360 protein-coding genes, 9 tRNA genes, 3 pseudogenes and 2 riboswitches are annotated in these 396,002 nt (G+C 70.0%); of the genes and pseudogenes, 192 read left to right on the forward strand and 180 right to left on the reverse strand.

The window, feature by feature from the left end; all coding sequences use genetic code 11:
• Positions 1–369 precede the first annotated feature (369 nt).
• Positions 370–1,944, reverse strand: a complete 1,575-nt coding sequence (locus G401_RS0112410; RefSeq protein ID WP_027342765.1) for a peptide deformylase — start codon at positions 1,942–1,944, stop codon at positions 370–372.
• Positions 1,945–2,227: 283 nt separating this feature from the next.
• Here G401_RS0112410 and G401_RS0112415 point away from each other — a divergent pair, with 283 nt between their 5' ends.
• Positions 2,228–2,989 (forward strand): hypothetical protein, encoded by a 762-nt coding sequence (locus tag G401_RS0112415; RefSeq protein ID WP_027342766.1) that lies wholly within the window; start codon positions 2,228–2,230, stop codon positions 2,987–2,989.
• A gap of 151 nt (positions 2,990–3,140) precedes the next feature.
• Here the strand turns inward: G401_RS0112415 and G401_RS52630 are convergent, their stop codons facing one another.
• Together G401_RS52630 and G401_RS0112425 are read right to left on the reverse strand one after the other, a co-directional pair.
• A complete protein-coding gene (locus tag G401_RS52630) occupies positions 3,141–3,947 on the reverse strand; it encodes a pentapeptide repeat-containing protein (RefSeq protein WP_051366562.1) in 807 nt (268 codons plus the stop codon).
• Between the two features lie 122 nt (positions 3,948–4,069).
• Positions 4,070–4,156: transfer RNA gene (locus G401_RS0112425), tRNA-Ser, on the reverse strand.
• A gap of 61 nt (positions 4,157–4,217) precedes the next feature.
• Between G401_RS0112425 and G401_RS0112430 the strand changes: the two genes are divergently transcribed.
• The gene (locus tag G401_RS0112430; protein WP_027342767.1) at positions 4,218–5,144 is read left to right on the forward strand and encodes an NAD(P)H-quinone oxidoreductase; all 927 of its coding nucleotides are present in this window, start codon (positions 4,218–4,220) and stop codon (positions 5,142–5,144) included.
• On the opposite strand, the gene G401_RS0112435 is transcribed toward G401_RS0112430, so the two are convergent.
• Both G401_RS0112435 and G401_RS0112440 read right to left on the reverse strand, forming a co-directional pair.
• Entirely contained in the window at positions 5,141–5,845 is a 705-nt protein-coding gene (locus tag G401_RS0112435) for a glycosyltransferase family 2 protein (protein ID WP_027342768.1), read from the reverse strand. The genes G401_RS0112430 and G401_RS0112435 overlap by 4 nt on opposite strands.
• Before the next feature lie 102 nt (positions 5,846–5,947).
• Positions 5,948–6,523 (reverse strand): hypothetical protein, encoded by a 576-nt coding sequence (locus tag G401_RS0112440; RefSeq protein ID WP_027342769.1) that lies wholly within the window; start codon positions 6,521–6,523, stop codon positions 5,948–5,950.
• Between the two features lie 124 nt (positions 6,524–6,647).
• Between G401_RS0112440 and G401_RS0112445 the strand changes: the two genes are divergently transcribed.
• The 3 genes from G401_RS0112445 to G401_RS0112455 are packed head-to-tail and all read left to right on the forward strand — an operon-like array spanning position 6,648 to position 9,264.
• Positions 6,648–7,136 carry a hypothetical protein gene (locus G401_RS0112445; protein WP_027342770.1) on the forward strand — a complete coding sequence of 163 codons (489 nt, stop codon included), beginning with the start codon at positions 6,648–6,650 and terminating at the stop codon, positions 7,134–7,136.
• 50 nt (positions 7,137–7,186) lie between these two features.
• Complete coding sequence (locus G401_RS0112450) at positions 7,187–7,870, forward strand: response regulator transcription factor (protein ID WP_027343034.1); 684 nt, start codon at positions 7,187–7,189, stop codon at positions 7,868–7,870.
• Positions 7,855–9,264 (forward strand): sensor histidine kinase, encoded by a 1,410-nt coding sequence (locus tag G401_RS0112455; protein WP_027342771.1) that lies wholly within the window; start codon positions 7,855–7,857, stop codon positions 9,262–9,264. The genes G401_RS0112450 and G401_RS0112455 overlap by 16 nt, the downstream gene beginning before the upstream one ends.
• Before the next feature lie 4 nt (positions 9,265–9,268).
• Here G401_RS0112455 and G401_RS0112460 read toward each other — a convergent pair whose 3' ends face one another.
• Complete coding sequence (locus G401_RS0112460; protein WP_034591493.1) at positions 9,269–10,210, reverse strand: rhomboid family intramembrane serine protease; 942 nt, start codon at positions 10,208–10,210, stop codon at positions 9,269–9,271.
• Between the two features lie 72 nt (positions 10,211–10,282).
• A complete protein-coding gene (locus G401_RS52635) occupies positions 10,283–10,966 on the reverse strand; it encodes a hypothetical protein (RefSeq protein ID WP_157545642.1) in 684 nt (227 codons plus the stop codon).
• A gap of 313 nt (positions 10,967–11,279) precedes the next feature.
• Here G401_RS52635 and G401_RS0112470 point away from each other — a divergent pair, with 313 nt between their 5' ends.
• On the forward strand, positions 11,280–11,804 hold the full coding sequence (locus G401_RS0112470; protein ID WP_027342773.1) for a peptidylprolyl isomerase: 525 nt from the start codon (positions 11,280–11,282) through the stop codon (positions 11,802–11,804).
• A gap of 49 nt (positions 11,805–11,853) precedes the next feature.
• Here the strand turns inward: G401_RS0112470 and corA are convergent, their stop codons facing one another.
• The 5 genes from corA to G401_RS45220 all read right to left on the reverse strand — a co-directional run bounded on the left by corA (position 11,854) and on the right by G401_RS45220 (position 17,305).
• The gene (gene corA / locus G401_RS0112475) at positions 11,854–12,990 is read right to left on the reverse strand and encodes a magnesium/cobalt transporter CorA (RefSeq protein ID WP_027342774.1); all 1,137 of its coding nucleotides are present in this window, start codon (positions 12,988–12,990) and stop codon (positions 11,854–11,856) included.
• Between the two features lie 387 nt (positions 12,991–13,377).
• Complete coding sequence (locus G401_RS0112480) at positions 13,378–14,472, reverse strand: aminotransferase-like domain-containing protein (RefSeq protein WP_027342775.1); 1,095 nt, start codon at positions 14,470–14,472, stop codon at positions 13,378–13,380.
• A gap of 145 nt (positions 14,473–14,617) precedes the next feature.
• Positions 14,618–15,016, reverse strand: coding sequence for a CBS domain-containing protein (locus G401_RS0112485; protein ID WP_027342776.1), 399 nt, complete (start codon positions 15,014–15,016; stop codon positions 14,618–14,620).
• 117 nt (positions 15,017–15,133) lie between these two features.
• Positions 15,134–16,282, reverse strand: a complete 1,149-nt coding sequence (locus G401_RS0112490; protein WP_027342777.1) for a glycosyltransferase family 4 protein — start codon at positions 16,280–16,282, stop codon at positions 15,134–15,136.
• Between the two features lie 84 nt (positions 16,283–16,366).
• Positions 16,367–17,305: an endonuclease/exonuclease/phosphatase family protein gene (locus G401_RS45220; RefSeq protein WP_064741750.1), complete on the reverse strand. Its 939-nt coding sequence runs from the start codon at positions 17,303–17,305 to the stop codon at positions 16,367–16,369.
• A gap of 61 nt (positions 17,306–17,366) precedes the next feature.
• Between G401_RS45220 and G401_RS0112500 the strand changes: the two genes are divergently transcribed.
• From G401_RS0112500 to G401_RS0112515, 4 genes are all read left to right on the forward strand, one after another.
• On the forward strand, positions 17,367–18,227 hold the full coding sequence (locus G401_RS0112500) for a DNA-formamidopyrimidine glycosylase family protein (protein WP_027342778.1): 861 nt from the start codon (positions 17,367–17,369) through the stop codon (positions 18,225–18,227).
• 462 nt (positions 18,228–18,689) lie between these two features.
• Positions 18,690–20,147, forward strand: coding sequence for a sugar transferase (locus G401_RS45225; protein ID WP_051366634.1), 1,458 nt, complete (start codon positions 18,690–18,692; stop codon positions 20,145–20,147).
• Between the two features lie 14 nt (positions 20,148–20,161).
• Positions 20,162–21,361, forward strand: a complete 1,200-nt coding sequence (locus G401_RS0112510; protein WP_027342779.1) for a sensor histidine kinase — start codon at positions 20,162–20,164, stop codon at positions 21,359–21,361.
• Positions 21,358–22,128, forward strand: a complete 771-nt coding sequence (locus tag G401_RS0112515) for a LytR/AlgR family response regulator transcription factor (protein WP_027342780.1) — start codon at positions 21,358–21,360, stop codon at positions 22,126–22,128. Before G401_RS0112510 ends, G401_RS0112515 begins: the two co-directional genes overlap by 4 nt.
• Before the next feature lie 11 nt (positions 22,129–22,139).
• Here G401_RS0112515 and G401_RS58565 read toward each other — a convergent pair whose 3' ends face one another.
• Entirely contained in the window at positions 22,140–22,385 is a 246-nt protein-coding gene (locus G401_RS58565) for a hypothetical protein (RefSeq protein WP_169734177.1), read from the reverse strand.
• A gap of 568 nt (positions 22,386–22,953) precedes the next feature.
• Between G401_RS58565 and G401_RS58570 the strand changes: the two genes are divergently transcribed.
• The 9 genes from G401_RS58570 (at position 22,954) to G401_RS0112560 (ending at position 35,563) form a co-directional block, all read left to right on the forward strand.
• Positions 22,954–24,318, forward strand: a complete 1,365-nt coding sequence (locus G401_RS58570) for a DUF4153 domain-containing protein (RefSeq protein WP_407636865.1) — start codon at positions 22,954–22,956, stop codon at positions 24,316–24,318.
• 63 nt (positions 24,319–24,381) lie between these two features.
• Positions 24,382–24,765 carry a hypothetical protein gene (locus G401_RS0112525; RefSeq protein ID WP_027342781.1) on the forward strand — a complete coding sequence of 128 codons (384 nt, stop codon included), beginning with the start codon at positions 24,382–24,384 and terminating at the stop codon, positions 24,763–24,765.
• Positions 24,762–26,234, forward strand: coding sequence for a sodium/solute symporter (locus G401_RS0112530; protein WP_027342782.1), 1,473 nt, complete (start codon positions 24,762–24,764; stop codon positions 26,232–26,234). The genes G401_RS0112525 and G401_RS0112530 overlap by 4 nt, the downstream gene beginning before the upstream one ends.
• Positions 26,235–26,243: 9 nt before the next feature.
• Positions 26,244–26,990: an ABC transporter ATP-binding protein gene (locus G401_RS0112535; RefSeq protein ID WP_027342783.1), complete on the forward strand. Its 747-nt coding sequence runs from the start codon at positions 26,244–26,246 to the stop codon at positions 26,988–26,990.
• Positions 26,975–28,660: a hypothetical protein gene (locus G401_RS0112540; protein WP_027342784.1), complete on the forward strand. Its 1,686-nt coding sequence runs from the start codon at positions 26,975–26,977 to the stop codon at positions 28,658–28,660. The genes G401_RS0112535 and G401_RS0112540 overlap by 16 nt, the downstream gene beginning before the upstream one ends.
• A gap of 134 nt (positions 28,661–28,794) precedes the next feature.
• The gene (locus G401_RS0112545; RefSeq protein ID WP_027342785.1) at positions 28,795–31,326 is read left to right on the forward strand and encodes a hypothetical protein; all 2,532 of its coding nucleotides are present in this window, start codon (positions 28,795–28,797) and stop codon (positions 31,324–31,326) included.
• Positions 31,327–31,440: 114 nt separating this feature from the next.
• Positions 31,441–32,805, forward strand: a complete 1,365-nt coding sequence (locus tag G401_RS45235) for an MFS transporter (RefSeq protein WP_064741751.1) — start codon at positions 31,441–31,443, stop codon at positions 32,803–32,805.
• Between the two features lie 69 nt (positions 32,806–32,874).
• Positions 32,875–33,702, forward strand: a complete 828-nt coding sequence (locus G401_RS0112555; RefSeq protein WP_027342786.1) for a universal stress protein — start codon at positions 32,875–32,877, stop codon at positions 33,700–33,702.
• 64 nt (positions 33,703–33,766) lie between these two features.
• The gene (locus G401_RS0112560) at positions 33,767–35,563 is read left to right on the forward strand and encodes an NHL domain-containing thioredoxin family protein (protein ID WP_027342787.1); all 1,797 of its coding nucleotides are present in this window, start codon (positions 33,767–33,769) and stop codon (positions 35,561–35,563) included.
• Here G401_RS0112560 and G401_RS0112565 read toward each other — a convergent pair.
• Positions 35,508–36,287 (reverse strand): LamB/YcsF family protein, encoded by a 780-nt coding sequence (locus G401_RS0112565; RefSeq protein ID WP_027342788.1) that lies wholly within the window; start codon positions 36,285–36,287, stop codon positions 35,508–35,510. The two genes, G401_RS0112560 and G401_RS0112565, sit on opposite strands and share 56 nt — an antisense overlap.
• Positions 36,288–36,307: 20 nt before the next feature.
• Positions 36,308–36,985, reverse strand: a complete 678-nt coding sequence (gene trhA / locus G401_RS0112570; protein ID WP_027342789.1) for a PAQR family membrane homeostasis protein TrhA — start codon at positions 36,983–36,985, stop codon at positions 36,308–36,310.
• A 270-nt stretch (positions 36,986–37,255) separates the two neighbouring features.
• Between trhA and G401_RS0112575 the strand changes: the two genes are divergently transcribed.
• The 3 genes from G401_RS0112575 to G401_RS0112585 are packed head-to-tail and all read left to right on the forward strand — an operon-like array spanning position 37,256 to position 39,633.
• Positions 37,256–38,200 (forward strand): ribose-phosphate diphosphokinase, encoded by a 945-nt coding sequence (locus G401_RS0112575; protein WP_027342790.1) that lies wholly within the window; start codon positions 37,256–37,258, stop codon positions 38,198–38,200.
• A 1-nt stretch (position 38,201) separates the two neighbouring features.
• Positions 38,202–38,783, forward strand: coding sequence for a 5-oxoprolinase subunit B family protein (locus G401_RS0112580; RefSeq protein ID WP_027342791.1), 582 nt, complete (start codon positions 38,202–38,204; stop codon positions 38,781–38,783).
• Positions 38,776–39,633: a 5-oxoprolinase subunit C family protein gene (locus tag G401_RS0112585; RefSeq protein WP_027342792.1), complete on the forward strand. Its 858-nt coding sequence runs from the start codon at positions 38,776–38,778 to the stop codon at positions 39,631–39,633. Before G401_RS0112580 ends, G401_RS0112585 begins: the two co-directional genes overlap by 8 nt.
• Here G401_RS0112585 and G401_RS0112590 read toward each other — a convergent pair.
• Positions 39,605–41,455 carry an acyl-CoA dehydrogenase gene (locus tag G401_RS0112590; protein ID WP_027342793.1) on the reverse strand — a complete coding sequence of 617 codons (1,851 nt, stop codon included), beginning with the start codon at positions 41,453–41,455 and terminating at the stop codon, positions 39,605–39,607. The two genes, G401_RS0112585 and G401_RS0112590, sit on opposite strands and share 29 nt — an antisense overlap.
• A gap of 245 nt (positions 41,456–41,700) precedes the next feature.
• On the opposite strand from G401_RS0112590, the gene G401_RS58290 reads away from it, so the two are divergent.
• Entirely contained in the window at positions 41,701–41,835 is a 135-nt protein-coding gene (locus G401_RS58290; protein WP_281174168.1) for a hypothetical protein, read from the forward strand.
• A gap of 7 nt (positions 41,836–41,842) precedes the next feature.
• On the opposite strand, the gene G401_RS45240 is transcribed toward G401_RS58290, so the two are convergent.
• Positions 41,843–43,003, reverse strand: coding sequence for a PP2C family protein-serine/threonine phosphatase (locus G401_RS45240; protein WP_051366566.1), 1,161 nt, complete (start codon positions 43,001–43,003; stop codon positions 41,843–41,845).
• Positions 43,004–43,090: 87 nt separating this feature from the next.
• On the opposite strand from G401_RS45240, the gene G401_RS0112605 reads away from it, so the two are divergent.
• Complete coding sequence (locus G401_RS0112605; RefSeq protein ID WP_245601698.1) at positions 43,091–43,774, forward strand: GNAT family N-acetyltransferase; 684 nt, start codon at positions 43,091–43,093, stop codon at positions 43,772–43,774.
• On the opposite strand, the gene dcd is transcribed toward G401_RS0112605, so the two are convergent.
• Positions 43,771–44,349, reverse strand: coding sequence for a dCTP deaminase (dcd, locus tag G401_RS0112610; protein WP_027342795.1), 579 nt, complete (start codon positions 44,347–44,349; stop codon positions 43,771–43,773). The genes G401_RS0112605 and dcd overlap by 4 nt on opposite strands.
• A 176-nt stretch (positions 44,350–44,525) precedes the next feature.
• Here dcd and G401_RS45245 point away from each other — a divergent pair, with 176 nt between their 5' ends.
• The 3 genes from G401_RS45245 to cutA all read left to right on the forward strand — a co-directional run bounded on the left by G401_RS45245 (position 44,526) and on the right by cutA (position 45,741).
• On the forward strand, positions 44,526–45,053 hold the full coding sequence (locus tag G401_RS45245) for a pyridoxamine 5'-phosphate oxidase family protein (protein ID WP_084557115.1): 528 nt from the start codon (positions 44,526–44,528) through the stop codon (positions 45,051–45,053).
• Positions 45,054–45,126: 73 nt separating this feature from the next.
• Positions 45,127–45,200 (forward strand) — tRNA-Gly (locus tag G401_RS0112620).
• 226 nt (positions 45,201–45,426) lie between these two features.
• Positions 45,427–45,741: a divalent cation tolerance protein CutA gene (gene cutA, locus G401_RS45250; RefSeq protein ID WP_211240726.1), complete on the forward strand. Its 315-nt coding sequence runs from the start codon at positions 45,427–45,429 to the stop codon at positions 45,739–45,741.
• Between the two features lie 19 nt (positions 45,742–45,760).
• On the opposite strand, the gene G401_RS0112630 is transcribed toward cutA, so the two are convergent.
• Together G401_RS0112630 and G401_RS0112635 are read right to left on the reverse strand one after the other, a co-directional pair.
• Positions 45,761–46,759, reverse strand: coding sequence for a C40 family peptidase (locus G401_RS0112630; protein ID WP_027342797.1), 999 nt, complete (start codon positions 46,757–46,759; stop codon positions 45,761–45,763).
• Between the two features lie 29 nt (positions 46,760–46,788).
• A riboswitch (cyclic di-AMP (ydaO/yuaA leader) is annotated at positions 46,789–46,939 on the reverse strand.
• A 116-nt stretch (positions 46,940–47,055) separates the two neighbouring features.
• Positions 47,056–47,823 (reverse strand): LamG-like jellyroll fold domain-containing protein, encoded by a 768-nt coding sequence (locus tag G401_RS0112635; protein WP_051366567.1) that lies wholly within the window; start codon positions 47,821–47,823, stop codon positions 47,056–47,058.
• A 109-nt stretch (positions 47,824–47,932) separates the two neighbouring features.
• Between G401_RS0112635 and G401_RS45255 the strand changes: the two genes are divergently transcribed.
• A complete protein-coding gene (locus G401_RS45255) occupies positions 47,933–49,135 on the forward strand; it encodes an MFS transporter (RefSeq protein WP_245601699.1) in 1,203 nt (400 codons plus the stop codon).
• Here the strand turns inward: G401_RS45255 and G401_RS45260 are convergent.
• The 4 genes from G401_RS45260 to G401_RS0112660 form a co-directional block, all read right to left on the reverse strand.
• Positions 49,104–50,081 (reverse strand): C40 family peptidase, encoded by a 978-nt coding sequence (locus G401_RS45260; protein WP_034591498.1) that lies wholly within the window; start codon positions 50,079–50,081, stop codon positions 49,104–49,106. The two genes, G401_RS45255 and G401_RS45260, sit on opposite strands and share 32 nt — an antisense overlap.
• Positions 50,082–50,156: 75 nt before the next feature.
• The gene (locus tag G401_RS45265) at positions 50,157–51,215 is read right to left on the reverse strand and encodes a hemolysin family protein (RefSeq protein WP_051366568.1); all 1,059 of its coding nucleotides are present in this window, start codon (positions 51,213–51,215) and stop codon (positions 50,157–50,159) included.
• Positions 51,212–52,522, reverse strand: a complete 1,311-nt coding sequence (locus G401_RS0112655; RefSeq protein WP_027342799.1) for a hemolysin family protein — start codon at positions 52,520–52,522, stop codon at positions 51,212–51,214. Before G401_RS0112655 ends, G401_RS45265 begins: the two co-directional genes overlap by 4 nt.
• A gap of 93 nt (positions 52,523–52,615) precedes the next feature.
• Complete coding sequence (locus tag G401_RS0112660; protein ID WP_027342800.1) at positions 52,616–54,769, reverse strand: (Fe-S)-binding protein; 2,154 nt, start codon at positions 54,767–54,769, stop codon at positions 52,616–52,618.
• 195 nt (positions 54,770–54,964) lie between these two features.
• Between G401_RS0112660 and G401_RS52640 the strand changes: the two genes are divergently transcribed.
• The gene (locus tag G401_RS52640) at positions 54,965–57,601 is read left to right on the forward strand and encodes a M4 family metallopeptidase (protein ID WP_027342801.1); all 2,637 of its coding nucleotides are present in this window, start codon (positions 54,965–54,967) and stop codon (positions 57,599–57,601) included.
• A 113-nt stretch (positions 57,602–57,714) separates the two neighbouring features.
• On the opposite strand, the gene G401_RS0112670 is transcribed toward G401_RS52640, so the two are convergent.
• Positions 57,715–57,978: a cell division protein CrgA gene (locus G401_RS0112670; RefSeq protein ID WP_027342802.1), complete on the reverse strand. Its 264-nt coding sequence runs from the start codon at positions 57,976–57,978 to the stop codon at positions 57,715–57,717.
• A 247-nt stretch (positions 57,979–58,225) separates the two neighbouring features.
• Between G401_RS0112670 and G401_RS0112675 the strand changes: the two genes are divergently transcribed.
• The 4 genes from G401_RS0112675 to G401_RS0112690 are packed head-to-tail and all read left to right on the forward strand — an operon-like array spanning position 58,226 to position 61,415.
• The gene (locus G401_RS0112675) at positions 58,226–58,927 is read left to right on the forward strand and encodes a DUF881 domain-containing protein (RefSeq protein ID WP_322787728.1); all 702 of its coding nucleotides are present in this window, start codon (positions 58,226–58,228) and stop codon (positions 58,925–58,927) included.
• Positions 58,924–60,486, forward strand: coding sequence for a class E sortase (locus G401_RS55755; protein ID WP_027342804.1), 1,563 nt, complete (start codon positions 58,924–58,926; stop codon positions 60,484–60,486). The genes G401_RS0112675 and G401_RS55755 overlap by 4 nt, the downstream gene beginning before the upstream one ends.
• 3 nt (positions 60,487–60,489) lie before the next feature.
• Positions 60,490–60,744, forward strand: a complete 255-nt coding sequence (locus G401_RS0112685; protein ID WP_027342805.1) for a hypothetical protein — start codon at positions 60,490–60,492, stop codon at positions 60,742–60,744.
• Between the two features lie 5 nt (positions 60,745–60,749).
• Positions 60,750–61,415: an aminodeoxychorismate/anthranilate synthase component II gene (locus G401_RS0112690; RefSeq protein ID WP_027342806.1), complete on the forward strand. Its 666-nt coding sequence runs from the start codon at positions 60,750–60,752 to the stop codon at positions 61,413–61,415.
• A 55-nt stretch (positions 61,416–61,470) separates the two neighbouring features.
• Here the strand turns inward: G401_RS0112690 and pknB are convergent, their stop codons facing one another.
• The 7 genes and pseudogenes from pknB to G401_RS0112725 all read right to left on the reverse strand — a co-directional run bounded on the left by pknB (position 61,471) and on the right by G401_RS0112725 (position 70,463).
• Positions 61,471–63,171: a Stk1 family PASTA domain-containing Ser/Thr kinase gene (gene pknB / locus G401_RS45275; RefSeq protein ID WP_034591565.1), complete on the reverse strand. Its 1,701-nt coding sequence runs from the start codon at positions 63,169–63,171 to the stop codon at positions 61,471–61,473.
• Positions 63,168–64,532 (reverse strand): serine/threonine-protein kinase, encoded by a 1,365-nt coding sequence (locus tag G401_RS45280; protein WP_084557117.1) that lies wholly within the window; start codon positions 64,530–64,532, stop codon positions 63,168–63,170. Before G401_RS45280 ends, pknB begins: the two co-directional genes overlap by 4 nt.
• Positions 64,532–66,034 carry a peptidoglycan D,D-transpeptidase FtsI family protein gene (locus G401_RS0112705; RefSeq protein ID WP_027342807.1) on the reverse strand — a complete coding sequence of 501 codons (1,503 nt, stop codon included), beginning with the start codon at positions 66,032–66,034 and terminating at the stop codon, positions 64,532–64,534. Before G401_RS0112705 ends, G401_RS45280 begins: the two co-directional genes overlap by 1 nt.
• Positions 66,035–66,324: 290 nt before the next feature.
• A pseudogene (locus G401_RS45285) lies at positions 66,325–67,824 on the reverse strand (FtsW/RodA/SpoVE family cell cycle protein); the annotation flags it as partial.
• A 20-nt stretch (positions 67,825–67,844) separates the two neighbouring features.
• Entirely contained in the window at positions 67,845–69,200 is a 1,356-nt protein-coding gene (locus tag G401_RS45290) for a PP2C family protein-serine/threonine phosphatase (protein ID WP_084557118.1), read from the reverse strand.
• Positions 69,197–69,682, reverse strand: coding sequence for an FHA domain-containing protein FhaB/FipA (locus G401_RS0112720; protein WP_027342808.1), 486 nt, complete (start codon positions 69,680–69,682; stop codon positions 69,197–69,199). Before G401_RS0112720 ends, G401_RS45290 begins: the two co-directional genes overlap by 4 nt.
• A gap of 5 nt (positions 69,683–69,687) precedes the next feature.
• A pseudogene (locus tag G401_RS0112725) lies at positions 69,688–70,463 on the reverse strand (FhaA domain-containing protein).
• 200 nt (positions 70,464–70,663) lie between these two features.
• Between G401_RS0112725 and G401_RS0112730 the strand changes: the two are divergent.
• The 3 genes from G401_RS0112730 to G401_RS0112740 all read left to right on the forward strand — a co-directional run bounded on the left by G401_RS0112730 (position 70,664) and on the right by G401_RS0112740 (position 72,789).
• A tRNA-Leu gene (locus G401_RS0112730) sits at positions 70,664–70,749 on the forward strand.
• 124 nt (positions 70,750–70,873) lie between these two features.
• Positions 70,874–71,995, forward strand: coding sequence for an NAD-dependent epimerase/dehydratase family protein (locus G401_RS0112735; RefSeq protein ID WP_211240727.1), 1,122 nt, complete (start codon positions 70,874–70,876; stop codon positions 71,993–71,995).
• Positions 71,980–72,789 (forward strand): WecB/TagA/CpsF family glycosyltransferase, encoded by an 810-nt coding sequence (locus G401_RS0112740; protein WP_245601700.1) that lies wholly within the window; start codon positions 71,980–71,982, stop codon positions 72,787–72,789. The genes G401_RS0112735 and G401_RS0112740 overlap by 16 nt, the downstream gene beginning before the upstream one ends.
• 72 nt (positions 72,790–72,861) lie before the next feature.
• On the opposite strand, the gene G401_RS45295 is transcribed toward G401_RS0112740, so the two are convergent.
• Complete coding sequence (locus G401_RS45295) at positions 72,862–73,191, reverse strand: hypothetical protein (protein ID WP_157545646.1); 330 nt, start codon at positions 73,189–73,191, stop codon at positions 72,862–72,864.
• A 193-nt stretch (positions 73,192–73,384) separates the two neighbouring features.
• Between G401_RS45295 and G401_RS0112750 the strand changes: the two genes are divergently transcribed.
• Positions 73,385–74,125: a hypothetical protein gene (locus G401_RS0112750; protein ID WP_157545648.1), complete on the forward strand. Its 741-nt coding sequence runs from the start codon at positions 73,385–73,387 to the stop codon at positions 74,123–74,125.
• 98 nt (positions 74,126–74,223) lie between these two features.
• Here G401_RS0112750 and G401_RS57635 read toward each other — a convergent pair whose 3' ends face one another.
• The gene (locus tag G401_RS57635; protein WP_027342813.1) at positions 74,224–74,580 is read right to left on the reverse strand and encodes a hypothetical protein; all 357 of its coding nucleotides are present in this window, start codon (positions 74,578–74,580) and stop codon (positions 74,224–74,226) included.
• A gap of 367 nt (positions 74,581–74,947) precedes the next feature.
• Between G401_RS57635 and G401_RS0112760 the strand changes: the two genes are divergently transcribed.
• On the forward strand, positions 74,948–75,823 hold the full coding sequence (locus tag G401_RS0112760) for a helix-turn-helix domain-containing protein (RefSeq protein WP_034591576.1): 876 nt from the start codon (positions 74,948–74,950) through the stop codon (positions 75,821–75,823).
• A complete protein-coding gene (locus G401_RS0112765) occupies positions 75,793–76,011 on the forward strand; it encodes a DUF397 domain-containing protein (protein WP_027342815.1) in 219 nt (72 codons plus the stop codon). Before G401_RS0112760 ends, G401_RS0112765 begins: the two co-directional genes overlap by 31 nt.
• 66 nt (positions 76,012–76,077) lie before the next feature.
• Here the strand turns inward: G401_RS0112765 and G401_RS0112770 are convergent, their stop codons facing one another.
• Together G401_RS0112770 and G401_RS45305 are read right to left on the reverse strand one after the other, a co-directional pair.
• A complete protein-coding gene (locus tag G401_RS0112770; RefSeq protein ID WP_027342816.1) occupies positions 76,078–77,553 on the reverse strand; it encodes a glutamate-cysteine ligase family protein in 1,476 nt (491 codons plus the stop codon).
• Positions 77,554–78,051: 498 nt separating this feature from the next.
• On the reverse strand, positions 78,052–79,245 hold the full coding sequence (locus G401_RS45305; protein WP_051366569.1) for a hypothetical protein: 1,194 nt from the start codon (positions 79,243–79,245) through the stop codon (positions 78,052–78,054).
• 182 nt (positions 79,246–79,427) lie between these two features.
• Between G401_RS45305 and G401_RS0112780 the strand changes: the two genes are divergently transcribed.
• Positions 79,428–80,099, forward strand: coding sequence for a PASTA domain-containing protein (locus G401_RS0112780; protein WP_027342817.1), 672 nt, complete (start codon positions 79,428–79,430; stop codon positions 80,097–80,099).
• 54 nt (positions 80,100–80,153) lie between these two features.
• The gene (locus tag G401_RS0112785) at positions 80,154–81,083 is read left to right on the forward strand and encodes a Stk1 family PASTA domain-containing Ser/Thr kinase (RefSeq protein ID WP_027342818.1); all 930 of its coding nucleotides are present in this window, start codon (positions 80,154–80,156) and stop codon (positions 81,081–81,083) included.
• Here G401_RS0112785 and G401_RS45310 read toward each other — a convergent pair.
• The 12 genes from G401_RS45310 to G401_RS0112845 form a co-directional block, all read right to left on the reverse strand.
• Positions 81,080–83,485, reverse strand: coding sequence for an ATP-binding protein (locus tag G401_RS45310; protein ID WP_051366637.1), 2,406 nt, complete (start codon positions 83,483–83,485; stop codon positions 81,080–81,082). The genes G401_RS0112785 and G401_RS45310 overlap by 4 nt on opposite strands.
• 108 nt (positions 83,486–83,593) lie before the next feature.
• Complete coding sequence (locus tag G401_RS45315) at positions 83,594–85,651, reverse strand: MMPL family transporter (protein ID WP_084557170.1); 2,058 nt, start codon at positions 85,649–85,651, stop codon at positions 83,594–83,596.
• Between the two features lie 43 nt (positions 85,652–85,694).
• Complete coding sequence (locus G401_RS0112800; RefSeq protein WP_027342819.1) at positions 85,695–86,843, reverse strand: acyl-CoA dehydrogenase family protein; 1,149 nt, start codon at positions 86,841–86,843, stop codon at positions 85,695–85,697.
• A gap of 8 nt (positions 86,844–86,851) precedes the next feature.
• Entirely contained in the window at positions 86,852–88,363 is a 1,512-nt protein-coding gene (locus G401_RS0112805; RefSeq protein WP_027342820.1) for an acyl-CoA carboxylase subunit beta, read from the reverse strand.
• 436 nt (positions 88,364–88,799) lie between these two features.
• Positions 88,800–90,065 carry a chaplin family protein gene (locus G401_RS0112810; RefSeq protein WP_084557120.1) on the reverse strand — a complete coding sequence of 422 codons (1,266 nt, stop codon included), beginning with the start codon at positions 90,063–90,065 and terminating at the stop codon, positions 88,800–88,802.
• A gap of 166 nt (positions 90,066–90,231) precedes the next feature.
• The gene (locus tag G401_RS0112815) at positions 90,232–91,026 is read right to left on the reverse strand and encodes a lipase chaperone (protein ID WP_027342822.1); all 795 of its coding nucleotides are present in this window, start codon (positions 91,024–91,026) and stop codon (positions 90,232–90,234) included.
• A gap of 81 nt (positions 91,027–91,107) precedes the next feature.
• On the reverse strand, positions 91,108–91,998 hold the full coding sequence (locus tag G401_RS0112820) for a hydroxymethylglutaryl-CoA lyase (RefSeq protein WP_027342823.1): 891 nt from the start codon (positions 91,996–91,998) through the stop codon (positions 91,108–91,110).
• A 173-nt stretch (positions 91,999–92,171) separates the two neighbouring features.
• Positions 92,172–93,521: an acetyl-CoA carboxylase biotin carboxylase subunit gene (locus G401_RS0112825; RefSeq protein ID WP_034591501.1), complete on the reverse strand. Its 1,350-nt coding sequence runs from the start codon at positions 93,519–93,521 to the stop codon at positions 92,172–92,174.
• 142 nt (positions 93,522–93,663) lie between these two features.
• On the reverse strand, positions 93,664–94,260 hold the full coding sequence (locus tag G401_RS0112830) for a TetR/AcrR family transcriptional regulator (RefSeq protein ID WP_034591503.1): 597 nt from the start codon (positions 94,258–94,260) through the stop codon (positions 93,664–93,666).
• Positions 94,261–94,334: 74 nt separating this feature from the next.
• Positions 94,335–97,202, reverse strand: a complete 2,868-nt coding sequence (locus G401_RS0112835) for a hypothetical protein (protein WP_027342826.1) — start codon at positions 97,200–97,202, stop codon at positions 94,335–94,337.
• The gene (locus G401_RS45320; RefSeq protein ID WP_064741753.1) at positions 97,199–99,043 is read right to left on the reverse strand and encodes an HSP90 family protein; all 1,845 of its coding nucleotides are present in this window, start codon (positions 99,041–99,043) and stop codon (positions 97,199–97,201) included. The genes G401_RS0112835 and G401_RS45320 overlap by 4 nt, the downstream gene beginning before the upstream one ends.
• Positions 99,044–99,157: 114 nt before the next feature.
• Positions 99,158–99,925: an SGNH/GDSL hydrolase family protein gene (locus G401_RS0112845; RefSeq protein ID WP_027342827.1), complete on the reverse strand. Its 768-nt coding sequence runs from the start codon at positions 99,923–99,925 to the stop codon at positions 99,158–99,160.
• A 108-nt stretch (positions 99,926–100,033) separates the two neighbouring features.
• Between G401_RS0112845 and G401_RS45325 the strand changes: the two genes are divergently transcribed.
• Complete coding sequence (locus G401_RS45325; RefSeq protein WP_064741754.1) at positions 100,034–100,738, forward strand: DsbA family oxidoreductase; 705 nt, start codon at positions 100,034–100,036, stop codon at positions 100,736–100,738.
• A 136-nt stretch (positions 100,739–100,874) separates the two neighbouring features.
• On the opposite strand, the gene G401_RS0112855 is transcribed toward G401_RS45325, so the two are convergent.
• The 5 genes from G401_RS0112855 to G401_RS0112875 form a co-directional block, all read right to left on the reverse strand.
• On the reverse strand, positions 100,875–101,075 hold the full coding sequence (locus G401_RS0112855; protein ID WP_027342828.1) for a hypothetical protein: 201 nt from the start codon (positions 101,073–101,075) through the stop codon (positions 100,875–100,877).
• 146 nt (positions 101,076–101,221) lie between these two features.
• A complete protein-coding gene (locus G401_RS0112860) occupies positions 101,222–101,686 on the reverse strand; it encodes a SigE family RNA polymerase sigma factor (RefSeq protein ID WP_211240733.1) in 465 nt (154 codons plus the stop codon).
• Between the two features lie 206 nt (positions 101,687–101,892).
• The gene (locus G401_RS45330) at positions 101,893–102,585 is read right to left on the reverse strand and encodes an alpha/beta fold hydrolase (RefSeq protein WP_034591505.1); all 693 of its coding nucleotides are present in this window, start codon (positions 102,583–102,585) and stop codon (positions 101,893–101,895) included.
• Between the two features lie 89 nt (positions 102,586–102,674).
• Positions 102,675–105,248, reverse strand: coding sequence for a hypothetical protein (locus G401_RS0112870; protein WP_157545652.1), 2,574 nt, complete (start codon positions 105,246–105,248; stop codon positions 102,675–102,677).
• Between the two features lie 422 nt (positions 105,249–105,670).
• Complete coding sequence (locus G401_RS0112875; protein WP_157545654.1) at positions 105,671–105,994, reverse strand: hypothetical protein; 324 nt, start codon at positions 105,992–105,994, stop codon at positions 105,671–105,673.
• A gap of 421 nt (positions 105,995–106,415) precedes the next feature.
• Between G401_RS0112875 and G401_RS0112880 the strand changes: the two genes are divergently transcribed.
• From G401_RS0112880 to G401_RS55760, 4 genes are all read left to right on the forward strand, one after another.
• Positions 106,416–106,997 (forward strand): hypothetical protein, encoded by a 582-nt coding sequence (locus tag G401_RS0112880; protein ID WP_157545656.1) that lies wholly within the window; start codon positions 106,416–106,418, stop codon positions 106,995–106,997.
• A gap of 212 nt (positions 106,998–107,209) precedes the next feature.
• The gene (locus G401_RS57055; RefSeq protein ID WP_064741755.1) at positions 107,210–107,827 is read left to right on the forward strand and encodes a hypothetical protein; all 618 of its coding nucleotides are present in this window, start codon (positions 107,210–107,212) and stop codon (positions 107,825–107,827) included.
• Positions 107,828–108,163: 336 nt separating this feature from the next.
• On the forward strand, positions 108,164–108,529 hold the full coding sequence (locus tag G401_RS0112890) for a DUF7674 family protein (protein ID WP_027342833.1): 366 nt from the start codon (positions 108,164–108,166) through the stop codon (positions 108,527–108,529).
• Positions 108,530–109,460: 931 nt separating this feature from the next.
• Entirely contained in the window at positions 109,461–109,985 is a 525-nt protein-coding gene (locus tag G401_RS55760; protein ID WP_157545658.1) for a hypothetical protein, read from the forward strand.
• A gap of 372 nt (positions 109,986–110,357) precedes the next feature.
• Here the strand turns inward: G401_RS55760 and G401_RS0112900 are convergent, their stop codons facing one another.
• The gene (locus G401_RS0112900) at positions 110,358–111,623 is read right to left on the reverse strand and encodes a hypothetical protein (protein ID WP_027342835.1); all 1,266 of its coding nucleotides are present in this window, start codon (positions 111,621–111,623) and stop codon (positions 110,358–110,360) included.
• Between the two features lie 74 nt (positions 111,624–111,697).
• Between G401_RS0112900 and G401_RS58575 the strand changes: the two are divergent.
• Together G401_RS58575 and G401_RS58295 are read left to right on the forward strand one after the other, a co-directional pair.
• A pseudogene (locus G401_RS58575) lies at positions 111,698–112,117 on the forward strand (site-specific integrase); the annotation flags it as partial.
• Between the two features lie 100 nt (positions 112,118–112,217).
• Positions 112,218–112,610: a tyrosine-type recombinase/integrase gene (locus G401_RS58295; RefSeq protein ID WP_027342836.1), complete on the forward strand. Its 393-nt coding sequence runs from the start codon at positions 112,218–112,220 to the stop codon at positions 112,608–112,610.
• Here G401_RS58295 and G401_RS0112910 read toward each other — a convergent pair.
• The 6 genes from G401_RS0112910 to gyrB form a co-directional block, all read right to left on the reverse strand.
• Positions 112,584–112,656: transfer RNA gene (locus tag G401_RS0112910), tRNA-Ala, on the reverse strand. The genes G401_RS58295 and G401_RS0112910 overlap by 27 nt on opposite strands.
• Before the next feature lie 57 nt (positions 112,657–112,713).
• Positions 112,714–112,842: a DLW-39 family protein gene (locus G401_RS57065; RefSeq protein ID WP_211240729.1), complete on the reverse strand. Its 129-nt coding sequence runs from the start codon at positions 112,840–112,842 to the stop codon at positions 112,714–112,716.
• Positions 112,843–112,895: 53 nt separating this feature from the next.
• Positions 112,896–112,969 (reverse strand) — tRNA-Ile (locus G401_RS0112920).
• Between the two features lie 163 nt (positions 112,970–113,132).
• Entirely contained in the window at positions 113,133–113,945 is an 813-nt protein-coding gene (locus G401_RS0112925; RefSeq protein WP_027342837.1) for a DUF3566 domain-containing protein, read from the reverse strand.
• 3 nt (positions 113,946–113,948) lie between these two features.
• Positions 113,949–116,462 carry a DNA gyrase subunit A gene (gene gyrA, locus G401_RS0112930; protein WP_027342838.1) on the reverse strand — a complete coding sequence of 838 codons (2,514 nt, stop codon included), beginning with the start codon at positions 116,460–116,462 and terminating at the stop codon, positions 113,949–113,951.
• Positions 116,463–116,552: 90 nt separating this feature from the next.
• The gene (gene gyrB, locus G401_RS0112935; RefSeq protein ID WP_027342839.1) at positions 116,553–118,490 is read right to left on the reverse strand and encodes a DNA topoisomerase (ATP-hydrolyzing) subunit B; all 1,938 of its coding nucleotides are present in this window, start codon (positions 118,488–118,490) and stop codon (positions 116,553–116,555) included.
• A gap of 400 nt (positions 118,491–118,890) precedes the next feature.
• Here gyrB and G401_RS0112940 point away from each other — a divergent pair, with 400 nt between their 5' ends.
• Entirely contained in the window at positions 118,891–119,445 is a 555-nt protein-coding gene (locus tag G401_RS0112940; RefSeq protein WP_027342840.1) for a polysaccharide deacetylase family protein, read from the forward strand.
• Positions 119,446–119,460: 15 nt separating this feature from the next.
• Here the strand turns inward: G401_RS0112940 and G401_RS0112945 are convergent, their stop codons facing one another.
• The 5 genes from G401_RS0112945 to dnaA form a co-directional block, all read right to left on the reverse strand.
• Positions 119,461–120,063, reverse strand: a complete 603-nt coding sequence (locus G401_RS0112945) for a DUF721 domain-containing protein (RefSeq protein WP_027342841.1) — start codon at positions 120,061–120,063, stop codon at positions 119,461–119,463.
• Entirely contained in the window at positions 119,996–121,102 is a 1,107-nt protein-coding gene (gene recF / locus G401_RS0112950; protein ID WP_027342842.1) for a DNA replication/repair protein RecF, read from the reverse strand. Before recF ends, G401_RS0112945 begins: the two co-directional genes overlap by 68 nt.
• 12 nt (positions 121,103–121,114) lie before the next feature.
• Entirely contained in the window at positions 121,115–121,987 is an 873-nt protein-coding gene (gene gnd, locus G401_RS0112955) for a phosphogluconate dehydrogenase (NAD(+)-dependent, decarboxylating) (RefSeq protein WP_027342843.1), read from the reverse strand.
• A gap of 86 nt (positions 121,988–122,073) precedes the next feature.
• Entirely contained in the window at positions 122,074–123,207 is a 1,134-nt protein-coding gene (gene dnaN / locus G401_RS0112960; RefSeq protein WP_027342844.1) for a DNA polymerase III subunit beta, read from the reverse strand.
• Positions 123,208–124,057: 850 nt separating this feature from the next.
• Positions 124,058–125,815, reverse strand: a complete 1,758-nt coding sequence (gene dnaA, locus G401_RS0112965; protein WP_034591508.1) for a chromosomal replication initiator protein DnaA — start codon at positions 125,813–125,815, stop codon at positions 124,058–124,060.
• 355 nt (positions 125,816–126,170) lie between these two features.
• Between dnaA and rpmH the strand changes: the two genes are divergently transcribed.
• From rpmH to G401_RS57640, 10 genes are all read left to right on the forward strand, one after another.
• Entirely contained in the window at positions 126,171–126,308 is a 138-nt protein-coding gene (gene rpmH / locus G401_RS0112970; RefSeq protein ID WP_020522716.1) for a 50S ribosomal protein L34, read from the forward strand.
• A 22-nt stretch (positions 126,309–126,330) separates the two neighbouring features.
• Positions 126,331–126,720: a ribonuclease P protein component gene (gene rnpA / locus G401_RS0112975; protein WP_027342846.1), complete on the forward strand. Its 390-nt coding sequence runs from the start codon at positions 126,331–126,333 to the stop codon at positions 126,718–126,720.
• A 44-nt stretch (positions 126,721–126,764) separates the two neighbouring features.
• The gene (gene yidD / locus G401_RS54670; protein ID WP_211240735.1) at positions 126,765–127,004 is read left to right on the forward strand and encodes a membrane protein insertion efficiency factor YidD; all 240 of its coding nucleotides are present in this window, start codon (positions 126,765–126,767) and stop codon (positions 127,002–127,004) included.
• Complete coding sequence (gene yidC, locus G401_RS0112980; protein ID WP_027342847.1) at positions 127,004–127,969, forward strand: membrane protein insertase YidC; 966 nt, start codon at positions 127,004–127,006, stop codon at positions 127,967–127,969. Before yidD ends, yidC begins: the two co-directional genes overlap by 1 nt.
• Positions 127,970–128,006: 37 nt before the next feature.
• Entirely contained in the window at positions 128,007–128,567 is a 561-nt protein-coding gene (locus G401_RS0112985) for a Jag family protein (RefSeq protein ID WP_027342848.1), read from the forward strand.
• Between the two features lie 29 nt (positions 128,568–128,596).
• Positions 128,597–129,331: a 16S rRNA (guanine(527)-N(7))-methyltransferase RsmG gene (gene rsmG, locus G401_RS0112990; protein ID WP_051366571.1), complete on the forward strand. Its 735-nt coding sequence runs from the start codon at positions 128,597–128,599 to the stop codon at positions 129,329–129,331.
• Between the two features lie 517 nt (positions 129,332–129,848).
• Complete coding sequence (locus G401_RS57070) at positions 129,849–130,010, forward strand: hypothetical protein (protein WP_157545662.1); 162 nt, start codon at positions 129,849–129,851, stop codon at positions 130,008–130,010.
• Between the two features lie 1,587 nt (positions 130,011–131,597).
• Positions 131,598–132,740 (forward strand): ParA family protein, encoded by a 1,143-nt coding sequence (locus G401_RS0113010; RefSeq protein WP_407636866.1) that lies wholly within the window; start codon positions 131,598–131,600, stop codon positions 132,738–132,740.
• Positions 132,737–133,747, forward strand: a complete 1,011-nt coding sequence (locus G401_RS0113015) for a ParB/RepB/Spo0J family partition protein (RefSeq protein WP_027342852.1) — start codon at positions 132,737–132,739, stop codon at positions 133,745–133,747. Before G401_RS0113010 ends, G401_RS0113015 begins: the two co-directional genes overlap by 4 nt.
• Positions 133,748–137,175: 3,428 nt before the next feature.
• A complete protein-coding gene (locus tag G401_RS57640; protein WP_245601713.1) occupies positions 137,176–138,084 on the forward strand; it encodes a hypothetical protein in 909 nt (302 codons plus the stop codon).
• A gap of 1,934 nt (positions 138,085–140,018) precedes the next feature.
• On the opposite strand, the gene G401_RS0113035 is transcribed toward G401_RS57640, so the two are convergent.
• Entirely contained in the window at positions 140,019–140,768 is a 750-nt protein-coding gene (locus tag G401_RS0113035; protein WP_027342853.1) for an SDR family oxidoreductase, read from the reverse strand.
• 50 nt (positions 140,769–140,818) lie between these two features.
• On the opposite strand from G401_RS0113035, the gene G401_RS45345 reads away from it, so the two are divergent.
• Entirely contained in the window at positions 140,819–141,823 is a 1,005-nt protein-coding gene (locus G401_RS45345; protein ID WP_245601702.1) for a helix-turn-helix transcriptional regulator, read from the forward strand.
• Between the two features lie 70 nt (positions 141,824–141,893).
• Positions 141,894–143,177 carry an MFS transporter gene (locus G401_RS45350; protein ID WP_157545664.1) on the forward strand — a complete coding sequence of 428 codons (1,284 nt, stop codon included), beginning with the start codon at positions 141,894–141,896 and terminating at the stop codon, positions 143,175–143,177.
• Here G401_RS45350 and G401_RS0113050 read toward each other — a convergent pair.
• Both G401_RS0113050 and G401_RS0113055 read right to left on the reverse strand, forming a co-directional pair.
• Entirely contained in the window at positions 143,091–144,029 is a 939-nt protein-coding gene (locus G401_RS0113050) for a D-alanine--D-alanine ligase family protein (RefSeq protein WP_027342854.1), read from the reverse strand. The genes G401_RS45350 and G401_RS0113050 overlap by 87 nt on opposite strands.
• A gap of 7 nt (positions 144,030–144,036) precedes the next feature.
• Positions 144,037–145,347: an aminotransferase-like domain-containing protein gene (locus tag G401_RS0113055; protein ID WP_027342855.1), complete on the reverse strand. Its 1,311-nt coding sequence runs from the start codon at positions 145,345–145,347 to the stop codon at positions 144,037–144,039.
• 208 nt (positions 145,348–145,555) lie between these two features.
• Here G401_RS0113055 and G401_RS0113060 point away from each other — a divergent pair, with 208 nt between their 5' ends.
• The gene (locus G401_RS0113060; RefSeq protein ID WP_027342856.1) at positions 145,556–146,227 is read left to right on the forward strand and encodes a GCN5 family acetyltransferase; all 672 of its coding nucleotides are present in this window, start codon (positions 145,556–145,558) and stop codon (positions 146,225–146,227) included.
• Here G401_RS0113060 and G401_RS0113065 read toward each other — a convergent pair.
• The 6 genes from G401_RS0113065 to G401_RS45355 all read right to left on the reverse strand — a co-directional run bounded on the left by G401_RS0113065 (position 146,211) and on the right by G401_RS45355 (position 152,095).
• Positions 146,211–147,389, reverse strand: coding sequence for an N-acetylmuramoyl-L-alanine amidase (locus tag G401_RS0113065; protein WP_027342857.1), 1,179 nt, complete (start codon positions 147,387–147,389; stop codon positions 146,211–146,213). The two genes, G401_RS0113060 and G401_RS0113065, sit on opposite strands and share 17 nt — an antisense overlap.
• A 193-nt stretch (positions 147,390–147,582) precedes the next feature.
• Entirely contained in the window at positions 147,583–147,906 is a 324-nt protein-coding gene (gene trxA, locus G401_RS0113070) for a thioredoxin (protein ID WP_027342858.1), read from the reverse strand.
• A 74-nt stretch (positions 147,907–147,980) separates the two neighbouring features.
• Positions 147,981–148,913 carry a thioredoxin-disulfide reductase gene (gene trxB, locus G401_RS0113075; RefSeq protein ID WP_027342859.1) on the reverse strand — a complete coding sequence of 311 codons (933 nt, stop codon included), beginning with the start codon at positions 148,911–148,913 and terminating at the stop codon, positions 147,981–147,983.
• A 148-nt stretch (positions 148,914–149,061) separates the two neighbouring features.
• The gene (locus G401_RS0113080) at positions 149,062–149,922 is read right to left on the reverse strand and encodes a hypothetical protein (protein WP_027342860.1); all 861 of its coding nucleotides are present in this window, start codon (positions 149,920–149,922) and stop codon (positions 149,062–149,064) included.
• Positions 149,919–150,539: an RNA polymerase sigma factor SigM gene (sigM, locus tag G401_RS0113085; RefSeq protein ID WP_027342861.1), complete on the reverse strand. Its 621-nt coding sequence runs from the start codon at positions 150,537–150,539 to the stop codon at positions 149,919–149,921. Before sigM ends, G401_RS0113080 begins: the two co-directional genes overlap by 4 nt.
• Complete coding sequence (locus G401_RS45355) at positions 150,539–152,095, reverse strand: protein kinase family protein (RefSeq protein WP_051366573.1); 1,557 nt, start codon at positions 152,093–152,095, stop codon at positions 150,539–150,541. The genes sigM and G401_RS45355 overlap by 1 nt, the downstream gene beginning before the upstream one ends.
• A gap of 220 nt (positions 152,096–152,315) precedes the next feature.
• Between G401_RS45355 and G401_RS0113095 the strand changes: the two genes are divergently transcribed.
• Positions 152,316–153,869, forward strand: coding sequence for a helicase HerA-like domain-containing protein (locus tag G401_RS0113095; RefSeq protein ID WP_027342862.1), 1,554 nt, complete (start codon positions 152,316–152,318; stop codon positions 153,867–153,869).
• Here G401_RS0113095 and murJ read toward each other — a convergent pair.
• On the reverse strand, positions 153,866–155,788 hold the full coding sequence (murJ, locus tag G401_RS0113100) for a murein biosynthesis integral membrane protein MurJ (protein ID WP_169734180.1): 1,923 nt from the start codon (positions 155,786–155,788) through the stop codon (positions 153,866–153,868). The genes G401_RS0113095 and murJ overlap by 4 nt on opposite strands.
• Before the next feature lie 152 nt (positions 155,789–155,940).
• Between murJ and G401_RS0113105 the strand changes: the two genes are divergently transcribed.
• Positions 155,941–157,374: a CCA tRNA nucleotidyltransferase gene (locus G401_RS0113105; protein ID WP_027342864.1), complete on the forward strand. Its 1,434-nt coding sequence runs from the start codon at positions 155,941–155,943 to the stop codon at positions 157,372–157,374.
• Here G401_RS0113105 and G401_RS0113110 read toward each other — a convergent pair whose 3' ends face one another.
• From G401_RS0113110 to G401_RS45370, 6 genes are all read right to left on the reverse strand, one after another.
• The gene (locus G401_RS0113110; protein ID WP_027342865.1) at positions 157,375–159,738 is read right to left on the reverse strand and encodes a hypothetical protein; all 2,364 of its coding nucleotides are present in this window, start codon (positions 159,736–159,738) and stop codon (positions 157,375–157,377) included.
• Positions 159,739–159,876: 138 nt separating this feature from the next.
• On the reverse strand, positions 159,877–161,214 hold the full coding sequence (locus G401_RS0113115) for an MFS transporter (RefSeq protein ID WP_051366574.1): 1,338 nt from the start codon (positions 161,212–161,214) through the stop codon (positions 159,877–159,879).
• 132 nt (positions 161,215–161,346) lie between these two features.
• Positions 161,347–161,844, reverse strand: a complete 498-nt coding sequence (locus G401_RS45360; protein WP_157545667.1) for a DUF6584 family protein — start codon at positions 161,842–161,844, stop codon at positions 161,347–161,349.
• Positions 161,845–161,932: 88 nt separating this feature from the next.
• A complete protein-coding gene (locus tag G401_RS45365; protein ID WP_157545669.1) occupies positions 161,933–162,415 on the reverse strand; it encodes a DUF6584 family protein in 483 nt (160 codons plus the stop codon).
• Between the two features lie 122 nt (positions 162,416–162,537).
• Positions 162,538–163,617, reverse strand: a complete 1,080-nt coding sequence (locus G401_RS0113130) for an inositol-3-phosphate synthase (RefSeq protein WP_027342867.1) — start codon at positions 163,615–163,617, stop codon at positions 162,538–162,540.
• A gap of 20 nt (positions 163,618–163,637) precedes the next feature.
• Positions 163,638–164,291 carry a PadR family transcriptional regulator gene (locus G401_RS45370; protein WP_084557132.1) on the reverse strand — a complete coding sequence of 218 codons (654 nt, stop codon included), beginning with the start codon at positions 164,289–164,291 and terminating at the stop codon, positions 163,638–163,640.
• Positions 164,292–164,445: 154 nt separating this feature from the next.
• Between G401_RS45370 and G401_RS0113140 the strand changes: the two genes are divergently transcribed.
• From G401_RS0113140 to G401_RS45385, 4 genes are all read left to right on the forward strand, one after another.
• Positions 164,446–164,889, forward strand: a complete 444-nt coding sequence (locus G401_RS0113140) for a DUF5318 family protein (RefSeq protein ID WP_027342868.1) — start codon at positions 164,446–164,448, stop codon at positions 164,887–164,889.
• Between the two features lie 48 nt (positions 164,890–164,937).
• Positions 164,938–167,763 (forward strand): transglycosylase domain-containing protein, encoded by a 2,826-nt coding sequence (locus G401_RS45375; protein WP_051366577.1) that lies wholly within the window; start codon positions 164,938–164,940, stop codon positions 167,761–167,763.
• 79 nt (positions 167,764–167,842) lie between these two features.
• Complete coding sequence (locus G401_RS45380) at positions 167,843–169,213, forward strand: glycosyltransferase family 87 protein (RefSeq protein ID WP_051366578.1); 1,371 nt, start codon at positions 167,843–167,845, stop codon at positions 169,211–169,213.
• A 74-nt stretch (positions 169,214–169,287) separates the two neighbouring features.
• Positions 169,288–171,663: a transglycosylase domain-containing protein gene (locus G401_RS45385; protein ID WP_051366579.1), complete on the forward strand. Its 2,376-nt coding sequence runs from the start codon at positions 169,288–169,290 to the stop codon at positions 171,661–171,663.
• A gap of 74 nt (positions 171,664–171,737) precedes the next feature.
• On the opposite strand, the gene G401_RS45390 is transcribed toward G401_RS45385, so the two are convergent.
• Both G401_RS45390 and G401_RS0113165 read right to left on the reverse strand, forming a co-directional pair.
• Positions 171,738–173,654 (reverse strand): hypothetical protein, encoded by a 1,917-nt coding sequence (locus G401_RS45390; RefSeq protein ID WP_157545671.1) that lies wholly within the window; start codon positions 173,652–173,654, stop codon positions 171,738–171,740.
• 39 nt (positions 173,655–173,693) lie between these two features.
• The gene (locus G401_RS0113165; protein WP_027342869.1) at positions 173,694–174,470 is read right to left on the reverse strand and encodes a deoxyribonuclease IV; all 777 of its coding nucleotides are present in this window, start codon (positions 174,468–174,470) and stop codon (positions 173,694–173,696) included.
• A 161-nt stretch (positions 174,471–174,631) separates the two neighbouring features.
• Here G401_RS0113165 and G401_RS0113170 point away from each other — a divergent pair, with 161 nt between their 5' ends.
• The 5 genes from G401_RS0113170 to rplI all read left to right on the forward strand — a co-directional run bounded on the left by G401_RS0113170 (position 174,632) and on the right by rplI (position 177,395).
• Complete coding sequence (locus G401_RS0113170) at positions 174,632–175,396, forward strand: hypothetical protein (RefSeq protein WP_027342870.1); 765 nt, start codon at positions 174,632–174,634, stop codon at positions 175,394–175,396.
• 345 nt (positions 175,397–175,741) lie between these two features.
• Positions 175,742–176,032 (forward strand): 30S ribosomal protein S6, encoded by a 291-nt coding sequence (gene rpsF / locus G401_RS0113175; protein WP_027342871.1) that lies wholly within the window; start codon positions 175,742–175,744, stop codon positions 176,030–176,032.
• Positions 176,033–176,145: 113 nt separating this feature from the next.
• Positions 176,146–176,670, forward strand: coding sequence for a single-stranded DNA-binding protein (locus G401_RS0113180; protein ID WP_027342872.1), 525 nt, complete (start codon positions 176,146–176,148; stop codon positions 176,668–176,670).
• A gap of 21 nt (positions 176,671–176,691) precedes the next feature.
• On the forward strand, positions 176,692–176,931 hold the full coding sequence (gene rpsR / locus G401_RS0113185) for a 30S ribosomal protein S18 (protein WP_027342873.1): 240 nt from the start codon (positions 176,692–176,694) through the stop codon (positions 176,929–176,931).
• Positions 176,932–176,945: 14 nt separating this feature from the next.
• Positions 176,946–177,395, forward strand: coding sequence for a 50S ribosomal protein L9 (gene rplI / locus G401_RS0113190; RefSeq protein WP_027342874.1), 450 nt, complete (start codon positions 176,946–176,948; stop codon positions 177,393–177,395).
• Positions 177,396–177,459: 64 nt separating this feature from the next.
• Here the strand turns inward: rplI and G401_RS45395 are convergent, their stop codons facing one another.
• Positions 177,460–178,944, reverse strand: a complete 1,485-nt coding sequence (locus G401_RS45395) for a vWA domain-containing protein (protein WP_051366581.1) — start codon at positions 178,942–178,944, stop codon at positions 177,460–177,462.
• Between the two features lie 476 nt (positions 178,945–179,420).
• Between G401_RS45395 and dnaB the strand changes: the two genes are divergently transcribed.
• Both dnaB and G401_RS45400 read left to right on the forward strand, forming a co-directional pair.
• Positions 179,421–180,830, forward strand: a complete 1,410-nt coding sequence (gene dnaB, locus G401_RS0113200) for a replicative DNA helicase (protein ID WP_027342875.1) — start codon at positions 179,421–179,423, stop codon at positions 180,828–180,830.
• A 25-nt stretch (positions 180,831–180,855) separates the two neighbouring features.
• The gene (locus G401_RS45400) at positions 180,856–181,491 is read left to right on the forward strand and encodes a hypothetical protein (protein WP_034591612.1); all 636 of its coding nucleotides are present in this window, start codon (positions 180,856–180,858) and stop codon (positions 181,489–181,491) included.
• Here G401_RS45400 and G401_RS45405 read toward each other — a convergent pair.
• The 8 genes from G401_RS45405 to G401_RS0113245 all read right to left on the reverse strand — a co-directional run bounded on the left by G401_RS45405 (position 181,389) and on the right by G401_RS0113245 (position 190,986).
• Complete coding sequence (locus tag G401_RS45405; RefSeq protein ID WP_157545673.1) at positions 181,389–182,678, reverse strand: glycosyltransferase 87 family protein; 1,290 nt, start codon at positions 182,676–182,678, stop codon at positions 181,389–181,391. The genes G401_RS45400 and G401_RS45405 overlap by 103 nt on opposite strands.
• A 74-nt stretch (positions 182,679–182,752) precedes the next feature.
• Positions 182,753–185,248, reverse strand: coding sequence for a putative bifunctional diguanylate cyclase/phosphodiesterase (locus G401_RS0113215; RefSeq protein WP_051366583.1), 2,496 nt, complete (start codon positions 185,246–185,248; stop codon positions 182,753–182,755).
• A gap of 329 nt (positions 185,249–185,577) precedes the next feature.
• Positions 185,578–185,994: a molybdenum cofactor biosynthesis protein MoaE gene (locus G401_RS0113220; RefSeq protein WP_027342877.1), complete on the reverse strand. Its 417-nt coding sequence runs from the start codon at positions 185,992–185,994 to the stop codon at positions 185,578–185,580.
• Positions 185,991–187,169: a molybdopterin molybdotransferase MoeA gene (locus tag G401_RS0113225; protein WP_051366584.1), complete on the reverse strand. Its 1,179-nt coding sequence runs from the start codon at positions 187,167–187,169 to the stop codon at positions 185,991–185,993. Before G401_RS0113225 ends, G401_RS0113220 begins: the two co-directional genes overlap by 4 nt.
• A complete protein-coding gene (moaCB, locus tag G401_RS0113230; RefSeq protein WP_245601714.1) occupies positions 187,166–188,176 on the reverse strand; it encodes a bifunctional molybdenum cofactor biosynthesis protein MoaC/MoaB in 1,011 nt (336 codons plus the stop codon). Before moaCB ends, G401_RS0113225 begins: the two co-directional genes overlap by 4 nt.
• Positions 188,177–188,276: 100 nt before the next feature.
• The gene (locus G401_RS45410) at positions 188,277–189,743 is read right to left on the reverse strand and encodes a glycosyltransferase 87 family protein (RefSeq protein WP_051366585.1); all 1,467 of its coding nucleotides are present in this window, start codon (positions 189,741–189,743) and stop codon (positions 188,277–188,279) included.
• A gap of 364 nt (positions 189,744–190,107) precedes the next feature.
• A complete protein-coding gene (locus G401_RS45415; protein WP_051366586.1) occupies positions 190,108–190,581 on the reverse strand; it encodes a DoxX family membrane protein in 474 nt (157 codons plus the stop codon).
• Between the two features lie 15 nt (positions 190,582–190,596).
• The gene (locus tag G401_RS0113245) at positions 190,597–190,986 is read right to left on the reverse strand and encodes an LppU/SCO3897 family protein (protein WP_245601703.1); all 390 of its coding nucleotides are present in this window, start codon (positions 190,984–190,986) and stop codon (positions 190,597–190,599) included.
• 55 nt (positions 190,987–191,041) lie between these two features.
• On the opposite strand from G401_RS0113245, the gene G401_RS0113250 reads away from it, so the two are divergent.
• From G401_RS0113250 to G401_RS0113290, 9 genes are all read left to right on the forward strand, one after another.
• Entirely contained in the window at positions 191,042–191,764 is a 723-nt protein-coding gene (locus G401_RS0113250) for a prepilin peptidase (RefSeq protein ID WP_027342880.1), read from the forward strand.
• Between the two features lie 342 nt (positions 191,765–192,106).
• A complete protein-coding gene (locus G401_RS45420; protein ID WP_051366642.1) occupies positions 192,107–192,307 on the forward strand; it encodes a Flp family type IVb pilin in 201 nt (66 codons plus the stop codon).
• Positions 192,308–192,400: 93 nt separating this feature from the next.
• Entirely contained in the window at positions 192,401–192,841 is a 441-nt protein-coding gene (locus tag G401_RS52645) for a TadE family protein (protein ID WP_051366588.1), read from the forward strand.
• Entirely contained in the window at positions 192,829–194,004 is a 1,176-nt protein-coding gene (locus G401_RS52650) for a pilus assembly protein TadG-related protein (RefSeq protein ID WP_027342881.1), read from the forward strand. The genes G401_RS52645 and G401_RS52650 overlap by 13 nt, the downstream gene beginning before the upstream one ends.
• Before the next feature lie 62 nt (positions 194,005–194,066).
• Positions 194,067–194,840, forward strand: a complete 774-nt coding sequence (gene cpaB, locus G401_RS0113270) for a Flp pilus assembly protein CpaB (protein WP_027342882.1) — start codon at positions 194,067–194,069, stop codon at positions 194,838–194,840.
• Positions 194,841–194,874: 34 nt separating this feature from the next.
• The gene (locus G401_RS0113275; RefSeq protein WP_051366589.1) at positions 194,875–196,074 is read left to right on the forward strand and encodes a P-loop NTPase; all 1,200 of its coding nucleotides are present in this window, start codon (positions 194,875–194,877) and stop codon (positions 196,072–196,074) included.
• A 5-nt stretch (positions 196,075–196,079) separates the two neighbouring features.
• The gene (locus G401_RS0113280; protein WP_027342884.1) at positions 196,080–197,519 is read left to right on the forward strand and encodes a CpaF family protein; all 1,440 of its coding nucleotides are present in this window, start codon (positions 196,080–196,082) and stop codon (positions 197,517–197,519) included.
• A gap of 2 nt (positions 197,520–197,521) precedes the next feature.
• Positions 197,522–199,432: a type II secretion system F family protein gene (locus G401_RS52655; RefSeq protein WP_169734181.1), complete on the forward strand. Its 1,911-nt coding sequence runs from the start codon at positions 197,522–197,524 to the stop codon at positions 199,430–199,432.
• The gene (locus tag G401_RS0113290; RefSeq protein ID WP_027342885.1) at positions 199,433–200,356 is read left to right on the forward strand and encodes a type II secretion system F family protein; all 924 of its coding nucleotides are present in this window, start codon (positions 199,433–199,435) and stop codon (positions 200,354–200,356) included.
• 37 nt (positions 200,357–200,393) lie between these two features.
• On the opposite strand, the gene G401_RS0113295 is transcribed toward G401_RS0113290, so the two are convergent.
• From G401_RS0113295 to moaA, 5 genes are all read right to left on the reverse strand, one after another.
• On the reverse strand, positions 200,394–201,008 hold the full coding sequence (locus G401_RS0113295) for a response regulator transcription factor (RefSeq protein WP_027342886.1): 615 nt from the start codon (positions 201,006–201,008) through the stop codon (positions 200,394–200,396).
• A gap of 137 nt (positions 201,009–201,145) precedes the next feature.
• A complete protein-coding gene (locus G401_RS0113300) occupies positions 201,146–204,235 on the reverse strand; it encodes a UvrD-helicase domain-containing protein (RefSeq protein WP_027342887.1) in 3,090 nt (1,029 codons plus the stop codon).
• Positions 204,236–204,370: 135 nt separating this feature from the next.
• The gene (locus G401_RS0113305; protein ID WP_051366643.1) at positions 204,371–205,582 is read right to left on the reverse strand and encodes a metallophosphoesterase; all 1,212 of its coding nucleotides are present in this window, start codon (positions 205,580–205,582) and stop codon (positions 204,371–204,373) included.
• A 42-nt stretch (positions 205,583–205,624) separates the two neighbouring features.
• Positions 205,625–205,855 (reverse strand): MoaD/ThiS family protein, encoded by a 231-nt coding sequence (locus G401_RS0113310; protein ID WP_027342889.1) that lies wholly within the window; start codon positions 205,853–205,855, stop codon positions 205,625–205,627.
• Positions 205,856–206,848, reverse strand: a complete 993-nt coding sequence (gene moaA, locus G401_RS0113315; RefSeq protein WP_034591511.1) for a GTP 3',8-cyclase MoaA — start codon at positions 206,846–206,848, stop codon at positions 205,856–205,858.
• Positions 206,849–206,978: 130 nt separating this feature from the next.
• On the opposite strand from moaA, the gene G401_RS45440 reads away from it, so the two are divergent.
• Positions 206,979–207,992, forward strand: a complete 1,014-nt coding sequence (locus G401_RS45440) for a DUF4192 domain-containing protein (RefSeq protein ID WP_051366591.1) — start codon at positions 206,979–206,981, stop codon at positions 207,990–207,992.
• A 9-nt stretch (positions 207,993–208,001) separates the two neighbouring features.
• Positions 208,002–208,883: a fructosamine kinase family protein gene (locus G401_RS0113325; RefSeq protein ID WP_027342891.1), complete on the forward strand. Its 882-nt coding sequence runs from the start codon at positions 208,002–208,004 to the stop codon at positions 208,881–208,883.
• A 140-nt stretch (positions 208,884–209,023) separates the two neighbouring features.
• Here the strand turns inward: G401_RS0113325 and mobA are convergent, their stop codons facing one another.
• Complete coding sequence (gene mobA / locus G401_RS0113330) at positions 209,024–209,617, reverse strand: molybdenum cofactor guanylyltransferase (protein WP_211240730.1); 594 nt, start codon at positions 209,615–209,617, stop codon at positions 209,024–209,026.
• Positions 209,618–209,712: 95 nt separating this feature from the next.
• Here mobA and G401_RS0113335 point away from each other — a divergent pair, with 95 nt between their 5' ends.
• A complete protein-coding gene (locus G401_RS0113335) occupies positions 209,713–210,732 on the forward strand; it encodes a T3SS (YopN, CesT) and YbjN peptide-binding chaperone 1 (RefSeq protein ID WP_027342893.1) in 1,020 nt (339 codons plus the stop codon).
• A gap of 1 nt (position 210,733) precedes the next feature.
• Here the strand turns inward: G401_RS0113335 and G401_RS0113340 are convergent, their stop codons facing one another.
• Positions 210,734–211,165: an Lrp/AsnC family transcriptional regulator gene (locus G401_RS0113340; protein WP_027342894.1), complete on the reverse strand. Its 432-nt coding sequence runs from the start codon at positions 211,163–211,165 to the stop codon at positions 210,734–210,736.
• An 80-nt stretch (positions 211,166–211,245) separates the two neighbouring features.
• On the opposite strand from G401_RS0113340, the gene ddaH reads away from it, so the two are divergent.
• Positions 211,246–212,031, forward strand: coding sequence for a dimethylargininase (gene ddaH / locus G401_RS0113345; protein ID WP_027342895.1), 786 nt, complete (start codon positions 211,246–211,248; stop codon positions 212,029–212,031).
• 6 nt (positions 212,032–212,037) lie between these two features.
• Here the strand turns inward: ddaH and G401_RS0113350 are convergent, their stop codons facing one another.
• Positions 212,038–213,234: an ABC transporter substrate-binding protein gene (locus G401_RS0113350; RefSeq protein WP_027342896.1), complete on the reverse strand. Its 1,197-nt coding sequence runs from the start codon at positions 213,232–213,234 to the stop codon at positions 212,038–212,040.
• Positions 213,235–213,499: 265 nt separating this feature from the next.
• On the opposite strand from G401_RS0113350, the gene G401_RS0113355 reads away from it, so the two are divergent.
• From G401_RS0113355 to G401_RS0113375, 5 genes are all read left to right on the forward strand, one after another.
• Positions 213,500–214,078: a bacterial proteasome activator family protein gene (locus tag G401_RS0113355; RefSeq protein ID WP_051366593.1), complete on the forward strand. Its 579-nt coding sequence runs from the start codon at positions 213,500–213,502 to the stop codon at positions 214,076–214,078.
• 115 nt (positions 214,079–214,193) lie between these two features.
• Positions 214,194–215,087 (forward strand): ABC transporter ATP-binding protein, encoded by an 894-nt coding sequence (locus tag G401_RS0113360; protein WP_027342898.1) that lies wholly within the window; start codon positions 214,194–214,196, stop codon positions 215,085–215,087.
• 2 nt (positions 215,088–215,089) lie between these two features.
• Positions 215,090–215,818 (forward strand): ABC transporter permease, encoded by a 729-nt coding sequence (locus G401_RS0113365; RefSeq protein ID WP_034591512.1) that lies wholly within the window; start codon positions 215,090–215,092, stop codon positions 215,816–215,818.
• A gap of 6 nt (positions 215,819–215,824) precedes the next feature.
• Positions 215,825–217,000, forward strand: coding sequence for a sensor histidine kinase (locus G401_RS45445; RefSeq protein ID WP_051366594.1), 1,176 nt, complete (start codon positions 215,825–215,827; stop codon positions 216,998–217,000).
• A complete protein-coding gene (locus tag G401_RS0113375; protein WP_027342900.1) occupies positions 216,997–217,602 on the forward strand; it encodes a response regulator transcription factor in 606 nt (201 codons plus the stop codon). The genes G401_RS45445 and G401_RS0113375 overlap by 4 nt, the downstream gene beginning before the upstream one ends.
• A 4-nt stretch (positions 217,603–217,606) precedes the next feature.
• On the opposite strand, the gene G401_RS0113380 is transcribed toward G401_RS0113375, so the two are convergent.
• From G401_RS0113380 to G401_RS45450, 10 genes are all read right to left on the reverse strand, one after another.
• The gene (locus G401_RS0113380) at positions 217,607–218,395 is read right to left on the reverse strand and encodes an HAD family hydrolase (protein ID WP_027342901.1); all 789 of its coding nucleotides are present in this window, start codon (positions 218,393–218,395) and stop codon (positions 217,607–217,609) included.
• Positions 218,392–219,651 (reverse strand): serine--tRNA ligase, encoded by a 1,260-nt coding sequence (gene serS / locus G401_RS0113385; protein ID WP_027342902.1) that lies wholly within the window; start codon positions 219,649–219,651, stop codon positions 218,392–218,394. The genes G401_RS0113380 and serS overlap by 4 nt, the downstream gene beginning before the upstream one ends.
• Positions 219,652–219,709: 58 nt before the next feature.
• Positions 219,710–220,303 (reverse strand): hypothetical protein, encoded by a 594-nt coding sequence (locus tag G401_RS0113390; protein WP_027342903.1) that lies wholly within the window; start codon positions 220,301–220,303, stop codon positions 219,710–219,712.
• Between the two features lie 69 nt (positions 220,304–220,372).
• Complete coding sequence (locus G401_RS0113395; protein ID WP_027342904.1) at positions 220,373–221,113, reverse strand: AIM24 family protein; 741 nt, start codon at positions 221,111–221,113, stop codon at positions 220,373–220,375.
• An 820-nt stretch (positions 221,114–221,933) separates the two neighbouring features.
• Complete coding sequence (locus G401_RS0113400) at positions 221,934–222,284, reverse strand: metallopeptidase family protein (RefSeq protein ID WP_027342905.1); 351 nt, start codon at positions 222,282–222,284, stop codon at positions 221,934–221,936.
• Between the two features lie 7 nt (positions 222,285–222,291).
• Complete coding sequence (gene pheA, locus G401_RS0113405; RefSeq protein WP_027342906.1) at positions 222,292–223,245, reverse strand: prephenate dehydratase; 954 nt, start codon at positions 223,243–223,245, stop codon at positions 222,292–222,294.
• A gap of 14 nt (positions 223,246–223,259) precedes the next feature.
• Positions 223,260–223,787, reverse strand: a complete 528-nt coding sequence (locus G401_RS0113410) for a hypothetical protein (RefSeq protein WP_034591514.1) — start codon at positions 223,785–223,787, stop codon at positions 223,260–223,262.
• A gap of 22 nt (positions 223,788–223,809) precedes the next feature.
• Positions 223,810–224,298, reverse strand: coding sequence for an ACT domain-containing protein (locus G401_RS0113415; protein WP_051366595.1), 489 nt, complete (start codon positions 224,296–224,298; stop codon positions 223,810–223,812).
• A gap of 72 nt (positions 224,299–224,370) precedes the next feature.
• Positions 224,371–224,817, reverse strand: a complete 447-nt coding sequence (locus tag G401_RS0113420) for a hypothetical protein (RefSeq protein WP_027342909.1) — start codon at positions 224,815–224,817, stop codon at positions 224,371–224,373.
• A gap of 61 nt (positions 224,818–224,878) precedes the next feature.
• The gene (locus G401_RS45450) at positions 224,879–225,556 is read right to left on the reverse strand and encodes a hypothetical protein (protein WP_051366596.1); all 678 of its coding nucleotides are present in this window, start codon (positions 225,554–225,556) and stop codon (positions 224,879–224,881) included.
• A 194-nt stretch (positions 225,557–225,750) separates the two neighbouring features.
• Here G401_RS45450 and G401_RS0113430 point away from each other — a divergent pair, with 194 nt between their 5' ends.
• Positions 225,751–226,956, forward strand: coding sequence for an arginine deiminase (locus tag G401_RS0113430; RefSeq protein WP_027342910.1), 1,206 nt, complete (start codon positions 225,751–225,753; stop codon positions 226,954–226,956).
• Between the two features lie 42 nt (positions 226,957–226,998).
• On the opposite strand, the gene G401_RS0113435 is transcribed toward G401_RS0113430, so the two are convergent.
• The 3 genes from G401_RS0113435 to G401_RS0113445 are packed head-to-tail and all read right to left on the reverse strand — an operon-like array spanning position 226,999 to position 230,101.
• Positions 226,999–227,859, reverse strand: coding sequence for a DUF5926 family protein (locus G401_RS0113435; protein WP_027342911.1), 861 nt, complete (start codon positions 227,857–227,859; stop codon positions 226,999–227,001).
• Positions 227,860–227,870: 11 nt separating this feature from the next.
• Positions 227,871–228,698: a MaoC family dehydratase gene (locus G401_RS45455; protein WP_051366597.1), complete on the reverse strand. Its 828-nt coding sequence runs from the start codon at positions 228,696–228,698 to the stop codon at positions 227,871–227,873.
• A 2-nt stretch (positions 228,699–228,700) separates the two neighbouring features.
• Positions 228,701–230,101, reverse strand: coding sequence for a 3-oxoacyl-ACP reductase (locus tag G401_RS0113445; RefSeq protein WP_027342912.1), 1,401 nt, complete (start codon positions 230,099–230,101; stop codon positions 228,701–228,703).
• Positions 230,102–230,134: 33 nt separating this feature from the next.
• Here G401_RS0113445 and G401_RS0113450 point away from each other — a divergent pair, with 33 nt between their 5' ends.
• Positions 230,135–231,430 (forward strand): acetyl-CoA C-acetyltransferase, encoded by a 1,296-nt coding sequence (locus G401_RS0113450; RefSeq protein WP_027342913.1) that lies wholly within the window; start codon positions 230,135–230,137, stop codon positions 231,428–231,430.
• On the opposite strand, the gene G401_RS45460 is transcribed toward G401_RS0113450, so the two are convergent.
• The 4 genes from G401_RS45460 to pdhA all read right to left on the reverse strand — a co-directional run bounded on the left by G401_RS45460 (position 231,431) and on the right by pdhA (position 236,019).
• The gene (locus G401_RS45460; protein WP_051366598.1) at positions 231,431–232,366 is read right to left on the reverse strand and encodes a hypothetical protein; all 936 of its coding nucleotides are present in this window, start codon (positions 232,364–232,366) and stop codon (positions 231,431–231,433) included.
• A 118-nt stretch (positions 232,367–232,484) separates the two neighbouring features.
• On the reverse strand, positions 232,485–233,882 hold the full coding sequence (locus tag G401_RS0113460; protein ID WP_407636859.1) for a dihydrolipoamide acetyltransferase family protein: 1,398 nt from the start codon (positions 233,880–233,882) through the stop codon (positions 232,485–232,487).
• The gene (locus G401_RS0113465) at positions 233,879–234,868 is read right to left on the reverse strand and encodes an alpha-ketoacid dehydrogenase subunit beta (protein WP_027342915.1); all 990 of its coding nucleotides are present in this window, start codon (positions 234,866–234,868) and stop codon (positions 233,879–233,881) included. Before G401_RS0113465 ends, G401_RS0113460 begins: the two co-directional genes overlap by 4 nt.
• Positions 234,868–236,019: a pyruvate dehydrogenase (acetyl-transferring) E1 component subunit alpha gene (gene pdhA / locus G401_RS0113470; RefSeq protein ID WP_027342916.1), complete on the reverse strand. Its 1,152-nt coding sequence runs from the start codon at positions 236,017–236,019 to the stop codon at positions 234,868–234,870. The genes G401_RS0113465 and pdhA overlap by 1 nt, the downstream gene beginning before the upstream one ends.
• A gap of 355 nt (positions 236,020–236,374) precedes the next feature.
• Between pdhA and G401_RS0113475 the strand changes: the two genes are divergently transcribed.
• Positions 236,375–237,172, forward strand: coding sequence for a hypothetical protein (locus G401_RS0113475; protein WP_157545677.1), 798 nt, complete (start codon positions 236,375–236,377; stop codon positions 237,170–237,172).
• Here the strand turns inward: G401_RS0113475 and G401_RS57075 are convergent.
• A complete protein-coding gene (locus G401_RS57075) occupies positions 237,131–237,988 on the reverse strand; it encodes a hypothetical protein (RefSeq protein WP_027342918.1) in 858 nt (285 codons plus the stop codon). The genes G401_RS0113475 and G401_RS57075 overlap by 42 nt on opposite strands.
• Before the next feature lie 68 nt (positions 237,989–238,056).
• Positions 238,057–240,636, reverse strand: coding sequence for an ATP-dependent chaperone ClpB (gene clpB / locus G401_RS0113485; RefSeq protein WP_027342919.1), 2,580 nt, complete (start codon positions 240,634–240,636; stop codon positions 238,057–238,059).
• A 176-nt stretch (positions 240,637–240,812) separates the two neighbouring features.
• Here clpB and G401_RS0113490 point away from each other — a divergent pair, with 176 nt between their 5' ends.
• Positions 240,813–241,244, forward strand: a complete 432-nt coding sequence (locus tag G401_RS0113490) for a hypothetical protein (RefSeq protein WP_027342920.1) — start codon at positions 240,813–240,815, stop codon at positions 241,242–241,244.
• Between the two features lie 3 nt (positions 241,245–241,247).
• Here G401_RS0113490 and G401_RS0113495 read toward each other — a convergent pair whose 3' ends face one another.
• The 4 genes from G401_RS0113495 to dnaK form a co-directional block, all read right to left on the reverse strand.
• The gene (locus G401_RS0113495; protein ID WP_027342921.1) at positions 241,248–241,655 is read right to left on the reverse strand and encodes a heat shock protein transcriptional repressor HspR; all 408 of its coding nucleotides are present in this window, start codon (positions 241,653–241,655) and stop codon (positions 241,248–241,250) included.
• Positions 241,648–242,844, reverse strand: a complete 1,197-nt coding sequence (dnaJ, locus tag G401_RS0113500) for a molecular chaperone DnaJ (protein WP_027342922.1) — start codon at positions 242,842–242,844, stop codon at positions 241,648–241,650. Before dnaJ ends, G401_RS0113495 begins: the two co-directional genes overlap by 8 nt.
• A gap of 87 nt (positions 242,845–242,931) precedes the next feature.
• Complete coding sequence (locus G401_RS45465) at positions 242,932–243,789, reverse strand: nucleotide exchange factor GrpE (protein WP_051366599.1); 858 nt, start codon at positions 243,787–243,789, stop codon at positions 242,932–242,934.
• Entirely contained in the window at positions 243,786–245,657 is a 1,872-nt protein-coding gene (gene dnaK / locus G401_RS0113510) for a molecular chaperone DnaK (protein WP_027342923.1), read from the reverse strand. Before dnaK ends, G401_RS45465 begins: the two co-directional genes overlap by 4 nt.
• Positions 245,658–245,838: 181 nt before the next feature.
• Between dnaK and G401_RS52660 the strand changes: the two genes are divergently transcribed.
• The 7 genes from G401_RS52660 (at position 245,839) to G401_RS0113540 (ending at position 253,153) form a co-directional block, all read left to right on the forward strand.
• On the forward strand, positions 245,839–247,245 hold the full coding sequence (locus G401_RS52660; protein WP_157545679.1) for a GTPase domain-containing protein: 1,407 nt from the start codon (positions 245,839–245,841) through the stop codon (positions 247,243–247,245).
• A complete protein-coding gene (locus tag G401_RS45475; protein WP_051366600.1) occupies positions 247,242–248,627 on the forward strand; it encodes a P-loop NTPase family protein in 1,386 nt (461 codons plus the stop codon). Before G401_RS52660 ends, G401_RS45475 begins: the two co-directional genes overlap by 4 nt.
• An 81-nt stretch (positions 248,628–248,708) precedes the next feature.
• A complete protein-coding gene (locus G401_RS52665) occupies positions 248,709–249,344 on the forward strand; it encodes a hypothetical protein (protein WP_051366601.1) in 636 nt (211 codons plus the stop codon).
• A gap of 30 nt (positions 249,345–249,374) precedes the next feature.
• Positions 249,375–250,175 carry an SDR family NAD(P)-dependent oxidoreductase gene (locus G401_RS0113530; protein ID WP_027342925.1) on the forward strand — a complete coding sequence of 267 codons (801 nt, stop codon included), beginning with the start codon at positions 249,375–249,377 and terminating at the stop codon, positions 250,173–250,175.
• Between the two features lie 33 nt (positions 250,176–250,208).
• Positions 250,209–250,748 (forward strand): orotate phosphoribosyltransferase, encoded by a 540-nt coding sequence (gene pyrE, locus G401_RS54675; protein ID WP_084557136.1) that lies wholly within the window; start codon positions 250,209–250,211, stop codon positions 250,746–250,748.
• Between the two features lie 94 nt (positions 250,749–250,842).
• Complete coding sequence (locus G401_RS0113535) at positions 250,843–251,184, forward strand: ArsR/SmtB family transcription factor (protein ID WP_034591515.1); 342 nt, start codon at positions 250,843–250,845, stop codon at positions 251,182–251,184.
• A gap of 298 nt (positions 251,185–251,482) precedes the next feature.
• The gene (locus tag G401_RS0113540; protein ID WP_027342927.1) at positions 251,483–253,153 is read left to right on the forward strand and encodes a substrate-binding domain-containing protein; all 1,671 of its coding nucleotides are present in this window, start codon (positions 251,483–251,485) and stop codon (positions 253,151–253,153) included.
• 5 nt (positions 253,154–253,158) lie between these two features.
• Here G401_RS0113540 and G401_RS45485 read toward each other — a convergent pair whose 3' ends face one another.
• Positions 253,159–253,908, reverse strand: coding sequence for a DedA family protein (locus G401_RS45485; RefSeq protein ID WP_051366645.1), 750 nt, complete (start codon positions 253,906–253,908; stop codon positions 253,159–253,161).
• Between the two features lie 60 nt (positions 253,909–253,968).
• Here G401_RS45485 and G401_RS0113550 point away from each other — a divergent pair, with 60 nt between their 5' ends.
• From G401_RS0113550 to G401_RS0113565, 4 genes are all read left to right on the forward strand, one after another.
• Positions 253,969–254,475, forward strand: a complete 507-nt coding sequence (locus G401_RS0113550) for a SigE family RNA polymerase sigma factor (RefSeq protein ID WP_322787730.1) — start codon at positions 253,969–253,971, stop codon at positions 254,473–254,475.
• On the forward strand, positions 254,472–255,557 hold the full coding sequence (locus G401_RS45490; RefSeq protein ID WP_051366602.1) for an LCP family protein: 1,086 nt from the start codon (positions 254,472–254,474) through the stop codon (positions 255,555–255,557). The genes G401_RS0113550 and G401_RS45490 overlap by 4 nt, the downstream gene beginning before the upstream one ends.
• Positions 255,558–255,711: 154 nt before the next feature.
• On the forward strand, positions 255,712–256,737 hold the full coding sequence (fbaA, locus tag G401_RS0113560) for a class II fructose-bisphosphate aldolase (protein ID WP_027342929.1): 1,026 nt from the start codon (positions 255,712–255,714) through the stop codon (positions 256,735–256,737).
• A gap of 112 nt (positions 256,738–256,849) precedes the next feature.
• Positions 256,850–257,368 (forward strand): hypothetical protein, encoded by a 519-nt coding sequence (locus G401_RS0113565; protein WP_027342930.1) that lies wholly within the window; start codon positions 256,850–256,852, stop codon positions 257,366–257,368.
• Between the two features lie 25 nt (positions 257,369–257,393).
• On the opposite strand, the gene G401_RS0113570 is transcribed toward G401_RS0113565, so the two are convergent.
• The 3 genes from G401_RS0113570 to G401_RS0113580 form a co-directional block, all read right to left on the reverse strand.
• The gene (locus G401_RS0113570; RefSeq protein ID WP_027342931.1) at positions 257,394–258,074 is read right to left on the reverse strand and encodes a hypothetical protein; all 681 of its coding nucleotides are present in this window, start codon (positions 258,072–258,074) and stop codon (positions 257,394–257,396) included.
• Between the two features lie 88 nt (positions 258,075–258,162).
• Complete coding sequence (locus G401_RS0113575) at positions 258,163–258,375, reverse strand: hypothetical protein (RefSeq protein WP_027342932.1); 213 nt, start codon at positions 258,373–258,375, stop codon at positions 258,163–258,165.
• Positions 258,376–258,551: 176 nt separating this feature from the next.
• On the reverse strand, positions 258,552–259,721 hold the full coding sequence (locus tag G401_RS0113580; protein ID WP_027342933.1) for an LOG family protein: 1,170 nt from the start codon (positions 259,719–259,721) through the stop codon (positions 258,552–258,554).
• A 249-nt stretch (positions 259,722–259,970) separates the two neighbouring features.
• Between G401_RS0113580 and G401_RS0113585 the strand changes: the two genes are divergently transcribed.
• Complete coding sequence (locus tag G401_RS0113585) at positions 259,971–260,378, forward strand: DUF3151 domain-containing protein (RefSeq protein WP_027342934.1); 408 nt, start codon at positions 259,971–259,973, stop codon at positions 260,376–260,378.
• A 38-nt stretch (positions 260,379–260,416) separates the two neighbouring features.
• Here the strand turns inward: G401_RS0113585 and purD are convergent, their stop codons facing one another.
• Positions 260,417–261,637 (reverse strand): phosphoribosylamine--glycine ligase, encoded by a 1,221-nt coding sequence (gene purD, locus G401_RS0113590; RefSeq protein WP_027342935.1) that lies wholly within the window; start codon positions 261,635–261,637, stop codon positions 260,417–260,419.
• A gap of 250 nt (positions 261,638–261,887) precedes the next feature.
• Between purD and G401_RS0113595 the strand changes: the two genes are divergently transcribed.
• A complete protein-coding gene (locus tag G401_RS0113595) occupies positions 261,888–262,337 on the forward strand; it encodes a lamin tail domain-containing protein (RefSeq protein ID WP_027342936.1) in 450 nt (149 codons plus the stop codon).
• On the opposite strand, the gene G401_RS45495 is transcribed toward G401_RS0113595, so the two are convergent.
• Positions 262,338–263,099: a helix-turn-helix domain-containing protein gene (locus G401_RS45495; RefSeq protein ID WP_051366603.1), complete on the reverse strand. Its 762-nt coding sequence runs from the start codon at positions 263,097–263,099 to the stop codon at positions 262,338–262,340.
• A 253-nt stretch (positions 263,100–263,352) separates the two neighbouring features.
• Here G401_RS45495 and G401_RS0113605 point away from each other — a divergent pair, with 253 nt between their 5' ends.
• On the forward strand, positions 263,353–264,018 hold the full coding sequence (locus G401_RS0113605) for a DUF4097 family beta strand repeat-containing protein (RefSeq protein WP_027342937.1): 666 nt from the start codon (positions 263,353–263,355) through the stop codon (positions 264,016–264,018).
• Between the two features lie 72 nt (positions 264,019–264,090).
• Here G401_RS0113605 and G401_RS0113610 read toward each other — a convergent pair whose 3' ends face one another.
• Positions 264,091–265,383: an adenylosuccinate synthase gene (locus tag G401_RS0113610; protein ID WP_027342938.1), complete on the reverse strand. Its 1,293-nt coding sequence runs from the start codon at positions 265,381–265,383 to the stop codon at positions 264,091–264,093.
• Between the two features lie 124 nt (positions 265,384–265,507).
• Between G401_RS0113610 and G401_RS0113615 the strand changes: the two genes are divergently transcribed.
• Together G401_RS0113615 and G401_RS54680 are read left to right on the forward strand one after the other, a co-directional pair.
• On the forward strand, positions 265,508–266,470 hold the full coding sequence (locus tag G401_RS0113615; RefSeq protein ID WP_027342939.1) for a hypothetical protein: 963 nt from the start codon (positions 265,508–265,510) through the stop codon (positions 266,468–266,470).
• A gap of 168 nt (positions 266,471–266,638) precedes the next feature.
• Positions 266,639–268,795, forward strand: coding sequence for a chromosome partitioning protein (locus tag G401_RS54680; protein WP_245601704.1), 2,157 nt, complete (start codon positions 266,639–266,641; stop codon positions 268,793–268,795).
• Here the strand turns inward: G401_RS54680 and G401_RS0113625 are convergent.
• From G401_RS0113625 to G401_RS0113635, 3 genes are all read right to left on the reverse strand, one after another.
• Complete coding sequence (locus G401_RS0113625; protein WP_034591519.1) at positions 268,761–270,308, reverse strand: AMP-binding protein; 1,548 nt, start codon at positions 270,306–270,308, stop codon at positions 268,761–268,763. The two genes, G401_RS54680 and G401_RS0113625, sit on opposite strands and share 35 nt — an antisense overlap.
• Before the next feature lie 270 nt (positions 270,309–270,578).
• Positions 270,579–271,796 carry an acyl-CoA dehydrogenase family protein gene (locus tag G401_RS0113630; RefSeq protein ID WP_027342941.1) on the reverse strand — a complete coding sequence of 406 codons (1,218 nt, stop codon included), beginning with the start codon at positions 271,794–271,796 and terminating at the stop codon, positions 270,579–270,581.
• A gap of 2 nt (positions 271,797–271,798) precedes the next feature.
• Positions 271,799–272,251, reverse strand: coding sequence for an SCP2 sterol-binding domain-containing protein (locus tag G401_RS0113635; RefSeq protein WP_027342942.1), 453 nt, complete (start codon positions 272,249–272,251; stop codon positions 271,799–271,801).
• A gap of 138 nt (positions 272,252–272,389) precedes the next feature.
• Between G401_RS0113635 and G401_RS0113640 the strand changes: the two genes are divergently transcribed.
• Positions 272,390–272,983 (forward strand): TetR/AcrR family transcriptional regulator, encoded by a 594-nt coding sequence (locus G401_RS0113640; RefSeq protein WP_027342943.1) that lies wholly within the window; start codon positions 272,390–272,392, stop codon positions 272,981–272,983.
• 42 nt (positions 272,984–273,025) lie between these two features.
• Here G401_RS0113640 and G401_RS45505 read toward each other — a convergent pair whose 3' ends face one another.
• Positions 273,026–274,075: an efflux RND transporter periplasmic adaptor subunit gene (locus G401_RS45505; RefSeq protein WP_051366604.1), complete on the reverse strand. Its 1,050-nt coding sequence runs from the start codon at positions 274,073–274,075 to the stop codon at positions 273,026–273,028.
• A gap of 179 nt (positions 274,076–274,254) precedes the next feature.
• On the opposite strand from G401_RS45505, the gene G401_RS0113650 reads away from it, so the two are divergent.
• Entirely contained in the window at positions 274,255–274,812 is a 558-nt protein-coding gene (locus tag G401_RS0113650; RefSeq protein WP_064741757.1) for a hypothetical protein, read from the forward strand.
• A gap of 215 nt (positions 274,813–275,027) precedes the next feature.
• Here G401_RS0113650 and G401_RS45510 read toward each other — a convergent pair whose 3' ends face one another.
• On the reverse strand, positions 275,028–275,843 hold the full coding sequence (locus tag G401_RS45510) for a serine hydrolase (protein WP_169734182.1): 816 nt from the start codon (positions 275,841–275,843) through the stop codon (positions 275,028–275,030).
• A gap of 238 nt (positions 275,844–276,081) precedes the next feature.
• Here G401_RS45510 and G401_RS0113660 point away from each other — a divergent pair, with 238 nt between their 5' ends.
• The 23 genes from G401_RS0113660 (at position 276,082) to purL (ending at position 301,405) form a co-directional block, all read left to right on the forward strand.
• Entirely contained in the window at positions 276,082–276,810 is a 729-nt protein-coding gene (locus tag G401_RS0113660) for a response regulator transcription factor (protein WP_027342945.1), read from the forward strand.
• A 2-nt stretch (positions 276,811–276,812) separates the two neighbouring features.
• The gene (locus tag G401_RS0113665) at positions 276,813–278,354 is read left to right on the forward strand and encodes a sensor histidine kinase (RefSeq protein ID WP_034591520.1); all 1,542 of its coding nucleotides are present in this window, start codon (positions 276,813–276,815) and stop codon (positions 278,352–278,354) included.
• Between the two features lie 130 nt (positions 278,355–278,484).
• Positions 278,485–281,391, forward strand: coding sequence for a M36 family metallopeptidase (locus tag G401_RS0113670; RefSeq protein ID WP_245601705.1), 2,907 nt, complete (start codon positions 278,485–278,487; stop codon positions 281,389–281,391).
• Positions 281,392–281,530: 139 nt separating this feature from the next.
• Entirely contained in the window at positions 281,531–282,736 is a 1,206-nt protein-coding gene (locus tag G401_RS0113675; protein ID WP_027342948.1) for an efflux RND transporter periplasmic adaptor subunit, read from the forward strand.
• A complete protein-coding gene (locus G401_RS45515; protein ID WP_051366606.1) occupies positions 282,733–283,458 on the forward strand; it encodes an ABC transporter ATP-binding protein in 726 nt (241 codons plus the stop codon). The genes G401_RS0113675 and G401_RS45515 overlap by 4 nt, the downstream gene beginning before the upstream one ends.
• Complete coding sequence (locus G401_RS0113685) at positions 283,449–284,648, forward strand: ABC transporter permease (protein WP_027342949.1); 1,200 nt, start codon at positions 283,449–283,451, stop codon at positions 284,646–284,648. Before G401_RS45515 ends, G401_RS0113685 begins: the two co-directional genes overlap by 10 nt.
• Positions 284,649–284,660: 12 nt before the next feature.
• Positions 284,661–285,224, forward strand: coding sequence for a hypothetical protein (locus tag G401_RS45520; RefSeq protein ID WP_064741763.1), 564 nt, complete (start codon positions 284,661–284,663; stop codon positions 285,222–285,224).
• An 86-nt stretch (positions 285,225–285,310) separates the two neighbouring features.
• Positions 285,311–285,823: a flavin reductase family protein gene (locus G401_RS0113695; RefSeq protein ID WP_027342950.1), complete on the forward strand. Its 513-nt coding sequence runs from the start codon at positions 285,311–285,313 to the stop codon at positions 285,821–285,823.
• 201 nt (positions 285,824–286,024) lie between these two features.
• On the forward strand, positions 286,025–286,372 hold the full coding sequence (locus G401_RS0113700; RefSeq protein ID WP_027342951.1) for a DUF485 domain-containing protein: 348 nt from the start codon (positions 286,025–286,027) through the stop codon (positions 286,370–286,372).
• Positions 286,369–288,015, forward strand: a complete 1,647-nt coding sequence (locus G401_RS0113705) for a solute symporter family protein (RefSeq protein ID WP_027342952.1) — start codon at positions 286,369–286,371, stop codon at positions 288,013–288,015. Before G401_RS0113700 ends, G401_RS0113705 begins: the two co-directional genes overlap by 4 nt.
• A 205-nt stretch (positions 288,016–288,220) precedes the next feature.
• A complete protein-coding gene (locus G401_RS0113710) occupies positions 288,221–289,183 on the forward strand; it encodes an NAD-dependent epimerase/dehydratase family protein (RefSeq protein ID WP_027342953.1) in 963 nt (320 codons plus the stop codon).
• Positions 289,184–289,277: 94 nt separating this feature from the next.
• Positions 289,278–290,558 carry an LCP family protein gene (locus G401_RS45525; RefSeq protein WP_084557144.1) on the forward strand — a complete coding sequence of 427 codons (1,281 nt, stop codon included), beginning with the start codon at positions 289,278–289,280 and terminating at the stop codon, positions 290,556–290,558.
• A gap of 166 nt (positions 290,559–290,724) precedes the next feature.
• Positions 290,725–291,960, forward strand: coding sequence for an LCP family protein (locus G401_RS45530; RefSeq protein WP_064741758.1), 1,236 nt, complete (start codon positions 290,725–290,727; stop codon positions 291,958–291,960).
• Between the two features lie 106 nt (positions 291,961–292,066).
• Positions 292,067–293,116 (forward strand): LCP family protein, encoded by a 1,050-nt coding sequence (locus G401_RS0113725; protein WP_456064518.1) that lies wholly within the window; start codon positions 292,067–292,069, stop codon positions 293,114–293,116.
• 96 nt (positions 293,117–293,212) lie between these two features.
• The gene (locus G401_RS0113730; protein WP_034591523.1) at positions 293,213–293,539 is read left to right on the forward strand and encodes a rhodanese-like domain-containing protein; all 327 of its coding nucleotides are present in this window, start codon (positions 293,213–293,215) and stop codon (positions 293,537–293,539) included.
• A gap of 2 nt (positions 293,540–293,541) precedes the next feature.
• The gene (locus tag G401_RS0113735) at positions 293,542–294,270 is read left to right on the forward strand and encodes a glycerophosphodiester phosphodiesterase (protein ID WP_034591525.1); all 729 of its coding nucleotides are present in this window, start codon (positions 293,542–293,544) and stop codon (positions 294,268–294,270) included.
• Between the two features lie 33 nt (positions 294,271–294,303).
• Positions 294,304–295,533, forward strand: coding sequence for a sensor histidine kinase (locus G401_RS57645; protein WP_034591527.1), 1,230 nt, complete (start codon positions 294,304–294,306; stop codon positions 295,531–295,533).
• Positions 295,530–295,946: an ATP-binding protein gene (locus G401_RS45535; protein ID WP_084557148.1), complete on the forward strand. Its 417-nt coding sequence runs from the start codon at positions 295,530–295,532 to the stop codon at positions 295,944–295,946. The genes G401_RS57645 and G401_RS45535 overlap by 4 nt, the downstream gene beginning before the upstream one ends.
• A gap of 74 nt (positions 295,947–296,020) precedes the next feature.
• Positions 296,021–297,448, forward strand: a complete 1,428-nt coding sequence (gene purB, locus G401_RS0113750; RefSeq protein ID WP_027342958.1) for an adenylosuccinate lyase — start codon at positions 296,021–296,023, stop codon at positions 297,446–297,448.
• Complete coding sequence (locus G401_RS0113755) at positions 297,445–298,050, forward strand: TMEM165/GDT1 family protein (protein WP_034591529.1); 606 nt, start codon at positions 297,445–297,447, stop codon at positions 298,048–298,050. Before purB ends, G401_RS0113755 begins: the two co-directional genes overlap by 4 nt.
• A gap of 90 nt (positions 298,051–298,140) precedes the next feature.
• Entirely contained in the window at positions 298,141–298,377 is a 237-nt protein-coding gene (purS, locus tag G401_RS0113760; RefSeq protein WP_027342960.1) for a phosphoribosylformylglycinamidine synthase subunit PurS, read from the forward strand.
• A complete protein-coding gene (gene purQ, locus G401_RS45540) occupies positions 298,374–299,075 on the forward strand; it encodes a phosphoribosylformylglycinamidine synthase subunit PurQ (RefSeq protein ID WP_051366609.1) in 702 nt (233 codons plus the stop codon). Before purS ends, purQ begins: the two co-directional genes overlap by 4 nt.
• On the forward strand, positions 299,072–301,405 hold the full coding sequence (purL, locus tag G401_RS45545) for a phosphoribosylformylglycinamidine synthase subunit PurL (protein ID WP_084557149.1): 2,334 nt from the start codon (positions 299,072–299,074) through the stop codon (positions 301,403–301,405). Before purQ ends, purL begins: the two co-directional genes overlap by 4 nt.
• 39 nt (positions 301,406–301,444) lie before the next feature.
• Here purL and cds1 read toward each other — a convergent pair whose 3' ends face one another.
• On the reverse strand, positions 301,445–302,536 hold the full coding sequence (cds1, locus tag G401_RS0113775) for an L-cysteine desulfhydrase Cds1 (protein ID WP_027342961.1): 1,092 nt from the start codon (positions 302,534–302,536) through the stop codon (positions 301,445–301,447).
• 253 nt (positions 302,537–302,789) lie between these two features.
• Here cds1 and G401_RS58500 point away from each other — a divergent pair, with 253 nt between their 5' ends.
• Entirely contained in the window at positions 302,790–303,053 is a 264-nt protein-coding gene (locus G401_RS58500) for a BldC family transcriptional regulator (protein WP_051366610.1), read from the forward strand.
• A 195-nt stretch (positions 303,054–303,248) separates the two neighbouring features.
• On the forward strand, positions 303,249–304,562 hold the full coding sequence (locus tag G401_RS0113785; RefSeq protein ID WP_157545681.1) for a hypothetical protein: 1,314 nt from the start codon (positions 303,249–303,251) through the stop codon (positions 304,560–304,562).
• Positions 304,563–304,596: 34 nt separating this feature from the next.
• On the opposite strand, the gene G401_RS0113790 is transcribed toward G401_RS0113785, so the two are convergent.
• Positions 304,597–305,028, reverse strand: a complete 432-nt coding sequence (locus G401_RS0113790) for an SRPBCC family protein (protein ID WP_034591531.1) — start codon at positions 305,026–305,028, stop codon at positions 304,597–304,599.
• 54 nt (positions 305,029–305,082) lie between these two features.
• Between G401_RS0113790 and G401_RS0113795 the strand changes: the two genes are divergently transcribed.
• The gene (locus G401_RS0113795; protein WP_027342964.1) at positions 305,083–305,709 is read left to right on the forward strand and encodes a UbiX family flavin prenyltransferase; all 627 of its coding nucleotides are present in this window, start codon (positions 305,083–305,085) and stop codon (positions 305,707–305,709) included.
• A gap of 31 nt (positions 305,710–305,740) precedes the next feature.
• Here G401_RS0113795 and mqnP read toward each other — a convergent pair whose 3' ends face one another.
• The 10 genes from mqnP to G401_RS0113845 all read right to left on the reverse strand — a co-directional run bounded on the left by mqnP (position 305,741) and on the right by G401_RS0113845 (position 316,082).
• A complete protein-coding gene (gene mqnP, locus G401_RS0113800) occupies positions 305,741–306,568 on the reverse strand; it encodes a menaquinone biosynthesis prenyltransferase MqnP (protein WP_245601716.1) in 828 nt (275 codons plus the stop codon).
• 20 nt (positions 306,569–306,588) lie between these two features.
• Positions 306,589–308,049, reverse strand: a complete 1,461-nt coding sequence (locus G401_RS0113805; RefSeq protein ID WP_027342966.1) for a menaquinone biosynthesis decarboxylase — start codon at positions 308,047–308,049, stop codon at positions 306,589–306,591.
• A gap of 42 nt (positions 308,050–308,091) precedes the next feature.
• Positions 308,092–308,979, reverse strand: coding sequence for a hypothetical protein (locus G401_RS0113810; RefSeq protein WP_245601706.1), 888 nt, complete (start codon positions 308,977–308,979; stop codon positions 308,092–308,094).
• A 73-nt stretch (positions 308,980–309,052) separates the two neighbouring features.
• Positions 309,053–310,027: a c-type cytochrome biogenesis protein CcsB gene (gene ccsB, locus G401_RS0113815; RefSeq protein WP_027342968.1), complete on the reverse strand. Its 975-nt coding sequence runs from the start codon at positions 310,025–310,027 to the stop codon at positions 309,053–309,055.
• Complete coding sequence (gene resB, locus G401_RS45555) at positions 310,008–311,537, reverse strand: cytochrome c biogenesis protein ResB (protein ID WP_051366611.1); 1,530 nt, start codon at positions 311,535–311,537, stop codon at positions 310,008–310,010. Before resB ends, ccsB begins: the two co-directional genes overlap by 20 nt.
• On the reverse strand, positions 311,534–312,304 hold the full coding sequence (locus tag G401_RS0113825; RefSeq protein ID WP_027342969.1) for a cytochrome c biogenesis CcdA family protein: 771 nt from the start codon (positions 312,302–312,304) through the stop codon (positions 311,534–311,536). The genes resB and G401_RS0113825 overlap by 4 nt, the downstream gene beginning before the upstream one ends.
• The gene (locus G401_RS0113830; RefSeq protein ID WP_027342970.1) at positions 312,297–312,833 is read right to left on the reverse strand and encodes a TlpA family protein disulfide reductase; all 537 of its coding nucleotides are present in this window, start codon (positions 312,831–312,833) and stop codon (positions 312,297–312,299) included. Before G401_RS0113830 ends, G401_RS0113825 begins: the two co-directional genes overlap by 8 nt.
• Before the next feature lies 1 nt (position 312,834).
• A complete protein-coding gene (locus G401_RS0113835; RefSeq protein WP_027342971.1) occupies positions 312,835–313,452 on the reverse strand; it encodes a histidine phosphatase family protein in 618 nt (205 codons plus the stop codon).
• Positions 313,449–314,765: a glutamate-1-semialdehyde 2,1-aminomutase gene (gene hemL / locus G401_RS45560; RefSeq protein ID WP_034591535.1), complete on the reverse strand. Its 1,317-nt coding sequence runs from the start codon at positions 314,763–314,765 to the stop codon at positions 313,449–313,451. Before hemL ends, G401_RS0113835 begins: the two co-directional genes overlap by 4 nt.
• Positions 314,766–314,906: 141 nt before the next feature.
• Positions 314,907–316,082 carry an FAD-binding oxidoreductase gene (locus G401_RS0113845; protein WP_027342972.1) on the reverse strand — a complete coding sequence of 392 codons (1,176 nt, stop codon included), beginning with the start codon at positions 316,080–316,082 and terminating at the stop codon, positions 314,907–314,909.
• 162 nt (positions 316,083–316,244) lie between these two features.
• Between G401_RS0113845 and G401_RS0113850 the strand changes: the two genes are divergently transcribed.
• Positions 316,245–318,344, forward strand: a complete 2,100-nt coding sequence (locus tag G401_RS0113850; RefSeq protein WP_051366651.1) for a S9 family peptidase — start codon at positions 316,245–316,247, stop codon at positions 318,342–318,344.
• A gap of 57 nt (positions 318,345–318,401) precedes the next feature.
• On the opposite strand, the gene G401_RS0113855 is transcribed toward G401_RS0113850, so the two are convergent.
• Positions 318,402–318,965 carry a hypothetical protein gene (locus G401_RS0113855; RefSeq protein WP_157545682.1) on the reverse strand — a complete coding sequence of 188 codons (564 nt, stop codon included), beginning with the start codon at positions 318,963–318,965 and terminating at the stop codon, positions 318,402–318,404.
• Between the two features lie 193 nt (positions 318,966–319,158).
• Here G401_RS0113855 and G401_RS52670 point away from each other — a divergent pair, with 193 nt between their 5' ends.
• Together G401_RS52670 and G401_RS0113865 are read left to right on the forward strand one after the other, a co-directional pair.
• A complete protein-coding gene (locus tag G401_RS52670; RefSeq protein WP_051366613.1) occupies positions 319,159–321,606 on the forward strand; it encodes a choice-of-anchor D domain-containing protein in 2,448 nt (815 codons plus the stop codon).
• A 217-nt stretch (positions 321,607–321,823) separates the two neighbouring features.
• Positions 321,824–321,898 (forward strand) — tRNA-Lys (locus G401_RS0113865).
• Between the two features lie 82 nt (positions 321,899–321,980).
• Here G401_RS0113865 and G401_RS0113870 read toward each other — a convergent pair.
• From G401_RS0113870 to G401_RS0113895, 6 genes are all read right to left on the reverse strand, one after another.
• On the reverse strand, positions 321,981–323,183 hold the full coding sequence (locus tag G401_RS0113870) for a tyrosine-type recombinase/integrase (protein ID WP_051366652.1): 1,203 nt from the start codon (positions 323,181–323,183) through the stop codon (positions 321,981–321,983).
• Positions 323,180–323,395: an excisionase family DNA-binding protein gene (locus G401_RS0113875; RefSeq protein WP_027342976.1), complete on the reverse strand. Its 216-nt coding sequence runs from the start codon at positions 323,393–323,395 to the stop codon at positions 323,180–323,182. Before G401_RS0113875 ends, G401_RS0113870 begins: the two co-directional genes overlap by 4 nt.
• Positions 323,392–325,080 (reverse strand): replication initiator, encoded by a 1,689-nt coding sequence (locus tag G401_RS0113880; RefSeq protein WP_027342977.1) that lies wholly within the window; start codon positions 325,078–325,080, stop codon positions 323,392–323,394. Before G401_RS0113880 ends, G401_RS0113875 begins: the two co-directional genes overlap by 4 nt.
• 152 nt (positions 325,081–325,232) lie before the next feature.
• On the reverse strand, positions 325,233–325,490 hold the full coding sequence (locus G401_RS45570) for a hypothetical protein (protein ID WP_157545684.1): 258 nt from the start codon (positions 325,488–325,490) through the stop codon (positions 325,233–325,235).
• Positions 325,487–325,861 (reverse strand): hypothetical protein, encoded by a 375-nt coding sequence (locus G401_RS0113890; protein ID WP_027342978.1) that lies wholly within the window; start codon positions 325,859–325,861, stop codon positions 325,487–325,489. Before G401_RS0113890 ends, G401_RS45570 begins: the two co-directional genes overlap by 4 nt.
• Complete coding sequence (locus G401_RS0113895; protein WP_157545686.1) at positions 325,858–326,571, reverse strand: hypothetical protein; 714 nt, start codon at positions 326,569–326,571, stop codon at positions 325,858–325,860. Before G401_RS0113895 ends, G401_RS0113890 begins: the two co-directional genes overlap by 4 nt.
• Positions 326,572–326,737: 166 nt before the next feature.
• On the opposite strand from G401_RS0113895, the gene G401_RS0113900 reads away from it, so the two are divergent.
• Complete coding sequence (locus tag G401_RS0113900; protein ID WP_027342980.1) at positions 326,738–327,511, forward strand: GntR family transcriptional regulator; 774 nt, start codon at positions 326,738–326,740, stop codon at positions 327,509–327,511.
• Positions 327,508–328,122 carry a GNAT family N-acetyltransferase gene (locus tag G401_RS54690; protein ID WP_245601707.1) on the forward strand — a complete coding sequence of 205 codons (615 nt, stop codon included), beginning with the start codon at positions 327,508–327,510 and terminating at the stop codon, positions 328,120–328,122. The genes G401_RS0113900 and G401_RS54690 overlap by 4 nt, the downstream gene beginning before the upstream one ends.
• Before the next feature lie 221 nt (positions 328,123–328,343).
• On the opposite strand, the gene G401_RS55785 is transcribed toward G401_RS54690, so the two are convergent.
• Positions 328,344–329,087, reverse strand: coding sequence for a hypothetical protein (locus G401_RS55785; RefSeq protein WP_157545688.1), 744 nt, complete (start codon positions 329,085–329,087; stop codon positions 328,344–328,346).
• A 639-nt stretch (positions 329,088–329,726) separates the two neighbouring features.
• On the opposite strand from G401_RS55785, the gene G401_RS57650 reads away from it, so the two are divergent.
• A complete protein-coding gene (locus tag G401_RS57650) occupies positions 329,727–330,083 on the forward strand; it encodes a hypothetical protein (RefSeq protein ID WP_027342981.1) in 357 nt (118 codons plus the stop codon).
• 544 nt (positions 330,084–330,627) lie between these two features.
• On the opposite strand, the gene G401_RS0113915 is transcribed toward G401_RS57650, so the two are convergent.
• Both G401_RS0113915 and G401_RS0113920 read right to left on the reverse strand, forming a co-directional pair.
• Entirely contained in the window at positions 330,628–331,845 is a 1,218-nt protein-coding gene (locus tag G401_RS0113915; RefSeq protein WP_027342983.1) for an RNA polymerase sigma factor, read from the reverse strand.
• A gap of 2 nt (positions 331,846–331,847) precedes the next feature.
• Positions 331,848–332,174, reverse strand: a complete 327-nt coding sequence (locus G401_RS0113920; protein ID WP_027342984.1) for a YciI family protein — start codon at positions 332,172–332,174, stop codon at positions 331,848–331,850.
• 122 nt (positions 332,175–332,296) lie between these two features.
• Here G401_RS0113920 and G401_RS0113925 point away from each other — a divergent pair, with 122 nt between their 5' ends.
• Both G401_RS0113925 and G401_RS0113930 read left to right on the forward strand, forming a co-directional pair.
• On the forward strand, positions 332,297–332,800 hold the full coding sequence (locus G401_RS0113925; protein WP_157545690.1) for a hypothetical protein: 504 nt from the start codon (positions 332,297–332,299) through the stop codon (positions 332,798–332,800).
• Positions 332,801–332,875: 75 nt separating this feature from the next.
• Positions 332,876–333,448 carry a YbhB/YbcL family Raf kinase inhibitor-like protein gene (locus G401_RS0113930; RefSeq protein WP_084557154.1) on the forward strand — a complete coding sequence of 191 codons (573 nt, stop codon included), beginning with the start codon at positions 332,876–332,878 and terminating at the stop codon, positions 333,446–333,448.
• Positions 333,449–333,521: 73 nt separating this feature from the next.
• Here G401_RS0113930 and G401_RS0113935 read toward each other — a convergent pair whose 3' ends face one another.
• Positions 333,522–334,079, reverse strand: a complete 558-nt coding sequence (locus G401_RS0113935; RefSeq protein ID WP_027342987.1) for a DinB family protein — start codon at positions 334,077–334,079, stop codon at positions 333,522–333,524.
• 81 nt (positions 334,080–334,160) lie between these two features.
• On the opposite strand from G401_RS0113935, the gene G401_RS0113940 reads away from it, so the two are divergent.
• From G401_RS0113940 to G401_RS0114000, 13 genes are all read left to right on the forward strand, one after another.
• Positions 334,161–334,865, forward strand: a complete 705-nt coding sequence (locus tag G401_RS0113940; protein ID WP_027342988.1) for a TetR/AcrR family transcriptional regulator — start codon at positions 334,161–334,163, stop codon at positions 334,863–334,865.
• Positions 334,866–335,053: 188 nt separating this feature from the next.
• Positions 335,054–336,172: an LLM class flavin-dependent oxidoreductase gene (locus tag G401_RS0113945; protein WP_027342989.1), complete on the forward strand. Its 1,119-nt coding sequence runs from the start codon at positions 335,054–335,056 to the stop codon at positions 336,170–336,172.
• Positions 336,169–336,783: an FMN reductase gene (locus G401_RS0113950; protein ID WP_027342990.1), complete on the forward strand. Its 615-nt coding sequence runs from the start codon at positions 336,169–336,171 to the stop codon at positions 336,781–336,783. Before G401_RS0113945 ends, G401_RS0113950 begins: the two co-directional genes overlap by 4 nt.
• 246 nt (positions 336,784–337,029) lie before the next feature.
• Positions 337,030–338,406, forward strand: coding sequence for an FAD-dependent oxidoreductase (locus G401_RS45575; protein WP_034591539.1), 1,377 nt, complete (start codon positions 337,030–337,032; stop codon positions 338,404–338,406).
• A 56-nt stretch (positions 338,407–338,462) separates the two neighbouring features.
• Positions 338,463–339,038, forward strand: coding sequence for an NADPH-dependent FMN reductase (locus G401_RS45580; protein WP_051366615.1), 576 nt, complete (start codon positions 338,463–338,465; stop codon positions 339,036–339,038).
• Between the two features lie 64 nt (positions 339,039–339,102).
• Complete coding sequence (locus G401_RS58300; RefSeq protein WP_169734183.1) at positions 339,103–340,323, forward strand: FAD-dependent oxidoreductase; 1,221 nt, start codon at positions 339,103–339,105, stop codon at positions 340,321–340,323.
• Positions 340,320–340,862, forward strand: a complete 543-nt coding sequence (gene idi / locus G401_RS45590; protein ID WP_245601717.1) for an isopentenyl-diphosphate Delta-isomerase — start codon at positions 340,320–340,322, stop codon at positions 340,860–340,862. The genes G401_RS58300 and idi overlap by 4 nt, the downstream gene beginning before the upstream one ends.
• Before the next feature lie 122 nt (positions 340,863–340,984).
• Positions 340,985–341,917: a polysaccharide deacetylase family protein gene (locus G401_RS0113975; protein WP_051366617.1), complete on the forward strand. Its 933-nt coding sequence runs from the start codon at positions 340,985–340,987 to the stop codon at positions 341,915–341,917.
• A 161-nt stretch (positions 341,918–342,078) separates the two neighbouring features.
• A tRNA-Glu gene (locus G401_RS0113980) sits at positions 342,079–342,151 on the forward strand.
• Between the two features lie 38 nt (positions 342,152–342,189).
• Positions 342,190–342,266, forward strand: a tRNA-Asp gene (locus G401_RS0113985).
• 41 nt (positions 342,267–342,307) lie between these two features.
• Positions 342,308–342,381: transfer RNA gene (locus G401_RS0113990), tRNA-Phe, on the forward strand.
• Between the two features lie 163 nt (positions 342,382–342,544).
• Positions 342,545–343,078, forward strand: coding sequence for a hypothetical protein (locus tag G401_RS0113995; protein WP_027342992.1), 534 nt, complete (start codon positions 342,545–342,547; stop codon positions 343,076–343,078).
• 27 nt (positions 343,079–343,105) lie between these two features.
• Entirely contained in the window at positions 343,106–343,291 is a 186-nt protein-coding gene (locus G401_RS0114000) for a DUF397 domain-containing protein (protein ID WP_027342993.1), read from the forward strand.
• 115 nt (positions 343,292–343,406) lie between these two features.
• Here G401_RS0114000 and G401_RS45595 read toward each other — a convergent pair whose 3' ends face one another.
• The 3 genes from G401_RS45595 to G401_RS0114015 form a co-directional block, all read right to left on the reverse strand.
• Complete coding sequence (locus G401_RS45595; RefSeq protein WP_051366618.1) at positions 343,407–343,709, reverse strand: type II toxin-antitoxin system PemK/MazF family toxin; 303 nt, start codon at positions 343,707–343,709, stop codon at positions 343,407–343,409.
• Positions 343,706–343,936: a hypothetical protein gene (locus tag G401_RS0114010; protein ID WP_027342994.1), complete on the reverse strand. Its 231-nt coding sequence runs from the start codon at positions 343,934–343,936 to the stop codon at positions 343,706–343,708. Before G401_RS0114010 ends, G401_RS45595 begins: the two co-directional genes overlap by 4 nt.
• Positions 343,937–343,999: 63 nt before the next feature.
• Complete coding sequence (locus tag G401_RS0114015; protein ID WP_027342995.1) at positions 344,000–344,392, reverse strand: hypothetical protein; 393 nt, start codon at positions 344,390–344,392, stop codon at positions 344,000–344,002.
• A 125-nt stretch (positions 344,393–344,517) separates the two neighbouring features.
• Here G401_RS0114015 and G401_RS0114020 point away from each other — a divergent pair, with 125 nt between their 5' ends.
• Complete coding sequence (locus G401_RS0114020; protein WP_051366619.1) at positions 344,518–345,894, forward strand: ABC transporter substrate-binding protein; 1,377 nt, start codon at positions 344,518–344,520, stop codon at positions 345,892–345,894.
• Here G401_RS0114020 and G401_RS0114025 read toward each other — a convergent pair.
• Positions 345,853–346,491, reverse strand: coding sequence for a TetR family transcriptional regulator (locus G401_RS0114025; protein WP_027342997.1), 639 nt, complete (start codon positions 346,489–346,491; stop codon positions 345,853–345,855). The two genes, G401_RS0114020 and G401_RS0114025, sit on opposite strands and share 42 nt — an antisense overlap.
• Before the next feature lie 133 nt (positions 346,492–346,624).
• Between G401_RS0114025 and G401_RS0114030 the strand changes: the two genes are divergently transcribed.
• Together G401_RS0114030 and G401_RS45600 are read left to right on the forward strand one after the other, a co-directional pair.
• The gene (locus tag G401_RS0114030) at positions 346,625–347,179 is read left to right on the forward strand and encodes a hypothetical protein (RefSeq protein WP_027342998.1); all 555 of its coding nucleotides are present in this window, start codon (positions 346,625–346,627) and stop codon (positions 347,177–347,179) included.
• A 5-nt stretch (positions 347,180–347,184) separates the two neighbouring features.
• Positions 347,185–348,486, forward strand: coding sequence for a PrsW family intramembrane metalloprotease (locus G401_RS45600; RefSeq protein WP_084557158.1), 1,302 nt, complete (start codon positions 347,185–347,187; stop codon positions 348,484–348,486).
• A gap of 110 nt (positions 348,487–348,596) precedes the next feature.
• Here G401_RS45600 and G401_RS45605 read toward each other — a convergent pair whose 3' ends face one another.
• The 3 genes from G401_RS45605 to G401_RS0114050 all read right to left on the reverse strand — a co-directional run bounded on the left by G401_RS45605 (position 348,597) and on the right by G401_RS0114050 (position 350,483).
• Positions 348,597–348,809: a hypothetical protein gene (locus G401_RS45605; protein ID WP_034591672.1), complete on the reverse strand. Its 213-nt coding sequence runs from the start codon at positions 348,807–348,809 to the stop codon at positions 348,597–348,599.
• A gap of 140 nt (positions 348,810–348,949) precedes the next feature.
• Positions 348,950–349,171, reverse strand: a complete 222-nt coding sequence (locus tag G401_RS0114045) for a DUF3073 domain-containing protein (protein WP_027342999.1) — start codon at positions 349,169–349,171, stop codon at positions 348,950–348,952.
• A gap of 247 nt (positions 349,172–349,418) precedes the next feature.
• Positions 349,419–350,483: a Glu/Leu/Phe/Val family dehydrogenase gene (locus G401_RS0114050; RefSeq protein ID WP_027343000.1), complete on the reverse strand. Its 1,065-nt coding sequence runs from the start codon at positions 350,481–350,483 to the stop codon at positions 349,419–349,421.
• 152 nt (positions 350,484–350,635) lie between these two features.
• On the opposite strand from G401_RS0114050, the gene G401_RS0114055 reads away from it, so the two are divergent.
• Positions 350,636–351,475 (forward strand): hypothetical protein, encoded by an 840-nt coding sequence (locus tag G401_RS0114055; protein ID WP_027343001.1) that lies wholly within the window; start codon positions 350,636–350,638, stop codon positions 351,473–351,475.
• A gap of 266 nt (positions 351,476–351,741) precedes the next feature.
• Positions 351,742–351,951 carry a BldC family transcriptional regulator gene (locus G401_RS0114060; RefSeq protein WP_007073996.1) on the forward strand — a complete coding sequence of 70 codons (210 nt, stop codon included), beginning with the start codon at positions 351,742–351,744 and terminating at the stop codon, positions 351,949–351,951.
• A gap of 159 nt (positions 351,952–352,110) precedes the next feature.
• Here G401_RS0114060 and amcA read toward each other — a convergent pair whose 3' ends face one another.
• The 5 genes from amcA to G401_RS0114085 all read right to left on the reverse strand — a co-directional run bounded on the left by amcA (position 352,111) and on the right by G401_RS0114085 (position 356,773).
• Positions 352,111–352,311: a multiple cyclophane-containing RiPP AmcA gene (amcA, locus tag G401_RS0114065; protein WP_027343002.1), complete on the reverse strand. Its 201-nt coding sequence runs from the start codon at positions 352,309–352,311 to the stop codon at positions 352,111–352,113.
• Positions 352,277–353,383 (reverse strand): cyclophane-forming radical SAM peptide maturase AmcB, encoded by a 1,107-nt coding sequence (amcB, locus tag G401_RS0114070; RefSeq protein ID WP_027343003.1) that lies wholly within the window; start codon positions 353,381–353,383, stop codon positions 352,277–352,279. The genes amcA and amcB overlap by 35 nt, the downstream gene beginning before the upstream one ends.
• A 108-nt stretch (positions 353,384–353,491) precedes the next feature.
• Complete coding sequence (gene purM, locus G401_RS0114075; protein ID WP_027343004.1) at positions 353,492–354,637, reverse strand: phosphoribosylformylglycinamidine cyclo-ligase; 1,146 nt, start codon at positions 354,635–354,637, stop codon at positions 353,492–353,494.
• Positions 354,638–354,689: 52 nt separating this feature from the next.
• A complete protein-coding gene (purF, locus tag G401_RS45610) occupies positions 354,690–356,222 on the reverse strand; it encodes an amidophosphoribosyltransferase (RefSeq protein ID WP_084557159.1) in 1,533 nt (510 codons plus the stop codon).
• A 194-nt stretch (positions 356,223–356,416) separates the two neighbouring features.
• The gene (locus G401_RS0114085; RefSeq protein ID WP_027343005.1) at positions 356,417–356,773 is read right to left on the reverse strand and encodes a sterol carrier family protein; all 357 of its coding nucleotides are present in this window, start codon (positions 356,771–356,773) and stop codon (positions 356,417–356,419) included.
• 498 nt (positions 356,774–357,271) lie between these two features.
• Between G401_RS0114085 and G401_RS0114095 the strand changes: the two genes are divergently transcribed.
• Complete coding sequence (locus G401_RS0114095) at positions 357,272–358,933, forward strand: carboxypeptidase-like regulatory domain-containing protein (protein ID WP_027343006.1); 1,662 nt, start codon at positions 357,272–357,274, stop codon at positions 358,931–358,933.
• Between the two features lie 254 nt (positions 358,934–359,187).
• Here G401_RS0114095 and G401_RS45615 read toward each other — a convergent pair whose 3' ends face one another.
• Positions 359,188–360,696 carry a DEAD/DEAH box helicase gene (locus tag G401_RS45615; protein WP_407636864.1) on the reverse strand — a complete coding sequence of 503 codons (1,509 nt, stop codon included), beginning with the start codon at positions 360,694–360,696 and terminating at the stop codon, positions 359,188–359,190.
• Between the two features lie 229 nt (positions 360,697–360,925).
• On the opposite strand from G401_RS45615, the gene G401_RS0114105 reads away from it, so the two are divergent.
• Complete coding sequence (locus G401_RS0114105; protein WP_027343007.1) at positions 360,926–362,068, forward strand: MalY/PatB family protein; 1,143 nt, start codon at positions 360,926–360,928, stop codon at positions 362,066–362,068.
• Here G401_RS0114105 and G401_RS45620 read toward each other — a convergent pair.
• Positions 362,058–363,509: a C40 family peptidase gene (locus G401_RS45620; RefSeq protein ID WP_051366621.1), complete on the reverse strand. Its 1,452-nt coding sequence runs from the start codon at positions 363,507–363,509 to the stop codon at positions 362,058–362,060. The genes G401_RS0114105 and G401_RS45620 overlap by 11 nt on opposite strands.
• Before the next feature lie 248 nt (positions 363,510–363,757).
• On the opposite strand from G401_RS45620, the gene mqnE reads away from it, so the two are divergent.
• Both mqnE and G401_RS45625 read left to right on the forward strand, forming a co-directional pair.
• On the forward strand, positions 363,758–364,927 hold the full coding sequence (gene mqnE / locus G401_RS0114115; protein WP_027343008.1) for an aminofutalosine synthase MqnE: 1,170 nt from the start codon (positions 363,758–363,760) through the stop codon (positions 364,925–364,927).
• Between the two features lie 9 nt (positions 364,928–364,936).
• Positions 364,937–365,248, forward strand: a complete 312-nt coding sequence (locus tag G401_RS45625) for a DUF4229 domain-containing protein (protein ID WP_034591541.1) — start codon at positions 364,937–364,939, stop codon at positions 365,246–365,248.
• A gap of 10 nt (positions 365,249–365,258) precedes the next feature.
• Here G401_RS45625 and G401_RS0114125 read toward each other — a convergent pair whose 3' ends face one another.
• Both G401_RS0114125 and G401_RS0114130 read right to left on the reverse strand, forming a co-directional pair.
• Positions 365,259–366,218, reverse strand: a complete 960-nt coding sequence (locus G401_RS0114125; RefSeq protein WP_027343009.1) for a hypothetical protein — start codon at positions 366,216–366,218, stop codon at positions 365,259–365,261.
• Complete coding sequence (locus G401_RS0114130; protein WP_027343010.1) at positions 366,172–367,257, reverse strand: class I SAM-dependent methyltransferase; 1,086 nt, start codon at positions 367,255–367,257, stop codon at positions 366,172–366,174. The genes G401_RS0114125 and G401_RS0114130 overlap by 47 nt, the downstream gene beginning before the upstream one ends.
• Before the next feature lie 198 nt (positions 367,258–367,455).
• Positions 367,456–367,527: riboswitch (cobalamin riboswitch) on the forward strand.
• Between the two features lie 107 nt (positions 367,528–367,634).
• Between G401_RS0114130 and G401_RS0114135 the strand changes: the two genes are divergently transcribed.
• From G401_RS0114135 to G401_RS45630, 3 genes are read left to right on the forward strand one after another with little or no spacing between them, the layout of a single operon-like run.
• Positions 367,635–368,567: an ABC transporter substrate-binding protein gene (locus G401_RS0114135; RefSeq protein WP_157545692.1), complete on the forward strand. Its 933-nt coding sequence runs from the start codon at positions 367,635–367,637 to the stop codon at positions 368,565–368,567.
• 59 nt (positions 368,568–368,626) lie between these two features.
• Entirely contained in the window at positions 368,627–369,658 is a 1,032-nt protein-coding gene (locus G401_RS0114140; RefSeq protein WP_051366622.1) for a FecCD family ABC transporter permease, read from the forward strand.
• Positions 369,659–369,660: 2 nt separating this feature from the next.
• Positions 369,661–370,473 carry an ABC transporter ATP-binding protein gene (locus tag G401_RS45630; protein ID WP_051366623.1) on the forward strand — a complete coding sequence of 271 codons (813 nt, stop codon included), beginning with the start codon at positions 369,661–369,663 and terminating at the stop codon, positions 370,471–370,473.
• Positions 370,474–370,538: 65 nt separating this feature from the next.
• Here the strand turns inward: G401_RS45630 and G401_RS0114150 are convergent, their stop codons facing one another.
• Positions 370,539–372,551: a HelD family protein gene (locus G401_RS0114150; protein WP_027343013.1), complete on the reverse strand. Its 2,013-nt coding sequence runs from the start codon at positions 372,549–372,551 to the stop codon at positions 370,539–370,541.
• Between the two features lie 156 nt (positions 372,552–372,707).
• Between G401_RS0114150 and G401_RS0114155 the strand changes: the two genes are divergently transcribed.
• From G401_RS0114155 to G401_RS0114170, 4 genes are all read left to right on the forward strand, one after another.
• On the forward strand, positions 372,708–373,343 hold the full coding sequence (locus G401_RS0114155; RefSeq protein ID WP_245601709.1) for an ArsR/SmtB family transcription factor: 636 nt from the start codon (positions 372,708–372,710) through the stop codon (positions 373,341–373,343).
• 210 nt (positions 373,344–373,553) lie between these two features.
• Complete coding sequence (locus G401_RS45635; protein WP_064741759.1) at positions 373,554–374,816, forward strand: MFS transporter; 1,263 nt, start codon at positions 373,554–373,556, stop codon at positions 374,814–374,816.
• 65 nt (positions 374,817–374,881) lie between these two features.
• Entirely contained in the window at positions 374,882–376,165 is a 1,284-nt protein-coding gene (locus tag G401_RS45640) for an MFS transporter (RefSeq protein ID WP_051366626.1), read from the forward strand.
• An 11-nt stretch (positions 376,166–376,176) separates the two neighbouring features.
• Entirely contained in the window at positions 376,177–377,022 is an 846-nt protein-coding gene (locus G401_RS0114170; protein WP_027343015.1) for a menaquinone biosynthetic enzyme MqnA/MqnD family protein, read from the forward strand.
• Between the two features lie 458 nt (positions 377,023–377,480).
• Here the strand turns inward: G401_RS0114170 and G401_RS0114175 are convergent, their stop codons facing one another.
• The 3 genes from G401_RS0114175 to G401_RS0114185 all read right to left on the reverse strand — a co-directional run bounded on the left by G401_RS0114175 (position 377,481) and on the right by G401_RS0114185 (position 380,376).
• Positions 377,481–378,437 carry a serine hydrolase gene (locus G401_RS0114175; protein ID WP_034591543.1) on the reverse strand — a complete coding sequence of 319 codons (957 nt, stop codon included), beginning with the start codon at positions 378,435–378,437 and terminating at the stop codon, positions 377,481–377,483.
• Positions 378,438–378,508: 71 nt separating this feature from the next.
• The gene (locus G401_RS45645) at positions 378,509–379,429 is read right to left on the reverse strand and encodes a serine hydrolase (protein WP_051366628.1); all 921 of its coding nucleotides are present in this window, start codon (positions 379,427–379,429) and stop codon (positions 378,509–378,511) included.
• Positions 379,429–380,376 (reverse strand): hypothetical protein, encoded by a 948-nt coding sequence (locus tag G401_RS0114185; RefSeq protein ID WP_051366629.1) that lies wholly within the window; start codon positions 380,374–380,376, stop codon positions 379,429–379,431. Before G401_RS0114185 ends, G401_RS45645 begins: the two co-directional genes overlap by 1 nt.
• Before the next feature lie 194 nt (positions 380,377–380,570).
• Between G401_RS0114185 and paaA the strand changes: the two genes are divergently transcribed.
• From paaA to panD, 8 genes are all read left to right on the forward strand, one after another.
• On the forward strand, positions 380,571–381,572 hold the full coding sequence (gene paaA / locus G401_RS0114190; RefSeq protein ID WP_051366630.1) for a 1,2-phenylacetyl-CoA epoxidase subunit PaaA: 1,002 nt from the start codon (positions 380,571–380,573) through the stop codon (positions 381,570–381,572).
• Positions 381,569–381,841 carry a 1,2-phenylacetyl-CoA epoxidase subunit PaaB gene (paaB, locus tag G401_RS0114195; RefSeq protein WP_027343019.1) on the forward strand — a complete coding sequence of 91 codons (273 nt, stop codon included), beginning with the start codon at positions 381,569–381,571 and terminating at the stop codon, positions 381,839–381,841. The genes paaA and paaB overlap by 4 nt, the downstream gene beginning before the upstream one ends.
• Entirely contained in the window at positions 381,841–382,512 is a 672-nt protein-coding gene (paaC, locus tag G401_RS0114200; protein WP_027343020.1) for a 1,2-phenylacetyl-CoA epoxidase subunit PaaC, read from the forward strand. The genes paaB and paaC overlap by 1 nt, the downstream gene beginning before the upstream one ends.
• Positions 382,506–382,955 (forward strand): 1,2-phenylacetyl-CoA epoxidase subunit PaaD, encoded by a 450-nt coding sequence (gene paaD / locus G401_RS0114205; RefSeq protein ID WP_027343021.1) that lies wholly within the window; start codon positions 382,506–382,508, stop codon positions 382,953–382,955. The genes paaC and paaD overlap by 7 nt, the downstream gene beginning before the upstream one ends.
• Positions 382,956–382,960: 5 nt before the next feature.
• On the forward strand, positions 382,961–383,983 hold the full coding sequence (locus G401_RS0114210; RefSeq protein ID WP_051366631.1) for a 2Fe-2S iron-sulfur cluster-binding protein: 1,023 nt from the start codon (positions 382,961–382,963) through the stop codon (positions 383,981–383,983).
• Positions 383,984–384,095: 112 nt separating this feature from the next.
• On the forward strand, positions 384,096–384,998 hold the full coding sequence (locus tag G401_RS0114215; RefSeq protein ID WP_051366632.1) for a Rossmann-like and DUF2520 domain-containing protein: 903 nt from the start codon (positions 384,096–384,098) through the stop codon (positions 384,996–384,998).
• A complete protein-coding gene (gene panC / locus G401_RS0114220; protein ID WP_027343024.1) occupies positions 384,995–385,828 on the forward strand; it encodes a pantoate--beta-alanine ligase in 834 nt (277 codons plus the stop codon). Before G401_RS0114215 ends, panC begins: the two co-directional genes overlap by 4 nt.
• 2 nt (positions 385,829–385,830) lie before the next feature.
• The gene (gene panD, locus G401_RS0114225) at positions 385,831–386,244 is read left to right on the forward strand and encodes an aspartate 1-decarboxylase (protein ID WP_027343025.1); all 414 of its coding nucleotides are present in this window, start codon (positions 385,831–385,833) and stop codon (positions 386,242–386,244) included.
• A 3-nt stretch (positions 386,245–386,247) separates the two neighbouring features.
• Here panD and G401_RS0114230 read toward each other — a convergent pair whose 3' ends face one another.
• Positions 386,248–386,829 (reverse strand): acyl-CoA-like ligand-binding transcription factor, encoded by a 582-nt coding sequence (locus G401_RS0114230; RefSeq protein ID WP_169734184.1) that lies wholly within the window; start codon positions 386,827–386,829, stop codon positions 386,248–386,250.
• The gene (locus tag G401_RS0114235) at positions 386,807–388,354 is read right to left on the reverse strand and encodes a DHA2 family efflux MFS transporter permease subunit (RefSeq protein WP_051366633.1); all 1,548 of its coding nucleotides are present in this window, start codon (positions 388,352–388,354) and stop codon (positions 386,807–386,809) included. The genes G401_RS0114230 and G401_RS0114235 overlap by 23 nt, the downstream gene beginning before the upstream one ends.
• Positions 388,355–388,464: 110 nt before the next feature.
• Between G401_RS0114235 and G401_RS0114240 the strand changes: the two genes are divergently transcribed.
• From G401_RS0114240 to G401_RS0114270, 6 genes are all read left to right on the forward strand, one after another.
• The gene (locus G401_RS0114240; protein WP_027343028.1) at positions 388,465–389,325 is read left to right on the forward strand and encodes a septum formation family protein; all 861 of its coding nucleotides are present in this window, start codon (positions 388,465–388,467) and stop codon (positions 389,323–389,325) included.
• Between the two features lie 66 nt (positions 389,326–389,391).
• Positions 389,392–391,035: an L-aspartate oxidase gene (locus tag G401_RS0114245; protein ID WP_027343029.1), complete on the forward strand. Its 1,644-nt coding sequence runs from the start codon at positions 389,392–389,394 to the stop codon at positions 391,033–391,035.
• The gene (gene nadC, locus G401_RS0114250; protein ID WP_027343030.1) at positions 391,032–391,934 is read left to right on the forward strand and encodes a carboxylating nicotinate-nucleotide diphosphorylase; all 903 of its coding nucleotides are present in this window, start codon (positions 391,032–391,034) and stop codon (positions 391,932–391,934) included. Before G401_RS0114245 ends, nadC begins: the two co-directional genes overlap by 4 nt.
• A gap of 2 nt (positions 391,935–391,936) precedes the next feature.
• Positions 391,937–392,695 carry a type III pantothenate kinase gene (locus G401_RS0114255; RefSeq protein ID WP_027343031.1) on the forward strand — a complete coding sequence of 253 codons (759 nt, stop codon included), beginning with the start codon at positions 391,937–391,939 and terminating at the stop codon, positions 392,693–392,695.
• A 738-nt stretch (positions 392,696–393,433) separates the two neighbouring features.
• Complete coding sequence (locus tag G401_RS0114260) at positions 393,434–393,790, forward strand: histone-like nucleoid-structuring protein Lsr2 (RefSeq protein ID WP_027343032.1); 357 nt, start codon at positions 393,434–393,436, stop codon at positions 393,788–393,790.
• A gap of 350 nt (positions 393,791–394,140) precedes the next feature.
• On the forward strand, positions 394,141–396,002 hold a 1,862-nt coding region (locus G401_RS0114270), incomplete at its 3' end, for an ATP-dependent Clp protease ATP-binding subunit (RefSeq protein ID WP_034591688.1).

Here is a 396,002-nt window from a genome sequence, read left to right on the forward strand (position 1 = left end):
GGGCGCCGGGTGCTGATTTCTTGATCGATTGCGGCTGGGGTGTAAATCCGGCCCGATCTGCATGATCGATGACGCGTCAGGTGCAGCAGAAGCCGGTCAACGCGCTTCAGAACCGTAATCGATCATGCGTCGGGTGGCGGTTTCCGCGCCACGGCCGTCAACGATCACCCCGCGGTCGACGATCTTGCGCGAATGTTTGGGCATTCCGGGTACACCGGACGTAATTCGGGGCATTCGCGCAAGATCGTCGAACATCTCAGGTACGAGTCGGACAGTCGCGACAAAGGCCGGGGTGAAGGGTGAAACGGTCTCCCGCGCGAGGAGCGGAGGCGAGATCGACGAACCCGGGACAAAAAGATCTTGAGATGGTCAGTACGCCCAGGGCTGGGAGGCGTACTCGGAGAGCGGTGTGAGGGCGGCCGCGCCGGGCATGCGGTCGATGTAGAGGCGACCGGACAGATGGTCGACCTCGTGGCTGACGAGGCGCGCGAGCCCCCGCTCGAAGGTGCTGACCACGCGGCCCCCGTCGTAGCGCTGGTGTTCGACCTCGATGCGCAGGGGCCGGCGGACGCCGCCGCGGAAGTCGAAGTAGGACAGACAGCCTTCGGGCTGGTCGTCCTCCTGCGCCGAGGCGTTGACCACGCTGGGGTTGAGCAGCACGATCGGGTCGGAGCGGCCGGGCGGCCAGACGACCGCCGCGCAGGCGTCGATGCCGAGCTGGGGTGCGGCGAGGCCGACGCCCTTGCCGAACAGGTGCATCCGCGTGATCTCGTCGAGCGCCTGCATCAGCTCGGACACGATCTGGCGGGCCTGGTCCTCCTCGGCCGGCAGGTCGAGCCGGCGGGCCTTCGAGCGCAGCGGATGCCCGGGAAGCGCCGACGTACGCATCTCCGCGGCGGTCGGTACGCGTTGCTCCGGCACCGGCCACTGGACGACGCCGACCGAGGCGAGCCTGTGCGCGTAGGAGTCGGCGGTTCCGTTGATCATGGCCGGCGGCGCCGACGCGATGGCCCGGAAGCGCCACTGCAAGCGGAAGCGGGCGTTGAGGCTGGGGCTCTCCGTCGTCCAGGTGAAGATCGTCCGGTCACCGTCGGTCTCCCTCTCGATCAGCGTCCGCAGCGGCGTCTCCTCGGCCGACATCGAGGTTTCCACGCCCCAGACCTGCGGATCGAGCGACGACGGCAGGTCGATGCGGACGGTCATGCGGCGGGTGGGCAGGCGTACGGCGCGCTGGAACCAGCTGCCCCACTTCTCCTCGCCGACCCGGTAGCTGTAGGTGACCGCCGTACGCTCGCCCGGGTAGAGCGGGAACCGGCCCTCGCTGTTCTCGAAGAGCAGCCAGATCTCCTTGAACGCGTCGCGGTCCTGCTTGATGCGCCAGTTCATCGGCTCGGCCGCGCCCGCGTCGCCGCAGGAGGCCTCCAGGCTCAGCTCCTCGATGCTGAGCGGGTGATCGCGGTGGTGGCGGTTGGACCGGTCGGGATCGCCGGGGTACCGGTCGACGGCCACCCGGATCAGGTAGCGCGACACGGGCTCGGTGCCGGCGTTGTAGAGCGCCCGGCGCACCGTGGTGACGTATTCGCCCCCCACGTACGCGAGCAGGGCCTCCTCGTGCTCGACGACCAGCCCGGTGCCGGGCGGCAGCCACTGCGGCGGGATCGGCACGTCCTTGGTGATCAGGGCGGTGCCGCCGCGACCGTGCCGGGCCTCCTCGTACTCCTGGAACCGCTGCCAGATCGCGCCGTTCGCGGCGAGCACGGTCTCCGCCCGGCGGGCGAAGTCCTCGGTGGGGCGGTGGCGGCGGCCTTCGATGTGGCTGACGTACGACGGGTCGAACCCCATCAGGCCGGCGAGTTGCTTCTTCGACATCCCTCGGTCCATGCGCCAGCGTGCCAATTCGTTCGCGAACGCTTCCGCGGCCCGATCGACCCCCGACGTCGCCATCCTCATCCTCCGCCGCGACACGCACCCGCAGCGCGGGTCGCGGCGGCCAGATGCGCGTCGAGAAACTAAGTCTCACGTGGACACCCAGCGACTGGCAGATCATGGCCAATACCCGACAAATCCCTTGACGAACCGCGAAATGATCTCCGGGAACACGCGAACAGAACTCGGAAATACGGCACACTCAAGGAGAAAGGTGGGGGTCGGTCTGGTAAGGCTAGCCTAATGGGGCTACGCTTCCCGGGTTGACTTCCGGCACGGATTTCTGGAGAGGTGGGCTGGCATGACGGCTGGTGTGCTCGCGCCGCCGCACCTGTCCACCGACGCGTTCTGGGCCCCCGTGCGCAACGCGCTCACCGCGATGAACGCGGCTGACGAGATCATGTTCGGTCCCGCCGTCGGCGAATGGCTGCCGGCCTCGGCGCTCGCCGGACCCGCCGGGGTCAAGAGCATGCTCGACACGGCCGCCCGGCGCTGGCAGGGCACCCCGCACGCGGCCGCCGCGCTCGCCTGGAAGAGCTACAGCTATTGGGCCGCCCTCCCGGTCGTCCTGAGCTGGGCCGCTACGCGACGCGTACCGCTGCTGACGGCGGACTCCACCTTCGTGCGCTTCCACCACGAGGCCCCGTTCTTGCAGGTCCGCACCACCGACGTGCCGGTGGCGGTGCTGCCCGACGATCCGCTCGCCCACCAGGGAGCCCTGGTCGCCCCCTCCGAGGAAGCGCTGCTCGGCATGCTGCGCGAAACCCTGCTCGACCGGCACTTCGACGGCATCGTCGACGCGCTGCGCGACGAGGTCCGCATCGGCCGGCGTACGCTGCTGGGCTCGGTCGCCTCGGGCGTCTCCTACGGGCTGATCCGGGCCACCGACGCGCTGCCCGGCTCGACCCACCAATCCCTGCTCACTCTGCTGGACGCGCTCGACCTCACCGACCTGGTCGACATCTGCGAGACCGGCAACGGGCTGGACGTGCAGCGGCGTACCTGCTGCCTGGCGTTCACGCTGGAGCAGCCCAAGGTGTGCGGCGGCTGCTGCATCCGCTGATCTCCGGCGATCTCCGCTGAATCTCCGGCGATCTCCGAAACATCTTCGTACGGGCGTTCGAGTTATCCACACTGTCCACAGGTTTATCCACAGGAACCTGTGTGGTGTGCATAACTGCTTGTGGACAGATCGCATGCGAAGAGTGAGTTGCCTAGGCGACGCAGCCGCCCGGCGTACCCATGGGGTGCACGCGCGGGTCGATGCCGGGCGCGGTCGCCCCGAACCCCTGGGGAACCTTCTTCGCTGCCGCCGCGGCGCCTGCCGGAATCTGCGTACGCGTCCCGTCGACGCCGTCGAGGATCGTGTCGGTGAGCGTGACCGTTTGCGCGTACGCGCACTTCAGGTTCGTGTGATCCAGCGTGGCCCGGGTCAGATCCGCCTGATCGAGCACAGCGCCTTGCAGGATCGCATAGCTGAAGGCCGCATCGGTGAGATCCGTGCCGACGAGGACCGCCCCGGAAAGGTTGGAACCGCTGAAGTCCGCTCCGGCCAGGTGCGCCCCGCTGAGATCCACGTACATCAGGCAGGTACCGCTGAGGTTGAGACGGTGGCCCTTCGCGCCGGGCGATCGGCTCAGCTTCGTGATCGAGGCGGCCGCCTCCGTCAGGTCCGCGCTGCCCTTCTCGCTCCAGGACCGGCACTTGAACATGTCGCCGGGCGGGTCGGCCTGCGACCGTCCCCGCAGCAGCCCTTCCAGGAACGACAGGACGTCTTCGGCGTACCTGTCGTCCTGTTCCGCGATGCGGGTGAGGATGAGTACGCCGCCCAGCCGGATCGCGGCGTCGCCCGAGGCGAGATCCTGGAGGCCTGCGTTGAAATGCTCGGTCGCCTGGGCCTGGTTGTCACGGTCGGCCTGCTTGAGGGTGCTCCAGAAGGTCAGCCCGGCCACGGCGACGGTGGCGAGGGCGATCGCACCCGAGAAGATCGCACGGGGCCAGGATTCGCGCTCGTTCGACATGCCTCAGCCAACCAGCCGGCACCGTCCACTGTGCATCACTCAGTCGGGTGAGGCGGGCAGCTTCGCCGCGAACATGCCGAAGTCGGACATGCGTACGATTGCGAAGTTCGCGGAGTGAGAAGCGGAGAGTCAGGGATTCGAACCCTGGAAGACATCGCTGCCTTAGCGGTTTTCAAGACCGCCGCCCTCGGCCACTAGGCGAACTCTCCTCGCGCCACTCCCGGCGAGTGTGGCGCGCACAGTAGCCTACCCGACCCCAGAATGGGTTTCATGCGCGCGATGACGGCCGATCTGGTGTGGAGTGAGGTTCCGGAACCGGTGGCGGGCGACGGTGAGGTGCTCCTCGAGGTCGCCGCGACCGCGGTCAACCGGGCGGACCTGCTGCAGCGGCAGGGGTTCTATCCGCCGCCGCCGGGCGCGCCGCCCTATCTCGGGCTGGAGTGTTCGGGCGTGGTCGCCGCGGACGCCGGGCCGTGGCGGGCCGGCGACCGGGTGTGCGCGTTGCTGGCCGGCGGCGGGTACGCCGAGCGGGTCGCCGTCCCGATCGGCCAGGTGCTGCCGGTGCCGGACGGGGTGGACCTCGTCGACGCGGCGGCGCTGCCGGAGGCGGCGTGCACGGTCTGGTCGAACGTGACGATGGTGGGCCGGCTGCGGGCGGGCGAGCGGCTGCTGGTGCACGGTGGCGGCAGCGGCATCGGCACGTTCGCCGTCCAGTACGCGCGGGCGCTCGGTGCGGAGGTCGTGGCCACCGCGCGACCGGAGAAGCATGAGCGGCTGCGGGAACTCGGAGCGGTCCGCGTGATCGACTACACCGTGGACGGCTTCGCCGACGTGGCCGCCGATGTGATTCTCGACATCATCGGCGGCGCGTACCTGGGGCGGAACCTGGAGGCGCTGGCGCCCGACGGCCGACTCGTGATCATCGGGCTGCAGGGCGGGCGCAAGGCGGAACTCAACCTGGCCGAACTGCTCGCCCGGCGGGCCACGGTGGCGGGCACCATGCTGCGCGCCCGGCCGCTGGACCAGAAGGCCGCGATCGTCGCCGGTACGCGTACCGACGTGTGGCCGATGATCTCGGACGGGCGCGTCCGGCCCGTGGTCGACGAGCGGATGCCGGTCGAGCGGGCGGTGGAGGCGTTCGAGCGGGTCGGCGCCAACCAGCACTTCGGAAAGGTGGTGCTGACCGTCGGCGGCTAGCGGTTGACCTGCTTCGGCACCGGCCGGACGCGCTCGCGCATGAGGATCAGCAGCGCCTCGACACCGTCCATCGCCGTGATCTTCTTGCCCTCTTCGCGCGTACGCGCGTGGTAGCTGATCGGCACCTCGTAGGGGCGCATCCGGCGGCGCAGCAGCTTGCCGGTGACCTCCGCCTCCATGCCGAAGCCCTTGGACTTGATCTTCAGCGACCGGTAGAGGTCCAGCGGCATGAGCTTGTAGCAGGTCTCCAGGTCGCCGATGTACGAGTTGTACAGCACGTTGGCGAAGAGGGTCACGCCCTTGTTGCCCATGACGTACCAGAACGAGAACGCCGCGTGCCCGCCGAAGCTCCGGTTGCCGTAGACGATCTTGGCCTTGCCGTCGAGGACCGGCTCCAGCAGGCGCGGGATGTCCTTCGGGTCGTATTCGAGATCGGCGTCGAGGATGACCATGTAGTCGCCGTTGGCGGCGTCCACGGCGGTCTTGATCGCGGCGCCCTTGCCCGCGTTGCGCTCGTGGTGGACCGGCCGCAGGCGGCTGTCCTCCCACGCGTCGAGGATCTCGGCCGTGCGGTCCGCGCTGCCGTCGTTGACGACGACCAGCTCCACCTCGCACGGGTACTCCACAGCGAGCGCCTGCTTCAAGGCTTCAGCCAGGCGCTCTTCCTCGTTGTAGACCGGCATCAGGATGGACAGCTTCACGGCGACTCCCTGTCGAAATTCGGGGAAAGCCTAGCCGGTGGAGCCGCTCAGTGCACGCCAGCGCCCGCCCGGCGCCGTGACGGGCGCGTACGCGTACCCTGATCAGGCCTGTCGCAACGGGATCACCAGGAGCCGGGCCACGGCGCCGTCGCCCTCCTTCGCGCCGGCGATCGCGACCTGGAGGCCGACCGCGACGGCGGACGGCTGGACGGTCCTGCGCTTCTCCACCACCCGCAGCTGGTCGCCGAGCTTCCAGGTGAGCGTGTAGCCGTCGGTCGATTTCACCGTGACGGTGGAGTCGGTCAGCTCGGTGATGACACCGCGCTGGACGGCGACGGTGACGGTGCCGTTCTTCGTCTGGACGACCGCCTCGCCGTGCAGCGTGTTCTTGGCCAGCAGCACCTTGAGCGCGCGGCGTCGACGCGGATCGGCGCGGTGATCACCCTTGCCGGGCGCGGCGGAGCCGCTGGGCGCGGGCGAGGCGCCCACAGCCAGGCCGGCGAGGCCGAAGGCGGGCTCGGCGGCGGCGATGTCCTGCGGGTCGATGCCCATCGCCGCGAGGGCCTCCCCTTCCGGCGAGAACGAGGTGGCGGCGTCGGCCGACGGTACGCGACCGCAGGCGGCGGTGCCGGTCAGCACGGCCAGACCGAGCAGGGCGGCGATGAGGATGCGTCTCATGGCGACCAGGTTCCCGCCGCCGGGCAACCGGTCGGTCAGTCCACGGTTCGAGGAAGGTAAACACTCGGAAGTGCCAAAGTGTGGCGTACCGATGTCTCGTGCATCTTGCATTCGTTGAACGAGCGTGGATGTGTTCTCCAGAACGTTCCTCCCCGCGACCGCCGAGGCCGGCCTGCCCATGGCCGCCGTCAGCCGGCACATGCACGTCATGCGCCGGTGTGTCGAGCCCGACGACGGGGCGGTCCTCGTGAGCCGCTGCACCCGTCCCGACCGGCCCCTCGGCCGGGAGTACCTCATGGTCCTCACGTACAAGCGCCTCGTGGTCACCCAGGAGACGCGCGTGTTGCGCCAGATGCGCCTGCACCTCAACACCGAACTGCGTCACCTCGGCAACGTCGTCTGGCACCCCGACCAGCGGCTCGGAGCCGTGGAGTTCGCCGCGACCGCGATCGACGGCGTACGCGAGCGGTTCCTGATCAAAGTGGCCCAGCCGAAGCAGGTCTGGCACCTCGACGCCCTGCTCAGCCACGTCTTCAAGCCGAAGACGCCGCTGACTCAGCGCAGTGTCACGATGGAGCCGCCGCGACTGGTCTCGCCGCTCGGGGCGTACTGATCTGACCCGCGCCTTACCTGATCCGAACACTGCTCGGACATCATGGGGGCGTGAGTGACAAGGGACTGATCCTCGTCGTCGAGGACGAGCCGGCGATCTCCGATCTCGTGCGGCTGTACCTGCAGCGCGACGGGTTCGGCGTCCACGTCGAGCGGGACGGGCAGGCGGGCCTGGCAGCGGCCCGCGGCCTGCGCCCGGTGGCCTGCGTACTGGACATCGCACTGCCCGGCCTGGACGGCACCGAGATCTGCCGTCGGCTGCGCGCGGCCGACGACTGGACCCCGGTCATCTTCCTCACCGCCCGCGACGACGAGGTCGACCGGATCGTCGGCCTGGAACTCGGCGCCGACGACTACCTCACCAAGCCGTTCAGTCCCCGCGAGCTGGTCGCCCGGCTGCGGGCCGTCCTCCGGCGCAGCGCCGGGGCACCGGAACCCGACCGCAGCCGGACGATCGGCCGCGTACGCCTCGACCCCGTGACGCGTACGGTCACGGTGGCCGGGGCGGAGGTCGGACTGACCGCGACCGAGTTCGACCTGCTGGCCCAGCTGATGGCGCGGCCCGGTCGGGTGTACACCCGCGAAGAGCTCCTGAGCAGCGTCTGGGGCTACGCGGCGCTGGGCGGGACGCGTACCGTCGACGTCCATGTCGCTCAGGTACGCGCGAAGCTCGGCGACGACGCGGCCGTCATCCGCACCGTGCGCGGGGTGGGGTACGCGTGCGTGACGAGCTGACCCGCCCGCTGGCCGTCCTGCCCTCGGACCCGCCGACCGCCGCCCCCACCGGGAAGCGCCATGCCGGACTGGCCACCCGGGCCGCCATCGCCGGTGCCGCCGTGGCTTTCATCTCCGTGCTGGTCACGGCGCTTGCTGCGATCCCGATCGCGGTGAAGTCCGCGGACACCCGGGCCCGCCAGGCCCTCGCCCAGGAGGCGCAGCTCGTCGCGGAGATCCTCAAGGGCCGCCTGGACAAGGGGCGTACCGCCGACGAGGACCGGATCGCCAACCAGCTGCGCAAGCGCGACATCGAGGTCGTCCTCATCACCAACGGCACGCCGGACCGCGCCGGGCTGCCCGACACCGTCGTCCGCCGGATCGCGAACGGCAACGCCGTCTCCCAGCGGCTCATGCTCGACGGCCGGCTCCGGCTCGTCGAGGGCCGCCCGGTCGGGCCGAAGGACGGGGTCGTCCTGACCTCCCCCGCCGCCACCGGCGCCGGCGTCGCGGTCTTCCGCAGTACCTGGCTTCCCCTGGTGGCCGGCCTGCTCGCCGGAGTCCTGGCCGGGGTCCTGTTGGCGCGGCGGCTCACCCGGCCGCTGCGGAACGCCGCCGTGGCCGCGGCTCGCATCCGGGCCGGGGACCGGACGGTACGCGTACCGGTGGAGTCGCCGCAGGAGATCGCGGACGTCGGGCTGGCCCTCAACGAGCTGGCGTCGGCGCTGGCCGTCTCCGAGGCCCGCCAGCGCGAGTTCCTGCTGTCCATCTCCCACGAGTTGAAGACACCCCTCACGACCCTGCGCGGATACGCCGAGGCACTCGCCGACGGGGTCGTCCGCGACGCCGAGACCGCCCCGGTCGGCACCACCATGCTCGCCGAGGCCGACCATCTCGCCCGGCTCATCGACGACCTGCTCGCGCTGGCCCGGCTGGACGCGGTCGACTTCCCGCTGCAGACGGCCACCGTCGATCTCGTACCCGTCATCGGTGCCGTGCGGGACGCCTGGCAGCCGCGGTGCACCGCGCACGGCGTACCCCTGAAGGTGGTGACGCCCGGGGAGCCGCTGGTGCTGCACACGGACGCGGGGCGCGTGCGGCAGGTGGTGGACGGCCTGCTGGAGAACGCGCTGCGGGTGGTGCCGCCCGGCCGGCCGATCGTGGTCGCGCTGGGCCGTGTGGGGCGCGCCGCGGTGGTCGAGGTCCGCGACGGCGGGCCGGGCTTCACCGACGACGATCTCGCCGTCGCCTTCGAGCGCGGCGCGCTGCACGAGCGCTATCGAGGTGTACGCAAAGTCGGCAGCGGACTCGGCCTGGCGCTCGCGGCCGGCCTGGTACGCCGGCTCGGCGGAACGATCAGGGCCGCCCACGCGCCGGAAGGCGGGGCGGCCCTGATCGTGACTCTGCCGGGGTGAGCGGTCAAGCGGTCGGTGTGATGCTGGCGCTGCGGAACAAGGCGATGCCGGCGATGATGACGAGCAGCAGCCCGAGCGATCCGTACTGGATGGCCGTGCGGTTCTTCTGCGGCGCGTACGCGATCCCCAGCGCGGCGAGCGCACCGGTGAACAGGCCACCGAGGTGGCCGGCGATGGAGATGCCCGGTACGGCGAACGTGAACACGATGTTGATCACGATGAGGCTGAGCAGGCCCGACGAGTCGCGGCCCACCCGGCGCAGCAGGATGAACAGCGCCGCGAAGAGGCCGAAGATCGCGCCCGACGCGCCGACGGTGTAGCCGGGGCCGTTGAAGAGGTAGACCGACAGGCTGCCGCCGAGGCCGGCGACCATGTACAGGCTGAGGAACCGGGCCGGGCCGATGGCCTGCTCGATGACGCGGCCGACGACCCACAACGCCCACATGTTCAGGGCCAGATGCAGCAGGCCGGAGTGCAGGAACATGCTGGTGACGAAGCGGTAGCCCTCGCCGTCGGCGATGACGTCGATCTGGCACATCACGCGGGCACCCGAGCTGTTGACGCAGGCGAATCCGGGCTGCGACCCGATCATGCCGCCCCACTCGTCCACCTTGGTCGAGCCGCCGAGCAGGCCGCCCCAGCCACCGCCGAAGAAGGAACCCGCCCCACCGCCGAAGACCACCTTCGCCAGGAGCATGAGGATGTTGATGCCGATGAGCGCTTTTGTCACATAACCTTGGCCGCCCAGCCGGGCGTCGCTGCCGAACGCTGTGACCGTGGTGCGCTGGCCGCGCTGGCCCTCGCGTACGCAGTCGGGGCACTGATGCCCGACCGAGGCCGGGATCATGCAGTCCGGGCAGATCGGTCGGCCACACCGCGAGCAGGACAGATACGTCTCGCGATCCGGGTGGCGGTAGCAGACCGGCACCTGGTGGACAGAAGTCATGCCGACCAGGCTACGTCAGCGGGCAACCCGCCGACGTAGCCCGGCTTTCGATCTTGGTGACCGGTCGCGATGTCAGCCGCGGCGACGACCGTTGAGCGACGAATCCATGTCCTCGGCGTACTTGTCGTACTTCTCCGAGGCGTCCTCGGCCATGTCGGCCGCCCGCTCGCCCATGCGCTGGGCGTTGTCGCCCGCCGACCGCATCGAGTCCGAGGTCTTGTCGCCGGCCTTGCGGGCCGCGTCGGACGTCTTGTCACCCATGCTCCGGGCCTTGTCGGACAGGCTGCCCGCCGCGTCCTTGGCCTTGTCGGAGAGATTGCCGGCCATGTCCTTCGCCTTGCCGCCCAGGCTCTTCGCCGAGTCGGAGGCCTTGTCCCCCAGCCGGCCGGCGGTCCGCCCGGCCGAGTCCATCGCGTCGGAACCGCGGTCCATCGCGGACTCCAGCGCGTCGGTGGGGTCGTACTCCTCCCATGCCGAGCGACGCCGGCGCCGCATGACCAGCGCTGCCCCCGCCCCGATCGCCACACCGGCGGCGAGCAACCCGAGTGCCAGCCCCATCCGCTTGCGCGACATGCGTTCCTGCCTCTCCTGGAGTTTGACGAGCTTGGCCTTTTCCTTGATGGCCACCTCGGTCGCCTCCCGCGCCCCCTGGCGGGCGGCCTCCATGAGCGGTGCCAGCGTTCCGGCCGCCGATTCCCAGCCCGTGCCGACGGCTGCGCGTACGCGGCCGGTCGTGGGCCCGATCGCGGTTCGCACGGCGTGGGCCCGCGGACCTACGGCGGAACCGACTCCCCCCGCGGCGTGCGTTGCGGCCTGCATCATGTGATCCCAGCTCGCACCGAACTCTTCCTTCGCGAGTTGACCGTGCGTTTTCGCCGGAGTCCCCCCGAATCCGAACAAAACCCCCACCTCCAATGGTGTCCCCGCAAACATCCTGCCCCTTCGGAGACCCTCGCACCACCAGAACAGCGCACATGGGAGGATCTACAGGGAATTGGACCACCCGCCGCGGGCAGCGCCGGCCCAGTGCGGCTGCCGGTGGCGGGCACTAGCAGACAGGAGCAAGCACGTGGCTGACGCCCGCTACGCAACCCTGCACACCAGCCTCGGGCCGATCCGCCTGGAGCTCTTCGGCAACCACGCGCCGAAGACCGTACGCAACTTCGTGGAGCTCGCCGAGGGCACCAAGGAATACACGGACCCGCGTACCGGACAGCCGGGCAGCGGTCCCTACTACGACGGGACGCCGTTCCACCGCATCATCGACGGCTTCATGATCCAGACCGGTGACCCGACCGGCACCGGCCGGGGCGGCCCCGGCTACACGTTCGACGACGAGTTCCACCCGGAGCTGCAGTTCGACAAGCCGTTCCTGCTCGCGATGGCCAACGCCGGACCGAAGACCAACGGCTCGCAGTTCTTCATCACCGTCGGCGCGACGGCCTGGCTGAACTTCAAGCACACCATCTTCGGCAAGGTGGCCGACGCCGCCTCCGAGCAGGTCGTCATGAAGATCGCGACGGCCGAGACCGACCGGTCCGACAAGCCGACGACCCCGATCGTCATCGAGAAGATCGAGATCGAGCGCGCCTGAACCGCGACCCGAGAGGTCCCGCCGGGCACACCCGGCGGGACCTTTCCGTTCAGAGCCAGCCGGACCGGCGGAAGACGCGGTAGAGGATGATCGAGCCCGCCACCATCACGGAGAAGATGATCGGGTAGCCGTAGCGCCAGTGGATCTCCGGCATGTTCGGGAAGTTCATGCCGTAGATGCCGGCGACCGCCGTGCACCAGGCCGCGATACCGGCCCACGAGGCCATCTTGCGCATGTCGTTGTTCTGCTCCACCGACACCTGCGCCAGGCGCGCCTGCAGGATGGAATTGAGCAGGTCGTCGAAGCTGGAGATCTGCTCGACCGTACGCGTCAGGTGGTCCTGCACGTCGCGGAAGTAGCGCCGGAGCTCCTTCTTGACCTCGGACGTGTCGCTGACCAGGGTCATGAGCGGGCGCTGGAGCGGGACCACGGCCCGCTTGAACTCCACCATCTCCCGCTTGAGCTGATAGATCTGCTGGATGCGGGCCTTGCGCGCCTCACCCGTACGCGAGAACACGTTCGCCTCGACCGCGTCGAGATCGTCCTCCAGCCGTTCGGCGGCGTCCACGTAGAGGTCGACGACATGGTCCGTGGCCGCGTACGCGACCGCCCACGGGCCCAGCTCCAGCAGCTGCGGCCGCGCTTCGAGGGACTGCCGGACATCGCGCAGCGTGCACGCGTCGCCGTGGCGTACCGAGATGACGAAACGGTCGCCGAGCAGCAGCATGACCTGGCCCGTCTCGACCACCTCGGCGTGCTCATGGAGCAGCTCGTGGGTGACGTAGCGGGCGGACCGCAGGACGAGGAAGGTCAGATCCTCGTACTTCTCCAGCTTCGCCCGCTGGCCGGCGTTCACGATGTCGGAGACGGCCAGCTCGTGCACGTCGAAGACCTCGGCGATGCCGGCCATCTCCTCGGCACTGGGCGCGTTGAGGCCGAGCCAGACGAAGGACCGCCCGGTCACGTCCTTCCGCGCCGCCGCCAGGGCCGCCCTGTAGTCGACCGGGCCGCTCTGCTGGCGGATGCCGTCGCGATAGAGGGCGCAGTCCACGACGCCGCTGCGGCCGGGCTCGTTCGGGAGCGGGCCAGGCTCGGAACTGCCCAGCATCCGAGTCATGGCGCGGACCGGTGCCGTGGTCCATTTCCGGATCACACCGTGCTCGGGGTTGCCGTTGCGATCTGCCATCCGCCACCTCCCGCCGCCGACCGCGCCGGGTGACAGCGCGCGGAAACAGGCTACGCCACACGGGCCATTCGGCCTTTGGGCGAGAGTGGGCGGGGCCATCGGTGGTCCATGCCCTCGGTGGTTGCGGCCCCGGTGGTTGCGGCCATGGGTGGTCCGGGCCTTGGGGGTCGGGCTGGTGAGATTTGTTGCGGTGTGAGGTGGGGCGCTTCCCCCGGTGGTCGCCGGAAAGGTTATTGCCCGTTCGCCCTTCGGGCGAGACGAGGGCACATCGGCCCTTATGCGACGTCCGGCAGCACAAGATCCTCAAACTTCGTTTGCGGATCTTGCACTGCCGGACGTCGCGGCCGAGTGCGGGTCCCTCGGCTGAGGACTATCGGGTTGGTGGTTTCAGCCCCGGACTGCTTCGACGGCTTCGGCCAGGCGGCGTACGCCTTCGTCGATCTCGTCGACGGTGACTGCCGAGAAGGCCAGGCGGACCGAGTGCTCCCCGCCTTCCAGCAGGAAGTCGGAGCCCTTGACGATCGCGACGCCCCGGTTCGCGGCTTCCGGCAGGAGCTTGTCGACGTGCACGTCCTCCGGGAAGTCGACCCAGAGGAAGTAGCCGCCGTCGGGCTCGGTGAACCGAACGCCGGGGATCCGCGTACGCAGGGACTCGCCGAGGATCCGGGCCCGCTCGCCGAGGGCGGCGCTGACGGTCGCGATGGACTTGTCGACGTCTCCGGAGACGCAGAACTCGTGCACCAGACCCTGCGCGACCTGACCCGCCGAGATGTACAGGTTGGTGGCCTTCTTGGCGATCGGGTCGATCACGCCGGCCGGGCCGACCAGGTAGCCGACGCGTACGCCGGGGCAGATCGTCTTGGTGAACGAGCAGGCGTGCACCACGACGCCCTTGGTGTCCAGCGACAGCATCGACGGGAGCGCCTCGCCCCGGAACCGGATGTCGGCGTAGGGGTCGTCCTCGAAGATCGTGAAGCCGAACTCCTCGGCCAGAGCCAGCAGCTCGTGCCGCTTGGCGAGGGACAGCGTCACGCCCGCCGGGTTCTGGTAGTTCGGGATGATGTGCGCCAGCTTGGGGCGTACTCCGCTGTCCAGCAGCGAGCGCAGTTCGGCGGTGGAGATGCCGTCCGGCTCCAGCGTCACCTGGTGCACCTTCGCGCCGAGCGTACGCAGATTCAGCAGCGTACGGTCGTACGTCGGCTTCTCGACGACCACGTCGTCGCCCGGCTTGACCAGGTGGTCGAAGAGGAAGGCGTCGGCCTGGAGGGAACCGTTCGTGATCAGGACGTTCTCGACCGCGACGCCGTGCTTGTCGGCGATCCACTTTCGCAGGGGCGGATACCCCGTGCTGGTTCCGTACGCCGTCACCCCGGCGGGGTCGGCGTCGAAGGCACGTACGGCGGCCGCCTTGAGACCGGCGATGTCGATGATGTCGAGCGACGGTGCTCCGCGGGCGAAGGAAATGAGCTGCGCTGGGGACATAGCTGTTGAGACTACCGACGGGCGTCCGGCCTCGGCCTGCGACTTACCCGCGCGTCCGCATGCTGAGCAGGGAAGTCACCCGGCTTCGTGACCTATGCCACCTCGACCGGGCGACGGAGGACCTCGGCCGGTCGGATCCGGCGGATCAGATCGACAGCGCGGCTTCGGCCCGGCGCTGCGCCCAGACCCGCATGATGTCGCGCACCGAGATGATCCCCAGCACCTCGTCGCCCTCGAGGACGACCAGATGCCGGAACCCGCCCCGGGCCATCGCCATCGCGGCCTCCTCCAGGGACCACTCCGGCGTCGCGTAGACGACGTCCCAGGTGATATGCGAGGTCACAAGCTCGATGTCCGGGTTCTTGCCGGCGCCGATGGCATAGAGCACGTCGCGTTCGGTCATGATGCCCGCGCCCGATCCGTCCGGATCCAGCACGATCGCGGAGCCCACCCGGCGCGCGGTCATGAGCTGCGCCGCCTGGCGGAGGGTGTGTTCCGGTCCCACAATCAGTACCGGCTTCGTCATAGCGTCTCTGACCAGCATCGGAGCACCCGCCCTTCGGTCGTTCTCGTCGTTGAAACGAACCGTAAGGACATCTTCGCGCCGTTGGAGGCAACACTCAAGACTTGACATATTTGGACGATCTCCCCGGACGGGGGATCATCGCAGCGATTCGTAGATCTCCAGTAGGCGGCGTACCACCACGTCGGGGTGGAAGTTGGCCAGGTAGCGCTCACGCGCCGGGCCGGCCAGGTCCGGTGCCGCCTTGACCGCTTCCGGCAGCGCGGCGGCCAGCGCGTCGGCGGTCGGCTCGACCAGCCAGCCGGCCTCCCCCACCAGGTAGGGGCTGCCACCCAGGGTCGTGCTGAGCACCGGGCGGCCGTTCGCCAGCGCCTCGATGATCACCGTGGACAGCGGCTCGAACCACGTCGACGGCACGCTCACGACGGCACTGCGGCGCATGAGCTCGCGTACGCCGGATCGGTCCGTGGGTCCGAGGTATTCGACGTCGGTACGCGCGGCGGCCGCAGCCTCGGCGACCGGGCGCAGTTCCCCGTCGCCGGCGATCCGCAGGGTGCCCAGGCTGCCCTCGGGGTGCCGGCGCCAGGCGTCGACCAGGTTGGCCAGGCCTTTCTCCGGCGAGAGCCGACCGGCGAACAGCACGCCCTCGCCGAGCGGGGCCGGCGGGCCCGGATCCTCGACGGCGTTGGGCTTGATCGCGATGCGCTCGTCCGGGATCCCGAACGTACGCAGATGCTCGGCGATGTGCCCGGTCAGGGCGATGTACCGGTCGACGGACTTCCAGGTGCCGCGGTGGACGGCGAGGGTGGTGGCCATGATCGCGCTCTGGGCCGCCGACCCGCGGTAGCACTTGTGCTGGATGGCGGGCAGGGCGAAGGCCCGGCCGCGGCAGTCGGTGCAGATGTGGCCGTCGCGGAAGAACAGGCCGGGCGCGCAGACCTGCCGGTAGTTGTGCACGGTCTGCACCACCGGAACCCCCGCCCGGTGCGCCGTACGCACGACCGCCGGCGACAGCAGCGGATAGGGATTGTGTAGGTGCAGGACGTCGGGCCGCTCCCGGCGCAGCAGTTCGGCCAGCGCCCGGGTGGCCGCCGGCGACCAGATCGGGGCGAGCGGCAGCAGCGCCTTCTGCACGGCGGGCAGTGACGGTATGTCGTCGGAGCTGCGCTGGAACGGCACCACCGTGACGCCCGCCGCGCGGAGCTGGTCGATCTCCAGGTCGACGATGATGTTCTCCCCGCTGGGAGCATCGGACCGGTAGCGGTTGTGGGCGACGACGACCTTCACCCGCGAAACGCTACCCGTGCCCTTCCCGGGTTCGGGGATGGGCTTCCCCGTTCGGGAAGCGGCGGCACGGTGGCCGGGAAACCTTCAGAGTCGCAGGTCGGCCGCGACCGGCCGGTGGTCGCTGCCGTCCGCCGGCAGCACCCACGCGTGGGTCGGCGACACGCCCTTGAACAGCACGTGGTCGATCCGGGCCAGCGGGAAGGAGGCCGGCCACGTGAACCCGAAGCCCTGCCCCGCCTCGGCCTGCGCCGAGTCCAGCTGCGCGGTGATCGGCGAGAGAGCGCGGTCGTACACGCTGCCGTTGAGGTCGCCCAGCAGGACGACGCGCGGCTCCGGCTCCGCGGCGATCGCCTCGCCCAGCGCCTCCGCGCTCTCGTCGCGCTGGTCGGCGGTGAAGCCGTTGTCGACGTCCAGGCGTACCGAGGGCATGTGCGCCACGTAGACCGCGACGTCGCCGCCGGGCGCATGCACCACCGCGCGCAGCGCCCGATCCCAGCCCAGCCGCAGATCCACCGGGTGCGCGCCGGTCAAGGGGTACCGGCTCCACAGCCCCACGGTGCCCCGGACCGTCCGATACGGGTACGCGTCCGCGAGCGCGCCCGCCCAGGTGTCCCGCTGGCTCTCGCTCATCTCCTCCAGCGCGACCACGTCCGGATCGGCCTCGATGATCCGGTGGGCGGTCGCGGAAGGATCGGGGTTGTTGGCGTTCACGTTGTTGGTCAGCACCCGCAGGTTGTGCTCGCCACCGCCCTTGGCCGGCAGGACGATCTCGCCGAACATGCCCAGCCACAGGATCGCCGGCAGGAAGACCGCGATGCCGGCCGGGGCGCTGCGGCGTATGACGGCCAGGGTCGCGAGGACCAGGATCGGCAGTCCCAGCCAGGGCAGGAACGTCTCCAGCAGGCTGCCGAGATTGCGTACGCCGTTGGGGATGAGCGAGTGGAACGCGAGCACCGCGGCGAGCACCAGGGCGCAGCCGGCGACGATCCAACCGCGCCGCCAGGTCCCCGCCAAGTGCTGCATCTGCGGAACCCTACCGTCTGGCCGCCCCCTGCCCCAGGCCCGGCGCGATACCGTGGTGGACGTGCCCGAGCTGCCGGAAGTGGAAGCGCTCGCCGCGTTCCTGCGCGAGCGAGTGGTCGGTCGCGTGGTCGACCGGGTCGAGGTCGCGGCGATCTCGGCGCTCAAGACGTTCGATCCTCCTGTGACGAGCGCCGCCGGGCGGGCCGTGACCGGGGCCGGCCGGCGGGGCAAGTTCCTGGAACTGGCGCTGGGCGACGACCTCCTGCTGGTCACCCACCTGGCTCGGGCCGGCTGGCTGCATTACCGCGAGAGTTTCCCGGCGACGCTCCCGCTGAAACCCGGCAAGGGACCGATCGCCCTGCGCGTACGCCTGGACGACGGGTCCGGCTTCGACCTCACCGAGGCCGGTACGCAGAAGAAGCTCGCCGTCTATCTCGTCCGCGACCCGGCCGACGTGCCGGGCATCGCCAAGCTCGGACCCGAGCCGCTGACCCTGTCCCGGGCGGCGTTCGGCGACCTGCTGAAGGCGCAGAACGGCCAGATCAAGGGGGTGCTGCGCAATCAGCAGATCATCGCCGGCATCGGCAACGCGTACTCGGACGAGATCCTGCACGCGGCGAAGCTGTCCCCGTTCGCGATGTCCACGAAGCTGACCGACGACCAGGTCGATCGGCTGTACGAGGCGATGCGGGCGATGCTCACCGACGCGATCGGCCGGTCGGTCGGCCAGGGCTCGGCCACGCTCAAGAGCGAGAAGAAAGGCGGGATGCGCGTACACGGCCGGACCGGGCAGGCCTGTCCGATCTGCGGCGACACCGTACGCGAAGTCTCGTTCGCCGACTCCAGCCTGCAGTACTGCCCGACCTGCCAGACCGGCGGCAAACCGCTGGCCGACCGGCGGCTGTCCAAGCTGCTGCGGTAGTCCGGTCGGGGATACAGGGCGTTCAGCAGCGGTAGCTTGGAGTCATCTGAGGATCAAGCCTCTTCCGCACCCATCAAACGTCGGTATAGTGACACGCCGGGGAGCGTGCCGGACCGCTGGCGCGAGCCGCCAGGTGCGGCCGGCGCGGGCCGCCCGACGTCCGGCCGGTGCCCACTCTGACCGCATGCGCTCCAATGCCGGTCGGGGAATGGAAGACTGGCGAATGTGGCACGGGAGGACCCGGGTGAGGTGACGACGAGTCTCACAAAGCCTCCGAAGGTCTCGGGGCACACTGATCCGCTGCCGGCGGAACCCTCCGTTCCCAGCGCGCTCGCCGACTCCCCGCACGGCGAGTCCCAACGCGGAGAGGCGGTCGACAAGACCGTGGTCACCGAGATGCTCGGCCGCGACACCGGGCTCGGCCCGGAGCCGGGCGGTCCCGAGCAGGATCCCGTCCGCAAGATGAACGGCGTCGCCCGCTCGGCGTGGATGCGGGCCCGGCCCCGGCTCGCCCGGTGGCACCGGCCCTACATCATGTTCCTGCTCGTCCTGGACTACGCCGCGGCCGCACTGGGCAGCCTCACCGCCGTGTCGTGGTGGGAGACGCGGGCGTCCACCGGTGTCAACGAGACCGGCAACTACTTCTCCCTGATCGCGTACGTGGCGCTGCCGCTGTGCTGGCTGGTGCTGCTGTGGGGCAACGGGGCGTACGACCGCCGGCACCTGGGCATCGGGGCGGACGAGTTCAAGCGGGTCGTGCGGGCCGCCGTCGCCGTGCTCGCGACCGTCTCGGTCGCCGCCTTCGGCTTCCGCGTCCTGCTGTCGCGCTGGTCCGTGCTCACCGCCGTGGTCGGCGCGCTGATCTACATGCTGATCGGGCGCGGGGCGGCGCGACGCGTACTGCACTTCGTGCGCCGCCGCATCCATCAGGCCAACCACCGCACGCTGCTGGTCGGCACGCTGCAGGAGACGCTGTACGTCTACAAGATCGTCACGCGCAGCCCGGCCGCCGGCCTGCTGCCCATCGCGATCCACCTGACCGACGGCGTCTCGGCCGCCCGCCGAGCCCAGGTGCCCATCCCGGTCTACACGAACCGCAACATCATCGGGCTGGTGCACGAGGTCGGCGCGGACACGATCGCGATCTGCGGCTCGGCCAACTCCGAACCGGGCAAGCTGCGCGAGCTCGCCTGGGAACTGGAGGGCTCCGGCGTCGACCTGGTCGTGGCCCCGCAGATCACCGACATCGCGGGTCCGCGCGTACACATCCGGCCGATCGAGGGCCTGCCGCTGCTGCACGTCGAGGAGCCGACGCTCTCCGGCATGTCGCTGCTGGCCAAGAACGCGATGGACCGGGTCTGCGCGGCGCTGGGCCTGCTCGTGCTGCTGCCGATCTTCGGCCTGATCGCGCTCGGCATCAAGATCACCGACCCCGGCCCGGCGTTCTTCCGGCAGAAGCGGATCGGCCACGAGGGCCGCACGTTCCGCGTGTGGAAGTTCCGCACCATGTACACCGACGCCGAAGAGCGGCTGGCCACGCTGATCGACATGAACGAGAGCGACGGCCTGCTGTTCAAGATGAAGGACGATCCGCGGGTCACGCCCATCGGGCGCTTCCTGCGCGCCTCCTCGCTGGACGAGCTGCCTCAGCTGATCAACGTCGTCCTCGGCGAGATGTCGCTGGTCGGGCCGCGCCCGCTGCCCGCCGGCGACGACGACTTCGAGGGCCCGGCCCGGCGCCGGCTGCTCGTGCGCCCGGGTATGACCGGCCTGTGGCAGGTCTCGGGCCGCTCCGACACCACCTGGGAAGAGGCGGTCCGCCTCGACCTCTACTACGTCGACAACTGGTCGCTCGCGTACGACCTGTCGATCCTCTGGCGCACCATCGGCGTCGTACTCGCCCGCAAGGGCGCGTACTAACCGGGCGGCGGCGCGTGCCCACGGCCCTCGCCGCCGTCGCCCTCCTGGTCGCGCTCGGCCTCGCCGTCGGCGCCGTCTTCCGGCTCCGGCGGCGCCCGCGGATCGCGACCGCCACCCAGCGCGCCACCTACGAAGTGCTGCACGCCGCCGGCCTCGCCGCGGAACCGTTGCGCGCCGGGCTCACCACCGCCTCCGCCACCAAGGCCGTACGCCTGCTCCGCCCCCTGATCGGCGCGATCGGGCTCGCCCTGTTCGACGTGAACGAGCAACTCGCCCTGGACGGGGTCGGCTCGCATCACGCGGGTCATCTCGCGGCCGCCGCCCAGCAGACGGTGCGTACCGGCCGGACGACCGTGCTCGACGCCGGCGACCTGCCCTGCGACCGGCTCGACTGCCCGGTACGCGGAGCCGTGGTCGTTCCACTGAGCGGCGGCGGCTCGATGCCCATCGCCGCCCTGGCCGCCGTCACCGACGACCGCCCGGCCCCCGGCCTGGTGCAGGCGTCCCTGGAAACGGCCCGCTGGGTGTCCGCCCAGCTGTCCCTGGCCGAGCTGGACAGTTCGCGGGAACGCCTCGCCCGTGCGGAGGTACGCGCCCTCCGGGCCCAGATCAGCCCGCACTTCATCTACAACGCGCTGACGGCGATCGCCTCGTTCGTGCGTACCGACCCGGACCGGGCCCGGGAGCTGCTGGAGGAGTTCGCCGAGTTCACCCGCTACTCGTTCCGGGCGCACGGGGAGTTCACGACGCTCGCCGAGGAACTGCGCTCGATCGACCGGTACCTCACCATCGAACGGGCCCGGTTCGGCGACCGCCTCCAGGTACGCCTGCGCATCGCGCCCGAGGTGCTCCCGGTGACGCTGCCGTTCCTCTGCCTGCAGCCGCTCGTCGAGAACGCCGTACGCCACGGGCTGTCGCGGAAACCCGGCGTCGGTAGTCTGCGCATCGAGGCGGAGGACGCCGGCTCGGAGTGCCACATCACCGTCGAGGACGACGGGGTCGGGATGGATCCGCAGGTGCTGTCCCGGCGCGCGAGCGGGCACGACGTGGCCGAGGACGACGAGGCGGGACAACACGTGGGTCTGGCGAATGTGGACGAACGGCTCCGATCGGTCTTCGGCGACCGGTTCGGCCTGGTCGTCGAGACCGCGCTCGGCGCCGGCACGAAGGTCAGCCTGCGGATTCCCAAATTCCGCCCCGGGGTACGAGCATGAGCGAGGTTCCGGCGTTTCTCAGGGTGCTGGCCGTGGACGACGAGCCGCCGGCGCTGGACGAGCTCGCGTACCTGCTGCGGGCCGATCCGCGCATCGCCCGGCTGCACACCGCCGGGGACGCCACCGACGCCCTGCGCATCCTGCGTGATCACGAGGTCGATGCGGTCTTCCTGGACATCCGCATGCCGGGCCTGGACGGGCTCGAACTCGCCCGCGTCCTGCGCCGGTTCGCCCGGCCGCCGGCCGTGGTCTTCGTGACCGCGTACGAGGACGCGGCCGTGGACGCCTTCGATCTCGGTGTCATCGACTACGTCCGCAAGCCGATCCGGGCCGACCGCCTCGCCGAGTCCGTACGCCGGGTCGTGGCCCGCCTGGTGCTCCCGATCGCGCCCGCCCCGTCGGCCGGTGCCGACGTGTCGATCCCCGTCGAGCTGGCCGGCGTGACGAAGCTGCTGCCCAGATCCGCCGTACGCTGGGTCGAGGCGCAGGGCGACTACGCGCGGCTGCACACCTCGGGCGGCTCGCACCTGGTCCGCGTACCCCTGGCGACGCTGGCGGAACGCTGGGCGGACGCGGGCTTCGTGCGGATCCACCGGTCCTATCTCGTGCAGATCCGGCTCATCGGCGAGCTTCGCCTGACCGGCAACGGCTACGTGGTGATCGTGGACGGTGCCGAGCTGCCGGTGAGCCGGCGGCACACCCGGGAACTCAAGGACCGTCTGGTTCGGGCGGCCAAACAGGGCTGGCAACGAGGGACACCAAACTGAACATGTTCGGGTTAGAGTCTCCGAATGTCGGAGACGCCAGAGCCCACCGCTGAGCAGCCGCCTGCCCAGCCCGCCGCGGCCCAGCCACCGCCCGAAGCACCCCTCACCGCAACACCAGTGGAATCGTCGGCGGCCGCCCCGCCCGCCAAGCGCACCCCCGCGAAGCGTGCCCCCGCGAAGCGTGCCCCCGCCAAGAAGGCACCGGCCAAGGCCGCCCCGGACGCGGAGACCGCCGGCGACGCCGCCGCACCGGTCAAGCGCGTACCCGCGAAGCGCGCTCCGGCGAAGAAGGCGGCTGCGCCCGCCGCGACGGAACAGCCCGCACCCGAAGCCGAGGCCCCGGAAGCGGTGGCCCCGGAAGCGGTCGCCCCGGAAGCGGTCGCACCCGTCGAGGAAGCCGTCGCGACGGCGGCCGAGAGTCCGGCGGAGGTGGCGGCGATCCCCGCGCCCTCCCCCGCACCCGTGGCCGAGCAGTCCGTCGCGCTCCCGGTCGCCCCGCCGGTCGCCGTCGGAGCGGGGAACGCGCCGCCCGCGTACCGGGGGGTGCCGCAGGGTTACGCGGCTCAGCCCGGCTACGGGCCACAGCCCGTCCTGGTACGCCGGCCCGCCCCGCCGGGATTCCTGCAGACGCGCTGGCCGGCGCCCGTGAGCCCGGCCTCGATCGGTGCCCTGATCGGCATTCTGATCGGCGGCCTCGGGTTCGCCCTCACGCTGCCGCCGGACCGGCCCGGCATCGGCTGGCCGGTGGCCGGTCTGCTGGCCGCCCTCGCCGTCGGGTACGCGGCCTTCCGCAGCGACGCCGAAGTGTCCACCTGGGACCGGATCATGCGAGCGGTCTGGGGCGTCGCCGCGATCGTCCTGCTGAGTTTCAGCGCGATCCGGTCTTCGGGCCTGCTGACCTTCTGGTGCGTCCTCGCCGCCATCGGCTGTGCCTCGCTGGCCGCGGCCGGCGGACGTTCGCTGCGGGCGCTGCTGTTCGGCCTGATCGCAGCGCCGATCGCCGGTTTCCGCAGCCTGCCGTGGATCGCCGCCGGTATCGGCGCGCTCGGTGCCGCCCGCCGGGCCCGCGCGGAAGCGGCCGCCGGTGGCGGGGCGGACGCCAAGGCCGCCATGATCGCCCGCAGCCAGCGGCGCGGCCGCCTCACGCTGTCCGTGGTGATCACAGTGGTCCTGCTGGTGGTCTTCGGCGCGCTCTTCGCCTCCGCGGACGCCGTGTTCGCCCACTACCTGGGCGCGTTCTTCAGCCGCATCGGCAAGCTGTTCCCGAGCGCGGACGCCGGCAACATCATCCTGCGCCTGTTCCTGCTCGGCGTCGGTGTGATCATGACGGCCGGCGGCGTCTTCCTGGCGACCCGGCCGCCGAACCTGCGCGGCATGGAGACCCAGGCCAAGTCCACTCTCGGCCGTGACCTGCTGGTCCTGCCGCTGGGCGGGCTCCTGCTGCTGTTCGTCGGCTTCGTGGCCGTGCAGTTCACCGCCCTGTTCGGCGGCAACGACTACGTCCTGAAGCACTCCCAGATCAACTACTCCACGTACGCGGTCAGCGGCTTCAAGCAGCTCGTGGCGGTCGCCATCCTGACCTTGATCGTGGTCGGCGTGGCCGCCCGGTGGGGCCGGAAGGAGACGGGCGGCGACCGGCTGGCGCTGCGCGTACTGCTGGGCGGGCTTTGCGGGCTGAGCATCGTCATCGTCGTGTCGGCGCTGACCCGGCTCCAGCTCTACGTGGACACGTACGGGCTGACCCGGATGCGGTTCGCCGTCGCGATGCTGGAGCTCTTCCTCGCCGCGATGTTCGCGCTCGTCCTGTTGGCCGGAATCAAGATGAAGGCGCCGTGGCTGCCCCAGGCGGTCCTCGGCGTCGGCGTCCTCATTCTGGTGAGCGCGTGCGTGATGAACCCCGAGCGGTACATCGCCCAGCACAACATCGACCGCTACAAGGCGGGCGAGAAGATCGACCTCTACTACCTGTCGGCGCTCACGGCCGACGCGGTTCCCGCCCTGGTCAACCTGCCCGACGATCCGCGCAACTGCGTCCTCGGGCGGCTGCGGACGGACCTGCGCGACAGCCCGGACGAGTGGTACCAGTGGAACTGGGCCCGCGAGAACGCCCGCAAGGTGCTCGCGAGCGACTTCCCCAACGGCCTCGGCAAGTGCACCGGCCGCCGCCCGTACGACTATTCCTCCAGGTAAAGAAGTCTCGGCCTCCGGACGCGAGGTCTCGCCGGGGGTGGTGATCGTCGATAGTATGCGGCGATGCCACCCCCGGAACCGCCGGAGCGTACGCGGATCGTCCTGTCGGAGATCCCGCGCGACGACAGTGCGGCCCCGGCCGGTGGCCCCGGTGTCGAGGACGTCCTGATCCGCGGCCTGGTACGCGCCCAACTCGCGCTCGCGTTGCGCCTGGCGGCCGTGGTGCTCGCCGGACTGGGTTCGCTGCCGCTCCTGTTCAGTCTCGCGCCCAAGTTCGGCGAGGTCGAGATCGCCGGATTCCGGCTGCCGTGGGTGCTGCTCGGCGTGCTCGCGTACCCGTTCCTGATCGGGGTCGGGGTGGCCTTCGTGCGGCTCGCCGACCGCAACGAGCACGACTTCACCGCCCTGCAGCGGCGGGAACTGCCGGCCCAGCGGGAGAAGGCATGACCAACCCGTACGTGCTGCCGGCCATCGGTGCGGTGACCCTGGCGACGCTGGCCATCGGCGCGTACGGACTGCGGCTGGCCAGGACGACCAGCGACTTCCTGGTGGCGTCGCGGGTGATCAGCCCGACCTGGAACGCCGCGGCGATCGGCGGCGAGTACCTCAGCGCGGCCAGCTTCCTCGGCGTCGCGGGCCTGATCCTGCGCAACGGCGTCGACATGCTCTGGTATCCGGTCGGGTTCGCCGCCGGCTACCTGGCGCTGCTGCTGTTCGTGGCCGCGCCGCTGCGCCGGTCGGGCGCCTTCACCCTGCCGGACTTCTGCGAGCTGCGGCTGGGCTCGCGGCGACTGCGCAAGCTCGCCACCGGCTTCGTGGTGTTCATCGGATTCCTCTATCTCGTACCGCAGCTGCAGGGCGCCGGGCTGACCCTGTCCACTCTCACCGGTGCGCCGGAGTGGGTCGGGTCGGCGCTGGTCGGCGGGGTCGTGACGGCCAACGTGGCGTTTGGCGGGATGCGGGCGATCACCTTCGTGCAGGCGTTCCAGTACTGGCTCAAGCTCACCGCGCTGGCCCTGCCGGCGATCCTGCTGTTGATGCACTGGCGGTCGGTCGGGCACCCGGGCGTGGTCGCGCCGCTCGAATGGCTGCTGCCGAGCGAGGGCGGCCATCGTGGACTGTTCAGCACCTACTCCCTGATGCTGGCCACGTTCCTCGGCACCATGGGCCTCCCCCACGTCCTCGTACGCTTCTACACCAATCCCGACGGCGCGGCGGCCCGGCGTACGACGCTGGTCGTGCTGGGGCTGGTCGGCACCTTCTACCTCTTTCCCACGCTGTACGGCGTACTGGGGCGGATCTGGACGCCGGAACTGATCGAGGGACGCTCCGACGCCGTGGTGCTGCTGCTGCCCGGCCGGGCGCTCGGCGACGGGCCGCTCGGCCAGCTCCTCGGCGCGCTCGTGGCGGCCGGCGCGTTCGCGGCCTTCCTGTCCACCGCGTCCGGACTGCTGACGGCCGTCGCCGGGGTGCTCGCGACCGACGTCCTGCGCCGCGACTCCGTACGCGGGTTCCGCATCGCGGCGGTCCTGGGCGGCGGCGTACCGCTGGCGCTGGCCCTGCACGTCACCGGCTTGAACACGTCGCAAGTGGTGGGACTGGCCTTCGCCGTGGCGGCGTCCAGCTTCTGCCCGCTGCTCATCCTGGGCACCTGGTGGCGCGGACTCACCGATCTCGGTGCGGCCGCGGGCATCCTGGCGGGGGGCGGCGCGGCGGCGGGTTCGGTGCTCGTGACCGTCTTCGGACCGCCGCTGACCGGCGCGGCCGGCGAGCTCATCGCCGAACCCGCGGCGTGGACGGTGCCGCTGGCGTTCGCCGTGATGGTGACCGTCTCGCTGGCGACGTCGCGGCGCGTACCGATGGATGTCGGTCAGATCATGTTCCGGCTGCATGCCCCGGATGCGTTGAGATCGTAGTCTGCAAGCGTGACCGCACTCGAACTTCGGGGCCTCGTCAAGCGTTTCGACCGGAAGGTCGCCGTCGCCGGCATCGACCTCCAGGTGCCCACCGGCAGCTTCTTCGGCCTGCTCGGCCCGAACGGCGCCGGCAAGACCACCACACTCAGCATGGCCGTCGGCCTCCTGCGGCCGGACGCCGGCACCGCGGTCGTCCTCGACCACGACGTGTGGGCCGACCCGGTCGCCGCCAAGCGCCTGCTCGGCGTCATGCCCGACGGCGTACGCCTCTTCGACCGCCTCGACGGCGCGGAGCTGCTCGCGTACACCGGAATGCTGCGGGGCATGGATCGCGCGGTGGTGGACCAGCGGGCGAAGGAGCTGCTCGACGTGCTCGCGCTGGCCGACGCCGGCCGGACGCTGGTGGTGGACTACTCCGCAGGCATGAAGAAGAAGATCGGGCTGGCCAGCGCGCTGCTGCACGCGCCGCGGCTGCTCGTGCTGGACGAGCCGTTCGAGGCGGTGGACCCGGTGAGCGGTTCGCTGATCCGCGACATCCTGCAGCGGTACGTGCACGGCGGCGGGACGGTGATCTTCTCCAGCCACGTGATGGAGGTGGTCGAGCGGCTCTGCAGCCACGTGGCGATCATGGCCGACGGTGCCATCAAGACCGTCGGTACGCTCGCCGAGGTCACCGGCGGGCGCGAGCTGGAAGAGGTGTTCGTCGAGGTCGTCGGCGGGCGCACGGCCACCGGTGAGGAATTGTCGTGGCTGTAGAGCAGGCCGCCGAACCGCAGCGCCGGATCGGCCCGGGCATCTTCGCCGGGATGAAACTGCGCGTCCTGCGCAACGGCTTCCGGGGCAAGACCGTCCGGATCGTCATGTTCGTCCTGTCGATCTTCCTCGGCGTGTGGTTCGGCGGTTTCGGCTGCCTCGCCATGGTCAGCTCGATGACGCCGAAGTACCCGGAGCTCACCGACCTGATCCCGGCCCTGGGCGGGGCGCTGCTGACGATCGGCTGGCTGCTCGGGCCGCTGGTCTGGTTCGGCGTCGACGAGACCCTCGATCCGGCCCGGTTCGCGCTGCTGCCGCTGCCCCGCCGGACGCTCATCGGGGGGCTGTTCGCGGCGGCGCTGATCGGCGTACCGGCGGCGGCGACCCTGCTGGCCACGTCCGGCCTCGCGATCGGCGCCGGCATCTGGTACGGCATCGGGCCGGCCCTGGCCGCCCTGGCCGGCGTCCTGCTCGGCGTCTTCGTCTGCGTCGCCCTCTCCCGGTCCATGACCAGCGCCTTCGCGAACCTGCTGCGGTCGCGTCGCGTCCGGGACCTGGCGGCCGTCGGGCTCGCCCTGATCGCCGCCCTGGTCGGCCCGCTGCAGATCTTCGGCGTCGCCGCCGTGCAGAAGGCCGACTTCGGCCAGCTGCGGCACTTCGCCGCCGTGGTCGGCTGGACCCCGCTCGGCGCACCCTGGACCGTCGGGGTGGAGGCCAGCCGCGGCCACTGGGTCGCGGCCGCCGCCAAGCTGCTCATCGCGGCCGCCACCGTGGTTCTCCTGCTGCGGTGGTGGTCGCACACCATCGAGACCGCCATGGTCGGCGCCACGTCCAACGGCACCTCGCGCCGCGTCGTCGACGGCGTCGCGCCGGTCGCCCGCCTCTACGGCCGCCTGCGCTGGCTGCCGGCCAACGCCACCGGCGCGATGGTGGTACGCGAAGCGCGCTACTGGTGGCGCGACGCCCGCCGCCGGGCCAACCTGATCACCTTCTCCGTCATCGGCGTGTTCCTGCCGGTCGTGCTGAACTTCGCGGGTTCGAGCGGCTCCTTCTCGACCGGCACCGGGTTCTCGACGTTCACCGCCGCCGGCCCCGGCATGCGCGGCATCGCGATGATCTCGGTCGGGGTGATCGCCGCCGTCGGCCTGGCCAACCAGTTCGGCTACGACGGGACGGCGTACGCGCTGCACTTGACGGCCGGCGTACCGGGGCGGCTGGAGATGCGCACCCGGGTGGCGGGCTACTCCCTGTACATGGTCCCGTTGATGCTGTTGATCTCCGTAGCGGTGAGCTTCATCACCGGCGACCTCGGCGACCTCGGCCTCCGGCTCGGTACGCTGCTCGGCGCCTTCGGGGTCGGCGCAGCGGTCAACCTGACGCTGAGCGTCTACGGCGCCTACTCGCTGCCGGAGACGTCCAACCCGTTCGCGGTGAAGACCGGCGGCGGCTTCGCCAAGAGCCTGCTCGGCATCGGTGCGCTGATCGCCTCGCTGGGGCTCGCGGCTCCACTCTTCTTGGGCGCCTTGGTTCTCGGCGAGATCTGGCGCTGGATCGCCCTGCCGGTCGGGCTCGCGTACGGGCTGGGTGCGGTGCTGCTCGGCATCCAGATCGCGGGCGACGCCGCCGACCGGCGAGGCCCTGAACTGCTGGCCGCGGTCACCCCACGCGACTGAGTCGACCTGGCACTTTCGGGTGTACGCGTTCCACCAGGCCAACCCCGGCAACTGACTATGTTGGCCAGCTACCCGGGTTCCGGTCGGGGCTGCGGACCGGTACGGTACGACGCGTACGTGAAGGAGGCGCGCGAATGACGTCCGAGGGCTACCCCGAGACCCGCCCGAGCGACGCGGCAACGAACGATCGTGGGTACGGCGTGTTCGAACCACCGCCGGCCGTACCCGACGACTTTCCGATCTTCACGCCGTCGACGCCGGTCGCACGCTCGCCGTTCCCCACTTTCGGTGAGGAGGAACCGGCCCCGGCCGAACCCGCAGCCGCGGCGTACGACAGCTCTTCCGGGTACGACTCCCCGGGCAGCTCGGCGTACGACAACGCCGGCTATGACAGCACCGGGTACGACAATGCCGGCCGTACCCAGCCGCCGCCCGGGTACGAGCAGGTCACCCCGCCGCCCGCGTACGAGCAGGTGACGCCCCCGCCTGGATACGAGCAGGTCACGCCGCCCCCGGCGTTCGGCGGCTTCCCGCCGGACGTGGCCGAGGAGCCCGTGTTCCCGCCGCAGCAGCACACCTCGTTCGCGCCGCAGCCGGGCGAGTCGGTCTACGTGCCGGCGCCGGCGGTCGTGCCGTTCCCGAGCCAGCAGAGCACCTCGCCGGCCGAGCCCCCCGCCCCGGAGCCGTCCCGCCCGGCCGAGCAGGCGCCCTCGTGGCAGTCGTTCGCGCCGAGCGCCCCGCCGGTCGAGGAGCCGCGCACGGGCAGCTGGGCGTTCGAGATCCCGGAGGCCAACAGCAGCGGCTGGTCGCCGTTCGGCGGCGGCGGTGAGGCCGCGCGCCCGCCGGCCGAGGACTACGCCCCGCGCGAGTACACGTCGGTCTTCGACACGCCCGCGGCCGCCCCGGCGGAGCCCGCGCGTACCGAGCCTTCCTCGGTCTACGGCGAGCCGCCGGCGTACGAGCCGTCGTATCAGGCGCCGCCGCAGCCGGAGTCGCCGTTCGCCGAGGCGAAGACGACCTACCCGTCGGTCGAGTCGTACCAGCAGGACGCGTACAAGGCCGACTCCTACCAGGCAGACTCTTACAAGGCCGACTCCTACGAGCCGGCGGCGGCCGAGTCGTATCCGGCGTCGGACGCGTACCAGGCGGACTCGTACAAGGCAGACTCGTACCAGGCGGACTCGTACAAGGCTTCCGATGCGTACGCGGCTTCGGACTCGTACCAGGCTGAGTCCTACCAGTCGGATTCGTACCAGCCGGACTCCTACCAGGCGGACTCGTACAAGGCGGACTCCTATCAGCCGGCGGCCGAGTCGTACGCGCCGAGCGAGTCGCCGTTCGCCGAGGCCAAGTCCACGTACCCGCAGGCGGACGCCCCGTACGGCGCCCCGCCCGAGCCGGCCTATCAGGAGTCGGCTTATCAGGAATCGGCGTACCAGGCCGAGCCGGTCTCCGCCGAGCCCGCGTACGCCGCCGCGCCGGAGCCGGTGCAGCCGCCCGCGTCCGCCACGCCGGCCGGTGTCGCCGCGGTCGCCAAGGCTTCGGTGCCGGTGGCCAGCCGTATCGCTCCGCCGTCCGAGAGCCCTGCCACGACCCGCCCCGCGACGGGCGGCCGGGTCTACGGTTCGTCCTCGGTGCAGACGCCGGCCGCGCAGACGAGTGGCGCCCCGGCGACCTACCCGCCCGCGAGCACGTACGCCGCCGCTCAGACGAGTGGCGCGCCGGCGGCTCAGACGAGTGGTGCCCCGGTCGGCCAGGTCAGCCCGGCCGCGCCGGCGATCCCGAGCCAGGCGCAGCCGCCGGCCGCCGAGTCGACCGGCCGGCCGCAGGCCTCGGCGCGGGCGAGCGTCTCCGTCGGGCGGGTCACCCCGGCCGAGGTGCCGCCACCCGCCCAGCCCGGACAGCCCACGGTCTACGGCCGCCCCGCGCAGGCGACGGTCTACGGTTCGCCCGCCGGAAACGGTGAGGCGCCCCAGTCCTCCGTCTACGGTTCGTCCGCCGGCACCACCGAGGCCCCGAAGCCCACGGTCTACGGCGCGCCCGCCGGTGGCGGCGAGGCGCCGAGGTCCACCGTGTACGGCAGCTCCGCGCCGGCCGCGGCGCCCGCCGAACCGGCCGCCCAGGCCCCGGCTCCGACCAGCCCGTTCGCGCCGCCGGCGAGCACCGGTACGCAGCAGCCGTCCGGCCGCGGCGCCGGCATGTCGGCGTACAGCGATCTGCTCGGACCGGCCCCGACGCCGGCCGCCCCGCAGCCCGCGGCGACCGCGCCCGCCATCCCGGCGCAGCGTGAGCCGCAGCCGGCCGGGGACTCGGCCCAGAACCGGTTCGACAGCTTCAAGCCGGAGGCCGACCCGGTGGCGCCGCCGAAGTCCGGCGGCACGGCGAAGGTCCTGGTCATGGTGATCGCGGCCTGCGTACTGCTCATCGGTCTCGCCTTCGGCGCGCTGTGGGTCGTCGGCAAGCTCGTCGGCGGCGGCAGCCCCGCTCTCGCGGTCGGCCAGTGCGTGCAGCCCAAGGATTCCACCGCTGTCGTCGTGGACTGCACGGCGGCGGGCAGCCTCAAGATCGTCAAGAAGGTCGCGGACCAGAACGACTGCCCGGACCCCCAGGCCCGCGCGCTCGTCCAGGGCAGCGACGTCTTCTGCCTGGAGGAACCGAACAAGTAGGCGCGCCTGGCGGAGCCGGTCGCACCGACCGGCAAAGGTAAGGCATCTGTGGCTGGGGTCACCCTTACGTAAATGGGTGGCCCTTTGTCATACCCCCTCGTCAGGATGGGGGCCATGGTCCACAACCTGCTCCCCCGGCGCGTAGAGGCTCGACGCATCCTCTTCGCGACCCTGTTCTCGGCGACCGGCCGAGGGCTGACGCTGCCGTTCATGTTCATCTATCTCACCAAGGTCCGGGACCTCTCCGCCACCACGGCCGGCCTGGTGATCGCGTGGATGGCCGTCTGCTCCCTGGTCATCGGGCCGATCGGCGGCTGGGCGGTGGACCGGTTCGGCGTACGCCGGATCATCCTGCCGATGCTGCTCGTCGAGGCGTGCGGAGTGGCCTCGATGAGCCTGGTACGCGACCCCTGGCAGGCGTTCGGATCGGTGACCCTGATCGGCGTCGGCGGCGGTGTCATCTGGGCGGCGTTCACGACGCTGCTCTCCTCGGTGACCTCCGCCGAGGAGCGGCAGAAGACCTTCGGACTCAATTTCGCCCTGCTCAACCTGGGTATCGGCACCGGAACGGTGATCGCCGGATCGATCGTGGACCTCGACCGGCCGGGCACCTTCCAGCTGATCTACCTCATCGACGCGGCGATGTACCTCGTGCCGTTCTTCAATCTGCTGACGATGCGCCGCGTCGGCCTGCGAGTGATCTCCGAGGCCGCGGCGCAGGTCGCCGACACCGTCCGTAAGCCGGGCTACCGTGAGGTCTTCGCCCACCGCGGCTTCCGCCGTCTGCTGCTGTTCAGCATCGTGCTCACCATCAGCGGGTACGCGCAGATCGAGGTCGGCTTCAACGCCTTCGCGATCAACGTGGCGCACGTGAGCCCGCGGGTGATCGCGTTCGCGTTCACGGCCAACACGCTCGTCATCGTGATCGCGCAGCTGTTCGTGCTCCGGTTGATCGAGGGCCGCAGCCGGACCCGGATGCTGGCCGTCGTCGGCTTGATCATGGCTTTCTCCTGGCTGATCCTGGGCATCGCGGGCGCGGTCGACGGCCGCAACGCCGTGATCTCCGCCGCCGCCGTCATCGCTTGTGCCGCGGTGTTCGCCAGCGGCGAGACGATCCTGTCGCCGGTGAACCCGACCCTGCTCAACTCGCTCGCGACGGACGAGCTGCGCGGCCGGTTCAACGCGCTCGGCTCGATGGTGTGGAGCATCTCCGGCATCGTCGGCCCGGTGACCGCCGCGCCTCTGATCGGCGACGGCAGGAGCCCGGGGCACTCGGGCATCTGGCTGGCACTGATCGTCGGCGGCTGCCTGCTGGCCTCGCTGCTGTCCCTCTCGCTGCGCCGGCTCATCACCCCGGAGCAGGACGGCCGCGTGGCATCGATCGTCACCACCGAACCGGGAGCCGGCGGATCCCCGAGCAGTGGACCCGCGGTCGGCGAGGCGGACACGGATCCCCGACCGGAGCGCGTCGGCGCCTGATCCGGGCGTCACCCCGGCGGATGTCGCACGTTGGCGCAGGTAGACGGACCGACGCCGAGGGAGTACGCCGTGACCGCACCCGCCATTCTCGTCGGGGTCGACGGCTCCCCGCCGAGCCTGGAGGCGTTCGACCTGGCGGTGGCCGCCGCCCGGCTGCGCCGCCGACCCGTACGCGCCGTCTACGCCGATCCGTGGGCCGGCCATGCCGCCTGGGCGAACCAGGATCCCGATCCCCAATCCGAACCGCAGCTGGCGATCCGGGCGGTCACCGAGCGGGCGGTCGACGCCGGCGTACCGGTGACGGCGGAGATCATCGCGGGCGAACCGTCGAAGGTGCTGATCTCCGCCGCCGAGAGCAGTGATCTGCTGTTCCTCGGGCACCGGGGCAGGGGCGGGTTTCCCCAGCTCCTCCTCGGTTCGGTCGCGAGCAAGGTGGCCGCGCACGCCGCGTGCACGGTCGTGGTCACCCGGGGTCAGGCGGCACCGGCGCACACCACGATCGTCGTCGGTGTCGATGGAACCCCGGCCAACCAGGACGCGGTCGAGTTCGCCTTCGCGGAGGCCGAGCTGCGTGGCGTACCGCTGCGGGCCGTCCAGGCCGGCCCGGGGCCGACCGGCCCTTCGGATCTGCTGCTCGAGGGCGGGGATGCCGGGGAAGAGGCTCTCGACAAGGCGCTGGAGCCCGCCCGGCACCGCCATCCCGGCGTGGCGGTGGTTCCCGTGCTGATCGAGGGCCGGCCGGCGTACGAGCTGATCGACGCGAGCCACACGGCCGCACTGGTGGTGCTCGGCGCCCACACGCCCGGCTTCCTCCCGGGTACGCGTCTCGGTACCGTCAGCGCGACCGTCCTCCAGCACGCGGCCTGCCCGGTGGCGATCGCCCGATCGATGCCGTGACACGAAAAGATCTCCGGGTCACACCCGTTGGGCGGCCCCGGTCCGGGCCGGGCAGAATGATCGTGTGGCACGAGTACGCGCACCCGAGCTCCGCGGTCGAGGCTGGCTGAACACCGGCGGCAAGGATCTGCACCTCGCGGACTTCCGCGGGAAGATCCTTCTGCTGGACTTCTGGACCTTCTGCTGCATCAACTGCCTGCACGTGCTGGACGAGCTGCGGCCGCTGGAGGAGAAGTACGGCGACGTGCTCACGATCGTCGGCGTGCACTCGCCGAAGTTCGAGCACGAGCGCGACCCGGACGCGCTGGTCGCCGCGGTCGAGCGCTACGAGGTCGCCCATCCCGTTCTCGACGACCCGCAGCTGCTGATGTGGAACGAGTACGCGGCCAAGGCGTGGCCGACCCTGTCGATCGTCGATCCCGAGGGCTACCTGGTCGCGAGCATGGCCGGCGAGGGCCACGCGGAGGGCCTGGCCCGGCTGATCGACAAGATCGTCGAGGAGCACGAGGCCAAGGGCACCCTGCACCGGGGCGACGGACCGTACGTGCCGCCGCCGCCGAGCACCACGACGCTGCGGTTCCCCGGCAAGGCACTCGCCCTCGTGAACGGGAACATCCTGGTCAGCGACTCGGCGCGACACTCGATCGTCGAGCTGGCCCCCGACGCCGAAACCGTGGTACGCCGGATCGGCACCGGCGAGCGTGGCCGCACCGACGGCGCCGAGCCCTCGTTCTCGGAGCCGCAGGGCCTCTGCGTCCTGCCAGAGAAGCTGGCCGGCCAGGTCGGGTACGACGTCGTCGTGGCCGACACCGTCAACCACCTGCTGCGCGGGATCGACACCGCGACCGGCGTGGTCACCACGATCGCGGGCAGCGGCCGGCAGTGGCGTTCGACCGTGGACTTCCGGGCGCACGACGCGCTCAGTGTCGACCTGTCCTCGCCGTGGGACGTCGCGTACTACGAGGGTCGCGTGATCATCGCGATGGCCGGCATCCACCAGCTCTGGTGGTTCGACCCGGCGAAGCGGACGGCCGGCGCGTACGCGGGCACGACCGTCGAGTCTCTCAAGGACGGTGACCCCCAGCAGGCCTGGCTGTCGCAGCCGAGCGGCCTGTCGGTGACGCCGGACGGGCGCCGGTTGTGGTTCGCCGACTCCGAGTCCAGCGCGCTGCGGTTCGTCGAGGACGGGCAGCTGCACACCGCCGTCGGCCAGGGCCTCTTCGACTTCGGCCACGTGGACGGCATCGCCGCCGACGCCCTGCTCCAGCACCCGCTCGGGGTCTGCGCGCTCGCGGACGGCTCGGTGCTGATCGCCGACACCTACAACGGCGCGGTCCGCCGGTTCGCCGACGGCGAGGTCACCACCGTCGCGAGCGGCCTGGCCGAGCCGAGCGACGTGATCGTCACGGCCGCCGGCGACGTGCTGGTCGTCGAGTCGGCCGCGCATCAGCTGACGCGGCTCGCGCCCGGCGTCGTCGCCTCGATCGACAAGGGCCGCCTGCAGGTCGAACGGCCGCCGACGCCGCTGCGCGCGGGGGAGGTCACGCTGGAGATCCTGTTCAGCCCGCCGCCCGGTCAGAAGCTCGACGACACCTACGGCCCGTCGACCCGCCTCGAGATCTCCGCCGCCCCGCCCGAGCTGCTGCTCGAAGGCCAGGGCGTCACGACCGACCTCACCCGCCGGCTCGTCGTCAATCCCGAGATCACCTCGGGCATCCTCCAGGTGGTCGCCCAGGCCGCCACCTGCGACGCCGACATCGAGCACGCCGCCTGCCACCTCACCCGGCAGGACTGGGGCGTACCGGTCACGATCTCCGCGGACGCTCCGGACCGCCTGCCGCTCGCGCTTCTCGCCCACTGAAATTCTCCAGGGGTACGCCGGCCGCGGCCAGCGCTGCGCGTACCGACCGGGCGATGGTGACGGCTCCGGGCGTGTCCCCGTGTACGCAGATCGAGTCGACGTTGTGCGGGACGACCGTGCCGTCCACGGCGATGACGCGCTGGTCGACGGCCATGATCAGGGCTCGGGCGACGACCTCCTCGGTGTCGCCGATCACCGCGCCCGGCTTGTCCCGCGGGAGCAGGGTTCCGTCCGGCCGGTACGCCCGGTCGGCGAACCCTTCGAACACGACCCGGATGTTGGCGTCCCCGGCCGCCGTGGCCAGCACGGATTCGGGCGCGCACAGCACCGGCAGTCCGACCTCGATGGCCGCCTCGACGATGGCGGGCACGTGTTCGACGGAGTGGTAGAGCGCGCCGTGCGGCTTGAGGTACCGCACCGCGACCCCCTCGGTACGCGCGACCGCCACGAGCGCGCCGACCTGGTAGATGAGCTCGTCCCGGAGTTGCGGCAGCTCGTACGCGATCTTCCGCCGGCCGAATCCGGCGAGGTCCCGGTAGCCGACCTGCGCCCCGACGGCGACCCCGTGCTCGGCCGCGCCGGCGCAGACCCGGCGCATGATCCCGGCGTCCCCCGCATGAAAGCCGCAGGCCACGTTCGCACTGGTCACGAGGGCGAGCAGGCCGTCATCGTCGCCCAGGCTCCACTGGCCGAAGCCCTCGCCGAGGTCCGCGTTGAGATCCATGCGCCCAGCCTAGGCGGGCCTCACGAGTAGAGCGCGAAGTAGATCGCGATGTGGTGGCAGATGGCGGCGATGAGCGTACAGGCGTGGAAGAACTCGTGGTGGCCGAAGACGGTGGGCCAGGGATTGGGCCGGCGCAGGGCGTAGAACACCGCCCCCACCGTGTACGCGGCCCCGCCGGCGAGCAGCAGGACGAGCGCCGCGACCCCGCCGTTGTGCAGGATCGTGGGCAGGACGGCGATCGCCACCCAGCCGAGCGCGATGTACATCGGCGCGGAGACCCAGCGTGGGGCGTGCGGCCAGACGATCGACACGGTCGCGCCCGCGGCGGCGCCCGCCCAGACCAGGCTGAGCAGCAGGGTCGCCTCGCCTGACGGGAGCAGCAGCGCGCAGAACGGCGTATAGGTCCCGGCGATGAAAATGAAGATCATCGCGTGGTCGAGCCGCCGCATCAGCTGGTACCCGCGCTCGCTCCAGACGCGGCGGTGGTAGAGCGCGCTGATCCCGAACAGCCCGCACACGGTGAGGCTGTAGATCGCGACGCTCACCACCGGGGCGGTTCCCGGCCGGAACGCGGCCAGCGTGATGAGCACGGCACCGCAGGCGAGCGCGACGAAGAACGCGTACGCGTGCAGCCACCCGCGCAGGCGCGGTTTGCCGATGTCGACGGGGCGCAGACGGCGGGGAGCCTCGACGGTCATGCCTCCAGGTTACGGAACCGTAAGTTACTAGCAAGTAGGAACGCGGTGAACTTCGTTACTCCCACCATCGCGGCACCCTCGCAGCACCCTCGCGACGCCTCCGCGGGACGGCCGCTCGAATTGCCGGCAACCGGCGGACGCTGATTTCGAGCGTGGAACAGTTTCCGTATTGCCGGTTATAGCCGCCGAGAATAGGGCGAAAGGCCGGAAAAAATACCCCTTGGGACGCCGACACCGAGTGGGGGTCCGGGCTCCCCTACGATGACAGACGTGCGCGACATCGCCGTGTTCAGCGGAAGTGCCCACCCCGAACTCGCCGACGAGGTCTGTACGCAACTGGGGACGCCGCTGTCCCCGGTCCGCGTCAACCGGTTCGCGAACGACTGCCTCGAAGTGCAATTGCAGGCCAATTGCCGGGAGCGCGACGTCTACCTGATCCAGCCGCTGGTGGCCCCGGTCCAGGAGCACCTCGTCGAACTGCTGCTCATGTGCGACGCCGCCCGGGGTGCGTCGGCCGGGCGGATCACGGTGGTGATGCCGCACTACGCGTACGCGCGGTCGGACAAGAAGGACATGCCCCGGATCTCGATCGGCGGCCGGCTCGTCGCCGACCTGCTCGCGACCGCCGGGGCGGGCCGCGTCCTGACGATGACGATGCACTCCCCACAGGTGCACGGGTTCTTCTCCGTTCCCGTGGACCATCTGCACGCCCTGCGCGAACTGGCCGGGCACTTCCGCGGGCTGGATCTCTCGCGTACCACCGTGGTGTCGCCCGACCTCGGCAACGCCAAGGAGGCCGCGGCCTTCGCGCGGCTGCTCGGCGTACCGGTGGCGTTCGGGGCGAAGCAGCGCTTCCCCGACGACGTCGTCAAGATCGGGGCGATCGTCGGCGACGTGGCCGGCCGCGACATCATCGTGCTCGACGACGAGATCGCCAAGGGCAGCACGATCATCGAGCTCCTGGATCGCCTGCGCGAAGGCGGTTGCGCCTCCGTACGCGTCGCCTGCACGCACGGCCTCTTCTCGGCAGGGGCGCTGCAGCGGCTGGCCGCCGAGCCCGACGTGCTGGAGATCGTCTGCACCAACACGGTCCCCATCCCGCACGAGGACCGGCCCAAGAAGGCCACCGTGCTGTCGATCGCGCCCGCGCTGGCCGAGGCGATCCGCCGCATCCACAACGGAGAGTCGGTCAGCGCGCTGTTCGCCCAGGCCTGAGATGGAGATCCGGCGGGTGGGTGAAGGTGGCCTCCTGTTGGAGGTCGCCCAGCCGTACCGCTGGTTCGTGGCGCTGTGCGCGGCCCGGGATCGTGGCGAGTTCGACTGCGTCGAGATCGTTCCCGCCGCGTCGACGGTCCTCCTCGACGGCATCGCCGATCTCGGCCGGACGCTTCGGGTGCTCCGCGACCTTGAACCTGCCGACATCGAGACTCAGGCGACCGCGGTGGAGATCCCGGTCCGCTGGGACGGCGACGATACCGCTGCGACGGCCGCGCTGTGGGGTCGCGATCCGGCCGCCGTTCTCCGCGAGACCGTCTTCACCGTCGCCTTCTGCGGCTTCGCGCCGGGATTCGCCTACCTGGCGGGCCTTCCGGTGGAGCTGCGGCTTCCGCGCCGCGCGACGCCCCGGGCCCGCGTCCCGGCCGGCTCCGTCGCCACCGCCGGCGAGTGGGTGGGGATCTATCCCCGCGCGACTCCCGGCGGCTGGCACCTTCTCGGCAGCACATCGTTTCCCCTCTTCAATCTTGAGAAGACCCCGCCGCTGACGCCAGGCACCGTCGTTCGGTTCGTCGATGAATGAGATCTCCGTAATACGCGTATCGGGGCAGACGAGTCTGCAGGACCAGGGCCGGCCCGGACTGGCGCATCTCGGGATCCCCCCGTCCGGGGCGGTCGACGGGCCGAGCCTCGCCGCCGCCAACCGATTGGTGGGCAACCCTTCGGGGCTGGCCGGACTGGAGATCACCGTCGGCGGCCTGATCCTCGCGTCGGCTGCGCCCGTCGTCGTGGCACTGACCGGCGCACCGGGCCCGTTGACAGTGGACGATCGGCCCGCACCGCTCTGTACGCCCGTCTGCGGTCGGCGGTTCTCGGTCGGCCTCGCGGCTTCCGGGCTGCGCCGCTATCTCGCTGTGGCGGGCGGCTTTGACGTTCCGGCGGTGTTCGGGTCGCGGAGTACGGACACGTTGAGCGGGCTCGGGCCGGAACCGCTGAAGACCGGCGACGTGCTGCCGGTGGGTGATCCGGCCGGGCTTCCGTCCGGTGTGGACTGGCTGCCGGTCAGCGTGCCGCCCGCGGAGCTGACGATCGGGGTCCGCTTCGGGCCGCGCGACGACTGGTTCGCCGAACCGGACCGGCTGCTCCGCGACGCGTACACCGTGAGTGTGATGAGCGACCGGGTGGGCGCGCGACTGGAAGGGCCGGCCCTGACCCGCGCGAAGGCCGGGGAACTGCCGAGCGAGCCGGTCGTGACCGGTGCGGTGCAGGTACCCGCGGACGGCAAGCCGCTGATCTTCCTGAGCGACCACCCCACCACCGGGGGCTATCCGGTGATCGCGGTGGTGGCGAAGGAAGAGGTGCCGAGGCTGGCCCAAGCCCGCCCCGGCACCTCGATCAGATTTGTCAGAACGACGCCTCGTCCAGCTCCATGAGCTCGGTGGACGCGCTCTCGACGATCCGGCGGTCGGCGCCGATACGCGGCAGCACCTCGGTGGCGAAGAAGCGCGCCGCCGCGACCTTGCCGGTGTAGAAGGCCCGGTCGGCGTCGGAGACCTCGCCGCGCAGGGCAGCCAGGGCGACCGCGGCCTGACGCTGCAGCAGCCAGCCGATGAGCAGGTCGCCGAGGGCCAGCAGGAACCGGCGGGAGTGCAGGCCGACCTTGTAGATCGCGTCGCCGTCGCCGCCGCCGACCTCGGCCAGCCACCCGGTCATCGTGCCCAGCATGCGCTGGATCTCGGTGGCCGCGCGGCCCAGGGACTCGCGCTCCTCCTTCAGCTCGCCGCTCTCGTTCTCGGCGGTGACGAACTCGGAGATCTCGCCGGCCACGGTCAGCAGCGCCTTGCCGTTGTCCCGCACGATCTTGCGGAAGAACAGGTCGAGGCTCTGGATCGCGGTGGTTCCCTCGTACAGGGAGTCGATCTTCGAGTCGCGGACGTACTGCTCCAGCGGGTAGTCCTGCAGGAAGCCGGAGCCGCCGAAGGTCTGCAGCGCCTCGGAGCCCAGCAGCTCGAACGCCCGCTCGGAGCCGACCGCCTTCACCAGCGGCAGGAGCAGATCGTTGATCTTGGTGGCTTTGGCGGTCGCCTTCTCGTCACCGGCGGCCTCGGCGATGCGCGCCTTGTCGGCCCACTGCGCCGCGTAGACGTAGAGCGCCCGCAGGCCCTCCGCGTACGCCTTCTGCAGCATCAGCGACCGCCGGACGTCCGGGTGGTGGGTGATCGTGACCCGGGGCGCCGACTTGTCGGTCATGCTCTTCATGTCCGACCCCTGTACGCGCTCCTTGGCGTACTCCAGGGCGTTCAGGTAGCCGGTCGACAGGGTCGAGATCGCCTTGGTGCCGACCATCATCCGGGCGTTCTCGATGATCAGGAACATCTGCCGGATGCCCTCGTGCACCTCGCCGAGCAGCCAGCCCTTCGCCGGTACGCCATGCCCGCCGAAGGTCATCTCGCAGGTCGCGGAGACCTTGAGGCCCATCTTGTGCTCGACGTTGGTGGCGAAGACGCCGTTGCGCTCGCCCAGCTCACCGGTCTCCGCGTCGAAGTGGAACTTCGGCACGACGAACAGCGACAGGCCCTTGGTGCCGGGGCCGCCCGCACCGGGCGTGTCGACCGGCCGGGCCAGTACGTAGTGCACGATGTTCTCGGTCATGTCCTGGTCGCCCGAGGTGATGAACCGCTTGACGCCCTCGATGTGCCAGGAGCCGTCGGCCTGCGGAATCGCCTTGGTACGCCCCGCGCCGACGTCCGAGCCGGCGTCCGGCTCCGTCAGCACCATCGTCGAGCCCCAGCGGCGGTCGATGAACAGCCGCGCCCACTTCTTCTGCTCCGGGGTGCCCTCGATGAGCAGCGTGTGCGCGAAGGAGGGACCGGAGGAGTACATCCAGATCGCCGGGTTCGCGCCGAGGATCATCTCCGCCAGCGACCACCACAGGCCGCGCGGGGCGAGTGTGCCACCGACCTCGGCGGGCAGGTCGAGACGCCAGAACTCGGAGTCCATGAAGGCGGCGAACGACTTCTTGAAGCCGTCCGGGACCTTCACGCTGTGCGTCTGCGGGTCGAACACCGGCGGCGTACGGTCGCCCTCGGCGAAGCTGGCCGCCAGATCGACGCGCGCCAGGCGGTCGACCTCGGCGAGCACGCTGCGCGCGGTGTCGGCGTCGACGTCAGCGTAGGGGCCGGTGCCGAAGGGGACGTCGAACACCTCGAAGAGGTTGAACTCCTGGTCCCGAAGGTTGCTTTTGTAGTGCGTCATCGCTTCCCCAAGACTCGTTACTGGTCGGTAACCTCGACTGTAGCGCGTGACTATTACCCGCGGGTAACCCGTACTCGGAAATTGCGAGAATTTTGTCCATTTAGAAGCTACTTGTGGCGATAAGTGAGTAGCAGATCCGATCGCAGGGCAACCCGACACGCCGCCTTTGCGTCACCTTCCTGTGTCGGTGTCGTTCCCCAGGGTGACTCGGGAGGGCACCCGGCCACCAAGGGGGAGGAATAACCATGAAGGTCATCATCAACCGACTGTTCGAGCCGCGGTACCCGGCGCGTTACATCGGCCGCCACCGGGCGCCGAGCAGTCTTCCCGCGCTGTCGATGACCACGCTGCGACGGGCACGACTGGCGAAGGCCGCCTGATCCGGCGCTACGGCGTCGTCGCGCCCTCGGGACTGGCGGCGCTGGGTCCGGACGGGGCGTTGCCCGTCTCCCAGCTCGGCGTGGGTCCCGACGCCTGCGGGCCGGTGTACTCCATGAGTACCAAGGCGATGTCGTCGTCGAGGCGGCCGTGCACCCATTCGATGAGCGCGGCCTCGATCGAGGCCAGGCCGTCGCCGACCTTGCCGTGGCCGAGCAGCCGCCAGGCCCGCTCGCCGATCGGGAAGAAGTCGCCGTCGCGGCGGGCCTCCGCGAGACCGTCCGTGAAGATCAGCAGCCGGTCGCCCGGTTCCAGCCGCTCCACCCGCGGCTTCGCCGACGGCATGAAGCCCAGCGGCGGCGCGGGCGAGGGCGGCTCAAGTGTGATCACCGCGCCCCGGCGCAGCAGCAGCGGCGCGGGATGGCCGCAGTTGACCACGGTCAGCGTCCCGCCGCGCTCCTCGACGAGGACCGCGGTGACGAAGTCCTCCTCGCTCACGCTGCGGGCGACCGCCCGGTCCAGGTCGCGCACGATCGCCGGCAGGTCGGCCCGGTCGAACGCCACGTGCCGGTAGGAGCCGAGCACGATGCTCGCGAGGCGTACCGCGTCGAGGCCCTTGCCCCGCACGTCGCCCACGATGATCCGCACCCCGTACGCCGTCTCGACCGCCTCGTAGAGGTCGCCGCCGATGTCGGCCGCGGCGGTCGCCGAGATGTAGCGGCCGGCCACCGACAGGCCGCCGACGATCGGGCCCAGCGGACGCAGGACGGCCTGCTGCGCGATGGTCGCGAGATGGGAGAGCTCGGCGATGCGCTCGGCCTGCCGCTGGCGTACCGCGGCGGCCGCGGCGGCGAGACCGGTCGCGAGCGCGATGCCGATGACGTTCAGCATGGTCGCCCCGCCGTGCGGGCGGCTCCAGATCGCGAAGGCGAGCCCGGCCGCGGTCGCGAGACCACCCGCCACCAGCACCGACCGCCATGGCGCGAACGCCGCCGCGAGGAAGGGCGCCGTCGCCATCAGGCCGATGTAGTGCGACTCGGGACCGTCGGCGTACTCGATCAGGGACAGCAAAATGAGCAGGACGACGGCCGCGCCGACACCGGCGCGGGTCCCTGGGGTCAGTGGCCGTCGAGTCGACCACAGCAGTCGTTCGAGTACGCGAACCAGCATGCCGGATCGGGGCCGCAACGACGATGAGGTTGGCCCGACAGACGACCGGAATCTGACCGGCCGGAGGAGGGTCCCCATGAAAAGCGCTTGTCCGGATCGGCCCTGCCGCACACCATGGTCGCCATGCTCGCCGATCTCGTACCGATCTTCGGACTACGCCTGCGCACACCGGATCTCGAACTGCGCCTGCCCACCATGGCAGAGCTCGGTGATCTCGGCGCCGTCGCGGAGGACGGCGTCCACGACCCCGCGTTCATGCCGTTCTTCGTGCCCTGGACCGAGTTCCCGAACCCCGGCCGGGGCATCGTCCTGCACTATCTGCGTACGCTGGGCGCCTGGACGCCGCGGGACTGGCACCTGGACATGGTCGCCTATTCGGACGGTGCGCCGGTCGGCAAGCAGACCATGTCCGCCAAGGACTTCGCCGTCATCCGCGAGGTGCACACCGGATCCTGGATGGGCCGCCGCCACCACGGTCGCGGCCTCGGTACGCAGATGCGCGCCGCCCTGCTCGCCCTCGCCTTCGACGGCCTGGGCGCCACCTCGGCCCGCTCCGCCGCGTTCGAGGACAATCCGTCGTCGTTGCGGGTGTCGGAGAAACTCGGCTACCGGCCCGACGGCATCGAGATCTACGCGCGGCGGGGTGTGGCCGCCCGGACCCAGCGGCTCCGGCTCGATCTCGCGGACTGGCGCGCCGTGGTACGCGTACCCGTGGAGATCGAAGGCTTGGAGCCGTGCCTGCCGATGTTCGGCCTGGAGCCGAAGGCTTAGCGGGTGGGCCAGGTGCGCCAGTTCTGCCAGGAGCGGCTCGGCGTCGGGCCGCGCTGCCCCTGGTAGCGCGATCCGTAGACGGCGGAACCGTACGGGTGCTCGGCGGGCGACGACAGCCGGAAGAGGCAGAGCTGGCCGATCTTCATGCCCGGCCACAGCGTGATCGGTAGATTGGCCACATTGGACAGCTCCAGCGTGACGTGCCCGGAGAAGCCGGGGTCGATGAAGCCTGCGGTCGAGTGCGTGAGCAGCCCGAGCCGGCCGAGCGAGGACTTGCCCTCCAGGCGGCCGGCCAGCTGATCGCCGAGCGTGACGACCTCCAAAGTGGAGGCCAGCACGAACTCGCCGGGATGCAGCACGAAGGGCTCCCCCTCGGCGACGTCCACCAGCGAGGTCAGGTCGTCCTGCTGCAACGCGGGGTCGATGTGCGTGTACAGATGGTTGTTGAACACGCGGAAGAGCCGGTCCAGCCGAACGTCGATGCTCGACGGCTGCACGAGATCGTGGTCGAACGGCTCCAGCTGGAGCTGACCGTTCTTGATCTCCAGCATGAGGTCGCGATCCGAGAGCAGCACCTGAGCAGACTACCGTCTCTACTGCGTGACGCCACTGCTCGGGTTTCCCGTGTTTCGCCGGTTTTGCTGGGTTTCCGCTATCACACTCCGTCGCGCTCATCGCACCCTTCGCGAAGGTTTCACCCGCGGCGGCGTTTCCGCTATTGAATCGTACATTTGTTCTATACAGTGGCCGCATGGCTACCTGGAACCAGTTCGCCGCCGCCTCACCGCAGCTCGCGGAACAGATCCGCGCGCTGTTCCACCAGTACGGCCCCGGCCTCGGCTACCTCGCCACGGTCCGGGCCGACGGCGGCCCCCGGGTGCATCCCGTCTCCCCCGTCATCACCGACGAGGGCCTCTACTGCTTCCTCATCGACTCCCCCAAGCGTCGCGACATCGAACGCGACGGCCGGTACGCGTTGCACGCTTTTCCGGCCGAGGAGAGCGACGTCGAGGCGTACCTGACGGGGCACGCGGTGCCCGTGACCGACGCGGCGACGATCGCCCGCGTGGTCGTCCGCGCCGGGGCGACCACCGCCCTCTCCTGGCGGCTCTTCGAACTGCGCATCGACACCGCGATGCTGCACTCTCCGCTCGGTCCCACATCAGACGGCCGGGCCCGCGCCGGCGTCGCGCAGGTCTGGCGTACCGCCGGCTATGCGCGACCCAGCCCCCGCCGCCGGGAGTGGCGACGGGGGCACGTTCCGGCGCTCGCGGCCTGACCTACCGCGCTCGGGCACGCCCGGTTAGTCGTTGCGTGCCGCGGGGGCGGACCTGGTAGAGTCGGCGACGCCCGCGGGTGTAGTTCAATGGCAGAACATCAGCTTCCCAAGCTGACAGTGCGAGTTCGATTCTCGTCACCCGCTCCAACACAAAGGCCCTGCTCATCAGTGATCTGATGGACAGGGCTTCACTGTTTCCCCACCTCAGAGTCCGGCACATGTCGGAGTGGTGAAGCTTTCCGGGATGCATTCGCTGAACTTGGTCGTCTTACTGTGTGGAAGACGACAGGGTGAAGCGTCCCGCCACCGCCCTGCCCGCCGGACAAACTCCCGCCGCCTGTCCTAACCTGCGATGGTGACCGGCCTGCTGAATGTGACTACCACGACCGAGACCCCCGACTCGGCGACCAAGCTTGCGAACGATGCCGTACGCGCCCGGTTGGCCGCTTCGGCTCACGTTGTCGGCCCGGTGGCGGTGGCCGCCTGGCAGCTGGGCGACTTCTTCGCCGGTGAGCAGTGGACGACCACTTTCATCACCACCGAGGAACGGTACGCCGACCTGGAGAACTTCCTGCTGGACCGGCATCCGGAGAAGAATCCGCAGATCACCGCGATCGTGGTGGCGGAGGCGGCTTCGGCGTACCGGGCCGGGGTGCGGCAGGCGACGGATTGGCCCGGCTCCGCGTAGCAGAGCCGGGCCGGAGTCGTCAGGCGCCGTAGGGCCGCCCGTATCCGTAGATCGAGGCCGCGTCGATGTCTCGCATCCGGATCGGTACGCCGGCCATCGAGGCGTGCACGATCCAGCCGTCTCCGGCGTACAGCGCCACATGGTGGATGTCGCTGTAGTAGAAGACGAGATCGCCGATCTTCAGGTTCGCCCGTGAGACGTGCTGGACGGAAGACCACTGCTGCCGGGCGTTGTGCGGCAACGAGATCCCGGCCTGCGCCCAGGCCGCGAGCACCAGGCCCGAGCAGTCGAAGCTGCCCGGCCCGTCGGCGCCCCAGACGTAGGGCTTGCCGATCTGGGCGCACGCGTACTTGATCGCGATACCGGCTTTGCCACCCGGGTAGGTGTAGGGGCACGGCGACGGCCGCAGGCTGCCGAGGCCGCCCGTGCTCGCGTACAGCTTGGTGACCTGCTTCTGCAGGCTGTCGATCTGGGCATTGAAGGCGGCGGCCTGGGCGGCGAGGTCCTTCTCGGCGGCGTCGAGGGCGGCGACCTTGTCGGCGATGGGCTTCTTGCGCGCTTCGAGGTCGTCGCGCTTGGCCATCACCGCGGCGAGGCTTTCGCGCTGCATCCGGGAGAACTGGTCGAGCAGCACGAGCTGATTGGTGACGTCGTCGGGTGACTTGGCGTCCAGCATCGCGTTGATCTCGGAGGCACCGCCGCCGACGTAGAGGTATGAGGCGAAGTCGCCGACCCGCGCCATCGCGAGGTCGAGCTGGAGTTTGAGGGGGTCCAGCTGCTTCTCGAGCGCGTCCACCTTCTTGCGCTCGTTCGCGAGCTGGGCCTTGGTCGCGTTGTGCTGTTCCAGCAGGGGTTCCAGCTTGTTCCAGGTCGCGTCGATCTGCTTTTCGAGATCGCCGATCGACGGATCTGCGCGGACGGCCTCGCTGCTCAGCAGCATCCCCATGGTCGCGACCACGCTCAGGACGAGCGTGATCAGGGCGCGCGAGCGGCGGACCGAGCGGGTATGGCTGACCACCGGTCTCCTCTTCCCACTGGGGACGGAGGTCCCCACCGCCTACCGGGTTAGCTGACGGATTCGCGCTGGAAGATAGCGCTACCGCGGTCGCCCGCGGATTCACCCCCTGAGGCGGTTGCCTCGCCTGACCTGGTTCCCCGGTTCAACGGGCCCGCGACCTGCGAGACCGTCGATTCGGCGGCGACGCCGAGGCCGTCCTGGTTGGGCGGCCGATTCACGGCGTCTTAGTGAGAGTAGAAGCGGCGTTATCGAACCGCAACCCACGGCTACCATGCACTTCGATACGTGTCAAGGTTCTAACCCACCGTGACGTAGACATCGTCCAGCTCACCGTGGAACTGATCGTTCCAGGGGCCGATTCCTTTTCCGCCCAAACGCAGTGGATCAGGGTTCACAATGGAGAGTGCCACCGGCACCGTCACCCCGGCCCGTAACTGTCCGTCAACGTACAGGGACAGGTTACCCAAATGGCGTACGCAGTCGAGCTTGTGCCAGGTGCCGTCGGCGACGGAGATGTTCCACTGCGCCACGTAGATCTGGTTGAGTCCGGCATCGGGGCCGGCCACGACACAGCTGGCGAGTCCGCCGAAATGGTCGACCTGGAGCTTGAACTGCGTGCCCTGCGTGGAAAAGCCCTTCTGCACGACGTTCTCGCCGTCCGTGGTCGACTGCGGCGGCAGGACCACCTGCGCACCCCAACGCACGTCGCGTACGCCGGGGTTCAGCCAGGGGGCCGGGTCGCTCTCCAGGATCGCCCGCGGGCACTCGGGCTCCGCCGTCCGGCACGGCGCGGGGAAGGCCGCCGCGTAGCCGGTTCCGCGCCGCTGTGCGCGTACCGCACCGTCGCGGGCGCCCAACGCCCGCAAACGCAGCAGCCGCGCGTCGTCCCAGACCGCCGGCCCGACTCCCGCGTCGAAGTGGTATCGCACACTCACATTCGCCGGTACGCCGGCCGGGGCGCTCGGATCCGTCGGTCCGGTCGGCGCGGCGGCCTGGCCCGGCAAGGCGAGCACCGAGGTCAGTAGGCCGACGGCGAGGGCGGCGCCGAGGCGTACTCGTCTCATTCGGACAATTCTGCACAATTAACGTCCGGATTTCCCGCAGGCAGGGCGGTTGCCGGTCGCGTACACCGGTGTTCATGATCGTGGGGTGATTTCGGGGAGCTACGGCCGCGTGCTGCGGCAGCCTGTGCTGCGGCGGATCCTGCCGGCGATGGCGGTGTCCGCGCTCGGCGACGGGATGAGCCTGGTCGCGGTCGCGTGGCTGCCGGTGCAGATCGCGCCCGCCGGGCAGGCCGGAGTGTGGACCGGTCTGGCCGTGGCCGCCTACGCGCTTCCGTCGACGGTCGGCGCCGCCCTGCTCGGCCGCTGGGTACGCCGTTTCTCCGGGGCCCGGCTCGTCGTCGTGGACTCGGCGCTGCGGGCGGTCGCGCTCGGCACGGTCGCCGTCCTCGCGATCTCGGGCGCGCTGAGCCCGACGGGCTACGTCCTGCTGCTCGCCGGCTCGTCGCTGCTGCACGCGTGGGGCAACGCCGGCGCGTACACGCTGGTCGCCGAGGTGCTGCCGGACGAGGACCGGGTCGCGGGCAACGCCCTCGTCGCCACGTTCCAGCAGTCCGCCTGGATCATCGGGCCGGCGCTGGCCGGCGTACTGACGGCGGTGTCCGGGCCGGGCTGGGTGATCGGGGTGGACGCGGTCAGCTTCGCCGTCCTCGCCGCCACCGCGGCCCGCCAGGCCAACCGGGTCCCGCCGGTGCCGACCGAGGTCGACACGGCGGGCGGATGGCGTACCGTGCTCGGCCAACCGCAGCTCGTCGGGCTGCTCGCCGTCACGTGCGTGTTCTTCTTCCTCTACGGGCCGGTCGAGGTCGCCCTGCCGATCCACGTCGCCCGCGAGCTGCACGGATCGTCGGGGCTGCTGGGCGCGTACTGGGCGGTGTTCAGTGTCGGAGCGGTCGCCGGCGGGCTGTCGGCCAACGCGCTGCGGCACCGGCCGCTGTGGGTGATCGTCGTCGCGATCATCGTCGGCTGGGGCGCGGCCCTGCTGCCGCTCGGGCTCAGCGACACCGTGACGCCCGGCCTGATCGGGTTCGGCCTCGGCGGGCTGATCTACGGGCCCTTCACGGCCATCTGCACCTCGCTGTTCCAGCGGCTGAGCCCGGCCCATCTGCTGAGCCGGGTGCTGGCGACGCGTACGGCCCTGACGACACCGGCCACCGCGCTCGGCACGCTGATCGGCGGCCCGCTGACGGAAGCGGCCGGAGGTCAGCGGACTCTGCTGATCTCCGGCCTGCTCACGATCGTTCTGGGGGTGCTGGTCGCCGCCGCGGTCGGGTCGGTCCGGCTCAGAGCACCGATCTCGTCCCGCTCGGAGTGATCGGCATGTTGGATATGTACGCCATGCGTACCTGATCACCGCTGTGTGGCGCGTGCACCATCAGCCCGTTGCCTATGTATATGCCGACATGATGATGGTCGCCGTAGAAGAAGACCAGATCGCCGGGTTGCAGCGAGGCCTTGGGCACGTAATGGGACTGGCCCCATTGATCACCGGTGAAGTGGTCGAGCGAGATCCCGGCCGCCGCCCAGGCCGCCTTCGTCAGGCCGGAGCAGTCGTAGGAGTTCGGCCCGTCGGAGCCCCAGACGTACGGCTTGCCAATGAGTGAGCAGGCCTTCTTGACCGCCGTGGCGCGCTTGCCCGAGGGCAGCACCGGCGGGCAGACCCCGATGCGCAGGCTGCCGCCCACGGTCGACGTCCCGTACGCCTGGATGCGCAGCTTCTGCAGCCGGTCCATCTCGGCCTGGATGACCTTCTTCTGCGCGGCGAGCGTGGCGTCCTGCTGCTTCTGCTGCGCGATGAGGGCGTCGAGCTGTTCCTTCTGCCCGTCGTAGACGCTCTTCTGCTTGCTGACGCCCTCGATCGCCTCCTGCTGCTGCGAGGCGATCTCGTTGAGGAAGCCCAGCTGGTCGAGGAACTGGTCGGGCGACTTCGCGTTCAGCAGGGCCGTCAGCCGCGACGCGGCGCCCACCATGTAGAACTGGCTCGCCATGTCGCCGACCTGGCCGAGCGACACGTCGACCTGCAGGGCCAGGGGCGCGATCCGCTTGCTCAGATCGGACGCCTTCTTCTGGTTCTTCTGCAGCGCGGTATGGACCTTGTTGTACTGCTCGACGAGCGGTTCCAGCTTCTGCCACTCCTCGTCGATCTGCTTCTCGATCTCGGAGACGCTGGGGGCCGCGTACACCGCAGTCGGCGCGAGGCCGATGACTACGGCGCCGAGCAGCGCGATCAGTCCACGATAGACGGTGCGGAGGGGAGGCACAGCTCACAACCCTAGGGGGGCGTGTTAGTTGAAAGCAACCTCATCGCGAGGAAACTTCACCCTGCTCACGGGCGTTCACGCACGGTTTCCGCCGGTCGCGGCCGGCACGGCACGGTCCGGCCGGCGCTCGTCCCGCCCGTAGACGGCCGCGAGCACGTCGTCGAGGGTCACCACGCCGAGCGGCTGGCGGCCGTCGCTGACCAGCACCATGTGCCGCCGCTCGCGGCGCATGCCGAGCAGCAGGTCGGCCAGGCTCCGGTCGGGCGGCACCACGGCGAGCGGCCGGATGACGTCGGCCGGGATGGGACCGCGGCGGGCCGCGCCGCTCATCCCGATGACGTCCTTGATGTGCACGAACCCGAGTACGCGACGCGTCGTGCGCTGCACCACCGGGAACCGCGACCGCCCGGTACGCGTCGCCAGCACCTCCAGCGAGGCCGGCGAGGTGTCGTCGGTGGCCAGGTCGACCTCGGCCCACGGGCGCAGGGCGTCGGCCGCGGTGCGCTCGTGCATCGCCAGCGCGCCCGAGATCCGGGCGTGCTGTTCCGGCGCGAGCAGTCCTTCGTGCCGGGCCTGGGTCACCAGTCCGGCGAGTTCCTCGGCCGTGAAGACGGACTTCACCGCGTCCACCGCCTGTACGCGCCACAGCGCCAGCGTCTTGCGGGCCAGCCACTTCATGACCACGAGCAGCGGCTTGGTGACCGTGCAGAAGAGCAGCATCGGCGGGCCGAGCCACACGACGGTGTTCTCCGGCCCGGCGAGCGTGATGTTCTTCGGCACCATCTCGCCCAGCACGGTGTGCAGGTAGACCACGATGGTCAGGGCGAACACGAAGGCCACCGGGTGCACGAACTGCTCGGGCAGGTGCACGAACTCGAACACCGGCAGGATCAGGTGCGCCAGGGCGGGTTCGGCGATGGCACCGAGCAGGATCGAGCAGATCTGGATGCCCAGCTGCGCACCGGCGATCATGAGCGGGATCTCGCCCATCGCGCTGAGCGCCCAGCGTACGCGCCGCGACGACCCGGCCCGCGGTTCCAGCACGGTACGCCGCGACGCGATCAGCGCGAACTCGGCGGCGACGAAGAATCCGTTGCCCAGCAGCAGGAGGAACATGACGAGGATGCCGCTCATGACGCGGTGTCCTCCTCGTCCTCGTGGTCCTCGGGCAGTTCGGGGCGGACCACGCGGACCTGTTCGACCCGGTGCCGATCCGTTTCCACGACGGTGAACTCCCAGCCGTTCTCGCGTACGGTCTCGCCGACGCTCGGGATGTGGCCGAGGCGGGCCATGAGGAAGCCGGCGAGCGTCTCGTAGGGGCCTTCCGGCAGCCGGAATCCGGTCTGCTCGCGCAGTTCGTCCTCCCGCAGTACGCCGTCGACCAGGTGCTCGCGGGCGTCGGCCGGGGCCGTCAGCCCCAGTTCGACCGCGTCCGCCTCGGAGTCGTGCTCGTCGGCGATCTCCCCGACCATCTCCTCGATCAGGTCCTCGACGGTGACGACGCCGTCGGTGCCGCCGTACTCGTCGACGACCACGGCGAGGTCCGATCGGCCGGCGCGCAGGGCGGCCCAGACCGCGTCCAGGTCCAGCGACTCCGGCACCAGCACAGGTTCGCGGGCGACCGCGTTCACGCTGGTCACCGCACGCCGGTGGGGCGGGACGGCGAGCGCGTCGGTGATCGCCACGACGCCGGTGATGTTGTCGAGCGTCTCGACGTAGACCGGGAACCTGCTGAAGCCCGTCTCGATCGACGTCGTGATCAGCTCCGCGATCGTGTCCGACGCCGTCAGCCCGACCACGTCCACGCGCGGCGTCATCGCCTCGGCGGCCCGCTTCTCGCCGAAGCGTACGGTGCGCTGGAGCAACAGGGCGGTGTCCGTCGGCAGGGCGCCGGCCCGGGCGGAGATCGCCGCGAGCAGGCCCAGTTCCTCGGGCGACCGGGCGCTGGCCAGTTCCTCCTGCGGCTCGATCCCGAGGCGGCGGACGAGGAAGTTGGCGCTGCCGTTGAGGGCCGCGATGAGCCAGGTGAACATCCGCGAGAAGACCCGCAGCGGGCCGGCCGTCGTCAGGGCCAGCGGCATCGGCTTGGCCAGCGCGGCGTTCTTGGGCACGAGCTCGCCGTAGAGCATCGACAACAGGGTCGCCAGCGCGAGTGCGATCGCGTGGTTGGCGCCGGCCGGCAGCCCGAGGCCGCGCAGCAGCACGTCGAACGCGGGCTGGGCGATGTAACCGGTCAGCAGGGCGGTGATCGTGATACCGAGCTGGGCGCCGGACAGCTGGAAGCTCAGTGCCCGCAGGGCGCGCCGGACGGTCCGAGCCCTGCGGTCGCCGGCCTCGGCCAGCTCGTCGATCTCCGCCCGGTCGACCGTGACCAACGAGAACTCGGCCGCGACGAAAAAGGCGTTACCCGCCGTGAGCAGCACGAACAGCAACAACGGCAACAGCAGGGAGAGCAATAGGTCGTCGATGCGGTGATCTTACCCGGCGGGCGCGAGCGCGAATCAGGTCGTCCGCACCCACGCCCACCGGCCTCGTCAGCTCGCGGCGGGCTCCGGTTTCACCGACCGCAGCAGCACCGTGGCGACGTCCACGACCTCGACCTTGTCGGTGTTGCCGGTGGCGTTGACGCCGTCGGTGATCATCGTCGAGCAGAACGGGCAGCCGACCGCGATCGTGGCCGCACCGGTCGCGACGGCCTCCTCGGTACGCTCGACGTTGATCCGCTTGCCGATGCGCTCCTCCATCCACATGCGGGCGCCGCCGGCACCGCAGCAGAAGGAGCGCTCGCTGTTGCGGGGCATCTCCGTGATGGGCTTGGTACCCAGCGCGGCGCCGAGGACCTCGCGCGGCGGGGTGAAGACCCGGTTGTGCCGGCCGAGGTAGCACGGGTCGTGGTAGGTCAGGCCGCCGTCGACCGGTGCGACCGGGGTGAGCTTGCCGGTCTTGACCAGGTGGGCGAGCAGTTCGGTGTGGTGCACGACCTCGACGTCCAGGCCGAGCTGCTTGTACTCGTTGCCGATGCTGTTGAAGCAGTGCGGGCAGGTCGCCACGATCTTGAGGACGCCGGCTTCCTTGATCGTCTCGACGTTCTGCTGGGCGAGCATCTGGAAGACGAACTCGTTGCCGATACGCCGGGCGGGGTCGCCGGTGCACGTCTCGTTGTTGCCGAGGATGGCGAACCGGACGCCGGCCTCGTTCAGCAGCGTGGCGACCGCGCGGGTGGTCTTCTTCGCCTTGTCCTCGAAGGCGCCGGCGCAGCCGACCCAGAACAGGTACTCGAACTCCGCCCCGTCGGCCACGCGCGGCACCGCGAAGTCGAGGCCCTTGGTCCAGTCCTCGCGGGTGTTGGGCGGCGCGCCCCAGGGGTTGCCCTTGTTCTCCAGGTTGCGCAGCATGACGCCGGCCTCGGCCGGGAACGACGACTCGATCATCACCTGGTAGCGACGCATGTCGACGATGTGGTCGACGTGCTCGATGTCCACCGGGCACTGCTCCACGCAGGCTCCGCAGGTCGTGCACGACCACAGCACGTCGGGGTCGATGACGCCGTTGAGGTCGACGCCGCCGATCAGCGGCCGCTCCGCCTCGGCCAGGGCGAGCACGTTCACGCCGGCCAGCTGCTCCTGGGTGGCCTTCTCCTCGCCCGCCATGTCCTTGCCGCCGCCCGCGAGCAGATAGGGCGCCTTCGCGTACGCGTGGTCGCGCAGGCTGGTGATCAGCAGCTTCGGGGACAGCGGCTTGGCGGTGTTCCAGGCCGGGCACTGCGACTGGCAGCGGCCGCACTCGGTGCACGTGGTGAAGTCCAGCAGGCCCTTCCACGTGAAATGCTCGACCTGCGCCACGCCGAACAGGTCCTTCTCCGGGTCGGCCTCCTCGAAGTTCAGCGGCTGACCGGTGGAGTCCGTCATCGGCTTGAGCGCGCCGAGAGCCGGGGCGGACGAGCCGGAGCGCTTGAAGAAGATGTTGAAGAACGCGGCGAACCGGTGCCAGGCCACGCCCATCGTGACGTTCAGGCCGATCACGATGGCCCAGGTCATCGAGATCACGATCTTGACGAGGGCGACGATCGACACCGCGTTCGCGGACGCCGGGAGGATGTCGCCGAGCGCGTGCGAGACGGGGGCGGCCCACGTCGGATAGGGCAGGTGGCCGTTGGCCGCCTTGAAGCCGCGGATCAGCATGCCGCACACCAGGACGAGCAGGACCACCCACTCGACGAAGTAGCCCTGCCACATCGTCGAGCCGGCGAAGCGCGAGCGGCGGCCTGCCCGGTTGGGCCGATTCGTGAGCCGGACGTACATCAGATACAGGATGGCCGGAATGCCGAGGACGCCGACCCACTCCGTGACGAAGCCGAACAGCCCCCAGCCGCCGATGACGGGCAGCTCGCCGGTCGGCGAGACCACCTCGAAGTAGGCCTCCAGGACCAGCGACGACAGCAGGACGAAGCCGACCATCACGAACCAGTGCGCGATGCCGACGGGTGTCCACTTGAGCATGCGGGTGTGCCCGACCGTCTCGGCCAGCATCACCTTCAGGCGGGCACCCTTGTCACGCGTACGCGTGGGGTCGGGTTGGCCCAGCTTGATCACCGCCAGCATGCGGACCACCGCCCGCCAGACCAGCACCACCGCGACCACGGTGATCGCGAAGGCCAGCACCGTGGTGACGATCTGCACGCCGCCCATGCGCAACTCCTCGAAACGTCGATGTTCCGCTCAGCCTAACGCCTAGGTTACCGCTGAGTAATATCGGCTTGGCCACAGCTTACGGTCAGCCTACGGGCCGCGCACGGCGGAGCGGCCGGGGACGGGGCAGCATGGTCGCGCACCGGTTCATAGACTCGGGACTGCTCCTCCCTCCCTCACACCCCCAGGACTCTCGTGAAGACACGCACCAGCGTGGCGATCATCGCCGCGGGCGTGGCGCTGAGCGCTGTCGCCGTCACCGCCGTACTCGGCGGGACCGGAACCTCCGTGGTGGGCCTCTTGCCGGGACGCCCCGTGGCCCAGACCACGGCACCCAGCCCGGCCTCCTCCACCGGCGCCGCCGGCGTACCGGCGAAGCCGCCCAAGGGCGCGCTCCCGGCCGCCACCGGCGTCTCCGAACTGCGTACGAGCGGGACGAAGAAGCCCAGCATCGTGCTCGCGCCCAGCGGCGCCATCCGCACCGTCACGGCGCAGCCCAGCGAGACGCTCGGCAAGTCCGGCACCGACGAGTTCGTCGGCCGGTACGCCGGATCGTTCGGCCTGAGCGACGCGTACTCCCTGAAGAAGAGCGAGACCCGGCAGCTGCCCGGCGGCGACACCGTGACCCGGTACGCGCAGACGGCCGGCGGCCTGCCGGTGCTCGGCGGCGAGGTGATCGTGACCAGCCGCGGCGCGGCGGTACGCGCGGCGGTGGCCGAGACGACGCAGCAGAAGCCGGGCGGCGGCGCGAAGCTGTCCGAGGCGGACGCGGTGGCGAAGGCGATCCCCCCGGCGGCCGACAAGCTGCAGCTGGACGCGGCCGGCCTGCGGGCCGGCGAGACGAAGCTGTGGCTGTACGACCCGGCCCTGATCGGCGCGCCCGCGGGCCCGACGGGCGCCCGGCCGACCTGGTCGGTGTCGGTGACCGACGAGAACGGCGGCGACGTGGCGCAGGTGCTGGTCGACGCGGTCGACGGCACCGTCCGCCTGACGATCAACGAGCGGGAGTACGCGAACAACCGGATCATCTGCGATCTCGCCAACCGGCGGGTCAACCTGAACACCAGCGCCAACTACCTGTGCACCGCCACGAGCTTCCTCGGTTTGCAGTCGACGACCCGGACCGAGGGCGGCGCGGCCTCCTCGGTCGCCGACGTGAACTCGGTCTACACCATGATCGGCAAGACCGAGGACTTCTACCGGGCGAAGTTCGGCCTGGACTCGTTCGACGGCCAAGGCGCCCAGGTCCGGGCCACGGTCCGCGCCTGCCACACCAGCGGCAGCTGCCCGTACCAGAACGCGTACTGGGAGGGGACGCAGTTCGTCTTCGGCCAGGGCTTCGCGACCGACGACGTGGTGGCGCACGAGTACACGCACGGCGTGACCGAGCACTCCGCCGGCCTCATGTACGCCTACCAGAGCGGCGCGATCAACGAGGCGCTCTCGGACATCATGGGCGAACTGATCGACCAGGCCGACAACCCGTCGAAGTCCGCGGCCGACAAGTGGCTCATGGGCGAGACGCTGCCGATCGGCGCGATCCGCAGCATGAAGCAGCCCGAGCTCTACGGCCAGCCGTCCTGCTACGGCTGCACCTACTGGGAGACCGACCCGCAGCTGCTGGACAACGGCGGCGTACACACGAACTCCGGCCCGGCCAACTACGCGGCGTACCTGATCGCGACGGGGATGTCCGGTGACGGCAACGCCAAGTCGGCCCAGCTGTGGTACCGCGTACAGCACCTGCTGCCGTCGGGCGCCGACTACCCGCTGCTCGGCTCGACCCTGGCGAGCGCCTGCTCCCAGCTCATCGGCCACTACGGGGTCACGCTCGCCGACTGCGGCGTGGTCGCCAACGCGATCACCACCACGAAGATGCTCGACCCGACGGTCGACGGCGGCTCGTTCCCGACCCGGATCAAGTTCTGCCCGCAGTCGAACCAGCCGCTGAACACGGTGTACTACGAGGGCTTCGAGAAGCCCGGCACCTGGGACGTCACCAACGCGCCCTACTGGCTGACCCTGCCGGACCCGATCGCGCCCTACGAGTACGCGTACACCGGGGCCGGCTCGCTCAACGGCTGGACCACGACCGCGGGCGCCGGCAACGGGGCGACGGCCACCATGAAGAACGCCGTCACGGTGCCGGCCGGCTCCACCTACCTGAGCCTGATGGCAGGCGCCCTGACCCGGGACAGCCAGGGCATCCCGTACCTGGAGTACAGCGTCAACGGCGGGGCGTGGACCGGAGCGGCCTTCCCGGTCGCGGACGGGTTCGCGTTCGGCGGCGGCGGCGCGATGCCGGAACTCGACGGCTACAACGCCACCCGGCTCGACATCTCGTCGCTGGCCGGCAAGTCGGTGAAGTTCCGGTTCCGGCTCCAGTCGGTGGCCCCCAGCGCGTACCGCAGCGGCGGGCTGGACTTCTACGTCGACGACTTCCGGGTCTACCAGTGCGCGGCCCGCCCCTCCGCCCCCGCCGGGTACGCGTACCTGGACGGCGGCACGGGCACGGTCGGCGTCACCACGGTCTACGGCGTCGGTGACGCGGGCGGCTACTCGGTGTCGGGCGACCCCGTCGACCACTTCGAGGTTCAGTTCACCCCGCCGATCCCCGGCGCGCCGACCACGTTCGCCCCGGGTTCGGAGCTCACCGTGACCAACGCCCCGCCGTACAACTACACGGTTCTGGTACGCGCGGTCAGCGGGGCAGGCGTACCGAGCGACTGGACGACGCTGTTCATGAGCACCACCGGGCCGACGTCGTGCCAGACGCTGACCTACTCGGGCGGCCGCCCGGTCTGCCTGCCGGCGGGACACACCCGGCGCTGACCACCTTTCGACACGACGAAGCCGCGGTCCACTCGGGCCGCGGCTTCGTTGGTCTTGACGTGCGTACTGGTGACTTCTGGCCGGATGGGGCCGGCTGCCTCAGCGCGAACGCGTCAGCGCCACTTGGACAGCAGGCCGAGCGCGACGACCATGGCGCCGAAGCCGACCGCGATGTTCCAGTACTGCCAGCTCATGACCGGGTACTCGCCCTGGGAGAGGTAGTACACGACAAGCCACGCGATGCCCAGGACGATCAGCACGACCGCCGTCACGGGCAGCCACACCGGGCTCGGACGCTTCTCCGCCATCGCGGCGGTCGGCCGCACGTCGGTCGGCGGTGTGTAAACCTTCTTCTTGCGTACCTGCGACTTGGGCATCGAAAGTTCTCCCTGGGCTGGTCTGACCCGAAATATGTGACCGGGTCACCGCACCGGAGGATGCCGACGCGGACCGGCCTGAATAATGTTCAACAGCTAGCGTAGTCACATCGACGCGACAAGACGAGAAGGGGGAGTGGTGGAGTACACATCCGGCTCTTCGTCGTGGCGGCGAGCAGTCCGTCGAGCCGTGGGGGTACTGCGCCCGTCCCGGCGTCCGGGACGCTCGATCGGATGGTCGCTGGGCGTGCCCGCGATCATGATCGCGGCCGGTGTGCTCTTCACCACCAGCGCCAATACGGCTTCCGGCACCGCCCTGCGCGAGGACCGGCGGCCGCAGATGGCCCAGGTCATCCAGCAGCAGCAGGCCCGGATCGCCGCCGAGGAACAGACCGCCCGCAGCCTGCGCAACGATGTTGATCAAGAAACCGCGGGCCTAGCGGGCACCGACACCCCGCTCGCCCAGGCGCGGGCCCGGGGTGACGCCTCGTTGCAGGCCGCCGGGCTGACCGCCCTGCAGGGGCCGGGCCTGACCGTACGCCTCAACGACGCGCCCACCCCGCAGAAGGGCAGCCGCTCCGACCAGGTGTCGAACGACGATCTCGTCGTCCACCAGCAGGACGTGCAGTCGGTGGTGAACGCGCTGTGGGCCGGCGGGGCGGAGGCTATGACGATCATGGGCATCCGGTTGATCTCCACCAGTGCGGTCCGCTGCGTCGGCAACACGCTGCTGCTGCAGGGCCAGGTGTACTCGCCGCCATTCGTGATCAAGGCGATCGGCGATCCCGGCCGAATGCGTGCGGCGCTCTCCGCCGACCCCGGCGTCCAAGCCTTCGAGCAGGCGGTACGCGACTTCGGGCTGGGTTACCAGGTGTCCGACGAGTCGAAGATCGTGGCGCCGGCGTACACCGGTTCCATCGATCTGAGCCACGCCGAGGTGGCCAAGTGAGCCGGCATCGCGCCTCCGATCCGAACGACGAGACCTCGATCATTCCCCGGGTCGGTGACGGCCCGCAGGAGTCGCGGCCGAAGCCCAAGGGACGGCCACGACCGGCCGGTGCACCGCAGGCCGCGGCGCCACCGGGCGCGGAGGCGGACGAGCCGGTGCACACCGTGGCGCCGCCCGCGACCCAGGTGCCGATCTCGGCTCCGCCGGTCGCTCCGCCCGGCCGCCCGCCGGCCGCCCCGACCGATGAGACGGCGTTCATCCCGCCCGTGACGGATGCGGCGCCTTCCGACGATTCCGGGCCTGAAAGTCCTGAAACTTCCGCGCCGGCCTCTACCGAATTCCTCCCGCTGGGCTCCGCCCGCTGGCCCGACAGCCGGCCGTTCATCCCGCCGGCGAATCCCCCGATGATCGGGGAGCCCGGCTTCGCGCCGCCGAGCGGGGACAACCGGAACGCGACCTACCTGCCGTACGGCGTACCGACCGCGGCCACGCCGCCGGCCCGGCCGGCACCGAGACCGCCGGCGGCACCGCCCGTGGATCTCGACGCGACCGGGGTCATTCCGCGCATCGAGGACGGCGTTCCGGCCCCGGTTCCAGCTCCCGGACCGGTTCCGGTTGTGGCGGTTCCGGTTGTGGCGGTTCCGCCGCCGGACATCGACGCCACGGCCACCATTCCCCGGATCGAAGCGGACGCCACGGCCACGCTGCCACGCGTACCGGCGGAGGGGGCCGAACCCGCGTGGGCGGAGCCGACCGGGCTGATCGGCAAGATCCCCGATGTTCCCGCCCCCGAGCCGGAGGACGCGAAGCCCCGGCGCCGCGACACCTCCGGCGCACCCATCCGCGCGGTACGCATGAAGGGCGCGTACGCGTCGGCGTACTCGGACTACACCCGGGTCACCGTCGGGTCGGTGGTGCGGACGAGTCTGCGTACCGTCGGCGAAATCATGATCACGTGTGGCCTCGTGGTGCTGCTGTTCGCCGCGTACGAGGTGTGGGGCAAGACCGCGATCGTCGACGCCCACCAGGACACGTTGAACCAGCAGCTCGCCCAGAACTGGGACCAGCCTTCGGCCAAGCCGTCGGCGCCCGGCGGCAAGGAGCTCCCGCCCCCGCCCGGCGACGCGATCGGCCGCCTCTACATCCCGCGGCTGAACAAGCACTGGGTCGTCGTCGAAGGAGTGGCACCCGACGACATCCGGTACGCCCCCGGCCACTACCCGAACAGCGCGATGCCCGGCGAGGAGGGCAACTTCGCGATGGCCGGGCACCGGATGCGCTCGGTCTTCTGGGACCTGGACCAGGTCGAGGTGGGCGACAAGATCGTCGTCGAGACCCGGTCGACCTGGTACGTGTACGCGGTCGTCAAGGAGCGCATCGTCAAGCCGACGCAGGTGGAGGTCGTCTCGCCGACGCCGCCCGGGGTCGAGCCCGGCAAGCTGCTGACCCTGACGACGTGCAACCCGAAATGGGACAACTACCAGCGCCTGATCATCCACGCGTCCCTGGTCGGGCAGCAGTCCCGGGCCGACGGACCGCCGCCGGAGCTGGGAGGCTGACGCATGTACGCCTGGATCTGGCGCCGCCTGCCCGGCCCCTGGTGGGCCCGGTTGGCCGCCGCGTTCGCCCTGACCGGCGGCGTGGTCGCGCTGCTGTGGTACTTCGCGTTCCCGTGGGCCGAACCGCTGCTGCCCTTCGACGACGTCCAGGTGGGCAACCCCGTCGACGTGGTGCCCGGCCAGGACGTCGTGCCGTATCCCACCGTGGACAACTCCCAACCCGGCACGCCACAGCCGTCCGCTTCCGTGGCAGGGTGATGGACATGCGCGTACTCGTGATCGACAACTACGACTCGTTCGTCTACAACCTGGTCCAGTACCTCGGCCAGCTGGGCGTCGAGTGCGACGTACGCCGCAACGACGAGGTCTCGCTCGCCGAGATCGGCCGGCTGGACGTGGCCGGCATCCTGCTCTCCCCCGGGCCGGGCGCGCCGGAGAGCGCCGGGGTCTGCCTCGACGTGCTCCGCTCCTGCGGCGGCGACGTCCCGATCTTCGGCGTGTGCCTCGGCCACCAGGCCTTCGGAGCCGCCTTCGGGGCGACGGTCAACCGCGCACCGGAACTCCTGCACGGGAAGACGTCACTGGTCACGCACCTGGGGGTCGGCGTACTCGAAGGATTGCCGGAACCGTTCACCGCGACGCGCTACCACTCGCTGGCCGTCGTGGAGTCGACGATCCCGGACGAGATCGAGGTGACCGGCTGGACCTTGCCGGCGAGCGGCTCGGGCCGCGGCGTGGTGATGGCGATGCGGCACCGCACGCTGCCGATCGAGGGTGTGCAGTTCCACCCCGAGTCGGTGCTCACGCAGGGCGGCCACATCATGCTCGCGAACTGGCTGGCCGCGTGCGGCCGGCCCGACGCCCGGGAGCTGGCACCGGCCCTCGCCGCCGAGGTGGACAGCCGCCGCCTGGCCGCCTTCGCCCAGTAACATCAAGATCCGCAAGCGATGCTTGCGGATCTTGACTAGCTGGTACGCGTCCGCGCTACGGCGTGTTCGTCGGCTCCGGCGAGGCGGACTGGGACGGGCTCGTCGTCGCGGCGTAGTCCACCGAGATCTTGACCTTGGAATTCTTGAGGACCAGCGTGTCCTTGCGAGGGGTCTGGTCGCTGACCTTGCCGGCGTCCTCGGGGGCGACCTCCTGGCCCAGGACGACCTGAGCCTCCAGCCCGTAACCCTTGAGGGTGTTGATGGCCTGTTCCTGGGTCATGCCGATGACGTTCGGGACGGCGACCTTGTTGTTGAGCGAGATCGCGACCTCGACCGTCGACCCCCGCTCCACGCTGGTGCCGGGCGCCGGGTTCGAGGAGAGGACCTGGTCCTTGGGCTTCTCGCTGTCGACCGGCACGAACTTCGCCTGCAGCCCGGCTCCGGCCAGCGCCGCCTCGGCGTCCGACCGGCTCAGGTTGACCAGCGGCGGCACCTTGGTGGTACCGGGACCGGTGCACAGCACGACGGTCACGGTCGACCGCTCCTCGGCCTTCTGCCCGCCGGGCGGCGTCTGCGACACGACCCGGTCCTTGTCGCAGTCGGCACTCGTATCCGGCGCACCGTACGCGATCCCGAAGTTGTCGTGCTTGAGCATGGCTTCGGCCTGGTCCTTCGTCATCCCGACGACCCGCGGCACGTCCACCTTGGTCGGCTGGTTGAGCAGGATCAGGCCGGCGGCGACGGCGACCACGGCCAGCACGCCGAGGAACGACAGGACGGCGATGGCGGCCCCGGAGGTCCGCTTCCGCTTGCCGTTGCCGACCCGGGCGCCGTTGCGGTTGCCGTTCGTACGCGGTGCCGCCGTCATCGGCACCGTCTCCTCCTCGCGCAGCACCGGGGTGGCCAGGACCGGCCGGCCGGAGGCGGCGCGCAGGAGGTCGGCGCGCATCTCGGCGGCCGACTGGTAACGGTTGGCGGGGTTCTTGGCGAGCGCCTTGAGCACGATCGCGTCGATGTCCGGCGTGACGTCGCGGTTGCTGGTCGACGGCGGCCGCGGATCCTCCCGCACGTGCTGGTACGCCACCGCCACCGGCGAGTCGCCGACGAACGGCGGGTGCCCGCAGAGCAGCTCGAACAGCACGCAGCCGGCCGCGTAGACGTCGGAACGGGCGTCCACCGCCTCGCCCCGGGCCTGCTCCGGCGACAGGTACTGGGCGGTGCCGATGACCGCCGAGGTCTGCGTCATCGTGGTCGCGCCGCTGGCCAGGGCCCGCGCGATGCCGAAGTCCATCACCTTGACCTGGCCGTTGGGCGTCAGCATGACGTTGCCCGGCTTGATGTCGCGGTGGATGATGCCGTGCCGGTGGCTGAACTCGAGGGCGGCGCAGATGTCGGCGGTGATCTCCAGCGCGCGGCGCGGCATGAGCCGGCCCTCGGCGGCGAGCACCTCCTTCAGCGTGCGCCCCGCCACGAACTCCATGACGATGTAGGGCAGGACCTCGTTGGTGGCCCCGCGCTCCTCGCCGGTGTCGTAGACGGCGACGATCGCCGGATGATTCAGCGCGGCGGCATTCTGCGCCTCGCGGCGGAACCGCATCTGGAAGGTGTTGTCCCGGGCCAGGTCGGTACGCAGCATCTTGATCGCGACATCGCGCCCCAGGCGCAGATCGCGCCCGCGGTGCACCTCGGCCATGCCGCCGTAGCCGAGCAGCTCGCCGACCTGGTATCTGCCACCCAGCAGCCGGGCCTGCGTCATCTCGTCCGTCGTCCTTCGGTCGTCGGCTCCGGGCTCGTCGCCCGGAACTCCGTCAGCTTTACCCGGGCCGAGTCAGCTTGCCAAATCCCCGCCGGTCTTGTCACGTTCTGGGGCGCGTCGATGTGACCGGAACCACCCCAGACCGAATTTCGCGTCACGCTGTACCCGATGTACCCCGCACACGCAACAATGGCCGCCATAGCCACAAAAACCAGCAAAATCATCCAAAAGGTACGCCATGCCCCGCCCGTAGGTTGCACGGCGGTCTTCGTTTCCGTGGCGCGTACGGGGGTGGGGCCGGGTACGCCGACACCGCCTCCGCTGGACGGACCCGGTTGCCCGCTGACCTGCGCCGGTACGCGATTCGGCAACCCGCCGCCGTTGGGCGCCCCGACATGCGACAAGGGCGGAGCGCCCTTCTGGGCCGGAGTCGGCGTCGGATTGCCGGTGGCCACGGACGCGCGGCCGGGCGACACGGGCGCCGGCGAGTACGGCATCGGCGAGACCGGCGAACCGACCGGCGCCCGGCCGGACTGGTCGCCGCTCAGCACCGCCGCCGCCTGCCGGGCCGCCGCGCCGAAGATGGCCGCGCTCGGCCACCGGGCACCGGGGTCCTTGGCCATCGCCCGCTCGACGATCGCCCGCACGGCCGGCGGAACATCGGGCGGGAGCGGGGCCGGGGCGAGGCGTACGTGCTTCATCGCGATCTCGATGGGGTTGTCCCCCTCGAACGGCCGCCGCCCCGACAGGCACTGGTACGCGACCACGCCCAGCGAGTAGACGTCGGAAGCGGCCGTCGCGGTCTGGCCGGACGCCTGCTCGGGCGCCAGGTAGGAAGCCGTGCCGAGCACCGCTCCGGCCGCCGTCAACTGGGCCGCGACCGCGGAGCGGGCGATGCCGAAGTCGGTGAGCACGAGCGTGCCGTTCGCGCGTACCAGAAGATTGCCGGGCTTCACGTCGCGGTGGACGATGCCCTTGGTGTGCGCGGCCTGCAGCGCCTCGGCGGCCTGCGCGATGAGCGCCATGGTCCGGGCGGGGGTGAGCCGACCGACGCGGGAGAGCGTACGCGACAGTGCGTCGCCCTCGACGTACTCCATGACCAGGTACGCGACCTGCTGGTCGCTGCCGTAGTCGTAGATGTCCACGACGCCCGGGTGGTTGATCGTGGCCATCGTGCGCGCCTCCTGGCGGAAGCGCTCCGAGAATCCCGCCTCCTCCAGGAGGGCGGGCAGCAGAATCTTGATCGCGACGGTGCGGCCGAGTGTTTCGTCGGTTCCGCGCCACACGTCTCCCATGCCGCCCGTGGCGATGCGCTCGTCGAGGCGGTACCGCCCCGACAGCAGCGTGCCTGGGGACACCATCACTTACCTCCCCGGTCAGTGATGACGGCCTTCATGACCAGCCCGCCGATCCGCGCAGCCTCGCTGCTGCCGCCGGATCCCGCGTTCGCGAGGAACACGGCCACCGCGGCGACCGGCTTGCCGTCCTTCATGGCGTAGCCGATGAACCAGCCGTGATCTTTCTGGCCGTCGCCGTTCTGCGAGGTGCCCGTCTTGCCGCCGACCTGGTAGCCGTCGATCTGAGCCTTCTTGCCCGTGCCGTTCTGCACGACGCTGACCATCATCGCCTGAAGGTTGCGGGCGACGCTGTCGGAACATGACACCCGCAGCTGCTTCGGTGTGGCCTTGTAGTAGTTCGTCGTCAGGTCCGGCCCGAGAAGCTGTTCGACGACGTAGGGCCGCATCTGCCGGCCGTCGTTGGCCACCGTGGCGGCGATCATCGCGCCCTGCAACGGGGTCATCGCGACGTCGGCCTGTCCGATAGCGGACTGGGCGATCACCGGGTTGTCCGGGCCGCTGGCCGTCGTCAAGGTGCCCACCTGGCTCGCCGCCACCGGCAGGCCGCCGTCGGCGTCCGGCTTGCCGATCCGCAGGGAATCGTCGCCGAAGCCGAACGCCGACGCGGTGTCGGTGAGCGCCTGCGGGCCGAGCGTCACGCCCAGCTGGGCGAACCCGGTGTTGCAGGACTCGGTGAGCGCCTCGATGAGGGTCACCTGGCTCTCCGGGCAGATCGAGTCGGCCGCGTTGTGGATCGCGTGCGTCGTACCCGGGGCCGTGTAGCTCGGTCCGGCCGGGATCGACGTGTTGATCGTGTAGCCCCGCTCCAGCGCCGCCGCCGAGTCGATCACCTTGAAGGTCGAACCCGGCGGATACCGCTCGCTGATCGCCCGGTTCAGCAGCGGCTGCGTCGGGTCGTTCGCCAGCTTGTCGTACGCGTCGGCCGCCGCACCCGTGTCGTGGCTTGTCAGCGTGTTCGGGTCATAGCTCGGGATCGAGACCATCGTCTTGATCGCGCCCGTGGTCGGGTCCAGCGCGACGACGGCCCCCACCTTGGCGTCGTTGTTGTTGTTCACCAGCAGCTTGTACGCGAGTTCCTGCGCGCTCGGCGAGAGCGTGGTGACCACGTTGCCGCCCGGCGTCTTCTGGTTGGACCAGAGATCGCGCAGCCGGTCGGCGAACAGCTGGTCGCTGGTGCCCGCGAGGAACTCGTTCTCCAGGTACTCCACGCCGGTCGGCGCCCCGTTGACCGGCTTGTAGCCGATGAGGTGCGCGTACGCCTGCTTGTAGGGGTACTGCCGGAGGTACTTCAGATTGTCGTCGGTGGGGATCGACTGGCCGACCGCCTTGCCGCCGGCCTGGATCACGCCGCGCTGCCGGTCGTACTCGGCGACCTGCTTACGCCCGTTGTACTGGCTGGTGCGGTAGTCGTTGGCCCGCTGCCACTGCACGAAGTTGAGATTCGCGAAGAGCAGGCCGAACAGGACCATCGCGACCACGCCGACACGGCGTAGCGGGGCGTTCACGAGTTCTCCTTCGGTGCGGGCGCGTTGACGTCGATCTTCTCCGTGGGCGGGGCCTCGCCGCCCAGAGCCTCGTCGTCGAGGGCGCTGTCGTCGGGGCCGCTGTCGTGGTCGTCATCGTCTGAGACGTCGGCGGCGGCCACATCGTTGCCGGGGGTTCGGACCGTCGGCTGTTCGGCCGTCGGGTTCAGCGGCTGCGGCCCGACCGGCTGGGTCGGCCCGGCCGGCACGTCCGGCGCTGGCGGCACGCTCGGCCCGGCCGGGGCCGCGGCTGCGGGACGGTTCGGCGGGGCGGGCCGAACGCTTCCGGCCGGGACCGCCGCCGTGCCGACGGGCGGGCGCGCGGGCGGGGCCGCTGCGACCGGCGGGCGGATCATCCCGCCGGGCGCGCCGAGCGGAGCCCGGGCGTTGTCCGATATCCGCAGCAGGATCGCGATCAGCAGCCAGTTGGCCATGAGCGACGAGCCGCCCGCGGACAGGAACGGCGTCGTCTGCCCGGTCAGCGGGATCAGCCTGCTCACGCCGCCGACGATGACGAACACCTGCAAACCCAGGGTGAACGCCAGGCCGCCGGCGAGCAGCTTGCCGAAGGAGTCGCGTACGCCGAGCGCGGCCCGGATCCCCCGCACGACGATGAGCAGGTACAACACCAGGAGCGCGGTCAGGCCGAACAGCCCGATCTCCTCGCCCATGCCGGCGAAGATGAAGTCGTTGCGCACCTCGGGTACCTGGCTCGGCGAACCCGCGCCCGGGCCGGTGCCGAACAGGCCGCCGGTGCCCAGCCCGAGCAGCGACTGCACGAGCTGGTAGCCCTCGTTGTAGGCCCGATCGCCGGAGAAGGGGTCGAGCCAGATGTTCGCCCGGTCGTAGAAGTTCGCGAACGGCCCGCCGATCGCCCCGCCCAGCACGTACGCCAGCACGGCGCCGCCGAAGAACAGCACCAGACCGATGATCAGCCAGCTGACGCGCTCGGTCGCGATGTAGACCATCACGATGAACATGCCGAAGTAGAGCAGCGCGGTGCCGAGGTCCTTCTCGAAGATGAGGACGAGCAGGCTCAGCAGCCAGACCACGAGCACCGGGCCGAGGTCCCGGCCGCGCGGGAAGTCGATGCCGAGCACCCGGCGGCTGGCCAGGGCCAGAACTTCGCGTTTGCGTACCAGGTAGTAGGCGAAGAAAGAGGCGAGCATGAGCTTCGCGAACTCACCCGGCTGGATCGAGAACGAGCCGAACTTGATCCACAGCTTGGCCTCGTTGACCTCCGAGAACCGCGCCGGCAGCACCGCGGGCAGCATCATCAGGATGATGCCGACGAAGCCGAGGGTCCAGGCGTACCGGGAGATGGTCCGGTGGTCGCGCAGGAACCAGAGCAGCGCGGCGGCCAGCCCCACCGCGATCGCGGTCCAGAGCAGCTGCTTGCCGCCCTCGCCGGACAGGATCGGGTAGTCCGCCCGGTCGCCCGCCTTCGCCTTGCCCAGGTCGAGCCGGCGAAGGAAGGTCACGCCCAGTCCGTTCAGGGTCGCGACCGCGGGCAGGATGACCGGATCGGCGTACGCGGCGCGCAGCCGCACGACCATGTGCATCGCGAGGTAGACGACCGCGAGGATGCCGGCCGGCACCCAGAAGTCCGGGGTGACCTGGTCCAGCAGGTTGGCCTCGACGGCGGCGAGATAGCCCGCGACGACGAGCATGCCCAGCAGGAGCAGGATCAGCTCCGTACGCCGAGCGCGACGCGCCCGCTTGCCCACCGCCGGGGAGGCGACGGCGGGCGGGGAGACGGCGGCAACGGTCACGGCACTCTCACGATCGGGGTCTAGGACCGGCAGGGCGCCGGACTCACGGCGGTATCGGAGGGCGCGGCCGAGGCGCTGGGCAGGCCGCTGGGGGTGACCGCGGTGGAGGCGCTCGGCGAGGCGGACGGCACGGCCGACGGCGTGCATTCCGGCAGCAGGTTCGTGTTCGTCGGGCTGTCCTCGGTCAGGCCGGCCAGGATCTGACGGGCGTCGGTCTGCGTGGCCGCCACGATCCCCTTGCGGACACGCTCCTGCGCGACGGGGGTGAGCTCGTCGGACTTGAGCGTGCTGCGCAGGTCCACCTGGGAGAGGTCCACCCCGGCGATCGAGCCGGGTACGCCGCGGAACACGGCCACGTACCCGTCGTCGGTGAGGCCCACGTAGTACTGCGACTGGGTGTAGTGCCAGCCGGCCCAGAGCAGGCCGCCGAGGATTCCGAGGAGGACCACGAGCAGCCCCGCCGTACGCCACGGGTGCCGTTTGGGCCGGGCGTCGTCCTCGGGCTGGCTGGGCGGTTCGGGGGTGGCCGGACGCGGAGCGGCGCCGGCCGTGAGCGAGGCGGCCCGGGCCGCCGGGGTCGACTCCGAGGCGGTGGCCTGAGACATTCCCCGGTCGCGGGCGGCCGCGCCGCCGACCACCGGTACGTCCTCGACGATGTCCTCGTCGTGGGCGTCCGCGATGATCACCGTGATGTTGTCCGGACCGCCGCCGCGCAGCGCGAGGGCGATGAGCCGGTCGACGCACTGCGACGGGTCGACGTACTCGCGCAGGGTCTCGCCGATCGTGTCCGCGCTGACCACGCCGGACAGGCCGTCCGAGCAGATCAGGTAGCGGTCGGCCGCCTTGACCTCGCGGACGGAGTACTCCGGCTCGACGTCACGGCCGTCCATCGCGCGGGTGAGCAGCGAGCGTTGGGGGTGACTGCTCGCCTCCTCCGCCGAGATCCGGCCCTCGTCGACGAGCATCTGCACGTAGGTGTCGTCCTTGGTGATCTGCGTGAAGTCCCCGTCGCGCAGCATGTACGCGCGGGAGTCGCCGATGTGGACCAGGCCGACCTTGGAACCTGAGAAGAGCATCGCGGTGAGCGTCGTGCCCATCCCCTCCAGGTGGGGATTGGCGTCGACCGTGTCGCGAAGCTGCTGGTTGGCGGCGTCCACGGCCCCCCGGAGGGCGTCGACCAGGGCATCGCCCGGTACGTCCTCGTCCAGGGGGGCCATCGCACCGATGACAATGTTGCTCGCGACGTCACCGGCGGCCATGCCGCCCATGCCGTCGGCGACGGCGAGCAGCCGCGGCCCGGCGTAGACGGAGTCCTGGTTCCCGTCTCGGATGAGGCCGCGGTCACTGCGGGCCGCGTAGCGCAGGGTGAGGGTCATGGTCGCAACTCAAGGGCAGTGCGGCCGATTCTGATCGGCACGCCGAGGGGTACGGGGGTAGGGCCGCTCACTTTCGTGCGGTCCAGGTAGGTGCCGTTCGTCGAACCGAGGTCCTCGATATACCACTGTCCGTTGCGCGGCACCAGCCGGGCGTGCCGGGCCGACGCGTAGTCGTCGGTGATGACCAGGGTCGAGTCCTCCGCCCGACCGATTGTTATCTGGGCTTCGCCCAGCGTCAGCCGGGTACCCGCGAGGGCGCCGGCCGTCACCACCAACTGGTGCGCGGCGCGGCCCTTCTTGACCTTCGCCGGGCGCGACTGTCCCGCCGCCGCCGCACCCACCCCGCGGGGCGCGGCGACGAGCCGGGACGCGCGGGCCCCGGCGAAGAGGTCCCGGCGGATGACGCCGACCACCGTGAACACGAAGATCCACAGAAGGACGAGAAACCCGAACCGGGCGGCGGCGAGAACGAATTCCGGCACGGCCGCTAACCGTCCACGCGGAAGGTCAGCGTGGTGGTCCCGATCTGGATCATGTCACCAGGGTTCAGCGCGACCGCGGAGATGCGCTGGCCGTTGACCATGGTTCCGTTCGTGGAACCGAGGTCGGTCAGCACCACCTGGCCGCCGTCGAAGTCGAGGCGCGCGTGCCGCCGCGAGATGCCCACGTCGGGCAGTCGCAGATTGGCCTGGTCGCCCCGGCCGATCACGGTCGAGCCGATGGCCAGCGGATAGGTACGCCCGTCGGCCGAGACCAGCCGGACGTTGCGCTGCCCGCCGCCACCGGCGGGCGGCCCGTAGCCGCCAGGCTGTTCGTACGCCGGGTACGCGGGCGGCGGAGCGTCGTAGCCGCCTCCCGGCTCGGCTCCCGTGAAGACTTCGGCCGTCACCCGGAACATTCCGGTGTCGAGGCCGTCCCCCCGCTCGATCTCCACGATCACGTCGCCGTAGACCGTCCAGGCCTGCTCGCCGATGAACTCCGCCTGCGACTGGGCCAGCTCCTGGGCCAGTGCGGCGGCGTACGGCGCCAGACGACTGTGGTCGTAGGGCGAGAGATCGATCACATAGCGGTTGGGCACCAGCGTGCGACCGCCCGCAAGGATCGCCTTGTGGGCTTCGGCCTCCCGCTGCATGGCGTTCAGGATCTCCACCGGGTGGACGACCCCCTTGAACACCTTCGCGAAGGCGCCTTCCACCAGGCCTTCCAGCCTCTTCTCAAAGCGTTGCAGCACGCTCACCGGTCCTCCTCGGGTTCCGAGGACATGATGCTATCGGTCCTCCGCCCGTCACGTCTGCGCCCCGATGGGCACGAGCACCTCGACCCGCCCGGATGCGGCCCCCTCGCCGGGGTCGTGCTAGTCTTCTGTCCGCGCCGCCAGGCGGGCTGACCGGGAGATTCCGGATCAGTATCCGATTGGCGGTGATAGCAGGACATAGCGTAAGCTGTGCCGGCTATTCACTTCTGGGGAAGTGGCGGAATGGCAGACGCGCACGGTTCAGGTCCGTGTGCCCGAAAGGGCGTGAGGGTTCAACTCCCTCCTTCCCCACCATAGCGAGGCCGCCGAACAAGTGTTCGGCGGCCTCGATCTTTTCCTACGGCGTGTCGGTCCTCCCGAGGCCCCCCAGCGCGTGGACGAGCATCTGGAGGAACTTGCCGGAGCAGCCCGCGCGGCTATGCTGTCCGGTGTCCCCCAGCCGAAAAGAAGCAGGCCAGGAGTTCTCACGGTGAGTGTCGCGCTAGTTACCGGTTCGGCCGGGCTGATCGGATCCGAGGCCGCCCGCCACTTCGCCAAACTGGGCCTGCAGGTCGTGGGCATCGACAACGACATGCGCAAGTACTTCTTCGGCGAGGACGGCTCGACCGCCTGGAGCCTGGTCCGGCTGACCAGCGAGCTCGGCGACGCGTACACGCACTATGACGTGGACATCCGCGACCGGGAGATGCTCCAGAAGATCTTCGAGCGGTACGGCTCCGACATCTCGCTCGTGATCCACACCGCCGCGCAGCCCAGCCACGACTGGGCCGCCAAGGAGCCGTTCACCGACTTCGACGTCAACGCCGTCGGCACGGTCAACATGCTGGAGTTCACCCGCCAGCACTGCCCGGAGGCGGCCTTCATCTTCACCTCGACCAACAAGGTGTACGGCGACACGCCCAACCGCCTTCCCCTGGTCGAGCAGGAGACGCGCTGGGAGATCGACCCGTCGCACCCGTTCGCGGACGGCATCACCGAGGAGATGTCGATCGACGGCAGCCTCCACTCGATCTTCGGCGTGTCGAAGGTGGCGGCCGATGTCGCCGTGCAGGAGTACGGCCGCTACTTCGGGATGAAGACGGCCTGCTTCCGCGGCGGTACGCTCACCGGCCCCGCCCACTCCGCCGCCGAGCTGCACGGGTTCCTCGCGTACCTGATGCGCTGCGTGATGGAGGGCCGGACCTACAACCTGTACGGCTACAAGGGCAAGATGGTCCGCGACGCGATCCACTCGCACGACGTGCTGACCGCGTTCGAGGCGTTCTTCCGGGCCCCCCGCAGCGGCGAGGTCTACAACCTGGGCGGCGGCCGCTTCTCGAACTGCTCGCACATCGAGGCCTTCGCGATCGCGCAGGAGATCACCGGCCACGAGGCGCAGATCAATTACGTCGAGCAGGCGCGTATCGGCGACCACCAGTGGTACATCAGCGACATGGGCCGCTTCTCGCGGCACTACCCGGACTGGCGGATGACCTACGACGTCCCGGCCATCCTGCGCGAGATCTACGAGGCCAACGTGGGCAAGTGGACGCACCAGTGACCAAGCGCAGCGTGCTCGGCGTCCTCGTCGACGCCACGACCTACGCGGACGCGACCGGCCGCATCATCGACGCCGCCGAGAGCGGCCGGCCGTTCGCCGTCACCGCCCTCGCCGTACACGGCGTGATGGAAGGCGTACACGACAAGGCGCTGGGCGCGCGGCTGAACAGCTTCGACCTGGTGACCCCGGACGGCCAGCCCGTACGCTGGGCGCTCAACCTGCTGTACGGCGCCGGGCTCGACGACCGGGTCTACGGCCCGACGCTGACGCTGAAGGTGCTGGAGCGGGCGGCGGCGACCGGTCTGCCGATCTACCTCTACGGCTCCACGCAGCCGACGCTGGACCGGCTGGTGCCGGCGCTGCGGACGATGTTCCCCGACATCAAGATCGCCGGGGTCGAGGCGTCGAAGTTCCGAGCCGTCGAGCCGGGCGAGGCCGAGCGGATCGCCGAGCGGATCACGGCCTCCGGCGCGCGGATCGTGCTCGTCGGCCTGGGCTGCCCGCGGCAGGAGATCTTCACCCACGCGCTGCGGGAGCACCTGAGCATGCCGCTGCTGGCGGTCGGGGCCGCGTTCGACTACCACGCGGGCGGGCTGCGCAAGCCGCCGCCGTGGATGCAGCGCGCCGGCCTGGAGTGGCTGTGGCGGCTGGGCCTGGAGCCGAAGCGGCTCTGGAAGCGCTACCTGCTGCTCAACCCCGAGTACCTGGCCCGCCTCGCCGCCCAGAAGGTACGCGTCTGGAAAGCCGCGCCGCCGCAGCCGAGCCGGGACGCGCCGGCGACGTTCCCGGTCTGAGCTTCCGGCAGGTCTTCTCCGAGCAGGCGAAGGTGCGCCCCGGACGGGTCCGGGGCGCACCGCGCACTCCGCCTACTTGACGTAGATCAGTTCGAGGATGGCGCGGGTCGCCTCGAACCAGCGGTTGAGCCACTCCGGCGACGGGGCGGCTCCCTTCGGCGGCAGCTCCATGAGCAGTCCGCGCAGCAACGGGTGGTCCGCCAGCCCGGGCTCCGTCAGCCAGCTCGCCGGCGGGTACACCGGCTCGGTCAGGCCGTCGAAGGTGAGCGCGACGCTGGACTTCACGCTGTCGGATTCCGGACTGGCGTGCGTACTTTGAGTAGGCGCCGAGGCGTACCCCGGCAGCGGGCTGACGAAGCGCTCCGCGTTCGCAGCGCCGGCGTTCTCCTGGCTGATGGTCATCGCCTGATCCCCTCCTGTCGGGAGGCCAGCCGCGCGCCGCGGGGGAGAAATCCCTGTTCACGCGGCGGGTCTTCGAGGCAACGGCCGCACTGTCTGATACAACGAGGCGGATGAGGCCGAGCGACGGTCTTCCCCGCAACCGCGCTCGCCGTCCCACTTTTCGGACCACCTTCGAACATGTGCGGGAGTTGACGTGGCGGATCCGCGCTTTGCGCCGGCTGAGCGGTGCCACTCGGCGGAATGCCGCCACTGCGCCACGGACTCGCCGGCCACCCCGTCGTTGTGGCGGTACGCCCCCAACGTCCCCGCCGCGCGTACCGGGGAGGACGCGGTGCGGTCGCGGGCTCGGGCCGAGCTGGACGAGGTCTCCGACGACGAGGCCTGGCTCTGGCGGCTGGTCGAGGAGGCCGACCGGGCCGTCGAAGGCGCTCCCGCCGTGCCGGATCCCGCCCTGCTCGCCGCGGCCGAGCAAGCGCTCGTGCAGGCCATGGCCTTCGAGGAACGCATCCAGCTGCAGATCCGCACGGCGCAGCGGTTGCTCTCCCGCGCCTCGTCCTGGCTGCGGCCGGCGTACCGGGCGGCGGTCGCCCGCCAGCTCCGCCGGGACCGGGCCACCGCCGTCATGGCCGCCGTCCAGCGAGGACGGGCCGCCGACACGGTCGACCGGCTCCGCTCGACGGCCGCCGCCCGCGCGGCGTACCTGGGCGAGCACAAGGTCACCTTGGCCGCGGGCCGTAACGCCCGCCGCGAGCTGCTGGGCATCATCGACGACCTGATCGAGGGGTACGCCGGACTCGCCCACCCGCCGGCCTGGTTCCGTTTCGGCCTCGGTACGCCCGGCGGGAACCCCGACTGGCTGCGGACCGCCCGGGAGACGGTGGCCGCGCGCCGGCGTACCACGATGGACGCTCAAGCGACCCGGGTGCCGGACTGACGTACAGCCGCCCCCTGGCGCCGGTACGCGACTTCCTCCGCTCGGCGTGCGGAGTCGGTCGGGCCCGGGCCAAGGGGCGGCTCGCCGGTACGCGCCGCTCAGCCGGCGGCGACCGCCGGCGTCCGGTGCACGGCTGCCCGCGGTCGCACGGGGCGCGCGGGTCGATCCTGGAGGTTCGCGCGGCTGGTGGCCGCGCCGGATGAGGCCTGCTGGGCCGCGACGCCCGGACCGGCCGGTGCGTTCTGCCTCACCATGCGCAGGCCACCGGCCCGCACGAAGATCGACCGGCGCTCGACGGCGTCGCCGGCTGCGTTGAGCTGGTATCCGTCCAGCCACAGCCAGCCGTCGTAGGTGGGCCAGTCATGCACGCGGATGACCCGGAAGAAGATGGATGTCGCGAACTGGACGCTCGCGTCACGGGTGACATGGAGGATGTCGCCGGCTCTCGGTGTCACTGTCCCTCCCGGAATCCTCATACGGTGTGAGTCGTTGATGAAGTAATGGTCTTCGCAGACTGATGCCAGGGATCCACTCATCAGACGCATCCCGCACCAACGATGATCACGATGGGTGTCCGATTTCCCACTCACTGTGCAGCATCAGGAAGATCAATGCAAGTTGCACGCCGAGATTGTCACTTAGGCGTGACGGCGCAGAAATCCGCCATCCTCAGGTGATCGACCGGTCGGACGCCATGTGCGCGTTCGGACAGTTGAAGTGCGGTTTCATTCGGGGCAGACTCCGGACAATGGGGAGGTTGTCCCTGATCCAGGGCGTACTTGACGCCGACACCGATCATCGTCGCGGAGGTGCGCCGTGACCATCGCCCGAAAGAGCCCGACGGTACGCCGTCGCCGGCTCGGAGCTGAGCTGCGCGATCGACGGGAGAGAGCCGGGCTCTCCCTCGAGGCCGTGGCCGAACGGCTGGAATGTTCCCAGTCGAAGATCAGCCGAATCGAAACCGGTCATACATCTGTCAATGTCCGCGACGTCCGCGACCTGCTGACGATCTTCGGCGCCGCGGAGGCGGAGATTCTCGAACTGACGGACCTCGCTCGCGATGCCCGCCAGAAGGCTTGGTGGCACCCGTACAGCCAGGTTCTGTCCAGCGCCTACGTCGGGCTGGAAGCCGAGGCGAGTCGCGTACGCACCTATGAGCAGCAGGTTGTTCCGGGGCTGCTGCAAACAGAGGCGTACGCGCGAGCCATGATGGGTACGCTGCCCCGCCAGAACGAGGACGAAATCTCCCGGCGCATCCGTGTCCGCATGAAGCGGCAATCGTTGCTGGACGAAGGAGAATCGTTTGAACTATGGGTGGTGCTCGATGAGTCGGCTGTGAGCCGTCCGGTCGGCGGCGACGAGGTCATGCGCAAACAGATCGAGCGGCTGCTGTCGGCGGCCGAGCGACCGAACGTGACCATTCAGCTGCTGCCGTTCGAGATCGGCGCACATGCCGGTATGGACGGAACTTTTGCCATCCTCGACTTTCCCGAGCCCGGCGATCAGTCGGTGGTGTTCGCGGAGAACGCGACCGGGGGACTGTTCATCGAGAAACGGGATGAGCTGGCAAGATATCTGACCCTCTTCGAGAACATCCACCGGACGGCACTCGGACCGGAGCAGTCCGCCGCCCGGCTTCGGAAGTTAGTGGAGGAGCCACTGTGGAGATCACGTCAAAGGGGTACCACCTCGACATGAGTCAGGCGGTCTGGCGCAAGAGCACCCGCTCCAGCCCCAGCTGCGACAACTGCGTCGAGGTCGCTTTCGTGGGCGGGGCCATCGCGGTCCGGGACTCGAAGAACCCGTCCGCCGGCTTCCTGGTGTTCACGCCCGACGAGTGGGACGCGTTCGTCGACGGCACCAAGGACGGCGAGTTCGACCTGTAACACCCGCCATATCCGACGAACGGGGGTCGCGGCCGTCACCAGCCGCGGCCCCCGTTCGCGTACGGGTCAGGCGACGGGCCAGGTGTGCACGGGCTGGTTGGTGTGCGACAGCTCGATGTACTGGACCAGCATCTCGCGCAGCGCCTGGTCCCTCGTCGCGCCCCGGCGCTCGGCCGCCCGGACGAATTCGATCTGCCACGTGGCGCCGGTACGCCCGGTCAGGCAGCGCTGCTCGATGATGCCGAGCAGGTGGTTGCTGACGGCGGCGTCGACGCCGAACCCGTCCAGCCCTTCGGCCGCGTTGGCGAGCAGCACGTCGAGCAGGAGGTCGGTGGCGCGTACCTCGCCGATGCGGGGCCAGGAGACGGGTGCCGCGATCCCCCGCCGGGCCGCCGCGTGGAAGTTGTCCTCGGCCGCGCTGAAGCTCAGCTGTGTCCAGATGGGACGATCCTGCTCGGCGAAGTGGCGTACGAGGCCGTAGTAGAGGGCCGCGTTGGCCATCATGTCCACGATGGTCGGTCCGGCCGGCATGACCCGGTTCTCCACCCGCAGGTGCGGCCGCCCGTTCATCACGTCGTAGACCGGCCGGTTCCACCGGTAGACGGTCCCGTTGTGCAGGCGCAACTCGCCGAGGTGCGGTACGCCGCCGGAATGCAGCACCTGCAGCGGCTCCTCCTCGTCGCAGATGGGCAGCAGCGCCGGAAAATAGCGTACGTTCTCCTCGAAAAGGTCGAAGATGGACGTGATCCAGCGCTCGCCGAACCAGACCCGCGGGCGTACGCCCTGGGCCCGCAGCTCGTCCGGCCGCGTATCGGTGGCCTGCTTGAACAGCGCGATCCGGGTCTCGTGCCAGAGCTGGTGGCCGAACAGGAACGGCGAGTTGGCGCCCACCGCGAGTTGCAGTGCCGAGATCGCCTGCGCCGCGTTCCAGTAGTTAGCGAACGACTCCGGCGACACCTGGAGGTGGAACTGCACGCTCGTGCAGGCGGCCTCGGGCGCGATCGACTCGGTCTGCAGCTTCAGGTGGTCGGTACCGCGGATGTCGAGGCTGATGTACTCGCCGCGGGCGTTGAGGATCTGCTCGTTGAGGACGCGGTAGCGCGGATTGACCGACAGGTTGTCGAGGATCGCGTGCTCGGTCGTCAGGGTGGGCAGGATGCCGATGAGGACGAGGGAAGCGTCGTGCTCGGCCGCCTTGTCGTCAGTCCGCGCCAGGCTCGCCAGCAGCTGCTTCTCGTACGCGACGAACCCGTCGGCGCCGATCAGCCGCGGCGGCACGTTGAGTTCGAGGTTGTACTGGCCGAGTTCCGACTGGTAGTACGGGTCGGCGAGGGTGTCCAGGATGTCGGCGTTGCGCATGGCCGGCTGGTAATCCCGGTCGACCAGGTTTATCTCTATCTCCAGACCGGTCGTCGGGGCGTCCGCGTCGAAGCCGAAGTCGTCCAGCATCAGCGCGAACGTGTCCAGGCAGCGGCGTACCTTCTGCCGGTAGCGCATCCTGTCCGCACTGGTGAACGCCGACTCCGAGACGTCCTTGCCCATCAGGTCCCCTCCCCGGGATCTCAGCGCGGTCGGGTTTCCCCGCGACGCGACGGCCTGCGCCGATCGCGTGAGTATGCCTCTGGGTAACCGATCCGTCGCGTTGAGCTTCCACCTTACGGCGCACGGACTTCCGTGGCATCGGGTGCTAGGACCATTGGCCCCTTTCCGGCCCGCGTACGCGACCGCCGATCAGCCGGGGCCAGCGATATCCGGGACATGGGGCGGGACAGGCAGAAACGGCGGCAGAACCGGTCCACCGCATCAGTGGACCGGCAATTATCCGAACAAAAAGGACAGACGGCGAAGAACAGCGTTGGTAGCGTTTCCCGCATACCGGTCTCGCGGGGGCGACACCAGGGGGGTCGGTATGGCGCGTCGATGCCGGGGCTTACCAGGGCACCCGCGGCGGGCGTCATACCGGGCGTTCCGTGTGCGGGCGGGGCGGGATCGCATCCCGGACCCGCCCGCGCCGGATGCGCTGCCGAACCGCAGAACCGTCTAGCCGCGCTTCGGGCGCCGCTTCCCCGATCCTCCGGCCGCCGGCTCCTCGGCCCGCGGCTCGTCAGGCGACGCGTCCACCGCGACCGACGTGACGACATCGGTGACCTCGGTCCGCACCTTCACCTCCGGCTCGCGCGGCGCGCGCGGCGCCGGCCGGCTCTTGCGCGGCCGCGGCACGACCGGCTGGGCCTGCGGCGGCGTGACCGGCTCGATGGCTCCGAACGGGTCGCCCACCGGCTGCGGCTCGATCTCCACCGGCACCCACGCGGTCGGCGGCTCCTCGTCGCGGCGTACGCGGCCGAAGACGAGCGCGGCCACGATCGAACCGAGGACGCCCGCCACCACCGTGTAGGGCGCGACCAGCAACGCCGACAGCTGCTCCACCGGCGCGCCGCCCAGCCGCGGGGCCGCGAGGACCATGGCCACCGCGAGCAGCAGCGGACCCGCCGCGCCCGACAGCGCGACCGCGACCCGCGCCTCGCCCCGGCGCGCGGCCGGAACCGCCGCCAGCAGGCCGATGACGAACGCCGCCGCCAACGTCAGCGCCATGCCCGGCAGGTAGATCGCGTGCCACCACGACTCGCCCGGCATCGCCAGCGCGCTCAACTCGCCGTCCGCGCTCGCGCGGCCCAGGCCCGCGAACCGCCACACGCCCAGCTGCGTCGGCACCAGCCCGGTTCCCCCGGCCACCGAGTCCAGCACGGTCACGACCGCCACGAGCCACCACCAGACACCCGTCGCGATCAGGTTCGCGGCCATGGAACGCGCCGCGAGCGCCAGAATCGCGAAGAGCAGTCCCACGAGTACGCCGACCGCGGCGTACCAGCCGACGATCCAGGCCGGCGCGAAGGTGGCCGCCGTGGACACCTGCCGGGCCGGCAACGCGGTCAGCGGGACGACCGCGCCCGCGCCGACGGCCGCCGCGCACGCGACCACCGCCCGCCAGAGTCCCCGTGCCCAGCCGCTCTCGACCTCACCGGGTCCCGTGCGCCGGCGTACCAGCACGGCGCCGAAGACGACGGCCAGGGCCGCCACCCACAGCGTCCAGGCCAGTGCCGCGGCCCAGCCGCTCGGATCGCCCAGCCAGCCGATGATGCCCAGGCCGTAGCCGATGCCGAGCTGCGCGGCTCCGGTGGCGGCGGCCACGCCGATCGCCTGTGCGACCGATCCCGCCCAGCCTCGTGCCGACATGTCAAGCTCCCGTCCGCGCGTACTCCCCCGGTCCTGCGTTCCGGGGCAGAGTATCGCCGATGCCGGAGGTCCGCGCGAGGTGTCAACTTGGCGTCAGTTCCGCCCGGCCGTGTGTGACGGGTCGCGGCGGGGTTGCACACTCACAGTCGCGTACCCGGACCGGACAGGAGAACTGAGGAACGATGACCGACCCCTGGGAGACCAAAGTGGACAGCGCGCCGCCGCGGCAGGGGATCAACCCCGCGATGATCGCAGCGATCGCCACCTCGGTCGCCGTGCTCGCGATCATCGGCGCCACCGGCGGCTACCTGCTGGCCTCGGCCGATCCGAAGAGTACGCCGTCCGCCTCCGTCACGTCGCCGGCGGCCGGACCGTCCACGGCGGACTCCCCGTCGCCGGACGCGAGCCCGAGTGCCGAGGTCAGCGCGGCGCCTTCGGCCTCGGCCGGATCGCCCGCACCCGTCGTCGACGCGCCGCTGCCGCCCGGCGCCGGGCAGGACTTCCGCGCCTACTTCACGCAGCTGCGCGGTCTGAAGCTCGGCGTGGTCGCGTACTTCGACGAGAGCGCCTCGGGCGGGCAGGTCACGCGGACGGACCCGCCGGCCGGGACGTTGGTGCACAACGGCGTGACGGTCAAGGTCTACGTGGCCGGCCCGCCGATCGTGACGGACGTGCCGAACCTCGCCGGCAGCCCGTGCGGCTCGATCCACGGCCCCCTCTATGACAACGGCCTCACCGTCAAGTACGCGACCGGCAAGACGGGCCAGGTCGTCCGGCAGGATCCCCAGCCCGGAACCGGTACCGCGCACTGGAACGATGAGGTGACCGTGTACTGCGCGGTCGCCCGGCGCTGAGCCCGGGGCGGCGCGGCGCGACCGCCGGAATGATCGGTGTGATAGGACGGGACCATGTCGGACCAGACGCCTCAGCCCGATGACCCGAACGTCCCCACCGAGAAGATGCCGTCCCTGCCGCCCGACGGCGGTCCCGATGCGGACGCTGACACCGGTGCTGGTGGCGCTCCAGGTGCGGGTGGCGACGCGGACGCGACGAGCGCCGGCGGCGAGGGTCGGCCGGACGCGGAACCGACCCAGGCCATGCCGGCGGTCGACGACGCGGACGATCGGACCCAGGTCGTGCCGCCGGCCGGTGCCGCCGATCCGACGCAGGCGTTGCCGCCCGTCGAGACCGGTGCCGCGGGCGAGCCGACGACCGTGCTGCCGGGCGCCGCGGGCTGGAGCGACGACGCCACCCGCGTGAGCCTTCCGGAGGACGCCTGGACCGGCCGTGCCGAGGTACGCCCGGCCGGACCCGGCGAGGAGCCCGCCGGCGAGGAGTGGGCCGAGGACGAATCCGGCCGGCGCTGGTGGCTGCCGCTGGTCATCGGCATCATCGGCGTGCTCGTGGTGATCGCGATCATCCTGGCGATCGTGCTGGTCCGGCGGAACTCCGACGAGACGCCGTCGCCGGTGGTGTCGACCCCGGCCGCCGCCTCCTCCGCGCCCGCGAGCCCGTCGCCGCAGCCGAGCCCCAGCCCGAGCCCGCTGCCGAGTTCGGCCGGCCCGACGTCGGTGACCGTAGTGGTCCCCAACCTGGTCGGGCACAGCCTCGCCGACGCCACGAGCCAGCTCACCACGCTGGGTCTCACGTGGACGATCGACTACCAGGACTCGACCCAGCAGCCGGACGGATACGTGCTGGCCACGTCGCCGACCGCCGACAGCGTGATGTCGCCGGGCCAGTCGGTGCGCCTCATCGTCGCCCGCGCGCCGCAGCCGTCGAGCCCGGCGCCCTCCCCCGCGTCGTCGAGCGCCGCACCGTCGGTGGCCGCCAGCTAGCGCCCGTCGACGAGCGCCCGCTCGCGGTCGGTGAGGACGATGCCGGCCCGCTCGGTCAACGCGTACAGGCGGTCCAGGGCGGCTTGCCGGTCGGTTTCGTGGTCGGCGGCGGCCACCATGCCGACGAGGCACTGCACAACGTCACGGACGTCGTGCCCGCCCGCGTACGCGTCGGCGGCCGTGGCGTACCAGGAGAAGGCGAGCATGCGCTGGCCGCGGGCGAGGGCGGTCGCGGCCTCGACCACCGCGCAGGACGCGTCCTCGTCCCCCGCGGGGCCGGGCGTCGACGCGCGCAGCTCGACCAGGATCTTGTCGGCTTCGGCGGGTTCCCCGGCCTCGGCCCTGGCCAGCGCGACGGTCGTGAGTACGCGCCGCCGGTGGCTCGGGTCGCCCAGTTCGCCGAGCAGGTCGAGGGCCTGCGTGCCGACGACGACGGCCTCGGTGAACTGGCCGGCGAGACGCAGCACCTCGGCGAGGTTGATCCGGCCGACGACGCGCAGCCGCAGGTCGCCGCTGCGGGCGGTGAGCCGGTCGACGTCGGCGAGCCGGCGCTGGGCGGCGGCGAGGTCGCCGGTGCGGATGTCGTGCCAGGTGAGATTGGACTGCGCGATCGTCATGTCGCGGACGCGGCCGGTGCGGCCGGCCAGGACGAGCACCTCCTGGCCCTGCTCACGCGCGGCGTCGTAGTCCCCGATGCTCATGCACAGCGCGAACAGGACGGTCCGGGCGGTGATCTCGCCGGTGATGCTGCCCTTCTCGCGGAACAGCCGGACGGACTCGCGGGCCGACGGCAGTTCCCGGGGCCCCGCACCGTGCTCGTTGGCCAGCTGCGCCACCCCGAGCAGCGCCCAGGCCCGGATCACCGGATCGGCGTCGAGCGTACGCGGGTCGTCGAGCAGCCGCCGCAGCCATGTCCGGCCCTGCACATCCCGGCCGCGGAAACGCCACCACCGCGGCAGTTTCGAGGCGAGGCAGAGGGCCGTGTGCGGATCGTCGGTCGCCGCGTGCGCGAGTGCGGACCAGAGGTTGCCGGCGACGTCGTCCAGCCGGGCGACCGCGGCCGTCAGCTGGGGCCCGCTGAGCATCGGTGCGGTACGCGCCGCGTACCGGGCGAACACGACCGCGTGCCGGCGCCGCGCCCGGGTCAGTTCGCCGGCCGCCTCCGCCTGCTCGATCGCGTACTCCCGGACGGAGTCGAGGACGACGAACCGGGCGGCGCCCTGGCCGCGTACGGTGACGAGGCCCAGGTCGGTCAGGCGGTCGAGGAGCACCACGACGTCCGGCGTCACCTCGGCCAGCAGGTCCTCGGCCAGCTCGATCGACCACCGGTGCGTGAAGGTGGCCAGGTAGCGCAGCGCCTGCCGGTGGATCGGGGTCAGCAGCCGGTAGCTGGCCGTCACCGCCGTACGCACAGCCTCCGCGGCGTCCACCACCGATCCGACGTCGCCGAACCGGGCCAGCATCTCGCTCGGGTCGAGCACCCTGCCCCGGGCCGCGGCCAGCTCGATCGCCAGCGGGAGGCCGGCGAGCCGGCGTACCAGGTCGACGACGGCACCCACCTCGGCGTCGGTGGGCAGCCGTCCGCTGTGGCGGATCCAGCGGTCGAGGAAGAGGGCGCTGGCCGCGTACCGCTGCAGGTCGCCGACGGTCGTGGCCGATTCGGGCGGCAGGGCGAGCGGCGCGACCGGCCACACCTGCTCCCCCGGCAGCCCGATGGGTGCCCGCCCGGCGGCGAGGACGCGCAGCTCCGGGGCGAGTACGCGCAACCGCGCCAGCACGGCGGCGGTCGCGGCCCGGGAGCGGTCCACGGAGTCCACGAGGAGCATCGCCGGCGCCCGGAACGCCTCGGCCAGCTGGTCCGGGGTGGCCACGCCGGCGACCGCGCACACGCTGTCGAGCAGGGCGGACTCGGTGTCGTCGGGGGCCACCTTCACGCCGACCGCGCCGCCGGGCAGCACCAGCCGGATCCGGTCGGCGGCCGCCAGGGCCAGCACGGACTTTCCGGCACCGGCCAGGCCGACGAGACACGTGACGCCCGGCGTCCGCCGCAGGTGCTCGATCAGCGCTTCGAGGTCGGCGTCGCGGCCGAGGAGCGTACCCGCGCCGGGGAGTGTCCGCGGCTCGGCGATGAGGACCGGCGGCTGCGTACGCCCGCGCGCGACGGCCACGAAGACCGTGAACTCGCGTCCGCGCAGGCCGAGGGCCTGACCGAGCAGCTCCACCGTGGACCGCTGCGGGCGTACCGACCGGCCGGCCTCCAGGTCGCGCACGGTACGCACGCCGACCTCCGCCAGCGCGGCCAGTTCGGCCTGGGTGAGGCCGGCCGCGAGACGGTGGCCGCGCAGCAGCGCACCGAAACCGTCCGCAGCGGACGGTTCCCGCGATTCCGAATCGGGCCCCACGGCCACGAAGAGTAACCAGCAGTTGATCCCGTAGATAGGTCGCTGTCGGCCCATTGACCTGTGGTCGAACGGTATTCCGACACAAACGTCCCCGGCTGTCCGACCCTGTTACGGCTCCGTGATCTTTGTAACATCGATGGACGCGCTCCCATCGCCTGCCGGGGACGGTCGGGGCACCCGTCCGGCGGGCCGGCCCGGACGCCCGCCCGGCCACCAGTTCCAGCGGCCGAGCAACTCCATCGAGGCCGGCAGGAGGAGTCCGCGTACGACGGTCACGTCGAGGAAGATGGCGACCGCCATGCCGACGCCGATCTCGCGTACCGAGACCAGCCGGCCGGCCACGAAACCGAGGAACACGACGATGAGCCCCGTCGCCGCCCACGTCACCACCGGCCCGATACGCGCGACGCCACGGCGTACCGCCTCGGTGGTGGCAGCGCCGGCCCGGTGCTCCTCGGTGATCCGGGCGAGGAGGAAGACCTCGTAGTCGGTGGACAGCCCGAAGATGAACACGAACAGCAGCACGGGCGTGGTCAGGTCGAGACGCCCGCCGAACACCGCCGCCAGTACGCCGAGCGAGGCGGCCAGCGTCAGCAGGTTGAGCAGCACCGCCTTGACCGGGATCACGACGGATCGGGTCAGGGCGAACAGCAGCGCCCCGGCGGCGGCGAGCAGGATCAGGAAGGCGTACGGGAGGCGCTCGCGTACGGAGTCCTGGTAGTCGACGAGTTCCGCGGCCGGGCCGCCGACCAGGGCCGGATGCGGCGCGGGTACGCCTCGAACGGTCCGGACCAGGGCGGTCGCGCCCTCGGCTGTCGCCGGCCGCAGATCCACGACGGTAGCGCCGGCCGGGGTGCCGAACCTCAGCTGGAGCTGGGCGACACCGGGCAGCCGGTTCAGGTGGTCGAGATAGTCCCGCATCCGCTCGCCGGCGGCGTCGCCGTCGAGCACCACCGTCACCGGGTCGGGATGCTCCCGCTGGAACAGCCGGAAGTACGCCTCGTACGCCTGCCGGCTCTCCGCGGACGCCGGCAGCGCGCGTACATCCGAATTGCCGAGGGCGACCGAGGCGAAGGGCGCGGCGAGCAGCAGGAGCCCGGCCACCGCGGCGAGCGCGACGGTTCCGGCGTTGCGCTGGGCGACGCCGGTCAGCCGGCCGAGGACGCCGCCCGTGACGGCGGGGGCCTTCGGCGTGATCCGGCGGCCGAGGACGGCGATCAGGGCGGGGCTCAGGGTGAGCGCCACTGCGGTCGAGACCACGACCACGACGAGCCCGCCGAGCGCCATCGCGGCCAGCAGCGGCTGGGAGAAGGTGGCGAGCCCGGCCATGGCCGCGGCGACGATGCCGCCGGAGATGAGCACCGCTCTCCCGGCCGTGCGGACGGCGGTCGCCAGAGCCTCGACGCGATCTCGTCCGAGGGAGAGCTCCTCGCGGTATCGCCAGAGCAGGACGAGCGCGTAGTCGACGGCGAGGCCGAGGCCGAGCAGCGTGACGATGTTGACCGTGAAGTCGCTGACCGCCGTCACCCGGGCGAGCCCGGTCAGCACGAGCAGCGTGGTGGTGACCGCCGCCGCGGCCGCCGCCAGGGGCACCACGGCACCCCAGCGCAGCAGCGCGATCAGGAGGATCGCGAGGGCGACCAGAGCGATGCCCTCCCCCAGCGCCGCATCGGCCACGGCCTGGTCGGTGAACGCCTTCTCCGCCAGTGGCTGGCCGCCCACCAGCACGTTCGTCGCCTTGATCTTGTGCAGCTCGGCGGCCACCGCGGCCACGTCGGCGTCGGAGGATCCGGTCCGCAGCTCGACGCGTACGAGGATGCTGGCGTTGTCGTCGCCGATGCCGCTGTTGGCCGCGCCGGTGTAGGGGTCGCCGACCTCCTTGACCGCCGGCCACTGCCGCAGATCCGCGGCCACGTCCGAGACCGTCTGCACGATCGCCGGGTCGTACACCTGGATGCCCCGCACGACGGCGAAGACCGTCGGCCCCTCCGGGATCAGCTCCTGCAGCCGCTGGCCGGCCCGCATGGACTCGGCCGAACCCGCGAGCTGGTGGACGGTCTGCGCCTGGCTGTAGACGCCACCGCCGAGAACACCGCCCGCGAGTGTGAGCAGCGTCCACACGACGATGACCGGCCAGCGATGCCGGCGTACAGGCGAGGGGGGCACCACGGCATGGTAATGCCCCCGGCTGATCCTCGATATGAGCTGGTCAGGCCGCGATGCCCAGGTTCCGGGCGATCACCATCTTCTGGATCTCGGTCGTCCCCTCGCCGATCTCCAGGATCTTCGCGTCGCGGTAGAACCGGCCCACGGGGAACTCGTTCATGAACCCGTACCCGCCGTGGACCTGCGTCGCCTTCCGCGCGTTGTCCATCGCCGCCTCGCCCGCCTGCAGCTTCGCCACGGCGGCGGGCACGCGTACGTTCTCGCCCGCGACCAGGCGCGCGGCCGCGTCCCGCCAGGCCAGCCGCGCGGTCCGGGCGGCCACCTCCATCTCCGCGATCATGAACTGGATCGCCTGGTACGCGGCGATCGGCGAGCCGAACGCTTCGCGCTGCCGGGCGTACGCGGCCGACTCGTCGACGCAGCCCTGGGCCAGCCCGGTCGCGAGGGCGGCGATGGCGATCCGGCCCTCGTCGAGGATCTCCAGGAACTGGCGGAAGCCGTTGCCCCGCTCGCCGAGCAGGTTGGCCGCCGGGACCCGGACGTCGGTGAACGACAGCTCGTGCGTGTCCGAAGCGCACCAGCCGACCTTGTCGTAGCCGGGCGCGACCACCAGGCCCGGCGTACCCGACGGGACGATGATCGTGGAGATCTCGTCCGGTCCCGTCATCGCCGTGATCGTGATGAGAGCGGTGATCTCAGTACCGGAGTTGGTGATGAAGGCTTTGCTCCCGTTGATGATCCACTCGGAACCGTCGTCGCTCAGTCGGGCCGTCGTACGCGTACCGCCGGCGTCCGATCCCGCACCGGGCTCGGTCAGGCCGAACGCGCCCAGGCGACGGCCGGCGGCCAGGTCGGGCAGCCAGCGGGCCTTCTGTTCGGGCGTACCGAACTTGTGGATCGGCATCGCGCCGAGCGAGATCGCCGCCTCCAGCGTGATCGCCACCGACGAGTCGACCCGGGCCAGCTCCTCGATCGCGATGCAGTGCGCGAGATAGTCACCGCCCATGCCGCCGTACTCCTCGGGCAGGGCCAGGCCGAACAGCCCCATCGAGCCCATCTGCGCGACGATCTCGTAGGGGAACTCGTGGCGGGCGTAGAAGTCCCCGATCACCGGCGCGATCTTGTCGCGGGCGAACGCGGCGACGGTCTCGCGCAGGTCGGCGAGCTCGTCGGTGAGGCCGAAGTGGTCCATCAGTTCTCCTAGACGGGCGTGACGCCGTGGCGGCGACGCGAGAAGGAACGATCCTTGGTACGCGCGGCGGCCAGCCGGCGTACCAGCTCCCCGCGCAGGTCCTCGGGCTCGACGACGGTGTCCACGACCAGCTCGCTGGCCAGCCGCAGCAGATCGATGTCCGTCTCGTACTCGGCCCGCTTGGCGGCCACGAACTCCGCCCGTTCGGTCTCGTCGGCGATCGCGGCGATCTTGTTCGCGTACACGGCGTTGACCGCGGCCTCGGCGCCCATCACCGCGATCTTGGCGGTGGGCAGCGCGATCGTGGCGTCCGGGTCGAACCCGGGACCGGCCATCGCATAGAGCCCGGCCCCGTACGCCTTCCGGACGACCACGCAGAACTTGGGCACGGTCGCCTCGCTGATCGCGCTGATCATCTTCGCGCCGTGCCGGATGATGCCCTGCCGCTCGACGGCCGTTCCGACCATGAAGCCGGGCACGTCGGCCAGAAAGACCAGCGGAACGTTGAACGCGTCGCAGAGCTGGACGAAGCGGGTGGCCTTGTCGGCGGAGTCGACGAACAGCACGCCGCCCTTGTGCATCGAGTTGTTCCCGACCACACCGACGACCTGGCCGTCGAGCCGGGCGAACCCGATGGTCAGCTCCTTCGCCCAGCGCTCGTGGATCTCGAAGAACGTGCCCTCGTCGAACAGGCGCTTCACCAGCTGCCGCATGTCGAAGGCGCGCCGCTCGCTGTCCGGGATCAGCTGAGCCAGACCGCCCCGGGCGGCCTTCGGCTCGACAGCGGGCGGCGCGCCGGTCCAGTTCGATGGCAGGTACGACAGGTGCCTGCGGACGACCTCGAGCGCGGCGTCCTCGTCGGCGCACAGGAAATGCCCGACCCCGGACACCTCGCAGTGCACCCGGGCACCGCCCATCTCCTCCAGCGTCGTCTTCTCGCCGGTCACCATCTGGACCATGCGGTCCGAGCCGAGATACATCGAGGCGTTGCCGTCGACCATCGCCACGACGTCGCAGAAGGCCGGGATGTACGCGCCACCGGCCGCGGACGGCCCGAACAGCGCACAGACCTGCGGAATCGAGCCGGAAGCGCGTACCTGGGTGTGGAAGATCTTGCCGGCGCCGCGGCGGCCGGGGAACAGGTCGACCTGGTCGGTGATCCGGGCGCCGGCCGAGTCCACGAGATACACCATCGGGACGCCGGTGTCGTAGGCCCGCTCGATGATCCGAATGATCTTCTCGACCGTACGCGCGCCCCAGCTGCCGGCCTTGACGGTCGAGTCGTTGGCCATCAGGCAGACGGGCCGGCCGTCGATCTCGGCGGTCCCGGTGACGACCCCGTCGGCGGGAAGCCCGTCGGCCTGCGCGTTCGCGTACGCACCGTCCTCGACGAACGTACCGTTGTCGACCAGACGGGCGATCCGCTCACGGGCGAAGAGCTTGCCCTTGGCGGCGTTGGCCTCGTGGTAGCGGGCAGCCCCACCGGCCTCGACGCGCGCCTTGACCTCGTCCCAGCCCACCCAGTCCCCCTAACGACCGTTAACCTAAACGCTCGTTAGGCTACCTCATTTGGGGTTGGGGGAAACACCCGTGGGGGTGAAGTCCCCCGAACGCGACCCATGCAAGCGCAATCCGGCGCGACTACCTCCCCCACCACGGACCCTGGCCACGCGAGGAGGAAGCCGGAACCCGCGACGCCCGGCGGCGCACAAGATCCGCGACGAAGTCGAGGATCTCTGAAGCCGACGGGCGTTGCACTAGGGGTTCCGAGCGCCCGACGAGCCCATCAGCAACCTTTCCAGCGCCCACCCGGGGAATCTCCACCCGGGGAATCTCCACCGGGGGAATCTCCACCGGGGGAATCTCCACCAGCGAGGCCGGCACCCCGAAAGAGTGCCGGCCTCATTTATGTAGACGCCGTCCCTCACGTGTGGGCGCGGCGGGAAGGAAGATCCGTCAGCAGGTGAGCGTGGCGGTGGCGCCGCCGGTGCTGGACGCGGTGGCCGGGCCGCCGAGGGCGGCGACGGCGTTGCCCGAGATGTCGACGGGCGCCTGGACCGGCACGAGAGCCTGGGTGCCGTTCAGTACGCCGAAGTTCGCCCCGCTGTGCAGGTCGCACGAGCTGGTGGTCGGGGCGAAGTGACGGTCGGTGGCAGCGCTGCCCGTCAGATCGCCGCCGCCCAGCAGGTCGCCGCCGAGGAGGCCGTCGCCGAGCAGGTTGCCGGTGACGCCGCCGAGGTCGGTGAGACCGGCCAGGCCGCCGACCAGCGGCAGACCCTCGCCCTTCGCGTGGTGCTTCTGCGCGTGGGGCTTGCCGTCGTGGTTCTTCTTGACGTGCTGGTTCTTGTGGGCGTGCTGGTTCTGGTGGCCGTGCTTCCTGCCGTGCTGGGCGTTCTTGTCGCCATACGGCTGCGGCGTCGGCCACGGCGCCGGGGCGGGCTCGCCGATGGTCGCGTCCGAGCCGCCCTGGCAGTGCGCCTCGGCCGTACCCAGGATGCCGATGGCGTTGCCGCACACGTTGATCGGGATCTGCAGGATCGGCAGGAGCTGCGTACCGTTGCCGAGGCCGACGTTCAGGCCGGTCGACGCGGACGGCAGGCCGTCTTCGCCCAGGGTCGCGTGCGCGCCGCCGGTGCAGCTCGCGGTGGCCGAGCCGAGCAGCCCGATCGCGTTGCCGCACAGGTCGATCGGGATCTGGATCGGGGCGACGGCCTGCGTACCGTTCAGGACGCCGACGTTGTGCGATGTGTCGTACTGCGCGGCCTCGGTACGCATCTTGTCCGGGTGTACGTCGTACGGCCGGGGCGTCGGGTGGTGTGCCGGCGTGTGGGTCGCCCAGGAGCCGCCCGTGCACCACGCCGACGCGGTCCCGAGGATGCCGACGCCGTTGCCGCAGGCGTCGATCGGGGCCTGCAGCAGCGCGCGCAGCTGGGTGCCGTTGAGCAGGCCGAAGTTCTGGGTGCTGGTCAGGTCGCCGTCGACGCCGTTGTCGGTCGCCCAGGCGCCACCGGTGCATCCCGCGTACGCGGTGCCGAGCAGCGAGACGGCGTTGCCGCACACGTCCACCGGCGCCTGGATCTTGGCGTCGACCTGCGTACCGTTGCCGATGCCGGCGTTACCCGAGGTCGTGTCGGCGGCCGCGTGGGCGGCACCGGCGCCGGCGATCAGGAATCCGGCCGACAGCATGCCGACCTTGAAGGACTTTCGAGCCCACGAGTTCATGGTGGAGATTGCCTTTCGGAGATTCAGACCGGGGGGTCTGAGGTGCAGTGATGTGCCGTGCAGTGCCCAGGAGCGAAAGTGCTGGGCGGCCACGGGCGCACGCCGGCGTCCCGGCGCGGCTCGCGGGAACGAGACCGCAACAGGTGCGGAGATGTGCAGAGATCGCTCAGTCGGGTGAGCTGGTGGGGCGCGGCGCGTCGAACCGCCGCAACGCGCTGTCCGCCGCCCGGCGCAAGCCCCGCGCCAGCGTCAGGACCAGCACCGAACTCGCGCCCAGGGCCGCGGTGGGCGCGCCGGATCCGCGGTTCTCACCGCCCGTCGGCGTCATACCGTTCGGGCATTCCGCCATCAGGGGAATACGCCGAGGGTCGCCGTCCGACCGGTGCGGTGGCGCGAGATGGGGAGTGTCCATCGGGCTGACGGACTCGTCCACGGTGTTCTCGCGTACAAGGGAAAGATGGTGGAGTGGGCGGACGCCGACCGGGAGCGCGGTGAGCGCGGGACCGGCGACGGCGTCGATCGCATGCGCGGCCGGCGCGACGACCTCGGCGGTGACGCTGCCCGCGAGGGGCTCGGCGGCGGTGATCGCCGGGCGGGCCAGGGGCGCGGCGACCGTCGTGATCGGACGGACGAGCGGCCGGACCACGGCCTGGACGGTGTCCAGCAGGGGCTGGGTGACCGCCGGAAGGAGGCCGGGCCGGGGATCCGGTTCTGGCGGAGTCTGTCCGATGAGGACGGTGTCGAGCTGTTCGACCACGGGCCGCAGCCCGACGGCGGCGGTGAGATCGGCGGGCAGCAGGCTACCGAGCAGGCCCTGGGCGGTGTCGTGCTGGGCCGGTGCGATCGGGGCGTCGGCGTGTGCGGCCGCTCCGCCGAGGAACCAGGCCGCGGCGGCGAACCCGGCCACGGCGACCACGCGCAGTGCTGCGCGCCTGGCCTTGCCGTTCCGGTTCGCGGTCATGATCGCCCTTCAAGCGGGTGGCTGAACTCCGCTCTGGACAACGACTCCCGGAAAGGCCGGACACGTGGCTAAAGCTAAAAATCAAGCAATTGTCCGATATCGGGGACCCGCCCGGAGCACCCCGCTCGGCAGCTCACGCCCGACGATCCGCTGCGCCAATTCGGCCGCCTCGACGAGTCTGTCGAGGTCGATGCCGGTCTCGTAACCCATGTCCGCGAGCATGTGCACGACCTCCTCGGTCGCCACGTTCCCGGTCGCACCGGGGGCGTACGGGCAGCCGCCCAGACCGCCGACGCTCGCGTCGAACTGGGTCACGCCGAGTTCCAGCGCCGTGAGGATGTTCGCCAGGCCGGTACCCCTGGTGTTGTGGAAATGGCAGAGCAGCGGCCGCTCCCGGGCGACCCGGGTCAGCACGTCGCGTACGCGCCGCGGGGTGGCCATGCCGGTCGTGTCGCCGAAGGACACCTTGTCGACGCCCATCCCGATCGCCCGCTCGACGATGCCGGCGACGCGACCCGGATCGACGTCACCCTCATAAGGGCAGCCGAAACTGGTGGCGATGATCAGTTCGGCCGAGGCCCCGCCCGCGTGCAGCAACTCGATCAGGGCCGGCAGCTCCGCCAGGGACTCTTCGGTCGAGCGGTTGATGTTCTTGCGGTTGTGCGTATCCGAGGCGGACACGACCACCTCGACCTCGGTGAAACCGGCGGCCAGGGCGCGCTCGGCTCCGCGTACGTTCGGGACGAGCGCGCTGTAGCGGACGTCGGGATCGCGCGCGATCTTCGCCCACACCTCGTCGGCGTCGGCCATCTGCGGGATCGCCTTCGGATGCACGAAGCTGACCGCCTCGATCCGGCGTACGCCGGTCGCGCTCAGGGCGTCGATCAGTTCCACCTTGGCGGCCGCCGGGACGGGTGCTTCGTTCTGCAGCCCGTCCCGGGGGCCGACCTCACGGATCGAGATGGTCGTCATGCCGTCGAGCTTAACGCTCGTTCACCTCCATCTCCACCCACTCCTGCTCACTCCCCCGCTTCGCCCCCAAGATCGGGTTTGGATCAGGGAACTCACCCGAATCTTGGACCATGATTACGTGCGAACCCCTGATCCAAACCCGATCTTGAGCGGCGCGGGAACGGTGAGGGCGGTCAGCGCATGCGGGTGACGATGGCGGTGTCGTAGTCGCCGCTGAGGAACTCCTCGTTGGCCAGCAGTTCGGTGAAGAACGGCAGGTTGTTCTTCGGCCCGGCGATCGCGAATCCCGCCACCGCCGCCCTGGCCCGCTCGACCGCCTCAGCCCGATCCGCCCCGTACGCGATCAGCTTCGCCATGAGCGAGTCGTAGTGCGGGGTGACCGTGTCGCCGGACGCGTACCCGGAGTCGACGCGTACGCCTTCCCCGGTGGGTTCGACCCACGTGGAGATCACTCCGGGACCGGGCAGGAAGCGCTTGGGGTCCTCGGCGTTGATCCGCAGTTCGATGGCGTGCCCGACCGGGTGGGTCGGGACCTCCACTGGCAGGCCGGCCGCCACCCGCAGCTGCGCCTCGACCAGGTCCAGCCCGAAGACGGCCTCGGTCACCGGGTGCTCGACCTGCAGGCGCGTGTTCATCTCCAGGAAGAAGAAGTCTCCGGTCGCCGGGTCCAGCAGGCATTCGACCGTTCCGGCGTTGCGATAGGCGACCGCTTCGCCGGCGCGTACGGCGGCCGCGTGCAGGGCCGCCCGCCGCTGCGGCGTCAGCATGCTCGCGGGCGACGGCGATTCTTCGACCAGCTTCTGGTTGCGCCGCTGCACCGAGCACTCACGCTCGCCCAGCGCGACCACGCGACCGTCGGCCAGGCCGAGAATCTGCACCTCGATGTGGCGCACGCTGGGGAAGTACTTCTCGATGAGAACCGAGCCGTCGCCGAACATGCGCTCGGCGAAGCCGCGTACCTTCTCGTATTCGGTACGGAAGGCGGCATCGTCGTACGCGGGAGCCATGCCCATGCCGCCGCCACCGGCCGACGCCTTGATCATGACCGGGAAGCCGATCCGCTCGGCCTCGGCGAGCGCCGCATCAAGACTGCCCGCGGGTTCGGTGGTCCCCGGAGCCACCGGTACGCCGGCCGCCGCCATCAGGTTCCTTGCGTTGATCTTGTCGCCCATGGCCGCGATGGCGTCGGCCGACGGGCCGATCCAGATCAGGCCGGCGTCGGCGACCGCCCGGGCGAATCCGGCGTTCTCGGAGAGGAAGCCGTAGCCGGGATGGATCGCGGCCGCGCCGGTCTGCTTCGCGGCCGCCAGGATCGCCTCGGCGTTGCGGTAGCTGAGCGCTGGATTGGCCGGACCGATCTCGACCGCCTCGGCCGCCTCCCGGACGAACGGGAGACCGGCGTCGACGTCGGAGTGCACGGCGATGGTCCGGATGCCGAGGCGGTTCGCCGTGCGGATCACGCGCCGGGCGATCTCACCGCGGTTGGCCACCAGCAGGGACTCGATGACTGGGTTCTCAGACACCTTTCGCACGTTATCGGGTCGGCCGGACGCGCGCGACGGCGGGCCTGAACGATCGCTCAGGAAATCGGCCTCCCCCCGTGCTGAGGTGCGATTTCCTTCAGGTTCGATCAGGGCTTCGGTGAGGGCTTCGATCAGGCTTCGGTCAGGCAAGGAGCGCGCTGAGGGTCGCCTCACGCAGGAGGGCCGCCCTGCGCTGCCGGTCCACCTCGCCGCCGAGGAACGGCGTCGAGTTCATCAGGCCGAACACGGCGTGCGCCAGAACACGGGCCTCCCCGTCGCTCAGTCCGGACCGCAGAGCGGTGAGTACGCCGACCCACTCCTCCACGTAGCGTCGCTGCAGCCGGCGGATCTCCCGGCGGGGCTCCTCGGGCAGCCGGTCGAGTTCGTGCAAGTGCAGGGCGATCACCGCCGGGTTGGCCAGCGCGAATTCGACGTGGAAGTCGACCAGCGCCTCCAGCGCGGCCCGCGGATCGTCCTTGTGCGCCTCGGCCCGCTCCCGTCCGCCCGAGAGCAGGCCCTCGCTGACGGGATTGAGCGCGGCCACGAGCATGGCGTCCTTGCCCGCGAAGTGGTGGTACAGAGCGGGCCCTGTGACGCCGGCTTCCTTGCCGATGTCATCCATGGACACGCCGTGGTAGCCGCGCGTCGCGAACAGTCCGACCGCGATCTCGAGGATCTCGTCGCGCCGGCTGCGCTTGCGAGGCTTGCCCGAGGCTTCGGAAGTCCGGTCAGCTCGCACGCGGGGGGTGCCTACCTGCTCGATTGTCACGCGCTTAGCCTACTCGCCAGTCAACCAAGAACCTTAACGCCCGTTTAGTTACTTTCGGGTAGATCGTACGTTTTGCGCACGTCGGCGGCTTTCTGATGTTCGCCCTGCGCATCGAAGGCGCGGGCGAGCCACCACGCCGCTTCCTGCCGGGCCCGATGATCCCGGGGCAGGCCTTCGAGCACGTGCACGAGAACCCGCTCGCCGCGCTCGGGATCACCCGAGGCCACCAGCACCTCGCCGTACCGCAGCTCGGCCAGGGCCGCCTCCTCGTACGCCGAGATCGAACGGAACAGGTCCGGGGCACGTTCGCTGCGCAGCAGGGCACCGGCGTAGTCCCCGTGGTCCGACAGCACGTACGCCGCGTCGTAGCAAGCCATCGCGTGTTCCCAGACGACGCCCGGTTCCTTGTCCGGGTCGGCCCCGGTGACGAGCGCCTCGACCTCCCGGATCGCCTGCGCCGACCCCTCGGCGTCCCGGGCGTAGTGCAGGGCGAGGATGCGCCGGCGCAGTGCCCTGGCCGTCGCCGGGAGATCGTCGGCTGCTCCGTAACCGGCGGCGGCCTCGGCGTACTTGCCGGCGGCCTCCCGGTCACGGTCCATCCGGTAGAGCACCTCCGCCATCCGCTCGGTCAGGTCGGCCCGGCGGCGGGAGTCGTCATAACCGTTGCGGCTGCCAGTCAGTGCTTCGAGCTGGGCCAGCGCCGCACCGGGCTCCCCCATCTCGTCGTAGACGCGGGCCAGCAGGTCGCGGCACTCGTCGGCCATGAACAGCTCGTCGGTGCCCTCGCGGGCGTCGGCCATGCGGCTGAACCAGGCCAGCGCCTCCTCCGCGACCTCGGCGGCCTCCCGGATACGGCCCGTGGTCGCGAGCGCCACCGCCAGCCGATGCCGGGTGTACGCGGCCGCACGGTCCTCGCCCTCGGCGGCCATGATGCAGACGTGCTCGACGATGTCGTCGATCACCTCGCCGGCCCGGTCGGTGTTCACCAGCATGAACGCCGCGTTCGCCCGGGAGTTGCGGCGCAGTTCGGGGTCGACCGAGCTCGCGGCGGCCTCCTCGAACGAGGCCAGCGCCGCCTTGTGGTCGCCGGCGCCGGCGATGAGGTTGGCGTACATGACCAGGGCGGAGCCCAGCTGGTCGTTCGGGCTGTACGGCCGGAGCAGCTCGATCGCGGCCCGGACCGCCTCGACGGTCTCCGGGATCCGGTCGAGCCGGTGCAGCAGGCCCGCCCGCAGCATCAGCGCCTGGGCCCGGCGGCGGGGCGGCGCCTCCCCCGGCTCCGCGTCGGCCCGTTCGAGGGCTTCGAGCGCGCTGCTCTCGTCCCCGGTCATCGCCCGCAGGTACGCGACGCGCAGCATCGTCGTGCGCCGCTGGTTCGGATCGGTGGACTCGGTCATCAGCGCCTCGGCCGCCGCGAGCCCCTCGTCGAGGTCGGCGGGGTCGGACCGGAGCTCCAGCCGGGCCATCGCGAGCTGGATCCGGGCCGCGAGGGCGAGTTCGAGCGCGCCGGCCTCCACGAAGGCGTCGACGGCCGCCGCGAACTCGCGCTCCGCGGTCGCGGTGTCCTGCCGGTCGGCCTGGTACGCGCGCAGCCGGGCCAGCCGGCCGCGGTGGACCGGAGTGTCACCGCCGTCCGGGAACCCGGCGATGATCCGGGCGCCGAGGGCCTTGGCCCGCTCCTCCTCGTCGGCCTGGTACCACGCCTCGGCCAGATCGAGCTGCTGATCGAGGCTGAAGGTGACCGGCACGGCCGACAGATCGGGTTCTTCGGCGGCCGGGGCGACGGAGGGCGGTGCGACCCGCTGCCGGTAGGCGGCCGTGATCGACAACGGCAGGTACCCGACCAGCGGCTCGGCCGTCAGCTTGGCGGCGATCCGCTCGCTCTGGTACGCGTTGCCGTTGCGCTCGTCGAAGCGCGCCGCGATGGCGGTCGCCCGCGCGGCCAGCCGGTCGGCGAGTTCCCCCACGGTGGCCGGGCCCTGCCGGGTGCGTACCGCGAGGTCGGCCCGGCCCGCGGCGACGAGGCGGCGCAGCACGAGGGCGGCCGCCGAGGCGAACTCCATCTCGGACTTGGGTGTCGGCGGCCGGTCGAGCCAGGCGAGGTGGCGCTCGATCAGTTCGAGCCCGCGCATCTCGTTGCCGGACAGCCCGCAGAACTCGACGTGCTCGGCGACCGAGCCGAGGTCGGCGGGGTTGTTCTGGAACGCCCGGTACGCCCGCCGGTGCGCGTCCCGGGCCTGGTCGAGCCGGCCGGATCGCAGGTACGGGATCATCAGCGCGGTCAGGATCGAGTGCGGCTGCTCGGCGCAGCTCAGCCGGCCGGCCAGCGCGGGTTCGGCCAGCGCGATCGCATCCTCGTAACGTTCCCGCCACACCAGGTGGTACGCCTTCGACGTCGGGTCGCAGCCGGCGCAGTCGGAGTTCTCGTCGCGCGGGGCGCTGTCCCATTGCCGGTACCAGTGGTCGGCCAGCTCGACGTCGCCCACGTGCGACGCGATCGTGTGCCGGTACGCGTACACGGCGTGCAGGCTGTGCCCGCCGGACCGGTAGCGCCGTTCCATGTCGTCGAGGACGGCGTGCGTACGCTCCAACGGCACTTCGGGGAACCGGGCCATCGACGAGATGACGTACTTGAAGTACCAGAGCAGCAGGCGTTCGTCCTCGGCGGTACGCCCGGACGGGTCGGCGTCGTAGTCGGCCAGGCACCGGGCGAACGTCACGAACGCCTTGGCCGGCTCGCCGCCCCGGTGGAACGCGTTGGTCGCGGCCATCCGCGCGGCGAAGGCGACGTCCGGATCACCGAGCGCCTCGGCCTGCCGCAGCGCACCCTCCGCGAGTGCGATCTGGGCCGGCCCGTCCGGCGCCTCCCAGACCTGGTGCAGGAGTTCCCGCACCTCCTTGGCCGTCGTCATCGGTCCTCCCCAGGATCTTCCCGCACCGTACCCTCATCCGCCGGGTCCGGCGCCGCGGCCTCCGCCGGTCCGGTCTCCGGCTCGGTGAAGCCCGGGACCGCCTGCTGCAGCAGCCCGAAGAAGGAGCGGTTGAGCAGGGCCGAGTCCGCCGGCCGCAGAGGATGGTGGCCGAGCAGCAGCGCCTGGCCGTACAGCGCCTCGACCGCCAGGCGCATCAGCTCGTCGCTGCCGAGCGCGGCGATCCGGCGTACCAGCGGATTGCGGTGATTGAGGACGAGCTGGGGGCGCGTCGCCGCCTCGGCCCGCTCGAAGGCCGCGAGGACCCCGGCCCACACGTCGTCGACCACTTGCTGCGTCTCGCGCAGCCGGCGCTGGAACGAGGCTTCGCGGTCGACCAGGTAGAGGGCCGCGAGGCCCGGCGGGTCGTACGCGCGCACGACGACCTCGCAGCCGAGGGCGTCGAGACCGCGCTGGGCGACCGACACGAAATGCCGCAGGGCGAGCTCGGTGGCCGGGTCGAGGGTGTCGAAACGGGTGGACAGGTCGCTCGGGTCGAGCCGGTCGACCAGGATCTCGGGGTGCAGCAGCGGCAACCGCTCGATGATCTCGGCGTCGTAGGTGTAGCCCGCGTTGACGATGGCCAGGTCCTGGGCCGCCGCCACCGCGGCGAGCTGCCGGAACTCGTCGATCGAGGCGCAGTAGCGCACGGTCCCGAAGCGCTCGCGGAACTCGGCGAGCGGCATCTGCCCCATGTTCGTCTCCATCGGCCACCACTCGTCGACCAGGCGCAGCATCTCCTCGTCGTGCAGGGCCAGCGTCTTCACGCCCAGGTGGTGGATGCTCAGGAACTGCTGCAGCCGGTAGGGCTCGCGCCGCGCGAGGTTCACCAGCCACCCCCGCAGCTGATCGCCCAGCTCCTCGCGGACCGATTCGAGCAGGCCGTCCTCGTAGAGCGCCTCACGCCCGGCGGTCGGCCGCAGCTCGGAGGTGTCGATCAGACACCGCGCGAAGAACGCCCACTCGGGCAGCAGCCCTTCCGCACCCTCGGCGAGCAGCATGCGCTTGAGGTAGACCCGGTGGCCGGCGCGCGCCGCCGGGTTCGCCGCCCGCGGCATCACGAAAGCCACGCCGGTCAGGCCCGCCTGCGGAACCTTCAGCTCGATCACGTCGAAAGGCGTGAACCCGAAGGTCTTCTCCGCGTACGCGATGAGCGCTCCGCGCCCGGCGATCCACGGCGGTGTGTCGACGGTCACCGGTTCGCCGTCGACCCGGATCGGGAACGGGAGCATCTCGCCGAAGATCCGGGCGAGGTCGGTGACGCGCTCCCCGTCCAGCCAGTCGTACGCGTCCGGTCGCGGGGTCAGCGTGACGGTGGTGCCGGTCTCCGACCGGGCCGGCCCGGGCTCGACGGTGTAACGGCCGTCGGAGTAGCCGGTCCAGTAGACGGTCGGCGCGTCGCCGCTGCGGGTCTGCACGCGGATCTCGTCGGCGACCAGGAAGCACGACAGCAGGCCGATGCCGAACTGCCCGAGGAATTCCTGCCGGGAGAAGCCGAGCTCGTCGCGCTTGCCGCTGCGCCCGATGGTGGCGAGCAGCTCGTGCACCTGCGCCTCGGTCAGCCCGATCCCCGTGTCGTGTACACGCAGCGTCCCGTCCGCGGTCTGCTTCGGCGTCTCGATCCAGATCGACGCGGGCGCGTGAGGTTGCCCCTCGCGACGTGCGGTGATCGCGTCCACCGAGTTCTGCAGCAGCTCGCGGATGTAGACGCGCGGGCTCGCGTACAGGTGGTGGCTGAGCAGATCCACGATGCCGCGCAGGTCGACCTGGAAGGAATGGCTCACGCTCGGAGGGTACCGACGAGCAAGGACATTCGCGCACCCGCGTAATGCGGTTGTGGATGGCGCATTCCCGTCAGTCACGGCCCGCTTACAGGGCAGCACCGAGAGGAGTTGCCGTCAGGAATTCACCGGTCCGGGGACCGGTCGCTTCGCCTCCAGGTGATCGCCCGAGGACCGTCCGGTGAGCCGCCGCTTGATCCACGGCGCGAGGTGCGTACCGGCCCAGTGGATGTCGTTCACCCGGGCCCGGGCCCAGGACGGGCGGTGCCAATCCGGCACGTCCCACCAGCCCTCCGGCACCGGTACGCCGAGCGCGGTCAGCACGTGCGCCGCCACCCGGTGATGCCCGTACGCCGACATGTGCAGCCGGTCGACACTCCACATCGCCGGACTGGCGTACGCGTCGTCGTCCCACAGGTCGACCAGCCGGCACCCCTGCTCGACGGCGATCCGGCCGACGGCGTCGTTGAGGTAGGTCACCCGCGGCGCGATGAGCTTGCCCCCCGGCAGCCGGTCGACGAGGTTGGCGAAGCGGAACACGAGAACGTCGGCGCCGTCGCCGCGCAGCCGCCGCACGGACTCCTCGAAGCGGGCCATGAGGGTCGGCGGATCGCAGTTCTTGCGGAGCACGTCGTTCCCGCCGGCCGCGAAGCTGATCAGATCCGGTTTCATCGCCAGAGCGGGTTCGAGCTGCTCGGCGACGATCGCGTCGTAGAGCCGGCCGCGGATGGCGAGGTTGGCGTACTCGAAGTGGTCCACCTGGGCGGCGAGGACGCTCGCGGTCAGGTCGGCCCAGCCACGGAAGACGCCGTCGGCGCGCGGGTCGGGATCGTCGAGCCCCTCGGTGAAGCTGTCTCCCAGGGCGACGTAGCGCTGCCAGGCCATCCGTGCACACTCCTCGCGGACATGAGTGACGTGCCGGTCGTTAGTACCGGAAAGTAGTTTGTCCCACACCGGGGAATCGGCGCGTACGCCGGGTGGTTGGAGTGTGGCGTGGATATCGAGATCTTCTCCGACGTCGTGTGCCCGTGGTGCTGGATCGGCGAGCGGAAGCTGATGCAGGCCGTCGAGGGCTTCACCGCCGACACCGGCGAACCGGTGAACGTGCGCTGGCGCGCGTTCCAGCTGGACCCGACGGCGACCTCGGAGGGCCAGCCGCTCGTCGAGTGGCTGGGCAAGCGCTACGGCGGAGAGGACACCGCGCGCCGCATGTTCGGCCAGGTGACCTCGGTCGGCGCGGAGGTCGGCCTGGAGATGAACTTCGAGCGGGCGATCAGCGCGAACACGCTGGAGGCGCACCGGCTCATCTGGTGGGCCCGTTCGACCGGCGCGAACCAGCGCGACATGGTGGAGGCCCTGCACAAGGCTCACTTCACCGAGGGCCTGGACATCGGCTCGACCGACGTACTGGTGGACGTCGCCGCCTCGATCGGCCACGATCCCGTCGCGGTACGCGAGTTCCTCGACTCCCCCGGCGGTCTCGGCGAGGTCGACCGGGAACTGGAGACCGGCCGCGAGCTGGGCATCACCGGCGTACCGAGCTTCATCTTCGCAGCCAAGTACATGATCAGCGGCGCGCAGGACGCGTCGGCGGTCCGCCAGGTCCTCGACGAGGTCCTCCAGCGCGAAGGCCGCTCCCCGCTGACGGTGCTGACCCCGCAGGGTGCGGTCTGCACCGACGAGAGCTGCGAGATCTAGCCTTATAGGCTACTTAGTCATCTATGTTTCACGTGAAACGACATAGATGATCTTCTACTAAATATGCATGTGGACGGCCACCCCTGATACGGGTGGCCGTCCACATGTCTCGTATTCGCCCTGGGGCTTGACCGGTTCAGGCGGCCGGAGGCTGCCTGTCGTTCCGATCGAGCGGCTTGAACAGGACCTTCATGGCCCACAACGCACCGACCACCACACCGCCGATGGCGGCGTAGGGCCCGATGTGGTCGTAGCCCAGGACGGCGAGGATCGCTACCGACGCACCGAAGAGGATCGAGATCCCGACCAGGATCCGCGAGACGATCTGTGACTGCATGACGGTCACTGTGCCATGTGTACGCCGCTGCGGGAACCCGCCTTGTCCGCGGCCGTTTCGGGTGAAGGGACGGGCCCGCCGGATGGTGGGACGCGTCGATTCCTGGGCCAGATCTCTCAACAGCAGTCGGACGGTGTCGACATCCGTCACTTCGCCGAGCCGATCATCAAACCCTCGAGTTCAGGCGCGATCTCGCGCAGCCGGGCCAGCGCCTTCGACGTCTGCGACTTGATCGTGCCGACGCTGACTCCCAGCGACTCGGCCGCCTCGACTTCGCTGCGGTCCTCGAAGAAGCGCAGCACCAGCACGGCGCGCTGCTTCGCAGTGAGCCGCAGGAGCGCCGCCCGCATCGTGATCCGCAGCGTGATCTGGCCCGAATCCTCGACGAGCCGGCTGCGCTGGCGGTCGGGCAGGTCGCCGGGCAGCACCTCGGCCACCTTGCGCCGCCGCCACCAGCTCACCTGCAGGTGGTACATGGTCTTGCGGGTGTACGCCTCGGCATTGGAGCTCTCGGCGAGCCGGTCCCAGGAGGAGTGCGTCCGGGCGAGCGCGGACTGCACGAGGTCCTCGGCCAACTGGTGATCGCCGGTCAGCAGGTACGCCGCCCGCATCAGGGAAGGCTTACGCGCCCGGACGAACGCGTCGAACTCGGCGAGGTTACCGGCGCGGAGGTCACGCGCGATCGGTGCGTCGGCCAGCTGGGTCACGGCTCTCAGACCTTCCCGGGAGGGTTACCGGTGCTTTCATCCTGGGAGACGCGGGGCCCCCTGTCGAGGTTGCCGCCGGGCCGCATTTTCTTCCGACACTGGCACCACCGTCAGCCCAGCGCCGCCGCTTCGTCGAGAACCACCTGGAACGGCCCGGTGAGCGGGTCGATGACGCAGTAGTGGCCTTCGCCGGGGAGGCGTACGAATCGGATGTCGGGGTGGCTGTCCCGGTAGGACTCGGCCACCTCGATCGGTACCGTCTCGTCCGCCGACCCGTGGACGATCGTCACCGGTCGCCGCGGCGCGAGCAGCCGAGGATCGAACCCGGCCGGGTCGTGGTCGCCGAGGAATGCGGCCACCGCGTTGCCGCTCAGCCCCAGCGCGCTCGCCCGGGCCAGGTCGGCGACGGGGGCGAGGGCGACGACTCCGCGTACGTGCTGCGGCGCGGTGGCGGCCGCGTGGAGCGCGAGATGTCCGCCGGCGGAGTGTCCGAGCAGCACGACCTCGCCGCCGACGGCGGACAGCGCGGCGCGTACGTCCTCGACGGTGGCACCGGGGTCGCCCGGGATACGCCGGAACTCCACCGTGATCGCCGTCCAGCCGGCCGCCTGCATCGCGTTGGCCATCGGATACAGGTGCACCCGGTCGTACGCCGGCCGCCAGAATCCGCCGTGCAGCAGCACGGCGGTCCGTTCGGCGGCTCCGGGGAAAACATCGAACACCTGGTCGGGGTGGCCGCCATAGGCGACCGTCCGCGTCGGAGCCTCCGCCGCGCGACTCAGTACCGACTCGTCCTCGGGCATGGTGCTCCCTCCGTGGCTGATCTTCTCCGACGGCAGGTTATCCCCAGGTGGTTATCCACATCCCTGTGGATAACCACCTGATCACCAGGTCACCGGGTCACGGTCGGCAGCGGCAGCACGGCGGTCGTCCAGGCCGTGCCGTTCCAATGCGCCGCGTACCCCTGGGTGTGGTAGCCGTCGCTCGTCCCACCAACCGCCCAGACGTTGTTCCCGCCGATGGCGGCCACGGAGTTCAGCGCGGTGTACGTGCCCTTCCGCGGTACGGCCAGAGTGCTCCACGCGCTGCCGTTCCAGTGCTCGGCGACGGCCTGGAACTGGCCGAACTGGCCCGAACCCTCAGGTATCGCCGCGCCGACCGCCCACACGTCGGTCGGCCCGGTGCCCGCGACGCCACGCAGGTCCAGATCAGAACCGGCGGCGGCCAGACTCACCTTCTGCCATGCGCCATCCGTCCAGTGGAACGCCGTCGTACCCTCTTCGCCGACCACCCAGCCGTCGGTGGCGCTGGTCATCGTCACGCCGAACAGCCAGGGCGGCGTACCGGCGCTCTCCGCGGGCACGGGCAGCACGGCGTCGCGGCCCAGCACCGTCACGACGTAGGCGCCGTTGTCCGCCTCGCCGATCGCGACCACTCCGCCCTGATGATCCGCGGCCACGGACTCGTAGTGGCTGATCGAGTCCGGCACGTCGACCTGAGTCCAGGTGGAACCGTTCCAGTGCAGGACCAGGCCGTCGTCCTGCGTGCCGGTCCGCTCGGAGCCGACCGCCCAGACGTCGTCGGGTCCGAGCGCGACCAGTCCCCTGATCCCGGTGTTGTAGGTGCTGCCGCCCAAGGGTGCGGCCGACAGGTGCCAGGCGGTGCCGTCCCAGTGCTCGATCAGCACGTTGTTGACGTACGTAGTACCGATGATCGTCTGGTAGTTGCCCGCGGCCCAGACGTCCGACGGTCCGGCGACGGCCACCGCGGCCACTCGGGTCGCCAGGGCTCCCGCCGGTTCCGGCAGCAGGCTCGCCGACCACGAAGTACCGTTCCAGTAGTTCACCGTGGCCCAGTCGCGGGTCGACCGGACGCCGAACTTGCTGATCGAGCTGGCCCACAGATGTCCCGCGCCGTCGGCGGCCACCGCGTTGCCATACCCGTCGACGGCATTCTGGCTCAGGTGGGCCGACGGCGAGGAGTCTCCGACGAAGTAGCCGGACACGTCGACGAGCACACCGGTGTAGCCGGCGCTGTTGTAGATCTTCGTGGCCCCGTCCGGACCGAGCCGTCCGATCACGAGGTTCGCGACGTTGGCGTTCGACGGAAAGTTCACGTCCGAGGCGGTCGGCCGAGACTTGTCCGAGGGGAAGGCCGTCAGGAATCCGGGGCTCCCGGCGATCGCCGTCAGCGTGGCGATCACGCCCGTGGGCGGCGTGATGTCCAGCGCCGTCGGAATCAGATCGTTCCCGGCGACGGTGACCGTGGCGGTCTGGCCCGGCAGCAGCATCGACTGCGGCCCGCCGGCCGTCCGCAGGTCCGCGACCCGGGTCGGGGTCACGCCGACGAAGTACGCGCCGCCGGCGGCCGGGTCCGAGCCGTCCCCGAACCAGCCGGTGACATCCGCGACGAGCGGCGTACGCCCGGCGAGGTTGTAAAGGCTGATCTTGCCGTCGACCCCCACCGGGACGATGACGCGGTTGGCGACGATCTGGCCCGCCGCGAAGTTGAGGGTGGAGGCGAGCGGCCGGTTGTCCGCCTTGGGATAGGCGGTGACGAAGCCCGCCGCGGTGGAACCCGCCACGGTGAGGTTGAGGACGACCGCGCCCACACCCATCGTCGGTACGCCGCCGGCCCCGGTCACCTTCAGGTCGATGGTGGCACCCGCCCCTGGCGTGGAGGCACCGAGCCCGCTGCGGGTGTCCATCAGCCGGGCCGGAGTCAGACCGTGGAACAGTTCCCCTTGGGAAGAGGTGTCGGCGGTGCTGAACCAGCCGTCGGCGTCGACCACGAGCTGCGCCGCGCCCAACGAGTACAGCGTGACGGCACCGTCGGCGCCGACCGGCACCACGACCAGGCCGGCGACGGTCTGCCCCTTGAGATAGTTCAGGTTGGACGCTTCCGGCCGCGTCGTCTGGCTCGGGTACGCGGTCACGAAGCCGGCCCGATTCGACCCCGTCACGGTCACGTTCAAAACGACCGATCCCACTCCGCTCGACGGAATGCCGTGCGCCCCGGTGATCGGAACGGTAATCGAGTTCGTCGGCCCCGTCGACGGCACCCCGGTACGCGTATCCGCGATGCGTACAGGCGGAATCGCGTGCAGCGACCCACCGAGCGGCTTGAGCGTGACCGGGGCGAGCGCGTCCGTGGCGGCCGAACTCGCGGCGCCCGCGAGACTCGCGACCCGGACCGTGTACGCGGTCCCCAACGGCACGTGCGGCAGCACGGCGCGCTCAGTGCCGACAGGCACGTCCACGCTGGTCGTAGCCGGTGAGGTCGTGACCCGGTAGCCGGTCACGCCGGTACGGTCGACCGGCGGTGCCCAGGTGACGGCGAGGTTCATGGCTTCCTGCGCGGCCCACACCTGGCCGGGCCCGGCGGGCGCGGCGGCAGCGGGCTGTGGCGCAACGAAGAACGCCGCCACGCAGGCGGCAACGACTGTGGTGATGAGATGACGACGCACGACTTCCCCCGTCCGAGCGATCAGCCTTCTCAAGAAACATCGAGGACGGCGAACGCGCCATAGCCCGGTCGATCTTTCGTGAAAGCCATTCGGATGAAGGGGCGAGGCGCCGGAGCCGCTCACCTCTGCGGCTGACAGCCTGCGGGCGTGCGCGGCGAGACCGGTCAGGAAGACCGGAATGGTGCAGCCACGGTGTGGTGGTGGAGCCTAGGAGAATCGAACTCCTAACCCCCGCCTTGCAAATGATGATCGCCTCCGGTCGCCATGATCGCTCGGCGTCCTCGGGTACCTGGCACTGGGTCGCCGTTGTCGTCCGCTGTCGTCAGTCGCGGGCGCTCGGCGACCCTCTTGCCGAGTTTTCGCCGAGTCCCTCGCCCTACTATCGCTGAGTTATGGCACGCTGGGTCCAGCCCGTCACATTGTCAGTCCCCTTCGAACGCTATCGATGCGTCCGGCATCGTGGCGCACGCCTCAGCCAGAGTCCGCAGCCTCTCTAGGCCACGGCGCTCCGGCCCCTGCCGCGCGGATGGCAACAGCCTCTCAATCTCGGCGAGAAGCTGCGGCATATCGGACGGCATGAACTGCACTTCGCCGTAGGGATCGACACGACTAAGCAGGGGCAAGCCGGGGTCTTCCCTCCCTAGCAGTCGATCGAAGTCGCCTGCCGCGTCAAACGTCCCGCCAGCGGGGTCGGGCAGCCCGATCAGCTGCTTCCCCGCCTGCCATAGAGACGCCTGCACATTCATGCCCTGATGATCTCGTGATGCGTCGCCAGCTAGACATCGCATCTTCAGGTTGGAAGTGCGCTCGCAATGATTCCACTTGTCCGTTATGCCGTGCAGTGCGCCGACTCTGGCGACCTTTCGCGACCGCTCAAGCCCGCATGCGGAACGCCTGAATGGCCCGTGAATGGCCCGGCCGGGGCTGGGCGACGACCCAGGTACGCTCTCACCGTGGAAGAGGCGTTTCCAGACTTGCCTGGCTGGATCTTCTATACCGATGAACTCTCTGCCGGGGCTTACCGCGTCGGCGGAATGGACCGGTCTGGTCGCAGGGTCGATGTGACCGGGAGTGATCCAGAAGGGCTACTTGAGGACTGCCGACGTTGGGCCGCACGAGTCGCGTCCGATGATGGCGAGCGGTGAGATGCATCGAGGTGGGTCTCGCGTGAGGGTTCTCAATCTTGGATTGGCGGCCCTGCGGACCGTACAGGCACTCGACTACCCGAAGTACCTGGCGGCGACATGGGTAATGGCTACCGAGATGGGCCGCCTGTACGGCGACCGAAATCGCGCCGACGGTCGAGACCTGTCTCAAAGATCGTTATCCGTGCTACGAGCAGCGATCGACGCACCGATCCATGAAGTCCAGGCTACGGCGCGCGATCTTTTCTTCGAGTGGCTTGACCTGATGGGCATCGAGTACGAGCCGGAGGATCCGGACGACGTCAGCGAGGTTGACGTGGACGTGGAGCCTGGCGTGCTGAACCTATGGTTCACCATCCGTGACGTCATGGCAGAACTAGCAGCCGAGGCTCCGCCGTACAGCGGCATCAGCCGCCTAACCCTCGCCGTCGAGATGTTCGAGGAAACGGACTCGGACAGGGGCGTCATCGTTATCAACACCTGGGAAGTCACCGAAGACAGCTTCACGGCAACCACCCTCGCTAAGTTCCACACCGTCGCTGAACTGGTCCAGCAGGGCAATCTAGCGCCAGAGGCTGTGAGAGCCGAAGCGTTTGGCTGGTAACCCAACGCTGTCGTCGGTTTGAGTTCGACCGGCCACCCATCCGGACCCTGAACCTACGGATTCCTGGCCGAGCGGTCGATCATGGCTCCGGACCTGACCGTGAGGGTTCTGGCGGCCTCCGGCGTCCGTGCCTGGTTGCTGGCGTTGCTGTACTTCGCTGCTGTACTGCAAGCATGCCGGACTAGGTTGTTGCCGTGGCAAATGATGACGTCATGATCAGGCTCACCAAGAATCAAGCTCTGGTCTTGTCGCTCTGGCTCGAACGGGTCGAGGGGAACGAGGTCTTCAAGCGTCTGGTTGATGATCGCGCTGTGTGGTCAGCTCTGCTTCGCATCGAAGGCACACTGGACAAGTCTCTGGCGGAGCCGTTCCATCCAGACTACGTTGCGCTGCTCGAAGCAGCACGCGACCAACTGCTGGAGGAACTGGGCGACTTTGGGCTACCAGAGGAGACCCACGTGGAAGCGGTTCACGAAGACTGCGCGTTGATCCTTGACAAGATCGAATTTCTTCTTGTGGTGAACCGGATCGCCGTCGGTGTCGATCAGGTCGAGCCGCTCTTGGATGACCTGCTCAACCGGATTCACCACAGGCCGCACTGCTGGCCCGTGGTGAGCCAGCGGCTGGAAGCGCTACTGGAAGCCATCGACTACAACAACGTCGTCATCATCGGGTACTGCATGCATGAGCTGCGATGGGAGCAGATCCGCAGCAAGACGGTCGAGCTGAAGGCGGCAGCCGGCCCCGACCAAGTGCTCCTGTACCACCGCGTACTGGAGTCCTTCCAAGACGACTGGCCTGAACGAGACCTCTATGAACGCTTCGAGTGATGCTTTACGCGTTGCCGGACGGCGGCGGGTCACTCTCCCAGCCCCCGGTCTGCCCACCCATGCCGGTGCTCTGAGCGGGGAATACCGTCAGCTTGGGAAAAGTCGTCGTGATCATCGGATATGCCTGTTCACGCAGGTCACCTAGCCAGAGAAGCGTCCGCTCATGACCGTTCGCGACCGGTCGTGGACTGACCTTCTGGCCCGTGGCTGGCCCGTAGCCGCGCGGAAACCGCTAGCTGCCACGCCGAGCTCACCGCATCATGAGTCTCGGCTGGCAGTTCAACTGCGGCCTGCGAGGTCTACGGCAGTCTTCGCCCGGAGATGGGGATCTTAGAGATGAGCGGCCAAGTCGCGTTCATGCAGCAACTCGTGGCAGCGTTCCCCGAGCTACAGGACCTTTACGAAGCCGAGGTCGAGAACAACGGCGAGGTTCTGGCTCACGTGATCTTCGGTATCGGCGGTGGCATCACCGACGAAGTCGTGTCGGCCTACATCGAGGACTCACCGGAGGGGCTGGACTGGCGGAGGTTCCTAGCGTTCCTCGACAAGCACGTCGGCCAGGGCGACAAGGAAGTTAACGTGGTGATCGGGACGAGCTTCCTTTGGAGGCTCCCCTGGCCGACAGAGCCCGGCTACGGGCTGGTGGACGAGCTTCCCCCACGCCTCCACGAGATGTGGTCGCGCATACGCCCATCCGGCTAGACCGACCGCCAGGGAGCAGACCCGGCGGCGTCAATCACGCCTTGACACCCGTACGCGCCGGGGACCCACTCGGCTGTCCCATCGCTGTCGGCCCGCACACCGTGGACACGGGTTCTGGTTGGCCGGCAAGGTGGAGCGCCCCACCGGACGAACGACCTTGCCGGCCAACCAGGTTCCGTGTCGGCTCGCCCCGGGTCGGCAGTGACGGGACCAGTCCCACCGAGCATGACCACTCTCCCGACTCGCAGCGCACCACGGTCGCCACCCTCCTGTTGCCGAGCGCCCCTGCCAGGGGCATGCTCTTCGGCTCTGTCGTCCTGGACGGGGGTCCGGTCATCGGGCGGAGGATCGGTCCGCAGTCTCTGGGTTTGTCGCCGAGCTGCACCGTGCACGCCAGCCGCCGGGCCGGTCGCCGTTGCCGAAGGCACAAGGCGATCCGTGCCCGAGCGAGCAGGCGTGCGCGCCGCGCTTGCGCGGCGCCTTGATCCCCAAGAGACAAAATCGGCAAACTACTTTGAGCCCTGAACCGCTTCAGCCTGGCTGTCCTTGAGGTCGAGGGGCATATATGCGGTGCACGCCGTTGATCGTAAGCGGCCGGGTCATGGCGCGTACTGAGTGGCACCGCTAAGTTGTCTCTATGGCCCTTCGCCAACGCTCAAAGCACGGGTGGGGATCTCAGCGCGTTGTACGGCGATCGCGATCATTTGTCGCTGCCGCGATCGGTATGCTCGCACTCTTGCTATCTAATCTAGTCTGGGATGTGGCATCCATCGCAAGAAGTAAGACCACCTATATTCTTCTCGACGCTAATACTACTTCGACCCTCATCATCGCGATCAGTGGCGCGGTTATAGCCCGAACGCAATACGCGCGAACTATTCGACCGTACGTCGCAGGGAGGTTTTCACGCTACGCTCCGCCAAGAGGTAACGTGGTTGCAGCGGAAGGTGAGCCATCGGTTGGCAGCTTCTACACTTACAATGCTGGTTCCAGCACCTGCATTGTTCAAGATCTCAGTTACCAATTTCGCCTGGCCTCTTGTGCGCTATCTGGCGGGCTGTCCCATGACGAAAGCAGCTGGCAACCTAGAAGAACCCTGGTCAGCGCATTGCGTGCTGCTGGGCTACGAGAAGACCGAGACTACTTTGTTGCCCGGATAGGTTCTGCACCGCTACCTCCCATTGTGAATCCTTTAGAAGGGCTACATCTCCTCACATTAAATTGGCGAACGATCGCTTGCATTGAGAGTTTGTCGATTCGCATTACAGTGACCGACATCATTGGCGATACTCACGAGCGAGTCTTCAACGACTTCTTCATGCCAGCACATCTAATCGAGGTCCAAGAATACGAGAATGCTCGGCGATTGGCGGCCGACGCGACCCCGGAAGAGGAGGTCGAGGTTGAGAGCTTCGAGGATTCATCGCTCGGTCGACCGGTGTCGTCGGAGACCTGAGACGGCTTAGGGGAGTTGATGCTTAGAACACCGGCGCCATGAATATTGAGCCGCACAGGCGTTGACGGTTGCATATCGTGAGCTCGTGAACACGTCGTACGCATACGCTCACCCGGAGAATGGACGTGTCGCCGCCAGGGTGCAAAATGACGGTGTGACGAGTGCGCCGAACCCTTCCGCCGAGTGGTGGACGACTACCGATGTGGCGGCGTACCTCGGTGTGCAGGTGTCAACGGTCGCGAACTATCGCCGTAGGGAGCAGATGCCGCAGCCAGCGCAGACGATCGGCCGAACGCACGTGTGGCGGCCTCAGCAGATCATCGAGTGGCACGAGAAGCGTCCTCGGCCCGGCGTCGGGGGCCGGAAGTCAGCTCAGGCTTGATCAGCTGATCCAGCGGCGAGTGACCGGACGTCGTCGAGGAAGGACTTGGCCTCGGGCTGGTCCTTGTACTGGTCGCGTAGGAGAGAGGTCAGCTCCGAGGAGACCATTAGAAGCGACGGCAGCGACTTTCGGTCGCCAGTGAGAGCCTTGCGGCCCAACGAAACTGCGCGTTCCAGATCTCCGGCCCGGCCGGCCACGACCGCGAGGGTAAGGCGAGCCTCCGAGATTCGCATCGGCTTGCGCTCGATGCCGTTCGGATCGGTCGAAGCCCGGATGACTTCGCGTGCGTACAGGCTCGCCCGTCCGTCCTCGCCGACGAGGCGGTAGCCATCCATGGCGTAGAAGTCGAACTTCGCCGGATCAACGACGAAGTGGTTGTCGAGATCGTCGGGATACGGCAGCGTCTCAAGCACCTCGCGACCCTCTTCGAGCGCAAGCTCCACCTGGCGACGATCGCCGATGCGCGCCCAAGCCTTCGCCTTCTGTGCCGCGAGTTGCACGGCGACGCTCCGGCCTGGCGCGATGAGGATGCCAGTGTCAGCGGCGGCGATCACGCCGCGAAGGTCACCTTGAGTCAACGCGTACCAGGCTCGCATCTCGTGAGCCCAGCCCTGGATGTCGAGGTTCCCCGCCTCCTGGCCGAGCGATAGGGCGGCCTTGCGGGTGCCCTCGGCCTGGTGACGTTGACCCATGTCGTACTCGACGCAGCCCAGCAACAGGGCAACCCATCCGGCAAGCGACAAGATCTCCTCGTGCTGCGCCAAGGTGAGGCGCCGATCCAGAAGGCCCGTGATCCGTCGGAGCCACGCCTGGCCCTCGACGAGTAGCTGGCCGGATGGCATGTAGGGGTACTCGCAACACAGTCGGTCGGCGGTGATGCGAAGTGCGTCAAGCGTGGCCTGCGAAACGTCGGACGCCCGGACACGCGAGAGTAGTTCCAGGGTGTCCATGCCGGTGCCGTGGAGGAGTTCGTCATCCCCGCTGCGGTGACTCGGGCGAGGGAAGATGGCGGCGGTGACGGTGCCGAACGTCTTCGCGATCAACGACTTGTAAAAGTCGTCGGGTTCGGAGTCGCCTGCCTCCCAACGTTTCCAGTTGCGCGCGAGGCTTGCAGCCTCGGGCAACGGCTTCTCTGAATGAGCCTGTAGTGCCCGTACTGCATCGCTCTGCGACCATCGCCGTGTCTGGCGCTCAGCGCGAATCCGCTGAGCCCACGCGGGCCGGTCATCGTCGCGTACCAGCTCGTCCTCCTCCATGAGCCCAGTATCGACTCGGGCATGAGCTGTCCCCCGCGACGGTCCGCAAGGCGCACAGCGTCATGACTCGGATCATGACGGCTGCCGTCCGCTCGCGTCTGATCGCCGCGAACCCGTGCGAAGGCGTCAAGGTGACCGGCGGCGCGTCCAGTACGGCGACCGCCATCGCCCGGGACGTCTTCCTGGGCCAGCTTCTTCCGGCAGTGCCACCGACTCACCGGCCGCTCGTGGCAACGGCAGGCGGAACCGGACTGCGCTGGGGCGAGCTGGCGGGCCTGCCTTGGCGGTCCGTAGACCTCGACGCGGCGACCCTTCGGGTGTCGCAGGTGGCGGTCGAGACCGCCGAGGAAATCTCGATCAAGCCGTATCCGAAGAGCCGGGCGGGAGTTCGCACCGTTCCGCTCCCGGCCTTCGTGGTCACCGCGCTGCGCAGCCTCCTGGTGGATCGGGACGAGCCGTCGCCGGCCGAACTGGTCTTCACCACCACCAACGGCACGGCCTACCGTCGGTCCAACTTCCGGCGTCAAGTCTGGCGACCGCTGCTCGTCCGGGCGGGCCTGCTCGGACGGATCGTGGAGAGCGGCGCTCACCAGCATGTTGCGCACTGGCCGGACGCTGAGGGGCACCGAGTGGTCGGCGGAGTTCCGCACCGAGCGGGAAGCAGTCACGCTCATCGCCCAGAAGGCGGCGGGCGGCCTGCGCTTCCACGATCTCCGGCACTCGTACGCCACGTGGCTCGTGCTCGATGGTCTGCCCGTCAACGTCGTGCAGCGGATCATGGGGCATGAGAAGGCGACCACGACGCTCAACCTCTACACGCACGCTCCGACTGACTACGACCGGCGCGTGCGGGAGACGTTCGGGCCTGCCGCCGAGGAAATGCCGAGTTTTGATCAATCCGATGGAAGGTCGTCAACTAACAAGATCGCTGACGATGCCTCCGACCAGGACGGAGAGGAGTGGAGCCTAGGAGAATCGAACTCCTAACCCCCGCCTTGCAAAGGCGGTGCTCTGCCAATTGAGCTAAGGCCCCGACGCTGTGACCATTTCTACCACAGCGGTGCGGTACGCGGCCGGGGCCGCGATCCGCCTAGCGGAGGTCAGGCGCCGTCGTGGCCTCGTGCCAGAGGGCGCGCTCGTCGTTGGCGTCCTTGACCTTCTTGGCGATGAACACCGCGGCGCCGACGACCGTTGCGACGATCAGAAGCTTCTTCCACATGATGTGGCCACCTCAAGCGCTCTGCGAGACTCGCTCGTCTGATGGGGTGAGAGTGGGGCTAGCTGGAATCGAACCAGCGACCTCAGAGTTATCAGCTCTGCGCTCTAACCGACTGAGCTATAGCCCCTCAGCGACAACGAACCTTACCGCACCCGGTCTGCCCTTCCCAAATCGGTATGCCGCTCGCCACGCCGACGAATCTCGGGCGAGGCCTACCGGCAGGGCGGCACCTGCGAAAACACTTCGGGCGCCGGTCACACCGACCGGCGCCCGAAGCGGGAGAACGTGCGTCAGTCGCGCTCGGCGAGCGTGACCTCGATGCCGCCGACCAGGTCCGCGCAGACGTTGTAGATGAACGCCCCAAGGGTCGCCAGCGCCGTGAAGAGCAGGACGTTGACCGCGCCGATGAGGGCGGACGTCCCGATCACCCCACCAGCAGTGATCTTGAATGCGCTCGCGGACTGCGTACCGCCGCTGGAGTTGACCAGATCGCCGAGGCTGCTGTTGATCGAGTCGAAGACGCCCATCGCGTTCAACGCCAGGTACAGCACCGACGTCGCCACGATCACGACGAGGAACAGCACCAGCGAGACGGCGAAGGAGAACTTCATCGCCGACCACGGGTCGATCCGCTTGATCGCCAGACGTGCCCGGCGGGGACCCCGCGAAGCCGCCGCGCTGACGTTCGACCGCGCCGTACGAACGGCCTCGGTCACCCGGGCGGCGCCGAGCTGGCCGGCCGCCTGAACGGACTTCAGCGGCGTACGCCCGACGGAGACGGATCCCTTCGCCGGCGCGGCGGCCGCGGAGGGTCGCTCGGCCGGCGGGGTCATGCCCGGCGGTCTCGTGAACGTGGACGTATTGCTCATCGCGTCGGCCTTCGCCGGCTCCGCGGCCGGAGCCGGGGTCGGGGCCTTGACTTCGTCGCGCGCCTCAGCGGGGGCGTCGGCGTTGGCGTCTCCGTTCGAGGCGGGGCTGTCCGCGGGGACTGTAGCGCGACCGACGGCCGAACGATTGGCAGACGCAGTGCTCTCCGCGTCGCCATCTTCGACCGGATTCGCCGAGGCCCCCGCGGCTCCCGACATCGCTTGTGTCTCCGTCATGCACTAGTCCTGTTCGTCCGGTTCGTCGGCATTGCGAGCAATAGCGACGATACTTACGCCCTCTGGCAGGTCCATGAGCTTCACACCCATTGTGTTCCGATCGCGCGTCCGCCGTACAGGCTTCACCGGAGTTCGGATAACTCCACCGTTGCTCGTAATGGCGAAGAGTTCGTCTTCCGGGCTGATAACGACCGCACCGACCAGACCGCCACGGCGTTCCGTGATCTTAGCGGTGAGAACTCCCTTGCCGCCGCGGCCCTGTACAGGATATTCGTCGATCGGCGTTCGTTTGGCGAACCCGCCGCCTGTGGCCACGAGAACGTCCACATTCATGCCGTCCCGGACGACTTCCATGGCCAGAAGCTCGTCACCTTCGGTGAACCGCATGCCGATGACGCCCGAGGTGGCCCGGCCCATCGGGCGCAGCGCCTCGTCCGTCGCGTTGAACCGGATCGCCTGCGCGTGCTTGCTGACGAGCAGCAGATCGTCCTCGGCCGCCAGCAGGGCCGCGCCGACCAGTTCGTCGTCGTCCTTCAGGTTGATCGCGATGATGCCGCCCGACCGGTTCGAGTCGAACTCCGCCAGTGACGTCTTCTTGACGAGCCCGTCGCGCGTGGCCAGCACCAGGTACGGCGCGACCCCGTAGTTCGCGATCTCGATGACCTGGGCGATCTGCTCGTCCGGCTGGAACGCGAGCAGGTTCGCCACGTGCTGGCCCTTCGCGACCCGGCTCGCCTCCGGCAACTCGTACGCCTTCGCGCGGTAGACCCGGCCCTTGTTGGTGAAGAACAGGATCCAGTCGTGCGTCGAGCAGACGAAGAAGTGGCTGACGATGTCGTCCTGCCGCAGACTCGCGCCGGAGACGCCCTTTCCGCCACGTTTCTGGGAGCGATAGAGGTCCGCCTTCGTACGCTTGGCGTACCCGGTCCGGGTGATGGTGACGACGACGTCCTCGCGGGCGATGAGGTCTTCCATGGAGACTTCACCGTCGAACGGGACGATCTTCGTACGCCGCTCGTCACCCCACTTGTTGGTGATCTCGGTGAGCTCCTCGGAGATGATCTGCCGCTGCCGCTCCGGCTTGGCCAGGATGTCCTTGAGGTCGGCGATCTCGATCTCGATCTTCGCCAGCTCGTCGATGATCTTCTGGCGCTCCAGGGCGGCCAGGCGGCGCAGCTGCATGTCGAGGATCGCGGTCGCCTGGATCTCGTCGATGTCCAGCAGCGCGATGAGGCCGTTGCGGGCCTCCTCGACCGTGGGCGACCGGCGGATGAGGGCGATGACCTCGTCCAGCATGTCGAGCGCCTTGACCAGACCGCGCAGGATGTGCGCGCGCTCCTCGGCCTTGCGCAGCCGGAACGCCGTCCGGCGCTGGATCACCAGGATCTGGTGCGCCACGTAGTGCCGCAGGAACTGGGCGAGGTTGAGCGTCCGCGGTACGCCGTCGACCAGCGCCAGCATGTTGGCGCCGAACGTCTCCTGCAGCTGCGTGTGCTTGTAGAGGTTGTTCAGCACGACCTTGGCGACCGCGTCCCGCTTGAGGACGAGGATGAGCCGCAGGCCCGTACGCCCGGAGGACTCGTCGCGGATGTCGGCGATGCCGGCGAGCTTGCCCTCCTTGATCAGTTCGGCGATGCGCTCGGCGAGGTTGTCCGGGTTGACCTGGTACGGCAGCTCGGTGACGACCAGGCACGGCCGGCCGCGCTTGTCCTCCTCGACGTCGACGACGGCGCGCATCCGGATGGACCCGCGACCGGTCCGGTACGCCTCCTCGATCGGCGTGAGGCCGACGATGAGTCCGTAGGTCGGGAAGTCCGGGCCCTTGACGATGTCGATCAGCGCGTCGAGCGTGGTCGGCTCGTCGGCCTCCGGGTTGGCCAGGCACCACTGGACGGCGGCGGAGATCTCCCGCAGGTTGTGCGGCGGGATCTTGGTGGCCATGCCGACCGCGATGCCTTCGGAGCCGTTCACCAGCAGGTTCGGGAAGCGCGCCGGCAGGATCGTCGGCTCGGTGGTCCGGTTGTCGTAGTTCGGGATCATGTCGACGGTGTCCTCGTCGATGTCCCGGAGCAGCTCCATGGCCAGCGGGTAGAGGCGCGCCTCGGTGTAACGCATGGCCGCCGCGGGGTCGTTGCCCGGCGAACCGAAGTTGCCGTTGCCGTCGATCAGCGGGTAGCGCAGCGACCACGGCTGGCCCATGCGGACCAGGGTGTCGTAGATGGCCGAGTCGCCGTGCGGGTGGAACTGGCCCATCACGTCACCGACGACACGGGAGCACTTCACGTAGCCGCGGTCGGGCCGGTAGCCCGAGTCGTACATCGCGTACAGGATCTTGCGGTGTACGGGCTTGAGGCCGTCACGGACGTCGGGCAGCGCTCGGCTCGTGATGACGCTCATCGCGTAGTCGAGGAAGGAGCGCTGCATCTCGACCTCGAGCCCGACGGGCTCGACGCGGCCGCGAGCGTCGGTGATCTCTTCGGCGCCCTCGGCGCCCTCTTCGAACGGAGTCTCAGTCACTTCTGCGATGTCCTTGAGAAATAGTCAGACCAGCGAGTCGGTGGGAAGACCTGACCGTGCCGGGCCTTCCGGCCCGGCACGGTGTGTGGACTAGATGTCCAGGAACCGCACGTCCTTGGCGTTGCGCTGGATGAACGAGCGGCGCGACTCCACGTCCTCGCCCATCAGGACGCTGAAAAGCTCGTCCGCGGTGGCCGCGTCGTCCAAAGTCACATGGCGCAGCGTCCGGGTCGACGGATCCATGGTGGTCTCCCACAGCTCCGGGTAGTTCATCTCGCCGAGACCCTTGAACCGCTGGATGTCGTCCGGCTTGGCGTTGGCGCGCTTCTCCTGGCGCAGGGCGATGAGCCCGTCCCGCTCCCGGTCGGAGTACGCGTACTGCGCGTCGTCGCCCTTCTTGTTCCACTTGATCTTGTACAGCGGCGGGGCCGCCAGGTAGACGTGGCCCAGCTCGACCAGCGGCCGCATGAAGCGGAACAGCAGGGTCAGCAGCAGCGTCTGGATGTGCTGGCCGTCGACGTCGGCGTCGGCCATCAGGATGATCTTGTGGTACCGCAGCTTCTCGATGTCGAAGTCGTCGTGGATGCCGGTGCCCAGCGCCGTGATCAGCGCCTGGACCTCGTTGTTCTTCAGCACCCGGTCGATACGGGCCTTCTCGACATTGAGGATCTTGCCGCGGATCGGCAGGATCGCCTGGATCCGGGGGTCGCGCCCCTGCTTGGCCGAGCCGCCGGCCGAGTCGCCCTCGACGATGAACAGCTCGCACTGCCGCGGGTCGGTGGACTGGCAGTCGGCCAGCTTGCCGGGCATCGAACCGGACTCCAGCAGCGACTTGCGCCGGGCCAGCTTGCGTGCCTGCGCGGCGGCGATCCGGGCCCGGGCGGCCTGCGAGGCCTTGGTGATGATGACCTTCGCCTCGGCCGGGTTGCGCTCCAGCCAGTCGGCCAGCCACTCGTTGCAGACCTTCTGCACGAAGCTCTTCACCTCGGTGTTGCCGAGCTTCGTCTTGGTCTGCCCCTCGAACTGCGGGTTCGCGACCTTCACCGAGATGATCGCGGCCAGGCCCTCGCGGATGTCCTCGCCGGAGAGCTTCTCGTCGCCCTTGAGGATCTTCTTGTCGGCGCCGTACTTGTTGACCACGGTCGTCAGCGCGGCCCGGAAGCCTTCCTCGTGCGTACCGCCCTCGTGGGTGTTGATCGTGTTGGCGAAGGTGTACACCGACTCGCCGTACGACTCGTTCCACTGCATCGCGACCTCGAGCGCGTGCCCCTCACCCTCGGCGCCGAACTCGACCACCGTCTTGTGGATCGGGGTCTTGGTCGCGTTGAGGTGGCGGACGAAGTCGCTGATGCCGCCCTTGTAGAGGAAGGTGACCTCGCGGGCCTCCTCGTCCGCCTTGCGCTCGTCGCGCAGGTGGATCGTGAGACCCCGGTTGAGGAACGCCATCTCCTGGAGGCGCCGGTAGATCGTCTCGAAGACGAACTCGGTCGTCTCGAAGATCGCCGGGTCCGGCCAGAACGTGAACGCCGACCCGGTACGCGTCGTCGCCTCCCCCTGCACCAGCGGGCTCGGCTTGGAGTTGTTGTACTCCTGCCGCCACACGTAGCCGTTCTTGTGCACCTCGACGCTCATCCGCACGGACAGCGCGTTGACGACGGCCGCGCCGACGCCGTGCAGACCGCCGGAGACCGCGTACGCCTTGCCGTCGAACTTGCCGCCGGCGTGCAGCACGGTCAGCGCGACCTCGACGCCGGGCTTCTTCAGCTTGGGGTGCAGGTCGACCGGGATGCCTCGGCCGTTGTCGGTGACGCGCACGCCGCCGTCGGCGAGCAACACCACGTCGATCGTGTCGCAGTAGCCGGCCAGCGCCTCGTCCACCGCGTTGTCGACGATCTCCCAGACCAGGTGGTGAAGGCCCCGCTCACCGGTCGAGCCGATGTACATGCCGGGCCGCTTGCGCACCGCTTCGAGGCCTTCGAGAACGGTGAGTGATCCGGCGTTGTAGTCCTGCTTGTTCGACTCGGCCACGCTCGTCCTTCCGTCAGTGCTTGCCAGTCTTCGCCGGCGGGGTTCTCCGGGACGCTCCGTCCCGACCGGGGGGCCACACCGCGCATCACCCCGGCGGAGCCGTCGTCGGCGAGAACGCTCCACCGCCTCGGCAATCTTACTGGGTACCCCCGACACTTCGCTTGCGCGGCACCCCGGTACGGCGACTGAATGCCCACGCGCGGGTATCTGACAGCCTCGTAGCGGGCCGAACACGCCCGTCCGCAACTCCCCCCACGCGCCCCCGGTCCTGACCGAGACCACCGCCGTGCCCACGTGCCCGCGGCGTCGGCCACCCAAACGGAAGCCTCCAGCGGGATAGCGGAGTGTCGGCCCCATGTCGTAGGTTGCCACCGCGACACCGAGACTGGAGGGACAGAAGATGGGGCTGGACAACGTCGCCGTGCAGTGGCCGGCGACCGGCCGGTTCTATGATCCGGTCGCACCGGCGGAGTTCGTCGACTTCGCCGAGATCGCCGACACCCCGTCGACGGCGGCACCCACCGCCGCGCTCGCCGGACACATCGCGCGCACCGGTTCGGTGCGGGGGACGGCGTACACGGAACTCGTCGATCTGCTGCTCGGCCTCACCGGTGTGCTTTACGCCACTGAGGCCTCGGCCGAGGACGAAGACCCGGTGATCGACCCCGACACCTGCGCGTGGATCGCGGGCGGTCTGGAGAAGTTCGTCACGGGACATGCCGACTTCGGCCCCACCGTCACCTTCGAGACGGTCGCCGACGTCCTGCGCAAGGCCCTCGCCGACGGCCGCCTGGCCGAGCAGCAGCTCAAGTGGCTGGAAGGCCGGCTCGACTCGCTGCGCGACGAGGACGGCGGGGCGCCCCAGTGGAGCTTCCCGCTGTCCGAGCTCGCCGTCCTGGCCAGCTTCTACCGCCGCTGCGCCGACCGCGGGTTCGCCGTCTACGCCGAATTCTGAGGTTCCGGCCCCGGCTCAGCCATAGGTGTCGCCGGGGCCGGAACCGCGTACCCGGCGGGGGCCGCGGTTCCATGACGGTGCCGCGGGGCCGTGGATGCGTACGCGCACGACGACGTTGTGACCGACCTCGGCCGCGATCCGCCGGATGATCTCCGCCGCGATCGCCCGCAGCTGCGTCGCCCACGCCGTCGACTCCGCCTCGACCGTGAGCTCCTTCTCCTCCAGCTTCACCGGCCGGCAGTGGCCCGCGATGTCCGGTCCCACGACCTTCTCCCAGGCGCCGAAAACCGTGGCCTCGGCCGCGGGCTTCGCCCAGTTCCGCTGCTGGATCAGCTTGGCCAGCACGTCCCCGAAGAGCGCCGGGTCACGCGGGTCGGGCCCCGGGCCGCTGTAACCGCGCGGTCGTCCCCCGCTCTTCTTCTCCGCCGTACGCCGAGTCTCGACCCGTTTCGCACGAGCCGCGTCGAGTACGGCCCGGGCGAGTTCGGGACCTTTCTTGTCACCGCTCTTGTCTTGACCTGCTTTGCCGGTGTTCTCTGCGGCGGGTTGCTCACTGCTCACGGACGACCTCCCCGGGCCGGACGGTGTATCGGATGCCGGAGAGCCTGGTAGGAACATCAGCCTCGACAGCGCAGGTGATGAGGACCTGGGCGGCGTCGGCGATCAGCGTCGCCAGCCGCTCCCGCCGACCGGTGTCCAGTTCGGCGAACACGTCGTCGAGGACCAGCACGGGTTCGATGCCGTCGGCCCGCAGCAACTCGTACGCGGCCAGCCGCAGCGCGAGGGCGAACGACCACGATTCGCCGTGGCTCGCGTACCCCTTGACGGGTAGTGGTCCGAGGGTGAGGGCGAGTTCGTCCCGGTGCGGGCCGACCAGCGTGACGCCGCGCTCGACCTCCTGAGGCCGGGAGGCGCGCAATGCGGCGAGCACGGCGTCGGCGGTGGGCTCGGGGACCGTCGCCTGGTACGCGATGGCGGCCGCCCCCTCCCCCGCGGACACCGCGTCGTACGCCTTGGACAGGTGCGGGGCGAGCGCATCGACGAGGGCGAGCCGGGCGGCGAGCAGGACGGCGCCGTGCTCGGCGAGGTGCTGGTCCCAGACTTCGAGAGTGGACAGATCACCGGCGGTCTTCGTCACGCGCTTGGTGAGATACGACGACCGCAGCAGAGCGTTCCGCTGCTTCAGTACGCGTTCGTAGTCCGACCGCACGGCGGCGAACCGCGGCTGCCGGAGGACGAGGAGATCGTCGAGGTACCGTCGGCGTTCGGCGGGGTCGCCCCGGACCAGGGAGAGGTCCTCGGGTGCGAACAGCACCAAGCGGAGCGCACCGAGAATGTCGCGGGCCCGGCGTACGGGCGCACGGCCCAGGCGGGCCCGATTGGCGCGGCCGGGCACGATCTCCAGCTCGACCAGCAGTTCCCGCGACTCGTGCACGATCGCGCAGCGGATCACCGCACTGCCGGCACCGGCCCGCACGAGCGGGGCGTCCGTGGCGACCCGGTGGCTGCCGAGCGTGGCCACGTAGCCGAGCGCCTCGATGAGATTCGTCTTGCCGACGCCGTTCGGGCCGACGAGGACGTTCGGTCCCGGCTGGAGGTCGACGCCCACGCGCGCGTACGAGCGGACGTCGACGAGTTCCAGCCGGCGGACGTACATCGACTTCTTCGTCTACTTCTTGGTCACGGCGTGGCCGCCGAACTGGTTGCGCAGCGCGGCGATCGCCTTCATCGCCGGCGAGTCGTCCTGGCGGGACGCGAACCGGGCGAACAGCGACGCGGCGATCACATGCATCGGCACCGCGAGGCGGATCGCCTCCTCGACCGTCCACCGGCCCTCGCCGGTGTCCTCGGCGTAGCCCTTGAGCTGGTCGAGGTGCGGATCGGCGGTGAGCGCGTTGTCCATCAGATCGAGCAGCCAGGACTGGACGACCGAGCCCTTGCGCCAGGACCGGAAAACCTCGGGCACGTTCGTGACGAACTCGGACTTCTCCAGCAGCTCGAAGCCCTCCGCGTACGCGTGCATCAGCCCGTACTCGATGCCGTTGTGCACCATCTTGGCGTAGTGGCCGGCGCCGACCGGACCGGCGTGCACGAAGCCGAACTCGCCCTCGGGCTTGAGCGCCTCGAAGATCGGCATGAGCTTCTGTACGTCCTCTTCGGAGCCGCCGACCATGAGGGCGTAGCCGTTCTGCTTGCCCCACACGCCGCCGGAGACGCCGACATCGAGGTAGCCGATGTCGTTCTTGGCGAGGCGCTCGGCCCGCGGGCCGTCGTCGGTGAACCGCGAGTTGCCGCCGTCGATCACGACGTCGCCCGGGCTCAGCAGAGTACCGAGCTGGTCCACGATCGCCTCGGTGACGCCGGCCGGCACCATCGACCAGATCGCTCGCGGCGCCTGCAACTTGGCGACCAGGTCCTCCAGGCTCGACGCGTCGGAGAGATCCGGGTTGGTGTCGAAGCCGATGACCTCATGCCCGGCGGCCCGCAGCCGCTCGCGCATGTTGCCGCCCATCTTGCCGAGGCCGATGAGTCCGAGTTGCATGCTCACTCCCAGTCGAGAAGTCGCTGGTGCCGCCGGAGGCGGGCACGACGGTCTTCGGCGTGCCCGGTGCGGCCTTCACCGTCAGGCTAACGCCCCACCCTGATCGGCATGATCAGATAGCGGTAACCCGGCACGGCCTCGCCGTCGTCGCCGCACGGCATCAGCACGGCCGGCTTGAACGAGTCCGTGAAGCCGAACAGGGCCGTCGCCGAGCCGAGCGCGCCCAGCCCGTCAATGAGGTACTGCGGGTTGAACGCGATGGTCAGCGCGTCACCGGTGAAGGCTGCCTCGAGCGCCTCGCTCGCGCGCGCCTCCTCGGTGCCGCCGGCCTCGACCACGAGGCCGTCCTCGCCGAACGTCAGCCGGATCGGGGTGGCCTTCTCGGCGACGAGCGACACGCGCTTGACGACCTCGACGAGCGCACTCACCGGTACGCGCGCCTCGGCGTTGAACGACGCCGGGAACAGCGACCGCACCGGCGGGTAGGACTGGCCGTCGAGCAGCCGGCTCGTGGTGCGCCGGGGACCGCCGGCGAAACCGATCATGCCTTCGCCGGCGCCGGCCGTGGCGAGCGCGATGGTGACCTCGCCACCGAGCGGGCCCATCGTCTTCGCGGTGTCGGCGAGCGTCCGCGCCGGAACGAGCGCGGTGGTGTCGACGTCCTCGTCCGCCGGGGACCACGTGATCTCCCGGACGGCCAGCCGGTACCGGTCGGTCGCGAGCAGCGCCAGGGTCGAGCCGTTCAACTCCAGGCGTACGCCGGTCATCATCGGCAGCGTCTCGTCGCGGCCGGCGGCGATCGCGACCTGCGCGACGGCCGAGGCGAAGGTCGCGGCGTCGACGGTGCCGGCGCTCTGCGGCAGGTCCGGCAGGGTCGGGTAGTCCTCGACGGGCATCGTCGGCAGGGTGAACCGCGCGCTGCCGCAGACCAGTTCGAGGTGGGAACCGACGGCGGCGATCTCGACCGGCTTGGCCGGGAGAGCCTTGGTGATCTCGGCGAGCAGGCGGCCGGAGACCAGCGCGGCGCCGTCGGCGTCCGCCTGCACCTCGACGTCGACCTGGCTGGACACCTCGTAGTCGAAACCGGAGACGTGCAGGCGGCCGTCGGCCACGCGCAGCATCACGCCGGCGAGCACCGGCACGGACGGCCGGCTGGGCAGACTCTTCGCGGTCCAGGCGACCGCGTCGGCGAGCGCGTCGCGCTCCACACGGAACTTCATGCCAGGCCCTCCTCAGGAGGTGTTTCGGCGTCGGCGGACGGGGGGAACTTCTTCTGGACTATCGACCCTAGCGCCGAGGTGTGACGGCCTGCGCCCGGGCGGTTCGTTCATCGGCGGCCCGACGCAACGGACCCTTGCGAGTTTCGCCTTGGCCACGATAGGGCCTCCGGTGCTTCGGCGCCCGAGGGGGTGCGGCCCGGCGGCAGCTTGATCATCCACACCGCGAAGATTTGTTTTTTCTCTTCTTAGAGAGATAACCCGTCGTAATAGTAGGGCCTGTGGAAACTGGGGATAACTAACGTTTTCCCAGCTCACGGCCACTTAATCGCCGTGGATAGACGGTGGATGAAGCGGTGGATAACTCGGCCGTTCATCCACAGGCCGTTCGTTGTGCACATTGTGTCCGCGGCTACCCACAAGCTATCCACAGGATATCCACCGGGTTTTCCCCCACCTGTGGGTTCAGCCGGAACCCTTTGCCCACAAGGTTATCCACTGCACTTCCCCGACTGTGCACAGATCTTGGACCGTTGTCCACATCGAATCCACAGGGGAAATTTTTCGTCCACAGTTGTCCACAGCGAATCCACATACGTTATCCACGATCTGGGGATAACCCCGTCCCGGTTGCACCTTTTCCCCACCTAGGTTGTGGATAGCCTGTGTACAAACCTGGGGATACTCGCGTGACCTGCGGCGTACCGGAGTGGACAGTGCGCGGCCCGGCCGGTCGGTGCGTGCACAGGCGTATACACAGAGCTGGGTTTCCACAACCGGATGTAGAGAAACGTCACGCGGGCCTCCGTGGGAAACCCGCGTGTCCGGTGCGGCGAAGGGTGTGGACGAGCCGTCAGGGCGTCTGCTTGATGCGGTTCGTCAGCTCGGCGATCTGGTTGTACAGCGACCGCCGCTCCGCCATCTGCTGGCGGATCTTCCGCTCCGCGTGCATCACCGTCGTGTGGTCACGGCCGCCGAACGCCGAGCCGATCCGGGGCAGCGACATCGCCGTCAGCTCCCGGCACAGGTACATGGCCACCTGACGGGCGTTGACGAGTACGCGTGACCGCGAGTGCCCGCGCAGGTCCTCCAGGCTCACCCCGAAGTAGTCGGCCGTGGACACCATGATCTGGTCGGCCGTGATCTCGGGGGCGGTGCCGTCCGGGATGAAGTCGCGCAGGACTTCCTCGGCGATCTGCAGGCTCACCGGCGACCGCGACAGGGACGCGTACGCGGTGACCCGGATCAGCGCGCCCTCCAGTTCCCGGATCGAGTTCGAGATCCGGGACGCGACGAACTCCAGCACCTCCGGCGGGGCGAACAGCCGGTCCTGGGCCGCCTTCTTCTGGAGGATCGCGATGCGGGTCTCCAGGTCGGGCGGCTGGATGTCGGCGAGCAGGCCCCATTCGAACCGCGTACGCAGCCGGTCCTCCAAAGTGGCCAGCTGCTTCGGCGAGCGGTCGGAGGTGATGACGATCTGCTTGTTCGCGTTGTGCAGGGTGTTGAAGGTGTGGAAGAACTCCTCCTGCGTACGCTCCCGGTTCTCGAGGAACTGGATGTCGTCGATCAGCAGGATGTCCACGTCCCGATAGCGGCGCTGGAACGCGCTCTGCTTGTCGTCGCGCAGGGAGTTGATGAAGTCGTTGGTGAACTCCTCCGTCGAGACGTAGCGCACGCCGCGGGCGTTGCCCAGCTGTTGCGCGTAGTGCCCGATGGCGTGCAGGAGATGCGTCTTGCCCAGACCCGAACCGCCGTAGATGAACAGCGGGTTGTACGCCTTCGCCGGCGACTCGGCCACCGCGACGGCGGCCGCGTGGGCGAACCGGTTCGAGGAGCCGATGACGAAAGTCTCGAACATGTACTTCGGGTTGAGCTTGTTGCCGCCCTCCGGCGCCGGCTGGCGGCCGGTCGGATTGTGCGGCCCGACCCGCTGCTCGCCCGCGGGCGTGTACGCCTGCTGCCCGAAGTTCTGCTGGCCGAACGTCTGCTGCCCGAAGTTCTGCTGGCCGTAGCCCTGCTGCGGGAAGTTCTGGGGTGCCACACCCGGCGGCACCATGCCCATCGGCGACGTGGGCGAGCCGAGCCGGCCCGGTCCGCTCTCCGGTGCGCCGTCGTCCTGCGGCTCGCGGTGCGGCGGCTGCGCCGGAACCCCGAAGAGCGCGTCCTCGTCGTCGGCCGGCGGCGCCATCGCCACGATCGGATAGGCCCCCGACGCGTACGCGACGTGCGCGGGCGCTTCCGGCGCGGGATCCTCCACGGGTACGCCGGCCGGGGCAGGCGGAAGCAGTCCGGTTCCCGGCGACGGGGTGCCGCCGTAGCCGACCTGATAGGGCGTCCGGGCCGCGCCGTCCTCGGGCGGGCGCACGGTCACGGCGACCTGGATGGGCCGGCCGAGGTTGCGCGAGAGGGCGTCGGTGATCGCCGGGCGCATCCGGGTCTCGATGAAATCCCGGGTGAAGGCGTCGGGCACGGACAGCAGCGCGGTGTCTTCGACGATCGCACGCAGCCGCGTCAGCTGCAGGTACGCCCGCTGCTGCGCCGAGATGATCTGGTCCGCCAGGTCGTTGACCGCGTTCAGCCAGACCGCGTCGAGGTCACCCACGTCTCTCACCCCCCACCTTCCCGCCCCCGGTTTGCCGGATACGCGCGATCGCGCGACGGCATCCGAATAAGTTATCCACAACCCTGTGTACGCGTTGCCCCGGGGATGGCGCGTCACACAGAGTGGGCGGCGCAGCGCCGATTGTGCCGTGACCGTCCCAGGAGAGTCCCAGCAGGATAACGAGGCAACGCCCGGAGGACCACATCTCGTGCCTGCCAGATCGACTTGGGTCCGGATCGACGCAGCGTGTACCCTGGAACGGTTGCACCGCTGCCCAGCCCGTTCCCGTGGGATGTTAGGGTGGCGGCCGAGTAGACCACCCCGCCGGGGCCGCGTGCCCGGGGATGACCGCAGGAGACCCGACGTGAGCAAGCGCACGTACCAGCCGAACAACCGTCGGCGCGCGAAGACCCACGGCTTCCGGCTGCGTATGCGCACCCGGGCCGGCCGTGCAGTCCTGTCCGCCCGCCGTGGCAAGGGTCGCGCCCGCCTGGCCGTCTGAGCCTGGGTAGGGCGGGTGCCGCATGCTGCCGGCCGCGAACCGACTGCGTCACAGCAGTGATTTCGCCGTCGCCGTACGCAGCGGCCGACGTGTCGGCCGTGGTGCCGTCGTCGTCCATGTGAACGTAGCAACGAAGCCCGGAGGCGAGCAGCTTCCGGGCTTCGTCGTGCCTGCCCCCCGTGCCGGATTTGTGGTATCCAAGGCGGTCGGCCCGGCGGTTGTCCGGAACAAGGTCAAGCGCCGCCTTCGTCACCTTGTGGCGGAGAGACTGCATGATTATCCGGCTGGCACGACTCTGATCGTCCGCGCGCTGCCGGCCGCCGCCGGTGCCGCGTACGCCGACCTCGCCCGGGATCTCGACGCGGCCCTCGACGCCGCGAAGCGGCCACGGCGTACGGAGGCGCGCCGGTGAAGACCCTGCCGAACGTCGAGCGACCTGCGACACTCCCCGGTCGCGTGCTGGCATGGGCGGTCATCGCGTACCGTCGTTGGATAAGTCCGGGCCTTCCCGCCCGCTGCCGTTTCCACCCGTCCTGCAGTGCGTACGCGCTGGAGGCGCTGTCGCTCCACGGGGCGATCCGCGGAAGCTGGCTCGCGGTGCGGCGGATCGGACGGTGTCACCCCTTCCACCCTGGTGGGTATGACCCGGTACCGCCGGCGGTCCACCGTAACGAGGCGACTGGAGCACGACCTTAATGCTGAATTGGATTTATTGGGCCGTGTCCCAGGTCATGCTGGGCTGGCACTGGGTGTGGGACAAGTTGGGCCTCGGTGAGTGGCTGGGCACCAACTGGGACTGGGTGCTGTCCATCGTCTTCCTCGTGCTGACCGTCCGGGCGATCCTCTTCCCGCTCTTCGTCAAGCAGATCCGCTCGCAGCGTGCCATGCAGGCGCTCCAGCCGAAGCTCAAGGCGCTGCAGGAGAAGCACAAGGGCGACCGGGAGACGCTCCAGAAGGAGATGATGGAGCTCTACCGGACGGAGAAGGCCAACCCGCTGATGGGCTGCCTTCCTCTCGTCCTGCAGATGCCCGTCTTCCTCGGTGTGTTCCACGTCATCCGGCGTCTGGACGGCGGCGCGCACGACCCCAACCTCTACGGCTGGACCGAGAGCCTGTTCACCAGCGCGACCCAGGCGCAGCTTTTCGGCGTCTCGATCGGCGCGACCCTGCGACAGGGCGGCGCGGCCACGGTCCTCTGCGTCATCTTCGGCGTCATCATGATCGCCACCACGTACATGACCAGCCGCCAGATGATCCTCAAGACCGGCTGGAACGAGGACCCGCAGCAGCGCATGGTCCAGAAGATCATGCTGTACGGCATCCCGGCCACAATGATCATCTCGGTGTCGGCGTTCCCCCTCGGTCTCATCCTCTACTGGACGACGACCAACCTCTTCTCCCTCGGCCAGCAGTTCTGGGTGCTCAAGAAGTACCCCCCGATGGTCAACGGCAAGCCGGTGCAGCCGAAGCCGAAGAGCCCGGAGGACGTCGAGCTCATCGAGGCCAAGCGCAAGGAGCTCGCGCCCAAGGTCGGCGCCAAGCCGGTGAACGCGAAGAAGGGCCAGCCCGCCTCCCCCGCGAAGGCGCAGCCGGCCGCCACCCCGGCGAAGGCGGATCAACCCGCCGCCCCGAAGAAGGGCCAGAAGCCGAAGGTCGGCTGAGCGTCCCACAAGCCCGCAGCAGAACAACGACGGAGACATGAGCGTGACCGAGATCGAGACCGAGGCGTCCATCACCGAGACCGATGAGGTCCAGGCGGACGAGCCCGCGGAGGACACGCCGGCACCGGCGGCCGCGTCCGACGAAGAACTGTTCCACCAGAGCGAGATCGCGGCCGACTACGTCGAGGGTCTGCTCGACATCCTCGACATCGACGGTGACATCGACGAGCTGGTCTCGGGCGGCCGTCCGATGGTGGAGGTCGTCGGCAAGAGCCTCGGCGCACTGGTCGGCCCGCGCGGCGCGACCCTGGAGGCGCTGCAGGAACTGGCACGTCTGGCGGTCTACCGCGAGACCGGGTCGCCCAGCCGGCTGCTGCTCGACGTCGGTGGCTACCGGGCCAACCGCAAGAAGGAACTTGTGGCCCTGGCCAAGAACGCCATCGAGAAGGTACGCGAACACGGCGAGGCGGTACGTCTCGACCCCATGTCGGCGTTCGAGCGCAAATGCGTCCACGACGTAGTCAATGCGGCCGAAGGTGTGGAGAGCGAGTCCGAGGGCGTCGAGCCCAACCGACGCATCGTGGTTCACCCGGCCTGACCCGTCGCACACCCTGAATAATGGAATCCATGACACCAGACCCCGCCGCTCCGATCGACTCGGACGGCGGGGTCTCGTCTGTCGTCCCGGACGCGCTCCGGCCCGCCGCGGCCGTGCTGTTCGGCGACCGGCTCCCGCTCGCCACGGCGTACGCCGAGCTTCTCGTCACAGAGGGTGTGGTCCGCGGCCTCATCGGTCCCCGCGAAGCGCCACGCATCTGGGAACGTCATCTTCTGAACTGCGCCGCGGTGAGCCAATTGATTTCGTCCGGGGAAACGGTCGTTGATGTGGGCTCCGGTGCGGGTCTGCCGGGTATCGTGCTCGCAGTGGCTCGATCGGACATTTCGGTCATCCTGATCGAGCCGCTGGCGCGACGCACCGCCTTCCTCACGGAGACGGTCGACGCCCTGCGCCTGGCGAACGTGACCGTCCACCGAGGGCGGGCCGAGGAGGCGACCGGACCGCAGGCCGACGTGGTCACCGCGCGAGCCGTCGCTCCCCTCGACCGACTGGCCGGCTGGTGTCTGCCACTGGCCCGGGTGGGCGGCCGGCTCCTGGCGCTCAAGGGCTCCTCGGCCGAGGAGGAGATCGTCGAACACCAACCGGCGGTCACCCGCCTCGGCGGCGGCCCCGCCACCGTGGTCCGCTGCGGCGAAGGGCTGATCGACCCGCCGACGACGGTGGTGTCGATCGAGTGCGTCGCGCACGTCCGGTCGAAGCCGTCGCGCAAGGCGGCACGCCCGGGGGGTCGCAGCCGCCGCTGACCCCCGGACGCGAAATGCGCAGGGGGTGTGGTGGGAACCGGTCGGCCCGTAAGCCTCGCCGACGTACTCGCGTGCGTTCCCCTCCCGTACGGCTCCCTCCCTTACGCCGGAGACGGTGGGCGTGCGGGCCGTGTGGATGCCACGCCCCACTGCGGGAGTCGTCCCTCCGAACCTGCTGATGCTGCTCTGCTGGAGAGTCTCGGCGGTCCATCAGTCAGCGGTGTTTCGGTCGGTAGCGCGCCGGTGGGTGGTGCGTCAGGCGGGGTCGCTTTCGCGGGAAGCCCTGCCTCGGAGTGCTTCGCTTCCGAGGGCTCAGCTTCGGGACACGCAGCGCTGGATAGCTTAGTTTCGGGTGGCACTGCTCTGGGTGGCACAGCTGTGGGTAGTGCGGTCTTGGGTAGTGGTGTTTCGGGCGCTGAAGGGCTTCTTGGCGCGGTTGGTGTCGGCTTGGTTCTTCCTGCGGCTGTCTCGGATGCCGCTGCTCCTCGCATCACCACTCCGAGGGACCTCGTTCCGGATGGTGACCCGCTTCTGGGTGGAGGCCTGTTTCCGGGCGGCTCCCTGCTTCGGGGCGGCTCCCTGCTTCTGGGCGGAGGCCCGTTTCCGGGAAGACCCCCGCTTCGGGGTGGCGGCCCATTTCCGGGCGGTGCTCCCGTTCCGGACGGCGACCCGCTACTAGGCGGCGACCCACTATTAGGTGGCGACCCGCTCCTGGACGACGCTCCCTTTCCCCGGAGTGTGGGAGACGACGGCGCAGCCGGAAGTGGGGCGAATGTAGGGGCCGCGGACGGCGGCGGCGAGACTGGCGGCACCACCGCGAGGGCGGCCGACCGTGACCTTCCAACTCGTCGGCGCGTACAGGTCGGCCATTCATTCCTCGGATCCGAGTCCGATGGCGATGGATCTGAGTCCGACGACGATGCTGAGTCCGACGGCGCCTGGCATCGTACCTGTGAGCGAGACGGCGACCGCGGTGACGAGCTGGCGGCATCCTGCCGCGAAGATCTTGTCCCTGGAGATCAATCGCCCGGTGATCCCGGCTCTGGGGCTGACTGTCTGCAGACTTGTTGCTCGGGAGTTCCTGTCCGCAGGAATCAGTCCTCCGGGAATGCCAGCCGTAGGGAGCTCAGTACTGGGGATCCCGGACCTGAGGATCCCGGATCTGAAGGTCACGAGGTTGGGCGTTGGTCCCCTGAAGGCCACTCCCCTAGCGATACGTGCTCCGAGGGGCGCTGCCCCGGATTTGCCGGCTTCGAGAGCCTCGCCTCCGAGTGCTCGGCCTTAGAAGATTCCGCCCGGGGAAGCCATGCCTTCGCGGGGGCGGCACGGCGTCGAAGGGCGGCACGGCTTCCCCGGGCGGCACGGCTTCGCGAGGCGAGCCCCGGAGCGACGAGGCCGGATGCGGAGCGGACGAAACGAGAACGGCCGGCCCAGCGAGAAGAGATACAACATGCCTGAGCGTGAAGGGCGTCGTAGCCCCGATATCGGTCGTAGCCCCGATATCGCAAGGGAGGACCAGGAACGGCGGGTGACAGTCGCCCAGGCCGTTGATCGCTCTCCCCCGGGCGGCCAAGACTCCGCGGTTGCCGGCGATACCTCTCATCGGAAGAAGCTCGGGAGTAGGAAGCGCAAAGGCAGGTCGCGACGCCAACCCCGCGTCGGGCCTGTAGGTCAAGACCCGGGCCGCTCCCCCGCCGGACTCGATGAACATGAGGGTGTATCGGAATCGTGGCCGACCACGGCGGAAGCCGAGTCCGACGGTCCCCCGCCATGGCCGCTCCCAAGGTTGCCCGCGGTCGACGAATCCGCCGGCGCGACACGCCCTTCCGTTGGTACGCCACAGAATTGGCACTCCGTGGGTTGGCCGCGTACCCCAACTCCACACATGGGCGGCAGGCTGCGCCTCGTGCCCGGGATCTTCGTCTTCACTCCACCGAATGTTGTGATCTCTTCTGCCCGTCCGGTGGACTCAACTGGAATCGCGAGCGCGGGCGCCGTAGGCTGGCCGCGCGTCGTTTGTGTGGACCCCCAATCGGAGTGGGCCGGCGACGCGGTCGAGCCGTCATCCACCAGGGGCAGGGATGTGACCGTGCAGAACGATGTTTCACGTGAAACATCGGTGCCGCAGCCGCGGACACCGACTTTCTTGGCGCCCGAGTACGCAGCAGAGGCAACGCAGCAGGAAGGCGGCCGCGAGGGCCAGTCGGAGGGCACAGAATACCGGTCAGCGAATGCGTCGGCGCCGGTCCCCGAGGAGAACGCCGACCTGTCGCCAGGGGCGGCCGGTCACGTTGCTACGTCCGGTTCCGCCGCTGCCACCGCCCCGTCGCCCGCGCCCCGACCGAGCCCGTCACCTCGTCCGGTCAGCGCCGTTCCTGTAACGCCGGCTGTCGGAACGGCCAAGGTCAGCTCGATCGTTGACCCTAGCGTGGAGCAGGAGCGTCAGGCTGGATCTCCTGACGTTGTAGATGTCGAAACCGAGGAACCTGTGGCGAACACATACGTTGCAAAGAATGCTGCGGCCGGTGAGCCGCAGGAGGATGATCCGCCCCTGGCGATGGAGGCCATGCGAGCCGTGCAGATCCTGAACCCTAGCGGCGAGATCACGATGCCGCGCCCTGCCCGCCCGCGCGTGATGTGCGTTGCCAACCAGAAGGGCGGCGTGGGTAAGACCACCACGACGGTCAACCTGGCCGTGGCCCTCGCCCTGCACGGCAACCGAGTCCTCGTGGTCGACCTCGACCCGCAAGGCAATGCGTCGACCGGCCTCAACGTGCCGCACCACGCCGGCATCCCGGACGTCTACGACTGCCTCATCGAGAACGTGCCGCTGGCGGATGTCGCCCAGCCGGTTGAGGGCATCCCGAACCTCTTCTGCGTGCCGGCCACGATCGACCTCGCCGGTGCGGAGATCGAACTCGTCTCCGTAGTCGCCCGTGAATCCCGGCTCGGCCGGGCGATCACGGCGTACCCGCAAGAGTTCGACTACGTCTTCATCGACTGCCCGCCGTCGCTCGGCCTGCTGACAGTCAACGCCCTCTGTGCGGCTCAGGAAGTCCTCATCCCGATCCAGTGCGAGTACTACGCGTTGGAGGGGCTGAACCAGCTCTTGAACAACATCAACCTCGTGAAGGCGCACCTGAATCCGCAACTCGAGGTCTCCACCATCCTGCTGACCATGTACGACCGGCGCACGCGCCTGGCCGACGCGGTGGAGCAGGACGTCCGCAACCACTTCGGCGACAAGGTGCTCACGTCGGTGATCCCCCGGAACGTCCGCGTCTCCGAGGCGCCGAGCTACGGACAGTCGGTCATGACCTATGACCCCGGTTCGCGAGGTGCGACGAGCTACTTCGAGGCCGCTCAGGAGATCGCTGAGCGCGGCGCCCGGATCGGAGTCACCGCATGAGCCCCGCCCCGAAGACGAAGGGCGGCCTGGGTCGCGGCCTGGGTGCGCTCATCCCGACCGGGCCCGCGCCCACCCCTGTTGAGCCGGCGCTGTCGCGTACAGCGTCCACGGAAGGCACCGCTTCCGAGCCGATCACCCCCATCGAAACCCCGGCACCCGTGCAGCGCGGGCCGGAGATCGAGCTGGCCCCGGTTCCGGGTGCGCGCTTCGCTGAGATCCCGGTCGACTCGATCGTGCCGAACCCGAAGCAGCCGCGGCAGGTCTTCGACGACGAGGCACTGGAGGAGCTGAAGACCTCGATCCGGGAGGTCGGCTTCCTTCAGCCGATCGTCGTACGCGACCTCGGCGCCGACAAGTACGAACTCGTCATGGGCGAGCGGCGCTGGCGCGCGGCGCAGGCTGTCGGCAAGGACCTCATCCCGGCGATCATCCGGGAGACCCGCGACGACGACATGCTTCGCGACGCGCTGCTGGAGAACATCCACCGGGCCCAGCTGAACCCGCTCGAAGAGGCGGCCGCGTACCAGCAGCTGCTGGAGGAGTTCGGGGCGACGCACGAGGAACTCGCCAAGCGCATCGGCCGCAGCCGGCCTCAGATCTCCAACACGATTCGACTCCTCAACCTCCCCGCTGTGGTCCAGCGCCGGGTGGCGGCAGGCGTACTGAGCGCCGGACACGCTCGCGCGTTGCTCAGCCTTGAGAACGCGGGCAAGCAGGAGGAGCTGGCAACCCGGATCGTCGCGGAGGGCCTCTCGGTACGCGCGACCGAGGAACTCGTGACGCTGGCGCTCTCGGATGGCGCCCCGTCCGAGAAGAACTCCCCCGCCCGCCGAGCGAAGCCTCACGCGCCGGCCCTCACGGATCTGGCTGACCGCCTGTCGGACCGGTTCGACACGCGCGTGAAGGTGGACATCGGTCGGTCGAAGGGCAAGATCACGATCGAGTTCGCCACCGTGGATGACCTGGAGCGCATCGTCGGCATCATCGGGGTCGACAAAGCACAGTAGCGCCGACGCCGAAGTAGAGAGCCCGTTCGCCTCGTGCGAGCGGGCTCTTCTCTTTTGATCTTCGTGTTTCACGTGAAACGGGGGGCGGGCGTCTTCGTGTTTCACGTGAAACACGAAGATCAATGGCGTACGCCGAGCACCCGGGTAGGTGCCCGGCACGGGCGCTGCGGCCCGGCGTCGCCGTCCTACTCCCGGTCTCCCTGTAGCGGGCTCTCCCCTGGGTCATTGCCGGCAGGGTCAACAACACGTCTCCCGATTCGGTGGGCACTCCGAGCTGGCTGCCGTGAGCGGCGCATGCCCGGGAGGGCGTCAAGCGCTCGGAGCGCGTCAGCGATGGAGCCGTCCTTGGTGGCGCCCCAGCTCGCCGAGTTGGCCAGGACAGTCCCATCGGCTTCCCGTCGGACGGCTGAGATGCCAGCGGCTTGGGGTGAGACACCCCGACCGTGGCTCGGCAGAGTCCCGGATCTGTGAGCACCGGGGTGGCCCAGATGCCACGCGCTACGAGGCACCTGGTAGCGACGTAGAGCCTCTGTCGACCGTCGGCGTGAGGCCACCTGACCGTCCGGAATGCCTCTCCGCAGACACGGTGTCGGGACGTGCTGTGACGCTGACCCGGAGCCTCTAAGAGGACGAGGTAAGGCCATTCCCTGAGGGTCGGCCGAACGCCCTCGCATCTCCGAAGGTCGGCCTCGCTTCCCGGCGGCGGGCCCGGATCCGTGGCGCCGGCGTGGTGTCGCGGGGTGGAACCTCGCGCCGACCTTCGCCTTAGGAGGAGACCTGCTTTGAGTCGAGCCGCCCGAACCGCCGGAGGGTCTGAGAGTTGTCGCTAGACCGAGGGCTTCCGCTCTCTCCCTGTATCTGACATGGGCCCAGCGACCGTCGGCGTGCATAGGTGGCCGCATCATCGGTACGACTGCGGTGTCTCAGTGGCGGCTTGGCCGCTCACAATCGGTCCAATGCTTGGACCAACCCGTCTGTGATGGATGCGCTGACGCCGGACATGTGGCTCGGGTTGAGTTCCTGCGGGCTTACCCGGTCGCAAGTTGCCGAGGAGTAAGGCGATGACCGTTCGAGCGTCGCTACTGAGTTGCTCGCCGAGGCTTCGGTCTCATCACCGGCCTGGCGGCTGCGTGCCCGATCGTCGCGTCCCTAGGAGAGGCCGACCCTATCGTTGCGTTCGTGCCGTCCAGCCATCTTCGGTGAGCTACTTGAACCTCGCCACGCCAGCCTGGTCCACATCATCTGGCGAGTCCGCCGGCTCTTGGCGGGCAGTCCGACACAGCGCGGTCTTGTAGCAGGTGCGCGCTGCAGCACCGGTCGGGTTGATCACTTTGAGCATGACGGCGCTGCCACGCGGCATGTGCCACTCGATTTGCAGGTCGCCAAGACTGCCGGACTACACGGTCCTGGGGCCTCGTATGGGCGTCCGCACGTCAAAAGATGGTGTAGACGTCGGGCGACGGTCCGTGATCACGACGCGAGCGGACCATCTCCACTTTGCGGTTCGCAAGGCTTGCCGCTGTTCGCCGCTCCCCCGCCATTCATCGCTCCCCCGCCATTCGCTGCTCGTGTTCACTGCTCACTGCAGCAGCCAGGGAACTCCAGGGCGTTCTGCCAGAGCCGACGGATTGCCCCGGCACGGGGCCAGCCGATGCAAAACGCTGCGCTGAACAGCTCCGCAATCAGGTGTTCGTCGCAGTGGCTGTAAAGGAGGCCGACGTATCGCTAAGCCAGACGGGCGCGTTCCAGCGTGTATGACCTCCGCCGAGGGCATCCACGCGGCGGCTTGCCGAGAGCATTCACCGGGCAGCGGGCGGAGCCGCATCGACTCGCCCAGCTGCAGGGCGCTCCCCAACCTGCATTGCCTAACCAACCTGCATCTCGCCGATCTCGCCTCGCCGGCGAACCATTCAGTCTGACGTTCCGATCGGAGCGGAGCGGAATGTCTGGCGGCCGGTGCTGGTGCCGCTTCCGCTGATCGTGTCGGGCTGCTCCCGCCGGCTGTTGGCCGGATGCTGCCCTCGCGTCAGGCGTACGACCTGATCGCCGGACACCAGGCGCTACCTGACCGACTTGGCGTGATCGCCGGGGCGCTGGTCTGGGACATTGAGTCCCGCGGCCGGGTCATCGAAGCGTCCAGCGTTGCTGTGGAACTTCGAGTCGTTCCACGGCACTCTCGCCGTTGAAGTCGCGCAGTTTGCGGCCGCGGGATCCGGAGTCCAGAGCCGGATGAACACGCCACCGGCTATTTGGAGATGTCGTTCCTGCGCGGCCGGGTGTTCTCCACACCGTACGACTTCAACGGCCAGCTCACCGTCTGGCTCACCCGCCCCAACGAGCGGCTCACCGCCGGATCGAGTGCCCGGTCGACCGCCTCGATGCCGATCGGACCGCGACGTCGTCCTGCCGCCCGTAGTCCTCTGCTGCCTGTCGCGCCGTCGCCGGCTGAGGCAGCACCAGGTCCGCCTCGGCCGTGACCACAGGTGATGGCCGAGACCTGTGACTGCGCCTTGCATCCGTCTGCGACCGGCCGGCTTCTCGACGTCGTTGCCGACCTCGGCGCGGTGACGGGTCGTCCGCAAGGCAGCCGGTCGCCCGTCATGAAAGCAGCTGGGCGCCGCGTCAGACCCTCACCGACCGGTCCATGCCGACGAACCAGCCAGGTGCGCCGAACACAGTTGAGCGTGGTACGCCCAGCGCGGTGCTGTCGCCGATGTCGAACAGCGCAGCCTTGCCAGCTATGGCCGGCCTCTCCGCGCCGATTTCGAGGTGATGGGCTGATGTCCCGCGCCCCGAAGCCGTCGACGCCGAAGCCAAGCCCCGCACCGACCGCGAAGCACGGGAGATCCAGGCTCCGCGAGAGGCCGCAGTCGCAGCGCCAGAACGGCCCGGTCACTATGAACGCCGCCGTCTTGGGCCACAAGGACCAGCCAGGACCCCGGGTACGAGCCGCTATGAAGTCCGTATCGTCGCCCGAGGGGGCGGCATCTAACGGTGGATCTCATCGCCGACGGGCGTCCTGCATGGGGGCAAGGCTGCGACCTGCTGAATCCCCAGACTTGATGAAGTTATCCACAGAGTTGATGAAGTTTTCCTCAGGCCTCGTTTCACGTGAAACGGAGTCGTGCAAGTCGCGCAGTTACCCTCCGGAGCCGATCGTGAGCACGTAAAACGTGCTGCCGAGGAGTACCCCAGGACATTCACGTGACATCGCGTACGCCGATCGTGCCCTGGGTCGCACTGAGTTTCTCCACACAGTTATCCACAGGGCGGCGGGATCTTCTGTGGAGAAAGTCGGTCGGTCGTTTCACGTGAAACGAGTCCGAGACCGCATTGGGATGAGCCCACCTCCGACGTGCCACGCCAGGGGGAAGACAGCCGATACCCTCGGGCGTTAGGGTTCCCAGGTGGCTGACGCACCCCTCCCCCTGCCCGCCTTCACGACGTGGGACACGTTCCCGTTCGAAGGCACGTTCAACGTTAAGACTCTGGATCCGCCGGTCGCCGACGAGCCCGCCCGCAAGGGTGAGGAGATCGCAGAATGCAAGGCATGCCAGGCAAGCGACGACTCGTACATCTGGGTGAATGAGCGCTGGCGGGTACGCGCGATGGACCGTCCGACGGGCCTGCCGATGGTGCTGATCCTGGAACCTCGGTCGCATCTCGACATCGGGGACTTGTCGAATCTTCTCGCAGCCGAACTCGGCGTACTGACCGTACGCGTCGAGCGGGCGATCCGGTCGCTGGATGAGGTGGCACGCGTACACGTGAACCGTTGGGGAGACGGAGCGGCGCACCTGCACCTCTGGTTCATGGGGCGGCCGAAGGGCCAGCTCCAGTTGCGCGGCTCGTTCCTGCCGATGTGGGACGACATCCTGCCGCCGGTACCCGAGTCGCAGTGGCGGGAGAATCTCGCGCACATCGCCGCCTGGTTGGAAGCGTTTGGAGGTACGGCCCACGCGCAGCCGCCGAAGATTGAGTGGCAGGCGCCCTCGCGTTTCCTGGGTGAGAGCGAGCTTTCGCCTGAGCCGGTGATCGGACGGGCCTCGGTGCCGAGCGCCTCGGTCTTGGAGTCCGGGGCCGGACTCGATGCAGATGCTGGATCCAACGCGCATGCCGGCCCCAGCACGACTGCCGGACCCGAGACCACCAGGCACAGTACGGGCATCGTGCCCAGTGCGGGCGTCGCGCCCAACGCGGCTGCGGGAACCGCGACGGAGGAGCCCACCGCAGCGACGTCTCCGGTAGCCGCTCCCAGTCCGGCGACTCCCATCGTGGCGGCCCACATTGAGCCGACAAAGCTGGAACCCGCGACCGGTACGCCCAACGTTTCCTAAGTCGGTCCAGCCACGTCGCTCACCACGGCTCCGGTTTCACGTGAAACCGGAGCCGTTTGTTGTGTGCTGCGAGCGCTCGGATCGGGTGTCGGGGCCTTCTCCGTTCCGACCCCAGCGGGGGCGCGGTCAGCTTGAGTCGCGATGTCCCATCCCGGATCAAGCCGTCGGCAATCTCGGCCGCGGGGACGGACCGACCCGGATCTCGATCAACGTTGCCGACATTCAGCGGCGACGCAACGATGTCGAATGCGACGGCATACACCGCTGCGTGGCGGAGCGCGGCACGCGAAGGATGTCTTTAGCGGCCACCACGTAGCGCGGGATGCGATAGCCGGCCCGGGTCTCGCCAAGCTGCGGCTGGCGCATCCAGCCGAGTACTGCTTCAGCAGCAACGAGGTACACCGGCGACGTGCATCCTTCGGGCACCGCGAGCCACGGTGCGGTCGGCTCCTACCTTGGAGTAGATGGCTGTGCGGTTCGACGTTCCCGATTTCGTTGCCGGCGCCGCTCGGCAAGTCCTCTTGCCGAGCAGAACATCGCCGCCCCTCTTGTCTCACAGACGGGCGTCACCGATCCCCCGTTACTTGGACTTCACTGACGAGGCAGGTGCCGCCTTCCAGCGGATGCACAACTAGGCAAGGACCAGCTCCGCCACCGACATGTCTGGCGAGCGCAGCGCTGCCCATCCCGTCGTGGCAGGCGATCGCCTTGTTGCGCTGCCGGACACGAACCCGTCCCGTGGTGGGTTGGGCGAGGAACCGGCTCCGCCGCGAGCTCGGTAGGTGTCGACCTTCCTGCCCCGACCGACCGAGGAGCCGGCTGATCCGGCGGCGGCAACGGGGTCGAGCAGGCCATGGAAGCTGATATGAGATCGAGTACCAGGTGACGCTCGGACAGGTCGAGTGCCGGTCAAGGTGAGAACTGCCGGGAGACCTACCGGATTCGCTGCCGGACAGGCAGAGCGGACACAGCCCCGGCGGCGGACCGGACACAAGCCGGGACAAGAGCCGGGACATTTCCCGGAGGCCTCCACCCTTCCTGCGGCTACGCGTCACCGACGACGGCCACGACTACGGGCGACGACGACCACGGAGATGGTGACGACCACGGAGATGGTGACGACCACGGAGATGGCGACGCCACGGAGATGGCGACACCACGGAGACGGGCGACGACCACGGCGGTTCCGGCGCCGCACCGTAGACCTCGCCGAACGGGCGGCGACCACGGAGACGGGCGACGACCACAGGCGAGGGCGGCAGGTAGGGACGATGCCGGGATCGAGTGACTGACAGGCATGGGTGGCAGGCGCGGGCTGGATTCCAGAAGACCACTGGTGGACTCCCGACGACAGCGACGGTGATGGTGGTGATGGTGATGGTGATGGGCGCGCCACTGCACTGCGACCGTCTGCACGGTGGTCAGTCACACCACGATCACCCGCACCAGCAACAACCGGCCCCGCAGCGCAGACAGTGCGAGGGCATCGCCGACACCGCGACGGTGACTCTGCAGGCAAATACCGCGACCGCCCGCACCGCGACGAGCCCTCACGACCGCCCGCACCGCGACGAGCCCTCACGACCGCCCGCACCGCGACCCCACTCCGGGACAGTCTCACTCCCACCCCGACCCGTTCGACACCAAACAAGGCGCGGTCAGTTTCACGTGAAACCGACCGCGCCCCCAACAACTTCGAGCTAGCCGTCATGGTTCAAGCAACCCAACCAACCCAATCAACTCAACCCAACCAACACGCGCCGAAACCGGCCGTACCCGACCCGCGCCTGAACTAGCTGAGCCTCAATCACCCGCCTGACCCGCCACCGAATCCAGCGACCTCAAACGGAGGCTCCCCACCCAGCGGCCTCACATCGGCACCTCACATCGGCGACTTCAACCCCGACGACGTCGTACCAGCGATTGGCGAGGTATCACCAGGCGATCGTTCCGGCATCATCGAAGAAGCCTCCCGTCGGTCCGTCCTCCCCGACGAGCGCCAGGCGTACCGCGATCGCCGCTCCCGCTTCCGGCGTCTTGTATCCGGTCCGCTCGTTCAGGTCGGTCGCCGTGTACCCGGGCGACACCGCGTTCACCTTGATCTCCGTGTTCCACAGTTCCTTGGCGTACGCGACGGTGACCATGTTCAGCGCTGCTTTCGACGCCGGGTATTGCAGGTTCACCATCGGCCAGAGCGGTCCGGTCTGATCGAGCATCACCGACATGGAGCCGACTTCGCTGGACACGTTGACGATCCGGCCGGCCGCCGCGGTACGCAGCAGCGGCAGCATCGCGTTGGTCACGGTGACGACGCCGAAGACGTTGACCTCGAAGACGCTGCGCATGCTGTCGACTCCTTGCCGGCTGGGCAGCCAGTCGGCCGGGTCGTGGGAGCGCTGGCCGCCGTCGGGGCGGGCGATTCCGGCGTTGTTGACGAGGATGTCGAGGCGTCCCCACTCCTGTTCGATCCGCTTCGCCGCTGCGGTGACGGACACGTCATCGGTGACGTCGAGGTGGAGGTAGTGGGCGTCGAGGTTCTCGTTCCGGAGGGCGTCGGCTGCCGCGGTTCCCCGTTCAGGCGAGCGTGCGCCCAGGAGCACGGTATTGCCGTCGCGGCCGAGTGCGCGGGCGATCTCGAAGCCGATGCCTTTGTTGGCTCCGGTGATGAGCGCGATCTTTGTCATGCGTACCAGGGTGGTGTGGGGGTTCGCCGCTGTGGAGGGGCTGGGCGAGGGTGGTATCGGCGGTACCTCCACAGCGCAGCCCGGGCCGGGCATGCTGGAACCACAGGATGACAGGGGGACGAATGAACCGTCAGGAGCTCGCCGCCTTCCTGCGCGCTCGCCGGGCCAGGCTCCGGCCCGCTGAGGCCGGCCTTCCGGAGGGGCTTCGCCGGCGTACACCGGGGCTGCGTCGCCAGGAAGTGGCGCAGTTGGCGGGTATGTCCGTCGAGTACTACATCCGGTTGGAGCAGGCGCGGGGGCCGCGGCCGTCGCGGCAGATCCTCAACGCGCTGGGCCGGGCGTTGATGCTGACGATGGATGAGCGGGAGCATCTGTTTCATCTGGCGGGTGAGACGGTCTCGCCCGCGAGCCGGCTCGATCGGGATGTGCCCACCGGCATCAGGCATGTGCTCGCGACCCTGACCGAGACGCCGGCGTACGTGATCGACGCGAAGTATGACATCTTGGCGTGGAACGACCTGGCGGTGTTTTTCATCGGCGACCTGAGCGTGGCCGGGACGGAACGCAACATGCTGCGGTGGCTGTTCGGCTCACCGTTCCTGGACGAGTACCTGCGCGACGAGTCCCACAGCGAGTTCGTACGCTCCGGCGTCGCCGATCTGCGCGCGTCGGCGGGCCGGTATCCCGATGATCCGAGTATCGCGGAGCTGGTGGCCGATCTGCACCGGATGAGCCCTGAGTTCACGAGCATGTGGGCGGATCACGATGTGGCGGTGCGGCGTACGATCCGCAAGGAGTTCAAGCATCCGGAGGTCGGGCCGCTCGATTTCGAGTGCCAGGTCCTGCTCATCCCCGACCGGGATCAGCGGCTCGTCATCTACGCCACCGAGCCGGGCAGCCCTTCGTACGCCGCGATGCAGGTGTTGCGTCAGTCCATCCCGGACCGCCCCGCCGCCGTCTGCACTCCGTCGGACGGAGACGCCGCCGGACCGCAACCCCGGCAGACCGAGAACACGCAGAGGCAGACCCAGAACAGGCAGACCCAGAACAGGTAGCGAAGAAGTCCGGTGATCTTGGCCATACAGGGCCTGACGCGACCCCACTCCCCCTGGCAACCTCGTGTTCATGGTCGCGCGAGCCCGAACCACCGTCGGCGCTCTCGCCGTCACCTCTCTGGTCGGCTACGGCTGCCTGTTCTACGCGTACGCGGTGCTGCTCGGGCCGATCGCGCGGGATCTCGGGATCTCCACGACCCAGGCTTCGTTCTCCATCACCTTGTGCACGCTCGGCTCCGCTGTCTGTGCGGTCCTGGTGGGACGCTGGATCGACATTCGGGGTGGCCGGCCGCTCATGGCGGTCGGATCGGTGGCCGCGGCTTCGCTGCTCTACGTAGCGTCGCGCGTACAGAATGTGGTCGAGTTGTACGCGGTCTGGGCCGGGATCGGTGTGACCTGGGCGCTCGTCCTGTACGAGCCGGCGTTCGCGGTGATCGTGCCGCGGCTGCCGCCCGAACGCCGTGGCCTCGCCCTCCTCGTCGTGACCGCCGTCGGCGGCTTCGCGAGCACCGTCTTCCTGCCGCTCACCGGTGCGCTCGTCAGTGATCTCGGCTGGCGTACGGCGCTGGTCTGGCTGGCGGTCATCCTGGGCGTCACCACGGTGCCCTTGCACCTCCTCGCGATCCCCCGAGGGCCCGCCGGTACCCGCACCGTCCACAAGGAATCCCCGGAAGACGAGAACAGGAAAGCGGCACCCGGGAAAGGCCACATCAGCCAGACGCTTCGGCGACCGCGCTTCTGGCTCTACGCCGTCGCGTTTACCGCACACAGTTCCGTGATCACCGCGCTGGGCGTACAGCTGGTCAGCATTCTGCGCGAACTCGGGCACTCCACCGCCGTCGCCGCGACCATCGCCGGCCTCATCGGCGTACTCTCGGTCACCGGCCGTCTCGCGATCACCGCGCTCGCCCGGTGGACCAGCCCCGTGCGTACCGTGTGCGCGCTGTTCGGCGTCCAGGCCGTGGCGCTCGGCCTGCTTCCCTACCTCGGGAGTACGCGTACCGGAGCCGTCTGTTGCGTCGTCACGGTCGGGCTCGGTTTCGGCCTCGCCACGATCACCCGGCCGGCGCTGGTCGCCGAGCACTTCGGGACCGCCCGGTTCGGCACGGTGGCGGGCATGCTGAACACCTCGATCGCGATCGGCACGACCACGGTCCCGCTGGGTGTGGCGGCGTTGCACGGCTTGACCGGCGGCTATCGCGTACCGGTGGAGGTGTGCGCGGCGCTGTTCGCCGTGGCGGGAGCCCTGCTCGCGGTCAGTACGCGGTCAGCGCGCGATCGCGCGCTGGACGAGCGTGGCGAGGACCTGGCCGAAGTCGAGGCCGGCGGCCTGGACGGCCATCGGCAGCAGTGACGTCTCGGTCATGCCGGGCGCGACGTTGACCTCGAGCACGGTGATCTCACCGTCGGCACCGACGATCAGGTCCACCCGGGACAGATCGCGCAGGCCGAGTGCCTTGTGCGCCGCCAGGGCCACCTCGGCGACCTCGGCGGCGACACCGCGATCGAGGCGGGCGGGGGCGTGCCAGGTCGTCACCCCGGCCGTGTAGCGGGCGGCGTAGTCGTAGACGCCGCTGTTCGGCACGATCTCGACGGCCGGCAGCGCGGTCGGGCCGTCGCCGACGTCGAGGACAGAGACGGCGACGTCCACGCCCGCGGCGTACCGCTCGACGAGGGCCGTCTGGTCGTACGCGAAGCAGCCGACCATCGCGGCCGGGAGCGAGTCCGGCGTACGCACGACCGAGGCGCCGAGGCCCGAGCCGCCCTGGGCCGGCTTGACCATCAGCGGCAGGCCGAGACGCTCGACGATCCGGTCGAGCACGGCCTGCGCGCCGAGCTCGGAGAAGCGTTCGTGCGGCAGTGCCACCCACTCCGGCGTCGGAATGCCGGCCTCCGCGAGCACGGCCTTGGCCGACGGCTTGTCCCAGGCGAGCCGGGCCGTGGGCGCGTCGCAGCCGACGTACGGCACGCCGCACAGGTCCAGTACGCCGCGCAGCGAGCCGTCCTCGCCGATGCCGCCGTGCAGGGCGATGACGACCGCGTCCGGCGGATCTTCGCGGAGCACCGGCAGCAGGTGCAGGTCGGCGTCGCGCATTTCGGCGTCGACGCCCACGGCCTTGAGCGCGTCGATGACCCGCTGGCCGGAGCGCAGCGACACGTCGCGTTCGTAGGAGAGGCCGCCGGCGAGGACGAGAACTCGGCTCATATGACGATCATGCCAGCCCGGGGTTGTCCGCTCCCGGCCAGACCGACCCGGCCGAGTTGCCGACGCCGGAACCGAAGACGGCCCGCATCGCCATCTCCTGCTCGATCACGCCCGCGAGACGGCGTACGCCCTCACGGATGCGGTCCGGCGGCGGGAAGGAGAAGTTGAGGCGCAGGTGGCGCTGGCCGGTGCCGTCGGCGTAGAACCCCGTCCCCGGCACGTACGCGACGCGGGCGGCGATCGAACGGGGCACCATGGCCTTCGCGTCGAGGCCCTCGGGCAGGGTCGCCCAGACGAACAGGCCGCCGTCCGGACGCGTCCACGTCATGCCGGGCGGCATCAGGTCGGCCAGCGAGTCGAGCAGGGTGTCCCGGCGCTCGGAGTAGAGCTGCGAGAACGTCTTGATCTGCTCGCGCCAGGGCATCGTCGACAGGTACGTGCTCACCGCGTACTGCGAGAAATGGGGTGGGCAGAGGATCTGCGCCTCGGTGGCGATGACGAGCTTGTCGCGGACGGCGTGGGGCGCCAGGATCCAGCCGACCCGCAGGCCGGCGGCGATGGTCTTGGAGAAGGTCGACAGATAGAAGACGCCCTCGCGGCGGCGCGCGCGCAGCGGCTTGGGGGCCTGGCCGCCGAAGCTCAGCCGGCCGTAGGGGTCGTCCTCGATGACCAGCAGGCCCTCGCGCTCGCAGATGTCGAGCACGCGCTCGCGGCGCTCCTCGGAGAGGGTCACGCCGGCGGGGTTCTGGTACGTCGGGATCGTGTAGAGGAACTTGGCGCTGCGGCCCTGCGTGGCGAGGTGCGCGATGGCGGCCTCGAGCGACTCGGGGATCAGCCCGTCGGCGTCCATCGCGACGTGGACGACCTCGGCCTGCGCGGCCTGGAAGGCGCCGAGCGCGCCGACGTAGGTGGGGCCCTCGGCGAGGACGATGTCGCCCGGGTCCAGGAACAGCCGGGACACGAGGTCCAGCGCCTGCTGGCCGCCGATCGTGACCACGACGTCGTCCGGGGACGCGCCCATCGCGGCATCGATGCCGACGTCGGCCATCAGCTCGCAGATCTGCTCGCGCAGCTCCGGCAGGCCCTGGCCGATGCCGTACTGCAGCGCCTGCGCGCCGTTCTTGCTCATCAGGTCCTTGAGCATCTCGCCGACGGCGTCGAGGGGCAGGGCGGCCGTGTAGGGAGCGCCGCCGGCGAGGGAGACCACCTCTGGCCGGTTGGCCACGGCGAAGAGAGCTCGGATCTCGCTCGCCGTCATCCCGCCGATCCGCTGCGCGTATCGGCCGGTGTAGTCGTCCAGCGTGGTGCCGCCGCTCATGACCCGCCTCGCTTCCCTGACCTCGGTGTTCGCCCGCCCGATGAGGGGCCGGAGAATCAGTGTGCCCCGCCGTGCGCCGGGCGCACGGGAAATTCCACGGTACCCGGCGGCGGGTTTGCCTTCCTTACTCTCCCAGATGACGGTCACTGCGCGTAAGGTCGAGTGGTTAGCGAAACGAGGGCCCTTACTTCGCAGATCGGTCACACGCATGTCGCGACGCGTCGTCAATCTGACCCTGGACACCCTGGAAGACCTGCCGCGCTCCTGCCGCGGCTGCGTCTACTGGGAGCTGGACCCCGTCGCGGCCGAGAAGGCCTGCGCGAACGGCGACGCCGGCTTCGAGAAGGAGGCGTGGGTCTCGCAGGCGCTGCTCGAATGGGGCTCCTGCGGCAAGATCGCGTACGTCGACGGCATGCCGGCCGGGTTCGTGATGTACGCGCCGCCCACCTACGTCCCCCGCAGCAACGCCTTCCCCACCTCGCCGGTCTCCGGCGACGCTGTCGTGATCATGGCCGCCAACGTCGTGCCGCCCTTCGCCGGCGGTGGGCTCGGCCGGATGCTCATCCAAGGCATGGCGCGGGACCTCACCAAGCGCGGGATCAAGGCGATCGAGGCCTTCGGCGACGCCAAGTTCGGCGAGCTCGACGAGACGCTCGGCCCGGTGGGCTGCGTCACCCCCGCCGATTTCTTCCTCGCCGTCGGGTTCAAGACCGTCCGGCCGCACCACCGGTTCCCCCGGTTGCGGCTCGACCTGCGTACCGCCCTCTCCTGGAAGAGCGACGTCGAGTACGCGTTGGAGAAGCTCCTCGGTTCGATGAGCCCCGAAGGCCTCCTCCGGCCGGTACGCCCGGCGACCCGGTCCCTCAGCTCGGGGAACTGAACTCGGCCCCGGCGAGGGCCGCCCGCAGCTCGCGTACGTCGATGGAACCGGTGAGCACGTCGGCCTCCAGCGGGTAGTACATCCGCTGGACGGCCGCCACGATCGCCTCCACGACGAGATCACGGAACCGCGGGTCGGTCAGCCGGGCACGGTCGGTCGGCGAGGTCAGGTAGCCGATGTCGACGCGTACCGCGGGCATGCGGGTGAGGCGCAGGATGTCCCAGCTCTTGGCGTGCACCTGGCAGTTGCGCAGCCCGGTACGCGCGACGATCTCCCGCAGCACCAGGCCGGCGAGGCGCTCCCCCATCGTCGAGGTGACGCCGTTGTCGGTGCCGTAGTGGAACGCCGCGACGCCGTCCGCCTCGGGATTCGGGTGCCCGTCGATGTGCAGGGAGATCAGCAGATCCGCGCCGAGGTCGTTGGCGAGCTGCGCGCGTTCCAGCGTGGACGGGGCCTGAGCCGGATGCGGCCCGCGGGTCAGGTGTACGCGCATCCCCGCCGCCGCCAGACGACCCTCCAACCGGCTCGCCATGTCGTACGCGAGATCCGCCTCGGACCAGCGCAGCGGGCCGTCGGGTACGTAGACGCCGGGATCGTCGGGGCCGCCGTGACCGGGGTCGATGACGATCTGCCGCCCGACCAGCACCGGTCCGTACGCGCGGAACACCTGCTCCTCGCGTAGCCGCTGCGGGGAGCCGCCGACGACCTTCCGGCCGAGCCGGCGCAGCGCGTTGAGGGTGTGGGGTCCGCAGGCGCCGTCCGGGGTCAGGCCGACCTCGCGCTGGAACTGGCCGACCGCCTTGGCCGTACGCGCGCCGTACACGCCGTCGGCCCGGCCGACGTCGTAGCCCATTTCGAGCAGGCGCTCCTGGAGCTGGCGTACGTCGTCGCCGATCAGGGCGTCCGGGATCTGCTGGTAGAGCGTGCGGGCGCCGAGGTGCCACTGGGCGGCCAGCAGGGCGCGCCAGGTCTCGTCGCCGACCTCGCCGTCGACGGACAGGCCGCGGCTCTGCTGGAACGTGCGCACCGCCCGTTCGAGCGCATGGTCGAAGACCCCGTCCTCGGCCGGCTCGGGGGACGGCGGCACGAGCTGCATGCCCGTCAGGATCGCGCGGATCTCGAGGACCGCGGCACCCCGATCACCTCGACAGATCGGACGCACAGATCACCTCCACCGTCGGCAAGCTTCCCCAGTACCCACACACACCCGGCCCGGCACACGAAAGCCGCCGGCCTTCGTCGCTCAAGCCCTCGGGAGCGTACCGCCCTCAGGCTTTCACAGGCCTCGGCCGCGCATGTGTCGGCCCCACCGGCTTGTGCGCCGATGGGGCCGGATGTTCTCGCGTAGGCGGTGGCTACAGCGCCTGCTCGATGAGCCGGACGAGTTCGCCCTTGGGCTTCGCGCCGGCGACCGACTGCACCGGCTGCCCGCCCTTGAAGATCGTGAGGGTCGGAACCGACATCACCCGGTACGCGCGCGTCGTCTCCGGGTTCTCATCGATGTTGACCTTGACGATGGTGACCTGGTCGGCCATCTCGCCGGCGATCTCCTCGAGTACCGGGGAGACCTTGCGGCACGGGCCGCACCACTCGGCCCAGAAGTCCACCAGGACGGGCTTGTCGGACTGCAGCACGTCGCTGACGAAGGTGGCGTCGGTGACGATCTTGGCAGAACCCATGTTCTCTCCCTTGTGTGCGGGGCCTTGTGCGCCGGGGGTTCGGTGAATCGGTACGGGGAAGTCGGTACGGCGGCTCAGCCGTGGTGGTGGGCCAGCCAGCGCTCGGCGTCCAGGGCCGCGGCGCAGCCCGAGCCGGCGGCCGTGATGGCCTGGCGGTAGGTGTGGTCGACGAGGTCGCCGGCGGCGAAGACACCCGGGACGTTCGTCCGCGACGACCGGCCCTCGGTGAGCACGTAGCCGTCCTCGTCCAGCTCGACCTGGCCCTTGAACAGCTCGCTGCGCGGGTCGTGGCCGATCGCGATGAACACGCCGGTGACGTCGAGCGTACGGTTCTCGCCGGTCTGGGTGTCGCGTACCTTGAGTCCGTTGACCTTGCCGTCTGCCCCGGTCACCTCGTCGACGACCGTGTTCCAGGCGACCTTGATCTTCGGGTTGGCGAGTGCCCGGTCAGCCATGATCTTGCTGGCCCGGAACTCCTCCCGGCGGTGCACGATCGTGACGGTCTCGGCGAACTTGGTCAGGAAGTTCGCCTCCTCCATCGCGGAGTCGCCGCCGCCGATCACGGCGATGTCGTGGCCGCGGAAGAAGAAGCCGTCACACGTCGCGCAGGACGAGACGCCATGACCGAGCAGCTCCTGCTCACCCGGTACGCCGAGCGGGCGCCACGCCGAGCCGGTGGAAAGGATCACGGCCTTGGCCTGGTACGCCTTCTCCCCCACCCAGACGGTCTTGACGTCGCCGGCCAGCTCGACCCGGGTCGCGTTGTCCGTGACGAACTCGGCCCCGAACCGCTCGGCCTGCCGGCGCATCTGGTCCATCAGCTCGGGACCCATGACGGCGTCCGGGAAGCCCGGGAAGTTCTCGACCTCGGTCGTGGTCATGAGCGCGCCACCGGACTCGAAGCCCTCGATGACGAGAGGCTGGAGGTTCGCCCGTGCCGCGTAGGTGGCCGCGGTGTAGCCCGCCGGCCCCGAACCGATGATGATGACGTTGCGAACGTCGCTCACTGTTGCTCCTCAGGCGTTCCTCCGGCGTTGGCGCACCGCCGACGGGCGGCACCGCGGCGCCGGAACTACATGGTGAGAACGTCATCGTACGGACGACTGATTCCCGCCTGGCGCAGGCGTGCGCGAGGTCACCGGAGGATGGGACTTCTCAGGACACCTTCTGTGACAACACGAGGTCGGCGCCTGACTTGCCGCAGTCCGGCCGGGCCACCGCGACCGTACGCCCGTCGTCGGCCGTCCGGATCACGACGATGAGTGCCGGGTCGCCGAGGTAGCGGGCGAAGTCGACGCCCACGACCTGGCCCGGAACCAGCGCCGACACGGCTCTGAGGCAGTCGGCCAGGCTGCTGCCGCCGCCCGCCAGGGGCGTGAGGTTGCTGGGCACCGAAGCGGTGGGCATCGGGGCGCTGTTCGCCGTCTTCGCGGGTACCGACGACGAGGCGTACATGCGGGTCTCGCCGAAGTCGGTCGCGAGGACGAGGGTGTCGCGGTTGTAGTCACGACCGGTGGCGACCTGCTCGAACGGTCCGAACATGGGAGCCGCCGCGGTGTCGGCGGCACCGCTGCCGGCCTGGTCCTGGCTCTGGTGCCGCAGCGCCGGAATGCCCACCGCCAGGGCGAACAGCACGACGAAGGCGGCGAGCACGGGTACCGCCCAGCGCCGGCGGCGACGCTGCGGTCGTCCGCCCGGGCGGTTGTCGGCGGGCGAACCGCTCTGCCGCGGATAGGTCGGCATTCCCGCCGTGATCTCGTTCACCGGCGGGGTCTCGTCGGCCAGCGCCGACCGCAGGCCTGCCCAGACGTCGTCCGGCATCGGGCCGGGGTCCTCGTCCAAGCCTGCGAGAGCGCTGCTCACCTCAGAGAGTGCCGCTGACATCTCGACGTGCGCGGCCGCCCAGACGAGATCATTGGCGACACGGTCGCGTACTTCTGCTTCCTGGGGAGTTCCGGCGAGGGCGCCGCCCACGTAATCGGCGAGCAGATCGAGATCGGGCTGGCTCAGGTTCATACCGGCCGTCCTCCCGTCTGATCTAGTCCGGCCCGTGATGGGTCTGAGACGCCGCCGTGACCAGCCGGGTTCCGCAGGTGGCCGAGCATCACAGCCAATCGCGCCCGCCCCCGTGAGCAGCGGCTCTTCACCGTACCCTCGGCGACGCCCAAGATCACGGCGACCTCGGCGACCGAGTAGCCCTGCACGTCGACCAGGATGAGCGCTGCTCTCTGCTCCTCCGGCAACTGCTGGAGCGCGTCGCGTACGACGAGATGGGTGTCATGATCCACGACGGGTGAGGCGGGCTCGGGCCGGGCGTGTCCCTCGGGCTCGCCCTGGCCGGGCAGCGGGACGGTCGGGCGGGCCTGGCGCCGGCGGACCCGGTCGAGGCAGGCGTTGACGACGATGCGGTGCAGCCAGGTGGTGACGGCGGCCTCGCCCCGGAACCCCGCCGCCGACCGGTACGCCTTGAGCAGCGCGTCCTGCAGCGCGTCGGCGGCCTCCTCGCGATCGTGGAGGGTACGCATCGCGACCGCCCACAGCCGGTCCCGGTGCCGCCGGACGATCTCGGCGAACGCGTCCCTGTCTCCGGCGACGTGAGCGGCCAGCAGCTCCTCGTCGGAGAGGGACAGCATCACGCCACCCTGACCGTTATCTCCTGCACGCCGATCTGGAAGCGCTGCGCCGAGTCCGCGGTGTCCCGCGGCATGCTCGTGATCCACAGCAGCAGGTAGCGGACCTTCTCGGCGCCGTCGTCCGACTGGCTGAACACCATGTTGGTGCCGTTGAAGTCGTCGAACGCGTTGCCGATCTGCTTGTACGTGGTCAGCGCGCTGGAGTCGGGAACCGTGGCGCCGCCGAGCAGCTTCGCCGAGACGGGCTTGCCCGACAGGACGACCTGGACGTCCGCGATGGACTGCGGCGTACCGAGGTCGAGCCAGATGCCCATGCCGGCCTTCAGGCCGCCGGGTCCGAAGTTCTGGTTGTAGTGCTCGCTCTTCCAGCCGGTGGTGTTCTTGCCGTCCACGGCCTTGTCGAGATTGGCCTTCTGGGTCCCGTCGCCCTGCGGGTCGAACAGGTTGACCTGGCCGCCGCTCAGCGTCAGGGCCACCGGCTCGGCGACGCTCGGAGCCGACGTGCTGGGCTGGGCCGAGACCGTGTTGCCGCCCTTGTCGCCGGGTTGGTTGTTCGAGGTGAGCGCGCGGGCGCTGATCGTGAGGCCGACGAGGGCCAGCACGACCACCGCCGCCACGCCGTAGATCAGCCGGCGCGACCGCTGCCGGGGCGGCTCGGGCAGCGTCTCGCTGAACCGCAGCGGGCCGTAGCCGCGCTCCTCCCCCGCCACGTCGAGGCGGTCGAGTTCGGCGGCCAGCACATCGGCGCTGGGCAGCGTGACCCGCTCGTTGAGCAGGTCGCCGACGAGATCGTCGAGGTGCGTCGGTACGCCTGCCCGGACCTGCCTCGGCGTGGCGAGAACACCGTTCTCGTCGCGTACGCCGTCGGGCAGGCCGAGGGCGCCGGCCTCCTTGCGAGGCCACTGCTCGGTGAGCGCGTAGTAGAGGATGCCGCCGATCGACCGGACGTCGCCGTCGTTGGTGGCGGAGCCGGCGCGCGCGTCGGTCAGCACGACGCGGCCGTCGTCGCCGAGCAGGACGGTGCCGGGGTGCACGTTGCCGTGGGCCATGCCGCTCGCGTGCAGTGCGCTGACCGCCTCGGCGATCGCGTGCACGACGTTCACCGCGCGGTCGGGATCGAGCGGGCCCTCGCCCTCGACGATCTGCCGCAGCGAGACGCCTTCGACCCATTCGCGCACCACGTACGCCCGGTGGCCCTCGTCGATCGCGTCGTAGACGCCGATCAGGTGCGGGTGCACGACCCGGCTGGCCGTGACGGCGGCGGCGAGCATCTCCTCGGCGGCGGGACCGCCCGGGGCTCGCAGCACCACCGCGATCGGGCGCAGCAGCATGATGTCGACGCCGCGCCAGACCTGCCGGCCGCCCGCGTCGTCGTTGATGTGCTCTTCGAGCCGGTAGCGGTCGGCGAGCACCTCGCCGACCGTGCCCGCCCGGTCGGTCGGGGACGCTGAGGGAGCGCTGCCTGGGTCCGGGCCCGTGACATCGCCGAGGGACGGCCGGTCAGCGGTTCGGTGCTCCTTCTCGGCCACCGGCTGACCTTCGCCGACGTGGGTCACCCCGTCCTCCCTCGGTGTGGTGCGCGCAGCGTTTCCACGCCTAGCCTATGCGTTCCGGGCGCGCGCTGGGTGCGACCTTACCGCTCTGAAACAAACTCGCGACACTGCGATGTGGTTGAACCTCAAGTGACACGGTGGTCACACGGCTTGACGTACCCAAGTGATCAGCAGATGTCGTATTTACCCATGATCGGTGACTTTTATCCGGAAAACTGAGCTGGTGAGCACCGCACCGGACGACGCCGTACGCACCGGCTACGCCTTCACCACACCCGCCATCGACCTCGGCGCACTGGTTCTGGCCGGCGGCGACGCCGACAAGGACGCGCCGGTACGCGTACCGATGGCGATGCTCAACCGGCACGGCCTGGTGGCGGGGGCCACCGGCACGGGCAAGACGAAAACCCTTCAGGTGATGGCCGAACAGCTCAGCGCGGCCGGCGTACCGGTGTTCCTGGCCGACGTCAAAGGCGACGTGAGCGGCATGGCCGTCGCCGGGGAGCCGAACGAAAAGATCACCGGCCGGATGAGCGAGCTGGGCCAGGAGTGGGTGGCGGCCGCGTACCCGGTGGAGTTCTTCACACTCGGCGGCCGCGGCACTGGTACGCCGATCCGCGCGACCATCACCGCGTTCGGCCCGATCCTGCTGTCCAAGGTGCTCGGCCTCACGGATGTGCAGTCGTCCTCGCTCAACCTGGTCTTCCACTACGCCGACAAGGCCGGCCTGCCCCTCGTGGATCTCAAGGACCTGCGGGCGGTCATCCAGTTCCTCACCTCCGACGAGGGGGCCGCCGAACTCAAGGAACTCGGCGGGCTGTCGAAGCAGACGGCCGGCGTACTCCTGCGGGAGCTGATCGCGTTCGCCGACGCCGGTGCCGAGGACTTCTTCGGCGAGCCCGAGTTCAATTCGCAGGACCTGCTGCGGACGACCCCGGACGGCCGGGGCGTCGTGTCCATTCTGGAACTACCCGGCGTGGTCCAGCAGCCGGCGCTCTTCTCCTCGTTCCTGATGTGGCTGCTCGCCGACCTCTTCCAGGATCTGCCCGAGGTCGGCGACCCGGACAAGCCGAAGCTGTGCTTCTTCTTCGACGAGGCGCACCTGCTGTTCAAGGACGCGTCCAAGCAGTTCCTGGAGTCGATCACGCAGACCGTGCGGCTCATCCGCTCCAAGGGCGTCGGCGTGTACTTCGTCACGCAGACGCCCAAGGACGTCCACCCCGACGTCCTCGCGCAGCTGGGCAACCGGATCCAGCACGCGTTGCGCGCGTACACGCCCGACGACGCGAAGGCGCTCAAGGCGACCGCCTCCACCTTCCCCAAGTCCGGCTACGACCTGGAGGAACTGCTCACCCAGCTCGGCACCGGCGAGGCGGTCGTCACCGTCCTCAACGAGAAGGGCGCGCCCACCCCGGTCGCCTGGACCCGGCTCCGCGCACCGCAATCTCTCATGGCCGCCGCACCCGCCGAGCTTCTCCAGCAGACGACCGCGAATTCCCTCCTGTACGCGAAGTACGCCACCCCGGTCGACCGGGAGTCGGCCTACGAGATGCTGGCCGCCCGGCTGGCCCCGGCGGCGCCACCACCGGCGGAAGCCCCGGCCCCCGCCCCGAAACCGGAGAAGGCGGCGAAACCGGCCAAGGCCGAGCCGGGGATCGTCGACCAGGTGCTGAAGTCGCGTACGACCCAGACTTTGATCAAAAGTGCGGCCGCCGCGGCCGGCGCGGCGATCGTGCGCGGGATCTTCGGGACCGCGCGCAGGAGCAAGAAGAGCTAGCGGCGCAGGAGCTTGCGGCGGACCCGGCCGAGCAGGCCGAAGACGTCGTCGATCTCCTCGATCCGCAGGCCCTTGGCGACGGCGAGATAGCCGGCCAGGATCACCGCGCCGCCCAGGACCAGCTGGATCCACGAGCTCTCGATGCCGATCTTGCGCAGCACCAGCACGGTGAGGTAACCGAGGATGCCGGAGGCGACCATCGCGCCGACGATGCGGGCCAGCGTCCACGCCGTACGTCCGAGCCCGAGCGAGCCGATCCGCTTGTGCAGCTGCCAGATGCTGAGCGCGGTGGCGATGACGTAGGAGATGCCGTTGCCGAGCATGACGCCGGCCGCCTCGAGACCGATCGTGAACAGCACCCACTGCGCGATGATCCGGATCAGGACGACGGGGATGTTGAGCAGCGCCGGGGTCTTCGTGTCCGGCAGCGCGTAGAACGCGAACGTGAACAGCTGGCTCAGCGAGAACGGGATCAGCGAGATGCCGGCCATGATGAGCACGGAGGCGCCGCGACTCGCGTCGTGCTCGGTGAACGCGCCCCGGGCGAAGAGCGAGACGAGGGCCGGCCCGGCCAGGAAGACGAAGACGACCGCGATCGGAGCCAGCATGGCGCTGGTCGTGCGTACGCCCTTCGCCAAGTCGTTGACCAGCTCCGCGAGGCGACCGGCGGCCGAGGCGGCGGACATCCGCGGCATCAGCGCGGTGATGATCGAGACCGCCACGATGCCGTGGGCCATCATCATCAGCAGGTAGACGTTGTTGTAGATGAGCAGGCTGTTGCCGCTCAGCAGGCGCAGCATGACCAGCACGCCGACCTGGCTGACCGCGACGTAGCAGAACATCCAGCCGCCGAGGTGGGCCAGTTCGCGCAGGCCCAGCGCGCGGAAGTCGAACCGTGCCTTCCAGCGGAACCCCGCCCGGTGCAGCGCGGGCAGCAGCCCCGCGGTCTGCAGGGTGATGCCGAGCAGCGTGCCGCCGCCGAGCAGGGCGACCATCGCCGGGCTGACGTCGCCGGCCTCCCGGCTCACCGCGCCGAAGAACACGATGTACAGCACGCAGGTGGCGATGACGACGATGTTGTTGAGGATCGGCGTCCACATCGGCGGCCCGAACACCCCGCGCGTGTTCAGGTACGCGCTGAGCACCGCCGAGACGCCGAAGAAGAAGATCGCCGGCAGCGTGAAGTACGACAGGGCGGTGACGAGGTTGCGGTAGTCGTCGCCCGTCCCGGACTTCGTGTAGATCATCGTGAGCAGCGGTGCGGCCAGCGTGGCCAGGATCGCCGCGACGCCGAGCACGAGCGCGGTCAGGGTCATCAGCCGCTGGGCGTACGCCTCACCGCCGTCGGCGTCGTTGCGCCGGGCGCGTACCAGCACCGGGATGACGACGCTGGACAGGACGCCGCCGATGAGGAACTCGTAGACCATGCCCGGGAAGAACTGCGCCGTCGTGTACGCGTCGCCCAGGCCCAGCGCGACGCCGCCGAGGGCCGCCGCGATCATGGCCGTCCGCAGGAAGCCCGTTCCGCGGCTGACCAGCGACCCGATCGCCATGATCGCCGAGTTGCCGGCGGCCGTGTTCTCCCGCGGCTGTCCGCTTTCGGCCGGGCCGGTCGGCGTACCGGGCGCGGTGTCCGGGGCGGGGCGGGGCGGCGGCTGGAGGTGGACGGTCGTGTCTCCCCCGACCGCGGGCAGGATCGTCGTGGCGTCGTCGATCGGGCGCAGCACGGTGGTCGCGTCGTTCATCGAGGGGACCGGACCGAACCGCACCGTACGCTCGACCGCCAGTTCGGTCTCGGCACCCGGAAGCGATTCGCCGACGATCTGGGGCAGCATCATGGTCGCGTCGGGATCCACCCGCGGGTATGCCCCCGTCGGGTCGTCCCAGGGAAACCAGTCCTGCTCCGGATCTCTGCTCACCGCGCATACACTAGCTGCCCGTTCACGGCCGCGGCGAGACGAGGCGGGGGCCCTTGTCAAGATCCACCAGGCGTTGATGTGGATCTTCATTGCGAAGTGATCCGGCCACCGCGCACCTGCCGCCCGGCCGTGCCCGATAAGCTGCTTGACCGATGTCGAACTCAAACGCCCTGACCGTGGCCCAGCGCGAGGCCGTGGCCGCGCTGCTGGCGCGCTTCCCTGTCGCCGACGAGCTCGGCGGCCGGTTCGCCGACGCCGGATTCGAGCTGCACCTCGTCGGCGGCTCGGTACGCGACGCGCTGCTCGGCCGCCTCGGCGACGATTTGGACTTCTGCACCGACGCACACCCCGACGAGACGCTGCGCGCGGTGCGGGGCTGGGCCGAGGCGACCTGGGAGACGGGGCGGGAGTTCGGCACGATCGGTGCCTTCCGCGACGGGCTGCGCCTGGAGATCACGACCTACCGCGCGGAGTCCTACGACGGCGTGAGCCGGAATCCGGCCGTCCAGTACGGCAGCACCCTGGCCGAGGATCTGAGCCGGCGCGACTTCACGATCAACGCGATGGCGGTCAGCCTCCAGGACCACCACTTCACCGACTTGTTCGGCGGCCTCGACGACCTGCAGACCCGGATCATCCGTACGCCGGGCACGCCCCAGCAGAGCTTCGGCGACGATCCGCTCCGGATGCTGCGCGCCGCCCGGTTCGCCGCCCAGCTCCGATTCGTCGTCGACGAGCCGGTGATGCGGGCGATGTCGGACCTCTCCGGTCAGCTGACCCGGATCACCGCCGAGCGCGTACGCGAGGAATTCAGCAAGCTGATGCTCGGCGAGGACCCGGTGACGGGGCTGCGGCTGCTGGTGGAGACCGGACTGGCCGAGATCTTCCTGCCGGAGCTGACCGCGCTGCGGATGGAGATCGACGAGCACGCCCAGCACAAGGACGTGTACGAGCACACGCTGACGGTCGTGCAGAACGCGGTGAACCTCGACACCGCCGACACGGGCCCGGACCTCGTGCTGCGCCTGTCCGCGCTGCTGCACGACATCGGCAAGCCCGATACCAAGGCAGTGGACGCGGACGGCCGGGTGAGCTTCCACCACCACGAGCTGGTCGGCGCACGGATGGCCAAGCACCGGCTCAAGACGCTGAAGTACCCGAAGGAGGTGATCAGTTCCGTGGTCGGACTGATCGCGCTCCACCTGCGGTTCTACGGCTACGGCCGGGGCGAGTGGACCGACTCCGCGGTCCGCCGGTACGTCCACGACGCCGAAGACCTGCTTCCCCGGCTGCACAAGCTGACCAGGTCGGACTGCACGACCCGCAACAAGCGCAAGGCCGCGCAGCTCAGCGCCGACTACGACGCGCTGGAGGAGCGGATCGCCCGCATCGCCGAGGAGGAGGATCTCGCGAAGGTCCGGCCCGACCTCGACGGCAACGCGATCATGGAGCTGCTCGACATCCCGCCGGGCCCGGTGGTGGGCCGCGCCTGGAAGCACCTCAAGGAGGTACGCCTGGAGCGCGGGCCCCTGACCCGGGAGGAAGCCGAGTCGGAGCTGCGCGCCTGGGCGACGGAGAACCTCTGATCAGGCGCCGGTCAGCTCGTAGACCGTGACCGTGCCCTCGTGGTAGCGGACCTGCGCGTACTTGGTCAGGTCGGGTGAGACCGCGCCGGCCCGGTCGTCGGCGTACAGCCAGTGGGCGCCGTACTGCTGCTGGAGCCGGCCGACGACCTCCGCGGTCGGGTTGGTGAAGACCTGGTCGTTGATGCTCAGCCGCTCCAGGTCAGGTGCCGGCTGCTTGAAGTAGGGCAGTCCGTCCTTGCCGTGCGCGGCCTGCGTCGCCTCCTGGTATGCCCACCCCTCCAGCACCACGCGGTGTTCGGTGAGGCCGGAGACCCAGAACGAGCGGTTGATGCAGTTCGGCTCGGTGACCAGGTTCTCGCAGTGGATGTTGGTGGCCACGACGTCGTTCGCCGGGGCGTTCGCCGCCAGCCACTGGGCGGCACGCATCTCCTCGGCGGTCACCCAGAACGAGCCCTTGCTGCCGGCGCTCGGTCCGTGGCCCTGCACAGCCGGCTTGACCGTGTAGTAGATCTCGTATCCGGCGCTGAAGAAGCCGAGGCCGAACAGGCACGTGACCATCACGACCGCGCCCTTGCCGGTCAGGACCGACGCCCGCGGGGTCAGCCGGGGCAGGACCCGCCACGCCAGCGCGCCCAGGCCGAGGATCGCGATGAGGCTGACCAGCGGCGCACCCAGCAGGTACGCCCAGTCGTGCTTCCAGCTGCCGCGCCCGCCCGGACCGTAGGAGTAGAGCACCTTGGCGAGCAGGCCACCGGCGACGAGTCCGCCGATCACGAAGATCCGGCGCTGCCGGGCCGGGGCGAGGTCGACGATGAGCCAGGCGCCGAGCACCGAGCCGGCGGCGACCGCCGAGTACCAGAAGTACAGCTCACCATTGGCGACGTGGCTGACCAGCAGCGCGGCTCCGAGCCCGCCGACGCTGGTGCCGGCGAGCAGCCAGGCGGCCGGATCGCGGCGGATCCGCGGCCGCAGCAGCGCGACGAGGCCGAGCAGCCGGGGCAGCTGGCTGATCAGGAAGCTCACGATGAGCAGCGGGAAGAACAGCTTCGTCAGCGAGCCGACCGTTTGCAGGCTCGGCGGCAGGAAGCCCCCGGTGCCGGGGATCGAGCTCGACCCGATCACGTTGATGTACTGCGCCTTGAACGTGAAGGCCGCGCCGAGCTGCAGGCCGGAGCCGGGCAGGCCGCCCGCGATGATCGGAGCCGCCAGCGCCAGTACGCCGACCGTCGCGGCCAGCGCGACGAGCAGTCCCTTCGGCGGCCGGCGGTGGATCATCCAGGCGGCGCCGGCGGCCGTCACCACGCCGCACAGCAGAACAGGGATCGAGCTGGACTTCGACCCGGCCGAGGCGAGCAGGAACACCGGGACCAGAACCCATGCCCGGCCCATGCGCTTGCCCCGGGCGACGTCCACGAGCAGGCTCGCCGTGACCACGAGGACCGGGATCGAGTAGGTCAGCGTCGGGCTGTAGGAGGCCAGGAGGCGTACCGGGTAGCTGCTGAAACGCGGCCAGATCACCGTGTCGGAGAACAGCATGGCGGCGGAGGCCGCGAGCGGGCCGCTCCACCACGCGCCGGTCACCTGCCGGGCGAGGCCGCAGATCACCAGTACGCCGGCCAGCACGACCGGTGCCCACCACAGGCGCAGCAGGACGGTGGAGATCGGTACGCCGCTGATCAGGTGCGCGGTGGCCCGGTGCGCGTCGGAGAACCAGTGGTAGTGCAGCGCGACGCCGGCCATCTGCGGCTGCTGCGGAGTGATCGTCCGGCTCAGCTCGGCGCTGTTGGCCCAGTGGTAGTAGAGGTCTTCGAAGAGGCTGTGGGTCGCGGGCGGCAGCGGGTTGTTGCCCCAGAACACGACCGCGAACCAGCCGACCATCAGGGACATGATCCCGGCGACCGACCAGGAGAACGCGATCGGCAGCGGCCTGGGCTCCTCGATCCGCCAGAACCTCCGCAGCCGCGGAACGCCGGCGAACAGTGCCACGACCGGGATCGGCCAGGCCCACAGCCAGTGCTGCTGGCCGGTGCCGACGCCGAGCGCCCACATCGGCAGCTCGGCCACGAGACCGGTGATCGCGCCGAAGCCGATGTCCTCCGGCAGGTTGCCCCGGCTCCCACGGAGGGCCCGGAAGATCAGCGTTCCCGGCAGCACCACGCAGCCGGCCCAGTACGCGGCGTACCGGGCGATGTCGGTGGCGGGGGTGTTCGACCAGAGCAGCCCGACGACCGTGACCGCGGCGACGATGAGCCACGGCAGCGTACGCGCGACCCACACCAGCGCGCCCGTCCCACCGGTACGCCCAGCCGGCGAGGTGAGGTCCGCTTCCGCACTGGTATCGGGCGCGTCGAGAACGGTGCTCACTGGACTACCTCCGTGCCGCATCGCGGCCATCGCCGGCGCATTGTGCAGAGCGACTCTACAAGGCCGCCTGCCTGGGGACATCCCTCGGCATCCGGGCGCTTCGCCGGTCAGGGCCGGTGTCGAACCACCGGGTCGGCACTAATGCCTGACGGGACGGCCGAACCAGAACGCGAGGGCGGCGTACCCGACGGCGACGCCGATCAGGGCGACGGCCGACTTGCCGTCCGCCGGAAGAGTGAGCGCGGCGAGGAAGAGACCGGTCACCATGCACAGGTTGAACGCGGTGTCGTTGAGGCTGAAGATCCGGCCGCGGTAGTCGTCCTCGCACTCGTGCTGCAGCGTGGCGTCCACGATGATCTTCATGCTCTGCGAGGCGATGTTCATGACCGCGGCCGCCACCAGGAGCAGCCCGGCGATGAACGGCAGGCCGAGGACCAGGATTGCGACGGAGATGCCGGCCAGCATGATCGTGATCCAGCGCTGGGCGCCGAAGCGGCGCGTCGCCGCCGGTGTGACCACGGCGGCGAGACCGGCGCCGACCGCCCCGGCGATCACGACCTGGCCCAGGGACCACAGCGACCGCGAGGTGCCGTCGGGCGTGTGCCGGCCGAAGTAGCGGCTGTAGAGCAGCAGCACCGCCAAGGTCAGGAAGCCGTAGAGCAGGCGGTGACCGGCCGTCAGCACCATCACCCGGGCGGCCCGCGGCCGGGCGGCCAGGTGGCGAAGGCCCCCGACCATCCCCCGCGCGACGTCGACGACCGCCGTCCAGACGCCGATCCGCGGCCGCTCCTCCTCGTCCGGCCCCAGCTGGCCACTGCGGAAGGTCGCGTACGCGAGCAGACCCGACGCGAGGTAGCCGACGGCCGCGATGCCGGCGATGCACGCGTACCCGTGCTGGGTGGTGTGGACCATGGAGGTCGCGATCATGGCAGCGGCCGAGAAGAGGCCGACCGAGAACATGATCGTGCCGGCGGTCGTGGCGAGTGCGTTGGCGGTGACCAGGCGGGCGTCCTCGACCACCCGGGGCAGGGCGGCCGACAGGCCGGCGAGGAAGAACCGGTTCACGGCGATCACGAGAAGCGCGGCGAGCGCGAACCGCGGGCCCTGGTCGCCCGTCCAGATGAGGAAGAAGGCGGGGATCACGAGCAGCGCCCGGCCGAGGTTGGCCAGCGCGAGCGACGCGCGCCGGTCCCAGCGGTCGAGGAAGACGCCGACGAACGGCCCGAGCAGCGAGTACGGCAGCAGCAGGATGGCGAAGCCGGTGGCGATGGCCAGCGGGCTCGACTGCTTCGACGGGTTGAACAGCAGCGATCCGGCGAGGCCGGCCTGGAACCAGCCGTCGGCGAGCTGCGAGATCAGCCGGACGAGCAGGAGGTTGCGAAAGCCCCGCGACCTGAGGATCGCCTTGAGGTAGTGCCCGTCGACCTTGCGCTGCAGGTCGGCGTTGACAGCGGCGGACGTCGCGGGAGGCGGCACCCGACCAGAGTAAGTGACCGTCGCCCGGCTCGCCGAATACGCGGGGATCAGACCACCCGTGTCCGCATTCAGGGTGCTGTGCCCTTACTGGAAGTTCACTGAACGTTCGCCGTCATCGGCCCGCGACGGTCGCTAGGCGAGGACCCACTTGAGGATGCGGAGCAGGCCCACCGCCGCGAGAGCGCCGACGATCACCATCGCGACGACCGTGTAGAAGCAGGGAATGCCCGCGCCGCGGGTCTTCGCCGGCGCGCGGTACGACCCCACCCAGATCTCCGGCGGCCCCGACTGCTCCGCCTCCGCGACCAGCGCGTCGAGGCGGCTGCGGGCCGGCGCCGACAACGCGTCCGGGTCGCCCGTCCAGCGCAGCAGCCGGACTCGCGCCCACGGATCCGCGTGTACGCGGTGGAAGGCGGTCAGCTCGTCCGGGCGTACCTCGTCGGTGAGGAATCCCCAGCGGCCGGCCTCGGTCAGGTTGCCGGTCTGCCGGTAGACGGAGGCGAGCAGGCGGAACAGTTCCAGATCGTCCGGATAGGACGCGACCAGCGTACGCAGGCGCTGTGCGGCGAGATGGGTATGGCCGGCGGCGAGATCCCGCTTCACCCGGTCCAGGACGTCGGCTTTGGCCACCCACACATGATCTGGGCTCGCGACTGTGCGCGCCAGGTGCCCATGTAACGAAACCGCAACGTGAGACGCCGATGTCTCGGAGCGACGCCTACGTCAGCCAGCCAACGATGGTCATCACACCGAGGACCGCCAGGGCGAGGACCGCTCCCCCGCCGACCAGGGCGGCCGCGCTGACCAGAAACGGCCGCCGCTGCGGGACCGCCACCGGTACGCCGACCGGCAGCTCGGCAGCCGCCGCGGCGGCCAGCTCGGCGAGTCGCGTACGCGCGTGGTCGGTCGGTGCGAGGTCGGCCGAGCCTTCCCAGCGCAGCGCGCGCAACCGTTGCGCGGCGGACGGGAAGGCGCGCTCGAAGGCCGAGATCTCGGCGGGCTCGGTGCCCTGCGAGAGATAGTCCCAGCGACCGGCTTCGATGGCGTTACCGGTCATGCGGTGCACCGCGGCGAGCCGGTGCCGGAGATCCAGGTCATGCGGATGGACCGCGACCAGGCTGCTCAAGCGCTGGATCGCGGGCTGGGTACGGCCGTGCGCCACATCGACGTCGACCTTGTCCAGCACGTATGCCTTAGCCATAAGCCCACTGTGACAGGCGCCCCACGGGGAGGTAAATACCTGGCGACCCTCGTTGATGCCATAGACGACTATGAGCCGTCCCACAGGAACGGCTCATAGTCGGTGTCAGCTGCCCGAACGCGTCAGCGCTCGACCTCGCCGCGGATGAAGGCCTCGACGGACTCGTGCGCGTCGTGGTCGCTGTACTGGACCGGCGGCGACTTCATGAAGTAGCTCGACGCCGAGAGGATCGGGCCACCGATCTTGCGGTCGAGCGCGATCTTCGCGGCGCGGACCGCGTCGATGATGACGCCGGCCGAGTTCGGCGAGTCCCACACCTCGAGCTTGAGCTCGGCATTCAGCGGAACGTCGCCGAACGCGCGGCCCTCCAGCCGGATGTAGGCCCACTTGCGGTCCGACAGCCACGGCACGTGGTCGGACGGCCCGATGTGGACGTCGCTCTTGGCCAGCTCGTGCGGGACCTGGGAGGTGACCGACTGGGTCTTCGAGATCTTCTTCGAGACCAGGCGGGTCCGCTCCAGCATGTTCATGAAGTCCATGTTGCCGCCGAAGTTGAGCTGGTACGTGCGCAGCAGCTCGACGCCGCGGTCCTCGAACAGCTTGGCCAGCGCCCGGTGGACGATGGTCGCACCGACCTGCGACTTGATGTCGTCGCCGACGATCGGCAGGCCCGCGTCCTCGAACTTCTTCGCCCAGACGGGGTCCGAGGCGATGAAGACGGGCAGGGCGTTGACGAAGGCGCACCCGGCGTCGATGGCCGCCTGCGCGTAGAACTTGTCGGCCTCTTCCGAGCCCACCGGCAGGTAGGAGACGACGACGTCGACCTGCGCGTCCCGCAGCGCCTGCGCGACGTCGACCGGCTGCTCGTCGGACTCCTGCACCATCTCCTGGTAGTACTGGCCCAGGCCGTCGTACGTCGGACCGCGCTGGACACTCACGCCCACCGGCGGCACGTCGCACAACTTGATCGTGTTGTTCTCGCTGGCCACGATCGCCTCGGCCAGATCCTGCCCGACCTTCTTCGCGTCGACGTCGAAGGCCGCGACGAACTGGACGTCACGAACGTGGTAGCCGCCGAAGTCGACGTGCATGAGACCGGGTACGCGCTCGTTGGGGTCGGCGTTGCGGTAGTACTCGACGCCCTGGACCAGGGACGAGGCGCAGTTGCCGACGCCGACGATGGCTACGCGGACGGAACCCATCGTGGGTGCCTCCTTACTGTTCACTGCCGCCTCGGCGTCTGGCCAGGCGGGTCATCTTCGTGGCCCGGTTGGGCCGCGGAAGTCTCCGTGCCGGGGTCACCCGGCTGGTACGCGCGCTGCGCCGGCGGCCTGCCGGACCGCTCGTTCGCGATCAACTCCTCGAGCCAGCGCACCTCACGCTCGGCCGCGTCGAGGCCGTGCCTCTGCAGCTCCAGCGTGTACGCGTCGACGCGCTCGGCGGCCCGCGCGAGCACGTCGCGCAGTCCCTCCCGGCGCTCCTCGACCTTGCGGCGGCGCCCCTCGAGAATGCGCAGCCGGATTTCCGTGTCGGTACGCGCGAAGAACGCGAAGTGGACCCCGAAACCGGGGTCGTCGTAGCTCTCCGGTCCGGTCTGCGCGAGGAGCTCCTCGAAGCGCTCCTTGCCCTCTGCGGTGATCTTGTAGACCACCCGGCCGCGCCGGCTGGTCAACGGGGGGACCAACTCGTCGTCGGGCAGGGACTCCCCTGCCTCGGTGATCCAGCCGCTGGCCTGCAGCCGCCGGAGGGTCGGGTAGAGCGAGCCGTAGCTGATCGCGGCGCGCATCGCCCCGATCTTGAGCGCGAGCTGTTTACGCAGCTCATAGCCGTGCATAGGGGCCTCGTGCAGGATGCCGAGGATCGCCATGTCCAGCACTTCGCCACCTTCCCGCCACTCGATGTATCGGGCCGATACATCTGTAGGTTAGAACGCCCGGATACTTCAGGGCAAGACAACCGGGCCGGTGGCCTTGATCACCGACAGTGACGGAGGTCGCGAGGGTCAAGATGACCCGTTACCCTTCCTAAGCATGCGGACGCAGCGGCAGGTGGTCGATTTCGCGCTCCAGCGCCGGGCGCTGCTGCGGGATGTCTACGCCGGTCGAGTGGCGGTCCGCGAGGTCTGCGACGCGTCTGCCTATCTGCGGACGGCGGCCCGCTTCCACGGCGAGCCGACCGAGGACCTCTGCCCGATCTGCCGACGCGAATTTTTGACCCGCGTCCACTACATCTATGGTGATGAGCTGAAGCAATCTGCTGGTCAGGCGCGTACCCTGGCGGAGTTGACCAGCCTGGCGACGACGTTGCGCGAGTTTCAGGTGTTCGTGGTGGAGGTCTGCCGCGGGTGCCAGTGGAACCACCTGGTGGAGCAGTTCCTCCTGGGCGACGCCGGTACGCCGGAAGCTACGACGGGGACCGCACCGGCCGCCCCGGGCCGGAGGTCCTCGACGTCACGTCGCCGCCAGGCGATGTGACAGTCCGACCAGGCGGTCCCCCCGCCGTGACCGGAACGGTGTAAAGAGATGAGTTCGTACGGCGACCCCAACGCCGGCGCCGGACACTGGAACGAGGCCGGCCGCGATGGTGCCGGCTACGACGGTGCCGGTTACGACGGCGGCTACGGCGCCGCAGCGCCCTCCTCGGGCCGAGCGTCCGCACCGCAGCCCGGCCGCGGCCGGGCGCAGGTGAACCGGGACGATTTCGGCTACCAGTACGACGACGACGCCGGCCGCCCGGCCGCCTCCTACGACGACTACAACAACCCGGGCGGCGGCTACGGCCGGCCCGTGGGCAGCGCGTCGGTGGGCTCCGCGTCGGTGGGCTCCGCTTCCGTTCCGACCTCTCCGGCGAGCGGGTCCGCCCCGGTGGGTCGTGCCTCGGTCGGCCGCGCGGGCGTCGTTTCCCCGGGCACCGCCGGGCGGGCGAGCGTACCGGCGCCGGGTGCCGGTCGGGCCGGCGTACGGCCGGTCGACCCGGACGAACTCGACGGTCCTGACCGCGGCCCCGGTGGTCCCGGCGGCCCCCGCGGTCCCCGCGGCCGGGACGGCGGCAGCGGCGGCGGAAAGGGCGCCCCCCGCTCCAAGAACGCCAAGAAGTCGCGCCGCATCAAGATCATTACGGCCTCGGTCGCGGCGTTCCTGATCCTCTTCGGTGTCGGCGCCATCGGCGGTACCTACTACTTCGACACCGTCGACGAGTACCTGCCGGACGCCATCCCCACCGCGCAGACGACCGCGGTGATGGCGAGCGACGGCAAGACGCAGATCGCCCAGCTGGGTACGGAGAACCGCATCACGGTCCCGATGTCGATCATCCCGGACCAGGTGCGCAAGGCCCTCATCGCCGGTGAGGACAAGGAGTTCTTCGACCACCACGGCATCTCCTACAGCGGCATCCTCCGCGCGGCCTGGAACAACGTGACCGGCGGCGACAAGCAGGGCGCCTCGACCATCACGCAGCAGTACATCAAGATCGCGACCCAGCAGTCGCAGATCACGTACGCCCGTAAGCTCCGCGAGGCGGTCCTCGCCCGCAAGCTGGAGGACAAGTACTCGAAGCTCGAGATCATGGGCTTCTACCTCAACACCGTCGACTTCGGCCGGGGAGCGGTCGGCATCGAGAAAGCCGCGCAGGCGTACTTCAACAAGAGCGCCAAGGACCTGACGGTGCCGGAGGCGGCCGTGCTCGGCGCGGTCATCAAGGACCCCTACGGTTCGGGCGGCGCCGGCGGCAGCCCCTACGATCCCGAGTTCCACCCGGACACCGCCAAGGTCCGCTGGGGCTACGTGCTGGACAACATGGTCGAGAAGGGCTGGCTGCCGGCGACGGACCGGGCCGCCATGCAGTTCCCCGTCGACAAGGTACGCAAGGCGGCCACCGTGTCGACCACGGCGCAGTGGGGCATCAAGATCAACCCTGGTGACCCGGCCGGCAAGGCGACCGGCAATGTGATCAATTACGTGTCCCAGGAGCTCTCCGCCCAGGGCATCAGCCCCGACGAGCTGCGTACCGGCGGCTACCGCGTGACCACGACGATCGACATGAACGCGCAGAAGATCGTCGAGACGGCCGCCCGGCCCGACCTCAAGACCTCGCAGATCTACGGCCGCAAGGTGACCAAGACGCAGGACCTGGAAGCGGCGGCGGTCATGATCGACCCGTCGAACGGCCGGGTGCTCGGTTACTACGGCGGCCTCGACGGCACCGGCACCGACCTGGCCGGCCTGAACACCGGTGGCGCGCACGGCGAGTTCGGCGGCCACGCGCCCGGATCGTCCATGAAGGTCTACACACTGGCGGCCGCGCTGGAGGCGGGTGTCTCGCTGCAGACCCGCTGGAAGGCGAACCCGTTCACGACCGAGGACGGTCACAAGATCGGTAACGCCGGCTACAACAACGCCAGCTGCGGCAACTACTGCACGCTCGAGTACAGCTTCATGAAGTCCTTCAACGTCCCGTTCTACTGGGTCGCCCGGCAGATCGGTCCGGGCAAGGTCGTCGAGATGGCCGAGAAGGCCGGCGTACGCACGATGTGGACGACGGACGGCGCCCCGGTGGACCTGACGAAGGACATGCAGGGCGCTCAGGACCGCGCGCCGTTCGACCGCGAGGTCGGCTACGGCCAGTACCCGATCACGGTGCTGGACCACGCGAACGGTGTGGCGACGATCGCGAACGGCGGCGTCTACAACAAGGCCCACTTCGTGCTGAAGGTCGAGAAGAAGGACATCACGACCGGGCAGTACAAGATCGTGACGAGTGCCGGCGAGAAGCTGGCGCCGACCGCCACGATCCGGCGCCAGGTCGCCAACGACGTCACGTACGCGATGGAGAAGGTCTTCGACGACCACGGCTGGCCGTCGATCGCCGGCGGGCACCAGATCGCCGCCAAGACCGGTACCTGGGAAGGCGCGACCGTCAAGAACGGCAGGGTCGTCGCCAGCAGCGACAACGCGCACGCCTGGGTCGTCGGCTTCACCAAGCAGGCGGCACTGGCGGTGTGGACCGGCAACGTCCTCGGTGAGACGCCCGTCGTCGACCCGAAGACCAACAGCACGATCACGTCGGGCAGTGCGCCCTACCGGATCTGGAACCAGATCTTCCAGGGCTACACCAAGGGCACCGACAAGCTCAAGCTGGCTGACCCGTCGCACGTCGGCGACGACGACAGCCCTCTGGCGAACGGGATCTCCCCGACGCCGAGCCTGCCGGTGCTGCCCTCGGGCGGAACCGGCGACCCCAACTGCATTCCCCTCGTGACCTGTCCCACTACCGACCCCGGCGGCCCGCAGAGTCCCGATCCGTCCGCGTCGCCGAGGACCTCGAAATCGCCCCGGCCTGGAGGCTGACATGATCCGAGTCGACACGGACACCGAAGCGGTATCCGAGGCCGACGACAACGTAAGTCCGAGCGGGACAGGGACTCCTATGGATTCCCCGTCCCGCTCGGATGGTTTCGTCGGCGGCCTCGCCGAACTGCTCGGCGGCAAGGTGGGTGACCACGCCTCGCCGGTACGCCACACAGTGCGGTTCGTGGGACTCATCGTGCTCGGGCTGACGTTCCTGACGCTGGCCCTGCACTTCGTCCAGAAGTCGCCCTGCCGGGACGGCGCCTGGTCGGACAACAAGCAGTACACGCACTTCTGCTACACCGACGTGCTCGCCCTGTACGGCGCCGAAGGCCTGGCCGACGGCAAGGTGCCCTACGTCGACCACGCCGTCGAGTACCCGGTGCTCACGGGCGCGATGATGGGTGTCATCGGCCTGCCGATCCACAAGTACGGCCAGACCCACCCGGAGTTCAACCAGTACCAGGGGTTCTACGACCTCACCGCGCTGGTGCTGGGCGCGTTCGCCCTGATCACCGCCGCGATGATCGTGGCCCTGCGCAATCGCCGGCCCTGGGACGCGGCGATGTTCGCGCTCTCCCCAGCCCTGCTCGTGACGGCCACGGTCAACTGGGACTTCCTGGCCATCGTGCTGGCGGTCGGCGGCATCTACGCCTGGTCGCGCCGATGGGACTGGGCCTGGCTCCCGCCGGTCGTCACGGGTGTCCTCTTCGGACTCGGCGCCTCGGCCAAGTTGTGGCCGCTGTTCCTGCTCGGCGGCATCCTCGCGGTCGCCGTACGCAACCGGCAGCTGAGCAGGTTCTTCATCGCGGCCGGCGCCACGGTGGTCACCTGGCTGATCGTGAACGTGCCGGTCATGATGGCCAACTTCGCGAGCTGGAACGAGTTCTTCCGCAACAGCAACGAGCGCGGCGTGGACTGGGGCGTGCTGTGGTACGTCGGCCGCTACTTCGACAGCAAGTTCTGGTCGGGGGCGCCCGGCGACTCGGGCCTGTTCCAGTACCTGTCGCGGGACGAGAACCGGTCGCTGCTCAACTTCATCTGCTACGCGCTGTTCCTCGGCGCCTGCGCGGGCGTCTTCTGGCTGGCCCAGAAGGCTCCGGCGGCCCCCCGGCTGACCCAGCTGACCTTCCTGATCGTGGCGTTCTTCCTGCTGTTCAGCAAGGTGTGGTCGCAGCAGTTCACGCTGTGGCTGCTGCCGCTGGCGATCCTCGCCCGGCCGCGCTGGGGCGCGTTCCTGCTCTGGCAGTTCGCCGAGCTCGGCTACTTCCTGGCGTTCTACGGCGAGCTCCTGGGCGCGTCGGGCAAGAACGTCATGCCCGAAGGTGTGTTCGTTCTCGCATCGACGTTCCGCTGGGTGACGGTTGCCGCGCTGTGCGTACTGGTGATTCAGGACATCCGGCACCCGAAGCGGGACGTGGTACGCCAATCCGACCCGCTCGCGGTCTGACCAGGCCGCGCATGACCCGGTGGCAACCCGGCCGGGTCATGCGCGGATCCCGATGAGCGCCTACCTTGGTGGGCATGAGTTCGTACGGTGACTATCCCCCCGGGCCGCCCCCGGTCGCGGTCAACGACGGCGCATACCCCTACGCCGCCGGTCCCGAGGTGGCGCAGCCCGGGGTGACGGGGCGTGCCCGCGTCCCCGAGGCGCCGCGCGTACCGGCGGATTTCGAAGACCTCCCGCCGTGGCAGGGGCCGCCCCCACCGCCCCAGCCGGCCGCCGAACCGCCCGAGCGGCCCACCCGCCGCGGTCGGCTGCGGCGGTTGAAGGAAGCCCGGCGGCGTAAGAAGCTGCTGGTGGCGTTCGCGGCCTTCATCATGCTGTTCGGCACCACGGCCATCGCCTTCACCTGGTTCGTCGACAGCGTCGACGAGATCCGCCCGGAGAACCTGCAGGCGGCCCAGCCGACGAAGATCATGGCCGACGACGGCAAGACCCAGATCGCCCAGATCGGTACGGAGAACCGGGAAGACATCCCGATGAGCATCCTCCCCGATCCGGTCAAGAACGCGCTGATCGCCGGCGAGGACAAGGACTTCTACAACCACCACGGCGTCTCGTTCAGCGGCATCATCCGGGCCGCCTGGAACAACGTCACCGGTGGCGACACTCAGGGCGCGTCGACGGTCACCCAGCAGTACGTGAAGATCGCGACCAAGGACATGGAGATGTCGGTCGGCCGCAAACTCCGTGAGGCCGTCCTCGCCCGCAAACTCGAGGACAAGTACAACAAGCAGCAGATCCTCGGGTTCTACCTGAACAACGTCTACTTCGGCCGGGGTGCCATCGGCGTACAGGTGGCGGCGCGTACCTACTTCAACAAGAACGCCAAGGACCTGACTGTCGCCGAGGCGGCCGTCCTCGGCGCCGTCGTACGCCAGCCCGAGCCGACGACCTCCTTCAAGGGCTACGACCCGGCGGTCAATCCCGACGCGGCGAAGGGCCGCTGGGGCTACGTGCTCGACAACATGGTCGACGCGAAGTGGCTCAGCGACGGCGATCGCGGCAAGCAGCAGTACCCCGCCATCCAGCCCGTACGCAAGGACGCCGGCAACGCCCAGTGGGGCATCAAGGGTGTCGGCCCGAGCGGTCTGACCTCCGGTAACGTCGTGAACCAGGTGGTCGACGAGTTGGAGGGGAAGCCGTACAACATCGGCGACCTGAAGACCGGCGGCTACCGGATCACCACCACGATCGACGCCAAGACCCAGCTGGCGGCGGAGCAGGCGGCCCGCCGGGGCGCCACCGGCTCGCTGCTCAACGGGACGAAGACGAACGTGATGGCCGCGATCGTCGCGATAGACCCGAAGACCGGCCGCGTCCTGGCGTACTACGGCGGCGACGACGGCACGGGACACGACTACGCGGGCCTGAACATGGAGAACGGACAGCTGACCGGCGGGCATCCGGCCGGATCCTCGTTCAAGATCTACACGTTGGCCGCCGCGCTCAAGGAGGGCTACTCCCTCCAGTCGCACTTCGACCCGGCGGAGTTCACCGACGGGCAGTTCCGGATCCAGAACGCCGGCCGTGACGTCGACTCCTCCTGCGGCAACTACTGCACGCTGGAGTGGGCCACCGTGCACTCCTACAACGTGCCGTTCTACAAGCTGGGCAAGCTGATCGGGGTCGACAAGATCACCTCTATGGCGGCCGCGGCGGGCATCAGGACCATGTGGAACACCGGTGACGGCAAGCCGTACGACATCGCGAGCCCGGACTTCCACGAAACCGAGAACTCGCCGTTCTACTACCACGCGGCGTTCGGCCAGTACCCGATCACGGTCCTGGACCACGCGAGCGGTGTGGCGACCTTCGCCGACCGCGGCATCTACAACAAGCCGCACTTCGTCTTCAAGGTCGAGCAGCACATCCCCGGCACCGACAAGTACCAGGCGGTCGGCGGCGAGAAGCTCGGCGGCAAGCAGCAGATCGACCGCGACATCGCCGACGACGTGAACGCGGTGCTGCAGGAGATCCCGAAGTCCAACGGGCACACCCTTGGCAGCAGCCGGCCGGTCACCGGCAAGACCGGCACCTGGCAGTGCCAGAACACCTCGCACAACTGCCACGCCTGGTTCGTCGGCGCCACCAAGCAGATCGCCGCCGCGGTCTGGGTCGGCAACGTCGGCAAGGAGCAGCCGGTCTACGAGAAGAGCGGCAAGGACATCAGCGGCGCCGGCCTCCCGGGCAACATCTGGGAGAAGTTCATGAACGCCGCGAGCAAGGGCATGGACGAGATCAGCTTCCCGCCCAAGGCCAACGTGGGCGATCCCAGCAAGTCCGAGCCCGGCCTCCAGGGGCCCAAGCAGAACTGCTGGTTCATCATCTTCTGCCCCGGCAACGGAGACGGGAACGGCAACGGCGGCGGCGGTCGCGGGCGGGGCCGCGGCTGATCGCGTACGCGCGAACGCAAAGGGCCGCACACCATTCGGTGTGCGGCCCTTTCGCTGCCTCGTGCCGGGAATCGCTAGGGGTTCAGGTAGAACACGATCTCGTCGCCGTGATCCTCGCGCTTGATGCCGAGCCCGTCGCCGGTCGCGTTGAGCGCGCTGTCGGGCGCCGCGCCGGTGCTCGGGTTCCGCAGCACGATCACTTCCTGTACGCCCAGGTTGCGCAGGTAGTCGACGCTGGGCTGGTCCGGGAAGGTCTTCACGATCTCGCGGGTCTGCTCCAGCGACTGCGGCGTGAAACCGCTGCCCCCGTTGACGATCTTCTCGAAGCGGTCGGTCGACCAGAGCATGATGTTCTCGTCGTTGAGCTGGTCGCTCGGCAGGATCAAGGCCGGGCCGCGCATCGTCGCCATCGCGGCCGGCTGCGTGCGGACCGTCGGGAAGTCCATCTGCTGCCGGCCTTCGAGCAGGACGAGGACCAGCGGGATGAGCATCGCCGCCACGATCACCGGGTGCGGTTTGCGGTGGGTGTCCCGCTCGCTGGCGATCTCCGCGGCCCGGTCCCCGAACGCGGTCACGGCTCCGGCTCCCAGGATCGCCAGCAGCAGCGTCGTCCAGACGACGAGGCGGCCGGGCGTACGGATGGCGTTCCAGCCAGGCAGGTTGTCGTAGAGGACCTGGTAGACCTTGCCGTCGAGGAAACGCGTACCCATCGCGAGGGTGACGCTGACGACCACGCCCAGGAACAGCAGTACGCGCTGCCACCACTTCCACGACGAGTAGATGAGCCCCGCGACCGCCAGACCGTACGCGGTGAAGCCGACGAGCAGCGTCATCTCGCCGCCGCCCCAGCTGTTGAGCGAGTCGCGGGCGACCTGATGGGCGTCGCCCCACAGCCAGTCCTTGCCGGGAGCGGTGAAGAAGCCGAGGATCGGCGGCGAGTAGAGGCCGACCTCGGCGAAGCTGCGCTCGGCGTACGGGTGGTCCTTGACGACCTGGAAGTACGGGATCGCCATCAGTACGCCGACCGCGGCGAACACCAGGCCGCCGACGAGGTCGAAGCTGAGCAGCTTCCAGCCGAACGGCTTCGGTTCGGACCAGAAGAAGAACCGGCCGAGCAGCCAGGCGATCACTCCGGTGACCGCGACGATCCCGATGACGTACGCGAACGGCAGCCCGATGCCGAAGCCGAGGCTGATCTGCCAGGCGGCGACGAGCCAGCCGGCCAGGACCCAGCCGGGTTTGCGCAGTTCGGGGCGGTAGCCGCGGCGCAACGAGTAGCCGTGGCCCCGGGCCAGCATCGCGAGGCTGAGCGCGATGCCACCGGTCGACAGCACGTGCATGTGACCGGCCTGATCCCAGCGCCACGGCGCGTACGCGCAGATTGCGCCGGCCACCACCGCACCGGGGATCCGCGAGCCGAGCTGGCGGGCCAGGGCGTAGACGCCGAAGAAGGCGAGGGCGAAGACCAGGACGAACATGATGTTGTAGCGCAGCAGGGCGGCGACCGGACCGGTGCCGATCATCCCGGCCGGGAAGTAGCCGAGCAGCGTGTCGGAGAACGCGAAGCTGTTGTCCTCCGGGAAGAAGGTGTTGGAATCCCAGACGCCCAGCGGGTTGTGCAGCATCGCGTGGCCGGACCACGCCATCTGCCAGGCCTGGAGCGTGGGATCCCAGACGTCGTTGGGGATGGTGTAGAGCGGGTAGCGCATGGTCGGCCAGGTCATCACCACCGACAGTGCGACGGCGAAGACCGCCGCCCACGTCCATTCGTGGCGCAGCCCCCGGCCGAAGGCGGATCCGATCCGCCGGCCGCGGCCCGGCGCTGGCTCGGCCGCCGGCGCGAAACTGTCGAACTCCGGCGGTTTGCGCTCGACCTTCATCTGGCCGGGCGGCTCCTCGGCGGGCGGCGGGGCGGCCGCGGCCGGTGGGGCTGCCTGCTCCGGCGCCGGCTCCTCGCCCGGCCGGGGCTCGGGCGGGGTGTCACGCGTCATCGTGGGCTCCGTCATGCTCGTGCACCGCTCCTCGTCCGCCTAGCTCGCCAACTCTGCCCGCAGGTAGGCGATGTCGGCACCTTGGCCGTCCTGGCCGCCAGGAGTCTCGACGACCGCCGGCGCCCCGCTCGCGCGGATCGCCGCCACCACCAGCTTCGGATCGATCATTCCGGATTGAAGATTATCGTGCCGGTCGCGGCCGGAGTCGAATTCGTCGCGTGAACCGTTGGCGTGAATCAGGTCGATGCGGCCGGTGATCGCCATCACCCGGTCCACCACTCCGACCAGATCCTCCCCGCCCGCGTGCGCGTGGCAGGTGTCCAGGCAGAATCCCACGCCGAACTCCCCCACCGCGTCCCACAGCCGGGCCAGCGCCTCGAAACTGCGGGCACAGGCCAGATCCCCGCTCGCGGTGTTCTCGATCAGGACGGGGACGGCGAACCCGCCCTGCTCCTGCGCGTACGCGAAGGTCTTGCGCCAGTTGTCGAAGCCGGTCGCGAGGTCGTCACCCTTCTGCATGTGTCCACCATGGACGATGATCCCGGACGCGCCGACCTCGGCCGCGCCGGCCGCGTGCGCGAGCAGCAGTTTGCGGCTCGGGATGCGGATGCGGTTGTTCGTGGTGGCGACGTTGATCCGGTACGGCGCGTGGATGAAGACCTCGGTCGGCGCGGCCTTGATCGCGGCGGCGTCGGCGCGCGGTTCAGGGTTCTCCCAGCCTTGCGGGTCGGTGAGGAAGAACTGCACCACGTCGGCCGAGCGGGTCGCCGCCTCGGCCAACGGATCGGCGGAATCGACGTGGGCTCCGATACGCATGCGGCAGAGCCTAGTACCCCGCCCCGACACGAAATGCCCGCGTCACCGGCTTTACCAGTGGTCGTTGGTCTCTCCGTACCCACGTATTCGCACTGATCGGGGCGCTGTCCCGGTCCGCCCGTCGCACCCCGCGGGGGCACAAACGTTTGGGGAGTGAATCGATGCGATCCGCACGACGTCTGGCCGCCGGCATCGGCCTCGGGCTGCTGCTGGGCCTGCCTCTGCTCGCGGCGCCGGCACTGGCCGCCGGCGACGAGGGGCAGACCCAGGTGGAGTTCAACGGCGGCGGCCTCGGCCTGCTGCTGTGCGGTTCCCGGCCGAACACCTCGGCGGTGACCATCAAGTCGGAGAGCAAGGTCGTCTTCGTCAACAACCTCGGCCAGGGCGCGACCCTGCAGATCGACGGCGAGAACGGCGGCCCCATCACCGACGGCCAGGCGGTCGAGGTGCAGTTCCACCGCGGCCCGGTCGCGGTCGCGATGGTCCCCGACTGCCTGCTCGACCTGGGCGGCAACGGATCGTACGAACCCGTCACGGTGAATGTGACGTCGGCCTCGCCGTCCGGCGGAAAGACGGCCAGCTCACCGCATACGGTGAAGCCGCGTACCTCGCCGAAGCCCAGGTCGTCGGCGTCCGCCGCGGCCGCCGCGGCGACCCCGTCCGCCGAGGCCTCGCTGGACGCGCCGCTCCTGCCGCTCGACCCGAGCGACGGCACCACCGACCCGTCCGGGGACTTCGGTGCGACCGATCCGGCCGTCGCGCCCGACGGCACTCCGGTGACCTCGCTGACGGCGGGCGACACGCCGACGGATAAGGGACCAATCGGACTTCTGGCAATTATTGCTACAGTATGCGTCGTAGGCGTTTCAGTCGGCGCGATCCGGGTGATCGTCAGCCAGCGGGCAACTCGGGCGGAGTTCGCCTAGTACCCGAAAACGCCGCGTAGAATGTAGTACATAACAGGCTCCGCGAGGCGCCTCTCATCCAACCTCGTCGGTGTGGTCGTTCCTCCCCAGGTCCCACCCAGCAGAACTGGATGAGAGCGCCTCGCGGCTTTTTGCGCCCCGCCCGTGGGTCCGCCTGCGCCGCCCGCGGGTCCGCGGCCGGCGTGGGCGGCGTCACCAGCCCGAAGTCGCGGGTCGCCCCCGAGTAGATCAAGTCCTCCCTGTAAGATTGCCCGGTTCGTCTTCCGCTCCCTGCGGAAGACGGCGACGCACGACCTCCTGCCGCGGAAGGACCGCGGCCGTCAGCCCAGAGGAGGTGAGCACGTCTTGCGTCATTACGAGATCATGGTGATCCTCGATGCTTCGCTCGAGGAGCGCACCGTCGCCCCGTCGCTCGACACGTATCTGAACGTGATCCGGACGTCGGGTGGTTCGGTGGAGAAGCTCGACGTCTGGGGCCGCCGGCGCCTGTCGTTCGAGATCAACAAGAAGGCCGAGGGCATCTACGCCGTCATCGACCTGCAGGCGGAGCCTGCGGCCGTGGCCGAGCTGGACCGTCAGCTGCGACTCAACGAGTCCGTGCTGCGTACCAAGGTCATCCGCCCGGAAGTTCGCTGACAGCGATTTCCGGGGACACCCAGAACCGCTAGCCAGCGACTGTCGTAGGCCCGTGAGAGCCTGTCGACAGAACGCAGATGCCCAAGGTAGTAGCCAGGCCAAGGAGTCGAGTCATGGCTGGAGAAACCATCATCACCGTCATCGGCAATCTGACCGATGATCCCGAATTGCGCTTCACCCCGTCGGGTGCCGCCGTCGCCAAGTTCCGCATCGCTTCCACGCCGCGGACCCTGGACCGGGACTCCGGCCAGTGGAAGGACGGCGAGCCGCTCTTCCTGCAGTGTTCGGTGTGGCGGCAGGTGGCGGAGAACGTCGCCGAGTCGCTGCAGCGAGGCGCCCGCGTGATCGTGTCCGGCCGGCTTCGCCAGCGGTCGTACGAGACCCGCGAGGGCGAGAAGCGTACCGTCTTCGAGCTCGAGGTCGACGAGATCGGCCCTTCGCTGAAGTACGCGACGGCGAAGGTGCAGAAGATGTCGCGCTCCGGCGGAGGCGGCGGTGGTGGCGGCTTCGGCGGCGGCTCCGGCTCCGGCGGCGGCAACAGCGGGGGCGGCGGCGGTTTCGCCGACGACCCGTGGGCTACCGCGGCACCGGCCGGCGGCGGTTCGGGTGGCAACTTCGACGACGAGCCACCGTTCTAAAGATCACTGGAGCACTGAGCAATGGCTAAGGCTGCCGCGCTTCGCAAGCCGAAGAAGAAGGTGAACCCGCTCGAGAAGGAGGGGGTCACCTACATCGACTACAAGGACACCGCGCTGCTGCGCAAGTTCATCTCGGACCGCGGAAAGATCCGCGCGCGCCGAGTGACGGGTGTGACCACCCAGCAGCAGCGCCAGATCGCTCGTGCGGTCAAGAACGCCCGTGAGATGGCGCTCCTGCCGTACACGAGCACCGGGCGCTGAGGGGAGGCACCATTATGAAGATCATCCTGACTCATGAGGTGACCGGCCTCGGTACCCCGGGCGACATCGTGGAGGTCAAGGACGGCTACGGCCGTAACTACCTGCTGCCGCAGGGCTTCGCGATCGCCTGGACCAAGGGTGCGGAGAAGCAGGTCGTGCTGATCAAGCGGGCGCGTGACGCCCGTGAGATCCGCGACCTCGGCCACGCCAACGAGGTCAAGGCCCAGCTCGAGGGGCTCAACGTCCGGCTCGGCGCGCGCGCCGGCGACGGCGGCCGCCTCTTCGGCTCGGTCACGCCGGTCGAGGTCGTCGCCGCGGTGAAGGCCGCCGGCGGTCCGAACCTCGACCGCCGCCGGGTCGAACTGCCCGGGCACATCAAGTCCCTCGGCGCATACCAGGTGCACGTCAAGCTGCACCCCGAGGTGACGGCCAAGTTCTCCGTGAACGTGGTCGCCGCCAAGTAGGCGTACGGACTCGAACGGGGGCCGGTGCGGTTGCACCGGCCCCCGTTTCCATTCCCGACGAAGGTCAGCTGCCGTTCCGGGCGGCCAGCCGCATACCGTCGACGAGCTCGTCCACCTGGCGGTCGTTGAGCTCGTCCGCGACGCCACCGGCGATCTCCTGCAGCCGCGCGAGGGCGATCTCGTTGCCGTAGGGGCTGCGGCGCAACAGCTCCGCGAAGTACCCCGCGGCGTACGCGAGCCGGAGATGCGGATCCGCCGCCGCGAAGGAACCCGACAGTTGCCGGGCGAGCACGGTGGACCCCTGCTCGGCGGCCTCGTGCGTCTTCGGATCCTGCCAACGCACCTGGACGCGGGCGATCGTGTCCCCCGCCGCCACGCCGTCCGCCAGCCGCACGACGTACAGCGCGGTCACGGAATGGCCGGGGCCGACCTCGCCGCCGTCGACCGTGTCGTTGCGGAAGTCGGAGGCGGCCAGTTTCCGGTCCTCGTACCCGACGAGGCGGTACGACTCGACCGCCGAGGTGAAGGTGACCTGGGCCTTGGCGTCCATCGCGCGTACCGAGACGTTGGCGGGCAGCCGGTGGACGAAGACGTCACGGGCCTGCGCCCGGTTGCCGACGTAGACCACGAAACCGTCGCCCTTGTCGGCCAGCCGTTCCATGAGGCTGTCGCCGTAGTCCGAGCCCACTCCGACGCCGAGCAGCGTGATCTCCTTGTCGGCCTCGGCGCGTACCTTGCGCAGGATCGGGTCGGCCTCCGTGTCGCCGACGTTGGCGAGCCCGTCGGACAGGACGATCACCCGGTTGGACGCCTGCGGGCGGAACCCGTCCCGGGCTACTTCATACCCCGTCGTCAGGCCTGATTCGAGGTTGGTGCTGCCGCCGGCGTGCAGTGAGTCGATCCCCTTGTCCAGGTCCTCCAGCCGGCTCACCGGCGTCATGTTCAGGCGTACGGTCGCCCGGTCGTTGAAGGTCACCAGCGCCACGGAGTCGGTGGGGCGCAGCTGGCGGGCCAGGTAGTGCAGGGCGTCCTGGACGAGGTCGAGCTTGCCGGTCTCCGACATCGAACCCGAGACGTCGATGACGAACGTGAGCGCCACGTCCGGCCGGGTGCCGCCGGTGTCCGCCCGCGTCTGCAGGCCGACCCGCATCAGGCGTACGCGGTCCACCTCGTCCTCGTGGTGCGCCGAAGGCATGGCGGAACCGTCGACGTTGACGGTGAACCCGTCGCCGGCCGGCTGCGGGTAGTCCATGTCGAAGGCGTTGACGAACTCCTCCGGCCGGGGGTTCGACGCGTCCGGCCAGCGCCCGTCCTTGAGCTGCTGCAACGCGTACGTGTAAGAGGCGGTGTCCACGTCGAGGGCGAAGGTGGACGGGCGGTCGGCGGACGTCTGCGGACTGATCTCGCCGCCGCCGCGGTTGTCGCCGCCTTGCGCGGGCTTGTTGACACCGTTGCTCGAGCCGCTGTCCGACGACGAGCAGCCGGCCAGCGCGAGCCCGGCGAGGGCGACACCGGCCAGGAAGACGGTCGCACCCCGGGTGAATCTCATGGCCTACTCCATCCCGTGAAGGTCATCGTGAGTCTGAGGTCATCGTGAGTCGAGGAAACTGCCGGATTCGACGGCTGGAGTTCCCGCACGCTCCGTTCGTGTCCGTAGCGCAATGTGAACGCAATCGCCGTGACCGTATCGATCTCGGGCTGTGACCAGCGGCGGGGAACGTCCGGAAGGCCCGCGGCGTCCACAGCGGATTCGACACGCCGGGCCAAGTTTTTGCCACACACACCCTGTGATTTCCATTTTCGCAGTTCAGGGGCACAATGTGGATAGCCGGTCGGCAGTTATCCACAAGCTGTGCACAGGGTTACCCACAGGTCCAGCCCAGTTGTCCACAGGTTGTCCAGAGCTCTGTCCACCGGGGTGTTTGTCTTTGCGGCACGGGGTTCGTAACGTCAAGTCTTCTGTGCCTGAGAATCAGGGCGGCCGGCCCATACCGAGTCGCGATGCGAGTGGCGGGGTGGGGTGCTATGTCCATCGATGAGGTACGCGACCAGGCGAAGTTCCCCGTGTCCGGTGCGCCGGCGCAGGCGGAGCGCGGTACGCCCGCGTACGAGCGCACGCCCCCGCAGGACGTGGCGGCCGAGCAGAGCGTGATCGGCGGCATGCTGCTGAGCAAGGACGCCATCGCCGACGTGGTGGAGATCCTGCGCTCGTCCGACTTCTACCGCCCGGCCCACGCGACGATCTTCGACGCCGTCGTCGACCTGTTCGGCCGGGGCGAGCCCGCCGACGCGGTGACGGTGGCGGCCGCGCTGGACAGCCGCGGCGACCTCAGCCGGATCGGTGGCGCGCCCTACCTGCACACGCTGCTCAACTCGGTACCGACGGCGGCCAACGCGGCGTACTACGCCCGGATCGTCAACGAGCGTGCCATCCTGCGCCGGCTCGTCGAGGCCGGCACCAAGATCGTCCAGCTGGGCTACGGCTCGGCCGCCGGCGCCGGCCGCGACGTCGACGACGTGGTGGACCTCGCCCAGCAGGCCATCTACGACGTGACCGAACGCCGGGTGAGCGAGGACTTCGCCGTCCTCGCCGACCTGCTGCAGCCCACCCTCGACGAGATCGAGGCGGTCGGCGCGCAGGGCGGCGTCATGTCCGGCGTCCCCACGGGCTTCTCCGACCTGGACCGCCTGCTCAACGGGTTGCATCCAGGACAGCTGATCATCGTGGCCGGCCGGCCCGGTCTCGGCAAGTCGACGGCCGGCATGGACTTCGCCCGCAGCGCCGCCATCCGGCACAACCTGGCCAGCGCCATCTTCTCCTTGGAAATGTCCAAGGTCGAGATCGTGACCCGTCTGCTGAGCGCCGAGGCGCGCGTACCCATGCACGTCCTGCGGTCCGGCCAGCTCTCGGACGACGACTGGACCAAGCTCGCGCGGCGGATGGGCGAGATCAGCGAGGCGCCGATCTTCGTCGACGACACGCCCAACATGAACCTCATGGAGATCCGGGCGAAGGCCCGCCGCCTCAAGCAGCGGCACGATCTCAAGCTGATCGTGGTCGACTATCTCCAGCTCATGACCTCGCCGAAGCGTACCGAGAGCCGCCAGCAGGAGGTCGCCGACCTGTCTCGTGGCCTGAAGCTGCTGGCCAAGGAGGTCGAGTGCCCGGTGATCGCGGTCAGTCAGCTGAACCGTGGTCCCGAGCAGCGTACGGACAAGCGACCGCAGCTGTCCGACCTGCGTGAGTCCGGCTCGATCGAGCAGGACGCCGACGTCGTCATCCTCCTGCACCGCGACGACTACTACGACAAGGAATCGCCGCGGGCGGGCGAGGCGGACTTCATCGTCGCCAAGCACCGAAACGGCCCGACCGACACCGTCACCGTCGCGGCTCAGCTGCACCTCTCGCGCTTCGTCGACATGGCCATGAACTGAGGTCACGCTCGGTAGAGTGCTGATCATGATCGGCTTCCTGCACACCTCGCCGGTGCATGTCCCGACCTTCGACCGGCTCGCGGCCGAGGTGGCCCCGGGCACGCCGGTGCGGCACGTCGTGGACGAGTCGATGCTGGCCGACGCGCGCGCGGGCATGGCGTACACCGGGAAGCTGTCCAAGGCGATCCACGGCCTGGAGGGGTCGACGGTGATCGTGTGCACCTGCTCGACGATCGGTGCGCACGCCGAGGCGGCCGACCCGCGCGTGATCCGCGTCGACCGCCCGATGGCCGCCCGCGCCGCGCGTTATCCACGGGTCGCGGTGGTCGCGGCCCTGGCCAGCACGCTGGCGCCGACCGAGCGCCTGCTCCGGGAAGAGGCCGCGCGGGCCGGCACCGCGCCCGCGCTGGTCGAGGTCGCGTGCCTCGACGCGTGGTCCCTGTTCGAGGCCGGTGACCTGCCCGCCTATCACCAGGCCATAGCTTCCCGGGTACGCGGGGTCGCGCCGGACGTGGACGCGGTCGTGCTGGCTCAGGCGTCGATGGCGCCGGCGCTGGACTATCTCGCGGACCTGACGGTCCCGGTCCTGGCCAGCCCACGTTCGGCGGTGGAGTACGTGGTCCGCAGCAGCGGCGCCCACGCGGCGAGGACGACCGGGTAGAGCAGGTAGCCGAACCGGGTCGCCGGCATCAGCAGGATCGCGATCAGCAGCCCGCCCGCACCGAAGAGCGCCGCTCTCGCCACTGTGGTGGGTGGCCGGTGGACCAGGGCGGCACCGAGGCCGGCGATCGACGACAGCAGCAAGGCGATGACGAGCTGGCGGCCGTCAGGCAGGTGCACCGAGAGCAGGTAGCCGGGCAGCGGTGAGGCGGCCGGGCTCGTGACCAGGCCGTGTCCCATCGGGAAGCGGACGATGTTCTCGACCACCGAGCTTGTGTTGATCGCCAGCATCGGCACCAGGACCAGCAACGGAATGGCGAGAGCGGCGCTCGCGTACGCGTACAGGAAGCGGCGGGCGCGGACGAAGACGACCACGCCCAGCACCACGGCGATCGGCAGGGCCGTCAGCTTCAGGGCGCCGGCACAGCCGATCACCACCCCGGCGGCCACCCAGCGGTCGCGTACGCACAACGCGCACGCGAGCAGCGCCAGTGCGACGACGGGCACGTCATCCCCGCCCGTGGCCAGGGTCAGCGCCGCCAACGGGAGCACCGTGACCGCCTGCAGCGCCCGAAGACCGGCCTCGGTACGCAACGGCGTACGGGTGCCGCCCAGCAGGAGCAGCGCACACACGACGGCCACGGTGCTCAGCAGGGTCATGCCGACCCGCGCATCCGTCCACCACGCGACTCCGCCGATCGCCCGGGGGAGGCCGGCGATCGCCATCCCCGGCTGGTAGGGCAGGTAGTCGGCCAGCCGCAACGGGCTCGGTACGGCCGCGATGGCGGCCCGGTCCAGGTAAGGCGTACCGGTGTGCAGCATGCGTACGCCGGCCGCCTCGATGACCAGCACCTCCTCCTGGGCGCGGTCGGCCCGCCCGGCCGCTCTCTCGTGCGCCTGGAGAACGAGGGGCAGCAGAGCGGTCGCCGTCCACGTGAGTCCGGTGAGAACCGTGCGGGCGGGTCGCGTACGCAGTCCGACGGCGATGATCGCGGCGGCCAGGTAGCCCCAGGCGGCCACCGATGCCCAGGCCCGGTGCGGGGCGAGGACCGACCAACGCCACGTGAGCACCGCGAACAACGCCGATACGGCGTAGATGAGAACGTCGGCCGAGCGACCGACGGCGAGCAGCCGCTCCGTCACCTCTCGCGCGGAACGGGTTGGCCGCGGCGTGAGCGGGACCGGCATTCTCGCAGTGTGCCGGTCAATCCGCCTATATCACTGTGAAACGCCGAAATGGGGCATACTGCAACGACGGGCGGTCACTCGGGAGAACGACTCCCCCGCCGGACCTGCCCGAAATGCTCGCCCGGCCGGGGCAGGCGTACCACGGAACCCTCTTCGTGCAACGATTCGGCGAACTGTCCGCGGACGAGCGCGGCCACGAAACGCTGCTGGGACAGGGGCCGCGCGAACAGGTGGCCCTGGCCGAGGTGGCAGCCCAGGTTCCACAGCGTCCGGCGCTGGTCGACCCGCTCGATCCCCTCCGCGACCACGGTCAGGCCAAGCGCCCGGCCGAGTTCGATCGTGGACCGGACGACCGCCAGGGCCTGCGCGGAGGAGTCCATGTCCGTGACGAAGCTGCGGTCGATCTTCAGCTCCTTCACCGGTACGCGGGCCAGCGCGGTCATCGACGAGAATCCGGTGCCGAAGTCGTCCAGCGCGATGGCGACCCCGATGCGGCCGAGCCCGGCCAGAACCTGGTCGACGATGTCCATCGAACTGATCGTGAGCGACTCGGTCAGCTCCAGCACCAGCGAGTCGGGCGACATGCCGCGCTCGTCGAGGACCTCCTGGACCAGCGCCGGGAAGCGGCGGTCGAGCAGGCTGCGCGGGGACACGTTGACGGCGACCGGAATCGGGTGCCCAGCCGCCGCCCAGATGCCCGCGGCGCTCAGCGCCTGGTCCAGGATGGCCTCGGTGAACGGCGTGAGCTGGCCGGAGCGTTCCACGGTGTCGAGGAAGCGGCGCGGGTCGAGGTTGCCGTAGTCGGGGTGGTGCCAGCGGGCGAGCGCCTCGGCGGAGACGGTCTTGCCGGTGGCGAGGTCCACGATGGGCTGGAACTCGATGGTGAACTCGCTCGCCGCGACGGCCCGGGAGATCTGCCCGCCCAGCTCGATCCGGTCCAGGTCGGTGCGGTCGAGGCTGCGCGAGTACGAGACGAGGCGCTGCCCGGTGCGCTTCGCCTCGATGAGGGCGAGACTGGCCCGGCGCAGGAGCTCTTCCATGTCGCCGTCCGCCGGGGCGACCGCGAGCCCGCCCCGCAGCACGAGCGTGATCGGTACGCCGTCCACCTCGTAGTCGGCCGCCACGGCCTGGAGCAGCTCGCGGGCGCGGTGCACGGCCAGGGCCGGGGTCGGCAGTCCGGTGTAGAGAGCCGCGAACTCGTCGGCACCCTGCCGCGCGATGAGCACGTCGTCGCCGGCGGCGGTGCACATGCGGCGGCCGATCTCGACCAGCGTCTGGTCGCCGGCGTGGTATCCGAGGCTCTCGTTGATCTCCTTGAACTGGTGGATGTCGACGGTCAGCAGGGCGATCGTGCCGCCGCCGCCGTGCTCCTCCAGCACCGCCGTGCCCACGTCGACCAGCCGGCGGCGGTTGGCCAGCCCGGTCAGCTGGTCGTGCTGGGCGTCGTGCGCGTGCCGGTCGGCGACACTGGTCAGCATCCCGTACGCACGCGCGTTGCGGATCGCTGTTCCGAGCGCGGCGGCGAAGGAACTCAGCAGGAAGGTCTCGCGCTCGGCGAGCATGGTCGGCCGGGCGAAGTACAGCCGGAGTTCGCCGACGTCCTCGCTGCCCCGCTGGCCTTCGAGCACGACCACGGTCGGCCTGCCCTCGACCCGGGCGGGATCGGGAACGGATCCGAGCATGCCGGTCCGGTCGCCGTAGTAGGTGCGCGCCGTCCCGGGGAGGCTCACCTCGACCTCGACCCATTCGGCGCCGAACATGGTCACACCGGTGTCGACCGCGGCCCGCAGGACCTTCGCGAGGTCGACCTCGTTGAGCGCGTCGGTCGCCCGGGCCAGCCGCTGCCAGGCGTCGCGTTCGGCGCGCTCGCGCAGCCGGTTCTTGTGCATGAAGTGCAGGCTGAGGACCAGCGGCGGGATCGCCACGATGAGCCGCGGGTCGAACAGCAGGATGACCAGCGCGGCGACGGCGACCGCGAAGCGGATCACCGACAGCAGGAATCTCCGGTTCACGTTCTCCCGCAGCGCCCGCAGGACGGGCTTGCCCGACGAGATGGCGATCACCGGGGTCGTCAGGAACTCGTCGAGGACGACCATCGCGGCGAAGGCGATGGCCAGCGTCTGCAGCCGTGGGAAGTCGTGCAGCTGATTGGTCGCGGTCAGGTGGCCGAGGGTGGCGGTCGACATGATGACGCCGCCGACCGTCGCCACCAGCGTCTCCTTGGCGACGGCGAAGACGAGCTTGATGGGCGCGCGGCGCTGGATGGACTTCGCCACCAGCACGCTGAGCGCGGTCGACAGGACCAGCCAGGGCGCCGGCAACGTGGCCGCCGCGACCAGAACGGCCGCGTCGGTCCAGTTGACCGAGAACTCGCGCCGGATCGTGACGGTCAGGAGATTGCCGAGTCCGATGAGGATGGTGAAGGTGATGACCGTCCGCCACTCGTCGGGGGCGGGTGCCGTCAGCTTCGTGGCCTGGACGATGAGAATGATGAGGGTCAGAAACGACAGGAGACCGACGATCAGCCTGAGGCGTTGGTCGGTCTCACGAGTCGCGTCCTGTGACGTCACGCTCATCCTCGGGGGTGAAGGAGGTGTCTGGCGTGACCTCAGCCTAACCGCAGGGAACGGTCAGCTCCAGTCGTTGCTACGACGCACGTTGATGTTCGAACCCATGGTTCACCTCCGCTTATCTGGCACATTTTCGTGCTCATCTATTGCTTTGGAACTGAACCGACTGTATTCTCCGGCAGTTCAAAAGAAAAGTGGAGGAGTCGCACCTGCACGTCGATAGTCCGAAATATCACTACATGTCAGGAGATCACTACACCGTGTGCATCTCTCATGGTGCAACGTGCACCCAACGGCACGCGATGTATGCGGAGTGTTGTCAACCGACCTCAGGGGCAGTTGACCCACTCGTCTGAGCCGTCTGTGAAGATCTGGTGTTTCCAGATCGGCAGTTTCTCCTTGACCCGATCAACCAAACGGGCACACGCCGCGAAGGCCGCAGCTCGGTGAGCTGTGGAAACCGCCGCAACCAAGGCGATGTCGCCGATTTCCAGCCGGCCGATGCGATGCGAGACGGCGACCGCGACGACGTCGGGGTCCGCGGCGATCTCGGCGGCGACCTCGCGCAGCACGTCCTCAGCGGACGGATGCCCCTCGTACTCCAGGACCGTGACGCCCCGGCCGTGGTCGTGGTCGCGTACGACGCCGGCGAACGAGACCACCGCTCCGGCGCGCGCGTCGGCGACGAGCGCCTCGTGCTCCGCTACGAGCAAGGGCTCGGTACCGATCGCCGCCCGTGTGATCACGGAAGCTCCAGAAGGTCGACTCGGTCGCCGGGGTGAGCGGCTTTACCCGGCGGCACGACCGCGAAACCTGTCGACTGTGCCAATCCCCGCAACATCGCCGAACCGACGTGGCCGACCGGGTAGACGAGACCGTCGCGCTCGTCTCGGCGTACCAGGGAAAGGTGGGTGTAGTCGCCGCGGTCCGCGATCGTCGCACCCACGGTGACCTGCTCGGACGCCGGGAAGGGCCGGCCGCGCAGGCCGGCCAGGAGGGGCATGACCAGGCTGACCAGAGCGACCATGGCGGACTGCGGATTGCCCGGCAGGCCGGCGACGAACTGACCGCCGGGCAGTTCCGCGACCAGCATGGGGAAGCCCGGGCGGACGGCGACGGTGTTGACCACGTAGGACGCGCCGAGCTCGGCGAGGGCCGGGTGGAGATAGTCGACCGGGCCGTGCATCGTCCCGCCGGTCGTGCAGATCAGCTCGCTGCCGCCGGCCACCGCCTGGCGCAGCGCGTCGACGTGCGCCGCGAGGGTGTCCTGCACCCGCCGGAACCCGTCCGTACGCGCGCCCAGCCGCCGCAGGAAGGCCGGGATCGACGGCCCGAGGGCGTCGCGTACGCGGCCGTCGCCGGGCAGGCCGGAATCGAGGAGCTCGTCGCCGAACACCACGGTCGTCGCCCGCGGGGCGTGCCGGGTGAGCAGCGTGTCGTAGCCGCAACTGGCGGCCAGGCCGAGGACGCCGGGGCTGATCGGCGTACCGGCGGGGAGCAGTTCCTCGCCCGCCGCGCACTCGTCGCCGGGCAGCCGCCACTCGGGCTCGGTCTTCGGGGATCCGGCGACCTCGTCGCCCCGCAGATCGCCGTGTTCGAGCCGGAGAATCGTGGTCGCGCCGGCGGGGACCATCGCGCCGGTCGCGATCTCCATCGCGGTGCCGTCCTCGGTGAGGTCGGGCGCCCGGTGTCCGGCGAGGACGCGGTCGACCACCCGCCAGGGCCCCGTGCCGCGTACCACCCAGCCGTCCACACTGGCCGTGGGGAACGCCGGCAGAGGCGTACGCGCGACCAGCGGCTCGGCCAGTGTCAGCCCGTCGGCGTCGGACAGGGCCACCTCGGCGGCCTTCATCCGGGCCTGCGCGAGGGCGCGCCGGTAGACCGCCGTTCGTGCGTCGGACCAGGCGATCGGTGTGCTCATGAAGGTTCTCCCGCCGTACCGGGTGCGGGGGCGTGGTCGCCGCCGTTGACCTGATCGATGGCGTGACCGAGGACCCGGCCGAGCAGGGCCAGGCCGTCCTTCGCGCCACCGGTGGAGCCGGGGAGGTTGATGACTATGGTCCGGCCCGCCACACCCGCCACCCCGCGCGACAGCGCCGCGGTCGGCAGGTCGGGGCGGGCGCGGAGCGTCTCCGCCAGGCCCGGCACCTCGCGGTCGAGGAACTCGCGGGTGATCTCCGGAGTCCGGTCGGTCGGCGAGATACCGGTGCCGCCGCTGGTCACGACCGCGTCCGGGGCCTCTGCCAGGGCCGCTGCCAGCTCGGCCCGGAACGGCTCGCCGTCGGCCGCCACGCGGGCCGGGCCCACGTCGGCACCGAGATCGCGCAGGCCCTCGGTGAGCAGCGGGCCGCTGCGGTCGGCGTACACGCCGGCGGCGGCCCGGGTCGAGGAGACCAGGACCGTGACCCGGCGGCCGGCCAGCGGGGTCGCCCGAGCCTCGGCGGCTGCCGGGTCGCGCGTCCAGAGGCCGGTCTTGCCGCCCTCCTTGCGCAGGACGCGGACGTTCTCGATGCTCGCGCCGGGGTCGACCGCCTTGATCATGTCGATGAGCGCGAGTCCGGCGACGGCGACGCAGGTGAGCGCCTCCATCTCGACGCCGGTCCGGTCGGCTGTACGCACGGTAGCGGTAATGGCGACGCTGTCCTCGCCCGGAACGAGCTCCACGGTTACTCCGTGTATCGCTATCGGGTGGCAGAGCGGGACGAGGTCCGGCGTACGCTTCGCGGCCATGATCCCGGCCAGCCGGGCCACCCCGAGCGCGTCGCCTTTCGGCAGCCCTTGCACCGCAAGCAGTCCGATGACCTCGGCGGTGGTACGCACGAGGCCGGCCGCGGTCGCGGTACGCACGCCGACGGCCTTGCCGGAGACGTCCACCATGCGGGCGGCGCCGGTCTCGTCGACGTGTGTCAGCTGGTCCACACAGCTCAGCCTAGCGGTCGGGCGACCGGCCGGGGCGACCGGAGCGGCCCCGGATGACCATGGCTTCCGAGGGTCGTCGACCGTCGGAAGCCATGGTGAACGGATATCGTCAGACTTCGACGCGCTCGCGCTCGACGGTGGGCTCGCCCCGGCGGGCGGCCGGCACGGCGACCGCGTCCTGGGTGAAGACCGGCTCGGCGCCAGGTCGCCACGGCAGGGCCGCGACCAGCACGATCAGCGCGATGGCGAACGAGTTCTCGCCCAGTACGCCGATCAGCCCGTCCGCGTAGTGCGAGGTGGCCGGCAGCTGGTGCTCGTACGGCCAGATCGGCGAGACCAGGAACAACGCGTAGAGGGCGAGGGCCGCGACACCGTGCCGGAAACCGACCAGGGCCGGGAACCAGATCGGTTCGCGAAGGTGCGTGACCGTGACTCCAGAGGGTGACGAACCACCGCGCCTGCGGGAGAGCCCGCGGCTGGCCGCTCGTCGACGCAGCGTGGCGTCGGCGAGGACGACCACGGCCGGCACGATGAAGACGAGGTGGTGCGACCACGAGATCGGGCTGACCACATTGGCCGTCAGTCCGATGAGCGTGAAAGCGGTCAGCTCGTCGCCCTCGCCGTGCGCGTGGGCCGCCCGGGAGAGCCCGACGACCAGCATCACCAGGGTGAACGTGATCCACAGCAGGGTCGGCGCGTTGAACACGTCGTACAGCCGCGCGAGCAGGCCGGCCAGCGACTGGTTCGGCGTGCTGTCGGCCTGGCCGACCCGGTTGGTCTCGAACACGACCCGGGTGAAGTACGCGATCGACTCCTGGCGGGCGAACACGAAGCCGACCAGCGTCACGCCGATGGCGGTGCCGATCGCCGTGAGTGCGGTCCGCCACTGGCGGCTGACCAGGAAGTAGATGATGAACAGCGCCGGGGTGAGCTTGATCGACGTGGCGAGGCCGATGCCGACGCCCGCCCAGCGGCCGTTGAGGACGAAGAGGGCGATCCGGTTGAGCGTCGGACTGCCCAGGTCGACCGAGCGCCGCTGGCCACGCCGCGACAGCCAGCGCAGGCCGACGAGGTCCGCGATGATCAGCGCGAACAGCAGGACGTTGACCTGTCCGTAGCCGAACGTCTCCCGCATCGGTTCCAGTGCGCCCGCGACCGGTACGCACAGCGCCACGGCGAACCACGGGTGCTTCCAGCCGCACCGGTCGGCGATCGGCTTGACCAGGGCGGCCAGCACGAAGGTGAGCGCACCTATGCTCGCGAAGACGTTCACCCAGCCCGCGTCGTTCATCGACAGGTGGGCCATGGGCAGCATCACGAGAGCCGCGAAGGGCGGATACGTGAAGCCAAGGGGTACGTCGGGGTCGAGATAGTCGTACAGGCTGCCGCCGTCCGCCCAGAAGGCCACCGCACCGTGATAGATCTTCAGATCGAAGAACGTGTAAGGCCGACCGAACACCTCGACCGCGTACCACGCGAGAACGAAGGCGGCGGCAACGATGCCGCAGCGGAGGGCCGCACCACGAATGCGCTGGTCCTGCAGGAAGCGGAGGCGGTCGCGCACGCCGGTCGGCATGGCTTCGGCACTCCCGTCCAGATCTTGCTCGCTGACACTTGTCGGTCCAGGTCCGTCGAGCAGCCTAAAACCACGAGCCACTCCCGTACCTCCCGCGTTATCAGGCTGTGTCCGATCCCACGCTGTTTAGCGACATTTCTAGCTGGTTAACGCAGCCTGGCCGGATAAGGTGATTCGGCCCACATATAGATGGCTAGCTGCCCAAAGGCCTGATGGGACGGGTCTTGGTACCCCCGCCGGGGCTCCACTACACACCTCCCAGGTGAAAGGTTCCTGAGAGTCCGTTTCGCGGAGGCGTCATTTCTGGAACGTTCCGGGGAATTCGGACCGTGGCACTCGTCACGTCGGGCTGCCCCGCCGCGCGTCACTCCTCGGCGGCGGCCGACCGTTCGGCGAAGTAGCGGCGTACGCGCCAGCCGACACTCGGCGCCCCGCCCGTGTCGACGATCGCCAGCAGCAGCCCGCCGAGGATGGCCATGTTCTTGGCGAAGTGGACCATCTCGACCTGCCGCGGCGCCTGCGTACGCGCGCGCCAGAACGGGTGCGTCGCGATCGTGGCCGGCACGAGCGTCCCGGCGAGCAGGGCTGCGGCCGGTCGCGGGGCGGTCCCGGTGGCCAGCAGCAGACCACCACCGAGCTGCGCGGCGGCGTTGACCCGGACCAGCGCCTCGGCACTCGTCGGCAGCCGCTCGTCGATCCGGTTGATCAGCGGCGCGACCTGGTCGGCCAGCGGCTGGGCCCGGTGGGCGTACCGGTTGGCACGCAGGAGCGCCTGGGCGCCGGAGGCGATGAAGACCCCGCCGAGCAGGGCGCGGGCGATACTGCGTACGGGTGCCATAAGGGCGATTTTGCCCTACTCCTCCGCACTCTTGAGGCAAAGGACGAAATCCAGGCTGTTGTCGAGTGGACTGTCGTACGAGTAGTTGTACTGGTAGCCCGTCACCTGCGCGCACGCCTTGTCGGCGTCGGTCGTGCCCTCGAACCGGGCGATCACCTGGTAGACCTCCGGGCCGCAGCTGACCAGCCGCAACAGCGGCTCCGCGTCCGAACCGTCGTTGACGAGGCAGTCGCCCTTCTGCGCGAAGCGCGCCCCCACCGCCACCGTGGTCGCGCTCGGCCGAGTCGATCCCTGCCGAGCCGGCGTCTCGATGGCGCCCGGCGTCAGGGCCACCAGCGCCAACGCGCCAGCCCCCAGCACGGCCAGCACGCCCGCCACGATCAGCAATGCCCGGTTCGCCCGCACACCCTCGCCCCTTTGCCGCCTTCCCCGTGCCGCAGTCAGAAGGTAGCGTGCCGCCGTGTCGTCCAGCACACTCGCCGTCGCGGCCGCGCTCACCGGAGCGGCGGCCGGAACCCTGACCGCCTGGCCCGCGTACCGGCTGAGCGTGGAGTACGGCGAGCCGCCGCGGTCGGCCTGCGGCGAGTGCGAGGCGGGCATCTCCTCCTGGGTACGCGTGACGCGCCGCTGCGGTTCGTGCGGCCGGCCGGTCGGCGTCCGCCCGGTGTGGACGGCACTGGCCGGCGGGCTGGGCGCGGGGCTGCTCGCGTGGGCACTGCATCCCTCGTTCCTACTGCTGGCAGCCCTCCTACTGAGTGTCGCCGGAGTGCTCCTCGGCGCCATTGACGTACGCGTCCTGCGCCTGCCCGACCCGATCGTGCTGGCCTGCTTCGCCGGCACCGTGCTGCTGCTGACCGCCGAGGCCGCCTGGACCGGGCACTGGTCCGCGTACGCCCGTGCCTGGCTCGGCGGAGCCGCCGCGTTCGGCGCGTACCTGGTGTTCGCGTTCCTGCCCGGGGCCCCGATGGGGTTCGGCGACGTGAAACTGGCCGGCGTCCTCGGCCTCGTGCTGGGCTACCTCGGCTGGCCCACCCTGATCCTCGGGCTGTTCCTGGCCTTCCTGGTGAACGGCCCCGCCGCCATGATCGCCCTGATACGCCGAGGCCGCGGCGCGCTGTCGGCGTTCGGCCCGGCGATGCTCGTCGGGGCGCTCCTCGCGATCGTGCTGACAGCTCCCCGGTAGGGCGAGCTTGTCACAAAACCGACTCGGCCCGCGAGGCGCAGATGATCATCGCGGGGCGCGGCGGAAGGCCAACGGCATTATCACCTCTTGTCCATATATGAGGGTGGGCATCGAACCGTGGACCTACGATGATCAGCTCGTCTGACCGATCGATCGGCGAATGTCCACCTCGTACTTTCGCGTACCGGTCCGGCTGAGCGGAGTGTCCTGCCAACGGATCGAGGGACTGACGCGTCCCACCGCGGGGAAGGAAACTGCCTGGCAGTCGGCGGAATCGGTCGACGAGTCTCCACAATGCCCGGTCGACGTGCTCGCCCGGCCAGCCAGGGGGTGCATCAGCACATGCTCAAGCTCGCTCAGAAGGCCCGTGCGCTGCGGGCGAAGAAGGACCAGGGCGCGACGGCGGTCGAGTACGGCCTGATCGTGGCGCTGATCGTGGTGGCCATCGTGGTGGCCGTCGGAACGCTCGGCACCAACCTCAGCAACAAGTTCGACTGCGTCGCGCAGACGGTCGGCGACGGCAAGGCCGCTACCTGCAAGTAATGACTTGCCGAGGGTGGGCGGAGCGACGGACTGCTCCGGCCACCCTCGACGCTCCGGCTCGTGGCCGTCCGCTCGACAACATGAGGAGTACGCGTGAAGCGCGTGAGGCTGCGCCGGGTGAGTGACCGCGGCGCGTCGGCGGTCGAGTTCGCCCTCGTCGCGCCGGTCATGCTGCTCCTCGTCTTCGGCATCATCGACTTCGGGCGGCTGTTCAACGCCCAGATCACCCTGACCGAGGCGGCCCGCGAAGGCGCCCGGGCCGCCGCCGTGACCCCCGGTGACACGGGCAGGCGCAGCTCTGCCGCGCACAGGCGCGTCAACGAGGTGGCGGGCGGGACCGGCATCATCACGGTCGACGGCACCAGCACCTTCTGCTCCAGGACGCCCGGGCCTGACGAAGACGCGTACGTCGCGACGTCACAGAACTTCACCTGGATCACCCCGATCGGCGATCTCGCAGGCATGTTCGGCTCGCACGGCTTCGGCGGCACGATGCCGTTGCACGGCAAGGGCGTCATGCCATGCCGCGCCTGAGCACCCCGCGGGCGGGCCTGCGGCGCGTACGGCTGCGGCTGTCGGGCGGCCGTCGGCAGGACCGGGGCGGGGTGGCCGTGCTCTTCGGCATCCTGCTGTCCACCGGCGTCCTGCTCGGCGTGGGCGCGCTCGTCGTCGACGTCGGCCAGATCTACGCCGAGCGGGAGACCCAGCAGTCCGGAGCCGACGCGGCCGCGATGTCGGTGGCCCTCGACTGCGCCAACCGGCGTACCGAGAAGTGCCGGGACGACTACATGGCGACCGCCCGCCAGTACGCGAACGCCAACGCCCTCGACGGCAAGACCGATGTCGTGTCGGTCTGCGGCCGGGCCCGCCCTCTCCCGGGCGACACCTCGTCGTGGCTGAGAGCCTGCTCCCGAAGGTCCGCCGGCGATCTCACCGACTGCATCGGCGCCGTTCCGACGAACACGTACGGATACGTCGAGGTGCACACGCGCGTCCTCACAAGCAACGACAGGTTCATCCTGCCGCCCACGTTCTCGCAGGCCATCGCGGGTGGCGGAAGTGGCACCGATGTCCGGGCCTGTTCTCGCGTCGCCTGGGGTACGCCGACCATCGGCTTCCCGCTCGCGGTCTGCACCGGCGAGTTCAACTTCATGCTGCGGTCGACGGGTGGCCTCGTCGCCGCGCCGCCCGTTCGTCCGCCGGCGAGCAAGGAGTGGTGGGTCGGTCTGGACGACGAGCCGAGCAGCGGCTGCTCCTCCGGCGGCAGCCGGACCAACTGGGGGCTGACCTCGGAGGCCGGCTGGCTGGCCCCGAACGCCGCCGATCCGTGCGAGGTCAAGCTGACCGGCGCGATCAGCCGGCCGACGATGGCGGACACGCCGCCGGGCCCCTGCACGAACCAGTTGGAACTCGCCCGGTCGAGCGGGCAGCCGCTGGCCATCCCGATCCTCAGCAGCACGGGCAGGCGTAGACCGACCTACCGTCTCGACGGTGTGGCCGCGTTCGTCGTCACCGGATACCGCTTGCGCGACGGCACCTACCAGCCGTCCACGCTGACCGGGAACGACCCCTGCCCCGGCGAGCACTGCGTCGCCGGCTACTTCACCCAGGCCATCACGCCCGGTTCCGAATGGACCGGCAACTTCGGCACCACCTCGCGCTTCTATGGTGCCGCCACCGTGAAGACCGTCGGCTGACGAAGCCGACCCGCGTACGACCCGCCGGTGTGAGCCGGCCCCGGACCTGAAGGAAGCGACCCATGACCCGCCGCATCGTTGGCGTACTGATCGCGATCGTCCTCGCCGTCGTCGGCACCGGCGCGGTCCTGCTGTATCTCGTGAACGCCAACCAGACCGTCGCGAAGGGACAGGAGGCGGTGCACGTACGCATCGCCAAGGTCCGCATCTCCGCCGGCACCAGCGGCGCCACGATCCGCGACCAGGGCCTGAGTGAGGACGTGGTGATGCCGCGCTCCGCCCTGCCCGACGACGTGATGCCGGAGATCTCGGTCGACTTCGACAAGCTGGTCCTCACCTCCGACCTCCAGCCGCGGCAACTGCTGCTCAAGGGGATGTTCGGCCAGTCGACCAAGCTGTCGGGCGGCATCGCGGTGCCGGACAAGATGATCGCCATCAGCGGCAAGTTCACCGCCGAGCGGGAGGTCGGCGGCTTCGTGCGGCCGGGTTCGACCATCGCCGTCTTCGCCACCTGCGACATCCTCGACCCGCAGTTCAAGAAGAAGTACGACGAGACCCGCCGCTCCACCTTCGTCCTGCTGCCCCGGGTGGAGGTGCTGGCCGTCGGCGCGTACGGCGAGGACGGCCAGACGTCCACGACGGACGCCGACGTGAAGGCCCAGCTGGACTCCGAGGGCAATGTGAGCCTGATCGTGACGATCGCCGCGGCCCAGGACGACGCGACCCGCTTCGTGCACGCCACCGATCAGAACTGCAACCTGACACTGGCCCTGCTCACCGATTCGTCGGTGGTTCAAGTCGGCGGGGCGATAGACAACGGCGCACCTCTGCGGTGATTCTTCCTCGGGGACCGAAGATCGCACGGAGGGCATGTCCATGACCATCCTGTACGAGCAGTGGCAGCAGCAGGCCGACCAGCTGGTGGCCCTGCTCGGTGAGGGTACGCACGTCGTCGGCACCGCGGACGAACTGGTCGAGCGGGTGAACAACGACCGCGACGACTATCTCGTCGTGCTCGGGCCGAGTACGCCGCTGGCCGAGGCGGTCGGTTTCGCGCAGCAGTGCCGCTTACGCAGACCCGCGCTGGGGGTGGTGCTGCTGCGGCAGTTCCTCGACGTGAACGTGATGTCGGAGGCACTGCGCGCCGGTGTACGCGAGGTCGTCGACTCCGGCGACCCCGCCGCGGTGCTGGCCGCGTGCGCCCGGTCGCAGGATCTTTCCCGGCAGCTGGCCTCGAAGCCGCGGACGAACGGGCATGCGCTGCCGGCGAGCGGCGCGCCGCTGATCGGCTCCTCGCGCGAAGGCCAGGTCATCTCGGTGTTCTCGGCCAAGGGCGGGGTCGGCAAGACGACGATCGCCATCAACCTGGCTCTGACCCTGGCCGAGAACGGGCGGCGCAAGGTCTGCCTGATGGATCTGGATCTGTCCTTCGGCGACGTCGCGATCCTCACGCAGCTCACTCCCGAGCGGACGATCGCCGACGCCATCCCGGTGGCCGACCGCATCGACGAGACCGGCTTCCGTACGCTGCTCACCCCCTACCGGGCCGGCGTGGACGTCCTGCTCGCACCGGTGCAGCCGCAGCAGGCGGAGGAGATCGGCCGGGAACTCATCGGCGAGCTGATCCAGATGGCCCGCGAGGAGTTCGACTACGTCGTGATCGACACCGCGAGCGTGTTCACCGAGCACATCCTGGCCGCGCTCGACGCCACCCACCACTACGTGCTCGTGACCACGCCCGAGATCCCGGCGCTCAAGAACACCCGGGTCGCCCTGGACATGTTCGACCTGCTGGACTACCGGCGCGAGGCGCGTACGGTCGTGCTGAACCGGTCGGACGCCAAGGTCGGGCTCACCCACGGCGACGTCGAGAAGGTCATCCGCATGCCCATCGCCGGGCACATCCCGTCGAGCCGGGACGTGCCGGTGTCGGCGAACGTCGGCGTACCGCTGGCGGTCTCGCATCCGAACCATCCGGTGCCGACCGCGCTGCGCGAGTTCGCGGCCAAGCGGTTCGAGGACGGCTCGGCCAAGCCGAAGCGCGGCCTGTTCAGCAAGGGGGCGAGGTAGCCGCCATGAGCCTGCAGGATCGCCTCGGTCAGCGCCCGGCCGCCGCCGCCGGAAACGGGCTGCAGGATCGGCTGGCGGCCGCCGGGGACGCCGCGCTCGCGTCGGTGTCGGCCATTCCCGTGACGTCGGTCGTCTCCAACGCCCGGCGCAACACCCGGCGGGCGTACGACCCGCTGGCCAACGTCCGGCGGCGGGCGCACGAAGCCCTGCTCGAACTGCTCGGTCCGCAGCTCTACGACACCGTCGACGACGATGACGAACTGGCGCGACGCGTACGCGAGGCGCTGCCCGAGGTGTTGTCCAAAGAGGAGACGACGCTCACGGCCGGCGACCGTACGCTGGCCTTCCGGCAGATCATCGACGAGATCCTGGGCCACGGGCCGATCGAGCCGATGCTGCGTGACCCGGACGTCACCGAGATCATGGTGAACGCCTGGGACCGGATCTACGTCGAGCGCTTCGGCCACATCCACGAGGCGGACGCCGCCTTCATAGACGAGAACCACCTGCGCCGGGTCATCGACAAGATCGTGTCGCGCGTCGGCCGGCGCGTCGACGAGTCGAGCCCCATGGTCGACGCCCGGCTGCCCGACGGCTCGCGTATCAACGCCGTGGTGCCGCCGATCGCCCTCGACGGGGCGGCGCTGACGATCCGGAAGTTCTCCATCGAGCCGTACACGGTGGACGATCTGGTCCGGTTCGGCACGCTCAGCCCGGTCGTGGCGGATCTCCTGCGGGCCTGTGTCGAGGGCCGGCTGGACGTCCTCGTCACCGGGGGTACCGGCACCGGCAAGACCACGCTGCTCAACGTGATCTCGACGTTCCTGCCGGCCGAGGAGCGCATCATCACGATCGAGGACTCGGCCGAGCTGCGGCTCGCGCAGGACCACGTCCTGCGGATGGAGGCGCGGCCGCCCAACATCGAGGGCCGCGGCGAGGTCACCATCCGCGATCTCGTCCGCAACGCACTGCGTATGCGCCCCGACCGCATCGTCGTCGGTGAGGTCCGCGACGGTGCCGCGCTGGACATGCTGCAGGCCATGAACACCGGTCACGACGGCTCGCTGACCACCGTGCACGCCAACTCGCCGCGCGACTCGATCGCGCGCCTCGAGACCATGGTCCTGATGGCGGGCATGGACCTGCCCATCCGCGCGATCCGCGAGCAGATCGCCAGCGCGGTGGACCTCATCGTGCACCTGAGCCGCCTCGGCGACGGTACGCGTCGCGTCACCCAGATCTCGGAGATCACCGGCATGGAGGGCGACATCGTCACCATGCAGGACCTGTTCACCTTCGACTACCGCGCCGGGCTGGACCAGTACGGCCGCCATCAGGGCGAGCTGCTGAGCACGGGCCTGCGCCCGCGGTTCCTGGACACGCTCGCCGACCACGGCGTCGTGATCGCGGCCGAGCAGTTCGGCCGGATCGGAAGGAGCTCGTGACCGTGCGGCGTACATCCTTGGTGCTCGCGGCGGTGGCGGCCGGGGCGCTCGCGTGGCCGTCCCCGGCGGCCGCCGACCCGGGCCTGTCCGTCTCCTCGGTACGCCAGGAGCCCGGCTTCGTCGAGTTCTTCCTGTCCGGTCGGGAGCTGCCCGACGGCGCGACCCTGTCGGACAAGTCGATCCAGGTCCTCGCCTCCGACCAGAAGCTGGCCACGAAGGTGACGCCGGTCAGCGCGGGCGGCCAGGCCCAGGCACCCCAGCGCGCGGTCGTCCTCGTGCTCGACACGTCCACCGCCGCCAAGGGGGCCGTGCTGGACGCGACCAAGGCGGCGGCCTCGGCGTACGTGGACGCGATGCCGGTGGACGTGCAGGTCGCCGTGGTCACCGCCGGGGTACCGCCGACCACCGTCCTGCCGCCCACGGCCGACCACGCCAAGGCGAAACTGGCCATCGGCGCCCTGGCCGCGGCCGGCGGGACCGCTTTCTACGACGGCGTACGCGCGGCCGGCGACCTGGTCAAGGCCGGGTTCACCGAGCGGCGGATCGTCCTCGTGGCCGGCTCGGCCGACACCGCGTCCGCCACGCAACCCGAGGACGCCACCGACGCGGTCCGCGACATCCCGGTCGACACCGTCGCGTACACGGCGGACGACACGGTCACCGGTGCGCTCGCGGATCTGTCGTCGGCGACGCATGGGAAGGCGTACCAGGCGGCGGACGCCGACGCGGTGAAATCCGCGTACGCGAAGGCGGCCGACGAGTTCACACCGCAGGTCCTGGTGCACGTGACGATTCCCGCCGCCCTGCAAGGCAAGGATGTACGCCTCGTCGTCGGGGCGACGTTCGGCGGCTCGACGGTGAGCACCGATCTGTCGGTCAGCCTGGCCGCCGGCAGCGGCGCGGCGGCCCCGCTGCGCGGCGCGTACTCGAATGGGCTGGCCCCCTGGCTGTTGCCGGCGGTCGGCCTGGTGATCTTCCTGGGCATCCTCGCCCTGGGCATCGTGCTCGTGCTGCCGCTGCTGCGGGTGACCGACCGGCGGCGCCGGGTGGCGCAGGTGGAGCAGTTCGCCGTACGCCGCCGCGTCGTCGCGGCGCCGGTGGAGGCGGACAACAAGGTCACGCAGGCGGCCCTGGAGATGTCGCACCGGGTGATGGAGCAGGCGAACGTCGAGGGCCGGCTGGCCCAGCAGCTCGACCGTGCCGGCCTGCGACTGCGACCCCACGAGTGGCTCCTGATCCGGATCCTGGCGCTCGGCTGCTCGGTCGCGCTGCTCACGGTGCTGATCCGGCCGGTCGGACTGGGACTGTTCCTCGGCGTCGTCCTCGGCTGGGGCTCCACCGCCCTTTTCCATCGGACCCGGGCGTCCAAGCGGCTCGCGACGTTCGCCGAGCAGCTGCCCGACGCGCTCCAGCTCATCGTGGGCTCGCTGCGCTCGGGATTCGCGCTGAGCCAGGCCGTCGACGCCATGACCAAGGAGTTCGCCGAGCCGCTCGCCGGCGAGTTCGGCCGGGCGCTGGGCGAGACCCGGCTCGGCGCCGAGATGGAGGACGCGCTCGATCGCGTCGCCGTCCGGATGAAGAGCCAGGATCTGGCGTTCGTCGTGGTGGCCATCCGGGTGCAGCGCGAGATCGGCGGCAACCTGGCCGAGGTTCTCGAGACGACCTCCGCCACGATGCGCGAACGCGCCACCCTGCACCGCCAGGTACGCGCCCTGTCCGCCGAGGGCCGGCTGTCGGCGTACGTGCTGGTGTCGCTGCCCGTGCTCCTCCTGCTGTACATGCTCGTGGTCCGCGGCGATTACCTGCTGCCGTTGCTGACCACGCCGATCGGCCTGTTCATGACCGTCTTCGCGATTCTCGAGATGGCGGTCGGGACCTTCTGGATGCTCAAGACCATCAGAGTGGAGGTCTAGATGGACACCCATACGCTTCTGCTCGTCATCGGGGTCGCCGCGATCTTCATCGCCATCGCGGTCGGCGTGTACTCGCTGTTCGCCGCGGCCAGCCAGACCGGTGTGGACAAGGCGATCAAGACCATCGACACCATGTACGCGGCCAACCCGCGCGACCGCTCCATCGTCGGCCGCGACGGCACGTTCGGTCCCGCGATCCAGCAGGTCACCTCGATGGGCCGCAACCTCACCCCGCGCAGCGCGACCGCCCGGCTGCAGCGCTGGCTCGACTACGCGGGCAACCCGGCGGCGTGGCCGCCGGAACGCGTACTGGAGATGCAGGGAATCTCGCTCCTGCTCTGCGGGGTCGTCGGCTTCCTGCTCGCGTTCCTGCTCGGCACCGACATCGTCTGGCTGATCTTCCTGACGCTGCTGTTCGCGGCGATCGGCTTCTGGCTGCCGTTCATCGTCGTCTACGACCTCGGCCTGCGCCGCCAGCACGAGATCCGCCGCCAGCTGCCCGACGCGATGGACCTGCTCACGCTCGCCGTCGAGGCCGGCCTGGGCTTCGAGGCGGCCATCGCCCACATCGTCGCCACCATGCCCGGCGCGCTGACCCGTGAGTTCGCCCGCATGCTCCACGAGATGCAGATGGGCATGAGCCGGGCCGAAGCGCTGCGGGCGATCGGCGGGCGTACCACCATCCTCGAGCTCAAGGCGATCACCACCTCGCTGCTGCAGGCGACGGAGCTCGGCGTACCGATCACGGACGTCCTGCGCGAGCAGTCCAAGGAGATGCGGGTCAAGCGCCGTCAGAACGCCGAGGCGACGGCGGCGAAGGTCCCGGTCAAGGTGGTCTTCCCGCTGGTCATCTGCCTGCTGCCGGCCCTGTTCGTCATCGTCCTCGGGCCGGGCGTCATCCGCATCCTCGACTCCGTCTTCTGACCGCCCGTCCGGGCGGCCAGCCGCCGTCCGGTGTGGATCAGATCAGATCGTGCTGGGCGGCGACGATCAGCGCCTGGGCCCGGTTGTGTACGCCGAGCTTGTCGTACAGCCGCGCGACATAGGTGCGTACGGTCGACTCGGTGAGGCGCAGCTGCCCGGCGATCGACGCGAGCGACGAGCCCGTGTTGAGGTGGCGCAGGATCTCCTCCTCGCGCGGGCTGAGCGCGGCCGCGCGGGCCCGGCGCCGGGCGAGGGCGGCGGCGAGGTTCGGCGCGGTGAACGAGGCGGGCGCGACGGCGGCGTGGCGGACGGCCGACATGAGCAGCTCCACTGTGGCCGTTCGCGGAAGGAACGCCGACAGGCCCGTCTCCAGTGCCCGGAAGATGAGTTCGTCCTCGCCGGGACCGGTGAGGACGATGCCGAGGTGGGGGAATTCGGCGCGGAGTTTCACGGCGAGCTGTACGCCGTCCCCGTCCGCCAGCTGCGTGTCGACCGTGACCACGTTGGGTTCCAGCGTCCGAACCAGTTCCAGGGCCTCGCTGACGCCGGTTGCCTGGCCCGCCAGGGTGATGTCCGGGTACGCCGAGACGGCAGCCGCGTAGCCGAGGCGCACCAGCGTCACCGAGTCCACAGTGACCAGTCGAACCGACATCAGGCGTCCCTCCGTCGCGGCGCGGGATCAGCGTTTTGCTTCACAAACCCTGCCGTATCGAGGGGACTTGCGCCACCCCTGCGAGCACCGTAATCCCGGGTTTGTGTGACGGTTCGGCAACGATGCGTACCGAAGAGTCAGATCAGGCGCAATTGGAGGTCGCGCCGGCGGGCCGGTGCGGTCTCGCCGAACCACTCCATCAGGCCGGCGTCGATGACGTCGAGGAACGGCGTCGGTCCGGCCTCGCGCTCGGCGCCGTAGCGCGAGCGCTTGGCGGCGTGGGTGACGTAGAGCCGCTTCTGGGCCCGGGTGATGCCGACGAAGAACAGGCGGCGCTCCTCGGCCTCCGCCGCGGCCAGTTCCTCGGCGGTGAACCGGGCGGACTGCCCGGGCAGGCGCAGCGGGAGCAGGCCGTCCTCGCAGCCGGCGAGGAAGACGACCGGGAACTCCAGGCCCTTCGCCGCGTGCAGGGTGAGCAGCGTGACCGCCTCGGCCCGCGGGTCGAGGGCGTCGACCTCGGCACCGGTGGCGATCTCGGCCAGGAAGGTCTCCAGGCCGCCGGTCTTCTCGCAGCGGCGGGCCAGCGGTCCGAGCAGGTCCACAGCGGACCAGAGATCCTCGGGGGTCAGCGTGCTGTCCAGGGCGGGCCGCTCGGCGAGCGTCTGCGCGGCCAGCTTGACGCGCTCCGGCAGGCCCGCGCGGTCGGCCCCGGCGGCGGGGGCGAGGCGCAGCTCGCCGGCGATGGCGACGATCGCCGGGCGGTCGCGCAGCCGGTCGTGCGAGCGCTTCTGGACCGGGATGCCGGCCCGGTGCAACGCCTCCACGATGTACGCCGACTGGGCGTCGGTCCGGTAGAGCACGGCGATGTCGGCGAACGAGACGGCGACGGACTGCAGGCCCCGGGTGTCGGCGGCCTTGCTGCGGTGCGAGACGCCGCCCACGAGCTCGTCGACCGTACGCGCGATGAAGTCGGCCTCGTCGCCCGGCGCGGCCGCGGCGTACCGGCCGAGGACCGGGGAGTCGGGGTCGACCTTGGCGGGATCGAGGCGGCGCCCCGGCATCAGCGAGGAGGGCGTGATCGCCTGCACCGCGGCCGCGATGATCGGGGCGGTCGACCGGTAGTTGCGCGTCAGCCGGACGACCCGGGCGTCGGTGAAGTCGCGCGCGAACCGCAGGAAGAACCGGACGTCGGCCCCGCGGAACGAGTAGATCGCCTGGTCCGGGTCGCCGATCGCGCACAGGTTGCCGTCGGCCGGCACCAGCAGCCGCAGCAGCTCGTACTGGTCGGCGTCGACGTCCTGGTATTCGTCGACGAAGACCCAGCGCCAGCGCCGGCGCAGCTGCTGGGCCAGGTCGGGGCGCTCGGTGAGCAGCGCGACCAGACGCGGGACCAGCTCGTCGAGGGTCACACCGACACCGTCGGGGGTCTCCACGATGGACAGATTGCGGTCCTGCTCGCGCAGCAGGGTCAGGGCCAGCGCGTGGAAGGTCGAGACGGTGACCTCCTTGGCCACCGGCCCGAGCAGCGCCTTCAGCCGCTCCCGCAGCTCCTCGGCGGCCCGCCGGGTGAAGGTGATCGCGAGGCACTGCTCCGGGAAGACGTGCATCTCGGCACACAGGTACGCGATCCGGTGGGTCAGCGTACGCGTCTTGCCGGTGCCCGGTCCGGCGACGATCAACAGGGGTCCGCCGGGCGCGCTGGCGGCGACCCGCTGCATCGCGTCGAGCCGGTCGAGCAGGCCGGTCCCGACCTCTTCCATCCCGGCCAGCATCGGCTCGAACGGCTCGTGCGGCGAGACGGGCGGCGGTGGCGGCGGCGGTACGGCGGCCGGTGGCGGTGCCGACACCGGCTTGGCGACCGGTTCCCGGCGCGGTGCCTTCGAAGGTGCCGTACGCGGTTTCGGCACCGGCACGGCCGGCACCTCGAACAGGGCGTCGGCCCGGGTCAGCTCGCCGGGCTCGAACAGGCTGATGACGCCGTACTCGCCGTCGTAGCCGGGGATGCGCCGGACCTGGCCGGACCGCAGCCGGCCGATCGCCTCCGCGACCAGCTCGCCGCCGGCCGCCTTGATCTCGTCGAGCGGCGCCTGGCGCAGGATGTGCAACTCGGAGCCGACCGCGGCGACCAGGGTACCGACCTTGCCGTCGACCGTGCGGGTCTTCGGGCCGACGCCGTTGATCTCGCCGACGATCTCGGGCAGCTGCACGAGGTGCTCGACGTTCGCCGTCCGCACGGGCTGCTCCCCCGCACTCCGGTCGGCCAGCTCCTCGACCCGGGCGAGGACGCCGACCGTGACGGCCTTGCCGCAGACCGAGCAGGTGCCGCCGGCCGCCCGGGTCTGCGCCGGCGTCCAGTTCACCCGGCAGGCCCGGTGACCGTCGCCGTGGTACTTGCCCTCTTCGGGGAAGAACTCCAGGGTGCCGGCCAGGGCGCTGCGGTCGCGCAGGCCGTCGCGGACGGCGAAGTAGTCCAGGGGGCCGCGCAGGATGGTGGCCTCCCGGCCCAGCGCCTGCGGCGAGTGCGCGTCGGAGTTCGAGACCAGCGCGTACGCGTCCAGCGACGAGACCCGCCAGTTCATCTCGGGATCGCTGCTCAGTCCGGTCTCGACGGCGAAGATGTGCCCGGCGAGGTCCTCATAGCAGTCGGCGATGGCGTCGTAGCCGCTCTTCGAGCCGAGCGCGGAGAACCAGGGCGTCCAGATGTGCGCCGGCACCAGGTACGCGTCCGGGTCGGCCTCCAGCGTGATCTCCAGCAGGTCCCGGCTCGGCAGGCCCAGGATCGGCCGCCCGTCGCTGGCCAGGTTGCCCACCCGGCCGAGGCGCGTGGCGAACCGATCGGCGGCGTCCAGGGACGGCAGGTAGATCAGATGGTGCACCTTGCGCGTACGCTCGCCGGCCTTGTAGATCGTGGAGATCTCGACGCTCAGCATGAAGCGGGCGTCGGGCTCGGCGGACAGCTTCGGCGGCAGCTTGCGGCGGACCTCCGCCTCATCGGTCGGGTTCAGCCGGAACAGGCCCGGCTCGGCCTCGACCAGGGACTCCCGCAGGTGCTCCCGCCAGGCCGGATGCGTGACGTCACCGGTTCCGAGCAGGGTGATCCCCTTGCGGCGCGACCACCACGCCAGGGTCGGCAGATCGAGGTCCTTGCTGCAGGCCCGGGAGTAACGCGAATGGATGTGCAGATCCGCGACCCACGTGGGGGAAGGGTCGGCAGCGAGCGGGGGCACGGTGCGATCCTGGCATGCCGGTACGACACCGCGCGCGCCGCCACGCTGTCTGGTGAGATGAGTGACTCCTGAGCGCTACACCGCGTTCTGATCGACTAAGCGGAGCGCAACTTCCGGGGGCTCTCGGCGGCTCCGCTACGCGGACCGCAGTTCGATCAAGGTGATGTCCGGCGGGGCGCCGACGCGTACCGGCGGTCCCCAGAATCCGGCGCCGTTCGTCACGTAGATCTGCGTACCGTCGATCGTGTCGTAGCCGCTGACGACGGGCTGCTGCAGCTTCACGACGTAGTTGAACGGGGCGAGCTGGCCGCCGTGGGTGTGGCCGGACAGCTGCAGGTCGACGCCGTACTTGGCGGCCTCGCGTACCTGGACGGGCTGGTGGGCCAGCAGGATGACGGCCTTGGCCGGATCACGGTCCGCGAGCGCCTTCGCGTAGTCCGGCGCGTCGCCGTACGCCCCGCCGGTCCGGTCGTTCACCCCGGCGAGATCGAGCCCGCCGGGCAGCGCGATCCGCTCGTTGCGCAGCGGCCGCATCCCCAGCTCGGCCACTTCCGTGATCCACTCTTCGTAGCCCGAGTAGTACTCGTGATTGCCCGTCACGAAGAACGCGCCGTCCCGGCTGCGCAGCCCGCGCAGGGGTTCGGCGGCGTGGCCCAGCTGCGCGACCGACCCGTCCACCAGGTCGCCCACGACGGCCACGATGTCCGCGTCCAACCGGTTGATCGTGTCCACGATCCGCTGCGTGTGCGCGTGCCCCGAGATCGGTCCGAGGTGGATGTCCGAGACCAGCGCCACGCGGTACCCGTCCATCGCCCGCGGCAGCTTCGCCAGCGTGATCGCGCGGCGCTTCAGCCGCGGCGCCCCGAGCGCCTGCGTCATCCCGTAGCCCACGGTCGCGACCGACACCAGGCCCGCGGTGGCCGCCACGCTCCGCGCGACGAAGAGCCTTCTCGTCGTACGCGCAGCGGTGCTCTCCGGCTCGTTCGACGAGGTCCGCGCGTCCCCGGCCGCCGGCACGCCGACCGCGACGGCGCCGGAGTCCGGGGCGGCTCGCCCGGCGGCCCGGCGCGCGAAGAACGCCGGGATCTCCAGCACCACGAGCACGATGATCAGGTAGAACAGCACGGCCAGCCACAGGTAGCCGACCATCGCCAGGGCATGCAGGTCGGGGTCGATGCTGGCGAACACGAGCGCGCTGGTCAGCACCAGGACGGCCAGCATGATCAATGCCGTGCCGATGCGCCGGCCCCGCCCGCCCGGCCGGGTCGTGTTCCGGACCAGGCGCCGCCATACGTAGTAGTGCAGCAGGCACGCGCCCAGGAACGTCACGATCAGGTCGATCGCCATCTTCGCCACGGGCGGAAGCGTAGCGGGTGTTCCTGTGCGCCCTCAGCCACCCGCGAACGGCGGCAGAACGTCGAGCGTGCAGCCGGTGGGCAGGGGTTCGTGGCGGTCCTTCCAGGACAGTCCGTCGACGAGGAAGCTCGCCGCGCCGTAAACCTTGGCCAGTTCCGGGGACGCCCGTTCGACGAGATCGGCGATGCTCAACCCGGCGGGGAACTCGGTGGTGGCGACTCCTGCCGCCGCGCGGGCGCCCGCGAAGTACCGAACGGTGATCACTCAGCCCCCGATCGCCGACATCGCCCGGGCGGGCTGCAGGAAGTCCGGATTGTCGATGCCGTGCCCGGCCTTCTTCATCCACATCGCCCGGGACCAGCGCTCGGCCAGCTCCTCATCGTCCGCGCCCGACCGCAGTGCCGTACGCAGATCGCTCTCCTGCGTCGCGAAGAGGCAGTTGCGTACCTGGCCGTCGGCCGTCAGGCGGGTCCGGTCGCAGTCGCCGCAGAACGGGCGGGTGACGCTCGCGATGATGCCGACCTTGGCCGGTCCGCCGTCGACCAGGAACGTCTCGGCCGGTGCGCCGCCTCGCGGGCCGGGGTCGGGGGTGAGGCCGAACCGCGTACGCAGGGCGGCCTCGACCTCGTCGGCGGTGATCATCCCCTCCCGGGTCCAGCCGTGCTGGGCGTCCAGCGGCATCTGCTCGATGAAACGCAGCTCGTACCCGTGCGCCAACGCGTACGCGAGCAGGTCGCCGGCCTCGTCGTCGTTGATCCCGCGCAGCAGGACGGCGTTCAGCTTGACCGGGGTCAGCCCGGCCGACGCCGCCGCGGTGATGCCGCTCAGCACGTCGTCGTGGCGGTCGCGGTGGGAGATCCGGACGAACCGGTCGGCGCGCAGCGTGTCGAGCGAGACGTTGACCCGGTCGAGCCCCGCCGTACGCAGATCCGCGGCCCGCCGGTCCAGCCCGATGCCGTTGGTGGTGAGCGCGATACGCGGGCGCGGCCGCAGCGCGGCGGCGGACCGGACGATCTCGACCAGGCCCGGCCGCAGCAGCGGCTCGCCGCCGGTGAAGCGGACCTCGGTGACGCCGAGCCGCTCGACGGCCACCCGGATGAGCCGGACCACCTCGTCGTCGGTGAGGACGTCGGGCTGGGGCAGCCACGGCAGCCCCTCCGGCGGCATGCAGTAGGAGCACCGCAGATTGCAGCGGTCCGTCAGCGACACGCGCAGATCCGTGGCGCGCCGGCCGAACCGGTCGAGCAATCCCGTCATCACGCTCTTGACGGTATCTCGCCGAGCCCACGACGAGGGCCGTCGGGTCCGACCTGTGGAAAACCCGGAGTTGTCCACAGCATGATCGACTTTCGTCGACCCGGCCCCGCCGTCCCGGGATCCTCAAGGCATGAAACCGCACCTGACGCTGCGCGACCCCTGCGACGTGGCCGCCGCCGTGCCCTATCTCCTCGGCTTCCATCCGGCCGACGGCCTGGTCGTCCTCGGCCTTCGCGGGAACGCGGCCGTGATCGTGCAGCGCTGGGAACTCGACGCCGACGCCGAGGGGCTGGCCGAGGCCGTCGCCGGGCTCGTCGGCGATGCGGTGGACGGTGTGCTGCTGGTCGGCTACGGCGACGCGTACCAGGTGCGGGCGGCCGTGGCGGCGCTGTGCGTACGGCTGGCGCCACCCGTGCTGTGCGCGCTGCGGGTGGCCGGCGACCGCTGCTTCTGCGAGCTCTGCGACGGATGTACGCCACCCGGCGGTGCGCGCTTCGACGACCGGGGCGGCCGGATCGCGGCGGAGGCGGTGCTCGCCGGGTTGAGCGCACTGCCCAGCCGGGCCGATCTCGCCGGGCTCGTCGCGCCGGTCGGCGGGGCCGCGGCACTGGCCATGGAGGCGGCGGTCGCCCGGGCCGACGTCGAGCTCGGCCGGGCGCGGCTGCGGGCGCGCAGCCGCCAGGACCCGGACGGCATCGAGACGCTGGTCGGCCAGGGCCGGGACGCCGTCGACAGCGCACTGCGCACATACCGGTCCGGCGGTCGGCTGGACGACGCGGCGGTCGCCCACCTGACCCTGCTCCTGCACGCCCTCCCGGTACGCGATCACGCCTGGGAGAGCACCGATCACGAGGAATGGCAGCTGTCGTTGTGGACCGACCTGACCCGGCGGGCGTACCCGAGTCTCGTGGCTCCCGTCGCCTCCCTGCTCGCCTTCGCCGCCTGGCGGGACGGCAACGGCCCGCTCGCGACCGTGGCCCTCGAACGGGCACTGGCCGTCACCCCCGCGTACGGGATGGCGAATCTTCTTCTGGACGCCCTGCTGCGGGGGCTGCCGCCGGACGCGCTGGGCTCCTGGCCGGCGGAGGCGATCCGGCACGCCTCGCCGACCGGCGGGACGGCCGGCGGGGGCCGGAGGCTATAGCGTCATACCGTGGATCTGGCCTACCTTCGGGCGCACCCTCACCTGCTGCCGACCTTCCTGACCCACCAGCGCATCCGGCAGACCCCGGTGGGCGGCGGGTCGATCAGCGCGGCCTCCCGGCTGACCTTCGACAACGGCGACTCCGTGTTCGCGAAGGAGTGGCCGGAGAACTCCACACCGCCGCAGGACTTCTTCGCCGCCGAGGCGGCCGGCCTGCGCTGGCTGCGCGAACCCGGCGTGATCCCGGTGCCGGAGGTGCTGGTGGAACTGCCGAACCTGCTGGTCATCGAATGGGTGCAGCCGGGCGACCCGACCGAGGCCGGCGCCGACGATTTCGGCCGGAACCTGGCCCGCCTGCACGCCACCGGCGCTGACTGGTTCGGGGCGCCCTGGCCCGGCTACATCGGCTCCCTGCCGATGCCGAACGATCCCAGTCCCGGCCCCTGGAGCACCTGGTTCGGCGAGCAGCGCCTCCTGCCGTACGCGATCCGGTCGCAGGAGAACGGTGCTCTCCTGAGCGCGGACGTGACCCGGGTCGAGCAGCTCACCCAGCGGCTGTCCGACTTCGACGCGGGCGAACCCCCGGCCCGTCTGCACGGCGACCTCTGGCCCGGCAACGTGCTCTGGGACGCCGGCGGTCAGGGCTGGCTGGTCGACCCGGCGGCGCACGGGGGCAACCGGATCACCGATCTCGCCACGCTCGGGCTGTTCGGCGGGGTCGCGTACCAGCAGCGGGTGCTGGACGCGTACGAGGAGGTGCATCCGCTGCCGTCGGAGTGGCGTGCCTGGCTGCCCTGCCACCGGCTGCACCTGATGCTCGTGCACACCGCGATCTTCGGCTCCGGCTACCGCCAAGCCGTCCTCGACGAGCTGGAAGCCCTCGGCTTCTGACCCGCCCGTCGTCCCCACGCCCCCGGAGTGCTTGCGACGATCTTGCGCGAATGTCCGGGCTTTTCGGGCACTTCGGACGAAATTCGAGGCATTCGCGCAAGATCGTCGCAGGACGGCCCGGGGGCAGGGGGCGGGGCGGGTCAGTGGTGGGGGCGGGCTATCGCGCGGGCGTGGGCGAGCTCTTCCGGGGTGTCGCAGTCGAGCCAGGCCGGTAGCGCGTCGTCAGGCAGCCGGACTTCGGCCACGCGGGCGTCCTTCAGCAGGTGCTTGAGCGCCTTCCCGGCGTGGTCTCCGCCGGCGGGGAGCAGTGCTCTCAGATAGTCGGCGCGCCAGACGCCGAGGAGATGCTGGCGGCGGCCGCTCGGGTCCACCGCCAGCGCGACATCGTGTCCGGCCAGGTCGGCGGCCAGGTCGGCGAACGTCGCAGCGGTGACGAACGGCAGGTCGGCGGCGGCCACCGCGATCTGCGTCACATCCGGCGGGAGCATCGCCAGACCGGCCGCGAGACCGGCGACCGGCCCGCCACCGGGTGGATCTTCGCAGGTCAACAGCACCTCTTGGGGCAGGTCCGCGGCCAGCGAGGCGGGCCCGACCACCACCCGCGCATCCGCCGCGGCCAACGCCGCCAGTACGCGACTGAGCAGCGCCTCGTCGGCCACGGTGAGCAGCGGTTTCGGCGCTCCGCCGAGGCGACGGGCGGCTCCGCCGGCGAGGATCACGGCCGCGTACGCCACCAGCCGAAGATACCGGTGTCGGGCAGCCAACTGTGCGGCCCGTCACCGGCGTCCCTCCGGATAGGGTTTGGCCAGACTGATCGGAGGGACGCCCGATGACCGAGTTCCACCTGCTCGACGAGCCCAGCACGTCCGACCTGGCGGCGAAGGTCGCTCAGGCGTGGCGGGACTTCGCGGGCGCGCTCGCCGAGGCCCTTCCGAGCCTGCCGGCGGAGTCCGAGCTGTTCCTGACCGTCGACCCGACCGCGTACGGGACGGGGGACGTCGTCTACTCGGTCGGTGTGCAGGTGGGTGCGGACGGGACGCTGTCGGCGCTGGCCGTCGGCAACGGGCTGCTGCCGGAGGGCTACCGCCTCGACCGGGCCGCCGTCGCCGCCATGATCGCCCTCGGCTGGGCGCCTCCCGGTGTGATCGCCGGATCCCGGGATCACTTCGGCCAGACCGCCGTTCCGGCCGAGGCCGACCAGCTGGCGGTCGTCGTCACGCGTACGCTCCGCGACGTCTACGGCGCGCCGCACCCGGCTTTCGTGGTCTACGGCGCCCGGGACAAGGACGAGGAGACGATCACCCTCAACGGCCTCGGCACCGCCCGGCACGAGTCGACTCTCGAGCTCAGCGAGGCCGACCTGGAGGTCGCCGGGGACGAGGACGACGGGCTGGAACTCGGCGAGCGGGTGAAGACCGTGGTGGCCGCGCTGCTCAAGACGACGCCGGAGGAGCTGACGGTCGACCAGGACGGCGACATCGGCATCCGGTCCGGTTCGGCCATGGTGTTCGTCAAGGTACGCAGCGAGCCGCCGCTCGTGGACGTCTTCTCCCCGCTGCTGACCGAGGTCGAGCCGAGCGAGCAGCTGTTCGCGCGGCTGTCCGATCTCACCAACCGGATGCCGATCGGTCGCCTGTACCTCACCAACGGCACGGTGTGGGCCTCGGTGCCGGTCATGGGCCGCCGCTTCCAGGCGACCCATCTCGTGCTCGCCATCCAGGTCATGACCGGTCTCGCCGACGAGCTCGACGACCGCCTGCAGGGCGAGTTCGGCGGCAAGCGCTTCTTCAGCGAGGGCGACAAGCCGGCCCTGAACGGTCCCGATGCGCGTACGGGGATGTATCTGTAGCTCAGTCGACGAGCCGGGACAGCACGATCATGCTGTGCGTGCTCGTGACGAAGGGCTCGGCGCGCAACCGCTCCAGCGCCTGCTCCAGGTGGCCGATGTCGGCCGCCCGCAGGTGCACGAGCGCGTCCGCCCGTCCTGAGATCGTGTACGCGCCGACGACCTCCGGGTGCCGTTTGGCGGCCATGGCGATCTGGGCCGGCGTGGTCCGCCCGGTGCAGAAGAGCTCGACGAACGCCTCCGTGGTCCAGCCGACGGCGGCCGGATCGATCACGGCGGTGAAGTTCTTGATCACGCCCGCCGCCCGCAGCCGGTCGACCCGGCGCTTCACCGCCGGGGCGGACAGCGACACGATCGCGCCGATCTCGGCGTAGGACGCGCGCGCGTCGGAGACAAGGGACGCAATGATTCGCTTGTCGACGTCGTCAAGCTGCAACGTTCCGCTCCTCAGACGCATGGTTCACGACTGTTCGAGTCTCCCCAGCATGCTTACTGTAGGTGATCGTGATCTACCTGATGAGCCCGCCCGAGCACTTCACCGTGGCGTACCAGATCAACCCGTGGATGCGGCTCGACCAGCCCGTCGACCGGGAACTCGCGATCAAGCAGTGGGACGGGCTGCGTACGGCGCTGCTCGACCTCGGCCATCAGGTCCACGTGCTGCCGGCCGTCGCCGGGCTGCCCGACATGGTGTTCGCGGCCAACGGGGCGTTCAGCGTCGACCGGGTCGTCTACGGCGCCCGGTTCAAGTACCCGCAGCGCTCGGCCGAGGCCGACGCCCACCGCGCCTTCTACGAGGAGCGGTCCGCCGACTGGAAGTTCGTCGCGCCGACCCAGGTCAACGAGGGCGAGGGCGACTTCGCGTACGTGCCGGGGCGCAAGCTCATCCTGGCCGGGCACGGCTTTCGGACCGAGACGGCGGCGCACGCCGAGGCCCAGGACGTCCTCGGCCGGCCGGTGATCTCGCTGCGCCTCGTCGACGAGCGCTTCTACCACCTCGACACCGCCCTCGCCGTGCTCGACGACGAGCGGATCACGTACTACCCGGGCGCCTTCTCGGCCGGTTCGGTCCGCGTACTGGAGCAGCTGTTCCCGGACGCCGTGCTCGCCGATGAGGAAGACGCCCTCGCGTTCGGGCTGAACCTGGTCAGCGACGGCCGCAACGTGCTGCTGAACACCGAGGCCGGGGCGTACGCCGGAAAGCTCGCCGCCGCCGGCTTCCGCCCGGTCCAGGTGGACCTCGGCGAGCTGAAGCGCGGCGGCGGCTCGGTGAAGTGCTGCGTGGCCGAACTGCGGCCGTAAAGTCGGCTAACCCAAGGTCGCCAACGTCCGCACCGTGACGTTGGCGAGCTTCGGGCCGTCCTTCATCACCCGGCGCAGGTACCACTTCTGCAACGGCGTACGCGTCTGGTTGAACGCGATCGCGCCGCGCGGGCTGTCGATCTGGCCGAGGTTGCCCAGCTTGGCGTTGAGCACTTCGCGGGTCACGGAGTCCTGGCCGGCCGCCCGGATCGCCTTGTCGATCGCCTGCGCGGCGTCCCAGCCGGCCACCGCGTACACCGAGGGTGCCCGGCCCTGGCTCGCACTGCGGAACCGGGACGTGAACAGCTGGTTCGACGGGTTCTGCAGGTCGGCCGCGTAGTTCAGGGCGGTGTAGATCCCGGCCGCGCCCTTCTCGCCGAGCGCCTCGATGACGTCGTCCAGTGCCGCGCCCTCGGTGAGGTCGCCCGGCGCGTACACCTCGGTGGTGATGTGCGAACCGCGGAGCGCCTTGAGGACGGCGATGCCCTCGTCGCCGCTGAGGGCGAGGAAGATCGCGCCCGGGTCGATCGAGCCGATCCTGTCGGCGATCGCCCCCGGCGACATCGCCTCGGTACGCAGGATCCGGCTCGCCGGGATCTGCGTCTGGTACCCCTTGCGGAAGCCGTCGACGGCGTCGGTGCTCGCGAGGGCCGACGATCCGACGACGACCACGGTCCGGTTGTTCGTACGCAGATACCCGCCCAGGGCTTCGCCCGGGTCCCCGGCGACGCCGGCGGTGTTCCACATCCAGAAGACGCTCTTGAGCGACGCGGGTGCGAGGTTGGCGCCGATGAACGGCACGTGCGCGGTCTCGATCTTCTCGCGGACGGCGAGGAGGGTCGTGGGAGCCGCCACTCCGACGATCGCCGACACCCCGTGCTTGAGCAGACCGTCCACAATGGCGACGTTGTCGCCGCCCTTGGCCTTCTCCTCGGCCGTGACGATGCTGACGTCATAGCGGCCGAACGGCCGGTTGAGGTCGGTGTAGAGCTGGAAGCCGTCGAGGATGTCGGCCCCGATGGACTTGTACGCGTCGGTGTCCGGGACGATCAGTCCAATGGCGATGGTGGCGCTCGGTGTCGCCGAGGACGGTGTCGCCGAGCACGCGCCGAGCGTGCCCAGCCCCATGCCGCCCAGAGCCAGGCCGCCCAGTGCGCGTAACGCGGAACGGCGTGGAAGTAGCGGGCCGACGTTGCCTGTCACGTACCCTCCCCAAGCGCGGTGGCCCCGTGATCCCCGGGTACGCCGCCCGCGCGCTGTCTCGTGCCAGTGGTGTCCGAGTTGATGATTCAGTTGATGGTGTAATGGATCCCACGAAAAAGGACCCGGAGGTCCCTTCGGGCTTTTATCGCCCGGGTCAGTGTAGGTCAATGCTTGATCATGCGTTGCCGCCGACGGTGCGCGTGAAGCCCGCCGGGCCGCGGTGTGATAGGCATGAGAGGTCGTCATCAGCGAACGCGGAGGGATCATGGCGGAGGAGAAGCCCGGCGCGTCCGGGTCTGAAGAGGCGCAGAGGGTCGTGGTCGTCGGACCGGACGGAAGTCCGATCGGCACCATGGACGTGCCCTCGGCCGATGACGACCGTGACGAGGATCCCGCTCGCATGATCGAGCATCCGGCCAAGGTCATGCGGATCGGCAGCATGATCAAGCAGTTGCTGGAGGAGGTCCGCGCGGCGCCGCTCGACGAGGCCGGCCGGCAGCGGTTGATGCACATCCACCACCGGTCCATCGTGGAACTGGAGGACGGGCTGGCCCCGGAGCTGCGCGACGAGCTGGAGCGGCTGTCGCTGCCGTTCGAGGCCGACCGGACGCCCAGCGAGGCCGAGCTGCGTATCGCGCAGGCTCAGCTGGTCGGCTGGCTGGAGGGGCTCTTCCACGGCATCCAGGCGACCCTGGTGGCCCAGCAGATGGCCGCCCGCATGCAGCTGGAGCAGATGCGGGGTCGTCCCGCGCTGCCGTCGGGGCTGCCCGTGATGCCGGGCACACCGGACCAGCAGCAGTCGACCACGCCCGGCGAGGGCCGCGGCACCGGCCAGTACCTCTGACAGGCGCGTACGCGGACATCACCGGTACATCCTTCGATGGGCAGGACATATGTCCTGCCCATCTCGGTATCCGCGGCTCTGAAGGGCGGCGCCCCGACCACCTAACGTGATCACCATGACGGAAGCACTGAAACTGACCGGGGTGGTCAAGACCTTCGGCGCTGTGCGGGCGGTGGACGGGATCGACCTGTCGATCGCCCCGGGGGAGACGGTGGCGTTGCTCGGGCCGAACGGCGCCGGCAAGTCGACGGCGATCAACATGCTGCTCGGCCTGCTGGAGCCGACCTCCGGCACGGTCGAGGTCTTCGGCCAGTCCCCTACCCAGGCGGTTCGCAGCGGTCGCGTCGGCGCGATGCTGCAGGAGGCGGGTTTCGTCGCCAACGCGACGGTCCGCGAGCTGATCGACCTCGCCCGCGCGGTCTACCCCCGCCCGCTGCCCACCGACGAGATCCTCGCCGCGGCCGACCTCACCGAGATCGCCGGCCGCCGGATCGACAAGCTCTCCGGTGGCCAGTCCCAGCGGGCGCGGTTCGCCTTCGCCCTGGCCGGCAACCCCGACCTGCTCATGCTCGACGAGCCGACGTCCGCCATGGACGTCAAGGCGCGCCAGGAGTTCTGGGCGGCGATGCGGGCGTACGCCGCCGGGGGCAAGACGGTCCTCTTCGCGACCCACTACCTCGAAGAGGCCGACGACTTCGCCGATCGCGTCATCGTCGTCGCGAATGGACGGATCATCGCCGACGGCACCGGCAACGAGATCAAGAAGGTCGTCGGCGGCCGTACGCTCAGCTTCGACCTCGAAGGCGGAGCCGCCGACGGGCTCGACCGGATGCCCGGCGTCACCGTGGTCGAGGTACGCAACGACCGCGCCGTGCTGCGTACCGACGACTCGGACGCGACCGTCCGCGCGCTCGTGACCAGCGGCCGGGCATTCGGCAACCTCGAGATCGTCAGCGCCGGCCTGGAAGAGGCCTTCCTCGCGCTCACCGAAACCGCCCAGGAGGCGTGATCATGTTTGCCTATCTGAAGTTCGAGCTGCGCCGCATGTTCCGGGAGCCGCGCCTGCTCGTGCTGACCGTGGCGATGCCCGTGATCCTCTTCCTGGCGATCACGCCGACGGTCAAGGGGGCCAACCCGGCCGAGACCGACGACATCCACGCGTACCTGATGGTGGCGTGGGCGGCGTACGGTGCGCTGCTCGGCACGTTCTCCAGCGGCGTCGGCGTCTCGCAGGAGCGTACGGTCGGCTGGCTGCGGCAGCTGCGGATCACGCCGCTCCCGCCGGTGCAGGTCGTGGTGGCGAAGGCGATCGCCTGCTCGCTCGTGGCGATCCCGGCCGTGCTCGTGGTCAGCGTCGTCGGCATGCTCAAGGGCGTCGACTTCGGCGTCGGCCAGCTCGGCGAGCTCGCCCTGTTCATGTGGCTCGGCAGCATCCCGTTCGCGCTGATCGGCCTCGCGGTGGGCTTCCTGCTGCCGGCCAACCTGGCCCAGCCGGCCAGCTTCCTGGTGTCGTTCACGCTCGCCTTCGCCGGCGGCATCTTCATCCCGACCGAATCGCTGCCCAAGGCCATGCAGAACGTCGTGCACTACACGCCGAGCTACCGCTTCACCCAGGCCGGCTACGACGTCCTGCAGAAGCACACGCAGTCGGCGACGGGCTGGCTGATCATCGCGGCCTGGTTCGTCATCTTCGGAGCCTGCGCGGCGCTGGCCTACCGGCGTACGGCTGCGACAAGATAATCCGCGATGAACCTCTTGGCCCCGTTCATGACGGCTGAGGAACGGCGCCGGCTCAGCAAGCCGCTGACCCTGGGCGAACTGCGCAAGCGTCGCCTGGTCGGGCTGATCTGGTCCGGCGTCTGGGCCTTCCCGCTGGTCAGCCAGGCCGACGACGTCGTGCGAGCCACGAGCGCACCGTGGCTCGCACTGCCGTTGTTCGTCGCGTACCTGGCGCTCTACCTGTTCGTGGTGATGAAGGGGTTCGCGCGCCGCGAGCTGCTGCCGAGCCGGATCGAGATCCTCGCGCTGTTCTTCTTCGCCGCCCTCGGCGTCTCCCTCGCCCTCGGCTTCACCGGCGGCACGAACACCGGCGCGCTGGTCACCCTGCTCTACGTCGGGGTCGCGGGGATGGCCACCTTCCCCGCTCCCGCGGCGTACTACTGGCTCGCGGGCACCGTCGTGATCATGGTCGTGATCGGTGTCGCGCGGCACGACACCTTCGACGACATCGGCTCGGTCGTCTTCAACGCCGTCCTGGCCGCCGCGCTGGTCATGGTCGTCCGGAACATGATCAGGCTGATTCGCGAGCTGGATTCCACGCGTACGCGGCTGGCGCAGTCCGCGGTCGAGCAGGAGCGCCTGCGGTTCGCCCGGGACCTGCACGACCTGCTCGGCCACACGCTCTCGCTGATCGTGGTGAAGGCCGAGGTGGCCCGGCGGCTGGCCGAACGCGATCCGGCCGCCACGGCCCGCGAAGCCGGCGAGATCGAGCAGATCGGCCGCAAAGCCCTCGCCGAGGTACGCGAGGCCGTCACCGGCTACCGGGAGCGCTGCTTCTCCGAAGAGCTGGAGAACGCCCGGGGCGCGCTGGCCGACGCCGGAGTCGAGGTCGTCGTCCGGCGGGTGGCGGCCGATCTTCCGGCCGACGTCGATCAGGCCTTCGCCTGGGTGGTACGCGAGGCCACCACGAACGTGATCAAGCACAGCGGTGCGCGTACCTGCCGGATCATGCTGGAGAACGGATCGGCGTGGTCGCTGACGGTCCGCGACGACGGGCGGGGCCGCGCCTCGGCGAGCGACGAGGGCAACGGGCTGCGGGGGTTGCGCGAACGGCTCACCAAGCTGGGTGGCGCGTTGAGCACATCGGATGCGGGGGGATTCGCGCTCCAGGCGAGCGTGCCGTCGGCGAAGGAGACTTCATGATCCGTGTGCTGCTGGCCGAGGACCAGGGGATGATGCGGGGCGCGCTGGCGCTGCTGCTCGGCCTGGAACCGGACATCGAGGTGGTCGCCCAGGTGGAGCGGGGCGACCTGGTCGTGCCGGCGGCGCGCGACCACAAGCCGGACGTCGCCCTGCTCGACATCGAGATGCCGGGCAAGTCGGGCCTGGACGCGGCGGCCGAGCTGCGCACGGTGGTGCCCGACTGCCGGGTCATGATCTTGACGACCTTCGGCCGCCCTGGCTACCTGCGCCGGGCGATGGACGCCGGGGCCCGCGGATTCCTGGTCAAGGACGGTCCCGTCGAAGATCTCGCCTCGGCGATCCGCCGGGTGCTCGCCGGCCAGACGGTGGTGGATCCCGCCCTCGCCGCCGCCGCGCTCACCGCCGGCCCGAATCCGCTCACCGAACGGGAACGGGATGTGCTGTCAGTGGCCGCGGACGGCGCGACGATCGCCGAGATCGCGCAGCGGCTGCACCTGTCCGAGAGCACCGTACGCAACTACCTGTCGGCGGCGATCGGCAAGACCGGTACGCGCAACCGCATGGAAGCCGTCCAGGCAGCCCGGTCCCAGGGCTGGCTGTGACTTCTCAGAGTCCGAAGAGCTTTTCGAGGTAGACGGCCACGCCGTCCTCGTTGTTGCTCAGCGTGACCTCGTCCGCCATGTCGAGGATCTTGGGGTTCGCGTTCGCGACGGCGACCCGGCGGCCCGCCCACGCGAAGCTGGGCACGTCGTTGAGCTGATCACCGAAGACGAGCACCTCTGCCGGCGAAATGCCCAGCAGCTCGGTGACGACCGTGAGCCCGTACGCCTTGTCCACCTTCGGCGGGTGGATCTCCACGAACCCGGGCCAGGACTGGATGATCTCGACGTCCGCGTGGTGCACGGCCTCCGTCAGCCGGTGGCCCAGTTCCGGAGCCACCTGCAGGAAACCCTTGATGACCCGGGCCGCGAACATGTCGGCACGCCGCCGCAGGACGATCGGGTCCGGGTAGGGCCACTGCTCCGACTCGCTCCACAGCGGCGCGCTCTCGAAGTCCTCGACCTCGACGGTCAACTGCAGCGGCCCGAACTTGGCCTCCAGGATCGGCATCAGCTCTTCCAGGACCCGGCCCGGTAACCGCAGATCCAGCAGGACCCGCGGCGTCTCGCCGGTCAGGTCGAGGACCCGGCCGCCGCCGCCCAGCACGAAGTAGTCCGCGCTGGGCAGGTCGCCGCGGGACATGCCGGTCAGCCGGGGACCGCGGCCGGTGGCACCCGCGACGGGCACCCCGGCCGCGCTCACCTTCGCGAAGACATCCCTGGTACGCGCCGAGACGCTGCCGTCGTCGCGTACCAGGGTGCCGTCGAGATCGGTGACGACCAGCTTCGGAATCACGCGACCGGCTCGAGCAGATCCCGGCCGAGGAGCGGCTGCAACGCCTTCGGTACGCGTACCGAACCGTCGGGCTGCTGGTGGTTCTCCAGGATCGCCACCAGCATCCGGGTCGTCGCCAGCGTCCCGTTGAGCGTCGACACGGTCTGCGTCTTGCCCTCCGCGTCGCGGTAGCGGACGTTGAGCCGGCGCGCCTGGAAGGTCGTGCAGTTGGACGTGCTCGTGACCTCGCGGTAGCGCTGCTGGCTGGGCAGCCACGCCTCGCAGTCGTACTTGCGGGCGGCGCTGCTGCCGAGGTCGCCCGCGGCCGTGTCGATCACCCGGTACGGCAGTTCGAGCTTGGCGAGGAACTCCTCCTCGAAGCCGAGCAGCCGCAGGTGCTCCTCGTGCGCCAGGTCCGGCGGGCAGTACGAGAACATCTCCGCCTTGTTGAACTGGTGCACGCGGATGATCCCGCGGGTGTCCTTGCCGTAGGAGCCGGCCTCGCGGCGGAAGCAGGTCGACCACGCGAGGTAGCGGCGCGGCTGCCCGTCGAGGTTCAGGATCTCGTCCTTGTGGTACGCCGCCAGCGGCACCTCGCTGGTGCCGACCAGGAACAGGTCGTCGTTCTGCAGGTAGTAGACCTCGCTGGCGTGCGCGCCGAGGAACCCGGTGCCCTCCATCGACTCCGGCTTCACCAGCACCGGCGGCACCATCGGCGTGAACCCGTACTCGACGGCCTGCTGGATGCCGAGCTGCAGAACGGCGTTCTCCAGCAGCGCCCCGATGCCGGTCAGGTAGTAGAACCGGGCGCCCGAGACCTTCGCGCCGCGTTCCATGTCGATGGCGCCGAGCATCTCGCCCAGGGCCAGGTGGTCACGCGGCTCGGGGATGTCGGGGATCGCGCCGATCTCCTTCAGCACGACGTAGTCGTCCTCGCCGCCGGCCGGAGCACCGCTCTCGACCAGGTTCGGCACCGCGAGCTGGGCCAGGCGCAGCTCCTCCTCGGCCTCGGCGACCGCCGCCTCGGTGGTCTTCACCTCGGCCGCGAGTTCCTTGGTCCGCTCCAGCAGGGCGGCCTTCTCCTCGCCCTGCGACCGGGGGACCTGCTTGCCGAGCGTCTTCTGCTCCGACCGCACCGCCTCGAACCGGGTGAGCGCGGACCTGCGCGCCTCGTCCGCACCGATCAGGCGGTCCACGGACGACTCACTCTCGCCACGGGCGCGCTGGCTGGCACGGAACAGGTCCGGGTCCTCCCGGAGCAGGCGCAGATCAATCATGGGTTCAGCGTACCGAGCGGGGTTGATCTGCTTCCTGCCGGTTTCCCGGATTGTGGTGTCAGGCCGCCGTCACCGTCAGCTCCAGCTCGTCCTCCGGTTCGTCCGGCTCCTCCGCGGGCACCCGCGGGTGGGACCGGGCCGGTGCGGTGACGAGGGCCAACACCGACGCGCCCGCCAGCAGGACCACCGCCGCGAACGCGAACAGCAGGCCCTTCTCGGTCGCGGCGATGATCTTCACCCGGTCGTCGGCGATGTTCAGGGCGAGGTAGCCGCGGCCATGCGTGAGAACGACCGCGAGCAGGACGACCACGAGTCCGAGGCCGATCGCTCCGCCCGACATCCCCGCCGTGCGCCGCGCCCGCCGGCTGCCCGCCACCGTGACGGCCGCCAGGCCGCACAACGCCAGCACGCCGACGAGATATCCGGTCCCGATCGGACTCGAACTCGGCCACACCGACAGCGACTCGTCGAAGCCGCCGTCCTGATTGCCCGACTCGACGACGTTGAGCGTCTGCCAGGGGTACATCAGCGACAACAGGAAGGCCAGCAGCCCGGCACCCGCCGCGATGTAGGGCGCGACCGGCGGAATCACCAGGCTGGGCCGCCGCCGGGCCGTCGGCTCGTCGCCCCATTCGAGAACGTCGTCAGACATCCGCCCATCATGCCGGGCGTACGCAAAGGGCGCCGCCCCGTGGACGGCGCCCGCACTGCTTCGTGGCCGTCAGCCGCCCAGCAGCCCGCCGAGCACGCCGCCGCCGCCGGCCTGCTGGCCCGAGCCGTGCCCGGCCACCAGCCCGCCGGGCGGCTCCTCCGACGGCTGCACGACGACGAAACCCTGCCCGGTGAAGCTCATCGTGAACGCCTCACCGGTCGTGCGGCCGATCAGCGTACCGAGGCCGAGCTGGTCCGCCCGGTGATAACCGGTCTGCAGCGACGCCGACCAGCAGATCGCGGCCTGCGGATCGGCGTACGTGGGAGCGTCGACGCTCAGCACGACCGGCGTACCCTTCGTGGTGATCGCGATCCGGCCCTTGCCGCTGAACACGCAGTTGAAGAAGCCCGCGCCGGACAGCATGCCCATGCCCTGCACGCGCTTGATGTCATAGTCCAACGTGGACTCGAAGGCCAGCACGCTGTGGCCGTTGATGGACAGGGCGTCGCCCTGGTCCAGATCGATCAGGTGGATGTCGGCGGCCCGGTCGGCAAGGAACAGATCGCCCCGCCCGGACACCTTCATCAGCGGTACGCCCTCGCCGGTCACGGCCTTCTTGATCCACTTGCCGACGCCGCCGGAACCGAGCGCCTGAAACTGCATCTGTCCCTGGTAGGCGACCATGGCGCCGGTCCGCGCCATCACGTCGCCGTTCAGCTCGACTTTCAGCATCTTGGAGTTCTGCAGACGCAGTCCCGGCTCGGCGGACTCCTTCTCCAGGTTCTCGGCGGCGAAAAGCTGGCTACGCAATGGGGGCTCCTCAGGGGTCAGGGGTTTGATCCAGCCTAGGCGAGCGGTTCAAGGGGGCTTTCTCCAACATGAAGATCCAAATCATTCCAAGATCAAATTCATGTGCCCCGGGTTCGTCGATCTTGCGGTCGACGATCTTGAGGATCGGGGCCGCCGTCCGACCTGGCCAGTTTTGGCTTTGTCGCGACTGTCCGATATAGGTGCTGGGTGGCGGTCGATGGGGTGATCGTTTACGGCTGTGGCGTGGAAACGACCACCAGATGCATGATCATTTACGGTTCTGAAGCGCGCTGACCGGGTTCTGCTACACCTGACGCGTAATTGATCATGCAGATCGGGCCGGATTGACACCCCAGCCGTAAACGATCAAGAAATCAGCGCGCCGTGTTCACCTGGCGGAAGATCGTTCCCGCATCACGGACAACGGCCGTGGGCGGGACGGCGTGGACGTGATCCACAGCGGTTGAGATGTAAAACGCACCCCATCTCCAAGATTCATAGCGGTCGAGATGTAGGAAAACGGCTCCTACCTACATCTCGGCCGCAATGGATCGAGGGGATGTGCCCGGAACTACATTCCAGCCGCGAACGATCACCGCCCAGCCGATCCGCCCAGCCGCCATTTCGGACAGTCGCGACAAAGGCCAGAGGTGAACGGGGTAAACGGTGACGGATCCGCGGTGACGGATGCGTCGCCCCAGAAAGCTGGCAGTGGAGTCCCCGGAGCGCAGCGATAGGGGCGCAACGGTCTCCCGCGGGAGGAGCGGAAGTGAGATCGACGAACCCGGGACAAAAAGATCTTGATTATGAAGATCTTGATCTAGTCCCAGCCGAGTTCGTGGAGGCGGTCGTCGGAGATCCCGAAGTGGTGGGCCAGTTCGTGGACCACCGTGACCGCCACCTCCTCGACGACCTCCTCCTCGGTGTCGCAGATGCCGAGCGTGGGGTTGCGGTAGATGGTGATGCGGTCGGGCAGGACGCCGGCGTAGTCCCAGCCGCGGTCGGTGAGCGCGTGGCCCTCGTAGAGGCCGAGGAGGTCTTCACCGGGCGGCGGATTGTCCTCGACCAGGATCACCACGTTGTCCAGGAGGTCGAGCAGTTCCTGGGGTACCTCGTCGAGCGCCTCGCCGACCAGTTCCTCGAAGCGCGTACGCGACATCTCGACGGCCATGACGGGCCTAGGCCTCGCCGGTACGCAGCCGGTGCAGCCAGGCCGCGGCGTCGTCGAAGTCGGTGTCGGCCAGGCCGGCGGGCGGGCGTACCGGGGTCTCGGGGACGGTGCCGGGCGGGACGGCACGCGGATAGCTGCCGAGGAAGCGGACGTCGGCGCAGATCCGGCGCAGGCCTTGCAGGGCCTCGCCGAGCCGCGCCTCGGCCACGTGGCCGGTGCAGTCGAGGAAGAAGGCGTACCGGCCGAGTTGCTCGCCCGTGGGGCGGGACTCGATGCGGATGAGGTTGACGCCGCGGACCGCGAGTTCGGTGAGGACGGCCAGCAGGGCGCCAACCCGGTCGTGGGCGATGGAGACGGCGAGGGAGGTGATGTCGTCGCCGGTGGGCGCGGGGGGCGTCGCCGGGCGGGACAGCAGCACGAACCGCGTCACGGCGTCGGGGTGGTCGGCGATCTTGTCCGCGAGCAGGGCGAGCCGGAAGCGGTCGATCGCGATGGGGGCGCAGATCGCGGCGTCCACGGCGCCCGCGGCTGCGTCCTGGGCGGCCTTGCCGTTGGAGAGGACGTCGATCACCGTCGCGTCCGGCAGGTGCGCACGCAGCCAGGCGCGGCACTGGGCGCTCGCCTGCGGGTGCGCGGCCACGGCACCGATCCTGTCCAGGGTCGTGCCCGGCCGGGCGGCCAGCACGAACTCCACCGGGATCACGACCTCACGGGTGATCACCAGCGGCCCGCCGAAGGCCAGCTCGTCGAGGGTCACCCCGACCTGGCCGCCGATCGAGTTCTCCATCGGCACGAGAGCCGCGTCCGCGTCGCCGTCGCGTACCGCGTCCAGGGCTTCCGGGACGCTGCGAGCGGGCGTACGCGTGCCGCGGGCGGCCGCCGGGATGGTGAGGAGCGCCTGTTCGGTGAAGGTGCTCTCGGGGCCGAGATAGACGAAACGCGTCGGAGGTACGCCGGGCATGCCGCTCAGCGTACTCAGCAGTTGGCGGCCGCGAGGAGACCCGCCGGTGCCTGCGTACGCACGGAGATGGTGCACACGTCCGATCCGGCGGTCACGATCGTCAGCGCGGTGGGCAGCCCCTTGGTCACCACGACCAGCGGATCCTTGCCGGTGGCCTGCACGATCGTGTACTGCCAGCCGCCGGAGCAGAGCGGCCCGGTCGTGGTCAGCACGGCGCCGGTCTTCGGCAGCAACCTGGTCTTGGCCCGGATCGTGGCGATGACCTGGTCGCCGCTCGGCTGCCCCAGGCAGTTGACGTAGTACGCCTCGGAGAACGACGGTCCCGTGCCGGGTGCGGAGCCGGACGGCAACGGCGAGGCGCTCGCCGACGGGGGTGTGGAGACCAGGACCGGCGGCAGCCCCGTGGCCGACACGACCGGCTGCGGGCTCGGGATCGGCCGGCCGTTCTCCTTCATGTCCGGCGGCATTCCGCAACCGGCGAGCGCGGCGGCGACGAGAGCGGTGAGGGCGACCGGGGCGATCAGCGTCCGGAGTCGGCGCACGACATCCTCCCGAGGGGGCGGGTCAGGGCTCGGTGATCCTATGCCCCGCGGCTGACAGCACGCTGACCGCGGCCGCCGTGCGTACGCCGGGGACGAGCACGTAGTCCGTGTCGAACGTCGAGAACGCGAAGATGTTCACCCGGGCCTGCGCCAGCGGGGCGGCGATCGAGGCGAGGATCCCTGTGAGGGCCAGGTCCAGCGGGCCGGCCACCTTGAAACAGCGCCAGCCGGACTGGACCACGGCGCCCGCCGGTACGCGGTCGACCCGGCAGATCACCGAGGTCTCGTCGGACGTCCAGGTCACCGCGACCACGCCGGGATCCTCGACACCGCCGGCGGCGGAACGGGCCCGGGCGCCCGGGCGGTTCGAGGACGGCAGCACCTCGGCCGGGATCGGCGAGCCCGCCGGCAGCCGGCAGACGGCGTATTGCTCGGGCAGCAGGAGCAGGTCGACGACGGCGAAGACACCGGGGACGGCTCCCGCGGGTCCGCTCGCGCCAACGCTGGTCATGCCACGCAGGTTAGCGGGCCGGTACGCCGAAAGCAGCGACGATCACCAGAGAAGTGGGCGGAATCGCAGGATTCAGATCTCGCAGAAGAACGTCAGCGACCCGACGGCGACACCCTCGGCGTGCAGCGGGGTGGCGATGGCGTCCAAGGTACGCGGCTCGATGGCCTGCTCCTCCGCGCGGACGCGGATGAGCCCCCGGGCCAGGCGGCCGGAGGCGACGGCGAGCAGGGGCGGGATCAGCTCGCGTTCGGCGTCGGGCAGCTCCGAGCCGGCGGCGGTGAAGTCGATGAGGTGCAGCGCGTCCGGCAGCCGCTCGCCGGCCCACGGCTCGGGCAGGCCGAGCAGGGTCGCGCAGCTGGGCGTGGTCGCGATGATGGTCGCGGAGGCGTCGATGACCAGCGCTGATTCGCCGGACTCGACGACCGCCCGGACCCAGCGATCGAGTTCCGCAGGAATCGACACCGGGGGACGCCAGTCGGGGGTGACGCTGGGAGACAGCGACAATTCGACATGCGTCACACGTGTCTCCCTTCGCGAGCCGAACGGGCTACACGCACGCTACTCCCGCGTCGCGTTCTTGTCACTCGGTGTGGCCGCCACGCTGGGCCGGTATGCCGCCGGCTTCGTTGATCCACGTCCACGGGTCGCGGGCGATCTCGGACAGCTTCTCGGCCGTGAACGCGGAGATCCGCTCGCCGCCGCCGAGCAGTGTGCGGTGCAGCTCACGGTACGTGGTGATGACGCAGTCGCGCGGTACGCCGTAGACGGTGACGACGCCGCGGCCCATGAGGGCGAGGACCGGCACGACCGGGATCTGGTGGCCGACCGCCTTCGACATCGCCTTGCTGGCGCGGCGGGCGTCCTTGCGGGCGGAGGCGATGTACGGCGGCCGCCGGCCCTTGATCTGGACCACGTCACCGGCGATCATGACCCGCCGGGAGCCGATGTCCACAACGGACACGGAGAACACGCCGCCCGGGCCGATGGCGAGGAAGCCGCCGTGGCTCTCGTCGTTGCGGCTCTGCGGCGCGGAGCCCTGTACGGCCGACAGCTCCGCGTGCGGCCACTCGATGAAATGCCACGCCGGACCCAGTTGCCCCAGATGATTCGCCGCGCGCGAGCCCGCCTGCTCATGGCGGTTGCGGGCCTGCGCCTCGCGCCGTCGGCGTACCCACTCCAGCGGGCTTTCCTTGAGCGCGTCCAGAGAGGGCTCTGTCGGCGGGGATACGGGTACGAGGCGGTCGGGGATGGTGGTCATGATGGGCCTCCGGCACTCCGCGCTATCCGGGCTGCGGACACTCATTGAGTTGTATTAGTGACAGTACGTGACTGGACGGGGCATGCGACAGTGTCGATGCCGGAATGATAGAAGTTTCATGTCGCATGAATATGTCGGGGTATGAAATATCCGGATAAGAAGCGGGGCGGCCTCGCGACACCTAGGCTGAGCGAGTGCACTATGTCGACAGCGAAGTCGGCCGCCTCCAGGCCGTGCTGCTGCACCGGCCCGGTCCCGAGCTGGCCCGGCTGACCCCGCGTAACAACGACAGCCTGCTCTTCGACGGCATCCCGTGGGTCGGCCGGGCCCAGGAAGAGCACGACCGCTTCGCCGACCAACTGCGTACGCGCGGCGTCGAGGTGCTCTACCTGACGGACCTGCTGACCGAGGTGCTCCAGATCGAGCAGGCCCGCGAAGAACTCGTGGACGCCGTGCTGGCCGACATCCGCCTCGGCGACACCCTGCGCCGGCGCGTACGCGACCATCTCGGCTATCTCGACCCGGCGGGGCTGACGCGGGTCCTCACGGCGGGGCTGGCGCACGACGAGATGACGCCCGGCTCGGGGCTCGTCTACCGGATGATGGACCGCCGTGACTTCGTCGTCGATCCGCTGCCCAATCTGCTGTTCACCCGCGACTCGTCGTTCTGGGTACGCGACCACGCGGCCGTCACGTCGCTCGCGATGAGCGCCCGGCGGCGGGAGACCAGCATCACGCACGCGATCTACGAGCACCATCCGCGGTTCGCCGGCACCGAGACGGCCTACGATCCCTGGCTCGAGCCGCTCGAAGGCGGCGACGTGCTGCTCCTCTCGCCGGGCGTGCTGGCCGTCGGGGTCGGTGAGCGTACGACGCCGGCGGGAGCGGAACGGCTGGCGCGGGCGGTGTTCGCCGCGGGACTCGCCCACACCGTGCTGGCCGTCCCGATCGCTCAGGAACGCGCGACCATGCATCTCGACACCGTCTGCACGATGGTCGACGTGGACACCGTCCTCATGTATCCCAACGTGGCCGACGACCTGGTCGCGTACACGCTGACGGAGGGGGACGAGGGGGATCCGGTCGTCCACGGGCCCGACCCGTTCCTCGTGGCGGCGGCGAAGGCCATGGGAGTCGACCGGCTGCGCACCATCCACACCGGACTCGACGTCGTCACCGCCGAACGCGAACAGTGGGACGACGGCAACAACACCCTGGCGATCGCACCTCGGGTCTGCGTCGCGTACGAGCGGAACGTGGAGACGAACGCGCAGCTGGAGCGGGCAGGAATCGAGGTCATCCGGATCGCCGGGTCGGAGCTGGGCTCGGGCCGGGGCGGCCCGCGCTGCATGTCCTGCCCGATCTCGCGCGAACCGCTCGACCCGGCACGGGCGGAATGAACGCGGCGCGGCCCGAAGGCCGCGCCGCGACGATCAGGATGATCAGCGCAGGGTGAGCTGGCGGCCGATGAGGCCCTGCTTGGCCTTGCGGGCCTCGGCGGTGAGATCCGCGCCGAGCACGCCGGCGTAACGCGTGGCGAACGCGGCCAGCGGCTCGTCCCAGGACAGCGGCTCGGTCTCGCCGGGCAGATCCCAGACCGGCACGAGGCGGCCGTGCGCGCGGAACATGCCCGCGAACTTGGTGTCCTCGCCCAGCGTCAGCTCACCCGCGGCCGACAGCAGCGAGAGCGCGTTGAGGGCCTCGTTCTCGCCGTCCGGAAGCACCCAGCGGACGTGGGACTTCTCCCCCATGCGCGTCCAGTACGCGGCCTTCGCCGAGGTCAGCTTCACGGTCGGCGCGATCGCGGCGTTGGCCGACTCCATGGAGGCCGCCACGTTGGGGTCGTCGCCCTGGTCCTCGTCCAGCCAGAAGCCGAACGTCTCGTGCATCGTGATGTCGAGCGGCTCGTCGGCGAGCACGTCGGCCAGCCGCTCGCCCTGTCCCGGCAGCGCCGGTACGCCGACCTGCGAACCCGGCGCGGTCTCCAGCGCGTTGAGCAGCGCGACCGTCAGGTCCCGGTTCGGGTCGCCGGACTGCACGTGCCGCTGCAGGCCGAGCAGGATGCGCCCGTCCGGCTTCACCATGGCCGGCCAGGCCATCGGCAGGATCGTGGCGAGCGTGATCTCCCGCTCGCCGTACTTCTCGACCAGCTGCGGGCTCAGCTTCAGCGGCGCGGTGGCCGCCGGCACGAGTTCGCGCAGGGCGATCCACTCCGGCTCGTCGGCGAGGCCGGCGAAGGGCAGCGGAACGTAGACGTCACGGACTTTCGGCGCCTTCTGCGCCGTGCGGGCACGCTTACTCACAGCGGATGAGCCTACAGCGGTGCGGCGATCTCGGTGGTCAGGTGGAGCTTGGCGCTGCTCAGGTCCGCCCGCGACCCGGCCGTACGCAGAGCCACCCGCCCGCCGAGGAAGATCGGCGCCTTGAAGACGGCGTTCACCGTGAACGGCGCGACCGGGCGTACGGCGGCGAGGACGCGGGCGAGGCTCCACATGCCGTGCGCGATCGGCCGGGGGAAGCCGAAGGCGCGGGCGCCCAGCCACGACGTGTGGATGGGATTGCGATCGCCGGAGACCCGGGCGTAGTCGGTGCCGGTGGACGACGGGATGCGCCAGACCGCCACAGGCTCTCCCGTGAGCGGCTGCGTGTCGCCTTCGGGAGCCGCGTCGCCCTGGGGAGCCGCGTCGCTTTGAGGAGCGGAGGGGACCGAGGCGCCGGTGCCTCCTTCTTTGCGGAGGTAGGTCGAGGTCTCCCGCCACACGGTCACCCCGTCGAGCGAGGCCGTGGTGAGCAGATCGAACTGCCGGCCGCGCCGATGCGGGCGCAGGTCCGTCACGCACATCTCGAACGACAGCCGGGCGGCCACGGGGATCTCGGCGTACTGGGTGATCGTGTTGGCGGTGTGGACCAGGCCGACGACGGGGAACGGGAAGTCCCCCGCCGACATCAGCCTCATCGACTCGGCGAACGCGAGGATGTGCGGATAGGTCGGCGGCAGCCGGTCGGTGAGGGCGAACCCGCACACGGCGTCGTAGGCGGCCACCTCGTTCACGGTCGCCTGCCCCGTGAACGTCACCGTACGCGTCGGCAGCGCGCCCGGTCTCGGCCTGGGCAGCAGGGTGGCGGCGGCCCGCAGGAACATCGTCACGCCCCCAGGAGCTGCTGGCCGCAGACGCGGACGACGTTGCCGGTCACGCCGGCCGATCCCGGCTCGGCGAGCCAGCCGATGGTCTCCGCCACGTCGATCGGCAGGCCGCCCTGGGCCAGCGAGTTCATCCGGCGGCCGCCTTCGCGTACGACGAGGGGGAGGTGAGCGGTCATGGCGGTCTCGATGAAGCCGGGCGCCACCGCGTTCGCCGTGATCCCCCGGCCCGCGATCCGCGGCGCGAGCGCCCGGATCCAGCCCGCCACACCCGCCTTCGAGGTCGCGTAGTTCGTCTGCCCGCGATTGCCCGCGAGGCCGACCACGCTCGACACGCCGATGACGCGACCGCCGGCCGGGATCAGCCCGGCCGCCAGGAACGCCTCGGTCACGCGGATCGGCGCGCCGAGATTCACCCCCAGCACCTGGTCCCACTGGTCGGGCTTCATGTTCGCCAGCGTCTTGTCCCGGGTGATGCCCGCGTTGTGCACCACCACGTCGACGTGGCCGTAGCGCTCCTTGAGGTGCTCGGTCACGCGCGCGGCGGCGTCCTCACCGGACAGATCCACCTGGTACGCCCAGCCGCGTACCTCGTTCGCGACGGCGGCGAGACTGTCGCCGGCCGCCGGGACGTCGAGGCAGACGACCTGGGCGCCCTTGCCCGCGAGGATCTTGGCGATCTCGGCTCCGATCCCCCGGGCGGCCCCGGTGACCAGGGCGACCTTCCCGTCCAGGGTGGCGTCGCCGGCCGGGCCGATGTTCGGTCCCACCGTGACGACCTGCCCCGACACGTACGCCGACCGTCCCGACAGGAGGAAGTCGAGCGTGGTACGCAGACCGTCCGCGTGCGCGTCGGCCGCGGCCCGGATGAGCTGGGCGGTGATCCCGCGGCCGAACTCCTTCGCGACGCTGCGCGTGAAGCCCTCCAACGCCTGGGCGACCGCGGCGGCCTCGGCGCCCCTGATCCCGGCGCTGTCGGCGCCGGTGATTCCGGGCGCTTCCTCGCCGGGCTGTGCGTCTCCGGGCAGGGCGGAAGCGGGCTGGGCGTTCCAGGGCTGCGCGTCGGCTGCCTCGGCGGGGGTCGGTCCGATCACGATCACCCGGCCGCCGGGGCGGAATCCGCGCGCGATCGGCTGCACGATGTCGTAGAGCGCCCGGAGATCGTCGACCGTCCGCAGGGTGCTGGCGTCGAGGATCAGGCCGCCGATCTTCGCGTCGGCCTCCTCGGTGTCGCCGGCGTACCAGCCCTTGACCGTGTCGGCGAAGCGGCCCTCGCCCGCGACCACGACGGGCCCGTCGATGGCCGGCCCTCGCCGCAACCGGGGCGGCACGGGCAACCCGAGTTGCTTGACCAGCGTGTGACCAGGTGCGCTGCGCGCGAACGACGCGTATCGGTCCGACATGTAGCCGAGCCTACTCCAGAGTAAGTTAGACGCATGACAAACGAAGCGTCCGCGCCTTCGGTTCGACGGGTCGCCGTGCTCGGCGGCAACCGCATCCCGTTCGCCCGTTCCAACGGCCGGTACGCCCGGGCGTCCAACTCCGACATGCTGGGCGCCGCGCTCGACGGCCTCATCGCCCGCTTCGGACTGGCCGGCGAACGGCTCGGCGAAATGGCCGCCGGAGCCGTCCTGAAGCACAGCCGCGACTTCAACCTGACCCGGGAGGTCGTTCTCGGCTCCCGACTGGACGGGCGTACGCCGGCCGTGGACCTTCAGCAGGCCTGCGGCACGGGCCTGCAAGCAGTCGTGTACGCGGCCAACAAGATCGCCCTCGGGCAGATGGACTCCGGGATCGCGGGCGGTGTCGACACCACCAGCGACGCCCCGCTCGCGCTCAACGAGAACATGCGCAAGGCGCTGATCGAGCTCTCCCAGGCCCGCTCGCTCAGCGGACGGCTGTCGGCGGCGATGCGGCTGCGGCCGACCCAGCCGTTCCGGCCGGAGCTGCCGCGCAACGCGGAACCGCGTACGGGGATGTCGATGGGCGAGCACGCGGCCGTCACCGCCAAGGAATGGGGGATCACCCGGCAGGCCCAGGACGAGCTGGCCCTCGACTCGCACCGCAATCTCGCGGCCGCGTACGAGGCGGGGTTCTTCGACGACCTGATGACCCCCTACCTGGGCCTCACCCGGGACGGCAACCTGCGTGGCGACACCACACTGGACAAGCTGGCCGCGCTCAAGCCGGTCTACGGCGACACGATGACGGCGGGCAACTCGACCCCGCTGACCGACGGCGCGGCGCTCGTCCTGCTCGGCACCGAGGACTGGGCGGCCGCGCACGGGCTGCCGGTGCAGGCCTACTTCGTGGACGCGCAGACGGCGGCGGTCGACTTCACGCCGTCCTCCGCGCATCCCCAAGGACTGCTCACCGCCCCCGTCTACGCCGTACCCCAGCTCCTCGCGCGGCACGGCCTGAAGCTGCAGGACTTCGACTTCTACGAGATCCACGAGGCGTTCGCGTCGCAGGTGCTCTCGACCCTGGCCGCCTGGGAGTCCGACGAGTTCTGCGTCGAGCAGCTGGGCCTTCCCGGCGCCCTGGGCAAGATCGACCGAACGAAGCTCAACGTACGCGGCAGCTCGCTCGGCGCCGGCCACCCGTTCGCGGCGACCGGCGGCCGGATCGTCGCCACACTCGCGAAACTCCTGGCGGAGCGGGGCGGCGGGCGAGGGCTGATCTCGATCTGCGCGGCCGGCGGCCAGGGAGTCGTCGCCATCCTGGAACGCTGATCACGAGACCTGGATCCTCGGCAAAGGTCCGCCCTGGACACGTCGGACGTAGGCGCTCTCGATCTGTGCCAGTACCGCCAGCGGCTCGGTGCGAATGCGTGCCGGTGTGGTGTGCAGAACCAGGATCCCCGCGGCGGTGAGGCGATCGTGGTGCCGCATCGTCGTGGGCCAGCTCCGTGCGTTGAGGTGGAACTCCCGCGAGTCGATCTCGATGGCGATCGCGGCGTCCTCGAGGTAGCCGTCCGGCGTCGGAAGGGCCGTGCCGCCCTCGGCGCGCAACAGTGGGTTCCATCGGATGCGCGGCAGGATGGGACTACGGGCCGCGAGGGCTCGGAGTTCGGCTTCGTGCGCCGACCTGACGCCCTCGCGCACCTCCTCGAGGAGCTCGCGCACGACGCCGGCCCCGTCGAGTGGTACGGAGCCAAGCTCCTCGGCGACCTCGTCGGCCGAGCATAGGCCCCGCTGGAGGGCCTCCGCGAGGACGGCTCGGATCACGCGGCGATCGGAGTCTTCCCGGAAGGAGTCGACGATCGCGCGAGCGGGCGAACACACCGCCAGCAGGCCGTTTCGCACCGCACGAGCGTCGGGACGGCTGGTCCGGATGATCCGCAGCCGCGACGACATGGCGAGAGAATGAGCGGTCGGCACCAGCAGGTGGACTCGCCGGTCCCTTGGGGCGTAGCGGAATCCGTGCAGTTCCAGTGCCGTCATCGCGGCGATCTGAGCTTCCGCGCCACCGTAGAGTGCGGCCGCCACGAGCTGCTGTTTGCGCGAGAGGATCCCGGAGAACGTCGCGATGACCTTCGGTAGCGTTCGCTGCCAGGTCCCCCGGTTGACCCGCCACCGGATCGCCGCACGGGAGTAGCCCGCCGCGATCAGCTGGTCGACGTGCGCCAAGCGCTCTTGCCGGAGGAGAACGGGGCCGAGGGCGTCCATGGGTTCACGATGGACGGCGGCGAGAACCGGATCCATCCCCTGTGGACGAACCACACATGATCGAGGCGGACCTGCGGCTGTTAGAACAACCGCAGATCCGCCTCGATCAAGCGAACCGTCAGCCCCAGGCGAGCAGTGCCGCCTCCGGGTCGGTGAGGAACTCGCCGAGATCCCGCAGGAACTTCGAGCCGAGTTCGCCGTCGATGATCCGGTGGTCGAACGACAGGCCGAGCGTGGTCACCTGGCGCAGTTTGATCTTCCCCTTGTACGCCCACGGCTGTTCCCGGATCGTGCCGAGCGCCAGGATGGCGGCCTCGCCGGGCGGCAGGATGGGCGTACCGGTGTCGACGCCGAAGACGCCGACGTTGGTGATGGTGAAGGTGCCGCCGGTCATCGCCGCCGGCGGCGTCTTGCCCGACTTGGCCGTGGCGACCAGGCCCGACATGGCGTCCGCCAGCTCCCGCAGGGAGAGGTCCTGCGCGTCGGCGATGTTCGGCACGATCAGGCCCCGCTCGGTGGCGGCGGCGATGCCGAGGTTCACGTAGTTCTTCACCACGATCTCCTGGGCGGCCTCGTCCCACGACGAGTTGACCATCGGGTGCCGCTTCAGCGCCATCAGTACGCCCTTGGCCACGACCAGCAGCGGCGAGACGCGTACGTCCCGCCATTCGCGGTTGGTCTTGAGCCGGTCGAGCGCCTTCATGGCCCGGGTCATGTCCACGGTCAGGAACTCCGTGACGTGCGGGGCCGTGAATGCCGAGGCCACCATGTTGGCCGCCGTGAGCTTGCGTACTCCCTTGACGGGGATGCGCTGCTCGCGCGGGCCGGCAGCGGTCGCGCGGACCGGGGCCGGGGCGGGTGCGGAGCGGGCGGCCTCGATGTCGTCCCGGGTGATCGAGCCCTGCGGGCCGGTCCCGGCGATGGTGGCGAGGTCGACGCCGAGGTCGCGGGCGAGCTTGCGGACCGGCGGCTTGGCCAGCACGTGGACGCCGTTCGCCGGCGCGGGTGCGGCGGCCACAGGCGCCGGAGCAGGTGCCTTCGCCACCGGCGCCGGAGCGACGACCGGAGCCGGAGCCGGAGCCGCGACCGGGGCCGCGGCCGGAGCGGACGTGCTCCGCGGCCGCCGCTTGGCCTCCGTCGTCTTCGGACCGTAGCCGACCAGCACCGCCGTACGCCCACCCGGCGCCGGCCCGCCGATCAGTCCGGCTTCGGGCTCGGCCGAGTCCGCGGAAGGCGCGGGGGCCGGGGAGGAGGAACCGGACGGATCCGTGTCGATGGCGATGATCGGCGAGCCGACCTCGACGACCGTGCCCTCCGGGTGGTGGATCGTCACGACCTTGCCCGCCCACTTCGCCGGGATCTCGACGGCGGCCTTGGCCGTCTCGACCTCGACGATGGGCTGGTTGAGCTCGATGACGTCGCCGACGCCGACCAGCCACTTGAGGATCTCGCCCTCGGTGAGGCCCTCGCCCAGGTCGGGCAGCGCGAATTCCTTGATCGTCATGGTCGCGCTCACCAGCCGAACGAGCGGTCGACGGCGTCGAGCACGCGATCGAGGTCGGGCAGGTACTCCTCCTCCAGGCGCGAGGCCGGGTAGGGGGTGTTGTAGCCGGTCACCCGCAGGACGGGCGCCTCCAGCGAGTAGAAGCACTCCTCGGTGACCCGGGCGGAGATCTCCGCGCCGAGGCCGATGTTGCCGGGGGCCTCGTGGACGACGACCAGGCGGCCGGTGCGGCGTACCGAGTCGTAGACCGGGCCCATGTCCAGCGGGGACAGGCTGCGCAGGTCGATGACCTCCAGCGAGCGGCCGTCCTCGGCGGCGGCGGTGGCGGCGTCCAGGGACGTCTTCACCATCGGCCCGTACGCGACGATCGTCGCGTCGGTGCCCGGGCGGACCACCCGCGAGCTGTGCAGCGGTGCGGCCGCGTCCAGCCCCAGCGAGGTGTCGACCGGGCCCTTCTCCCAGTACCGGCGCTTCGGCTCGAAGAAGATGACCGGGTCGTCCGAGGCGATGGCCTGCTGGATCATGAAGTGCGCGTCCTCCGGCGACGAGCACGAGACGACCTTGAGCCCGGCCGTGTGGGCGAAGTACGCCTCCGGGGACTCCGAGTGGTGCTCGACCGCGCCGATGCCGCCGCCGAACGGGATCCGGATGACCATCGGCAGCGTGACGTTGCCCCGGGAGCGGTAGCGGAACTTCGCGACCTGGCAGACGATCTGGTCGTACGCCGGGTAGACGAACCCGTCGAACTGGATCTCGCAGACCGGCCGGTAGCCGCGTAGGGCCAGGCCGATCGCGGTGCCGACGATGCCGGCCTCGGCCAGCGGCGTGTCGATGACGCGCTCCTCGCCGAAGTCCTTCTGCAGGCCGTCGGTGATCCGGAAGACGCCGCCGAGCTTGCCGATGTCCTCACCCATGAGGATCACCTTGTCGTCGCGCTCCATGGCGCGCCGCAGCCCGGTATTGAGGGCCTTGCCGATGGTCAGGGTTTCGGTAGCCATCAGTGACCTCCCTCAAAAGATGCCATGTACGCCTCGAACTGCTTGCGCTCCGCGTCGACGAGGGGCGAACCCTCGGCGTACACGTGGTCGAAGATCTGGCTGTGGTCGGGATCGGGCATCGACAGCACGCGCTCGCGCAGCGACACCGCCTCGATCCGGGCGTCCTCGTCGACCTGCTTGAAGAAGTCCTCGCCGGCGGCCTTCTCCTTGACCAGCAGCGCCTTGAGCCGGGCGATGGGGTCCTTGGCCTGCCACGCCTCGACCTCGGACGACACCCGGTAGCGGGTGGGGTCGTCGGAGGTGGTGTGCGCGCCCATCCGGTAGGTGTAGGCCTCGATGAGCGTCGGGCCCTGGCCGAGCCGCGCGTTGTCGAGGGCGGCCCGGGTGACCGCGTAGACCGCGAGGACGTCGTTGCCGTCGACGCGTACGCCGGGGAAGCCGAAGCCGGCCGCGCGCTGGTAGATCGGGATGCGGGTCTGGCGCTCCAGCGGCTCCGAGATGGCGTACTGGTTGTTCTGGCAGAAGAACACGATCGGCGCGTGGAACACCGAGGACCAGATGAACGCCTCGTTCACGTCGCCCTGGCTGGTCGCGCCGTCGCCGAAGAACGCGATGACCGCCTCGCCGTCGTCGGTGCCGACCTTGCCGTCCTTGGCGACGCCCATGGCGTACCCGGTCGCGTGCAGGGTCTGCGCCCCGATGACGATCGTGTAGAGGTTGAACTTGTTCGCCACCGGGTCCCAGCCGCCCTGGTCGACCCCGCGGAACAGGCTCAGCGGCATGATCGGGTCGATGCCCCGGGTGTACAGCACGCCGTGCTCGCGGTAGGTCGGGAAGGCCATGTCCTGCGTACGCATGGCCCGGCCGGCGCCCACCTGGGCGGCCTCCTGGCCGAGCAGGCTGGCCCAGATCCCCAGCTCGCCCTGGCGCTGCAGGGCGGTCGCCTCGGTGTCGAGCTTGCGAACGGTCACCAGATCGCGGTAGAGACCGCGCAGTTCCTCGGCCGTGAAGTCGACGGAGTACTCGGGGTGGTTCACGCGCTCCCCGGAGGGGGTGAGCAACTGAACGTACTCGGGCTCCGGGGGAGTGCCACCGCTTCTGCCGGCGCGGGTGGCCCCGCTCCGGCGCGGGGCGGGTTCGCCCTTGGTCATCCGTATCTCCCTGTTCTGATGTGCCCGGCGGCGGGGTTGGCCTGCCGTCGCAGCGGTCGGCGCCGCGCCTCGCCCCGGTGGGAGCTGTCCGCGCGGCGGGAGGTCGCCGACCCGGGCGGCCTTGCGTGCTGCCCGCCAGGGTAGGCACGGCGACAGGATGTCACGGAGGACCCGCGGCTCCCTTGCCGCCATTACCCATATCCTGCCGTATCCGTGGCGCCCCTCACAGGGTGGTCAGGATCATCTTTGTCACTCAGGTAGTTCCCGCGACCTTCTCGGCGTGGGTTCCGTCGCTTCAGCGGGCGAATGCGGCATTCTGTCCAGATTCCCCCGCTATGAGCGTTTGGAGCCCTTCATGCCAGATGAGGAAGACACCTTCCTGGACTCCGTACTCCAGGAGGAAGAGGCACCCGCCGAGGAGGCGGAGCCCGCCGACCCGCGCGACGCGTACCTGCCGGGGGTGGTCGGGCCGCGGATCCGCCAGGCTCTGCGCGGCGGCCACGGCCTCGCCGGCACGCCCCGGCGCTATGGCTTGATCGTCGCGACCCTGGTCGGGCTCGCCTCGCTGCCCACCTGGGCGGTCCTGCACACCGGCCTGTCCGACGCCGCGCCCGCGCTCTCCGCGCCCACCGGCATCGTCGTCTTCACCGACCCCGCGGCGCCCCCGCCGGTCCAGGTCCGTGCCGCGCAGCCGCGCGCGCCGCATCACTACACGCGCGGCACCCACCCGGTCGAGCTCGCACCGCACCCCCAGGCCGCTGTCGTTCGAACCCCTGCCGCCGTACGCCGGGAGGAGAGCACCGCTCCCGTCCAGGTGCCGGCCGAGCGACCGGTCGCCCACCACGTGGCCCGCAAGACGCCCAAGAAGAAGCACTCCGCGCGTACGCCGAAACAGCCGGCCCGGCGCACGACGACCTCGATACCGGCGAACTCCGCTGGGGACATGCCTCCGGTCGCGCAGTGGCCGATCGCGCAGTGGCCGGCGGACACCGGGCCGGTCCGGGCGCACAGGATCTCGGCCGCGCGCTCGCTGACGCAGCTGCGCCAGCGGATCCGCGCCGGGGTCGACCGGGTGCGCTCGGGGTCCGGCCGCGCGGACTGCCCGCCGTCGCTAGATCTGCGGAGCCTGCGGGGGCTGCGGGGGCTGCGGTAGCGCCGTCGGATCGGCGTACGCCTGCGGCGGATACGGATGCCCCGGGTACTGCGGGCCCAGGTACGGCTGGCCCGGGTACTGCGGGCTCGGGTACGGCTGGCCCGGGTACTGCGGGTTGGGGTAGGCGTACCCGTAGCCCGGTGCGGCGTATCCGTAGCCGGGTGCGAAGGGCTGGTAGGCCCGCCGGGGGTTGAAGAACCGGTTCGACGGCCCCACGACGAGCAGGATCGCCACGGCCACCATCGCCAGCAGGATCACCAGCACCGCGTACGCGCCCACGTTCGACCAGCCGTACTCGGTCTCCTCCATCGCGCTCAGCCGGGCCTGGAGCGGGCTGGTGAGCACCGGGTCGAGGTCGCCGAGGCCGTCCGGCGAGCCGCTGTCGAAGCCGCCCCCGGCGCCGACCATGGCCATCAGCGCGCCACCCAGCACGCAGCTGCCGATGACCAGGAGTGCGACGACGCCCGGCCCGGCGAAGGCGCCGATCAGCGCGAAGACGCGGGCGACCCGGCCACCGCGCAGCAGGGCGCGCAACGGGATCGCGAACCACAACAGCACGACGAGCGCGAGGACCGAGCCGCCGATCGCGCCGTACAGGTTGTACTGCCGTTCGTCGGCCACCTCGTCGGCGGCGGCGAACGACAGCTTGGCGGCCGTCGTGATCCAGCCGTCGTACTGGACGTAGGACATCCAGGCGGCCGCGACGGCGATCAGCGCCGCGGCGACGATCACGCCGATCAGCACGCCGGCGGCGGTCACGGAGCCCGGGCGGCGTACGCGCGCCACGTCCTCGACCGGGTTGATGAGAGAGGTCACGGCCGCGGACTGTAGCCGAAGACTCCCTGCTCGCGCAGCCCGGAGCAGGGAGTCTTCGGGTTCGGACGCTATTTGAGCGCGAGCCCGTCGCCCTCGCGGTCCACATGGACGGTGTCGCCGTCGCGGACCTCGCCCGCGAGGAGCCGGCGGGCCAGCTGGTCCCCGATCGAGGACTGCACGAGCCGGCGCAGCGGCCGGGCCCCGTAGATCGGGTCGTATCCGTGCCCGGCCAGCCAGGCCAGCGCCTCCTCGGACACGTCGAGGGTCAGCCGCCGGTCGGCGAGGCGGCGGCGCAGCCGCTCGATCTGGATCCCCACGATGTACGCCAGATCGTTCTGGCTGAGCGCGTGGAACACCACGATGTCGTCGAGCCGGTTGAGGAACTCCGGTTTGAAGTGCGTACGCACGGTCGCCATCACCGCGTCCCGGCGCTGCTCCTCCCCCAGCGTGGGATCGGAGATCAGCTGCGAGCCGAGGTTGGACGTGAGGATCAGGATGGTGTTGCGGAAGTCGACCGTACGCCCCTGGCCGTCGGTGAGCCGGCCGTCGTCGAGCACCTGCAGCAGCACGTCGAACACGTCCGGGTGCGCCTTCTCGACCTCGTCCAGCAGGACGACCGAGTAGGGCCGCCGCCGGACCGCCTCGGTGAGCTGGCCGCCCTCGTCGTAGCCGACATAGCCGGGCGGGGCGCCGACCAGCCGGGCGACCGAATGGCGCTCGGCGTACTCGCTCATGTCGATGCGGACCATGGCGCGCTCGTCGTCGAACAGGAACTCGGCGAGCGCCTTGGCCAGCTCGGTCTTGCCGACGCCGGTGGGGCCGAGGAACAGGAACGAGCCGGTGGGCCGGTCCGGATCGGCGATGCCGGCCCGGGCGCGGCGGACCGCGTCGCTGACCGCCTGCACGGCCTCGGGCTGGCCGATGACCCGCGAGGTCAGCGACTCCTCCATGCGCAGCAGCTTGGCGGTCTCCCCCTCGAGCATCCGGCCGGCGGGGATGCCGGTCCAGCTCGCCACCACCTCGGCGATGTCGTCCGGTCCGACCTCCTCCTTGAGCATCGCGCCGTGGTCCTGGAGACCGGCGAGTTCCAGCTCGGCCTGGGCCAACGTGCGCTCCAGCTCGGGGATCTTGCCGTAGCGCAGCTCGGAGGCGCGGCCGAGATCGGCGTCGCGCTCGGCCCGGTCGGCCTCGCCGCGCAGCGTCTCCAGCTCCTCCTTGGCCTGCGAGATCGCCTGGATGTGCGACTTCTCGGTCTTCCAGCGCTCGCTGAGCACCGCCAGCTGCTCCCGCTTGTCGGCCAGCTCGGCCCGCAACCGGGCCAGGCGTTCGACCGAGGCCGGGTCGCTCTCCTTGGCCAGCGCCATCTCCTCGATCTCGAGCCGGCGTACGGCGCGCTCGATGACGTCGACCTCGACGGGCCGCGAGTCGATCTCCATACGCAGCCGGGACGCGGCCTCGTCGACGAGGTCGATCGCCTTGTCGGGCAGGAAGCGGTCGGCGATGTACCGGTCGCTGAGCGTGGCCGCGGCGACCAGGGCGGCGTCGGTGATGCGTACGCCGTGGTGGACCTCGTAACGCTCCTTGAGCCCGCGCAGGATGCCGATGGTGTCCTCGGTCGACGGCTCGCCGACCACGACGGGCTGGAAGCGGCGCTCGAGGGCCGGGTCCTTCTCGATGTGCTCGCGGTACTCGTCGAGCGTGGTGGCGCCGACCATGCGCAGCTCGCCGCGGGCGAGCATGGGCTTGAGCATGTTGCCGGCGTCCATCGAGCCCTCGCCCTTGCCGGCGCCGACGACGGTGTGCAGCTCGTCGATGAAGGTGATGATCTGGCCGTCGCTGCCGGTGATCTCCTCGAGGACGCTCTTGAGGCGCTCCTCGAACTGGCCGCGGTACTGCGCGCCGGCGACCATGGCGCCGAGGTCGAGGCTGACGAGCTTCTTGTCGCGCAACGACTCCGGGACGTCGCCGGCGACGATGCGCTGGGCGAGCCCCTCGACGATGGCGGTCTTGCCGACCCCGGGCTCGCCGATGAGCACCGGGTTGTTCTTGGTACGCCGGGACAGCACCTGGATGACCCGGCGGATCTCGGCGTCGCGGCCGATGACCGGGTCGACCTTGCCCTCGCGGGCCCGGGCGGTCAGGTCCATGCCGTACTTCTCGAGCGCCTGGTACTGCTGCTCGGGATCGGCGCTGGTGACCCGCCGGTCCCCGCCGCGGATCGACGGGAAGGCGGCGACCAGGTTGTCCTCGGTCGCGCCGTGCTGGCGCAGCAGGTCGCCGACGGCGCCGCCGACCTTGGCCAGCCCGGCGAGCAGGTGCTCGGTCGACACGTACTCGTCGCCCAGCGGCCGCGCGATCTGCTCGGCGGCGTTGAGGGCGTTCACGAACTCCCGGGCGAGCGTCGGCTCGGCCACGCTGGAGCCGTGCGCGGTGGGCAACTGCTCGACCGCCCGCGCGGCGGCCCGGCGAACGTCGGCCGGGTTCGCCCCGACCGCGCGCAGGAGTCCGGCGGCCGTTGACCCGCCGGTGTCCAGAAGGGAGAGAAGAAGGTGCCACGCCTCGACGACGGCGTGGCCACGCTGCCCCGCGATGGCGACAGCACCCGCGATCACCTCGCGGGATTTCGTGGTCAGGCGTTGAGTGTCCATCGGGAGTTGAGTCTAGTCGACTCAACCCTGAGTCGCTACACCCGGACCCGTTCCGACCTCCGGGTGGTTCCAGATAACGGCTTCGCATCGGCCATTCCCAGTAACGGCGAGGACACGCTACGGTGTCGCCGCAGCATCGAGGCTGGGGGTACGCGGCAACCCTCGAGGAGCGAAGCGTGAGCGTTCAACAGGTAGTCGTGTTCCGCGGCTTTACGAATCCGGTCGATCCGCGTCCGGCGGAGCTGCACGCCTGGGCGTACGCGCCGGATTCGGTGTCGCTCCAGGCCCTGCCGCCCGACTGGGACCTGCTCGTCGCCAACGACCGGCTCATCGACACGCTGTTCGACCTCGCGCTCGACCAGGCCTGCCCGGCCCGCCGGTTCGCCCTGCACTGCGTGTACATCTACGCCGCGGACGGCATCCGGACCGGTTTCAAGGCCCATCCCCGCAAGAAGCTCCGCAAGCTGGTGGAGCTGGCGGAGGAGGAGGGCGACGAGCTGATGAACACCTGGGCCCACAACACCCGCATGCTGATGGCGCGCCAGGAGCTGTTCGACTACCACGAGTGGTGCGAGGGCGGGCTGGTCCGGTCCGGCCGCCGGCTCTGACCCTCACTGCTTCGGGGCGGGCTTCCAGACCACGAGCGCGGTGGAGTTGCGCGGGCTCGGCAGCAGCTCCCGGCGCGGGAACGGCGACATCGCCTCCAGCTCGGCGACCCGCTGCAGCGCGTGCTGCGCGATCTCCCGCAGGTCGGACACGTCCTGCTCCAGCTGGGCCACGAGGTGCTCCAGCTCGATGATCCGCTTGATGCCGGCCAGGTTCACCCCGTCGTCCTGACTCAACCGCTGCACCTCGCGCAGCAGCTGAACGTCGCGCAGGCTGTAGCGCCGGCCGCCGCCGGGCGCCCGGCCCGGCTGGACCAGGCCCAGCCGGTCGTACTGGCGCAGCGTCTGGGGATGCATGCCGGCGAGCTGGGCGGCCACCGAGATGATCAGCACCTTGGCGTCGATGTCATCCATAGTGGACTCCTCCGTCGCTCGGCTCGTGCAGGTGGGCGTCCAGATGGTGACGGGCCGGCCGCGGCGCGAAGTGCGCGTAGTTCTCCAGGGCCGCGCGCGCGTCCGCCGTGAGATCCTTCGGCACCTCGATCTCCACCGTCACCAACAGGTCGCCGACCCGGCCGTCCTTACGAGCCACGCCCTTTCCGCGTACGCGCAGGGTGCGGCCGCTCGGCGTACCGGCGGGGACGCGGAGGGTCACGGGCGCGTCCAGGGTCGGCACGCGCAGATCCACCCCGAAAGCGGCTTCCCAGTACGCGATCGGCACGGTCAGGGTCAGGTCGTCGCCGGACCGGCCGAAGATCGGATCGGGGCGTACGCGGGCCAGCACGTACAGGTCGCCGGCGGAGCCGCCCCGGTCACCGGGCTCGCCCCGGCCGGCCAGCCGGATCCGCTGACCGTCCGCGACACCGGCCGGAATGCGGACGTTGAGCGTACGCGTCTTGGTCACGCCGCCGGTGCCGTGGCACTCGGGGCACTTCTCGTCGACGATCGTCCCGACACCCTGGCAGTCGCGGCACGGCTCCGAGAACGAGAACGCGCCCTGCGCCCGGGACACGAATCCGTTGCCCCCGCAGTTCGGGCAGGTACGCGGACGCGTACCGGGGCGGGCGCCGTTGCCGTGGCAGGTGTCGCAGACGCCCGGCGAGCGTACGGTGACCGGCTTGGTCGTTCCCTTGACGGCGTCCCGGAACTCCAGGATCACGTCGGTCTCGACATCGCGGCCGCGGGCCGGTCCGCGCCGGGCCCCGCCGGGCGCGGCGCCGCCGCCCGAGAAGATCGTGCTGAACAGGTCGGAGAAGCCGGCCCCGCCGAAGCGCTGGTCGCCGGCCTGGCCGCCGAAGATGTCGTCGAAGGACGCTCCGCCACCGGGGGCGGTGCCGCCGCGGGCGCCCCGCCGGAACGCGCCGGCCTCGAACAGCGAGCGCATCTCGTCGTACTCGCGCCGCTGGTTGTCGTCGGAGAGCACCGCGTACGCCTCGGAGACGCTCTTGAAGCGCTCCTCGGCCTCGCGGTTTCCGGGGTTGTGATCCGGGTGCAGCTCACGGGCCAGCTTGCGATAGGCACGCTTGATCTCGTCGGCGGTGGCCGTCTTGGCCACACCGAGAACGGCGTAGAAGTCCTTCTCCAGCCAGTCCTTGGAGCTCACTCGTTTCCCCCTCCCCACTAGTTCGAGACCGGGGACGCGGGTCCGGCCTGGACCCGCGTCCCCGTCCACTCGGCTTGGTCGACCGCGTCACTCCTGTGGCGCGGCGACTGCGACCATAGCGGGTCGCAGCAGGCGATCGCCGAGCATGTAGCCCCGGCGCATCACGTCGATGCAGGTCTCCTCGGTGACATCCGCGGAGGGCAGGTGCGCGACGGCCTCGTGCCGGTTGGGGTCGAAGGGATCGCCCTTCGACCCGAACGCCGTCAGGCCGAACTTGCCGGTGGCGGTGAGCAGCTGCTCGGCCACCGACCCGAACGGGCCGGTGAGGTCGCCGTGCTCGCGAGCCCGGTCGAGGTCGTCGAGGACCGGCAGCAGGGCGGTGAGCACCGCCGCCGTCGCCGTCTCGGCCGCCGCGGCCTGGTCGCGCTTCACCCGGTCGCGGTAGTTCTTGTACTCCGCCGCGACCCGCTTGATGTCCACCTGGGCCTCGTCCAGCTGCTTGCGCAGCATCTCGAGCTCGGCGCCGAGCGGACCGGCACCGTCCTGCTCGGACACCCGGATGGGCTGGATCTCCTCGTCGTCGGACTCCTCGGCCGGCCCGGCCGCGTCCTCGGCCTCGGCGATCGGCTCGGCCTCGACGACCTCACCGACGACGACCAGCTCCTCGGTCGTCTCGGCCGGGTCGTCGACGGCCTCGGCGCTCGCCGCCACCTCGGGCTCGTCGGCCGGGGTCGCCGGCTGGCCGGGCGCCTCGGGCTTGGCCATGTTCGCTCCGTTCGTCGGCGATGCGGGCTCGTCGGGCCGCGCGGCGTCGCCCATCGGGGAGACCTTCCGCTTGTCCCGGATCACGATCCGCTCGGCGGCCGGCGCGGGCGTCTCCGCGGACCCGCCGGCCGTCCCGCCGCCGGACTTCTCCGCCGGCGGGACACCGTTTGCGTCACTCACTTCTTGGAGCCGTCCTCGTCGATGATCTCCGCGTCCACGACGTCGTTCGGCCCGGAACCGTTGCCGGTGCCGGTCGACGGGCCGCCGCTCGCGCCGCCGGCCGACTCGCCGCCGGCCGGGCCGGCCTGGGCGTTCTGGCCGTAGAGCAGGGAACCGGCCTCCTGGGAGACCCGGGCGAGGGTCTCGTGCGCGGTCTTGATCTTCTCGAGGTCGGTGCCGCCCAGCGCGGAACGCAGGTCGGTCAGCGCATCGTTGATCTTCTCGCGAGCCTCGGCCGGCAGCTTCTCGCCGCTCTCGGCGAGGAACTTCTCGGTCTGCCACTGCAGCTGCTCGGCGACGTTGCGGGTCTCCGCCTCGTCCCGGCGGCGCTTGTCCTCGTCCGCGTGATCCTGCGCGTCGCGCATCATCCGGTCGATGTCGTCCTTCGGCAGCGCCGAGCCGCCGGTGATCGTCATCGACTGCTCCTTGCCGGTGCCGAGGTCCTTGGCGTTGACGTGGACGATGCCGTTCGCGTCGATGTCGAAGGTGACCTCGATCTGCGGCACGCTGCGCGGCGCCGGCGGCAGCCCGGTCAGCTCGAAGGTGCCGAGCTTCTTGTTGTACGCCGCGATCTCCCGCTCACCCTGGAAGACCTGGATCAGCACGGAGGGCTGGTTGTCCTCGGCCGTCGTGAAGATCTCCGAGCGCTTGGTCGGGATGGTCGTGTTGCGCTCGATGAGCTTGGTGAAGATGCCGCCCTTGGTCTCGATGCCGAGGCTGAGCGGGGTGACGTCGAGCAGCAGGACGTCCTTGACCTCGCCCTTGAGGACACCGGCCTGCAGCGCGGCGCCGACGGCGACGACCTCGTCCGGGTTCACGCCCTTGTTCGGCTCGCGTCCGCCGGTGAGCTGCTTGACCAGGTCGGTCACGGCCGGCATGCGCGTCGAGCCGCCGACGAGGATGACGTGGTCGATGTCGGCCACCTTCACGCCCGCGTCCCGGATGGCCTGCTCGAACGGCGACTTGCAGCGGTCGAGGAGGTCCTGGGTGATCCGCTGGAACTCCGAGCGCGTGAGCGTGGTGTCCAGGTGCAGCGGGCCGTCGGAGCCGGCCGTGATGTAGGGCAGGTTGATGCTCGTGGTCTGGGCCGCCGACAGCTCGATCTTGGCCTTCTCCGCGGCCTCCTTGAGGCGCTGCATGGCCATCTTGTCCGCGCCGAGGTCGATGCCGTGCTGGCCGCGGAACGTCTTGATCAGGTGGTCGATCACCCGGTCGTCCCAGTCGTCGCCGCCGAGGTGGTTGTCGCCGGCGGTGGCCTTGACCTCGATGACGCCCTCGCCGAGCTCCAGCAGGGACACGTCGAACGTGCCGCCGCCGAGGTCGAACACCAGGACCGTCTGCTCCTTCGAGCCCTTGTCCAGCCCGTACGCCAGGGCGGCCGCGGTCGGCTCGTTGACGATGCGCAGGACGTTGAAGCCGGCGATCTCGCCCGCCTCCTTGGTCGCCGTGCGCTGCGCGTCGTTGAAGTACGCCGGAACGGTGATCACGGCGTCGGTCACGCTCTCGCCGAGGTACGCCTCGGAGTCGCGCTTGAGCTTCATGAGCACCCGCGCCGAGATCTCCTGCGGGGTGTACTTCTTACCGTCGATGTCGATGGTCCAGTTGGTGCCCATCTCCCGCTTGACCGAACGGATCGTCCGGTCCGGGTTGGTCACCGCCTGCCGCTTGGCCACCTCGCCGACGAGCACCTCGCCGTTCTTGGCGAAGGCGACGATCGAAGGGGTCGTGCGGGAGCCCTCGGCGTTCGCGATGACGGTGGGCTCGCCGCCCTCCAGGACGCTCACACAGGAGTTCGTCGTCCCCAGGTCGATGCCGACCGCACGTGCCATGTCTGTCTTCCTCCAGTTGACGGGCGCCGCGCCCCGGGTCACCGGGGTCTGGCGCCAAGACCCGTTTTCCTAAGTTGAGTGGAGCGGACTCAATTCTGCCACGCCGGGTCGAACCGTCAAGCCGAGGGTTGAGTCTTTCACAGTCAAGTCACTATCGCGGTCGGCAGTTTAATCTGGTGCGGTGACCTACGGCGCAGCCAAGGCCCCCTTGCTCGCGGTGATCGGCGGACCCACCGGCGCGGGCAAGTCGACGCTGCTCAACAGCCTCGTCCGGGCACCCGTCAGCGCAGCCGGGGTGCTCCGGCCCACCACGCGTACGCCGGTGCTGGTGTGCAATCCCTACGATTCGGCCTCGGTCGACCGGCACGGACTGCGGCCGATCTGCGCGCCCCTCATGCCCGAGGGGATCGCGGTCATCGACGCGCCCAACATCGACTCGATCGAGGAGAGCAACCGGGCGACCGCCGACGAGTTGTTCGCGACCGCCGACCTGTGGCTGTTCGTGACGACCGCCACGCGGTACGCGGACGCGGCCGCCTGGCGGCACCTGCACGCGGCCCGGGCCCGCCGGGTCGCGCTCGCGATCGTGCTCGACCGGGTGCAGCCGGAGATGGCGCCGGACATCATCAGGCACCTGCGCGACCTGCTCGGGCCGCCCGAGCCGCCGATCTTCGTGGTGCCCGAGTCGGAACTCGACCGCCAGGGCATGCTGACCGAACGCCAGGTCGCGCCGCTGCGGGCCTGGCTGGCGGCCGTGGTCGCCGGCCCGCCCGCGCCGCCGGAGCCGCCCGCCGTCGGCCGCGCCCACGTGGCCGTCCCGATAGCGGCAGCCGCCCCGGCCACGGACTCTGCTCCGAGGACGGAAGCCGGCGCGATCGCGGATCCGGCCCCGGACGCCGCCCCGCTTACGGACACCGCCCCGCGTACGGACACCACCCCGGGAGCGGACACCGTTCCGGATGCTGCCGCGGAGCCGCGGACGGGCTTCGGCGCCGGTTCGGGCATCGACCCGGCGGCGATCGAACGGGCCGCGGCGGCGGTAGAGGTCGCGGCGGCCTCCGTTCCCTTCTCCGCCTTCACTCCCGCACGCGACCGTGCCGCTTTCACGGCGGAGCCCGAGGAGGACGCGCGGCTGCCCGAGGACGGCCCGCGGCCGGAGGAGAGCGCCACCCACACGGATGAAAGCGCCGCTCCGGCCGAGGACGTCACGGAACCGGAAGCGCCGGTGGATCCGGAAGCGCCGCTAGAACCGGAAGCCTCGCAGGAGGCCGCGCCGGCGGAACCGGAGACATCGCAGGAGGCGGCGCCGGTGGCGTCCGGCGACGATGAGCCGGGCACCCCGCAAGACGAGGACGTCGCGGAATCGAGCGCTCCGCAAGGCGTATCGGCGGAAGACGCGGAACCGGACGCGGCGCCGGCGGCGGAGGAGATCGAGGCCGGAACGGACGCGGCGCCGGAGTCGGGGGAAGCGGTCGGCGACGAGCGCGACGCCCAGGGTGAGGCCGAGGGTGACAAGGAGGCGGCCGGCCGGGATGGCGCGGGCCGCTTTCGGACAACCCCCTTGGTCGGGGACACTGTCAAGCTATGAGTAAGAGGAAGGCGCGCGAGGTCGCGCGGAGCGGCGACGCCCCGCCGGTGACCCCGTCGTCGGTGCACGCGAAGGTGGACACGGTGCGGGCGGTGCTGGACTCCGCCGGCTCCGTCCTGCCCGCGGAGCGGTTGTCGGTCGCCCGGGCGACCGCGGCCCGTGCCGAGGCGCGCCTGGAGCTGTCGCTGTCGCACACGACGGTGGCGCTCGCCGGTACCACCGGCAGCGGCAAGTCCAGCATGTTCAACGCCTTCACCTCGCTCGACCGCTCGCCGGTGGGCGTGCTGCGACCGACGACGGCCGAGGCCTACGCCTGCGTGTGGGGCGACCGTGAGGGCGGCGAGGCGCTGCTGGACTGGCTGGGTGTCCAGCCGCGGCGGCGGTTCACCCGCGAGAGCGCCCTGGACGGCGACGACGAGGTGGGCCTGCGCGGCATGGTGCTGATGGACCTGCCGGACGTCGACTCGATCCAGCCCGCGCACCGCGCCGAGGTGGACCGGCTGCTCGACCTCGTCGACGTCGTCGTGTGGGTCACCGACCCGCAGAAGTACGCCGACCTCGTCGTCCACGACGGATACCTGCGCCGGATGTCCGGCCAGCGGGGCGGTTTCATCGTGGCGCTCAACCAGACCGACCGGCTGCTGCCGGCGAACCTGCCGCAGGTGGCGGCCGATCTGCGGCGGCTGCTCGACGAGGGCGACCTGGCCGACATCCCGCTCGTCGCGACGTCCGCGACCGGCGAGGTGCCCGGTCCCGTGCCGGCGGTGGTCAAGCCGCGGACGACGTTCCGGGCGAAGCCCGCGCCGGGACGGCTCGGCCCGCTGGCGGCGTCCGGCGCCGGCATCGCCGGCTTCACCGGCATCCGCCAGCTGCGCGAGCTCCTGGAGCCCGCGGTCGTGGGCCGGCGGGCCGTCCTGGACCGGCTCGACATCGACCTGTCGATCGCCATCGACGAGCTGCGCGAGCTGTACGCCGGGCCGCCCGCCGCGGTCAGCCCCTCGGTGCTGATCGAGGCGCTGATGAAGGCGGGCGGTTCGAGGGAGCGCATCGCCGCCGCCGTGGACCAGTACGCGCAGCACACCGCGTCCGGCCTGCCGAAGCCGTGGCTGGTGGCGGTGCTGGAGGCGGCCGTCGCCCACGTACCGGAGCTGCCTTCCGCGCTCGACCGGGCCGGCGACCGGGCCAACGCGTTCGACAAGGGCAGCGGCTGGCGCAAGGCGTTCGGTTCGGTGGTCCCCGGGGTCGGCAAGCGGAACCAGGAGGGCCGGGACCGCCGCGTCCGCGCCGAGTACGCGCGGGTCGCCGAGGATCTCGTCATCGGACCGGTACGCGATGTCGTCACGGCGTACACGGCCGGGCGGGCGGCTCTCGCGGACATCTGAACCGCGCCGGGACTTGATCCACTCAGGGGTGCGCGATCGGGGTACGGTGTGCCCCGACGTCCGCTGAGAGGAAGCCAGCTCATGACCATGCAGCCGCCCATGCCGCCGCCGTCCGAGTACAACCCGGTGGTCTCCGGCCGGCCCGCCCGTCCCGCCACCGTCACGTTCGCCGGTGTGCTCATGTTCCTGATCGCCGCGCTCGAACTGATCTCCATCATTCCGACGCTGGCGAGCTACTCCGCGTACAAGGACGCCTTCGCGGCCGCGTACAAGAACAACAGCCAGATGGCGGACACTGCCGGGACGATCGCGACCGTCTCGATCGCGGTAGGCGTCGGCCTCGCGGTCCTGTTCGCCATCGGCCTCGGCGTGCTCGCCGCGCTCGACCTCGCCGGCAAGCAGCCGGCCCGCATCATCACCTGGGTCGTCGCCGGCCTCGTGCTGTGCTGCCAGGGATCCAGCCTCGCCGGCAACGGCATGAACGCCTCGTTCAGCGGCGGCAGCGGCAACGCCACGGTGGACAGCGATGCGCTCAAGCGGGTGCTGGAGGCCGAGACCCCGGGCTGGGTGCACCCGACGCAGCTCGTGCTGGTCGGCATCATGGTGCTCGCGGCGATCGCGGTGGTCGTCCTGCTCGCGCTGCCGACGTCGCACCCCTACTTCCGCAAGCCCGCCGCTGCGCAGCAGTTCACGCCGCCGGCGTACCCGACCGTCTGAAATACACAGCATATTCACAGGAGGAAGATCATGACCGGCTCCGGGCTCGCGCTCATCACCGGCGCCACCGCCGGCATCGGCGCGGCGTTCGCCCGCGACCGCGCCCGGGCCGGTCAGGATCTGATCCTCGTGGCCCGCGACGCGGCCCGGCTCGACGCCGTGTGCGCCGAGCTTTCCACCACTTTCGGCGTACGCGCCCAGCCGTTGCCCGCGGATCTCACGGTCCCTGCGGACGTGGCGAAGGTGGCCGCCGTGATCCGCGAACAGCCGCTGGATCTGCTGGTCAACAACGCCGGGCGCTCCCTCAACAAGTCGTTCCTCAAGTCCGATGTGGACGATGAGGAGAGCCTCCTCGACCTCAACGTGCTCTCGGTGATGAAGCTGACCCACGCGGCCCTTCCCGGCATGGTGGGCCGCGGCCGGGGCGCGATCGTCAACGTCTCGTCGGTGTCCGGGTTCGCCGCGACCATGCCGGGTTCGACGTATCCGGCGACCAAGGCATGGGTCACCAACTTCAGCGAGTCCACCGGATTGCTGGTGCGCCCCAAGGGAGTACGTGTCATGGCGCTGTGCCCGGGGTTCACGCGTACCGAATTCCATGACCGGGCGGGCATCGCCGCCGCCCAGATGCCCGATTGGGTGTGGCTGAAAGCCGATGCCGTTGTCCGCCAAGGGATGCGGGATCTGGCGAAAGGAAAGCTGGTCAGCGTGCCGAGCGCCCGTTACAAGGTCGCCGTGGCGGGGCTCAAGCTGATGCCACGCAGCGTGTTGCACCGCGTACTGTCGCGTGGTGCCCGGCGAATGGGCCGGACCGTTGGTGACGCCGAGTAACAGCCGCTGGTGGCATGCGGTACAGTCGGCAGCATGCTGGATCGCGAAGACCTCCGTAAATTCATCACTGACCTTGCGGTGGTCCACGGGCGCGTGATCCTGTCGTCGGGAGCCGAAGCGGATTACTACCTTGATCTGCGCCGCATCTGCCTGCACCACGCGAGTGCCCCGCTTGTGGGGCGGGTGATGCTGGACCTGATCAGTGATTGGGATTGCGCCGCTGTGGGCGGTCTCACACTGGGCGCAGATCCCGTCGCCGCGGCGATGATGCATGCAAGTGCGAAAACCGACCGACCGGTGGACGCATTCGTCGTCCGTAAGGCCGGAAAGGCGCACGGATTGCAGCGACGCATCGAAGGTCCCGACATTTCGGGGCGTCGAGTAGTCGCTGTGGAGGACACCTCCACTACTGGCAGTAGCGTTCTTACCGCAGTGGACGCATTGCGGGAGGCCGGTGCCGAAGTGGTCGGCGTCGCGGTTATTGTCGATCGAGGCGCCGGCGATGCGGTGCGAGCAGCAGGTCTGCCGTACCGGGCCGCCTTCACCCTGACCGACCTTGGTTTGAGTCGGTAGCACATCTTTAGACTTGGACCTGCTAATATGCAGACAAGTCAATTGTTCACTTGGAAGGATGGAGTAAGTGGGAACTGCCCTGGTGGATACCCCATTGCCCGCTATCTCACCGCTCGCCGGTGAGCCGATCGAGAAGGCTGACGCGGAGCGCCTCGCCGGGGTGCTGAAGGCGCTGGCCGACCCGGCCCGCCTGCGGCTGCTGAGCCTCATCCAGTCGGCCCCGGAGGGCGAGGCGTGCGTCTGCGACCTCACCGCCCCGCTCGGTCTTTCGCAGCCGACCGTCAGCCACCACCTGCGCATCCTCACCGAGGCCGGTCTGCTCAACCGGGACAAGCGCGGCGTGTGGGCTTACTACAGCCTGGTGCCCTCGGCCATCGGTACCGTTGCCGAGCTGCTGACGCCGCCGCGCAAGCGCGCGTCCAAGAAGGCTCGCTGAAAGCGAAGCCTGCAAACGATTCCGGACGGTCCGGGCGAAGCCCGCACGGCCGGAAGAAGAGTCAGCGAATGGGGAGTGCCCGAATGGGTACTCCCCATCACGTTTAGCGAGATGTCACGCTGCGCTTTCGCCAGGTGACTCACCTGGAAATCCCGGTGCCGACCTCCACCGCCCTCCTATTGCGCGAATTTCATTCGCCTCTAAGCTGTCGGGACATTGCGCATACCGACCCTGTCCCGTCGAATGCGGGACTTGAGTCCGCCGGCGGCCGGCCGGTCAGACGCGCGAGAGGTGAGACATGGTTGGACGGCATCGCCCCCGACGCGGCGCGGGCCAGGTCACGCTGGCCGTGGCAGCGGCCACCGTGGTCCTGCTCGGGGCCGGGATCGTCGTGAAGACGGTCACCGCGGACGCGGACGGCTGCAGCACCACCAACGGAACGAGGCTCGTGGTCGCCGCCGATCCGGCGATCGCACCGGCGATCACCGAGATCGCCGACCGCTGGCAGAAATCGCAACACAAGGACGCCACGTGCGTACGCGTGGAGGTTCAGGCCCGCAAGTCCGCCGAGATGGCCAACAGCCTCGGCACCTTCGGCGGCGGTGCGGTCGACATCGGCGCGAAGCCGGAACCCACCCCGGCCGAGGCCGACCTGCCGGGGGTCTGGATCCCCGATTCCAGCGCCTGGATCGGCCGCGTCCGCGGTGTGGACCGCAACGCCTTCGAGTCGCAGGTCACCTCCACGGCGGTCAGCCCGGTCGTCGTCGGCATGCCCGAGGCGGTCGCCCGGCAGCTCGGCGGCACGGTCCCGCTCACGGCGGCCTCCGTCGGCGCGCTGCTCCAGGATGGAAGGATCAAGCTCGGCATGGCGGACCCGCGCCGGGACACCGCCAGCCTCGTCGGCGCCATGCTGCTCAAGGACGTCGTCGTCACGCAGGACTCGGACCTGCCCAAGCTCGTCGGGGCGTACCGGCAGCGGGTGAACGTCGGAACCTCCTTCGCCGACACCGCGGCGGTCTTCGCCGGCTTCGCGAGCGGGCTCGGCGCGGCACCGCTCAGCGAGCAGTCGATCATCAACTTCAACGCGGCCAACCCGGCGGCCAAGATCGCCGCGGTGCCGCTGGCCGTGCAGCCCACGCTCGATTTCCCGTACGCGGTCCTGTCGGCGAAGTCGCGGGAGGTCAAGGACGCCGCGGAGACGTTCCGGGCGGCCGTCAGCGGCGAGCTCTACGCCGACATCCTGGCCGGGCACGGCCTGCGTACGCCCGCCGGTGCCGCCGGCCCCGGTTTCACCGTCGGCCACGGGGTGACCGCGGCCGCCGCGCACGTGCAGCCGGTGACCGACATGGCCTCGGTGCAGCTGACGCTGAACGTGTGGGTGGCCGCCAAGACCCCGTCCCGGGTGATCACGCTGGTGGACAGCACGTCATCGCTGAACAACTCCGCCGGCGGGGGCATGACCCGGCTGGAGCTCATGCAGCTGTCCACGCACTACGGGCTCGACCTGTTCACGTCCGACAGCCAGCTCGCCCTGTGGGGTTTCGCCGGCCCGGGCTACAAGGAACTGGTCCCGATGGGCACGCTCAACGCGGCGCAGCGGGCCAAGCTCGACGGGACCATGACCTCGGCCAGGACCAGCCCGACCGACGTCTGCCCGCTGTTCGAGTCGCTGCTGGCGGCGTACAAGATCATGAAGGAGAACTTCGACCCGGAGCGCTCCAACACGATCGTGGTCTTCACCGACGGCAAGAGCAACGTGCCCGACGGGCTCACGCTGACCAAGATGAAGCGGGAGCTGGAGACGCTGGCCGACGTGGCGCACCCGATCCGGGTGGTCCTGCTCGGCATCGGCCCGGCGGCCGATCTGGAACAGCTCAAGGAGATCGCCGAGATCACCGGGGGCGGCGCCTTCGCGCTCACCGACCCCCGGCAACTCAGCGGGATCTTCCTGCAGGCCCTGCTGGCCTAGGAATCTCAGCCGACGCGCGACGGGGAGCGGTGCTTGCCGGCCTCTCCCCGCTCGCGCTTCTTCTCGCGGTGCGAGCGCCACATCTCGATGAACACCGGAATCAGCGAGATGAGCACGATCAGGAAGACGAACGGCAGGATGTAGTGATCGATCTTGTCGGGCCCGCCGATCGCGTCGATGATCTTCTGGGCGAAGAAGTACGCCGCGAGCAGGATGCCGTCGGTCCACAGGATCGCGCCGACCGCGTTCCAGATGAAGAACTGCTTGGCGGGCATCTCCAGCGTGCCGGCCACCGGGTTCATGAAGGTACGCACGATCGGGATGAAGCGCGCCAGGACGACCGCCTTGCGCGGGCCGAACTTGTGGAAGTAGTGCTCGGCCTTTTCCACGTACTCCCGCTTGAACAGCCGCGAGTCGGGCTTGTTGAACAGCCGCTGGCCGTAGCGGGCGCCGAGCCAGTGGCCGAACTGGGCACCGGCGATGGCGAACAGCGGCGCGCCGATCAGCAGCGGGACGATCGGGATCTGCCAGCCGACGACCTCGTTGGCGACCGACGAGGCGGCCACGCCGGTGAGGAAGAGCAGCGAATCGCCGGGGAAGAAGAAGCCGACCATCAGACCGGTCTCGGCGAACAGGATCAGCAGTACGCCGATGAGAGCGAAGCGCGGCCCCATCCAGCTCAGGTAGTCGAGGGGGTTGAGCGGATTGAAGCTCAACGAGTCGGCGAAGGAGCGCGCCCGGTCGATGGTGTTCACGCCGACCAAGGGTACCGGGCAATGTTCCGCCCTGTGCGGCCCGTCTAAAGGGTCGGGGAGGTGGAAGTGACCTACGAGGAGTTCGCCCGTACGCGGTTGGCGGCATTCGCCCGCTATGCCGTCGTGCTGACCGGCGACACCCACAGTGCTCAGGATCTCGTTCAGGAGACCATGGTCCGCGCCCAGCTGCAGTGGAAGAAGGTCGAAGCTGCCGAATCGCCCGAACGGTACGTGAAGCGGATGATGGTGAACATCTACGTCGACTGGCGGCGCGGATCCTGGTGGAAGCGGATCCTGCTGCACGCCGACCCGGGCGCCGGGCTGCGCGTACCCGGAGATGTCGCCGAAGGGGCCGCGGACCGGGACCTGGTGTGGACGGCCCTGGCCGGACTGCCCCGCCAGCAACGGGCGGCGCTGGTGCTGCGGTACTACGAGGATCTTCCGGACATCGAGATCGCGGACACGCTGGGCTGTTCGGTCGGCACGGTGCGCGGCTACATCTCGCGGGCCCTCGCCACCCTCCGCGCCCGGATGGTTCCGGGCCTCATCACAGGAGGAACCCGGTGAACGAGGACGAGCTGAGAGCCGCGTTCGCCCGCCATGAAGCGGAGGCGCCCGACGTGGACGACTTGCACGCCAGCATCAACAAGGAGGTACGCCGACGACGGCGGCGCCGCACGACCGTGCTCTCGGGAACGCTGGCGGCGGTGGTCGCGCTGGCGATCGCCGTCCCGGTCTACCTGGTCGGCCGGACCCACGCCGCCGCCGGGGTGCCGGCGGCCGGGCAGAGCACCGCACCGGTCGCGCCGGGGCGAGCGCTGAACATCCTGCTGCTGGGTACGGACAACCCCAGCAGGGTCGATCCGACCCAGGCACGGGCGGACACGATCATGATCATCCATGTTCCGGTCGACCGCAGCCGTATGTACCTCGTCTCGATCGAACGGGACATCGGGGTGGAGATCCCCGGCCACGGCAAGCAGAAGATCAACTCCGCGTTCTACTACGGCGCGGAGAACGGCGGAGGACGGGCCGGTGGGTCGGCGCTGATGGCCCAGGTCGTGGCGACGCTGTCGGGCATACCCAAGTTCGACGCGGTGGTGACCGTCGACTTCCGGGCGGTCAAGTCGGTCACCGATGCCCTCGGCGGTGTCGAGGTCTGCCTGCCCCGGCCGGTGACCGTCTACAGAGGCGTACCCGGTCAGGATGGCAAGCCGCCCGCGGACGCCCGGACGCTCGCCGCCGGCTGCCTCACCCGGAACGGGACTGATTCCCTGGACCTGGTCCGGCAGCGCTTCGGCCTGCCCAGCGGCGCGTACGGCCGCGATCGCAGTACCCAGCGGTACCTGATCGGGCTGTCGAAGAAGGTCGCCGGTCTCGACATCCTGACCGACGCCACCAAGATCGTCAGCCTTGCCCACACCGCCGGCGTGAGCGTGGACACCGGCTCGGCCGGCCTCGTCGATCTGGCGCGGGAGCTCAAGAACGTCAACGTGGACGGGACGGTGCCGCTGGCCCTGCAGGACGGCTACACCGACGGGGAAGGCGCCATGGAAGGCATCTCCGCCGGCGGCCGGGAACTTCTCGCGGCCCTCGCGGCCGGGAAGATCGCGGAGTTCTACGCCCGCCATCCGGAATCCGGCCTGTAGTCCGGTATCCCGCCCGTTTCGCCGCGGCTGGGCCGGGCGAGGCGGGCGGGATCTCGGCCCGGGTGCGCGCTCGGATCTGTGATGGGCAATACTCCTGTTACGAAGGACAGCGAGGTCCAGCCGCAGTTCAGCGCACCCAAGGAGCATTCTTAAGATGCCTATCGCCACACCTGAGGTCTACGCCGAGATGCTGGAGCGCGCCAAGGCCGGCGCGTTCGCGTACCCGGCGATCAACGTGACCTCCTCGCAGACTCTGAACGCCGCGCTGCAGGGCTTCGCCGAGGCCGAGAGCGACGGCATCCTGCAGGTCTCCACCGGCGGCGCCGACTACCTGTCCGGCCCGACCATCAAGGACATGGTCACCGGCTCGGTCGCCTTCGCGGCGTACGCGCACGAGGTGGCGAAGAACTACAACGTCAACGTCGCCCTGCACACGGACCACTGCCCCAAGGACAAGCTGGCGAAGTTCGTCCGGCCGCTGCTGGCGATCTCGACCGAGCGCGTGGCCAAGGGCGGTACGCCGCTGTTCCAGTCGCACATGTGGGACGGCTCGGCGGTCCCGCTGGCCGAGAACCTGGAGATCGCCGAGGAACTGCTGGCCCTGTGCAAGGCGGCCAACGTGGTGCTCGAGGTCGAGATCGGCGTCGTCGGCGGCGAGGAGGACGGCATCGTCGGCGCGATCGACGAGAAGCTGTACACCACCGTCGAGGACGGCCTGGCCACCGCCGCCGCGCTGGGCCTGGGCGAGAAGGGCACCTACATGGCCGCCCTCACCTTCGGCAACGTGCACGGCGTCTACAAGCCGGGCAACGTCAAGCTGCGCCCGGAGATCCTCAAGGAGATCCAGGACGCGGTCGGCGCCAAGTACGGCCAGGAGAAGCCGTTCAACCTGGTGTTCCACGGCGGCTCGGGCTCGCTGCCGCAGGAGATCAGCGACGCGGTCGACTTCGGCGTGGTGAAGATGAACATCGACACCGACACCCAGTACGCCTTCACCCGTCCGGTCGTGGACCACATGTTCCGCAACTACGACGGCGTGCTGAAGGTCGAGGGCGAGGTCGGCAACAAGAAGGCGTACGACCCGCGCGCCTGGGGCAAGCTCGCCGAGAACGGCCTGGCCAAGCGCGTCGTCGAGGCCTGCCAGCAGCTGCGTTCCGTGGGAACCTCGCTGAAGAAGTAAGAAGCGAGAAGTATGGCTGTACCAACGGGGGCTTCGGCCCCCGTTTTTCGTGCCCGATTCGGTACGATCGTCCGATCTACTGTCCGGAGTCCGTCGAGGAGAAGGTGCCGTCGTGCTGGGCATCGAGGGTTACGAGCCGATCTGGCACCACGACGCCCGGGCCTTGGCGGTGGCCCATCGCAACCGCTTCGCCCAGGTCATCGGGCAGCCGCTGATCGGCTCCTGGCTGGTCTGGGATCTCGACGCGCAGGCGTGGTTCACCGGCGGGCCGGTGGTGCTCGGCTTCCCCGACACCAACATCGAGATCACCCACCGCAAGTTCGACGAGTGCGCGATCAGCTGGGACACCATCGACATGCAGGCCCCGCTCGACTATCCGGGGCTGCGGCTGGACTGGTGGAGCGACACGCATCCCACCGTGCAGGCCGCCCGGGGGCGTACGCTGCGCCAGGTCAACATCATCGAGCGGGTCATGCCGGCGCACTGGCGGCCCACCGCGCTGCACTCGGTCGAGCTGTTCTTCGACGGGCTGCGCCTGGAACTGTTCAACGCCATGGACGAGAACGGCATCTCCGGCGAGTCCGAAGTGGTGCTTCCGGTCGGGCGCTGGACCCGCATCCCCGTCGCCTGAACGGCGAACGCCGCCGCAACCCGCGTCAGAGCCGGCGTTCGAGCTGACCGCGCGCGGTCCGGAACTGGTCGCCGACGTTCTTCGCGGTCGCTCCGAAGAACTGGAGGAAGCCGTAGCTGCCCGCGTCGACCCAGACGCACACGGCCATGGCGTTCCCGTCGGACGTCGAGTCGCCGCACGACGCCACCCCGCCCAGCGGCCCCGGCGCGACGGTGGCGAGGACGAGACCGGGTTGCCGCGTCTGCATACCCGCCCGGATCTGGGCCAGCACCGCGGCCGGCTCGCCGGTCGGCGTACGCACGGCCAGCACGAACAGCAGGTTCTTGTGGACGAAGCTGCCGTAGTAGCCCGCGATGACCTCGGCGTTCGGCGACTGGGCCCGGCGTTCGGCGGCCGCCTGATCGGCGAGCTTCCGCAGCGACTTGTCCGTGCTGAGCGACCGGTTGATCAGCTTGGCCGGCAACGCCAGCGCGTACGCGGCGACGGGCGAGGCGGACCCCGGCCGGTCGGAGATCACCACCGAGGGGATCGCGGGCCGATCCTCGCCGGCCGCCTGCTGGCGGGCGATCAGCGAGCCGCCGGTGAGCCCGCCGCACACGAGGACCAGCACGACCGCGCCCAGGGCGAGCCAGCGCCCGGGTCCTGGACGGCGGGACTGCGGCGCGGGCGGGTACGCGAACGCGGGGTGGCCGGCCGGCTCACTCATCGACGACTCCGGAAGTATGCGGGGATCCCCATGGTCGCAGGGTGGCCGGAGTTTGTCAGAACCGGGCGAACATCCGGCGAACGCCGGATCAGATCCGCAGGTTGCCGGGCCAGTACGCGGCCGGCAGTTCCAGGTCGCCGGCCCAGGCGCACGATTCGCACTTGTAGTGACCGGTCATCCCGGTGACGCGTTCGGCATCGCCATGCGTACCGCGTATGACGGTGAGCTCCTCGGTCGGGCGGCGGGTCTCTTCGAGATCATCCGATCCGCAGCGCGGGCAGCGCAGGTCGTCTCCGCTCATGATCCAAGACATACCCCGTTCGCCCGGTTTGCCGCAGGTGAATTGATCAACCTCGTTCCGGCCGCTCTCCCGCGGGCACCGCAAGATCTGGTTTGGATCACGGTTGTCACCCGAATCATGGCCCAAGATTCGGGTGATTTCCCTGATCCGAACGGGATCGAGACACAGCGAGGGGGTCAGCTGAGGAGGAGGTCGGCCGCCTCGTCGACGGAGTCGGTGATGTGGATCAGCCCGGCCAGGTCGCCCAGCGGCGAGCTGCGCAGCAGCGGTGCCAGCAGCTCCGCCACGGGCAGCTCGCGCGTCCAGAAGTCGCGGCCGAGGAAGACGAAGGGGCCCGAGTGCTCCTCGATGCCGTAGAACGTCATCGTCGCCGCCTGGAACACCTCCTGCACCGTGCCCGCGCGGCCCTCGGCGAAGACGATGCCGCCCCGGGAGAGCTTGAGGATCAGCTCCTCCCGCGAGGCGTTGCTGAACAGCTTGCCGATCTGGGCGGCGAACAGGTTGGCCGGCTCGTGCCCGTAGAACCACGTCGGTATGGCGAGACCCCCGCGCTTCTCCCAGCTCGTGGCGGGATCCGCGGCGAACTTGGCGCGGACGGCGAGGGCGGCGGCGGTGTAGGGGTCGGCCTGGTGGAAGTCGTCGACCAGGGCCAGTTCGTCGATCGCGGCGCCCAGGTCGGCGGCCGGCCGCGCGGCCAGGTACGCGCCGAGGTTGGCCGCCTCCATCACGCCGGGGCCGCCACCGGTCACGACGAGCCGCCCCGCCCCCGCCAGCCGGTACGCCAGCCGGGCGGCGTCGCGGTAGCCGGCCGATCCGCGCCGGGCGGCGTGCCCGCCCATGATCCCGACGATGGCGGCCGGCCCGTTCTCGGCGACCCACCAGTCCGTCTCGGCCGCGAGGGCGTTGTCGATGCCGTGGTCGTGGATCCGCTGGGCGAGCGCCTCGCGCAGGTCCGGCGTGGCCCCGCCGTGCTCGACGTAGTGCCGGTAGACCACCGCGTCGTACATCGTCGCGACGCCGCCGGTCTCGAAGCCGGCCGCCAGGTCCTCGGGCGTGTACAGGTGGGACGGCTGCGTCGGGTACGGCGTGTCGACGAAGATCGGCACCACGTGGGCGCCGCCGCGGATCAGGGCGGCGATCTGGGCGTCGGTCAACCGGCAGCCGACGAGGAGGGTCCCCGTCACGTCCACTGCGGACAGTTCGACGGCGGTGAGATCGAGGCCCTGCACGGTCAGACCGGCCAGGCTGCGGCGGCTCAGGTGGTCGGCGAGTTCGGCGGGCGACTCGACCTCGTGGGGGCTGTGGTCGATCGGAGTGATGACCTCGGGCCGGGGAATCGGGGGCACGACGGAAATCCTAGGCCCGCCGCCGGACCACGAGATCGGCGAGACGCGCCCGAGAAGCCCGACGGGGCCCGGCGCTCACGCACCGGACCCCGCGTTACCGGGTCCTGGGGAGGCTCCGGACCTCCAGTTATACGCTCATCAACCTCGTCGCAATAGTGGCCGCAAGCGGGACGCTCGGCTCACCCGATCGCGTTCGGCGCAACTCCGTTCGGCGCGAGGAACCAGTGGTGCCCGGTATAGCGTTGAGGCATGCAGAACCTGCTCCCCGAGCCTCCCGCGACCCTGTTGCCCGCCAACGAGCCCGCAGCCGCCGCGCTGGCCGCCGCCGAAGACCCGACCCAGGTCGCCGCCGACTTCCCGACGTTCTCGGCCGCCTGGGCGGCGCTGGCCGTCCGGTCGCTCGCCGCCGGGCAGCCCGTTCCGGCGTACGCGTTCGCGCGTACCGGGTATCACCGGGGGCTGGACCAGCTGCGCAAGGCCGGTTGGCGGGGATCCGGGCCGGTGCCCTGGTCGCACGAGCCGAACCAGGGCTTCCTGCGCTGCCTGAGCGCCCTCGCCGAGGCCGCCGACGCGATCGGGGAGGCCGAGGAGGCCGCCCGCTGCGCCCAGTTCCTGCGCGACTGCGACCCGGTCGCCGCCGACGCCCTGGCCGGCTGACCGGCGACCGAGCCGGAATCAGCGCCGGATAAAGGGAACTAGGCCACCTTCGCCGCGATGTCGGTGCGGAACTGGGCGCCGTCCAGGTGCACGTTCCGCACCTTCGCGTACGCCTGCTCGCGGGCCTCGGCCAGCGTCGCGCCGGTCCCCGTGCACGCGAGTACCCGGCCGCCGGCGGCGACGAGCCGGCCGTCGCGTACTCCCGTGCCCGCGTGGAAGATGCCCGGGGCCTCGGCGCCGGTGATCACGTCTCCCGAGCGGACCTGGCCGGGGTAGCCCGCCGCCGCGACCACGACGGTGACCGCCGCGCCCGGGGACCAGGCGAGCGGGGGGTGGGCGGCGAGCGTGCCGGTGGCCGCCGCGAGCAGCAGGCCGGCCAGCGGCGTCTCCAGCAGGGAGAGGACGACCTGGGTCTCCGGGTCGCCGAAGCGCGCGTTGAACTCGATGACCTTGGGGCCGTCGGTGGTGATCGCGAGGCCGACGTAGAGCAGGCCGGCGAACGGCGTGCCCCGGCGGCGCATCTCGGCGAGGGTCGGCTCGACCACGTCGCGCAGCACGACCGGCACCAGGTCCGGACTCGTCCACGGCAGCGGGCTGTAGGCGCCCATGCCGCCGGTGTTCGGGCCCTCGTCGCCGTCGCGCAGCCGCTTGAAGTCCTGCGCGGGCTGCAGCGGCACGGCGGTCGTCCCGTCGGTCACCACGAACAGCGACACCTCCGGACCGTCGAGGTACTCCTCGATCACCACCCGGCCGCACGCCGCCGCGTGCGCCAGCGCGGCCGCGCGGTCGTCGGTCACGACCACGCCCTTGCCCGCGGCCAGCCCGTCGTCCTTCACCACGTAGGGGCTGCCGGTCTTGTCCAGCGCCGCCGCTGCCTCCTCCGGCGTTTCACAGGTGTACGCGCCGGCGGTGGGCACGCCCGCCGAGGACATCACGTCCTTCGCGAACGTCTTCGAACCCTCGATCCGGGCAGCCGCCCGGCCCGGGCCGAACACGGGGATGCCGCGCTCGCGTACGGCGTCGGCGACTCCGGCCACCAGCGGGGCTTCGGGGCCGACGATCACGAGATCGGCGCTCTCGCGTACGGCGAGGTCGGCCACGGCCGCCGGGTCCATCGGGTCGACGGCGGCCAGCCGGGCCACCTGGGCGATGCCAGGGTTGCCGGGGGCGGCGATGAGTTCGGTGACCGCGGGGTCCTTCGCCAGGCTCGCCGCGAGGGCGTGCTCCCGCCCACCCGTGCCGATCAGCAGTACGCGCATGTCTGCCGAGCCTACCGAAGCGGTGTCGGGCCACGGCGACACGGCCGGGAGGGTGTGATCCTTCGGGGTGCCCCCGCCACCGACGGTGGTGATCTTGCCGCCGACGAGGGGTGATCTTGCCACCGACGGGTGAGGGTGGACGCCGGCGCGGGTGACCGCCCGGAGGTGATTCACGGAGTGGGGACTATGCCCAGGTCAGGACGGTAGGAAGCATGGGTCGCAGCCCCGAACCCCAACGGAAGGTTCCGTCATGCTCCGACGCTTGCCCGTCCTGCTCGCCCTGCTGGCCGCCGCCGTCGTACCGGCCGCGCTGACCGCCACCCCGGCGAGCGCGGCGACGCCCAGCATCATGATCACGAAGGTGCTGGTGAACCCGTCCGGCTCCGACACGACCGCGAACTCCCAGCTCGTACGCGAGTACATCGTGCTCAAGAACACGACGCGGGGCAGCATCAACCTCAACCACTGGACGGTCCGGGACCGCAGCAACCACGTCTACACGTTCGGCAGCCTCACGCTCGGCGCCGGCAAGTCCGTCACCCTGCACACCGGCAAGGGCGCGAACACCTCGACCAACCGCTACTGGGGCCTCGGCTGGTACGTCTGGAACAACACCGGCGACGGCGCGTACGTGCGCAACTCCGCGGGCAAGTCGATCGACTCGTGCTCGTGGGGCAGCGTGTCGGTGACCTACTGCTGATCAGGGACGACTCGGCGGGGCGGGCGGTTCCTCGCCCGCCCCGTCCGGCGTGAGGGGCCGGCTGCGCAGGATCTCGCGGGCCTGCTCCGCGGCGCGGGTGATGCTCTCGCTGATGAAGTCGAGGAACCGGGCGATGTTCTCCAGCCGGTGGGCGGCCGGCGTCTGCGCGCCGAGCAGGCCGACGCCCTGGCGCGCGATCGCGACGAGCTGGTCGTTGGCCCGGGCGCTGGAGATCGTCGCCTGGTAGAAGAGCTCGTCGTCGACGATGTAGCGGTCGCGGCGGCGCTCGTCGCGCTCCCGCCGGACGAGGCTCTGGCTCTCCAGGAAGGCGATCGCCTTGGAGACGGACGCCGGGCTGACCTGGAGGCGCTGGGCCAGCGCGGGCGCGGTGAGGCTGCCCGCGTCGGTGACGAACAGCAGCGTCAGCACGCGGGCGGACATCTTGGGCAGGCCCGACGCCATCAGTACGGTCGTGAGCGTCTCCTCGTACTCGGCCAGTGCCGCCGCGTCGCGCCCGTCCTGCGGCGCCGCCGACCCGGACGGGCGGGCGGCGGCCGGGCGGCGCCGGTGGGCCCGGCGTTCGGTGGCGCGGTGCGCCAGTTCGGCCCGGTACGCCGTCGGCCCGCCGTTGCGCATCACCTCCCGCGTGACCGTCGAGGTGGGACGGTCGAGGCGGCGCGCGATCTCCGCGTAGGGAAGGTCGTCGGCCAGCCCCACCGCGATCTGCTGGCGTTCGGACTGGGTGAGTCGGCCGCCCGGCATCGTGGTCTCCCTGGTTGTGGTCGTGTCTTGTGTTCGTGTCGCGGGACCGCGCGGGGTCACCATAGCGTTCACTCGCTATCCATTGCAACGTCGGCGCATTCTCGCGTTGCCTTGATCTCTGATCCATTGCAACGAAATCAGCAACTTTACGTGCTGAAATGCCGATGCTGTGCAACGAAGCTGTTGCCGCAATCTAGAAAGCAACGTAGCGTTTCCCATGTCAGAAACACCGACCCGAACATGGGAGAGCACGATGCAGAAGTTCGACAGCCCGGCCCCGATCTCCGCCGTCCTGGCCATCCCGGCCGGCCGCATCCAGGTCATCGCCGCCGAGCGCGCCGACACCACCGTCGAGGTCCGCCCGGCCGACCCGGGCAAGAACCGCGACGTCCAGACCGCCGAGCAGACCACCGTCGCGTACGCCGACGGGGTGCTGCGGATCTCGGCTCCGGAGCCGCGCAACAGCCTGATCGGCGCGACCGGATCGGTGGAGATCACCGTTCAGGTGCCGGCCGGGTCCCACGTCGAGGGCAGGACCGCCGGCTCCGAGCTGCGCGGTGTCGGCCGGCTCGGGGACGTGGTCTTCGAGGGCGCGTACCGGCAGATCAAGATCGACGAAGCGGCGAGCGTACGCCTGACCGCGGTCGACGGCACCGTCGAGATCGGCCGGCTGAACGGCCCGGCCGAGATCACCACGGCCCGGGGCGACATCCGGATCACCGAGGCGGTACGCGGTTCGGTGGTGCTGCGTACGCAGTCCGGCGACATCTCGGTCGGCGCCGCCACCGGTGTGTCGGCCGTCCTGGACGCCGGTACCAGCTTCGGCCGGATCAGCAGCAACCTGCGCAACGCCGGAACCCCGGAGCTGAACATCCACGCCACCACCTCGCACGGCGACATCACCGCCCGTGCGCTCTGATCACGCGTACCACTCAGGCGACCGGCCTGCTGGGCATGGGCCCGGCAGGCCGGCGGCGGTCAGCGTGATCCTTCAGGCGCCCAGCAGGTCGTGGCGGATGATGTTGGCGTCCCGGCCGGGGCCGACGCCGATCAGGCTGATCCGCGTACCGCAGAGCTCTTCGAGCCGCTCGATGTACGCCTTCGCGTTGGCCGGCAGCTCCTCGTAGGAGCGCATCTCCGAGATGTCCTCCCACCACCCGGGCAGGTACTCGTAGACCGGCACGGCGTGGTGGAAGTCGGTCTGCGTCATCGGGATGTCCTCGTGCCGCTTGCCGTCGATCTCGTACGCGACGCACACCGGCACCTGGTCCAGCCCGCTCAGGATGTCCAGCTTGGTGATCACCAGGTCGGTGACGCCGTTGAGGCGGACGGAGTAGCGGGCGAGGACCGCGTCGAACCAGCCGGTCCGGCGGGGCCGCCCGGTGGTGGTGCCGTACTCGCCGCCGATCTTGCGGATCCGCTCGCCGATCTCGTCGTGCAGCTCGGTCGGGAACGGCCCGGACCCGACCCGCGTCAGGTACGCCTTGGCCACCGCGATCACCCGGCTCAGCCGGGTCGGCGGGATGCCCGTGCCGACGCAGGCGCCGGCCGCGATCGGGTTCGACGAGGTGACGAAGGGGTAGGTCCCGTGGTCGAGGTCGAGCATGGTGGCCTGGGCGCCCTCCATGAAGACCGTGTCGCCGCGGTCCAGCGCGTCCCAGAGCACCGCCCGCGTGTCGGTGATCCACGGACCCATGCGCTCGGCGTACCCGAGGTATTCGGCGTACACGGCGTCGAGGTCGATCCCCTTGCGGTTGTAGACCTTCACCAGGACCTGGTTCTTCTCCCGCAGGACCAGCTCCAGCTTCTTGCGCAGGATGCCCGGATCGAGCAGGTCCTGAGCGCGGATGCCCATCCGGGAGACCTTGTCGCCGTACGCCGGCCCGATGCCGCGCCCGGTGGTACCGATCCGGCCGGAGCCGAGGTACCGCTCGACGACCCGGTCCAGGGCGCGGTGGTGGGGCATGATCAGGTGCGCGTCGGCGGAGATGAGCAGTCGGTCACAGTTGACGCCCCGCTCGGTCAGCCCGTCGACCTCGGCCAGCAGCACCTTCGGATCGATCACGACACCGTTGCCGATCACGATCTGAGCCGACGGCGAAAGTACGCCCGACGGCATCAGATGCAGGGCGTACTTCTGCCCGTCCGGGGTCACGATGGTGTGACCCGCGTTGTTCCCGCCCGAGTAGCGGACCACGTAGTCGACACGATCGCCGAGCAGGTCGGTAACCTTGCCCTTGCCCTCGTCGCCCCATTGCGCGCCGATCAGCACTATCGCTGGCATCTGTTCGCCTCCTACGGCGATATACCCAGGTAAGACGCGACTGCGCCCCGCCCCGGGGTGTCAGGCTAACAAGTCGATCAGGTCTGCGGTGTCACAGGCCATGGCACAGGCCACAGGGAGAATCATGTTCGACGTCGTGGTCCTCACGCTGGAAGACAGCGCATGCGGTTCGTCGTGCGGCGGGTGCGGCGGCGGCGACGCCTGCTCGACCCGGCCGCGTACGCCCGTGCTGCACCTGATCGACGCGCTGACGGCGGCCGGCGCTCGGACCGAGGCGGTCACCGCGCACGACGACTCCGGCATCGACGACGTCCTGGCCCGCTTCGACGCGCCGCCGGACGCCGACGGGCTGCGCCGGCCCGACCCTGACACGAAGACCCGGCTCGTCGTGGCGATCGCCGACGACGCGCAGCTGCGGCATGTCGTGCACCGGATGGTCCGCCGGTACGCGCCGCCGCCGTCCCGCCGCCCGGGTGACCTGCCGTCGAACCGCACGGTCCCGGACCTGCCGCCGCTGGGCGTGCTGTTGCTCGACAAATCCGACACCACGGCGTACGCCACCCGGCTCGGCCTGCCCCTGGCGCCGGCCGACGTGGCGCGGGCGGTGCTCGGCGACCGCGTACGCCGGCTCGATCTGATGCGCAACGACGGCGGCACGGTGACGATCGACGGGGCGCTGTTCGGTGCCGTCGACGGCGCGGGACAGGCGCTGGCCTGGAAGGGGCGCGTCGAGGTGGACGACCACGTGCTGACCGACGGCGACGATCCGGTGCTGGCCTGCGCCGTCGCGGTCGCCGACGGGTACGCGAAGGTCGACGACATCGACCTGGTGGACGCGCCGAACCCGGCCGACGGCCTGGTGGACGTGGGCATCGCGGTGCCGGTCGTGGTGAAGAGGGCCTTCGGCCGCGACACCCTGCGCATCGAGGTACGCCGGGTCCGTGGCCGCGCGGTGTCGGTGACGCCGCACCCGGACAACGTGACCGGGCTGCCGTACGTGGAGGACGGCGTGACCGGCGAGCTGGCCCCGTCCCGCAAGCGGTCCTGGTGGACCGAGCCCGCCGCCTGGGCCGTCTACACCGCCTGACCGCCACCGCCCGCCCCCGTCTTCCGGCGATCTTGCGCGAATGTTCGGGCCTCTCGGACATATCCGGGCAGCCAGTGAGACTTTCGCGCAAGATCCATCTATGTGTCCGTTGTGGAATGGCTGGTCGGGGGCCTGGCGTTACAGAGTGAAGTGGCTACTCTTGCCAGCGTGACGGATGACTTCTGGCCCGAGGACGAGGTCGACGGCGCCCCCGCGCTCGCACCGCGTACGACGGGGGAGAAGGGTGCGCCCGCGCCGGAGCCGGCGGAGCGTCGGATCGCGGTGCCGGCGAAGACTCCGGACCCGGCACGGCAACCGATCTACGCACCGCGTCCGGTCGACGGGGTGACCGCCGTCGCGGGCGTACCGGTGCAGTTGCCGCCGCGCTCCACCGACTCCGTCCCGGCGCCGCCCCCGCGCGTGCCCGCCCGGCCGATGCCGCAGGATCTGCCCCAGGCGCCGGAGTCCGCCTGGGCGCGTCCGCCGACAGCGCAGTTCCCCACCGTCACACCCGCGCAGGCCGCCACGCCGCCGGTCCCGGTGCAACGGATGGAACCGCTGCACGGCGTACCGCACCAGGTGCCGCCCGCGCCGCTGCCCCGGGCCGCCGAGCCGCCGGAGCCGCACCCGGTCCTGCCCGGCCGCCCGCCCGCGCTTCCGGCCGACGGCTGGCCGGACGACGATCTCACCGCGCACGAGTCGGCGTACGACGACGACGCCTGGTACGCGCAGACCGGCCCGACCGTACGCCCCGCGCCGCCACCGGTGACGCACGAGTTCCACTTCACCGGGACCTTTCCGACGTCCTCCCGGGAGGCGGAGGAGTCCAGCTACACCGTCGAGTCCCATGGGGACAGCGGGTACGCCGACCACCGTGATCGCGATTACTACGACGACTACGACGACCGGCACTTCTTCGACGCCGGCACCCACGCACCTGCAGGCGTCGGCACCCACGCACCTGAAGACGCCGGTACGCACGCGCCTGGATTCGGCCCTGGCACCCACGCGCCTGGATTCGGCGCTGGTACCGACGCGCCCGAAGTCCATGATGCCGAGATCGCGCCGCCGCCGTTGCCGCCCTCCTGGCCGACCCGGGTGTTCGAGCCGCCGACCGCCGCCCCCACCCCGGCCGCCGACCAGGACCTTCCGCTGTACGAGTTCGACGCCGACAGCCAGCCGGACGGGGCGTACGAGCGGCCGGCGGATCTGCCCGCCACCGGGACCGGGGATGCCCCGGGCCGGCACTCCTTCGAGCATCCGCCTGTGCCGGACGGCCCGCCCGCGCTGCCGGGGCCGACCGTCCGTCCGGTTCCGCCGGGCACCGTCCACAATGGCGCGGACTTCACGCCCTCCCGCGATCCGGCCCGGCGCGTCGACGGCTTCGCGCCCGGCGTACCGACGGCGGAGGAGTTCGCCCGGCGCCGCGCCGCCCGGCAGCCCGAGCCCGAGGCCCGGATGGGTGTGCAGGCCGCTCTCCGGCGTTCGACGTTCGGCCTGGTGAGCCCTGGGCCGGGTAAGAAGGAGCGGGAGCACCGGCACAACGTCGAGCTGATCCGGCGCAACTTCGGCGGCCTGCGGCAGGTCACCGTGGTGAACCCGAAGGGCGGCGCGGGCAAGACCGTCGCCGTCCTGATGCTGGCCATGACGTTCGGCCAGCGCCGCGGCGGCTACGTGCTGGCCTGGGACAACAACGAGACGCAGGGCACCCTCGGCATGCGCGCGCAGCAGGACTTCCACGCGCGTACCGTCCGGGATCTGTTGCGGGACCTGCACTTCTTCACCGGCGCCTCGGGGCGGGTCGGCGACCTGTCGCAGTACGTGCGCGCGCAAGGCGAGGGCATGTTCGAGGTGCTGGCCTCGGACGAGTCCGCCACGGCCGGCGAGATGCTCACCGACGTCGCCTTCGGCGACATCCGCGACGTGGTCAGCCGGTTCTACAAGGTGATCGTCGTCGACACCGGCAACAACGTCCGCGCGCCCAACTGGCAGGCCGCCGTCGACGCCACCGACCAGCTCGTCGTCACCATGTCCGCGCGCAACGACTCCGCCGAGACCGCCGCGCGCATGCTCGACCATCTCGAGCAGACCGGGCGTACGCGCGCGGTCCGGCAGGCCGTCACGGTCGTGTCGATGCCGGCCAACCAGCGCGATCTCGACGTGGACGCCATCGAACGGCACTTCGCGGCGCGTACGCGCGAGGTCATCCGGGTGCCGTTCGAGCGCGTCATCGACAGCGGCGAACCCATCCGCTACGCCCGCCTCTCCGACGCCACCGCCGCGGCCTGGGTCAAGGTCGCCGCGGCGGTAGCCGAAGGGCTCTAGGGATCACCTTCCCGGTCGCGGTCCGCGGCAGCTCCGGCAGGAACACCACGTCCCGGGGTACGCAGAACCGGGCGAGATAGTGCCGCACGTACTCGCGTACCGACTCGGGATCGAGACGCTCGCCCGGATGCAGCACGATGTACGCCGCCAGCCGCTGGCCGAAGGACGGATCGTCGACCCCGATGACGGCGACCTCGCGTACCTGCGGGAGCTGGGCGATGAGCTCCTCGACGGGCCGGGGGAACACGTTCTCCCCGCCGGAGACGATCATGTCGTCGGCCCGGCCGTCCACATAGAGCAGTCCGTCGGTGTCGAAATGGCCGAGATCACCCGTACCGAGCAGCCCTTCCGGGGTCGCCTCGCGCTGGGCGGTGTAGCCCTCGAAGAGCATGTTGTTGCGTACGTGGATCTCGCCGACCTGGCCCGCGTCGAGCACCCGCCCGTCCCGGGAGCGGATCTCGACGACCGTCCCCAGTGGTGGCCGCCCCGCCGTCCGCGGGTCCGTACGCAGATCCGCCGGCGTCGCGATAGACACCCAGGACGCCTCGGTGCTGCCGTAGAGGTTGTAGAGGCAGTCGCCGTAGACGTCCATGAAGTGCGTGGCGAGGCCGCCGGGCAGCGCCGATCCGCTGAGCGCCACGACCCGCGGCCGGGGATCGGGCACCACGCCCGTCTCCAGCAGCCGTTGCAGCATCACGGGCACGGCGACCAGGCCGGGGCACTCGTACTGCTCGACCGCGCGTACGGTCGCCTGGGGGTCGAATTTCCGCTGCAGGACAAGCGTGGCGCGCAGGCCGAGCGAGATCTGGAGGGCGGCGAGGCCCCAGGTGTGAAACAGCGGCGCGGCGACGAAGATGCGCTCGCCGACGCGCAGCGGGATGCGGTCGAGGACCGAGGCGAGCGGGCTGAGGCTGCTGGGATTGCGGCGGCGGGCGCCCTTGGGCGCGGCCGTGGTGCCGGAGGTGAGCACGATGAGCCGGCCGGCCCGGGTGGGCGGGCGCAGATCGCCGGGCGACGGCGCGGCGATGAGGCGTTCGGCGTTGGTCTCGGTCAGCGTCGGTACGCCGGGGATGAGTTCGACCAGGTCGTTGTCGGCGAGGACGAGCTCGATCTTCTGCTCGTGCACGACGGCGTCGATGGCGGCCGCGGAGAGGGCGGGGTTGAGCAGCACGACCTCGGCGCCGAGGGCCGAGCCGGCGGCCATCGAGGCGATCATGCCCGCGTGGTTCCGCGCCAGTACGCCGATCTTGCTGCCGACGCCGATCCCGTACCGGGCGCGCAGCGACAAGGCCAGCGCCTCGGTACGCCTCCACAGCTCGCGGTAGGTGGTCGTCCGGTCGGTGCCATCGGGGCTGGAGTCGATGACGGCGGCGTGGTCGGGCGAGCGGTCGGCGGCCGAGCGCAGCTCTCCGGCGAGCGAGAAGCCCCAGCGGCGCAGGGCGTTGAGCTGCGCCACCATCTTGCCGGGCGGCCCCGGATTGAGCAGTCCCCGCTTCGCCAGTACCCAGAGCACACGCGTCTCCTCTTCACCGATGAGCACCAGAATAGTTACTTGCTGGTAATACCGATGAGTAACAACATGACGTATGGCCCCCCGTGATCACAAGGGCAGCAGCCAAGATCCCGCTGGGGCCCGTCGCCAAGATCCCGCCGGTTAGCAGCCAAGATCCCGCTTGGATCAGGGAAATCACCCGAATCTTGGTCCATGATTCGGGTGACAACCGTGATCCAAACGGGATCTTGTGGGGTCGGTACGGCCCAGGTCGGTACGGCCCGAGGACGGTCAGCGCAGCGCCATCCCGGAGATGTTGCGGGCGATCACCAGCCGCTGGATCTCGCTGGTGCCCTCGAAGATGGTGTAGATCTTGGCGTCCCGGTACCAGCGCTCGACCGGGTGTTCGCGGGTGAAACCGGCCCCGCCGAGGATCTGCACGGCCCGGCTCGTCACGTCGACGGCCACCTCGCCGGCCTTGAGCTTGGACATCGAGCCCTCGCCGGCCAGGAATGGCCGGTTGTTGCGGCCCATCCAGGCGGCCCGCCAGACGAGCAGGCGCGCGGCGTCGATCTCCATCTTCATGTCGGCCAGTTGGAAGGCGATGCCCTGGTTCTCGATGATCGGGCGGCCGAACTGCACGCGCGTCTTGGCGTACTCCAGGGCGTATTCGAAGGCGGCCCGGGCGATGCCCAGCGCCTGTGCCCCGACGGTCGGCCGGGACAGCTCGAACGTGCGCATCGACGCCTGGCCGCCGGTACGCTCGCCGGACCGGGCCTTGCCGAGCCGGTCCAGCAGCCGCTCCCGGCCGCCGAGCAGCTGGGAACCGGGGATCCGGACGTCGTCGAGGAAGACGTCGGCCGTGTTGGAGGCGCGCAGGCCCAGCTTCTTGAGCTTCTTCGTGGCCTGGAGTCCGGGCGTGTCCGGCCCGATGACGAAGGCGGCCTGGCCGCGGCTGCCCAGCGACGGATCCACCGACGCCGTGACCACGTGGACCTTGGCGATCCCGCCGTTGGTCGCGTACGCCTTCTGGCCGTTCAGGACCCATTCGTCGGCGGCCTCGTCATAGACGGCCCGCGTACGCATCGCGCCGACGTCGGAGCCGGCCTCGGGCTCGGTCGAGCAGAACGCCGCGGTGGCGGGCGTGTCGACCGTGCCGAAGCACTGCGGGATCCACTCGGCGAGCTGTTCGGGGCTGCCGTTGCCGAAGATCGCGGCGACCGCGAGCGAGGTGCCCATGATGGACATCGCGATGCCGGCGTCGCCCCAGAAGAGCTCCTCGCTCGCCAGGCACAGCGACAGGCCGGACGGGTCCGACCAGGTGTTGGCGAGGAACTCGAACCCGTACAGGCCGATCTTCGCCGCCTCCTGGATGACGGGCCACGGGGTGTCCTCGCGCTCGTCCCATTCGGCGGCGGCCGGGCGCACGACGTCGGCGGCGAAGCCGTGCACCCAGTCGCGCAGGTCGGTCTGCTCCTCGCTGAGATCGAGGGAGAACTCAGCGGCCATGATCAGGCCTTCGGGATGCTGAACAGGTTGGCGATGTTGGACGCCAGGGCCAGGTCGCCCTTGGCCTTCAGCTTGCCGGTCATGAACATCATCACCGGGTTGCCGTTGCCGGAGACGACCTTGAGGAAGTCGACCGGGCCGACGGTCAGGGCGAGCTTCGGGTCGTGGCTCGGCGTCTCCGAGAGGGTGCAGGCGCCGTCGGCGATGACCAGCTCGTAAGTGTCGGCGCCGCCGTCCGGGGCACCCGTGATCGTCCAGTGGATGACGGCGTTCGTGTTGCCCGCCCGCTCCGGCCGGAACAGGGACGGCATCCGGCGGAAGATCTCGTCGAGCACCTTCGGCCGGGCGTCGCCGCTCATGACCTCGGCGATCTGCGCGTCGGAGGCGGACTTGACGAGTTGGGCGAAGTTGCTCGGGTCCAACGAGGTGAAGTCGGACAGGTCGAAGTCGGCCATGAGGTCCCTCCATCGGGTGCGGCGCATGTCGCGGTGCTGGGATATGCGACATAACTTACTCGCGCGTAACATTACGCGGGAGTAGGTAAGGTGGCAAGCGTGGGGAAACGACTGCCGAGAAGCGTCCGCGAGCAACAGATGCTCGACGCGGCCATCCGTGAGTTCGCCCAGCACGGATTCCACGCCGCGAACATGGACGCGATCGCCGAGCGCGCCGGCGTGTCGAAACCGATGGTGTACGCCTACCTGGGAACGAAGGACGAACTGTTCGTGGCGTGCCTGCGCCGCGAGGCCGGCCGGCTGCTCGAAGCCGTCGCCGGGGTCGTGGACTCGGACCTGCCCCCGGACCAGCAGCTCTGGCGGGGACTGCGGGGCTTCTTCGCGTACGTCGGCAAGCATCGCGACGGGTGGGCGGTGCTCTACCGGCAGGCCCGCAGCCGGGAGCCGTTCGCGAGCGAGCTGGCCGCCATGCGCCGGGCGATGGTCGAGGTCATCGCGGAGCGGCTGGCGCTGGCCCTGGCCGGTCACGGCCGCTCGGTGCCGGCGGAGGAGCTGGAGTCGATCGCGCTGGCCCTGGTCGGCGCCGGGGAGTCCCTGGCCGACCGGCTCGTGGACACGCCGCAGGAGGACCCCGAGCGGGTCGCGACCCGGATGATGGGCGCGATCTGGCTGGGCGCCGAGCGCCAGCTCCACGGCGAGGTCTGGCGGACCCACCAGGATCAGTCGGCCTGAAAGGCCCGCGCCGGATGGGCGCGGGCCGGTCTGCCGGCGGATCTAGGCGGTCTCGACCGTGACGTTGGCGCTCTGCCCGACGAGGATTCCCTGCGGGACCTGGTCGAACGTGAGGATCACCTGGTACGTGACGAGGTTGCTGGAGATCGTGCCCGTCTCGGCGATCTGCGTGATCTTCGCGGTGTAGGTCTCGCCGTCCTTGCCGGGCAGGGCGATCTGCGCCTGCTGCCCCACGGTCAGCGCGACCACGTCGGCCTCGCTGAAGGAGGCCTTCACGACCATCGTGGAGACCACGCCGAGCGTGATCACATTGGACCGGGCGGTGTCGCCGACCTTGATGGTGACCGTGAGGATCTTGCCGGCCGCCGGTGCGGTGACGATCGTGCCGTCGAGTTCGCGCTGCGCCTTGGCCAGCGCCGCCCTGTCGTTGTTGACCGTCTGCTGGGCGCTGAGGATCGCGTCGCCGCCGTTGCCGCCGGAGCCCTGCCGCCCGGTCGTCCCGGCCGTGCTGCAACCCTGCGGTGCCGTGTACGCGACCAGGTGCGCGACCACCCCGGAGGAGGCCGGTGCGGCAGTGGAAGCCGCCGTCTCGGACGCGCTCGGTGCGGGGCTGGCCGACGACGAATGCCCGGTCGAGCCGGAACCGGTCGAGCTGCCGCCACCCGTGCTGCCGCCGGTGCTCCCGCCGCCGGTGCTCCCGCCACCCTGGTTGCAGGTCTGGGCGGACGGGCTGGCGCTGGCGGAGGCCCACGCGTCGTCCAGCGCCGCCTGGGCGTCGTCGAGCGCGGACTGTGCGTCGGCGACCGCCAGCTTGGCGTCGGCCTGGTCGATGCGAGCGAGGACCTGTCCGGTGGTGACCATGTCGCCGGGCTTGACGGTGACCGCGGTGACGGTGCCGCTGACGGAGAAGCTGAGTGACTGCGTGGTGACCGGCTGTACGGTGCCCTTGGCGGTCACGCCCGTGGCGGCGACCCGCTGAACCGTCTGCGCCGCCGGCTTCGTCTGGGGCGTGCCGCTCTCGGCGTACCAGAGCAGGCCACCGGCGACGGCCAGCGCCACCACTCCGGCGGCGACCGCCACGATCCAACGCATCCGATTTCCTCGCATGGAGCGGCAGTCTCGTCAGGCGACATCGGCCGGTCCTCGGCGCAACCTCGGAGCCACCTCAGAATGACGATGCCAATGCGGCACCCGATTGCGAGCGTTCTTTGAGTTTCCCTTGAGTACTCCCGGAGCAGTCGCCGCCAGGCTGCCGTGCGGAGGTGCCAAGGATGAAACTGCGTATGGGCTCCCGCATGGGGATCGCCGCCATGGCCGCGATCGCGGCCGTGACGATCGCGGGCCTTGCCGGGTGCGGTGGCAAGGGCGACGACACCGGATCGAGCAGCACCGGGACGGACGCCGCGTCGCAGTACCGGGACTGCCTGGCGAAGAACGGCGTCACGCTGCCCAGCAACTTCGCCCGCGGCTCCGGCCGGCCCGGCGGCAACTTCCCGTCCGGCCGCCCGTCCGGCTTCCCTTCGGGTTTCCCGACCGTACGCCCCTCCGGCGGCAACGGTAACGGCGGCGGCGGGTTCGGCGGTTTCCCCGGCGCCCAGTCGAGCGAGTTCGCCAAGGCCGAGCAGGTCTGCGCGAGCCTGCGACCCAGCGGCCAGCCCGGCTTCGGCGGCAACCGCGGCGGCGGCGCCAACGCGGCGTACCGCAACTGCCTGACGGAGCACGGCGTCACCATGAACCAGGGGCAGCAGCTCAACACGGCCGACCCCAAGGTGGTCGAGGCCATGAAGACGTGTTCGGTCCTTCGGCCGAGCGCCGCCCCGTCAAACTGACACTTGCGCGCCGGTCGCGTTTCGCTACACACTAAGCTCCTGCCCCGACAGGCCCGGTTCCCCCGTGCTGCGCCTGCCGGGGCAGGCCCATTTCCGCAGCCTGCGGGGCTGTTCCACAGCCGGCCGGATCTCTTCCCCGGCCTGCCGGACAGCGTTCGGCAGCCTGCCCGGGTGGCACCCGCCGCGGCCAATGTGTCGCTTGTGGAGAGTGCGGGTCAGCCCGCCGACCCGAACGCCTGCCGCAACTCGCCGATCGCCTTCGCGGCCGTCCCGTTCACCACCGACTTGCCGGCGTCGAACGTGTCGTTGTGGTCGCTGAGCACGGCGATCACCCAGTCATGGCCGTCCTCGACGATGCGCCCGATCGAGTTGGTCGCGTACTGGCCGTTCTCGTCGTCGAGATCGACCCAGCCCACCTTGAGGTAGACCGCCGTCGCGGCGTCGTCCGCGCCGGCCGTCACGCCGAAGCGCTGCTCGCTGACGACGTTGCTCATCCAGCCCTGCAGGAGCCCGCGGTTGGCGGCGCTGAGCGGGCCGTTCCCGTCGCTGATCTTCTTGAGCAGGCGTACCTGGTCGTCGGCCGTGGTGGTGGTCATGCCCCAGGCGTCCGACGGCGTCGTCTCGGTCAGGCCGAGCCGCTCGTTCGCGGCGGCCAGCCCGTCCGTCCCGCCGATCGCGTCGAACAGCGCCGAGGCGGAGTCGTTGTCGCTGCGCTCGATCGCCGCCGCGGCCCACTGCTTCTCCTGGGCCGTGAGGCTCGTGCCCGCGTCCTGGTGCTGCAGCATCAGCGCCGCGATGATGTCCACCTTCACGATGCTCGCCGTCTGGTACTCCGCCGTGCCGTTCACGCTGATCGACGCCCCGGTCGCCCGGTCGTACACGGCCACCGAGACGTTGCCGCCCTCCGCCTTGACGTACGCGCGGACAGCCGCGGTGACGGTGGCGGTGTCGGCCTTGGCAGCGCCTGATGCGGAGGGTGATGACCCGATTGCAGAGGGTGATGTGGACGAGACCACATCAGACTTCGTCACAGCCTGTGTGTCCGCAGCCACGGAACGGCCATGATGCGCGTACGCGACGCCCACTCCCAGCGTTCCCACCGCGGCGAGGGCGACGATTCCGACGGCGTACATGAATGACTTTCGACTGTGCACCGCGCAAGAGTGCCCGGCTGACCTGGGCGGACCCTGAGAACCTTGCAGGTCCTTCCGAGGTTTCTCCAAGGCTGGGCCGCTAAAACAGTGACATCCGGTTGATGGAGGAGATGACGTGACCAACAGTGAGGCGCCCGCGCGGCCGACGCGCGTACTCGTCGTCGACGACGAACCGAACATCTGCGCGCTGCTGCAGGCGACGCTGCGCCTGACCGGGTTCGACGTACGCGTGGCCGAGAACGGCCGCGACGCGCTCATCATCGCCGAGGAGTTCCAGCCGGAGCTGGTCGTGCTCGACGTCATGCTGCCCGACATGGACGGCTTCCAGATCGCCTCCAAGCTGCGCGCGGACGGCCGGGGTACGCCGGTGCTGTTCCTGACCGCGCGGCAGTCGGTCGAGGACCGGATCTCCGGTTTGACCGTGGGGGCCGACGACTACGTCACGAAGCCGTTCAGCCTGGAGGAGGTCGTGCTGCGGATCCGGGCGATCCTGCGCCGTAGTCAACTGGCTACGCCCAGTGACGACGACGGCATCCTGCGCTACGCCGACCTGGAGCTGGACGAGGAGGCGCACGAGGTACGCCGGGCCGGCAAGCTCGTCGAGCTGAGCCCCACGGAGTTCAACCTGCTGCGCTACCTGATGGTGAACGCGGGCCGGGTGGTGAGCAAGGCGCAGATCCTCGACCGCGTGTGGAGCTACGACTTCGGCGGCGACGGCCGGATCGTCGAATCCTATGTGTACTACCTGCGCAAGAAGGTCGACAAGCTGGACCCGCCGCTGATCCACACCGTCCGCGGCGTCGGGTACGCCCTGCGCCTGCCGCGTGCGGAGCAGGCGGCCTGAGCATGCGCCGGCTGAGGATCCGCCGTTGGGGGCAGTGGACGCTGCGGTCGCGCATGGTCGTGTCGATCGTGGCGCTCGCCGGGGTGGCGCTCATCGTGGTCAACATCGTGGCCGCGACGCTGATCCGCGGCTACCTGACCGACAAGCTGGACACCGAGCTCACCCGGTTCGGCGGCGGCGGTCCGCGGCCGGACCCCGAGCAGCAGTACGACCCGACGCGTACCGGGGACGGCCAGTTCAGAGGGCTGCCGGCGTGGGCGCAGGAGGGCGTGGCCTTCATCCGGTACGACGCGACCGGCACGAAGGCCCCGTGGGGCAACTTCGGCAGCGTGACCTCGACCGAGTTGCCGATCCTGGGCGACTTCCAGGAGCTCAAGACGCACGCCGGCCAGGCGCCGTTCACGGCCGTGGGTACCAAGGCGAGCTATCGGGTCGCCGTCATGCAGAACGCCGACAACACCGGCAAGGTCTACTACTCGGTCTCCGCGCGCTCGATGGACAAGATCGAGCAGACGGCCAACCAGCTGATGCTCGTCGGCATGGGAGTCAGCGGCCTCGCCCTGCTCGTGCTGGCGCTGCTGGCCTCCGCGGTCGTCAAGATCGGCCTGCGGCCGCTCACCCGCATGGAGACCGCCGCGGCCTCCATCGCCGCCGACGACCCGCCCTCGCAGACGCAGGTCGCGGGGCGCGTACCGGACGCCGACCCGCATACCGAGGCGGGGCGGCTGGGGCTCGCGCTCAACACCATGCTCGGCCGCATCCAGAACGCCATCGCCGCCCGCGCGGCCTCCGAGCAGCGGCTGCGGCAGTTCCTCGCCGACGCCTCCCACGAATTGCGTACGCCGCTGACGTCCATCCGCGGTTTCGCGGAGCTCTACCGGCGCAGCGGGTCGCAGGGCGGGCCGGAGATGACCGAGATGATGTCGCGCATCGAGCAGGAGGCCGCCCGGATGGGCCTGCTGGTCGAGGATCTGCTGCTGCTGGCCGCGCTGGACGAGGAGCGGCCGCTGCGCGCCCAGCCGGTCGACCTGCTCGCGGTGGCGGCGGACACGATCAGCGACGCGCACGTACGCAATCCCACCCGGTTCGTGGCGCTCTCCTCCTTCGATCCGGTGACGGTCACCGGCGACGACCACCGGCTGCGGCAGGTCGCCACCAACCTGGTCAGCAACGCCCTGCGGCACACGGGCGATTTCGCCAAGGTCGAGATACGCGTCGCCGAGACGACGATGACCGTCCCCGATCCGGCCGTCGTGGCCTCCGTCGGAGCCGATCTGCGCCCCGGTACGCGTATCGCGCTGCTCGAAGTCGGCGACACGGGTCCCGGCGTACCGGCGGAACATGCCGAGCGCATCTTCGAGCGGCTGTACCGGGCCGATCCGGGCCGGGCGCGATCGCAGGGCGGTTCGGGTCTCGGCCTGTCCATTGTGGCGGCGATCGTGGCCGCGCACGGCGGCCGGGTCGAACTGGTCACCGCCCCGGGCCAGGGCGCGACCTTCCGGGTCCTCCTTCCCTTAGGAAATAAGCCCAGCCCACATCCGTGATCCACTTTAGGTGGACAACCCTTCTCGAACCCTTTCCTCCCTTGCGACCGAGTCGAGGGCGTCTTTAGGCTGCCTTCGTCCAGTGGTGCGTCTCGATCCGTGAGCGCACCGATGTCAATGGGGAGGAACAGTGTCGTTACGCTCTACCCATCTGAGACCGGGCGGCCGCAAGGCTCTCGCCTTCGGTTTCGCGGTGGCCCTGGCCGTCGCGGTGCCGTCCGCGAGCCAGGCCGCCGACCGGTCCGGTGGCGCGGCGAAGAAGGCCGACGCCGGCGCGCACGACCTGCGCGACAAGGCGAGTTTCTATGACTCCCGGCAGGACCCCGCGGTCGCCAAGCTGTTGAAGCAGCGCTCGGCGCTGATGTCCGCCAGCCCGAAGTCGGGCGTGCGGACGCTGCGCGGCGAGCTCGGCAACCTCGGTGTCATCGACATCGACCCGCTGACCGGGACGGCCCGTGCGGTCTCCCGGCTCGACGGCTTCCTCACCGCGGCCAGCAGGAAGCCGGCCACCTCCATCGCCCTCGACTACGTACGCTCCCACCAGGACGTGTTCGGCCTCGACGCGGCCGGCGTATCGCGCCTGCAGCTGCGCCGGGACTACGTGGACATCGAGGGCACCCACCACCTCAGCTACATCCAGACGGTCGGCGGGATCCCGTTCTTCGGCAACGGCGTACAGGCGAACGTGACGAAGAAGGGCCAGCTGATCAACGTGGTCGGCTCCCCGGTCGCGGCCACGCCGTCGGCCGCCGCCGCGCCCGGCATCTCCGCGAGCACCGCCCGCCAGGCGGCGATCAAGGACGTCGAGGGCAAGGCCAAGGACGCGACCGCCAAGACCGTCGGCGGGGCGCGCCAGGAGGTGGAGTTCAGCAACGGCGACAACGCCCAGCTCGCGTACTTCCAGACCGCGGGTGGGCCGCGCCTGGCGTGGCAGACGCTGACCGCGCCGAGCAGCAAGGAGCTCTACACGCACATCGTCGACGCGGCGACCGGCCGGGTGCTCTACCGGCAGTCCCTCGTGGACTACGACAACGGCCTGGCCTGGGACTACTACCCGGGTGCGGCCAAGGGCGGCGTCCAGACCAGCCGTAACTTCACGGCCAAGGGCTGGCTGCCGAACAACTCGCCGTGGCTCGCCGGCAACGTCGCGCACGTCTACACCGACGTGAACGACGACAACGTCGCGGAGCCGTCGGAGGAGGTCACGCCGTCCGGCAAGAAGTCGTTCACCTACCCGGTGACCAGCTTCAACAGCCTGGGCGCGCCGTGTTCGGCCACGTTCGTCTGCACGTGGGACCCGAGCACGCCGTACTCGTGGCAGGCCAACCGGTCGCAGAACGCCGTGCAGGTGCTCTACTACATCGGCATGTTCCACGACCACCTCGCCGCCGCCCCGATCGGCTTCAACCGGACGGCCGGCAACTTCGAGGCCGTGGACGGCGACGCCGTGCAGGCCGAGGCCATGGACGGCGCCGACACCATGGGCGGTCTGCCCGACCCGAACCACGCGGACAACGCCAACATGTCCACGCCGCCGGACGGTCAGTCGCCGCGCATGCAGATGTACCTGTTCCCGGACCCGAGTACGCCGGGCGACCCGTGGCTGGCCAGCAACGGCGGCGACGAGGCGGACATCGTCTACCACGAGTACACCCACGGCCTGTCCAACCGGCTCGTCGTGGACGCGCTGGGCCAGTCGACCCTGGGCAACATCCAGGCCGGGTCGATGGGCGAGGCGTGGAGCGACTGGTACGCGATGGACTACCTGAACAACCTGGGCTTCCAGGCTGACGGGAACCAGCCGGGCGACGTCCGCATGGGCAACTACGTCGGCTGGGGCAACGACATCATCCGGACGCAGCCCCTGGACTGCCCGGTCGGTACCACGTCCGCCAAGTGCCCCGGCACGCCGACGGCCGGTTCCGGCGGTTACACCTACGGCGACTTCGGCACCATCATCGGTGCGCCCGAGGTCCACGCCGACGGCGAGATCTGGAGCGAGACGCTGTGGCAGCTGCGCTCCGTTCTCGGCTCGAAGCTCTCCGAGTCCCTCGTGACCCGGGCCATGGAGCTCTCCCCGGCGAACCCGTCCTACCTGGACGAGCGCAACGCGATCCTGATGGCTGACCAGGTCGTCAACGGTGGCAAGGCGAGCAAGAAGATCTGGCAGGTGTTCGCGTCGCGCGGTATGGGCTACTTCGCCGGTGCCGTCGACGGTGACGACACCCACCCGGTCGAGGACTTCTCCACGCCGCCGGCTCCGGGTACGCCCAAGGGCTCGCTCACGGGCAAGGTGCTCGACGCGGACAGCGGCCTCGCGGTCGCCGGTGCCATCGTCGGGTTCGGCGGCCACGCGTCCGGGTTCCCGGGCGACTACGCCGCCATCACCGACTCGTCGGGCAACTACACGATCAGCGGGATCTTCCCTGGCACCTACCCCGCCGTCTTCGGGCGCGCGGGCGGGTACGACAGCCAGACGACGACGCTGAGCGTACGGTCCACCACCAATGTGAAGAACTGGGCGCTGCGCCGGGACTGGGCGGCACTCGGCGGCGGCGGGTCGGTCGTGGACTTCAACGGTCCCGACTACACGCCGTTCGGCTGCGGCCCGACCAGCGCGATCGACCAGTCCCTCGGCAACGGCTGGGGCAGTGACGTCGAGCAGGTCGGCACCTCCGCGACCCCGAAGTTCGTCACGATCAAGCTGCCGCAGCCGGTGAACATCGCGGCGATCGCGGTGGACCCGGGCAACACCTGCGGCGACGGCGGCAGCGCGTCGACCGGTGACTTCTCGATCGAGACGTCCACCGACGGCGTGACCTTCACCGTGGCCGCGACCGGCACCTTCGGTGCCGCGGACCGGCACCGGCTCAACAGCGTCCCGCTGACCGCCGGCCAGTCCAACGTCCAGTACGTCAAGCTGTGGCTGCGGGGGACCCAGGTTCCCGGCGGCCTGGCGAGCTGCCCGGGTCCGTACTCGGGCTGCGACTTCATGGACATGTCCGAGATCGAGGTCTACGGCACCTCCGCTTCCTGATCGCGGTAGTGCCAACGCCGGGTCCCGTCCTGCTCCGTGCAGGGCGGGACCTGCGTTTGTACGCATCCGGGAAGCCATCTTGAGGTGGCTCCGAGGTTCGGCCGAGCAGCCTCCGAGTGCGATTCGCCATTGTGCCGCCATGCGATTCCTGCGACGACGTACATTCCTGATCAACGGTGCGCTGGGCGTGCTGCTGGTCGGCGGGCTGGTATGGGCGTACCTGGCGGTCAAGGGGACCGGTACGACGCCCGCCGCGGCCTCGTCGACGCGTACCGGCACCGTCGCGCAGGGCACCGTCACCGAGACCGTGACCGCCTCCGGCACGGTGGCCAGTGCCAACGTCATGAACCACAATTTCGTCACCTCGGGGACGGTCACCTCGATCAGCGTCGCCCTCGGCCAGAAGGTCACCAAGGGGCAGGTGCTGGCGAAGGTCGACGACACCGACGCCGCGGCCGACCTGGCGACGGCCAAGGAGAACCTGAGCGCGGCCGAGGACGCCTACACCCGGGCGAAGGACGCCGCCGACGGCGACACCTCCGCCGACGCGGTCAAGCAGGCGCAGCGTACGGTCAACAGCGCGCAGAACGCCGTGGACAGCGCGCAGCGCGCGGAGAACGGCACGGTGCTCAAGGCCGGGATGGCCGGCACGGTGACCACCCTGAGCGGAACGGTGGGCGGCTCCTCCAGCGGGTCGAGCAGCAGCTCGGGCGGCACGGGCTCGACCGGTGGCGGCGGCACGGGATCGTCTTCCAACTCGTCCAGTTCGTCCAGTTCGTCGAGCGCCTTCATCGTCATCTCCGACATGGCCAAGCTGCAGGTCTCGGCGAGCGTCCCGGAGGCGGACGCGACCCGCCTGCAGCTCAAGCAGGGCGCCCAGGTCACCTGGAACGCCCTGGCGAACACGTCGGTCGAGGGCACGGTCTCCTCGATCTCGCCCACCTCGACGACCAGCGGCGGTGTCACCTCGTACCCGATCGTCGTCAGCCTGAACACGGTGCCCGCGGGTGCGAAGCTCGGCCAGTCCGTCTCGCTGAGCGTGGTCGTCGCCGAGGCGAAGGACGTGCTCTACGTACCGGCCGCGGCGGTCAAGTCGGCCGGGAACATCAAGACGGTCACCGTGATCACCGATACCGGCGCGCAGCAGATCCAGCCGGTCACCATCGGTGTCGAGGGCGACTCGTACACCGAGATCAAAGAGGGCCTGACCGTCGGCCAGAAGGTCGTCATCGCGACCGTCACCAGCACCACCGGGACGACGAACTTCCCCGGCGGCGGCCAGTTCCCCGGCGGCGGGTTCGGCGGCGCGGGCACCGGTGGCGGCGGCTTCGGCGGCAACCGATGAAGGCCGTCATCGACGTCCGCGACCTCGTGAAGACCTACGGCGAGGGCGAGGCCACGGTCCACGCGCTCGCCGGGGTCTCCCTCACGATCAACCGCGGCGACTACGTGGCGATCATGGGCTCCTCGGGCTCCGGCAAGTCGACCCTCATGCACATCCTCGGCTGCCTCGACATCCCCACCTCCGGCAGCTACCTGCTCGACGGCGTGGACGTCAGCCGGCTCAACGACCGCCAGCTCGCGCTCGTGCGCAACCGCCGGATCGGCTTCGTCTTCCAGGCGTTCAACCTGATCCCCCGCACCAGCGCCGTCGCCAACGTCGAGCTTCCCTTGGCGTACGCGGGAGTCAAGGCGTCCGTACGCCGGAAGCGGGCCCTCGCGGCGCTGGACATGGTGGGTCTGGGCAACCGCGCGGACCACGACCCGAACCAGCTCTCCGGCGGCCAGCAGCAGCGGGTCGCCGTGGCCCGCGCGCTGGTGAGCGAGCCGGCGCTGCTGCTGGCCGACGAGCCGACGGGCAACCTGGACAGCAAGTCGACCGCGGACGTGCTCGCGGTGCTGGACCAGATCAACCGGGAGGGACGCACGATCGTGCTGATCACCCATGAGGACGAGGTGGCGCACCACGCCCGCCGGGTGATCCGGCTGAAGGACGGCGAGATCATGTCGGACGTACGGCAGCGGGCCATCCAGGACGAGCGGGACGAGGTGCCGTCGTGGGCCTGATGGAGATCTTCAAGTTCGCCCTGCGGGGCATCAGCGCGAACAAGCTGCGCTCCAGCCTGACGATGCTCGGCATCCTGATCGGTGTCGGCGCGGTCATCCTGCTGGTGGCGGTCGGCAACGGATCGAAGGTGGAGGTCGAGAAGAGCCTGCAGGGCCTCGGCACCAACACCCTCACCGTCAGCAGCGGCCGGGCGATCCGCAGTTCCACCTACAGCACCGACCTGACGCTGTCCATCGTGGAGGCGTTGAAGGACAAGAACGCCGCGCCGGACATCCTGAGCGTCTCGCCGGTCGTGCAGAGCTCCCAGACCCTGACGTACGGCTCGACGGACCACACGACCACGGTCATCGGCACCTCGACCGACTACATCCAGGCGTCGAGCGGCAAGATCGCGACGGGTGAGGCGTTCAACGCGGACGACGCGGCGAAGGCGGAACGCGTACTGGTGATCGGGCAGACGACCGCGACGGAGCTGTTCGGCAACGAGGATCCGCTCGGCAAGCAGGTCAGCGTCGGCGGCCAGATCTTTACCGTCATCGGCACGCTGCAGAAGAAGGGCTCGACCGGGTTCAACGACCCGGACGACACCGCGATCGCGCCGCTCTCGGCCGTGCAGCGGGCACTGACCGGCTACGGGCCGGTCAACTCGATCACCATCGAGGCCGTCAGCGCCGACGCGGTGTCCGCCGCCCAGGCCGAGGCCACCGCCATCCTGAACACGAAGATGCACGTTACCAGCACCTCCAACACGCCCTATCAGATCCGGTCGGCCTCGCAGCTGCTGGAGACGCGTACGGCGACGGCGGAGACGTTCACGACACTGCTCGGCGCGGTGGCGGCCATCTCGCTGCTCGTCGGCGGCATCGGCATCACGAACATCATGATGGTGACCGTCACGGAGCGTACGCGCGAGATCGGTATCCGCAAGGCGCTCGGCGCCCCTCGCCGGGTCATCCTGACCCAGTTCCTGCTGGAGGCGACGATGCTCTCGCTCGTCGGCGGCCTGCTCGGCGTGGCCGGCGCCTTCATCGGCGCGAACTTCCAGATCACGGGCATCACGCCGGTGATCGTGCCGAGCTCGGTGGTGCTCGCCCTCGGCGTGTCCGTCGCCATCGGGCTGTTCTTCGGCAGTTATCCGGCGAGTCGCGCCGCGGGACTGCGCCCCATCGACGCACTGCGGTACGAGTAGGAGATGCAGGACATGAGCAAGCACGCAACGGCCGGCCAGGTCAGCGAGCCCGACGTCGAGATCGACGACACGGCCCCGATCGACGATCTCGCCGTCGGCCTGGCGCGCGCGGAGCGCAAGCAGTGGATGACGCGTACGACGGTGATCCTGGGCGGGCTCGTCCTCATCACGGCCGGCTTCATCGGCGGTGTGCAGGTGCAGAAGGCCAACGGCAGCTCGACGGCGGCGAGCACCCCCGGCGCGAACCGGGGCACCGGCGGCCGCAACTTCGAGGGTTTCGGCGGCGGCAACTTCCCGGGCTTCGGCGGCACGGGCACCGGCAACGGCGGCACGGGTACGGGTGCCTCGTCGCGCAACGCCACCACCGGCAAGATCAAGCTGGTCGACGGCAACACGGTCTACGTGGAGCTGACCGACGGCACGGTCGTCACGGTGAAGGTCTCGGACACCACCAAGATCTCCTCGGCCGCGACCATCTCGGTCAAGGACCTCAAGGCCGGCGCCTCGGTCACGGTCCAGGGCCAGGAAGGCTCGGACGGGACCATCGCCGCGGGTTCCATCACGGCCACCAAGTAGCTCCCCGGCGGGGGAAGGGCCGCGGGGACACCCGTCCCCGTGGCCCCGGCCGACCCGCCGACGCCCGTGGCTGGTAGTGGTGGGACATGACGATTCACAGCGAGGACCCGTTCGCGACGCCGGAAGAGCAGCGCTCCCCGGTACGCCGGCTGCGTGGCCGGGCAGCGGCGGCGGTGACGTTGTGGACCGCCGGTGAAGGAACGGGCCGGGCCGGGCTGACGGTCTCGTCGGCGCTCGTCGCGGACGGGCAACCCGGTCGGCTCCTCGGCCTCGTGGACGACGAGTCGGACTTCTGGGCCGCCGCGCGACCGGCCGGGCGGTTCGCGTACGCGCTGCTCGGCCCGGACGACAAGCAGCTCGCCGACCGGTTCGCGGGGCTGCTGCCGGCGCCGGGCGGCCTCTTCCTCGATCCTGTGTGGACACAGACGGCGTACGGGCCGGTGCTGGCGAGCGCGTCGGCATGGGCGGGCTGCCGGATCGACGACGCCCGCGGGTTCGGCTGGGGCCTGCTCGTCGAGGCGACGATCGAGGAGATCACGCTGGGTCCGGCCGCGCCGCCGCTGCTGTATCACCGCGGCCGGTACCGGGAGTTGCCCTGACGCTCCTGACCCGGCGTCGCCGGCCGGTCACCGTGCGCCCAGTGGTGTGACTCAGGTCACTCGGCGCAGTGGGCCGACCGTTCGGCGCATCGGCCGACGCCCACCGGTCAACGCCTAGGTCAACGGTCGCGACCAGCCTAGGGTCCGCAGGCACCCGGCCCGAACGTCTGCGGGCCTCGCGCTCCCGGCGGTGATCTACCGATGACCACGGCTCCACCTCCCGAAGCACCACCTGCCACCGACGACTCGTACGCGGCGGTCCAGCAGTCGCCCGAGTTCCAGTCGTTGCGCCGAGCCCTTCGCAGGTTCGTCTTCCCGATGACGGTCGCCTTCCTCCTCTGGTACGCCCTCTACGTCGTGCTGTCGGCGTACGCCCGGGACTTCATGGGCAAGGTCCTGTTCGGGAACATCAACGTGGCCCTCGTCTTCGGGCTGCTGCAGTTCCTGAGCACCTTCCTCATCGCCTGGGCGTACGCCCGGTTCGCCGACCGCAACATCGACGGCCAGGCCGACGCGATCAAGGCCCGGATCGAGGGAGGAGACCAGTGACCAACGCCCGTACGCTCACGATCATCCTGTTCCTCGTCCTGGTGGCGGTGACGCTGGGCATCACGATCTGGGCCAGCCGCCAGACCCGGACGGCGACGGACTTCTACGCCGGCGGCCGTTCGTTCTCGGCCTTCCAGAACGGCATGGCGATCGGCGGCGACTACATGTCGGCGGCGTCGTTCCTCGGCATCGCCGGCCTGATCGCGCTGTTCGGCTACGACGGCTTCCTCTACTCCATCGGCTTCCTGGTCGCCTGGCTCGTGGCGCTGCTGCTGGTGGCGGAGTTCCTGCGCAACGCGGGCCGCTACACGATGGCCGACGCGCTGGCGTTCCGCCTCAAGCAGCGCCCGGTACGCGCGGCCGCCTCGCTCTCGACGGTCGTCGTGTCGATCTTCTACCTGATCGCCCAGATGGTCGGCGCCGGTTCGCTGGTCGCCCTGCTGCTCGGGATCAAGCCGGGCTCGACCTTCCTCGGCATGTCGGCGGACACGGCCAAGGTCGCCACCATCATCCTCATCGGCGCCCTGATGATCGTCTACGTGGTCGTCGGCGGCATGAAGGGCACCACCTACGTGCAGATCGTCAAGGCGTTCCTGCTCATGGGCGGGGCCATCCTGATGACAATCCTGGTGCTGTCGGCGTACAAGTTCAATCTGTCGAGCCTGCTCGGCGCGGCGGCGGAGAAGTCGGGCAGCGGCTCGGCCTTCCTGGAGCCGGGCCTGCGGTACGGCAAGGAGGTCGCGGGCAACGCGACGCAGACCTTCTACAACAAGATGGACCTGCTCTCGCTCGGCCTGGCGCTCGTGCTCGGCACGGCCGGCCTGCCGCACATCCTGATCCGGTTCTACACGGTGCCGACGGCGCGGACCGCACGCCGCAGCGTGCTGTGGGCGATCGGCATCATCGGCCTGTTCTACCTGCTCACCCTGGCGCTCGGCTTCGGCGCGGCGGCGATGGTGGGCGGCAAGGCGATCAAGGCGCAGGACGCGGCCGGCAACACCGCGGCCCCGCAGCTCGCCGAGGCGCTCGGCAAGCGGTTCCTGGGCGGTGACGTCGGCGGCGCGTCGCTGCTGGCGGTGATCGCGGCGGTCGCTTTCGCCACGATCCTCGCGGTCGTCGCGGGCCTGACGCTGGCGTCGTCCTCGTCGGTCTCGCACGACTTCTACGCCAACGTGGTCAAGCGCGGCCAGGCCACCGAGCGGCAGGAGATCAGGGTCGCCCGGGTGTCCGCGCTGGTCATCGGTGCGCTGTCGATCGTTCTCGCGATCTTCGCGCAGAAGCTGAACGTGGCGTTCCTCGTCGCGCTCGCCTTCGCGGTGGCGGCCTCGGGCAACCTGCCGGCGATCCTCTACAGCCTGTTCTGGAAGAGGTTCACGACGGTCGGCGCGACCGCGGCCATCTACGGCGGTCTCATCTCGGCCGTCGGCCTGGTCGCGTTCTCGCCCGTCGTGTCGGGCGCAGCCACGTCGTGGTTCCCGCACGCGGACTTCGCCTGGTTCCCGCTGTCCAACCCGGGCATCATCTCGATCCCGATCGGCTTCCTCTGCGGCTGGATCGGGACCCTGCTGTCCAGCGAGCCCAGCTCCGTCGAGAAGTACGCCGAGCTGGAGGTCCGGTCGATCACGGGGGCCGGCGCCCACTGACGCTCCGGGGGACCTCCTGGGCCGGCCGCTCCGGCGGGCCCAGGAGTCCTCAAGATCCCGCTTGGATCACGGTCGGCACCCGAATCTTGGCTCATGATCCGGGTGATTCACCTGATCCAAGCGGGATCTTGGGCGTACGGGCGGGCTGCCGGGCGGGGCAGGGGCCAGGGCCGTGCGGACGGCCGGCCTTGGGTAAGGTCGGGGCATGGTGGAGCAGCGGTTCGGCGAAGGTCATCGGGTTCTCGTCTCGGGCGGCGCGGGCTTCGTGCCCTCGCACGTCGTGGATGCCCTGCTCGGGCGCGGCTGCGAGGTCGTGGCCGTCGACAACTTCGTGACCGGGTCGCCGGCCAACGTCGCCCACCAGGCCGACAATCCGAAGTTCACCCTCGTGAAGGCGGACGTCTCCGAGGGGCTGCCGGCGGACCTCGGCGGCCGGTTCGACGCCGTCCTGCACATGGCCTCCCCGGCCAGCCCGACGGACTTCGCGCTGCTGCCGGTGGAGATCCTCAAGGTCGGCTCCTACGGCACCTTCCACCTGCTCGACCGCGCGCTGCAGGACCGGGCCCGGTTCCTCATGGCCTCGACGTCCGAGGCGTACGGGGATCCGCTCGTGCACCCGCAGCCGGAGACCTACTGGGGCAACGTCAACCCGATCGGCGTACGCAGCGTCTACGACGAGGCGAAGCGGTTCAGCGAAGCGGCCGTGATGGCGTACCGGCGGTTCCACGGGGTGGACACCGCGATCGTGCGGATCTTCAACACCTACGGCCCCCGGATGCGGCCCAACGACGGCCGGGCCATCCCGACCTTCATCTCGCAGGCGCTGCGCGGCGAGCCGGTGACGGTCCACGGCTCCGGACGGCAGACGCGGTCGATCTGCTTCGTCGACGACCTGGTCCGCGGCATCCTCGCGCTGCTCGACTCGGGCGAGTCCGGTCCGATCAACTGCGGCACCGAGCACGAGATGACCATGCGGGAGCTGGCCGAGCGGATCGTCGCGCTGAGCGGCTCCCAGTCGGAGATCATCTTCACCGAGCGCGGCTCGGACGACCCCGAGCGGCGCCGGCCGGATCTGACCCAGGCGCGTACCAAGCTGGGCTACGAGCCGGCCGTCGGACCGGACGAGGGCCTGCTCGCCACGATCGAGTACTTCCGCTCGCACGCCTGACCCGCACCACCGCGTACGCGGGAGGCGCCGGACACACTGTCGGGCACGTGTCGATCATGCGGCCGGTTGTCGCCCTTCTCCGTACCCTGGAGCCATGGCGAACTCATCCGGGGGCGTGTACGGCCGTCCGCGCAGGGACCGCGACGATGACGATCAGCCGGACGGCACGCCGGCGGAGAACGGCGGCGGGAGCCGGGCCAGCGGTCGCGCGAGTGTCGGCGGCCCGGGCCGGTCGCGCGGCGGCAGCGGCTCGGCCAACCGCCGGGACACCGGCCGGAAGGATGCCGGCCGGCCTGGTGGCGGCCCCGGCCGGACCCCGGCGGGCAGGACGGCGGCGGGCGCCGGTGCCGGGCTGCCGCCCAAGCGCAAGATCAAGCCCCGCTGGGACCGCATCGCCCTGGTGGCCGGCGTCGCCGTGCTCGTCATCGGCCTGCTGACCGCGGGCGGCCTGTGGCTCTACGGCCACAACCTCAACAACAAGCTGCAGAAGACCGACCCGTTCTCGTCCATCGTCGGCAACCGTCCGGTGAAGACCGTGGACGGCGCGCTCAACATCCTGCTGCTCGGCAGCGACTCCCGCGATCCCGACACGGACGTCTCCACCGCCAGCCAGTGGCGCGCCGACACCATCGTGCTCGTGCACATCCCGGCCTCGCACGACAAGGCGTACCTGGTGTCGTTGCCACGGGACCTCTACGTCTTCGTGCCCAAGAGCCAGTCCAGCCCCTACGGCAACACCTACGCGAAGATCAACGCCGCGTTCGCCTGGGGCGGCCTCCCGCTCGCGGTGCAGACCGTGGAGAACTACACCGGCGTACGCATCGACCACGTGGTCTCGATCAACTTCGGCGGCCTGGAGGCGGTCGTCGACGCCCTCGGCGGCGTGGACATGTACGTCGACCAGACGATCACCTCGATCCACGGCGCGCACCGGGTCTTCACCAAGGGCAACCACCACTTCAACGGGTCCCAGGCCCTCGACTACGTCCGCCAGCGCAAGCAGTTCGCCGACGGTGACTTCGCCCGCGTACGCCATCAGCAGGCCCTGCTGCGCGCCCTGCTGGACAAGGCCACGTCCGCCGGTACGCTCACCGATCCGCTCAAACTGAACTCCTTCCTACAGACCATCACAAAAGCCGTCACTGTGGACAAGGACTTCGCGTTGACCGACATGGTGCTGCAGTTCCGCGGCCTGCGCAGCAACAACTTGGCCTTCATGACCAGCCCGAACCTGGGCAGCGAGACGCGCGACGGCGAGAGTGTCGTGGTCTCGGACAAGCCCAACGCGCTCGCGCTGTACGACGCGATGGCGAAGGACACCATGGACGCCTACATAGCCGCCCATCCGACGGGTAAGCCGTCCGCGACCTCGTGAGATTCCCGGCATAAGCCCGAAAAGTCGCCCGGCGCACCGCGGCGGAGTGGCAATGCGTAACACTCGCTGTCTACGGTGTTGCGCCTACGGGCAACGCGCCGCGTGCCTCCCCACGTCATACATGCGTGGGTACGCGTTCAACGAGGGGAGTCGCATGCCGTCGAGGATGAGCCCGGGTCGGCCGGCGGCCGGCGGCCAGGACGACGGCAGCGCGCAGGACGGCCCGTCACCTCTTCGTTCTGGCGGCACGGTGGTGCGCTCGAAGTCCGGCCACGGGCTGAAGCCCCGGCGGCCGAAGCGGGCGAGCAGTCCACTGTGGTCCAAACTGGTGCTCGCGTTCGGCGCGATGGTGGCCCTGATCGGCTTCGGCGGCGTGGCCGTCGCCAAGTCCTTCATGGGCGATCTGACCAGCGCCATCGAGACCGGCAGCGTCGACGAGTCGGGCACCGGGCCGGCCCCGGTCGCGGCCGGCAACGCCCTCAAGGGTGCGATCAACATCCTGCTGCTCGGGCTGGACACGCGTACCGGGTGGGCGGAGGACGTGTCCCGGGCCGACACGATCATCATCCTGCACATCCCGGCGTCGCACGACCAGGCGTACCTGATCTCGATACCGCGGGACGCCGAGGTGCCCATTCCCAGCTGGGAGAAGTCCGGCTTCCCCGGCGAGCCCTACGACAAGATCAACGCTGCCTACTTCTACGGCTCCCAGCGCAAGCAGGGCTGGCAGGGTGGCGCGGGCCTGATGCTGAAGACGGTGCAGAACCTGACCGGCATCCAGTTCAACGGTGTCGTCGTCATCGACTTCAACGGCTTCAAGAACGTCATCGCGGCCATGGGCGGCGTGCACCTCTGCGTCGAGCAGGACACCTGGTCGAGCCACTACGTCAAGAACGACGCGGGCAATCCCGAGTACTACAACTACAAGGGCGACCACAAGCTGTCCAACAGCTGGATCCACAAGAAGGGCTGCCGGGACATGGCGCCCTGGGAGGCGCTGGACTACTCGCGGCAGCGCTACGGCCTGCCCAACAGCGACTACGACCGGCAGCGTCACCAGCAGCAGCTGCTGAAGTCGATGGCGAAGAAGGCGGCCAGCGCCGGCGTCATCTCCAATCCGAGCAAGCTGTCGGCACTGGTCAAGGCGGCCGGTGCGTCGTTGAAGATGGACACCCGCGGCGTACCGCTGGACGACTTCATCTTCACGTTGAAGTCGCTGGCCGGCTCGGACCTCACCGCGCTGAAGACCAACGCCGGCACGTACGCGCACTCCGAGGTGGGCTCCGGTGAAGGGATCACAGCGGGGACGAAGGAGATGTTCGCGGCGGCCCAGAACGACAGCCTCGGCGAGTTCATCTCGGACAATCCCCAGTATCTGATTCTGGACAAAACAGCGGGATAACCCGGAAACCCTGCGGTACGCCTCGAAAACCAACAAAGCGTCCTCAACGGACGGCGATCTCTCCTAATGTGAGCAGGGATCACCCCACCGTTCGTGAGGAGCCTTCGTGAGGCCGCACAAGTCGGATCGGCTGCTGAGCAGGTGGCCGCTGATCGTGGCGGGAGCCGTCGTGCTGACGCTGACGCTGCTGGTCGGTGGGGCGTTCAGCGTGCGCGCGATGATCCACCGGTACGACGCGGCCGTGCACCGGGGACAGCTGCTCGACGCGACCGCCCGGCAGGCGGACCCGAACACGCCCGACCCGATGGCCAAGCTCCGCCAGTCGACGATCAAGGGCCCGCTGAACTACCTGCTCGTGGGCTCGGACCGGCGGGCGACCGATCCGGACGCCGGCCAGCGGTCGGACACGATCATCATCGCCCAGGTGGATCGCGACCTGCGGCACGTCTACCTCGTCTCGATCCCGCGCGACCTGTACGTGGACATCCCGGCCTACAAGAACTTCGAGGGCGGCAGCGACAAGATCAATGCGGCCTACGACTACGGCGGCGGCGGTCCGCGGGGCGTACAGCTGCTGTCGGCCACGTTGACCAAGCTGACCGGGGTCAAGTTCGACGGCGCGGCGATCATCGAGTTCTCGGGCTTCCGCAAGGTGATCGACCTGCTCGGCGGCGTGAACCTCTGCGTCGACCACGACGTCACCTCGATCCACACCGGCAAGCACTTCACGGTCGGCTGCCGGATGATGAACGGCACCGACGCCCTCGACTACTCCCGGCAGCGCTACAACCTGCCCGACGGCGACTACGACCGGCAGCGCCACCAGCAGCAGCTGCTCAAGGCGATCTTCAAACGGGCCGGGGACGGCGGAGTCGCGTACAACCCGCTGAAGCTGGACGCCCTGATCCGCGCGGTCGGCGACACCCTTACCGTGGACACGGGCGGCGCGTCGCTCCCCGATCTCCTCCTCGGCCTGCGCCACCTCGGCCCGGACAGCCTGACCGGCGTACGCCTGCCGAGCCATCCCGAAGACGTCGACGACATCTCCTACGTCTTCCTCGACGACGAGAGCGCGGGACTGTTCGCCGCGATGCGGTCGGCCACGTTGAGCACCTGGGCCACCGCCCACGGAGACTGGATCAATCCCCTGGGCTGAGATTCCTTGCGGGACGCGGGCGCCCGCAATCACGTTCGGCGCACACACGTGTGGCCGAGCCGGGCGCCTGCCGGCGCACGCGTTAGCCTTGCTCTCGTGCAGATTCCTGTGACCGAGGCCGGCCAGGTTCCCGACGGGGCGTACCTGCTGGACGTGCGTGAACCCGAGGAGTGGACGGCCGGGCACGCGCCGGGCGCCACCCACCTGCCGATGATGGACGTCCCCGTACGCCTCGACGAGATCCCGCGCGACGGCGACGTGGTCGTGGTGTGCCGTTCCGGCGGCCGGTCCGGGCAGGTCGTCGCGTACCTGATGCATCAGGGGTACGACAACGTCGCCAACCTCGACGGCGGAATGCTCGACTGGGCCGCCGCCGGTCGTCCGATGGTCAGCGAGGACGGCCAGCCGGCGCGGGTGCTCTGACGATGCGTCCGCTGGTCATCGCACACCGCGGTGCGTCCGCCGCATATCCCGAGCACACCCGCCCCGCGTACGAGAAGGCTCTGGCGGACGGGGCGGACGGGCTGGAGTGCGACGTGCGGCTCAGCCGCGACGGGCAGCTGGTCCTCATGCACGACCGGGTGCTGGACCGGACGACGGAGCTGCGCGGGCCGGTCTCCCGGCGATCGGTGCCCGAGTTGCGGGGGGCCGGGGTGATGACCCTGGAGGAGCTGATCGAGCTGGCCCGCGGCGCCGGCCGCCCGGTGAAGCTGCTGGTCGAGACCAAGCATCCCAACCGCTACGGCAAGGCGGTCGAGCAGCGGCTGCTGGCGCTGCTGCGCCGGCAGGGGCTGGACCGGCCGCGCGCCGGCGAGCAGGTGGCGGTGACGATGATGTCGTTCTCGCCGCTGGCCGTCCGCCGCGTCCGGGCGCTCGCCCCCACGCTGCCCCGCGTGCAGCTGCTCGACCTGATCCCGCCGGGCCTCAAGCCGAGCCGGCTGCCGTTCGGCGCCCGGATCGCCGGCCCCGGCCTGGAACTCGTCCGCCGCCGCCCGGACCTGGTCCGGCGGCTCAAGGCCCGGGGCAACGACGTCTACATCTGGACGGTCAACGAGCTCGCCGACGTGGATCTCGTGGTCGGGCTCGGCGCCGACGCCATCATCACCGACCGTCCCGCCGAGGTGCGAAATCACCTCCTCGGGGGCGTGCTCTAGCGCACGGAGCGTGCGGACGGCAGGATCTACCGCGTGGGAGCGCGCTCGCGGTCGCTGCTGGCGGAACTGACCGCCACGCTGGAGCGTGTCAACGCGGGGGGCGCCGGCCTGCCCGCCATCGGCGAGGTCCTGGAGGCCAGCCATCGCGCGCTCGGCGCGCTGGGCGCCGCCGCCTCCGAGTACGTGGACAACGACGGTCGCGTGATCGCCGCCAGCGGCATCGTCGCGCCGTTCGTCGGCATCCGCTTCGACGGCGACACCAGCAAGTCGCACGAGGTGCGGGCCGGTTCGGGTGTGCACGCGTACGCGGTGGAGGACATCCAGCCGCTGGCCGCCGAACATCTCAAGGCGCTCGGCGTACACCGGCTGCTCGTCGCCGGGGCGCAGGTACGCGGCCGCGTCATCGCCTCGATCACGGCGGTCTTCGGCGGCGGCCCGGGCGGCGACCCCGAGGACGAGATCGCGATCATGCGCTGGTCCGCCGCCGTGGCCGCCCACCTCTACCTGGACCAGGTCGGCCTGCCCATCCTCGGCGACGGCCTGCCGGGCGTCGGGCGTACCGGGGACATCTCCGAGCGCGGGCTGTTCATCGCGATGGCCAGCCACGAGCTGCGTACGCCGGTGACCGTGATCAAGGGGTACGCCGACACGCTCAACGATCACTGGGACCAGCTCGACCCCCAGGCGCGGATGGACGCGATCCGGGTCATCGGCCAGCGTTCGGGAGAACTCGCCCGTCTCGTGGACCGGCTGCTCACCAGTGCCGTCGGCGGTCCGGCCGATGCCGCGCTGACCTCGTTCGACATGGTGGAGGCGCTGCGTACGGCGGTCTCGGAACTGCCCGCGAGCCTGCGGCGGCGGCTCGTGGTGCAGCTGCCCGCGCGCCTTCCGCCGGCCTGGGGGCTGCGCGCCGACGTCGAGATGGTGTTGACCGAACTGGTGACGAACGGCGACAAGTACTCGACGCCCGCCGAGCCGGTCACCCTGTCGGCGGGGGCCGATGAGGGAACCGTCTACTACCGGGTGGCCGATCGGGGTGTCGGTGTACGCCCGGACGAGGTCGAACTGGCCTTCGAACGGTACTGGCAGGGCACGGATCATGACATCACCGCGCGGCACGGGGTCGGACTGGGCCTATATCTCGTCCGAAAGACTATTGAGCGACAGAACGGTTGGGTGTCCTTACGTCCACGAGATGGAGGAGGTACCGTCGCAGAGGTACGGCTGCCACGAGGGGACCGTGTTCGGTCCGGGGAGGCATGAGCGTGACGATGGCCATCGCTGAGCGTGCGTGGTGCGTGGTGGTCCCTCATCACGCGCGGGGTGCACAGCAGGCCCGGCACCGCCTCGCCGCCGAACTGTCCGAGCTCCTCCCGCCGGCCATGCTGGCCGATGTCGTCGCCGTCGTCGCCGAGCTGGTCGGCAACGCCGTCCGCCATGCCGGACCCCTGCCCGGCGGGGTCGTCCGGGTCGCCTGGCGCGTCCGTGAGCTCGCCGGTGTCCGCGCCGTCGAGGTACGCGTGACCGACGGCGGCGCCGCCGAGGTGCCCCTGCCCCGGTCGGCCGGTCCGGACGAGGTGGACGGCCGCGGGCTGACCATCGTCGAGGCGCTGTCGCGGCGCTGGGGTGTCGAGCGTGACGGGCTCGGCCAGAGCGTCTGGGCCGAGATCGGCTGACCGTCCGCACCTCATGATCATCAAGTAAGGGGCGGGCGCCGGGCGGCGCCGACCGGCTTCCGTAGGATGAGGTCGTGACCGCAGCCATTCCCAACGTCCTCGCCGGCCGCTACGCCTCCGCAGAGATGGTGTCGATCTGGGCGCCCGAGGAGAAGATCAGGGCCGAGCGGAAGCTCTGGATCGCCGTCCTCAAAGCCCAGCGCGATCTGGGCGTGGCCGTGCCGGACGGCGTCGTCGAGGCGTACGAGCGGGTGCTCGACCAGGTTGACCTCGACTCGATCGCCGAGCGGGAGCGGGTCACCCGGCACGACGTCAAGGCCCGCATCGAGGAGTTCGGCGCCCTGGCCGGGCACGAGCACGTGCACAAGGGCATGACCTCCCGCGACCTCACCGAGAACGTCGAGCAGCTGCAGATCCGCGACTCCCTCGCCCTCGTCCGCGATCGGATGGTGGCCTCGCTGGCCCGGCTCGCCGCCCTCGCGGTGCGCTACGACGACCTCGTCATCGCCGGCCGCTCGCACAACGTCGCCGCCCAGGCCACCACCCTCGGCAAGCGGTTCGCCAGCGCGGCCCAGGAGCTGCTGCTCGCGTACGAGCGGGTGGAGGAGCTGCTGGTCCGGTACCCGCTGCGGGGGATCAAGGGGCCGGTCGGGACCTCCGCGGACCAGCTCGATCTGCTGGATGGGGATTCCACCAAGGTCGCCGAGCTGGAGCAGGCGGTCGCGCGGCACCTCGGCTTCTCGCGCGTCCTCGTCAGCGTCGGCCAGGTCTACCCCCGCTCGCTCGACCTCGACGTGCTCTCCGCGCTGGCCCAGGCCGCGGCCGGACCGTCCAGCCTGGCCACCACGATCCGGCTGATGGTCGGCCAGGAGCTGGCCACCGAGGGCTTCAAGCCCGGGCAGGTCGGCTCGTCGGCGATGCCGCACAAGATGAACACCCGTTCCAGCGAGCGGATCAACGGCCTCGCCGTGGTCGTCCGCGGCTACCTGTCGATGGCCGGCGAGCTGGCCGGCGACCAGTGGAACGAGGGCGACGTCTCGTGCTCGGTCGTGCGCCGGGTCGCCCTGCCGGACGCCTTCTTCGCTCTCGACGGGCTGTTCCAGACCCTGCTGACGGTGCTGGACGAGTTCGGCGCGTACCCGGCCGTGGTGGAGCGGGAGCTGGAGCGCTTCCTGCCGTTCCTGGCCACAACCAAGATCCTCGTCGCCGCCGTCCGCAAGGGCGTCGGCCGGGAGACCGCGCACGAAGTGATCAAGGAGCACGCCGTCGCCGTCGCGCTGGACATGCGCGAGCGCGGGCTGCCCGGCAACGACCTGTTCGACCGCCTCGCCGCCGACGGCCGGCTCGGCCTCACCCGGGCCGAGATCGATGCTCTCGTCAAGGACCGGGCGGCCTTCGTCGGGGCCGCGTCGGCCCAGGTCGCCGAGATCGTCCGCCAGGTCGAGGCGGCCGTCGAGGCTCATCCCGCCGCTGCCGCGTACGTCCCTGGGGCAATCCTGTGAGTGAGTGGTTGATCGCCTTTTTCACCGCGTTCATCCTCATCGTTCCGGTCGAGCTGCCGGACAAGACCTTCATCGCCACCCTCGTCCTGAGTACGCGTTACCGCCCGCTCCCGGTCTGGCTGGGTGTGAGCGCCGCCTTCGCCGTGCAGTGCGCGGTGGCGGTCCTGGCGGGAGCACTGCTCTCGAAGCTGCCCCGGATGCCGATCACGATCTTCGCGGCGCTCATGTTCGCGGCCGGTGCCGTGATCCTCTTCCGCGGCGCCCGCAACGTCGACGCCGAGGAGGCCGAGACCGAGCGCGAGTACGCCGCCAAGGCGACCGGCGCGAAGACCGGCTGGCGGGCCGCGATCGCGAGCTTCGTGGTGCTGTTCGCCGCCGAGTGGGGCGACCTGTCGCAGCTGATGACGGCGGGTCTCGTGGCCCGCGGCGGGCACCCGATCGCGGTGGGCCTGGGCTCCTGGGTGGCGCTCATTCTGGTGGCCGGCGCGGCCGTGCTGCTCGGCCGGTGGCTGCTGCGCCGGATCCGGCTGTCGGTCATCCGGTACATCGGCGCGGCCGTCTGTGCGATCTTGGCCACACTGACGGTCGTCTCTCTCGCGTGATCTTCTCCGGCGAGTGGGCCGCGGAGAAGTGTTCGCATAGCGGCAGGTAGGCTGGGCTCGGCCCCGCTACGAACTGGCAGGAGATAGCCCGTGGCTCGCGTCGTGGTAGACGTCATGCTCAAGCCCGAAATTCTGGACCCTCAGGGGCAGGCGGTCGCCGGCGCCCTTCCCCGCCTAGGCGTCAGCGACGTCGCCTCGGTACGGATCGGCCGTCGGGTCGAGATCGACTTTTCCGGCGAGGTGGATCTGGACAAGGCCCGTGAGATCGCCGACAAGCTGCTCGCCAACCCGGTGATCGAGGACTACACCGTCCGGGTAGAGCAGTGAAGATCGGTGTCGTGACCTTCCCCGGGTCACTGGACGACGGGGACGCGGCCCGCGCCGCGCGTTACGCCGGCGCCGAGGCCGTACGCCTCTGGCACGCCGATCCCGAGCTGCACGGCGTCGACGCCGTGGTGCTGCCGGGCGGCTTCTCGTACGGCGACTACCTGCGCTGCGGCGCGATCGCGCGGTTCGCGCCGGTGATGGAGACCATCGCCCGCGAGGCCCGTGACGGGCTGCCGGTGCTCGGCATCTGCAACGGCTTCCAGATCCTCTGCGAGGCCCACCTGCTGCCCGGCGCGCTGACCCGCAATCAGCACCTGCACTTCCGCAACCGCGACCAGCGCGTACGGATCGAGAACGCGACGACGGCGTGGACCGGCGACTTCTCGGCCGGCCAGGAGGTCGTCATCCCGGTCAAGAACGGGGAGGGCTGCTTCGTCGGCTCGACCGAGCTGCTCGACGAGCTGGAGGCGAACGGCCAGATCGTGGCCCGTTACGTCGGCGAGAACCCGAACGGCTCGATGCGCGACATCGCCGCCATCCGCAACGAGGCGGGCAACGTCGTCGGGATCATGCCGCACCCCGAGCACGCCGTGGACCTGCTGACCGGGCCCTCCGTGGACGGCCTCGGCTTCTTCACGTCCGTGCTCAAGGCGATCACGCCGGGTCGGCGTACCACGACCGAGGAGGTGCCGGCGTGACGTCGGTCGAGATCGACTTCGACACCGTCGAGCAGGCCCGCAGGACGCCGGACGAGGAGCAACCCTTCGCCGAGCTGGGCCTGCAGCCCGACGAGTACGAGCGCATCCGCCAGATCCTGGGCCGCCGGCCGACCCAGTCCGAGCTGGCCATGTACTCGATCATGTGGAGCGAGCACTGCTCCTACAAGTCCAGCAAGATCCATCTGCGCCAGTTCGGTGAGAAGAAGCCGGTCAGCGAGCGGGTACTGGCGGGGATCGGGGAGAACGCCGGCGTCATCGCGATCAGCGACGACATCGCGGTCACCTTCAAGGTCGAGTCGCACAACCACCCGTCCTACGTCGAGCCGTACCAGGGTGCGGCCACCGGCGTCGGCGGCATCGTGCGCGACATCCTCGCCATGGGCGCCCGCCCGGTCGCCGTGATGGACCCGCTGCGCTTCGGCGCGGCCGACCACCCCGACACCGCCCGGGTCCTGCCCGGCGTCGTCGCGGGCGTCGGCGGCTACGGCAACTGCCTGGGCCTGCCCAACATCGGCGGCGAGGTCGTCTTCGACCCCTGCTACCAGGGCAACCCGCTGGTCAACGCGCTCTGCGTGGGCGTACTGCCGGTGGACCGGCTGCAGCGCAAGGAGGCCGACGGCCCCGGCAACATCGTCGTGCTGATGGGGGCCAAGACCGGCCGCGACGGCATCGGCGGCGTCTCCGTCCTGGCCAGCGCCACCTTCGACGAGGGCTCCGAGCAGCGCCGGCCGTCGGTCCAGGTCGGCGACCCGTTCATGGAGAAGCTGCTCATCGAGAGCTGCCTGGAGCTGTACGCGGCCGACCTCATCGTCGGCGTACAGGATCTCGGTGGTGCAGGTCTGACCTGCGCGCTGACCGAGACCAGCGCGTCCGCCGGGACCGGCATGAAGGTGCAGCTGGAGACGGTGCCGCTGCGCGAGCCGTCGATGTCGCCGCACGAGGTGCTGGCGAGCGAGTCGCAGGAGCGCATGCTGCTCATCGTGGAGCCGTCGCGGCTCAACGCGGTGCTCGGCATCGCCCAGCTGTGGGGCGTCCTGGCCACCCCGATCGGCGTCGTCACGGCGCCCGAACCGGGCGAGAAGGCCGGCCGCCTGACGATCACCTGGCACGGCGAGACCGTCGTCGACGTCCCGCCGGGCAGCCTCGTGGACGACGGCCCGGTGTACGCGCGCCCGCTGAAGGAGCCGAACGACCTCCCGCTGCTGCAGGCGGACCGGGCCGAGACGCTGCCGAAGCCGGCCGACGGCGACGGGCTGCGGGCACTGCTGCTGCGCATGATCGCCTCGCCGAACCTGTGCGACAAGAGCTGGGTCACCGAGCAGTACGACCGCTACGTGCTCGGCAACACCGTCCTCGCGCAGCCGGAGGACGCCGGCCTGATCCGGATCGACGAGAACTCCGGCCTCGGTGTCGCGATCTCGCTCGACGGCAACGCCCGGTACGCCCGCCTCGACCCGTACGCCGGCGCGCAGCTGGCGTTGGCCGAGGCGTACCGGAACGTGGCCGTGACCGGTGCGAATCCCGTCGCCGTGACGAACTGCCTGAACTTCGGCTCGCCGGAGGACCCGGCGGTCATGTGGCAGTTCGCGGAGGCCGTCCGAGGTCTCGCCGACGGCTGCCTGGAACTGGGCATCCCGGTGACCGGCGGCAACGTCAGCTTCTACAACCAGACCGGCGCGGCCGCCATCCACCCGACCCCCGTGGTCGGCGTGCTCGGCGTGCACGACGACGTGGCGCAGCGGGTGCCGATGGGCTTCTCGTACGCGGGCGACGCCGTGTTCCTGCTGGGCTCGACGCGTACGGAGCTGTCGGGGTCGGAATGGGCCTGGGTGGAGCACAACCACCTCGGCGGTACGCCGCCCCAGGTCGACCTGCCGGGCGAGCGCCGGCTGGGCGAGGCGCTGGGCGAGGCGGCCGACCGCGGCCTGGTCCGCAGCGCGCACGACCTGTCCGACGGCGGCCTCGCGCAGGCGCTGGTCGAGAGCAGCCTCCGGCGCGGCTTCGGCGTGGACGTCGAACTGCCGGCCGAGTGGTCGACGGGCACGCTGCCCTTCGTCTACCTGTTCTCCGAGTCGACCGGCCGGGCGCTGGTCACCGTTCCGCCGGGCCACGAGATGGCGTTCACCGCGCTGTGCGAGGAGCGGCAGCTGCCCGTCACCAAGCTCGGCACGGTGGCCGCCGAGGGCGCGGCGCTGAGCGTACAGGGGCAGTTCTCGGTGTCGCTCGACGAACTGCGTGAAGCCTGGACCGGTACGCTCCCGCGACTGTTCGGCTCGACCATCAGCACGAACGTCGTCCAGGAGGACTAGCTCCGAAGACGGAAGACGGAAACGAATGGCGTCCCTGGCTCAGGGGCGCCATTCGCCTGTCCGGAGGAAATCGCGGACGGTGGCCGTCGGCCCGGCCAGGTCGAGGCCGGCGTCGCGTACCCAGGCGTCGTCGTAGTAGGTGTTGGCATAGCGCTCGCCGCCGTCGCAGAGCAGCGTGACGATCGAGCCCGTGTCCCCGGCCGCCCGCATCTGGGCAATGAGGCTGAAAGCGCCCCACAGGTTCGTGCCGGTGGACCCGCCGACCCGCCGTCCGAGCAGTTCCGACGCCGTACGCATCGCGGCCAGCGAGCCCGCGTCCGGCACGGAGATCATCCGGTCGACGACCGACGGCTGGAACGACTGCTCCACCCGCTGGCGGCCGATGCCCTCGATCCGCGAGCCGGTGCCGGTCGTGATCGACCAGTCGCCGTTCCGCCAGGCCGCGTAGAAGGCCGAGTTCTCCGGGTCGACCACGCACACCTTGGTGCAGTGGCGCTGATAGCGGACGTACCGGCCGATCGTCGCCGAAGTGCCGCCGGTGCCGGCGCCGACCACGATCCACGCCGGGATCGGATGGCGCTCCAGTTCCAGCTGCTCGAAGATCGACTCCGCGATGTTGTTGTTGCCGCGCCAGTCGGTGGCGCGCTCGGCGTACGTGAACTGGTCCATGAAGTGACCGCGGCGTTCGTCGGCCAGCCGCCGGGCCGCCGTGACGACCTGTGCTGGATCGTCGACGAGATGGCACTGCCCGCCCTGGAACTCGATCAGGGCGATCTTCTCCTTGCTGGTCGAGGCCGGCATCACCGCGACGAAGGGCAGCCCCAGCATCCGCGCGAAGTACGCCTCGCTGACCGCCGTCGACCCCGAGGACGCCTCGACGATCGTGGTGCCCGGCCGGATCCAGCCGTTGCACAGCGCGTACAGGAAAAGGGAACGGGCGAGGCGGTGCTTGAGCGAGCCGGTGGGGTGGACGGACTCGTCCTTGAGGTACAGGTCGATCCCCCACGCCGTGGGCAGCGGAAACGGCAGCAGGTGGGTGTCCGCGGACCGGTGCGCGTCGGCCGCGACGCGGGTGACGGCTTCGGTGACCCAGGCACGGTCGTCGTCAGAACATCTGTCGAGCTGCTCCATCCGGACAGAATAACCGCAGGTAGGAGGTGAGGATCACGCGACGGATTCCGGCTAACTCGTGCCGAAGAGGGCGTTGATAAGGGAATATACGAAGGAGGTTCGCAAATAGTACAAGACATTTTGGGTGGATGGTACGAATCGGCAGTTTCAGGGATAACTATCTCTGATGGTGATTCAATGATCGTACGTCCACACGGAGCCCGAGCTTATCGGCCGTGATCCATGGGGGCTCCGTCGACACTAGGAGGTGCGTGTGGACACGGGAGATCGCCTGCTGACACCCGGTGAGGTGGCGGCGTTGTTCCGGGTGGATCCGAAGACCGTCACGCGGTGGGCCGCGGCCGGTCGGATCGGCAGCATCCGTACGCCGGGTGGTCATCGCCGGTTCCGTGAGTCGGAAGTCCGAGCACTCCTGGAGGGTGAGGCGGAACTGGCCGAGGCGGGCGGCGCCGCGACCAGCGGACATTCCGCCAACCCGCACATGAGCGATGCGTACGAGCGGCGCCCATCGTATTGACGGGGTGCGTGGGCATATCCTCCATCGTGGAATGCGATCCATCGTGGAGTGCCCCCGCCTCCGTAGCGCCACAGGCCGGGGCCCGGCCGGATCGCCTGCTCCGGCGACCCGGCCGGAGCCGGGAGGGCGCGACCCCCACCGCCAGGGACTGGACGAGTCCACGACGCGGTGAGATGGGACGGTGATTGTCGCGAGATGCCCGTTAATCCCCGCGCCGCGCAACTGCAGGAAGCCACTTGCGAGGCCATCACGACGGCCGTGCGGCGATACCTGCCCGCCGGGGCGTACCGGGACTTCACCTTGTGGGCGTTCTCGCCGGCCAATCCGCGCCGGCAGGACTATCTCCAGGTCACCGGGCTGACTCAGCTCGTCACCATGAACGTCACGCTCCTGTCCGGCCTCGTCGAGCACGACGACTGGGCGGATGTCGAGCGATACCTCGCGCTGATGAACGCGTACCAGTTCTTCGAGACGATCTCCGACAACGTTGCCATGGGCCTCGGCTCGCCCCGCCTGGCCGAGACCGGCCGTGAGCGGCTCGAACTCGTCACAGCGCTCAACCGGGCCATGATCGGCGCACTCGCCCCCGGCCGCGCGACACCCGCGCTGCTCCTGCTCAGCGGCGCGCCGCGGGCCGCCGCCGAGCGCGTCTCCGCCTTCGACCAGAGCCTCGCCTCCGCGAAATACGCCGGCATCGCCGAGGAGTACGCGCGCCACGGCGCCGGGATCACCTCCGGCGAGATCGAATTCGGGCTGTGGGGCGCGCTCGTCACCAACGTCGAGACCTGTCGCGACATCGCCGAGGCCATGGCATCCCGACCGGTCGGTCCGCTGCTGCGCGACGGCCTGAGCAGCCGCTACCGGGCCGTCGACCGCAGCCTGCGGGCGGCCAGCCTCTCCCGCATGGAACTGGCCACCCTCGGCGCCCACTCGATCCTGGTGATGCCGACACTCGCGTACGGGATCGGCGTGCTGGCCGACGCGACGACCGGTACGGACCTGGCCGGGGTGCTGGCCGACGGAACCCTCACCGACGTCCTGTTCGACGCCGCCCTGCTCGTACGCCTGCAGAACGACGTCGGTACGCGGCTGCTCCGGATGGCGACCGCCCAGCAGGACGCCCTGCTGCACCGGTTGGCCCGGCAGGCCGCCGACACCGGGCGTACCACCGTGGCGGATGCGTTCGCGCTGCTGGTCGAGGCGGCCGTGACCGAGGTGTCGCTGACCCGGCTGGAGAAGGACATCGTCAACGACGAGTTCAACATCGCCCTCTGGAACGCCCGCCGGGCCGGGGACGCGGCCGGTGCGCTCCGGGCGCTCGGCGAGAGCCTCGCGTACTTCGCCGTCCTGTACACCCAGCACAGTGGACGGTTGGCGAGCGGCCTGGGCTGGCTGGACGAGCGGCTGGGTGACCGCCGGATCTCGACGGTCGTCGAGCGGTTCGTCCGGTTCCACGAGCGGATGTACGCCCACCGCTACACCGAGGCGATCGGCGAATACGCGATCTGACGGTGTATCGCCGGCCGGTGTCGGTGGCGGGTCGTCAGGCCGGAACCGCGGTTCGGAGGCTGCCGAAGTAGCGCCTGGCCACGATCCGCAGCAGGGGCAGGAACACCGGACCGAACCACCGGAACGGACCCGTCGCCGCCAGCTCGGCAGTCATCGTGAACCGCGTACGCCCGGCCGTCAGCGGCGTGAACGTGTACTCGGCCGTGAACGGGGTCAGCGAATCCGTCGACCGGTACAGGAAACGCCGGGGCGGCTCGACCTCCAGCACCACCATCCGAGCCGGGAAGCGTACGCCGAACAGTCGTGTGTCCTGCGCGTACTCCGTGCCGGGACCGCCGTCCCCGGTGAGCCGTTCGGCCGAGATGACCCCTCGCCACCAGTGGACGTCGTTGCGGATGTCGGCGACGTACGCGAAGACGTTCTCCACCGGCCGGTCGACATCAACATGGATGCGAATGGTCGCCATGGCGCGACCCTAGGGCGCGGACCGGTCAAGGTCAACGACCGATAGGCTGAGCGTATGCGCAGGCCGTGGATCGTGGGCGTCTCCGGAGCGTCGGGTACGCCGTACGCCGCGGCCGTTCTGCGGGCCCTTCTCGACGCCGATCATCCTGTCGACCTGGTTGTGTCACGGGCTGCTCGGTTGACAATCATCGATGAAACCGGCGTACCGTTCCGCGACGCACATTGGCACACCGACCTTGAGAGCTGGCTGGGCCGTTCCGTCGACGCTGACCGCGTACGCTTCTGGCCCGCCGGTGACTTCGCGGCCGGCCCCAGCAGCGGTTCGTACCCGGCCGCCGGGATGATCGTCGTCCCCGCCTCGACCGCCGCCTGTGCGGGTATCGCGCTCGGCCTCTCCAAAGACCTGCTCCAGCGGGCCGCCGAGGTGAACCTCAAGGAACGCCGCCGGGTCGTCGTCGTCCCCCGCGAGACGCCGGTCTCCCGCTCGCATCTGCTGCATCTCGTGTCGCTTGTGGACTCCGGCGCGGTGGTCCTGCCCGCGTCCCCCGGCTTCTACAGCGGCGGCGCCCAAGCGACCGCCCAGCAGCTCGTCGACTTCGTCGCCGGCAAGATCCTGGACGCCTGCGAGATCGACCACGATCTCTTCACCCGCTGGTCGGGGACCGGACTCAAGCGCCCCTGATCCCACCCCGGCCAGCAAGATCGCCGCGGATCTAGATCGCGAGCGCGATCACGGCGAACGCGAACAGGGCGATTCCGACAAAACCGTTGCTGGTGAAGAAGGCCCGATTCACCCGGGACAGGTCCGTGGGCGTGACGATGACGTGCTGGTACGCGAACGCCCCCGCCGTCAGCGCGAGACCGACCCACCACGGCCAGCCGAAGCCGATCCAGATCCCGAAGAGGACGAACAGTCCGAACGTCACCAGGTGGGTCAGCGTGGAGACCCGCAGGGCGAACGGGATGCCGTAGCGGGCCGGCACGCTGCGTACGCCGATCTGCCGGTCGACTTCGGCGTCCTGGCAGGCGTAGATGAGGTCGAAGCCGCCGATCCAGAGGCCGACGGCCGCGCCGAGCAGCCAGGCCGGACCGCTGCCGTGGAAGGTGCCGGTGACGGCGAGCCAGCCGCCGATCGGGCCGACCGCCTGGGCGAGGGCGAGGAACGCGTGCGGCCAGTTGGTGAACCGCTTGGCGTACGGGTAGATGACCAGCGGGATCACGGCGAGCGGCGACAGGATGAGGCAGAGCGGGTTGAGCAGCGCCGCGCTGCCGAGGAAGACGACGAGCGCGACGATGGCGCCGGTCCAGGCGGTGCGGACGCTGACCTTGCCGGTGACCAGTTCCCGCTGGGCCGTACGCGGATTCCGCGCGTCGATCTTGCGGTCGATGATCCGGTTGGCGGCCATCGCGAAGGTACGCGCACCGACCATGGCGATCGTGATCAACAGCAGCGTGACCCAGCTGAACTGGTCGAAGCGCTGCATGGCCGTCAACGCCGACAGGTACGCGAACGGCAGCGCGAAGACGGAGTGCTCGATCATGACGAGTCGCAGGAATGCCTTCACAGCCCGTACTCCTTCCAGCGCTTGGTGACCTTGGCGACGATCTCGGGGGACATCACGGTCGCATCCGGCCAGCCGCGGTGGTAACCCTCGCTCGGGAGTTTGCGGGTGGCGTCGACGCCCGCCTTGCCACCCCAGAACTGCTGGTACGACGCGTGATCCAGATGGTCGACCGGGCCGGAGGTGACGACCAGGTCGTGGGCGTAGTCGACGTTGCCGAACGCGCGGAACGCGACCTCGTTGAGGTCCCGCGGGTCGCAGTCGTCGTCGACGATGACGATCAGCTTGGTGAGCGACAGCAGGTGGGCGCCCCAGACCGCGCTCATCACCTTCTGCGCGTGCTTGGGGTAGCGCTTGCGGATGGAGACGACCAGGCAGTTGTGGAAGACGCCCGGCTCGGGCATGTGCATGTCCACGATGTCCGGCACGAGCAGCTTGATGAGCGGCAGGAAGATCCGCTCGGTGGCCCGGCCGATCGGCCCGTCCTCCTGCGGCGGCTTGCTCGTGATGATCGAGTGGTAGATCGGATCGCGCTGCATCGTCATGGCCTCGACGTGCAGGACCGGGAACGGCTCGACCGGGGTGTAGAAGCCGGTGTGGTCGCCGAACGGGCCCTCCGGGTGCCGCTCGCCGGGCTCGACGTAGCCCTCCAGCACCACCTGCGCGCGCGCCGGAACCTGCAGCGGGACGGTGAGGCAGTCGACCATCTCGACCCGCTCGCCGCGCAGGAAACCGGCGAACAGGTACTCGTCGATGTCGCCGGGCAGCGGGGCGGTCGCGCTGTAGGAGACGACCGGGTCGCAGCCGAAGGCGATCGCCACCGGCAGCCGCCGGCCGAGCCGCTCGGCCACGGCGTGGTGGGCGGTCGAGTCCTTGTGGATCTGCCAGTGCATGCCGAGCGTGTTGCGGGAGTGCTGCTGCAGCCGGTACAGGCCGAGGTTGCGCTTGCCGGTCTCCGGGTGCTTGGTGTGGGTCAGGCCGTAGTTGTGGAAGATCCCACCGTCGTCGGGCCAGGTGACCAGGCCCGGGAGCTTGTTCAGGTCGACGTCCGGGCCTTTGAGGACGATCTCCTGGCAGGGCGCCGTGCGTACCTTCTTGGGCGGGAGGCTCTTCAGCTGCATGACCTTGCCCAGGCCGTCCATCATGCCGGAGAAGCCCATCGGCAGGTCCGGCTTGATGAGGTCGCCGATCCGGGCCCCGATCTCGTCGAAGTCCTTCACGCCCAGGGCGGTCGCCATCCGCCGGTCGGTGCCGAAGATGTTGATGGCCAGCGGCATCTCGCCCCGGGTCGGCCGCTCGAACAGCAGCGCCGGGCCCTGGTCGCGTACGGTGCGGGTGACGATCTCGCTGATCTCCAGCGTCGGATCCACCGGGACGCGTACGCGCTTCAGCTCACCGTCGGACTCCAGGGCGGTCAGGAACTCGCGCAGGTCGGTGAAGGGAAACCGCGGTCGGGCCATGGCGCCATCCTGCCACGGCCCGGGGCACTGCCTGCTGAGGGCCTACGAGATGCAGTCCCCGGCGTTCCACGTGTCGAATCGGGTCAGCCAGGTGACGCAGTAGGGGGCGCTGCCCTGGTTCGCCGTGGAGGTCACGTCGTCCTCCCGCCAGAACTGCGTGGGGGCGCCGGGCGTCGGGAGAAGCTGCACGTTGTCGAAGCTGACCGGCGGCACGGTGTACGACTTGGGCGCGTTGCTGGCCGAGTAGATCTCGACGTACTGCTCGATCGTGGCGGCCGCCGAGATCGGCAGGTTCTGGCTGGCCAGCAGGTGCCACTGGTCGCCCCACCAGAGCCAGGCCAGCCAGGTCGTGTCACCTTGCTCGGTGGCCGACTCCGCCTGCAGGTAGATCCAGATCCGGTCGCCGGGCTTGATCGCGTAGTCGTCGAAGAACGTCCAGGCGTTGCGGTTGGTGTCGTAGGTGTAGATCCGCTGCCGGCCGCCGCCCGCCCAGCCCGTCTCCGCCCAGCCGGCCTCCAGCCAGGCGGTGTCGCCGTCGGCGGTCTCTTGCCGTGCCATGAACCGGGCCGCGGTGAAGTCGAGCGTGTCCTTGCGTACGCCGGGGTCGGCGACCGAGATCCGGCCCATCACCCCGGCCCAGCCGGACATCGTCGTGGCCCCGAGATGCTGGTAGTGCCCGGAGGTGTCGGCCGGCGCGAGCGACTTCGGCATCGGGCGCGCCTGGCGTACGGGCTGGATGCTGGTGGGCCGGGCCCGGCAGACGTCGTGGCCGGACAGGTCCGGCGCACTCGTCGGAGCGTGGGTTGGTGCCTGCGCGGCGGCCCTGCACAGCGGCAGCGCGACCGCCGGGTCGCCGGAGAACAGGGTCCAGCCGGTCGGCAGGAGCAGGACGGCGGCGAGGGCCAGGCGAGGCAGGGCGAGCAGCTTCACACTGCGCGTAACTGCCCCCGCGACCTGGGGTGACGGCCGAGGGGGCGGTGCAACGCGCGCGAGTGGGTGAGAGCTACTGCACGCCGGCGTAGCTGTGCAGACCGGTGAAGAAGAAGTTCACGCCGAACAGGTTCATCAGCATCGTCAGCCAGCCGATGATCGCGATCCAGGCGACCAGGCGGCGGTTCATGCTCGGCGTACTGCGGGCGTGCAGGTAGCCGGCGTAGACGACCCAGGAGATGAACGCCCAGGTCTCCTTCGGGTCCCAGCCCCAGTAGCGGCCCCACGCCGCCTCGGCCCAGACCGCGCCGGCGGCCACGCCGAAGGTCCAGATCGGGAAGGCGAACGCCTGGATGCCGAAGGCCAGCCGCTCCATCGCGTCGGCGGCCGGCAGCCGGCCACCCAGCGAGTACGGGAAGCGCCGCTTGCCGGCGTCGTAACCGTCGCGGATCAGGAACGCGGCCGACGGGACGAAGCCGACCAGGAAGAGGCCGGAGGCGAGGACGACCGAGGTCACGTGGATGACGAACCAGTACGACTGCAGCGCCGGCACCAGCGGGTTGACCTGCGTGTACAGGACCAGTCCGGCGAAGCCGAGCAGCAGCATCTCCACCAGCGTGAGGACGATGCCGAGCCGGCGTACCTGCGGCTTGCGGATCGCCACCACGAGCCAGGCCGCGCCGCCGACGAGAGTCACCGACAGCACGAACTCGTACATGTTGCCCCACGGCATGCGGTGCGCCGCGAGGCCGCGGGTCGCCGTCGTCGTGAAGTGCAGGAGCACGGCCAGCCCGGTCATCCAGACCGCGAGCTTGCCGAAGAGCGGCGCCCAGTCGCGCCGCTCCGGCGCCGCCGGCGGGGCCTGAACGTCCTCGATCGGGTTCACGGCGACCTCGGGGCCGCCCGCGCCGACGAGGACCTTCGCCTCGGCGGGCGCGGCCACGGCCGGACGCCGGCGCATCAGCGCGTAGTCCGCCGTGTGCAGCATCATCGCGCCCAGGTACGCCAGGATCGCGATGTAGAGCAGATTATCGGAGAGCGTCGACAGGCTCACGGTCCGAGTCTCCTATCCGGTCCATCAGGGCACGGAACTCGTCGTCGAATCCGGGGTAGTCGGATCGCGCGAGCCCGCCCGCTTCCAGCAAGCTACTCCCCGTGCCGTCGGGGGTCAGACGCACCCACACCCGGCGGCGCTTCCCGGCCAGCGACAACATCAGTCCGATGAGGACGAACGCGACGCCGCCGAGCACCACCGGCTCGCCCGGATCGTGCCGCAGGGACAGGGCCACCCAGGGGCGCGTACCGAGGAATTCCAGCTTGGAGCCGTCGTCGAGGGTCCAGCTGTCGCCGACCTTGAGCACCTTGCCCTCGCCGACCTGCTTGAGGTCGCCGCGGGCGATGTTCACCTGGTTCAGCTTGTACACCGAGCTCGGTGTGCCCTCGTCGATGCCCAGATCGCCGCGGTAGAAGGTGAGCATCAGCCGCGGGTTGCGCTCGGCCGGGAAGATCGACTGGGCGATCATGCCGGTCTCCGGCGCGGTCGGGATGTACAGGCCCGAGAACGCCACCTGCTTCTTCCGGTCGCCGTTGGCGTCCGGGAAGGTCGCGACACCCTCGCTGGTCAGCGTCGAGTTGTCGGTCGGCAGGAACGGCGCCACCGTCGTCTGCTGCTTGCCCTGGGCGTTGGTGTAGCGCAGGATCGGCGCGTACCCGTGGCCGAGCAGGTAGACGTTGGCGTCCTTGAGCCGCAACGGGTGGTTCACCGAGAAGCTGCCGGTCCGGGTCTCCGAGCCGGTGACCGAGAGGTAGCCCGCGAAGGCGGACGGCTCGCCGGTCTCCAGGTACTTCGAGTCGAAGCCGGTCAGCTCCAGGCAGAAGGGCGGCAGGTCGCCCGCGCCCACCGCGGTCCCCAGCGAGTAGTCGTCGAACTGCTGCACCGTGTCGCAGAACGCCTGCTCCTCGCCCTGCACGAGGATGCGGTTCGCGTGCCAGCCGCCCATCGAGCCCAGCGCCACACCGATCAGCACCACGATCAGCGAGGTGTGGAACACCAGGTTGCCGGACTCCTTGAGGAACCCGCGCTCCGCCGCGACGGTCACGCTGCCGTCGGCCTGCTCGCGGGTCACCGTCCGCCAGCCGCGCAGCCGCGCGGTCACCTCCGCGGCACCGAGCGTGGTGCGGCCCCGGTGATGTGCGGGCAGTCGTTCCAACCGCTTCGGAGCATCGGGTACGCGCCGCAGCAGCGCCCGCGCGTGGTCGCGTGACCGCGGCAGGATGCAGCCGACCAGCGAGGTGAACAGCAGCAGGTAGATCGCGGCGAACCACGGCGAGGAGAACACCTCGAAGCCGTAGAGCCGGGCGACGACCGGGCCGAGCTTCGGGTGGTCGGTGAGGTACCGGGTGACCGCCTCGGGCTTGATGTTCTGCTGGGGGAAGACCGATCCGGGGATCGCGGCCAGGGCCAGCAGGAACAGCAGCACCAGCGCCGTACGCATGCTCGTCAGCTGCCGCCAGCCGTTGCGCAGCTTGACGGAGGCGAAGGTCAGGAGGGGTTTCATACGCTCACCGATCCGGGGCCGACGGTCGCCCGCAGCCAGGTGACGAAGTCCCCCCAGACGCCGGTCAGCAGGGCGACGCCGACGAGGAGGAGCAGGATCCCGCCGACGACGGTGACCCAGCGGGAGTTGCGCCGGATGACGGCGACCACCCCGGCGAGGCGCCGCATGCCCAGGCCCAGGGCCAGGAACGGCGCCCCGATCCCCAGGCAGTACGCGACCGCGAGGGCCGCCGCGCGGGTGGGCTGGCCGGAAACCGTGGCCAGGCCGATGACCGCCCCGAGCGTGGGGCCGATGCACGGGATCCAGCTCAACGCGAAGACCGCGCCGAAGACGGGCGCGCCCCACAGGCCGGCCGCGGGCAGGCGGTGCAGGCGTACCTCGCGTTGCAGGCCCGGCACCCAGCCGAGCATGGCCAGGCCGAACAGGATGATCAGCCCGCCGATCACCATCTCCAGCGCGCGGGCGTGGACGAGCAGGCTGCGTCCGAGGCTGGCGGCCAGCACCGTCGTCGTGATGAACACCACGGCGAAACCAGCCGTGAACAGGGCGGTCCCGGCGAGGACCCGGCCGCGGCGGCGCGGTCCCTCGCGTTCGCCGAGGGCGGCCGACAGATCGGCCCCGACCAGGCCGGTGACATAGGACAGATAGCCCGGCACCAACGGCAGTACGCACGGCGACAGGAAGCTGATCAGACCGGCGAGCGCCGCGACGGCCAGGGCGAAGACGAGCGGGCCGCCGGTGACGGTGGCGGCGAAGGAGTCACCCATTCTCGGCCGCCACCTGCTCGACGAGCGGCTGGAAGGTGTCGGCGCGGATGTCCCGGCGGGTGATCGAGGCGATCCGGCCCTGCCGGTCGATGATCAGCGTCGACGGGATCGCCGACGGGGGGACGTCGGTGAAGCCGAGCGAGATCTTCCCGGACGGGTCGAAGATGCTCGGGTACGCCGCCCGGCCCTCGTGGAACGCGAGCGCCTTGTCCTTCTCGTCCCGGATGTTGATCCCGACGAACTCGACGCCCGACGCCTTCGTGGCCTGGTATACCCGCTCCAGATCGGCGGCCTCGGCGCGGCAGGGCGAGCACCAGCTGGCCCAGAAATTGATCACGACGACCTTGCCGGCGCGGCCGCTCAGGTCATAGGTCCCGCCGCCGAGGAGGTCGCCCCGCACGTCCGGTGCCTTCTTCCGGTCGCCGGCACCGATCACGCCGGTCGGCGTACTCGCGGAAGGTGAGGAACAGGCGGCCAGGGTGACCGAACCGAGCAGGCCGAGCAGCGCGGACCGGCGGGTGATGCTCATCTCAGGCTCCCAGCCCGACGCCCGGGCCGAGGTGGGCCGCGGGCTCGGTGTAGTCGATGCCGATGAGGGCGTCGTCCTCGAAACGGAAGGAGGTGAGGCTGGCCAGGTTGCACTGGCGCTTGCGCGGATCGCCCCACAGTCGCTGCCCGGACAGCGCGAGCCGCAGGGTCCAGATCGGCAGCTGGTGCGAGACGCAGAGTGCCTCGTGCCCGCGCGCGGCGTCGCGGGCCGCGTGCAGCGCCAGCTCCATCCGCGCGGCGATCTCCCGGTAGGGCTCGCCCCAGCTCGGCCGGAACGGATTGAGTACGCGCGGCCAGGCGCGCGGGTCGCTCAGCTTGACCGACCGGCCCTCGAACCAGTTCGCGCTCTCGATGAGCCGCTCGTCGACGGCGATCGGCAGGCCGAACTCGGCCGCGCTCGGCGTGGCGGTCTGGACCGCCCGTTCGAGCGGGCTGGAGACCAGGTAGGTGATGTCCCGGCCGGCCAGCGACTTCGCGACCGTCTCGGCCATCCGCTCGCCGAGGGTGGACAGGCGGAACCCGGGCAGGCGGCCATAAAGGATCTTGGTCGGGTTGTGCACCTCTCCGTGGCGCAGCAGGTGGACGACGGTCAGCGTCATCTGGCTGCCGCTGCCGCCGCGGCCCGGGGGAGGGCCCGCTCGATGATCTCCATCGCCTCGTCGTCGATCGCGGTCGAGACGAACCACGCCTCGAACGCGCTCGGCGGCAGGTAGACGCCGTTGTCGAGCATGGCGTGGAAGAACGCCTTGAACGCCTCGACGTCCTGCCCACGGGCCTGGTCGTAGTTCACGACAGGATTGTCGGTGAAGAAGACTGAGAACATGCTGCCAGCCGTCGCCACCCGGTGCGGTACGCCGGCCTTCGCCAACTCCTCGCCCGCCCGCTCGCGGATGTGCCGGGCGGTCGCGTCGAGCGTCGCGTAGGTCTCGTCGGTCGCGAGGCGCAGGCTGGCGAGACCGGCCGCGCAGGCCAGCGGATTGCCCGAGAGCGTACCGGCCTGGTAGACGGGGCCGGACGGGGACAGCCGGGACATGATCTCCCGGCGGCCGCCGAACGCCGCCGCGGGCAGTCCACCGCCCATGACCTTGCCGAACGTCCACAGGTCGGCGTCCACCGGATCGACGCCCTGCCAGCCGCCACGTGAGACGCGGAAGCCGGTCATGACCTCGTCCATGATCAGCAGGGCGCCGTCGGCGTGCGCGACCTCGGCCAGGCCCGCGTTGAACCCGGGCAGCGGTGCGACCACGCCCATGTTCCCGGCCGCGGCCTCGGTGATGATCGCGGCGATCTCGCCCGGGTGGGCGGCGAACGCGGCGCGTACGGCGTCGAGGTCGTTGTAGGGCAGCACGATCGTCTCGGCCGCCGACGCACCGGTCACGCCGGGCGAATCGGGCACGGCCGCGTCGTCACCCTGCTGGGCACTGGCCAGCGTGGCGACGCCCGAGCCGGCCGCGGCCAGCAGCGCGTCGACGTGCCCGTGATAGCAGCCGGCGAACTTGACGATCTTGGTGCGCCCGGTGAAGCCGCGGGCCAGCCGGATCGCCGACATGGTCGCCTCGGTACCGGAGTTGACCAGGCGTACCTGCTCCACGGCGGTACGCGCGACGATCTCCTCGGCCAGGTCGACCTCGCCCGCTGTCGGGGTGCCGAAGCTGGTCCCCTTGACGGCGGCGGACTGGATGGCCGCGATCACCTCAGGATGCGCGTGACCGTGGATGAGCGGTCCCCACGAGCAGACGAGGTCGACGTAGCGGTTGCCGTCGACATCGGTCAGCCAGGGGCCGCGGCCCTCCCGCATGAACCGGGGCGTGCCGCCCACGGCGCGGAAGGCGCGTACGGGGGAGTTCACGCCGCCCGGCACGATGGCGGCGGCGCGGTCGAAGAGGGCCTGAGAGGCCGGTACGTCTATCACAGCGGGCCTATTCTTGCACTCCGCGCTGGGCGGACCGCCCCGGCCCCGAATCCGGCTCGCTTCGCGGGGTCTTCCCGGAACACGGTGTTCACGCAGCTCTTGTGCCGTGCCCGGACGATCGCCGGCACGGCGGGGCGTCCGTCAGCAGGCGAGGTACGCCGACAGCGGCCCGTGCAGCGCGGCCGGAGCTGTCAGCACCGTCACATGCCCGCCCCGGGCCATGAGGACGTCGCCGGCGGTCTCGATGACGGCTCGCATCGTGTCGACCGGCAGGTTCCCCGGCACGGCCACGTGACAGAAGCCGGCGCCGATGCCGCCCCGGACGGCGAGCGGGATGTGCGCCGCGTCCCGGATCGCGTACGCGGCGGACGCGAGGGCCTCGCCGCCGCCTTCCATCCGCAGGCCGAGATCGCCCAGCCGCCACGGGTAGCGACCCCAGCCCTCGGGTGCCTCGTCGCTGAATCCGTCCGCGGTGTGCCCGAACGCGTCGGCGAGGGTGCCCGCGCGATCGGTCGCGCTCGTCACCGATCCTTCGATGAGCACGGTCAGCCGGCCGAGGTGGCCGAACCGGGCCGGCGAGTGGGCCGGCAGATCGAGCTCGACGGCGGCCGGCGAGACGCCCTCGTCCGCCAGCGCCGCGAGCAGATCGAAGATCTCCAGCGGGGAGGCGACGTCGTGCGAGACCCAGCGGCGCGCGGCCGGCAGCCGGTGCACCGGCAGCGTCACGTCGACCAGGGCGCCGCCGGACAGCCAGCGCAGATCGGCCGGGTCCGGGTGGTGCTCGGCGGAGTCCGGGAACGCCGGCGCGCAGGCCAGGTCGGGTTCGCCCAATGCGACCACGCGGCCGCCGCGGCGCACGCCCCAGGCGCCGCGCACCTGGTCGACGGGTTCGCCGTAGTGCAGCGCCAGCGGGCCGCGCTCGTTCGTGGCGAGGACGCCGCCGATGGTGGCGCCCGGCGACGGCGGGTCGAACGGCAGGCGGACGCCCATCGCGGCCAGCCGGACCTGGGCGACCTGCACCGGTACGCCGGCCCCGACCGTGACGGTGGTGGCGCCGGGCTCGTAGCGCCAGGTGTCCAGGCCGCCCGTGCTCATCGTGATGTCCACGGTCGACGGTGCGGTGAACCACGACGACTTGGTCCCGGCGCCGCGCGGTCGCACGCACCGGTTCTCCAGGGCGGCGCTACGCAGAACCTCGGCGACGCTCCGGAGACCGGCCGGCCGGGTGAACCACCGGCCGTCGCCCGCGGTGGCACGGATGGGCACGGTGCTCTCCTGGGCACGGACGGCCGCGAGCGTACGCGGGAGGGTGATCATTCGAAGCCGCCTTCGCCTTCGCCGGGGGCCGGGATCTCGGGCGGATCGCCAGCGCGGGGCCTTCGTACAGACGTTCGATATTCTAGTCTCGGGCCGGAGACGGCGCAACACAGGTGGGGCGATAGGTAACCTCATCGCGTGACCGACGCTCCTACTCAACCCATTGCTCAGGGCGTACCGGACGGGCCCGCATCAGGGCATCCGCAGGCGCCTGTGGCACCACGCAAGCCCGCGAACCGGGTACACCACGGCGACGAGGTGATCGACGAGTATGCCTGGCTCATCGACAAGGACGACCCCGACACCATCGCGTACCTGGAAGCGGAGAACGCGTACACCGAGTCCGTGACGGCGGGCCAGGCGGAGCTGCGGGAGACCGTCTTCGGCGAGATCAAGAGCCGGACCCTGGAGACCGACCTGTCCGTGCCCGTACGCCACGGCGCGTACTGGTACTACTCGCGCCAGGAGGAAGGCCGGCAGTACTCGATCCAGTGCCGCGTGCCGGTCGGCGACGGCGACGGGATCACGCCGCCGCTCGGCGACGGTGGGCCGCTGCCCGGCGAGCACGTGCTCCTCGACGGCAACCGGTTGGCCGAGGGGCACGAGTTCTTCCAGCTCGGCGCCTTCGAGGTCAGCCCGTCCGGTGACCTGCTCGCGTACTCCACCGATTTCACCGGTGACGAGCGGTTCACGCTGCGGTTCAAGGATCTGCGTACCGGGGCGGACCTGCCGGACGTGCTCGAGGACGTGTTCTACGGCGGCTCCTGGTCGGCCGACGCGTCGACGCTGCACTACCTCACGGTCGACGAGGCCTGGCGGCCGTCGAAGATCTGGCGCCACACGCTCGGCACCGACCGCTCGGCCGACGTGCTCGTGCTGGAGGAGCCCGACGAGCGCTTCTGGCTCGGCGTCGACCTGTCGCGGTCCGAGGACTACCTGATCCTGGAGGCCAACAGCAAGGTCACCAGCGAGGTACGCCTCATCCCGGCCGCCGACCCGACCGCGGCCCCGGTCCTGGTACGCGAACGCGTGCAGGGCGTCGAGTACTCGGTCGAGCCCGACGGCGACCGGCTGCTGATCCTGCACAACGAGGGCGCGGAGGACTTCGAGCTGGCCACGGCCCCGGTCGACCGGCCGGCCGAGTGGACGCCGCTGATCCCGCACACCCCCGGCGTACGCCTGGAGGGCGTCGATGCGTTCGCCACCCACCTCGTGGTGTCGCTGCGCGAGGACGGGCTGACGGGGCTGCGCGTACTGCCCAAGGACGGGACGCCGTTCGCGGTGGAGTTCCCGGAGCCGATCTACGCGGTCGGCCTCGCCGGCAACCCCGAGTACGCGACCCGCATGATCCGCCTCGGCTACGCCTCGATGGTCACGCCCGACTCGGTCTACGACTACCTGCTCGACTCGGGCGAACTCGTGCTGCGCAAGCAGAAGCCGGTCCTCGGCGACTTCGACGCCGGCGACTACGAGCAGTTCCGGGAGTGGGCGGTCGCCGAGGACGGGACACGCGTACCGATCTCCGTGGTCTGCCGCAAGGGCACGCCGCGCGACGGCTCCGCGCCGTGCGTCCTCTACGGCTACGGCTCGTACGAGGCGAGCATGGACCCCTGGTTCAGCATCGCGCGACTCTCGCTTCTGGACAGAGGCGTCGTGTACGCGGTGGCGCACATCCGCGGCGGCGGCGAGATGGGCCGGCGCTGGTACGAGGACGGCAAGCTGCTGGCCAAGAAGAACACCTTCACCGACTTCCTGGCCTGTGCCCGCCACCTGCAGCAGGCCGGCTGGACGAGTGCGGACCGGACGGTCGCCCGCGGCGGCTCGGCCGGCGGCCTGCTGGTCGGCGCGGCCGCGAACCTCGGGCCGGAACTGTTCGCGGGGATCGTGGCCCAGGTGCCGTTCGTCGACGCGCTCAACACGATCCTCGACCCCGAACTGCCGCTGACCGTGACCGAATGGGAGGAGTGGGGCAACCCCCTCGAATCCCCTGAGGTGTACGCCTACATGAAGAGCTATTCGCCCTACGAGAACGTCGAGCCCGTACGCTACCCGGCGATTCTCGCCATGGGCGGGCTCAACGACACCCGCGTGCTGTTCCACGAACCCGCGAAGTGGATCGCCCGGCTGCGCGTGGTCGCACCGGACGGGGCGTACCTGCTGAAGACGGAGATGGGCGCCGGACACGGCGGACCGTCGGGCCGCTACGACGCCTGGAAGGAAGAGGCGTTCGTGCTCGCCTGGACGCTGACGCTGGTCTCCTGACGGACCTCACAACAAAGGCCCCGGTTCGCAGGAACCGGGGCCTTTCGTCCGCTGTGGTCAGTCGTCGGCGTACTCGCGGCTGCGCCGGCGCGAGCGCGACCGGCTGCGCGTGCTGCCGCCGCCCCGCCGCCGGAACCGCGGCACGTACTCCAGCTCGTAGTCGCCGGTCCGCCGCCGGTACCGCCGGTACTCGCGGCGCGGCCCGAACTCGGAGTAGATGATCGCCGTGGCCACCCCGAAGACGACGTACGCGCCGAGCACCATCAGGCCGTTGTCGCCCATGTCGAGCAGCCGGCCACCGCGGATCTGCAGGATGAACAGGTGCAGTGCCGCGTACCAGACGGTGCCGAAGACGAGGCCCACGCCGGCCGCCGGGATCAGCTGCCCGCTCACGAAGTGGCCGAGGAAGATGCCGAACACCGCGCCCGCGAAGCCGCAGACGAACAGCGCGACCACCCACGAGTTCTGCCACTTGTCCTGATTGACCAGCTTGCCGTACAGGTGCAGCTCGCCGAGGATCTGCAGGATCAGTGCGAGCACGACCCCACCGGCGACACCGCCGATCACTCCGGCGCCGAGTCTGCTGATCACGTTGACCCGGGGGACGTAACGGTTACTCATGGGGTGTTCTCCCAAGTGCTTCGAGGGGTAAGCGCTGCGCACCCTACGGTCCGCCGGCCGCAAATCCGGCGCGACACGCGGGCGTACGCGATTCTCTGTGCGAACGGATGATGTCACGCCCTTGATCACTCTTGCGCGGCGTGGATACCGTGCGGACGTTTCGCATCATTCGCGCGCTCATCATGGGGGATACGTGCGCACTGTCCGAAGTGCCCTCGGCGGCATCGTGGCGGGGACCCTCACCCTCACCGGTACGGTCTTCGTCCAACCACTCCCAGCGGCGGCGGCCGCGCCGGCCGCTCCCTACAACGTCCTGACCTACAACGGTTCCCAGCTCGACCGCAACAGTCGGCCGGAGATGCTGGGCAACCTCGTCCTCGAGGCTGCCGACGACCTGATCGGCGACGTCTCGGCCGGCGACCGCTTCACCTTCGGCGGTGCGGGTTCGGCGGGGTCGCTCAGCATCGAGATCGCGCCACCGACCGGGCAGTCCTGGGCGGTCGGCGAATACGACCTGTCGACCGTGCCGGGTGCCGTCGAAGCCACGGTCCAGATCACCAAGGACGGCTACACCTGCGATGCGACACAAGGTTCGCTGTACCTGCTCCAGGTGCTGCGCGACCAGTCCGGCACGATCTCCGGGCTGGCCGCCCGGTACTCGCTGACCTGCGGCGGTGCCCTGGGCGTCTTCACCGGTGAGATCCGGGCCGAGTCGACCGTCGCGTACGCGGCCGAGACCGGGCCGGCGGGATGGCTCGATTTCGGCCGCCAGTTCGCCGGCTACACCGGTACGCCGAAGACCGTGACCTATACGGCCAAGGGCAGCCAGCCGTCCGTGTTCGGCAACGTCCAGCTCACCGAGTCCACCGTGGAGAAGACGTTCACGATCACCGGGGACACCTGCTCCGGCGCCACTCTCACGTATGGACAATCGTGCTCGGTGACCATCACGCCGAAGCCGGCCGAGATTCGGGGCTACAACGCCCTCATGCAGGTCTCGGTCGACGGGACCGCCCAGTGGGACATCCAGCTGCAGCAGAACGGTGTCGACCCCCGCGACGTGCGGATCGACCCCGCGGCCCATGACTACGGGACGCTGGAAGTCGACACGGACGCCACGCAGGTCTTCACCGTCAGCGCCGTCGGCGTCGAACCGGTCACCGTCACCGGCACCGCCATCACGAACGGGCGGGACTACTTCGAGATCGTCGCCGACACCTGTCACCTGAAGACGGTGGCGCCTAACGGCAGCTGCTCGATCTCGGTCAGGGCCCGCCCGATCGGGGACGGCCCGGCCGTCGGCCAGCTGGAGGTGACCGACGACTCCGCGACGCGTACGCACACCGTCGACCTGCGCGTCACCGGACACGTCAGCGCCGACGGCACGTACGTGAAGATGGGCCCGATCCGCCTGCTGGACACCAGATCCGGGCTGGGCGCGCCGAAGGCTCGGGTGGCGGCCGGCGGAGTCGTCCACCTGCAGGTCGCCGGCACGGCCGGCGTGCCGTCGACCGGCGTGTCGGCGGTCGTCCTCAACGTCACGGTGACCGGCCCGACCGCGAGCGGCTTCGTGTCGCTCTACCCGACCGGTTCGGCCCGCCCGACGGTCTCGTCGCTCAACTTCACCGCCGGCTGGACCGGCGCCAACCTCGTCACCGTCGCCCTCGGCCGCGACGGCCAGGTCGACCTCTACAACAACACGGGCACGACCGACCTGATCGCCGATCTCGTCGGCTTCTACAACGGACCGGTCGCCGGCAAGCCCGTGTACATCGGCGGTGGGTACCAGCCGATGGACTCGCCCTTCCGGGCCCTCGACACGCGTACCAAGGTCGGCAAGGTGCCCGGCGGCGCGGCGATCCACGTCCCGGTGGACTTCGGCGACGTCGGCAACGCGGAGGTCACGTCTCTGGCGGTCAACGTCACCGTCGTGAGCCCCGACCGGAGCGGCTTCTTCACCACGTGGGACGGGACGGCCGCCCGGCCGACCGCGTCGACGTTGAACTACACCGCCGGCGCCACGGTCTCGAACGCCGCGATCGTGCCGGTGGCCGTCTGCGAGGTCTGCACCGGCACCGCGCACGACAAGCCCGCCATCGCGGTTTACACCAGCGCCACCGCCCACGTCATCGTGGACGTCGTCGGGTTCTACGACGACAGCTCGTTCGGCGACGGCTTCCGCTTCCATCCCGTCAACCCCGTACGCATCGCGGACAGCCGTATCGGTCAGGGAACCCCGCACGCGCTCGGCGCAGGCCAGACGGTGTCGATCAAACCGCCGGTCTCACTCGCCGGGCCGAAGACCCGCGGGCTCGTCATGAACGTCACGGCCATCGCACCGACCAAGCCCACCTTCCTCACGGTCTGGCGGCACGGCAACGCCCGACCCGGCGTCAGCAGCGTCAACGCGACCGCCGGAGCGATCGTCCCCAACGCGGTGATCACGGAGCTCGTCTCCGGCGGCTCCTTCGACGTCTACAACCTCAACGGCACCACCAACATCTGCGTCGACGTCGTCGGCACGTTCGCCTACTACGGGTACGCGCTGAATCCGGGTCTCCTCGCGCCGGGTAAGACGGCGGCCACGGCGCCCGTGCCGCTGCCGCAGCAGCCGGCTCCGGTGATCCGTCCGGTCGCGTAGCGGGCGACTGGTATCCCTGTCCCCATCTGGGAATGCTTCAGGCCCTGGCCATCACGGCCGGGGCCTGAAGTGTCTGGCGTTCTTCGGCCCGGCATGATGGACATGTTCGATCACCACAAGACCATGTGACCTGGCACATCGACGACAGGCCGGTGCGCTCGCCGTGATCGATACCGTCGCGACCCGGGGGCACTGATCGGGTAGCCTGTCCAGGCATGGGCCGCTAGCTCAATGGCAGAGCTGCGGACTTTTAATCCGTAGGTTCAGGGTTCGAGTCCCTGGCGGCCCACCAATACCGCAGCTCACAGGCACCGCAAAGGCCGCCCGAGGGTGCCCCGAGCGGCCAGTACAGCAGCAAAGTACAGCAGTTGCGCTCATTCGAGCAGGTCACCGAGCTTGCCGAGGGCATCGCGCGTGTCGTCGTCGATCACGTCCGTGTAGATCTCCATCGTGATCGAGACCTGAGCGTGTCTCAAGATCCGTTGAGCGATCCGGGGATGGACGTTCAACGCCTTGAGCAGCGTCGCGCACGTGGCCCGAGCCGCGCGGACCGTGATCCGTACCACGCCAGCACCCCACACGGCCCGGTCCCAGTACCGGTTGAAGTTGCGCGGCTCGACCGGCATGCCCGTTACCGTGGTGAACAGAAGATCATCAGGCTCCACTGGCTTCCCTGCCGCGACCAGCCCGTCACGGTGGCGCCGCAGCGCCACCACGCAGATGCCCGGAAGCGGGAGCGGCTGCTCAGAGGTCTCCGTCTTCACCTCGCGGCGCAGGAGCTGCTTGCCCACCCGCTGGACCTGGAAGTTCGGAACCAGCTCGCCCGAGTCCAGGTCGATCTGATCCCAGGTCAGGCCCAGAATCTCCCCCTTGCGGAGGCCAAGGACGAGCAGCAGCACATAGGCGGCGTAGAAACGCTCGTCCTCCACCCGCACGTATTCGAGGAACTGGCGAGCCTGAGCGCTCGTCCAGGTCGTTCGCTTCGGCCGGCGCGCCTTCGGAAGCCGGGTCTTCTTCGCCACGTTCTGCGAGACCAAGCCCGCGTCGATGGCACACGTAATCATCGCCCGGATGATTCGTCGCAGGCCCCGAACCGTCGTGTCCGATGGAAGGTCCTGGCAGCAGTTGCCGAGGGCACAGCACCGCTGCTTCACGGTCGGACGTCGGGCGTCCTTGCCCTGCGCGCAGCACTGGCACGTACGCCGGGTGTGGTTGAGCCACGTCTGCACGTCGGTGTTCGCCAGCCGATCGAGCCGCTTGCCGCCCAATCCCGGGACGATGTAGTTCCGGCATGCACCCTCGTAGGTCACGTACGTGCCCGGCGACAAGTTCGGCTCGACGATCTCCCGCAGCCAGTACACCACGAACTTGCCGACCGTCATCGCCGTGGTGGCAATCGGTCCCTGCTTGGCCTGCTGGTGCAGCTTCAACCACTTGTCGTGAACGGTCTCGCGGTCCTTGCCGTAGACGTACTTCCGGTCGCGCGTGCCGTCCGGCTTGGTGACCCACACGTAGGCGGCGTAACCGTTGCGGTACGGGAAGATCGAGCCTTCGCCGTTGTGCCGACGACTGGTCACGAGGCCCACCCGGCGAGTTCGGCTGCCTCCCGAGCCTTGCGGGCGACGTACTCGTCGACCCACTCCGGCAGGATGCGACGGTTGCGGCCATCCTTGAGCGAGCGCAGTTGGCCAGTCGCCACGAGCATCTTGGTCTTCGAGAGCCCGTAGCCGAGCATCTCGGCCACCTCCGCAACGGTGTGCCACCGCTGCCGGAACACGGTCGTGGTCACTTCTCCTCCCCTGAGGTCGTGGTGTTGATCTCGGTTGCCGGAACAGGTTCGGGTGGTCGTAGTGCCTGTTCAAGTTGGTCTTTCCAGGTGTGGCGGAGGTAGATGGATCGCATGATCCGGTTTTCGAGGGAGCCGACGTCGCGGTCGGTGGGTCGGGCGATCTCGAACAGGTAGCGGCCTGCCGCCGTGTCGGGTTGTTCGTCGTCGGCTAGGGCGCCGGCCAGGACTTCACGGACCCAGGCGCGGTTGTCGGCGCGGAGGTCGGCGAGGGTCTTGCCCGACCACCGTCGGGAGATCAGGACCCGTCGTCCGGTGAAGCCGAGGGTTTTGCGTTGGTGGACCTTGCCGGAACAGCGTCCGGGGACGAGTCCGGCTTTCGGGTCTTCGGGTTCGACGCCGTAGAGCAGCCAGTTCGCGCACTTGGGCGAGCACGGGATGAGGGCGAGCTCGGCGTGCAGCCGGTCGAAGTGATCCCGTTGCGGCTCTGAGCTCGGGGCGGCTTGCTCTGTCAGGTCCTTCGTCACGTACTTGGTCACGTAGCGGATGGCCTTCTCGGCGTCCTTGGTTCCGTGCTGGATGCCTCGGGCGTCGACGGTCCCGAGCCGCAGCACGTACGCCGGTTCCGCACCCTCGCCGTCGAGCGCGTCGACAGCGTCTGTCCAGCTGGTCAGCGGCTGGCGGGTGACGGGGTCGACGAACCGGCTGGTGTCGCCGTCCCAGACGGGGGGCTTGCGCAGGCTGTAGACGGCGGTGTCGAACTGCGGCCACCACACCTGGTGATAGGTCGCCGCCGCGACCTGCTTCAACAACGCACGCGGGATGGTGCCGCGCATGGCGAAGTGCGCATGCGGGGTCAGACGCCGTTGCAGCTCGACCGCCCCGGCGTACTGGACGGCAAACCCGGCCGCCCGGCGCAGGTTCTGCCACAGCCGATCCAGCCCGGCCGCGAAGAACACCGCATCAGCGGCAGCCCGACGGTAGTCGTAGGAGTCAGGGTCGATCGGCGTACCCAGGAGCCCGTCCCAGTCGGCGTGCAGGATCCCGCACGAGCACGGGATGGTGTGGCCGCGTCGGGTCCGGGCACCGGTGTGCACCGGCCCGTACGACCCGAGGGTGATCGTGAGCAGGGTGGACGGCTGGTAGGTGCGGCCGTCCTTGCCGGTGTACACCTTCCCGGTCGTGCGGGTCGACACCGGCAGCCGCGGTAGTTCGGGGGCGTCTTCGCGGCGGCGGGTGGAGCGGGCCTTGCGCGGCTTGCTCTCCTCGGCCGGCCGGGGCAGCTTTCCCCGGACTCGGTGGGTGGAGAGTTCTTCGTCGAGGTCGACGATTCCGGCGTCGAGGTCGGCGACCTGCTTCCAGTCCGAGATCCGCTCGGCCTCGTGGCGCTCGAACACCAGCGCGCACCGCAGTTCCAGCAGCGCCCGCACTTCCTCGGTCGGGGTCTCTACGGGCGGTTCGGGGTCGTCGGTGAGGTGCCAGCCTTCGCGGATCTGCCGCTGACGCAGTTTCCGGTTCTTCTCCGCGCACGGCTTGCACTTCGACGAAAGCCGCGCCCCGCAAGGGATATCCACGATCTCGGTAAGACCGGTGACCTTGTCGGTCCGCCGCAGGGCGAGGGGCCGGACGCAGACGCCGTAGTGCTCGGCGACGTCCTGGAGCGCCTTACGCGCCCGAGGCTGGCGCATCCGGTCGGCTCGTGATCCGGGCCGGGGCGCGTCGGTGGTGTCAAGGATTCCTTGACGCTGGCCGGGCGTGGTCGGGGTGGGGTCGGTGGGTGAGGTGGTGCCCCCGGCCGGGGTGACGATGGCGGCCGGGGGTGTGAGGGTCGCGGTCAGAGTCACGCGACCACCCGAGGAGCGGGTCGGCGGTAGAGCTTGAACGTCGCGGTCAGCAGATCGTCGTAGAACGCGGGCAGTTCGGTGCGCTGGTGTTCCCAGAGGAACAGCCACACCGCCAACAGCGTCACCGGCGGCACGACCGTCCCGTGCAGGGTCGCGACGAACTTCATCCGCAGCGCGAGGTGCTCCAGATCCCAGCCACGCGCGAGACGCGCTTGCCGGTAGGTGCAGGGGTTGGTCATGACCAGGCGGTTCATGCGGGCACCGCCTTGGTGCGGCGCAGGGCGACCGCCGTGGAGATGCTCAGCCCGTAGACCAGGGCCTCCCGGCAGCGGTCGCGGACCGGGTTGGGGCCGGTCTGGCCGAACCAGCGGCCACCGGCGAACGCCTCCCGGGCGTCAGCGGCGAGGTACGCCAAGGCTTCCGGGCTATGCCGTTCGAGGGTCCGCGCGACGACGACGATCAGTTCGTCGAGGGTCATCGTCGGCCAGTCGGCGTTGTCGGTGTCGGAGGCGTACAGGGCCGCCCACCACAGGTCGGGCATGCAGCCCGGCATGTCGTCGCCGTCCTCCAGGGCGTGGACGAGGTCTGCGATCGGAGCCACGGTCGGGGTCGGGGTGGTGGTCATGCGGCCACCGCCTGAGCCCACGCGAGCGAGGCCCGACCCGAAGCGGTCGAGGTGCGGGCGATGTGCCGGACGATGGTGTCGGCGTCGCTGTCGGCGTAGTGCCGTCGCGGGAACACCGGCATCAGCGAGTCCCACACACCCCACTGGCCCTGCGAGACCGCCGCCCGGACTTCGGTAGCGGTGTGGGCGATGACGTCGCGGCCGAGGCGGTGGATGGTCTGCACGGCCAGGTCGGTCAGCGCCTGCGGGGTCATGGACAGCCACTCGTCCGTCGAACTGTCCGACGCGTACAGGGCCGCCCACCACTCGTCATGCGACACCGACGCCAGATCCAGCGGGACGGCGACCGGCTCGGGGCGGGTCGGCAGGGCGACGACCGGGGCGAGGTCACCCGCCTGCGGCTCGAACGCGCGGACCGCACCCGGGATACCGGCGTGCGCCTCGGTCACCCCCGCCAGGCAGAAGCACTGCCCGAACTCGTCGGAGAACCGGCCCTCACACTGATCGCAGGTGATCCAGTACGACTCGTTGTACTTCCCGACGCACTTGTCGGCCAGACACCACCGGCCACCGCAGTACATGCAGAACCCCGCGAAGTTCCACCGGGGCGGAGCCACGATGACGCCGGACACCCGGACCGCAACCGTCGGGTGACCGATCGACCGCTCGACAGTGCGACGGGCAGGCTTACGCGTACTCTGAACAGGCATCGTCGTTTCCTCTCACAGGGATCAGATGCACTGGCCTCGGCGGGATACCAGCCCGCCGGGGCCTTCTTGTTGGTGTTGTACCAACAACTTCTATGTCTAGCAGGCTGAGCCATCGACGTCAAGGACTTGTTAGACTTGCTGGTACAACACCACTCAAGGATGCGTGATGACCAGCTTGAACCCGGCCGACTCCAGGCCGCTCTACCAACAGCTCGCAGCAGCGCTGCGTGACAGGATCACCAGCGGTGACCTTCAACCCGGGGCGCGTTTCCCCAGCGAAGCCGACCTCGCGTCGCAGTACGACACCAGCCGAAACACCGTCCGGCTCGCCCTTGACGCTCTGCGGAATGAGGGGCTGATTGTTTCTCAGCAAGGACGCGGGACTTTCGTGCGCTCCGCGCCACCCACGCGCTACTACGCCTCACTCACCGGTTCGAGAGCCCAGCGATTGGAAGCGGAGCGCCAACGGGACACCTTCACCCAGCAGATCGAGCGGCAAGGCAGGACCGCTCGCCAGGTCAGCACCGTTGAGGTTGTGCCGGCAGATGCCGAGATCGCTCGTCATCTGAATATGTCGGCGGGCACGACGGTGGCGGTCCGCCGACGCGTCATGTACGCCGACAACGAGCCGCTACAGCTCGGCGACAGCTACTACCCGATAGACATCGTCCAGGACAGCAAGATCATGAATCCTGCGGATGTCGTCGAGGGCACCGACCAGGTTCTTGAGGATCTGGGCCACACGCCAACAAGGTATGAGGATGAGATTACGTGGCGCATGCCGACGGTCGACGAGGTCGCCAAGCTTCATCTTGGTCCCGGGATACCGCTTGGCAGGCTCCTTCGCACTTCGTTCGACCAGAATGATCTTCCTATCGAGGTGTACGTAGTCCTCCTTCCCGGAGATCGACACGTACTTCTGTACGAGGTGGAGGCATGATGAATCTGACATTGCCGACCCTAGAAGGCAAGGCTTTCCGCCTCGAACCGCTCGACGCTTCACATGCGGGCGACCTGCTTCAGGCAGCATCAGATGATCAAATCTGGACCTATTTAGACGAAGAAACGCCCCGCACGAGGCCCCAGATAGATCGTTTCATTCAGGACGCAATTGAAGAGCACAGTCGAGGCGCGCGGCTTCCTTTCGCGATTGTTGATCGTGAGACCGAAAAGGCCATTGGAAGTATCAGCCTCATCGACATCCAGCACGTCCATCGAGGTGTCGAAGTCGGGTGGGCATGGCTTTCGCCTGGATACTGGCGGTCTGGCGCATCGAGGGAAGCCGTCTATCTTCTCTTGAAGCACGCGTTCGAGGAGATGGGAGCCATTCGAGCGGCGTTCAAGACCGATAGCCGTAACATACGCTCACAAAATTCGATTCTCGGGATGGGCGCTACACGAGAAGGCGTGTTTCGCAATCATCGAATTCTAAGTGATGGTTACGTCCGCGATTCAATCTATTACAGCATCCTCGATCGCGAATGGCTGCACATACGCCAGACGATGGAAGCTGATCAAGCGGCATATCGCGACAATTCGAGGATGCCGTAGAGGCTAGGAGCGCTGACGAAACGGCCGGACTCGTGGGCACCGAGCATCGGGGCCTTGTGCGAAATAACCGATGAAAATACATAGAAGGTTGCGCGGCCCGCTCGCCGCGTCCTGCGGCACCCGCATCCACCTGCACACCCTGCCAGCGCTGATACCGGAGGAACGGCGGTCTAGTCGAAGGGACATGACGACTGGACCGCCGTCCTGCGAATAGAGGTCCGTCACGATTGCACGTCGGGAATGCGCCCGATCCGATGAAGTTGCTGCGCACAATAGAACCCCGTAGCCGACAGCGAAAGGCTGCCATTTGTCGAGGTGACATTGCCCTCAAGCAGCTCAAGACGTTTAAGCTTCAGCAGAATAGGAAGTGCCGCGTTTGCCAAGCCTGGATCGGCCTCAGAAACCTCGCGAATTGATCGACTCATCCTTCTGATATGAGTACGAGTTTGGCCATCCCCTTCCAGTATCCTGACACTGCAAAATATTGCCATCATTCGAGATTCCGGCGCCTCCACACCACTTAGCAGATCAATAAGGTAGATCATCTCGTCCACCCGCGCCGCATCCCGCGCTCCAGTCACAAAGATGCGGGCGAGCGTATCAATCCTCCACAGGCTTTCTGAATCGACTACGGATTCGACGGTCCTCCCTAGAAGTCTTCGACTGCTCCTACTCTCGGAGGCAAGGAGAGGAACCTCGTCGATGGGCACCTCTGTCTGATCCGCAACGGCGTTAAGGAAGTCTTGCACTCGCTCTGAACGATCGCGCCAAGCTCGACTTAATAGGGTCACGCCTTCTTCTGTTAGCGACCCAGCGAACGCACCCGCAGGCGTTGCCCAATAGGCCAGGTCTATGTGACCGGTCGTTACTGCGGCAGTCTGCATAATTGCAGTTACTGCGGGGCTGACTACATTGCCTGCGGTCCTGGCCAGGACTCCACTCATGCGCTCGGCTATCTCCGTCACGGATCCAGTTTCCAGCACGCCTGCAACTGGACCCGATCACCGCACCCACGGACGAGCCCGTAACAGCACCCTCGGGGAATGGCTGTACATTGCCGATTTTGTCTCTTAGGGATCAAGGCGCCGCGCAAGCGCGGCGCGCACGCCTGCTCGCTCGGGCACGGATCGCCACTCTGCCTTCGGCTCGTGGCGACCGGCCCGGCGGCTGGCGTGCACGGTGCAGCTCGGCGACGATCCCAGAGACTTCGGCCTGATCCTCTGCACGACGACCGGTTGGCCGGCGGCGGCCACGTCCAGGACGACGGTGCCGACAGGCACGCCTCCGGCGGGGGCCTCGGCAACAGGAGGATGGGGCCGCGGTTCGGTGGCGGTCTGGAGGGGTGGTCAAGCTCGATGGGACTGGTCCCGTCACTGGCGTCCCGAGCTGAGCTGAGCAGACTTCTCTTTGGGCGCATAGGTCGTTCGTCCGGTGGGGCGCTCCACCTATGCGCCCAAAGAGAAGCCCGCTCCCCGGTGGGCGGGCCGACAGCGACGGGACAGCCGAGTGGTCTACCGGCGCGTGGCGGGTGTCAAGGATTGCTTGACGGTCAACGCCGAAAGGGCGGACCACGTCGAGCCAGGCCCCATGCGATTATCCCGCGCATGAGTTACGACTTGGCCGTCTGGGAGGGCGAGCGACCCGCCAGCGATGAGGCCGCAGGCGAGAAGTTTCTTGCCTTGTACGAGCGCTACGTCGAGACGAGCGAACTGGAGCCGCCCACCGAGCGCATTCGTGCCTACGCGATGGCGCTGCTCGATCGGTATCCGGATATCAGCGCTGATGAGGAGAACGACAGTCCCTGGTCGACCGCACCGCTGCTCGGGGAGGCTGTGGGACCGCTGATGTACTTCCCTATGGTGTGGAGCAGGTGCGTCGAGATCTCTGCATGGGCGGCAGACCTCGCCGCTGAGCACGGCTTGGTCTGTTGGGACCCGCAAGCCAGCAAGCTTCGGCCATGAGGATCGACGTACGTGACCTGGGCCAGATGCGGGCCGGTAGTCGGTTCCTCGGGCGGTCATTAGCCGTACTCCGCTGACACGCCCGGAACGATGTCAGCTGTGGAAACGCAGATGACGCGATGGTGATCCGACTTTTCCCAAGCTGACGGTCAGTGGTCCAGGCACCCGTCGTTGTCGTGGTGTAGGAAGCGGAGCGTCCGCGCTAGCTCATTGATTGACATCTGAAGCGGCGTCTGGCCAACTTCACGCGCAGCGTCGAACGCCAGCCAACCTTCCGCGTGAGCCCGCTCGACCACGGCGTGAGCGAGCCGCTCAACCTCTCGAAGGTACTGAGTGTCGTCGGGATCGGTCACAAACTAATCTCCTCGGGCTCGCCGACGTCAAGGGTCGAAGTACAGCAGCAAGGTACAGCAACGCCAGCAACCGGAGACGCCCGATAGAGATCGTCAGACGCCCGAATCCCTGATGAAGGACGATGATCGACCCTCCGGCCCGGAATCCGTAGGTTCAGGGTTCGAGTCCCTGGCGGCCCACCACAACACCTTCATCCCGCGAGCTGGTCCCGGCGCCGGATCAGATATGCCGTCTCTCCGCTGTTCCCGGACAGCTCGATCGCCCGCGCGTACGCCTCGCGGGCTTCTGCGCTTCGCCCCATCCGTCGCAGCAACTCCGCCCGGGTGGCGTGGAAAGCGTGGTACGCCGACAGCGGCAGCCCTTCGACCTCCGCCAACGCGACCTGGGGCCCGTCCAGTTCGGCGACGGCGATGGCCCGGTTGAGCCGCACGATCGGCGATGGGTCGAGGCGTACCAGTTGGTCGTAGAGCGCGACGATCTGGGACCAGTCCGTGTCGCGGATGTCGCGGGTGTCGGTGTGGACGGCGTTGATCGCGGCGAGGATCTGGTAGCGCCCGGGGGCTTCGCCGGCGGCGAGGCGTTCGCGGACGAGGGCGTGGCCTTCGGCGATGAGGGTGCCGTCCCAGCCGCCGCGGTCCTGCTCGTCGAGGCTGACGAGTTCGCCGGTCGCCGAGACGCGGGCGGTCCGGCGGGCGTCGGTCAGGAGCATCAGAGCCAGGAGCCCGGTGACCTCGCCGTCCGCCGGGAGCAGGGCGTGGACGAGCCGGGTCAGCCGGACCGCTTCGGCGGTCAGGTCGCCGCGTACGGGATCTTTGCCGGGGGTGGAGGAAAGGTAGCCCTCGTTGAAGATCAGGTAGAGGACGGTGAGGACTCCCGTGACGCGGGCCGGGAGGTCGTCGCGGAACGGTACGCCGTACGGGATCCGCGCGGCCTTGATCTTTTCCTTCGCGCGGGTGATGCGCCTGCTCATGGCCGCTTCCTCGACGAGGAACGCGCGGGCGATCTCCGGCACGGTGAGGCCGCCGACCATGCGCAGGGTGAGGGCGATCCGGGCCTCCATGGCCAGGGCGGGGTGGCAGCAGGTGAAGACGAGGCGGAGCCGGTCGTCGTCGATGGCGCCGAGCGGTTGCGGGGTGTCGGCCAGCATGAGCGCCTCCCGGTGTTTGTCCTCGCGTTTGACCTCGCGGCGGAGTCGGTCGACGGCCTTGCGGTGGGCGGTGGTGGTGAGCCAGGCGCCGGGGTTCGGCGGTACGCCGTCGGCCGGCCAGCGTTCGACGGCGGTCGCGAACGCCTCGGCGGCCATCTCCTCGGCGATGTCGAGGTCGCCGAGGCGGCGGGCCAGGGTGGCGACCACCCGGGCCCACTCCTCGCGGTGGACCTGGGTGATCACCTCGTCGAGGCCGGTCATGGCTACAGGAAGGGCCGGAGTTCGATCCGGCGGTTGCAGGCCTTCGAACCTTCGGCCGCGAGCCGCAGCGCCGCGTCCAGGTGCGGAGCCTCGACGATCCAGAGGCCGATGACGAACTCCTTCGTCTCCACGTAGGGGCCGTCGGTGAACACCGGCTGCGCGTCCCGGCTGTCGACGACCGTGGCGCTGCCGGGCGACGCGAGGCCGCCCGCGAACACCCAGTGCCCGTCGGCTCGCATCTTGTCGTTGAACACGTCGATCGCGGCCATCTCGTCGTCCGTCGCCAGGCCGGGATCTTCGGTGAGCACGGACATCAGGTACTGCGCCATCGGGATCATCTCCTCGGATCGTGCGGCCGCCTTCGGGCCGCCTCACACTCTGCTACGAACAGGGGCGCCGCGATCCGACACGCTCTGCCAAGATTTTCCCGAGTCCACCGGAACGAGGTGTCGTGAAACGGGAGATGGTTCTCGCCGCCGTCCTGGGGAGTGCCGGCCTCCTGGGCGGGATCGCGTACGCGGCGTTTGTTCTGTTCACACCGGATCCGACGGAGAAGGGGCGGGCGGTCGCCGACCGGATCTCCACCACCGCCGGATTCGGGCAGGTGAGTCCGGGGGACGGCGCGAACCCGTCGTGCCATTGCGTACAGCGGTGGTTCGTGGGGCCGGGCACGGTCGAGCCGCTCTCCGTCTTCGTCGCCCCGGATCTGCGCTGGAAGCAGGTTCAGGGTGTGCAGGAGACGGACGGTTGGCTGCCGCTCGCGTCCGCGACGATGCCCGACGCCGATGGCGGCTCCTGCCATCTGAGCCTCGCCCGGGAGGAACCCGAGTACGCCCACGGCAGCCTCGCTGACGAGTTCGGCCTGTCGGACGATCTGGCGAGCGGCTGGCGCCGGGGGACGCTGGTGATGCTGGAAGTGAACGTTCACTGCGACGGGGACACCGGCGGCTTCTGACCTGATTGACCATATGACCGGCAGTCCGTAGGTTCGGAACCCGACTGATCCGGTACGCCGAGAGAGGCGGACATCATGAGTGTCCTTGCCACCGTGCTGACCCCGCTCGGCCGGCTGCTGCGCAACAAGCGTGCCGGTGACGAGCACAGTGTCCGCAACTCCACCGAGTTGGCCGGACCCGCCACGATCCAGGTCGTGAGTCCCTCGTTCGAGGAGGGCGGACCGATTCCGGACCGGCACTGCTCGATGGATCTCGGCCCGAACCTGTCACCGGAGCTGTCGTGGACCGGCGTGCCGTCGAGCACCCGCCAGCTGCTGCTGATCATCGAGGACATCGACGTGCCGATGAGCCGGCCGGGCGTACACACGGTGGCGCTGTTCGGGCCGGCGGTGGCGGGGTTCGCCGAGGGGAAGCTGGGCCCGGACAACCCGACCGTCCGCTATGTACCGACCCGCGGCGGGCGTACCGGGTACTTCGGGCCGCGGCCGTTCCCGGGGCACGGCGTACACCGGTACGGGTTCCATCTGTACGCCCTGGACACCGCGATCCCCGCGGACCGTCCGGTCGAGTCGCTCGACGCACTGCTGCCCCTGGTCGACGGCCACGTGATCGCCACCGGCGTCCTCAACGGCATCAAGGAAGGCTGACCGGTTCAGGCCGGGCCCCGACCAGGTTGAGCGGCCCGGAAGCGCCTGAACAGCTCAACCGCGCCTGAACAGGTCAAACGCGGCTGAACGCGTACGCGCCGCCGGGCGGGTCCTCGCCGACCACGCCGTCGATCGACTCCCGGATGAGATCGGCGTGTCCCGTGTGCCGCGCGTACTCCTCGATCATGTCGATCAGCAGGCGGCGGAGGCTGGGCCGCCGCCCGGACGGAGTGGTGTACACCGTCGCGAACTCCAGGCCGCCGGCCGTGATCGCCTCGGTGATCTGGAGCCGGGAGCGGGCGACGCACGTCTCCCACAGCGCTACGAGGCCCTCGGGTGTGTCGTCGTCGGCGACCAGCCAGTCCCAGTCGGGGTGGGTCTTCCAGTCGGCGGAGGCGAACGGCTCGTGGTGGTCCCGGCCGTGCAGCATGTGGGTGAACTTGTGGTCCTCGCAGGCGGCGAGGTGTTTGAGCAGGCCGCCAGGGGTGATCGCGGACGGCCGCAGGCGGGTGCGGATTCCGGCCGCGTCGAGGCCGCCGCACTTCCAGGCGAGCGTGGCGCGCTGGCGTTCCAGGGAGCCGAGCAGGGTGTCGATCTCGTCGCCGGCCAGGGGCGGTTCCGGGTAGGTCATGGGCCGATCGTCACAGCGATTCCCGACATCCTGTGTCGCATAGCATTTGAACATCGTTCAAGTGCTGGTTATCGTGCGGGCATGCCGCGTGACACGCTGAGCCGCGACCAGATCCTGCGGGCCGCCGTCGAACTGCTCGACGCCGAGGGCCTGGAAGGGCTCAACATGCGCGCGCTCGGGCAGCGGCTCGGTTCCGCCGCCACCGCCGTGTACTGGCACGTGGGCAGCAAGGACAACCTCGTCGCCTTGGCGGGCGACCTCGCCTGGAACGAGATCGACCTGCCGGAGGTCACGCCCGGCACCTGGCGCCCGGCCGCGACCGCGCTGGCGACCGGCCTCTACGGCATGCTGTGCCGGCATCCGTGGGTGCTGCAGGCCTTCGGGACGTTCCTCCTCGTCGGCCCGGGCAAGGCGCGCTACGACGATCGCAGCCTCGCCGTCTACGAGGAGGCCGGATTCCCGGGTACGCAGGCCGACCAGGCGGCCGCCGCGGTCTTCACGTTCGTGCTCGGCAACGCGCTCGGTGCGTCGGCCGCGGCCGCCGTGCGGCGCCGCCTGGCCCGTGAGGGCGAGTCCGCCGAGGCGCAGCTGAAAGAGGCCATGGCCAAAGCCGTCGAGTACGCGTCGGCGTACCCGAGGTTGCGGCCCCGGCTGGACACCGCGTCGTCCGGGTACGCGGCCTCGCCCGAGCAGACCTTCGAGCTGGGACTGGCAGCGGTCCTGGATGGGCTGGCCGGGCGACTGGGCGCTGACCAGCCGTCGAACGGCAGCCGAACACCGCTGTAACGGGCACATCGGCAAGCGTCGCTGAGCTGCAATAGAACACGTGTTCCACAGGGTTATCCACAGGCTGTGGACGGGAATAGTTGAAGCGTCAAGTATCGTTGTGCGGGGCAGCTGTGGCGCAGAGAAGCGTGACGCAGCGAAGACGGACGACCGAGGAGCGGGCAATGCAGTCGGGTAGGCAGGACGGAATGCAGTTCGGCATCTTCACCGTGGGCGACGTGACCCCGGATCCCACGACGGGCCGGGAACCCACCGAGGCCGAGCGGATCAAGGCGATGGTCACGATCGCGCTGAAGGCCGAAGAGGTCGGGCTGGACGTGTTCGCGACCGGCGAGCACCACAACCCGCCGTTCGTGCCCTCGTCGCCGACGACGATGCTCGGCTACATCGCGGCGCGTACGCGCAACCTGCTGCTGTCCACGTCGACGACGCTGATCACCACCAACGACCCGGTGAAGATCGCGGAGGACTACGCGATGCTCCAGCACCTGGCCGACGGCCGGGTGGACCTGATGATGGGCCGCGGCAACACCGGTCCGGTGTATCCGTGGTTCGGCCAGGACATCCGCAACGGCATCTCGCTGGCGCTGGAGAACTACGCGCTGCTGCGCCGGCTGTGGCGCGAGGACGTGGTGGACTGGAAGGGCCAGTTCCGTACCCCGCTGCAGTCCTTCACTTCTACCCCGCGGCCGCTGGACGGCGTACCGCCGTTCGTGTGGCACGGGTCGATCCGCAGCCCCGAGATCGCCGAGCAGGCCGCCTACTACGGTGACGGGTTCTTCGCCAACCACATCTTCTGGCCGAAGGAGCACACCCAGCGGATGATCGGGCTGTACCGCCAGCGCTTCGAGCACTACGGCCACGGCTCCGCCGACCAGGCGATCGTCGGCCTCGGCGGGCAGGTCTTCATGCGCAAGAACTCCCAGGACGCGGTACGCGAGTTCCGCCCCTACTTCGACAACGCCCCGGTCTACGGCCACGGGCCGTCGCTGGAGGACTTCACGCGCGAGACCCCGCTGACCGTCGGCAGCCCGCAGGAGGTCATCGACCGTACGCTGGGATTCCGGGACTACGTCGGCGACTACCAGCGGCAGTTGTTCCTCATGGACCACGCGGGGCTGCCGCTGAAGACGGTCCTGGAGCAGCTGGACCTGCTGGGTGAGGAAGTCGTGCCGGTGCTGCGCCGGGAATTCGCCGCCCTGCGGCCCGCGCACGTGCCGGCCGCGCCCACCCACGCGAGCCTGAAGGCAGCCGCCGAGCAGGCCGGCAAGCCGGCCGCCGAGACCGAGGAGCAGGTGCCCGCATGACCAGCCGGAAGCTCGTGGTGATCTCCTCCGGTCTGAGCCAGCCGTCGTCCACGAGGCTGCTGGCCGACCGGCTGGCGGCGGCGACCGTCGAGGAGCTGAAGCTGCTCGGGATCGCGGCCGAGGTGCGCACCGTCGAGGTACGCGACCACGCCCACGACATCGTGAACAACGTGCTGACGGGGTTCCCGAGCGGACAGTGGCGTACCGAGGTGGAGGCGATCGGAGCGGCCGACGGCGTGATCGCGGTGACCCCGGTCCTCAAAGCGTCGTACGCGGGCATCTTCAAGACCCTGCTCGACGTCCTGGACGAGGGCGCGCTGGCCGGCAAGCCGGTGGCGATCGCGGCGAGCGGCGGCACCGCCCGGCACTCGCTGATCCTGGAGCACGCGGTGCGGCCGGTGTTCGCGTACTTGCGGGCGGTCGTGGTGCCGACGGCCGTGTTCGCGGCGGCCGAGGACTGGTCGGGCGGGGCGTCGGCGGACTCGCTGCGGGAGCGGATCGGGCGGGCGGCCGCGGAGCTCGCCGAGCAGATCGCCCAGCGGGAGCCGGCCAAGCCGGCCGACCCGTTCGCCCTCACGGCCTCGTTCGAGGACCTGCTGCCGAAAGACTGACGCAGGCAGACGCGGACCGACACAGGCGGCCCACGCGCGGACTAAACGACACGCGGACGCGGTAACAATATGACCGCGTCCGCGTCGCGCATCCGACGCCTCTTGGCAAAAGCGCAGGTCAGCGGCCTATTAAATGACACGTGACCGGGCGCACAGTGTCGCGTACAGGACCGGGTATTCACTTTCGTAACTGCGACGGCCGTCCCTACCGTGAGTGCACACCGCCTCACCAAGGGAGATCCATCCATGTCTGCCCAGCAACGCCACGGCCACGCGATCGTCCTCGGCGCCAGCATCGCCGGCCTCGCCGCGGCCCGTGTCCTCAGCGAGTCGTTCGCGAAGGTCACCGTCTTCGACCGCGACGAGCTGCCCGCCGGCCACCACGCCCGGCGCGGCGTACCCCAGGGCGAGCACACCCACGGCCTGCTCGCCCGCGGCCGCCAAGTGCTCGAGGAACTCTTCGAGGACTTCATACCGGAGGTGACCGCGCTCGGCGCGATCCCGATCGACGTCCAGCGCGACGTGCTGTGGATCAACGACGGCCACCAGCTCGCGAACGCCGAATCCGGGCTGCTCGGCCTGTGCATCAGCCGGCCGACGCTCGAAGGCTACGTGCGTACGCGGGTGGCCGGACTGTCCAACGTGGAGATCCGGGATCGCCACGAGGCGCTCGGCTACCTCACCTCCGCCGACCGGACCCGGGTCACCGGCGTACGCGTACTGCCGAAGAACGGCGACCCGGTCGAGCTCGCGGCCGACCTGGTGATCGACGCGACCGGGCGGGGCAACCGGGGCTCGACGTGGCTCACGGCGATCGGCTACGAGCCGGCGGCCGAGGAGCACGTCGACCCGCAGACGGTCTACATGACCCGCGAATTCCGGCGTGCGCCGGGAACGCTGCCGTACGCGGGGATCGTCGAGAGCCCGTGGCCGGACAACCCGGTGGGCGGCGTGGCGATCGCGGTGGACGGCGACCGGTGGATGGTCACGCTGCTCGGCTGCGGCCCCGGCCAGGCGCCGCCGGCCGACATCGACGCGTTCGTGGAGTTCACCAAGCGGCTGCCGCACCCCGCGATGTACGAACTGGTCAGCACCTGCGAGCCGGTCGGCCCGCCGCTGAAGCTGCGGCTGCCGACCAGCGTTCGGCGCCGGTACGAGCACCTGCGGCGGCTGCCGGAGGGCCTGGTTTCGATCGGCGACTCGGTCTGCGCGTTCAACCCCGCCTACGGCCAGGGCATGACGTCGGCGATCGCGCAGGCCATGGCGCTGCGCGACTGCCTCGCCCGGGGCCGGTCCGGGCTGCCGAAGCGGTTCTACGCGGCCGCCGCGAAGATCATCGACGTGCCGTGGAGCATCGCGGTCGGCGCCGATCTGCGCTTCGAGCACGTCGCCGGGGAACGCACGCGGCAGGTCGAGTTCCTCAACGGCTACGTCGGCCGGCTGCACGTCGCCGCGGCCGCGTACCCGGCGGTCGGCACGGCGTTCCTCAAGGTCGCGAACCTGATGGCGCCGCCGCCCGCGCTTTTCGCGCCCAACGTGCTCGCCCGCGTCCTGCTGCACGGCACGGCGCCGGCCCGCCCGGTGGTCACCCCCGCCGAGCGGGAAAAGGTGTCCGTCGCCTGAGGACACACCGCGCAGCGCCCGGGATGATCCCCGGGCGCTGCGCCATACTCGGCCCCATGCGCGTACTGGCCTTCGCCGCGTCGACCCGCGCCGGGTCCGTGAATCTCACCCTTGCCAAGCTCGTGGTACGCGTCGCGGAGCGCTCGGGTTCGTCCGTCGACTTCGCGGACTACGCCGATTTCGCGGTGCCGGTCTACGGCGGGGACGTCGAGGCCGCCGACGGGATCCCGCCCGGCGCGTACGCCTTCGCGGACCGCGTACGCGCGGCCGACGCGTTCATGATCGTGTCGCCGGAGTACAACGCGAGCATGCCGGGCCACCTGAAGAACCTGATCGACTGGGTTTCCCGGATCAAGCCGCAGCCCCTCTGGGGTACGCATGCCCTGCTGGCCTCGGCGTCACCCCGGCTGACCGGCGGCAACCGCGGGCTGTGGGCGCTGCGCGTACCCCTGGAGCACCTCGGCACGCGGGTGTTCCCGGAGATGTTCTCGTTGTCCGCCGCGGACGAGGCGTTCACGGAATCCGGGGAATTGATCAGTGCCAAGTACGACAAACGCCTTACCAGCAGTGTCACGGATTTCCTCGATCTCGTAGCGGCCGTGCGGGGTCACGGTCGGCCGTCTGTCGGATAGTCACCTCGACTTTCGGGTGGCGGGCTGCCATCCGGTCGGCCCCGGGCGTGGGACCATCAAAGGCGTGCGAACCGCGTCAGGTCAGGCAAATCGGGTCATAGTTGTAGGTGCCGGTATCGGCGGGCTCGCCTGTGCGCTGCACCTCAGCGGAGCCGGCCGCGAGGTCACCGTGATCGAGCGGGCGGCCGTACCGGGTGGCCGGGCCGGGCACATCGAGCTCGACGGGTACCGGTTCGACACCGGGCCGTCCACTCTCGGCGATCCCGAGGCGCTCACGGCCGCGTTCACGGCGGTCGGCGAGGAGATGTCCAACTGGGTAGACCTGGTCAAGCTGACGCCGGCGTACCGGGCGCACTTCGCGGACGGCTCGACGCTCGACGTCGACGAGGACCCCGACCGGATGGCCGCCGCGATCCGGGAGTTCTGCGGAACCCGGGACGCCGACGGCTACCTGCGGTTCACCGCCGCCGGATCCCCGGCCGACCGGGCGAACCAGTTCTTCGCCGATCGGCGTACCCGGAGATTGTTCGGAAGATCCTTATTCGCGGGCCTGGCGCCGTCGCTGTACCACCCCCGCGGCGGCCTGTACGCGGTGCCGGGGGCGATGGCCGACGTGGCGGCCAAGCACGGTGTGACGATGCGCTACGACACGACGGTGACGGGGGTGGAGTCGCGCGGCGACCGGGTGACGGCGGTGCTCACCGCGGACGGTGAGCGGCTCGCGGCGGACGCGTTCGTCCTGCCCGTCCGCGAGGCCCCGCAGCCGCCGCCGAGCTGCGTGGTCATGCACCTCGGCGCCCGTGCCCGATTCACCCACGCCGCCCACCACAGCGTGTATTTCGGTCACGCGTGGGAACGAAGTTTCACCGAGATCGTCGACCGGGGCGAGTTGATGACGGATCCTTCCCTTCTGGTGACCAATCCGACTTCCACCGATAACACCGTGGCTCCACCCGGACGTGACACTTATTACGTGCTCGCGCCCGTACCGAACCTGAAGACCGCACCGGTGAACTGGACGACCGCGATGGGCCGCAGGTACGCCGGCGAGCTGATGGCGGCCCTGGAAGCCCGTGGTTACCTGGATCTCGGCATCAACCTGGAGGTATCGCACGTGGTGACTCCCGCCGACTGGAACCGCGACGGACTGCCCGCCGGTTCGCCGTTCTGCGGCCCCGCCCCGACCGGCCACGCCAACGCGTACGCCGCCGGCGGCTGGACCGTCCGCGCGGCCGTCGTCTCCGGCCACACCGCCGCCCGCTCGGTCCTGGGCGGCCACCTGTGATCCCGGCCGCCGTACGCGAGGACCTGCTCGTCGAGCTGGTCGACGACTTCGGCGCGCCGGTCGGCGAGGCCACCGTCCTCGAAGCGCACACCGCGCCGGGGCTGCTGCACCGGGCGTTCTCGGTGCACCTGCTGGACTCCGACGGCCGGCTCCTGCTCCAGCAGCGGGCGGCGGTCAAGACCCGGTTCCCGCTGCGCTGGGCGAACGCGTGCTGCGGGCATCCCGCCCCCGGCCAGTCCGTCGTGGACGCGGCCGGCGTACGCCTCGTCGAGGAGCTCGGCCTGTCCGGCATCGACCTCACCGAGGTGGGCGTGTACGCGTACCGCGCCGACGACCCGGCCACCGGCCGCGTCGAGTACGAGCACGATCACGTGCTGCTCGGCATCGTCGACTCCGACGAGCTCCGGCCGCGCCCGGACCCGGCCGAGGTCGCCGCGCTGCGCTGGGTCGCCTCGACGGAACTGTGGGCGGAGCTGGCGTCGTCACCCTCGGCGTACGCGCCGTGGCTGCCCGGAGTCACCCGGCTCGCCCTGCCCTGACCGGCACGCGCCGTTCCTGCCAGGGCATACGTCACTGGTGGATGCCCTGATCGCGTGTCCGTGCGAGGCTGTTCCCCGGTGCCCGCCGATCTCCCCCACCGGCGGCCCGGGGAGGAAACCCGATGGCGCGTCTCCGTCTCCCTGCCGACCTCCGTGGCGGGCTCGGCGGCCTCCGGCGACTCGATGTCGTCCTGCGCGGCTGGCTGACACGCGGCGGCCCCGTCTCGTCCGGCGGGCACGTGCTGCTGCGCGGACGCGTACCGGTGGTGCTTGCCGGGCTGGTCGTCGTCGTCCTGCTCGGCGTCATCGGAAGTTGCTCCGCCGGCGGCCGTCCCGCTGCCGACGCGTCGTCGCCGCCACCGCCGGCCTCCTCGGCCTCACCCTCGGCGTCGCCGTCACCGAGCACGTCGCCGAAGCCGTCCGCCAAACCCAAGCCGGCCTCGACGAAGCCCCCGGCCGGCAGCATCATGATCCACACCGGTACGGCGGCCACGGCGCTGACCTTCGACGACGGCCCCCAGCCGACCTGGACGCCCAACGTCCTCAACCAGCTCAAGGCGGCCGGCGTCCACGCCACGTTCTGCCTCATCGGTCAGCAGGTGAAGGCCAACGCCGCCCTGGTACGCCGGATGGTCGCCGAAGGGCACACCCTCTGCAACCACTCCTGGGCCCACGACGAGCACCTCGGCAGCAAGTCCACCGCCCAGATCCGGGCCGACATCGTGCGTACCGACGCGGCGATCCACGCGGTCGTCCCCGGCGTACCGATCCTGTACTTCCGCCAGCCCGGCGGGATCTGGACGGCCAACGAGATCGCGGTCATCCGCTCGCTCGGCAAGAAGGCCCTCGGCTGGAGCGTCGACCCGTCCGACTGGGACCGGCCCGGCACCCAGGCCATCATCAGCCGTGTCCTGTCTCACACCCGCAAGGGTTCGATCGTCCTGATGCACGACGGCGGCGGTGACCGCTCCCAGACGGCGTCGGCGCTGCACACGATCCTGCCCGCGCTCAAGGCCAAGTACACGCTCATCGCCCTGCCCACCCCGACCGGCTGAGATTCTGATCTTCGTACCGCCAGGTCGGCCCTAGGCCGGGGTCGATTTGGCGGGCCGGGAGGGCATCGCATATGCTTTGCAAGCCTCCGGCGGGGCCGGATGGGAGCTGAAGCAAAACCAGCATCATGCAGCGCGAGAGCGTGTGCGATGATGGTTCGGCCGCCCTCATCGTCTAGCGGCCTAGGACGCCGCCCTTTCAAGGCGGTAGCACGGGTTCGAATCCCGTTGGGGGCACGGAACGGAGACTGGTACAGTCTCCGGAGCAAGAGCAAGGTCCTGTGGAGCAGTTGGAGTGCTCGCCGCCCTGTCAAGGCGGAGGTCGCGGGTTCAAGTCCCGTCAGGACCGCCAACGCTGACGCCGCGCGAATCAGCGCGGCGTTCGTGTTGAACGGCCAGGTAGCTCAGTTGGTACGAGCGTCCGACTGAAAATCGGAAGGTCGGCGGTTCGACCCCGCCCCTGGCCACCTTTCACAACGACCAGGGGAATTCCCCTGGTCGTTTTCTGTTTCCGGGTGGCCCGTGACCGGATCCCGTTCGATGATGCGGTTGCGGTGATTCTCAGTGACCCGGACATCACTCGGCGCTGCAATTTGACCGATATAGCGTCTACAGTGCAAATTACTCCCTGTGGCTACGCTGAGCGAGTCCCTGGGGCGTGACGTCGCGGTGCTGACCCGGCCGGGTCTGCTGCACCGGGAGGTCGGTGCGGCCCTGTCCGACCGCGCTGTGCTGGTGCTTTACTTCGCCGGGCTGGACGACGCGTACAGAGTGGACGACGTCGGGGCCGCCCTGGTACGCGCCTTCGACCGCTGCATGGGCGACTACGGATTGTCGATGATCGTGGACGTGGACGTCGAGCCGCCCGCGTGCGAGTGGCTGCTGTCCGCCGATCAGAGCGGCGGGTACGCCTTGCACCGTCCCGATGACGTGACCGCCTCCGTCACCGGGTTTCCCGCCGGATGGTGGCATCGGGCGGCGGTGCAGGCGTGGCGGGTGCCGATGTTGGCGACGTGCGCACCCTATGGGCCGACGGATCGGTTGTGGACGGACGGGGACATCGTGCGCACCTGGCTCGACGGTGCCGCGCGGGCACGCCGGGTGTGGGGCGGCTCGGTCTCCGTACAGACGCCGCGGCCACCGGCGCCGCGGAACGCCCGCTAGCGGGCCGGACCAGGAGAGGCAGGACAGATGCTCGACGAGGTGTGGCGGAAGAGCACGCGGTCCACGGACACCAACTGCGTGGAGGTCGCCGCCCGCAGGGGTCTCGTCATCATGCGCGACAGCAAGGACCGCCGGCGGATGCTGGCGTTCTCCGAGGACGGCTGGGACGCCTTCGTCGCCGGCGTACGCGCGGGGGAGTTCGACCGCGCCTGAGAGCACGCACCGGACGGGGACGTGGAGGGTCCCCTGAGCCGACGGCCGTGGGCCCGCCGCCCGCGGCCGTCTTGTGCGGCGGGACCAGCGAGACGAGGCACCGGTAGGGGAAGCCTCAGAGGGCCAGGAGCAGCCGCATGGCCTCGGCGATCCGGGCGAGGCTCGCGCCGGTGAGCATCCCCACCGGCCCGGAGAGGCGGTCGGGATTGATCGTGCCGAGGGTGGTCAGGTCCACCGCCCCGCCGACCGGGTCGGGATCGGCCAGCGGCACCATGGTCGGCACCAGCGGGGTCGCCCGCCGGGTCAGGTATGCGCACACCGGCCACGACACCGAATTGTGGACGTCGTTGGAGAGCACGACGATGCGTACGGAGGGGCCGGCGGAAGGGCTGTAGTCCCAGACGACGCCGCGGTTCACTCGGACTCGGTCCTGAACCGGAGCAGCCGCTGGGCCTCCGTGTCGGCGATGAACCGGGTCCGTGCCGTGTCGCGGCGGACGGCGGGCTCGCGCATGCCGTCGCGCGTCGCCTTGTCGTAGATGGCCGCGAGCCACGCCCCGGGGTCCAGACCGTCATGGTCCGCGCGGCGGTGGAGGATTTCCAGCGCGTACTCGGGCAGTGTGGTCGCGAAATTCACCTGCGCCATGCCTGCCATCATCGCAAGATCTGCGGTTGCGGCGCCATGCCGCACCGCCCGGCGGGCGCGGCGTCAGATGGCGGCGCGGTGGTTGAGCGTGGCGACGGTGGAGCCGGTCAGCGTGAGCAGGCAGTCGTGCAGCCGGCCGTCGGAGTGGGCCGCGCCGATCAGGGCGTGGGCCGTCTGCTCGTCCTCGTTGAGGTACGCGCTGATGAACCGGGCGACCCAGCGGGCGTCGTAGCGAGCCTGGTCGATGCCGGGGAAGTCGAGGGACCAGGGGCCGGACGGCTGGGCGTCGCCGGCGATGGTGCCGGCGAGACACCAGGCGACGCCGAGGGCACCGGGGACGCCGGTGGCCCCCACGACGCTGTCGACGGTCTCGGCGACCGCCGCCCGGTCGCCGGCGATGGCCTGATCGAGCAGCAACGCCGCGTCTTCGAAGACGCGATGGGGATCCCCGGTCACATCGGTGAGCCTACGCCGGGCTGTCAACGCAACCCGGACAGGCGCATCCTTCCCGGCCACTTCCCGACAGATCGCGCGCACGCTAAGGTGCCGAACTAGATGATCGTTGGAGGTGTCATCCCCTCATGCGCCCGTGGCCCATCGCCCGTTCGCACCGCGGGCCCATCGCCCGTTCGGTTGTGTCGGGCACGCTCGTTCTCGGTCTCCTCGCCGCCGGGCTTGCCGGCTGCGGCGGCGAACCGGCCGCGTCCGACGACAGCCGGCAGCAGCTGCGCCTCTACGGCGCCGACGGCAACATGAAGAACGCCATCGGCGAGCCGGTCGGCAAGGCCCAGCCCGGCCTGATCTCGGGCATGAAGGGCACCACCCCGCTGACGCCGCTCACCGACGACTTCAAGGCGCGGCTGCGCGGCATCGACCCGGCCCTCAAGGACTACCCGTATGCGGGCGAGTCGTACGACGCGATCGTGATCATGGCGCTGGCGACCCAGCTGGCCCGCACGACCCGGCCCGAGATCGTCAAGCAGTACGTCGACGGCGTGACGACCGGCGGCAAGGTCTGCGCCGACGTGGCGGCCTGCCTGACCCTCGCCCGGGCGGGGCAGGATCTCCAGTACCAGGGGATCACGGTCAAGACCGGGTTCAAGGACAGCGGCGAGCCGTCGACGACCTCGTACGGCACCCTGCACTTCTCGGCGGATAGCAAGATCAATTCTCAGCTGACCGAGTTCGTCGGCGCGGGATCGGCCGACGCCGCCACGCACAGCGAGGGACCGGCCCCGGTGGCGGTCTCCGTCCCGGTCACCGGCGCCCCGCTGGTCATCGGCGGCCTGACCGCCATCACGGGTACCAACTCGGGCTCCAATCCGCCCAAGCGGGCCGGGGCGAAGCTGGCCCTGGCCGAGCTCAACGCGGCGGGCGGCGTACTGGGCAAGCCGATCAAGTTCCTCGACGGCGACGACGGCACCGACCCGGTCAAGGCGAAGGCCACCCTGGCGGCCGAGAAGGGCCAGGGCGCCACGATGTTCTTCGGGCCGAGCGGCTCGGGCGTCGCCAAGGAGCTCATCCCGGTCGCCGCCGCGGAGCATGTCATCCTGTTCGCGCCGTCGGCCACCTCGGCGGCGCTCAGCTCGATCAACGACGACGGCTACTTCTTCCGGGCCGCGCCGTCCGACGAGCTCCAGGCGCGCGCCCTCGCCGACGTGATCATGCGGGACGGCCTGCGCAAACTGAGCATCCTGTACCGCAAGGACACCTACGGCGAGGGTCTCGCCCAGGGGGTCAAGGACGAGCTGATGAAGGCCGGCCTCCAGGACGCCGGGGTGCAGCTGGAGGCCTACGACGTCCCGAAGGACGCGGCCTCCCTGCAGATCCCGGACCAGGTGCACCGGATCCACGAGTTCGCGCCGGAAGGCGTACTGGTGGTGGGGCTGACGGAGTCCGCCTACGCGATCCTGGACCTAGCTGCGGGCGGGGTCGATCCGCGGGTCTCCCCCGCGTAGCCCCGCCGTCAGCGCCGCGAAGGCCGCCCGCCGCAGGTCGCCCAGGTCGTCCTGGCCGTCACTGGCCAGCCACGCCACCAGCGCCGTGTCCCAGGCCCCGCTCGTGGCCGCCGCGACCAGCTGCGGATACAGGTCGGTCACCACCATTCCCGGCGTACGCGCGGCCGCGAACTCGGCGACCACACCGGCCAGATCCCTGTTCAGCAGCAGGTACGTGCCGAGCAGGCCGGGCTGCGTCCGCAGGAGCCGCAGGCGTTCCAGGATCTGCCGGCGGTCCTCGGGATCGGCCAGGTCGAGCCCTTCCAGCACGGTGTCGATCGAGTCGAGGACCGGTTCGCCCTCGGGCCGCCCCCACAGCGCCGTACGCAGCGCGGCGATCCGGCCCTGGGCCACGTCGCCGAGCAGGATGTGCTGTTTCGACGCGAAGTACCGGAAGAAGGTGCGCTCGGCGACCCCGGCGGCCTCGGCGATCTCCTCGACGGTGGTCCCCTCGTAGCCGCGCTCGGCGAACAGGCGCAGGGCGGCCTCCTCCAGCGCCTGGCGGGTCGCCAGCTTCTTGCGGATGCGCCGGTTGCCACCCCAGTCCGCGGAGGTCATCGGTGCATCGTGTCACGATCGGCGGTAGTAGCGGTGCCGCGGGCGTACCGGTGGAGTTTCCGGCGATATTGGCATAGGTCGGTGACTGTCGATAAGTCGGGCAACGCCCGCGTCCGGCCGATAGCGTCATTCCATGGCGACCCATGGGGTGCGGCTGCTGCGTAATGCGCTCAGCAGCGCGGCCGTGTTGGCGGTGATCCTTTTCGTCGCCTTCGGACTGCCCGCCATCAACCGGGCGGTTCCGGCTTCCAAGGACATCGTGGGCGGTCGCGCGTACACCGTGGGTGGCGGGGTCAGTGTCGTGCCGCCGCTCCGAGCGGAGATCGATCCCAGCAAGACCCGGCCCGCCGCCGACCGGGGGACGGTGCTGTTCCTGCTCGGCGCGGTGCGCTACGTGATCGTGGTCGCGCCCTTCTCCGGCGGGCTCGGCGACGCCGCCGCCCGCCTCCGCGAGAAGATCACCGCTACCCGCGGCTACCAGGTGACCGGTGACGAGGCCGCGGTACGCACGTCGACGGGCCTGCCCGGCCTGGCCGGCTGCTACAGCGCGCCCGGCCGGCTGGGGCGGTACGCCGTCTTCGTCAGCGGCGGCAGCTCGATCGAGGTCACCATCAGCGGGACCGAGGATCAGCTGGCCGGCCAGATGGCCGGGATCGAGGCCAGCGTCTCCTCGATCCAGCGGAAGTAGGGCCCATGACAGCGGAGTCCGTTCGCCCGACCCCACGGTCGGCGCGGGCCGTGCAATCCCTGCGCATGCCGGCGTTCTGGCTGCTCACCGGTCTGCTTCTGGTCTGCGGTGCCCGGTTGTTCACGATGCTTTCCACCGCGTACGCGAAGTACCCGGTCGCGACCGTCGCGGCGGTTGTCCTGTTCGGCCTGTACGCGGTGCCGTTCTGGCTGTTCATCGCCTCGATGGATTTCGTCGAGCGAGAGCCGCCCCTGCTGCTGGCGACGGCGTTCGCCTGGGGCGCCGCGGTCGCGACGACGGTCGCCATTCCGGGCAACCAGGCGATCCATGATCTGCTGGCGAAGCTGGTCTCACCGGAGTTCGCGGCCGCCTGGGGATCGGCGATCGCCGGGCCGACGATCGAGGAGCTGCTCAAGGGCCTCGGTGTGATCGTCATCGTGCTCATCGCCCGGGCGCAGATCAACAGCGTGCTCGACGGCATGGTCTACGGCGCGCTGGTCGGCTTGGGTTTCCAGGTCGTCGAGGACATCGTGTACGCGGTCAACGCGGTCGCCGTGGCCGGCCAGGGCGACGAGGTCGGCCCGGTCGTGTCGACGGTGTTCCTGCGCGGCTTCATCGCCGGCCTGTGGAGCCACACCATCTTCTCGGCGCTGGTCGGCGGCGGCATCGCGTACTTCCTGGTGCACCGGGAACGGTCGACGGTCAACCGGCTGGGCGGTGCCCTGCTCGGCTTCGCCGGGGCCTGGCTGCTGCACTTCCTCTGGAACTCGCCGCTGCTGGCCGACGGCATCGGGGGCGGCGCGGGCGGCGTACTCCTCGGATTGCTCATCAAGGGCCTGCCCGCGCTGGTGCTGGTGCTGAGCCTGGCGTGGCTGGCCCGCAAGCGCGAGGCGACCTTCTACCTGGCGCAGCTCGGAGCGGTGCACGACCCGCAGGTGGCGACGGCGGAGGAGGTCGCGACCCTGGCGGACGGCCGGCTGCGCCACCGGGCGCGGGAGCACGCCAAGAAGCTCGTGGGGTCGAAGGGCGCCCGCGCGGTCCGGGCCCTGCAACGCGCCCAGTGCCGGTACGCCGTCGAGCTCAGCCGCGTACGCGACGCGGTGGGCCTGGCCGGAACCGGCCGCGATCCCGTCCTCGACCACCAGCGGGAGGCGGTTCTGACGGCGCGGGGCCGGCTGGCGGCGCTGGGCATCCAGGAGGCTCTGCCCGGTGCCCATCGCAAGCGGCGCTGGCTGTGGTGGCTGGCGCTGCTGCTGTTCGCGTCCCTGCTGCTGTTCTCGGCGGCCCGCGCGCTCGGCGGAAGCTAGCCGGGCATGGCGACGGCAGCCGAGGAGGGCGGCGCGATGGGCCCGAGGAAGGCGGTTCCGGTACGAGAAACCAGAACCGCCTGCCTATGGACCACACCCGTCCGGGCGAATCAGTCCGGTCGCCCGTCCTGATCGAGATCGACGAGCCGGACGTTGACCTCGCCGTCCCCGTCCGGATCGAGCTCGACCAGGTCGGAGACGCCGTCGCCATCGGTGTCCTTCACCCACACGTCGGGCTGGCCGTCGTGGTCGGTGTCGAAAGTGGCGAGCGTCGTCTCCTCGTCGCCGCGAGTCGCCTTGCCACCCGTCTCCGTGTCACTCATGGAGCACGAGGGTAGGCGTCTTCGCGAGCGGTCGCCAGCGGCACCCGGTAATGCGTGAACGCAGGAGATCCTGGTCCGCGCCGACAGCGGCGAGCAGCCGAGAGCTGCTCGCCGAGCGTGCGAAAGTGATCTTCTGCGCGTCAGGGACGACGTACGGCCCAGTTGGGGTCCGGGTCCGGGTCCTCGTCCTGGTCCTCCGGGTCGTCGACGTCGTACTCGTCGTACTCGTCGATGTCCTCGTCGGACTTGATGGCGGCGCCGCCGAGTTCTCGCTGCAGTGCCGCGAGGTCGGTGTTCGGGGAGTGGTACTTCAACTCCCTCGCCACCTTAGTCTGCTTGGCCTTAGCACGGCCGCGTCCCATGGACCGACCCCCTCGCACATGAATGTCGGGGCAGCCCGAAGGCGGGCCCCGATGACGTCAGGCATCTCTCGTGGCTCATACGGTACACAGGTGTTGGCGTCTTCGGCACCTCGGGCTCCACTCCATGTTGCGAGTGGCGCCGAAGAACTGTCCGAATTGCGACGGTAACGGGTCCTGTGCGGAACCGGTCGTGACCCACACGCCCGGTTCCGATGAACCGTTCAGACGAGCCGTTCGCGACCCGGGGTCAGACCCGGATCGTGCGCAGCCGCCCGACATCCGCCATCCGCCGCTCGGCGAGACGGTCCGCGGCGGTGGCCGGCGAAACCCCCTCGACGTCGGCGAGCTGGAGGATCTCCCGTGTCGTGTCATAGATCTTGGTCGCCCGCAGCTTGGCGCGGTCGAAGTTGAAGCCCTCGATCTCGTCGGCGACCTGGATCACGCCACCGGCGTTGACGACGTAATCGGGAGCGTAGAGGATTCCGCGCTCGGCGAGCAGCTTCTCCACGCCGGGATGTGCCAACTGGTTGTTGGCCGCGCCCGCGACGATCCGCGCCCGCAGAACCGGTACGGAGTCGTCGTTCAGGGCCCCGCCCAGCGCGCACGGCGCGTACACGTCGATGTCGCTGGCGATGAGCCCGAGGGTGTCGTCGACGAGCGTGATCTCCGGGTAGGTGGCGCGGGCCCAGGAGCGGGCCGCCTCGCTCGGGTCGGTCGCGACGATCGCCGCGCCGTCCTCGATCAGGTGACCGGCGAGGTACTTGCCGACCTTGCCCAGGCCGGCGATGCCGACCGTGCGGCCCTTGAGCGAGGGCGTGCCCCAGCGGTGCTCCGCCGCGGCGCGCATGCCCTGGAAGACGCCCCAGGCGGTGAGGATCGAGGAGTCGCCGGCGCCGCCGTTCTCGACGCTGCGGCCGGTCACGAACCGCGTCTCGCGGGCCACCACGTCCATGTCCTGCACATAGGTGCCGACGTCGCAGGCGGTCCAGTAGCGGCCGTTGAGGGACTGGATGAACCGGCCGTAGGCCCGCAGCAGCGCCTCGGACTTGTCCCGGACCGGGTCACCCCAGATGACGGCCTTGCCGCCGCCGAGGTCGAGCCCGGCGAGGGCGTTCTTGTACGCCATCCCCCGCGACAGTTCGAGCACGTCGTGCAGGGCCTCCTCCTCGGAGGCGTACGGGTAGAAGCGGGTGCCACCGAGCGCGGGGCCGAGCGCGGTCGAGTAGACGCCGATGATCGCTTTGAGGCCGCTCGCCCGATCCGAGCAGAAGACGACCTGTTCGTGGCCGGTGTCGGCGCTGAAGACGCCCATGGGAACTCCTCGTTGAGTCTGTGAGCCTTCGTGAGGCCTGGCGGTGGAGGCAGGCCGCTGTGGGTGGTGCGGATCCTCCCGCCTGAGCCTACCGAGAACCAGGCCTGCTCTTGTACATGCGCCGGGCCCCCGATGCGTGGGAGGATCGCGACGTGCCGTCACAGTTCGCCGCGTATCTGCGCGTCTATGAGCCGCTGGCCGCGTTCGATCGGGAACGCCAGCGTTACTGGCGCCGGTATCTGGACGAGGGTCGGGCGATCGGGTCGGCCGAAGGACCCGGCCGGCAGCGCGTGACGGTCCTCGAGGCCCTCGGCGCGGGCTGGTCCCGGCTGCCGGACCTGCCCGAGGAGGCGTACGTCCTGACGACCGAGAACGGCGCTCTCGTGTGCCCCTGGAACCTGCGCGTACGCGTCGCCGAGGCGGCCCTGACGGCCCGGGACGGCGTACCGGCGGTGCTCGCAGACGCCTTCGTGCCGCCCGCGCTGGCCGGGATCGCCCGCTCGGTCCTGTCGGACTTCCGGGGCGGCGCCCAGGTCCTCGACCACGGCCTGCCGCGGGTGCACGAACACGTCGCGACGTGGGGCGTACCGCTGCGCTGGTTCCTGTTCATCGACTTCGCCGAGCGCGAGGTGTCCGTCGGCCCGGGGCGGCGCCTGCTGCGCTACCGGACGCAGATCGGCCAGGCTCGCCGGCGGGCGCATCAGGGGCTGGGCATCCTGCGCCGGACGATGGGGCAGGTGGCGATCACCGATTCCGTCGCGGAGGGTACGCGCTGGCTCGAGGAGTTCCACCCCGGCTCGGTGGTCGAGTTGGACTACGGCGGGCTTGTCCATCTGTTTAGCGACGAAGACCTGCTTGCCGACGATTCGCCCCGACTTGTAGCGGACGGTCTTACCGCACTTGCGGACGGTGACGGCGAACTCGCTACCGAGCGGTACGAGAAGCTCGTCGACCGCTGGCGTGCCATTCAGCTGATGGAACGTTGCAACTGACCATCGGCCGAGCGGGCTCCGGAATCGAACTGAATTATCTAGATCAAGGAAGCCTGAAAGAGCCCACAATTGGGGCGCAATCCGTCATCCTTGCCGGGTATTTTGTCCGGCTTTTTGCGCTTATATCATTGATTCCTCATCCGTCCATCTACGGACCTTCACCCGTTCGGCCCATGTCGGACATCGTGGACGAGCCGGACTATGGGAGTCGCGTTGGCCGGCGGGACCCCGGCCTTCGTTTGTAGGTACTTGTGGAGGAGTGACCCATGGCGTCGCGTACGCACGAACCCGAGCCGCTGCTGACCCCCGCCGAAGTGGCGTCGATGTTCCGTGTCGACCCCAAGACGGTGACCCGGTGGGCGAAGGCCGGCAAGCTCAGCGCCATCCGCACTCTGGGTGGCCACCGCCGTTACCGCGAGTCGGAGGTGCGCGCGCTTCTGCAGGGTCAGATCCCGCAGCAGCGCCAAGGCGACTGAGCCTGGCTCAGTTCGGCGCTCCACCCCGGAGGCAGACAGTGATGGAGGGAGCCGGTCCACCAAGGGACCTGCTCCCTCCACTGTGTACGGAACTGATAGGGAAGCCTGCCGCTCGCTGACGCGGCTTCGGGACGGCTCTTACTTCTGGGGCCGCGGCTCTTACTTCTGGGGCCGGTTGGAGAACTGGTAGAAGGTCGGGAACGCGTCCTCGAACGGCCTCGGCCCGGCGACCGGCCCGCCCGGCGTGGCGGCCCGCGTACGCCACGTCTGCTCGGCCTCGCCGACCAGTTCGGCTACGCCCTCGGCGCGTACGCGGTCGGCGAGATCACCGGCCGTCGCCGCGGTGCTGCGGTGCGGCATGGTCCAACACTCCCTCCATCAAGTGGATCTTGCTGTTGCGGCAGTGTTCCGTGACCGTACCGTCAAACCGGCCGTGCTCGAAGTACCGGTTGGCCGCATGGGCACCACCGCAGAAGCCGAAGTACGGGCACACCGCCCGGCATGCCTCCACGCCGCGCAGGTACTCGCCGATCCAGGCCGCCTCGCCGGCCCGCCGCACGATCTCGTCGAGCGGCTGGTGCAGCACGTTGCCGGTCGCGAAGTCGCCGTAGTGCGGGCTCGAGAACCCGGCCAGCTCCGGCGAGAGCAGCGTCACCGCGCCGTCGTGGGCGATCGTGGGGATCGGGTCCATCTGGCGGGGCAGGATCGCGTCCGCGTCACCGTGCAGGAGCGCGCCGGCGTACCGGATGGCGAACTCCACGTCGCGCAGCTCGATCGCCCGGTCGGTCCGCCACTGCGCCGTCAGCTCCGCCCAGAAGCCGCGCACGGCGGCCTCCGCGTACGCGTTGCTGCGGTCGTTGACCCCCTCGTGCTCCTCGATGTTGATGCCGAGCGCGTAGCAGCCCAACTCGCGGAAGTAGGGGTACAGCTCACGCGCGAGCTCCGCGCTGGGGTCCGAGACCACGCACAGCGCGGCGAAGGGTATGTCGTGCCGCCGCAGGGCCTCCGCGCCCCGCACGATCCGGGAGTACGCCTCCCGGCCGGCCCGGTCGACGCGCAGCGCGGTCCTGGCCTCGGGGCCGTCGACACTCAGTCCGATATGGACGTCGTGTTCGCGGAAGAAGTCGCACCACGCGTCGTCGATCAGCGTGGCGTTGGTCTGGATGTGGTGCTCGACCCCGTTGAACGGCGCCATCAGCGCGGCCAGGTGTTCGCGCCCGGCGGCCAGCGGCTCCCCGCCGTGCCAGACGACGGAGAACCGGTCGCGCTCGGCCGCCCACGCGTTCACGGTCGCGGCGGTGGCGGCCGCGACCTCGACAGGCATACGCCGATCGAACTTGCGCGCCGGCAGGTAGCAGTACGCACAGTCCAGATTGCACAGTGTGGTCGGCTGCAGGATGACATACGACGGTACGGCCGAGATGCCACGCATACCGGTGTATTGGGCTACCCCGGCCGGGACGTCGGTGTCGGTTGCGTCGACCATGCACTCATTGGAGCACCGTGAGGCGAGGACGGCGAGGACATCTCGCCGTCATCCTCAGCCGCGCGTGTAGGCCCCGAGCATGCGTACGTCGCCCTGGCCCTCGACGACCTCGCCGACCGCCCAGGACTCGACGCCACGCGCCGTGAGCAGGGCGAGCGACCGGTCCGCATCCTGCGCGGCGACCACGGCGAACATCCCGACGCCCATGTTGAAGGTGGCTTCCATCTCCGGCTCGTCGATGCGGCCCTTGCGCTGCACCAGGTCGAAGATGGGCTGCGGGCGCCAGGTGGAACGGTCCACAATGGCATCCATCGTGTCAGGCAGGACGCGGTTGAGGTTGCCGGGGATGCCGCCGCCGGTCACGTGGGCCAGCGCGTGCACCTCGCACTCGGCGATCAGCGTCAGGCAGTCCCGCGCGTAGATCTTCGTGGGGGTGAGCAGCTCCTCGCCCAGCGTGTGGTTGACGCCGAGGTCCTCGACGACCGTGCCGAGCCGCAGCCGGCCCTGGCCCATCAGGACGTGGCGGACCAGCGAGTAGCCGTTGGAGTGCAGCCCGGACGAGCGCATGGCGATGACGACGTCGCCCAGCTGTACGCGTTCGCGGCTGAGGATCTCGTCCTCCTCCACGACGCCGACGCCGTTGGCGGACAGGTCGTACTCGTGCGGCTTCATGACGCCGGGGTGCTCCGCGGTCTCGCCGCCGAGCAGGGCGCAGCCGGCCGTGCGGCAGCCGTCGGCGATACCGGCGCCGATCTCGGCGACCCGGTCCGGAACGACCTCGCCGCAGGCGATGTAGTCCAGCAGGAACAGCGGCTCGGCACCGCAGGCGACCAGGTCGTCGACGACCATCGCCACCAGGTCGATGCCGACCGTGTCGTGGATGTCCATCTGTTGCGCGATGACGAGCTTGGTGCCGACGCCGTCGGTGGACGACGCGAGTACCGGCTTCTTGTACTTCGTGACGTCGAGCCGGAACAGGCCCGAGAAGCCGCCCAGTCCGCCGATGACCTCCGGCCGGTGGGTCCGCTGAACCTTGTCCTTCAGCAGCTCGACGGCCTGATCGCCGGCGTGGATCGATACGCCCGCATCGGCGTACGTCGCGGTGCGCTTGCGGCCGTTTCCGGCCTCGTCCGCCTTGGCCGTCCAGAGTTGACGGTCGCCCGCGCCTTCGGTGGCAGGGCGCTCGGCTACGTGCGTCACGGTGCTACTCCCCTTTGTTGATCAACGCGGCTGTCCGCATGCAGACGCGTGTTCAGGCTCCGGCGCGTTCCAGGGCCGCCGGGCCCTCAGCCGGGACGTCCCCACCGTCCCGGTGCTCGCGCGCGTCGACCCGCCGGCCGACGGACTCGAGCACGTGCTTGCCGATCAGATCGCCGGCCGGAAGGTCGATCGGGTACTGGCCGTCGAAACAGGCGCGGCACAGCCGGGTCGCCGGCTGCTCCGTCGCGGCGATGAGACCGTTCAGCGACACGTATCCGAGGGAGTCCGCTCCGATGGCGCGGCGGATGCCCTCGTTGTCCAGGCCGTTGGCGAGCAGCTCGGCCCGGTCTGCGAAGTCGATGCCGTAGAAGCACGGCCACTTCACGGGTGGGGAGGAGATGCGCACGTGCACCTCGAGCGCACCGGCCTCGCGCAGCATGCGGACGATGGCCCGCTGGGTGTTGCCGCGCACGATGGAGTCGTCGACGACGATGATCCGCTTGCCCCGGATCACGTCGCGCAGGGGATTCAGCTTGAGCCGGATGCCCAGCTGGCGGATGGTCTGCGAGGGCTGGATGAAGGTACGCCCCACGTACGCGTTCTTCACCAGGCCCATGCCGTAGGGGATGCCGGACTGCTCGGCGAAGCCGATGGCGGCCGGCGTACCGGATTCGGGGCTGGGGATGACCAGGTCGGCCTCGACCGGATGCTCCTTGGCCAGCTGCCGCCCGATCTCGGTACGCGCCGCGTAGACGTTGCGGCCGGAGATCGTGGCGTCGGGCCGGGCCAGGTAGACGTACTCGAACAGGCAGCCCTTGGGTTCGGGGCTGGCGAACCGCGACGACCGCAGGCCGTTCTCGTCGATGGCGAGCAGCTCGCCGGGCTCGACCTCGCGGACGACGCTGGCGCCGACGATGTCCAGGGCGGCGGCCTCGCTCGCGACGACCCAGCCCCGCTCGAGCCGGCCGAGCACCAGCGGCCGTACGCCGTGCGGATCGCGGGCCGCGTAGAGCGTGTTCTCGTCCATGAACACGAAGCTGAAGGCGCCCTTGACGGTCGGCAGCACCTGCAGGGCGGCCGCCTCGACGGTGAGGTCGGGCGTGGCCGCGAGCAGCGTCGTCACCAGGGCGGTGTCACTGGTCGCGCCGTCGACGTCCAGACCGAGCGCCCGGATGCGGTCGGCGAGGTCGGCCGAGTTGACCAGGTTTCCGTTGTGAGCCAGGGCGACCGTGGTGCCCAGGCTTGTCGCTTTGATGGTCGGCTGGGCGTTTTCCCACGTCGAACCGCCGGTGGTGGAGTACCGGGCGTGGCCGATGGCGATGTGCCCGCGCAGGCTCGCGAGCGTCGGCTCGTCGAACACCTGGGCCACCAGGCCGAGATCCTTGTAGACCACGACGCCGGTGCCGTCGCTGACCGCGATGCCGGCCGCCTCCTGGCCCCTGTGCTGCAGGGCGTAGAGGCCGAAGTAGGTGAGCTTCGCCACTTCCTCGCCGGGAGCCCAGACTCCGAAGACGCCACACGCGTCTTGGGGGCCGGGCCGGTAGGGGTCGAGTTCGTGGCTCAACCGGCCGTCGCCTCGGGGCACCCTGCTGCTCCTCACCTGCGGTTGCTTGCGTTCTCGCTCAAGAAGGAGGACTGCTTCCGCCTCGCGGTGACAGTGTACGCGAAACCAAGCCGCTAACGGATAGCCACCTTGTGGGCGCTTTCCGTTATATCGCGACGTCAATCGCGACCTAGTGATTGTCGCAGAAGACAAAGATCGGGAAAAGCCCCAAGAAGTTACACAATCGGCAGGAAGGTTGATAAGTCCGCCCGGATGCCGGACGCTCTGATCCGGCCGTCCGCCACCGCCTCCGCCCAGGGCAACCGTCCGGATGCGACCCGCAGCAATGTGATGCCGTCCAGCTCGACCACATTGGGCGGTGTACCGCGGGTGTGGCGGGGGCCGTCGATACATTGAACAGCGCCGAACGGAGGGCAGCGCACCTCCACCGAACGGCCGGGATAGCGAGCCGCCAGGGTGGCAAGGATTGACCGGACGGCGTCCCTTATGGTGGCCCGCTCGGGTTGCCGCCCGTCATCGATGTCTGCCAAGGCCGTGAGCAGTGCCTGGGATTTATCACTCGGTCCGGACATGACTGGACGATACGTCTCGCGTACGACACGATTGGCCCGCCCCCTGGGTCGCGGAACGCACTGACAACAAGGCATAGTTGCGAGCGGTGCATTCACAAAGGCGACGGCCGTGTGGGTGAGTCAGGCGAAAGGGCGGATGGAAACGTGACAGCACACCGACGACGAGCCTTTCTGCTGCGTGCGGGTGTGATCGCAAGCCTCGCGCTCGGTGCGGTGGTTGCAGTCGGCGCCCCAGCACTCGCAGCAGGCCTAGATGTTTCAGCCTCCGGCTTCTCCGCCCAGCAAGGCGCTCAGCCCAAGTCCGTCACGGTCACCGTGAAGAACACGAGCGGTGCGGACATCTCCGGTGCGCAGGTCACCCTGAGCTCGTTCCCTGCCGGTATCTCATGCACCGAGGGCTGCGGTAACACTTTCCCCATCGCCGCCGGTGCCACGGCAACGCCGAGCATCAAGATCACTGTGGCCTCCAATGCGCCTGTCGGTCAGTCAACGGGCAACGTGACGGTCAGTGACGGCAGCAATTCCGGTACCGCCAGCCTGACCATCACCGTCACCGCCCCTCAGCCGACGACGATCGGGACGATCGCCGGAACGGTCAAGGACTCCGCGACCGGCACGAAGATGTCGGGGGTGCTGGTAGCCCTCGTCGACGGCGCTCAGCCCAAGCATCAGTACAGCGCGACGACCGACTCCGGTGGCAAGTTCTCCTTCACGAGCACCAACGACAAGCCGATCGTTGCAGGGACCATATACATCGGCATCGAGCAGAAGGACGGCTACAACAAGCCGGGCACCAAGAGCATCACCCTCGCCGCCGGCCAGTCGAAGACCGACGTGAGCTTCGCGCTCGTACCGATCTCGGCTTCCGCTTCGGCCGCACCGACGACCGAGCCGAGCACGGCGGAGAGCGTCGACCCCAACGCCGCGGCCGCGACCGACGAGCCGTCCGCGGGTGCCACCGACACGGCCGCCGCGGGTGGCCAGGTCGACGACACCAGCGCGAACTCGTCCGACAGCAGCGGCGGCGGCCTGTCCTGGATGATGATCATCATCGGCGGCGTACTCGTGCTGCTGGGTATCGGTGCGATCGTGCTGATCCTGATGCGCCGCAAGGGCGACGACGATGAGGACGAGGACGAGGACGACGAGCCCGTCCGCCGCCCGGCACAGTCGCGTACGACCAGCGGTTACTACGGCGCGCGGCCGTCGGCGGATCCGACGATGGTCGCCCGGGTCCCGGACGCGCCCACCACCGTGCAGCGCGCCGCCGACTACGGCCGGCCGCCGCAGCAGGGCGGCTGGACCGGCTACGGCCAGGACGCCCAGCCCACGACCTACAACAACGCCGGCGGCGGCTACTCCCCCGCGGCCGGCGGTTACCAGCCCGCTTCGGGCACCGGCGGCGCCTACGGGTCGCCGGGCGGTGGCTCCTACGGCTCGCCGGTCGCCGGCTCCGGCTACGGTTCGCCGGCCGCCCCCACGTCCAGCGCGTACGGGCAGCCGGGCTACGGCCAGCAGGGTGCTCAGCCCGGCTACGGCCAGGGCGGCGGCTACGGTTCGCCGGCCGCGCCGACGTCGAGCGCGTACGGGCCGGGGCAGTCGTCCGGCTCGGGCTACGGCGGATACGAAGACCCCACGCAGCGCTACAACGGCCAGCAGCCGGGCGCCGGCCAGGCGGGCTACGGCCAGCAGCAGGGCGGTTACGCCGATCAGGCCGGCTACGGCGGCCAGGCCAACGGCTACGACCAGTACGGCCAGCAGAGCGCTCAGGGCGGTTACGGCGCCGCCGGTCAGAGTGGTTACGGCCAGAGCAACGGCTACGACCAGTACGGCCAGCAGGGCGCTCAGGCCGGCTACGGCGGCCAGGCCAACGGCGACGACCAGTACGGCCAGCAGAGCGCTCAGGGCGGTTACGGCGCCGCCGGTCAGAGTGGTTACGGCCAGAGCAACGGTTACGACCAGTACGGCCAGCAGGGCGCTCAGAGCGGCCAGGGCGGCTACGCCGACCAGGGAGGCTACGGCGCCCAGGGCCAGGCCAACGGCTACGAGCCGACCCAGCGCTACGAGCAGGGCTACGGCCAGCAGAACGGGCAGCAGGGCGGCGGCTACGACGATCAGTCGCGCCGCTCGGACCGCCGGCTCGACTGGCTCGACGACTGAGTACTTCCACACCATCGGGCCCGGGTCTTCCCGGGCCCGATGTTTTTTGCCCGGCTGGGCCGGCGCGATGACGCCGTAGGTTCCCCGACGGCCGCGCGACTCGCCCTATCCAGGAGATGCCCTCGGACACCGCCGGCGCCCGCTACGCGTACAAGGGGTATGCGGGGAAGAGGCGCCTACTGCCGTGCAGAGGCATGAGAAGCAGGGCACAAGAAAGGGCCCCCTCCGGTGGAGGGGGCCCTTTCCGTGTCGGATCAGCGGTCGGCGAACCGCTTCGGACGGTCTTCACGGTGCCGCTGGCCGTCGGCGAACCGGCGCGGCCGGTCGTCGAAGTGGCGGCGCGGTGCGCGGTCACGGTCGCCGAAGCGGCGCTCACCGGTGTCGGGGCGGCGGTCGCCGTCGAACCGGCGCGGGCGGTCGCGGCGGGCGGCGGGCGCCGGCCTCGGCTCGTCCTTCACCGGTACGCCGCTCGGCTCCTTCGCCCCAGTCAACTCGGTCAACCGGGCGTCGCCGGCGCGTACGCGGTGCTCGCCCGCGTCGGTCACGCCGGCCTTGGTCAGCATCTGCTGCGTACTGCGGCGCTGCTTGGGCAGGACCAGCGTGGCGACGGCCCCGGACTCGCCCGCGCGAGCCGTCCGGCCCGCCCGGTGCAGATAGTCCTTGGGGTCCTTCGGCGGGTCCACGTGCACGACGAGCGAGACGCCGTCGACGTGGATGCCGCGGGCGGCGACGTCGGTGGCGACCAGGACGGCCGTGCGGCCCTCCTTGAACTCGGCGAGCGTACGCGTGCGGACCGCCTGGCTCTTGCCGCCGTGCAGGCCACCGGCGCGTACGCCGACCTCGCGCAGCTGGTCGACGAGCCGGTCGACGGCCGCCTGCGTACGCGCGAACAGCATGGTCCGGCCGTCACGGGCCGCGATCGACGCCACGACCTTGAACTTCTCGGTCGGCGGGATCATCAGCATCAGGTGGTCCATGGTGGTGACCGACGCCGCGGCGGGCTGGGTCGAGTGCGTGACCGGGTCCTTCATGAACCGCTGGACCAGCGTGTCCACGTCGTTGTCGAGCGTGGCCGAGAACAGCAGCCGCTGCGCGGTCCTGGGCGTCTTGTCGAGCAACTCGGTGACATCGGGCAGGAAGCCCATGTCGGCCATCTGGTCGGCCTCGTCGAGGATCGAGATCTCGACCTCGTCGAGCGAGCAGGCGCCCCGGTTGATCAGGTCGCCGAGCCGGCCCGGCGTCGCGATCAGGATGTCGAGGCCGCGCTCCAGGCCGGAGATCTGCCGGTCGTAGGGCACCCCGCCGACGGCGGTGGCCAGGAAGACGCCGAGCTCCTTGCCGAGCGGCCGGAGCGCGTCGGCGACCTGCATGGCCAGCTCACGCGTGGGGACCATGATGAGCGCCTTCGGGTGGCGCGGGCGGGCCTTGCCGCTCGCGGCTACCCGGGCCAGCGCCGGCAGCCCGAAGGCGAGCGTCTTGCCGGAGCCGGTCTGGCCACGACCGAGCACGTCGCGCCCGGCGAGGGCGTCGGGGACGGTCGCGGCCTGGATCTCGAAGGGATGGGTGATGCCCTCGCGGGCCAGGGCGCGTACCAGCTTGCGCGGCAGGCCCAGGTCGGCGAAGGAAGGGGAGGTCTCGGTGGCCGTCTCCGCGGCGTCGGCCGGGATCGTGTCGACCGCGGCCGTGTCGGCCAGGGCCGGGTTCGCCTCGGCGGCCGAGTCGAAGACGGACGGGAACGTGTTCGGGTCAGCAAAGCTGGACAAGTAAAGTGCTCCTCGATAACGCAGGTGCCTATGCATCCCCGCGTCAGCGCGGCTCTTTTGGCCGCCAGCACTCTCTTCGCAGGAACACGCACAGAAAACGCGTGCCCATCTGGGGCACGCTCACATGACAGTGTACGCGTTCCCCGTCACCACATGTCCGAATCCCCACCCATGAGTGGGGCGCCTCACGTCCATTTCGCGTACTTCACGGGCGTGACATGATCCGTTCATGAGCAATCCGCTGCTCGGAGTACCCCTGAACGAACTACGCGAGCGTACCAGCGTGAAGTGGCGGGAGTATCCGCCCGACGTGTTGCCGATGTTCGTCGCCGAGATGGACGTACGCATCGCCGAACCTGTCCAGGACGCGATCGTGGCCGCCGTACGGAGCAGTGACACCGGTTATCCGCACGGAACCGCGTACGCGGAGGCGCTGGCCGAGTTCGCCGGCCGGCGGTGGGACTGGGATCTCGCGCCGGATCAGCAGACGTCCGTCGCCGACGTCATGACCGGGATCACCGAGGCGTTGCGCCTGGTCACCGATCCGGGTGACGCCGTCGTCCTCAACCCGCCCGTCTACGCGCCGTTCTACGACTTCACCGAGCACGCCGGGCGGCACATCGTCCGGGCACCGCTCGGCCCGGACGGCCGCATCGACTTCGCGGTCCTGGAAGCGGCGTTCAAGCACGGCCGATCCGGGGGACGGCGGTGCGCGTACCTGCTGTGCAATCCGCACAATCCCACGGGGACGGTGCCGACGCGTACGGAACTCGAGCAGGTCGCGGAACTGGCGCGGGGCTGGGGCGTACGCGTCGTGGCCGATGAGATCCACGCGCCGCTGGTGCTGCCCGGGGCGGTGTTCACGCCGTACGCGCAGGTCGACCCGCTCGGGCTCGTGCTGATGTCGGCGTCGAAGGCGTGGAACCTGGCCGGGTTCAAGGCGGCGCAGCTGATCGCGGGCCGGGACGCGGTCGCGGACCTGCGGCGCGTGCCGGAACTGGTGAGCCACGGGCCGAGCCACAGTGGAGTGATCGCGCACGTGGCGGCCCTGCGTGAAGGCGGGGCGTGGCTCGACGAGCTGCTCGCGGGCCTGGCCGAGAACCGTGCGCTGCTCCAGGCCCTGCTGGCCGAGCACCTGCCGGCCGTACGCCTCATCCCGCCCGAGGGCACCTATCTGTCCTGGCTGGACTGTCGGGATCTCGGCATCGAAGGCGAGCCGGCCGACTTCTTCCTGGAGCACGGCCGGGTCGCGTTCGTCCGCGGCCCGGTCTTCGGCGGCGGCGGCGCGGGCCACGTACGCCTGAACTACGCCACGTCCCCCGAACTGCTCACCGAGGGCGTACGCCGGATGGCGGCGGCCCTCAGGGGGTGACCGTGACCTCCGGCTCGACGGCGTCCGGGGTGGTCGTCTGAGTAGCCGCGGCAGGGCTGGCGCTGCGGCTCTCGGCGGCCGCCGTGGCGCTCGCACCGGCCGTGGAACCCGCGTCGGGTGACGACGCCGCCGACGGGCTCGACGAGTCGTCCGGCGACGGCGAGCCGGACGGGCTCGAGCTGCTGGACGGCCGCGTACTGCGGCTGGGGTCGGGCCGGGTCGACCCGGTCGGGTGCGGCGCGGGGCTGCCGGTCGAGGACGGCGTGGGCGTCGGAGTGGCGGTCGCCGTCGGGCTCGCCGACGAGGTGGGCACCTGGATGGCCGGGAACACCCGGGTCGCCGCGTAGAAGTGCGACCACCAGACGGTGGAGACCTTGACGACGTCGCCCGTCGTGGGCGAGTGCACCATCTTGCCGTCGCCGAGGTAGATGCCGACGTGGTGGATGGTGTCCTCGTCGTACGGGCTGGACGAGAAGAACAGCAGGTCGCCGGGGAGCAACGCGTACCGCGAGACGAGCGCCGACTTCGTGCCCTGGAACTGGTCGCGGCTGACCCGCGGCAGCGACTGGCCCACCGACCGGTACGCCGCCCAGACCAGGCCGGAGCAGTCGTAGTGGTCCGGCCCCTCGTCACCCCACACATAGGACTTGCCGAGCTGGTTGAGGGCGAAGCGGACGGCCGAGATCGCGCGCGGGTCGGCCTTCATGCCCTGCAGGGCGTCCGTGTTGAGGTACTGGCTGCCGATCTGCTGGTCGTGCTGCTCCTCCTGCTGGAGGATCAGGGCGACCTGGGTGGCGTTGCGCTTCTTCAGCTCGGTGAGGGCCGCGTCGCGCTGCTTGTAGATGACCTCGGTGTTGGCGAACTGCGTACGCTTGTCGTTCTGCGTCGCCACCGCCAGGTCGTACGCGTCGCGCTTGCGGTTGAAGTCGTCCTGCGCGATCGCGAGCGCGTGGGCCGCCCCGGCACTGTTGTGGACCGGGTCGGACGCGTTGGGGTGCAGGCCGCTCAGCCCGAAGTCGGGCAGGCCGGCCGACTGTTCGTAGACGGAGGAGGCCGCGTCGGCGAGGGCCTGCTTGGCCTTGTCCAGCCGGGCCTGCGACTCGTAGTACGCGTACTGCGCGTAGACGACCTCGTTCTGCGCCGCGGTGACGTTCTGCCGCAACTCGTTCAACTGCTCGCCCAGCAGCATGACCTCGTTCTGGGCGGTGTTGAGCTGCGCGGTCAGCGCCTGCAGGCCGGTGCCGGTCGAACCGGCCGCCGGTACGCCGAGCGGCATGGCCAGGTTGCCGTCGGGGACGGGCCGGGCACCCGCATCGGGGACGGCCGCCGGCGCGGTCAGGGTGCTGGCCGGGTCGGCGTGGGCCGGTCCGGCGACCCCGCTCACGATCGCGGCCGTCAGCAGTGCCGACAGTCGCGCGGCGCCAACGCCACGTCGCGTCATGTTCCGTCTCCCCCGGTCCGCGCGCCGCCGTCCCGGTTGGACGGGCGCCGTATTCGTTCATATCGCACGCGCTGGCGAAAGTCGACAGGCGCGAGGTGGCGGATGGATGTCAAACAGCTCAACGTGATCTTGCGGTCGGCTCCGCTGCCGCGCAACCCCCACGGACGGCCCGGTGTACGCGATCGCCGGGCGCCGCGGCCCGGCGGGTACGCTCGCCAGGGATGCGCAGATGATCGGAGGCACGGCTGATGGACGCGGGACTCAAGCGTGAGCTGGAAGAGAAGGTCTACGCCGGCGAGCGGCTGACCCGTGCCGACGGCGAGGCTCTCTACGCGACCGACGATCTGGCCTGGCTCGGCCGCCTCGCCCACCACGTGCGGACGGAGAAGAACGGCGACCGGGTGATGTTCAACGTCAACCGGCACCTCAATCTCACCAACGTGTGCTCCGCGAGCTGCGCGTACTGCTCCTTCCAGCGCAAGCCGGGGGAGAAGGACGCCTACACGATGCGGGTCGAGCAGGCCGTCGAGAAGGCCCTGGAGATGAAGGACGAGCAGCTCACCGAGTTGCACATCGTCAACGGCCTGCACCCGACGCTGCCGTGGAAGTACTACCCGCGCGTCCTGCGGGCCCTCAAGGAGGCCCTGCCCGGCGTCTCGCTGAAGTGCTTCACCGCGACCGAGGTGCAGTGGTTCGAGAAGATCTCCGGACTGTCCGCCGACGAGATCCTCGACGAGCTGATCGACGCCGGCCTCGACTCGCTGACCGGCGGCGGCGCCGAGATCTTCGACTGGGAGGTCCGGCAGAAGATCGTCGACCACGCCTGCCACTGGGAGGACTGGTCGCGCATCCACCGCCTCGCCCACAGCAAGGGCCTGCGTACGCCGTCGACGATGCTCTACGGGCACATCGAGGAGCCGCGGCACCGCGTCGACCACGTCATGCGGCTGCGTGAGCTGCAGGACGAGACGGGCGGCTTCGCGGTCTTCATTCCGCTGCGCTACCAGCACGACTTCCACGACAGCGCGGACGGCATCGTCCGCAACCGCATCCAGGCCCAGACGACGATGGCCTCGCCGGCCGAGTCGCTGAAGACGTTCGCCGTCTCCCGGCTGATGCTGGACAACTTCGAGCACGTCAAGTGCTTCTGGGTGATGCACGGCCTGTCGCTGGCCCAGCTGTCGCTCAACTTCGGCGCCGACGACCTGGACGGCTCGGTGGTCGAGTACAAGATCACGCACGACGCGGACGCGTACGGGACGCCGCACACCATGCACCGGGAGGACCTGCTCCAGCTCATCTGGGACGGCGGCTTCCGGCCGGTCGAGCGCAACACCCGCTACCAGGTCGTGCGCGAATACGACGCGCCCGTCACGGCCGCGGACCGCCGCCGCGAGCCGCAGCAGGTCTGGGCTTAAGGTGCTCGCGTGAGTCCCGCATTGAAATACACGCTCGGCCGCATCGGCCTGTTCGTCGCCGCGTTCCTGGTCACGCTGCCGCTGCCGATCAGCCTGTTCCTCAAGCTCGTGATCGCGCTGATCGTCTCCATGGCCCTGAGCTGGTTCGTGCTGCGCGGCTGGCGCGAGCAGTACTCGCTGCAACTGCAGAACGCCGTCGAGCGCCGCAAGACCGAGAAGAAGAAGCTGCGCTCGGCGCTGGCCGGCGAGGACGAGCCCGACGACGCGACGGACTCGTCCCACGACACCGGGCAGTCCGGCGGCTCCAAGCCGGCCGCCTGACCGGGCCGGGTCAGTCGGTAGCGCCGTCGCAGCCGGTGATGTTCGGGTACACCTGGTTCACCGGAACCGCGTGGTGGCGCAGGAACGAGATCGACCGCTCCGCCTTCTGGATCTCGCCCGGCAGGTAGGAGAGGCGTTCGAGGCGGGCCGACATCAGGCCGCCCGACCGGCGCAGCTCCGGAATGGGGCGCATCAGCATCTTGCTGCCGTGCCGGTCGGTGATCACCCCCTGGTCGATGTCGTGTTCCCGCCGCTCGCCAGGGGTCAGCTCGTCGGTGCGTACCACCTTGACGGAGATGCCGGCGGCGCACTGCTCGGCGATGATCGCCTCGGCCTCGTCGATCTCCTCGTCCTCCAGCACGAAGATCCGTTCGACGATCAGCTCGCCGGCCGCGATGGCGTCGCGCTGGCGCCGCAGGTAGCGCTGACCGCGTACCTCCATCCAGTAGCCGAGGTCGTCGGAGTGGACCATCAGCATGACGGCGAACTCCGTCAGGCTGGCCGACCGGAAGCTGTAGGGCTTGGTCGCCTCGATCTCGATCGCTCCGGATCCGAGGCTGGTCACGTCGCCGAGGAATTCGCGTACGCGGTCCTGCAGGATCCGGTGCAGGAAGGGGCTGCGCTTGCCGTCGATCTTCTGCCAGTTCTCGCTGACCTGACCGGCGAAACTGCGGAAGTCGGGGCTCGCCTGCAACAGCGGCAGGGTGGCGGTGACGGTCGCCCGGATGTCGCGTACGGCGCGCTCGGTTCCGGAGACCATCTGGCGGCGCAGGGCGTTCAGCCGCAGTTGCTGATCGACCAGGATGGTCACCGCCAGGCCGCTGAGCCCGATGATGACGCCGAACTGGAAGTCGTCGCTGCTCTGATTGAGCGCGGGTACGAACGACAGGACCAGCGACAGCGCCACGCCCCAGGTGACCGGGCTACGCAGGAGGGCTGTCAGAAGTTTCGGATCGTCCCCGTCGGCCACGTTTCACACCCGTCGCATAGAGGAGCTGCCAGTCCACGATGGCGTGATCCGCATCACTCCGGATGGTGAGATTGCGGTCGATTATCGCGGTGCCCGACTGGCCCGTCCTCCTCTCTTCGGGGTCGAGGTCCAGGCCGAAGAGTTCATTGATGAACCAATATGCGCCGAGCTTGTCGAGGAAAAGCCAGGGTGTGGGAAGGGTCGTCACCGTGACGTCGGAAAGGCCGGCGCGGGCCAATCCCGCGGCGAGGTCGCCGGCCGACCAGAAGTAGGCGTCGTGCCCCTCGATCGAGTGAGTCCGAACCGTCTCGTCGAAGTGCGTGATCGGACCGTTCGTGGTGAGCGGATAGCCGGCGTCGGCGTACGCGCGGGCGAGTCCGGCCAGGCTCAGATCGCCGTCCGGATGGCCGAGCACGTCCAGGGTGGCCCGGAGCCCGTAGTCGGGCAGTGCCTTGTCCAGCGCCTCGACGTCGGCGGCCGCCATCGACGGCCCGTCGGCGGCGGACAGCCGCTCGGCCGCGCGGGTGAGGTACGCGCGGGTGTCGTCGAGATCGTCGCGGCGGCCGACGTCCACCAGGACGAACCGGCCGCCCTCGGCCAGCCGGTCGACCCAGGCGGCGACCGAGTTCTCCTGCAGTACGCGGGACGCCTCGTCGTCGACCTTCCCCGTCTCGGCGTGCCGCTCCACGATGTGGTGGAACGTGGCCAGGGAGACGACGAGGTCGGGGCGTACGCCGGGCGGCAGTTCAGCCACCCCGGTCACCAGGCCGTCCACCTGCACGGCGACTGCCCCGTCCGGGAGCCGTTCGAGCATCTGGGCGGACTTCTCGACGGCGTAGACGGTCGCGTACATCTCCTGGAGGAGGCGGGTCAGGTAGCCGGAGCCGGAACCCAGCTCGACGGCCGTCCCCGCACCGAGCCGCGCCGGCCGGGCGGCGGCCAGGAGCGGCAGCAACTCGGTCGTGCGGGCCCGGGGGTACGCCTCCAGCGCGCGCTGGAAGCGGCGAGCCCGCTCGTGCCCGAAGTTCGGCGATGACACAAGGCCCTCCTCGACGAGGTGAAGGCACCAACGGCTGACGAGCTTACGCCCCGGACGCACCGACTCCGTGTCGTCGCGGGCAACGCCCGGTAAAACGCCGCGCGATCGGATGACGGTGTGGCCCGCGGCGCACGGATCGGTATCACCGAACAGACGGTGGCCGGGTGCGATACCGTGTCGGCGACCGTGGCCAGCGAAGCCGGTGCGAATCCGGCGCTGTCCCGCAACTGTGATCCCCGTCCGCGTACTTCCGCGCCGGGGCGAGCCAGGTCGCCTGGACCGCGGTCGCGAACGACGCTCTCGAGGAAGGGCGGCTCGCGGGCGGGCGTACCAGGGTCCTGTCGGCGGTCTCACCCCTCGACCGACAGGAGGCTCCCATGATCAGAAGACGTGCCCTCGGGCTGGTCGCCGCGGCGGCCATCGCCCTCGGCGTTGCGGCGTGCGGGTCGACCGCCACCCCGTCCCCCTCCGCCAGTGCGGGTTCCGCCGCGGCGGCGTACCCGGTGACGGTCGGGTCGCTCACCCTCGCCCAGCAGCCCACGAAGATCGTTTCGCTCGGGCCGACCGCGACCGAGATGCTGTTCGCCATCGGCGCGGGCAAGCAGGTCGTGGCCGTCGACGACCAGTCGAACTACCCGGCCGACGCGCCGAAGACCGACCTGTCGGCGTTCAAGCCGAACGCCGAGGCGATCGCCGCGAAGAACCCCGACCTCGTGGTGCTGACCGACGACACGAACAAGATCGTCGACCAGCTGACCGCGCTGAAGATCCCGGTGTTCCGGACCGCGGCCGCCGCCACCCTCGACGACACGTACGCCGAGCTGCGTGATCTCGGCACGCTGACCGGGCACGCCGACGAGGCCGGGAAGGCGGTCGTCGACATGCAGACCAAGCTGACCGCGATCGTGAAGAGCGTGACACCGCGTACGCAGCCGCTGAGCTACTTCTACGAGCTGTCGCCCGACCTGTACTCGGCGACCTCGAAGACCTTCATCGGCTCGATCTTCACGATGCTCGGGCTGAAGAACGTGGCCGACGCCGCGGACGCCGACGGCAAGGCGGGCGGGTACCCGCAGCTGAACGCCGAGTCGGTGGTCAAGGCCAACCCCGACCTGGTCTTCCTGGCCGATGCGAAGTGCTGCCAGCAGTCCGCCGACACGGTGAAGGCGCGGGCCGGCTGGTCGAGCGTGACCGCCGTGACGAAGGGCCAGGTCGTGGCGCTGGACGACGACATCGCCTCCCGCTGGGGACCGCGCGTGGTCGACCTCGCCCAGACCATCGCCGACGCCGTGAACAAGATCCCGGCCTGATCATCGCCGCCGTGGCCGCCGCACCCGGGCGGCCACGGCCCTGCCGAATCGGTGACCGCATGACCGACCTGCCCCGGCCCGCCGGGTTGCGCGCCCGCTGGCTGGCGGGCGGCTTCGCGGTGCTCTTCCTCGCGGTGATCGCCGGTATCGCGTTCGGCCCCGTCGGCCTGCCGCCGGCCGGGGTCGCCGCCGAACTGCTGAACCTGATTCCCGGCGTACACCTGCATTCGGGGTTGAACGAGCGCGAGATCGCGATCATCACCGAGCTGCGGCTGCCGCGGGTGGTGCTGGGTCTGCTGGTGGGTTCGATGCTGGCCCTCGCGGGCGGCTGCTACCAGGGCGTCTTCCGCAACTCGCTGGCCGACCCCTACCTGCTCGGCGTCGCGGCGGGCGCGGGCCTCGGCGCGACCGTGGCGATCGCGCTGAACGCACGGGGCAGCGTGCCGCTCTTCGCCTTCGGCGGCGCGCTCGCCGCCGTGGCGCTCACCTACCTGCTCGGCGCGGCGGGCGGCCGCGACCGCTCCACGAGCACGCTCATCCTGGCCGGCATCGCGATCTCCAGCTTCCTCGCGGCCGTGCAGACCTACCTGCTGCAACGCCACTCGGACACCATCCGCGAGGTCTACTCGTGGCTGCTGGGCCAGCTCGCCACCGACGGGTGGGGCGACGTCACCCTCATCCTCCCGTACGCGTTCGGAAGCGCTCTGGTCGTGCTGCTGCTGCGCAGAGAGCTGGACGTGCTGAGCGTCGGCGACGCGGAGGCGGCCACCCTCGGCCTGCATCCGGCCCGGTCGCGGCTGATCCTGGTGATCGCGGCGAGCCTGGCGACCGCCGCCGCCGTGGCGGTCTCCGGCCTGATCGGATTCGTCGGGATCATCGTCCCGCACGTCGTACGCCTCATCGCCGGCCCGTCCTACCGGGCGATCCTGCCGCTGTCGATGCTCTACGGCGGTGCCTTCCTGATCCTGGCCGACCTGATCGCGCGTACCGCCGCGGCACCGTCGGAGCTGCCGATCGGGGTGGTCACCGCGTTCCTCGGCGCGCCGTTCTTCGTGCTGGTGCTGCGTACCACCCGGTCGACGAGGATGTGACGATGCTCCGGCTGGGACAGTTCACAGTGGACATCGACGGCCACCGGATCGTGGACGGCGTCGACCTCGTCGTACCGGCCGGGGAATGGGTGACCGTCATCGGGCCCAACGGCGCCGGGAAATCCACCCTGCTCCGGGCGGTCGGCGGCGAGCTGCCGTTCACCGGGGTGCTGGAGCTGGACGGCGTACGCGCGCACGATCTCCGGCGTCGCGACCGGGCCCTGCGGGTGGCGAGCGTCGCCCAGAACCCGGTCGTGCCCGCCGGGATGGCCGTGTTCGACTACGTCCTGCTGGGGCGTACGCCGCACATGGGTTTCCTGGGCCGGGAATCGACCGCGGACCTGGCCGTGACCACGGAGGTCCTGACCCGGCTCGATCTGGAGCGGTTCGCGCGGCGCACGCTGGCGACGCTGTCCGGCGGCGAGCGGCAGCGGGTGTTCCTCGCCCGGGCGCTCGCGCAGGAGGCGCCGCTGCTGCTGCTCGACGAGCCGACGAGCGCCCTGGACATCGGCCACCAGCAGGAGGTGCTCGAACTCGTCGACGAACTGCGCCGGGCGGACGGCCTGACGGTGCTCGCGACGATGCACGACCTCGCGGTCGCCGGCGAGTACGCCGACCGCCTGGTCCTCCTCGACGGCGGCCGCACGGTCGCCGCGGGTACGCCGGCCGAGGTGCTCACCGAGGAGATCATCGGCCGCCACTACCGCGCGACGGTACGCGTCTTCCCCGGCGCCCACGGCCCCCTGGTCGTCCCCGCCCGGCCCGGCCCAAGATCCGGTTTGGATCAGGGAAATCACCCGAATCTTGGGCCATGATCACGTGCGAAAACCTGATCCAAACCGGATCTTGGAGCGGGCGGCGGGCGGCGACCCGGCGGGGGTCAGGCGAGGGCGGCGGGGAGGGGCTGGTCGTGCAGGACGGTCAGCGACGTGACCGCGCGGGTGAGCACCACGTAGAGGCGGTGCAGACCGCGTTCCTCGGACGCCACGATCTCGGCCGGCTCGACCACCACGACGTGGTCGTACTCCAGGCCCTTCGCCGCCGTCGCCGGGACCACGAGCAGCCGGGAGTCCGGGTCGTCGTCCTCCAGGGTGGTCGGTGTGAAGTCGGCGAGCGCCTTGGTGACCCGCTCGACCGCGGGCGCCGCGCAGATGACGCCGACCGAGCCGGGTTCGGCGAGAGCCGCCCGGACGGCCGCGATCAGATCGGTGTCGGCGGCTGAGGCCAGGATCGCCAGCGAGCCGTCCGGCCGCAGCGAGCGCGCCGGCGGCACGGCGACCTCCAGGGCGGGCAGCAGCCGGTTGGCCAGCTCCACCACCTGCTCCGGTACGCGGAACCCCGTGGTCAGCGGCGTCACCCGGGCGTCGGGCTTGCCCAGGTGCCCGAGGACGTCCCGCCAGTCCGCGGCCGCCCACGGCGCCGTCCCCTGGGCGAGGTCGCCGAGAAGCGTGACCGACCCGTGTACGCATCGCCGCGCGACCGCCCGCGCCTGCATCGGCGACAGGTCCTGGGCTTCGTCGATGACGATGTGCCCGAAGCCGGCCGGGCGTTCGAGCAGCCCGGCCGCCTCGTCGAGGAGGACCAGGTCGGCGGCGGTCCAGCGGGCGGACTTGGCGGTCTTGGGGGCCTTGCCGGGCCAGGCCAGCAGGGCGGCCTCCGCCTCGTCGAAGTACGCCGCCGGATCGGAGTAGAGCTCGAACAGCAACTCCTCGGGCGTCACGGCCGGCCAGACGCCGTCGATCAGCTCGGTCACCGGCTTGATCTTGGTCATCCTGCGCCGCCAGGCCTCGCCCGGCGAATCGCCCCGGCGCGCCTCCGACTGGCGCAGCAGCAGGTCGACCACGCGGGCGCGGACGTGCTCGCGGCCGAGGGCGTACGGGGGTTCGGCGCGGCGTACGTCGTCGACGATCCGGGCCAGCACGCCGGCGTCGATCCGCCACCGGTAGGAGTCGTCCGGCACCACGAGCGACTCGGTCGGCCGGGTCACCCGCTGCCACAACAGCTTGTGCAGTACGCCGGCCAGCCGCGCGTCGTGCTTCAGGCGTTCGGCGGCGGGGCTGTCGGCGGCGCGTACGGGGGCGCGGGCGATCAGGTCGTCGACAGTGGACTGTGCCACCTCGACCTCGCCCAGCGCCGGGAGGACGGCCGCGATGTAGCGCAGGAACGCCCGGTTCGGGCCGAGGATCAGCACGCCCGCCCGGCGTAGCCGCTCCCGGTGCAGATACAGCAGGTACGCCGCCCGGTGCAGGCCGACGGCCGTCTTACCGGTACCCGGCGCACCCTGTACGCAGATCGACTCCTCCAGCGCGGCGCGTACCAGTTCGTCCTGTTCGGGCTGGATGGTGGCGACGATGTCGCGCATCGGCCCGACGCGGGGGCGCTCGATCTCGGCGGTCAGGATGGCGCTCTTGGTACCCAGTTCCTCGCCCCGGGTCAGCCGCTCGTCCTCGAAACTGGTGATCTCCCCGCCGTGGAATCCGAAGCGGCGGCGTACGGCGATGTCCTGCGGGTCGGCCGCGCTGGCCCGGTAGAACGAGGTGGAGACCGGGGCTCGCCAGTCGAGCACGAGCGGCTCGCCGACGGCGTCGGTCACGTGCCGCCGTCCGATGTGGAACGCGTGTCCGGCGCTCTCGGAGTCGGCGGCGTCCCCGGCGAAGGTCAGCTTGCCGAAGAAGAGCGGTGTGTTCGGGTTGTCCGCGAGTTCCCGGACCCGCTGGGCGAGCGTACGCCCGAGGGTTTCGGCCGAGAAGGGGTCGCCGGCGACCTTGGCGCCGGTGGCGAACAGGTCCTGGACGTGTTCGCGCATGGCCTGGAGGGCGGCGCGGCTGGTGGTCAGGTGCCGGATCTCGGCGGACAGTTCATGGTCGAGGGTCGGTTCCGTAGCGTTCGGCATGGCGTCGACGTCCTCCGCGGGACGGATCGGGCCGCCCGGCGCTCCGCCCGCCCCGGCGCGTACGCGCAGGCAGGCAGTGTCGGCAGTGCCATCAGCAGGGTGAGCGGACCATCCTACTGTGGGACGCGGGACTGATCCCAACCTATTATTCGCAGCGTGACAGGTGTTTCCCCGCGGACTTCCGACCCGGCGACCAGCGCGGCGCCCGAGCCGCAGCCCCAGCCGCAGACGCGGATCACGGATCCGAGCGTGATGCGGGCGCTGGCCCATCCCGCCCGGTTGACGATCTTGGAGCACCTGACGAGTACGGGCAAGGCGATCACCGCGACGGAGGCGGCCGAGATCGTCGGGCTCAGCCCGAGCGCGACCAGCTATCACCTGCGCGCGCTGGCCAAGGCCGGGATCATCCAGGACGCGCCGAGCCGCGGCGACGGCCGGGAGCGGGTCTACCAGACGCCGGTCGAACGCGTCCTCACGGTCTCCGCCGAGCGGGATGCCGGCCCCGAGGTGAAGGCGGCCGAGGCGCAGCTGATCACCGCCTTCCTCGCCCGGGCCGACGCACGGCTGCGCGCTTGGCGGGACAACGCGGACAACGACACCACGGAGTGGTTCGACGCGGCGGTCCTCAACGAGACGATGCTGGTGATGACCGCGGAGGAGCTGCGCGGGCTGACCGATCAGATCTTCGAGCTGATGCGCCCCTACCGGCGCTACCGCCGCGAAGAGGCGGGCGACCTTCCCGAGGGCGCCCGCTCCGTGTCGATGCAGCTCCGCGCCATCCCCATCCCTTAGCGCCCTCGATCCTCCCGCCCTCCGGCCCTCCGCCGCCGGGCTCTAGGCCCCCGTGTGCCCAAGATCCCGTTTGGATCAGGTTTTCGCACGTGATCATGGCCCAAGATTCGGGTGATTTCCCTGATCCAAACGGGATCTTGGGGTGGGCTCGCGGTTGGAATCTTGGAGTGGGGCTTGCGCTGACCAGATGTGAAGCATTATTTTCACAACATGTCTTTCACATCTCCTGTCGCCAACCCCATGACGGTGTGGCGGGACGTCTGGATCGCGGCGATGACCGGAGCGGTCACCGGGCTCGGCACCTTCCTGGTCATGACCACCCTGATCCTGACGATGCAGGAAGAGGGGCAGGGCGGCCTGGCCGTCTCCGGGCTGATCATCGCCGAATCGCTCCCGGTGGTGCTGCTCGCCGCGGTCACCGGCCGGATCGCCGACCGATTCGACTCCCGGCTGATCCTGCTGGTGGCCGGGGCGCTGCAGATCGGGGCCTGCCTCGCGCTGGCCGGCGTACACGGGCTGGGGCCGAGGATCCTCCTGCTGACCCTGTTGTGCTGCGGCACGGCCGTCGTCCAGCCCACCCGCCAGGCGCTGCTGCTGACGATGGTCACCCGCGAGGACCTGCCGAAGGCGAGCGGCCTGACGCAGACCGCCAGCCAGATCGGCACCATCGCCGGTCCCGCGCTGGCCGGATTCGCACAGGGCGCGCTCGGCCCGCAGGCGACGCTGCGCTGGGCGGCCGTGGCCTTCGCCGGCACCGTCGTCGCCGGCCTGCTCTACCGGACCCGCCGGGGCGGCGCGGCGCGTACGCCCGAACACGTCGCCGCGGCGACGGACAAGGTACGCCTGGACAGCCTGCTGCGGGTCATGACGGTCGGCTTCGCGGTGGTGGTCGGCGCGGTGGCCGCCGTCAACGTGGTCGACGTGTTCTTCGTGAAGTCCACGCTGGGCGCGTCGAGCGGCGCGTACGGGTTGATCACGAGCATGTGGACGGTCGGCATGATCGGCGGCACCTGGATCACCGCGCGGCTGCTGGGCCGGGCCAAGGACGACGGTGCGATCGTCATCTGGTCGTTCGTCTGCCTCGCGGCGACCAGCGCGCTCGTCGTGCTGGGTTCGACGATGACGACCATCGCCCCGGTGGTCGCGATCTGGCTGGCCGGCGGCGTGCTCAACGGTGCCGAGAACACGCAGGTGTTCACCGTCTTCGGCCGGCGCGCGCCGGAGCACGCCCGGGGCCGGCTGTCCGCCCGCATGATGGGCGCCGTCCAGGGCGCGGCCCTGCTCGGGTACGCAGTCGGCGGCGTGGCGCTGGAGTTCTGGTCGCCGCGTACCGTTCTCGCGGGCGGGGGTGTGGCCGGTGTCGTGGCCGTGATCGCCGTCACCCCGTGGATCCGTGCCGCCGTACGCCGATCCCGCCGTCCCGTCGCGACGGCCGAGGCCGGGACACTCGAACCGGTGACCGTGACTGTCTAGCTATCGCGTACCCGACTGAACGACCGCCTTTCGCTGGACATGCCCACTTCGCTACGGTCGCGAACATGTCTTCGCCCAGCGCCGCCGCGGTTCCCGTCCCCACCAGCGCGTGGCTGGACGTCTGGATCGTGGCGAGCACCCAGGTGATCTCCGGCATCGGCGCGTACGCCGCCCTCACCACGCTGATCCTGGCTCTCCAGGACGCCGGTGCGGGCGGCCTCGCCGTCGCGGGGGTGACCATCGCGGCATCCCTGCCGGTCGTGGCGCTGGCCCCGGTGACGGGACGCCTCGCCGACCGGTTCGACTCCCGGATGCTGCTGGTGATCGCGGGCGCGATCCAGATCGCCGGATGCCTGCTGCTCTCCGTGGCGCAGGCGACCCCGCTGCGGATCGCGTACGTGGCGCTGATCTACTGCGGCACCGCGCTCAGCCTGCCGGTACGCCAGGCGCTGCTGCCGGTCATGGTCACCGACGAGGATCTGCCGCACGCCGGGGCGATCAACCAGTCGGCCGCGGTCGTCGGCTCGATGATCGGACCGCCGGTCGCGGGATTCGCGTACCACGCCGCGGGATCGGTGCCCGGGACGCTCCGGTGGGCCTCGGTCGGCTTCCTGGCCACGATCATCGCGGGCTTCCTTGTGCGTACCCGGCGAGGCAACCGCGACAGCGATCAGCTGGCAGCCGCCGCGGCACCGCGCGAGGCGACGGACCCGCTGCTGAAGGTGGTGTTCATCGGCATCGCGGCGGTGGTGGCGGCGATCAGCGCCGTGGACGTGGTGGCGGTGTTCTTCGTCCGCGACACCCTCGCGGCGTCGGCGCAGACCTACGGCCTGCTGGTGGCGATGTGGCCGATCGGCATGGTCGCGGGCGCGTGGTTCCAGGCCAGGGTGGCCAGCAAGGCGTCCGACCGCAAGCTCGCGATCTGGCTGTTCCTCACCCTCGCGATCACCTCCGGCGGCGTCGTGCTGCTGGCCGCGGTGCAGACGCCGTTGTGGTTCGCGCCGATCTGGCTGATCGGCGGCCTCCTCAACGGCGCCGCGAACGTCCTGGTCACGACGCTGGTCGCGCGCCGCTCGCCCGGCGAGGTCCGCGGCCGCATCGCCGCGGTCATGCAGGCCGCCGTGCAGGGCGCGCTGCTCGCGGGCTATGTCGCGAGCGGACTCGCGCTCACCTCGCACGCCAGCCCGCGCCGGATCATCCTGATCTGCGGCATCGTCGCCGTACTCACCGTCGCCGGCATCTTCCCCTGGGTACGCACACAGGCGCGGCTGCTCACGTCCGGCGCGATTCCGGCGGCGCGCGTCACGGAACCCCTGATCACCGAGAAGGTGGCCCGGACCCAGGAGTAACGTCGGGGCACATGAGCATGATCCGGCGACCCCGGGTGGGCCACATCCAATTCCTGAACTGCCTTCCCCTGTACTGGGGACTGATGCGTACGGGCTCGCTGATCGACGTCGAGCTGGTCAAGGATTCCCCCGACCGGCTCAACTCCGCGCTGATCGCCGGCGATCTCGACATCGGACCGATCTCCCTGGTCGAGTACCTGCGGCACGCCGACGAGCTCGTCGTCCTGCCCGAATTGGCGGTCGGCTCGGACGGCCCGGTGCTCAGCGTCAACATCGTCTCGACCGTGGACCTGCCCGACCTGGACGGCAAGCGGGTCGCGCTCGGGTCGACGTCGCGTACCGGGGTGCTGCTCGCCCAGCTCCTGCTCGAACAGCGGTACGCCGTGCACCCCACCTACTTCCGCAGCGAACCAGACCTCACCGAGATGCTGCTGGAGGCGCCGGCCGGCGTACTGATCGGGGACGTGGCCCTGCGCGCGCTGCACGAGGCGCCCCAGCGCGGGCTGACCGTCACCGACCTGGGCGCGCAATGGAAGGAGTGGACCGGGCTGCCGATGGTCTTCGCCGTCTGGGCTGCCCGCCGCGAATTCGTCGAGGAGCACCCCGGCCTGGTCAAGGACGTGCACCAGGCGTTCCTGCGCTCGCGCGACCTGTCCCTCGCCGAACTGGACGTGGTGGCGGAGTCGGCCGCCCGCTGGGAACCGTTCGACGCGGCCACCCTCGCCGGCTACTTCCGGACGCTCGACTTCTCCCTCGGCGCCCGGCAGGTGGAGGGCATCCGGGAGTTCGCCCGCCGCGCGGCCCAGGCAGGCGCGGCCCCCGTCCTCGAATCCGGCCCGACCTTCCTCGAGGTCTAGCGCTTGAGGAATAGATCAAGATCCTTATTTCCCGGGTTCGTCGATCTCACCTCCGCTCCTCGCGCGGGAGACCGTTCCGGCGCGGGGCGCCTCCACTGCCACCTGAGTGGGCGAAGCATCCTTCGCCATCGCCCGGTCACCGTTGACCCCTTCGCCCAGACCTTTGTCGCGACTGTCCGATATGGGGTTGGGCGAGGCTGGCTCGTCGGTGATCGTTTGCGGCTGGGATGTAGTTTTCGGGCCTGCTCCCTCGATCCATTGCGGTTGGGGCGTAGCTGTGGGCTGGTTTCCTGCTTCTGAGGCGCTTTGGATCTTGGGCGAGGGTGCGTTTTTTACATCTCAACTGCTGTGGATCACGACTGAGCCACTCCGCCGCCAGCCGCCGCCAGCGATGTGGGAACGACGGGCATATTCACACCTCAGCCATAAGCGATCGCCCTGGCGGTCTTGAAGTCCCGCTATGCGGAGGGGTTCACCGACGGGGACGGGCTGGCCTTGGGGAAGGACAACTGCCGGGCGACCGACTTGCAGATGTTCGCGGCCGTGATCGGCGCCTGCTTCTCGGCCGTCTGGTTGTACTTGTAGCGGACCTGGACGGCGAGCACCCAGTCCGGGTTGATCGCCAGGCAGTTGACATGCCAGAGGAAGTCGGCGTAGAGCATCGTCCAGCCGTTCTTGATGCTGGTCTGCTCGGCCACCTCGGGCACGAGCCCGTCGATGATCCCCCAGTGGCCGCCGCCGGTCAGGCCGTTGATCTTGTTGTCGGTCACCGGCCCCTGGACGTGCTTCATCTCGTCGAGCAGGTAGTCCGTCCACTGCGGACCGGCGGCCGTGCCGTCGCCGATGCAGGCGCCCATGCGCGCGGCGTCCTGGGCGGTCATCGTCGTGTACGCCCAGCCCTGCGTCGACTGCTTCATGTGCTTCAGCCCGCAGGTGGCCACCAGCCGGGTGAGCCCGGTCTTGCCGCCGTTCTGCTTGTACAGCCAGGTCGCGTCGCTGTTGTTGCTGTTGCGGATGGCCCCGGAGATGTGCGTCTTCGCGGCGGCGGTGAGGGTGTCGTGCCGTTTGAGGTAGTCGGCCGCCATCCATGCCTTGATCATCGACTCGACGCTGTTGGTGCCCGAATCGCTGTTCGCGGATCCCGTCATCTCGTCGGTACGCCGGTCGTAGAAGGCCCACGCGAAGAAGCCGCCCGGGGGTGTGGCCTGGCTGACCGGTCCGGACTTGAGGGTCGGCGGCGGTGGTGGGGGCGGCGAAGGCGAGGGGGACGGCCCGCTCGGCGACCCGAGCGTGCTCAGCGGCGACGAGCCGAGCTTGGCGTAGACCGCCACGCCGAGCAGGCCGACGCCCAGCAGCACGCTGAGCACGGCGACCAGGATCGGCGCGCGCGAGCGGGACTTACGTCTGCGAGCCATGAGGGGTCTACTCCAAAACGACGGGGGTCAGGCGCACTTTACTGGTCTCCGCTCGATGCTTCCGACCCCCGCTAAGGCTTGTTGAGGAGGGCCGCGGCGACCTGCTTGCAGACGTTCGCCCCGTAGGTGTCGTCGTGGCTGAAGCTCAGCGGAGAGTTGGTCATGACGCCCATCGTCCAGTGGTCGCCGATGGCCAGGCAGTTGACCGTGAAGGTCTGGGTGGCCTGCCGGTCGATCCAGCCGTTCTTGATGGCGACGGTCTTGGCCACGTCGTCCGGGAACGCCTTGCGGATGCCGAAGTCGCCGTAGGTGAGGCCGCCGTTGACGCCGCGCATCGTGGTCAGCAGCCACTGCGTCCACTTCGGACCGGCCGCGCGCCCGTCCGCGATGCACTTGCCCAGCTTCACGATGTCGTACGGCGAGACGAGCGTGTTGCTCCAGTTGTCGTCGGACTTGGAGTCCTTCATGTCGCAGAGCGAGATCATGCGCCTGGTCGACGCCCCGTTGCTCACCAGCTTGAACAGCTCGACGGCAGCGTTGTTGTCGCTGTGCTGCACCATGACCGTCACCCGGCCGAGCAGGTAGTCGCTCGGCGTCTTGCCCTGTTCGGCCTGCGTACGCAGAACGTCGGCGGCGATCCACGCCTTGATCATGGACGCGGTCTTCTGCGTCTTGTGCATGTCCGACGACCCGTAGATCTTGCCGGTACGCGTGTCCATCAGCGCCCAGCCGTACCAGCCGTTGATCTTCAGGTTCACGTCGTGCGGCCCGACGAGCAGGTCCGACATGTCCTTCGGCGTGGCCGGCGCGCTGGGCGAGGCCGGGAGGTCGTCACCCGTCGCCTTGGTCGGCTCCGTGCCGGAACCGGTGCCGGCGGCGGTCGGGGTCGTCGTGTGCTTGGGGAACGCCGCCACGAACGCGGCCACACCGCCGGCGATGGCCAGCACCGCGACGAAGATCAGGAGTCGTGAGGAGGACTTCTTGCGGGACATCAGCCCTCCGCCGTGGTGGGTTGGTAGACGAGTTGCTGCGCCACGCTCTTGCAGACGCCGGCCCCGTACGCGAGCCCCAGCTTCCCCGGGAACCGCATCTGCACGGCGAGCACCCAGTCGGAGTGGATGGCCAGGCAGTTGATGTGCCACAGGCCGTCGGCGAAGATGAGCGTCCAGCCGTTCTTGATGCTGGTCCCCTGCTGCAGGACGGCGGGCAGGCCGTCGATGATCCCCCAGTGGCCGCCGCCGGTCTTGGCGTGCTGGTCCTTGGCGGCCGTCGTGCCCCGCACGTGCTCCATCTCGTTCAGCACGTACGCCGTCCACTTCGGACCGGCCGCGGTGCCGTCGCCGATGCAGTCGCCCATGCGTACGGCGTCGGCGGCGGTGATCTGCGTCATGCTCCACCAGCCGCTCTTGATCACCGGCTTGTCGGCGAGCCTGCAGGTCTTGATCAGGCGCTGGATCGAGGCGTTGCCGCCGTTCTGCTTGTACAGCCACTGCGCCGAGTTGTCGTTGCTGTCGCGGATGGCCGTCGACGCGTAGTTGAGGGCGGTCTGGGTGGGCGTCTTGCCCGCCTCGGCCTGCCGGCGCAGATAGTCGGAGACCAGCCACGCCTTGACCATCGACTCGGTCGTGTTCTTGGCGGCCTCGTCGTTGTCCGAGCCGGTGATGTCACCCGTCTTGCGGTTCATCAGCGCCCACGCGAAGAAGCCGCCCTTCGCCATGCTCACCGAGACCTGCTTGGTCTCCTTGAGCGTCGGCGGCGGGGGCGGCGGCGGTGGGGTCGGGGACGGCGAGGTCTTCACGGACGCCTGACCGTTGCCGGCCGCCTGCGCGGAGGTGTTCGACCGCGGGCGGGCCTTGGCGTACACGGCGGTGCCCAGCAGCCCGACGCCCAGAAGGACGCTGAGGGCGGCCACGGCTATCGGCGCTCTACGGCTGGCCATATGAGGGGGACTCCGGGGGTGTTCAGCTGGGGGTAACTGCTGTGACGTGCGGCGACGCAGGCGACGGGGGGTCGCGGGGACGCCCGTCGAACTCTAGCGACTCTCCTTCACCTCGGCTACGCCGTGCATCGGAACCGTCTCGGAATGTGTGACAGAACTTGCCCGGTAGTGACACTGGCTGTAACACTGAAACCATGGGTGAGGGACTGCTGGACGAGGTGGCGCAGGCCGAGGCCGAGATGATCGCGGCGGCCGCGACGGCCGTGGAGCGTCACGACGACTCGCAGGCGTACTTCGACGCGGTGATCGCGGCCGACCAGAAGGTCGAGCCGCGCGACTGGATGCCCGACGACTACCGCAAGGGCCTCATCCGGCAGATCGCGCAGCACGCGCACTCCGAGATCATCGGGATGCAGCCCGAGGGGAACTGGATCACACGGGCGCCGTCGCTCAAGCGCAAGGCCATCCTCATGGCCAAGGTGCAGGACGAGGCCGGGCACGGCCTGTACCTGTACGCCGCCGCCGAGACCCTCGGTGTGACCCGCGAGGAACTGGTCGACGCGCTGATCTCGGGCCGCCAGAAGTACAGCTCGATCTTCAACTACCCGACCCTGAGCTGGGCGGACGTCGGCGCGATCGGCTGGCTCGTGGACGGCGCCGCCATCGTGAACCAGGTCCCGCTCTGCCGCTGCTCCTACGGCCCCTACGCGCGCGCCATGATCCGGATCTGCAAGGAGGAGTCGTTCCACCAGCGGCAGGGTTACGAGATCCTGCACACGCTGAGCCACGGCACCGAGGCCCAGCACCGGATGGCGCAGGAATCCGTCGACCGCTGGTGGTACCCGTCGCTGGCGATGTTCGGCCCGCCGGACACGGAGTCGACGCACTCGGCCGCCTCCATGGCCTGGAAGATCAAGCGCCACTCCAACGACGAACTGCGCCAGCGGTTCGTCGACATGTGCGTACCGCAGGCGGAGGTGCTCGGGCTGACGCTTCCCGACCCGGACCTGCGGTGGAACGCCGAACGCGGGCAGCACGACTTCACCCAGCCGGACTTCGGCGAGCTGATGCGCGTGGTCAAGGGCGACGGCCCGTGCAACGCCCAGCGTATGGACCACCGCCGCCGGGCGCACGCCGACGGTGCCTGGGTACGCGACGCCGCCGCCGCGTACGCCGCCAAGAGGGAGAAGCAGTGACGCTCTGGGAAGTCTTCATCCGGCCGCGCCGGGGCCTGTCGCACACGCACGCGGGCAGCGTCCACGCCGAGGACGCCGAGACCGCGCTGCGCAACGCCCGCGACGTCTACACCCGCCGGCAGGAGGGCGTCTCGATCTGGGTCGTGCCGGCCGTCGAGATCACCGCGACCAGCCCGGACGAGAAGGATCCGTTCTTCGACCCGGCCGCCGACAAGATCTACCGCTATCCCACGTTCTACGAGGTCCCCGAGGGAGCGCCGCACCTGTGATGGACGCACTCGCGCTGGGCGACGACGCCCTGATCGCCGCGCAGCGGCTCGCCGAGTGGGCGTCGCGCGCTCCCACCATGGAAGAGGACGTGGCCCTGGCCAACATCGCCCTCGACCAGCTCGGCGCGGCCCGGCTGTTCCTCGCCGCCGCCGGCGACGAGGACGAGCTCGCGTACGGGCGGGATGATCTCGATTTCCGCAACTGCCAGCTGGTCGAACTGCCGAACGGCCCGGCCCGCAACGATCTCGACTTCGGCTGGACCATCGCCAAGCTGCTGTTCCTGTCCGCCGCCCAGGTGCAGACCTACGAACGGCTCGCCGCCGCGGGGGGCCCGCTGGGCGAGATCGCGGCCAAGACGGTGAAGGAATCCGCGTACCACCTCGATCACGCGACGCTCTGGACGGTCCGGCTCGGCGACGGCACCGCCGCGTCGCACGAGCGCATGGCCGGCGCCGTCGCGGGGCTCTGGGCGTACACCCATGATCTGTGCGCCGACCGCGCCGCCTGGCTCGCGGTGATCGAGCCGGTCCTGGCCCGCGCCACCCTGCCGCGGCCCGCGGACGGCCCGGTGCGCGACGGCGGCCGCGCCGGCCGGCACACCGAGCACCTGAGCTACGTCCTCGCCGAGATGCAGGTCCTGCACCGTGCCCACCCGGGGGCCCGATGGTGACCGCGCTCGCCGCGGCCGCCGCGGTGGTGGATCCCGAGCTGCGCGTGATCACCATCGCCGACCTCGGCGTGCTCCGCGCGGTTCATGAAGATCATCATCGGGTACGCGTAGAGCTCACCCCCACGTACGCGGGCTGCCCTGCGATGGATGCGATCCGCGCGGACGTGCGTTCGGCGCTGTCCGACGCCGGGTACGCCGACGTGGAGATCGTGACCGTGCTGAGCCCGCCGTGGAGCACCGACATGATCACGGAGGCGGGCCGGGTGGCGCTGGCCGGTGCCGGGATCGCCCCGCCGACGCGGCTGCTCACGATCCCGCCGCTGTGCCCGCGGTGCGGGTCGGGGCGGACCGAGCAGATCAGCCGGTTCGGCGCGACGGCCTGCCAGTCGCTGTGGCGCTGCCGGGAGTGCCAGGAGCCGTTCGACCACGTCAGGAAGTTCTGATCCAGATGAAGTTCGAGAACCTGACGGTCGACGCGGTCGACGCACTGTCCGACGACGGTCTCATGATCACTTTTGCGGTGCCGGACGGGCAGCGGGAGCGGTTCGCGTTCCGCCCCGGTCAGCACGTGACCCTCGACGCCGGGCTGCGCCGGTCCTATTCGATCTGCTCCACGCCGGCGGAGCTGGCCGAGCGCGGTCGCCTGCGGGTGGGCGTACGGCTGCTGCCGGCGGGGGAGTTCTCCAAGATCGCTGAAGGGCTGCGGCCGGGCGACACCGTGGCAGCGCTGCCGCCACTGGGCCGGTTCACCACCGACCTCACCCCGGATCGGGCCCGCCGCTACGGCGCGGTGGTCGCGGGTTCGGGGATCACGCCCGTGCTGTCCCTGGTCGCGACCGCGCTCTCGGTCGAGCCGGCCAGCACCTTCGCCGTCATCTGCGGCAATCGCTCCTCGGCGAGCGCCTTCGGCGTGGACGAGCTGGCCGACCTCAAGGACCGGTTCGGGGCCCGGCTGCACATCGTGCACGTGCTCTCCCGGGAGGCGTCGGCCTCGCTGCACGGCCGGCTGACTCCGGCGCTGGTCGCCGACCTGCTGCCGCTCGTCGGCCCGGTGGACGAATGGTTCCTGTGCGGGCCGCTGGGCATGGTCGAGGGAGCCCGGCCGGTCGTCGCCGCCACCGGCGCTACCGTGCACGTCGAGCTGTTCCACGTCGGTACGCCGCCCACCGCACCCCCCGCCGAGGAGGACGCCGGTGAGGTGGAGGTCGAACTCGTGCTCGACGGCCGGGCGACGACGTTCTCCATGTCGGCCGGGGAACGCGTACTCGACGCCGCGCTGCGGCACCGAACCGAGCTCCCGTACGCGTGCCGCGGCGGGGTCTGCTCGACGTGCCGGGCCAAGGTGCTCGCGGGATCGGTGACCATGGCTGCGAACTGGGCGCTCGACCCGGCCGAGACCGCCGCGGGGTATGTCCTGACCTGCCAGTCACAGCCGTCCTCATCGAGGATCGTCATCGACTACGACGCCTGAGAATCAAGATCACGGTGGGGTGAATCCGTTCACAACCGCTTGTCCAAGGGGCATATGGGGTAGCGATACTGGACGGGACCGGTACCCCACCTTCGAGGACTGGATCGTGGACATGAGCGCAGAGTTGCGTGGTTGGACCGTCGGCGTCATCGGGGCCGGCCGGGTCGGAGCGGTGCTGGGCGCGGCCCTCGCCGCCGCCGGGCACCACGTCGTCGCCGCCTCCGGCGTATCCGCGGCCGCCAAGCACCGGATCGCCACCCTTCTTCCGCAGGCCGAGAACATCCCCGCCGACCAGGTCGCGCGGGCCGCCGCGGATCTCCTGATCATCGCCGTGCCGGACGACGCGCTGGCCGCCGTGGTGGCCGGACTTGCCCAGGTCGGTGCCCTGCACCCCGGGCAGGTCGTCGCGCACACCTCGGGCGCGCACGGGCTGGCGGTGCTCGAACCGGCCCGCGCCGTCGGCGCCCGCCCGCTCGCGCTGCACCCCGCCATGACCTTCACCGGCACCGAGACCGATCTCGCCCGGCTCAAGGAAGGCATCTCGTTCGGCGTGACCGCGCCGCCGGATCTGGCCCTCATCGCCCACGATCTCGTGGACGACCTCGGCGGGCAGCTGGAGTGGATCGACGAGCCGGACCGGCCGCTGTATCACGCGGCCCTCGCGCACGGGGCGAACCACCTGGTCACGCTCGTGAACGAGGCCGCCGACATGCTCCGCGCGGCCGGCGTCACCCAGCCCGAGAAGGTGCTGGCCCCGCTGCTGCGGGCCGCCCTCGACAACGCCCTCGTCACCGGCGACGCCGCCCTCACCGGGCCGGTCTCGCGAGGCGACGCGGGCACGGTCGCCAAGCACGTCGCGGTCCTCGGCCGCGTCCAGCCGGACTCCGTGCCGGCGTACCTGGCGCTGGCCCGGCGCAGCGCCGACCGCGCGATCGCCGTCGGCCGGCTGCGGCCCACGGATGCCGAGTCGCTGCTCGATGTTCTCGCCGGCCGGCCGGAGACTGTTCACTCATGAGGATCGTGGACAACCGCGCCGACCTGGCCGCGGCGCGCTCGGCGGCGACCGGCCGGGTCGGCGTCGTCATGACCATGGGCGCGCTGCACGAAGGGCACGCCACGCTGCTGCGCGAGGCGCGTAAGAACGCCGACGTCGTGCTCGCGACGATCTTCGTGAACCCGTTGCAGTTCGGGCCGAACGAGGACTTCACCCGATATCCGCGTACGCTCGCCGCCGATCTCCAGGTCTGCGAGCGCGAGGGTGTGGACGTCGTCTTCACTCCCGACCCCGAGGTCATGTACCCGGGCGGCGAGCCCGGCGTCCGCGTCGACCCGGGTCCGCTCGGCGACCTGCTCGAAGGTGCCGTACGCCCCGGCCACTTCGCCGGCGTGCTGACCGTCGTGCACAAGCTGCTCTGCCTGACCGGCGCCGACGTCGCGTACTTCGGCGAGAAGGACTTCCAGCAGCTCACCCTGATCAAGGCGATGGTCCGCGACCTCGATCTCGACGTGGAGATCGTCGGCGTCCCGACCGTCCGCGAGCCTGACGGCCTGGCGCTGTCCAGCCGCAACCGCTACCTCGACGACGACCAGCGGGTGCTCGGGCTGCACCTGTCGGCGGCGCTGCGGGCCGGGCAGGCCGCCGCCGCCGAGGGCGCCGACGCACCGGCCGTGACGGCCGCCGCGAGCGCTGCTCTCGCCCCCGTCGAGGCCGACTACCTGGAACTGCGGTCGCCCGACCTCGGGCCGGCCCCGGCGGCGGGCGACGCCCGGCTGCTGATCGCCGCCCGGGTGGGTCCGACCCGCCTGATCGACAACGCTCCCGTCCGGCTTCTCGGCAAGGTGTGAACATGCTGCGTACGATGCTCAAGTCCAAGATCCACCGGGCCGTCGTGACCCAGGCCGACCTGCACTACGTCGGCTCCGTCACGATCGACGCGAACCTGCTCAAGGCGGCCGACCTGCTGCCCGGCGAGAAGGTCGCGATCGTCGACGTCACCAACGGCGCCCGCCTGGAGACCTACGTCATCGAGGGCGAGCCCGGTACCGGGATCATCGGGATCAACGGCGCCGCGGCCCACCTCGTGCACCCCGGCGACATCGTCATCCTCATCGCGTACGCGCAGATGGACGACGTGGAGGCGCGGGCGTACCAGCCGCGGATCGTGCACGTGAACGCCGACAACGAGATCATCGAGCTGGGCGACGACCCGGCCGAGGCGGTCCCGGGCATGGTCGGCGACCTCGTGTCCGGCCGGGTGTGAGCCTCAGATCCCCTGTTCGAGGACGCTCAGCGTCGTGTCGATGACCTCGGCGACGCTGAGCTCGGGCCGGTCCGACCAGTACTCGAAGACGCTGATCAGCGCGCCGATGAAGCCGCCGGTGGTGGCCAGCACCCGGATGTCGTTCGCCGGCAGCCCCAGCTGTTCGCCGATGAGCTCGGCGAACACCGTCTGCGTCTGGGAGAAGTTGTCCCACACCCGGGCGCGCAGGGCCGGCACCGAGTACATGAGGCGGGTACGCCAGCGGAACAGCTCCTGGTCGGCCGGTGAGATGTGGCCGAGCGTCTCGGCCACCACGAGCCGGGCCGTCGCGATCGGCGAGCGGCCGTCGCGCATGTGCTTGCGCCAGGACTCGACCATGATCGGGTCGTACTCGTCGCGGATGATCGTGTCTTCCTTGGTCGGGAAGTAGCGGAAGAACGTGGCCGGCGAGACCTCGGCCGCCGCCGCGATCTGGTCGACGGTCGTGGCCTCGTAGCCGTTCTCCTTGATCAGCCGGTACGCCGCCTCCTGGATCGCCTGGCGGGTCCTGGCCTTCTTGCGTTCACGCAGTCCCGGCGTACTCATGGGACGATTCTGCGCCATCACCGGCGGCCGCCGCGGGGTCGGGCGCATCCCGGCCGGGCAGGAAGAGCGCCGCGAGGACACCGCCCACCACGGTGAGCACCGCACTCGTCAGCAGTACGCGGTCCATCCCGGCCACGAAGGCGTGCACCGCATCGTCGGCCAGCCCAGGAATCCGCAGCGCGACCAGGATCGAGTCCTTCGCCGCCGCCGCCGGGGCAGCCAGCAGGCCGGCCGTGTCGAGGCGGTGGGCGTACACGCCGGACAGGACGCTGCCCAGCACCGCCACACCGAGCGCCCCGCCGACCTGCCGCATCGACTGCACCGCCGCCGAACCGACCCCGGTCTTGGCCGGGTGCAGCGTACGCAGCACGGCGTCCATGGCGGTCGGCAGCGACAGGCCGACTCCGATGCCGACGACCACGAACCAGAGCGCCGCCCACGCGTACGTGCTGGTGGTGGTCGTGACGGCGCCGAGGCCGAGGCCGGCCCCCATGACGACGAGCCCGGCGGCGACCAGCGACCGGTTGCCGAAGCGCGGGGCCAGCTTGGCCGCGATCCGAGCCGCGACCGCGAGCCCGGCGATCATCGGCAGCAGCCGTACGCCGACCGCCAGCGCGTCGTAGCCGAACCGGGCGAACAGGTACTGCGGCATGACGAACAGCAGGCCGAGCATGCCGAAGCTGGCGACGGTGCCGGAGATCGAGCCCCAGAGGAAGTTGCGGTCGGCGAACAGCCCGACGTCGAGCAGCGGATCGCGGACCCGGGTCTGCCAGTACGCGAACAGGCCGAGTGCGAGCAGCCCGCCGGCGACCCAGGGCAGGCTGTGCGTCCAGCCGTCGAGCGGGGCCTGGATGACGCCGTAGACGAAGGCACCCAGGCCGATCATGGAGAGCACCGCTCCGAGCAGGTCGACGCGTCCGGTCGAGGCGGCACGGGATTCGGGGACCAGCAGCACGCCCAGGATCACGGCGATGATCACGATGGGCACGTTGATCAGGAAGATCGAGCCCCACCAGAAGTGGTCGAGCAGGTAGCCGCCGAGGATCGGGCCGAGCGGCAGGCCGAGGGCGACGCAGACCGACCAGACCGCGATCGCCTTGGGCCGCTCGGCACGATCGAAGATCACCGGCAGGACGCCCATGGTCAGCGGCATGATCAGGGATCCGCCGAGGCCCATCACCGTACGCGCCGCGATGAGCTGGGCGACGTTGTCGGTCGTGGCGGCGAGGGCCGACCCGGCGCCGAACAGCACGAGCCCGATGAGCAGCCAGCGCTTGCGGCCGTAGCGGTCGCCCAGCAGCCCGGCCGGCAGCAGCGCGACCGCGAAGACCAGCATGTACGAGTCGACGATCCATTGGAGGTCGTCGGTGCCCGCGCCCAGGGCGGCCGACAGGTTGGGCAGCGCGACGTTGAGGATCGTCCCGTCGAGGCCGATGACCAGCACCGACAGTGCCAGGACGGCCAGGATCAGCCACCGCGCGCGTACGCGTTCGCCGTCCTTCGGGGGTGAAGTGAGAGTAGCCATGAATTGAGAGTAACTCTCAAAAGAGAGATCATGTCAAGGCGAGTCGGGTTCATGATGGTTGACCACATGCCGTAAGGTGGCCTGCCTAACACCCTTGGGGAGGGACCAGAATGCGGCGTTGGATCTCGGCCGCGGCGCTCTTGGGCGCCGTGGCGTTCGTGGCGGCGGGTTGCGGGCTGCCGGCCGGAGTCGACGGGAAACTCGCCGACGGCTGGGCACCGATCGCCGCGCCGCAGGGTTTCACCCCCGATGCCGGCACCTGCCACGCCTCGTTCGAAGAGACCGGCTACCTGAGCAGCTACAACCCGATCGACTGCGGCCAGTCGCACAAGACCGAGACGGTCTTCGTCGGGCAGCTCACCACCGCCTCCGTGCCGGCCGCGGGCAGCGCCGACCGGGTCAAGGCGTTCCAGGAGTGCCAGGGCAAGGTCAACGAGTTCCTCGGCGCCGAGTGGCACGACGGCCGGGTCTGGATCGGCCTCACCTTCCCCAGCGACGCGGCCTGGTCGGGCGGCGCGCACTGGTACCGCTGCGAGGTCTCGGAGCTCGAAGAGGTCTTCGGCGACGACGTCGCGCGGACCGGCAGCCTCAAGGGCGAGCTGGCCAAGCCCGGCTCCGCCGTGCACCTCGGCTGCTTCAACTACGCCAGCGGCGGCGACCTCAAGCCGATCGCCTGCGCCTCCAAGCACAACGCGGAGTACGTCGGCAGCATCGCGATCAGCTCGCAGGCCCAGTCGGCCAACCGCGACACGATGATCACCAACTGCCGCAAGCAGATCGCCGCGTACGCGAAGATGAAGTACTCGAGCGACATGCGCTACCGGGTAGGCGAATTCTGGGACCCGGTCTCGGTGACCGAGTTCAACGGCGGCGACCGTCGCGTACGCTGCTATGCCTGGTTCTCGCCGGACACGAAGACGAAGTCGATCAAGGGAGCCGGCGCGGGCGCGCTGCCGATCCACTACGCGTGATCGAGTCCGCGTGACGCCGCTAACGTTTCCGTAGTGGAAACATCCGCAAAACGGTTCACTGTCCATATGGAGTTAACTCAGGTCGGGCGGCCCACGCGGCTGCCCGCACCGGCACCGGGCTGGGTCGAACAGACCGACGTGCTCGTCGTCGGTTCCGGCGTCGCCGGTCTGACCACCGCGCTGCACCTGCGCGAGGCCGGGCTGCACGTCACCGTGGTGACCAAGGTCAACATCGATGACGGGTCGACGCGCTGGGCGCAGGGCGGCATCGCGGCCGTCCTCGATCCGTTCGACACGCCGCAGGCGCACGCCGAGGACACCAAGGTGGCCGGGGTCGGGATCTGCGACCCGGCCGCCGTGGACGTCCTCGTCACCGAGGGTCCCGAGCGCGTACGCGAGCTGATCCGCTGGGGCACGAACTTCGACCGCAACGCCGACGGCTCCTTGATGCTGACCCGGGAGGGCGGCCACCACGCCAACCGGATCGTCCACGCCGGCGGCGACGCGACCGGTGCCGAGGTGCAGCGGGCACTGCACACGGCGGTGCACCGCGATCCGTGGATCCGGCTGGTCGAGCACGCGCTCGTGCTGGACCTCCTGCGCGACGCCACCGGCCGGGCCTGCGGCATCACGCTGCACGTGCTCGGCGAGGGCCGGCCCGACGGCGTCGGCGCCATCCTCGCCCGTGCGGTCGTGCTGGCCACCGGCGGCATGGGCCAGATCTTCGCCTCCACCACGAACCCCGTCGTGTCGACCGGGGACGGCGTCGCGCTCGCGCTGCGCGCCGGTGCGACCGTCACCGACGTCGAGTTCGTCCAGTTCCACCCGACCGCCCTGTACCTGCGCAACACCGGGGCCGCCCAGCAACCGCTGGTCTCCGAGGCGCTGCGGGGCGAGGGCGCGTACCTGGTGGACGCGCACGGGACGCGGTTCATGGTCGGCCAGCACGAACTGGCCGAACTCGCGCCCCGCGACGTCGTCGCCAAGGGCATCCACCGGCAGCTGCTGGCCACCGGGGCCGAACACGTGTACCTGGACGCGCGGCACGTCGAGCGGGTGGCCGAGCGGTTCCCGACGATCACGGCGTACTGCCTGGCGGCCGGGGTGGACCCCGCGCACGACCTGATCCCCGTCTCACCGGCCGCGCACCATGCCAGCGGCGGGGTCCGGACCGACCTGTCCGGGCGCACCTCGATCCCCGGCCTGTACGCCTGCGGCGAGGTCGCCTGCACCGGCGTACACGGTGCCAACCGGCTGGCCTCGAACTCGCTGCTCGAAGGGCTGGTCTTCAGCCGGCGCATCGGCGCCGACATCGTCCGCGACCTGCCGGCGCAGGCCGATCCCGTGCTCCCCGAGGAGACCGGGACCGGGCCGCTCGCCGACGACGACCACGCCAAGGCGCGTTCCGACCTGCAGACCGCGATGACCCGGGGGGCCGGCATCCTGCGCAGCGCCGAGTCGCTCGCCCAGGCCGAGGCCACGCTCGACCGGCTGGCCGCCGTGCCGGCCGCCCGCGGCAACGCCGGCTGGGAGCTGACCAACCTGATCACCGTCGCCTCGGCCCTCGTCCGGGCGGCCACGGTGCGCGAGGAGACGCGCGGCTGCCACTGGCGCGAGGACTTCCCGGCCGCCGAGGACGCCTGGCGCGGACACCTGCTGGCCCGGCTCGACGCCGGAACCGTCACCGAGGACTGGGAGCCGCTGCCGTGAGGGAACAGACCGCCGCCGCCCTGCGCACCCAGGGGCTCGACCCCGCGGACGTGCAGCGGATCGTGCTGAACGCGCTGCTGGAGGACCTCGGTCCCGAGTGGATCGACGTCACCAGCGCGGCCACCATCCCGGCCGAGCAGTTCGACACCGCCGACATCGTCGCCCGCGCCCCGGGCGTCGTCGCCGGGCTCGCCGTCGCCGCCACCGTCTTCGAAGAGGTCGAGGCGCTGGACGACGGCTCCGGTACGCGTACGTCCGTCAAGCTTGTGAAGCACGACGGCGAGCGCGTGGTCCGCGGCGACGTGCTCGCCACGGTGAGCGGACCGACCCGGGTGCTGCTCATGGCCGAGCGCACCGCGCTCAACGTGCTGAGCCGGATGTCCGGCGTCGCCACCCACACGCGCGCGTGGGCCGACGAGCTGGAGGGCACCAAGGCCACCGTGCTCGACACCCGCAAGACGACCCCGGGCCTGCGCATCCTGGAGAAGTACGCGGTCCGCGCGGGCGGCGGCACGAACAAGCGCATGGGCCTCTACGACGTGGCCATGATCAAGGACAACCACAAGCTCGCGGCGGGCTCGATCACGAAGGCCTACCACCGTGTACGCGAGGCCTTCCCGGGCCTGACCGTGCAGGTGGAGGTGGAGGTGCTCGCGGAGGCCGTGGAAGCGGTCGAGGCCGGTGCGACGTTCCTGCTCTGCGACAACATGACGCCGGAGCAGCTTCGCGAGGTGGTGACGGCGGTGGGTGGCCGCGCCGAGCTGGAGGCGACCGGCAACCTGGTCCTCTCCGTGGCCCGCGCGTACGCCGAGACCGGCGTCGACTACCTCAGCGTCGGCGCGCTGACGCATTCCTCACCTATCGTGGACATCGCATTGGACCTGCGACCTCGGGGCTGACCGTGCTGCTCTGCATCGACATCGGCAACACCAACACCGTCCTGGCCACCTTCGAGGGCGAGAAGATCGTCCACTCGTGGCGGGTCAAGACCGACGCCCGCAACACCGCCGACGAGCTGGGCCTGATGTTCCGCGGCCTGCTGGCGGCGGACAACGTCGAGATCACCGGCGTGGCGGCCTGCTCCACCGTGCCGGCGTCCCTGCGCTCGCTGCGGACCATGCTCGGCCGGTACTACGGCGGCATCCCCACGGTCATCGTCGAGCCCGGCGTGAAGACCGGCGTGCAGCTCGCGATCGACAACCCCAAGGAGGTCGGGGCCGACCGCGTGGTGAACACGCTCGCCGCGTTCAGCCTCTTCGGCGGGCCGGCGATCGTGGTGGACTTCGGCACCTCCACCAACTTCGACGCCGTCAGCGCCCGGGGCGAGTTCCTGGGCGGCGTACTGGCGCCGGGGATCGAGATCTCGGTCGAGGCACTCGCCGCCCGGGCCGCCCAGCTGCGCAAGGTGGAGCTGGTCAAGCCGGCCCGGGTGATCGGCAAGAACACCGTCGAGTGCCTGCAGTCCGGGGTGGTGTACGGCTTCGCCGGCCAGGTGGACGGCATCGTCGAGCGCATGATCGAAGAACTGGGGCCGGTCACCGCGGTCATCGCCACCGGCGGACTGGCCCCGGTCGTCGTCGCCGAATGCCGCACGATCACGCATCACGAGCCGATGATCACGCTCATCGGATTGCGGATGATATTCGAGCGGAACATCTGAACTCGCAGGTTTTCCCGGCGTCCACATGCGCATACAGTGCGACGCCGGGAAGCCGCGGCGCGCGTACGCCATTCGGCGAAACGCATTGCACACCGTCTCGCGAGGCTCTCGATCCGTGTCCGCCCGTAGGGAATACCCAGGCGCGCGGTAGGGAATGCCGTTCCCATTCCCCGGGACGAGTCCCGGCCGCCGGATGCGTACTCGGCGAGGACCCGCGTACACCACTCGTATCGCCGGCGTCCCTTTTCGCGGCCCGTTTGCCGCCGCCCCGCCAGTACGCGTTCGGCAAACGGCGGCCGACCGGCACTCCGTCTTATTGCGCGGAACGAATGATCCGGCCGGCGGCCGCTGCGGCACGCGTACGCCGACACCGCGCGGGACAGTCCCGCCGGAGCACGGGACGCAGCGTCGGGAAGGCCGGCGACACGGTCCCCCACAAACTGGGAGAGCCTTGCGGGCTGCCGATGTGCCACCTTGCGCGAGCGTTCGAATACGGACTGCGTTGACGAGGGCCTCGGGAAGGGACGATGGCATTCGGCCGGCGACGAATTCATAAATTCATCCACTGCCCATTGGTCGCACTGCGTCCATTCTCGCTATGCTGCACTCGACACGTACAGGTAATGCGCCATGGATCGGCACACGCATCGGCACGCGGATCGCACGACGGCGGACACGGCGTCAGGCAAGGCGGCGGTCGCGTGACCGGTCGGATGGTTACAACGACGGAGGCAACTAATGGCGAGGCACCAGATCGTCGTCTACAAGGATGACCTCGACGGCACGGAAGAGGGCGTCCGCCCGGTCAAGTTCGGCTTCGACGGGGTGAGCTACGAAATCGACCTGGCCCCCGCGAACCATGCGAAGCTGAAGGAAATCCTGCAGCCGTACATCGAGGCGGGCACCAAGGTGAGCGGCCGGGCCGCCGCCACGCCCCGGATCGCGCCGGCCCGCCGGGCCGCGGCCGCGGCCGAGCAGAAGGAGTTCAACGCCCGCGTACGCGAGTGGGCGCCGGGCGCCGGCCACAAGGTCAAGCCGCGCGGCCGCGTACCGGAGAAGGTCATCGAGGCCTACCTCAAGTCCGGCGGCAAGTGAGCCGAGGCGCCGCGGGCGGGTGAGCAGCCTGGCGAGGTGCTCAGCCGTCGGCTCGGGGTCGGCTGGACGGCGGCTGGAGGGGAGCGGGGACGCGCAGGATTTCGCTGTCCGCGTACAAGAGCGGTTTCATGGAACACCTGCGTGTTGAGTGAGGTTGGCTCAATATGCCGGTGGCAACGGCGGCCAGGGGGCTGAATACCCCGATCTGGCCGCTTTGTCATAGACGGAAGGTGACCGGTCGTTTACGCAACGGTGACCTTTACGACGGCTCGCGGGCCCCGGTCATGTCGGTGGTCAGCGATAGAGTGATGAGAAAGCCGCGAAGCGCGGAAAACGTGAGGAGCTCGGAGATGTTTGAGCGGTTCACCGACCGAGCGCGTCGGGTGGTGGTCCTGGCCCAGGAAGAAGCCAGGATGCTCAACCACAACTACATCGGAACCGAGCACATCCTGCTCGGCCTGATCCACGAAGGTGAAGGCGTCGCGGCGAAGGCGCTGGAGAGTCTCGGCATCTCGCTGGAGGGCGTCCGCCAGCAGGTGGAGGAGATCATCGGCCAGGGCCAGCAGGCCCCCAGCGGTCACATCCCCTTCACCCCCAGGGCCAAGAAGGTGCTGGAGCTCAGCCTCCGCGAGGCACTGCAGCTCGGCCACAACTACATCGGCACCGAGCACATCCTGCTCGGGCTGATCCGTGAGGGCGAGGGCGTCGCCGCCCAGGTCCTGGTCAAGCTGGGTGCCGACCTCAACCGGGTCCGCCAGCAGGTGATCCAGCTGCTCTCCGGCTACCAGGGCAAGGAGCCGGCCGCCGCCGGCACCGGTGCCACCGGCGAGACCGCTCCGAGCACGAGCCTCGTGCTCGACCAGTTCGGTCGCAACCTGACCCAGTCGGCACGGGAGGGCAAGCTCGACCCCGTGATCGGCCGGGAGAAGGAGATCGAGCGGGTGATGCAGGTGCTCTCCCGCCGGACCAAGAACAACCCGGTCCTCATCGGCGAGCCGGGCGTCGGCAAGACGACCGTCGTCGAGGGCCTGGCCCAGAAGATCGTGAAGGGTGAGGTGCCCGAGACGCTCAAGGACAAGCAGCTCTACACGCTTGACCTGGGTGCCCTCGTGGCCGGCTCGCGCTACCGCGGTGACTTCGAGGAGCGCCTCAAGAAAGTGATCAAAGAGATCCGGACGCGCGGCGACATCATCCTCTTCATCGACGAGATCCACACTCTGGTCGGCGCGGGCGCCGCCGAGGGCGCGATCGACGCCGCGAACATCCTCAAGCCCATGCTGACCCGAGGAGAGCTGCAGACCATAGGCGCCACCACCCTGGACGAGTACCGCAAGCAACTCGAGAAGGACGCCGCCCTCGAACGACGCTTCCAACCCATACACGTCGACGAGCCCTCGGTCGACCACACGATAGACATGCTGAAGGGTCTGCGGGACCGCTACGAGGCGCACCACCGGGTGACGATCACCGACGCCGCTCTCGTCGCTGCCGCGAACCTGGCTGACCGGTACATTTCCGACCGTTACCTGCCGGACAAGGCGATCGACTTGATCGACGAGGCCGGTGCGCGGATGCGTATCCGCCGGATGACCGCGCCGCCGGATCTGCGTGACTTCGATGAGAAGATCGCTCAGGTTCGCCGGGACAAGGAGTCGGCGATCGACGCGCAGGACTTCGAGCGCGCCGCTCAGCTGCGGGACAAGGAGAAGCAGCTCCTGCAGCAGAAGGCGCAGCGGGAGAAGGAGTGGAAGGCCGGCGACCTCGACGTCGTGAGCGAGGTCGACGACGAGCAGATCGCCGAGGTGCTGGCGAACTGGACCGGTATCCCGGTGTACAAGCTCACCGAGGAGGAGACCGCCCGGCTGCTGCGGATGGAGGACGAGCTGCACAAGCGGGTCGTCGGGCAGATCGACGCGGTCAAGGCGGTGTCCAAGGCCATCCGGCGTACGCGGGCGGGTCTGAAGGATCCCAAGCGTCCGAGTGGTTCGTTCATCTTCGCCGGTCCTTCGGGTGTCGGTAAGACGGAGCTGAGCAAGGCCTTGGCGGAGTTCCTGTTCGGTAGTGAGGACGCGCTCATCCAGCTGGACATGTCCGAGTTCCACGACCGGTACACGGTTTCGCGTCTGGTCGGCGCGCCGCCCGGGTATGTCGGTTACGACGAGGGCGGTCAGCTGACGGAGAAGGTGCGCCGGCGGCCGTTCTCGGTGGTCCT

The sequence above is a fragment of the Hamadaea tsunoensis DSM 44101 genome (assembly GCF_000428945.1).
Classification (GTDB): Bacteria; Actinomycetota; Actinomycetes; order Mycobacteriales; family Micromonosporaceae; genus Hamadaea; species Hamadaea tsunoensis.

What these genes read in the sequence shown, in the direction of transcription:
- rpsR (WP_027342873.1), top strand. Translation starts at nt 176,692, where the DNA reads ATGGCTAAGGCTGCCGCGCTTCGCAAGCCGAAGAAGAAGGTGAACCCG.
- G401_RS45520 (WP_064741763.1), top strand. Translation starts at nt 284,661, where the DNA reads ATGAGCAAGCACGCAACGGCCGGCCAGGTCAGCGAGCCCGACGTCGAG.
- moaA (WP_034591511.1), bottom strand. Translation starts at nt 206,848, where the DNA reads ATGACGGGATTGCTCGACCGGTTCGGCCGGCGCGCCACGGATCTGCGC.
- G401_RS0113060 (WP_027342856.1), top strand. Translation starts at nt 145,556, where the DNA reads ATGTCGCGACGCGTCGTCAATCTGACCCTGGACACCCTGGAAGACCTG.
- G401_RS0113880 (WP_027342977.1), bottom strand. Translation starts at nt 325,080, where the DNA reads ATGCGCCAGCCTCGGGCGCGTAAGGCGCTCCAGGACGTCGCCGAGCAC.
- G401_RS0113475 (WP_157545677.1), top strand. Translation starts at nt 236,375, where the DNA reads ATGCCAGATGAGGAAGACACCTTCCTGGACTCCGTACTCCAGGAGGAA.
- G401_RS0112810 (WP_084557120.1), bottom strand. Translation starts at nt 90,065, where the DNA reads ATGAACTCGTGGGCTCGAAAGTCCTTCAAGGTCGGCATGCTGTCGGCC.
- G401_RS45245 (WP_084557115.1), top strand. Translation starts at nt 44,526, where the DNA reads ATGGCTACCTGGAACCAGTTCGCCGCCGCCTCACCGCAGCTCGCGGAA.
- paaC (WP_027343020.1), top strand. Translation starts at nt 381,841, where the DNA reads ATGGACGCACTCGCGCTGGGCGACGACGCCCTGATCGCCGCGCAGCGG.
- G401_RS0113950 (WP_027342990.1), top strand. Translation starts at nt 336,169, where the DNA reads ATGACCAGCCGGAAGCTCGTGGTGATCTCCTCCGGTCTGAGCCAGCCG.
- G401_RS0113940 (WP_027342988.1), top strand. Translation starts at nt 334,161, where the DNA reads ATGCCGCGTGACACGCTGAGCCGCGACCAGATCCTGCGGGCCGCCGTC.
- G401_RS0113080 (WP_027342860.1), bottom strand. Translation starts at nt 149,922, where the DNA reads ATGAACCTGAGCCAGCCCGATCTCGATCTGCTCGCCGATTACGTGGGC.
- G401_RS0112525 (WP_027342781.1), top strand. Translation starts at nt 24,382, where the DNA reads ATGCCACCCCCGGAACCGCCGGAGCGTACGCGGATCGTCCTGTCGGAG.
- G401_RS0112580 (WP_027342791.1), top strand. Translation starts at nt 38,202, where the DNA reads ATGGAGATCCGGCGGGTGGGTGAAGGTGGCCTCCTGTTGGAGGTCGCC.
- G401_RS0113595 (WP_027342936.1), top strand. Translation starts at nt 261,888, where the DNA reads ATGCTCCGACGCTTGCCCGTCCTGCTCGCCCTGCTGGCCGCCGCCGTC.
- G401_RS0113695 (WP_027342950.1), top strand. Translation starts at nt 285,311, where the DNA reads ATGACGATTCACAGCGAGGACCCGTTCGCGACGCCGGAAGAGCAGCGC.
- G401_RS58570 (WP_407636865.1), top strand. Translation starts at nt 22,954, where the DNA reads ATGCGAGCGGTCTGGGGCGTCGCCGCGATCGTCCTGCTGAGTTTCAGC.
- G401_RS0112515 (WP_027342780.1), top strand. Translation starts at nt 21,358, where the DNA reads ATGAGCGAGGTTCCGGCGTTTCTCAGGGTGCTGGCCGTGGACGACGAG.
- pyrE (WP_084557136.1), top strand. Translation starts at nt 250,209, where the DNA reads ATGCTGGATCGCGAAGACCTCCGTAAATTCATCACTGACCTTGCGGTG.
- G401_RS0114105 (WP_027343007.1), top strand. Translation starts at nt 360,926, where the DNA reads ATGAGCAATCCGCTGCTCGGAGTACCCCTGAACGAACTACGCGAGCGT.
- G401_RS45295 (WP_157545646.1), bottom strand. Translation starts at nt 73,191, where the DNA reads ATGACCATCAGCCAGGAGAACGCCGGCGCTGCGAACGCGGAGCGCTTC.
- G401_RS0113165 (WP_027342869.1), bottom strand. Translation starts at nt 174,470, where the DNA reads ATGCGTATCGGAGCCCACGTCGATTCCGCCGATCCGTTGGCCGAGGCG.
- G401_RS0113795 (WP_027342964.1), top strand. Translation starts at nt 305,083, where the DNA reads ATGCGCAGGCCGTGGATCGTGGGCGTCTCCGGAGCGTCGGGTACGCCG.
- G401_RS0112875 (WP_157545654.1), bottom strand. Translation starts at nt 105,994, where the DNA reads ATGAATGTGCAGGCGTCTCTATGGCAGGCGGGGAAGCAGCTGATCGGG.
- G401_RS45645 (WP_051366628.1), bottom strand. Translation starts at nt 379,429, where the DNA reads ATGTCCCGCAAGAAGTCCTCCTCACGACTCCTGATCTTCGTCGCGGTG.
- G401_RS0113280 (WP_027342884.1), top strand. Translation starts at nt 196,080, where the DNA reads ATGAGCCTGCAGGATCGCCTCGGTCAGCGCCCGGCCGCCGCCGCCGGA.
- G401_RS0114045 (WP_027342999.1), bottom strand. Translation starts at nt 349,171, where the DNA reads ATGGGACGCGGCCGTGCTAAGGCCAAGCAGACTAAGGTGGCGAGGGAG.
- G401_RS0113415 (WP_051366595.1), bottom strand. Translation starts at nt 224,298, where the DNA reads ATGACCAGCGTTGGCGCGAGCGGACCCGCGGGAGCCGTCCCCGGTGTC.
- G401_RS45305 (WP_051366569.1), bottom strand. Translation starts at nt 79,245, where the DNA reads ATGTCGGCACGAGGCTGGGCGGGATCGGTCGCACAGGCGATCGGCGTG.
- G401_RS0113375 (WP_027342900.1), top strand. Translation starts at nt 216,997, where the DNA reads ATGATCCGTGTGCTGCTGGCCGAGGACCAGGGGATGATGCGGGGCGCG.
- G401_RS52665 (WP_051366601.1), top strand. Translation starts at nt 248,709, where the DNA reads ATGACCATGCAGCCGCCCATGCCGCCGCCGTCCGAGTACAACCCGGTG.
- G401_RS0112945 (WP_027342841.1), bottom strand. Translation starts at nt 120,063, where the DNA reads ATGTTCCTACCAGGCTCTCCGGCATCCGATACACCGTCCGGCCCGGGG.
- G401_RS0113140 (WP_027342868.1), top strand. Translation starts at nt 164,446, where the DNA reads ATGCGGACGCAGCGGCAGGTGGTCGATTTCGCGCTCCAGCGCCGGGCG.
- G401_RS45390 (WP_157545671.1), bottom strand. Translation starts at nt 173,654, where the DNA reads ATGACGCGTGACACCCCGCCCGAGCCCCGGCCGGGCGAGGAGCCGGCG.
- G401_RS0112800 (WP_027342819.1), bottom strand. Translation starts at nt 86,843, where the DNA reads ATGGACCACTTCGGCCTCACCGACGAGCTCGCCGACCTGCGCGAGACC.
- G401_RS0112925 (WP_027342837.1), bottom strand. Translation starts at nt 113,945, where the DNA reads ATGACGGAGACACAAGCGATGTCGGGAGCCGCGGGGGCCTCGGCGAAT.
- G401_RS0112585 (WP_027342792.1), top strand. Translation starts at nt 38,776, where the DNA reads ATGAATGAGATCTCCGTAATACGCGTATCGGGGCAGACGAGTCTGCAG.
- panC (WP_027343024.1), top strand. Translation starts at nt 384,995, where the DNA reads ATGAGGATCGTGGACAACCGCGCCGACCTGGCCGCGGCGCGCTCGGCG.
- G401_RS45385 (WP_051366579.1), top strand. Translation starts at nt 169,288, where the DNA reads ATGAGTTCGTACGGTGACTATCCCCCCGGGCCGCCCCCGGTCGCGGTC.
- G401_RS45475 (WP_051366600.1), top strand. Translation starts at nt 247,242, where the DNA reads ATGAGTAAGAGGAAGGCGCGCGAGGTCGCGCGGAGCGGCGACGCCCCG.
- G401_RS45640 (WP_051366626.1), top strand. Translation starts at nt 374,882, where the DNA reads ATGTCTTCGCCCAGCGCCGCCGCGGTTCCCGTCCCCACCAGCGCGTGG.
- G401_RS0114135 (WP_157545692.1), top strand. Translation starts at nt 367,635, where the DNA reads ATGATCAGAAGACGTGCCCTCGGGCTGGTCGCCGCGGCGGCCATCGCC.
- G401_RS45375 (WP_051366577.1), top strand. Translation starts at nt 164,938, where the DNA reads ATGAGTTCGTACGGCGACCCCAACGCCGGCGCCGGACACTGGAACGAG.
- G401_RS0112900 (WP_027342835.1), bottom strand. Translation starts at nt 111,623, where the DNA reads ATGGAGGAGGACGAGCTGGTACGCGACGATGACCGGCCCGCGTGGGCT.
- G401_RS0113935 (WP_027342987.1), bottom strand. Translation starts at nt 334,079, where the DNA reads ATGACCTACCCGGAACCGCCCCTGGCCGGCGACGAGATCGACACCCTG.
- G401_RS0113295 (WP_027342886.1), bottom strand. Translation starts at nt 201,008, where the DNA reads ATGTCGGTTCGACTGGTCACTGTGGACTCGGTGACGCTGGTGCGCCTC.
- G401_RS0113900 (WP_027342980.1), top strand. Translation starts at nt 326,738, where the DNA reads ATGACCAGCTTGAACCCGGCCGACTCCAGGCCGCTCTACCAACAGCTC.
- mqnP (WP_245601716.1), bottom strand. Translation starts at nt 306,568, where the DNA reads ATGATCGAGCACTCCGTCTTCGCGCTGCCGTTCGCGTACCTGTCGGCG.
- G401_RS0113105 (WP_027342864.1), top strand. Translation starts at nt 155,941, where the DNA reads ATGTCGAACTCAAACGCCCTGACCGTGGCCCAGCGCGAGGCCGTGGCC.
- G401_RS0112660 (WP_027342800.1), bottom strand. Translation starts at nt 54,769, where the DNA reads ATGGGCGGCGTGCAGATCGTCACCACGGTGCTGGCCTTCGCGATCACC.
- G401_RS0113335 (WP_027342893.1), top strand. Translation starts at nt 209,713, where the DNA reads ATGACCGAGTTCCACCTGCTCGACGAGCCCAGCACGTCCGACCTGGCG.
- rplI (WP_027342874.1), top strand. Translation starts at nt 176,946, where the DNA reads ATGAAGATCATCCTGACTCATGAGGTGACCGGCCTCGGTACCCCGGGC.
- G401_RS0113975 (WP_051366617.1), top strand. Translation starts at nt 340,985, where the DNA reads ATGGCGCGTCTCCGTCTCCCTGCCGACCTCCGTGGCGGGCTCGGCGGC.
- G401_RS0113015 (WP_027342852.1), top strand. Translation starts at nt 132,737, where the DNA reads ATGAGCCCCGCCCCGAAGACGAAGGGCGGCCTGGGTCGCGGCCTGGGT.
- G401_RS45405 (WP_157545673.1), bottom strand. Translation starts at nt 182,678, where the DNA reads ATGCCGGTCCCGCTCACGCCGCGGCCAACCCGTTCCGCGCGAGAGGTG.
- G401_RS0113790 (WP_034591531.1), bottom strand. Translation starts at nt 305,028, where the DNA reads ATGGCGACCATTCGCATCCATGTTGATGTCGACCGGCCGGTGGAGAAC.
- G401_RS0113700 (WP_027342951.1), top strand. Translation starts at nt 286,025, where the DNA reads ATGACCACGGCTCCACCTCCCGAAGCACCACCTGCCACCGACGACTCG.
- recF (WP_027342842.1), bottom strand. Translation starts at nt 121,102, where the DNA reads ATGTACGTCCGCCGGCTGGAACTCGTCGACGTCCGCTCGTACGCGCGC.
- G401_RS0113570 (WP_027342931.1), bottom strand. Translation starts at nt 258,074, where the DNA reads ATGAGTGAGCCGGCCGGCCACCCCGCGTTCGCGTACCCGCCCGCGCCG.
- G401_RS45635 (WP_064741759.1), top strand. Translation starts at nt 373,554, where the DNA reads ATGTCTTTCACATCTCCTGTCGCCAACCCCATGACGGTGTGGCGGGAC.
- cds1 (WP_027342961.1), bottom strand. Translation starts at nt 302,536, where the DNA reads ATGGAGCAGCTCGACAGATGTTCTGACGACGACCGTGCCTGGGTCACC.
- G401_RS0114010 (WP_027342994.1), bottom strand. Translation starts at nt 343,936, where the DNA reads ATGGCGCAGGTGAATTTCGCGACCACACTGCCCGAGTACGCGCTGGAA.
- G401_RS0112440 (WP_027342769.1), bottom strand. Translation starts at nt 6,523, where the DNA reads ATGAGACGCATCCTCATCGCCGCCCTGCTCGGTCTGGCCGTGCTGACC.
- G401_RS0113365 (WP_034591512.1), top strand. Translation starts at nt 215,090, where the DNA reads ATGTTTGCCTATCTGAAGTTCGAGCTGCGCCGCATGTTCCGGGAGCCG.
- dnaB (WP_027342875.1), top strand. Translation starts at nt 179,421, where the DNA reads ATGTCCATCGATGAGGTACGCGACCAGGCGAAGTTCCCCGTGTCCGGT.
- G401_RS45440 (WP_051366591.1), top strand. Translation starts at nt 206,979, where the DNA reads ATGAAACCGCACCTGACGCTGCGCGACCCCTGCGACGTGGCCGCCGCC.
- G401_RS0112565 (WP_027342788.1), bottom strand. Translation starts at nt 36,287, where the DNA reads ATGGATCTCAACGCGGACCTCGGCGAGGGCTTCGGCCAGTGGAGCCTG.
- G401_RS0113450 (WP_027342913.1), top strand. Translation starts at nt 230,135, where the DNA reads ATGACAAACGAAGCGTCCGCGCCTTCGGTTCGACGGGTCGCCGTGCTC.
- G401_RS45570 (WP_157545684.1), bottom strand. Translation starts at nt 325,490, where the DNA reads ATGAACCGCCTGGTCATGACCAACCCCTGCACCTACCGGCAAGCGCGT.
- G401_RS45620 (WP_051366621.1), bottom strand. Translation starts at nt 363,509, where the DNA reads ATGACGCGACGTGGCGTTGGCGCCGCGCGACTGTCGGCACTGCTGACG.
- G401_RS45380 (WP_051366578.1), top strand. Translation starts at nt 167,843, where the DNA reads ATGGATTCCCCGTCCCGCTCGGATGGTTTCGTCGGCGGCCTCGCCGAA.
- G401_RS0112410 (WP_027342765.1), bottom strand. Translation starts at nt 1,944, where the DNA reads ATGGCGACGTCGGGGGTCGATCGGGCCGCGGAAGCGTTCGCGAACGAA.
- G401_RS0114030 (WP_027342998.1), top strand. Translation starts at nt 346,625, where the DNA reads ATGGCGACCCATGGGGTGCGGCTGCTGCGTAATGCGCTCAGCAGCGCG.
- G401_RS0112940 (WP_027342840.1), top strand. Translation starts at nt 118,891, where the DNA reads ATGGGGCTGGACAACGTCGCCGTGCAGTGGCCGGCGACCGGCCGGTTC.
- G401_RS0113610 (WP_027342938.1), bottom strand. Translation starts at nt 265,383, where the DNA reads ATGCCAGCGATAGTGCTGATCGGCGCGCAATGGGGCGACGAGGGCAAG.
- G401_RS0112670 (WP_027342802.1), bottom strand. Translation starts at nt 57,978, where the DNA reads ATGCCCAAGTCGCAGGTACGCAAGAAGAAGGTTTACACACCGCCGACC.
- G401_RS0114210 (WP_051366631.1), top strand. Translation starts at nt 382,961, where the DNA reads ATGAAGTTCGAGAACCTGACGGTCGACGCGGTCGACGCACTGTCCGAC.
- cpaB (WP_027342882.1), top strand. Translation starts at nt 194,067, where the DNA reads ATGACCCGCCGCATCGTTGGCGTACTGATCGCGATCGTCCTCGCCGTC.
- purD (WP_027342935.1), bottom strand. Translation starts at nt 261,637, where the DNA reads ATGCGCGTACTGCTGATCGGCACGGGTGGGCGGGAGCACGCCCTCGCG.
- G401_RS45575 (WP_034591539.1), top strand. Translation starts at nt 337,030, where the DNA reads ATGTCTGCCCAGCAACGCCACGGCCACGCGATCGTCCTCGGCGCCAGC.
- serS (WP_027342902.1), bottom strand. Translation starts at nt 219,651, where the DNA reads ATGATTGATCTGCGCCTGCTCCGGGAGGACCCGGACCTGTTCCGTGCC.
- G401_RS0113465 (WP_027342915.1), bottom strand. Translation starts at nt 234,868, where the DNA reads ATGGCTACCGAAACCCTGACCATCGGCAAGGCCCTCAATACCGGGCTG.
- G401_RS45220 (WP_064741750.1), bottom strand. Translation starts at nt 17,305, where the DNA reads ATGCAGCACTTGGCGGGGACCTGGCGGCGCGGTTGGATCGTCGCCGGC.
- G401_RS45420 (WP_051366642.1), top strand. Translation starts at nt 192,107, where the DNA reads ATGCTCAAGCTCGCTCAGAAGGCCCGTGCGCTGCGGGCGAAGAAGGAC.
- G401_RS0113915 (WP_027342983.1), bottom strand. Translation starts at nt 331,845, where the DNA reads ATGACCGGCCTCGACGAGGTGATCACCCAGGTCCACCGCGAGGAGTGG.
- G401_RS45410 (WP_051366585.1), bottom strand. Translation starts at nt 189,743, where the DNA reads ATGCCGACCGGCGTGCGCGACCGCCTCCGCTTCCTGCAGGACCAGCGC.
- G401_RS0113605 (WP_027342937.1), top strand. Translation starts at nt 263,353, where the DNA reads ATGCAGAAGTTCGACAGCCCGGCCCCGATCTCCGCCGTCCTGGCCATC.
- gnd (WP_027342843.1), bottom strand. Translation starts at nt 121,987, where the DNA reads ATGCAACTCGGACTCATCGGCCTCGGCAAGATGGGCGGCAACATGCGC.
- G401_RS0113805 (WP_027342966.1), bottom strand. Translation starts at nt 308,049, where the DNA reads ATGGCCCGACCGCGGTTTCCCTTCACCGACCTGCGCGAGTTCCTGACC.
- G401_RS0112545 (WP_027342785.1), top strand. Translation starts at nt 28,795, where the DNA reads ATGACGTCCGAGGGCTACCCCGAGACCCGCCCGAGCGACGCGGCAACG.
- amcA (WP_027343002.1), bottom strand. Translation starts at nt 352,311, where the DNA reads ATGCCGCACCGCAGCACCGCGGCGACGGCCGGTGATCTCGCCGACCGC.
- G401_RS0113785 (WP_157545681.1), top strand. Translation starts at nt 303,249, where the DNA reads ATGCCCGTTAATCCCCGCGCCGCGCAACTGCAGGAAGCCACTTGCGAG.
- G401_RS45605 (WP_034591672.1), bottom strand. Translation starts at nt 348,809, where the DNA reads ATGAGTGACACGGAGACGGGTGGCAAGGCGACTCGCGGCGACGAGGAG.
- G401_RS0113640 (WP_027342943.1), top strand. Translation starts at nt 272,390, where the DNA reads ATGCTCGACGCGGCCATCCGTGAGTTCGCCCAGCACGGATTCCACGCC.
- G401_RS0113635 (WP_027342942.1), bottom strand. Translation starts at nt 272,251, where the DNA reads ATGGCCGACTTCGACCTGTCCGACTTCACCTCGTTGGACCCGAGCAAC.
- G401_RS0113360 (WP_027342898.1), top strand. Translation starts at nt 214,194, where the DNA reads ATGACGGAAGCACTGAAACTGACCGGGGTGGTCAAGACCTTCGGCGCT.
- G401_RS0112890 (WP_027342833.1), top strand. Translation starts at nt 108,164, where the DNA reads ATGAGCGGCCAAGTCGCGTTCATGCAGCAACTCGTGGCAGCGTTCCCC.
- G401_RS0112430 (WP_027342767.1), top strand. Translation starts at nt 4,218, where the DNA reads ATGCGCGCGATGACGGCCGATCTGGTGTGGAGTGAGGTTCCGGAACCG.
- G401_RS45365 (WP_157545669.1), bottom strand. Translation starts at nt 162,415, where the DNA reads ATGGCTAAGGCATACGTGCTGGACAAGGTCGACGTCGATGTGGCGCAC.
- dnaN (WP_027342844.1), bottom strand. Translation starts at nt 123,207, where the DNA reads ATGAAGTTCCGTGTGGAGCGCGACGCGCTCGCCGACGCGGTCGCCTGG.
- G401_RS45330 (WP_034591505.1), bottom strand. Translation starts at nt 102,585, where the DNA reads ATGCCCGAGGACGAGTCGGTACTGAGTCGCGCGGCGGAGGCTCCGACG.
- rnpA (WP_027342846.1), top strand. Translation starts at nt 126,331, where the DNA reads ATGCTGCCGGCCGCGAACCGACTGCGTCACAGCAGTGATTTCGCCGTC.
- G401_RS45460 (WP_051366598.1), bottom strand. Translation starts at nt 232,366, where the DNA reads ATGGACGCCCTCGGCCCCGTTCTCCTCCGGCAAGAGCGCTTGGCGCAC.
- G401_RS45580 (WP_051366615.1), top strand. Translation starts at nt 338,463, where the DNA reads ATGCGCGTACTGGCCTTCGCCGCGTCGACCCGCGCCGGGTCCGTGAAT.
- G401_RS45225 (WP_051366634.1), top strand. Translation starts at nt 18,690, where the DNA reads ATGAACGGCGTCGCCCGCTCGGCGTGGATGCGGGCCCGGCCCCGGCTC.
- G401_RS45445 (WP_051366594.1), top strand. Translation starts at nt 215,825, where the DNA reads ATGAACCTCTTGGCCCCGTTCATGACGGCTGAGGAACGGCGCCGGCTC.
- G401_RS0114260 (WP_027343032.1), top strand. Translation starts at nt 393,434, where the DNA reads ATGGCGAGGCACCAGATCGTCGTCTACAAGGATGACCTCGACGGCACG.
- G401_RS45240 (WP_051366566.1), bottom strand. Translation starts at nt 43,003, where the DNA reads ATGCTGGTTCGCGTACTCGAACGACTGCTGTGGTCGACTCGACGGCCA.
- G401_RS0113050 (WP_027342854.1), bottom strand. Translation starts at nt 144,029, where the DNA reads ATGAGCCGAGTTCTCGTCCTCGCCGGCGGCCTCTCCTACGAACGCGAC.
- G401_RS0113495 (WP_027342921.1), bottom strand. Translation starts at nt 241,655, where the DNA reads ATGGATGACATCGACGCCAAGGTGCTGATCATCTCGGTGGCCGCCCAG.
- G401_RS0114215 (WP_051366632.1), top strand. Translation starts at nt 384,096, where the DNA reads ATGAGCGCAGAGTTGCGTGGTTGGACCGTCGGCGTCATCGGGGCCGGC.
- pheA (WP_027342906.1), bottom strand. Translation starts at nt 223,245, where the DNA reads ATGCCCGGCGTACCTCCGACGCGTTTCGTCTATCTCGGCCCCGAGAGC.
- G401_RS0114140 (WP_051366622.1), top strand. Translation starts at nt 368,627, where the DNA reads ATGACCGACCTGCCCCGGCCCGCCGGGTTGCGCGCCCGCTGGCTGGCG.
- G401_RS58295 (WP_027342836.1), top strand. Translation starts at nt 112,218, where the DNA reads ATGTTGCGCACTGGCCGGACGCTGAGGGGCACCGAGTGGTCGGCGGAG.
- G401_RS0113710 (WP_027342953.1), top strand. Translation starts at nt 288,221, where the DNA reads ATGGTGGAGCAGCGGTTCGGCGAAGGTCATCGGGTTCTCGTCTCGGGC.
- rsmG (WP_051366571.1), top strand. Translation starts at nt 128,597, where the DNA reads ATGACACCAGACCCCGCCGCTCCGATCGACTCGGACGGCGGGGTCTCG.
- G401_RS0112415 (WP_027342766.1), top strand. Translation starts at nt 2,228, where the DNA reads ATGACGGCTGGTGTGCTCGCGCCGCCGCACCTGTCCACCGACGCGTTC.
- G401_RS57070 (WP_157545662.1), top strand. Translation starts at nt 129,849, where the DNA reads ATGGTGACCCGCTTCTGGGTGGAGGCCTGTTTCCGGGCGGCTCCCTGC.
- G401_RS45350 (WP_157545664.1), top strand. Translation starts at nt 141,894, where the DNA reads ATGGTCGCGCGAGCCCGAACCACCGTCGGCGCTCTCGCCGTCACCTCT.
- G401_RS0113225 (WP_051366584.1), bottom strand. Translation starts at nt 187,169, where the DNA reads ATGAGCACACCGATCGCCTGGTCCGACGCACGAACGGCGGTCTACCGG.
- G401_RS0112460 (WP_034591493.1), bottom strand. Translation starts at nt 10,210, where the DNA reads ATGACTTCTGTCCACCAGGTGCCGGTCTGCTACCGCCACCCGGATCGC.
- G401_RS0113665 (WP_034591520.1), top strand. Translation starts at nt 276,813, where the DNA reads ATGCGCCGGCTGAGGATCCGCCGTTGGGGGCAGTGGACGCTGCGGTCG.
- G401_RS0114150 (WP_027343013.1), bottom strand. Translation starts at nt 372,551, where the DNA reads ATGCCGAACGCTACGGAACCGACCCTCGACCATGAACTGTCCGCCGAG.
- G401_RS0113180 (WP_027342872.1), top strand. Translation starts at nt 176,146, where the DNA reads ATGGCTGGAGAAACCATCATCACCGTCATCGGCAATCTGACCGATGAT.
- G401_RS45235 (WP_064741751.1), top strand. Translation starts at nt 31,441, where the DNA reads ATGGTCCACAACCTGCTCCCCCGGCGCGTAGAGGCTCGACGCATCCTC.
- G401_RS0113445 (WP_027342912.1), bottom strand. Translation starts at nt 230,101, where the DNA reads ATGTCGGACCGATACGCGTCGTTCGCGCGCAGCGCACCTGGTCACACG.
- G401_RS52630 (WP_051366562.1), bottom strand. Translation starts at nt 3,947, where the DNA reads ATGTCGAACGAGCGCGAATCCTGGCCCCGTGCGATCTTCTCGGGTGCG.
- G401_RS0112485 (WP_027342776.1), bottom strand. Translation starts at nt 15,016, where the DNA reads ATGCTGGTCAGAGACGCTATGACGAAGCCGGTACTGATTGTGGGACCG.
- paaD (WP_027343021.1), top strand. Translation starts at nt 382,506, where the DNA reads ATGGTGACCGCGCTCGCCGCGGCCGCCGCGGTGGTGGATCCCGAGCTG.
- G401_RS45495 (WP_051366603.1), bottom strand. Translation starts at nt 263,099, where the DNA reads ATGCCGGGCGGCCGACTCACCCAGTCCGAACGCCAGCAGATCGCGGTG.
- yidC (WP_027342847.1), top strand. Translation starts at nt 127,004, where the DNA reads ATGCTGAATTGGATTTATTGGGCCGTGTCCCAGGTCATGCTGGGCTGG.
- G401_RS0112780 (WP_027342817.1), top strand. Translation starts at nt 79,428, where the DNA reads ATGACCGACCCCTGGGAGACCAAAGTGGACAGCGCGCCGCCGCGGCAG.
- G401_RS0114185 (WP_051366629.1), bottom strand. Translation starts at nt 380,376, where the DNA reads ATGGCCAGCCGTAGAGCGCCGATAGCCGTGGCCGCCCTCAGCGTCCTT.
- G401_RS0114235 (WP_051366633.1), bottom strand. Translation starts at nt 388,354, where the DNA reads ATGGCTACTCTCACTTCACCCCCGAAGGACGGCGAACGCGTACGCGCG.
- G401_RS0114175 (WP_034591543.1), bottom strand. Translation starts at nt 378,437, where the DNA reads ATGGCTCGCAGACGTAAGTCCCGCTCGCGCGCGCCGATCCTGGTCGCC.
- G401_RS0113615 (WP_027342939.1), top strand. Translation starts at nt 265,508, where the DNA reads ATGTTCGACGTCGTGGTCCTCACGCTGGAAGACAGCGCATGCGGTTCG.
- G401_RS0113630 (WP_027342941.1), bottom strand. Translation starts at nt 271,796, where the DNA reads ATGGCCGCTGAGTTCTCCCTCGATCTCAGCGAGGAGCAGACCGACCTG.
- G401_RS0114020 (WP_051366619.1), top strand. Translation starts at nt 344,518, where the DNA reads ATGCGCCCGTGGCCCATCGCCCGTTCGCACCGCGGGCCCATCGCCCGT.
- trhA (WP_027342789.1), bottom strand. Translation starts at nt 36,985, where the DNA reads ATGACCGTCGAGGCTCCCCGCCGTCTGCGCCCCGTCGACATCGGCAAA.
- G401_RS0113835 (WP_027342971.1), bottom strand. Translation starts at nt 313,452, where the DNA reads ATGACGCTGACCGTCGTCCACCTGCTGCGCCACGGAGAGGTGCACAAC.
- G401_RS57055 (WP_064741755.1), top strand. Translation starts at nt 107,210, where the DNA reads ATGATCAGGCTCACCAAGAATCAAGCTCTGGTCTTGTCGCTCTGGCTC.
- G401_RS0113355 (WP_051366593.1), top strand. Translation starts at nt 213,500, where the DNA reads ATGGCGGAGGAGAAGCCCGGCGCGTCCGGGTCTGAAGAGGCGCAGAGG.
- G401_RS0113930 (WP_084557154.1), top strand. Translation starts at nt 332,876, where the DNA reads ATGAGTGTCCTTGCCACCGTGCTGACCCCGCTCGGCCGGCTGCTGCGC.
- G401_RS0114245 (WP_027343029.1), top strand. Translation starts at nt 389,392, where the DNA reads ATGGAGTTAACTCAGGTCGGGCGGCCCACGCGGCTGCCCGCACCGGCA.
- G401_RS0113825 (WP_027342969.1), bottom strand. Translation starts at nt 312,304, where the DNA reads ATGGGTGACTCCTTCGCCGCCACCGTCACCGGCGGCCCGCTCGTCTTC.
- G401_RS0112590 (WP_027342793.1), bottom strand. Translation starts at nt 41,455, where the DNA reads ATGACGCACTACAAAAGCAACCTTCGGGACCAGGAGTTCAACCTCTTC.
- G401_RS0113275 (WP_051366589.1), top strand. Translation starts at nt 194,875, where the DNA reads ATGTCCATGACCATCCTGTACGAGCAGTGGCAGCAGCAGGCCGACCAG.
- G401_RS0112845 (WP_027342827.1), bottom strand. Translation starts at nt 99,925, where the DNA reads ATGGCCTGGCAGCGCTACGTCGCCCTGGGAGACAGCTTCACCGAGGGG.
- G401_RS45395 (WP_051366581.1), bottom strand. Translation starts at nt 178,944, where the DNA reads ATGAGATTCACCCGGGGTGCGACCGTCTTCCTGGCCGGTGTCGCCCTC.
- G401_RS45450 (WP_051366596.1), bottom strand. Translation starts at nt 225,556, where the DNA reads ATGACCACCATCCCCGACCGCCTCGTACCCGTATCCCCGCCGACAGAG.
- G401_RS45505 (WP_051366604.1), bottom strand. Translation starts at nt 274,075, where the DNA reads ATGCGTTGGATCGTGGCGGTCGCCGCCGGAGTGGTGGCGCTGGCCGTC.
- G401_RS0113290 (WP_027342885.1), top strand. Translation starts at nt 199,433, where the DNA reads ATGGACACCCATACGCTTCTGCTCGTCATCGGGGTCGCCGCGATCTTC.
- clpB (WP_027342919.1), bottom strand. Translation starts at nt 240,636, where the DNA reads ATGGACACTCAACGCCTGACCACGAAATCCCGCGAGGTGATCGCGGGT.
- resB (WP_051366611.1), bottom strand. Translation starts at nt 311,537, where the DNA reads ATGAAACCCCTCCTGACCTTCGCCTCCGTCAAGCTGCGCAACGGCTGG.
- G401_RS45400 (WP_034591612.1), top strand. Translation starts at nt 180,856, where the DNA reads ATGATCGGCTTCCTGCACACCTCGCCGGTGCATGTCCCGACCTTCGAC.
- G401_RS45630 (WP_051366623.1), top strand. Translation starts at nt 369,661, where the DNA reads ATGCTCCGGCTGGGACAGTTCACAGTGGACATCGACGGCCACCGGATC.
- G401_RS0112770 (WP_027342816.1), bottom strand. Translation starts at nt 77,553, where the DNA reads ATGGGCAAGGACGTCTCGGAGTCGGCGTTCACCAGTGCGGACAGGATG.
- G401_RS0112480 (WP_027342775.1), bottom strand. Translation starts at nt 14,472, where the DNA reads ATGTCCCCAGCGCAGCTCATTTCCTTCGCCCGCGGAGCACCGTCGCTC.
- fbaA (WP_027342929.1), top strand. Translation starts at nt 255,712, where the DNA reads ATGCCTATCGCCACACCTGAGGTCTACGCCGAGATGCTGGAGCGCGCC.
- G401_RS0112735 (WP_211240727.1), top strand. Translation starts at nt 70,874, where the DNA reads ATGCTGTCCGGTGTCCCCCAGCCGAAAAGAAGCAGGCCAGGAGTTCTC.
- G401_RS0113650 (WP_064741757.1), top strand. Translation starts at nt 274,255, where the DNA reads ATGAAACTGCGTATGGGCTCCCGCATGGGGATCGCCGCCATGGCCGCG.
- G401_RS0113945 (WP_027342989.1), top strand. Translation starts at nt 335,054, where the DNA reads ATGCAGTTCGGCATCTTCACCGTGGGCGACGTGACCCCGGATCCCACG.
- G401_RS0113305 (WP_051366643.1), bottom strand. Translation starts at nt 205,582, where the DNA reads ATGGCGATCGACCTGATCGTGACGTTCCTGGGCGCGTGCCTGCTGCAC.
- pknB (WP_034591565.1), bottom strand. Translation starts at nt 63,171, where the DNA reads ATGACGCAGGCCCGGCTGCTGGGTGGCAGATACCAGGTCGGCGAGCTG.
- G401_RS0112855 (WP_027342828.1), bottom strand. Translation starts at nt 101,075, where the DNA reads ATGCAGTCACAGATCGTCTCGCGGATCCTGGTCGGGATCTCGATCCTC.
- G401_RS45535 (WP_084557148.1), top strand. Translation starts at nt 295,530, where the DNA reads ATGAGCGTGACGATGGCCATCGCTGAGCGTGCGTGGTGCGTGGTGGTC.
- G401_RS0113035 (WP_027342853.1), bottom strand. Translation starts at nt 140,768, where the DNA reads ATGACAAAGATCGCGCTCATCACCGGAGCCAACAAAGGCATCGGCTTC.
- pdhA (WP_027342916.1), bottom strand. Translation starts at nt 236,019, where the DNA reads ATGACCAAGGGCGAACCCGCCCCGCGCCGGAGCGGGGCCACCCGCGCC.
- G401_RS0114085 (WP_027343005.1), bottom strand. Translation starts at nt 356,773, where the DNA reads ATGTCCGGACCGAGTGATAAATCCCAGGCACTGCTCACGGCCTTGGCA.
- G401_RS0113845 (WP_027342972.1), bottom strand. Translation starts at nt 316,082, where the DNA reads ATGATCACCCTCCCGCGTACGCTCGCGGCCGTCCGTGCCCAGGAGAGC.
- panD (WP_027343025.1), top strand. Translation starts at nt 385,831, where the DNA reads ATGCTGCGTACGATGCTCAAGTCCAAGATCCACCGGGCCGTCGTGACC.
- G401_RS45290 (WP_084557118.1), bottom strand. Translation starts at nt 69,200, where the DNA reads ATGACCCTCACCCTGCGCTACGCGGCCCGCAGTGACCGCGGCCTCATC.
- G401_RS0113585 (WP_027342934.1), top strand. Translation starts at nt 259,971, where the DNA reads ATGCAGAACCTGCTCCCCGAGCCTCCCGCGACCCTGTTGCCCGCCAAC.
- G401_RS54690 (WP_245601707.1), top strand. Translation starts at nt 327,508, where the DNA reads ATGATGAATCTGACATTGCCGACCCTAGAAGGCAAGGCTTTCCGCCTC.
- G401_RS0113390 (WP_027342903.1), bottom strand. Translation starts at nt 220,303, where the DNA reads ATGTCTGACGACGTTCTCGAATGGGGCGACGAGCCGACGGCCCGGCGG.
- G401_RS0112690 (WP_027342806.1), top strand. Translation starts at nt 60,750, where the DNA reads ATGCGCGTACTCGTGATCGACAACTACGACTCGTTCGTCTACAACCTG.
- G401_RS45280 (WP_084557117.1), bottom strand. Translation starts at nt 64,532, where the DNA reads ATGGTGTCCCCAGGCACGCTGCTGTCGGGGCGGTACCGCCTCGACGAG.
- G401_RS58290 (WP_281174168.1), top strand. Translation starts at nt 41,701, where the DNA reads ATGAAGGTCATCATCAACCGACTGTTCGAGCCGCGGTACCCGGCGCGT.
- G401_RS0114170 (WP_027343015.1), top strand. Translation starts at nt 376,177, where the DNA reads ATGAGCATGATCCGGCGACCCCGGGTGGGCCACATCCAATTCCTGAAC.
- G401_RS0114000 (WP_027342993.1), top strand. Translation starts at nt 343,106, where the DNA reads ATGCTCGACGAGGTGTGGCGGAAGAGCACGCGGTCCACGGACACCAAC.
- G401_RS0112685 (WP_027342805.1), top strand. Translation starts at nt 60,490, where the DNA reads ATGTACGCCTGGATCTGGCGCCGCCTGCCCGGCCCCTGGTGGGCCCGG.
- G401_RS0112815 (WP_027342822.1), bottom strand. Translation starts at nt 91,026, where the DNA reads ATGACCGCGAACCGGAACGGCAAGGCCAGGCGCGCAGCACTGCGCGTG.
- G401_RS45600 (WP_084557158.1), top strand. Translation starts at nt 347,185, where the DNA reads ATGACAGCGGAGTCCGTTCGCCCGACCCCACGGTCGGCGCGGGCCGTG.
- trxA (WP_027342858.1), bottom strand. Translation starts at nt 147,906, where the DNA reads ATGGGTTCTGCCAAGATCGTCACCGACGCCACCTTCGTCAGCGACGTG.
- G401_RS0113400 (WP_027342905.1), bottom strand. Translation starts at nt 222,284, where the DNA reads ATGGCCGTCGAGATGTCGCGTACGCGCTTCGAGGAACTGGTCGGCGAG.
- G401_RS0112985 (WP_027342848.1), top strand. Translation starts at nt 128,007, where the DNA reads ATGAGCGTGACCGAGATCGAGACCGAGGCGTCCATCACCGAGACCGAT.
- G401_RS45415 (WP_051366586.1), bottom strand. Translation starts at nt 190,581, where the DNA reads ATGGCACCCGTACGCAGTATCGCCCGCGCCCTGCTCGGCGGGGTCTTC.
- G401_RS45530 (WP_064741758.1), top strand. Translation starts at nt 290,725, where the DNA reads ATGAGCCCGGGTCGGCCGGCGGCCGGCGGCCAGGACGACGGCAGCGCG.
- dnaK (WP_027342923.1), bottom strand. Translation starts at nt 245,657, where the DNA reads ATGGCACGTGCGGTCGGCATCGACCTGGGGACGACGAACTCCTGTGTG.
- G401_RS0113890 (WP_027342978.1), bottom strand. Translation starts at nt 325,861, where the DNA reads ATGACCACCACCCCGACCCCGACCGTGGCTCCGATCGCAGACCTCGTC.
- mqnE (WP_027343008.1), top strand. Translation starts at nt 363,758, where the DNA reads ATGGACGCGGGACTCAAGCGTGAGCTGGAAGAGAAGGTCTACGCCGGC.
- G401_RS0113920 (WP_027342984.1), bottom strand. Translation starts at nt 332,174, where the DNA reads ATGGCGCAGTACCTGATGTCCGTGCTCACCGAAGATCCCGGCCTGGCG.
- G401_RS0112860 (WP_211240733.1), bottom strand. Translation starts at nt 101,686, where the DNA reads ATGCGGGCGGCGTACCTGCTGACCGGCGATCACCAGTTGGCCGAGGAC.
- G401_RS0113530 (WP_027342925.1), top strand. Translation starts at nt 249,375, where the DNA reads ATGACCGGCTCCGGGCTCGCGCTCATCACCGGCGCCACCGCCGGCATC.
- G401_RS0112635 (WP_051366567.1), bottom strand. Translation starts at nt 47,823, where the DNA reads ATGAGACGAGTACGCCTCGGCGCCGCCCTCGCCGTCGGCCTACTGACC.
- G401_RS57650 (WP_027342981.1), top strand. Translation starts at nt 329,727, where the DNA reads ATGAGTTACGACTTGGCCGTCTGGGAGGGCGAGCGACCCGCCAGCGAT.
- sigM (WP_027342861.1), bottom strand. Translation starts at nt 150,539, where the DNA reads ATGCTGTCCCTCTCCGACGAGGAGCTGCTGGCCGCTCACGTCGCCGGA.
- G401_RS0114230 (WP_169734184.1), bottom strand. Translation starts at nt 386,829, where the DNA reads ATGAGTACGCCGGGACTGCGTGAACGCAAGAAGGCCAGGACCCGCCAG.
- corA (WP_027342774.1), bottom strand. Translation starts at nt 12,990, where the DNA reads ATGGCAGATCGCAACGGCAACCCCGAGCACGGTGTGATCCGGAAATGG.
- G401_RS0114050 (WP_027343000.1), bottom strand. Translation starts at nt 350,483, where the DNA reads ATGGGCGTCTTCAGCGCCGACACCGGCCACGAACAGGTCGTCTTCTGC.
- ddaH (WP_027342895.1), top strand. Translation starts at nt 211,246, where the DNA reads ATGAGCCCGCCCGAGCACTTCACCGTGGCGTACCAGATCAACCCGTGG.
- G401_RS45525 (WP_084557144.1), top strand. Translation starts at nt 289,278, where the DNA reads ATGGCGAACTCATCCGGGGGCGTGTACGGCCGTCCGCGCAGGGACCGC.
- G401_RS45455 (WP_051366597.1), bottom strand. Translation starts at nt 228,698, where the DNA reads ATGTTCCTGCGGGCCGCCGCCACCCTGCTGCCCAGGCCGAGACCGGGC.
- G401_RS0113855 (WP_157545682.1), bottom strand. Translation starts at nt 318,965, where the DNA reads ATGAGTAACCGTTACGTCCCCCGGGTCAACGTGATCAGCAGACTCGGC.
- G401_RS0112530 (WP_027342782.1), top strand. Translation starts at nt 24,762, where the DNA reads ATGACCAACCCGTACGTGCTGCCGGCCATCGGTGCGGTGACCCTGGCG.
- G401_RS0112835 (WP_027342826.1), bottom strand. Translation starts at nt 97,202, where the DNA reads ATGACGACGGCCAAGGAGGTGCGGGAACTCCTGCACCAGGTCTGGGAG.
- G401_RS45515 (WP_051366606.1), top strand. Translation starts at nt 282,733, where the DNA reads ATGAAGGCCGTCATCGACGTCCGCGACCTCGTGAAGACCTACGGCGAG.
- G401_RS0112820 (WP_027342823.1), bottom strand. Translation starts at nt 91,998, where the DNA reads ATGACGACCATCTCGATCCGTGAGGTCGGCCCCCGGGACGGGCTGCAG.
- G401_RS0113675 (WP_027342948.1), top strand. Translation starts at nt 281,531, where the DNA reads ATGCGATTCCTGCGACGACGTACATTCCTGATCAACGGTGCGCTGGGC.
- amcB (WP_027343003.1), bottom strand. Translation starts at nt 353,383, where the DNA reads ATGCGTGGCATCTCGGCCGTACCGTCGTATGTCATCCTGCAGCCGACC.
- G401_RS0113575 (WP_027342932.1), bottom strand. Translation starts at nt 258,375, where the DNA reads ATGAGCGGAGACGACCTGCGCTGCCCGCGCTGCGGATCGGATGATCTC.
- G401_RS0113830 (WP_027342970.1), bottom strand. Translation starts at nt 312,833, where the DNA reads ATGAGCATCACCCGCCGGTCCGCGCTGCTCGGCCTGCTCGGTTCGGTC.
- G401_RS0113055 (WP_027342855.1), bottom strand. Translation starts at nt 145,347, where the DNA reads ATGAGCGGCGGCACCACGCTGGACGACTACACCGGCCGATACGCGCAG.
- G401_RS0113130 (WP_027342867.1), bottom strand. Translation starts at nt 163,617, where the DNA reads ATGGGTTCCGTCCGCGTAGCCATCGTCGGCGTCGGCAACTGCGCCTCG.
- G401_RS0113540 (WP_027342927.1), top strand. Translation starts at nt 251,483, where the DNA reads ATGGTTGGACGGCATCGCCCCCGACGCGGCGCGGGCCAGGTCACGCTG.
- G401_RS0114240 (WP_027343028.1), top strand. Translation starts at nt 388,465, where the DNA reads ATGCGGCGTTGGATCTCGGCCGCGGCGCTCTTGGGCGCCGTGGCGTTC.
- G401_RS0114060 (WP_007073996.1), top strand. Translation starts at nt 351,742, where the DNA reads ATGGCGTCGCGTACGCACGAACCCGAGCCGCTGCTGACCCCCGCCGAA.
- G401_RS57065 (WP_211240729.1), bottom strand. Translation starts at nt 112,842, where the DNA reads ATGTGGAAGAAGCTTCTGATCGTCGCAACGGTCGTCGGCGCCGCGGTG.
- G401_RS0113170 (WP_027342870.1), top strand. Translation starts at nt 174,632, where the DNA reads ATGCGATCCGCACGACGTCTGGCCGCCGGCATCGGCCTCGGGCTGCTG.
- G401_RS52650 (WP_027342881.1), top strand. Translation starts at nt 192,829, where the DNA reads ATGCCGCGCCTGAGCACCCCGCGGGCGGGCCTGCGGCGCGTACGGCTG.
- G401_RS0114025 (WP_027342997.1), bottom strand. Translation starts at nt 346,491, where the DNA reads ATGACCTCCGCGGACTGGGGTGGCAACCGGCGCATCCGCAAGAAGCTG.
- G401_RS0113735 (WP_034591525.1), top strand. Translation starts at nt 293,542, where the DNA reads ATGCGTCCGCTGGTCATCGCACACCGCGGTGCGTCCGCCGCATATCCC.
- G401_RS45265 (WP_051366568.1), bottom strand. Translation starts at nt 51,215, where the DNA reads ATGAGCGGCATCCTCGTCATGTTCCTCCTGCTGCTGGGCAACGGATTC.
- G401_RS0113895 (WP_157545686.1), bottom strand. Translation starts at nt 326,571, where the DNA reads ATGCCTGTTCAGAGTACGCGTAAGCCTGCCCGTCGCACTGTCGAGCGG.
- G401_RS0112785 (WP_027342818.1), top strand. Translation starts at nt 80,154, where the DNA reads ATGTCGGACCAGACGCCTCAGCCCGATGACCCGAACGTCCCCACCGAG.
- paaA (WP_051366630.1), top strand. Translation starts at nt 380,571, where the DNA reads ATGGGTGAGGGACTGCTGGACGAGGTGGCGCAGGCCGAGGCCGAGATG.